At 66.0% G+C, this 449,435-nt stretch carries 427 protein-coding genes, 2 tRNA genes, 1 other RNA gene and 2 pseudogenes (1 of these 432 cut by a window edge); 193 read left to right on the top strand and 239 right to left on the bottom strand.

All coding sequences use genetic code 11. The features are described from left to right. A protein-coding gene (locus BMZ97_RS10700) for an amino acid ABC transporter permease (protein ID WP_175525505.1) crosses the window boundary here: on the top strand, positions 1–71 show its end. It extends 1,090 nt beyond the left edge of the window; 71 of the gene's 1,161 nt are visible here — the last part of the coding sequence; the start codon falls outside the window, past its left edge; it ends in the stop codon at positions 69–71. Positions 72–76: 5 nt separating this feature from the next. After that, positions 77–1,129, top strand: a complete 1,053-nt coding sequence (locus BMZ97_RS10695) for an amino acid ABC transporter permease (protein ID WP_092168250.1) — start codon at positions 77–79, stop codon at positions 1,127–1,129. A gap of 97 nt (positions 1,130–1,226) precedes the next feature. Here the strand turns inward: BMZ97_RS10695 and BMZ97_RS10690 are convergent, their stop codons facing one another. Continuing rightward, the gene (locus tag BMZ97_RS10690; protein ID WP_092168247.1) at positions 1,227–2,303 is read right to left on the bottom strand and encodes an isocitrate/isopropylmalate dehydrogenase family protein; all 1,077 of its coding nucleotides are present in this window, start codon (positions 2,301–2,303) and stop codon (positions 1,227–1,229) included. A 174-nt stretch (positions 2,304–2,477) separates the two neighbouring features. On the opposite strand from BMZ97_RS10690, the gene BMZ97_RS10685 reads away from it, so the two are divergent. The 9 genes from BMZ97_RS10685 to BMZ97_RS10645 all read left to right on the top strand — a co-directional run bounded on the left by BMZ97_RS10685 (position 2,478) and on the right by BMZ97_RS10645 (position 13,396). After that, positions 2,478–3,389 (top strand): GntR family transcriptional regulator, encoded by a 912-nt coding sequence (locus BMZ97_RS10685; RefSeq protein WP_092168244.1) that lies wholly within the window; start codon positions 2,478–2,480, stop codon positions 3,387–3,389. A 103-nt stretch (positions 3,390–3,492) separates the two neighbouring features. Next, on the top strand, positions 3,493–4,599 hold the full coding sequence (locus BMZ97_RS10680; protein ID WP_092168241.1) for an ABC transporter substrate-binding protein: 1,107 nt from the start codon (positions 3,493–3,495) through the stop codon (positions 4,597–4,599). Then, the gene (locus tag BMZ97_RS10675; protein WP_244546333.1) at positions 4,599–6,308 is read left to right on the top strand and encodes an ABC transporter permease; all 1,710 of its coding nucleotides are present in this window, start codon (positions 4,599–4,601) and stop codon (positions 6,306–6,308) included. Before BMZ97_RS10680 ends, BMZ97_RS10675 begins: the two co-directional genes overlap by 1 nt. Then, complete coding sequence (locus tag BMZ97_RS10670; RefSeq protein WP_092168235.1) at positions 6,301–7,368, top strand: ABC transporter ATP-binding protein; 1,068 nt, start codon at positions 6,301–6,303, stop codon at positions 7,366–7,368. Before BMZ97_RS10675 ends, BMZ97_RS10670 begins: the two co-directional genes overlap by 8 nt. Positions 7,369–7,383: 15 nt before the next feature. Then, on the top strand, positions 7,384–8,046 hold the full coding sequence (locus BMZ97_RS10665; protein ID WP_092168232.1) for an aspartate/glutamate racemase family protein: 663 nt from the start codon (positions 7,384–7,386) through the stop codon (positions 8,044–8,046). Positions 8,047–8,112: 66 nt separating this feature from the next. Next, complete coding sequence (locus BMZ97_RS10660) at positions 8,113–9,075, top strand: Bug family tripartite tricarboxylate transporter substrate binding protein (protein ID WP_175525504.1); 963 nt, start codon at positions 8,113–8,115, stop codon at positions 9,073–9,075. A gap of 4 nt (positions 9,076–9,079) precedes the next feature. Further along, positions 9,080–11,722: an aconitate hydratase AcnA gene (gene acnA / locus BMZ97_RS10655; RefSeq protein WP_092168982.1), complete on the top strand. Its 2,643-nt coding sequence runs from the start codon at positions 9,080–9,082 to the stop codon at positions 11,720–11,722. Beyond that, a complete protein-coding gene (locus BMZ97_RS10650; protein ID WP_092168226.1) occupies positions 11,719–12,591 on the top strand; it encodes an amidohydrolase family protein in 873 nt (290 codons plus the stop codon). The genes acnA and BMZ97_RS10650 overlap by 4 nt, the downstream gene beginning before the upstream one ends. Before the next feature lie 13 nt (positions 12,592–12,604). Further along, positions 12,605–13,396 carry an MBL fold metallo-hydrolase gene (locus tag BMZ97_RS10645; RefSeq protein ID WP_210188230.1) on the top strand — a complete coding sequence of 264 codons (792 nt, stop codon included), beginning with the start codon at positions 12,605–12,607 and terminating at the stop codon, positions 13,394–13,396. A gap of 120 nt (positions 13,397–13,516) precedes the next feature. Here BMZ97_RS10645 and BMZ97_RS10640 read toward each other — a convergent pair whose 3' ends face one another. Both BMZ97_RS10640 and BMZ97_RS30700 read right to left on the bottom strand, forming a co-directional pair. Next, entirely contained in the window at positions 13,517–14,587 is a 1,071-nt protein-coding gene (locus BMZ97_RS10640; protein ID WP_092168223.1) for a DUF2891 domain-containing protein, read from the bottom strand. Positions 14,588–14,889: 302 nt separating this feature from the next. After that, complete coding sequence (locus tag BMZ97_RS30700; RefSeq protein WP_175525503.1) at positions 14,890–15,612, bottom strand: GntR family transcriptional regulator; 723 nt, start codon at positions 15,610–15,612, stop codon at positions 14,890–14,892. 102 nt (positions 15,613–15,714) lie between these two features. On the opposite strand from BMZ97_RS30700, the gene BMZ97_RS10625 reads away from it, so the two are divergent. Genes BMZ97_RS10625 through BMZ97_RS10575 form a run of 11 tightly spaced genes read left to right on the top strand, consistent with a single transcriptional unit; the run spans position 15,715 to position 29,261 of the window. Next, entirely contained in the window at positions 15,715–17,745 is a 2,031-nt protein-coding gene (locus tag BMZ97_RS10625) for a hydantoinase/oxoprolinase family protein (RefSeq protein ID WP_092168218.1), read from the top strand. Then, positions 17,742–19,481, top strand: coding sequence for a hydantoinase B/oxoprolinase family protein (locus BMZ97_RS10620; protein ID WP_092168215.1), 1,740 nt, complete (start codon positions 17,742–17,744; stop codon positions 19,479–19,481). The genes BMZ97_RS10625 and BMZ97_RS10620 overlap by 4 nt, the downstream gene beginning before the upstream one ends. Next, positions 19,478–20,407 carry a 4-hydroxy-tetrahydrodipicolinate synthase gene (gene dapA, locus BMZ97_RS10615; protein ID WP_092168212.1) on the top strand — a complete coding sequence of 310 codons (930 nt, stop codon included), beginning with the start codon at positions 19,478–19,480 and terminating at the stop codon, positions 20,405–20,407. The genes BMZ97_RS10620 and dapA overlap by 4 nt, the downstream gene beginning before the upstream one ends. A 41-nt stretch (positions 20,408–20,448) precedes the next feature. Further along, positions 20,449–21,522, top strand: a complete 1,074-nt coding sequence (locus BMZ97_RS10610; protein ID WP_092168209.1) for an ABC transporter substrate-binding protein — start codon at positions 20,449–20,451, stop codon at positions 21,520–21,522. A 50-nt stretch (positions 21,523–21,572) separates the two neighbouring features. Next, the gene (locus tag BMZ97_RS10605; protein ID WP_092168206.1) at positions 21,573–22,409 is read left to right on the top strand and encodes an ABC transporter permease; all 837 of its coding nucleotides are present in this window, start codon (positions 21,573–21,575) and stop codon (positions 22,407–22,409) included. A 4-nt stretch (positions 22,410–22,413) separates the two neighbouring features. After that, positions 22,414–23,229, top strand: a complete 816-nt coding sequence (locus tag BMZ97_RS10600; protein ID WP_092168203.1) for an ABC transporter permease — start codon at positions 22,414–22,416, stop codon at positions 23,227–23,229. A gap of 37 nt (positions 23,230–23,266) precedes the next feature. After that, on the top strand, positions 23,267–24,340 hold the full coding sequence (locus BMZ97_RS10595; protein WP_092168199.1) for a hypothetical protein: 1,074 nt from the start codon (positions 23,267–23,269) through the stop codon (positions 24,338–24,340). Positions 24,341–24,347: 7 nt separating this feature from the next. After that, positions 24,348–25,928 (top strand): AMP-binding protein, encoded by a 1,581-nt coding sequence (locus BMZ97_RS10590; protein ID WP_175525502.1) that lies wholly within the window; start codon positions 24,348–24,350, stop codon positions 25,926–25,928. A gap of 17 nt (positions 25,929–25,945) precedes the next feature. Beyond that, positions 25,946–26,716, top strand: coding sequence for an SDR family NAD(P)-dependent oxidoreductase (locus BMZ97_RS10585; RefSeq protein ID WP_092168193.1), 771 nt, complete (start codon positions 25,946–25,948; stop codon positions 26,714–26,716). Between the two features lie 29 nt (positions 26,717–26,745). Then, positions 26,746–27,837, top strand: a complete 1,092-nt coding sequence (locus BMZ97_RS10580) for an ABC transporter ATP-binding protein (protein WP_244546332.1) — start codon at positions 26,746–26,748, stop codon at positions 27,835–27,837. Positions 27,838–27,842: 5 nt separating this feature from the next. Then, positions 27,843–29,261 carry an FAD-binding oxidoreductase gene (locus tag BMZ97_RS10575; protein WP_092168972.1) on the top strand — a complete coding sequence of 473 codons (1,419 nt, stop codon included), beginning with the start codon at positions 27,843–27,845 and terminating at the stop codon, positions 29,259–29,261. A gap of 60 nt (positions 29,262–29,321) precedes the next feature. Here BMZ97_RS10575 and BMZ97_RS10570 read toward each other — a convergent pair whose 3' ends face one another. Then, the gene (locus BMZ97_RS10570; RefSeq protein WP_092168190.1) at positions 29,322–30,752 is read right to left on the bottom strand and encodes an MmgE/PrpD family protein; all 1,431 of its coding nucleotides are present in this window, start codon (positions 30,750–30,752) and stop codon (positions 29,322–29,324) included. A 12-nt stretch (positions 30,753–30,764) separates the two neighbouring features. Further along, the gene (locus BMZ97_RS10565; protein ID WP_092168187.1) at positions 30,765–31,430 is read right to left on the bottom strand and encodes an FCD domain-containing protein; all 666 of its coding nucleotides are present in this window, start codon (positions 31,428–31,430) and stop codon (positions 30,765–30,767) included. Between the two features lie 210 nt (positions 31,431–31,640). Here BMZ97_RS10565 and BMZ97_RS10560 point away from each other — a divergent pair, with 210 nt between their 5' ends. The 3 genes from BMZ97_RS10560 (at position 31,641) to BMZ97_RS10550 (ending at position 35,764) form a co-directional block, all read left to right on the top strand. Continuing rightward, the gene (locus tag BMZ97_RS10560) at positions 31,641–32,702 is read left to right on the top strand and encodes an ABC transporter ATP-binding protein (RefSeq protein ID WP_092168184.1); all 1,062 of its coding nucleotides are present in this window, start codon (positions 31,641–31,643) and stop codon (positions 32,700–32,702) included. Positions 32,703–32,890: 188 nt separating this feature from the next. Beyond that, a complete protein-coding gene (locus BMZ97_RS10555) occupies positions 32,891–33,919 on the top strand; it encodes an ABC transporter substrate-binding protein (protein WP_244546331.1) in 1,029 nt (342 codons plus the stop codon). 114 nt (positions 33,920–34,033) lie between these two features. Beyond that, positions 34,034–35,764, top strand: coding sequence for an ABC transporter permease (locus BMZ97_RS10550; RefSeq protein ID WP_092168178.1), 1,731 nt, complete (start codon positions 34,034–34,036; stop codon positions 35,762–35,764). On the opposite strand, the gene BMZ97_RS10545 is transcribed toward BMZ97_RS10550, so the two are convergent. Beyond that, entirely contained in the window at positions 35,765–36,451 is a 687-nt protein-coding gene (locus tag BMZ97_RS10545; protein ID WP_092168175.1) for an FCD domain-containing protein, read from the bottom strand. A gap of 136 nt (positions 36,452–36,587) precedes the next feature. Here BMZ97_RS10545 and BMZ97_RS10540 point away from each other — a divergent pair, with 136 nt between their 5' ends. Together BMZ97_RS10540 and BMZ97_RS10535 are read left to right on the top strand one after the other, a co-directional pair. Further along, positions 36,588–38,006 carry an MmgE/PrpD family protein gene (locus tag BMZ97_RS10540; RefSeq protein ID WP_092168172.1) on the top strand — a complete coding sequence of 473 codons (1,419 nt, stop codon included), beginning with the start codon at positions 36,588–36,590 and terminating at the stop codon, positions 38,004–38,006. Positions 38,007–38,008: 2 nt separating this feature from the next. Continuing rightward, positions 38,009–39,076 carry an isocitrate/isopropylmalate dehydrogenase family protein gene (locus tag BMZ97_RS10535; RefSeq protein WP_092168169.1) on the top strand — a complete coding sequence of 356 codons (1,068 nt, stop codon included), beginning with the start codon at positions 38,009–38,011 and terminating at the stop codon, positions 39,074–39,076. A gap of 78 nt (positions 39,077–39,154) precedes the next feature. On the opposite strand, the gene BMZ97_RS10530 is transcribed toward BMZ97_RS10535, so the two are convergent. After that, entirely contained in the window at positions 39,155–40,756 is a 1,602-nt protein-coding gene (locus tag BMZ97_RS10530) for a rhodanese-like domain-containing protein (RefSeq protein ID WP_139221192.1), read from the bottom strand. Then, the gene (locus BMZ97_RS10525; protein ID WP_244546330.1) at positions 40,756–41,721 is read right to left on the bottom strand and encodes an alpha/beta fold hydrolase; all 966 of its coding nucleotides are present in this window, start codon (positions 41,719–41,721) and stop codon (positions 40,756–40,758) included. The genes BMZ97_RS10530 and BMZ97_RS10525 overlap by 1 nt, the downstream gene beginning before the upstream one ends. A gap of 77 nt (positions 41,722–41,798) precedes the next feature. On the opposite strand from BMZ97_RS10525, the gene BMZ97_RS10520 reads away from it, so the two are divergent. Then, positions 41,799–42,824: a PdxA family dehydrogenase gene (locus BMZ97_RS10520; protein ID WP_092168166.1), complete on the top strand. Its 1,026-nt coding sequence runs from the start codon at positions 41,799–41,801 to the stop codon at positions 42,822–42,824. A gap of 60 nt (positions 42,825–42,884) precedes the next feature. Here the strand turns inward: BMZ97_RS10520 and BMZ97_RS10515 are convergent, their stop codons facing one another. The 5 genes from BMZ97_RS10515 to BMZ97_RS10495 all read right to left on the bottom strand — a co-directional run bounded on the left by BMZ97_RS10515 (position 42,885) and on the right by BMZ97_RS10495 (position 47,425). Then, a complete protein-coding gene (locus BMZ97_RS10515; protein ID WP_092168966.1) occupies positions 42,885–43,586 on the bottom strand; it encodes an ABC transporter ATP-binding protein in 702 nt (233 codons plus the stop codon). Next, positions 43,573–44,361, bottom strand: a complete 789-nt coding sequence (locus BMZ97_RS10510) for an ABC transporter ATP-binding protein (RefSeq protein ID WP_092168163.1) — start codon at positions 44,359–44,361, stop codon at positions 43,573–43,575. The genes BMZ97_RS10515 and BMZ97_RS10510 overlap by 14 nt, the downstream gene beginning before the upstream one ends. Then, a complete protein-coding gene (locus BMZ97_RS10505; protein WP_092168160.1) occupies positions 44,358–45,305 on the bottom strand; it encodes a branched-chain amino acid ABC transporter permease in 948 nt (315 codons plus the stop codon). The genes BMZ97_RS10510 and BMZ97_RS10505 overlap by 4 nt, the downstream gene beginning before the upstream one ends. Continuing rightward, positions 45,305–46,177, bottom strand: a complete 873-nt coding sequence (locus tag BMZ97_RS10500; protein WP_092168157.1) for a branched-chain amino acid ABC transporter permease — start codon at positions 46,175–46,177, stop codon at positions 45,305–45,307. The genes BMZ97_RS10505 and BMZ97_RS10500 overlap by 1 nt, the downstream gene beginning before the upstream one ends. Before the next feature lie 72 nt (positions 46,178–46,249). Continuing rightward, positions 46,250–47,425: an ABC transporter substrate-binding protein gene (locus BMZ97_RS10495; protein WP_092168154.1), complete on the bottom strand. Its 1,176-nt coding sequence runs from the start codon at positions 47,423–47,425 to the stop codon at positions 46,250–46,252. Positions 47,426–47,720: 295 nt separating this feature from the next. Between BMZ97_RS10495 and BMZ97_RS10490 the strand changes: the two genes are divergently transcribed. From BMZ97_RS10490 to paaE, 7 genes are all read left to right on the top strand, one after another. Next, a complete protein-coding gene (locus tag BMZ97_RS10490; RefSeq protein ID WP_092168151.1) occupies positions 47,721–48,380 on the top strand; it encodes a TetR/AcrR family transcriptional regulator in 660 nt (219 codons plus the stop codon). A 56-nt stretch (positions 48,381–48,436) separates the two neighbouring features. Then, entirely contained in the window at positions 48,437–49,306 is an 870-nt protein-coding gene (gene paaX / locus BMZ97_RS10485; RefSeq protein WP_092168148.1) for a phenylacetic acid degradation operon negative regulatory protein PaaX, read from the top strand. Positions 49,307–49,427: 121 nt separating this feature from the next. Then, positions 49,428–50,417: a 1,2-phenylacetyl-CoA epoxidase subunit PaaA gene (gene paaA / locus BMZ97_RS10480; protein ID WP_092168145.1), complete on the top strand. Its 990-nt coding sequence runs from the start codon at positions 49,428–49,430 to the stop codon at positions 50,415–50,417. Between the two features lie 77 nt (positions 50,418–50,494). Continuing rightward, complete coding sequence (paaB, locus tag BMZ97_RS10475; protein ID WP_092168142.1) at positions 50,495–50,782, top strand: 1,2-phenylacetyl-CoA epoxidase subunit PaaB; 288 nt, start codon at positions 50,495–50,497, stop codon at positions 50,780–50,782. 10 nt (positions 50,783–50,792) lie between these two features. Further along, positions 50,793–51,569, top strand: a complete 777-nt coding sequence (paaC, locus tag BMZ97_RS10470) for a 1,2-phenylacetyl-CoA epoxidase subunit PaaC (protein ID WP_092168139.1) — start codon at positions 50,793–50,795, stop codon at positions 51,567–51,569. A gap of 29 nt (positions 51,570–51,598) precedes the next feature. Beyond that, positions 51,599–52,087: a 1,2-phenylacetyl-CoA epoxidase subunit PaaD gene (paaD, locus tag BMZ97_RS10465; RefSeq protein ID WP_092168963.1), complete on the top strand. Its 489-nt coding sequence runs from the start codon at positions 51,599–51,601 to the stop codon at positions 52,085–52,087. Positions 52,088–52,097: 10 nt separating this feature from the next. Then, entirely contained in the window at positions 52,098–53,183 is a 1,086-nt protein-coding gene (gene paaE, locus BMZ97_RS10460; protein ID WP_092168135.1) for a 1,2-phenylacetyl-CoA epoxidase subunit PaaE, read from the top strand. Positions 53,184–53,292: 109 nt separating this feature from the next. On the opposite strand, the gene paaK is transcribed toward paaE, so the two are convergent. The 3 genes from paaK to paaG are packed head-to-tail and all read right to left on the bottom strand — an operon-like array spanning position 53,293 to position 55,940. Then, positions 53,293–54,621: a phenylacetate--CoA ligase PaaK gene (gene paaK / locus BMZ97_RS10455; RefSeq protein ID WP_092168133.1), complete on the bottom strand. Its 1,329-nt coding sequence runs from the start codon at positions 54,619–54,621 to the stop codon at positions 53,293–53,295. A 24-nt stretch (positions 54,622–54,645) separates the two neighbouring features. Next, the gene (paaI, locus tag BMZ97_RS10450; RefSeq protein WP_092168130.1) at positions 54,646–55,122 is read right to left on the bottom strand and encodes a hydroxyphenylacetyl-CoA thioesterase PaaI; all 477 of its coding nucleotides are present in this window, start codon (positions 55,120–55,122) and stop codon (positions 54,646–54,648) included. Then, positions 55,119–55,940: a 2-(1,2-epoxy-1,2-dihydrophenyl)acetyl-CoA isomerase PaaG gene (gene paaG / locus BMZ97_RS10445; protein WP_092168127.1), complete on the bottom strand. Its 822-nt coding sequence runs from the start codon at positions 55,938–55,940 to the stop codon at positions 55,119–55,121. The genes paaI and paaG overlap by 4 nt, the downstream gene beginning before the upstream one ends. A gap of 132 nt (positions 55,941–56,072) precedes the next feature. Here paaG and paaZ point away from each other — a divergent pair, with 132 nt between their 5' ends. Next, positions 56,073–58,112: a phenylacetic acid degradation bifunctional protein PaaZ gene (gene paaZ, locus BMZ97_RS10440; protein WP_092168124.1), complete on the top strand. Its 2,040-nt coding sequence runs from the start codon at positions 56,073–56,075 to the stop codon at positions 58,110–58,112. Between the two features lie 224 nt (positions 58,113–58,336). On the opposite strand, the gene BMZ97_RS10435 is transcribed toward paaZ, so the two are convergent. After that, positions 58,337–59,095, bottom strand: coding sequence for an alpha/beta hydrolase (locus tag BMZ97_RS10435; RefSeq protein WP_092168121.1), 759 nt, complete (start codon positions 59,093–59,095; stop codon positions 58,337–58,339). Positions 59,096–59,231: 136 nt separating this feature from the next. Here BMZ97_RS10435 and BMZ97_RS10430 point away from each other — a divergent pair, with 136 nt between their 5' ends. Next, positions 59,232–59,711, top strand: coding sequence for a MarR family winged helix-turn-helix transcriptional regulator (locus tag BMZ97_RS10430; protein ID WP_092168119.1), 480 nt, complete (start codon positions 59,232–59,234; stop codon positions 59,709–59,711). A gap of 150 nt (positions 59,712–59,861) precedes the next feature. Here the strand turns inward: BMZ97_RS10430 and BMZ97_RS10425 are convergent, their stop codons facing one another. From BMZ97_RS10425 to BMZ97_RS10395, 7 genes are read right to left on the bottom strand one after another with little or no spacing between them, the layout of a single operon-like run. Further along, positions 59,862–60,878, bottom strand: coding sequence for a Gfo/Idh/MocA family protein (locus BMZ97_RS10425; protein ID WP_092168116.1), 1,017 nt, complete (start codon positions 60,876–60,878; stop codon positions 59,862–59,864). After that, a complete protein-coding gene (locus BMZ97_RS10420; RefSeq protein ID WP_092168113.1) occupies positions 60,875–61,759 on the bottom strand; it encodes a sugar phosphate isomerase/epimerase family protein in 885 nt (294 codons plus the stop codon). The genes BMZ97_RS10425 and BMZ97_RS10420 overlap by 4 nt, the downstream gene beginning before the upstream one ends. Further along, on the bottom strand, positions 61,759–62,595 hold the full coding sequence (locus BMZ97_RS10415) for a carbohydrate ABC transporter permease (protein WP_092168111.1): 837 nt from the start codon (positions 62,593–62,595) through the stop codon (positions 61,759–61,761). Before BMZ97_RS10415 ends, BMZ97_RS10420 begins: the two co-directional genes overlap by 1 nt. Beyond that, complete coding sequence (locus BMZ97_RS10410) at positions 62,592–63,575, bottom strand: carbohydrate ABC transporter permease (RefSeq protein WP_244546329.1); 984 nt, start codon at positions 63,573–63,575, stop codon at positions 62,592–62,594. The genes BMZ97_RS10415 and BMZ97_RS10410 overlap by 4 nt, the downstream gene beginning before the upstream one ends. Further along, the gene (locus BMZ97_RS10405) at positions 63,568–64,800 is read right to left on the bottom strand and encodes an ABC transporter substrate-binding protein (RefSeq protein ID WP_092168108.1); all 1,233 of its coding nucleotides are present in this window, start codon (positions 64,798–64,800) and stop codon (positions 63,568–63,570) included. Before BMZ97_RS10405 ends, BMZ97_RS10410 begins: the two co-directional genes overlap by 8 nt. Beyond that, a complete protein-coding gene (locus tag BMZ97_RS10400) occupies positions 64,773–65,777 on the bottom strand; it encodes an alpha/beta hydrolase (protein WP_092168105.1) in 1,005 nt (334 codons plus the stop codon). The genes BMZ97_RS10405 and BMZ97_RS10400 overlap by 28 nt, the downstream gene beginning before the upstream one ends. Beyond that, positions 65,777–66,427, bottom strand: coding sequence for a GntR family transcriptional regulator (locus BMZ97_RS10395; RefSeq protein ID WP_280141731.1), 651 nt, complete (start codon positions 66,425–66,427; stop codon positions 65,777–65,779). The genes BMZ97_RS10400 and BMZ97_RS10395 overlap by 1 nt, the downstream gene beginning before the upstream one ends. Before the next feature lie 528 nt (positions 66,428–66,955). Here BMZ97_RS10395 and BMZ97_RS10390 point away from each other — a divergent pair. Continuing rightward, positions 66,956–68,530: an ABC transporter substrate-binding protein gene (locus tag BMZ97_RS10390; protein ID WP_092168098.1), complete on the top strand. Its 1,575-nt coding sequence runs from the start codon at positions 66,956–66,958 to the stop codon at positions 68,528–68,530. A 31-nt stretch (positions 68,531–68,561) separates the two neighbouring features. After that, positions 68,562–70,886: a penicillin acylase family protein gene (locus BMZ97_RS10385; RefSeq protein WP_092168096.1), complete on the top strand. Its 2,325-nt coding sequence runs from the start codon at positions 68,562–68,564 to the stop codon at positions 70,884–70,886. Between the two features lie 200 nt (positions 70,887–71,086). Here BMZ97_RS10385 and BMZ97_RS10380 read toward each other — a convergent pair whose 3' ends face one another. From BMZ97_RS10380 to otnK, 3 genes are all read right to left on the bottom strand, one after another. Next, positions 71,087–71,836, bottom strand: a complete 750-nt coding sequence (locus BMZ97_RS10380) for an SDR family NAD(P)-dependent oxidoreductase (RefSeq protein WP_092168093.1) — start codon at positions 71,834–71,836, stop codon at positions 71,087–71,089. Positions 71,837–71,985: 149 nt separating this feature from the next. Then, positions 71,986–72,645, bottom strand: coding sequence for a class II aldolase/adducin family protein (locus tag BMZ97_RS10375; RefSeq protein WP_244546328.1), 660 nt, complete (start codon positions 72,643–72,645; stop codon positions 71,986–71,988). Continuing rightward, a complete protein-coding gene (otnK, locus tag BMZ97_RS10370; protein WP_092168090.1) occupies positions 72,642–73,913 on the bottom strand; it encodes a 3-oxo-tetronate kinase in 1,272 nt (423 codons plus the stop codon). Before otnK ends, BMZ97_RS10375 begins: the two co-directional genes overlap by 4 nt. Positions 73,914–74,020: 107 nt before the next feature. On the opposite strand from otnK, the gene BMZ97_RS10365 reads away from it, so the two are divergent. Together BMZ97_RS10365 and BMZ97_RS10360 are read left to right on the top strand one after the other, a co-directional pair. Continuing rightward, positions 74,021–74,884 carry a transketolase gene (locus BMZ97_RS10365; protein ID WP_092168087.1) on the top strand — a complete coding sequence of 288 codons (864 nt, stop codon included), beginning with the start codon at positions 74,021–74,023 and terminating at the stop codon, positions 74,882–74,884. Further along, positions 74,881–75,879 carry a transketolase family protein gene (locus BMZ97_RS10360; RefSeq protein ID WP_092168085.1) on the top strand — a complete coding sequence of 333 codons (999 nt, stop codon included), beginning with the start codon at positions 74,881–74,883 and terminating at the stop codon, positions 75,877–75,879. The genes BMZ97_RS10365 and BMZ97_RS10360 overlap by 4 nt, the downstream gene beginning before the upstream one ends. On the opposite strand, the gene BMZ97_RS10355 is transcribed toward BMZ97_RS10360, so the two are convergent. Further along, positions 75,846–76,604, bottom strand: a complete 759-nt coding sequence (locus tag BMZ97_RS10355) for a GntR family transcriptional regulator (RefSeq protein WP_244546327.1) — start codon at positions 76,602–76,604, stop codon at positions 75,846–75,848. The two genes, BMZ97_RS10360 and BMZ97_RS10355, sit on opposite strands and share 34 nt — an antisense overlap. A 376-nt stretch (positions 76,605–76,980) precedes the next feature. Between BMZ97_RS10355 and BMZ97_RS10350 the strand changes: the two genes are divergently transcribed. From BMZ97_RS10350 to BMZ97_RS10325, 6 genes are all read left to right on the top strand, one after another. Continuing rightward, positions 76,981–78,012 carry an ABC transporter ATP-binding protein gene (locus BMZ97_RS10350; RefSeq protein ID WP_348272106.1) on the top strand — a complete coding sequence of 344 codons (1,032 nt, stop codon included), beginning with the start codon at positions 76,981–76,983 and terminating at the stop codon, positions 78,010–78,012. Beyond that, a complete protein-coding gene (locus BMZ97_RS10345; RefSeq protein ID WP_092168082.1) occupies positions 78,009–78,878 on the top strand; it encodes an ABC transporter permease in 870 nt (289 codons plus the stop codon). Before BMZ97_RS10350 ends, BMZ97_RS10345 begins: the two co-directional genes overlap by 4 nt. Before the next feature lie 44 nt (positions 78,879–78,922). Next, a complete protein-coding gene (locus tag BMZ97_RS10340; protein ID WP_092168079.1) occupies positions 78,923–79,705 on the top strand; it encodes an ABC transporter permease in 783 nt (260 codons plus the stop codon). A 110-nt stretch (positions 79,706–79,815) separates the two neighbouring features. Further along, entirely contained in the window at positions 79,816–80,850 is a 1,035-nt protein-coding gene (locus tag BMZ97_RS10335) for an extracellular solute-binding protein (protein ID WP_175525500.1), read from the top strand. Positions 80,851–80,931: 81 nt separating this feature from the next. Further along, positions 80,932–81,258 carry a N,N-dimethylformamidase alpha subunit family protein gene (locus BMZ97_RS10330; protein WP_092168074.1) on the top strand — a complete coding sequence of 109 codons (327 nt, stop codon included), beginning with the start codon at positions 80,932–80,934 and terminating at the stop codon, positions 81,256–81,258. A 15-nt stretch (positions 81,259–81,273) separates the two neighbouring features. After that, on the top strand, positions 81,274–83,526 hold the full coding sequence (locus tag BMZ97_RS10325; RefSeq protein ID WP_092168072.1) for a N,N-dimethylformamidase beta subunit family domain-containing protein: 2,253 nt from the start codon (positions 81,274–81,276) through the stop codon (positions 83,524–83,526). Between the two features lie 233 nt (positions 83,527–83,759). Here BMZ97_RS10325 and BMZ97_RS10320 read toward each other — a convergent pair whose 3' ends face one another. Both BMZ97_RS10320 and BMZ97_RS10315 read right to left on the bottom strand, forming a co-directional pair. Then, positions 83,760–84,554 carry a shikimate dehydrogenase family protein gene (locus BMZ97_RS10320; RefSeq protein WP_092168069.1) on the bottom strand — a complete coding sequence of 265 codons (795 nt, stop codon included), beginning with the start codon at positions 84,552–84,554 and terminating at the stop codon, positions 83,760–83,762. Between the two features lie 27 nt (positions 84,555–84,581). After that, positions 84,582–85,823, bottom strand: coding sequence for an aminotransferase class III-fold pyridoxal phosphate-dependent enzyme (locus BMZ97_RS10315; protein ID WP_092168067.1), 1,242 nt, complete (start codon positions 85,821–85,823; stop codon positions 84,582–84,584). A gap of 224 nt (positions 85,824–86,047) precedes the next feature. On the opposite strand from BMZ97_RS10315, the gene BMZ97_RS10310 reads away from it, so the two are divergent. Genes BMZ97_RS10310 through BMZ97_RS10300 form a run of 3 tightly spaced genes read left to right on the top strand, consistent with a single transcriptional unit; the run spans position 86,048 to position 89,558 of the window. Next, positions 86,048–87,640 (top strand): ABC transporter substrate-binding protein, encoded by a 1,593-nt coding sequence (locus tag BMZ97_RS10310; protein WP_244546326.1) that lies wholly within the window; start codon positions 86,048–86,050, stop codon positions 87,638–87,640. Positions 87,641–87,660: 20 nt separating this feature from the next. Then, positions 87,661–88,677, top strand: coding sequence for an ABC transporter permease (locus BMZ97_RS10305; RefSeq protein WP_092168062.1), 1,017 nt, complete (start codon positions 87,661–87,663; stop codon positions 88,675–88,677). Next, positions 88,674–89,558: an ABC transporter permease gene (locus tag BMZ97_RS10300; RefSeq protein WP_092168059.1), complete on the top strand. Its 885-nt coding sequence runs from the start codon at positions 88,674–88,676 to the stop codon at positions 89,556–89,558. Before BMZ97_RS10305 ends, BMZ97_RS10300 begins: the two co-directional genes overlap by 4 nt. A gap of 179 nt (positions 89,559–89,737) precedes the next feature. Here BMZ97_RS10300 and BMZ97_RS10295 read toward each other — a convergent pair. From BMZ97_RS10295 to BMZ97_RS10270, 6 genes are all read right to left on the bottom strand, one after another. After that, positions 89,738–89,814: transfer RNA gene (locus BMZ97_RS10295), tRNA-Arg, on the bottom strand. A 253-nt stretch (positions 89,815–90,067) separates the two neighbouring features. After that, complete coding sequence (locus tag BMZ97_RS10290) at positions 90,068–91,000, bottom strand: 3,5-dioxohexanoate:acetyl-CoA acetone transferase (protein ID WP_092168056.1); 933 nt, start codon at positions 90,998–91,000, stop codon at positions 90,068–90,070. Between the two features lie 42 nt (positions 91,001–91,042). Beyond that, positions 91,043–91,984 (bottom strand): 3-hydroxyacyl-CoA dehydrogenase, encoded by a 942-nt coding sequence (locus tag BMZ97_RS10285; RefSeq protein ID WP_092168053.1) that lies wholly within the window; start codon positions 91,982–91,984, stop codon positions 91,043–91,045. Between the two features lie 238 nt (positions 91,985–92,222). Then, entirely contained in the window at positions 92,223–94,748 is a 2,526-nt protein-coding gene (locus BMZ97_RS10280; RefSeq protein ID WP_092168050.1) for a branched-chain amino acid ABC transporter ATP-binding protein/permease, read from the bottom strand. A gap of 8 nt (positions 94,749–94,756) precedes the next feature. Then, the gene (locus BMZ97_RS10275; RefSeq protein WP_092168047.1) at positions 94,757–95,632 is read right to left on the bottom strand and encodes a branched-chain amino acid ABC transporter permease; all 876 of its coding nucleotides are present in this window, start codon (positions 95,630–95,632) and stop codon (positions 94,757–94,759) included. 163 nt (positions 95,633–95,795) lie between these two features. Next, positions 95,796–97,061 carry an ABC transporter substrate-binding protein gene (locus BMZ97_RS10270; RefSeq protein WP_092168045.1) on the bottom strand — a complete coding sequence of 422 codons (1,266 nt, stop codon included), beginning with the start codon at positions 97,059–97,061 and terminating at the stop codon, positions 95,796–95,798. Positions 97,062–97,179: 118 nt separating this feature from the next. Between BMZ97_RS10270 and BMZ97_RS10265 the strand changes: the two genes are divergently transcribed. Together BMZ97_RS10265 and BMZ97_RS10260 are read left to right on the top strand one after the other, a co-directional pair. Next, entirely contained in the window at positions 97,180–97,959 is a 780-nt protein-coding gene (locus BMZ97_RS10265) for a GntR family transcriptional regulator (RefSeq protein WP_348272105.1), read from the top strand. A gap of 126 nt (positions 97,960–98,085) precedes the next feature. After that, a complete protein-coding gene (locus BMZ97_RS10260; protein ID WP_092168042.1) occupies positions 98,086–98,862 on the top strand; it encodes an SDR family oxidoreductase in 777 nt (258 codons plus the stop codon). Between the two features lie 19 nt (positions 98,863–98,881). Here the strand turns inward: BMZ97_RS10260 and hisE are convergent, their stop codons facing one another. The 10 genes from hisE to proB form a co-directional block, all read right to left on the bottom strand. Further along, entirely contained in the window at positions 98,882–99,232 is a 351-nt protein-coding gene (gene hisE / locus BMZ97_RS10255; protein WP_092168040.1) for a phosphoribosyl-ATP diphosphatase, read from the bottom strand. A gap of 331 nt (positions 99,233–99,563) precedes the next feature. Further along, a complete protein-coding gene (locus BMZ97_RS10250) occupies positions 99,564–100,073 on the bottom strand; it encodes an RNA pyrophosphohydrolase (protein ID WP_092168037.1) in 510 nt (169 codons plus the stop codon). Further along, complete coding sequence (locus BMZ97_RS10245; RefSeq protein WP_092168034.1) at positions 100,070–101,284, bottom strand: divergent polysaccharide deacetylase family protein; 1,215 nt, start codon at positions 101,282–101,284, stop codon at positions 100,070–100,072. Before BMZ97_RS10245 ends, BMZ97_RS10250 begins: the two co-directional genes overlap by 4 nt. A 171-nt stretch (positions 101,285–101,455) precedes the next feature. Next, on the bottom strand, positions 101,456–102,799 hold the full coding sequence (locus BMZ97_RS10240) for a S41 family peptidase (protein ID WP_092168945.1): 1,344 nt from the start codon (positions 102,797–102,799) through the stop codon (positions 101,456–101,458). Beyond that, positions 102,799–104,163, bottom strand: coding sequence for a murein hydrolase activator EnvC family protein (locus BMZ97_RS10235; protein WP_092168032.1), 1,365 nt, complete (start codon positions 104,161–104,163; stop codon positions 102,799–102,801). The genes BMZ97_RS10240 and BMZ97_RS10235 overlap by 1 nt, the downstream gene beginning before the upstream one ends. Before the next feature lie 59 nt (positions 104,164–104,222). Beyond that, complete coding sequence (gene rlmH / locus BMZ97_RS10230; protein WP_092168029.1) at positions 104,223–104,702, bottom strand: 23S rRNA (pseudouridine(1915)-N(3))-methyltransferase RlmH; 480 nt, start codon at positions 104,700–104,702, stop codon at positions 104,223–104,225. A 75-nt stretch (positions 104,703–104,777) separates the two neighbouring features. Continuing rightward, entirely contained in the window at positions 104,778–105,134 is a 357-nt protein-coding gene (gene rsfS, locus BMZ97_RS10225; protein ID WP_244546325.1) for a ribosome silencing factor, read from the bottom strand. Positions 105,135–105,258: 124 nt separating this feature from the next. Further along, positions 105,259–105,888 (bottom strand): nicotinate-nucleotide adenylyltransferase, encoded by a 630-nt coding sequence (locus BMZ97_RS10220; protein WP_092168026.1) that lies wholly within the window; start codon positions 105,886–105,888, stop codon positions 105,259–105,261. Further along, a complete protein-coding gene (locus tag BMZ97_RS10215; RefSeq protein ID WP_092168942.1) occupies positions 105,885–107,126 on the bottom strand; it encodes a glutamate-5-semialdehyde dehydrogenase in 1,242 nt (413 codons plus the stop codon). The genes BMZ97_RS10220 and BMZ97_RS10215 overlap by 4 nt, the downstream gene beginning before the upstream one ends. Positions 107,127–107,227: 101 nt before the next feature. After that, complete coding sequence (proB, locus tag BMZ97_RS10210) at positions 107,228–108,352, bottom strand: glutamate 5-kinase (protein ID WP_092168024.1); 1,125 nt, start codon at positions 108,350–108,352, stop codon at positions 107,228–107,230. Positions 108,353–108,659: 307 nt separating this feature from the next. Between proB and BMZ97_RS10205 the strand changes: the two genes are divergently transcribed. The 4 genes from BMZ97_RS10205 to BMZ97_RS10190 all read left to right on the top strand — a co-directional run bounded on the left by BMZ97_RS10205 (position 108,660) and on the right by BMZ97_RS10190 (position 110,524). After that, the gene (locus tag BMZ97_RS10205) at positions 108,660–108,869 is read left to right on the top strand and encodes a cold-shock protein (RefSeq protein ID WP_068179468.1); all 210 of its coding nucleotides are present in this window, start codon (positions 108,660–108,662) and stop codon (positions 108,867–108,869) included. Positions 108,870–109,025: 156 nt separating this feature from the next. Further along, positions 109,026–109,289, top strand: a complete 264-nt coding sequence (gene rpsU, locus BMZ97_RS10200; RefSeq protein ID WP_069693190.1) for a 30S ribosomal protein S21 — start codon at positions 109,026–109,028, stop codon at positions 109,287–109,289. Between the two features lie 86 nt (positions 109,290–109,375). Continuing rightward, complete coding sequence (locus tag BMZ97_RS10195; RefSeq protein ID WP_092168021.1) at positions 109,376–109,753, top strand: DUF6481 family protein; 378 nt, start codon at positions 109,376–109,378, stop codon at positions 109,751–109,753. Between the two features lie 411 nt (positions 109,754–110,164). Next, a complete protein-coding gene (locus BMZ97_RS10190; protein WP_092168019.1) occupies positions 110,165–110,524 on the top strand; it encodes a hypothetical protein in 360 nt (119 codons plus the stop codon). 126 nt (positions 110,525–110,650) lie between these two features. Here BMZ97_RS10190 and BMZ97_RS10185 read toward each other — a convergent pair whose 3' ends face one another. Genes BMZ97_RS10185 through BMZ97_RS10175 form a run of 3 tightly spaced genes read right to left on the bottom strand, consistent with a single transcriptional unit; the run spans position 110,651 to position 112,832 of the window. Then, positions 110,651–111,061: a DUF1801 domain-containing protein gene (locus BMZ97_RS10185; protein WP_092168016.1), complete on the bottom strand. Its 411-nt coding sequence runs from the start codon at positions 111,059–111,061 to the stop codon at positions 110,651–110,653. Positions 111,062–111,088: 27 nt separating this feature from the next. After that, positions 111,089–112,162 carry a histidinol-phosphate transaminase gene (hisC, locus tag BMZ97_RS10180; RefSeq protein ID WP_092168014.1) on the bottom strand — a complete coding sequence of 358 codons (1,074 nt, stop codon included), beginning with the start codon at positions 112,160–112,162 and terminating at the stop codon, positions 111,089–111,091. 55 nt (positions 112,163–112,217) lie between these two features. After that, positions 112,218–112,832 carry a TetR/AcrR family transcriptional regulator gene (locus BMZ97_RS10175; RefSeq protein WP_092168012.1) on the bottom strand — a complete coding sequence of 205 codons (615 nt, stop codon included), beginning with the start codon at positions 112,830–112,832 and terminating at the stop codon, positions 112,218–112,220. A gap of 106 nt (positions 112,833–112,938) precedes the next feature. Here BMZ97_RS10175 and BMZ97_RS10170 point away from each other — a divergent pair, with 106 nt between their 5' ends. The 5 genes from BMZ97_RS10170 (at position 112,939) to BMZ97_RS10150 (ending at position 118,142) form a co-directional block, all read left to right on the top strand. After that, positions 112,939–113,967, top strand: coding sequence for a saccharopine dehydrogenase family protein (locus tag BMZ97_RS10170; protein WP_092168009.1), 1,029 nt, complete (start codon positions 112,939–112,941; stop codon positions 113,965–113,967). Between the two features lie 252 nt (positions 113,968–114,219). Next, positions 114,220–114,780: a sigma-70 family RNA polymerase sigma factor gene (locus BMZ97_RS10165; RefSeq protein WP_092168005.1), complete on the top strand. Its 561-nt coding sequence runs from the start codon at positions 114,220–114,222 to the stop codon at positions 114,778–114,780. A gap of 156 nt (positions 114,781–114,936) precedes the next feature. Beyond that, positions 114,937–115,623, top strand: coding sequence for a hypothetical protein (locus tag BMZ97_RS10160; RefSeq protein WP_092168002.1), 687 nt, complete (start codon positions 114,937–114,939; stop codon positions 115,621–115,623). Between the two features lie 65 nt (positions 115,624–115,688). Next, the gene (locus BMZ97_RS10155; RefSeq protein WP_092167999.1) at positions 115,689–117,569 is read left to right on the top strand and encodes a S8 family serine peptidase; all 1,881 of its coding nucleotides are present in this window, start codon (positions 115,689–115,691) and stop codon (positions 117,567–117,569) included. A 279-nt stretch (positions 117,570–117,848) separates the two neighbouring features. Then, positions 117,849–118,142 carry a hypothetical protein gene (locus tag BMZ97_RS10150; protein ID WP_139221191.1) on the top strand — a complete coding sequence of 98 codons (294 nt, stop codon included), beginning with the start codon at positions 117,849–117,851 and terminating at the stop codon, positions 118,140–118,142. Positions 118,143–118,257: 115 nt separating this feature from the next. Here the strand turns inward: BMZ97_RS10150 and BMZ97_RS10145 are convergent, their stop codons facing one another. The 3 genes from BMZ97_RS10145 to BMZ97_RS10135 all read right to left on the bottom strand — a co-directional run bounded on the left by BMZ97_RS10145 (position 118,258) and on the right by BMZ97_RS10135 (position 120,171). After that, positions 118,258–118,794 (bottom strand): P-loop NTPase family protein, encoded by a 537-nt coding sequence (locus BMZ97_RS10145; protein WP_092168939.1) that lies wholly within the window; start codon positions 118,792–118,794, stop codon positions 118,258–118,260. 117 nt (positions 118,795–118,911) lie between these two features. Continuing rightward, the gene (locus BMZ97_RS10140) at positions 118,912–119,487 is read right to left on the bottom strand and encodes a chloramphenicol phosphotransferase CPT family protein (RefSeq protein WP_092167993.1); all 576 of its coding nucleotides are present in this window, start codon (positions 119,485–119,487) and stop codon (positions 118,912–118,914) included. Positions 119,488–119,505: 18 nt separating this feature from the next. Continuing rightward, positions 119,506–120,171 (bottom strand): aspartate/glutamate racemase family protein, encoded by a 666-nt coding sequence (locus BMZ97_RS10135; RefSeq protein ID WP_244546324.1) that lies wholly within the window; start codon positions 120,169–120,171, stop codon positions 119,506–119,508. Positions 120,172–120,374: 203 nt separating this feature from the next. Between BMZ97_RS10135 and BMZ97_RS10130 the strand changes: the two genes are divergently transcribed. Beyond that, entirely contained in the window at positions 120,375–121,529 is a 1,155-nt protein-coding gene (locus tag BMZ97_RS10130; protein ID WP_092167987.1) for a glycosyltransferase family 4 protein, read from the top strand. Continuing rightward, positions 121,526–122,188, top strand: coding sequence for a class I SAM-dependent methyltransferase (locus BMZ97_RS10125; RefSeq protein ID WP_244546323.1), 663 nt, complete (start codon positions 121,526–121,528; stop codon positions 122,186–122,188). The genes BMZ97_RS10130 and BMZ97_RS10125 overlap by 4 nt, the downstream gene beginning before the upstream one ends. Positions 122,189–122,198: 10 nt before the next feature. Here the strand turns inward: BMZ97_RS10125 and BMZ97_RS10120 are convergent, their stop codons facing one another. Further along, entirely contained in the window at positions 122,199–123,707 is a 1,509-nt protein-coding gene (locus tag BMZ97_RS10120; RefSeq protein WP_092167984.1) for a globin-coupled sensor protein, read from the bottom strand. Positions 123,708–123,838: 131 nt separating this feature from the next. Further along, positions 123,839–124,468, bottom strand: a complete 630-nt coding sequence (locus tag BMZ97_RS10115; RefSeq protein WP_092167982.1) for a transferase hexapeptide repeat family protein — start codon at positions 124,466–124,468, stop codon at positions 123,839–123,841. Between the two features lie 31 nt (positions 124,469–124,499). Here BMZ97_RS10115 and phnN point away from each other — a divergent pair, with 31 nt between their 5' ends. After that, a complete protein-coding gene (gene phnN / locus BMZ97_RS10110; protein ID WP_092167979.1) occupies positions 124,500–125,075 on the top strand; it encodes a phosphonate metabolism protein/1,5-bisphosphokinase (PRPP-forming) PhnN in 576 nt (191 codons plus the stop codon). Between the two features lie 89 nt (positions 125,076–125,164). On the opposite strand, the gene BMZ97_RS10105 is transcribed toward phnN, so the two are convergent. The 8 genes from BMZ97_RS10105 to phnG form a co-directional block, all read right to left on the bottom strand. Next, on the bottom strand, positions 125,165–125,860 hold the full coding sequence (locus BMZ97_RS10105) for a DUF1045 domain-containing protein (RefSeq protein WP_175525498.1): 696 nt from the start codon (positions 125,858–125,860) through the stop codon (positions 125,165–125,167). Further along, a complete protein-coding gene (locus BMZ97_RS10100; RefSeq protein ID WP_092167974.1) occupies positions 125,857–126,996 on the bottom strand; it encodes an alpha-D-ribose 1-methylphosphonate 5-triphosphate diphosphatase in 1,140 nt (379 codons plus the stop codon). The genes BMZ97_RS10105 and BMZ97_RS10100 overlap by 4 nt, the downstream gene beginning before the upstream one ends. After that, positions 126,996–127,694: a phosphonate C-P lyase system protein PhnL gene (phnL, locus tag BMZ97_RS10095; RefSeq protein WP_092167971.1), complete on the bottom strand. Its 699-nt coding sequence runs from the start codon at positions 127,692–127,694 to the stop codon at positions 126,996–126,998. The genes BMZ97_RS10100 and phnL overlap by 1 nt, the downstream gene beginning before the upstream one ends. Before the next feature lie 50 nt (positions 127,695–127,744). Continuing rightward, the gene (gene phnK / locus BMZ97_RS10090) at positions 127,745–128,551 is read right to left on the bottom strand and encodes a phosphonate C-P lyase system protein PhnK (protein ID WP_092167968.1); all 807 of its coding nucleotides are present in this window, start codon (positions 128,549–128,551) and stop codon (positions 127,745–127,747) included. 148 nt (positions 128,552–128,699) lie between these two features. Beyond that, positions 128,700–129,626 (bottom strand): alpha-D-ribose 1-methylphosphonate 5-phosphate C-P-lyase PhnJ, encoded by a 927-nt coding sequence (locus tag BMZ97_RS10085; RefSeq protein WP_092167966.1) that lies wholly within the window; start codon positions 129,624–129,626, stop codon positions 128,700–128,702. Then, positions 129,623–130,774 carry a carbon-phosphorus lyase complex subunit gene (locus BMZ97_RS10080; RefSeq protein ID WP_092167963.1) on the bottom strand — a complete coding sequence of 384 codons (1,152 nt, stop codon included), beginning with the start codon at positions 130,772–130,774 and terminating at the stop codon, positions 129,623–129,625. The genes BMZ97_RS10085 and BMZ97_RS10080 overlap by 4 nt, the downstream gene beginning before the upstream one ends. 22 nt (positions 130,775–130,796) lie before the next feature. Beyond that, entirely contained in the window at positions 130,797–131,399 is a 603-nt protein-coding gene (phnH, locus tag BMZ97_RS10075; protein WP_092167960.1) for a phosphonate C-P lyase system protein PhnH, read from the bottom strand. Then, the gene (phnG, locus tag BMZ97_RS10070) at positions 131,399–131,863 is read right to left on the bottom strand and encodes a phosphonate C-P lyase system protein PhnG (RefSeq protein WP_092168933.1); all 465 of its coding nucleotides are present in this window, start codon (positions 131,861–131,863) and stop codon (positions 131,399–131,401) included. The genes phnH and phnG overlap by 1 nt, the downstream gene beginning before the upstream one ends. An 88-nt stretch (positions 131,864–131,951) precedes the next feature. On the opposite strand from phnG, the gene phnF reads away from it, so the two are divergent. Then, complete coding sequence (gene phnF, locus BMZ97_RS10065; protein WP_092167958.1) at positions 131,952–132,707, top strand: phosphonate metabolism transcriptional regulator PhnF; 756 nt, start codon at positions 131,952–131,954, stop codon at positions 132,705–132,707. A 254-nt stretch (positions 132,708–132,961) separates the two neighbouring features. On the opposite strand, the gene phnE (BMZ97_RS10060) is transcribed toward phnF, so the two are convergent. The 8 genes from phnE (BMZ97_RS10060) to BMZ97_RS31205 all read right to left on the bottom strand — a co-directional run bounded on the left by phnE (BMZ97_RS10060) (position 132,962) and on the right by BMZ97_RS31205 (position 138,700). Next, on the bottom strand, positions 132,962–133,816 hold the full coding sequence (gene phnE, locus BMZ97_RS10060) for a phosphonate ABC transporter, permease protein PhnE (RefSeq protein WP_092167955.1): 855 nt from the start codon (positions 133,814–133,816) through the stop codon (positions 132,962–132,964). Then, complete coding sequence (gene phnE, locus BMZ97_RS10055) at positions 133,813–134,694, bottom strand: phosphonate ABC transporter, permease protein PhnE (protein WP_092167952.1); 882 nt, start codon at positions 134,692–134,694, stop codon at positions 133,813–133,815. Before phnE (BMZ97_RS10055) ends, phnE (BMZ97_RS10060) begins: the two co-directional genes overlap by 4 nt. A 214-nt stretch (positions 134,695–134,908) precedes the next feature. Next, on the bottom strand, positions 134,909–135,826 hold the full coding sequence (phnD, locus tag BMZ97_RS10050) for a phosphonate ABC transporter substrate-binding protein (RefSeq protein WP_092167950.1): 918 nt from the start codon (positions 135,824–135,826) through the stop codon (positions 134,909–134,911). A 67-nt stretch (positions 135,827–135,893) separates the two neighbouring features. Then, a complete protein-coding gene (gene phnC / locus BMZ97_RS10045; protein ID WP_092167947.1) occupies positions 135,894–136,712 on the bottom strand; it encodes a phosphonate ABC transporter ATP-binding protein in 819 nt (272 codons plus the stop codon). Between the two features lie 145 nt (positions 136,713–136,857). Beyond that, positions 136,858–137,190, bottom strand: a complete 333-nt coding sequence (locus tag BMZ97_RS10040) for a type II toxin-antitoxin system RelE/ParE family toxin (protein WP_092167945.1) — start codon at positions 137,188–137,190, stop codon at positions 136,858–136,860. Further along, positions 137,132–137,398: a type II toxin-antitoxin system ParD family antitoxin gene (locus tag BMZ97_RS10035; RefSeq protein WP_175525497.1), complete on the bottom strand. Its 267-nt coding sequence runs from the start codon at positions 137,396–137,398 to the stop codon at positions 137,132–137,134. Before BMZ97_RS10035 ends, BMZ97_RS10040 begins: the two co-directional genes overlap by 59 nt. A gap of 75 nt (positions 137,399–137,473) precedes the next feature. Continuing rightward, complete coding sequence (locus BMZ97_RS10030) at positions 137,474–137,944, bottom strand: nuclear transport factor 2 family protein (RefSeq protein WP_092167941.1); 471 nt, start codon at positions 137,942–137,944, stop codon at positions 137,474–137,476. Positions 137,945–138,019: 75 nt separating this feature from the next. After that, positions 138,020–138,700: a TetR/AcrR family transcriptional regulator gene (locus BMZ97_RS31205; RefSeq protein ID WP_175525496.1), complete on the bottom strand. Its 681-nt coding sequence runs from the start codon at positions 138,698–138,700 to the stop codon at positions 138,020–138,022. 78 nt (positions 138,701–138,778) lie between these two features. Here BMZ97_RS31205 and BMZ97_RS10020 point away from each other — a divergent pair, with 78 nt between their 5' ends. After that, positions 138,779–139,894 carry an efflux RND transporter periplasmic adaptor subunit gene (locus BMZ97_RS10020; RefSeq protein WP_092167936.1) on the top strand — a complete coding sequence of 372 codons (1,116 nt, stop codon included), beginning with the start codon at positions 138,779–138,781 and terminating at the stop codon, positions 139,892–139,894. After that, the gene (locus tag BMZ97_RS10015; protein ID WP_092167933.1) at positions 139,891–142,968 is read left to right on the top strand and encodes an efflux RND transporter permease subunit; all 3,078 of its coding nucleotides are present in this window, start codon (positions 139,891–139,893) and stop codon (positions 142,966–142,968) included. The genes BMZ97_RS10020 and BMZ97_RS10015 overlap by 4 nt, the downstream gene beginning before the upstream one ends. Positions 142,969–143,079: 111 nt before the next feature. Here the strand turns inward: BMZ97_RS10015 and pbpC are convergent, their stop codons facing one another. Further along, entirely contained in the window at positions 143,080–145,143 is a 2,064-nt protein-coding gene (gene pbpC, locus BMZ97_RS10010) for a penicillin-binding protein 1C (RefSeq protein ID WP_244546361.1), read from the bottom strand. Between the two features lie 286 nt (positions 145,144–145,429). Continuing rightward, positions 145,430–150,682, bottom strand: a complete 5,253-nt coding sequence (locus BMZ97_RS10005; RefSeq protein ID WP_092167930.1) for an alpha-2-macroglobulin — start codon at positions 150,680–150,682, stop codon at positions 145,430–145,432. A gap of 246 nt (positions 150,683–150,928) precedes the next feature. Here BMZ97_RS10005 and BMZ97_RS10000 point away from each other — a divergent pair, with 246 nt between their 5' ends. After that, positions 150,929–152,368, top strand: coding sequence for a S1 family peptidase (locus BMZ97_RS10000; RefSeq protein ID WP_092167927.1), 1,440 nt, complete (start codon positions 150,929–150,931; stop codon positions 152,366–152,368). A gap of 24 nt (positions 152,369–152,392) precedes the next feature. Here the strand turns inward: BMZ97_RS10000 and BMZ97_RS09995 are convergent, their stop codons facing one another. From BMZ97_RS09995 to BMZ97_RS09950, 10 genes are all read right to left on the bottom strand, one after another. Further along, the gene (locus BMZ97_RS09995) at positions 152,393–153,598 is read right to left on the bottom strand and encodes a CaiB/BaiF CoA transferase family protein (protein WP_092167923.1); all 1,206 of its coding nucleotides are present in this window, start codon (positions 153,596–153,598) and stop codon (positions 152,393–152,395) included. 1 nt (position 153,599) lies between these two features. Continuing rightward, entirely contained in the window at positions 153,600–154,112 is a 513-nt protein-coding gene (locus BMZ97_RS09990) for a GNAT family N-acetyltransferase (RefSeq protein ID WP_092168927.1), read from the bottom strand. Positions 154,113–154,120: 8 nt separating this feature from the next. After that, complete coding sequence (locus BMZ97_RS09985) at positions 154,121–154,951, bottom strand: IclR family transcriptional regulator (protein WP_092167920.1); 831 nt, start codon at positions 154,949–154,951, stop codon at positions 154,121–154,123. A gap of 66 nt (positions 154,952–155,017) precedes the next feature. Continuing rightward, positions 155,018–155,776: an enoyl-CoA hydratase-related protein gene (locus BMZ97_RS09980; protein ID WP_092167918.1), complete on the bottom strand. Its 759-nt coding sequence runs from the start codon at positions 155,774–155,776 to the stop codon at positions 155,018–155,020. 14 nt (positions 155,777–155,790) lie between these two features. Next, on the bottom strand, positions 155,791–156,747 hold the full coding sequence (locus tag BMZ97_RS09975; RefSeq protein WP_092167915.1) for an NAD(P)H-dependent flavin oxidoreductase: 957 nt from the start codon (positions 156,745–156,747) through the stop codon (positions 155,791–155,793). A gap of 11 nt (positions 156,748–156,758) precedes the next feature. Next, positions 156,759–157,475, bottom strand: coding sequence for an ABC transporter ATP-binding protein (locus BMZ97_RS09970; RefSeq protein ID WP_092167912.1), 717 nt, complete (start codon positions 157,473–157,475; stop codon positions 156,759–156,761). Continuing rightward, a complete protein-coding gene (locus BMZ97_RS09965; protein WP_092167908.1) occupies positions 157,468–158,181 on the bottom strand; it encodes an ABC transporter ATP-binding protein in 714 nt (237 codons plus the stop codon). Before BMZ97_RS09965 ends, BMZ97_RS09970 begins: the two co-directional genes overlap by 8 nt. Next, positions 158,168–159,121 carry a branched-chain amino acid ABC transporter permease gene (locus BMZ97_RS09960; RefSeq protein WP_210188228.1) on the bottom strand — a complete coding sequence of 318 codons (954 nt, stop codon included), beginning with the start codon at positions 159,119–159,121 and terminating at the stop codon, positions 158,168–158,170. Before BMZ97_RS09960 ends, BMZ97_RS09965 begins: the two co-directional genes overlap by 14 nt. An 11-nt stretch (positions 159,122–159,132) precedes the next feature. Beyond that, positions 159,133–160,005: a branched-chain amino acid ABC transporter permease gene (locus BMZ97_RS09955; RefSeq protein WP_092167903.1), complete on the bottom strand. Its 873-nt coding sequence runs from the start codon at positions 160,003–160,005 to the stop codon at positions 159,133–159,135. A 155-nt stretch (positions 160,006–160,160) separates the two neighbouring features. After that, positions 160,161–161,327: an ABC transporter substrate-binding protein gene (locus BMZ97_RS09950; protein WP_092167900.1), complete on the bottom strand. Its 1,167-nt coding sequence runs from the start codon at positions 161,325–161,327 to the stop codon at positions 160,161–160,163. A 265-nt stretch (positions 161,328–161,592) separates the two neighbouring features. Between BMZ97_RS09950 and BMZ97_RS09945 the strand changes: the two genes are divergently transcribed. The 7 genes from BMZ97_RS09945 to BMZ97_RS09915 all read left to right on the top strand — a co-directional run bounded on the left by BMZ97_RS09945 (position 161,593) and on the right by BMZ97_RS09915 (position 171,134). Beyond that, a complete protein-coding gene (locus BMZ97_RS09945; RefSeq protein WP_092167898.1) occupies positions 161,593–163,674 on the top strand; it encodes a 3-hydroxyacyl-CoA dehydrogenase NAD-binding domain-containing protein in 2,082 nt (693 codons plus the stop codon). Beyond that, positions 163,671–165,368 carry an AMP-binding protein gene (locus BMZ97_RS09940; RefSeq protein WP_092167895.1) on the top strand — a complete coding sequence of 566 codons (1,698 nt, stop codon included), beginning with the start codon at positions 163,671–163,673 and terminating at the stop codon, positions 165,366–165,368. The genes BMZ97_RS09945 and BMZ97_RS09940 overlap by 4 nt, the downstream gene beginning before the upstream one ends. A 15-nt stretch (positions 165,369–165,383) precedes the next feature. Beyond that, complete coding sequence (locus tag BMZ97_RS09935) at positions 165,384–166,571, top strand: acetyl-CoA C-acyltransferase (protein ID WP_092167892.1); 1,188 nt, start codon at positions 165,384–165,386, stop codon at positions 166,569–166,571. Positions 166,572–166,736: 165 nt separating this feature from the next. Next, on the top strand, positions 166,737–167,936 hold the full coding sequence (gene pimC, locus BMZ97_RS09930; protein WP_092167890.1) for a pimeloyl-CoA dehydrogenase large subunit: 1,200 nt from the start codon (positions 166,737–166,739) through the stop codon (positions 167,934–167,936). A 170-nt stretch (positions 167,937–168,106) separates the two neighbouring features. Next, positions 168,107–169,270 (top strand): acyl-CoA dehydrogenase family protein, encoded by a 1,164-nt coding sequence (locus tag BMZ97_RS09925; RefSeq protein ID WP_092167887.1) that lies wholly within the window; start codon positions 168,107–168,109, stop codon positions 169,268–169,270. Continuing rightward, positions 169,267–170,055 (top strand): 2-keto-4-pentenoate hydratase, encoded by a 789-nt coding sequence (locus BMZ97_RS09920; protein ID WP_092167884.1) that lies wholly within the window; start codon positions 169,267–169,269, stop codon positions 170,053–170,055. The genes BMZ97_RS09925 and BMZ97_RS09920 overlap by 4 nt, the downstream gene beginning before the upstream one ends. A gap of 83 nt (positions 170,056–170,138) precedes the next feature. Beyond that, a complete protein-coding gene (locus tag BMZ97_RS09915; protein ID WP_092167882.1) occupies positions 170,139–171,134 on the top strand; it encodes a DUF808 domain-containing protein in 996 nt (331 codons plus the stop codon). A gap of 46 nt (positions 171,135–171,180) precedes the next feature. Here the strand turns inward: BMZ97_RS09915 and BMZ97_RS09910 are convergent, their stop codons facing one another. Both BMZ97_RS09910 and BMZ97_RS09905 read right to left on the bottom strand, forming a co-directional pair. Next, positions 171,181–171,864 carry a nitroreductase gene (locus BMZ97_RS09910; protein ID WP_092167879.1) on the bottom strand — a complete coding sequence of 228 codons (684 nt, stop codon included), beginning with the start codon at positions 171,862–171,864 and terminating at the stop codon, positions 171,181–171,183. Positions 171,865–171,983: 119 nt separating this feature from the next. Continuing rightward, positions 171,984–173,693 (bottom strand): lysine--tRNA ligase, encoded by a 1,710-nt coding sequence (locus BMZ97_RS09905; RefSeq protein ID WP_092167877.1) that lies wholly within the window; start codon positions 173,691–173,693, stop codon positions 171,984–171,986. Between the two features lie 167 nt (positions 173,694–173,860). Between BMZ97_RS09905 and BMZ97_RS09900 the strand changes: the two genes are divergently transcribed. Next, entirely contained in the window at positions 173,861–175,036 is a 1,176-nt protein-coding gene (locus tag BMZ97_RS09900) for an amidohydrolase (RefSeq protein ID WP_092167874.1), read from the top strand. On the opposite strand, the gene BMZ97_RS09895 is transcribed toward BMZ97_RS09900, so the two are convergent. Then, a complete protein-coding gene (locus BMZ97_RS09895; RefSeq protein WP_139221189.1) occupies positions 175,023–175,715 on the bottom strand; it encodes an NADPH-dependent F420 reductase in 693 nt (230 codons plus the stop codon). The two genes, BMZ97_RS09900 and BMZ97_RS09895, sit on opposite strands and share 14 nt — an antisense overlap. 17 nt (positions 175,716–175,732) lie before the next feature. Here BMZ97_RS09895 and BMZ97_RS09890 point away from each other — a divergent pair, with 17 nt between their 5' ends. Further along, positions 175,733–176,662 (top strand): LysR family transcriptional regulator, encoded by a 930-nt coding sequence (locus BMZ97_RS09890; protein ID WP_092167869.1) that lies wholly within the window; start codon positions 175,733–175,735, stop codon positions 176,660–176,662. Positions 176,663–176,668: 6 nt separating this feature from the next. On the opposite strand, the gene BMZ97_RS09885 is transcribed toward BMZ97_RS09890, so the two are convergent. The 8 genes and pseudogenes from BMZ97_RS09885 to uxaC all read right to left on the bottom strand — a co-directional run bounded on the left by BMZ97_RS09885 (position 176,669) and on the right by uxaC (position 183,155). Further along, positions 176,669–177,502 carry a transporter substrate-binding domain-containing protein gene (locus BMZ97_RS09885; RefSeq protein WP_244546322.1) on the bottom strand — a complete coding sequence of 278 codons (834 nt, stop codon included), beginning with the start codon at positions 177,500–177,502 and terminating at the stop codon, positions 176,669–176,671. 203 nt (positions 177,503–177,705) lie between these two features. Beyond that, complete coding sequence (locus BMZ97_RS09880) at positions 177,706–179,178, bottom strand: mannitol dehydrogenase family protein (RefSeq protein ID WP_210188227.1); 1,473 nt, start codon at positions 179,176–179,178, stop codon at positions 177,706–177,708. Next, positions 179,175–179,473: pseudogene (locus BMZ97_RS09875) on the bottom strand (TRAP transporter large permease subunit); the annotation flags it as partial. The pseudogene BMZ97_RS09875 and the gene BMZ97_RS09880, both read right to left, overlap by 4 nt. 102 nt (positions 179,474–179,575) lie before the next feature. Further along, positions 179,576–179,776, bottom strand: a pseudogene (locus BMZ97_RS31545) (TRAP transporter large permease subunit); the annotation flags it as partial. A gap of 25 nt (positions 179,777–179,801) precedes the next feature. Then, the gene (locus tag BMZ97_RS09865; protein WP_092167864.1) at positions 179,802–180,143 is read right to left on the bottom strand and encodes a cupin domain-containing protein; all 342 of its coding nucleotides are present in this window, start codon (positions 180,141–180,143) and stop codon (positions 179,802–179,804) included. Next, positions 180,140–180,904, bottom strand: coding sequence for a 2-dehydro-3-deoxy-D-gluconate 5-dehydrogenase KduD (gene kduD / locus BMZ97_RS09860; protein WP_092167861.1), 765 nt, complete (start codon positions 180,902–180,904; stop codon positions 180,140–180,142). Before kduD ends, BMZ97_RS09865 begins: the two co-directional genes overlap by 4 nt. Further along, positions 180,904–181,755 (bottom strand): 5-dehydro-4-deoxy-D-glucuronate isomerase, encoded by an 852-nt coding sequence (gene kduI, locus BMZ97_RS09855; protein WP_092167859.1) that lies wholly within the window; start codon positions 181,753–181,755, stop codon positions 180,904–180,906. Before kduI ends, kduD begins: the two co-directional genes overlap by 1 nt. Further along, on the bottom strand, positions 181,752–183,155 hold the full coding sequence (gene uxaC / locus BMZ97_RS09850) for a glucuronate isomerase (protein ID WP_092167856.1): 1,404 nt from the start codon (positions 183,153–183,155) through the stop codon (positions 181,752–181,754). The genes kduI and uxaC overlap by 4 nt, the downstream gene beginning before the upstream one ends. Before the next feature lie 172 nt (positions 183,156–183,327). Between uxaC and BMZ97_RS09845 the strand changes: the two genes are divergently transcribed. Both BMZ97_RS09845 and BMZ97_RS09840 read left to right on the top strand, forming a co-directional pair. Then, positions 183,328–184,071 (top strand): GntR family transcriptional regulator, encoded by a 744-nt coding sequence (locus BMZ97_RS09845; RefSeq protein ID WP_244546321.1) that lies wholly within the window; start codon positions 183,328–183,330, stop codon positions 184,069–184,071. A gap of 218 nt (positions 184,072–184,289) precedes the next feature. Continuing rightward, entirely contained in the window at positions 184,290–185,672 is a 1,383-nt protein-coding gene (locus BMZ97_RS09840) for an amidase (protein ID WP_092167854.1), read from the top strand. 124 nt (positions 185,673–185,796) lie between these two features. Here BMZ97_RS09840 and BMZ97_RS09835 read toward each other — a convergent pair whose 3' ends face one another. The 12 genes from BMZ97_RS09835 to BMZ97_RS09780 all read right to left on the bottom strand — a co-directional run bounded on the left by BMZ97_RS09835 (position 185,797) and on the right by BMZ97_RS09780 (position 199,595). Next, positions 185,797–187,197 carry an FAD-dependent oxidoreductase gene (locus BMZ97_RS09835; RefSeq protein WP_092167851.1) on the bottom strand — a complete coding sequence of 467 codons (1,401 nt, stop codon included), beginning with the start codon at positions 187,195–187,197 and terminating at the stop codon, positions 185,797–185,799. Next, positions 187,194–187,796, bottom strand: a complete 603-nt coding sequence (locus BMZ97_RS09830; RefSeq protein ID WP_092167848.1) for a cysteine hydrolase family protein — start codon at positions 187,794–187,796, stop codon at positions 187,194–187,196. Before BMZ97_RS09830 ends, BMZ97_RS09835 begins: the two co-directional genes overlap by 4 nt. A 116-nt stretch (positions 187,797–187,912) precedes the next feature. Continuing rightward, a complete protein-coding gene (locus tag BMZ97_RS09825) occupies positions 187,913–189,973 on the bottom strand; it encodes a hydantoinase/oxoprolinase family protein (protein ID WP_175525495.1) in 2,061 nt (686 codons plus the stop codon). Next, the gene (locus BMZ97_RS09820) at positions 189,970–191,664 is read right to left on the bottom strand and encodes a hydantoinase B/oxoprolinase family protein (RefSeq protein WP_092167846.1); all 1,695 of its coding nucleotides are present in this window, start codon (positions 191,662–191,664) and stop codon (positions 189,970–189,972) included. Before BMZ97_RS09820 ends, BMZ97_RS09825 begins: the two co-directional genes overlap by 4 nt. After that, positions 191,661–192,563 carry an isocitrate lyase/PEP mutase family protein gene (locus BMZ97_RS09815; protein ID WP_092167843.1) on the bottom strand — a complete coding sequence of 301 codons (903 nt, stop codon included), beginning with the start codon at positions 192,561–192,563 and terminating at the stop codon, positions 191,661–191,663. The genes BMZ97_RS09820 and BMZ97_RS09815 overlap by 4 nt, the downstream gene beginning before the upstream one ends. After that, positions 192,560–194,002: an MmgE/PrpD family protein gene (locus BMZ97_RS09810; protein WP_092167841.1), complete on the bottom strand. Its 1,443-nt coding sequence runs from the start codon at positions 194,000–194,002 to the stop codon at positions 192,560–192,562. The genes BMZ97_RS09815 and BMZ97_RS09810 overlap by 4 nt, the downstream gene beginning before the upstream one ends. 7 nt (positions 194,003–194,009) lie before the next feature. Continuing rightward, positions 194,010–194,711: an ABC transporter ATP-binding protein gene (locus BMZ97_RS09805; protein WP_092167838.1), complete on the bottom strand. Its 702-nt coding sequence runs from the start codon at positions 194,709–194,711 to the stop codon at positions 194,010–194,012. Further along, the gene (locus BMZ97_RS09800) at positions 194,704–195,459 is read right to left on the bottom strand and encodes an ABC transporter ATP-binding protein (protein ID WP_092167835.1); all 756 of its coding nucleotides are present in this window, start codon (positions 195,457–195,459) and stop codon (positions 194,704–194,706) included. Before BMZ97_RS09800 ends, BMZ97_RS09805 begins: the two co-directional genes overlap by 8 nt. Beyond that, positions 195,459–196,484, bottom strand: coding sequence for a branched-chain amino acid ABC transporter permease (locus tag BMZ97_RS09795; RefSeq protein WP_092167833.1), 1,026 nt, complete (start codon positions 196,482–196,484; stop codon positions 195,459–195,461). The genes BMZ97_RS09800 and BMZ97_RS09795 overlap by 1 nt, the downstream gene beginning before the upstream one ends. Further along, positions 196,481–197,353, bottom strand: a complete 873-nt coding sequence (locus BMZ97_RS09790) for a branched-chain amino acid ABC transporter permease (RefSeq protein WP_092167830.1) — start codon at positions 197,351–197,353, stop codon at positions 196,481–196,483. Before BMZ97_RS09790 ends, BMZ97_RS09795 begins: the two co-directional genes overlap by 4 nt. Before the next feature lie 179 nt (positions 197,354–197,532). After that, on the bottom strand, positions 197,533–198,753 hold the full coding sequence (locus BMZ97_RS09785) for an ABC transporter substrate-binding protein (RefSeq protein ID WP_092167827.1): 1,221 nt from the start codon (positions 198,751–198,753) through the stop codon (positions 197,533–197,535). Between the two features lie 68 nt (positions 198,754–198,821). Next, the gene (locus tag BMZ97_RS09780; RefSeq protein ID WP_092167825.1) at positions 198,822–199,595 is read right to left on the bottom strand and encodes a GntR family transcriptional regulator; all 774 of its coding nucleotides are present in this window, start codon (positions 199,593–199,595) and stop codon (positions 198,822–198,824) included. A 126-nt stretch (positions 199,596–199,721) separates the two neighbouring features. Between BMZ97_RS09780 and leuC the strand changes: the two genes are divergently transcribed. Next, the gene (gene leuC / locus BMZ97_RS09775) at positions 199,722–201,179 is read left to right on the top strand and encodes a 3-isopropylmalate dehydratase large subunit (protein WP_244546320.1); all 1,458 of its coding nucleotides are present in this window, start codon (positions 199,722–199,724) and stop codon (positions 201,177–201,179) included. Further along, on the top strand, positions 201,176–201,796 hold the full coding sequence (gene leuD, locus BMZ97_RS09770) for a 3-isopropylmalate dehydratase small subunit (protein ID WP_092167819.1): 621 nt from the start codon (positions 201,176–201,178) through the stop codon (positions 201,794–201,796). The genes leuC and leuD overlap by 4 nt, the downstream gene beginning before the upstream one ends. An 86-nt stretch (positions 201,797–201,882) precedes the next feature. On the opposite strand, the gene BMZ97_RS09765 is transcribed toward leuD, so the two are convergent. Together BMZ97_RS09765 and BMZ97_RS09760 are read right to left on the bottom strand one after the other, a co-directional pair. Next, complete coding sequence (locus tag BMZ97_RS09765) at positions 201,883–202,443, bottom strand: DUF4337 domain-containing protein (protein ID WP_092167817.1); 561 nt, start codon at positions 202,441–202,443, stop codon at positions 201,883–201,885. Between the two features lie 98 nt (positions 202,444–202,541). Next, positions 202,542–203,468 carry a tyrosine recombinase XerC gene (locus BMZ97_RS09760; protein ID WP_092167814.1) on the bottom strand — a complete coding sequence of 309 codons (927 nt, stop codon included), beginning with the start codon at positions 203,466–203,468 and terminating at the stop codon, positions 202,542–202,544. 290 nt (positions 203,469–203,758) lie between these two features. Here BMZ97_RS09760 and BMZ97_RS09755 point away from each other — a divergent pair, with 290 nt between their 5' ends. Next, entirely contained in the window at positions 203,759–205,945 is a 2,187-nt protein-coding gene (locus BMZ97_RS09755; RefSeq protein ID WP_092167811.1) for a primosomal protein N', read from the top strand. A 33-nt stretch (positions 205,946–205,978) separates the two neighbouring features. On the opposite strand, the gene BMZ97_RS09750 is transcribed toward BMZ97_RS09755, so the two are convergent. Further along, positions 205,979–206,419, bottom strand: coding sequence for a hypothetical protein (locus BMZ97_RS09750; protein ID WP_092167809.1), 441 nt, complete (start codon positions 206,417–206,419; stop codon positions 205,979–205,981). 421 nt (positions 206,420–206,840) lie between these two features. Between BMZ97_RS09750 and BMZ97_RS09745 the strand changes: the two genes are divergently transcribed. From BMZ97_RS09745 to BMZ97_RS09720, 6 genes are all read left to right on the top strand, one after another. Next, entirely contained in the window at positions 206,841–207,413 is a 573-nt protein-coding gene (locus BMZ97_RS09745; protein ID WP_092167806.1) for a F0F1 ATP synthase subunit delta, read from the top strand. Beyond that, a complete protein-coding gene (atpA, locus tag BMZ97_RS09740) occupies positions 207,413–208,942 on the top strand; it encodes a F0F1 ATP synthase subunit alpha (protein WP_092167804.1) in 1,530 nt (509 codons plus the stop codon). The genes BMZ97_RS09745 and atpA overlap by 1 nt, the downstream gene beginning before the upstream one ends. Before the next feature lie 44 nt (positions 208,943–208,986). Then, complete coding sequence (locus tag BMZ97_RS09735) at positions 208,987–209,856, top strand: F0F1 ATP synthase subunit gamma (protein WP_092167801.1); 870 nt, start codon at positions 208,987–208,989, stop codon at positions 209,854–209,856. A gap of 61 nt (positions 209,857–209,917) precedes the next feature. Further along, positions 209,918–211,399 (top strand): F0F1 ATP synthase subunit beta, encoded by a 1,482-nt coding sequence (gene atpD / locus BMZ97_RS09730; protein ID WP_092167799.1) that lies wholly within the window; start codon positions 209,918–209,920, stop codon positions 211,397–211,399. A gap of 135 nt (positions 211,400–211,534) precedes the next feature. Beyond that, positions 211,535–211,987: a hypothetical protein gene (locus tag BMZ97_RS09725; RefSeq protein ID WP_092167796.1), complete on the top strand. Its 453-nt coding sequence runs from the start codon at positions 211,535–211,537 to the stop codon at positions 211,985–211,987. 25 nt (positions 211,988–212,012) lie between these two features. Then, on the top strand, positions 212,013–212,426 hold the full coding sequence (locus tag BMZ97_RS09720) for a F0F1 ATP synthase subunit epsilon (protein WP_092167794.1): 414 nt from the start codon (positions 212,013–212,015) through the stop codon (positions 212,424–212,426). A gap of 50 nt (positions 212,427–212,476) precedes the next feature. Here the strand turns inward: BMZ97_RS09720 and BMZ97_RS09715 are convergent, their stop codons facing one another. From BMZ97_RS09715 to BMZ97_RS09705, 3 genes are all read right to left on the bottom strand, one after another. After that, positions 212,477–212,857, bottom strand: coding sequence for a VOC family protein (locus BMZ97_RS09715; protein WP_092167791.1), 381 nt, complete (start codon positions 212,855–212,857; stop codon positions 212,477–212,479). A 143-nt stretch (positions 212,858–213,000) separates the two neighbouring features. Further along, the gene (locus BMZ97_RS09710) at positions 213,001–213,513 is read right to left on the bottom strand and encodes an RNA pyrophosphohydrolase (RefSeq protein WP_092167789.1); all 513 of its coding nucleotides are present in this window, start codon (positions 213,511–213,513) and stop codon (positions 213,001–213,003) included. 73 nt (positions 213,514–213,586) lie between these two features. Further along, complete coding sequence (locus BMZ97_RS09705; RefSeq protein ID WP_092167786.1) at positions 213,587–213,892, bottom strand: ArsR/SmtB family transcription factor; 306 nt, start codon at positions 213,890–213,892, stop codon at positions 213,587–213,589. A 93-nt stretch (positions 213,893–213,985) separates the two neighbouring features. On the opposite strand from BMZ97_RS09705, the gene BMZ97_RS09700 reads away from it, so the two are divergent. Beyond that, positions 213,986–215,086 carry an NADH:flavin oxidoreductase/NADH oxidase gene (locus BMZ97_RS09700; protein ID WP_092167783.1) on the top strand — a complete coding sequence of 367 codons (1,101 nt, stop codon included), beginning with the start codon at positions 213,986–213,988 and terminating at the stop codon, positions 215,084–215,086. A gap of 161 nt (positions 215,087–215,247) precedes the next feature. Here the strand turns inward: BMZ97_RS09700 and putA are convergent, their stop codons facing one another. Then, on the bottom strand, positions 215,248–218,367 hold the full coding sequence (putA, locus tag BMZ97_RS09695; RefSeq protein ID WP_092168916.1) for a bifunctional proline dehydrogenase/L-glutamate gamma-semialdehyde dehydrogenase PutA: 3,120 nt from the start codon (positions 218,365–218,367) through the stop codon (positions 215,248–215,250). Positions 218,368–218,498: 131 nt separating this feature from the next. Between putA and BMZ97_RS09690 the strand changes: the two genes are divergently transcribed. The 3 genes from BMZ97_RS09690 (at position 218,499) to BMZ97_RS09680 (ending at position 222,420) form a co-directional block, all read left to right on the top strand. Further along, entirely contained in the window at positions 218,499–218,954 is a 456-nt protein-coding gene (locus BMZ97_RS09690) for an Lrp/AsnC ligand binding domain-containing protein (protein ID WP_069693100.1), read from the top strand. Between the two features lie 559 nt (positions 218,955–219,513). Continuing rightward, positions 219,514–220,578 carry an ABC transporter substrate-binding protein gene (locus BMZ97_RS09685; protein WP_092167780.1) on the top strand — a complete coding sequence of 355 codons (1,065 nt, stop codon included), beginning with the start codon at positions 219,514–219,516 and terminating at the stop codon, positions 220,576–220,578. Positions 220,579–220,803: 225 nt separating this feature from the next. Then, on the top strand, positions 220,804–222,420 hold the full coding sequence (locus tag BMZ97_RS09680; protein WP_092168913.1) for an acyl-CoA synthetase: 1,617 nt from the start codon (positions 220,804–220,806) through the stop codon (positions 222,418–222,420). On the opposite strand, the gene BMZ97_RS09675 is transcribed toward BMZ97_RS09680, so the two are convergent. From BMZ97_RS09675 to BMZ97_RS09660, 4 genes are all read right to left on the bottom strand, one after another. Beyond that, positions 222,389–223,549: a GNAT family N-acetyltransferase gene (locus BMZ97_RS09675; protein WP_092167777.1), complete on the bottom strand. Its 1,161-nt coding sequence runs from the start codon at positions 223,547–223,549 to the stop codon at positions 222,389–222,391. The two genes, BMZ97_RS09680 and BMZ97_RS09675, sit on opposite strands and share 32 nt — an antisense overlap. A 216-nt stretch (positions 223,550–223,765) precedes the next feature. Continuing rightward, on the bottom strand, positions 223,766–224,899 hold the full coding sequence (locus BMZ97_RS09670; RefSeq protein WP_092167776.1) for a CobW family GTP-binding protein: 1,134 nt from the start codon (positions 224,897–224,899) through the stop codon (positions 223,766–223,768). A gap of 18 nt (positions 224,900–224,917) precedes the next feature. Further along, entirely contained in the window at positions 224,918–225,820 is a 903-nt protein-coding gene (locus tag BMZ97_RS09665; RefSeq protein ID WP_175525494.1) for a DMT family transporter, read from the bottom strand. Between the two features lie 10 nt (positions 225,821–225,830). After that, entirely contained in the window at positions 225,831–227,444 is a 1,614-nt protein-coding gene (locus BMZ97_RS09660) for a serine hydrolase (RefSeq protein WP_175525493.1), read from the bottom strand. Between the two features lie 187 nt (positions 227,445–227,631). On the opposite strand from BMZ97_RS09660, the gene BMZ97_RS09655 reads away from it, so the two are divergent. The 4 genes from BMZ97_RS09655 (at position 227,632) to BMZ97_RS09640 (ending at position 231,509) form a co-directional block, all read left to right on the top strand. Next, positions 227,632–228,537, top strand: coding sequence for a DMT family transporter (locus BMZ97_RS09655; protein ID WP_092167771.1), 906 nt, complete (start codon positions 227,632–227,634; stop codon positions 228,535–228,537). A 273-nt stretch (positions 228,538–228,810) separates the two neighbouring features. Then, positions 228,811–229,980 carry an acetyl-CoA acetyltransferase gene (locus BMZ97_RS09650; protein WP_092167770.1) on the top strand — a complete coding sequence of 390 codons (1,170 nt, stop codon included), beginning with the start codon at positions 228,811–228,813 and terminating at the stop codon, positions 229,978–229,980. Positions 229,981–230,005: 25 nt separating this feature from the next. Beyond that, entirely contained in the window at positions 230,006–231,199 is a 1,194-nt protein-coding gene (locus BMZ97_RS09645) for an MFS transporter (RefSeq protein WP_175525492.1), read from the top strand. A 76-nt stretch (positions 231,200–231,275) separates the two neighbouring features. Beyond that, positions 231,276–231,509 (top strand): AbrB/MazE/SpoVT family DNA-binding domain-containing protein, encoded by a 234-nt coding sequence (locus tag BMZ97_RS09640; protein ID WP_092167767.1) that lies wholly within the window; start codon positions 231,276–231,278, stop codon positions 231,507–231,509. Positions 231,510–231,598: 89 nt separating this feature from the next. Here the strand turns inward: BMZ97_RS09640 and BMZ97_RS09635 are convergent, their stop codons facing one another. Then, positions 231,599–231,862 carry a BolA family protein gene (locus tag BMZ97_RS09635; protein WP_244546360.1) on the bottom strand — a complete coding sequence of 88 codons (264 nt, stop codon included), beginning with the start codon at positions 231,860–231,862 and terminating at the stop codon, positions 231,599–231,601. Positions 231,863–232,092: 230 nt separating this feature from the next. On the opposite strand from BMZ97_RS09635, the gene BMZ97_RS09630 reads away from it, so the two are divergent. Next, entirely contained in the window at positions 232,093–232,707 is a 615-nt protein-coding gene (locus BMZ97_RS09630; RefSeq protein WP_092167765.1) for a J domain-containing protein, read from the top strand. 266 nt (positions 232,708–232,973) lie between these two features. Here the strand turns inward: BMZ97_RS09630 and BMZ97_RS09625 are convergent, their stop codons facing one another. The 5 genes from BMZ97_RS09625 to BMZ97_RS09605 form a co-directional block, all read right to left on the bottom strand. Then, positions 232,974–234,980 carry a protein meaA gene (locus BMZ97_RS09625; protein WP_244546319.1) on the bottom strand — a complete coding sequence of 669 codons (2,007 nt, stop codon included), beginning with the start codon at positions 234,978–234,980 and terminating at the stop codon, positions 232,974–232,976. A gap of 185 nt (positions 234,981–235,165) precedes the next feature. After that, positions 235,166–236,083, bottom strand: a complete 918-nt coding sequence (locus tag BMZ97_RS09620) for a cell wall hydrolase (RefSeq protein ID WP_092167763.1) — start codon at positions 236,081–236,083, stop codon at positions 235,166–235,168. A gap of 649 nt (positions 236,084–236,732) precedes the next feature. Beyond that, the gene (locus BMZ97_RS09615) at positions 236,733–237,215 is read right to left on the bottom strand and encodes a DUF1178 family protein (RefSeq protein ID WP_092167762.1); all 483 of its coding nucleotides are present in this window, start codon (positions 237,213–237,215) and stop codon (positions 236,733–236,735) included. 114 nt (positions 237,216–237,329) lie between these two features. Next, positions 237,330–237,587 (bottom strand): glutaredoxin 3, encoded by a 258-nt coding sequence (grxC, locus tag BMZ97_RS09610; RefSeq protein ID WP_092167760.1) that lies wholly within the window; start codon positions 237,585–237,587, stop codon positions 237,330–237,332. A 46-nt stretch (positions 237,588–237,633) separates the two neighbouring features. After that, positions 237,634–238,395 (bottom strand): ComF family protein, encoded by a 762-nt coding sequence (locus tag BMZ97_RS09605; protein ID WP_244546318.1) that lies wholly within the window; start codon positions 238,393–238,395, stop codon positions 237,634–237,636. 230 nt (positions 238,396–238,625) lie between these two features. On the opposite strand from BMZ97_RS09605, the gene BMZ97_RS09600 reads away from it, so the two are divergent. The 3 genes from BMZ97_RS09600 to BMZ97_RS09590 all read left to right on the top strand — a co-directional run bounded on the left by BMZ97_RS09600 (position 238,626) and on the right by BMZ97_RS09590 (position 240,465). Then, positions 238,626–239,735, top strand: coding sequence for an alkene reductase (locus tag BMZ97_RS09600; protein ID WP_092168907.1), 1,110 nt, complete (start codon positions 238,626–238,628; stop codon positions 239,733–239,735). Between the two features lie 131 nt (positions 239,736–239,866). Then, positions 239,867–239,941, top strand: a tRNA-Glu gene (locus tag BMZ97_RS09595). A gap of 251 nt (positions 239,942–240,192) precedes the next feature. Beyond that, on the top strand, positions 240,193–240,465 hold the full coding sequence (locus tag BMZ97_RS09590) for a hypothetical protein (RefSeq protein WP_139221187.1): 273 nt from the start codon (positions 240,193–240,195) through the stop codon (positions 240,463–240,465). Between the two features lie 170 nt (positions 240,466–240,635). Here the strand turns inward: BMZ97_RS09590 and BMZ97_RS09585 are convergent, their stop codons facing one another. Next, positions 240,636–241,667 (bottom strand): hypothetical protein, encoded by a 1,032-nt coding sequence (locus BMZ97_RS09585; RefSeq protein WP_092167755.1) that lies wholly within the window; start codon positions 241,665–241,667, stop codon positions 240,636–240,638. Positions 241,668–242,058: 391 nt separating this feature from the next. Here BMZ97_RS09585 and BMZ97_RS30680 point away from each other — a divergent pair, with 391 nt between their 5' ends. The 3 genes from BMZ97_RS30680 to BMZ97_RS09570 all read left to right on the top strand — a co-directional run bounded on the left by BMZ97_RS30680 (position 242,059) and on the right by BMZ97_RS09570 (position 244,057). After that, positions 242,059–242,535 (top strand): hypothetical protein, encoded by a 477-nt coding sequence (locus tag BMZ97_RS30680; protein ID WP_139221186.1) that lies wholly within the window; start codon positions 242,059–242,061, stop codon positions 242,533–242,535. Between the two features lie 393 nt (positions 242,536–242,928). Beyond that, on the top strand, positions 242,929–243,597 hold the full coding sequence (locus BMZ97_RS09575; protein ID WP_092167754.1) for an SOS response-associated peptidase: 669 nt from the start codon (positions 242,929–242,931) through the stop codon (positions 243,595–243,597). 10 nt (positions 243,598–243,607) lie between these two features. After that, entirely contained in the window at positions 243,608–244,057 is a 450-nt protein-coding gene (locus tag BMZ97_RS09570) for a hypothetical protein (protein WP_092167752.1), read from the top strand. 86 nt (positions 244,058–244,143) lie between these two features. Here the strand turns inward: BMZ97_RS09570 and BMZ97_RS09565 are convergent, their stop codons facing one another. The 5 genes from BMZ97_RS09565 to BMZ97_RS09545 all read right to left on the bottom strand — a co-directional run bounded on the left by BMZ97_RS09565 (position 244,144) and on the right by BMZ97_RS09545 (position 248,147). Beyond that, entirely contained in the window at positions 244,144–244,749 is a 606-nt protein-coding gene (locus BMZ97_RS09565) for an AbiU2 domain-containing protein (protein WP_092167750.1), read from the bottom strand. Between the two features lie 443 nt (positions 244,750–245,192). Further along, positions 245,193–245,429 carry a hypothetical protein gene (locus tag BMZ97_RS30675; RefSeq protein WP_139221185.1) on the bottom strand — a complete coding sequence of 79 codons (237 nt, stop codon included), beginning with the start codon at positions 245,427–245,429 and terminating at the stop codon, positions 245,193–245,195. A 63-nt stretch (positions 245,430–245,492) separates the two neighbouring features. After that, complete coding sequence (locus tag BMZ97_RS09555; RefSeq protein ID WP_092168904.1) at positions 245,493–246,470, bottom strand: hypothetical protein; 978 nt, start codon at positions 246,468–246,470, stop codon at positions 245,493–245,495. Then, on the bottom strand, positions 246,470–247,060 hold the full coding sequence (locus tag BMZ97_RS09550; protein ID WP_092167747.1) for a DUF6932 family protein: 591 nt from the start codon (positions 247,058–247,060) through the stop codon (positions 246,470–246,472). Before BMZ97_RS09550 ends, BMZ97_RS09555 begins: the two co-directional genes overlap by 1 nt. Positions 247,061–247,769: 709 nt before the next feature. After that, complete coding sequence (locus BMZ97_RS09545; protein WP_139221184.1) at positions 247,770–248,147, bottom strand: hypothetical protein; 378 nt, start codon at positions 248,145–248,147, stop codon at positions 247,770–247,772. 606 nt (positions 248,148–248,753) lie between these two features. Here BMZ97_RS09545 and BMZ97_RS09540 point away from each other — a divergent pair. Both BMZ97_RS09540 and BMZ97_RS09535 read left to right on the top strand, forming a co-directional pair. Continuing rightward, positions 248,754–248,975, top strand: coding sequence for a hypothetical protein (locus BMZ97_RS09540; RefSeq protein WP_092167743.1), 222 nt, complete (start codon positions 248,754–248,756; stop codon positions 248,973–248,975). Between the two features lie 162 nt (positions 248,976–249,137). Continuing rightward, positions 249,138–249,413, top strand: coding sequence for a hypothetical protein (locus BMZ97_RS09535; RefSeq protein ID WP_092167741.1), 276 nt, complete (start codon positions 249,138–249,140; stop codon positions 249,411–249,413). 349 nt (positions 249,414–249,762) lie between these two features. On the opposite strand, the gene BMZ97_RS09530 is transcribed toward BMZ97_RS09535, so the two are convergent. The 7 genes from BMZ97_RS09530 to BMZ97_RS09500 form a co-directional block, all read right to left on the bottom strand. Then, a complete protein-coding gene (locus tag BMZ97_RS09530; protein WP_092167739.1) occupies positions 249,763–250,488 on the bottom strand; it encodes an amino acid ABC transporter permease in 726 nt (241 codons plus the stop codon). Positions 250,489–250,507: 19 nt separating this feature from the next. Further along, positions 250,508–251,344, bottom strand: a complete 837-nt coding sequence (locus tag BMZ97_RS09525) for an ABC transporter substrate-binding protein (protein WP_092167737.1) — start codon at positions 251,342–251,344, stop codon at positions 250,508–250,510. Positions 251,345–251,477: 133 nt separating this feature from the next. After that, positions 251,478–251,948, bottom strand: coding sequence for a MaoC family dehydratase (locus BMZ97_RS09520; RefSeq protein WP_092167736.1), 471 nt, complete (start codon positions 251,946–251,948; stop codon positions 251,478–251,480). Between the two features lie 10 nt (positions 251,949–251,958). After that, on the bottom strand, positions 251,959–253,545 hold the full coding sequence (locus tag BMZ97_RS09515) for an acyl CoA:acetate/3-ketoacid CoA transferase (RefSeq protein ID WP_092167734.1): 1,587 nt from the start codon (positions 253,543–253,545) through the stop codon (positions 251,959–251,961). Then, a complete protein-coding gene (locus BMZ97_RS09510) occupies positions 253,542–254,684 on the bottom strand; it encodes an acyl-CoA dehydrogenase family protein (RefSeq protein WP_092167733.1) in 1,143 nt (380 codons plus the stop codon). Before BMZ97_RS09510 ends, BMZ97_RS09515 begins: the two co-directional genes overlap by 4 nt. 2 nt (positions 254,685–254,686) lie before the next feature. Next, positions 254,687–255,067, bottom strand: a complete 381-nt coding sequence (locus BMZ97_RS09505) for a tautomerase family protein (protein WP_092167731.1) — start codon at positions 255,065–255,067, stop codon at positions 254,687–254,689. Positions 255,068–255,070: 3 nt separating this feature from the next. Next, positions 255,071–256,123, bottom strand: coding sequence for a LacI family DNA-binding transcriptional regulator (locus BMZ97_RS09500; protein WP_092167729.1), 1,053 nt, complete (start codon positions 256,121–256,123; stop codon positions 255,071–255,073). A 144-nt stretch (positions 256,124–256,267) separates the two neighbouring features. On the opposite strand from BMZ97_RS09500, the gene BMZ97_RS09495 reads away from it, so the two are divergent. Beyond that, positions 256,268–257,215 (top strand): dihydrodipicolinate synthase family protein, encoded by a 948-nt coding sequence (locus BMZ97_RS09495; RefSeq protein WP_092167728.1) that lies wholly within the window; start codon positions 256,268–256,270, stop codon positions 257,213–257,215. A 29-nt stretch (positions 257,216–257,244) separates the two neighbouring features. Then, positions 257,245–258,153, top strand: coding sequence for a dihydrodipicolinate synthase family protein (locus BMZ97_RS09490; RefSeq protein ID WP_092167726.1), 909 nt, complete (start codon positions 257,245–257,247; stop codon positions 258,151–258,153). A 23-nt stretch (positions 258,154–258,176) separates the two neighbouring features. Here BMZ97_RS09490 and BMZ97_RS09485 read toward each other — a convergent pair whose 3' ends face one another. From BMZ97_RS09485 to BMZ97_RS09470, 4 genes are read right to left on the bottom strand one after another with little or no spacing between them, the layout of a single operon-like run. Continuing rightward, positions 258,177–259,190: a dihydrodipicolinate synthase family protein gene (locus tag BMZ97_RS09485; protein ID WP_092167725.1), complete on the bottom strand. Its 1,014-nt coding sequence runs from the start codon at positions 259,188–259,190 to the stop codon at positions 258,177–258,179. Continuing rightward, positions 259,187–260,308, bottom strand: a complete 1,122-nt coding sequence (locus BMZ97_RS09480) for an NAD(P)/FAD-dependent oxidoreductase (RefSeq protein ID WP_092167723.1) — start codon at positions 260,306–260,308, stop codon at positions 259,187–259,189. Before BMZ97_RS09480 ends, BMZ97_RS09485 begins: the two co-directional genes overlap by 4 nt. Further along, positions 260,305–261,723, bottom strand: coding sequence for an FAD/NAD(P)-dependent oxidoreductase (locus BMZ97_RS09475; protein ID WP_244546317.1), 1,419 nt, complete (start codon positions 261,721–261,723; stop codon positions 260,305–260,307). The genes BMZ97_RS09480 and BMZ97_RS09475 overlap by 4 nt, the downstream gene beginning before the upstream one ends. Further along, on the bottom strand, positions 261,720–261,995 hold the full coding sequence (locus tag BMZ97_RS09470) for a (2Fe-2S)-binding protein (protein WP_092168901.1): 276 nt from the start codon (positions 261,993–261,995) through the stop codon (positions 261,720–261,722). The genes BMZ97_RS09475 and BMZ97_RS09470 overlap by 4 nt, the downstream gene beginning before the upstream one ends. 162 nt (positions 261,996–262,157) lie before the next feature. On the opposite strand from BMZ97_RS09470, the gene BMZ97_RS09465 reads away from it, so the two are divergent. The 4 genes from BMZ97_RS09465 to BMZ97_RS09450 all read left to right on the top strand — a co-directional run bounded on the left by BMZ97_RS09465 (position 262,158) and on the right by BMZ97_RS09450 (position 265,109). Continuing rightward, the gene (locus BMZ97_RS09465; protein WP_092167720.1) at positions 262,158–262,967 is read left to right on the top strand and encodes a transporter substrate-binding domain-containing protein; all 810 of its coding nucleotides are present in this window, start codon (positions 262,158–262,160) and stop codon (positions 262,965–262,967) included. Positions 262,968–263,030: 63 nt separating this feature from the next. After that, complete coding sequence (locus tag BMZ97_RS09460; RefSeq protein WP_092167718.1) at positions 263,031–263,705, top strand: amino acid ABC transporter permease; 675 nt, start codon at positions 263,031–263,033, stop codon at positions 263,703–263,705. Further along, a complete protein-coding gene (locus BMZ97_RS09455) occupies positions 263,705–264,400 on the top strand; it encodes an amino acid ABC transporter permease (protein WP_092167717.1) in 696 nt (231 codons plus the stop codon). Before BMZ97_RS09460 ends, BMZ97_RS09455 begins: the two co-directional genes overlap by 1 nt. Further along, positions 264,372–265,109 (top strand): amino acid ABC transporter ATP-binding protein, encoded by a 738-nt coding sequence (locus tag BMZ97_RS09450; RefSeq protein WP_092167715.1) that lies wholly within the window; start codon positions 264,372–264,374, stop codon positions 265,107–265,109. The genes BMZ97_RS09455 and BMZ97_RS09450 overlap by 29 nt, the downstream gene beginning before the upstream one ends. Before the next feature lie 44 nt (positions 265,110–265,153). Here BMZ97_RS09450 and BMZ97_RS09445 read toward each other — a convergent pair whose 3' ends face one another. From BMZ97_RS09445 to BMZ97_RS09385, 13 genes are all read right to left on the bottom strand, one after another. Further along, positions 265,154–265,831: a GntR family transcriptional regulator gene (locus tag BMZ97_RS09445; protein WP_092167713.1), complete on the bottom strand. Its 678-nt coding sequence runs from the start codon at positions 265,829–265,831 to the stop codon at positions 265,154–265,156. Then, on the bottom strand, positions 265,828–267,261 hold the full coding sequence (hydA, locus tag BMZ97_RS09440) for a dihydropyrimidinase (RefSeq protein ID WP_092167712.1): 1,434 nt from the start codon (positions 267,259–267,261) through the stop codon (positions 265,828–265,830). Before hydA ends, BMZ97_RS09445 begins: the two co-directional genes overlap by 4 nt. Before the next feature lie 416 nt (positions 267,262–267,677). Continuing rightward, a complete protein-coding gene (locus BMZ97_RS09435; RefSeq protein ID WP_092168898.1) occupies positions 267,678–268,964 on the bottom strand; it encodes a Zn-dependent hydrolase in 1,287 nt (428 codons plus the stop codon). 66 nt (positions 268,965–269,030) lie between these two features. Then, the gene (locus tag BMZ97_RS09430) at positions 269,031–270,425 is read right to left on the bottom strand and encodes an amidohydrolase family protein (RefSeq protein ID WP_175525491.1); all 1,395 of its coding nucleotides are present in this window, start codon (positions 270,423–270,425) and stop codon (positions 269,031–269,033) included. 28 nt (positions 270,426–270,453) lie between these two features. Continuing rightward, a complete protein-coding gene (locus tag BMZ97_RS09425; protein ID WP_092167708.1) occupies positions 270,454–272,034 on the bottom strand; it encodes an ABC transporter substrate-binding protein in 1,581 nt (526 codons plus the stop codon). Between the two features lie 224 nt (positions 272,035–272,258). Next, positions 272,259–273,158 (bottom strand): LysR family transcriptional regulator, encoded by a 900-nt coding sequence (locus BMZ97_RS09420; RefSeq protein ID WP_092167707.1) that lies wholly within the window; start codon positions 273,156–273,158, stop codon positions 272,259–272,261. A 253-nt stretch (positions 273,159–273,411) separates the two neighbouring features. Next, positions 273,412–274,842 (bottom strand): amidohydrolase family protein, encoded by a 1,431-nt coding sequence (locus BMZ97_RS09415; RefSeq protein WP_092167705.1) that lies wholly within the window; start codon positions 274,840–274,842, stop codon positions 273,412–273,414. A 302-nt stretch (positions 274,843–275,144) separates the two neighbouring features. After that, positions 275,145–276,020 (bottom strand): polysaccharide deacetylase family protein, encoded by an 876-nt coding sequence (locus tag BMZ97_RS09410; RefSeq protein ID WP_092167703.1) that lies wholly within the window; start codon positions 276,018–276,020, stop codon positions 275,145–275,147. Beyond that, positions 276,017–276,850, bottom strand: coding sequence for an ABC transporter permease (locus tag BMZ97_RS09405; protein ID WP_092167702.1), 834 nt, complete (start codon positions 276,848–276,850; stop codon positions 276,017–276,019). Before BMZ97_RS09405 ends, BMZ97_RS09410 begins: the two co-directional genes overlap by 4 nt. Further along, complete coding sequence (locus BMZ97_RS09400) at positions 276,847–277,737, bottom strand: ABC transporter permease (protein ID WP_092167700.1); 891 nt, start codon at positions 277,735–277,737, stop codon at positions 276,847–276,849. The genes BMZ97_RS09405 and BMZ97_RS09400 overlap by 4 nt, the downstream gene beginning before the upstream one ends. Next, a complete protein-coding gene (locus BMZ97_RS09395; RefSeq protein WP_092167699.1) occupies positions 277,734–278,843 on the bottom strand; it encodes an ABC transporter substrate-binding protein in 1,110 nt (369 codons plus the stop codon). The genes BMZ97_RS09400 and BMZ97_RS09395 overlap by 4 nt, the downstream gene beginning before the upstream one ends. A gap of 33 nt (positions 278,844–278,876) precedes the next feature. Then, entirely contained in the window at positions 278,877–279,950 is a 1,074-nt protein-coding gene (locus tag BMZ97_RS09390; protein WP_092167697.1) for an ABC transporter ATP-binding protein, read from the bottom strand. 192 nt (positions 279,951–280,142) lie between these two features. Next, positions 280,143–280,568 carry an Lrp/AsnC family transcriptional regulator gene (locus tag BMZ97_RS09385; protein ID WP_092168895.1) on the bottom strand — a complete coding sequence of 142 codons (426 nt, stop codon included), beginning with the start codon at positions 280,566–280,568 and terminating at the stop codon, positions 280,143–280,145. Between the two features lie 145 nt (positions 280,569–280,713). Here BMZ97_RS09385 and BMZ97_RS09380 point away from each other — a divergent pair, with 145 nt between their 5' ends. Together BMZ97_RS09380 and BMZ97_RS09375 are read left to right on the top strand one after the other, a co-directional pair. Beyond that, positions 280,714–281,760: an ornithine cyclodeaminase gene (locus BMZ97_RS09380; protein WP_092167696.1), complete on the top strand. Its 1,047-nt coding sequence runs from the start codon at positions 280,714–280,716 to the stop codon at positions 281,758–281,760. A gap of 5 nt (positions 281,761–281,765) precedes the next feature. Next, positions 281,766–282,707: a citrulline utilization hydrolase CtlX gene (locus BMZ97_RS09375; protein ID WP_092167694.1), complete on the top strand. Its 942-nt coding sequence runs from the start codon at positions 281,766–281,768 to the stop codon at positions 282,705–282,707. A gap of 29 nt (positions 282,708–282,736) precedes the next feature. Here BMZ97_RS09375 and BMZ97_RS09370 read toward each other — a convergent pair whose 3' ends face one another. The 19 genes from BMZ97_RS09370 to BMZ97_RS09280 all read right to left on the bottom strand — a co-directional run bounded on the left by BMZ97_RS09370 (position 282,737) and on the right by BMZ97_RS09280 (position 304,020). Next, positions 282,737–284,371 carry an ABC transporter ATP-binding protein gene (locus tag BMZ97_RS09370; protein WP_244546316.1) on the bottom strand — a complete coding sequence of 545 codons (1,635 nt, stop codon included), beginning with the start codon at positions 284,369–284,371 and terminating at the stop codon, positions 282,737–282,739. Next, on the bottom strand, positions 284,368–285,228 hold the full coding sequence (locus tag BMZ97_RS09365; protein ID WP_244546358.1) for an ABC transporter permease: 861 nt from the start codon (positions 285,226–285,228) through the stop codon (positions 284,368–284,370). The genes BMZ97_RS09370 and BMZ97_RS09365 overlap by 4 nt, the downstream gene beginning before the upstream one ends. A 62-nt stretch (positions 285,229–285,290) precedes the next feature. Further along, positions 285,291–286,232: an ABC transporter permease gene (locus tag BMZ97_RS09360; protein WP_092167692.1), complete on the bottom strand. Its 942-nt coding sequence runs from the start codon at positions 286,230–286,232 to the stop codon at positions 285,291–285,293. A 26-nt stretch (positions 286,233–286,258) separates the two neighbouring features. Further along, entirely contained in the window at positions 286,259–287,842 is a 1,584-nt protein-coding gene (locus BMZ97_RS09355; protein ID WP_092167691.1) for an ABC transporter substrate-binding protein, read from the bottom strand. Positions 287,843–288,121: 279 nt separating this feature from the next. Further along, complete coding sequence (locus tag BMZ97_RS09350; RefSeq protein WP_092167689.1) at positions 288,122–289,258, bottom strand: M20/M25/M40 family metallo-hydrolase; 1,137 nt, start codon at positions 289,256–289,258, stop codon at positions 288,122–288,124. Between the two features lie 2 nt (positions 289,259–289,260). Next, positions 289,261–290,421 (bottom strand): M20 aminoacylase family protein, encoded by a 1,161-nt coding sequence (locus BMZ97_RS09345; RefSeq protein ID WP_092167688.1) that lies wholly within the window; start codon positions 290,419–290,421, stop codon positions 289,261–289,263. A gap of 23 nt (positions 290,422–290,444) precedes the next feature. Next, positions 290,445–291,944, bottom strand: a complete 1,500-nt coding sequence (locus BMZ97_RS09340) for a M81 family metallopeptidase (protein ID WP_092167686.1) — start codon at positions 291,942–291,944, stop codon at positions 290,445–290,447. A 246-nt stretch (positions 291,945–292,190) separates the two neighbouring features. Further along, complete coding sequence (locus BMZ97_RS09335) at positions 292,191–293,426, bottom strand: metal-dependent hydrolase family protein (protein ID WP_092167685.1); 1,236 nt, start codon at positions 293,424–293,426, stop codon at positions 292,191–292,193. A gap of 29 nt (positions 293,427–293,455) precedes the next feature. Beyond that, positions 293,456–293,944, bottom strand: coding sequence for a GAF domain-containing protein (locus tag BMZ97_RS09330; RefSeq protein ID WP_092167683.1), 489 nt, complete (start codon positions 293,942–293,944; stop codon positions 293,456–293,458). Positions 293,945–293,956: 12 nt separating this feature from the next. After that, a complete protein-coding gene (locus BMZ97_RS09325) occupies positions 293,957–294,871 on the bottom strand; it encodes a branched-chain amino acid ABC transporter permease (RefSeq protein WP_092167682.1) in 915 nt (304 codons plus the stop codon). After that, positions 294,871–295,734 carry a branched-chain amino acid ABC transporter permease gene (locus tag BMZ97_RS09320; protein WP_244546315.1) on the bottom strand — a complete coding sequence of 288 codons (864 nt, stop codon included), beginning with the start codon at positions 295,732–295,734 and terminating at the stop codon, positions 294,871–294,873. Before BMZ97_RS09320 ends, BMZ97_RS09325 begins: the two co-directional genes overlap by 1 nt. A 15-nt stretch (positions 295,735–295,749) precedes the next feature. Continuing rightward, on the bottom strand, positions 295,750–296,955 hold the full coding sequence (locus BMZ97_RS09315) for an ABC transporter substrate-binding protein (RefSeq protein WP_092168886.1): 1,206 nt from the start codon (positions 296,953–296,955) through the stop codon (positions 295,750–295,752). Positions 296,956–297,036: 81 nt separating this feature from the next. Continuing rightward, complete coding sequence (locus tag BMZ97_RS09310) at positions 297,037–297,768, bottom strand: ABC transporter ATP-binding protein (protein ID WP_092167680.1); 732 nt, start codon at positions 297,766–297,768, stop codon at positions 297,037–297,039. A 2-nt stretch (positions 297,769–297,770) separates the two neighbouring features. Next, the gene (locus tag BMZ97_RS09305) at positions 297,771–298,535 is read right to left on the bottom strand and encodes an ABC transporter ATP-binding protein (protein ID WP_092167678.1); all 765 of its coding nucleotides are present in this window, start codon (positions 298,533–298,535) and stop codon (positions 297,771–297,773) included. Continuing rightward, positions 298,532–299,125, bottom strand: coding sequence for a TetR/AcrR family transcriptional regulator (locus tag BMZ97_RS09300; protein WP_092167677.1), 594 nt, complete (start codon positions 299,123–299,125; stop codon positions 298,532–298,534). The genes BMZ97_RS09305 and BMZ97_RS09300 overlap by 4 nt, the downstream gene beginning before the upstream one ends. Before the next feature lie 196 nt (positions 299,126–299,321). Then, complete coding sequence (locus BMZ97_RS09295; protein WP_175525490.1) at positions 299,322–300,053, bottom strand: maleate cis-trans isomerase family protein; 732 nt, start codon at positions 300,051–300,053, stop codon at positions 299,322–299,324. A 262-nt stretch (positions 300,054–300,315) separates the two neighbouring features. Continuing rightward, positions 300,316–301,119 carry an SDR family NAD(P)-dependent oxidoreductase gene (locus tag BMZ97_RS09290; protein WP_092167674.1) on the bottom strand — a complete coding sequence of 268 codons (804 nt, stop codon included), beginning with the start codon at positions 301,117–301,119 and terminating at the stop codon, positions 300,316–300,318. Beyond that, the gene (locus BMZ97_RS09285; RefSeq protein ID WP_092167672.1) at positions 301,119–302,996 is read right to left on the bottom strand and encodes a TRAP transporter large permease; all 1,878 of its coding nucleotides are present in this window, start codon (positions 302,994–302,996) and stop codon (positions 301,119–301,121) included. The genes BMZ97_RS09290 and BMZ97_RS09285 overlap by 1 nt, the downstream gene beginning before the upstream one ends. A gap of 10 nt (positions 302,997–303,006) precedes the next feature. Continuing rightward, on the bottom strand, positions 303,007–304,020 hold the full coding sequence (locus BMZ97_RS09280; protein ID WP_092167671.1) for a TRAP transporter substrate-binding protein: 1,014 nt from the start codon (positions 304,018–304,020) through the stop codon (positions 303,007–303,009). A gap of 247 nt (positions 304,021–304,267) precedes the next feature. Here BMZ97_RS09280 and BMZ97_RS09275 point away from each other — a divergent pair, with 247 nt between their 5' ends. Together BMZ97_RS09275 and BMZ97_RS09270 are read left to right on the top strand one after the other, a co-directional pair. Beyond that, a complete protein-coding gene (locus BMZ97_RS09275) occupies positions 304,268–305,146 on the top strand; it encodes an IclR family transcriptional regulator (RefSeq protein ID WP_092167669.1) in 879 nt (292 codons plus the stop codon). A gap of 35 nt (positions 305,147–305,181) precedes the next feature. Continuing rightward, a complete protein-coding gene (locus BMZ97_RS09270) occupies positions 305,182–306,819 on the top strand; it encodes an acyl-CoA synthetase (protein WP_092167667.1) in 1,638 nt (545 codons plus the stop codon). Between the two features lie 92 nt (positions 306,820–306,911). Here BMZ97_RS09270 and BMZ97_RS09265 read toward each other — a convergent pair whose 3' ends face one another. Continuing rightward, a complete protein-coding gene (locus BMZ97_RS09265) occupies positions 306,912–307,160 on the bottom strand; it encodes a hypothetical protein (protein WP_092167666.1) in 249 nt (82 codons plus the stop codon). A 360-nt stretch (positions 307,161–307,520) separates the two neighbouring features. Between BMZ97_RS09265 and BMZ97_RS09260 the strand changes: the two genes are divergently transcribed. Together BMZ97_RS09260 and BMZ97_RS09255 are read left to right on the top strand one after the other, a co-directional pair. Next, positions 307,521–308,375, top strand: a complete 855-nt coding sequence (locus BMZ97_RS09260) for a PCC domain-containing protein (RefSeq protein ID WP_092167664.1) — start codon at positions 307,521–307,523, stop codon at positions 308,373–308,375. 102 nt (positions 308,376–308,477) lie between these two features. Beyond that, entirely contained in the window at positions 308,478–309,434 is a 957-nt protein-coding gene (locus BMZ97_RS09255) for an alpha/beta hydrolase (protein WP_175525489.1), read from the top strand. Positions 309,435–309,515: 81 nt separating this feature from the next. Here BMZ97_RS09255 and BMZ97_RS09250 read toward each other — a convergent pair whose 3' ends face one another. Then, the gene (locus tag BMZ97_RS09250) at positions 309,516–311,162 is read right to left on the bottom strand and encodes an acyl-CoA synthetase (RefSeq protein WP_092167661.1); all 1,647 of its coding nucleotides are present in this window, start codon (positions 311,160–311,162) and stop codon (positions 309,516–309,518) included. Continuing rightward, positions 311,156–311,611: a MaoC/PaaZ C-terminal domain-containing protein gene (locus tag BMZ97_RS09245; RefSeq protein WP_092167660.1), complete on the bottom strand. Its 456-nt coding sequence runs from the start codon at positions 311,609–311,611 to the stop codon at positions 311,156–311,158. The genes BMZ97_RS09250 and BMZ97_RS09245 overlap by 7 nt, the downstream gene beginning before the upstream one ends. Positions 311,612–311,786: 175 nt before the next feature. On the opposite strand from BMZ97_RS09245, the gene BMZ97_RS09240 reads away from it, so the two are divergent. The 9 genes from BMZ97_RS09240 to BMZ97_RS09200 all read left to right on the top strand — a co-directional run bounded on the left by BMZ97_RS09240 (position 311,787) and on the right by BMZ97_RS09200 (position 320,783). Beyond that, complete coding sequence (locus BMZ97_RS09240) at positions 311,787–312,668, top strand: beta-keto acid cleavage family enzyme (protein WP_092167658.1); 882 nt, start codon at positions 311,787–311,789, stop codon at positions 312,666–312,668. Positions 312,669–312,809: 141 nt separating this feature from the next. After that, positions 312,810–313,958 (top strand): hypothetical protein, encoded by a 1,149-nt coding sequence (locus BMZ97_RS09235; RefSeq protein WP_092167656.1) that lies wholly within the window; start codon positions 312,810–312,812, stop codon positions 313,956–313,958. Positions 313,959–314,073: 115 nt separating this feature from the next. Continuing rightward, positions 314,074–315,441, top strand: coding sequence for an ABC1 kinase family protein (locus tag BMZ97_RS09230; protein WP_092167654.1), 1,368 nt, complete (start codon positions 314,074–314,076; stop codon positions 315,439–315,441). 549 nt (positions 315,442–315,990) lie between these two features. Beyond that, a complete protein-coding gene (locus BMZ97_RS09225; protein ID WP_139221183.1) occupies positions 315,991–316,278 on the top strand; it encodes an aa3-type cytochrome c oxidase subunit IV in 288 nt (95 codons plus the stop codon). Between the two features lie 38 nt (positions 316,279–316,316). Beyond that, complete coding sequence (locus BMZ97_RS09220; RefSeq protein ID WP_092167652.1) at positions 316,317–317,480, top strand: Re/Si-specific NAD(P)(+) transhydrogenase subunit alpha; 1,164 nt, start codon at positions 316,317–316,319, stop codon at positions 317,478–317,480. A 1-nt stretch (position 317,481) separates the two neighbouring features. Further along, positions 317,482–317,913, top strand: a complete 432-nt coding sequence (locus tag BMZ97_RS09215) for an NAD(P) transhydrogenase subunit alpha part 2 (RefSeq protein ID WP_092167651.1) — start codon at positions 317,482–317,484, stop codon at positions 317,911–317,913. A 6-nt stretch (positions 317,914–317,919) separates the two neighbouring features. Further along, complete coding sequence (locus tag BMZ97_RS09210) at positions 317,920–319,326, top strand: NAD(P)(+) transhydrogenase (Re/Si-specific) subunit beta (protein ID WP_092167649.1); 1,407 nt, start codon at positions 317,920–317,922, stop codon at positions 319,324–319,326. Positions 319,327–319,416: 90 nt separating this feature from the next. Then, positions 319,417–319,896 carry a GNAT family N-acetyltransferase gene (locus BMZ97_RS09205; RefSeq protein ID WP_175525488.1) on the top strand — a complete coding sequence of 160 codons (480 nt, stop codon included), beginning with the start codon at positions 319,417–319,419 and terminating at the stop codon, positions 319,894–319,896. Between the two features lie 41 nt (positions 319,897–319,937). After that, a complete protein-coding gene (locus BMZ97_RS09200) occupies positions 319,938–320,783 on the top strand; it encodes an alpha/beta hydrolase (protein ID WP_092168874.1) in 846 nt (281 codons plus the stop codon). Positions 320,784–320,792: 9 nt separating this feature from the next. On the opposite strand, the gene BMZ97_RS09195 is transcribed toward BMZ97_RS09200, so the two are convergent. The 5 genes from BMZ97_RS09195 to BMZ97_RS09175 all read right to left on the bottom strand — a co-directional run bounded on the left by BMZ97_RS09195 (position 320,793) and on the right by BMZ97_RS09175 (position 324,367). Then, positions 320,793–321,665 carry a tetratricopeptide repeat protein gene (locus BMZ97_RS09195; protein ID WP_244546314.1) on the bottom strand — a complete coding sequence of 291 codons (873 nt, stop codon included), beginning with the start codon at positions 321,663–321,665 and terminating at the stop codon, positions 320,793–320,795. A 224-nt stretch (positions 321,666–321,889) separates the two neighbouring features. After that, positions 321,890–322,123 (bottom strand): 30S ribosomal protein S21, encoded by a 234-nt coding sequence (gene rpsU / locus BMZ97_RS09190; RefSeq protein ID WP_069693011.1) that lies wholly within the window; start codon positions 322,121–322,123, stop codon positions 321,890–321,892. Positions 322,124–322,352: 229 nt separating this feature from the next. Then, on the bottom strand, positions 322,353–323,453 hold the full coding sequence (locus tag BMZ97_RS09185) for a 5-(carboxyamino)imidazole ribonucleotide synthase (RefSeq protein WP_092167648.1): 1,101 nt from the start codon (positions 323,451–323,453) through the stop codon (positions 322,353–322,355). Next, entirely contained in the window at positions 323,450–323,971 is a 522-nt protein-coding gene (gene purE / locus BMZ97_RS09180; RefSeq protein ID WP_092167647.1) for a 5-(carboxyamino)imidazole ribonucleotide mutase, read from the bottom strand. The genes BMZ97_RS09185 and purE overlap by 4 nt, the downstream gene beginning before the upstream one ends. A 177-nt stretch (positions 323,972–324,148) precedes the next feature. Then, positions 324,149–324,367, bottom strand: coding sequence for a YdcH family protein (locus BMZ97_RS09175; RefSeq protein WP_069693008.1), 219 nt, complete (start codon positions 324,365–324,367; stop codon positions 324,149–324,151). A 233-nt stretch (positions 324,368–324,600) separates the two neighbouring features. On the opposite strand from BMZ97_RS09175, the gene BMZ97_RS09170 reads away from it, so the two are divergent. From BMZ97_RS09170 to BMZ97_RS09160, 3 genes are all read left to right on the top strand, one after another. Then, positions 324,601–324,789, top strand: coding sequence for a YdcH family protein (locus tag BMZ97_RS09170; RefSeq protein WP_092167646.1), 189 nt, complete (start codon positions 324,601–324,603; stop codon positions 324,787–324,789). A 338-nt stretch (positions 324,790–325,127) separates the two neighbouring features. Beyond that, complete coding sequence (locus BMZ97_RS09165; RefSeq protein WP_069693006.1) at positions 325,128–325,388, top strand: GlsB/YeaQ/YmgE family stress response membrane protein; 261 nt, start codon at positions 325,128–325,130, stop codon at positions 325,386–325,388. A 72-nt stretch (positions 325,389–325,460) separates the two neighbouring features. Further along, positions 325,461–325,940, top strand: coding sequence for a YidB family protein (locus BMZ97_RS09160; RefSeq protein ID WP_092167644.1), 480 nt, complete (start codon positions 325,461–325,463; stop codon positions 325,938–325,940). A gap of 143 nt (positions 325,941–326,083) precedes the next feature. Here BMZ97_RS09160 and BMZ97_RS09155 read toward each other — a convergent pair whose 3' ends face one another. Next, a complete protein-coding gene (locus BMZ97_RS09155; protein WP_092167643.1) occupies positions 326,084–327,712 on the bottom strand; it encodes an acyl-CoA synthetase in 1,629 nt (542 codons plus the stop codon). A gap of 93 nt (positions 327,713–327,805) precedes the next feature. Continuing rightward, on the bottom strand, positions 327,806–328,570 hold the full coding sequence (locus BMZ97_RS09150; RefSeq protein ID WP_092167641.1) for a sulfite exporter TauE/SafE family protein: 765 nt from the start codon (positions 328,568–328,570) through the stop codon (positions 327,806–327,808). 189 nt (positions 328,571–328,759) lie between these two features. On the opposite strand from BMZ97_RS09150, the gene BMZ97_RS09145 reads away from it, so the two are divergent. After that, positions 328,760–330,676, top strand: coding sequence for a propionyl-CoA synthetase (locus tag BMZ97_RS09145; RefSeq protein WP_092167640.1), 1,917 nt, complete (start codon positions 328,760–328,762; stop codon positions 330,674–330,676). A 48-nt stretch (positions 330,677–330,724) separates the two neighbouring features. Here the strand turns inward: BMZ97_RS09145 and BMZ97_RS09140 are convergent, their stop codons facing one another. Beyond that, a complete protein-coding gene (locus tag BMZ97_RS09140; protein WP_092167638.1) occupies positions 330,725–331,612 on the bottom strand; it encodes an MBL fold metallo-hydrolase in 888 nt (295 codons plus the stop codon). Positions 331,613–331,746: 134 nt separating this feature from the next. Here BMZ97_RS09140 and BMZ97_RS09135 point away from each other — a divergent pair, with 134 nt between their 5' ends. Beyond that, positions 331,747–332,064, top strand: coding sequence for a hypothetical protein (locus BMZ97_RS09135; protein WP_139221181.1), 318 nt, complete (start codon positions 331,747–331,749; stop codon positions 332,062–332,064). Between the two features lie 25 nt (positions 332,065–332,089). Further along, entirely contained in the window at positions 332,090–333,793 is a 1,704-nt protein-coding gene (locus BMZ97_RS09130) for a methyl-accepting chemotaxis protein (RefSeq protein WP_175525487.1), read from the top strand. A gap of 114 nt (positions 333,794–333,907) precedes the next feature. On the opposite strand, the gene BMZ97_RS09125 is transcribed toward BMZ97_RS09130, so the two are convergent. Both BMZ97_RS09125 and BMZ97_RS09120 read right to left on the bottom strand, forming a co-directional pair. Continuing rightward, entirely contained in the window at positions 333,908–334,630 is a 723-nt protein-coding gene (locus BMZ97_RS09125; RefSeq protein WP_092167634.1) for a DUF1013 domain-containing protein, read from the bottom strand. 211 nt (positions 334,631–334,841) lie between these two features. Then, the gene (locus BMZ97_RS09120) at positions 334,842–335,840 is read right to left on the bottom strand and encodes an NAD(P)H-quinone oxidoreductase (protein WP_092167632.1); all 999 of its coding nucleotides are present in this window, start codon (positions 335,838–335,840) and stop codon (positions 334,842–334,844) included. A 204-nt stretch (positions 335,841–336,044) separates the two neighbouring features. Between BMZ97_RS09120 and BMZ97_RS09115 the strand changes: the two genes are divergently transcribed. After that, positions 336,045–336,245 carry a DUF1192 domain-containing protein gene (locus tag BMZ97_RS09115; protein WP_092167631.1) on the top strand — a complete coding sequence of 67 codons (201 nt, stop codon included), beginning with the start codon at positions 336,045–336,047 and terminating at the stop codon, positions 336,243–336,245. A gap of 308 nt (positions 336,246–336,553) precedes the next feature. Beyond that, complete coding sequence (locus BMZ97_RS09110) at positions 336,554–337,069, top strand: protease adaptor protein RcdA (protein WP_092168868.1); 516 nt, start codon at positions 336,554–336,556, stop codon at positions 337,067–337,069. A 110-nt stretch (positions 337,070–337,179) separates the two neighbouring features. On the opposite strand, the gene rpmE is transcribed toward BMZ97_RS09110, so the two are convergent. Next, entirely contained in the window at positions 337,180–337,413 is a 234-nt protein-coding gene (gene rpmE, locus BMZ97_RS09105; protein WP_069692997.1) for a 50S ribosomal protein L31, read from the bottom strand. Positions 337,414–337,565: 152 nt separating this feature from the next. On the opposite strand from rpmE, the gene BMZ97_RS09100 reads away from it, so the two are divergent. After that, on the top strand, positions 337,566–339,344 hold the full coding sequence (locus tag BMZ97_RS09100; protein WP_244546313.1) for an ABC transporter transmembrane domain-containing protein: 1,779 nt from the start codon (positions 337,566–337,568) through the stop codon (positions 339,342–339,344). Between the two features lie 214 nt (positions 339,345–339,558). On the opposite strand, the gene BMZ97_RS09095 is transcribed toward BMZ97_RS09100, so the two are convergent. Continuing rightward, positions 339,559–340,425, bottom strand: coding sequence for an urea carboxylase-associated family protein (locus BMZ97_RS09095; RefSeq protein ID WP_092167628.1), 867 nt, complete (start codon positions 340,423–340,425; stop codon positions 339,559–339,561). A 42-nt stretch (positions 340,426–340,467) separates the two neighbouring features. Continuing rightward, the gene (locus tag BMZ97_RS09090) at positions 340,468–341,145 is read right to left on the bottom strand and encodes a cyclase family protein (RefSeq protein WP_092167626.1); all 678 of its coding nucleotides are present in this window, start codon (positions 341,143–341,145) and stop codon (positions 340,468–340,470) included. A 106-nt stretch (positions 341,146–341,251) separates the two neighbouring features. Here BMZ97_RS09090 and BMZ97_RS09085 point away from each other — a divergent pair, with 106 nt between their 5' ends. After that, complete coding sequence (locus tag BMZ97_RS09085; RefSeq protein WP_092167625.1) at positions 341,252–342,115, top strand: LysR family transcriptional regulator; 864 nt, start codon at positions 341,252–341,254, stop codon at positions 342,113–342,115. A 137-nt stretch (positions 342,116–342,252) separates the two neighbouring features. Here the strand turns inward: BMZ97_RS09085 and BMZ97_RS09080 are convergent, their stop codons facing one another. From BMZ97_RS09080 to BMZ97_RS09035, 10 genes are all read right to left on the bottom strand, one after another. Further along, positions 342,253–342,570, bottom strand: coding sequence for a c-type cytochrome (locus tag BMZ97_RS09080; RefSeq protein WP_092167623.1), 318 nt, complete (start codon positions 342,568–342,570; stop codon positions 342,253–342,255). 96 nt (positions 342,571–342,666) lie between these two features. After that, positions 342,667–343,479, bottom strand: a complete 813-nt coding sequence (locus BMZ97_RS09075) for a universal stress protein (protein ID WP_092167622.1) — start codon at positions 343,477–343,479, stop codon at positions 342,667–342,669. Positions 343,480–343,593: 114 nt separating this feature from the next. Beyond that, a complete protein-coding gene (locus tag BMZ97_RS09070; protein WP_092167620.1) occupies positions 343,594–344,610 on the bottom strand; it encodes a peptidoglycan -binding protein in 1,017 nt (338 codons plus the stop codon). Between the two features lie 55 nt (positions 344,611–344,665). Further along, positions 344,666–345,634, bottom strand: a complete 969-nt coding sequence (locus BMZ97_RS09065) for a flagellar motor protein MotA (RefSeq protein WP_092168865.1) — start codon at positions 345,632–345,634, stop codon at positions 344,666–344,668. Positions 345,635–345,766: 132 nt separating this feature from the next. Then, entirely contained in the window at positions 345,767–346,555 is a 789-nt protein-coding gene (locus BMZ97_RS09060) for an inositol monophosphatase family protein (RefSeq protein ID WP_092167618.1), read from the bottom strand. A gap of 154 nt (positions 346,556–346,709) precedes the next feature. Then, complete coding sequence (locus tag BMZ97_RS09055; RefSeq protein ID WP_092167617.1) at positions 346,710–347,645, bottom strand: tetratricopeptide repeat protein; 936 nt, start codon at positions 347,643–347,645, stop codon at positions 346,710–346,712. After that, positions 347,642–348,295, bottom strand: a complete 654-nt coding sequence (locus BMZ97_RS09050; protein WP_092167616.1) for a thiamine phosphate synthase — start codon at positions 348,293–348,295, stop codon at positions 347,642–347,644. The genes BMZ97_RS09055 and BMZ97_RS09050 overlap by 4 nt, the downstream gene beginning before the upstream one ends. Then, on the bottom strand, positions 348,292–349,446 hold the full coding sequence (locus BMZ97_RS09045; RefSeq protein ID WP_092167615.1) for a benzoate/H(+) symporter BenE family transporter: 1,155 nt from the start codon (positions 349,444–349,446) through the stop codon (positions 348,292–348,294). Before BMZ97_RS09045 ends, BMZ97_RS09050 begins: the two co-directional genes overlap by 4 nt. A 194-nt stretch (positions 349,447–349,640) precedes the next feature. After that, the gene (locus tag BMZ97_RS09040) at positions 349,641–349,961 is read right to left on the bottom strand and encodes an EthD family reductase (RefSeq protein WP_092167613.1); all 321 of its coding nucleotides are present in this window, start codon (positions 349,959–349,961) and stop codon (positions 349,641–349,643) included. Beyond that, a complete protein-coding gene (locus tag BMZ97_RS09035) occupies positions 349,958–350,671 on the bottom strand; it encodes a GntR family transcriptional regulator (protein WP_244546357.1) in 714 nt (237 codons plus the stop codon). Before BMZ97_RS09035 ends, BMZ97_RS09040 begins: the two co-directional genes overlap by 4 nt. Positions 350,672–350,758: 87 nt before the next feature. Between BMZ97_RS09035 and BMZ97_RS09030 the strand changes: the two genes are divergently transcribed. The 5 genes from BMZ97_RS09030 (at position 350,759) to BMZ97_RS09010 (ending at position 355,295) form a co-directional block, all read left to right on the top strand. Beyond that, on the top strand, positions 350,759–351,667 hold the full coding sequence (locus tag BMZ97_RS09030) for a fumarylacetoacetate hydrolase family protein (RefSeq protein ID WP_092167609.1): 909 nt from the start codon (positions 350,759–350,761) through the stop codon (positions 351,665–351,667). 1 nt (position 351,668) lies between these two features. Further along, positions 351,669–352,394: an SDR family NAD(P)-dependent oxidoreductase gene (locus BMZ97_RS09025; protein ID WP_092167608.1), complete on the top strand. Its 726-nt coding sequence runs from the start codon at positions 351,669–351,671 to the stop codon at positions 352,392–352,394. A gap of 71 nt (positions 352,395–352,465) precedes the next feature. Beyond that, on the top strand, positions 352,466–353,455 hold the full coding sequence (gene dctP / locus BMZ97_RS09020; RefSeq protein ID WP_092167606.1) for a TRAP transporter substrate-binding protein DctP: 990 nt from the start codon (positions 352,466–352,468) through the stop codon (positions 353,453–353,455). Positions 353,456–353,461: 6 nt separating this feature from the next. Continuing rightward, the gene (locus BMZ97_RS09015; protein WP_092167604.1) at positions 353,462–353,980 is read left to right on the top strand and encodes a TRAP transporter small permease; all 519 of its coding nucleotides are present in this window, start codon (positions 353,462–353,464) and stop codon (positions 353,978–353,980) included. A 16-nt stretch (positions 353,981–353,996) separates the two neighbouring features. Further along, positions 353,997–355,295, top strand: a complete 1,299-nt coding sequence (locus tag BMZ97_RS09010) for a TRAP transporter large permease (RefSeq protein WP_069692983.1) — start codon at positions 353,997–353,999, stop codon at positions 355,293–355,295. Between the two features lie 75 nt (positions 355,296–355,370). Here BMZ97_RS09010 and BMZ97_RS09005 read toward each other — a convergent pair whose 3' ends face one another. The 7 genes from BMZ97_RS09005 to tkt all read right to left on the bottom strand — a co-directional run bounded on the left by BMZ97_RS09005 (position 355,371) and on the right by tkt (position 362,079). Continuing rightward, positions 355,371–355,694 carry a low molecular weight protein tyrosine phosphatase family protein gene (locus tag BMZ97_RS09005; RefSeq protein WP_092167603.1) on the bottom strand — a complete coding sequence of 108 codons (324 nt, stop codon included), beginning with the start codon at positions 355,692–355,694 and terminating at the stop codon, positions 355,371–355,373. A 61-nt stretch (positions 355,695–355,755) separates the two neighbouring features. Beyond that, a complete protein-coding gene (fba, locus tag BMZ97_RS09000; RefSeq protein WP_069692981.1) occupies positions 355,756–356,838 on the bottom strand; it encodes a class II fructose-bisphosphate aldolase in 1,083 nt (360 codons plus the stop codon). Between the two features lie 92 nt (positions 356,839–356,930). Beyond that, positions 356,931–357,143, bottom strand: coding sequence for a hypothetical protein (locus BMZ97_RS08995; RefSeq protein WP_092167601.1), 213 nt, complete (start codon positions 357,141–357,143; stop codon positions 356,931–356,933). Positions 357,144–357,221: 78 nt separating this feature from the next. After that, positions 357,222–358,412, bottom strand: coding sequence for a phosphoglycerate kinase (locus tag BMZ97_RS08990; RefSeq protein ID WP_092167598.1), 1,191 nt, complete (start codon positions 358,410–358,412; stop codon positions 357,222–357,224). Then, on the bottom strand, positions 358,409–358,867 hold the full coding sequence (locus BMZ97_RS08985) for a hypothetical protein (protein ID WP_092167597.1): 459 nt from the start codon (positions 358,865–358,867) through the stop codon (positions 358,409–358,411). Before BMZ97_RS08985 ends, BMZ97_RS08990 begins: the two co-directional genes overlap by 4 nt. Before the next feature lie 70 nt (positions 358,868–358,937). Beyond that, positions 358,938–359,948, bottom strand: a complete 1,011-nt coding sequence (gene gap / locus BMZ97_RS08980; RefSeq protein ID WP_092167595.1) for a type I glyceraldehyde-3-phosphate dehydrogenase — start codon at positions 359,946–359,948, stop codon at positions 358,938–358,940. A gap of 133 nt (positions 359,949–360,081) precedes the next feature. Continuing rightward, positions 360,082–362,079 (bottom strand): transketolase, encoded by a 1,998-nt coding sequence (tkt, locus tag BMZ97_RS08975; protein WP_092167594.1) that lies wholly within the window; start codon positions 362,077–362,079, stop codon positions 360,082–360,084. Positions 362,080–362,404: 325 nt separating this feature from the next. Between tkt and BMZ97_RS08970 the strand changes: the two genes are divergently transcribed. From BMZ97_RS08970 to BMZ97_RS08935, 8 genes are all read left to right on the top strand, one after another. Further along, positions 362,405–362,704, top strand: a complete 300-nt coding sequence (locus BMZ97_RS08970; protein ID WP_244546312.1) for a DUF4164 family protein — start codon at positions 362,405–362,407, stop codon at positions 362,702–362,704. Between the two features lie 12 nt (positions 362,705–362,716). Next, positions 362,717–363,085 carry a cell division protein ZapA gene (locus BMZ97_RS08965; protein ID WP_092167592.1) on the top strand — a complete coding sequence of 123 codons (369 nt, stop codon included), beginning with the start codon at positions 362,717–362,719 and terminating at the stop codon, positions 363,083–363,085. Positions 363,086–363,139: 54 nt separating this feature from the next. Further along, complete coding sequence (locus BMZ97_RS08960) at positions 363,140–363,661, top strand: YcxB family protein (RefSeq protein ID WP_092167591.1); 522 nt, start codon at positions 363,140–363,142, stop codon at positions 363,659–363,661. A 144-nt stretch (positions 363,662–363,805) separates the two neighbouring features. Further along, positions 363,806–364,363 (top strand): TetR/AcrR family transcriptional regulator, encoded by a 558-nt coding sequence (locus BMZ97_RS08955; RefSeq protein ID WP_348272104.1) that lies wholly within the window; start codon positions 363,806–363,808, stop codon positions 364,361–364,363. Positions 364,364–364,410: 47 nt separating this feature from the next. Then, positions 364,411–365,607: an MFS transporter gene (locus tag BMZ97_RS08950; RefSeq protein WP_092167588.1), complete on the top strand. Its 1,197-nt coding sequence runs from the start codon at positions 364,411–364,413 to the stop codon at positions 365,605–365,607. A gap of 116 nt (positions 365,608–365,723) precedes the next feature. Next, a non-coding RNA gene (gene ssrS / locus BMZ97_RS08945) (6S RNA) lies at positions 365,724–365,880 on the top strand. An 8-nt stretch (positions 365,881–365,888) separates the two neighbouring features. Beyond that, positions 365,889–366,467, top strand: a complete 579-nt coding sequence (locus tag BMZ97_RS08940) for a 5-formyltetrahydrofolate cyclo-ligase (protein ID WP_092167586.1) — start codon at positions 365,889–365,891, stop codon at positions 366,465–366,467. Between the two features lie 57 nt (positions 366,468–366,524). Continuing rightward, positions 366,525–367,352: a TIGR00282 family metallophosphoesterase gene (locus tag BMZ97_RS08935; RefSeq protein WP_092167584.1), complete on the top strand. Its 828-nt coding sequence runs from the start codon at positions 366,525–366,527 to the stop codon at positions 367,350–367,352. 15 nt (positions 367,353–367,367) lie between these two features. Here BMZ97_RS08935 and BMZ97_RS08930 read toward each other — a convergent pair whose 3' ends face one another. Next, positions 367,368–368,747 (bottom strand): globin-coupled sensor protein, encoded by a 1,380-nt coding sequence (locus BMZ97_RS08930; RefSeq protein ID WP_175525486.1) that lies wholly within the window; start codon positions 368,745–368,747, stop codon positions 367,368–367,370. 254 nt (positions 368,748–369,001) lie between these two features. Between BMZ97_RS08930 and BMZ97_RS08925 the strand changes: the two genes are divergently transcribed. Continuing rightward, entirely contained in the window at positions 369,002–369,751 is a 750-nt protein-coding gene (locus BMZ97_RS08925; protein ID WP_092167581.1) for a YebC/PmpR family DNA-binding transcriptional regulator, read from the top strand. 135 nt (positions 369,752–369,886) lie between these two features. On the opposite strand, the gene BMZ97_RS08920 is transcribed toward BMZ97_RS08925, so the two are convergent. Continuing rightward, positions 369,887–370,666, bottom strand: a complete 780-nt coding sequence (locus BMZ97_RS08920) for a sulfite exporter TauE/SafE family protein (protein ID WP_092167579.1) — start codon at positions 370,664–370,666, stop codon at positions 369,887–369,889. Between the two features lie 157 nt (positions 370,667–370,823). On the opposite strand from BMZ97_RS08920, the gene ruvC reads away from it, so the two are divergent. The 5 genes from ruvC to BMZ97_RS08895 are packed head-to-tail and all read left to right on the top strand — an operon-like array spanning position 370,824 to position 374,081. Continuing rightward, complete coding sequence (gene ruvC, locus BMZ97_RS08915; protein WP_092167577.1) at positions 370,824–371,339, top strand: crossover junction endodeoxyribonuclease RuvC; 516 nt, start codon at positions 370,824–370,826, stop codon at positions 371,337–371,339. Between the two features lie 42 nt (positions 371,340–371,381). Further along, positions 371,382–371,999: a Holliday junction branch migration protein RuvA gene (gene ruvA, locus BMZ97_RS08910; RefSeq protein ID WP_092167576.1), complete on the top strand. Its 618-nt coding sequence runs from the start codon at positions 371,382–371,384 to the stop codon at positions 371,997–371,999. Further along, positions 371,996–372,484, top strand: a complete 489-nt coding sequence (locus tag BMZ97_RS08905; protein ID WP_092167574.1) for a GNAT family N-acetyltransferase — start codon at positions 371,996–371,998, stop codon at positions 372,482–372,484. Before ruvA ends, BMZ97_RS08905 begins: the two co-directional genes overlap by 4 nt. A 26-nt stretch (positions 372,485–372,510) precedes the next feature. Next, entirely contained in the window at positions 372,511–373,533 is a 1,023-nt protein-coding gene (ruvB, locus tag BMZ97_RS08900) for a Holliday junction branch migration DNA helicase RuvB (RefSeq protein WP_092168862.1), read from the top strand. Continuing rightward, positions 373,533–374,081: a DUF3828 domain-containing protein gene (locus BMZ97_RS08895; RefSeq protein ID WP_092167572.1), complete on the top strand. Its 549-nt coding sequence runs from the start codon at positions 373,533–373,535 to the stop codon at positions 374,079–374,081. The genes ruvB and BMZ97_RS08895 overlap by 1 nt, the downstream gene beginning before the upstream one ends. A 194-nt stretch (positions 374,082–374,275) precedes the next feature. Here BMZ97_RS08895 and BMZ97_RS08890 read toward each other — a convergent pair whose 3' ends face one another. Next, the gene (locus tag BMZ97_RS08890; RefSeq protein ID WP_092167571.1) at positions 374,276–376,267 is read right to left on the bottom strand and encodes a glycosyltransferase family 2 protein; all 1,992 of its coding nucleotides are present in this window, start codon (positions 376,265–376,267) and stop codon (positions 374,276–374,278) included. A gap of 307 nt (positions 376,268–376,574) precedes the next feature. On the opposite strand from BMZ97_RS08890, the gene ybgC reads away from it, so the two are divergent. The 14 genes from ybgC to BMZ97_RS08820 all read left to right on the top strand — a co-directional run bounded on the left by ybgC (position 376,575) and on the right by BMZ97_RS08820 (position 390,657). Next, entirely contained in the window at positions 376,575–376,985 is a 411-nt protein-coding gene (gene ybgC, locus BMZ97_RS08885; RefSeq protein ID WP_092168858.1) for a tol-pal system-associated acyl-CoA thioesterase, read from the top strand. Between the two features lie 43 nt (positions 376,986–377,028). Then, positions 377,029–377,682 (top strand): TetR/AcrR family transcriptional regulator, encoded by a 654-nt coding sequence (locus tag BMZ97_RS08880; protein WP_092167569.1) that lies wholly within the window; start codon positions 377,029–377,031, stop codon positions 377,680–377,682. Next, positions 377,679–377,921, top strand: coding sequence for a hypothetical protein (locus BMZ97_RS08875; protein ID WP_092167567.1), 243 nt, complete (start codon positions 377,679–377,681; stop codon positions 377,919–377,921). The genes BMZ97_RS08880 and BMZ97_RS08875 overlap by 4 nt, the downstream gene beginning before the upstream one ends. A gap of 130 nt (positions 377,922–378,051) precedes the next feature. Continuing rightward, positions 378,052–378,492 (top strand): DUF2852 domain-containing protein, encoded by a 441-nt coding sequence (locus BMZ97_RS08870; protein ID WP_092167566.1) that lies wholly within the window; start codon positions 378,052–378,054, stop codon positions 378,490–378,492. A 454-nt stretch (positions 378,493–378,946) separates the two neighbouring features. Then, positions 378,947–379,657, top strand: coding sequence for a protein TolQ (tolQ, locus tag BMZ97_RS08865; RefSeq protein WP_092168855.1), 711 nt, complete (start codon positions 378,947–378,949; stop codon positions 379,655–379,657). Between the two features lie 11 nt (positions 379,658–379,668). After that, positions 379,669–380,115 carry an ExbD/TolR family protein gene (locus BMZ97_RS08860; protein WP_069692955.1) on the top strand — a complete coding sequence of 149 codons (447 nt, stop codon included), beginning with the start codon at positions 379,669–379,671 and terminating at the stop codon, positions 380,113–380,115. Between the two features lie 28 nt (positions 380,116–380,143). After that, on the top strand, positions 380,144–381,349 hold the full coding sequence (gene tolA, locus BMZ97_RS08855; RefSeq protein ID WP_139221179.1) for a cell envelope integrity protein TolA: 1,206 nt from the start codon (positions 380,144–380,146) through the stop codon (positions 381,347–381,349). An 80-nt stretch (positions 381,350–381,429) separates the two neighbouring features. Further along, positions 381,430–382,692, top strand: a complete 1,263-nt coding sequence (gene tolB, locus BMZ97_RS08850) for a Tol-Pal system beta propeller repeat protein TolB (RefSeq protein WP_244546356.1) — start codon at positions 381,430–381,432, stop codon at positions 382,690–382,692. 331 nt (positions 382,693–383,023) lie between these two features. Further along, entirely contained in the window at positions 383,024–383,530 is a 507-nt protein-coding gene (pal, locus tag BMZ97_RS08845; protein WP_092167562.1) for a peptidoglycan-associated lipoprotein Pal, read from the top strand. Positions 383,531–383,783: 253 nt separating this feature from the next. After that, positions 383,784–384,713 (top strand): tol-pal system protein YbgF, encoded by a 930-nt coding sequence (gene ybgF / locus BMZ97_RS08840; protein ID WP_175525485.1) that lies wholly within the window; start codon positions 383,784–383,786, stop codon positions 384,711–384,713. After that, on the top strand, positions 384,710–385,765 hold the full coding sequence (gene tilS / locus BMZ97_RS08835) for a tRNA lysidine(34) synthetase TilS (protein ID WP_092168846.1): 1,056 nt from the start codon (positions 384,710–384,712) through the stop codon (positions 385,763–385,765). Before ybgF ends, tilS begins: the two co-directional genes overlap by 4 nt. A gap of 110 nt (positions 385,766–385,875) precedes the next feature. Beyond that, positions 385,876–387,801 carry an ATP-dependent zinc metalloprotease FtsH gene (ftsH, locus tag BMZ97_RS08830; RefSeq protein ID WP_092168843.1) on the top strand — a complete coding sequence of 642 codons (1,926 nt, stop codon included), beginning with the start codon at positions 385,876–385,878 and terminating at the stop codon, positions 387,799–387,801. A gap of 252 nt (positions 387,802–388,053) precedes the next feature. After that, positions 388,054–389,397 (top strand): phosphoglucosamine mutase, encoded by a 1,344-nt coding sequence (gene glmM / locus BMZ97_RS08825; RefSeq protein ID WP_092167560.1) that lies wholly within the window; start codon positions 388,054–388,056, stop codon positions 389,395–389,397. A gap of 405 nt (positions 389,398–389,802) precedes the next feature. Further along, complete coding sequence (locus tag BMZ97_RS08820) at positions 389,803–390,657, top strand: outer membrane protein (RefSeq protein ID WP_092167559.1); 855 nt, start codon at positions 389,803–389,805, stop codon at positions 390,655–390,657. A gap of 188 nt (positions 390,658–390,845) precedes the next feature. Here BMZ97_RS08820 and gpmI read toward each other — a convergent pair whose 3' ends face one another. Then, positions 390,846–392,360 (bottom strand): 2,3-bisphosphoglycerate-independent phosphoglycerate mutase, encoded by a 1,515-nt coding sequence (gene gpmI / locus BMZ97_RS08815; protein WP_092167557.1) that lies wholly within the window; start codon positions 392,358–392,360, stop codon positions 390,846–390,848. 201 nt (positions 392,361–392,561) lie between these two features. Here gpmI and BMZ97_RS08810 point away from each other — a divergent pair, with 201 nt between their 5' ends. Beyond that, a complete protein-coding gene (locus BMZ97_RS08810) occupies positions 392,562–393,248 on the top strand; it encodes a glutathione S-transferase family protein (protein WP_092167555.1) in 687 nt (228 codons plus the stop codon). A gap of 81 nt (positions 393,249–393,329) precedes the next feature. Here BMZ97_RS08810 and BMZ97_RS08805 read toward each other — a convergent pair whose 3' ends face one another. Continuing rightward, positions 393,330–393,917, bottom strand: a complete 588-nt coding sequence (locus BMZ97_RS08805) for a dioxygenase family protein (protein WP_244546311.1) — start codon at positions 393,915–393,917, stop codon at positions 393,330–393,332. Positions 393,918–394,128: 211 nt separating this feature from the next. On the opposite strand from BMZ97_RS08805, the gene BMZ97_RS08800 reads away from it, so the two are divergent. Together BMZ97_RS08800 and BMZ97_RS08795 are read left to right on the top strand one after the other, a co-directional pair. Continuing rightward, entirely contained in the window at positions 394,129–395,802 is a 1,674-nt protein-coding gene (locus tag BMZ97_RS08800) for a formate--tetrahydrofolate ligase (RefSeq protein WP_092167552.1), read from the top strand. A gap of 162 nt (positions 395,803–395,964) precedes the next feature. After that, entirely contained in the window at positions 395,965–397,743 is a 1,779-nt protein-coding gene (locus BMZ97_RS08795) for a sensor domain-containing diguanylate cyclase (protein ID WP_244546310.1), read from the top strand. Here the strand turns inward: BMZ97_RS08795 and BMZ97_RS08790 are convergent, their stop codons facing one another. Then, complete coding sequence (locus tag BMZ97_RS08790; protein ID WP_092167551.1) at positions 397,744–398,781, bottom strand: L-idonate 5-dehydrogenase; 1,038 nt, start codon at positions 398,779–398,781, stop codon at positions 397,744–397,746. It abuts the gene before it with no gap. 175 nt (positions 398,782–398,956) lie between these two features. Between BMZ97_RS08790 and BMZ97_RS08785 the strand changes: the two genes are divergently transcribed. Continuing rightward, on the top strand, positions 398,957–399,724 hold the full coding sequence (locus BMZ97_RS08785; RefSeq protein ID WP_092167549.1) for an SDR family NAD(P)-dependent oxidoreductase: 768 nt from the start codon (positions 398,957–398,959) through the stop codon (positions 399,722–399,724). A 6-nt stretch (positions 399,725–399,730) separates the two neighbouring features. Here the strand turns inward: BMZ97_RS08785 and BMZ97_RS08780 are convergent, their stop codons facing one another. The 8 genes from BMZ97_RS08780 to BMZ97_RS08745 form a co-directional block, all read right to left on the bottom strand. Next, entirely contained in the window at positions 399,731–401,740 is a 2,010-nt protein-coding gene (locus BMZ97_RS08780; protein WP_092167547.1) for a hypothetical protein, read from the bottom strand. A gap of 185 nt (positions 401,741–401,925) precedes the next feature. After that, positions 401,926–402,327 carry a low affinity iron permease family protein gene (locus BMZ97_RS08775; RefSeq protein ID WP_092167545.1) on the bottom strand — a complete coding sequence of 134 codons (402 nt, stop codon included), beginning with the start codon at positions 402,325–402,327 and terminating at the stop codon, positions 401,926–401,928. Between the two features lie 75 nt (positions 402,328–402,402). After that, positions 402,403–403,242, bottom strand: a complete 840-nt coding sequence (fghA, locus tag BMZ97_RS08770; protein WP_092167543.1) for an S-formylglutathione hydrolase — start codon at positions 403,240–403,242, stop codon at positions 402,403–402,405. Between the two features lie 239 nt (positions 403,243–403,481). Then, a complete protein-coding gene (locus BMZ97_RS08765; protein ID WP_092167541.1) occupies positions 403,482–404,594 on the bottom strand; it encodes an S-(hydroxymethyl)glutathione dehydrogenase/class III alcohol dehydrogenase in 1,113 nt (370 codons plus the stop codon). A gap of 32 nt (positions 404,595–404,626) precedes the next feature. Next, positions 404,627–404,911, bottom strand: coding sequence for a metal-sensing transcriptional repressor (locus tag BMZ97_RS08760; protein WP_092167540.1), 285 nt, complete (start codon positions 404,909–404,911; stop codon positions 404,627–404,629). A gap of 354 nt (positions 404,912–405,265) precedes the next feature. Beyond that, a complete protein-coding gene (locus tag BMZ97_RS08755) occupies positions 405,266–405,835 on the bottom strand; it encodes an NUDIX hydrolase (protein WP_092167538.1) in 570 nt (189 codons plus the stop codon). Positions 405,836–405,981: 146 nt separating this feature from the next. Then, on the bottom strand, positions 405,982–407,019 hold the full coding sequence (locus BMZ97_RS08750; RefSeq protein ID WP_092167536.1) for a DUF3616 domain-containing protein: 1,038 nt from the start codon (positions 407,017–407,019) through the stop codon (positions 405,982–405,984). 51 nt (positions 407,020–407,070) lie between these two features. Beyond that, positions 407,071–408,042 carry an alpha/beta hydrolase gene (locus BMZ97_RS08745; protein ID WP_092167534.1) on the bottom strand — a complete coding sequence of 324 codons (972 nt, stop codon included), beginning with the start codon at positions 408,040–408,042 and terminating at the stop codon, positions 407,071–407,073. Positions 408,043–408,731: 689 nt separating this feature from the next. On the opposite strand from BMZ97_RS08745, the gene BMZ97_RS08740 reads away from it, so the two are divergent. Both BMZ97_RS08740 and BMZ97_RS08735 read left to right on the top strand, forming a co-directional pair. After that, complete coding sequence (locus tag BMZ97_RS08740) at positions 408,732–409,055, top strand: ArsR/SmtB family transcription factor (RefSeq protein ID WP_092168837.1); 324 nt, start codon at positions 408,732–408,734, stop codon at positions 409,053–409,055. After that, entirely contained in the window at positions 409,052–409,462 is a 411-nt protein-coding gene (locus BMZ97_RS08735) for an SRPBCC family protein (protein WP_092167533.1), read from the top strand. Before BMZ97_RS08740 ends, BMZ97_RS08735 begins: the two co-directional genes overlap by 4 nt. 172 nt (positions 409,463–409,634) lie before the next feature. Here BMZ97_RS08735 and aceB read toward each other — a convergent pair whose 3' ends face one another. Further along, on the bottom strand, positions 409,635–411,245 hold the full coding sequence (aceB, locus tag BMZ97_RS08730; protein ID WP_092167531.1) for a malate synthase A: 1,611 nt from the start codon (positions 411,243–411,245) through the stop codon (positions 409,635–409,637). 353 nt (positions 411,246–411,598) lie between these two features. On the opposite strand from aceB, the gene BMZ97_RS08725 reads away from it, so the two are divergent. Together BMZ97_RS08725 and BMZ97_RS08720 are read left to right on the top strand one after the other, a co-directional pair. Continuing rightward, positions 411,599–412,870 carry a vWA domain-containing protein gene (locus BMZ97_RS08725; RefSeq protein WP_175525484.1) on the top strand — a complete coding sequence of 424 codons (1,272 nt, stop codon included), beginning with the start codon at positions 411,599–411,601 and terminating at the stop codon, positions 412,868–412,870. A 236-nt stretch (positions 412,871–413,106) separates the two neighbouring features. Further along, a complete protein-coding gene (locus tag BMZ97_RS08720) occupies positions 413,107–414,381 on the top strand; it encodes a TadE/TadG family type IV pilus assembly protein (protein ID WP_092168834.1) in 1,275 nt (424 codons plus the stop codon). A gap of 19 nt (positions 414,382–414,400) precedes the next feature. On the opposite strand, the gene BMZ97_RS08715 is transcribed toward BMZ97_RS08720, so the two are convergent. The 3 genes from BMZ97_RS08715 to BMZ97_RS08705 are packed head-to-tail and all read right to left on the bottom strand — an operon-like array spanning position 414,401 to position 416,510. Next, positions 414,401–415,003: a YfbR-like 5'-deoxynucleotidase gene (locus BMZ97_RS08715; protein ID WP_092167528.1), complete on the bottom strand. Its 603-nt coding sequence runs from the start codon at positions 415,001–415,003 to the stop codon at positions 414,401–414,403. A gap of 2 nt (positions 415,004–415,005) precedes the next feature. After that, the gene (locus BMZ97_RS08710; protein WP_092167527.1) at positions 415,006–415,629 is read right to left on the bottom strand and encodes a DNA-3-methyladenine glycosylase I; all 624 of its coding nucleotides are present in this window, start codon (positions 415,627–415,629) and stop codon (positions 415,006–415,008) included. Next, entirely contained in the window at positions 415,626–416,510 is an 885-nt protein-coding gene (locus tag BMZ97_RS08705; RefSeq protein ID WP_092167525.1) for a CAF17-like 4Fe-4S cluster assembly/insertion protein YgfZ, read from the bottom strand. Before BMZ97_RS08705 ends, BMZ97_RS08710 begins: the two co-directional genes overlap by 4 nt. A 183-nt stretch (positions 416,511–416,693) precedes the next feature. On the opposite strand from BMZ97_RS08705, the gene BMZ97_RS08700 reads away from it, so the two are divergent. Next, complete coding sequence (locus BMZ97_RS08700) at positions 416,694–418,028, top strand: dihydroorotase (RefSeq protein ID WP_092167524.1); 1,335 nt, start codon at positions 416,694–416,696, stop codon at positions 418,026–418,028. Between the two features lie 71 nt (positions 418,029–418,099). Here BMZ97_RS08700 and BMZ97_RS08695 read toward each other — a convergent pair whose 3' ends face one another. Beyond that, complete coding sequence (locus BMZ97_RS08695; protein WP_092167522.1) at positions 418,100–419,014, bottom strand: LysR family transcriptional regulator; 915 nt, start codon at positions 419,012–419,014, stop codon at positions 418,100–418,102. 112 nt (positions 419,015–419,126) lie between these two features. Between BMZ97_RS08695 and BMZ97_RS08690 the strand changes: the two genes are divergently transcribed. From BMZ97_RS08690 to BMZ97_RS08670, 5 genes are all read left to right on the top strand, one after another. Beyond that, entirely contained in the window at positions 419,127–420,116 is a 990-nt protein-coding gene (locus BMZ97_RS08690; protein ID WP_092167519.1) for an NAD(P)H-dependent flavin oxidoreductase, read from the top strand. A gap of 117 nt (positions 420,117–420,233) precedes the next feature. Beyond that, a complete protein-coding gene (locus tag BMZ97_RS08685; RefSeq protein ID WP_092167517.1) occupies positions 420,234–420,896 on the top strand; it encodes a dihydrofolate reductase family protein in 663 nt (220 codons plus the stop codon). A 131-nt stretch (positions 420,897–421,027) separates the two neighbouring features. Continuing rightward, positions 421,028–421,447, top strand: coding sequence for a YciI family protein (locus BMZ97_RS08680; RefSeq protein ID WP_092167516.1), 420 nt, complete (start codon positions 421,028–421,030; stop codon positions 421,445–421,447). 82 nt (positions 421,448–421,529) lie between these two features. Further along, entirely contained in the window at positions 421,530–421,955 is a 426-nt protein-coding gene (locus tag BMZ97_RS08675; RefSeq protein WP_092167514.1) for a YciI family protein, read from the top strand. Positions 421,956–422,021: 66 nt separating this feature from the next. Continuing rightward, positions 422,022–423,299, top strand: coding sequence for an RNA polymerase sigma factor (locus BMZ97_RS08670; RefSeq protein ID WP_092167512.1), 1,278 nt, complete (start codon positions 422,022–422,024; stop codon positions 423,297–423,299). Between the two features lie 59 nt (positions 423,300–423,358). Here BMZ97_RS08670 and BMZ97_RS08665 read toward each other — a convergent pair whose 3' ends face one another. From BMZ97_RS08665 to pdxH, 6 genes are all read right to left on the bottom strand, one after another. Continuing rightward, positions 423,359–423,949 (bottom strand): acyloxyacyl hydrolase, encoded by a 591-nt coding sequence (locus BMZ97_RS08665; protein WP_244546309.1) that lies wholly within the window; start codon positions 423,947–423,949, stop codon positions 423,359–423,361. Positions 423,950–424,127: 178 nt separating this feature from the next. Next, positions 424,128–424,397, bottom strand: a complete 270-nt coding sequence (locus tag BMZ97_RS08660; protein ID WP_069692920.1) for a hypothetical protein — start codon at positions 424,395–424,397, stop codon at positions 424,128–424,130. A 256-nt stretch (positions 424,398–424,653) separates the two neighbouring features. Beyond that, a complete protein-coding gene (locus BMZ97_RS08655; RefSeq protein ID WP_092167511.1) occupies positions 424,654–425,082 on the bottom strand; it encodes a TIGR02301 family protein in 429 nt (142 codons plus the stop codon). After that, complete coding sequence (locus tag BMZ97_RS08650; RefSeq protein WP_244546308.1) at positions 425,079–425,576, bottom strand: NUDIX hydrolase; 498 nt, start codon at positions 425,574–425,576, stop codon at positions 425,079–425,081. The genes BMZ97_RS08655 and BMZ97_RS08650 overlap by 4 nt, the downstream gene beginning before the upstream one ends. Next, a complete protein-coding gene (locus BMZ97_RS08645) occupies positions 425,573–426,295 on the bottom strand; it encodes an SDR family NAD(P)-dependent oxidoreductase (RefSeq protein ID WP_092168821.1) in 723 nt (240 codons plus the stop codon). The genes BMZ97_RS08650 and BMZ97_RS08645 overlap by 4 nt, the downstream gene beginning before the upstream one ends. Before the next feature lie 65 nt (positions 426,296–426,360). Continuing rightward, complete coding sequence (gene pdxH / locus BMZ97_RS08640) at positions 426,361–426,975, bottom strand: pyridoxamine 5'-phosphate oxidase (RefSeq protein WP_092167509.1); 615 nt, start codon at positions 426,973–426,975, stop codon at positions 426,361–426,363. Between the two features lie 126 nt (positions 426,976–427,101). Between pdxH and BMZ97_RS08635 the strand changes: the two genes are divergently transcribed. From BMZ97_RS08635 to fabI, 3 genes are all read left to right on the top strand, one after another. Then, positions 427,102–427,563 carry an RT0821/Lpp0805 family surface protein gene (locus BMZ97_RS08635; protein WP_092167508.1) on the top strand — a complete coding sequence of 154 codons (462 nt, stop codon included), beginning with the start codon at positions 427,102–427,104 and terminating at the stop codon, positions 427,561–427,563. Positions 427,564–427,709: 146 nt separating this feature from the next. Beyond that, positions 427,710–428,624, top strand: a complete 915-nt coding sequence (locus tag BMZ97_RS08630) for a DnaJ C-terminal domain-containing protein (RefSeq protein WP_092167507.1) — start codon at positions 427,710–427,712, stop codon at positions 428,622–428,624. 139 nt (positions 428,625–428,763) lie between these two features. Beyond that, the gene (fabI, locus tag BMZ97_RS08625; RefSeq protein ID WP_092167505.1) at positions 428,764–429,606 is read left to right on the top strand and encodes an enoyl-ACP reductase FabI; all 843 of its coding nucleotides are present in this window, start codon (positions 428,764–428,766) and stop codon (positions 429,604–429,606) included. Between the two features lie 101 nt (positions 429,607–429,707). Here fabI and BMZ97_RS08620 read toward each other — a convergent pair whose 3' ends face one another. The 4 genes from BMZ97_RS08620 to folP all read right to left on the bottom strand — a co-directional run bounded on the left by BMZ97_RS08620 (position 429,708) and on the right by folP (position 432,273). Further along, positions 429,708–430,199 (bottom strand): hypothetical protein, encoded by a 492-nt coding sequence (locus BMZ97_RS08620; protein ID WP_092167503.1) that lies wholly within the window; start codon positions 430,197–430,199, stop codon positions 429,708–429,710. Positions 430,200–430,542: 343 nt separating this feature from the next. Next, positions 430,543–431,055 carry a 2-amino-4-hydroxy-6-hydroxymethyldihydropteridine diphosphokinase gene (gene folK, locus BMZ97_RS08615; RefSeq protein ID WP_092167502.1) on the bottom strand — a complete coding sequence of 171 codons (513 nt, stop codon included), beginning with the start codon at positions 431,053–431,055 and terminating at the stop codon, positions 430,543–430,545. Then, positions 431,045–431,419, bottom strand: a complete 375-nt coding sequence (gene folB, locus BMZ97_RS08610) for a dihydroneopterin aldolase (RefSeq protein WP_175525483.1) — start codon at positions 431,417–431,419, stop codon at positions 431,045–431,047. Before folB ends, folK begins: the two co-directional genes overlap by 11 nt. After that, positions 431,416–432,273 (bottom strand): dihydropteroate synthase, encoded by an 858-nt coding sequence (gene folP, locus BMZ97_RS08605; RefSeq protein WP_092167498.1) that lies wholly within the window; start codon positions 432,271–432,273, stop codon positions 431,416–431,418. Before folP ends, folB begins: the two co-directional genes overlap by 4 nt. Before the next feature lie 151 nt (positions 432,274–432,424). On the opposite strand from folP, the gene BMZ97_RS08600 reads away from it, so the two are divergent. From BMZ97_RS08600 to aroC, 3 genes are all read left to right on the top strand, one after another. Continuing rightward, positions 432,425–433,021: a histidine phosphatase family protein gene (locus tag BMZ97_RS08600; RefSeq protein ID WP_092167496.1), complete on the top strand. Its 597-nt coding sequence runs from the start codon at positions 432,425–432,427 to the stop codon at positions 433,019–433,021. Positions 433,022–433,292: 271 nt separating this feature from the next. Beyond that, the gene (locus tag BMZ97_RS08595) at positions 433,293–437,306 is read left to right on the top strand and encodes a Pls/PosA family non-ribosomal peptide synthetase (protein ID WP_092167495.1); all 4,014 of its coding nucleotides are present in this window, start codon (positions 433,293–433,295) and stop codon (positions 437,304–437,306) included. Between the two features lie 73 nt (positions 437,307–437,379). Beyond that, complete coding sequence (gene aroC / locus BMZ97_RS08590) at positions 437,380–438,498, top strand: chorismate synthase (protein WP_092167493.1); 1,119 nt, start codon at positions 437,380–437,382, stop codon at positions 438,496–438,498. Positions 438,499–438,509: 11 nt separating this feature from the next. Here the strand turns inward: aroC and BMZ97_RS08585 are convergent, their stop codons facing one another. Then, positions 438,510–438,704: a hypothetical protein gene (locus tag BMZ97_RS08585; protein ID WP_092167492.1), complete on the bottom strand. Its 195-nt coding sequence runs from the start codon at positions 438,702–438,704 to the stop codon at positions 438,510–438,512. A 34-nt stretch (positions 438,705–438,738) separates the two neighbouring features. On the opposite strand from BMZ97_RS08585, the gene ribB reads away from it, so the two are divergent. Continuing rightward, positions 438,739–440,016 (top strand): 3,4-dihydroxy-2-butanone-4-phosphate synthase, encoded by a 1,278-nt coding sequence (ribB, locus tag BMZ97_RS08580; RefSeq protein WP_175525482.1) that lies wholly within the window; start codon positions 438,739–438,741, stop codon positions 440,014–440,016. Between the two features lie 48 nt (positions 440,017–440,064). Here the strand turns inward: ribB and BMZ97_RS08575 are convergent, their stop codons facing one another. After that, entirely contained in the window at positions 440,065–440,994 is a 930-nt protein-coding gene (locus tag BMZ97_RS08575; protein ID WP_092168815.1) for a histone deacetylase family protein, read from the bottom strand. A 229-nt stretch (positions 440,995–441,223) separates the two neighbouring features. On the opposite strand from BMZ97_RS08575, the gene BMZ97_RS08570 reads away from it, so the two are divergent. Next, positions 441,224–441,820 carry a L,D-transpeptidase gene (locus BMZ97_RS08570; RefSeq protein ID WP_092167490.1) on the top strand — a complete coding sequence of 199 codons (597 nt, stop codon included), beginning with the start codon at positions 441,224–441,226 and terminating at the stop codon, positions 441,818–441,820. 302 nt (positions 441,821–442,122) lie between these two features. On the opposite strand, the gene BMZ97_RS08565 is transcribed toward BMZ97_RS08570, so the two are convergent. From BMZ97_RS08565 to BMZ97_RS08550, 4 genes are all read right to left on the bottom strand, one after another. Further along, complete coding sequence (locus BMZ97_RS08565) at positions 442,123–443,019, bottom strand: metallophosphoesterase (protein ID WP_092167489.1); 897 nt, start codon at positions 443,017–443,019, stop codon at positions 442,123–442,125. Positions 443,020–443,433: 414 nt separating this feature from the next. Beyond that, positions 443,434–444,813, bottom strand: coding sequence for an aspartate aminotransferase family protein (locus BMZ97_RS08560; RefSeq protein ID WP_092167487.1), 1,380 nt, complete (start codon positions 444,811–444,813; stop codon positions 443,434–443,436). 117 nt (positions 444,814–444,930) lie between these two features. Continuing rightward, positions 444,931–446,403: an amidase family protein gene (locus tag BMZ97_RS08555; protein WP_092167485.1), complete on the bottom strand. Its 1,473-nt coding sequence runs from the start codon at positions 446,401–446,403 to the stop codon at positions 444,931–444,933. A gap of 41 nt (positions 446,404–446,444) precedes the next feature. Continuing rightward, positions 446,445–446,846: a MarR family winged helix-turn-helix transcriptional regulator gene (locus BMZ97_RS08550; RefSeq protein ID WP_092168812.1), complete on the bottom strand. Its 402-nt coding sequence runs from the start codon at positions 446,844–446,846 to the stop codon at positions 446,445–446,447. A gap of 200 nt (positions 446,847–447,046) precedes the next feature. On the opposite strand from BMZ97_RS08550, the gene BMZ97_RS08545 reads away from it, so the two are divergent. Further along, positions 447,047–448,678, top strand: a complete 1,632-nt coding sequence (locus tag BMZ97_RS08545) for a long-chain-fatty-acid--CoA ligase (RefSeq protein WP_092167483.1) — start codon at positions 447,047–447,049, stop codon at positions 448,676–448,678. Positions 448,679–448,888: 210 nt separating this feature from the next. Beyond that, positions 448,889–449,287 (top strand): hypothetical protein, encoded by a 399-nt coding sequence (locus tag BMZ97_RS08540; protein WP_092167481.1) that lies wholly within the window; start codon positions 448,889–448,891, stop codon positions 449,285–449,287. The last annotated feature ends 148 nt before the right edge of the window (positions 449,288–449,435 follow it).

Raw genomic sequence — 449,435 nt, 5'->3', positions numbered from 1 at the left:
TCGGCATCAACCTGGCCATCTCCGGTTTCATGGCCTGGTACAACGCTCATGTCGCGATCGTGGAGCGCTGATCGCGATGGCGCCGACGCATGTCTGGGTCAAACGGAACCTGTTTCCATCGCTGTCCAGCGGTTTGCTGACGCTCCTTCTGGCTGGCGTGATCATTGTCCTGGTCAAAGCGATCTTCAACTGGGCGGTGACGGACGCGACGATCTCCGGCACTACGCGTGCAGCTTGCGATGCCGGCGGCGCCTGCTGGACCTTCATCAAGGTCAGGTTCGACCTGTTCTTCTATGGCCGCTATCCCTCGCCCGAGCGCTGGCGGGTCGATCTCGCCCTGGCTCTGGTCGTCGGCACCACGGCGGCGACGCTCATCGCGCCGCCGCGCTGGCAGGGCTGGCTCGCGTTGATCCTGCTTGGCTTCGTGCCCGCGGCGGCCGGCATCCTGCTGGTTGGCGGGCTGTTCGGACTTCCCTATATCGCCACCAATCTCTGGGGTGGCTTGATGCTGAACGTTCTGCTCACCGCGGTGGCGGGCGGCGGCGGCTTCATTCTCGGCGTCTTCCTGGCGCTCGGCCGCCGCTCGAAATATCCGGTCATCCGCCTGTTCTCGATGCTGTTCATCGAGTTGTGGCGCGGTGTGCCGTTGCTGACCGTGCTCTTCATGGCGATGCTGCTGGTGCCGCTGTTCATGCCCAATGGCGCGACGATCGACAATCTGCTGCGCGCGATGCTGGCGCTGACGCTGTTCACGGCCGCCTATATGGCGGAAATCGTGCGCGGCGGCTTGCAAGCGATCCCCCGCGGCCAGGCTGAAGCGGCGACCGCGCTTGGCCTTCGGCCATGGGCGATCCAGTCCTTCATCGTCATGCCGCAGGCGCTCAGGCTGGTCATCCCCGGCCTCGTCAACACGGTGATCGACCTGTTCAAGGACACCACGCTCGTCAGTATCGTCGGCCTGTTCGACCTTCTCGCCGTGATTACTCAGGCCCAGAAGGACCAGGCCTGGCTCGGCATGGCGCGGGAGGGTTATGCCTTCGCGGTGGTGGTGTTCTTCCTGTGCTGTTTCGGGATGTCGCTGTTCAGCCGCCGCCTCGAGCATCGCCTGAACCGCCATCTGCGCTATTGAGTGACAGCGCGGTGAGGCCGTCGGATCTCTGCGATAGGCTCGGCTAGGCGCGCACCGCGTTCCGCTGTTCCAGCGCGATCTCCCCCTGCGATTGCGCTCAGGCCTGGGCCAGCACTTCGGCGACGAGCGAGCCGAATTTCTTCGTGCCGACCTTGCCGTCGAGGTCGGGCGTGCGGCAGGCCGGATCCGTCAGGACGGTATCGATGGCGGCGTCGATGGCGCGAAAGGCCGCCTCGAACTGCGGCATACCGCGCGTCTCGCCGAGCCATTGCAGCAGCATGCCGCAGGACAGCATCATCGAGACCGGGTTGGCCTTGTCCTGGTTCTGGATGTCGGGCGCCGAGCCGTGCTGGGCCTGTGCGCAGCAATGGCTGTCGCTCGCCATCATCGAGCCGGCGAGGCCGAGGCTGCCCGACAATTCGCTCGCCAGATCCGAGATGATGTCGCCGTAGAAATTCGTCGCGCAGATCACGTCGAAGCGCTCGGGATTGCGCACGAGATGCGCCGTCGAGGCGTCGATCAGCAGGTCGTCCAGGGCGACCTCGGGGAAATCCGCCGCCACCTTCCTGACCTCGCGCAGGAAGAGCCCATCGGTCTGGTGGAAGCTGTTGACCTTGTGGACGGCGGTGACCTTCTTCCGGCGCTTCATCGCCAGCTCGAAAGCGCGGCGCGCGATGCGGTTCGAGCAATGGGCGGTGATCTTGCGCAGCGAGATCGCCATATCAGGCGAGGGCATCAGCTCGGCCCAGCCCAGATGCATGTTGCGGTCGGGATAGAAGCCCTCCGTCGCCTCGCGCATGATGACGAGGTCCATCGTCTTGCCCGGCTTCATATTGGATGGAATGAATGACCGGGTGCGCGCCGGGCGGACATTGGCGTAGAGATCGAGGCCGATCCGGAAACCGGCGGAGACGTTGCGTCCACCCTTTTCCGGCGCAGGGTAGTCGGCATGCGACTGGGTTCCGAGGATTACGCCATCATAATCGTGCCGAGCCTTCTCCAGGATGCTGTCACGCAGCGTGGTGCCGTGCTTCTCCAGGCTGGTGAAGCCGACCTCGTCATAGTCGAAGGTGAGATCGAGGCCGAACCGCGTGCTGGCGGCTTCCAGTACCTGCATGGAGGCGGAGATGATCTCGGGGCCGATGCCATCACAGGGCAGGACGAGCAGCTTCATGAGGGTTCTCCGGCGCGCCATGTTCGGTCGTGGCGGCACGAGGCGAGTTTGTAGATTTGGTTATTGCATCTATTAAATCCAAATTGACGTCAAGGGGCGACCGCCCCGGAATCATTGCTGTCGGCTGGTTGCATTCGCGCGGCTGGCCGTTTCGCCACTCAATGAGATCAAGCTATGTCCAATAGTCCCCTCGCGCTCCGCATCGCTGGCGATATCGTCGCCCGCATCAATTCGGGCGACCTCTCCGCGGGGTCGCATCTGGCGACCGAGGCGCTAGCCAAGCAGTATCAGGTCTCACGCTCGCCGGTCCGCGAGGCACTGGGCGTGCTGGCCGGTGACGGCGTCATCGAGAGCCGGCCAAATCGCGGCTTCTATGTTCGCTCCGATATCGATGTGGCGGGCTTGGCCAAGCCGGTGCTGGCCGTCAGGGCGGCCGATGCCGACCCTTATTTCACCTTCGCCGAAGACTGGCTGAACGACAGGATCGAAGGCGAGCTCACCGAACAGGCCGTGAGGGACAGGTACAGGCTCACGCGCTCCCAGGCCCAGGATCTCTTCGTGCGCGCGGTCCAGGAGGGCTGGGCCGAGCCCAAGCCGGGATATGGCTGGCGCTTGCGGCCGGTCGCCAAGACATCGGAGGCCTTCGAGCAGATCTATCGCTTTCGGGCGGTGATCGAGCCGGCGGCGATCATGGAGCCGACCTTCCGCTTCGACAGGGCCGCCGCCGCCTCGTTGCGAAGAGTTCAGGAGAAGCTGGCGAAGGGTCAGATCGGAGGGCTTTCACCGGAAGCGATGCGGAGCGCCGGCGCGGGCTTTCATGAGGAGCTGATCAGAATGGCGGGAAATCCGATGTTCCTGTTCGCGCTGGAGCGCGCCAACCAGTTTCGGCGCCTCATCGAGTACCGTTTGAAGGTCGATCCCCAGCGGATCGTCGCGCAGAGCATCGAGCATGTTCAGATCCTGGACCTGCTCGAGCGCGGCGACAATCTGGAGGCGGCGCATGTCATGCGCCGGCATCTGAACGGCGCGCTGGCCGTCAAATCGCCGGTCGTTCAAGCCGAATTCGCGCCTGCGCCAAGGGGTTAGGGCGCTGCAGCCGGAAGTGCATGCGCACATTTGGCTTTATAGATTGATAAAACCAATATTCTGAGTTAGCGTCCCCGCAAGAAAAAGATCTTGGGAGGACGCTATGATCACACGCAGGCATGTCGTTGCGGGCGCTGGCGCGCTCACTGCTGTAACCATGGCCGGCAATCGTTCCGCCATCGCGCAGGGCGTTCCGGCCGGTTATCCCGCTGTTTACGGCGAGCTCGTCGACAAGGCGGTGAAGGAGGGTGCGGTCTCGATCTACACATCGACGGACGATGTGCAGGGGAGGCCGCTGGTGGAAGCCTTCCGGGTCGCGTTCCCCGGCATCCGGGTCGACTACAACGACCTTGGAACGAACGGCGCCTATAACCGCGTCATCTCGGAAGCCGCCGCCAAGCAGGTCGGCTCGGACATCGTCTGGACCTCGGCGATGGACCTGCAGATGGTGCTGGTCTCGAAGGGGCAGGCGGAAACCTACAAATCGCCCGAAGCCGCCCAGCTGCCTGCCTGGGCCAATTTCAACGACCAGCTCTACGCGACCTCGGTCGAGCCGGTCGCGATCATGTACAACAAGAGCATGCTGGGCGCGCTCAAGCCGCCGCAGACGCGCGCCGAGCTCATCGCCTTCCTGCAAGCCAACAAGGATGCGCTGAAAGGCAAGGTCGCCTCGTTCGATCCGGAAAAGAGCGGCTCCGGCTTCCTGTTCTTCAACAACGACGCACGCACCACCTCCGACACCTGGGAGCTCGTGAGGGCCTTCGGTGGAACGGACCCCAAGGTCTATGGCAGCTCGGGCGCGATGCGCGAGAAGATCGCCTCGGGCGAGCACTGGATCGCCTTCAACCTGATCGGCTCCTATGCGATCGAATGGGCCAAGAAGAACAGCAATCTCGGCGTCGTCCTGCCGCCCGACCATGCGGCGGCGTTCTCGCGGGTCGCCAATATCTCGAAGGGCGCGCCCCATCCCGCCGCGGCGCGCGTCTTCCTCGATTTCCTGCTTTCCCAGCGCGGCCAGACGGCGATGGCCGCCAGTGGCGCGCCGTCGATCCGCACCGATGTCAGCGAAGGCCTCAACATCGCCAAGCTCAACGAGATGGCAGGCGGCAAGCTGAAACCGATCCCCGTTTCGGCCGCGCTGCTGGAAGCATCCGATCCAAAGACGCGCGCCGCGTTCTTCCAGAAATGGAAGCAGGCGCTGCGCGGTTGATGCGTCCCACCGAAAGCATCGCCATGTCGCTTGCCAACGACGCGCCGCGTTTCAGGGCGGGAGTCATTCTCGCCCTGTTCGTGATGGTGGCAGCGCCCGCGCTGCTCGTCATCTATCAGAGCGTCCTCGACGCACCCTTCTTCGACGATAATGTCCGCTTCAGCCTCGATGCCTTCCGTTTTGTCCTGACCGATCCCGAGTTCTATCGGGCGCTCTGGACCACGACGCTCTATGCCTTCGGCATGGTGGTGGTCGCGGTTCCGCTTGGCGGGCTGCTCGCCTTCCTGATCACGCGGACGGATCTGAAGGGGCGAAAATGGCTCGAGCCCATCGTGCTCGTGCCGATGTTCCTGTCGTCGATCGTCCTGGCCTTTGGCTACACCGTCTCGGTCGGGCCTTCGGGCTTCGTCACCATCGCCTTCAAGAGCCTCTTCGGCGCGGCGCCCTGGAGCATCTATACGCTGCCGGGCATCATCCTGATCGGCGGCCTGAGCCATGTGCCGACGGTCTATCTCTATGTGGCCTCGGCGATGCGCCGCTTGCCGTCCGACCTTGAAGAGGCGGCGCGCACGGCGGGGGCCGGAATCTGGCGGGTCTCGCTCGACGTCACCTTGCCGATGGTCCTGCCGGCGCTGGTCTTCAGCGCCGCGCTCAATCTGCTCCTGGGCTTCGAGACCTTTGGCATTCCACTGGTGCTGGGCGATCCCAACGGCATCCTCGTGCTGACCACCTATATCTACAAGGTCAACACGATCTTCGGCGCGCCGACCTATCAGGTCATGGCGGCGGTCACGGTGTTCCTGATCCTGATCACATTGCCGCTCGTCTTCATCCAGCGCCGCTTGCTGCGCCATGCCCGGCGTTTCGCGGCGGTCGGCGGCAAGGGGGCGAGAACCAATCTGCTCCGGCTGGGCAGCACCGGCCAAGCGGTCGCGCTGGGGTTGATCGGGTTGTGGCTCCTGGTCTCGGTGTTCTTTCCGGTCGGCGGCATCGTGCTGCGCGCCTTCGTCGAGAATTGGGGCGAGGGCGTCAGGCTGACCGAGCAATTGACGCTCGCCAATTTCAAGGCGGTCTTCGAGATCCCGAGCCTGTCGCGCGGCATCCTCAACACGATCCTGCTCGCCGGAGTCGGCGGCGCCATCGCGGTTGCCTTCTACCTGCTGGTTGGCTTGGCCGGGCATCGCAACCGCGGCAGAAGCGGAACCCTGCTGGACTATTCCGTGCTGATCCCGCGGGCGCTGCCCGGCCTGATCGTCGGCCTGACCTTCTTCTGGCTGTTCCTGTTCGTGCCCTTCCTGATCCCGCTCAGGGCGACGCTGATCAGCCTCCTGATCGCCTACATCATCGTCGGCCTGTCCTATGGCCTGCGGATCATCCAGTCGACGCTGCTGCAGGTCGCGCCGGAGCTCGAGGAATCGGCCCGCATCACCGGCGCTTCGGTCTACCGGAGCTGGCGTGACGTGGTCATTCCGCTGGTCAGGCCCGGCCTCGCCGGGGCCTGGGCGATGATCATGATCGTGTTCCTGCGCGAATACGCCACCGGCGTCTATCTGATGTCGTCGGGCACCGAGGTCATCGGCTCGCTGATGGTGTCGCTGCTGACCTCGGGCGCGATGGATCAGATCGCCGCCCTTTCCTTCATCTCCATCGCATTGACGGCCGTGGGCCTGACACTCGCCCTGCGGCTGGGAGCGAAACTTCATGACTGAGCTCGTTGTCGACAACGTCGAGAAATGGCTGGGCGGCCTCAAGATCCTGTCCGGCGCCTCCTTCACCGCCGAGAAGGGCCGGATCGTTGCCTTGCTCGGCGCCTCCGGCAGCGGCAAGACCACGCTGCTGCGCTGCATCGCCGGGCTCGAACAGCCCGAAATCGGCCGGATCGTCATCGGCGGGAAGACCGTGCTCGATGGCGAGGCCGGCGTCGCATTGCCGCCCGAGGCCCGTGAGATCGGTCTCGTGTTCCAGTCCTATGCGCTCTGGCCGCACAGGACGGTGTTCGAGAACGTCGCCTATGGTTTGCGGCTTCGCAAACGACCGGCGGCCGAGATCAAGACGCGGGTCGAGACGATCCTCGACAAGCTCGGCCTGGCGCATCTTGCGGCGCGCTATCCCGATCAGCTCTCGGGCGGCCAGCAGCAGCGCGTCGCGATCTGCCGCGCCCTCGTCTACGAGCCCAAAGTCCTGCTGCTGGACGAGCCGCTGTCGAATCTCGACGCCAAGCTGCGCGAGGAGGCGCGGTTCTGGATTCGCAAGCTGATCCTCGAACTGGGGATCTGCGCCATCATGGTCACGCATGATCAAGGCGAGGCGCTGGCGATCGCCGACCATGTCCTGCTGCTCAAGGGCGGCAGCATCGTCCAGGACGGCACGCCCCTCCAGATCTACGGCCAGCCGACAAGCTTCTATGCGGCCGATTTCATGGGGACCAACAACGTGCTGTCGGGCGCCTTCGAGCCGCAATCAGATGGCGGTGCGGTCATTCGCTGCGAGGGCTGGAGCCTGCCTGGGATCTGGCGCGACGCCGAGCCGCCGCGCGATGCCTCCGACATCCGCGCCGTGGTCCGGGTCGAAACCATCATGGTCTCATCCGAACCGACCGCGACAAGCCAGCCGCTGGATGTCGAGGGCTGCATCTATCTCGGCGACAAATGGGAATACCGGCTGAGGCGCGGCAGCGTTCGCTTGCGCGCGCAGGGCGCGTCGGAGCTGTCGTCGGATGTGGCGCATTGCACTGTGCAGCCGGCTTCGACCTGGCTGTTCAACCCGTGACCGGAGCCCGTTGACATGAGCACCGGTCCCCGCATCGCCTTGATCCATGCGACGTCCGTCGCGATCGAGCCGATCCTTCAGGCCTTCAAGGAGTTCTGGCCGGAAGCCGAGCCGGTCAGCATCCTCGACGATTCCCTCTCCGTCGACAGGGCCAAGGCGAGCGACATCACGCCGGCCATCCACCAGCGCATCGTTGCCCTGGCGGAATACGGTTATTCGCTCGGCGCCAAGGCGATCCTGTTCACCTGCTCGGCCTTCGGTCCCGCGATCGAGGCGGCGGGACGCGCGGTCCCGGTTCCGGTTCTCAAGCCGAACGAGGCGATGTTCGAGGAGGCGCTCGGGCATGGCGAGCGGCTCGGCATGGTCGCAACCTTCGGCCCCTCCATCGTGACGATGGAAGCCGAGTTCGCCGAGGAGGCAAGGCGCGTCAGGCCCGGGGCCAGGCTCGCCACGCGGCTGGCTGCTGAGGCGATGGCGGCGCTGCGCGCAGGCGATGCCGAGACCCACAACAGCCTGGTGGCGCGGGAGGCCAAGGCCTTCGGGCAGGTCGATGCGCTGATGCTGGCGCATTTCTCGACATCGCGCGCGCTCAAGGCCTGCCGCGAGGCGACATCCGTGCCGGTGCTGTCCTCGCCGGAGGCTGCTGTCCGCAAGGTCCGAAAAATCGTCGGAGCGTGAGCGCCGAACCGACGACCCAAAAGGGAGGGAAGGCAGATGATTCTATTCGGGAGGAGTTGCCTTGGCTTGGCCGCGACGCTTACCGTCGCGGTATCGCTGTCGACAAGCGCGCGGGCCCAGACGTTCCCGGAGCGGCCGGTCACCATGATCGTTCCCTTCGCCGCGGGTGGCGCGGCCGACACGACAGGGCGCATTCTCGCCGAGGCGCTGGCGCGCGCGCTCGGCAAGAGCGTGGTGGTCGAGAATATTGGCGGAGCCGGGGGAGCGATCGGCGGCTCGCGGGTCAAGAGCGCGGCGCCCGACGGCTACACCATCGGCCTTGGCCATACCGGCACGCTTGCCGCGGCGGTGACCGTCAATCCGAAGCTGCCCTATGATCCGAGATCGGATTTCGCCTATCTCGGCCTCGTCGCCTCGACGCCCAATATCGTCTTCTTCCGCAATGATCTGCCGGCGGCGAATCTGAAGGAGTTCATTGCCCTGGCGAAGCAGAAGCAGGGCGCCTTGATGATGGGGCATTCCGGCAATGGCGCGGCCTCCCACATCACCTGCCTGATGTTCTTCGGGCTCATCGATGTGAAGCCGACCTATGTGCCCTATCGCGGCTTCGGCCAGACGATCAACGACATTATGGGCGGCAAGATCGATGGTTCCTGCGATCTCGTCGCCTCCGTCAGCGGCCAGGTTCAGTCCCGATCGGTGAAGGCCTTTGCAGTCGCGGCCAAGACGCGGGCCGAGACCTTGCCGGATGTACCGACCTCCGAGGAGGCCGGCCTGCCGGGGTTCCAGGCCGAGACCTGGACGGGGCTGTTCGTGCCCAAGGCGACGCCGAAGCCAGTGCTCGATATCCTGCAGGGCGCGGTCGCGAAGGCCCTGAACGATCCGGAGGTCGCAAAGCGCCTCGTCACGATCGGGGCGCGGGCGCCGCGACCCGACGAACGCGGTGGCCCCGCCATGCAGGCGCTGGTGGTAAGCGAGGTCGATCGCTGGGCCGCGATCCTCCACAAGGCGGGCTTCAAGCCGGACTGAGATGATGCAAGTCGATCAATCCACCCCGAGAACCGTCCGGCGTCGCCGCTTTCAGGTCGATGGGCGCTCCTACGCCTGCATCGATCTTCGGCATGCTCTGGGGGCCGATCTCCTGCGCCTGCCGCATGTGCTGCGCATCCTGCTTGAGAATGCACTGAGGAACTCAGCCGGCGAGGCGCAGCGCATCATCCCTGCCTTCAAGGCCTGGTTGTCGGCGCGCACTAGCGTTGCCGAGATCCCGTTCCTGCCGAACCGATTGATGATGCATGACACGACCTGCGGGCCGGCGCTGGTCGACATCGCCGCGATGCGGGATGTGCTGGCCGAGCATGGCCGCGATCCCGACCTGCTGATGCCGCGCATCGGGGTGGACGTCTCGACCGATCACTCCTCCGGCGTCGATTTCCACGCTCGTCCCGACGCGCTCCAGCTCAATCTGGAGAAGGAGTTCGAGCGCAACGCCGAGCGCTATCGCCTGATGAAATGGGCCTCAGGGGCAATGCCCGGGATCCATGTGCATCCTCCGGGCTCGGGGATCATGCACACGATCAACCTTGAAAGGCTCTCGAAGCTGGTCGTGACGATGCGGGAGGCGGATGGGCTCTTGGCCTATCCCGATACGCTGCTCGGCACTGACAGCCACACGCCCATGGTCAATGGGCTGGGCGTCTTGGGCTGGGGCGTCGGCGGGCTGGAGGCCGAGGGCGCACTCTTCGGCGTTCCGGTGATCCTGAGGATCCCCGAAGTCGTCGGCGTTCGCTTGACCGGGCGATTGCGCGAGGGCGTGACCGCGACCGATCTCGCTTTGACGGTGACGGAGCGCCTGCGCAAGCTCGGGGTCTCCGGCTCTTTCGTCGAGTTCTTTGGTCCGGGCGTCTCGACCTTGGCCGTCGGCGAGCGGGCCGCCGTCGCCAATATGGCCCCGGAATATGGCGCCTCGACCGGCTATTTCCCGATCGACGAGGCAAGCTGCAGCTATCTTCGCGGCGTCGGCAGGGACGAGGCCGAGCTGAACCTGATCCGTGGCTTCGCCAGGGCAGCGGATCTCTGGTTCGATCCTGACGCGGAGCCGGATTTCACCCGCAGTCTCGAGCTCGCGCTCGACCGGATCGAGCCCAGCGTCGCGGGGCCGCGGCGCCCGCAGGATCGCCTTCCCGCAGGCGCGACCGCGGCCGCGTTCACGCCTGCGCTCGAACCTGCCTCCACGGCGCGGCTTCCCGACGGAGCCGTGGTGATTGCCGCGATCACGAGCTGCACCAACACCTCAGATCCGCGTTTGATCGTTGCCGCCGGCTTGCTCGCCCGCAAGGCGAGGGCGCTGGGGCTGAAGCCGCCGGCCTGGGTCAAGACCTCGCTGGCGCCGGGCTCGCCGACCGCCGAACGGATGTTGCGACGTGCCGGTCTCATGGCCGATCTCGAGGCCATGGGCTTCGGCATCGTCGGCTATGGCTGCACGACCTGCATCGGCAATTCCGGCGCATTGCTTCCTTCGGTCCAGCAGGCGTTGGGCGCCAAGGATTTCTGCCCGGTCGCGGTGCTGTCCGGCAATCGCAACTTTCCCGGCCGCGTGCATCCCGATCTGGAATACGGTTTCCTGGCCTCGCCGCCGCTTGTCGTCGCCTTCGCGCTGGCGGGCACGGTCAATATCGACATCATGCAAGATCCCATCGGCGTGACACTGGCTGGGGCGGAGATTCGCCTGTCCGCGCTCTGGCCGAGCGGTGCGGAAATCGACGCGGCGCTCGCCTTGGGCGCTGACCGGCGCGACTATGACGCCGCCTATGGCGAGGCGGCGGTCCGGCCGCTCTGGCTCGATCTGCAGGCGCCGACGGGATCGCGCTTCCCATGGGACGAGCGCTCGACCTATCTGCGCCGCCCACCTTTCGTACGCGCTTCCGGGCCACCACCGCCTCGGGGCCCGGCACGGCCGCTGCTCGTCTTGGGCGACGACATCACGACCGATCATATTTCGCCGGCGAACCAGATCCGCAATGACAGCCCGGCTGGCCGCTACATCGTCGCGGCAGGTGGGGATCCGGGGAACCTCAATGTCTTCGCCTCGCGGCGGGGCAATTTCGAGGTCATGCTGCGCGGCGCCTTCAGCAACCGCCTCGTGGTGAACCAGCTCCTGCCGGCAGCGCCGGCCGGTCTGACGCGCCACATGCCGTCAGGCGAGATCGTCAGCCTGACTGATGCGGCCGAGCGCTACCGGCTGGAGGGCGTACCGCTCGTCGTCGTCGCGGGCGAGCGCTATGGCATGGGCTCCTCGCGTGACTGGGCGGCGAAGGCCGCCGCCCTGCTCGGGGTCAGCGCGATCATCGCTGCGAGCATCGAGCGGATCCATCGCTCCAACCTGATCGGCATGGGCATCCTGCCGCTGCTGCTGCCCGCCGGCCTTCACCCGTCCGCACTTCGCATCGCAACTGGTGATCGCTTCCAGCTCGACTGGGATTTCGACAGGCTTTCGCCGCGCTGCGAGGTCGCGGTCTCGATCCTGCGCGAGCAGGGCGGCATCGAGACGCTGGCGCTCACGGCTGCGATCGAGACCTCGCTCGAAGTCGAGCTGCTCAAGGCGGGCGGGATCATCCCGCATGTGCTGAGCGGCCTGCTCGCCCAGACGGACGGCGCACGCAAAGGTGCCGCATGACAAAGCCGCTAGAGCCCTTGCCGCAAGGCAGCTGCGACTGCCATGTCCATCTCTTCGGCCCGGCCGGGCGATACCCGTTTTCTCCGGATCGCGTCTATACGCCCGGCGATGCCGGGGAGGACGAGCTCCGCGCGCTGCATGCGCGGCTCGGCATCTCTCGCGTGGTGCTGGTGCAGCCAAGTCCCTATGGAACCGACAACAGGCGGATGCTCGCCGGGCTCGAACGTCTCGGTAGCGCGGCGAAAGGTGTGGCGGTCATCGGCCTCGGCACGCCGCCGGACGAACTCGATCGTCTCCATGCGCAAGGTGTCCGGGGCGTGCGCGTCAACATCGCGACCCACGGGATGGATGATCCCGAGGAAGCCTGGCGCCTGATCCAGGGGCAGGCGCAACAGGTTGCCCGGCTCGGCTGGCATGTCCAAATCCTGGCCCGCCTCAACGTCATCGAGGTCCTGGCGGCGCGCCTGATGGAGCTCGCGACGCGCGTGGTGATCGATCATTTCGGACTGCCCGATCTGGCGCTTGGTCCGGAGCAGCCCGGCTTCTCAGGCGTCCTGCGTCTGGCGGGCTCGGGCAAGGCGACGATCAAGATCTCGGCGATCCAGCGGCTTGCGGGGCGGGGGCATCTTGCTCGCGCCATCCCCTTCATACGGGCCTTGTCGGCCGAGAACCCGGAAGCGCTGGTCTGGGGCTCCGACTGGCCACATACGGGTGGTGGGCGCGGCGTGGGGCGGGCTGCGACCGATATCGAACCCTTCGAGGCGATGGATGACGCCGAGGCATTGTCATGCCTGACGGAAGCGATTTCGGATCCCGCCCAGCGTCATGCCATCCTCGTCGACAATCCCGCGGTCCTTTACGGCTTCTGACAGGAGCGATGGCATGACGATGTTCGAGACCCCTCCGGAGCTGGCCGACGGGCCGTTGCGCATCCTGGTCTGCGGCTATCCCGGCAAATCGGTCTGCCATGGCGGCTTGGGCTGGAGTTCGGTCGTGCTTCTCAGGGCCGCCGGGCGCGTCGCATTGGTGGATGCGGGCAATTTCGGCATGCGCAAATTGCTGATCGAGCAGCTTGGCCGGCAGGGCCTGAAGCCGTCCGACGTCACCGACCTGCTGCTGACGCATTCCCACTACGACCATTCCGTGAACTGGACGCTGTTCCGGGGTGCCCGCATCGTAGTCGGGGCTGTCGAACTGGCCTGGGCGCTGGACGAGCCCTGGGGCGAGACGCCGGTGCCCGAGCTCTATGTGCGCACGCTCTCGGACTGGCCGACATGCGAGACAGTTCAGGACGGGGCAGAGGTCTTCCCCGCCATGACGGCCCATATCGCGCCCGGCCATACGCCGGGATGCCTGATCTACCATCTGCGCACCCCGGAGAGGGATGTGATCTTCACCGGCGACGCCGCCAAGAACCGCGCCGAATTGATCTCGCGCGACACCGACATGACCTATGATCCGGCTGTGAGCAAAGCGACGATCGAGATGATCTGGTCGCGCTGGCGTGAGCGGCCCGGCACCGTGGTCGTGCCCGGCCACGACCTGCCGATGATCCTCGACGACGACAAGCCGCGCTATCTCGGCAAGCGCGCGGCCTCGATCCGGGCCTGGTTCGGCAAGGACATGGCGAGCCAGTCCGAGATCGACCTCACCGCGATCGAGCAGGGGGCGTAGGAGCCCTGCTTGCGCCGGCTCAGCCGGCCGGCGCTTCGCCAGCCTCGAGAGCAGGATGCGAAAAAGTGGGCACCGGTTTTTCGCATTGATCCTGCTCTCACTTTTAGATGAGAGACGGATTCAGATGTCAGATGGGATCACTTCGTGAGCCCATCTGACATCATCCGGCTCTAGCGCGAGCAGGGCAAACGTCGCAAGCCAATGCTCGCCCATATAGTCGCCGGCGATATGCGGCAGCCCGGCCGCGAGGTGGCGCTGTGCGGCCTCCAGCGCCACCGGGCGGCGTGGGTCGTCGGCAGGCAAGCTGGCCGCCAGCGAGCGCCAGCACCAGGCCCGGCTGAGGTTGAGACCGTCGAGATGGGCGATCTTGCCGTCGCTGCGGTCGCTGACGGAGGCCGGCTCGAACAAGGTCCGGGGCTGCTGGCTCTCGATGCGCGGCAGGAAACGCGCGAGCCAGGGCAGGAACGCCTCCGGCGCCAGCAGGCGGCGCATGCATTCGGCCTCGATCAGGGCCGAGGACTGGAAATCGTCGCCGCTCGGCTCGCCCCAGGCCGGGCAGTCGGCGTCCTCGCCATACCAGCGCAGGCCGGTCTCGCGCAGCAGCGCGGAGAGCGCGGCATCCTGCGTCGCCTCGGCATAGTCGGCTGCCATCCTGAGGCCGAAGGCGGTGTTGAAATGCGTGCCGACCCGGACCGGATAGGTCGCCAGCGGCAGGAAGTCGCGGAAGCGCTGGGCGAAAGCCTCGGCAAGCGGGGCGAGCCTGACGGACCAGTCCCGGTGCGGCAAATCCTGGTGCGGCAAGCCGGAGAGCTCGGCTGCGAGCTTCAGCAGCCAGGCCCAGCCATAGGGGCGCTTGAAGCCGCGTGCTGTCGGCTGGGCGAGATAGTCGCATTCAGCGGCGATCTTCTCCGCGATGAACTGCGCGTCGAACAGCGCCGTGATCTCGATGGCCGCAGGCGTGTCTGGAAAGCGTCGCAGCACCCGGGCGAGCAGCCAATAGCTGTGGACGCAGGAGTGCCAGTCAAAGCTGCCGTAGAAGACGGGGTGGAGTTCGCGCGGCGTGCGCGCATCCTGCGGATCGGCGAGGACATGGTCGGGCTTGTTGGGATATTCGCGCCCGACATGGCCAAGCGCGATCCGGGCGAAGCGTTCGGCGACCTCGGCGGTCAGCTCACGGGGTTCTGTCGGCATGCTGTGTCTCCTTGGCGAGGCTGGAGCGGTTTCCGTTTCCATTGGATCGTTCAACAGCTCCAGCTCTTTGCTTTAACGCGTTTTCTCCGCGCAAACGCTTCGCGTTTGTCGCGGGGGAACCGGTGTCCACTTCGCTCGAAAACGTTCTCGAGCAGGATGCGAAAAAGTGGGCAACGGTTTTTCGCATTGATCCTGCTCTCACTTTTAGATGAGAGACGGCACGTGACGGCGACTGATGGCAATCCGCGTTGATCGAACGAAGAAGGTGACCCGCTCTCGAAAAACCTGGCCGGTTCAGCACCCTAGACCTCGGCAAGATTGACCAGGCTCGCTTCGCTGGGCGGGCCGAGGAGCTGGCGAGCGACGCGGTCGCGGAACAGGTCTGAGTGCCGCGAGGCGAGCGCGTCGGCATCGTCGGGGTTGCGCTGCTCGATGGCGCGGAAGATCTCGCGATGGTCGGCGACGATCTGGGCGATGTGGGCCTGGAACTGATCGGCCGTGTTGTCGCCCATATCGAAGCATTGGCGGGACAGGCGCATCGCCTCGAGCTGGATGTCGGAATAGGTCCGCTCCAGGAATGAGGAATCGGCCGCCTCCGCGATCTCCTTGTGGAAGCGGTAATTGGCCTCGTTCATGATGGCATCGCCGCCGCTCGTCAGGCTGTTCTCGAAGGCCAGCATTTCCGCGCGAATCCGTTCGAGCTGCGCCGGCGTCCGGCGGATCGCCGCCAGGCGATGCAGCGTGCGCGACAACAGCCTGTTGGCCTCGAAGAAGGGGCGCAGCTGGCTGACCTCGAAGGACGAGACGCGGATCTGGCGGCCGTCCCGGCGCAGCAGTCCTTCCGAGACCAGGCGGATCACCGCCTCGCGCACCGGTGTGCGCGAGATGCCGAGCTCGCCGACGATGCGCGCCTCGTCGAAGACCGCTCCAGGGACGAGCTCGAGTGACAGGATGCGCTGCCGCAGATCGTCATAGACGCGGTCGCCGTTGCGAACGGCCGTCTCGGAACCAACCGCCAAGCTCATCGCTGTCTCCCGCTTCCCATGCTCCGTCGAATAAACAGACACGGCTTGAATTGACAATGTGTCCAAGTTGGATAATTTCAATATCCAAATTAGGGGGCGGCAATGAGTTGGACGGTCGGCGTCGATGTCGGGGGCACTTTCACCGACTTCTATCTGCTGAACGCGGCGACCCTCGACGTCTTCGTCCATAAGCTGCCCTCGACGCCGGACGATCCCTCACGCGCCATCCTGGCGGGGCTCGCAGCACTGGGTGAGCGCTGCGGGCTTGCCGCCGAGGACGTGTCGCGCTTCGCCCATGGCACCACGGTCGCGACCAATGCCCTGATCGAGCGCAGCGGCGGCAAGGTCGCGATGATCACGACGGCGGGCTTCCGCGACCTGATCGAGATCGGGCGGCAGGTCAGGCCGAAGATCTACGATCTCAAAGCGGATGCGCCGGCGCCGGTCGTGCCGCGGCAATTGCGTTTCGAGGTCCGCGAGCGGGTTGGCTCGCGCGGCGAGGTCGTAACAGTGCTCGATGAGGCGCAGATCGACGCGGTGGTGGATGCGGTAGCCGCTTCCGGCGCCGAATGCTGCGCCGTCTGCCTGCTGTTCTCGTTCCTGAACCCCGAGCATGAGCGCAGGATCGGCCGGACGCTGCGCGCTCGGATGCCGGATCTGCATATTTCGCTCTCCTGCGAGGTGCAGCCGGAGTTCCGCGAATATGAGCGCTTCTCGACGACGGTGCTCAACGCCTATCTCCAGCCCAAGGTGTCGCGCTACATGGCGCGGCTCGCGGAGGCGCTCGAAAGCCGGGCGGGCAACGCCGCGATCGGCATCAGCCAATCCGCCGGCGGGCTGATGGCGATCGAACGGGCCGGAGAATTGCCCATCCGCACTGCGCTTTCGGGCCCCGCCGCCGGCGTCGTCGGCGCGGTGGCGGTGGCGGCGCGTTCGGGTGAGGCGGATCTGATCACGCTCGACATCGGCGGGACCAGCACAGATGTCTGCCTGATCGAAAACGGCGCAGCCGCCATGACCTATGGCCGCGACATCGCTGAATTCCCGGTGCGCCTGCCCTCGATCGACATCAACACGGTCGGCGCCGGCGGCGGCTCGATCGCCCATGTCGGCCCCGACGGCCTGCTCAAGGTCGGGCCAGCCAGTGCCGGCGCGGTGCCGGGGCCCGCCTGCTATGGCCGGGGCGGCGCGCTGCCGACGGTCTCTGACGCCAACACCTTGCTCGGGCGCTTGCCGCAGACACTGGTCGGCGGCGGCATGAGGCTCGACCGGGAGGCTTCCGAGCGCGTCATCGCGCCGCTCGCCGAGGCGCTGGGGCTTGGGCTGCAGGAGACGGCGCTCGGCATCGTGCGCATCTGCGTTTCGAACATGGTGCGCGCGATCCGGGCGATCTCGGTCGAAAGAGGCTATGATCCGCGCGATTTCACGCTGATGCCGTTCGGCGGCGCGGGCGGCCTCCATGCAGCGGATGTGGCTGAGGAGCTCTCGATCCGCAGGATCCTGGTGCCGCTGTCGCCGGGCATTCTTTGCGCCGAGGGCGTCGCCATGTCGGATATTCAGGAGAACTTCGTCGCGACCTGCCGTGTCGGACTCGAGGGCGCGCTGTCCTCCGTGGTCGAGGCTGTCGGACGCTTGGACGGGCAGGCCCGGGCCTGGAACGCCGCGAGCGCTGCAGTCAGCCGCCTGTCTCTCTCCACCACGCTCGACATGCGGTATGTCGGCCAGAATTACGAACTCTCCGTGCTGCTCGACGAGAGCGATCGCCTGCCGCCGGTCGCGCTGCTGCGCGAGCGCTTCCTTGCTGCGCATCAGGCGAAATACGGGCATTGCGATCCGGCGGCCGCCATCGAGATCGTCAATGTTCGGATGAAGGCGCGCCTCGCCGAGGAGGGCAGGGAGGCTCCCCGCCTAAAGACCGCCGGGACCGCGTTGGAGCGGGCCGCGGTCAGCGCCTGGTTCGACGCTTCCGCCCCGGTCGAGGCCGTGGTCGTCGATCGCTCGACGCTCGAACCCGGTGCGCGCCTCGCGGGGCCGGCGATCATCACGCAGTTCGACTCGACCACGGTGGTGCCGCCGCGCTGGTCGGCCGAGGTCGACGAGGCACGCAACATCATCATGGAGTTTCAGCCGTGACGGCCGCAAAGCTCGATCCGATCACCCTGGAGATCGTCTGGAACGGCCTGCGCTCGACCACGGACGAGTGCTTCCTGACGATCCAGCGCTCGGCCTTCTCGACCAATATCAAGGAGCGCCACGATCATTCCGTCGCAGTCCTCGATGCCTCCGGCCGGCTCGTCGTCCAGGCCGAGAACGCGCTGCCGATCCATCTTGCCTCGATGAGCGGGCTGGTCGCGATCCTGCAGGAGCGCTTCGCCGGTGACATTCATCCCGGCGACATCTTCGTCGGCAACGATCCTCATGTCGCCGGCGGCACGCATCTGCCCGACATCAACCTCGCCGCTCCGGTCTTCATCGACGGCAAGCTTTTGGCCTTTGTCTGCAACATCGCCCATCACGCCGATGTCGGCGGGGCGGCGCGCGGTTCGATGTCCGGCGGCCTGACCGAGATCTACCAGGAAGGCTTGCGGATTCCGGTCGTGCGCCTTTACCGCGAAGGCGAGCCCGTTCGTGACGTCATCGACCTGCTGTTGCTCAACATGCGCCTGCCGACGGAGCGCAAGGGCGATCTGAACGCCCAGATCGCCGCCTGCCGGCTTGGTGTCGAGCGCATGGGCGATCTCTGTGGCCGCTATGGCGTCGCGACTGTGCGCGGCACCTTCGACGAGATCATCGAGCGCAGCCGCGGCCGGATGCGCGCCGCGATCGCGGCGTTGCCGGATGGCGACTGGTCGTGGTCCGACGTGATGGACGATGACGGCGCCGGCCAGTCCGATGTGCTGATCGCCCTGACCCTGCGCAAGCGCGGCAGCGATGCGCTGTTCGACTTCACCGGATCCTCGCCGCAGGTCGCGGGCAATATCAACCTGACGCTGAACGCCGTGAGATCCTCGGTCTGCTATGCGCTGAAGGCACTGCTCGATCCGTCGATGCCCAATAATGAGGGCGTGATCCAGGCCTTCGAGATCGTCGCGCCGGCCGGCACCATCGTGAACTGCGTCGCGCCCGCCGCGGTCGCGCTGCGCGCCAACACCTGCCAGCGCGTCATCGATGTCGTGCTCGGCGCATTGTCGGGCGTGCTGCCGGAGCGCGCGATCGGCTGCGCCAACGGGGCCAATACCAGCATGGTTTTCTCCGGCGCCGATCCGGCGACGGGCCAACCCTACGTCTATCTCGAAACCCTTGGCGGTGGCATGGGCGGCCGCAACGACCGCGACGGCAAGGACGGGGTGCAGGTCCACATCACCAACACCTCGAACCTGCCGGTCGAGGCGATCGAGATGGAGTATCCGCTGCGTGTCGAGGAATACGCGCTGGTGCCCGATTCCGGCGGCGCTGGAACCCATCGCGGCGGCCTCGGCCTCAGGCGCGTCGTCCGCCCCGTCGGGCATGTTTGCGAATTCTCCGGGGTTGGCGAGCGGTTCCGTCATGCGCCGCCGGGCGTCTTCGGCGGCGAGCCTGGCCGTCCCGGCCGGTTCCGCTTGCATCGGGCGGACGGGGCCGAGGCGCCGCTTGCCAGCAAGCTCACAGGCATGAAGCTTGCGCCGGATGCGTCGGTCTCGGTCGAGACGCCGGGCGCGGGTGGCTACGGCCCGCCGTCGGAGCGCGCAGCGGCTGCGATCACCGAGGATACGGCATCGGGCAAATGCTCAGCCGCCTTCATTGAGCGGTATTATCGGACGCAGCATCAGGAGCAGGATGGCGCGGCGACGGGGGCGCGGCAGTCCGCCGATATGGAGATCACGTCATGAAGGCGGCGGCGAAGGCTTATCACGGCATCATCACGGCGACGCCGACGCCGCTCACCGCCTCCGGCGACGTCGACGGTGCGGCCGTGCGCAAGCTGGCCGAGCATCTCGTCATTGAGGGCGCCGATGGCCTCGCTCCGGTCGGCGGAACCGGCGAATATGTCTCGCTGACGCCCAGGCAGCGCCGCCAGATGCTCGACGCCACGCTCGACGCTGTGGGCGGCCGCGTGCCAGTCGTCCCGGGCGTGCTCTCGGCCGGTTATGGCGAGACGATCGCGACCTGCCGTGAATTCGCAGCCGCCGGCGCCAGCGCGCTCCTCGTGGTGACGCCCTATTATGCGCGGCCGACCCAAGAGGGGATCGTCGACTACTTCAAGAAGCTGTCGGATGCGGTCGACGCCGACCTCATGCTCTACGAGATCCCGTACCGGACGGGCATTGCGCTGAAGCCGGAGACGGTCGATGCGCTGGCGCGGCAGACGCGCATCGTCGCGATGAAGGCCTGCAACCAGGATCTCGCAGTCCAGGTCCGCGCCATGGAACTCGCCGGTGCGGAAATCTCGATCCTGACCGGCGAGGAAAACGTCTTTCCGCTGCATGTCGCGATGGGCGCGCGCGGCGGGCTCCTGGCGACGTCCTGCCTGTTCCCGCGGATCTGGGCGCAGCTGTACCGGCTGGCGTCGAGCGGGCGCATGGACGAGGCCAAGGCGCTTCATGCCGAGATCATGCCGACAATCAACACGCTCTACCGCGAGCATAATCCAGGGCCGATCAAGGCGGCGCTGACGATGTTCGGCTTCCCTTCCGGCGAGGTGCTGCCGCCGCTTCTGCCGGTCAGCGACGAGACCCGTCGTCTGCTTGCTGAAGCCATTCCGGCGACGCTGGCACGTGAAAAAGCCTTTGCAGCTTTGAAGTCTGACGCAGCCTGACGTTCGTCCTCGACGGCGAACGCAACAAAGAGGGGACTACCATGTCGGAATATGAAACCAAGTCTGGCCTGATCCGCCCGTCGCGCCGCCGCCTGCTCACCGGTGGTGCCGCTCTGGGTATCGCTGCACCCTTCGTGCTGCGGAACGGCCGCGCGCAGGCGCAGTCGAAGAACCTCGTCTTCGTCACTTGGGGCGGGACCTATCGCAGCTCGGTCGAGGAGGGGCTGATCAAGCCGTTCATGGCGGAGACGGGCATCAACGTCACGGTGATCGACACGCCCGACCTCGCCAAGGTGAAGGCGCAGGTCACGACCGGCAATGTCGAATGGGACGTCTTCGACGCGCCGGGCGCGATGGGCACTGGCGGTTCCAGGGAAGGCTATTGGGAGCCGCTTCCTGCGTCGCTGTTCGATGCGTCTGACCTGTCGATTCCGGCGACGAAGGATCTCGTGCCCTTCTACACCTTCGCCGGGGGCATCGCTTACGACCCCAAGCGCCATCCTGAGGGCAAATATCCCAGGAACTTCGCGGAATATTTCGACGCCAAGGCCTTTCCCGGCCGCCGCACCTTCCGCAACCGGCCGAGCGAGACGCTGGAGGCCGCCCTGCTCGCCGACGGCGTGCCGCCCTCCAAACTTTACCCGCTCGATGTCGACCGCGCCTTCAAGGCGCTCGACCGGATCAAGCCCAGCGTCGCCAAATGGGTCGATTCCACGCCGCAGACGATCACGCTGCTGCAAACCAACGAAGTCGATTTCAGCTACTCCTATGCCTCGCGCGTCAAGACGACCGGAGCGACGGGGGCGGGCATGGCCTTCTCCTTCGCGCAGACGCTGAACGGGCTGGAATATCTCGCCGTCCTGAAGAACGCGCCGAACAAGGAGAACGCGCTGAAGTTCGTCTCCTATGCGCTGCAGCCGGCCCGGCAGGCGGCGACCATGGAGCTCCTGGGCAACACACCGGTCAGCAAGAAAGCCTTGCCGATGCTCTCGGCCGAGACGCGCAAATGGCTGCCCAACATGGAGTCGGACCAGAACCTGGTCATGGACGAAATGTGGTGGTCGACCAATTACGAGAAGCTCAGCCGCCGCTTCAAGGAGTGGGTGCTCAGCTGAGCACCCGATGTCGCGTACCGTGACCGGACCCCAAACATGACTGGCCAAACATGACTGGCGTGGAGAATTCGCGGGCCGCTGCCGCTTTCGTCTCGCCGGCGGCCCTCGTGTCGCTGGCGATCGCGGCGGTGCCCCTGCTGTTCATCCTCTACACCAGCCTGGGTGGGGCCGCGCTGTCGCTCGAGGCCTTCGAGAACCTGTTGACGAGCACCCTGTTCAGGCGCTCGCTCTACACGACGCTGGAGATCAGCGTTTCGGCCTCTCTGATCAGCCTCGTCCTCGGCTATGTCGTGGCGCTGCATCTCGCGCGCCAGCCGCCGCGCCGGCGTGCCGTCTACATGGTGCTGGTGCTGCTGCCGTTCTGGACCAGCATCCTGGTCAAGAGCTACGCCTTCACCGTGATCCTCGGCCGCGAGGGTGTGATCAATCTGGTCCTGAGCTGGGTTTTCGGCACGCAGGTTGCGCTGCCGATGATCCTCAACCGCTTCGGCGTCATGGTCGGCATGACCAATTACCTGACGCCCTTCATCGTCTTCCCCGTGCTGGCGAGCCTGCTTGCGATCGATCCGGCGCTGTATCGCGCCGCCGACATCATGAGCGCGCGGCCAATGCGGATCTTCTTCACCATCACCCTGCCGCTCAGCCTTCCCGGCATCGTGGCGGGCGTCTCCAGCGTGATGGTGATGTCGCTCGGCTTCTTCGTCATCCCCGCGCTGCTCGGCGGGCGCCAGGACGTGATGCTCGCCAATCTCGTCGACTTCTACACGCGCGAGACGCTCGACTGGAACATGGCGGCGGCGATCGGCGTGCTGCTGCTGGCGATGGTCGTCCTGCTCTCCGCTCCGGCCCTGTGGATGCGCCGCAACCAGCTCGCCGGGAAGGCTTGAGGCGATGTCCGACGCATTCGACCTGAAGGACCCCCTCAAGCGCCGCTACCGCCGGTTCGGCACGGCGCTCGCCTGCCTGGTCTATGCCTTCATGCTGGTGCCGAGCCTGATCGTGATCCCGGTCTCGTTCGGGACGCAGCACGAAGTGCGCTTTCCCCCGAGGGAGTTCTCATTCGAGCTCTACCAGATCTTCTTCTCCTCGGCGGCCTGGACAGGTCCGTTGCTGCAGAGCTTGAAGGTCGCCTGCCTCACCACGATCCTGGCGCTGGCGACGGCTGTGCCCGCTGCCTATGGCATCGTCCGCCATGATTTCCCCGGCAAGAAGGCGATCACGCTCTTGCTGATGAGCCCGCTCGTCATCCCCGCCATCGTGATGGCGCTCGGGCTCTATCTCTATTTCTCTTATATCCGCCTGACCGGATCGACGCTCGCGCTGGTGCTCGGCCACACCATTTATGTGACGCCCTTCGTCATCGTCATGGTCGCGGCCGGCGTCCAGAAGCTCGATCCCAACCTCGAATTCGGCGCGACGCTGATGGGGGCCGGCCGCTACCGCATGTTCGCGACGGTGGTGCTGCCGCAGCTCGCCCCCTCGATCATGGCCGGTGGGCTCTTCGCCTTCCTGATCTCCTTCGACGAGGTGGTGATCTCCTGGTTCCTCGTCTCGGCCACGACCACGACGCTGCCGGTGAAGATGTATTCCAGCATCCAGTGGGAGATCTCGCCCGTTATCGCAGCGGTCTCGACGATGCTGACCGTGCTCTCCTTGGTCGTCTGCATGCTGACCGCGGCCCTGCAGCGCTCGGGCAGGGGACAGTGACAGCCCAGCGCCCCAATCTCGCAAGGATCGATCGCCCATGAACACGATTGCCTATGGCGAAGAGGACATCGCAGCGCTGCGCGCCAGGATCGCGCTCGCCAATAAATTCGCCTGGATCGTGGTCTCGGGGCTGACGGCGATCTGCTACCGCGAGCGCGGCGAGAAGGCTCTGAATGAGATCTGGTCGGCGCTCCTGTCCTCCGAGCAGAAGGTTCGCTTCCAGGCGGCGCTGGTCAAGCTCGGCATCCAGAACGACCCTCCGGCGCTCGCCGCGGCCAAGTACCACTATTTCAGCAACTCGATCGGCGGGCTGAACATGCAGCTGGTCGAGGAGACGCAAAAGAAGGTCTGGATTCGCTATCTCTCGCCCTGGGGCACTTATCCGGGCATCGCGGCGCTGACGGTGCCGACCTCGGTGCGCCGGACCATCCTCTCGACCTGGCATCCCCGCAATGGCGGGCTGCTGGGCTGTCCGCGACTGGGCTGGGTGGCGACGAAGTTCGTCGCTGAAGGGCATCCCTATGATGAAGGCTATTTCCAGGAATACGACCACGACCTTGCCCCGGAAGAGCGTTTTCGCGTCGAGCATGTCGAGCGCTCGCCGGAGTTCGATCCGGACAGGGCGCCCAGGCTCGATCCGGCGATCTGGCCGGAAGCGCGCTGGCTCAAGGGCAGCTACAGCTACGGCGTCGATTATGTGCAGCACACGATCGAGATCATGCACCGGCTCTTCGGCGCGCCGGCGGCGCGCGACATGGTCGCGACCGGCATGAGGTTGCTGGCGGTGCAGTTCGGCCCCGACCTTGCCAAGGCGAGCGGCGAGGAAGGTGCTTCGCCTGCCGCGATCGCCGCAAGCTTCGCCGCGATCCTGCGCGCCTTTCGCAATGAATGCAGTCTCGACGCGGCTCTGGCCGACCGGGCCGCGCTGCGCATCCGTGGCTTCCTGCCCTTTGCCCACGAGGCCGATGACGGCCTTCGCGAGGCGGTTTTCGCCCTCTTCGCCATGATGACGCGGCTGCGCAACGGGCATGTCGCGATCAGCAGACACTTCGACGCCGGCAGCCAGACCGAGACCTGGACGCTGTCGGACGAGAAGCGCTGGCTCTGGTGAGGCGGTCATGACGCGCAAGCAGACAGCCTGGTTCTCCGAGGCCGAGACGGTGCCGCTCCTGCTCGAGCGCTGCGCCGAGACGCGGCCGGAGCATGTTTTCTGCCGACAGGGCGATGCTGTCGTGACCTGCGCCGGCCTCAACGCCCGCGTCAACCGCGCGGCACATGGCCTGGCCGCTCTCGGCGTGGCCAAGGGCGTTCATGTTGCGGTGATGCTCGCGCATCATCTCGACCACATCACAGTCTTCTTCGCCCTGATGAAGCTCGGCGCCGTTCAGGTTCCGATCAACGTCAACCTCAAGGGCCTTGGCCTCGCCTATATCGTCGATCACGCCGCGCCGGCGCTGGTGATCGCGGATGCCGAATATGCGGGGAGTCTCGATCCCATCCTGGCGGAGCGCCCCGCCATCGTCCAGCTTTGGCGCGGACGCACTGGGGAGGGAGCGCAAGCCTTCGTTCCTCTCGACGCTGTCCTCGCTCACCCCCTCGCGGATAATCCAGGCATCGACCTGCGCGACGACGATCTGCGCACCATCCTCTACACCTCCGGCACGACGGGCCCGGCCAAGGGCGTCGAGATGACGGACCGGATGCTGCGCGCATCGGCGCTCGGTTCGATCTGGATCGGCGATATCCGCTCCGGCAGCGTGCTGCATTTCTGGGATCCGATCTACCACGTCTTCGGCAGCGAGGTGCTGGTGCTGTCGCTGATGGTGCCGGTCACGCTCGCACTGGTGCCGCGCTTCAGCGCCTCGCGTTTCTGGAGCGAGGTACGCGAATACGGCGCGACCCATGTGCATTTCGTCGGCGGGGTGCTCCAGCTCCTGCTCAAGCAGCCGCCCTCGCCGGATGACCGCAATCACGGAGCCATGATCGCCTGGGGCGGCGGCTGCCCGGTCGGTATCTGGCGGGAGTTCGAAGCGCGCTTCGGGATGCAGATCCGCGAGGGCTACGGCATGACCGAGACCTCGAGCTTCAGCACCATCAACACCGAGGGAAAGCTCGGCTCGATCGGCAAGGCGGTCGATTATTTCGAGGTCGAGATCGTCGACGACAGCGGCACCGTGACGAAGCCGCGCGAGGCCGGGGAGATCCGGGTCACCGAGAACGAGCGGGGCGTGATGGTCGCCCGCTACCACAAGGATCCGGAGACGACCGCAAAGACCATCCGCGATGGCTGGCTCTATACGGGCGATCTCGCTTATCGCGACGAGGACGGCTTCATATTCTTCCTCGGACGCAAGAAGGACAGCCTGCGTCGCCGCGGCGAGAACATCTCGGCCTGGGAGGTCGAGCGGGTGATCAACGATCACCCCGCGGTCGAGGAAAGCGCCCTGATCGGCGTGACCAACGAACTCGCCGACGAGGACCTCAAGCTCTTCGTCAAGCTCAAGCCGGATCAGCAGCTCAGCGCCGCCGACCTCCTGCTCTGGTGCCAGCCGCGGCTTGCCACCTTCCAGATCCCCCGTTTCGTCGCCTTCGTCGACGAATTCCAGAAGACGCCGACCCAGCGCATCCAGAAGCAGTTCCTCTCGAAAGCCGTCGACGATGGCTGCTTCGACCGCGAGCGGGCGACGGCGAACCTTTGAGGCCATCCGAGAACATCATGCAGCTTGAGAACAAGACAGCCATCGTCACCGGCGCCGCGCAGGGCATAGGCGCCGCGATCGCGCGCGAATTCGTCGCGCAGGGCGCCAATGTCGTGATCGCCGACGTTCAGGACGAACTCGGCGCCGGGCTCGCCCGCGAGCTCGGCAACCGCTGCCGCTACAGCCATTGCGACGTCGGCTCATCCGAGGACGTGGCCCGATTGATCGAGACGACCTGCGACTGGTTTGGCGGCCTCGATATCGCCGTCAGCAATGCCGGCATCAACCAGAACGCCGAGATCCTCGACATCTCGGAAGCGGATTTCGACCGCGTCCTGCGCGTCAACCTCAAGGGCGGCTTCCTGACCGGCCAGGCGAGTGCGCGCAAGATGGTCGAACAGGGTCGCCGGGGCGTCATCATCAATATGAGTTCGATCAACGCCGTGGTCTGCAGCCCCCATATCGTGCCCTATGCGGTGAGCAAGGGCGGGCTGAACCAGCTCACGGCGGTGATGGCGCTCGGCCTCGCCAAGCACGGCATCCGCGTCAACGGCATCGGGCCGGGCAGCATCGAGACAGAACTGCTCGCCCAGATCGTCAACACCAATCCCGATGCGCTGAACAACATCCTGGCCCGCACCCCCATGGGCCGTCTCGGGCAACCCGAGGAGATCGCTAAAGTCGCCGTCTTCCTCGCGAGCGATGCGTCGAGCTACATGACGGGCCAGACCATCTATGCCGATGGTGGGAGGTTGCCGCTCGCCTATACCGTCCCGGTGCCGGCATGAGCGCGGTCGAGGTTATGGAGGCGCCTGTCATGACCATGAGCGCAGCACCTCCTCCGGAGGCCGAGCCGGTCATCAGGCTCGAAGGCCTCAGCAAGGCCTATGGCGATTTCACCGCCCTGCACAGGACCGACATTTCGGTTCGCCGGGGCGAGTTCCTGACGCTGCTCGGGCCCAGCGGCTCGGGCAAGAGCACCATTCTGAACCTGATCTCCGGGGCCGTGGCGGCGAGCTCCGGCCGCATCCTGCTCGACGGCCGGGACGTGACCGTGCAGCCGGCGCGCGAGCGCGGTATCGGCATGGTGTTCCAGAACTATGCGCTGATGCCGCATATGAGCGTCTTCGACAATGTCGCCTATCCCTTGAAGATCCGCGGACTGCCGAAAAGCGAGATCGCGAGCAAGGTGCGCGACGTGCTGGCTCGCGTCGGCCTGACCGATTTCGAGGCGCGCAAGCCGCGCCAGCTTTCCGGCGGGCAGCAGCAGCGCGTCGGCATCGCGCGCTGCATCGTCTACTCGCCCAAGATCATCCTGATGGACGAGCCTCTCGGCGCGCTCGACAAGAACATGCGCGACCAGATGCAGGAGGAGATCAAGCGCCTCCACACTGAACTCGGCACCACGATCATCTATGTCACGCATGATCAGGAAGAGGCGCTGAACCTGTCGGACACGGTGTGCCTGATGGAAGGCGGCCGTGTCGCTCAGATCGGCACGCCGGAGCAGCTCTATTTCGAGCCGGCTAATATCTTTGCGGCCCAGTTCATCGGCGAGTCCAATCTCTTCGATGTCATGCCTGTAGGAGCCGGGCTGCTGCGGGCTGCAGACGGTACGACGTTCCGGCCAGCGGCCACGGCGAGGTCCGGCGCCAAGGTTCTCGTTCGCCCGGAGAAGCTCAGGATCGTGGCGGCGGAGCAGGCGCCGCCCGACGGCGTCAACACGCTTTCGGGCGCGGTCGATCATGTCTCCTTTGTCGGCGGCATGACGCGTTTGACGATCCGCGCCGCGAACGGAGCGAGCTTCGTCGCGAAGAACATCTCCGAACGCGCCGCATTACGCGTCAAGGCGGGCGACCGGCTGCATGTCGCCTGGGATGATGGCGACGTCATTCTTCTGAACGGGTGAGCTTGATGTCCGAGAGCTTTCTGGCTGTGCTCAAGGCCATTCTGGACACGCTTGTCCTGGATGAGCCGGTTGCGATGCAGCCGCATCTGATCGACTGGCGCAAACGCCATGAAGGGCAAGCCCTTGCCATCGCGCTGCCGGGGTCGACGGAGGCTGTCGCCGCGATCGTCAGTCTCTGCGGCCGTCATCGGGTTCCGATCTATCCGCAAGGCGGCAACACCAGCGTCTGCGGCGGTTCGGTGCCGGATGCTTCTGGGAGTGGCATCGTTGTCAATCTGCGCCGGATGAACCGCATCCTGTCCGTCGACCCGCGGGATAATGCGATGCTGGTGCAGGCCGGCTGCGTGCTGGCGAATGTGCAGGAGGCGGCGCTTGCGGCGGACCGGCTGTTCCCGATGAGCCTCGGCGCCGAGGGTTCGTGCCAGATAGGCGGCAATATCGCGACCAATGCCGGCGGCACGGCGGTCGTCCGCTACGGCAACATGCGCGACCTCGTCCTCGGTATCGAGGCGGTCCTGCCGGATGGAACGATCTGGAACGGCTTGCGCACGCTGCGCAAGAACAACAGCGGCTACGATCTCAAGAACCTCTTCATCGGTTCGGAAGGCACGCTCGGCATCGTCACGGCTGCGGCGCTGAAGCTTTTCCCGCGGCCGCGCCATAGCGTCACCGCTTTGATCGCCGTCGGCTCGATCGAGACGGCGGCGGCGTTGGCGCAGGCACTACAGACCGAGTTTCCCGGCGCCGTCTCCGCGGTCGAGCTGATCTCCGAGAGCGAACTCGCACTGGTCGTGCGGCATATCCCCGGCACGGCCCACCCCTTGGCGAGCGAGGCGCCCTGGTATGTGCTCGTCGAGATCGCGGGTGCGGAGGGCGAAGCGGTGGTCTGCGACCGCCTGACCGCGATTCTGGAAGAACCGATGGCTGCAGGCTCCGTGACGGACGCGACCATCGCCACAAGCGAGCGCCAGCGCCAGCAGCTCTGGCATCTGCGCCACAACGTCACCGAGGCCAATGTCAGGGAAGGCTTGGGCCTGACGCACGACATTGCCGTGCCGCCCGCGCGCATTCCGCAGTTCGTGCATCGGGCGGAAGCTGCGCTTGCCTCTGCGTTTCCCCAGGCGGTGCCGGTCGTGGTCGGCCATCTCGGGGACGGCAATCTGCATTACATCGCCATGTTCAGCCATGCCGATTGGGGCGCGATGGCAGACAAGCCGGGCGCGACCCGGGCGGTCGGGCATCTGCTCTACGACATCGCCGCCGATCTCGGCGGCACCTTCAGCGCCGAGCACGGCATCGGCTCGATCCATCTCGGCGAGATGTCGCGCTACAAGCCGCCGGTCGAGCTTTTGCTGATGCAGCGCATCAAGGGGCTTCTCGACCCGGATGAGCTGATGAATCCAGGCCGGGTTCTACCCCGCTAATGACTGTCTGAGCGCGGGCAATGAGCGCGACGCGGCCGGACAGATCCCGCGCGGAACGCGTCAGGCGACTGAATATACGGGCTGCGCGGTCCCGGTCATCAGGGCTATCAGGCGCGCCAGATCGGCCCCGGTATCGAAGCTCCGGGTCAGCGCCAGGACCTCGTCCTGCGTCGCGCTGTCGAGCACACCCTCGGCGCACATGCGGAACTTGCCGTCGAGATCGGCGTCGCTGATCGGATTCAACGGGCCGCCGCGATAGCGCTCGTCGGCCCATTGCACGAGGGTGCGCCCGTCCTTTGTCTGGACCTCGATGCGTGAGCGGATGAGGTCGTAGCCCCTGGCGTCGATCTCGGGATCGTTGATCACATCGGTGCGGGCCTGCAGGTCCTGCATCGCCTCTCCGGCCACGAAGACGTCCTCGAATTCGTGATGGCTAGCGCGCCGGCACAGCACGATCATCGCCAGCAGCGCCGGCATGGAGAATTTGGCCTGCAGATGGTTCCTGGCGATCGGATAGCGGATCGGCTCGATGATGTTCTTGCCGGCGAAGAAGCGCACGCGCTCCACCTGCTCCGGTTTCAGGTCGTGATCGAGGACGAGCTTCAGCATCGCATCCATGGATTGATGCGTCAGGATGCCGGACGGGTAGGGCTTGATCGAGATTCCCGGGTTCTCGATCGTGAGCCGCCGACCGAAGCCTTCTTTGGCCTTCTGCGTATCGAAGCCTTCCCCCATCACCGAGAAAAAGCCCCAGGGCCCGTCGAGCGCCGCGGGGTCGGCGTCGAAGCCTCGCGCGGCGAGGAGCGCGGCGGTGACGCCGTTTTCGCAGGCGCGTCCGACATGTAGCGGCTTGGTCATGGTGCCGAAATTGCAGCGGATGCCGGCAGCAAAGCTCGCCGCCATTCCCAGCGCATGGGCGAGCCGGTCTCCCGACAGGCCCAGAAGATGGGCTGCGGCGACACAGGCGCCGAAGGTCCCGACCGTGCCGCTGGTATGATGGCCGCGCCGGTAGTGCCGTGGCGTCATCCATTCCGAGATCTTGCACTCGACCTCGAAGCCGAGCTGGAAGGCCAGCATCACCGCCTTGCCGTCGCGGATGCCGAGCCGCTCGGCCATGACCAGGGCCGCCGTCAACGGCGGAATAGTTGGATGCGTGAGCAGTCCATAGATATGGGCGGGATCGTGCGAGACCTGCGTGTCGTCCCAGTCATGCGCATGGCCGGCGGTGCCCCAGACACGGGCTGCGAGCGCGGCCGGCACGCGGTGAGCGCCAGCTGCCGGCAGTGGCGCATCGGCCCGCCCGCCCTGTTCGAGGGCGTCAGCGATGAGGATCTCGACCGAATGCTCGCGACTGCCCGCGAGATAGAGGCCGAGCGCATCGACGATGCAGCGTCGTCCTATCCGTAAAGCCTCAGGCGAGAGGTCGGCATAGCTGGTGGTCTCGATGAAGTGGAGAGCTTGGCGGGTGATGTCGCTGGCGGCTGCGCTCACGGGAGTTCCCTCTCAAGTCAGATGGTTCGCCATCAGGCGTATCTTGGCCGTGGCCACATGGTTGAAATGAGCGGCATAGGCGCGGGCGGGGTCGCGCGCGGCGATGGCTTCCACCATCTCGCGATGCTCTTCATTGGAGGCCTGCACGGAATCCGCCAGCATCAGGTTGCGGGTGCGGTAGAGCCGCAATTGCTTGACGAGCGCGAGGTAATGCGTGGCGAGGGTGGCGTTACCGGCGCGGGTGACGATCGCTTCGTGCAGCGCGAAATTCTCGGTGATGTAGGTCTCGAAATCGTCGCGCGCGACGGCCTCGTCCATGGCCGCGACGTGGCCTCGCAGGCGCTCTACATCCGCTGCGCTGGCCCGAATGGCGAGACATTGCCCGGCGAGGGCGAAAAGCGCGGCGCGCACGTCGTAGATCTCGGCGGCTTGCGCGGCCGTGAGCCGCCGCACGAAGACGCCGCGGTTGGGAATGGTGTCGATCAAGCCGGTGCGGTCGAGCGAGCGCAGAGCCTCGCGAATAGGGCCGCGGCTGATGCCGAAACGCAGGGCCAGCGCCTGCTCGTTGATCTTGTCGCCGGGGGCGTATTCGCCGCCCAGGATCACGCGCTCGATCTCCTGCTCGATCAGCATCGGCAGGGAGCGATCCCTCAGCAGCTCGATGGCTTGGGCGAGCATTGGCTTTCCTTCCTCGGGAATCGTGGGTAAAATGTCATCTGAAGAATGTCAACAATCTGCAAAATGAAATGCTTATTGTTGACAATCTAATCGAGGGTCCGTAGCCTTCGGTCGATAGCTCACACAGAGGCGGACGTAGCCCGGCGTAATGCCGGACGATGCGCAACGCCCGGGCTCATCTTGCGATGAAACGGCGTCTGGGAGGATGCATTGGCGTTTCTGGAGCTGGCCGACCTCACCATGCGCTATGGCGCGCTGACCGTGGTCGATCGCGTCGACCTCAAAGTCGAGAAGGGCGATCTCGTCTGCCTGCTCGGACCATCGGGCTGCGGCAAGACGACGACGCTGCGACTGATCGCTGGCTTCATCACACCCAAGGGCGGTGAAATTCACGTCGGCGGACGCACGATCTCGTCCGCCGGGTGGAGCGAACCTCCGGAGCGGCGGGGCATGTCGATGATCTTCCAGAGCTATGCGCTCTGGCCGCACATGACTGTTCGCGAGAATATCGGCTACGGCCTGATGCTTCGGAAGATGTCGGCCGCCGAGATCGTGAGGCTGGTCGACAAGATTCTCGACGTCACGCGATTGAAGGCGCTTGCCGAGCGTTATCCCGGAGAGCTTTCGGGCGGGCAGCAGCAACGTGTCTCACTGGCCCGCGCGCTCGTCGTCGAGCCCGAGATCCTGCTGCTGGACGAGCCGCTCTCCAATCTCGACGCCAATCTGCGCGAGGAGATGCGCTTCGAGATCCGCCGCCTGCACGATGCCTTCCGCTACACCACGGTCTATGTGACGCATGATCAGGCCGAGGCCATGACCACGGCCGATCTGATCGTCGTGATGAACCAGGGGCGCATCGAGCAGGCCGGGAGTCCCGAGGAGATCTACGAGCGGCCGCAGTCGGAATTCGTCGCGCGCTTCCTTGGCGGCACCAATATCCTGAAGGGCCGCTGGCTCGATGCCGAGACGGTGGAATGTGGTCCGCTGAAACTGCGCTGCGGCGCCGGCGACTTCTCCGCCGGCGGGGACGGCGTCGTCTCGGTGCGCCACCACGACATCGTGCTGGACTCCAAGCCCCAGGGCGACGGCCCCAACCGGACGCAGGGCACGGTCCTGCGCCAGGTCTATCTCGGCTCGCATCGCGACTACCTGATCGAGCTTCCCGGCGGTGCGCAGATTCGCACGGTGGCCGAGCCTCATCTGGCCATCGATCGCGGCCAGCCCGTCTGGCTGCACTTTCCGCAGGAGTATTGCCGCGCCCTGGCTCGTTGAACGAGGCGGCCAAAGGCCGCCCTAGAGCAATTTCCGATCCAATTGGATCGTTCAATAGCTCTAGCCCTTTGTTGTAACGCGTTTTCTTCACGCGAACCGGGGGCCAGTTCGCTCGAAAACGCTCTCGCCAACCATAACAATCGGGAGGACCAAGAATGAAACGCCCAAGGTTCGACAGACGCTCCGTGATGGCCGGCCTTCTTCTCTCCACGGCTCTCGGCGGCCTGCCCGCCCTGGCGCAGGCCCCCGCACCCTATGACGTCACGCCGGAGCTCATCGAGGCGGCGAAGAAGGAAGGCACCGTCACCTTCTATACCGCCACCGATGTCGTGGTTGCCGAGCGGGTCGGCAGCGCCTTCGAGGCGAAATATCCCGGCATCAAGGTCAAGGTCGAGCGCTCAGGCGCGGAACGCGTGTTCCAGCGCCTCAGCCAGGAATATGGCAGCTCGATCTACAATGCCGATGTGGTGGAAACCTCGGATGCGGTGCACTTCGTGCTGTTCAAGCGCAATGGCTGGCTGGCCCAGGCCGTGCCGGCCGAGGTCGCCAAGGACTGGCCGAAGGAGGCCAGAGATCCGGACGGCTACTACGCTGCCTATCGGGCGCATCTCTCGGTCATCGGCTACAACACCAAGCAGGTGAAGGCCGAGGAGGCGCCTAAGAGCCATGCCGACCTGCTCAATCCGAAATGGCGCGGCCGCATCGTAAAAGCCCATCCCGGCTATTCCGGCACGGTGATGACCGGGACCGACGTGTTGAGCCAGGCGCTCGGCTGGGACTTTTTCGAGAAGCTCGGCAAGCAGCGCATCATGCAGGTGCAGTCATCGACCGAGCCGCCGAAGAAACTGGCCCAGGGCGAGCGCTCCATCGAGGCCGACGGCAACGAATACAACATGTTCATGCTGAAGGAGAGCGGCGTTCCCGTCGAGATCGTCTATGCGACGGAGGGCACGCCAATCGCCATCGGCCATGGCGGCCTGCTCAAGAACGCGCCGCATCCCAATGCCGCGAAGCTGTTCTACTCCTTCCTGTTCGACCAGGAGACGCAGCAGCTCAACAGCGATTTCGGCGGGCTGCGCTCCTTCCACCCACGCGTCAAGGAGAAGGAGACGCGCGTGCCACTCTCCAAGATCAAGCTGCTCTATTCCGACCCGGTCAAGCTCGAGCCCAATATCGAGATGATCAAGAAAAAATACGAAGAGTATTTCGGCACTTGATCCGGCCGAGGCTGTCCTCCCGCGGCGCGGGCGTTTCGCGCCGTCCTTTCGCCTTTTGACGAAATCAGCGCTCGGCGTTTTCGCGTCGCGTGCTGGCTGCGCACGGAGATCCTCATGACTGCGATAGCCGGGATCGACGCCGGGATTCCCACGCGCCGCATCAGTTTGGACTGGTCGCGGCCGATCTTCGTGCTGCTCACGGTGATCCTGGCGGTGCTGGTGCTGCTGCCGCTCGGCTGGCTCGGCTATTACGCGATAACGGATCAGACGGGCAGCCTGAGCCTCGCCAATTTCAGGGCGCTGGTCACCGATGCGACGCTGCGCCGGCCCTTCATCATCGCTATCACCATGTCGCTGAGCGTTGGGGCGATGTCCTGCGTCATCGCGGTCCCGCTCGCCTGGATCGTGGCGCGCACCGACATGCCGGGCCGCGGCATGGTGCGCGGGCTCGTCATGGCGTCCTTCGTGACGCCGCCCTTCCTCGGCGCCATCGCCTGGGAGATTCTCGCCGCGCCCAATAGCGGCATCATCAATGCCGTCTATCGCTGGCTGTTCGGCCTGGACCCTTACGAGTACCTCGTCGACATCTACACGCTCTCGGGGCTGGTCTTCGCCATCTCCTGCTACACCTTCCCCTATGTCTTCACATTGGTGACGAACGCGCTCGAACGTGTGCCGACCGAGCTGGAGGAGGCCTCCGCCATCCTCGGCGGCGGCCTTTGGCCGACCTTGCGCAAGGTGACGATCCCGCTCGTGCTGCCCGCCATGCTCGCCGGCTCCCTCATCGCGATCTTGCAGGCGCTGACGATGTTCGGCTCGCCGGCCATCCTGGCCTTGCCGGCGAATTTCCATGTCATCACCACCAAGATCTGGAGCCTGTTCCAGTATCCGCCCAAGCCAGGGCTTGCAGCTGCTGCCGCGCTGCCGCTGCTTCTCGTCACCATCCTGTTGCTGTGGACGCAGCGGCGCATCCTCGGCCGACGCGGCTACACCACGCTCGGCGGCAAGAGCGGGAGCGTGCGCATCACCGTGCTCGGGCGCTGGAAATGGCTGGCGCTCGGCTTCACCTTCCTCATCCTCTCGCTGACGGTGCTGATGCCCTATGCAGCGCTTGTGAAGACCGCGCTCACCCGCACCGTGGCCGAGCCGCTGACCTTCGAGAGCTTCACGCTCCATCATATCTGGTTCGTGTTCTTCGAGTTTTCCGCGACGCAGCTCGCGCTGCGTAATACCTTCCTGCTCGGCTTTCTCACGGCGACCATCGGCACGGCGATCGCGCTCGTCGTGGCCTATCTCGTCACGCGCGGCACCTCGCGGGCGGCGCCTTATCTCGGCTATCTCGCGACCGCGCCGATCGCGATCCCCGGCATCGTGCTCGGTGTCGGCCTCTTCCTCAGCTATTCCAGCCCGATCTTGCCGCTTTACGGCACGCTCTGGATCCTGCTGATCGCCTTCCTGACCATCGAGATGCCGGCGGGCTACCAGCAGCTCTCCTCGGCCTTCAAAAGCGTGCATGTCGAACTGGAGGAGGCGGGGCGCATTCTGGGTGCGACGCGGATGACGACGCTGCGCACCATCACCGCGCCGCTACTGCGCTCCAATGTCGTGGCGGCCTGGTGTTTCGTCTTCATCGGCACGATCCGCGAACTCTCCGCCACGATCCTGCTGACGACGGCGGACACCAAGCTCGTCTCGGTCATCATCTACGACCTGAACGAATCCGGCGATCTCGGCGCGATCTCCGTGCTCGGGATCATGCTGCTGATGGTCTCGTTCGCCGTCGTGTTCCTCGCCAATCGCCTGCCGCTTCTCGGGGGCGTGAGAGTTGGCCCGGTCCGCGGCTGATCAGGCGTCGGGATAATGACCAAGTGGGCCAAACAGTGCGCTGCGGCTGATCAGGACATGCTCCTCCAGCGCAGCCTCGGCCCCGATGGGGTCACGTGCCGCGATGCGTTCGAGGATGGCGCGGTGCTCGTCATTGGAGGTCGCCATCCGGCCCGGCATGTCGAGGGTGCGGCGGCGCAGCAGGTGCATCTCGCGGTGGATCGCGGCGCATTCGGCCGCCAGGCGGGTATTGCCGCCGAATTCGACGATGGCCTCGTGAAAGCGCAAATTGCCGGGATAGAAGCTGTTCAGGTCTCCGGCCGCCATGGCAGCGTCCATCTCCTCGACATAACCGGTGAGGATGGCGATCTGCTGGTCGGTGACGATGGGCGCCAGCAGCCGGCCAGCCAGGCCATAGAGCGCGGCCCGGATCTCGTAGAGTTCTGCCGCCTCGCGTCCGTCGAGCGCGCGGATGAACACGCCGCGGTTGACGATGACATTCACCAGCCCGCTCTGCTCCAGCCCGCGGCAGGCCTCGCGGATCGGCCCCCGGCTGACCCCCAGCTTGGCCGCGAGCGCATTCTCGTTGAGCCGCTCGCCGGCACTCAGCTCGCCCCGCTCGATCATCTGCTCCAGCTCGTGGCGGATGATCGAGGTCAGCGACTGGTTGCGGCGAAGCTGCAGGGCGGAATCGATATCGAGACTCATGCCATGGGGTTCCTGCAATGGGTTCCGTGCGGTTGCCTCAATCTATCAGCCGCAATTGGCGGATGCCATCGAATCTTAAACTGTTGACAATCAGCAAAAGACAATTAGACGCTGGTGACCAATCCTGGAGGACGCCATGAAGACGCCCGATAATCTTTCGCCTTCGGATAATGGCCTGACGCGCTATGTCGCGAGCTTCATCTGCGAGGCTTCGCCGGCGGATTTGCCCGGCGATATTGTCGCGTTGGGCAAGAAATCGATCCTCGACGGGCTTGGGCTGGCGCTGTCGGGCTCGGTTGCCCATAGCGGCGACTATGTCCGCCGGCATTTGCTGGATCTGAATCTCGGGGAGGGGCCGGCCACCGTGATCGGCTCGAAATTGAAGGTCGCGCCGCGTTTCGCCGCCTTCGCCAATGGCGTCGGCATTCATGCGGACGATTATGACGACACCCAGCTCGCCGTGGCCAAGGACCGGGTTTACGGCCTGCTCACCCATCCGACCGCGCCCGCGCTGCCGGCAGCGCTTGCGATGGGTGAGGCGAAGGGCGCCAGCGGGCGCGAGGTGATGCTCGCCTATCATCTGGGCGTCGAGGTGGAGTGCAAGATCGCCGAGGCGATCAACCCGCGCCACTACCAGACCGGCTTTCACGCCACGGCAACCTGCGGCACCTTCGCCGCCGCCGCCGCCAGCGCCAAGCTGATGGGGCTCAATCTCGACCAGACCTTGCGCGCGCTCTCCATCGCCGGCAGCCAGTCGGCTGGCCTGCGCGAGAATTTCGGCACGATGACAAAACCCTTCCATGCCGGGCGCTCGTCGGAGAGCGGCGTCGCGGCGGCCCAGTTCGCCGAATATGGCTGGAGCGCCACGGACAAGATCCTGGAGGCGCCGCGCGGCTTCTTCCGCGCCGCCGGCGGCGGCTATGACGAGGCTGCGATCCTTAATCAGCTCGGCGCGCCCTGGACCTTTGCGACGCCAGGCATCTCGATCAAGCCGCATCCGTCGGGCTCGCTCACCCATCCCGGCATGACCGAGATGTTGCGCCTCATCCGCGAGAACAGGATCACGGCCGGCGAGGTCGAGCGGGTCCGCATCGGCACCAACCACAACATGCCCAATGCCCTGATCCACCACCGCCCGACCAACGAGCTCCAGGCCAAGTTCTCGATGGAGTTCTGCATGGCGGCCCTCCTGATCGAGGGCAAAGCCGGTCTTGCCGAGTTCACCGACGAGGTCGTGAACCGCCCCGACATAAAGGCGATGATCGAGCGCATCGACTTCGTCGTCGATGAGGAGGCGGAGGCGGCCGGCTACGACAAGATGACGACCCTGATCGCCATCGCGCTGAAGGACGGCCGGACGATCTCGGGCCGGGCCGATTTCGGCAAGGGCAGCCCGACCAACCCGATGAGCTATGAGGAGGTCTCCGACAAGTTCCGCGAGACCGCAGGCTTCGCCAGGCTTGCGCCGGAGCGGATCGAAGACGTGATCGCCCTGGTGCGCGATCTGGAGACGCTGCCCTCGATTGAGCGCCTGATGGCGCCGTTGCGGTTGTGACCATGGCTCAGCTCGTCATCGGCGTCCTCGACGGGGACGATATCGGCCACGAGATCGTGCCGGCGGCCGTGGCGGTGGTGCAGGCTGCCGCTGTCCGGCATGGGCTGGAGATCGACTGGCAGCCGATGCCGATCGGGCGTGCCGCGCTCGACAGCCACGGCACGACGATGCCCGAGGGCACATTGGAGACGCTCGCGAGCTTCGATGGCTTCATTCTCGGTCCGATCGGCCATCAGGCCTATCCGAAGGGTCCGGGCGCGATCAATCCGCATCCGATCCTGCGCAAGCATTTCGACCTGTTCGCCAATGTCCGCCCGACGCGCTCCTATCCGGGCATCGGCTGCATCTATGACGATATCGACCTCGTCATCGTGCGGGAGAACAACGAAGGCTTTCAGCCGGACCGCAATGTGGTGATGGGCTCCGGCGAGTTCAGGCCCAATGACGACCTGACCATCTCGGTGCGCGTCATCTCGCGCAAGGGCAGCCGCAAGGTCGCGCGCGCCGCCCTCGATATCGCCCGCTCGCGCAAGAAGCGGCTGACGCTCGTGCATAAGAACACCGTGTTCAAGCTCGGCTGCGGCATGTTCGTGGAAAGCTGCTACGAGGTGGCGAAGGATTATCCCGACGTAACGGTCGACGAGGTGATCGTCGATACTTTCGCCATGCGCCTGATCCGTGATCCGCAGAGTTTCGACACGGTGGTGACGACGAATATGTTCGGCGATATCCTGACCGACGAGGCTGCCGGTCTCGTCGGCGGGCTCGGCATGGCGCCGGGCCTGTGCATCGGGGAGGGTGGGCTCGCCATGGCGCAGGCGACGCATGGCTCTGCTCCCGATATCGCCGGCAAGGACATCGCCAACCCCTATGCGATGATCGAATCGGCGCGGATGCTGATCGAGCATCTCGGCCGCGCCAGGACACTCCCGCAAGCGCTGGACGCAGCTCGCACGATGCAGGGTGCGATCGACAAGGCGCTGGCCTCACCGCAGACGCGCACGCGCGACATCCGCGGCACGGCCGGTACGCGCGCCATGACCGAGGCGATCGTCAGCGCGATCGGCTAGAGCCGGATGATGTCTGATGGAATCACAAAGTGATGCCATCAGACATCATCCGGCTCTCATCCAAAAGCGAGAGCAGGATCAACGCGAAAAACCGGTTCCCACTTTTTCGCATCCTGCTCTGAGATCAATCGCATCCAGCCGGTACTCGCCGCGTTCGGCGTCGTCGAGCTGGGCGAGGAGGCCCATTTCCCAGGCGAGGTAGCGCCGGGCGGCATCGAGATTGCCGTCATGCCGGTCGTGCACGAAGAACTGGAAGTCGATCGCGTCAGCGTCGGCGGGGGCGTCCGGTGAGGTTTCCAGGGCAAGTCCGGCATTGCGCCAGCCCTGCGCATCGCCCGCGATCCTGTGCACCGAGACAGCGCCGGCCTCGATCAGGTCGATGGTGGCCAAGGCCGTGGTGCTCGTATCGCCGGCCAGCAGGACGCCGCGTCCGGCCACTGCCGGCAGGCGGGGGCGGATCGACCACGCGGCGCCGGGCAGATGCCCTGCGCGATAGTCGAACGAGCCGCGCAGATCGAGCAGGAGGTCGCCCTCCCGGGCTCGCGAGACAGCTTCGCTCGCCGCGACCTCAGGCAGTGCGGCCGGATGCCGTCGTCCAAGGGGCTCGACGGGCAGGCGCCAATCGGCGGGCCAGGCATCGATGCCGGCAAGCACACAGGTCTCGTAGCCGAGCTGACGCAGCCAGAAGGCGGCAAGCGCCGCCCGCAAGCCGGTATCGTCGGCGAGGATCACGCGGGCGCGCCGCACGCCGATCCATTGGTCCGTGGCCTGGACGAGCTGGCCACCCGGCGCGGAGGGCGCGGCGGCGTGCGGCGCGGCCGAATGCTCGGTGGGATCGCGCACATCGAGGAGATAGGTCGTCCGGCCCGGCTCGCGCGCAAGCCTGTCGGCTTCGGCGCGATCGATCTGCAGGAGGCCATGTGCCGCCATGAAGGCATCGGCGCGCTGCCGACTTGCCGCGGTCTGCGCTGCCGGCAGGGGCGCTGCGGCCACGCCATGCGCCAGAGTGCGGCCCGACAAGGCCCAGCCCTGAGTACCGTTCTCCAGGGCGAGCACGGGCAATCCGGGTTGCATGAGCGCGAGACCTGCCGCCCCGATGATGCTGCGTGTGCGCCCCGCGCAATTGATCACGACCGGGCCGCCTTCCGGGGCGAGCGCCTCCCAGCGATGACCCGCCTCGCCATTGGGCATGGAGCGCGATCCGGGAATGGTCATCTTGGCGAATTCGACGGCGGGGCGGCCGTCGAACAGTTGAAAGGACCGGTACTCGCTCCGCCACGCCTCGAGAGCATCCGGTCCCATAGCGGGACTATGCCACTGCGCCTCGACCAGCTCGCCCAGCGTCTTGCTCGGCAGGTTTACGCCCTTGAACAGGGTGTAGCCTGCGGCTGCCCAGGCGGGGGCGCCACCGTCGATCCAGTCAATCTCCGCATAGCCCAGCGCGGCTAGACGCTTTGTGGCGCGCCGTGCCAGGCCGTCGCCTTCGTCGACCAGGATGATCGGTACGTCACGGCGCGGCACGAGAGCCGCGACCATGGCCTCAAGCCGGCTATAGGGGCAGGGCACGGCGAGGAAGGGATGACCCTCGCCGTATTGGCCGTGTTCTCGCACATCGAGGCAGGCGATCTCACTGGGCGCATGCAGCCGCCGTTTCGCCTCATGCGGATCGACCGCAGCCATCAGGCGGCTTCGCTGTAGGGCGCGGGTTCCCGGCCCGAGAAGAACGCGTGGAAGCTGGCGTAGACGAGGTCGGGTCGGTGCTCAGCCGGGTAATGGCCGGTCGGGATCGCCCAACCGCGCAGGTCGTGCGCCCATTCGCTCCAGGCCTCGATCGGCTTGAAATGCCGGCCGCAATGGCTGTTCGAGCCCCATAGTACGAGGACCGGACAGTCGATCTTGCGCTTGCCGTAATCGGCCGTGTCCATGGCGAGGTCGAGCGTCACCGTGGCGCGGTAGTCCTCGCAGACGGCGTGAATCTGCTCCGGCGTCGTGCAGCGGGCATAATCGGCCAGCGCCTCGGGTGTGAAGATCTCGAGCCCGACGCCTTTCTTGTTGAGCTTGTAGCGGATGTAATAATCGAGATCGGCGCAGATCAATCGCTCGGGGAAGGGCGCCTTCTGCGCCATGAAGAACCAGTGATAGGATTCCAGCCCCCAGCCCAGGCTGACATGGGTCAGGACATGGTGGGTCGGCACGATGTCGAGCGCCGCCAGCGCCATGACGCGATGCGGCTGGTCGAGCGCCATGCGGAAGGCGACGCGGGCGCCCCGGTCGTGTCCCGCAATCGCGAAGCTGCCGAAGCCGAGCGCGTCCATCACGTCGAAATTGTCCTCGCCCATGGCGCGGAAGCTGTATTCGGAATGGTCCCCGCCACCCTCCGGCTTGGAGCTGTCGCCATAGCCACGCAGGTCGGTCGCCACCACCGTAAAGCTCTGCGCCAGCGAGGGTGCGATCTTGTGCCAGCTCGCCAGGTTGAGCGGGTTGCCGTGGATCAGCAGCAGCGGCGGTCCGCTGCCGGCGATGGCGACCTCGATCTCGGCGCCGCGGGTGCGGATCCTGCGCCGCTCGAAGCCCGCCATCAGCACGGGGCCATGCGGCAATAAAGGTGGCCGGCGCGTATCACCGTCCGATCGTTCCAGCATCATCGGCATTGCTCCTCGCCAGATCCCATGCGATGAATATCATATTGTCGACAATAAGCATCTTGAATTTAGGGGACGTCATGGCCGCCATGCAAGACAAGCCTCGCCTCGGCCTCCTCTTCGGAGATTGCACTGGCATTGGCCCGGAGATCGCGGCCAAGGTGCTGGCCGATGGCGGCTGGCGCGACCATGTGCGGCTGGTTGCGATCGGCGACCGGCGCGTGCTGGAACAGGGCGCGCGCGATGCCGCGGTGCAAATGCGCTGGAGCAGCGTCGCGGAAGGCGGTGAGATCGATTGGGATGCGCCTGAGGTTCCGTTGATCGATCTCGGCAATGCCGATCCCGCGGCGCTTGGACGGGGAGCGATGTCAGCCGAATCTGGCCGCATAACCGGTGAGACGCTGGCCCATGCGATCGGCCTCGCGCAGGCGGGCAAGCTCGACGCCATCACCTTCGCGCCGCTCAACAAGGCTGCGATGTTCGCGGGCGGCTGGCGCTTTCCCGACGAGCACAAGCTGTTCGCGCATCTGCTGAAGCACCAGGGCTATTTCTCGGAGATGAACGTGCTCGACGGCCAGTGGATGTCGCGCGTGACCTCCCATGTCTCGCTGCGCGAAGCGATCGACCTGATCGATGCGCGCGCGATCACGGATGCGGTGGAGCTGGTGGACCGGATGATGAAAAGCGCCGGCATCGCAAAGCCGCGCATCGCCGTTGCCGCGCTCAACCCTCATGCCGGCGAGAACGGCCTGTTCGGCCGCGACGAGATCGAGTTGATCCGCCCGACCGTGGAGCGGATCGCGGCGACAGGCATCGCCTGCACCGGCCCCTATCCCGCCGATACCGTCTATATCCGCGCCTTCGCCGGCGAGTTCGACAGCGTCGTTGCGATGTATCACGACCAGGGCCAGATCGCGACGAAGCTGAAAGGCTTCAATCGCGGCGTCACGGTGACGGCCGGGCTCGAGATCATCTTCACCACGCCAGCCCATGGCACGGCCTTCGATATCGTCGGCAAGGGCGTGGCCTCGCCAGGCGCGCTCCAGACGGCCATTGAACTGGCCGGCCGGCTGGCCTCAGCGCAAGCCCGTGGCCGTACGCCCTAAGATCACGTCGCATTCGGACGGAACCGTCATCCGCAGCGTGTCGCGGCGTAGGGCACCCGTTCAAAGTCCGAGATAGGCAGCCCGCATCCTGGGATCGGCCAGCAATGACTGGGCCGCGCCTTGATGAACCATTCTACCCGTCTCCAGCACATAGCCGCGATCGGCGATGGCCAGCGCAGCCGAGGCATTCTGCTCCACGAGGAGGATCGTCATTCCCCGATCCCGCAGCGAGACGACGGCATTCAGGATCTGGTCGACCAGCAGCGGCGCGAGGCCCAGCGACGGCTCATCGAGCAGGAGCAGCTTGGGCGCGGCCATCAAGGCGCGAGCGATCGCGAGCATCTGCTGCTGCCCGCCTGACAGGCTCATCGCTGGTATGGCGCGCTTCTCCCTAAGGATCGGGAACATCGCATAGGCCTGGGCGAGCCGCTCCGCGAGGCCGGCATCCTGTCTGCGGAAGGCGCCCAGGCGCAGATTGTCCTCGACGCTGAGAGGGCCGAAGACCTGGCGCCCCTCGGGCGATTGCGCGATGCCGAGTCCGACACGGGCATGAGCGGGCATGTGCTCTATTCGCGCTCCATCGAACAGGATGCGCCCTCCCGTCAGCGGCTGCACGCCGGAGATCGTCCGCAGCAGCGTCGTCTTGCCGGCGCCGTTCGAGCCGACCAGCGCAACGATCTCGCCCTGCGCCACGGTCAGGCTGACCTCATGCAAAACCGCGATTCGGCCATAGGCCGAGGACAAGCCCTCAACCGTGAGCACGATCGGCCTCCCTGCTGCCATGGTCGCCGAGATAGGCCGCGATCACGGCTGGATCGTCGCGGATCGTGCGCGGCGTCCCCTCCGCGAGCGGGCGACCTTGGGCCAGGACCAGGATCCGGTCGGAAATCTTCATCACCAGCTTCATGTCATGCTCGATCAGGACGACGGCCGTGCCCGACCGGGCGATCTCGACGATCAGCGCATCGATCGCCTCGGTCTCGATCGCGTTGCAGCCGGCCGCCGGTTCGTCGAGCAGGAGCACCTTCGGCTCGGCGGCGAGCGCACGCGCGATCTCCAGGCGCTTGAGCGCGCCATAGGGCAGCGAGCCGGCATTCGCGTCGGCGTGGGCGGCAAGACCGACACGCTCCAGCAAGGCGAAGGCGGCGTCGCGCGTCAGGCGGTTCTGCCTGGCGACATTGGGCAAGCCGAGAAGGTCCGACAGGAACGATGAGCGCTCAGCGAGGTGGCGGCCGACCATGACGTTCTCGATCGTCGTCATCCGGAAAAAGATCTGCAGGTTCTGGAAGGTCCGCGCCATGCCGCGCCGCACCAGGAGATGCGGGGATAGTCCGATCATCGACTGCCCATCGAGCCGCACATCACCTCTCTGTGGGCGGTAGATTCCCGTGACGAGGTTGAACAAGGTGGTCTTGCCGGCGCCATTGGGACCGATGATGGAAAACACCTCGCCGGGCGAGACTGAAAAGCCGACGCCATCCACGGCGACGACGCCGCCGAAGCTGATGCCGAGACCAGAGACACTGAGCAGGCTCATGCGAGGCGCTCCGCAAGCCAGTTGCGCAGCGACGGCACGATCCCTGTCGGCAGCACGATCATGAAGACCATGATCAGCAGGCCAAGCACGGCCTGTTCGTATTCCTGCAAGGAGGTCAGCGCCTGCGGCAGAACGATCAGGAACGCCGCACCAACGACAGCACCGAGAACGGAGCCGAGACCGCCGATGATCACCATCGCGACAAACTCGACCGAGTGCATGAAGCTCGCCGCATCGGGCGTGATCAGGCCGTTCATGCAGGCAAGCAGCCCACCGGCGATGGCAGCATAGACGGCAGCGGCCACGAAGGCGGCGAGCTTCTTGGCCGCGACATCGACGCCCGCGCCCGCTGCCGCGACCTCGCTGTCGTGCACGGCGCGCAGAGCCCGGCCGGATGGGCTGTCGGCGATGTTGAGCGCAATCCAGGCGCCGACGAGCAGTATGCCGGCGCTGACCCAGTACCACTGCATGGCCCCGGCAATGCGCCAGCCGAACACCGTGAGGCGCGCCACCGCCATGCCGTCAGGTCCGCCTGTGATCGCGCTTTCGCTCTGGAAGATCAGCGCCAGGATGAGGCCAAAGCCGAGCGTCGCGATGGCAAGGTAATAGCCCTTCAATCGCAGGATCGGCCGTCCGACGACATAGGCAATGACGCCCGACGATGCCGCCGCCAGAACCAGCGACAGCAGCGGCGAGAGGCTAAGATGGGTCGGGCCGATTGCCACGCCATAGGCGCCGATACCGAGAAAGCCGGCATGGCCGAGGCTGACCTGCCCGGCATAACCCATCAGGATCGTCAGCCCGAGCGCGGCAAGCGCGAAAATCCAGACCAGCGCCGCCACGCGCAGATAGAAGGCCGACGGGGCGATCAGCGGCACGATCGCCATCGTGAGCGCCAAGACAGCGAGCGTCGCCCAGCGCGACCGCAATGCGCTCTTGAGCATCAGACGCGCTCCACGCTGCCGCCGCCGAACAGGCCGCGCGGCATGAAGAACAGCACCAGAAGGATGGCGAGGAAGGCGACGCCGTCCTTATAGGTCGAGCTGATATAGCCTGCTCCGAAGGCTTCCATCAGGCCGATCAGGATGCCGCCGACCACGGCGCCGAGCGGATGGCCCATGCCGCCCACCATCGCCGCCGCAAATCCCTTCAAGGCGAACAAGGTACCGATGTCGTAGCGCGTCAGCGTGATCGGCGTCACGAGGACGCCGGCGATCGCGCCGATGGCGGCGGAGACGCCGAAGGCGAGCGCGAGGATGACCTTGACGTTGATCCCGACCAGACGCGCCGCAAGGCGGTTGGCGGCGGTGGCGAGCACCGCCTTGCCGAGCAGGGTCCGTTCCAGGAAGAGATAGAGGGCGATAAATAGCACGATCGCGCCACCGACGACCCAGAGACTCTGCGGCAGGATGGTCGCGCCGCCAAGCGCGATCGGGTCCGAGCCGGTGAAGGCGGGCAGCGAGTGGAACTGCTTGTCGAAGACGATCTGGGCGACGCCCTTGATGAAGATCGAGGCGCCGATCGTGATCATGATCAGCGCAACCGGCGAGGCGCCGCGCGCCGGCTCGATCGCCAGGCGGTGCAGCAGCAATCCGGCGGCGACCGCCGCCAGGATCGCGATGAAGGCGGCGAGCGGCAGGGACAGGCCAGCCGCTGCCAGAAACACCGTGCCCATGCCGCCGATCATGACGAAGTCGCCCTGGGCGAAATTGATCACGTCGGAGGCGTTGTAGATCAGCGTGAAGCCGAGCGCGACGAGGGCGTAGACCGCCCCGACCGTCAGGCCTGAGAAGAGCAGTTGCAGGAACTCGGCCATGGCGTCTCGCAGATGCGCTGGCGCCGAGGCTGTGCCCCGGCCGGGGAAAGGGGCGACCAGTTCCGGCGCGCCTCAGCGCGCGCCGACTTCGACCCAGCCGCCGTTCCTGACTTCCAGCATCCGGAAGGACTCGGTGCCCAGTCCGAGATGGTCGGTCGCCGACATCGTGTAGATTCCGGTGACGCCGACATAGCCCTTAGTGGCTTCCAGCGCGTCACGGATCTTCTGCGGGTCGGTGCCCTTGGCCTTCTGGATCGCCTCGACCACGAGTTGAATGCCGTCGAAGGCATAGCCGCCGAAGGTGGAGACGGGCTGGCCGACGGCCTTCTCGTAGGATGTCTTATAGGCGGTCACCACCGCCTTCTGTGTGTCGGCGTCAGCAAGCTTGTCGGCGACGAGCAGGGCAGGGGCCGGCAGCCTTATGCCTTCAGCGGCGGGGCCGGCGAGATCGATGAAGCTCTTCGAGGCGACGCCGTGGCTCTGGTAGAGCGGCAGCCCGATGCTGAGCTGACCATAGTTGCGCGTCACGATCGCCGGGCCCTGGCCGAAACCGGGATTGACCACAGCCTGGAGTCCGGCGGTGTTCTTGATCTTGTTGAGCTGCGGCGTCATGTCGGAATCGGTCGCGCCATAGCTCTCATCGGCCACGATCGTGATGCCGTAATCCTTCACGACCCGCAGGCACTGGGCGCGCATCGACTTGCCGAAGCCGTCGGTGCCGGAGATCATGCCGATCTTGGTCAGGCTGCGCGCCTTCATGTCCTCGAAGATCTTTTCGCAGGCGGTCTTGTCGGTATGGGGCGTCTTGAACACGAAGCTGCGTACGGGCTCGATGATCTCGATCGCGCCAGCAACGGAAACGAACGGCACCTTGGCGTCCTCGAAGACCGGGATCATCGCCATGGTCGTGCCTGTCGTGGAGCCGCCGACCATGGCGACGACCTTGTCGTCCTCGATCAGCCGCGTCGCGAAGGTGCGTGCCTTGTTGGCGTCGCCACCATCGTCATAGAGCACGAGCTCGATCTGGCGGCCCAGCACGCCGCCCTTCTTGTTCAGCTCCTCGACATAGATCTTGAGGGTCTTCGCCTCCGGGTCACCGAGGAAGGCTGCAGGGCCGCTTGCCGAGAGGACGGCGCCGATCTTGATCGGATCGGCGGCAAGAGCCGGCAGCGACAGCAAGGTTGTGACAGCAAGGGCTTGCAGCGCGGACGCGCGCAAGGACTGCCGTCCGAAGGCGGATTTCGTCATGGGGCGTTCCTCCAAGAAGGCCTGAGCTGGATCAAGCGCGGCGGTTGGCCCGCCATTTTATTCCCGCGACATCGTAGCTGATGCCGATACGGTAGCAAGCTAAAATTAACCGGCCGATTGGTTAATCTTAAAAGCGCGATTTGCGCGTATCATTGATCGACCAGTCGGACAGTCTTTGATATCCAGAAACGACGGGACCGATTATGCAAGCTGGAAAGCGCAAGGCGGGACCCTCGGTATCAAGTCCGGCGAACAGGGCTGCGCTGGACGCGACGACACAGGAACACGACAGGCAATGGCTCGCACTCGCGCACAAGACTACGACGCCAAGCGGCAAGCGATCCTGCACCGCGCGGCTGAGCTCTTCGCCCAGTTCGGCTATTCGGGAACCTCGATCACGATGATTGCGGAGGCTTGCGGGGCCTCCAAGGCGCTGCTCTACCACTATTACCCCGATAAGGTCGCGGTGCTGTTCGACATCCTGTTCGACCATCTCAACGATCTGGTCGCCGTCGTCGAGGAAGCGGCTCGTTCGGCGAAAGATCCCCAGGAGCGCCTCTACGCTCTGTCTGCCGCCCTGTTGGAAGCCTATCGTGACGCCGACGCCCAGCATCAGGTGCAGATCGCCAATCTCAAATTCCTGAGCGACGATCGGCAGGAGACGCTGCGCGCGCTGGAGCGCCAGCTCGTGGCGATCTTCGCCGAGGCGATTGCCGAGGCGGTTCCGGAGGTGGGGCAGGGACCTCTGCTCAAGCCGCTGACCATGTCCCTGTTCGGCATGCTGAACTGGCACTATCTCTGGTTCCGCGAGGGCAAGGGCCTGTCGCGCCAGCAATATGCGTTGATGGCCTCGCAGCTCATCACCGCAGGAGCAGCAGTTGCGGCAGAGGCCGTGGCGCCGGCCGCCCCGAAGACGCTTCGGCCTCAAGCCGTATCCGGCAAGCGCGGGGCGTAAAGCGGCTTACAGATCGTGTCGCTTGCGGTTGCGCTGCGGTGCGTTACTGATCGCCGATGTCTCGCGCTACCCTCGACCCGATCCTCGACCATCTTCGCGGCGAGCCTTCGCGGACCTGGTCGATCATCATCACCATCTATGGCGACGCGATCGTGCCGCGCGGCGGCTGCGTTTGGCTCGGGACCTTGCTCGCCTTCTTCCGGGCAATGGGGCTGTCCGACGGGCTTGTTCGTACGGCCATGTCCCGGTTGGCGACCGACGGCTGGCTGGAGCGCATCAAGGTCGGCCGCAACAGTTTCTACCGACTGGCCGATAAGGGGCGCGACACCTTCCGGCACGCGTCGGAGCAGATCTACACGCTGCATTCGCCGGCTTGGCCGGGGCGTTTCGACATGGTGCTGTTCGATGGCGGCGCCGACCGCGAGGTCACGAAGGCGGTGATGGAGACCGCAGGCTTCGGGATCGCCTCGCCCGGTCTCTGGCTTGCGCCAGCCGGCACCGTGTTGCCGGAGCTGGCAAATGGCGCGCTGCGCTTCGAGGCGGGCGGCGACCTCTCCTCGGTTCGGGCACTGGCGGCAAGGAGCTGGCCTCTTGGCGCCACCGCCGCAGCCTATTGCCGCTTCCTGGCAGCGTTCGAGCCTCTCGCGGCCGCGCTCGAGGGCGGGATTCGCCTGTCCGACCTCGATGCGTTCGTCGCCCGCATCCTGCTGATTCACGAATATCGCCGGGTCGTGTTGCGCGATCCCGTCCTGCCCGCCGATATCCTGCCGGAGGACTGGCCAGGCGCGTCGGCGCGCAGCCTGTGCGCCGCGATCTATCGCCAGGTGCTGCCCGGCTCGGAGCGCTGGCTCGACCAGAACGCGATAGACGAGAGCGGCGAGCCGCTGCCGCGTTCGAGCGAGATCGAGAGCCGGTTCACGACTTGAAGCTCGGGGCTTCTGTGCGCCGCCGCACGCTTGGTTGCATCGCAATATGTTACAAGAATTAATTGACATGAATTTTTCTGTCACATATTAGTTGAGCCAACGAGAATAAGAGGAGGAGCGCATGTATACGCAGGCCCTCAACACCAGCCCCGATACCGGCGAACGCCAGCTTGAGGATGCCGATCTCGCGGTCCGGTTCCAGGCCAGGGTCGACGCCGAGGAGCGGATCGAGGCGAACGACTGGATGCCGGCTGCCTATCGCCGGACCTTGACCCGTCAAATCTCGCAGCACGCCCATTCCGAGATCGTCGGGATGCTGCCCGAAGGTAACTGGCTGACGCGGGCGCCCTCGCTGCGCCGCAAGGCCGCCCTGCTTGCGAAAGTCCAGGACGAGTGTGGCCACGGCCTCTATCTCTATGCCGCCGCCGAGACGCTCGGCTCATCGCGAGAGGAGCTCGTTGACCAGCTTCTGAGCGGCAAGGCCAAGTACTCCTCTATCTTCAACTATCCGACGCTGACCTGGGCTGATATCGGGGCGATCGGCTGGCTGGTCGACGGCGCGGCGATCATGAACCAGATCCCGCTTTGCCGTTGCTCCTATGGCCCTTACGCACGCGCCATGATCCGGGTCTGCAAGGAGGAATCCTTCCACCAGCGCCAGGGCTACGAGATCATGCTGACGCTGTCGCGCGGCACGCCCGAACAGAAGGACATGGCGCAGGATGCGCTGAATCGCTGGTGGTGGCCCTGCCTGATGATGTTCGGGCCGCCCGATGCCGCCAGCCTGCACTCCGACAGCTCGACGCTGTGGAAGATCAAGCGCTTCTCCAATGACGAGCTGCGCCAGAAATTCGTCGACGCCACCGTGCTCCAGGCGCGGATTCTCGGGCTTTCGCTGCCCGACCCGGAGCTTCGCTTGGATGAGGAGACCGGGCACTGGCGCTATGGCGAGATCGACTGGAACGAGTTCAAGCAGGTGATCGCCGGCAACGGCCCGTGCAATCGGGAACGGCTGGCGGCGCGGCGCAAAGCCCATGACGAAGGCGAGTGGGTGCGCGAGGCGGCGCTCGCTTACGCGCAGAAGCAGCGCGGCAAGGCGCTCGCCGCCTGAGCGAGCTCCGCCGGCGGACTGAGGCAGACACAACAGACAGCGCGCCGACAAAGGCAGCGCGGCAAGGGAGATGACGCATGGCCGGGCCGATGACGCCGCTCTGGGAGGTCTTCATCCGCAGCCGTAACGGGCTCGCGCACAAGCATGTCGGCTCGCTTCATGCCGCAGACGCGACACTGGCGCTCCAGGCGGCGCGCGACGTCTATACGCGGCGCGGCGAAGGGCTTTCGATCTGGGTCGTGCCGTCGACCGCCATCATCGCTTCGGACCCGAGCGATGCCGGCATGATGTTCGAACCGGCCGAGACGAAGATCTACCGGCATCCGACCTTCTACGAAGTGCCCGACGATGTCGGGCATATGTGAGGACATCGCCATGCCCGTCGCATCGATCTCCGTCTCCGACGCACCGCTGCTGCGCTACACCCTGCGGCGCGCTGACGATGCCCTGATCCTGGGCCATCGCCTCTCGGAATGGTGCGGCCACGCGCCGATGATGGAAGAGGACATGGCGCTGGCCAATATGGGCCTCGACCTGATCGGGCAGGCCCGCTCGCTCTACGCCTATGCGGCCAAGGTCGAAGCCGCCGGCCGCGACGAGGACGCCTATGCCTATCTGCGCGACGTACGCGGTTACGGCAATCTCCTCCTGGTCGAGCAGCCCAATGGCGATTTCGCCCAGACCATGCTGCGCCAGTTCCTCTACTCGGCCTTCATCGACCCGTGGTGGCGGGCCATGATGGGCAGCGCTGATGCGACGCTGGCTGCGATCGCCGCCAAGGCGGAGAAGGAGAGCGCCTACCATCTGCGGCACGCCGCGGAATGGGTGATGCGGCTGGGCGATGGCACGCCCGAGAGTCACAGGCGGGCACAAGCCGCGCTCGATGCGCTCTGGCCCCTCACCGGGGAGATGTTCGAGGTCGACTCAGCCGAGCGGGAGCTGATTGCAGAAGACATGGCGGTCGATCCCGAGAGCCTGCGCGCCGGTTGGCGCGAGACCGTCGTCAGCGTGCTGGCCCAGGCGACACTTGCCGTGCCGCAAAACGACTGGATGCAGAAGGGCGGGCGCAACGGCCATCATACCGAGCATCTCGGCCATCTCTTGAGCGAGCTGCAATATCTGCAGCGCGCCTTCCCCGGTGCCGTCTGGTGAACGCCGTCGCGCGCGATCGCGATGCGGCCGTGCTGGACGAGGCCCGGCTCGACGAGGTCCGGCGGATCGCGGGCGCCGTCGTCGATCCGGAAATTCCGGTGCTGTCGATCGCCGATCTCGGCGTGCTGCGCGAGGTGCGCCTCCATGACGGCAGGATCGAGGTCCTGATCACGCCGACCTATTCGGGCTGCCCGGCGATGACGATGATCGCGCTGGAGATCGAGCTCGCCCTGGAGCAAGCCGGCCTCGGACCCGCCACGGTGACGACCGTGCTGTCGCCGGCCTGGACCACCGATTGGATGAGCGAAGACGGCAGGCGCAAGCTGACGGAATACGGCATCGCGCCTCCTGCCAGGAGCGCCGGGCGACGGGCATTGTTCGGCACGGAAGAAGTCGCCTGCCCGCAATGCGGCTCGCTCGATACATCCCGGCTCGCCGAATTCGGCTCGACCTCATGCAAGGCGCTCTGGCGTTGCAACGCCTGCCGAGAGCCTTTCGACTATTTCCGCTGCCATTAGTAGGGGCGCCATGTCTACCGCCACACCCCGCTTCCATCGCCTGGCCGTCCGCGACGTGAAGCGCGAGACGCAGGACGCCGTCTCGATCGCCTTCGCGGTGCCCGAGGACCTTACCGCCGATTATCATTTCGCGCCCGGCCAGTATCTGACCCTGCGCGCGACGATCGAAGGCGAGGACACGCGCCGCTCCTACTCGATCTGCTCGGGTCCGCAGGACGGCGAACTCAGGATCGCGGTCAAGCAGGTCGATAACGGCCTGTTCTCGACCTGGATCAACGGCAATATCGCCATCGGCGACGCGGTCGATGTGATGACGCCGACTGGTCGCTTCGGCCTTGAACGCGATCCGGGCGATGGGCGCATCCATGTCGGCTTCGCTGCCGGCTCGGGCATCACGCCGATCCTGTCGATCATCCGTGGCGTACTGCAGCGCGAGCCGACGAGCCGTTTCTTCCTGTTCTATGGCAACCGCTCGACCGAAGACATTCTGTTCCGGGCGAGCCTGGAGGAGATGAAGGATCGCTTCCTCGGGCGGCTTGCGATCTTTCACGTGCTGTCGCGCGAGGAGCAGGATCTGCCGATCCTGAACGGTCGCCTCGACGGCGAGAAGGCGCGGCTCTTGCTGCGCAGCATCATCCCGGCGGCTGCGGTCGATCATGTCTTCATCTGCGGCCCGGCCGCGATGAGCGAGGATCTGGAAGCGACCCTGCAGGAGATCGGCATTGCCGGGGACGCCATCCATGTCGAGCGCTTCGTCTCGGCGCTCGGCGGCCGGCCTCGGCCGAAACCCGTCATCGTCGAAGCGAGTGCTCCGCCCGCCCATCTCGGGGCGATGATCGTCGATGGCAAGCGTCGCGAAATCCCGATCGCCGCAGGCGAAGCCATCCTCGACGCGGCATTGCGCGCCGGCATGGACCTACCCTTCGCCTGCAAGGGCGGCATGTGCTCGACCTGCCGGGCCAAGCTCGTCGAGGGCGAGGCGCAGATGACGGTGAACTACTCGCTGGAGCCATGGGAGCTCAAGGCCGGGTTCATCCTGACCTGCCAGGCTCATCCGACCAGCGCACGGGTGGTGGTGGATTTCGATCAGGTTTGATCGCAGCGCCTCTGCGCGTCATTACGAGCGCAGCGAAGCAATCCAGGAGGGCGTAGCGCTCTTCACCTGGATTACTTCGCTGCGCTCGCAATGACGGTAACGGCCAGCCTTACCCTTTCGGGCGCTTGTCGATCACACGCTTGGCCTTACCGGCGGAGCGCTCCAGCGTTCCGGGAGGCTGGATCATCACCCGTGTGGTGATGCCGATCGTATCCTTGATCCGCGTCACCAGCCGCTCGGCTTGAACGGTCAGGCCGGCGCAATCCCAAAACCCCTCGCGAGCTTCGGCCAGCACCGTCATTTCGTCCATGCGGCCCTCGCGCGTCAGCTCGATCAGGAAATGGCCGGCGCACCAGTCGGTGGCGAGCAGCGCTTCCTCGATCTGGGTCGGGAAGACGTTGACGCCGCGCAGGATCATCATGTCGTCGCAGCGTCCGGTCACCTTCTCCATGCGCCGCATGCCGGGCCTGGCCGTGCCCGGCAGAAGCCGGGTCAGGTCGCGGGTGCGATAGCGGATGATCGGGAAGGCTTCCTTGCTGAGCGAGGTGAAGACCAGTTCGCCCGGTTCGCCGTCGGGCAGCACTGCGCCCGTCTCGGGATCGATCACCTCGGGCAGGAAGTGATCCTCCCAGATGTGCAGGCCATCCTTGGTCTCGACGCACTCCTGGGCGACGCCGGGGCCGATGACCTCCGACAGGCCATAGATGTCGGTGGCGTCCATGGCGAAGGCCTGCTCGATCTCCTCGCGCATCGCATTGGTCCAGGGTTCGGCTCCGAAGACGCCGAAACGCATCGAACTGGCGCGCGGATCAAGCCCCGCCTTGGCGAAGCCGTCCAGGATGGCGAGCATGTAGCTCGGCGTCACCATGATCACCTCGGGCTTGAAATCCGTGATGAGCTGGACCTGGCGCTCGGTCATGCCGCCCGACATCGGCACGACGGTGCAGCCGAGCCGCTCGGCGCCGTAATGAGCCCCCAGCCCGCCGGTGAACAGGCCGTAGCCATAAGCGACATGCACCATCATGCCCGGGCGCGCGCCGGCGGCGCGCAGCGAGCGCGCCATGACATCGGCCCACATATCGATATCGGCCAGCGTGTAGCCGACCACAATCGGCCTGCCAGTGGTGCCCGACGAGCCGTGGATGCGGGCGAGTTTCTCGCGCGGCACCGCGAAAAGCCCGAACGGATAATTATCGCGCAGGTCCTGCTTCACCGTGAAGGGAAACTTGGCGAGGTCCGAGAGCTGGCGGAAATCGGAGGGGTGGACACCGGCCGCATCGAAGGACCGGCGATAATGCGGCACGTTTTCATAGGCATGCCGCAGCGACCATGCCAGGCGCTCACGCTGGAGCGCCATGATCTCGTCGCGAGAGGCGCGCTCCGCCGTGTCGAGCCCGTCCTTCACCGCACCGTCATACGCCATTGCATGAAGCGCCATGGTCGCCGTCTCCTTCCCTCAAGCTTATGATCGGATCGCGCTCTGCGGCGCGTTCACGGCAAGCTCGATGAACGAGCCGCCGATGGTGCGGGAATGCCCGCGGAACTCGGCGATCGTCGCGCCGTCGCTGCTGACACGGACATCGTAGATGCCGGAGCGGCCGCTGCGCGAGATCTCACGGGCAGCGGCGACCAGACGGTTTCCGGCCTTGCCCGGCGCGATATAGGAGATGCTGCAATGGGCTGCGACGGTGGTCTCGCCATAGGAGTTGCAGGCAAAGGCAAAGGCGCTGTCGGCGAGTGCGAAGATGAAGCCGCCATGGGCCGTGCCGTGGCCGTTGGTCATGTCCGGCGAGATCATCATCGCCAGCACGGCCTCCCCCGGTCCGGTCGAGACGATCTCCATTCCCAGCGCCTGGCTTGCCTTGTCGCTGGCCCACATCACCTGGGCGGCGCGACGCGCGATCTCGTCGGGCGAGAGAGCGGCGAGAGGCGCGCTCATGAGCCGCGCCCCGAAAAACGCGGCGGTCGCTTCTCCATGAAGGCGCTCACTCCCTCGCGATAATCGGGTGTGCGGCCGGCCTTGCGCTGGAAATCACGTTCAAGGTCGAGCTGCTCGTCCAGGCTATTCTCTTGCGCGGCATCGAGCGCTTGCTTGATCAGGCTGAGCGCCTGCGTCGGCTGCGTCGCAAGATGCGCGGTCAACCGTTCGGCCTCTTCCTGCAGGGTTGCGTCCTCGACGGTTTTCCAGATCAGGCCCCAGGCTTCGGCGGTCTCGGCCGGGAGAGGTTCCGCCAGCATGGCGAGCCCGCGCGCCCGCGCAGGACCGACCAGCCGAGGCAGGAAGAAGGTTCCGCCCGAGTCCGGCACGAGGCCGACCTTGACGAAAGACTGGATGAACTTTGCCGAGCGCGCGGCCAGCACGATATCGCAGGCTAGTGCGACATTGGCGCCGGCGCCGGCGGCGACGCCGTTGACGGCGCAGACCACCGGCTGGCGCAAAGCCCGCAGCCGCCGCACCAGCGGGTTGTAGAAGGCTTCGAGCGTCGCGCCGAGATCGTGGGGTCCATCGCCGCCGAGACGGTCGCTCAGATCTTGCCCGGCGCAGAAGCCGCGACCGGCGCCAGTGAGCAGAACCGCGCGGCAGCGCTCGTCGGCGCTGGCCTCGTCGAGGGCTGCGGCCAAGGCCTGGTGCATGGCTTCGTTGAAGGAGTTCAACCGCTCCGGGCGGTTCAATGTCAGCTTGGTCCAGCCGTCGCGCTGGTCGACGAGAAGCACGGGCTCCAAGTCTTTCGTCGGCAAGCCTGTCTTCGGCTGCATTTCTATCCTCCCTGGAGTCGGGCTCTTTGCGAGCCTCTTGAATTAACCGGCCGATCGGTTAATCTTTTACGCAAGGAGCTCGCTTGTCAACCTGCGAACGCAAGGCTCCGCTGATCGGGAGGACTCTGAGCCATGACCGCGATCCTGCAAAGCTATGCGCTCGACCAATGGTTCGAGCCATCCTCCGGTCTCGTCGACATTCCCAGCGCGATCGACGGGCGAGTCGTCGCGCGCGCTTCCAGTACCGGGCTCGACTTCGCCGCGATGGTTGCGCATGCACGCGATGTCGGTGGACCGGCGCTGCGGGCGCTGAATTTTCATCAGCGGGCCGACCTGCTCAAGGCGCTGGCGACCTATCTCAACACGCATAAGGAGCCGCTCTACGCTCTGGCTGCCGAGACCGGTGCGACCAAGCGCGACAACCTGATCGATATCGACGGCGGCATCGGCACGCTGTTCGCCTATGCCTCGCGCGGGCGCCGGGAATTGCCGAGCGAGCGTTTTGTCGTGGAAGGCGCGAGCGAGGCGCTGTCCAAGGGCGGCAGCTTCGTCGGCCTCCACGTGCTGACCCCGCTCCAGGGCGTCGCTGTCCACGTCAACGCCTTCAACTTCCCGTGCTGGGGCACGCTGGAGAAGCTCGCTCCCGCCTTTCTCGCCGGCGTCCCTGTCATCACCAAGCCTGCGACGGCGACAGCCTATGTCGCCGAAGCCGTCATCCGGCTGATCGTCGAGTCCGGCATTCTGCCGGCTGCCGCCTTGCAGTTCGTCTGCGGCGCGACCGGCGACCTGCTCGACCATCTCACGGGGCAGGACGTGCTCTCCTTCACCGGTTCGCTCGGCACCTCGGAAAAGCTGCGCAACCATCCGGCCGTCTCGCGCAATGCCGTACGCTTCATCGCCGAGCGCGATTCCCTCAACGCCGCAGTGCTCGGCCCGGACGCAGGTCCCGGCACGCCCGAATTCGATCTCTTCGTGAAGGAGGTCGTGCGCGAGATGACGGTGAAGGCGGGCCAGAAATGCACGGCGATCCGCCGCATCTTCGTTCCGCGCGAGCTGGAGACGGCCGTCGGCGAGGCCCTGACCGCCCAGCTCACTGCGATCAAGCTCGGCGATCCGCGCCTCGAGGAGGTCCGCATGGGTCCCTTGGTGAGCCTGGCTCAGCGCGAAGACGTCCGCGCGAAAGTGGCTGAGATCGCCGGTGAGGCTGAGATCCTGTGCGGTGATCCGGCAGGCGGCGCGGTGATCGGCGGTGATATCGCGACGGGCGCCTTCATGCAGCCGGTGCTGCTGCGTTGCGCCAAACCGCGCGAAGCTCGCCATGCGCACACGACGGAAGCCTTCGGCCCGGTTGCGACCTTGATGGGCTATGACAGCCTGAATGAGGCCGTCGCGCTGGTGGCGATGGGCGAGGGCAGCCTGGTGGCGTCGGTCTTCACCTATGACCAGGGAGTGGCTGAGGCGCTGATCTTCGGCATGGCCTCCTATCATGGCCGCCTGCTCGTCATCGACCGCGACTGCGCCAAGGAATCGACCGGCCATGGCTCGCCGCTGCCATACTTGGTTCATGGCGGTCCCGGTCGTGCCGGCGGCGGCGAGGAGCTCGGCGGCCTGCGCGGCGTGTTCCACTATATGCAGCGCACGGCCTTGCAGGGCTCGCCCGGGCGCCTCTCGCTGCTGACGGGCAATTGGATCAAGGGCGCTCCCGCGCCCGTCGCGGCAACGCACCCCTTCAAGCTGGACTTCGATGCCCTGACCGTCGGCGACACGGTCGAGACCGGGGCACGCGCGATCACGCTCGACGACATCGAGCATTTTGCCCATTTCAGCGGCGACACCTTCTACGCGCATATGGACGAGGAGGCGGCCAAGGCGAACCCGTTCTTCCCGGGCCGGGTCGCCCATGGTTATCTGATCCTCGCCTTTGCCGCGGGGCTTTTCGTCGATCCGGCGCCGGGACCGCTCCTGGCCAATTACGGCCTCGACAACCTGCGCTTCCTCAAGCCGGTCTCGCCGGGCGACACGATCCGCGTCCGCCTCACGGTCAAGCAGAAGCAGGCGGCACGGAAGCCGGAATATGGCGAGGTGCGCTGGGACGCCGAGGTCTTCAACCAAGATGGCGAGACCGTCGCGCGTTACGAGTTGCTGACGATGAGTGCGCGCGCCGCGGCGTAGTCGAAGCCGTCACCGCTTGTGGCGTCTGCGGTTGTTGCCGGCCAATCGGATCGTTTGAGGCACGGCTGAAGCGGCGCTTTCGTTGCCGCTGAGCAGAGCGATGGCGAATGCTGCGCTCCTCTTCCAAATCACCGCATGGCTTGATGAGCGGAAAGGGCGAGCCCGTTTTGGGCCCGCCCTTTCATGTCGATGACGACGGATGCGCTTGGTCGTCTCAGCTCAGGTCACTTGGCGTTTGCGGCCTTTTCGATGATCTCGGCGACGACGCCGGGCTTCGAGACGTAGACGGCGTGGCTGCCCTTGGTCTCGACCACGGTCGCTCCGGCGCGCTTGGCCATCTGGCGCTGGGCCGGGGGCGGGATCATGTGGTCGTCGGTGGCGACGAGATAGAAGCTGGGTTTGACCTTCCAGGCCGGGTTGGTGACGGCGCCGGTCAGCGCGGCCACGGCCCAGGGCACCTGCGAGTCGGCCATGAAGGCTGCGGTCCTGGCGTCGACGTCGGCGGCGAAGGCGGCTGCGAACTTGGCCTTGTCGAGGGCCAGGAAGCCGTCGACCGGCGGCAGGATCGGCGGGACGGAAGCGCCCGGAGGCGGGTTGGCGATCAGCGAGGAAACGGACTCGCCCTTATCTGGTGCGAAGGCTGCGATATAGACCACCGCCTTGACCTTCTCGTCGGTGCCGGCCTCACTGACGACGACACCGCCATAGGAGTGGCCGACCAGGACGACCGGCCCATCCTGCTGGGCGATCGCCCGCTTGGTGAAGGCGACGTCATCAGTGAGCGAGGTGGTCGGGTTCTGGACGATGGTGACGTTGTAGCCCTTTGTCTTCAGCTGGTTGTAGACGCCCTGCCAGCCGGAGCCGTCGACGAAGCCGCCATGGACGAGGATGACGTTCTTGACGGCAGGGGCGGCCTGGACGGTGGTGCCGGCGACGACGGCTGAGAGGGCAAGCGCGGCGGCGGAGATCTGGGTCTTGGTCATGACAGCGGTTCCTTTTTTGTATCGGCGATAATCATTATCGCGAGAATTAAATCCATAATGACCCGCCCCGGGCTTGTAAAGCACTTTCTTTATCGCGATATTCTTTTTCGCGAAGACGCCATTCCCGAGGACCCCGATGACCGACGCCCCGACCCTGCCGCTCGACGGCCAGCTCTGCTTCTCGATCTATTCCGCCTCGCTGGCGATCCAGCGCGTCTATAAGCCGATGCTGGACGGGCTCGGCGTGACCTACACGCAGTATCTCGTGCTGAGCGCGCTTTGGGAGAAGGATGGGCTGACGATCGGAGCGATCGGCGAGCGATTGGCGCTGGAACCGAGCACGATCACGCCGGCGGTCAAGCGGCTCGAGGCGGCGGGGTTTCTCACGCGTCGGCGCAGCAGCATCGATGAGCGCCTGGTCGAGGTGCATCTCACGCAGAAGGGAGCGAGCCTGCATCCCAAGACGGGCTGCCTGACCGACGCGCTGCTGCGCCATTCCGGCTTCGACATCCCCGGGATGATCGCGCTCAACAAGCTGGTCCAGACGCTGCGGCAGGGCATGCGTGAGGCGACGGGCGGGCAGGCGGAGCCGGCGAAGGGAGATGTCGCGGATTGAGCGAAGTCACGTCGCGGGGGCTCTGGCCGGGCCTCCCATGCGCATTCGCGGAAGCAGCAAGAACGGCGTGTCACCAGACACAGCCGTTTCGCCAGATTTCGCTAGAGCTGGATGATTTCAGATTCCTCGCTTCTCGAACTGACGCGGCGCCTATCCGGAAGCCGCGATGACCCGTTCGAGCAGGGCCATGGCTGCGGCGCCATCCGCTGCGCTCGGCGCCGCGGTCGGTTCGCCCCGCGCGGCCCGGACGAAGTCGCCGAGCAGGGCGTGATAGCCCTTGTGATCCTCATTGGCGGCGGCTGTGAAATTGGGCTCCCAGACCAGCGTATCCTGCCCGTCGATCAGGCTCGCGTCGGGTTTCGAGACCTTGAAGGGCGGATTGCGGAAATAACGGACCTCGTGGAGGTTACGCACTTCGACGCGGGTATGGTCTCCCATCACCTGCCACCATTCCATCGGTGTGCCGCGCGATTGGTGCGTACCCATGACGAGCGTGCCGATGCCGCCATTGGCGAAGCGGAAATCGACATGGAGCAGCAATTTTCCGGGCGCCAATTCGTGCCGCCTTGCGCCGACCGAGGCGACCTGCCCCATCAAATGCGGCACCAGATCGAAATAATGCACGCAATGATGCAGATAGAAGCCGCTATAGTCCGGGTTATTGGCGAAGTAGGTCGGCGCGGTCATGTACTGCCCGAGGAAGCTCGCCGTTTCCCCGAACTCGGTTGAGCTGATGACATTCGCCGCGATGCGATTGGCCGTCGAGTAGCGCTTCATGAAGCCGAGCACGACCGGTACCTTTCGGCTTGCCGCAGCTGCGGCCAGTTCGGCGGCCTGCTTGGCCGTCGGCGCCGGCGGCTTCTCGATGAAGAGCGGCAAGCCGCGCGCGATGGCCGCCAGCCCGATCTCGTGATGCAGGCCGGGGCCGACGGCAAGCCCGACAGCGTCGATGTCGTCGCGCGCGAGCAGGTCGCGCCAGTCGCGCAGACGGCTGGCCTCGGCGACGCCATAGCGCCGACCGGTTGTATTCAACCGCGTTTCATCCGTATCGCAGAGCGCGACGATTTCGACATCATGCCGCGTCAATTGCGGCAGCAGCATTTCGTTGGCATGGGTGCCGCAGCCGATCCAGCCGATGCGCAGCGTGCTTGTCCGGGAGGCGGTCATGCGGTCCTCCCGGCGAAGGCGAGCGCGGCCTTGAGGAAGGCGATGCTGGCGGCTAGCGGCTCGTCCTCGTTCTCTGTCGGCGCGCGCCATTGGGCGAGCGGCGTGCCGGCCCGCTCATCGCTGCGCCGGAAGGGTTCGAGCACGATCGGCCCGCGATAGGCGACGTCGCGCAGGGCTCGCGCGATCGCGGGCCAGTCGATATGGCCGGAGCCGACGAAGCCGCGGTTGTTCTCGTTGGCCTGGAAATGCACGAGCTTCGATCCGGCTCTGCGAATGGCATCAGTGAGATCGAATTCCTCCATGTTCATATGGAAGGTGTCGAGCATCACGCCGACAGCCCGGCTGCCGACGCGCTCGACGATTTCGAGAGCGTGGCGGGTCGTGTTGCAGATATCGGTCTCGAAGCGGTTGAGCGGTTCGACGCCGAACAGGATGCCGGAATCGGCGGCGCGCCGGCCGGTTTGCGCGAGCCCCGCGACGATGGCGTCGATGCGGCGCTTGCGTTCGCTCTCATCGACGGGGGCGGGCGCCCGACCAGCGAAGACCAGCGGAGCGCCATAGAGTGGGCCGCCGACGATGGTCGCGCCCAAGGCGGCGGCGATATCGACGCAAGCGTCCAGATAGGCGATGCCGGCCTTGTGCGCGCCGATCTCGGCGCTGGCGAGGTCGCGGGTGAGATTGACCCGGGCGGCCAGCACGCAGGACAGGCCAGCGTCCCTGATCGCTGCGCGGGTCTCGCCGAGGTCGAGCTCACCCGGCTCCGGCACCAGGAGCTCGACGACATCGGCTCCGGCCCGTTTGATCCGCTGGAAGCAGTCGAAATGCTCGCGCGCGAAGGGCCGCGCATAGAACATCGAGATGACCCCGATGGAATTCGTCATCATGATTTCACCGCTCCGGCCGTGAGTCCGCCCACGAGCCGCCTTTGCACCAGGAGAAAGAGGAAGGTGACCGGCAGCGCGATCAACGTGCCGCCGGCCGTGAGAAGGCCCCACTGGATGGTGAATTCGCCGATGAAGAGCTGCAGCGCGACCGTGACGGTGCGCACTGCCTGGCCCGAGAGCATCATGGCGAAGAGATATTCGTTCCAGGAGGTGATGAAGATGTAGATGCCCGCGGTGACGACGCCGGGCATCAGCAACGGCAGGATGATGAGGCGGATGGTCTGGAGGCGGCTGGCACCGTCGATCATCGCCGCTTCGTCGAGGTCCTTGGGGATCGCGTTGAAATAGCTGGTCAGCATCCAGATCGCGAAGGGGATCGAAAAGGTCGAATGGCCGAGAATGACGCCAAGAAAGGTGTCGATCAGCCCGAGTCGACGCATCATCAGGAAGAGAGGGATGATGAGCAGCACGACCGGGAACATGTTGATGACGAGGAAGCCGGTCAGCAGGCCCTGGCGGCCGCGAAAGCGGAAGCGCGAGAAGGCATAGGCCGCCGGGATGCTGACTCCAAGGCCAAGCAGGCTGGCGCCGATCGCGATGATCAGGCTGTTGCCCAGGCTGCCGGCGAAGTTCGTGCGTGCGATCAGGTCGCTGTAATGCTGCAGCGTGGGCTTGTTCGGCCAATAGGTCAGGGGCCAGGTCGAGAGCTCCGCCTGAGGCTTCAGCGAGGTCAGGATCATCCAGCCATAGGGGCCAAGCGCGAAAAGAACGATCAGGAGGACGGGAAGCTCGACCTCCAGAATGCGCCGGGTGCGAGAGCGGCGCTCGATCATGTCTCGATGCTCCTCGCGGCCTGCCGGACATAGAGGAAGACGACGCCCAGCAGCATCGCGGTGAGGATGAGCGCCAGCGCCGCGCCATAGCCAAATTCCATGCTGCTCGAAGCGCGCAGGAAGGCGTAGAGGGGCAGGGTGTGGGTAGCGTAGCCCGGCCCGCCACCCGTCATGACCAGGATGACGTCGAGCGAATTCGCCACCCAGATCGTGCGCAGCAGCAGGGCGGTGGCGATGACGTCGGCGATTGCGGGCAAGGTAACGTGGAAAAGTTGTTGGGGCCCCGTGGCGCCGTCGATCTCGGCCGCTTCGTAGAGCTCGGCCGGCACGGTCTGCAAGCCAGCCAGGATGGTCACGGCGAAGAAGGGGAAACCCTGCCAGATCAGGGCCAGCATGATGGCGTAGAGTGCGGTGTCGGGCCTCGCCAACCAGGCGATCGGCGCCGCGATCAGGCCAAGGCGCATCGCGATGTCGTTGATGACGCCGAGGTTGAAGTCGTACATCCAGGTCCACATCAACCCGATGATGACGCTCGGCAGCGCCCAGGGGATGATGACGAGCGACCGCGCCAGCCCGCGCCACCAGAAGCTCTGGTTGAGCAGTAAGGCCGCGGCGAGCCCAAGCAGGAATTGCAGTCCGACGACGCCGATGATCCAGATGAAGGATTGGCCGAGCGAGATCCAGAAGACCTCGTCGCTGGCGATCTTGGCGAAATTGCCGAGCCCGATGAAGCGGGCATTGTCGGGGTCGTAGAGCAGGTAGTCCTGCAGGCTGAGCCAGGCCGTCTGCGCGACGGGGACGAGCACGACGCCTGCCGTGACCAGAATGGCCGGTAGCAGGAACCAGAATGGCATCGAGCCGCGCCCAAGGGGCGGCCTGCCTCTGTCCGTGGTGGTGAGCGAAGCCACGATGCGAACCTGTCGAAACGAGGGCAAGGGGCGGAGGCCGGCCGTCCGGTCGCCGCCAGTCGCGTCAGCCATGGAAATGCTGCTCGATGGCGCGCATCATCTCGTCGGGCTGGATCTGGCCGAGCAGCGCTCTTTGCATGTTGGCTGGCCAGATCCTGGCGATGAAGTCCGGCGTCTTGGGAGAATCGGGCAGCGAGGCCGCGATCGGCAGCGAGGCGGCGCTCGCCTCGACGAAACGTTTGGGGTGCAGCGTCCAGTCCTTTGCCGCCGAGGTCGCGATCGGCAATTGTCCGGTGAATTTGTTGAGCACCACGTTGTTCTCCGCGGTGGAGAGGAAGGCGCACCATTTGAAGGCGGCCTCGCGCGCCTTGCTGGCGGCGAAGACGGCGTTGGATTCATCGCCGAAATAGGTCCAGCCCTTGCCGTCCGGGCCACGTGGCACCGGCACGGCCGAGACCTTGTCGGCGAGCACGCCGACGATTTCGTTCGCCGAGCCGACATGGTGGATGGTCATGGCCGTGCGGCCGGCTTTGAAGGTGTCGACGATCTGGCGGAAGCTGTCGGTCGGCGCCGAGGCCGGCACCACCTTGTCCTTGAGGGTGAGATCGACGAACCAGCGATTGGCCGCGAGCGCCTTCTCGCTGAGCATGCCGCCCTTTTCGAAGCTGGCGCCGCCGCCGAGCACGAACGGCCCCCAATGGTCGAAGCCGCCGCTGCCGCCGCGCAGGCCGAAGCCCGAGACGTCGGCCTTGGTCAGCGCCTTGGCCGCGCCGCGGAAATCTTCGAAGGTCGCGGGTGGCTTCAGGCCCGCCTGCTCGAACAGATCCTGCCGGTAGTAGAGATAGAGCACGACATATTGCAGCGGCAGGTAATATTGCTTGCCGTCGGCGCCCTTGTTGAGCTTCCAGATATTGTCGGCGATGTCGCTGCGCCCGGCCCAGCCGGCGATCAGGTCGTCGATCGGGGCAAGCGCCTTCATCTGTTGGAAGCGCGCGGCCCAGGACAGGCGGACCATAGCGCAATCGGGACCGTTGCCTGCGACGAGCGCAGCGAAGAGGCGGGTCTGGTAGTCATTGCCGCCACCCCAGGGAATGCTCTCCGCCTGAACCTTGATGCCGGGATTCTCGGCTTCGAACTTGGCGACGAGTTCAGCTGGCGAATGCTGCGGATTGTCGAAATGATACCACCAGCGCACCGTCGTCGCGCCTTGAGCGATGGCGGGGCGGGCGAGAGGGGCGGCAAGGGGAACGGACAGTGCGCTTGCGCCCGCTAACTTGATGAAAGTCCTGCGTTCCATGGTTGGTTTCCTCCGGTTTTTTTATCGTTGAGGTGGTCGGCGAGGTGTCGGCCGCCGGCCGCGAGCATGGCGGCGGCCGCAGTGAGTTCCCGGCTCATGCGCAGGCAGCCATGCACGACGCCGGGAACATGGTCGAAACGGAAGCGCACCCCGGCTTCGCCGAGGCGCCGCGCCAGCCTGATCGTGTCATCGCGCAGCGGATCGAGCCCCGCGGCCGAAAGATAGAGCGGCGGCAGGCCCGCGAGATTCGACCGGACGGGCGCTGCGAGGCTCGCCGTGCCATCGGGCTCGCCGCCGAGAAAATTGTTCCAATACCAGCGCATATTGGCGCTGGTGAGCAGGTAGTCGCCGCCGCCGAACGCCGCATGGCTCGGTGTCGAGAAATCGGGCTCGTAGCAGCCATAGAACAGCGCTGCGGCCGAGAGGGACGGCAGGCCTTCGTCGCGCCGGCGCAACAGCGCCGCAAGCGCCAGATTGGCGCCGGCGGAATCGCCTGCCACGGCGATTGCGCCGGCGGGAATGGCTTTGCCCAGGCCGCCTTGCTCCACGAAGGCAATGGCGGCCATGAGATCGTCGAGCGGCGCGGGGAAGGGGTGTTCGGGCGCGAGCCTGTAATCGACGCCGAGGACAGCGCAGCCTGCCGCGACCGCGAGATGGCGCATGGTGCCGTCATGGGTCTCGATCGAGCCGAAGGTCCAGCCGCCGCCATGGGCATAGACGATGACGGCGGATACCGGCCCGGCTTCGGGTTGGTAAAGCCGCGCGCGCATGGCGGTGCCCGCAGTGGGAATGGCAAGATCGCGGGGAATGGCAAGATCGCGCGCCGGGATGGCTGGAGCGCCTTCGCTCCAGGGCAGTGTCGCGGCATCGACGGTCGCGCGCGCCTCGGCGATCGGGGCGGCGCGGAAATCGAAGGCCGGACCGGTGCGCATGCGCTCCAGAATCGCCCCCATCTGTGGATCGATCCAGGGTTGCATCAGGCTTCTCCGTCGCGCAGGACGATGGTGTCGATGTGCTCCGCGATCGCCCGCGACAAGCCTCCACCGTCGCGGGCCTCTAGCAATGCAAACAGCTCCCGGTGGCGAGCGGCTGTCTCGACCAGCGGGCGGCGATGGCCCGGCGCCCAGAGCTTCGAGCGATGCGAATGCAGCGTGCAGCGGGTCAGGATCTGCTCGAGCGCGTCCAGCCCGGAGAGCCGGAAGATGGTCAGGTGGAAAGCCATGTCCAGCGCGATCAGGGCGTATTCGTCGGCGGCTGCTGCGGCGGCGTCCATATCGGTCTGGATGGCCTGCAGACGCTCCAGACTGCCGCTATCGACATGCTGCACCGCCCGCAATGCGCCGCGGAGTTCGATGCGGCGACGCAACGCCAGAATTTCCTCCGCCTCCTCGGGGTCGAGCCGGGTGACCATGGTGCCGCGATGGCCGGAGCGGGTGACGAGCCCGTCCTCCTGCAGGCGGAAGAGGGCTTCACGGATCGTGCCCTGGCTGCAGCCATGCTCGCGCGCCATGCCGAGTTCGGTCAAAGCGCTCTCGGGGCGCAGATCATTGATCATGATCTGTCGCTTCAGCGACTCATAGACCACGTCGCGTGGCCTTCGGATCAGGCTGGGAAGGGGCGCATTCATCAATATCAATAATGATAAATGCATCTTCAATGTCAAGTGACCTGCAAGCCGAGGTCAGCGGGGAGGGGCATGCCACGCGGGCGGAAACGGGGCGCAGAGGCCTTGCAAGTTGGGCAGCATCTGGACAGCGAAACATCTAACGCCGTCGCCGTGTGTCCAAGGACTGATGCTAAGTCCTTGAGAAGAATGACGCGCCATTCAAAACAAAACCGCGAGCACCTATGTGGCTGATACACCAATATAAGTCCTAAGCTGCATCGGAGCCTCTCCACGATCGTGCGTTTAGGTCGCGCCGCATCCGGATCTGCTCCTTAGCGGACTGCAGGAATGTCCGCGTCCAATTTGCCTGATGACACTCTTGACGGGCCATTATCGATTGTCGGTACGTCCGGCGTCTTCTTGCCGTCAGCAGCAGTAAGCCAGTTGTGATCCCAGCGGGAGGTCGCTGGTGAGGCTTGACACCGCGAGTTCGATATATCGTATATTCACGGGCGCCTTTCACGCGATCTTACGCCAAAAGGGGAAGCCATGTTGCGGCAGGAACTGAGCAAACGCGGTATCCTCCTGGGCGGCGCGGCGGCGCTGGCGAGCCTCGTCGTTCCCACGAGCTCTCAGGCGGCAACGAAGTCGATGATCGCCGTGCTCGAATCCGAGGTCGTGATCCTCGATCCGCATGCCACGACGGCCGCGATCACGCGCACCTTCGCCTATCACGTCTTCGACACGCTGTTCGCGATGGACCTCGCAGGGACGATCCATCCCCAGATGGTGGACTCGTTCGAGACCGCGCCCGACGGCCTGAGCTGGCAGTTCAAGCTGCGCGACGGCCTCTCCTGGCATGACGGTGCGCCGGTCAAGGCCTCGGATTGCGTCGCCTCGCTCAAGCGCTGGGCCCGCGGCGATGCGCTCGGCAAGATGCTGATGGCCGCCGCGGCTGGCATCGAGGCGGTCGACGAGCGCAGTTTCAAGATCGTGCTGCGCGAGCCCTTCCCGCTGATGCTCGACGTGCTGGGCAAGCCCAATGCCCCTGTGCCGGCGATGATGCCCGAGCGCATTTTCCCGCCCGGAGACGAGCGCATCAAGGAGATCATCGGATCGGGGCCGTTCAAGTTCAAGGCCAGCGCCTGGCGATCGGGCGATCGGATGGTTCTTGAGCGCTTCGAGCAATACAAGCCGCGCTCCGAGAAACCCGATTTCCTGGCCGGTGCGAAGGTGGTCAAAGTCGATGAGGTGGTCTTGCGCGCGATGCCTGACGACGCGACGGCGGCGACCGCACTGATCGCCGGCGAGATCGACTACATGCAGTATCTGCCCTTCGATTGGCTCGACAAGCTCGAGAAGGCGCCGAATGTGAAGGTCATGGCCCTGACCGGCCTCGACATGTTCCAGGGTAATTTCCGGCTCAACCATGCGTCCGGCCCCTTTGCCGACCGGGCGGTTCGCGAGGTGCTCTGGAAACTGGTCGACCAAGGGGAGGTCCTGCAGGCCATCGGCATCCCCGACCGCTATCTGGTCAAGAACTGCCCGTCCTTCTTCATGTGCGACGCGCCTCTCAGCAGCACGGAGGGCGCAGCCACTGCCAGGCTTGCGATCGAGGAGGCTCGCGCCGCCCTCAAGAAGACCGCCTATAAGGGCGAGCCAATCGTCTTCCTGTCGGTCGCGGGCTCGATCTCGCAGACGGCGGGGACGGTGCTGGCGGATAACATGCGCAAAGCCGGTTTCACCGTCGACGAGCAGGTGATGGACTGGGGCACGGTTCTCGCGCGCCGGGCCAAGAAGGACGGCTGGGGCATCTTCCCGGTCTATGCCAACGGCATCGACATGATGTCGCCGCTGACGCATTTCTACATCGGCAACAACTGCGCGAACTATGCCGGCTGGAGCTGCGACGCGGCGATCAGCGAGAAGCTCGCAGCCTATGCCAAGGCGCCTGATCCGGCCGCGCGCAAGCGCATCGCGGCCGAGATCCAGGTCGAGGCCTACAAGGACACGCCCTCGGTGATGTGGGGCCAGTTCAGCCGGCCGGCGGGCTACCGCTCGCGCGTCAAATCGATCGTGCAGTCCAGTTTTCCGATGTTCTGGCAGCTCACCCTCGACGCCTGAATCGCCCAAACGCGCCTGACGAGAGATCTCCATGACGACTGATGCCGATCGCGACGCCCTCGAGGCGGCCCTGCCGCCGCTGTCGGGCTCTTTATCCCTGTCCGGCCTGGAGGCACCTGTTTCCGTCCGGCGCGATGCCTGGGGCATTCCGCACATCAAGGCGGTGGGCGAGGCGGATGCCTATCGGGCGCTCGGCTTCGTTCATGCGCAGGACCGCCTCTTCCAGATGGAGCTGACGCGCCGCAAGGCGCTGGGGCGCGCCGCCGAATGGCTCGGAGCCGAGGCCGCCGAGGCCGACATCCTGGTGCGGCGGTTGGGTATGGAGCAGGCTTGCCGGCGCGATTACGATGCGCTGGCCGACGCGGCGAAAGCGATGCTGCAGGCCTATGCGGCCGGCGTAAACGCGTTCCTGGAATCCGGTGCGCCGGTGCCTTGCGAATACACGCTGCTGGGCGCAACGCCCGAGACCTGGGAGCCCTGGCACAGCATCGCAGTGATGCGGCGGCTCGGCCTGCTGATGGGCTCGATCTGGTTCAAGCTCTGGCGGATGCTGGCGCTGCCGATCGTGGGCGCGGAGAACGCGCTGAAGCTGCGCTACGACGATGGCGGGCGCGACCTGCTCTGCATTCCCCCCGGTGCCCAGGCCGACCGCTTCGAAGCCGATCTGGCGGCGCTGGCGCCGACAGTCGATCACCTGCTCAAGGCCATGGGCGGCGATGCCTCGGATGCGGCCGGAGGCGGCAGCAACAACTGGGCGGTCGGCCCGGACCGGACGGCGACGGGGCGGCCCATTCTCGCAGGCGACCCCCATCGCGTCTTCGAGATCCCCGGCATGTATGCGCAGCACCATCTCGCCTGCGACCGTTTCGACATGATCGGCCTCACCGTGCCGGGCGTGCCGGGCTTCCCGCATTTCGCCCATAATGGCAGCGTCGCCTATTGCGTCACCCATGCCTTCATGGACATCCACGACCTCTATCTCGAGCAGTTCACTGACGAGGGCAGGGCGGTGCGCTTCGGCGAGGGCTTCGAGCCCGTCATCCATCGGCGCGACCGCATCGCCGTCAGGGGCGGGGCCGACCGGGAGTTCGAGATCTTCGAGACGCGCCATGGCCCGGTGATAGCGGGCGATCCGCGCGAGGGCGTCGGCTTGTCCCTGCGCTCCGTCCAGTTCGCCGAGACCGACCTCTCCTTCGATTGCCTGACCCGGATGCCTGCGGCCTCGACCGTCTCGGAACTCTACGAGGCGACGCGCGGCTGGGGGCTGATCGACCATAATCTCGTGGCCGGCGACACGGCCGGCGCGATCGGTCATCTGGTGCGTGCGCGCGTGCCGGTTCGCTCGCGCGACAATGGCTGGCTGCCCGTGCCCGGCTGGACGGCCGAGCATGAATGGCAGGGGTGGATCGCGCATGAGGCGATGCCCTGCGTCATAGACCCGCCCGGCGGGCTGATCGTCACCGCCAACAACCGGGTCGTGGCGGATGATCATCCCGACTATCTCTGCACCGATTGCCACCCGCCCTATCGCGCCGAGCGCATCCTGCAGCGGCTGGATTCGGGGGCGCCCTTCGCCGTCGCTGACGCAGCGGCCATCCATGCCGATACGCAATCCCCGCATCTCGACCTGTTTCGCACCCGCCTGGCAGTGCTGGGCCTGCGCGAACAGGCCGACGCAGAACGGCTGCGGCAGGATCTGCTGGCCTGGGACGGTCGCATGGATGCGGATTCGACTTCGGCTGCGGCCTATAATGCCTTTCGGCGGGCCCTGACGCGGATCGTCACTGTGCGCAGCAGGCTGGAACAGGCGACGGCGCATCGTTTCGCTGCGGTGGCGCCCGGCGTCTCGCCGCAGGGCCAGGTCTGGTGGGCGGTGCCGACATTGCTGCGCGACGACGATGCCGGGATGCTGAACGGCCTGACCTGGGACGACGTGCTGTCGGAGGCGCTTTCCGAGGCGGCGGCGACGCTCACGGGCAAGACATGGGGCGAGGAGCACCAGCCGCGCTTCGCCCATCCGCTCTCTGCACAGTTTCCCGACTGGGCGCAGCGGCTTGATCCGCCGTCCCTGCCGGTCGGGGGAGACGGAGACACCGTGCTCGCGATCGGGATCGTTCCCTCAGCCGGTCCAACGGCGACCTATGGCGCGCTGGCGCGCTATGTCTTCGATGTCGGCAACTGGGACAACAGCCGCTGGGCCGTCTTCCACGGCACCTCCGGACATCCGGCGAGCCCGCATTACGCCGACCAGAATACGCCCTGGAGCGCCTGCGAGATGGTGCCGATGCTCTACGACTGGGAGCGCATCGCGGCTGAGGCGAAAACGGTCCAGGAGCTGGTGCCGCCTCGCGCCTGAGGCGGCCGGCCGTCATAAACGCCCCATCATCCTGGGCAAGCGGCCCTCGGGTCCGATCTTCGATCGGCCGAAGGACAGGCTCTGCCGCGCAGCTCCGGGATCCATCGTAGGGAGCAGCGCTCTACGATGGATCCCGGGACGACCTTCGGTCGCCCAGGATGACGGCGCGTTTCCGAGCATCAGCGGCATGCTCCAGCAAATCAGCCCGCGACAAACCCTTCCGGCAGGCGCGGCGTCCGCAACCCGGCCGTCTCGCCGCCATCGACGCTCAGTACGGCGCCGTTGACATAGCTCGCCTTGTCCGAGAGCAGCCATTCGACCACGTCGGCGACCTCGCCGGGATCGCCGAGGCGACCGGCGGGAATGCGCTGTTCGAGCTGCCGCAGCCGCAGCGGATCGGCCAGCACCTTGGACATCATCCGGGTCGCGATCTGTCCGGGGCAGATCGCGTTGAAGCGCACCTCCTCGCCGAATTCGAGCGCCAGCGCCTGCGTCATCGCGATCACGGCGGCCTTGGAGGCGCAGTAGACAGCCAGCCCCTCCTCGCCGAACTTGCCCGCGACGGAGGCGACATTGACGACCGCACCCTTGCCCGCGCGCAGACCAGCGAGCGCATGGCGCGTGAACAGGAAGGCGCTGCGGGCATTGGCGTTCATCACGGCGTCCCAATCCTCGAGGGTCGCCTCGGCGAAGACCATGCGCCGTCCGAGCCCGGCATTGTTGACCAGGCCGGCAAGGCGCCCGCCGCCATGGTCGAGGGCGGCCTCGACGACGCGCCGGCAGTCCTGCTCGCTTGTCACATCGCCGGCGACGAAATGGCTGCCCGGCACCTGCGCCGCCAGCTCTTCGCCAGCCGCGACGTCGCGGCCGGTGAAAACGACGCCGCGTGGCCCCAGGCGCTCGACGCAGGCCCGGCCGATGCCATGGGTCCCGCCCGTGACGATAATCATCTCATTCCTCCAGACATGGGTGAAATCTCGAGCAGGATGCGAAAAAGGAGGTACCGGTTTGTCGCATTGATCCCGCTCTCACTCTTAGTTGAGAGCGAAGTGGACACCGGTTCACGTGAAGACAATGCGCTAAATCAAAGGCCTGGCATTCAGCCGCTCGACAGGCGGCCGCGCCCGTATTCGGCGTAGCGTCCGAGCACGGTGTCCATCTCGTCCCGGGTGAGATGGACGATCTCGCCGGCCTGGCGCGCCAGCAGCAGCTGTCGCGCCAGCATTTCGAGCTTGACCGTGCGTGCGAAGGCCTGCGCCAGCGTAGAGCCGATGCAGACCATGCCGTGATTGGCCATCAGGCAGGCGCTGTGGCCCGCCAGCGACGCCACGACGCCTTCGGCGAGCGCGGTCGTGCCGAAGGGCGCATATGGGGCGCAGGGAACTTCGTGCCCGCCAAAGGCCGCCACCATGTAGTGGAACGGCGGCATGGGACGGCGCAGGCAGGACAGCGCGACACAAGCATCGGGATGGGCATGGATCACGGCCTGGGCGAGCCCGGCTGCGTAGATTCCGCCATGGATCGCCCATTCGCTGGACGGCGTGCCTTGCGACAGCGCCGTGCCGTCGAAACGCGTCAGCACGAAATCCTCCGGCGCCACGGTCGCCCCGTCGGCGCCGGTCGGGCTGATCAGCATGACGTCGCCCAGGCGCAGGCTGATATTGCCGGCATTGCCGAGGCTCAGGCCCGAGCCCTCGATCTTCCGGTAGATCTTGCACAGCTCGGCACGAGCATCGGCTTCCGGCATCGCGGCGGTCACGGCTTTTCTCCCTGTTCCATGCTCGCGAGCATCGGCAGCAGCATGTCCTCGGGGCCGAGCTTGCCCGATTTGAGGCAGAAGGCCAGCGGCGTCGCCCCCTCCGACAATGCCTGCGAGATGCCCGGGGCGCGGTATGCGCCGGCGCGTAGCGAGCGGATCGCGAGGCCGTCCAGCACGGCCCCTGAAGTCTCGCCGCCGGCGATCAGGAAGCGCCGCACGCCGCTTGTCCGCAGCGCCTGTGCCAGTTTTGACAAGATCTCCTCGGCGAGCGAGGCGGCGCGACGCTGGCCAAGCCTGACTTGCACGGCCGCGACCGCGTCGGGTTCGGCGGACGTCGCGATCGCGACGGGGCCGTCGGCGAGGCGGGGCAGGGCCCAGGCGAGCGCCTCGGCCACTGTCGCATCGGCGTCACCAACGGCGGCGAGGTCGAGCATCAGCACCGGGCGCTCCCTCGCGAAGACCTCGAGCTGCCGCCTGGTTTTCTCCGCACAACTGCCGGCGAGCACGACGCCCGGTCCTGCGACCGGCGGCAGCAGAGGCACGTCATCATCGGGATCGACGAGCCCGCGCTCGCGCCACAGCGCCGGATAATAGGCGGCGATCGAGGAGTTGCCGGTCATCAGCGGCCAGGAGACGGTCAGCGCCGCCAGCGCTGCGAGATCATCGGGCACCGCGGCGTCGGCGAGCGCGAAGCCGACGCCGTCTGCAATCAGCTGTTCGCAATGGCGCGTCATCGCCTCCAGCCCCGCGCGCACGATCTGCTGCGGAATCAATCCGACCGGTGTCGTCGTCTGCTGCTGCAGCACGCGCACGAGGTCGGGATCGGTCATCGGCGTCAGCGGATCGTGCCGTTTCGGCGATTCCGAGATCAGCCTGTCATCGGCGAAGAGATGACCCTGGAAGACGCGCCGCCCGGCTTCCGGGAAGGACGGGCAGAACGCCGCAAGCCGGCCGCCGGTCAGTTGGCGCAGCGCATCGGCGCAGTTGCCGATATTGCCATGGGGCGTGGAATCGAAGGTCGCGCAGTATTTGAAGAAGATCTGCCGCGCGCCGCGTTCGATCAACCAGGCGCCGACGCGGCTGATATCCGCCACCGCCAAAGCGGGCTCAGCGACGCGCGTGCGCCTTGCCACGACGATGGCCGGATCGCTCACGGTGTCGGGCAGCTCTGTGACGAAAGCGCAGGGCACGCCGCCGGCCCGGATCATCGAGGCCAGTTCGAGACCGCCAGTCAAATCGTCGGCGACCGCACCAAATACGAGACTCATCGCCTTCTCTCCCTAGACGGGATTCGAATATATCATATACTGGCCATGGTCCATGGGTTGGCACAAGCCCTGGCTGGGAGAGACGAGATGCGCCAGGCGAGGACACCATGAGCGGCGGTGCCGAACGGCAGCCGGCGCTGCGCATCCGTGATCCCCGGGAACTCGCCGAGATCGCCTTGCAGCTGCGGCGCAAGGTGATCGAGCTCGTCGCGCCGACCGGGCAGGGCTATGTCCAGCAAGGTCTCGGTGCGGCCGATCTGTTCGCGGTGCTGTATTTCGCCGAATTGCGGCTCGATCCGGCCGATCCCGACTGGCCGGCGCGCGACCGGCTCCTGCTCTCGACAGCGCACAACACGGCGATCTTCTATGCGACGCTGGCGCAGCGCGGGCTCGTGCCGGCCGCCGAAATCGGCGATTACTGCAAGGACGGCTCGCCCTTCGAGGTGAACGCGTCGGAGCGGGTCGGCACGGTCATCGAGGCGACATGCGGCTCGCTGGGGCAGGGCCTGTCGGTGGCCATCGGCATGGCGCTGGCGGCCCGCAGGCGCGGCGATGCCAGCCGCATCTATGTCATCCTGGGTGATGGCGAGCTTCAGGAAGGGCAGGTCTGGGAGGCGGCCCTGCTCGCAGGCAGCCTCGGCCTCGACAATCTCTGCCTGCTCATCGACGACAACCGCATGCAGGTCGAAGGCCATGTCGACGGCGTGGTCAAGCTCGAGCCGATCGCCGGTAAATTCGCCAGCTTTGGCTGGGCCCAGGAGGTGGTGGACGGCCACGACATCCCGGGCCTGCTCGGCGCGCTCGACCGGGCCCGTGCGCCGTCCGCCCGTCCGACCTGCCTCGTCGTGCGTACCCTGGCTGGCAAGGGCGTACCGATGCTCGAAGGCATTCTGGCGCATAATCTGAAGCTGCCCACCGATGTCGCCACTGCGGCGATGGCGGCCTTGTCCAACGCAGGGGACGTGCCATGACATCCATGACCCCCGACACGCTGACGGTCCAGGATTTCAACCAGCGCGGCGCGGCGACTGCGCCCAACCGCAAGTTCTATGGCGAGACGCTGCTCGAGTTGGCGCGGCAGGACCCGCGCATCGTCTGCCTGACTGCCGACCTGACGCTGCCGACCGAGACGGATCTGTTCCGCGACGCTTTGCCGGAGCGCTTCCTGCAGGTCGGAATCGCCGAGGCCAACATGATCGGCATCGCCGGGGGCATGGCGCGCAGCGGCGAAATCCCCTTCGTGCATTCCTTCTGCGTCTTCGCCACGCGCCGCTGCTACGACCAGATTGCTATGCAGGTCGCCTATCCCCGCCTCAACGTAAAGATCGTCGGCGTCATCCCGGGGCTGACCACGCTGCTGGGCGTCTCGCACCAGGCGATCGACGACATCGCGCTGATGCGGGCGCTGCCCAACATGACGGTGATCGAGCCGAGCTGCCCCGCCGCGGTTCCAGCCGCCGTCCGGGCTGCCGCAGCTCATGACGGCCCGGTCTATCTCCGGCTGAAACGGGCCGACGGCACCGAGGCCGCGCTGGCGCCCTGGGAGCGGTTGCTGTCGATCGGCAAGGTGCGCATGGTGCGGCCGCCGGGGGAAGGCCTGCTCCTCGCCTGCGGGATGATGGTCGAGCAGGCGTTGCGGGCGGCCGATCTCCTGGCCGCGGAGGGCATCGCGGTCGGCGTCGTCGATGTGCCGACTCTGAAGCCGCTCGACCCGCGCATCGCGGCGATGGCAGAGGGCATGCGGGCGGTCGTGACCTGCGAGAACCATTCGATTATCGGCGGCCTGGGCAGCGCGGTCGCCGAGCAGCTCATGGAGGCGGGTGTCCGCACAGGCTTTGGCCGCGTCGGCGTGCGCGACGTCTTCGCCGAGGGCGGCACGACGCCCTATCTGTTCGCGCGTTACGGGCTGGATGCCGCGGCGATCGCGCAGGCCTATCGCGAGGCGCGTGGGCGCGGTTCGGTCTGAGGGCTGGCCTCGCGGGCAAGGTTGCGCGTGTCGCCGCCCGATTCCAGCAGCTTGACCAGTTTCTCGCCGCCCTGAATCATGTCGGTCTGCACGGCCTCGCGCACGCCCGCACCATCGCGGTCGCGCAGGCGCTCGAGGATGCGCAAGTGCTCGTGCGGCCCCGGATAGGTCGGCCGCGCATGAGGATAATGGTAGTTCAGCAGCGGGCCGTTGCGCATCCAGATGTCGTCGAGCAGCGCGAGCAGCTCCGGCATGTCGGCGGCCTCGTAGAGCCGGTGATGGAAGCGCCAGTTCGCGCGCACGGCGTCCGACCAGCGGCCCTCGGTCTCGGCCGCCGCAAGTTCGGCGTGCAGGGCGGTCATCTGGGTGATGCCTTCGTCGTCGATCCGGGCGGTCGCGCGTTCGGCGGCCAGCCCCTCGAGGAACAGCCTGATCGTCCTCAGCTCCAGATACTGGGCGAGGGACATATGGGCGACGATGATCGAGCGGCCGTCGATCAGTTCGAGCGCGCGCGCTCGCACCAGCTGCATCAGCGCCTCGCGAATCGGCGTCTCGGAGACGTGCATCGAGGCTGCGAGTTCGCGGATCTTGAAGCGGTGGCCCGGCCAGAACCGGCCTTCCATCAAAGCGAGGCGCAGATTGTTGTAGACGATGCGCGTCAGGCTATCGCGCGCGACCGGTCCTATCGCGCCACCCTGCAGGAAGTTGTCGTCGGCGCTCGCCACTTTTGTCCCGTCTCCCGTAGCTCTCGCCTGTCCTTGCAGCCCAAGAGTAGGATGAATTCAGATGGGAGCACAAAGTGACCCCATCTGAAATCATCCTACTCTCATCAAAACGTGAGAGCAGGATCGATGCGAAAAACCGGTTCCCACTTTTTCGCATCCTGCTCTAGAGCAAATCGGCGCGGTTCGAAATGCGCAAAACGAGGCCGAGAAGGGCTTCATCGCCGAGCCCAGTCCCTGTGGTCCGAAACCTGCTTGCCAAGATGGATATATCAAATATTCTGTGCGGCGATAAGGGGAACGCATGGTGCAGCCGGTCGAGGTATCCAGCCGATCCGTGGGGATCGGGATCCGCGGAATCGTCAAGCGATTCGGATCGGTGACGGCTGTCGACGGGGTCTCGCTTACGGTTGAGCCGGGCGAATTCCTGGCGCTGCTGGGCCCGTCCGGCTCCGGCAAGACGACCATCCTGATGGCGATCGCCGGCTTTGAATATCCCGACGAGGGCCAGATCCTGGTCGGTGGCGAGGACGTGACCTGGACGCCGCCCTACCAGCGCAATCTCGGCATGGTCTTCCAGAAATACACCCTGTTTCCGCATATGAGCGTGCTCGAGAACATCGCCTTCCCGCTCAAGATGCGCGGCGTCGGCCGGGCCGAGCGCGAGGAACGGGCGCGGACCGCGCTCGCCACCGTGCGGCTCGACGGCTTCGGTGAGCGCAAGCCGTCCCAGCTCTCGGGCGGCCAGCAGCAGCGCGTCGCGATCGCCCGCGCCATCGTCTACAAGCCGCGCGTGCTGCTGATGGACGAGCCGCTCTCGGCGCTCGACAAGAACCTCCGCGAGGAGATGCAGATCGAGACCAAGCAATTGCAGCGTGAGATCGGCGTCACAGTCGTCTTCGTGACGCATGATCAGACCGAGGCCCTGACCATGGCCGATCGCGTCGCGGTGCTCGACCATGGCCGGCTGCAGCAGATCGGCACGCCCCACGAGCTCTATGAGGCGCCCAAAAGCGCCTTCGTCGCCGGTTTCATCGGCGAGACCAATTTCTGGCAGGGCGTGGCGCGCGGCGCGGCAGCCGCGGGCGGCTCCGTGTCGGTCGAACTCGCTGACGGCGCCGTGGTCGAGGCGACAGCCGTCGATGCCGTGGCCGCGCGGGCAAAGCTCCGCGTCGCGATCAGGCCCGAGCGCCTGAGCCTGACAGCACCCGGCCAGGGGCTGCTCACGGCGCACGTGCAGCAGGAGATCTACTCCGGCAACGCGACCACGCTGCTCCTGAGCACGCCGAGCGGGCAGGGCCTGAAGCTTCGCCTGCCGGCCGGCGGCGCAATGCGGGGCCCAGCGATGGGGGACCTTGTCGGCCTGCGCTGGGCGCCGCAGGATGCGCGCGCTTTTGGGTCCGCCACATGAGTGCGCGGCCGCATCGCTGGCTGCTCGGCGGGCGTCATTACAGCCGCGCCGCGAGCCTCGCGCTGGCGGCGCCGTTCCTGGTTCTCGCCTTCGTGACGTTCCTGCTGCCGCTGGGCTCGCTGCTGCATGAGAGCCTGTTCCTGCCGACGCCGACGCTGGCGCATTACGAGCGCGCGGTCACGGCACCGGTCTATCTGCGGGTCATGCTGCGCACCCTGCGCATCGCGGCGATTGTGACCGTGCTGGCGTTGCTGCTGGCCTGGCCGCTGGCCCTGGTGATGGCGCGCAGCACAGGGCTCAAGCTCGCGATTCTCGTCGCGTCGGTTCTGCTGCCGCTCTGGACCTCGGTGCTGGTACGCACCTATGCCTGGATGGTGCTGCTGCAGAAGAACGGCGTCATCAACCAGATGCTGATGGCCTCGGGCCTCGTCGATGAGCCGCTCAAGCTGCTCTACACCGAGACGGCGGTGGTGATAGCGATGAGCCATGTCCTGCTGCCCTTCATGGTGCTGCCGATTTATTCGGCGCTGCGCGGCATCCCCGACGATTACAGCCGGGCGGCGCAGATGCTCGGCGCCTCGGAATGGGCGACGTTCAGGGAGGTGATCTTCCCGCTCTCCCTGCCGGGAGTGACCTCGGGCTGCCTGATGGTTTTCCTGCTGGCGCTCGGCTTCTTCGTGACGCCTGCGCTGATCGGCGGGCCGCAGCAGATGATGATCGCGACGCTGGTCTCCCAGCAGGTCCGCGAGATGCTCGACTGGTCCTTCGCCGGCGCGCTGGTCGGCGTGATGCTCGCCTTCGTGCTGCTGCTCGCCTTGATCTTCAAGCGCGCCGTGCGGCTCGACCGCTTCGTGGGGTCGGCATGAGCGCGCCGCGACGAACCGGCTCTCCTCGTCATGCGGGCCGCGCCATGCTTGGTGCGGCGGCCTATGCCGTGACGATCTTCCTGCTGCTGCCGACGCTGGTGATCGCGCCGATGTCGGTGGGCCCCGAGCGCTATCTGCGCTTTCCGCCGAACGGCTTTTCGCTGCGCTGGTATGCCGAATATTTCGCCGATCCCGACTGGGTGAATGCGACGCTGTTCAGCCTGGAGGTGGGCATCATCGCGACGCTGGCGGCGACCGTGATCGGCACGATGCTGGCGCTGGCGCTCGTCCGCGGCCGGCTGCCCGGCAAGGGGCTGATCGAACTCCTGGTGATCGGGCCGGTCATCGTGCCGCATATCGCGCTGGCCGTGGCGATGTTCCTCGTCTTCGAGCAGCTGCGCCTGACCGGCACGCTGCTCGGTTTCGCGATGGCGCACAGCATCCTGGCGCTGCCCTTCGTCGTCTTCACCGTGCTGGCGGCGCTCTATCGCTTCGACGCCGATCTGGAGCGCGCCGCCGTGTCGTGCGGGGCAAGTCCGCTGCGCACCTTCCGCCATGTCACGCTGCCGCTGATCGCACCGGGCGTCGTCTCGGCGGCATTGTTTGCCTTCATCATCTCCTTCGACGAGGCGGTGGTGTCGTTCTTCATTTCGAATCTCGACCGCAAGACGCTGCCGCGCAAGATGTTCGAGGACATCGACTACAACATCTCGCCGACGCTGGCGGCGGTTGCGACCATGCTGACGCTTCTGACCGTCACAGCGCTGGTTGGCAGCCACCTCGTCAAAAGCCGTCTCGACCGGCGCACGCGATCGGCCGAGCCCTGAATCACGACAGCCGTCCCATTGGTCCAAACGCAATAGAAGGGGAGCCTCGCGCTATGAGCATCGACAGCAAGACTTCGACGACGACTCGGCGCCAAACAACGCGACGACAGGTGCTCGCGGGAGCACTGGGGGCGACGACTTTCGCGATCGGCGGCCGCGCCTTGGCGCAGTCGAAGGAGGTCATCATCGCCACGACCGGCGGCCTGATGGAGCGCAGCCTGCAGGAGCATTTCTACAAGCGCTTCGAGGCCGAGACCGGCATAAAGGTGCGCTCGGTGCCGATCGAGCTGCCGGACCAATGGGCCCGCGCCCGCGCCGGCCAGCGCAGCGGCAACATTCCTTTCGACGTCGTCACCGCGACGCCGCCGGACCTGATCCAGCATGCCGACATCCTGGAGCCGATCGATTGCGCCGGCCTGCCGGGCATCGTCGCGCACGCCCTGCCGAATGCCTGCTTCCCGCGCGGCATCATCCGCACGGCCGGCGGCATGGCGCTGACCTGGAGCAAGAAGGCTTTCCCGAACGGCGGGCCGCAATCCTGGGCCGATTTCTTCGACACCGCGAAGTTCCCGGGCCCGCGCTCGCTGCCCGATACCGGCGACCGCGAATGGTGGGTGCCGCTCGCCGCGCTGCTGGCTGACGGGGTGGCGCCGGACAAGGCTTTCCCGCTGGATCTGGACAGGGCCTACAAGAAGCTGGACGTGCTGAAGCCCCAGATCGCGGCCTGGTGGAAGAGCGGCGACAACGCCATGCAGATCATGCGCGGCGGCGATGCCGTGATGATGATGGTCTATTCCAGCCGCTCCGTGCCGCTGGCCAAGAGCGGGGAATTCGACTTCACCTGGAACCAGGCCATCCGCGACGTCGGCAACTGGGCCGTGCTGAAGGGCGGCCCCAATGTCCAGAACGGTGTGAAGTTCCTCGACTTCTTCGTGCAGGACGGCAAGGAGCATGTCGCCTTCAGCGAGAAGGTCTCCTTCGATTCCAACAACCGCGAGGCGCCGAGTCTCGTGCCGCCGGAGGAGCGCCGCTTTCGTCCGTCTTGGCCCGACAACTGGTCGAAGCTGGTCATCGCCGATTACGACTGGATCGCCGCGAACCGCAACGCGCTCCGTGAGCGCTGGGTCACCTGGCTGACGAAATAGGCTCAGTCGCCACTTAGTTGCCCCTTGGCCGGCGCTGCACGAGCGGCGCCGGCTATCCCGCTCGGCAGGAATGAAGCCCGCATGCTCGTCAATTATCCCGAGGCCGCGCATTGGCAGGTCGACCCGTCGCGGCAGGATCTGGTCGACGAGATGCGCGCCCGTCCGCGCGGCCCCCACAGCCATGACCTGCAGCGGCTGCTGCACCGCATGCGCTGGACCGGCGTTGGCAAGCGCCATGTCCTGATCACGCTCGAGCCCGGGCGTCGCTGGATGCTGGCCCGGCTGCCAGGGCAACGCGGCGCTCCGGTCGAGACCTTCCCCAACCGCGTATTCACGAGCCTCGTCGAGGCCGAATGGGCCGTCTTCGTCATGCGCTGGGAAGCGCTGACGGGACAGAAGCTCGACTGAAGGATCGCCCGCATCATGAGAGATACCACCGCCGTCCTCGGCTATGCTTGGCCGCTCGTCGTTTCGCCGGGCGAGACCGTGAGCTTTCATCTGTCCAGCCCGACGCTCGATGCGGCCCACGCCCGCATCGTCCGGGTGCGCTGTGCCGATCCCGATCCCGATGGCCCGGGCCTGAAGCTAGCTGAGCCCGGCAGCGCCATCGACGGCCGGGTCGCGCTGCGCGACCAGCCGATCCATCCCGGCTCCGCCGCCATCATCGCCGACAGGCCGGCGCTGAATGCGGCGAGCCTGACGGCCGGCTGCTTCATCTACCCGACGGCCCCGCTCGCCGGCGCCCAGACCGTGATGTCGCGCTGGCGCGCCGATCTTGGCCAGGGCTGGCGCCTGGGGCTCGACCAAGCGGGGCATCTCGTCTTCGAGGTCGCTGGCGCGGCCGGCGCTGCGACCATTATATCCACCAGGCCGCTGCTCGAGCGCGAATGGGTGTTCGTCGGCGCCAGCTATGACGCCGCCAGCGGCGCGATCACGCTGATCCAGCGCAGCCTGGACACGTTGGGCGGGCGCGACAGCAGCAGCGTCACGACGGGCCAGGCTCCTGCCGGCCTGGCTTGGCCCGCCGACACAGCGCTCGTCTTCGCCGCCCATGCTCTTGAGGGCGGCGCGGACCCGCTCACGGGCGGCCATTTCGATGGCAAGATCGATCGCCCGCGCCTGTTTCGCGAACCCTTGTCCGAAGAGACCCTGCGGCGGGCCTGCGAGACGCTGGCGCCATCGCCGGCCGATCCCGCGCTGGTCGGGGCCTGGGATTTTTCGCTGGAGATGGCGAGCGACCGGGTGCGCGACCTCTCGACCAACCGGCTCGACGGCCAACTCCGGCACATGCCCATGCGCGCCATCGCCGGCGCCAACTGGGACGGCTCGGTGGTGCAATGGACGGAACGACCCGAGCTTTATGGCGCGATCCATTTCCACAGCGACGACATGGCCGATTGCGGCTGGCAGCCCGATTTGACGCTCGACGTTCCCTCAGACTGGCACAGCGGTTTCTACGCGCTGAAGCTGACCGCACGCGAGGGCAGCGACGATCCCGTCGAAAGCTACGTCTCCTTCTTCGTGCGGGCCCCGCTCGGCCAGGCGAAGGCCAAGCTCGCTCTGGTGGCGACGACCGCGACCTTCCTGGCCTATGCCAACAGCGCGCTGCGGCTCGATCAGGTCCATGCCGAGGCCATGCTGGAGGGCGTCATCGCGCTCTCGCGCGACGACGTCTACATCCAGGAGCACCGCGAACTGGGTCTCTCGACCTACGACACTCATAGCGACGGCAGCGGCTGGTGCTACTCGACGGCAAAGCGCCCGATCCTCAACATGCGGCCGCTCGGCAACACCTTCAACTACGTCAACGACACGCACATCATCGACTGGCTGGAAGAGCTCGGCTTCGACCACGACGTCATCACCGATTGCGACATCGACCGGCACGGCGCGCAACTGCTGGAGGCCTATGACTGCGTGATCACGCCGTCGCACCCCGAGTACTACAGCCGTAATATGATCGACGCCTTCGACGCCTATCAGCGCGGCGGCGGCCGGCACATCTATCTCGGCGGCAACGGCTTCTACTGGCGCATCGCCTGGCATCCGACGGAGCCCTTCCAGATGGAGATCCGCCGCGGCATGAGTGGCTTGCGCACCTGGGAGGGCGAGCCCGGCGAGAACGGCCTGTCCTTCACCGGCGAGCCGTCGGGCCTCTGGCGCACCCATGGCCGGCCGCCGCAGCGCCTTGTCGGCGTCGGCTTCGACGCCCAGGTCTTCACGCGCTCCTATCCTTACGAATGGCTCGAGGCAGCGCGCGACCCGCGTGTGTCCTGGCTGGTCGAAGGCGTCGATCTGGCAAAGCCGCTCGGCGATTTCGGGTTGCGCGGCGGCGGCGCGGCCGGGCTCGAGGTCGATCGCGTCGAGCCGACTTTGGGCTCGCCGCCGCATCTCCTGCGTCTGGCGACGGCCGACCGGCTCGACTATGGCGGGGTACCGACGCTGGAGGAGCTGCGGACGTTGCATCGCGGCACGATGGGCGATCAGAACGCGCTGGTGCGCGCCGATATCGCCTTCTTCCCGACCGCAGCCGGCGGCGCGGTGTTCGCGACCGGCTCGATCGCCTGGTGCTGCGCGCTGACCTGCAACGGCTACGACAACTCGGTCAGCCGCGTGACCGCCAATGTCCTGCGTCGTTTCCTCGATCCTGCGCCTTTTGAAGGCTTCGACGACTGAAGCTGCGGCGGCCGGGAAACCGGCCGCTCGCTCCCGGGATTGCCATTCAAGCGCGCCGTCATTCCGGACAAGCCGCGAAGCGGCGCCGCTCCGGAATCCATCGTAGAGAACCGCACTCTACGATGGATTCCGGGACTTCGCTTCGCTTGCCCGGAATGACGACGAGGGTTTCAAGGCCGCCAGAGCTATTGAAACAATTCATTCCAGGCCAGATTCTCAAGATGAGAACTCTCTCAGGCGAGGCCGACGAGATCGGACGCCGCGCGCAATTGCGCCAGGAGCATCGCCTTGCCCGGAACCGTCTTGCAGCCGCGAGCTGTTGCGGCGGCGAGAAACGGAGTGACCTCCGGCGTCATGACGACTTCGGCGGCGATTGCTTGGGGACGAAGGCGGGAGGCATCGAGCGGCAGGCGATCGCCCTGTTTCATGCCGAGCGAGGTGGTGTTGATCGCGATGTCGCAAGCGGCGGCATCTGGCTCGCCGACAGCGATGCGGCAGGCGGGATAGGCACGGCTGACCGCGGCAGCGAGTTCGCGCGCCTTGTCCGCAGACCGATTCACGATGGTCAATTCCCCGGCACCTGCCTCCGCCATCGCAAAGGCAATCGCGCGGCCTGCGCCGCCGGCCCCTGCCTGCAACACCCGGGCGCCCCGGATCTCGACGCCGGCTGCGACTAACCCGCCGACGAAGCCGAGGCCGTCGACATTGTCGCCGTGCAGGCTGCCATCAGGATCGCGACGCACGAAATTGACCGCGCCCACCAGCCGCCCACGCTCGCCGACGGAATCGAGCAGGTCGATGACGGCGATCTTGTGCGGGATCGTGACGCCGAACCCGGCGACGTTGCGCAGGATCCGCAGCGTCGCGAGAATTTTTGGCAGGTCGTCCGGCGCGACGTGGAGCGGGGAGACGGCCGCGTCGATGCCGCGCCCGGCGAAATGCTCGTTGAGCAGGGCCGAGCCGATGATATGCGCGACCGGGTCGCCCAGAATGAACAGGATGCGCGTCTTGCCGGTGATGCGGGTCATGGCACGGTCCCGGCCAGGCGATCGGGTTCAGGCAGCGGCGCGGCTGCCCGCCGCGACCGCCGCAAGAGCTTGATCGGCTACCGCCAGCGCCTCGTCGATCTCCGCCTCGCCATGGGCGGCGGACAGGAACATGTTGTGGCGCGGGTGGAAATAGACCCCGCGCGCCAGCGCCGTCTGGCAGAACAGATTGCCCTTGGCGAAGTCGGCGTCGTCCTCGAACAGGATCAAGGGCATCTGCACCGGGCCGCTCTGGCGCAGGGCGACCCCGTGGCGTGCGGCCGATGCGTCGATCCCGTCGCGCAGGCGCGTCCCCATCGCCTCCAGCCGCGCGACGATGTTGTCGCGGCGCAGCACGGTGAGCGTCGCCACCGCGGCGGCCATCGGCACTGCGGCGCACCAGAACGAGCCGGTCACGAAGACCTGCGAGGCCGCCTGGCGCAGCCAGTCCCGGCCGGTGACGGCGGCAAGCGCGTGGCCGTTGGCGATTGACTTGCTCCAGGCCGCGAGATCGGGCCTGACACTGAGGCGCTCCCAGCTGCCAGCGAGATCGAGCCGGAAGCCGGCCCGGACCTCGTCGAGGATGAGCGCGGCGCCCGTCTCGTCGCAGACCGCGCGCGCGGCGGTGGCGAAGGTCCGGGTCGGTAGTTCCTGGTCGCGCGCGAGGTCATGGCGATAGGCCGAGACGATGACGCCGGCCAGGTCGTCGCCGGCCTCGGCTGCGGCCGCGCGCAGGCTCTCGGCATCGTTGAAATCGTAATAGAGGATATGAGCGCGATCCTCCGAGGTCACGCCGAGGACCGAGGGCGAGCACCATGGCACGGCGCCATGATAGGCGCCGCGTGCCGCCAGCAGCTTGCGCCGCCCGGTGCCAGCGCGCGCGATGGTCGCGCAGCTCGTGGTGGCGTCGGTGCCGTTCTTCTGGAACTGCGTCCAGTCGGCATGCGCGACGGTATCGACAAGGAGTTCGGCGAGCTCGACCATCACCTCGGCGGGGCCGTTCATGCAGTCGCCCAGACGGGCCTGGCGCTCGGCCGCGGCCTCGACCTCGGGATGATGATGGCCGAGAAGATTGGGGCCCCAGCTGCACATGAAGTCCAGATAGGAACGCCCGTCCACGTCCCAGAGCCGGCAGCCTTCGGCGCGCGCAAAGAACTGCGGATAGCCTTCCGGCAACCTGTTGGCGTGGAGATGCCCCCACATGCCGCCTGGAACCACACGTAGCGCCCGATCCCGCAGCGCGGCATCGACTGAATTCTTGACCTCAGACATGGCTATCCTCCGATACGGATATATCATATAGTGCGCTTGGCTTGGCAAGGAGTTTTGCGTATGCAGGACGGTCTCTGCGTGATGGCGAAAACGGCCACACTCCCGGGATCGGTTCGACAGCGGCACGCCAGAACAGCGGCGTGACAAACGACATGCCGGGGACGGGGTCCTGCGCGCAGCGCCGGGGTCCCGAGAAATAAGCAACAAGGAGAGGGGATCACATCATGCGGGCAGGACAGATGAAGGCGGCCTTGGTGCTCGGCATTGCCGTATCGCTGGCGGGGCTGGCAGTGCCGACGCGGGCGGCCGATACCCGCCCGCTCGTGGTGGCGCGGAACATGGACCTCACGTCGCTCGATCCGGCGCGATCATTCTGCGACACCTGTCAAATCTACCTGTCGGCGGTCTACCAAACGCTAGTCACGCTGGCCGCCGACAACAGGACGCTTGCGCCCAACCTTGCCACCTCCTGGGAGGTCAGCCCCGACCAGACGCGCTTCGTTTTCAAGCTGGCGCCCAACGCCGTCTTCTCCGATGGCGCGCCGGTCACCTCGGCCGATGTCGCCTGGTCGCTGACACGGCTGAAGAACATGAAGTCGGATGCGTCGTTCCTGATGGAGGCCCTGACTGCTGTCGAGACGCCTGACGACAAGACTGTCGTGCTGCGCACGGCGCAGCCCAATTCCGAGTTCCTGAACATGCTGGCCTCGTCCTATGCTGGCATCATCAATCGCAAGGTCGCGGAGGCCAACGGCGCGGTGGGCGGGGAGAATGCCAGCACGGCCGACCAGGCCGACAACTGGTTCTTCGCCAATTCGGCCGGCAGCGGCCCCTACAAGCTCGCGCTTTATCGCAATGGCGACCAACTGCGCCTGGTCTCGAACGATAAGTTCTGGGGCACGGCCCCGAAGGTCGCCGAGATCATCATCAAGCAGGTGCCTGACGCAGTGGCACAGTTGCAGATGCTGCAGACGGGCGGCGCCGATGTGGCGATGCAGATCGATCCCGATACGGCCGCCTCGATCAAGGATCAAAATCTCGTCCTCGATACGGTGCCGAGCTATAATTTCATCTATTTGGCACTGGGCGTCGGCTCCAAGGCCAACACAGTTCCGCTGACCAAGCCTATCCGCGAGGCGATCGCGGCGGCGATCGACTATCAGGGGCTGATCGACTTCACCGTCGGCGGCAAGGGCCGGCCGCAGCCAGTCGCGATTCCCAATGGATTCCCCGGCACCACCGACCTGCCTTTGCCCAAGCAGGATCTCGCGCTTGCCAAGGCGAAGCTCGCGGAAGCAGGCCAGCCCAACGGCTTCACGATGAAATCGGCCTATCCGGCGGTCAACTCCTACGGCGTCGATCTCTCGCTGATGATGCAGAAGCTGCAGCAGGATCTCGGCCGCGTCGGCATCAAGCTCGAGCTTGAGCCGATAACCTTCGCGGTCTGGCGCGAGCGCGTCGCCAAGGACGGCATCCCGATCACCGCGTCCTATTATGCGCCCGACTATTTCGGCACGGTGCAATATGTCCAGTTCTTCTCGATGATGAGCACGAGCTCCTGGGTCAAACGCTCACACGCCGACAAGGTGCAGGGCGTGGTCAACGAGAAGGAAGGCGAACTCCTCAAGCAGGCGCTGGCCGCCACGCCGACTGAGGCCGAGCGGATCTATCGCGAGATCGCGCTCGAGATGATCGGCGACAAGGTCATCATCCCCGTCGTCAGTCCGGATCTGATCCTGGCCTCGCGCAAGGGCGTGACCGGTGTGCGCTACAGCGCCTGCTGCAATCTCGCGCTCAGTCAGGTTGGGCGGCAATAGCGCGCTGACCGGCAGAGCCGATGCTCAAAGTTGCGCTGCAACGACTGGCGATGATGCCGTTTCTTCTGCTCGGCATCGTCACCGTCGCGTTTTTCCTCTCGCAGTTCACCAAGGGCGACCCGCTGGTCGCCCTGATCGGTGAGCGGCAGATGAACAATCCCGCCGTGGTCGCCGCCGCCAAGGAGCGCTGGGGCCTCGATCGGCCGCTGGCCGAGCGCTACGTCGTCTATGTCCGCAACCTGCTGCATGGCGACATGGGCACCTCGTTCCGCACGCGCCAGCCCGTGGCCACCGATCTGGCCCAGCGCCTGCCCGCGACGCTGGAACTCGTCGTCGCATCGGTCCTGCTCGGCGGCAGTGTCGGTGTCATCCTCGGTATTCTGGCGGCAAAGTTCCGCAACAGGCCGGGCGACACGGCCATCCGCATCTTTGCGCTCGTCGGCTCGTCGGTGCCGATGTTCTGGCTCGGGCTGATCGCGCTCTTCATCTTCTTCGCCACGCTGGGCTGGTCGCCAGGACCCGGCCGGCTCGATACGCGCTCCTTGCCACCGCCCTTCGTGACCGGCTTCTTCACGATCGACGCGGCGCTCGCCGGGCAAGGGCGTACGCTGCGCGAGGCGCTGGCGCATCTCGTGCTGCCGGCCCTGATGCTGGGCTGGACGGTGGTGGGCATCGTCGCCCGTCTGGTGCGCGCGAGCATGATCGAGGTGCTGTCGCAGGACTACATTCTGGTCGCGCGAGCCAAAGGGGCGGGCGAGGGCCGTGTCCTGATGACGCACGCGCTGCGCAACGCGCTGATGCCGACCTTGACGATCCTCGGCTTCACCTTCGCCTATCTGATCACCGGAGCCGTCCTGACCGAGACGATCTTCTCATGGCCTGGTATCGGCTCCTACGCGGTCGAGGCCGCGCGCCAGCTCGACTATCCCGCCATCATCGCCGTGACGATCATCGGTGGCGCGGCCTTCCTGCTGACCAACCTGGTGACCGACATCGCCTATGCCCTTGTCGATCCGCGCCTGAGGGATCGCCGATGAGCGCAGCCCTTCCCGAAGCGGCGACTGCTGTGCGTCCCGGCCGCCTGCGCCGCCTCGCCGCGCTGCTCGATCCGCGCGCCGGTCCGGCGCGCTGGCCGATCCTGATCGCACTCGTGACGATTCTCGCCTGGGTCGTCGTCGGCGCGACCATCGACCTGTGGGCGCCCTATGATCCCGTCGCACTGGCCGGCCGCCGCCTGCAGCCGCCAAACGCCAGCCACTGGCTCGGCACCGACGCGCTGGGCCGCGACGTGCTGGTGCGCACGCTCTACGGCGTGCGCTTCTCCCTGCCGATCGCGGCCGGCGTCCTGGTCACGGCGGTCGCGATCGGGTGCGTCCTGGGCGCGCTGGCGGGGTTCTTCGGCGGCCTTCTGGACGGCGTGCTGATGCGGCTCGCCGATGTGACGCTGTCCTTCCCGGCCATGCTGCTGGCCATGGCGATCGCCGCCTCGCTCGGGCCGGGACTGTTCAATGCCGGCTTGGCGATGGTCATTGTCTGGTGGCCGATCTATGCTCGGCTGATGCGGGCGCAGGTGCTCTCGGTCCGCTCGCTGGAGCATGTCGACGCGGCGGTGGCGATGGGCGCCTCGAGCCCACGCATCCTGGTCCGGCACGTGCTGCCGCTGTGCTGGACGCCGATCCTGGTCAATGCCACGGTCGATATCAGCCAGATCATCCTGCTCGTCGCCGGCCTGAGCTTCATCGGCCTCGGCGCGCGCCCGCCGACGCCGGAATGGGGCCAGATGATCGCAGAGGGTGCCACGAATTTCTACAACTGGTGGATCGCCGCAGGGCCGGGCCTTGCGATCCTCGCGCTATCGCTCGCCTTCAGCTTCATCGGTGACGGCCTGCGCGATCTGCTCGACCCACGCTCTCGGTGACTGGGTCGTCCAGCACGGAGTTCACGCGCTTGCCGACCGAAAGCGCTTGTCGCACCGCCGTCGACAGGTCCGAGGTCTGTTGAAGCTGCCAGGGAGAAGCTCGAGACTCCTCCGGCTACGGATTTTACAAACCGCGGCCAATCCGAAGCCGCCAAAATCGGCTAAAGGATTGAAAAGAATGGCGCGCCCGAAAGGATTCGAACCTCTGACCCTCAGATTCGTAGTCTGATGCTCTATCCAGCTGAGCTACGGGCGCGTATCGGGGCGATCAGCGCGAGGCGTGCCGACCCGATGGCGCGGAGATAGCCGCTCTCGTTCGTCTTGGCAACCCTGAAATGATGCGCCGGCCAAGCTGATGTGGATGGCCGGCGGAAACAGCGGCTTGCCCGCTTGTGGAAGCGGTGAGCGAGCAGCGGCGATAAGAGCCAGTTTCGATTTTGCGCCTTCGCGTCGGGCCGCTTGCGGCGCCGTTTGGCTCTGCAAGCACGGAACCGGGCTGTCAGAGCGCGTCAGAAATTGACCTTGTCGGCGCCCTTGAGCTGCAGCTCCTTGCGGGCATCCTCGGGCGTCGCGACCTCGAGGCCGAGGCCTTCGATGATCATGCGGGCTGCTCGGACCTGGTCGGCGTTGGATTTCGCCAGCTGCCCCGGCCCGAGCCAGAGCGAATCCTCCAGGCCGACGCGCAGGTTTCCACCCATCGAGACCGCCATCGCCGCGATCGGCAATTGGTGGCGGCCGGCGCCGAGCACCGACCAGTGATACTGGTCGCCGAAGAGCCGGTCGGCCGTGCGCTTCATATGGATGACGTCCTCGGGATGGGGACCGATGCCGCCGAGGATGCCGAAGACCGACTGGACGAAGAAGGGCGGCTTGACCAGGCCTTTGTCGACGAAATGCGCCAGCGTGTAGAGATGGCCGATATCGTAGCACTCGATCTCGAAACGCGTGCCGTTCTGCGCGCAGGTGGTCAGGATGTTCTCGATGTCCTGGAAGGTGTTCTTGAAGATGCGGTCCTTCGAGCCTTCGAGATAGGGCCGCTCCCAATCATGCTTGAAGTCCTTGAAGCGGTTCAGCATCGGGTAGAGGCCGAAATTCATCGAGCCCATATTCAGCGAGGCGACCTCGGGCTTGAAATAGGCGCAAGGACCGAGCCGCTCCTCGATGCCCATGGTCGGCGCGCCGCCGGTCGTGATGTTGATGACGGCGTTCGAGCGCTGCTTGATGACTTTCAGGAAGGGCTCGAAGGCTGCCGGCGACTGGTCGGGCTGGCCGGTCACGGGGTTGCGGGCATGGAGATGGACCAGCGCCGCACCGGCCTCGGTCGCACCGACCGCCGCGTCGATGATCTCGTCGGCCGTCACCGGCAGATAGGGCGACATGGAGGGGGTGTGGATCGCGCCGGTGACCGCGCAGGTGATGATGACTTTGCGGTTCTTCGCCATGGCGATTCGTCCTTTCGGGCTTGGGGGCGATCTTTGATGATCTCAGGAGGGTTTGCGCATGGAGGCGCGCTTATGCGCCTGCAGAGCTGCCAGGCGCGTGTCGCGCCAATCGCTCAGGCGCTTGACGCGTTCGGACGATTGCGTGCCGGGCCATTCGCGCATGACCTCGGCGACGATGTCCTCCCCGAAGGGATTGCCGAGGCCTTCGGATGATTTGACCATGCGGTTCAGGGATGCGGCATAGCGGGCGCAATAATCTGGAATGCCGCCGGGCGCATTGAGCTCGATCGTCTCGAACGGCCCCATGAAGGACCAGCGCAGGCCGAGCCCGTCGCGGATCGTCTTGTCGACATCCTCGGCGCTCGCCACGCCCTCGCCGACGAGGCGGAAGGCTTCCGCCAGCAGCACGGCCTGGAGGCGGTTCAGGACGAAGCCGGGTTTTTCCTTGCGCAGCGTGATCGGCACCTGGCCGGCCTGCTCATAGAGCGCCTTGGCGCGAGCGACGACCGCAGGATCGGTCCAGGGCGCGGGTGCGAGCTCGACGATGGGCACGAGATGGGGCGGGTTGACCGGATGGGCGACGAGGCAGCGGGCGCGGCCTGGGAGGTTCTCGCTGAAGACGGACGCCATGATGAAGGAGGTCGAGGAGGCGAGTATGGTCGAGGGCGCCGCGAGCCCGTCCATCTCGGCGAAGAGCGCCTGCTTGGCCTCGACGGTCTCCGGTCCGTTCTCCTGGACGAGCTCGGCGCCGGCCAGCGCGTCAGCGAGACCGGTGGCGACGCGAAGGCGGGCGGCCGAGCCCGTGGGATCGTCGACGAGGCCATGGCTGGCAAGTTCCTCGAGATTGGTCGCGATATGGGCGCGGGCCGCCTCGGCCGCACCCGGCGCAACGTCATGCAGCGCGACCTCGAAACCGTGGCTGGCGAAGACTGTGGCCCAGGCGCGTCCGATCAGGCCGGAGCCGACGATGGCGATCTTTGTCATGCGGGAGCGTCTCGATCGATGTGGTTGGGCGCGGGGAACCCCTCTCCTGGAAGGAGAGGGGCAGGGGTGAGGTGTTCGGGAGGGGAATCGTTGGCTTGAACCCGGCTGCGCGGTGAGCACTCGCGGAACTGGTCGAATGGCCTACACCTCACCCTGCCCTCTCCTTCCAGGAGAGGGTTCCCCGCGCCTAGGTTGTCAGCCGGACCGCCACGGGACCAGCGGGCTGCGTTCATGCTCATCACAGCCACAACACCTGCCGGCGCAGCGCCAGATCCTGGCTCAGCGCACGCGAGGGGCCGGTGTGGACGACCGCGCCGCGCTCCAGCACGACGGTGCGGTCGGACAGCGCCAAAGCGAGATCGAGATGATGGTCGACGATCACGATCGCGATCTCCTGTCTCAGCTTGTCGAAGGCCTCGAACAATTCCTCGACGACGGCCGGCGCCAGGCCCTCGAAGGGCTCGTCGAGCAGCAGCACGCGGGTGTCGCCGGAGAGCGCGCGCGCGACCGCCACCATCTGCTGTTCGCCGCCCGAGAGATAATCGGCCGGGGAATGCCAGCGCTGCTTGATGCGCGGGAAGAAGGCGAAGATTTTGTCGTCGTCCCAATGCGAACCATTGCCGGTCAGGCGTTTGAGCCGGCCGAGTTCCATATTGTCCTTGACGCTCATGCCGGCAAAAAGCCCGCGTCCTTGCGGCACATAGGCGATGCCGGCGCGCGCGATCACGGCTGGCGGCTGCCTGGCGATGTCGGTGCCTGCGAGCGTGATCGTGCCGGCCGCGGGCGGGGCGATGCCGGTGATGGTCTTGAGCAGGGTCGATTTGCCGGCACCGTTGCGGCCGAGCAAGGCGACGATCTCGTTCTCATGCACCTCGAGACCGACCTGCCGCAGGATATGACTCTTGCCGTAATAGGTGTCGACGCCGTCGAGCCCGAGCAGCACGGCCTCGCGCGCGGCGCTCTCGCGCGGCTTTTCGGCGAGCGCATGCGCGCCCGAGCCGATATAGACCTCCTGCACGCGCGGTGATGAACGCGCATCTTCGACCGTGCCATCGACCAGCACGGAGCCCTCATTCATCACCGTGACATGGTCGGCGATGGCGAAGACGCGGTCGATATCGTGCTCGACCAGCAGCACGGGCAAATCGGTCGAGATCGACTTGATCAGATTGCCGACGCGCTCGCGTTCAGCGGCGGCGAGGCCGGCCAGGGGCTCGTCGAGCAGCAGCACGCGCGGCTTGGTCGCGAGCGCCAGCGACATGTCGAGCAGGCGCTGGCCGCCATAGCTCAGCGAGCCTGCTTCCGCGCTCTCGATGCCGCGCAGGCCCATGGTGTCGATGACCTGGCTGGTCTCGTCATTGACCTGCGCCAGTGAGGAGGAGGCGCGCCAGAGCGCGAAGCGTTCGGCCGAGCGCGCCTGCACGGCAAGCCGGACATTCTCCGCGACCGTGAGCGTCGGGAACAGGTTGGTGATCTGGAAGGCGCGCCCGATGCCGGCCTGGGTGATCGCCTCCGGCGAGAGCCCGGCGATCTGGCGCTCGCGCAGCCGGACCTCGCCACGATCGGGCTTGAACAGGCCCGAGATCAGGTTGAAGGCCGTGGTCTTGCCGGCGCCGTTGGGGCCGATCAGCGCATGCAGGCGGCGGTCCTGCATCGTGATGTTGACGCCCTCGACGGCCTTGATGCCGCCGAAGCTCTTGGCGAGGCCGGTTGCGCGCAGGATCGGCCCATCGACGCTGTCGACAGGTTTCATGAAGGCCGGAAGCGTCACCGCGCCGGCCTGGCGGGCCGACATCGCCGCGTCGCCATCAAGCTGCTTGCGGAAGGGGCGCAGCAGGCGCTCTCCGACGCCAACGAGACCGGTCGGGGAGAAGACGATGAAGGCGACGAAGAGCAGGCCGAACCAGAACAGCCAGTTCTCGGTCGCGCTCGAGAGATAGTCGCGGAAGATGACGAAGAAGAGCGCGCCTAGCGCCGGCCCGAGGAAGGAGCGCATGCCGCCGATGACGACCATGGCCAGCAATTCACCGGAGAAGGCGACCGAGATCGGGTCGGCCGAGGTCATGCGGTTGTTGAACAGCAGGAGCGAGCCGGCAAGCCCGGTCAGCCCGGCCGAGAGCGTGAAGGCCGCAAGCTTGTAGCGGTCGGTCGCATAGCCGAGGAAGCGGGCTCGCTGCTCGTTTTCGCGGATCGCGACCAGCACGGTGCCGACCGGCGAGCGCTGGAAGCGCCAGAGCGCGAAGACCACCGCCATGCCGATGGTGGCGACGAGCATGTAGAAGGGCAGCGCCGCCTCGAAATCGATGCCGAGGAAGAGCGGGCGCTTGATACCGCCCAGGCCATCCTCGCCGCCGGTCACCGCCGTCCAGCGAAAGGCGACGGAATAGGTCATGGCGGCAAGCGCCAGCGTCAGCAGCGAGAAATACACGCCCTTGCGACGCAGGATCAGCGCCCCGAAGGCGAAGGCGATGAGCGCCACAAAGGCGACCGCGAGCAGGATGGGCAAGGCGAACTGGCCGGGGAACCAGTTGCGCTGCACCAGTCCTGCGGCATAGGCGGCAAGCCCGAACCAGGCACCATGGCCGAAGGAGACGAGCCCGGTCGTGCCGACCAGGATGTTCAGCGCCATGCAGGCGATGGCGAAGACGACGATCTCGGTTGCCGAGGTGGTGCCGAGCCCTATCGCATGCATCAGGGAGGGCAAGGCGAGGAGGCCCGCGGCCGCGATCAGGAGCGGCGCATAGTCGTGCCGGGAGGGTGTCATGGCGTCCCTCACTCGAAGCGCTGGATGCGTTCGCCGAACAGGCCGCGGGGCCTGAACAGCAGAACGAGCAGCATCATCAGATAGATCACGGCGGTCGACCATTGCGTGTAGCCGAGCCCGATGGTGATGCCCTTGACCAGGCCGACCATCAGCGCCGCCACCACGACGCCCCAGAAAGAACCCAAGCCGCCGATGACGACGACGACGAAGGCCGGCGTGATGATCTCCTGGCCCATGGCTGGATGGATCGAATAGATCGGCGCCAGCAAGACGCCGGCGAGCCCCGCAAGCCCGATGCCGAGGCCGGCGACCGCGACCATATAGGGCTGCAGCGAGATGCCGAGCGCGCCGACCATGTCGGGGTTCTGCACGCCGGCGCGCACGACGCGGCCAAAGGCGGTGCGCTGGAGCAGGAACCAGAGGGCAAGCACGCAGGCTGCCGCAATCAGCAGCAGCAAGGCGCGATAGCGCGAATAGATGAACTCGCCGAGGAAGATCTGGCCGCGCAATGCCGCGGGAATCGAGAAGGAGAGCGGCGGCGCGCCGAAAATCATGCGCAGCGACTGCTCCGCCACCATGGCGAGCCCGAAGGTCAGGAGCAGGGAGAGGATCGGGTCCGAGCGGTAGAAGCGCTGGAACAGGCCGCGCTCGACGACGATGCCGATCAGCGCCACCAGCAGCGGCGAGGCGATGATTGCGCCGCCGAAGCCGATATGGGGGGCGAGCACGATCGTGAGATAGGCGCCGATGGCGTAGAAGGCGCCATGGGCCAGGTTGACGATGCCGCCGAGCGAGAAGATCAGCGACAGGCCGAGCGCGATCAGGAGGTAATAGACCCCGTCGAGCAGCCCGTTCAGTACCTGCTGGATGAAGAGGGTGAGCAAGGGTTGACCTTTGCAGTTTCGTTCAATCTACCGCGCCGTCATCCCGGGCGACCGAAGGGAGACCCGGGATCCATGCCGGAACGCTTCAGGCATGGATCCCGGATCGGCGCGGCCTTGCCGCTTGTCCGGGACGACGGCGCGATTTGGCAAAGACGGAGCGTTCTCAGCTCATCCTGCAGACGGCCTCGTCGCCCTGGGTGGCGATGACCTCGATATCCTCGTTCGGGCCGGGAACCGGCGGCGATGAGGTGAAGAGGTCCCACTGGTTCTTCACCTGCGCTGCCGGCAGAGCGGTGATCGTGTACATCTCGCTCATGAGCTGGTGGTCGGAAGCGCGGAAATAGCCGGGCCGCGTCTTCATCACGTCGAATTTCGCGCCCTTCTCCCAATATTCGAGGATCTTTGCGGTGTCCGTGCTCTTCAGCTCGTTCATCGACTGGGCCATGATCTTCACGGCCATGTAGTCGCCCCAGGCCTGGTTCTCCGGCGGCTTGCCGTATTTCTTGGTGAAGGCCGCGACGAACTTCTTGCTCTCAGGCGTGTCGATCAGGTGATGCCAGACGCAGGGCCAGACGCCGCCGAAATTGTCCTTGCCCGCGGCCCAAGCAAGCGCCGTGTCGAAGCCGAATCCGGCGACCGGGAACGTCAGCCCGAACTCGGAATACTGCTTCAGGAAATTGGTGATCTGGTTGCCGGCGAGGTTGGAGATCACCAGGTCGGGCTTGGCGGCGCGGATCTCGATCAGCATGGCCGAGAAGTCGGTCGCGTCGGTCGGCACCAGCTTGTCGGCGGCGAACTGGCCGCCATTGGCCTCCATGAAGCGCTTGGCGACTTTGAGCAGGTCATGGCCGAAGGCGTAGTCGGCGGTCAGCGAGAACCACTTCTTGCCCTTGACCAGCCCCTGCGCCATCAGCGAGCGGCCGCAGCTCTTCACATACATCGAGTTCTGGTGCTCGACATGGAACATGTAGCGGTTGCAGCTTTCGCCGCGCAGCGCGTCGGAATTGCCGCCGGTGTTGACGAAGAGCGTCTTGTTGCGGGCGGCGACCTGCGAGATCGTCAGGCAGGAGGCCGAGGAAATCTCGCCGAGAATGCAGGCGACCTTGTCGCGCTCGATCATGCGCTCGGCCTTGGTCGAGGCGGTCTGCGGATTGACCGAATCCTCCTTCAGCGCCTCGAGCTTGCGACCGTTGACGCCGCCTGCCGCATTGATCTCCTCGACGGCGAGATCAACCGCCATCACGCCGTACTCTCCGAGCGGGCCGAGGAAGCCGGTGCGCGGGGTCAGATGCCCGTAGCGGATGGCGTCGGGCGTCTGCGCCAGGATCAGCGAGGGGCTGGCGATCAGCCCGGTGGCTGCACCCGCACTGATGCCGACCAACGCCTGACGGCGCGAGACGCGGAATTTCGATGGCTGTCGATCTGTCATTGGCGTTCCTCCCAGAACGGTTCCGCGCTTTGCGCTGGATTGTCGACCCGTGGTCTTTTTGAGTTCGCGGTCTTGTCGCCGCTTGTCGTGATCTGTGATCACAGTTAGGTTGGCAGACATGATTGGCCGTGTCCAGCCCTCACCCGTTCCTGCCGCCGCCGCGGTCGACGAAGCGCCCGGCGCGGCGGGGATGCCGCGCGATCCCTGGGCGCTGGAGGAGGTCGGCGTGCTGGCCCGCGAGACCCTGGGCGAGCGGGTCACCGCCGAATTACGCGCGCTCCTGGTCGCAGGTCGGCTCGCGCCGGGTGAGAAATTGTCGCTGCGCCGTGTCGCCGAGGCGCTCGGCGTCTCGATGATGCCGGTGCGCGAGGCGGTGAGCCGGCTCGCCGCGGATGGAGCGCTCGAGGTGCTGCCGGGGCGGGCGGTGCGCGTACCGGTGCTGACGCTGGCGCAGTTTCGGGAGCTGACGCGATTGCGGCTGGTCGTCGAGGGCTTCGCCGCCGAGGAGGCGGCGCGCAAGGCGACGCCGGATCAGCTCGCCCGGATCGCGGCGCATGAGGCCGCCTTCCGGCAGGCCGCAAGCGCCGAGGCGCCAGACTCGGCCGGTGCTGTCGCCGCCAATCGCGACCTGCATTTCGCACTCTACGAGGCGGCGGGCATGCCGAGCCTGGTCGAGATGATCGAGCGGCTCTGGCTCAAGGCCGGGCCGATCCTCAATCTCGACATGCGTCACGAGCCGCGCCGGCTCAAGGGCGGCCGCGCCATGCAGGAGCACGAGAAGCTGCTCACGGCCCTACGGCGCGGCGATGCCTCGGCGGCGCGGGCGGCGCTGGAAGCCGACATCGGCGCGGCAGCGGCACATATCGAACAGACAGGGCAGCTCAAGGAATCGGATTGATCGGTTCCACGAGAGTGTTTTCGAGCGAAGTGGATACCGGTTCCCTCGCGACAAACGCGAAGCGTTTGCGCGGAGAAAACGCGTCAAAACAAAGGGCTAGAGCCCGCAGCACAGGGAGAGAGCGTCATGGATTTGCAGATCGAGGGTTTGCGCGTGCTCGTCACCGCCGGCGCGGGCGGCATCGGGCGTGCGACGGCGCGCGCCTTCGCTGCCGAGGGGGCGAAGGTGCATATCTGCGACGTCGATCGTGATGCGCTGGCCGCGATGGCGCAAAGCGACCCGGCGATCACGCAATCGGTCTGCGACGTCTCGGACCGCAAGGCCGTGGGCGGGCTGTTCGGGGAGGCGCTGGCGGCGTTGGGCGGGCTCGACTGCCTGGTCAACAATGCCGGCATCGCCGGCCCGACGGGCCGTGTCGACGAGATCGATCCGGCGGATTGGGACGCTTGCGTCGCCATCGACCTGACCGGCCAGTTCAACTGCACACGGCTTGCGGTGGAGCATCTCAAGCAATCCACCAACGCCAGCATCGTCAACCTGTCGAGCCAGGCGGGAAAGCACGGCTTTCCCTTGCGCTCGCCCTATGCGGCGGCGAAATGGGGCGTGATCGGCTTCACCAAGGCGCTGGCCGCTGAACTCGGTGAGTTCGGCATCAGGGCGAACGCCATTTGCCCGGGGTTGGTCGACGGTGCGCGCATCCAGAGCGTCATTGCCAACAAGGCGCGCAGCATGAATATCTCGCATGACGAGATGGCGGCGCGGCTCTTTGCCGGCGTCTCGATCAAGCGCTTCGTCGACCCGAACGACATCGCCAAGCAGATCGTCTTCCTGGCCTCGCCCTTCGGCAAGACGATCTCGGGCCAGGAGGTGTCGGTCTGCGGGGATACGCGGATGCTGAGCTGATGGAGAGGGAGGCCCGCCGTCAGCCCGCGTCGATCGGCTGGGCGAGCTTGATCGGGCGGCCCTTGGGCAGCTTCTCGGCGATGCCGTAAAGCTGCTCGCGGCGGTCGATCTCGCGCCAGACATCGTCGGGCGCGATGCCGATCTCGCTCCAGAGCACCACCAGATTATAGATCAGATCGGCGCTTTCGAGGATCGTGCGGCGGCGATCGCCCTGAACGGCTTCGAGCCCGACCTCGACGGCCTCCTCGGCGACCTTCTTGGCCATTTTCGGCATGCCTTCGCCGAGCAGCTTGGCGGTGCGCGAAAAGGCGGGATCGCGCGAACGTGCTGCGAGGACGGCGGCGTGCAATCTGCTGACCGAATCAACCATTCCTAGAGCGTCACCCCGCCGCATGAGGGTTTCATGACAGCCATGTCGGGTCGGTCCGACGGGCGAATCATTCGTCGGCTCAATTTAACGCGGATATGCCCAAGGGGAAGGAGAATTGGCGGGGATTGCGCTGGCGGCGCAGCCGTTACAGCATCGGTCCGATGCTGTAACTCTTTGAGTTTGCATCGACTTCTTCCGAAACCCGGATTCCACTTTTCGGACCGATGCTCTAGAGCGTTTTCGAGCGAAGTGGACACCGGTTCGCGTGAAGAAAGCGTGTTAAAACAAGGGGCTAGGGCATTTCTGCGATTCGGAGAAACGCGGAAATGCTCTAAGGTTTGGCGAAAGGCGCAAACAATGTCGCGACCTGGAGATAGACCTCGCGCTTGAAGGGGATGATCAAGGCAGGCGTCCGCTCCAGCTTCTCCCAGCGCCAGGCATCGAACTCGGCCTTGTGGCCACCGGCGGGGGTGAGCGTGTTGATCTCGTCATCAGGGCCGTCGAGGCGGAAAGCGAACCATTTCTGTGCCTGGCCGCGCCAGCGCCCCCGCCAGGCCTCCTTGCCGATATCGACAGGCAGGTCGTAGCTGAGCCAGCCGGGCGCCTCAGCGAGCAGGGTCGCGGAGGTGACGTTGGTCTCCTCCTGCAGCTCGCGCCTCGCCGCCTGGAGCGGCGTCTCGCCCGCATCGATGCCGCCTTGCGGCATCTGCCATTCATGGCCTTCCGCGACATGCTCGCGCAGGCTGCGATTGGCGCGTCGGCCGATGAAGACGAGGCCCTGCCCATTGAACAGCGCGAGGCCGACGCAGGGACGATAGCCCTTGGGCGGGGAAGCGATCATCGCAGAGAGCCTGTCGAGGACGGGTTTCGAAAGCCGCGCGCCGCGCTGACCGGCACGACGAGGATGCCCTTGGCCTCGAGCGATTGGGCCCAGCGCGCAATCCGCTCGATCGAGACGGGCAGGGCGCTCGCCGAGGCGATGACGATGCCCTGCTCGCGCGCCAGTGCTTCCAGCATGGCGAGTTCCTTGTCGATCGCGTCGGCCCGGGCGACCGTGTCGATGACGCGATCGACCTTCATCGCCGGGATTTGGGCGCGCGCGGCCGAGGTCGCGAGCAGGCTGCGCGAGGAGGAGCCGTCATCGACGACGATGAGTCCGCGCCCGGAGATCTCGCGCAGGATCGGCGAGAGCGCAGCGTCGTCCGCGGTCAGGCGCCCGCCGAGGAAATTGACGATGCCGACATAGCCGGTGAAGCGCCCAAGCACCCATTGCAGCCGGTCGATATTCTCAGCCGCCTTCGGGCCGGTCAGCAGGGTTTGTGGGCCAGGGTCGTTGTCGGGATAGTCGAACGGCTCCATCGGCACCTGGAGGAAGACCTCATGGCCCTCGCCGCGCGCGCGCTGGACCGTGCGCTCCAGCTCCGGACCATAGGGTGCGAAGGCCAGGGACACTGTGCCCGGCAATTTGGCGATGGCGTCGGCGGTGCCGCTCTGGCTGATGCCGAGGCCGCCGACGAGGAGGGCGATCCGCCCTGCCGGTTTGGTCGCGGGCTGCGGTCCGAGCGGGCGAGCATAGATCTGGGCGGGCGTCGCGCCATCAGGGCCGATCTTCGGCAGCAGGCCGTGGCGCGTGCGCTCGACCAGCCGGCTGTCGGGGGAGGGGGCGAGCTTGATCGTCGCGGCGCTGTCGGGAATGGTGATGACGATCGAGCCAGGCGCCTCCGCGCCCGCACCGGGGCGCACCACGGTCACGCCGGCTTCGGTTTCAAGCTGGCTGGCACTGGCCTGGGTCCGGAGTTCCGGGGTGGAGGCCGCCGGCGTTGGCGATGTCGCCTGCGATTGGGGGCTACGCTTTTCGATCAGCGCTGTCGCCATCGGTTCGCCGCCATCGGGATCGCGGCGCGTCGCGACGAGGAAGAGGAGGGCGGCGATCGCAAGGCCGACGGCGCCGCTTGCGCTCAGGGCAAGCCAAAGGCCCCATGGTTTGCCATGAGGCGTGGGGCGATTCTGGCCGAGCGGCCGATTGAGCTCGGTGAGCGGCGTTCCGGCCAAGGGCAGCCGTCCTCAGCTAAGAGAGCAAAGACCTGAAGCAAGCATGCTGGTTCCCGAGAGCGGGTCCGGTTCCCGGCAGCACGATCGCGCGGCCCGAATCAACGGCCCGCGCGTCTAGTCTTGTCGTGTGGCGAGCCGCGCGTCGAGTGCCGGGCGGCGCGTCTCCCGTGCTCAGTTCGGCTTCGGCGCCTCGGGGGCGGGCGTCGGCGCAGGCGCGGCGGCGTCCTTCTTGACGCCACGCAGCAGGTCGAGCGCCGCGATCAGCTGCGTGTCCTTCAACGGATCGTTGGGCACGTAGGAGGCCGAGCCGGACTGTTCTTCCTTGCCGTCGACCGTCTTGAGATGGCCCTTGAGCGAGGCTTCGCCCTTGCTCTCGCCGAGCTTGTCCTTGAGCTCGGCCGGGATCTCCTGCGCGACCTCGACATCGGGCGTGATGCCCTTGGCCTGGATCGAGTTGCCGGACGGGGTGTAGTAGCGCGCCGTGGTCAGGCGCAGGCCGCCATTGGCGCCGAGCGGGATCACGGTCTGGACCGAGCCCTTGCCGAAGGAGCGCGTGCCCATGATGGTCGCGCGCTTGTGGTCCTGCAGCGCGCCGGCGACGATCTCGGCCGCTGAGGCGGAGGAGCCGTTGATCAGCACCACGACGGGCTTGCCCTTGGTCAGGTCGCCGCCGGGCTTGGCGTTGAAGACCTGCGTTTCCTCGGCGTTGCGGCCGCGCGTCGAGACGATCTTGCCGCGCTCGAGGAAGGCGTTGGAGACCAGCACAGACTGGTCGAGACGGCCACCGCGATTATTGCGGAGGTCGATGACGTAGCCCTTGATCTTGTCCTTGCCGATCTCGGCGTTGACCTTCTCGATGCCTTTGCGCAGGCCCTCATAGGTCTGTTCGCTGAAGGTGCCGATGCGGATATAGCCGACGTCGCTCTCGACGCGCTCCTCGACCGCCGGCACCACGATGGTGGTGCGGGTCAGGGTGAATTCGAGCGGATCGAGCTTGCCCGGGCGCTCGATCTTGAGCTTGACCTGGGTGTTGATGATGCCGCGCATCTTCTCGACGGCTTGGGTCAGGCTCAGGCCCTTGACCTCGTCGCCGTCGATCTGGCGGATGATGTCGTTGGAGAGGATGCCGGCCTTCGAGGCGGGCGTGTCGCGGATTGGCTTGGCGACCTTGAGGACGCCGTCCTCCATCGTCACCTCGATGCCGAGCCCGCCGAACTGGCCGCGCATGTCGGTGTCCATGTCGCGGAAGCTCTTGGCGTCGAGATAGCCCGAATGCGGATCGAGCGAGGAGACCATGCCGTTGATGGCGGCCTCGATCAGCTTCTGTTCATCCGGCTTCTCGACATAATCGGTGCGGATCTTCTCGAAGATGTCACCGAACAGATTGAGACTGCGATAGACCTCGGCGGAGGCCGCGACCGCGCTGGTCGAGGTGAACAGCTTTGTCTGGGTGACCAGACCGGTCAGGCCGGCGCCCATGACCGCACCGGCGAAAACGAGGGAAACCTTGCGCATCATCCGCGAACCTTTTCGCCTTGCGGTTTCGTCCACCACGGCGTCGGATCGACCGAAACGCCGTCTTTTCTGAACTCAATATAAAGAACCGGTTGTCCGGTCCCAGAACCTACGATCGTCGCGGCAGCTTCCGACGTTTCGCCCATCACCGCAACCGGTTCCCCCGCGAGGACGAACTGATTCAGCGATACGTCGATGCGCTGCATTCCGGCCAGCAATAGATAGTACCCCCCGCCGGCATTCAGGATCAAGAGTTGCCCGAAGGAGCGGAAGGGACCCGCATAAACCACCCAAGCGTCTGAAGGCGCCGAAACTAGGGCATTGGGGCGCGTACTCACAGATATTCCACGCGTCGTGCCGCCTGCGCCGTCACTTTCTCCGAAACCACGCAATTGTGATCCAGCCGCTGGCAGGGGAAGCAAGCCCCGTGCCTCGGCGAAGGCGATCTTGGGCGCGAGCCGTGCGGGGTCCTTGAAGGCGAGCGCGGCCATGCGCTGGCGCTGCTCGCGGGTTTCCGATTCGAGGGCCTGGCGGGCGGTCTCGGCGGCGCGATTGGCCGTCGAGATCTCTTTTTCCATGCGTTCGACAAAATCGCGCAGGGAGCGCGCCTGCGCCGCGAGCTCGCCACCGAGGCTGCGCTGCTCCTCGACGTCGCGGGCGGCGCCCGTTTCACGCTCGCGCCTAGCCTCGATCAGCGAGGCCAGGCGCTGACGTTCCGTCGCCAGGCCTTCGAGCTCGGTGGTGATGGCCTTGCGGTCTCCGGTGATGTTCTCGCGCAGGCGCACCAGTTCGCCGAGATCCGAACCCAGGATCTCGATCTCCTGGCGCAGATCGGGCACGACCGCGCCCAGCAGCATCGAGGCCCGCACCGCTTCCAGAATATCCTCGGGGCGCACCAGCACCGCCGGCGGCGGGCGTCGGCCGATGCGCTGCAGCGCGGCCAGCACTTCAGAGATCAAGCCGCGTCGGCCTTCAAGCGAACGCCGGATCGCCGCTTCGCTGGATTGCAGCAGGCCGAGCCTGTCCTCGATCGCGCCGATGCGCCGCTCGACGCCCTGGGTGCGCTGGGTCGCCTCGAGCAGGGCCTTGTTGAGGGCGGCGCGGTCGGCGCGGATGCCGGCGATCTCCGCCTCCAGCTTGCTGCGCGCCTCGGCATTGCCGGCCAGGCGTTGCTCGATCGCCTTGAGCTCGGCCTCGCGGGCCTGTTTCTCGGCCTGCTTGGCCTGGGCCTCGCGGGTCAATTGCTCGGGGTCGGGGGATTGGGCGGCGGCAGGGAGCGCGGCGATGAACAGGGCCAGTGACAGGGCAGCGAAGGCTTTGCGGGCCTGTCCGCAGGATGTGCGGAAGCCTTTATCCGACGGCATGCCGCGATGCCATGAGCGGGCCGGGCAGCGCCATCCGCGAATCAAGGTCCGGAATAGTCTCATGCGCGATGATAAGGGTGTCCGGCGATGATCGTCATGGCTCTGTAGAGCTGTTCGAGCGCCAGCGCGCGCACGATCTGGTGGGGGATGGTCAAGGCCCCGAACGCGATCGTCAGATCAGCCCGGTCGCGGATCTCGTCGCTGAGCCCGTCTGCGCCGCCGATGACGAGGCTGGCGGCCGCCGTACCTGCATCGCGCGCGGTGGCTATCCTGGCCGCGAAGGCGTCGCTGGTCAGGCTGCGGCCGCGCTCGTCGAGCGCGATCAGCAGTCCAGGTGCAAGTTTGGCGGTGATGGCCTGGGCCTCGTCGCGCTTGCGTTCGTCGGGCCGGCGGCCGCGGCTCTCGGCGAGCTCGACGATCTCGGGGCCTGACAAGCCCAGCCCGCGCCCGAGCGCCAGCGCGCGCTCGCGATAGCGCTCGCACAACTCACGTTCCGGCCCGTCCTTGAGCCGGCCTATGGCGATGATGGCGAGGCGCAACGGCGCGCGTCTCTCGTTCCGGAAAGTTGGAACAGAATGCGAAAACCGGTTCCCGCTTTTCGCATTCTGCGTTGGTCAGCTGACGAGGCGCTCGTTGGGCCTGTCGGCGCCCCACATCTTCTCGAGATTGTAGAACTGGCGCACTTCCGGGCGGAAGACGTGGACGATGATGTCGCCCGTGTCGATCAGCACCCAGTCGCAGGCCGGCATGCCCTCGACCTTGGGCGTGGGCAGGCCCGACGCCTTGAGGGCTTCGACCAGGCTGTCGGCGATGGAGGCGACATGACGGTTCACCCGGCCCGACGCGATGATCATCGCATCAGCCAGTGAGGTCTTGCCGACCAGGTCGATGACCGTGACGTCTTCGGCCTTCATCTCTTCGAGAACATGCAATGCGAGGGCTACGCTGTCGGCGGATGGGTTTTCCGACACAGCGGCCTGGGGAAGCGGCTTGGGCTCGGCTTCACCAAGGGTTGAACGGTTCAGTTCCGTATCCTCTCGATCACGACGCGCTCACAGCGCGACGTGATCAAATTACGCTCAGCGAGGCCAAAATTCAATCGGATTCGGCCTGTTCGCGTAATTGCGTGGAGGAGAGACCGGAGCGGCGGCCGTGCAGGAAGATCCAGGCGGGGGGCTTCGCATCGGCGAGCGCGGCACCCTGGCTTTCCGAAATCCGCCAGCGCGAGAGCCAGTTAGCGGCTGGCGAGGCGACGGAGCTATGGGTCGAGCCCGGTCGGTCGATGATCGCGATCGGCATCATCCGGGCGATCGCGCGCCACTCGTTCCAGCGATGGAAGCTGGCGAGATTGTCCGAGCCCATCAGCCAGACGAAGTGGACGCCGGGGCAGCGCAGCTTCAGCGCGCGCAGCGTGTCGGCGGTGTAGCGGGTGCGCAGCCGCGCCTCGATCCCGGTGACATGGATGTGGGCATGGTCGGCGATCTGGCGCCCGAAGGCGACGCGCTGTGCCAAAGGCGGCAGGGCGGCGTTGTCCTTGAGCGGGTTGCCGGGCGTCACCAGCCACCAGACGCGGTCGAGCTGGAGCCGGCGCAGCGCGGTCAGGCTCGCCATGCGATGGCCGTCATGGGCCGGGTTGAAGCTCCCGCCGAACAGGCCTATGCGCAGGCCCGGCGCATGGGGCGGCAGCCGCAGGTGATCGCTGCTCAAGGCAAGATTCTGCGTCACGAACGAATCTGGCCGTCGCCATGGACACGGTATTTGAACGAGCAGAGCTGCTCGACGCCGACCGGCCCGCGCGCATGCATGCGCCCCGTCGCGATGCCGATCTCGGCGCCGAAGCCGAATTCGCCGCCATCGGCGAACTGCGTCGAGGCATTGTGCAGCACGATCGCCGAATCGACCTCGGCGAGGAAGCGCTGGGCGGCCTGCGCGTCGTTGGCGATGATCGCCTCGGTATGGTGCGAGCCGTAGCGCTCGATATGCTCGATCGCGGCGTCGAGCCCTGCGACAAGCTTCACCGCGATGATGCGGTCGAGGAATTCCGTCGCCCAATCCTGCTCGGTCGCGGGGGTGACGCGGGGGTCGAGCACTTGCGTCGCGGCGTCGCCGCGCACGGCGCAGCCAGCGTCGAGCAGGGCGCTCACCAGCGGGGCGAGATGCGTCGCGGCACAGGCCTCGTCGACCAGCAGGGTCTCGGCTGCGCCGCAGACGCCGGTGCGGCGCAGCTTGGCGTTGAGGGTGATGTCGCGGGCCATGGCAAGATCGGCGCTGGCATGGACATAGACATGGCAGTTGCCGTCGAGATGGGCGAAGACCGGCACGCGAGCGTCGCTCTGGACGCGGGCGACGAGGCTCTTGCCGCCGCGCGGCACGACCACATCGACATGGCCGTCGAGGCCTTTGAGGATTTCGCCGACCGCCGCGCGGTCGCGGGTAGGCACGAGCTGGATCGCGTCGGCCGGCAAGCCCGCCACTTCCAGTCCCTGGCGCAGGGCGGCAGCGATCGCAGACGAGGTGCGGAAACTGTCGGAGCCGGCACGCAGGATCGCGGCGTTGCCGCTCTTCAGGCAGAGCGCGCCGGCATCGGCTGTGACATTGGGGCGGCTCTCGAAGATCACCGCGATGACGCCGAGCGGCGTCGCGACACGCTCGAAGCGCAAGCCGTTGGGCTGCGTCCAGCTCGCCAGCACGCGGCCGACCGGGTCAGGCAGGGCGGCTACGGACGCGACAGCTTCGGCCACGCCGTCGAGGCGAGGCTGGTCGAGCAGCAGCCGATCGATGAAGGCGGCGTTCTGGCCATTGGCCTTGGCGTCGGCGATATCGAGCGCGTTCGCAGCGAGGATATCCGTGGCGCCTGTGCGCAGGGCATCTGCCATCGCGATGAGCGCGGCATCGCGCTTTGCCGCCGAGGCGAGCGCGACGAGGCGGGCCGCGGCGCGTGCGCGCGTGCCGAGATCGCCCATCAGCGCCGCGACATCGCCGCGCTCCTTGTCGGAAGAGACCACGCGCAGGGCGCTCTCGCTCGTCATGACCGGCCTATCCAAACCCTTTATGCCTTCAGACCTTAGCCGACGCCCAGCGCCATGTCGTCCCGGTGGATCATCTCGGCGCGGCCGGGATAGCCCAGCACGGCTTCGATGTCGCGCGAGGCCTTGCCCAGCACCAGCGCCGCCTCGTTTGCATCATAAGCGACGAGCCCGCGTCCCAGCACCGCACCTTGCGGATCGCGGATCAGCACGGCGTCGCCGCGCGCGAAATCGCCCTCGATCCGGCTGACGCCGACCGGCAGCAGGCTCGCCCCGCCGCGCAGCGCCCGCGCCGCGCCCTCGTCGACATGGAGTGCGCCGCGCGGTTCGAGCGAGCCGGCGATCCAGGTTTTCCGCGCGGTTGCGGGGGTGGAGGCGGTCAGGAACCAGGTGCAGCGCGCGCCATCGGCGATGGCACCGAGCGGGTTCTTCCCCCGCCCGTCGGCGATCAGCATATGCGTGCCGCCGGCGGCTGCGATCTTGCCGGCCTCGATCTTGGTGCGCATGCCGCCGCGCGAGAGCTCGGAAGCGGCGCCGCCCGCCATGGCGTCGATCTGCGGCGTGATGCGCTCGACCAGTGGGATATGGCGCGCGCCGGGATCGCTGAGGGGAGGGGCGGTATAGAGACCGTCGATATCGGAGAACAGCACCAGCAGGTCGGCGCCGGCCATGGTCGCGACGCGGGCGGCGAGCCGGTCATTGTCGCCATAGCGGATCTCGGCGGTGGCGACGGTGTCGTTCTCGTTGATCACGGGGATCGCACGCAGATCGAGCAGGCGGCCCAGCGTCGCGCGTGCATTGAGATAGCGCCGGCGCTCCTCGGTGTCGGCAAGCGTCAGCAGGATCTGGCCGGCGGTGAGGCCGTGATGGCCGAGCGCCTCGGCCCAGGTCCGGGCGAGCGCGATCTGGCCGACGGCGGCGGCAGCCTGGCTTTCCTCCAGCCGTAATGGGCCCGAGGGCAGGCCGAGCACGGTCCGCCCGAGTGCGATCGCGCCCGAGGAGACGACGAGCACGTCGGCGCCGCGCTGGTGCAGATCGGCAAGGTCCTCGGCGAGCGCGGCGAGCCAGGCCTGGCGCAAACGGCCGCGCGCCCGGTCGACGAGCAGGCTGGAGCCGACCTTGACGACGATGCGGCGGAACTGGTTCAGTGACGGCGTCTTCACGGCTGCGACCGGTTTGAACTTTCAGGACTTGTTGAACTTACAAGACTTGCGGCTTTGGCTGTTGGCGAAAACGGCGCACTTGTAAAGCGCTGCCAGTAGCGGCGCGGCCATGCCGAAAGCGGTTTCATCTGCTGGTTGCATTGACAAGGGCGTTTCAAGCGCCCATATGGGGCCTGTCGATATTTAGGCCGAACGACGTGGCCCCGCGCATGAGAGTGCGCCTGCTGACGACCTTCACCGCTCAAAAAATCGAAAATTTGCGCGTGAGCGATCACGCGCTTCCACATACTTAGCGAAAGGTTTCGTTATGGCCGCTGGCACAGTTAAATGGTTCAACTCCACTAAGGGTTTCGGCTTCATTCAGCCGGATGATGGCGGGCAGGACGTGTTCGTCCACATCAGCGCCGTCGAGCGCGCTGGCATGCGCGATCTCCGGGAAGGTCAGAAGATCTCCTACGAGATGGTTCAGGACAAGCGCTCGGGCAAGATGTCTGCCGATCAGCTCCGCGCTGAGTGAGCCGCTAAGCCGCATCTGTCGGCATCGGAATTTGGGTTTGGCGACCACGGATGTACTGGCGCCTGAACCTTCCGGTCCAACGACGATGCGGTCCGACGAGGGGTCGGGGTTCATAGCCCGGCCCTTTTTCCGTCACTATAAACGCAGGAGACAGGCATGCAGGTTCTCGTCCGCGACAATAATGTCGACCAGGCCCTCCGGGTCCTGAAGAAGAAGATGCAGCGCGAAGGCGTCTTCCGCGAAATGAAGCGCCGTTCGGCTTATGAGAAGCCGTCCGAGAAGCGCGTCCGCGAAAAGGCCGACGCCATCCGCCGCGCCCGCAAGGTCGCGCGCAAGCAGATGCAGCGCGAAGGCTTGATCGCCGCGCCGAAGCCCAAGCCGAAGCCGGTCCGCGCTGGAGGCGCAGCGCCTGCGCGTTGATTTGGATACCAATTCGGCGCGATCTGGATTATTGGCCCCTCGCGGGGCACAGATCGCGCCCGTGACAACACGAGAGAAGGCTAGCCTTGAAGAACCCGAACGACCGCAGCTTCACTGATCGCAAGGCCAATTCGGCGGCCGCCAAGCAGGCGCTCCTTGAGCGTTTCAAGGCGAGGCCGGGGCCGGATGACCCGATCATGCAGCAGCGCCGCGCGGAGCGCCAGGCCATTGCCGATGCGCGCGCGGTTCGCGATGCAGAGAAGGCCGCTGCCCGGGCTGAAGCCGAGCGTCTGGCCGCCATCGAGGCCGCCCGCCTCGCCGAGGAAGAGCGCCTGGCCGAGATCGCTCGCGAAGCCGCCCGCAAGGCCGAGCAGGCCCGCCGCGACGCCGAGCGTCCGCGCAAGGTGCTGCTGGAAGCCGTGCAGTACGCCCAGCTCCGCGCCGCCGGCAAGGGCCGCCGCTGATACCAGATGATTGCCAGGGCGATGTCCGGTCCGTTTGGATCGCCCGTTGCCCTGGATTCTTACTTTTAGCGCATTATCTTGAGGCGAAGCGGCGAGAGCTGCCTCGCCTGACGATGCTCTAGAGCAGTTTCCGATCCAAGTGGACCGTTCAACCGCTCTAGATTCTTTGTATTAAAGCGTTTTCTTCACGCGAACCGGTATCCACTTCGCTCGAAAACGCTCTAGCTGACGGGGTTCTCGCTCGCGGCCGATCGGCGGCAGGAGGCTCGGCAGTCGACGATTCCGGCCTTGGCCCCTCGTGCCTCGGCCGGCGTGACACGCCTCCTCTCAGAGAGACGGGTCGTTTCGGGCCGCACGGTCCAAAACGCGAATTCGCCTCTCGGCTCAAGCGCAGCATCGGAGCGAGCCGCCATGGCGACGCGAGGACTCTCCGCCGACGAAATCAAGCGGCGGGCGCAAATGGCCTTCGACAAGGCCGACGCACGCAAACAGGAAGCATCGCGCGCGATGGAGGCCGAACAGGCCGAACGCGACGCCGTGATGCAGAAGACGGCCCGCCTGCGTGCGCAGCGTCTCGCCAAGGAAGCGGTGGAAGCCGAGACCGCCGCGATCGTTGCGGCCGAGCAGGCACAGGCCAAGGCCGAGCAGCTCGAAGCCAAGGCTGCGGCCAAAGCCGCCAAGACCAAGGCGAGCACCGACAAGATCGCCAAGGCGGCGGAAAAGCTCGCCAAGGCCGCCGAAAAAGCGAAGAAAGTCGCCGCGCGCGCCTAGGCCGTCAGATGCACGGGCTTGCCCCTGAGCGGACGCGGGTTTCCCGGGATTCAAGAAAAAGCCTGCCCGGCCTCGAGCCCGGCGGGCTTTTCTATTGGGCGTTCGGGAGCATGCCGCGGCATGCGCTTATCGGGCCGAAGCTTTGTTCAGGGTCACAGCCGCACGGATGAGCGCCTTGAAGGCGTCTTGATCAATGTCATCGCCCTCCTGAAGATCGATGGCGCGCCTGGCGTTGCCTTCGAGGCTGGCGTTGAACAGGGCTGACGGATCCTCGAGCGAGGCGCCCTTGGCGAATGTCAGCTTGACCAAGCTCTTATAGGTCTCGCCGGTGCAGATGATGCCGGCGTGAGACCAGACCGGCACGCCTCGCCATTTCCACTCCTCGACCACTTCGGGGTCCGCCTGCCGGATGAGCGCACGGATATGGGAGAGCGTCTTGCCTCTCCAGTCGCCCAATTCCGCGATTCTCGCATCGATCAATCGTGAAGGGGATTCGCTCGAAGGGGATTCGCCCGTGGTCGTTGCGCTCTTTTTCATATCGTCGCTCCTCCTCGGCTTCTTCTTCTATGCGTTCGATGGCATCGCAAGACACTCTGCTAGCGCCTCCGTCAGGCGGTCGAGCTCCGCTTTCGATCCGACGGTGATCCGGAGGAAGTTGGATACGCGCGGACCGGAGAAATGCCTGACGAGCACGGCGCGCTCGCGGAGCGCCACTGAGAGAGCCTGGCCGGTGTGGCCGGGGTGGCGGGCGAAGACGAAGTTGGCGCTGGATGGCAGCACATCGAAGCCAAGCCGGATCAGAGACGCGGTCAGACTCTCACGATTGGCGATGATGGCCGATCGCGTCTCCTGGAAATAAGCTTCGTCCTGGATGGCGGCGATGGCGCCCGCCTGGGCCGGGCGCCCAAGCGGGTAGGAGTTGAAGCTGTCCTTCACCCGCGTCAGGGCTTCGATCAGCGCCTGGTCGCCGATTGCGTAACCGACGCGAAGGCCGGCGAGCGCGCGCGATTTCGACAGGGTCTGGACCACCAGCAGGTTGGGATGGTCGCGGATCAGGGGAATGGCGCTGTCCGCGCCGAAATCGACATAGGCCTCGTCGATCACCACAGGCACGTCGGCCCGCGCGCTCGCGAGCTGTTCGATCTCCGCCCGCGGCAGCGCGATCCCCGTCGGCGCGTTCGGGTTGGGAATGATGATGGCGCCGCCCCGGTCGAGATAATCGGCGATGCGGATGCGCATCGCGCCGTCGAGCGGGATTGCTTCATGCGCGATGCCGAACAGCCGGCAGTAGACGGGGTAGAAGCTGTAGGTGACGTCGGGAAACAGCAGGGGCCCGGGCTGCTTCAGCAGCGCCGCGAAGGCGTGGGCAAGCACCTCGTCTGAGCCGTTTCCGACAAAAACCTGTTCGGGCGCGACGCCGTGATGCTCGGCCAGCACCTCCCGCAGGCGCGTGGATTGTGGGTCCGGATAGAGGCGCAGCGTGTCGGCGGCGGCGGACCGAATGGCTTCGAGCACCATTGGAGATGGTCCAAACGGGCTCTCATTGGTGTTCAGCTTCACCAACCCTGGAATCCGGGGCTGTTCGCCAGGCACATAGGGCGACAGACCCCGGGCAAGCTCCGACCAATAGCGGCTCATGCAAGCCTCTCCCGCTGCCATCTCCACAGCGTGATGAGGGTTCGGATTCCTGCGGTCAAGTTCGCGGCCCCCTGGCCGCGGCGATCAGGGCATGCGCCATTTGGAGGAGGATCGACGTCGCGTCGTCCTCGGCCAGAATCTGGGCGCTGACGAAGGCCCCGTTGATGACCACCGCCAACTGGGCGGCAAGCTCGTCGGGCCGCTCGACCCGCAGGCGTTCGGCGATGCCACGCAGACGGCGACGCAGTTCCTGCTTGTGCGTTCGGGCGACGATCCGGGCCGGGTGATCCTCGTCGGGGAACTCGGCGGCGACGTTGAGTTGGGGGCAGCCGCGATAATGGGGGCGGCCAACCCGCTCTCCGATCCAGCCCATATGCGCCGCGAGCTCGGCTTCGGCGTCCTGTCCATGGGGCGCCGCCACGCGATCCCAGCACGCCCAGAAATCCTCGTCTTCGCGCTGTAGAAACGCAGCGATGAGGTCGTCCTTCGTGCGAAAGTGACGATAGAGGCTCGTCTTCGCGATGCCTGCCGCCTCGACGACCAGATCGACGCCGACAGCGCGCACGCCCCGGCGGTAGAAGAGGTCGGAGGCGGTCTCGAGAATCCGCTCGCGCATGTCGACTTGGCCGGTTTCCGCGCTGGCCCGGCCGCCCTCCTGCCCGATCTCCATATGACGTTCTCCTTGCATTCGATGGAGATAGCAGCTTCGCGCTTGACGCGCTACAGACCTGTCTGTAACTAAAAAGAACAGACAGGTCTGTAGCGCGGAGGAAAGCATGACTGACCAGCCTTTGAGAGCAGAGGGCGCGCGGCCGGCGGTTGCGGTCTACGGGGCCTCCGGACATACTGGCCGCTTCGTGGTTCGGGAGCTGTCGCGACGCGGCTTCACGGTCATCGCGATAGGGCGCGACGCAGCCAAGCTGGCGGCGGCCGACTTCCCCACGGGCGTCAGACAGGTCGTCGCCACTCTCGAGGATCCCGCCTCGCTCGCCAGCGCCCTCGATGGGGCCGCGGCGGTCATCAACTGCGCTGGACCGTTCCTCGACACGGCCGAGCCCCTGGTCGCGGCTGCATTGCAGGCGCGCATCCATTATCTCGACGTGACGGCCGAGCAAGGCAGCGCCCAGGCGACCTTCGCGCGCTACGCCTCGGCCGCCGAAGCGGCCGGCGTGGTCGTCATCCCCGCCATGGGCTTCTATGGCGGCCTGAGCGACCTCCTGGCAACCGCTGCCATGGGCGACTGGACCCACGCCGATGAGGCGCGCATCGGGATCGCCCTGGACAGTTGGGAACCGACCGAGGGGACGCGCATCACGGGGCAGCGCAACACGGCCCGTCGCCTGACGATCTCCGGTGGGACGCTGCAGCCGCTGGCCGATCCGGCGCCGAGTGCCGTCTGGTCGTTTGCGGAACCCTTCGGCGCGCAGGAGATGGTTGAACTGCCCTTCACCGAAGCGGTCCTGATCGGGCGCCATCTTCAGCTGTCCGAACTCCACACCTATCTGAACACCGCGCCGCTGCGCGATCTTCGAGACACCACCACTCCTGCGCCGGTCGCGGCCGACACCTCGGGACGCTCAGCGCAGACCTTCCTCGTGGAGGTCGAAATCCGACAGGGAAGTACGGTGCGCCAGGCGGCGGCCCGCGGACGGGACATCTATGCGATCACCGCGCCTCTGGTCGTCGAAGCCGTCGAGCGAATCCTGAGCGCCGAGACGGCACAGGGCGGCGTCTTCGCTCCGGGCGCGCTGTTCGATGCCCGGAGCTTCCTGGCGGCGCTCGCCCCCGACCTCGTCTTGTCCTGATCGCAGGTTGGGATGGCGCCCGCCATCGAGTATCGCGCCTGCCCCGCAACAAACGGAAACACGAGAGCCGGATGATCTGAATCCGTCTCTCATCCAAGAGTGAGAGCAGGATCAACGCGAAAAGCCGGTGCTCAGTTTTTCGCATCTGCTCTGGCGCAATGCGCGGGGCCGATTAATCTCGTTTCCGATTGAACCTTCCACGCGCTCGCTGCGACCAACTCTTGCGAGCCGGAATGCCGGGCCTTGAGGGCGATGCATACGGAATCAGACGACGACCTCGTCAAGCGGATCGCCTCGGGCGACCGGCTCGCAATGCAGGTGCTGTTCTCGCGGCACCAAATTCGGGTCTACCGTTTCGTGCTGCGGCTCGTCCGCGACGAGACGATGGCGGAGGATGTGATCAGTGACGTCTTCATGGATCTCTGGCGACAGGCCGATCGTTTCGAGGCGCGTGCCTCGGTCGCGACCTGGCTGCTCGCGATTGCCCGTAACAAGGCCTATTCGCTGCTGCGCAAGCGGCGCGAGGCCGGGCTCGACGACGATTTCGCCGAAAGTCTCGAGGATGAGGCCGACGACCCTGAGATCGTGCTGCAGAAGCAGGATAAGGGCCTGGCGATCCGCGCCTGCCTCGGCAAGCTCAGCCTCGAGCATCGCGAGGTCATCGACCTCGTCTATTATCACGAGGCGTCGGTCGAGGAGGTCGCCCGCATCGTCGGCATCCCGGAGAACACGGTCAAGACGCGGCTTTTCCACGCCCGCAAGAAGCTGGGCGAACTGCTCAAAACGGCAGGCATCGACCGGGGCTGGCCATGACAGACCGCTCGCTCATTCTACCATCGCGGCCGTCTGGCGCGATTTTCTGCGCTTCCGGTGCTCACGGACCGATGTCCGCTCCGCTCCGGCTCTCGAAAACCTCGCCAGCCGACTCACGCTGGCGAATGCTCGAACGTTCTGTTGGGGAGGTCCGCTATGACCGATAATCTCGCGACCGACCCGAAGCGCGTCGAACTCGAACAGCTGCTGCCCTTCTATGCCAATGGCCGGATCTCGGCTGCCGATAAGCTGCGCGTCGAGACGGCACTCACGGCTGATCCCGAACTGCGCCTGCGGCTCGACATCATCCGCGACGACATGGCCGAGACCATCCTGTTCAACGAGCAGCTCGGCGCGCCGTCACCGCGGGCACTCGATCGTCTGATGGCCGGCATCGAGGCCGAGCCGAAACAGGCGCCGCTCTTGTCCCGTGCCAGGAGCGGCCTCCTGGGCTGGTTCGGGCAGTGGCTCGCGGCCCAGCCGCCGCGTCGGCTCGCTTATGCCAGCGCCGCAGCGCTTGCGCTGATCGCGCTCCAGGGCGTGGCGATCACCCGTCTTGCCGTACGCGGTGGCGGTGGTGGCGGTTTCGAGACGGCCTCGGTGCCGGGCGTGCAATCCTCCGACCGCTATGTGCTGCTGAGCTTCGCTGCCGAAGCCAAGGCCGGCGACATCGCGGCCTTCTTCAAGCGCTACGATGCCTCGGTGGTCGATGGGCCACGCGCCAATGGCTTCTTCAAGGTCCGCATCGGCGACGCGAAGCTGACGCCGGCGCAAGTCGACGCTATCGCGGCGCGGATGAAGGCCGAGGGCTCGATCGTCAGCTTCGTTGCGCCCGCGCCCTGACCCCGCATCATGCGCTGCCGAAACGGCGTTTGTGCTATTATGAACTTGGAAGAGGGACGAAGGTGATGTCACGCCTTGTCGATCGCTTCGTCATGATCCGCGCCGGCCTTCGGCATGGCGTTGCGCTGGCGCTCCTGCTTGGCCTGATCGCACCTGTCAGTGAGCTCCGCGCCCAGACCTATGGTGGGCGCGACTTCGACTATCCGGCGACGCGGCAAGGCGTCACGCGTGCCCAGCCGGCGTTGCGCAGCAAAACCGCGATCCCAGCATCCCGTGAGCGCGCCGCGCCCGGCCGCGCCTCTCCCGGCCGGGTCGGGCGCGTCGAGACCGAGCGGCCCGGCCGCCTGCCGCGCTATCCGGGCCGGGGCGGGGGCTGGGGGCCTGCCGCGGCCGGCATCGGCGCTGGGATCATCGGTGGCATCATCCTCGATCAGGCGGCGCGGCATCCGGTCTACGATCCTTATGAGCCCGAGCCGCCTTTGTCGCGTCGGCCGAGGCGGCCGATCATCCTCGATGGTGACGATCTCGACGCGCCGGTGCTGCGCCATCCGCGCCGGCCGGCTCCGGTGCAAGCCGCCGCACCAGCGCGCCGGACACCGCCCCCCGTGCAGACCGCGCGCCCGGCTCCAGGCCAGCCGCGCATCATCGTCCCGGCCGCGAGCGAGCGCCGTTTCGTGGCCGACGAGATACTGGTCGAACTGGCGCCCAATGCTCAAGCCGATGCCGTCCTGCGCCGTCATCGCGCCACCTTGATGTCGAGCCGCCGCTTCGATTTGGCTGGCGTGACCATCATCCGGGCGCGTTTGAACGATGGCCGCAGCGCCCGCACGGTGCTGTCGCAGATGGCTGGCGATGCCCGCATCGCCAGCGCGCAGCCGAATTACCTCTATACGCTCCAGCAGGATGCACCGAAGCCGGAAGCGCCCAAGGACGAGGCCGCGCAAGCCGTGCCTGAGGCCGCAAGCGCTGCCAACGAGCCTGCCGCCTCGCTGCCGAAACCCGAGGATGCGGCGCCGGTCCTGGCCGCGCCGCCCGTCATCGCATCGCCCGATCTGCCGCCGGTCGCGCCATTGGTCTCCGTCGCGCCCAAACGTGAATTGCAGCCGCAATACGTCGCCGAGACCTTGCATTACGACGCCATCCACAAGCTGGCGCGTGGTGACAAGATCCGCGTGGCGGTGATCGATTCCGGCGCGGATCTGACGCATCCCGAGCTGCAGGGCGTGCTCGCCGGCAGTTTCGACGCGGTTGGTGGCGATCCCGCGCCGCATGCCCATGGCACCGCAATGGCGGGCGCGATCATGGCGCAGGCGCAGCTGCAGGGCGTCGCCCCGGCGGCGCGCCTGCTCGCCGCGCGTGCCTTTTCCGGCAACAGCGCGCCAGCCTCGGCCAACGGCACGACCTACCACATCCTTTCGGCGCTCGACTGGGCGGCGGGGGAGGGGGCGCGGGTGGTCAATCTGAGTTTTGCGGGGCCGCAGGACCGCTTGCTGTCGCGTTCGCTCGCTGGAGCCAAGAGCAAGGGCATCGTCGCGGTCGCGGCCGCCGGCAATGGCGGCGCGAATGCCGCTCCGCTCTATCCCGGCGCTGATCCCAACGTCATCGCTGTCACCGCGACCGACGCCCAGGACAAGCCCTTCGCCCAGGCCAATCGCGGCAATTATATCGCGGTCGCGGCGCCGGGCGTTGATGTGCTCGCGGCCGAGCCGGAGGGGCGCTACGCCTTCTCCTCGGGCACCTCGATCGCTGCCGCCCATGTCTCGGGACTGGTGGCGCTGCTCCTGGAAAAGCGCCCGGACCTCGAGCTGGAAGGTGTGCGCAAGCTCCTGATGGAGAGCGCCATCGATCTTGGCGGCAAGGGCCGCAACCCGATCTTCGGCGCCGGCCGCGTCGACGCTCCGGCCGCCCTGGCGCGGGCGCTGCCGGTTTCGGCGGCGCGGCCTTGAGGCGAGGCCGGCTCTTACACCCGCGCCGTCATCCCGGACGCAGCGAAGCGGAGATCCGAGATCCATCATAGAGCCAAGCCCTTTAAAGGATTGGCCCTCCGATGGATCCCGGATCTGCGTCGCTGCGCGACTTGTCCGGGATGACGGCGAGATTGTTCTCGCGGATCGAGCCTCGGAAAAAATAATCGTTTCCCTTTTGAACCTCCCACGCTCCCGCCGCGACCAAGGATCATGGAGGGCGAATGGTTCGCCCCCGACTGGACCTCGGGAGATACCATCATGACCAGCTTCAAGAAGACCGTGACCGCCGCTCTGGCCGTACTCACCCTCTCCACCGCCATTCTCGCCGGCGCGGGCAGCGCGCAGGCCTATCCGCGCCATCGTGGCTGGGGCGTCGGGGCCGGCATTGTCGGAGCGCTCGCCGTCGGCGGCCTGCTCGCGGCCTCCGCCAACCGCGCCTATGCCGAGCCCGTCTATGAGGAGGATGCTCCGGTGCGCCGTTGCGAGATGGTCGAGCGCGTCAACCGCTTTGGCGAAGTCGTCGGCTATCGCAAGGTCTGCTCGCTCTACTGAGCGGCAAGCGTGGCCCGTATCGATCCGGCCCCTCGGCACCCCGAGGGGCCGGATGGCGTTTGGCATTCGTGCTGGAACCACGCCGTCATTCCAGATTTCTTCTGTCCGTTTTGTCTCACCGAATGGCTGCCTGCACCGCAGCCGCCAGATGTTTTACCGGCTTGGATGAATCGAGCCGAAGAATTGGTGCGGTTTGCGAGGCGAGCCAAGCCTCATGCGCAATACGGCTACGCTGTTCCACGCCGGCGGTATCGTAGGCGGCTGCCCACCTGAAAAACGCCGCGCTTGTCGCGGCCATGTCTCCACCCGGGGAGATGCGCTCTCCGTAGCGGGACAGTTCACGCTTTCGCAGTCGCTCCATGCGATGCACGGGGTCGAGCCGCAGATAGACGATCAGGTCATATAGCGGCTCCAGGGGCTTAGCCCATTTGATCGCTGAGCCGGACAAGATCCAGCTCGCGCCCGGCTTTAATTGATCGAGAAGCAGGGCCTGCCGCTCCACGAGCGGCCGAGGCGTCTGGAACGGAGGGTCGGTCGGAAGCCAATAGAACGCGTCGGAATCCCTGTGCGGTATGCCGAGGAGTGTTCCGAGTGCTCCGCCAAGTGTGGTTGTTCCTGAGCCGGACGCGCCGAGAATGTGTATGCGAGGCATGGAGCCCTCCGCCAAGGACATACTCCTGAAGCCAATAAGGCTTCGCCACAGGCCTTGCCAGGGCGCGATAATTCAAGACCAAAACACGCCGGCCTCCCTTCGATCGTTCCGCGAGGTCTAAGCCTCGGCCGCGGCGAACTGCTCCAAGGCCGAAGGACCCGCGCGTGCCTGCCAGAGTGCGATCAAGCGCTCGGCGTTCTCGTCAGGCAGCAAGGTGCTGTCGAACTCGGCGTCGTAGGCGCAGTAGCTGTGGATGGCGTGATAGTCCCGGCGGGCATCGCCGATCGGCCGATCGGCTCTCGCGATCTCGCGGCGCTCCAACTCCTCCAATGAGCAATGGATGCCGACGAAGAACACGTCATATCGTTTCAAAAGCCGGGCGGTCCGCTGCAGCCACTCGCGATTCTCCATGATGTATTCGACGATGAGATTGTTGCCGCAATCGAGATAGGCGGTCAGCGATCGTTCGAAGCCAGCAAAGAAGCCGCCCCTGATCTCGGCCCATCTGAATTCGCCGCTCTTGATGCGAGCGGATGGAAGCACGCCGGCATCCCGCAAATGGTCGATAGAGATGTGCCAGAAGGGCTCGCTGATCCTGGCCTGGACAGCGCGGGCGAGGGTGGATTTCCCGCTGCTGGAGGCGCCGTTGAGGAGGATGACCTTTCCGGCGGCCACTGTGTTGTGTTCCGACATTTCTTGTCGCCTCAAAAATCAGATCCCGCGCCGCGCGCTTTCCATAGCGGCGGCCAAGCCGGCGGTCGGACTGCTCATCGGCTTGGGCCCCTTCTTCACCAGCCCGACCGCGCCAGCCATTGATGCCTGCGCTAAGGCGACGATCGATGCGCCGTCCTCATACGCGGCGTCGGCCGCATTCGCGATCGTCGTGAGATATCCGTCATTGTCTCCGGCCTTGAACAAGGCCCATGCGCCGGCGACCAGGCGTACCTCAGCGGAGGCGCCAGATCGCCTCGCAGCCTCGGCAAAGAGTGCCGTCGTCGGCCCCATCGTCGTTTCGACGGCGCAGAGAGCGATGACCTTTCCGCCGACACTCGCCGCCCTCTCGGCCAAGGCGCTGTCCACTCTCAGGACAGGCACAGCGGCAGCCTCCTCAACGGCGGCAACAGCGGGCCCCAGCGTCGAGCAGGTCAGGATGACAGCGTCGGTACCATGACAAAGCTCCAGCAACACCGCACCCGTCGTATCGACGATTTCCGGTGTAAGTCCGCCTGCGGCTTCCGCTGCCGCGAGGAGCTCCGCTCGCACCTCGTGACGAAGAACCCCCTTGGCGATGCCAAGCGACTGGGCGGCGGCGTCGAAAACGGCGACATTGCTTTCGGCGGTATGCAGGCAGGTTATTCTCATAACGTTGTCTTTCAAGACGTGGCTCATTGCGAGCAAGACCCGACCGGACGGCGGCCGACTATTCGATTTTTGTGATACGCCGGATCAGGAATTGCGCTGTATGGTGGGGCCTGTCGCCAGGCGGCTTACCCAGGATCACGCGGTTCCATTCCGGGCGACACCGCCCAACACTCCACTCCCGCTTGACCTTCCGCGCCGCTTGCGCCTGATGTCGCGCCATGCGCCGCCCCAAACTCCTTTTCGTCGCCACGGAAGACTGGTTCTTCGCCTCGCATTTCCTGCCGATGGCCCGCGCCGCGCGTGAGCTCGATTTCGACGTCGTCGTCATCGCCCGTGAGCGGCAGCATCGCCGCGTCATCGAGGCGACGGGAGCCCGTCTGATCGCGCTGGAGGCCGAGCGCCGCAGCCTCGATCCGCGCGCGCTTTTCCGCCAGATCGCGGCGCTGAAGCGCCTGATCGAGGCCGAGCGGCCCGACATCCTGCATTGCATCGCCTTGAAGCCGATCGCGCTTGCCGGCCTCGCCGGCAAGCTCGCGGGCGTCGAGCGCCGCGTCTATGCGCTGACGGGTCTGGGCTTCCTCGGCGCCAGGCAGGGCCTGGTCGCGGCCGCGGCGCGGCTTGCCGTCCGGTTTTGGCTGCGCGCGGCGATCGACGGGCCGCAAACCCGCTTTCTGTTCGAGAACCCCGATGATCCCGTCTCGCTGGGTTTCGATCCGGAGGACGCAGGCAAGGTCGCGATCGTCGGTGGCGCGGGCGTCGATCCCTTGATCCTGATGCCGGAGCCGATGCCGGCGACCCCGCCGCTCAAGGTCGCGCTGGTCGCGCGCATGCTCTGGTCGAAGGGCGTCGACCTTGCGGTCGAGGCGGTGCGATTGGCGCGGGCGGAGGGCGCGCGCGTCGAACTCACTGTCCACGGCGCGCCCGACCCCTCGAATCCCAAGGCGATTCCCGAGGCGACGCTGAAGCAATGGGCGACCCGGCCGGGCATCAACTGGGCCGGCCCGACACGCGATATCGAGGGCGTCTGGCGTCAGCACCATCTCTGCATCCTGCCCTCGCGCGGCGGCGAGGGTTTGCCACGCACGATCCTGGAGGCGGCGGCCTGCGGCCGCGCGATCCTGACCACGGATGTGCCGGGCTGCCGCAGCTTCGTTCGCGACGGGCGCGACGGGATCGTGGTGCCCGCGGACGACGCTGCCGCGCTCGCCAAGGCGCTGATCACCTTCGCCGGCGCCCCGGCGCTGGCCGAGCGCATGGGCACGAGCGCGCGCGCAAGGTTGATCGACGGCTATACCGAGCGCGACGTGATGAACGCGGTCAAGGGGCTCTATCGCGGCCTGCTGGACCAGCCGACGACTGAGGTCGCGGCGTGAGCGTCGTAGCCATAGGGCTCGATCGGCGCGGCTTCATCCTGGCGCAGACGCGGTTGCTGCCGGTGCCGCATGCGCCGGAGATTTCACTCCATGTCGCCGAGGAAGCGACGGAGCTCTGGCAGAAGACCGAGGATGAGCTTGCTACCATCGGCTTGCCGCCGCCTTTCTGGGCTTTTGCCTGGGCTGGCGGACAGGCGTTGGCGCGGTATCTTATCGACCAGCCGGGAAACGTGGCCGGCAAGCGTGTGCTCGATTTCGCCAGCGGCTCGGGGCTCGTGGCGATTGCCGCCGCCAAGGCCGGTGCATCGCGGGTCGAGGCTTGCGACATCGACGCCTTCGCCGGCGAGGCGATCGGTCTCAATGCTCAGGCCAATGGCGTTCACGTCGAGGTTCTGCTCGACGATCTGATCGGCCGCGATGAGGGCTGGGACGTCATCTGCGCCGGCGATGTCTGCTATGAGCGCGCGATGGCGCAGAGCATTATTGACTGGCTCTCGCAATTACAGGCGCGTGGCGCGACCGTGCTGATCGGCGATCCCGGCCGGAGCTATTTGCCTCGGGACAGGCTGGAGGCGCTGGCGACCTATCAGGTTCCGGTGACGCGCTCGCTGGAGGACGCCGAGATCAAGCAGAGCTCGGTCTGGCGGTTGCGAGACTAAAGCATCGACTTCAGGCGACTCGGCGCATCGGATGGGCGAGACTGCGTGCATCCTGTGTCCGGAAGGCGCTGACGAGTCGGTCGAGCTGCGCGATGTGGTCGAGCAGCGCACGGGCGCTTGCCGCGCTTTCCTCGGCGAGTGCGGCATTCTGCTGGGTGATGTCGTCCATATGGGCCACGGTCTGGCTCATTTCGTCGATGCCGTTGGCCTGTTCGCCCGAGGCGGCGGCTATCTCCTGAACCGTCGTGGAGACGCGGACGGAGGCGTCGACGATCTTCTGCAGCGTTTCGCCAGCCAGCCGCACGAGCTTCACGCCACCCGTCACTTCGGCGTCTGAGGAGACAATCAGGGCTGTGATGTCCTTGGCCGCGGCGGCGGAGCGCTGGGCGAGTGCGCGTACCTCGGCGGCGACCACGGCGAAGCCGCGGCCGGCGTCGCCTGCCCGAGCAGCTTCGACAGCGGCATTGAGCGCCAGCAGATTGGTCTGGAAGGCGATGCCGTCGATCACCGTGGTGATTTCCGAGATCCGGGTCGAGGCCTCTTCGATCCGCGACATGGCGTCGATCGCGTCGTTGACGATGGTGCCGCCGGTGCGGGCGATGGAGGTCGCCTCGTCGGCGAGCGAAACCGACAGCCGGGAAGCCTGGGCCGAGGTCTTGACGGAGGCGGCGAGCTCCTCGGTGGTGGCCGCATTTTCCTCGAGCGCCGAGGCCTGCTGGTCGGTGCGCATCGACAGATCCTGCGAACCCGAATTGATCTCCTGCGAGGCGCCCACGATGAGCTCCGATGTCGATTGGATGGTCGAGACCATCTCCTCCAGCCGAATCATGGCGCTGTTGAAATTATCGCGGATCAATGTGTATTCCTCCGGAATGTTTTCGGCGATCCGGAAGGTCAGGTCGCCGCCGGCAAGCGCGGCCAGTCCTTCGCTGACCGAGGCTATGGCCTTGTCGCGCTCGAGGGCCTTGGCTTGTTCGATTGCGCGCGCCGCAGCCTCCCCGCTGAGGCGGGCGGCTTCCGAGGCCTCGAGATAGACCGAGATGGCGTAGTCCATGTCGAGCAGGGCGGCCTTGACGATGACCGAAATCTCACCCGAGCGCTCGCTCGCACCCGGGCTCTGCCTGCCGAAGGCGTTTCGGGGCCAGCGCGCTTCCAGCACGCCGGCGATCAGTTTCTCCAGGATCAGGGCATAGCCGCCAATATACCAGCGTGGCTCCAGCCCGATCCGGGCATGGACCTTGCCGATGGCCGTGACGGCATCGACATAGCGCTGGTCGAACGCACCATCCGCCATTCTTTGCCAGTGGGCCTGCTGGCGTTGCTTGGCACTTTCGACATGCTGCTCGCTGGAGAAGAAGCCGCGTGTCTGCGGGAAGGTCCTGGCCTGACGGTAAAAAGCCTCGAGCGCGCCTGGCAGCGCCGCCACGATCACCTCCTTGACGTCGCGCATGCGCTGTTGCGCGGCCGCATCGAGCTCGATGAAGCCGAGGCGAGCGGAGAGGTGATCGGTGGGGTCCATGTCAGCATTCCCAAAGGTGACGTTTTACCAATTGTGCTGATCAAATTAAGCCAATCTCTTGGTTAACGAGCTCGCTCCGACACTATTGACATAGATCAAACCCACAACCCTGCGCTGTGCTGCCAGGCAATCTATCCGCCATGCTTCTCCAGAAACGTCTCGACCGACAGCGCCCGGAAATCCGCCAGCGCCGCGCGCAGGCGCGCATGCTCCCAATCCCACCAGGCCAATGCCAGCAACCGCTCGGCGATCGGCTCCGGGAAGCGCCGGCGGATCGGTTTGGCCGGGTTGCCGCCAACGATGGTGTAGGGCGCGACATCCTTGGTGACGATCGCGCCGCCCGCGACCACGGCGCCGGTGCCGATCGTGCGGCCGGGAAGGATGATCGCGCCATGGCCGATCCAGACATCGTGGCCGATGGTCACCGGCGTCGAGCGCCGCCAGGCGAAGAATGCGGCATCGTCCTCCGCATCGTCGAAATAGGCCGAAGCGCGATAGGTGAAATGCGACTGGCTCGCCCGCTGCATCGGGTGGTTGCCGGGGTTGATCCGGGTCATCGCCGCGATCGAGCAGAATTTCCCGATCGTCGTGTAGATGACATTGGAATCGTTCACGACATAGGAGTAGTCGTCCATCGACGACTCGACGAAGGACGTGCGCGCGCCGATCTCGGTGTAGCGTCCGAGCGTCGCCTGCCGCACCTGCGCGGTCGGGTCGATCAGAGGTTCCAGTCCCAGTTTCTTTCCCGTTTCCTTGGCCACGATGTCGCTTCCTTCTCAGATCGTTTCAGGAATGCCGGCAGCAGCGCCGGGAGCTCTCGTCCTCGTCGTCGGCCCCTCGGGCGCCGGCAAGGACACATTGATGGATGCTGCCCGCGCGGCGCTTGCCGGCGATGCCCGGTTCCATTTCGCCCGCCGCCTGATCACGCGGCCGGCGATGGCGGGCGCCGAGGATCACGACAGCTGCTCCCAAGCCGAATTCGAGGCGGCCGTCGCGCGCGGCGAGATCGCGCTGAATTGGGGGGCGCATGGCTTGGCCTATGGCATTCCCGCCGCCGAACTCTCCCGCATCGCGTGCGGCCAGGTCGTGATCGTCAATATTTCGCGGGGCGTCATCCCGGTTGCCGAGCGACTGGCCGGACGGGCCACCGTCGTCAACATCACCGCTCCGAACGCCGTGCTGGCGAAACGGCTCGCCGCGCGTGGGCGCGAGAGCGAGGCCGATATCGCAGCCAGGCTCGCCCGTGAGGCGCCCTTGCGGACGCAGAGCGCCACGCTGGTGACGATCCAGAACGATCGCACGGTGGCCGAGGCGGCGGCGGAGTTCGCCGCGGTGCTGCGCGGGCTGATGACAGCTGGAACAGCCTGAGCCCTCATCCTGAGGAGCCGCGGAGCGGCGTCTCGAAGGATGAGGGCTGGGGGGATGGCCAACGCAATTGGGTTGCCCAGCCGTGCCCATCACCCCAGCACGAAAGAATCGAGCAGGCGGAAGCGGCTCTCGCGCGTGTCCTGCTTGAAGAGCGCGATCCGGTCGATCGCGATCGGGGCGGGCGGGACATGGTCGGCATAGGCCTGCGTCAGCGCCTGCTTGACGGCCAGGACCTGCTCGGCAGGCAGCGAGCCGGTCAGCGTCATGTGGAAGCGGAAGGCGTCACCGACATAAGGGTAGCCATAGGCCTCGAGATAGGCCCGGTGCGCCGGCGTCAGCGGGCTCTTGAGGCGGCGCGCCAGATCGACCGGGCTCAACGGGGCGCGGAAGGGCTCGAAGGCCTGGACGACGGAGAAAGCGAGATCCTGCAGCGGCCGGTTCTCGGCTGATGGCGTCAGTGCGATGAAGGAGCCGAGCGCGGTGACGCCGAGCCCCTTGAGCGGAACCGCATCCAGCCCCGAGGCGAAATTATGCGTGAAAGCACGCAACTGGCCTTCCTGGCGGCCGAGGGCCAGTTCGAACGGGGCCTTCAGCGTCGCGTGGAAGCCATAGCGTCGGGGCTCGGCGGTGAGCGTCGGCCAGCTTTCCGGGTCGCAGCCGGCCGGGACCGAGAACGGCGCATCCGCGGCCGTGATCGCGTCATAGCCAAGCGTCGCGCTGCCGAAGCGCCAGAGCGTGCTGTCGGCGGCGGGGGCGTAGTAGAGGGCGTAGCGCGGCGCGGTCAAAATGCCCGCTCGCCCTTCGACCAGACGGCGGCGAGCACCGGCGTCTCGCCCAGCACCTTGAAGCGTACGAGGTCGGCGCGCAGACCGGGCTTGAGATGGCCGCGATCCCTGAGGCCCAGGATGTCGGCGACCTTCCAGGTCACCATGCCCATGGCTTGCGGCAAGGTGATGCCATGGCTGGCGTGGAGCTTGAGCACGGCCTGGAGCAGGCTCGCCGGGACATAGTCGGAGGAGAGCCCATCGAGCAGGCCCTTCTCGGCGAGCTCCGCGACCGAGACGCCGCCGGAATGCGAGCCGCCGCGCACCACATTGGGCGCGCCAGCGACGGTCGCGAGCCCACGCTGCTTGGCGGCCTCCGCGGCCTCGATCGTGGTCGGGAATTCCGAGATCACGGCGCCCGACGCGATGCCGGCCTCGACATGCTCCAGCGTGGTGTCGTCATGGGTCGCGATCGGGATGCCGCGCGAGCCGAACATCTCGACGACGGCGCTCCAGTTGCGCGAGACATTCGCGGCGCCTTCCGACTGGCGGACAACGACATCGGCCTCGAACTCGGCCTCGGTCTTGCCGTTGCCCATCGCGTAGGTCTTTAGGTGCTCGATGTTGCGCCATTGGCGCTGGCCGGGCGTGTGGTCCATCAATGAGACGAGCTGGACGAGTTCGTCGTCCTGATAGGGCTCGATGTCCTTGAGGAGATCGGGGCTCGTCAGTTCACAGCGCATATGGATGCGGTGGTCGATGCGGAAGACGTTTTCGCGGCGGCCCTCGGCCAGCGCCTTCATCACATCGGCGAAGATGTCCTTGCGGTAGTCCTTGGCCGAGAAGGGCGTGCCGGCGCAGATCGCGTCATAGACGGTGGTGACGCCTGCCGCCGCCATCTGCGCGTCATGGACGAGGGCGGCCGCGAGCCCGTTTGGCCAGAACACCTTCGGCCGGGGCATGAAGTGCTTTTCCACGTTGTCGGTGTGCATCTCGACGAGACCCGGCGCGACATAGTCGCCGTTCACGTCGATGGCGCCAGGCAAGGACGACTTGCCCTGATCGACCGATGTGATGCCGCGCTCGTCGAAGACGATCGAGCCGGAGACGACATCGTTCTCGAGGATCAGTCTGGCATTGGTGAGAACGGTTTGCATCAGGCGGCCTTTCTGAAATCGGTGATGTCGAGATAGCGCGTGGCGACGGCCTCGCGCACCGCCTCATCATGGAAGATGCCGACGATGGCGGAGCCTTTAGCACGGGCTTCCGCGATCAGCGCGACCACGACGTCGCGATTGGCAGCGTCGAGCGAGGCGGTCGGCTCGTCGATCAGGAGAATCGGCGAGGGATCGACGAAGGAGCGGGCAATGTTGACGCGCTGCTGCTCACCACCGGAGAAGGTCGCCGGCGCCAAGTTCCAGAGCCGCTCGGGCAGGTTGAGCCTGGCCAGCATGGCCTTGGCCCGCTCGCCGGCCTCCACGGCGTCGACGCCACGGGCGAGCAGCGGATCGCGCACGATGTCGAGCGCTGAGATGCGCGGGATCACGCGCAGGAACTGCGAGACGAAGCCGAGCGTGCGGCGGCGGATGTCGAGCACGGTGCGCGGTACGGCTGAGACGATGTCGATCTGGCGTCCAGCATGGGTGATGTGGATATGGCCGGCGCTTGGCCGGTAATTGCCGTAGAGGATGCGCAGCAGGCTGGATTTGCCCGCGCCCGAAGCGCCCGCGAGCACCAGCGCCTCGCCGGCGGCGACGCTGAAATTGACGTTGTCGAACACCGGCAAGCGGACGCCGCCCTGATTGTGCAGGGTGAAATGCTTGGCGACGTTCTCGACGTGAATCATCGTGGTCATGATGTCAGTGCCTTGTGCGGGCGGGGTGACGAAGGTGTGACGGGTGGGCGTCACACACTCAGCACCGCCGAAGTCAAAAGCTGCGTATAGGCGTGGTGCGGATCGTCCAGGACCTGGTCGGTCAAGCCCTGCTCGACGACGCGGCCGTCCTTCATCACCATCAACCGGTCGGTGAGCAGCCGTGCGACCGCCAGGTCGTGGGTGACGATGATGGCGGCGAGGCCGAGATCGCGCACCAGGACGCGAAGCAAGTCGAGCAGGCGAGCCTGCACGGAAACGTCGAGGCCGCCTGTCGGCTCGTCCATGAAGACGAGGCGCGGTTCGGAGACCAGCACGCGGGCGATCTGCAGGCGCTGCTGCATGCCGCCGGAGAACTGGCGCGGCCGGTCGTCGATGCGGTTCTCGGCGATCTCGACGCGCTGGAGCCAGTCGAGCGCGCGTTCGCGGATCTTGCCGTAATGCCGGTCGCCGCGATCCATCAGGCGCTCGCCGACATTGCCGCCGGCGGAGACGTCCATGCGCAATCCGTCGCGCGGGTTCTGGTGGACGATGCCCCAGGCGGTGCGCATCAGGCGGCGGCGTTCCTGCTCGGCCACCGAATAGATGTCGAGCGGCTGGCCCGAGCCCCGGAACAGCACCTCGCCCTCGTCGGGCCGGTCGATGCCGGCGAGGCAGCGCAGCAAGGTCGACTTGCCCGAGCCGGATTCGCCGACGATGCCGAGCACTTCGCCCGGCCAGAGGTCGAAGGAGACGTCTTGGCAGCCGATCCGCTCGCCATAGAAGCGGCTGATGCCGGCGACGGAGAGCAGCGGCTCGGGATCGAGGTTCGCCTCGGGGGGAGAAACGTGGACGGTCATGGGTTGGCTCTCGGCTTATAGCGCTCCGCCGTCATGCTCGCCCTTGTGGCGAGCATCCACGTCTTGAACACAGGCCTCGACGAAGGAAGACGCGGATGGTCGGGACAAGCCCGACCATGGCGGGAGTGGGTGGGAACAGCGTGGGGGCTCATGATTTCACCTCCTCGACCAGATGCAGCGCCGAGGCGTCGGCCAGCATCGCGCCGCGATGGCCGGCTTCCCGTCGCGTCTCGCAATGGTGGCTGTCGGAGCAGACGAACATGCGCCCGCCCTTGTCGTCGGTGACGACCTCGTCGAGATAGCTGTCGGTCGCGCCGCAAAGCCCGCAGGGCTCGTTCCAGCTCTGGATACGGAAGGGGTGGTCGTCGAAGTCGAGGCTCTTCACGCTGGTATGCGGCGGCAGGGCGTAGATGCGCTTCTCGCGACCGGCGCCGAAGAGCTGCAAAGCCGGCGACATGTGCATCTTGGGATTGTCGAATTTTGGGATCGGCGAGGGCGCCATGACATAGCGGCCATTGACCATGACCGGGTAATCATAGGTCGTGGTCACCTCGCCGAAGCGGGCGATGTTCTCGTAGAGCTTGACCTGCATCAGCCCGTATTCGGCCCAGGCGTGCATCTTGCGCGTCTCGGCCTCGCGCGGCTCGAGCCGGCGCAAGGGTTCGGGCGTAGGCACCTGATAGACCATGATCTGGCCGGCCTTGAGCGGCGCCTCCGGGATGCGGTGGCGGGTCTGGATGATCGTCGCCTCCTCCGTCGCCTCGGTGGTGCGAGCATCGGCCGTGCGTTCGAAGAAGCGCCGGATCGAGACGGCGTTGGTGGTGTCGTCGGCGCCCTGGTCGATCACCTTCAGCGTGTCGTCGGGGCCGATGATCGCAGCCGTGACCTGGATGCCGCCGGTGCCCCAGCCGCGTGCCAACGGCATTTCGCGCGAGCCGAACGGCACCTGGTAGCCCGGCACCGCGACGGCCTTGAGCAAGGCGCGCCGGATCATCCGCTTGGTCTGCTCGTCGAGATAGGCATAATTATAAGCCGGCTTTGCATCGTCGGCCGGAAGCGTCTGATGGGCGTTCATTCGGCTGCCTCCGGCAGGGTGTCCTGTTCGCGCGCCAGCCGTTGCTCGCGCTCGCGGGTGATGCGGCGGATCAGTTCGAGCTCGCCCTGGAAATCGACGTAATGCGGCAGCTTGAGATGCTCGACGAAGCCGGCCGCCTCGACATTGTCGGAGTGGTAGAGCACGAACTCGTCCTGCTGGGCGGGGTAGTTGGCGGCCTCGCCGAATTCGCGGCATTTCAGCGCCCGGTCGACCAGCGACATCGACATCGCCTTGCGTTCGGAATGGCCGAAGGAGAGCCCGTAACCGCGGGTGAATTGCGGCGCGACGTCCTTCGAGCCCTGGAACTGGTTGACCATCTGGCACTCGGTCAGGGTGATCTCGCCGAGATCGACGGAAAAGCCGAGCTCCTCCGGCACGAATTCGACGCAGACCTCGCCGACCCTGATCTCGCCGACGAAGGGGTGGTTGCCGCCATAGCCGCGCTGCACGGAGTAGCCGAGCCCGAGCAGGAAGCCTTCATCGCCGCGCGCCATCGCCTGCAGGCGGACATCGCGATCGGCCGGGAAGGAGACCGGTTCGCGGGTGAGGTCAAAGGGGCGCGGATCGCCCTCAGGCGGCGCCTCCGCCTCCATCAACCCCTCCGCGCCGAGAATGTCGGGGACGCGTGGCATGTGGGAGTCTAGGCAGTCGGCAGTGGGCAGTCGGCAGTCGGGTTGCTCGACTGTCTTCGACTGCCGACTGCCTATTGCCGACTGCCCCTCATCCATCAGCGCGAAATCGAACAGCCGGTGCGTGTAGTCATAGGTCGGTCCGAGCACCTGCCCGCCTGGCAGGTCCTTATAGGTCGCCGAGATCCGCCGCCGGATCGCCATCTGCGCGGTATCGACCGGCTCGGAGGAGCCGAAGCGCGGCAGCGTCGTGCGATAGGCCCGCATCAGGAAGGCGGCCTCGATCGCGTCGCCCTGCGCCTGTTTCAGCGCCAGCGCCGCAAGGTCGAGGTCGTAGAGGGAGCCCTCGTTCATGACGCGGGCGCAAGCAAGGCCCTGCTGCTCACGGATCTGCGCGACCTTGAGTTCCGGCACCGACTCATTGCCGCGTCGCGCTTCCGCGACCAGATCATGCGTGGCGAGGATCGCGGCCTCGCCGCCTTTGACCGCGACATACATTAGTAGACCTCCCGGTGGGGCATCAGGCCGTCTCCTCGATCTGCGTGGTGCGCGGCAGGCCGATCAGGGCGTTGCCGCAGGTGAGGATGAGATCGACGCCGAGCGGGTAGAGCTCGGCATTGGCCGCGACCTCGGCCCAGAAGCCGGGGCGCAAGCCCTGCGGGGCGATGCTGCGATTACCGGCAATGCCGGGGCCGCTCAGGGTCACGCTCTCGCCGCCGGTGAGCGCGGTGCATTGCACGAGCACCGTCGCGGACCGATCGGGGAACTGGTCGTGACCGAGATCGAAGGCGGCGAGCGGCGGGGTCGCGCTCGCGCTGTCGATGACCGCGAAGGCCGCCCCAGCGGGAGCGTCCAGGATCGCCGCGCCGCAATGGAAGCGCAGCCAGGCGCCGGCCGGGCCGTCGCGCAGCTGTTGCGGCAGGAAGATCGGCGTCTCGTAATCGGCCAATGTCAGCAAGGCGGTCGCGGTCGCGGCGCAAAGCCCGTCCGGCGGCAGGATCGCTCCGGACACCGTCTGCACCGTGCCGGGCTCGGAGAGCGCTGCGAGCACGGCGCGAAAGGCGGCCTGCGACTGGAAGACCGGATCGGTGAAGCCGGCTGCGATCAGGTTTTCGGTCTGCATCACGCGCCCCTGACCAGAGTGAAGAAATCGACCTTGGTGGTGGCAGCCTTGCACGAGGCGAGGTCGCGCGCCGCGGCCTGTGTCGCTGCGAGTTGCGCCACGCCGGCGAGAAGCGCGCCATCGGCATCCTCGCTCTGCAATCTGGCGTCGAGGATCGCGGCGAGGCGCGCCTTGCGGCCGTCGCGGCCGAGCGCATAGGAGAAACCCATCGCGCCGTTCTCCAGCCTGACGACGCAGCGCGTCACCGTCGCCTCGCCGAGGTTGAAGCGTCGCCCGGCGCCGCCAGCCCGACCCTCGACCATCACCGTGCCGGTCTCGGGCGCCTTGAGGATTTCATGGGCCGGCAGCGCGGCTCCAACCAATGTCTCGATCTCGCCGCGCGAGGCGCGGGCGAGGATCGCCAGCCAGCGTTGCCGCGCGGTCGTCTCGCACGCCGCCGTCTTGCCCGGATCTGTATCGGTCATCATCATGTGCCGTCTGGTCACCCGCTAATGTCTAGACTATGATAGGCTAGTCGCCGGGAAAGGTCTATACATTTTGGATGAAATTTTGATGACGCGCGCTGCACCGGACGTCAGCGAGGCCGCCGATGAGCACGGCACGGCGTGGCGCCGCATCGCTGGTGAGCTCGAAACCGCGATCGGCCGCGGCGATTACGCCGTCGGGGATACGCTACCGGCCTCGGTTGTGCTGGCTGAGCGCTATGGCGTGCATCGCCACACCGTGCGCCAGGCCTTCCGCCATCTGGCCGAGCAGGGGCTGGTCACGGTCTCGCGCGGGCGCGGCACCCAGGTCAGCGCGCGGCGCGTGCCCTATCCGATCGGCCGGCGGGTCAGCATGCGCACCAATTTCGGCAAGCTCGGCATCGTCGGCTCAAGCGAGACGCTGTCGACGGCGATGGAGACCGGCGACGCCGAGACCTGTGCGCAACTCGGCCTGGAGGTGGGGGCGCCGCTGTGGCGGATCGAAGGCCTCAGCCGTGCCGATGGGACGCCGATGGGAACAGGCACGCATTGGCTCTCGGTCGAGCGCTTCCCGGATTTCGACCGCGTTTTCCGTGAGGCAAGCGCCTCGATGACGGCGGCGTTCAAGGCCGTTGGTATCGACGATTATGTGCGCCTTTCGACCCGCTTGACCGCGCGGCTTGCCAGTGAGCGCGAGGCGCTCTTGCTCGAGATCGCGCCCGGCGCCGCCGTGATGGTCTCGGCCGCGACCGACGCCCTGCCGGACCTGACGCCGATCCATCTGGTCAACAGCGTCTTTGCCGGCGAGCGCATGGAGATGGTGGTCGAGCCGTTCAAGGAGTGAGGGCTGCGGCTGCTGGACCGGTTGCGCGACACCTTGCCGTCATTGCGAACGCAGCGAAGCAATCCAGGGGACGTAGAGCGAGGCCTCCCGGATTGCTTCGCTGCGCTCGCAATGACGATGGAGCAGCGGTGAGGCCACGGCCAAAGCGTCAAACGGCCGACACCTCACCCAGCCCTCTCCTTACAGGAGAGGGCTCCCGCGCTTGCTGGTTTTCGGATGGAGCTACCTTCTCTCGCGAGCGGAGGAAAAAGCCCTCACACCGCCCGTTGCCCGATGATCGCGAAGCGCAGTTTGCTGGAGAGGAAGTCGATCGCAGTCACGGCCGCCAGGATCAGCAGGATCAGGAAGGAGACCTGCTGCCATTCCAGCGTGCGGATGGTCTCGGCCAGATAAAGCCCGATGCCGCCGGCGCCGACGATGCCGATGATGGTCGAGGAGCGGGTGTTGGATTCGATATAGTAGAGCACCTGGCTCGCGATCACCGGCAGCACCTGCGGGATCAGGCCGAAACGGATCTCGTGGAGCTTGCTGCCGCCAAGCGAGGTCACGCCCTCGACCGGCTTGCGGTCGGCCGATTCGATCGCCTCGGAGTAGAGCTTGCCGAAGGCGCCGAGATCGCTGGTCATGATTGCGAGCATGCCGGCGAAGGGGCCCAGACCCACGACATTGACCCAGATCAGCGCCCAGATCAGCGCATCGACGCCGCGAACGGTATCGAGCGAGCGCCGCGCCAGGAAATGCACGGCGCGGTTGGCGACGACATTCTTGGCGGCGATGAAGCCGAGTGGAAAGGCGAAGATCGCAGCCAGGATCGTGCCGAGGAAGGCGATCGCGATGGTTTCGAACAAGGCCTTGACGAAGAGCAGCGCCCGCCCGAACGAGCCGGGATCGGGCGGCAGCATCAAGGCGACGAAGGTGCCGAGATTGCCGAGACCATGCAGGATCTTCCAGAGCGAGACCTCGAGTGTCGTCAATCCGTAGAGGAACAGGCCTAGCAGCCCGGCGACGATCGCGATCGTGACGATCCTGGTCTTGAGCGAACCGTCGATCGCGGCCTTGTGGCGGGCGATGAGCGCGGTGCGGTCGTCGGCGGGGAGGGCAAGCGTCATCGGCCATGCTCCAGGCTGAGAAGGGCGTGGCGCAGGCGCTCGGTGCCGTAGTCGATCAGCATCACGGTGGCGATGATCATGAGCAGGATCGCGCTGATGTCGGTGAAATAGAATTTCCGGATCGCCTCGATCAGGTCCTGACCGATGCCACCGGCGCCGACGAAGCCCATGATCGAGGCGCCGCGGACATTGATCTCGAAGCGCAGCAGCGAATAGCTGGCGAAATTGGAGAGGACTTGCGGCACCACGGCAAAGCGGATGATCTGCCACCAGCCGGCGCCTGTCGCGGTCATGCCGTCGACCGGCTTCATGTCGATGTTCTCGACCACTTCGGAGAAGAGCTTGCCCATGGCGCCCATGGTGTGGATCGCGATGGCGAGCATGCCGGGCAACGGTCCCAGGCCGAAGGCGATGACGAAGATCAGCGCGAAGACGATCTCGGGGACGGTGCGGGAGAATTCAAGGAAACGCCGCGTGGCGAAGCGCAGGACACGCGATTTGCCGAGATTGGCGGCGGCGACGAAGCAGAGCAGGAAGCCGCCGAGCGCACCCAGGATCGTGCCGGTATAGGCGATCAGAATGGTCTGCCAGAGCAGCTTGAGCCAGCCCTTGATGCCCCAGAACCATTCGGCCATGTCGGCACCGAGCGTCGCGAAGTGCAAGGTCGGCATAGTCTCAAGGATGTATTTCGGGAAGCGCCAGGCGTTCTCGATGAATTTGCCGGGGTCGACCTCCGAGCCGATGGCGGCGAGCCAGACGCAGACGAGGAAGATCACAGCGCCGATCAGCGTCTGCCGGCGCTTCGCCGACATGGCGCGGCGATAGCTCTCGGCATGGCCGCTGATCGCAGGGTCGTTGCGGTCGATCGCGAGGGTCATGGAAATTGCGAATCCGTTGCCGGGTTGGGCGCGGGGAACCCCTCTCCTGTAAGGAGAGGGGCAGGGGTGAGGTGTCGGCCGTTGGAGTAGTGGAGCGCCGACATGGCAGCGGGCTGCGGTGAGGTTATGGCCAAGGCGTCAAGCGGCCGACCCCTCACCCTGCCCTCTCCCTCCGGGAGAGGGTTCCCCGCGCCTTTTCCGGCAAAGCCAAAGCTTACGAGGACTTCTTCTTGCGGAGCGCGTCGACGAACTTGTTCAGCTCGATGATCGGGTCGTAGGCCTTGTTGTCGACCGCGACGAGCGGGCCCTGCTTGCCCTCATAGATCTTGTCGAAAGCGACCTTGTCCTTGGTGGCGAGGTTCAGCACCGCGTCGCGGATCGAGGCCTTGAGCGGCTCAGGCAGGTCCGAGAGATAGGCCATCGGCGAGTTCACGATCTGCGCGGACTTATAGATGATTCGGAAATCCTCAGCCTTGACCATGTTCTTGCGGGCCATGCGCAGGAGGTTGGATTCCTGCTCGTCGTTCCACCAGTTGGCGGCGACGTCGACAGTGCCCTGGCCGAGCGCGATCACGGCGTTCTCATGGCTGCCGGTATAGACGACCTTGGAGAAATAGGTCTCAGGCTCGATCTTCATGCCGTCGAGCGCAAAGCGCGGCACGTTGTTGCCCGAGGTCGAGTTCGGGTCGACCAGGCCGAGATTCTTGCCCTTCAGATCCTCGATCTTCTGATAGGGCGAATCCTTCTTCACGTAGAAGACCGAGTAGTAGCCCTTGGTGCCGTCGAGATTGGTCTCGATCGCGAAGGCGTCGATCTTGGCGCCGGTCATCAGGGCGCGGGCGAAGGAGGAGGGGCCGTACATGCCGATATGGATGTTGCCGGCGCGCTGGCCCTCGATCAGGGCGGCATAGTCGCTGGCGATGCGCAGCGTGACCTTGGTGCCGAGCTCCTTGGCGAGATAGTTGACGAAGGGGGTGTAGCGCTCGACGACGCCGGACGCGTTCTCGGCCGGGATGATGGCGAAGATGATCTCGGGATATTTCGCCTTCCAATCCTGGGCGAAGGCAGGCGCCGCGAGCGAGGCGGCGAAGGCCGCGGTCGCGAGGGTGAGCGTATGACGACGGGTCAGCATGGTGAGCTCCTGTTGCTGTCGTTTCGTTGCGTTTTCTGGGCGGGCGTTCCCGACCGGGTTGGCCCGGTCAGGCGACGTTCTGCTTGGCGCGCTGGGCCTCGGAAGCCGCGATGGCTTCGAGCGCATCGAGCGCTTCGGCGCCGGCATCCTTGGCTTCGATGCCGTAGAGCTCGGCCGCGATCTCGGTGGTCAGGGCGTGGGGCGGGCCGTCGAAGACGACCTTGCCGGCCGCCATGCCGATCAGGCGGTCACAATATTTCGAGGCGATGTCGAGATGGTGCAGATTGCAGATGACGGTGATGCCGTCTTCGCGATTGATGCGGAACAGCGCATCCATCACGACTTGGGTGTTGCGCGGATCGAGCGAGGCGATCGGCTCGTCGGCGAGGATGACCTTGGGCTCCTGGACAAGGGCACGCGCGATGGCGACGCGCTGCTGCTGTCCGCCCGACAGGGTCTCGGCGCGCTGGGCAAGCAGATGGCCCATATCAAGCCGCTCGAGCGCAGCAATGGCGCGGATCTTGTCATCCTGCGAGAAGCTCTTGATCAGGGTCAGGGCGGCGGAGCGATGGTTCAGCCGGCCAAGCAGGACATTGGTCAGCACGTCGAGACGGCCGACGAGATTGAACTGCTGGAAGATCATCGCCGTGTCGCGGCGCCAGGCGCGAAGGCTCGCGCCCTTGAGCGCAGTTATATTCCGCTCCTCGCAGACGATACTGCCGCTGGTCGCGTCGGCGAGGCGGTTGAGCATGCGCAGCAGCGTCGACTTGCCGGCGCCGGAGCGCCCGATAACGCCGACCATCTCGCCCTTTGGGATGGACAGCGTGACGTTGTCGACGGCGTTCTTGTCGCCGAAGCGTTTGGTCAGGCCTTCGATCCGAAGCATGCCGAATTCCGTTCGTCGGCCAAGCGCGACATCGCCCGGAGCGGCCGAGGGCCGTCCGGGGTCGCGCTTTCGAACGGGATGATCAGCTAGCCAGCGCAGATGACAGGGCGGTGACAGGAGCAGGGGCTATGCACAGAGCTCCGTTTCAGAGCCAGGTGCCGGGTTCCCGCATGCCGTGGATGACGGCGAGCACCAGCACACCGTTTGCTTGAGGCTCGTAGATCGCGACATAGCGTCCTTCGATCAGGATGCGTGAGGTCTGACTGAGTTCCGGCCGCGGCGCGCCGATACCGGGTTGCTCGGCGGCCAGCGCAATCTTCGCAACGATGCGGCGGATAACACCGTCGGCTGCGGTCACGTTGTCCGCCGCGATCGCGAACCAGATGTCTTCCAGGTCTTGCTCTGCGCGAGGGGAGTACTCAGCCTCGGCTACGTCCGGCCGCCTTGGCCTTGAAGCCCGTGAGCAAGGCTTCGACATCGAGCTTACGGCCTGGCCCGCTGGCCAGGCCTTCCTCATAGGCCTGCTTCAATCTGGCGATGTCGAGCGAGCGCAGCTCTTCCTGCCGCTCCCAGAGCCGCAAGGCTTCCCGAATGACCTCGCTGTTGGACGCGTAGTCCCCGGATTCGACCGCGCCCTGAACGCGCTCGACCTGCTGTCGTGACAGCGAAATGGTCAAAGTTCGCATGGCCTGATGTTTCATTCAGCAACGATAGTACTAAGCGAAACTAACAACAACGCTTAGGAGAAAGGCGAAGAGGTCTTACAATCCCAACCCTGTCAGCCCTGGATGATCCGTCGGCCTGATCCGCCCCTCCCAGAGGAACTTGCGGTCGCTCTCCTCGATCGGCACGTCGTTGATGCTGGCCTCGCGCCGGCGCATCAGGCCGTTCGCATCGAACTCCCATTGCTCATTGCCATGCGAACGGAACCAGTTTCCGGCATCGTCATGGTGCTCATAGGCGAAGCGCACGGCGATGCGGTCGTTGTGGAAAGCCCAGACCTCCTTGATCAGGCGGTACTCGATCTCCTTGGCCCATTTGCGCTCGAGGAAGGCGACGATCGCCTCGCGGCCCGAGAAGAACTCGGCCCGGTTTCGCCAGCGGCTGTCCTGAGTATAGGCAAGGGAGACGCGCTGCGGGTCGAGCGAGTTCCAGGCGTCCTCGGCCATGCGGGCCTTCTGGGCGGCGGTCTCGGCCGTGAAAGGTGGCAAGGGCGGGCGTTGCTGCGACATCTCGGCTCCTCCGGTGAAGGCCGATCAGAGGTGGAAACCGCAGCCCGCGCAACCGCCTTGAAAAGCGGGTTTCGCTCAGGCCGGTGCGACGCCGCGCAGGAGCATCTCGACGCAGGAGCGGACATAGGCCTTGCGCTCGCTGGCGGGGATGGCGGGCATGCCGAGCAGTCCGCGAAGCTGGTGGAAGCCGCGCAACATGCCGATGAACTGCTCGGCCATGCGCCTGGCCTGCGCATTGGAGATGGGCAGCGCCAGCCCGTCACGCAGTTGTGATCGCTGCGTCAGCAGGGCCGCAAGGTCGCCGATCATGCGCTCGACGCCGGCCTCATAGGCGGTTCGTCCGAGGTCTGGAAAGCGGGCGGCTGCGCTCAGCACCAGCCGGTGCAGATCCAGCGCCGCGGGGTGCAGCATCGTCGCCAGCGCATCCTCGCCGAGGCGGGTCAGGATGCTCGCCAGATCGGCGCCGGCCTTGCGCGGTTTGCGCAGCGGAATCGTCAGCTTTTCAGTGAGTTCGGCGCAGATCGCGCGGAACAGCGCCCGCTTGTCGGTGAAGTGGCTGTAGATGGTCTGCTTGGAGACGCCGGCACGATGGGCGATCTGGTCGAGGCTGGCGCGCTCGAAGCCTTCGGCCAGGAACATCTCGGTTGCGGCCTTGGTGATGGCGCTGTGCTTGTCGGGGCGCGACAGCTCGGCAGGCATGCGCACGTAGTCCTGCGCATCCGTCGGCGTGGCCCGGAGAGAGTTGGCCTCAGACATGCTTCCGCCCATAAAGGCCCTTATCAGACTGGACCGTCCAGTCTAGGTTAGTACCGCGATCCCGGAGCGTCCAGTGCCATGAAGCGGTTTGTCCTACTCATCCTGATCGCCGGTCTGGCGGGTGGCGGCTATTATGGCTACCAGCGCTATCAGGCCAGCCTGCAGCCGGCGCAGGCCCGTGCGGCTGCTCCGCCGCCGGCCGGCGTGCCGGTCGAGATCGGCAAGATCGAGGTCGCGACCGTCAATGAGGAGGTCGAGGCCCTGGGCACGCTCGCCGCCGACGAATCGGTGGTGATCGCCCCCGAGATCGCCGGCCGCGTCATTGCGCTCGGCTTCAAGGAAGGCGAGCGCGTCCAGAAGGGCCAGGAGCTGGTCAAGCTCGATACGGCCATCCTCGACGCCGAACTCAAGCAGTTGCAGGCGGATCTGAGCCTGGCGCGCGATACCTTCCAGCGCAATCAGTCACTGGTCCAGCGCGGTGCCGGCACGCAGGTCGCGCTCGAACAGGCGACCGCCCAGCTCGCTTCCAACGAGGCCCGCGTCCAGCTCTCCCAGGCCAAGCTGGCGCAGTCGACCCTGACCGCACCGTTCCATGGCGTCGTCGGCCTGCGCTCGGTCAGCGTCGGCGACTATGTCTCGGTCGGCAAGCAATTGATCACCCTGACCAATATCGACCCGATCAAGGTCGATTTCCGCGTGCCCGAGATCTTCCTCGCCCGGGTCAAGGTCGGACAGACCATTCAGGTGAAGCTCGACGCCGTGCCGGGCCGGGATTTTGCCGGCAAGATTTTCGCGATCGATCCGGTTGTCGACGTCAATGGCCGCGCCATCCGGCTGCGCGCCACGATCCCCAATGCCGACCTTTCGCTGAAGCCGGGCCTCTTTGCCCGCATCGTCATCGTCATCGACCAGCGCGAGAACGCCCTGATCATCCCCGAGACCGCGGTGGTGCCCGATGGCGTCGGCAAGATCGTCTACATCGTCGAGAACGGCAAGGCCAAGCGCGTCCCGGTCGAGCTCGGCAAGAGGCTGCCGGGTAAGGTCGAGATCGTGAAGGGGCTGACCCCGCAGATGCAGCTCGTCAGCGCCGGGCAGATGCGCCTGCGTGACGGCGCGACGGTGGCGATCAAGAACGCCCAGCCGGCCTTGCAGACCAGCGCCGCCGAACCCGCCCCGGCGAGCGCGCTGCGATGAGCCTGTTCGAGCTCTTCGTCCGCCGGCCCGTCCTCTCGACGGTCCTGAGCCTGCTCGTCATCCTGATCGGCGTCGTCTCCTATACGCGCCTGACCGTTCGCGAATATCCCAATATCGACGAGCCGATCGTCTCTGTGCGTACGACCTATACCGGCGCCTCGGCCGAGATCATCGAGACGCAGGTCACGCAGATCCTGGAGAACTCGATTGCCGGCATCGAGGGCATCGAGATCATCTCTTCGACCAGCCGGCAGGAGAGCAGCAACATCTCGGTGCGCTTCCGCCCGGATGTCGATCCCGATGTCGCCGCCTCCGACGTGCGCGACCGCGTCAGCCGCGTGCGCGGCCGCATGCCCACCGAGATCGACGAGCCGATCATCGCCAAGGTCGAGGCCGACGCCCAGCCGATCATGTATCTCTCCCTGATCAGCTCGCGCCACAACCCGCTCGAACTGACCGATTTCGCCGACCGCTTCATCACCGACCGCGTCCAGAACATCACCGGCGTCGCCGAGGTCCGCATCCAGGGCGAGCGCCGCTACGCCATGCGGATCTGGCTCGATCGCGCCCGGATGGCGGCCTACACCATCACCGTGCAGGAGATCGAGGCGGCGCTGCGGGCGCAGAATGTCGAGATCCCGTCGGGCCGCATCGAGAGCAACCATCGCGAATTCACGGTGCTCTCGCAGACCAGCCTGACGACCCCCGAGCAGTTCGAGCAGATCGTCGTCAAGGACGCCAACGGCTTCCCGGTCAAGCTGCGCGACGTCGCCAAGGTCGAGCTCGGCGCGCTGGCCGAGCGTAACGCCGCCTGGTTCTCCGGCAAGCCCTCGGTCACGATCGGCATCGTCAAGCAGGCGACGGCGAACCCGCTCGATGTCTCGGCCGGCATCCGCGCCGCGTTGCCCGAGATCATCGACGATCTGCCTGATGGCATGGGGATCGAGACCTCCTACGACACCTCGATCTTTATCGATCGCTCGATCGAGGCCGTCTATCGGACGGTCGGCGAGGCGGTTCTGCTCGTCGTGCTGATTATCTTTCTGTTCCTGCGCTCGGCACGCGCGACGCTGATCCCGCTGGTCACGATTCCAGTTTCGCTGATCGGCTCCTTTGCGCTGATGTATGCCTTCGGCTTCACCGTGAACACGCTGACGCTGCTGTCGATGGTGCTTGCCATCGGCCTCGTCGTCGACGACGCCATCGTTGTGCTGGAGAACGTCCACCGTCATATCGAGGACGGCATGGAAGCCAACAAGGCGGCGGTGCGTGGCATCAACGAGATCGCCTTCGCCGTCATCGCGATGACGCTGACGCTGGTCGCGGTCTATGCGCCGATGGCGTTCTCGACCGGGCGCACTGGCAAGCTCTTCGTCGAGTTTGCCCTGACGCTTGCCGGCGCGGTGCTGGTCTCGGGTTTCGTCGCGCTGACGCTGACGCCGATGATGTGCGCCAAGCTGCTCAAGCATGAAAGCTCGCATGGGCGGCTCTACAACCTGCTCGAAGCCGCCTTCGAGGCGATGTCGCGCGGCTATCGCCGCTCGCTGCGGGCGGCTCTCGCGATCCGCCCGGTCATAGTCCTGCTGGCGCTGTGCGTGGCCGGCGGCAGCTACTACTTCTTCACGCATCTGCGTTCGGAGCTCGCGCCGGTCGAGGATCGTGGCACGATCACCGCGATCGGCGTGGCGCCCGAAGGCGCGACGCTGACCTTCACCGCCGACTATGCGCGCCGCGTCGAGGAGTTCTTCTCCAAGCTGCCGGAGGTGCAGAACTACCTCGTCATCGTCGGCTTTCCCGATGTGACGCGCGCCATCGCCTTTGCCCGGCTGAAGCCCTGGGAGGAGCGCACGCGCAAGCAGCAGGACATCGTCACCGAGATCAACAAGGGGCTCTCGCAGATCCCCGGTATCCGGCTCTTCGCGACGAACCCGCCCTCGCTCGGCCAGGGCGGCGCCAACAGCAAGCCAGTCGAGTTCGTGCTGCGCTCGTCGGAGCCTTACGAGCAGATCAAGGGCTATGTCGACCAGGTTCTGGCGGAGGTTGCGGGCTCGCCAGTGCTGACCAACATCGAATCCAATCTGATCCTCGACAAGCCCCAGCTCAGGGTCTCGGTCGACCGTCAGCGCGCCGCCGATCTCGGGGTCGGCGTCGATGTGATCGGGCGCACCATGGAGACGCTGCTGGGTGGCCGGCAGGTGACGCGCTTCAATATGAATGGCGAGCAATACGACGTCGTCGTCCAGGTCGCGGGCCAGGACCGCAACACGCCCCAGGCGATGCAGTCGATCTATCTGATGGGCCGCAACGGCGTGACGGTGCAGTTGTCGAGCCTGGTCTCGATCGAGGAGAATGTCGCCCCCAAAGAGCTGATCCGCTTCAACCAGCTTCGCTCCGCCACCATCACGGCGGTGCCAGGGCCGGGCTATTCGCTGGGCGATGCGCTCAGCGTGCTGGAGCAGGCCTCGGCCAAGGTGCTGCCCAAGACGGTGCAGATCGACTATTCCGGCCAGAGCCGCGAGTTCAAGCAGGCGGGTTCGTCGATCGCGATCGTCTTCCTGCTGGCGCTGGGCTTCATCTATCTGGTGCTGGCGGCGCAGTTCGAGAGCTTCATTGATCCGGTCGTGATCATGGTCTCGGTGCCGCTCTCGCTGACGGGGGCGCTTGCGGCCTTGTACTTCACCGGCGGCACGATGAACGTCTACAGCCAGATCGGCCTGATCACGCTGGTTGGCCTCATCACCAAGCACGGCATCCTGATCCTCGAATTCACCAACCAGTTGCGTGAAGAGGGCAAGGAGATGGTCGATGCTCTGGTCGAGGCGGCGGAGCTGCGCCTGCGGCCGATTCTGATGACGACGGGCGCGATGGTGCTCGGCGCGCTGCCGCTCGCCCTGGCGCATGGCGCGGGCGCGGAAAGCCGCTCGCAGATCGGCTGGGTCATCGTCGGCGGCATGAGTTTCGGCACGCTCTTGACGCTCTATGTGGTGCCGGTCGCCTATACCTATCTGGCGCGGGCGAAGCGCTCGGTGCACGGGCACGCCGTGCACGAGCCGCATCCGGCGCCGGCAGAGTAGCCGGCGCTTCCCCGTCATTGCGAGCGCAGCGAAGCAATCCAAGGGGCGTCGAGCGCGACCTTCTGGATTGCTTCGCTGCGCTCGCAATGACGAAAAGCGGTAGTACTGCGCTTACTGCAACCGCACCGAAACACTCTCGCTCGCGCCGGTCCCGTCGATCACCGAGATCCGGACGAAGCCTTTTCCGGGCGGTTGCCAGGCGGCTTCACGGCGGCGGGTCGGCTCCAGCACGGGAGTGCCGTCGACGAGCCAGGTATAGGGCGGTGCGCCGCCCGCGACCTTGAGGTTGAGCTGGCTGCGGCCGTCGAGCGCGGAGGCTGCGAGATCGATCCGTGCGCCTTCCGGCGGGAAGGCGAGCTTCAGTGACGCGGTGGTCATCGCGGCGATCGTCTTGGGCACGTCCTGGCGCAGATGGCGCAGGGGCGGCGGCAGATGCGCCGCGGTCGCGATGATGGCATTGGGCGGCTGCGGGAAGGGGCGAGGGTCGATGCCGGCCCGAGCGAAGGCGTCGAACAGGATCGGCGCCGCGACCACGCGCCCGACCAGCCCCGGCACCGCGCCATTGTCGGCCCGTCCGACCCAGACGCCGATGGTGTGCTTGCGGTCGAAGCCGACCGCCCAGGCGTCGCGATAGCCATAGGACGTGCCGGTCTTGTAGGCGATGCGCCCGGGCAGGGCGTTCTGCGGCGCGGGGGCGCCGAGCAGCGTGTCGGTGACATACCAGGCGGCGACGGGGTCGACGAGACGGGGCGAGGGTTCGCTCGCCTGGCTTTCGGTCTTAAGCCGCAGCGGCGTCATCTCGCCGCCGCGCGCGAGCCCGACATAAAGCCGGGTCAGATCCTGCAGCGTGATCCCCAGGCCACCCAGACCGACGGCCAAGCCCGGCGCGCCGCCCTCCTTCGGCATGGCTATGGCCGCGCCGGCGTCACGCAATCGCGACAGGAAGCGCTGCGGCCCGAGCGCGGATAAAAGCTCGACGGCGGGGACGTTGAGCGAGAGCTGCAATGCCTTGCGAGCCGAGACCATGCCCTGGAAGCTCAGATCGAAATTCTCCGGCACATAGATGCCGTAGCGCGCCGGCCGGTCCTCCAGCATCGTCTCGGGATGGGCGATGCCGTTGTCAAAGGCGAGCGCATAGATGAAGGGCTTCAGCGCCGAGCCGGGCGAGCGCAACGCCCGCGTCAGGTCGAGCGAGCCGGCGCGCTCGGCGGCGAAATAATCGACGCCGCCGACCGAGGCGCGGATCTCGCCGGTCTCATTGTCGGCAACGAGGATGGCGATCGAGATCTGGGGCGCGAGCCCCGCGCTGCGCTCCCGGGCGAGGTTTTCAAGATTGGCCTGGAGGCGGCCGTCGATGGTGAGCCTGTGGGCGTGGGCGTCGGGCGTTTCCGCCACGACCTGCTCGGCGACATGGGGCGCGAGGTTGGGGAACGGTTTGCGCGTCGTCGGGATCGCCTCAGCCCGGGCAGCTGCGACCTCCGACGCCGTCGCCAGCCCCGCCGCCTCGACACGCGCCAAGACCCGTTCGCGGGCCTTGCGGGCAGCCTCGTTGAGACGGTCGGGCCGGCGTGTCTCGGGCGATTGCGGCAGAGCGACGAGCAGCGCGGCTTCCGCCGTCGAGAGGCGCTTCGGCTCCTTGCCGAAATAGGCGAAGCTGGCAGCACGCACGCCTTCGAGATTGCCGCCGAAGGGGGCGAGCGTCAGGTAAAGGTCGAGAATGCTGCGCTTATCGAAGCGACGCTCGAGCTCGATCGCGCGGATGAGCTGGCGCAATTTGGCAGAGAGCGAGCGCTCCTCGCGCGGCTCGAGCAGGCGCGCGACCTGCATGGTCAAGGTCGAGCCGCCCGAGATCACACGCCCGCTCAGCAGCATCTGGCCGGCGGCACGGGCAAGCCCGAGCGGGTCGATGCCCCAATGATTGTCGAAGCGCTTGTCCTCATAGGCCTTGAGCATGGCGAGATAGCGCGGATCGACATCCTCAGCGGTGACGGGGAGCTTCCAGCGCCCGTCATCGGTGAGGAAGGGCCGCAGCAGTTTGCCTTCGCGGTCGAGCACGACGGTCGAACGATCCGAGGCGGCGGCGAGGTCGAGCGGGGGCAGGGAGGCGGCGTAGGCGAGGAGGGCGGCGGTGGCGCCTGTTACGACAAGGCCAAGAGCGGCTGCGGCGAACTTCAGTTTGCCGAAGCGGCGGGTGTCTATCCCTTCTCCCCTTGCGGGAGAAGGTGGCTCGGCGAAGCCGAGCCGGATGAGGGGGCTCGCGACCTTTCCGATAAGCGTGTGAAGCGAGAGACGCCAATGATGAAGGGCACGGCGCCCCCTCACCCCAACCCTCTCCCGCACCAAAGTCGGGTGTTCCCGACTTTGGCACTCATCTCTGCCCATCTCGGGCAAGCCCGAGATGGGTGGGAGAGGGGGGTCTGTCGCGCTCGTCTCGTCGTCCTGTGCCTTCACGGCGAAGCCTCTATCGCGCCGACGAAATATCCACCGTTCCGAACGCGGTCCGCCCGAAACGATCCGGCCTGTACATGTCCTCGATCACACCCGCCGGCGCGACATAGCGGCCGGGCGAGACGGCCCGGACGATATAGGCGATGGTGAAGGCGAGCTTCTGGCTCGAGCTGCCATCGCGATCGAAGGCTGCGACATAGCGGTCGTCGCGGGCTTCCGTGTGGACCGGCGTCACCTCCTGCTTCAGCCAGTCGAGCCCGGCGACGGAGGCGCCCTCGGTCAGGTTGGCGTTCTCGATCTCGAGCCCGGCCGGCACGGGATCGACCAGCAGCACCCGGCCATAGCGCGAGGCGGGTTCGGTGACGTTCAGCGCCACGACATAGCGCTCGTTCTGGCGCAATCGCGCCGGATCGGCCTTCTCGCCCTTCATCGTGTAGATCACCCGCTCCAGGCCGAAGCCCTGGTTCAGCGCCGGCTCCGCGCCGGTTGGAATACCCGAGACGGTGATCACGGCCTGTGCCGAGGCGGCGCCTGGATTGGCGACGGTCAACGGCTTGGCCTCCAGCGCTTCGGCGGAGATGGTGCGGTAGAGCGGCCCCTTGCGCTCGGCGCCATCGACCGTGAGCGTCATGCCCTCGGCGTCCTTGGCCAGCGCCTGGGCGGCGACGACCATCCACATCTGCTCCTGCGTCGAGTTGTAGCGCGCGCTACCGCGCGCCGTGTCGACGATCGCGGCCGCGCGGGTGATGTCGGCGCGCTCGCCATTGGCTTCGGCGATCAGGGCGAGCACGCCCGCCCCGTCACGCAGGCGCGTGCCGTAATCGGGCCGCGAGAGGCCGTCATCGCGCGCGTCCTGCAGCAGGGCGAGCGCACTGGTGAAGGCGGCGCGGCCACGGCCGCGATCGCCCAGCGCCGAGAGCGCGGCGCCGATCTGCCCGCGCGCCAATGGCGTCGCGAAATCGGCGAGCTTGTTGTCGGCGAGATAGCGCAGATCGCCCATCACCGGCCGGCCGTTGCGGGCAAGCACATAAAGCGCATAGGCGATGCCGGCGGCCTCCTCCTTGTTGATCTCGCTGGTGTTGACGACCTGGTTGCGCAGGCGGTCGAGAGCGAGGTTGAAGGCGATCTGCGGCACCTGGAACTGGCGCTCGCGCGCCCGTGTCAGGAAATCCGCGACGAAGGCGTCGAGCCAGAGATCCTCGCCGCCGACGCCCCAGAGCCCGAAGGAGCCGTTGGCGCCCTGGCGGGCGAGCACGCGCTCGATCGCGCCATTGACCCGCTCATCGGCATTGGCGTCGAGCGCCAGGTTCTCCAGCGTGGCGAGCTTGTTGACCGAGAGCAGCGGCAAGGCGCGGCTCACGGTCTGCTCGGTGCAGCCATAGGGGTAGCGGTCGAGCGCCTTCAGCAGCGCCGGCACATCGAGCGAGGCGAGCGGCGAGACCGAGACGGAGACCTGCCCGGAATTCGGCACGAGATCGGCCATCAGGTCGGATGAGACCGTGATTGAACCGCCATTGCCGGGGATCGGCCGGACGATGCGCCGCGCGATCGTATTGGCCGAGGGCTGCACGCGCACGGCGAGGTTCTGCACCGTCCCGATGCCTCCGGGCCCGGTGATGCGGACATCGAATTCGGCGCGGCCAAGACCCGCCGCCGTGACCGGGATGGTGAGCTCGCTCTTGGCGCCGACCGCGAGCTGGAGCGTCCTGCGCGTCGCGTCGGCGGCAACCAGCACGGGGCCCCTCACATCGAGATCGACGACATAGGGGCCGGCGGGTCCCTCGACATTGTTGATCGCGAGATGGAAGCGCGACTGGTCGCCGATGGCGAGGAAGCGCGGCAGCGTCGCCTGCGCGACGACCTGGTCGCGGATGATCACGTCGGCGCTGGCCTGCCCGGTGCGTCCGGCCGACCAGGCGACCGCCATGACGCGAACCGAGCCGTTGAAGGCCGGCAGGTCGAAATCGACCTTGGCCATGCCGTCCGCACCGACCTTGACCACGCCGGAGTAGCGAGCGAGCGGCTCCTGCGTCGGCTTTTCGCCGCCAAGCGCTGGTGCGCCGTCGCCGCCGGTGCGGATCGCGCCGCGCACGCCCTGCATGCCGTCGATCAGATAGCCATAGAGATCGCGCAGTTCATGGCCGATCTGGCGCTGACCGAAGAAGAACTTGCTCGGATCGGGCGATTCGAAGCGGGTGAGGTTGAGGATGCCGATATCAACGGCCGCGACCGTGACGAAGGCATCCTCGCCCGCTCTCGCGCCGGTGACCTTGACCGGCAGCGACAGCGTCGTCAGCGGGCGCACCAGATTGGGCGCGCCGAGATCGATGGCGAGCGTGCGGTTCTCCTTGCCGATGGCGAACCAGGACAGGCCGATGGCGCGGCCGGGCAGACGCTGGGCGGCGGTGTCCATCGGGCGGTGAGCGAGCACGACGAGATAGGCGCTCGCGCCCCATTCGGCCTTGACGGGGATGGAAGCCGTCGAGCCATTGGCGGCGACATCGATGGTGCGGATCTCGTTGACGCGGTCGCTGATCACGGCGAGCGTCGCCTTGCCGGCGAAGCGCGGCGCCAGGCGCACCTGCATGGTCTCGCCATTGGCATAGGCGTTCTTGTCGAGCGCGACGTCGAGGACATCGGGCGTATCGGCGGTCTTGTCGGCCTCATAGCCGACGGTGAAGGAAAGCGAGCTTTCGGTGGAGTCGGGGCCGTCCGCGGCGACGTCGAGGCGATAATTGCCCCATTGCACCGGGGCCGAGATCGAGGCGGCGGCATCGGCGCTGACCGCGACCTCGCCATCGGCAACGCGGCGGGTCTGCTTCACGCCCTCAAAATTCCAGCGCCCGTCCTGGAAGAACCATTGATAGTTGCGGGTGACCTTGGACAAGGTCCATTTCACGCCGGGCCTGGCCAGGCGACGGCCGTCGCCATTGGCCATGATGACCTCGAAGCCGGCGGTCTGACCGTTGCCGAGTTCGCCATCCTTGAACAGCGCCTTGATGCCGATCGCGGCGCCCTTGGGCACGATCGGCAGCGTCACCGAGCGGGCGATGGCGCGCCCGCCGGGCTCGCCGACGCGGATGGTGAATTCGGCCTCGAGCGGGCGGTTGGTCTCGGGCTGGGCGACGGGGTTCGAGACGGTGACCTTGCCCGAGGCGTCGGTCGTGGTGCTTTCCTCGAAATCGGTCTGGACCGGCTGGAATTCCTCGTCGGTGAGGCCGACCTGATAGCCGGTAAAGCCGGGGATCGCGCTTTGGGCGGCGGCGCGGATGGTCATCGAGCCGTTGACGTCGAGCTCGGAGCCCGGCGCGCCATAGAGATAGCGCGCATTGACGTCGATCTCGGCCGGCTCACCCGCCTGCAGCACCGGGGCCTTGGGTGTGAGCGTCAGTTCCAGGCGCTCGGGGACATAGTCCTCGACCAGGAAGGAGGCCTCGCCGATCGCGGGGCCTTTTGGGTCGGCATAGGCCTGGACGCGCCAGGTGCCGGTCTGTGCGCCCGACAGCAGCGGGATCGAATGGGCCCGGCCGCCGGCGCCCTGGTCCTCGACCTGGCGGCGGCGATATTCGACGCCGTCCGGTCGCTTGACCACGATGGTCAATGGCAAGCCGGTGACGGCTGCGCCCTTGGCGTCGCGCAGGAGGCTGGTCAGATAGACCGTCTCGCCGGAGCGGTAGACGCCGCGCTCGGTGTAGAGGTAGGCGTCGAGGCCTGAAGGCGCGACGCGGCCCTTGACGCCGCGATCGGAGAGATCGAACGCCGTCTGCTTCAGATCGAGGAAGCCGTAATCCTCGCCCAGCAGCGCCGTGACGAGGCCCGGCGCATTGCCGCCCTGGCCCTTGCCCAGCCCGGCATCGAAGCGGGCATAGCCATTGGCATCGGAACGCACCGTGCCCAGCACCTCGTTATTGCGGGCGAGCAGCCTGAGTTCGGCATTGGCGACGGGCGAGGCGTCGGCGAGCGAGCGCACCAGCACATGGACGCCGTCGGGCCCGGAGAAGGAGGTCAGGCCGAGATCGGAGACGACGAACCATTGCGTCGCGCGCGTCGTGCCGTCGTCATAGTCGCTGTCGGAATCGGTCTGCGGCGCTGTCGCGTTGCCGCCGGCGGGCTTGGCGAACATCACATAGACGCCGGGCTGCAGGCGGCCCACCGCCTCGATCACCGGGAAGGCCGTGATCACGTCCTTGTTCAGTTCGGACTTCACCTCCATCGAACCGGTCCAGACGCTCTGGCCCTTGTCGCTGGCGATCTGCTTTGAGGCGTAGGAGCCGAGCTGGCCGAGGAAATCGTCGGAATGGACCGAATTGATCAGGTTGCGATCGCCGATCCGCATGACCTCGAGGTCGAGCCGGTTGGCATTGACGGAGACGACGGGGATGCCCTGCTGGCCAGTGCGCGGCAGGACATAGTTCTTGCCGGTGAAGCGCACCGAGGGCGCGCGGTCGCGGACATAGACCTCGTAATCGGCCGATTTCTGCAGCTTCTCGTCGGGGATCGCCGAGGGCACGCCCTGGCGGATGACGAAAGCATAGCGTTCGCCATGACGCAGTCCGTCGACGCAGATCTGGCGCTCCTCGGCCGAAACAGCGAAATCACCCTTTCCGCCGGAAACCGCGACATAAGGCGCGAAATCGACGCGGCCGCGTGCCAGCGGCTCGGAGAACTCGAAACAGGCACGAGGCGAGGCGGCGTCGGCATCGACCTTGTTGGAGAGGATGCGGAAGCCGCGCTTGTCGCGCAGGGATTCATAGGCGGTGCGCAAGCCGGCATTGTCGGCGAGGTCGAGGCTCAGCCGATAGGTCGTCAGTGCCGGCCGCCAGAGCTCGTTCTTCTCGAAGGTGCGGGCGAGCACGCCGAGCGATGCGGCTTCCTCGGGGCGCGAACTGGCGCGCTGATAGGCGAGATAGGCGGCCGAGATCGCGCGTTCGCGCAACTCCCAGCGCTCGCGATAGTCGCGCGGCTCGATCGCGTTGGCCGCATTCGCCATCAAGCGCCATGCGGCGGCGTTGTTGGGCTCGGCGACGACGGCGGCATTGGCCTGGGGCAAGGCGGCGCGGGCATCGCCGCGGGCGAGTGCGGAGGCGCCGATTCGCAGGGCCTCAGTCGCCTGCCTGCCGCTGACCGAGACCTCTCGCTTCAGGCGCTCCTCCAGCCGCTGTCCGTCGGCGGCGAGGTCGTTGCGAACATAGGCCTTCTGGGCCAAAGCGGGCTGCGCGGCGAGCGCCAGACCGAAAAGCAACGCGAGACGGGCGAGCAGGGTCATGGTCGTGTCCTCTTCGGTCGAGCTTGCGCGTCAATCTCGGCGCGATCCGCGTCCGCCCGATGACAGCCTGAGCCCGCCGGCAAGCTAGCACCGGCGCTTGCCGACGCAATGCGAAAGGTGCGCGTTGCCCGATGAGGCGAGCTCGCACGAGATCTTGCGCTTGATCTTGTCTCGCTCCGTCATCGCAGTTGCGGGCGCGCGCGATCTGACGCTCAATGCGGCCTCTTGCAGGGGCGGAGGCATGCGATGGCGAGTGCGATCAGAACCCGTTTCGGGCGGGCCGTGGGGTTGCGGCTGGCTCTGGCCGCTCCTGCTTTTGCGTTCCTGCCGGCGCTGGCGCAGGCGCAGGCTCCCGCGCCGGCGCCCAATCCCCAGCTTGCCGCGGCGCAGGCGAGCTTCGACGCGCTGCCCGAGGCCGAGCGCAAGGCGATTCAGACCGATCTGATCTGGGCCGGCCTGTTCAACGCTGCGGCGAGCGGCTCCTATGGCCCGCTGACCTTCCGCGCCATCAATGCGCTGAAGGCCGGGCGCGGCGAGCCCAATGGCGTGCTCTCGCCGGCCGAGCGCGCGACGCTTGCGCAAGCGGCCCGCGGCGCGCGCGAAGCGGCGGGGTTTCGCCTGATCGATGACGAGCGCACCGGCATGCGGATCGGCATTCCTGAAAAGGTGCTGTCCAAGCGCGAGGCGACGCCGACCGGCGGCAGTCGCTGGCAGAGCGCCGACGGCAAGATCACGCTCGATGCGACCACGAGCCCGCCGGGAGAGACGCTGGACTCGGTCTTCGAGAAGGCGACCCTGGTCAATCCCAACAACCCCGGCCGCAAGATCACCTACAAGTTGTTGCGCCCGGATTTCTTCGTCATCACCGGCGAGACCGCCACGGGTAAGTTCTACCGCCGCTTGGCGTCCGGGCCGCAAGGCCTGCGCGGCTTCTCGATCGGCTATGACAAAACGATGTCAGCCAGCGTCGACAAGCTGGTGATCGCCATCGCTGCGAGCTTCGAGCCCTTCCCGACGGGGCCCGCGCCGGCGAGCCCGGCGAGTGCGATTGCAAGCGTCGCAGGCTCGCCGCCTCCCGCTGTTCGTCCGGTCGCGCCCCCGACCGAGCGCTATGGCGTCGGGCTCGTGGTGTCGGACAAGGTCGTGGCCACGGCGGCCTCGGCGATCGACGGTTGCCGCTCGCTCAGGGTCGGCGGGCGCCCGGCACGGCTGCGCGCCAAGGATGATGCCAGCGGGCTCGCCTTGCTCGATGTCGATGGCGGGCCGGCGCTGACCGCGCTCGGGTCCCGCTCCGAGGCGCTGGGCGAGCGCGAAAACCTCGTCCTGGTGGCGTTCGGCGATGATGCCGGCAAGCGCGCCGCCCTCGCCTTGCCGGGACAAGCCGTCCGGATCGGGGCGAATGCGGCCGTGTTCGCGCCGCTCCAGCCAGGCCAGGCCGGCAGCCCGGTCTTCGACCGGCAGGGCCGCCTGGCAGGGCTGGTCACGGCCAATCCCTCTGACAAGATCCTGATCGCCGGGGTCGCGCCGCAACGGGCTTATGCGGTGGCGGGCGCGGCGGCCTTGCAGGCCGTGATTACGAAGGCGGGGCTCTCACTTCCCGCAGCAGTTGCCGGCGGCGAGCTCAGCACCGGCAGGATCGTCGAGAAGGTCGGCAAATCGGTGTTGCCGGTGGTGTGCGGCCTTTGATGCGCCGGATCCAGAGGCGTCGAATTACCCGATCACGCCGGTGCCCTTGAGCGTGGCGATCCGCTCCGCGCTCAGGCCGAGATCGGCCAGCACCGCGTCGGTATCCTGGCCCAACCCTGGCGGGCGGTGGCGCAGGGGCGCGCGCTCGCCGTCGAGGCGGTAGGGTGGGGCGAGCACGGCGGGCGTGTCGGCATTGCCGGCGTCGTCGCTGACCATGCCGGCCTGCGTTGCGCGCTCCGAGCGCAGCGCCTGGTTCAGGCCCAGCACCTCGCCGCAAGGAATGCCGCCCGCAGCGAGCCGCTGCAGCAGCAGCGCGCGCGGCCTTGCCTTCAGCTCCGCCTCGATCATCGGCAGCAGCTCCGGGCGGTTCTGGGTGCGCAGCAGGTTGGTGGCGAAGCGCGCATCCTCCGCCAGGTCCGGCCGCTCGATCACGATCCGGCAGAAGCGCTCATACTGGGCGTTGTTGCCGACAGTGATGACGAGTGGTCCGTCGGCGGCGTCGAAGACGCCATAGGGCACGATCGAGGGATGGGCGTTGCCGTAGCGCGGCGGATTCTCGCCCAGCGCCAGTGCTTCCAGACCGTAATAGGAGGTGACCGAGAGGCCGCAATCGAACAGTGCCATCTCGATATGCCGGCCCTTGCCGGTGCGTCCGCGCTGGATCAGCGCGGCGAGCACGGCCTGGGCCGAGTATTGCCCGGTGAAGAGGTCGACGATGGCGACGCCGAACTTCAGCGGCGGCTGATCGTCATTGCCGTTCATGCCCATCAATCCGGATTCGCCCTGGATGACGAGGTCATAGCCGGGGCGCGAGGCTTCCGGCCCATCCGAGCCGTAGCCGGCGATCGAGCAGTAGATCAGGCCGGGGTTGAGCGCACTCAGCGCCTCGTAGCCAAGGCCGAGCTTGTCGGCGCCGCCGGTCTTGAAGTTCTGGATCAGCACATCGCTCCTGGCGGCGAGGTCGCGCACGATCGCCAGCCCCTCGGGCTTGCCGACATCGACGCCGATCGAGCGCTTGTTGCGGTTGACGCTGTTGAAATAGCAGGTGTTGCGTTCGCCCAGCCGAAAACCCCAGTCACGCGTGTCGTCGCCGCGCAGGGGGTGCTCGACCTTGATCACCTCGGCGCCGAGATCGGCCAGGACCTGGCCGCACCACGGGCCGGCGAGGATGCGCGAGAGATCGAGCACACGGATGCCGGAAAGGGGGAGGTCGAGTGTGGTCATCGGCATGTCACGCTGCTTGCTTGGGCTGCTCAGGTACGAGATAAGCCATCAGATCGCGGTCCTCGTAACCGTCTTCGGCCATGATCGCGTTTCGCTGGCGCCCTTCATGCGCGAAGCCCAGTTGCGCATAGAGGGCTATGGCGCGCTGGTTGGAGCTGCGAACAGTCAACTCTATGCGCTTGAGCCCGGATGCGGCAGCGCCTGCCATCGCCTGTTGCATCAGCAAGCGACCAAGCCCCAAACCGCGATATTGCGCGAGGATGCCGATGCCGAGCGTGCCGCAGTGGTGCCGGGTAGGTCTACTGATGTCGCGGACGATGTCGCACCAACCGACGATCATATCGTCGACGAGCCCGACAAGATGTGTGTTTCCAGTCGCAATATTAGCTTCGACATAGACGACGATGCGCTCGATCGGTGGAGCCTCTTCGAAGGCCAGGTAGCGCCGCTCACGAGCAACTTCGTCGAGCACCTCTCGGAAACGCGGTGCGTCGGTGGCGGCGATAGGGCGGACAGTCACAACCGGCCTCACGAACCCATCACTCCTTCCAGGCTTGCGGCCAGTGCGATCAGCCGCGGCCGGACCTCGTCCATCAGGAAATCCCGGTCGAGGATCACGCTAGGCGCGCCGCAATTGATCGACATCGGCGGCAGGCCGCCACCGGGCTGGAAGGCGACCGCGATGGCACTCACCGTCGGCTGCCATTCGCCGAAGGAGCGGGCGCAGCCGAAGGTCGCATAATCCTCCAGCGCCCGGTCGATGCCCTCGCGCAGGCGCGGCCAGGCTGCATCGTCGACCGAATGGATATCCTCCATGATCGCGCGCCGCTCGGCTTGGCTGCAGACGGCGAGATAGGCGCGGCCCATGGCACTGCGCGCGAGTGAGAGCCTGGAGCCGGTATCCATGTTGAGCGCGATCGCGGCCTCGCCGCGGCAGCATTCGATATAGCGCATGCTGAGCCGCTCACGGACGCCGAGACCCACCGTGGCGTTGGCGAAGCTCGCGAGATCGCGCATGCCGACCCGCGCCAGGCGACGGACATCGAGCCCGGCAAGCGCATTGGCTCCGAGCGCGATCAGCGCCGTGCCGAGCCGGTAGCTGCCGGATTCCGGGACATGGTGGAGATAGCCGAGGGTGGTCAGCGTATGGGTCAGGCGCGAGACGGTCGAGCGGGCAAGGCCGCAGCGCGCGGCGATCTCGGAATTGGCGAGCGCCGCCTCGCCGCGCCTGAAGCAGGCCAGCACCTCGAGGCCGCGCGCCAGCGCCGTGACGAAATGGCGGTCCTCCCTGGGACTGGCGAGATCGTCGGTGTGCGCGTCTGCGTCGGAGTGAGAGCTTGCTTGCAGGATGGCCTCCATCGGCTAGCCTTTTGTTTTAACGCGTTTTATTCACGCGAACCGGTGCCCACTTCGCTCGAAAACGCTCTACCGCTTCAGGAAGGCGGCGAAGGCGGCCTTGGCCTCGGCCGAGAGCAGCCGCTCGCCGAAGAGCCGGCCTTCGGTGGCGATCGTCTCGGCGACATGGGCCGCGTTGCCGCGCTTCAACAGCGATTTCGTCAGCGCGACCGATTCCGGCGGCAGTGCGGCGAGCGCCCTGGCCTTCTCCAGCGCCATGGCAAGCGCGCCGCCCTCCGCGGTCACGGCATTGACGAGGCCAGACTCAGCGGCGGCTTCAGGCCCGAAGGCCTCGCCCAGCATCAGCAGTTCGGCCGCACGCTTGCTGCCGGCGATCAAGGGCAGGAGATAGCTCGATGCGCCTTCGGGGCTCAGGCCCAGCGCGACGAAGGGCAGGCGGAAGCTCGCGCCCTTGGCCGCATAGGCGAGGTCGCAATGCAGCAGCATGGTAGTCCCTATGCCGACGGCAAAACCCTCGACCGCGGCGACGATCGGCTTCTTAGCGGTCGAGATCGCATTGAGGAAATCCATGGCGACGCGCGGGCCGCTGTCGCTGACCGCGGCGAAATCCTTGATGTCGTTGCCGCTGGTGAAGCAGCCGCCGGCCCCCGTCAGCACGATCGCGCGGATCTGCGGATCGGCTTCTGCCGCCCCGATCGCGTCGATCAGCCCTTGATAGCTGGCGCGGTCGAGCGCGTTCTTGCGCTCGGGCCGGTTCATCGTGACCTGGACGATGCCGGGCAAGACGGTTTGACTCAAGACGGTTTGGCTCAGGATGGTTTCGGTCATGGTCTCATCCTCGATCAGCGGCTGCAGAGAGCGGCTTTCGCCTGCTCATATTCGGTCTTGAGGCGTTCGATCACGGTGGCGGCGGAGGGCGCGTCGTCGATCAGCCCGACGCCCTGGCCCGAGCCCCAGATGTCGCGCCAGGCTTTTGCGGTCCCCGAGCCGAAGCTCATCTTGCTCTTGTCGGCATGAGGCAGATCGTCGGGGTCGAGCCCCTGGGCCGCGATCGAGGGCTTGAGGTAGTTGCCGGGCACGCCGGTGAAGAAGGGCGTGTAGACGATGTCGGCGGCAGCCGCCTCGACGATCATCTCCTTGTAGCCTTGCGCCGCATTGCCCTCCTCGGTAGCGATGAAGCGGGTGCCGATATAGGCAAGATCGGCGCCCATCGCCTGGGTGGCGAGAATCGCCTGCCCGGTCGCGATCGCACCGGAAAGAATGATCGGCCCGTCGAAAAACCGCCGGACCTCGCCGACCAGCGCGAAGGGGCTCAAGGTGCCGGCGTGGCCGCCCGCGCCGGCGCAGACCAGGATCAAGCCGTCGACGCCGGCTTCGAGCGCCTTCTGGGCATGGCGGATGGTGGTGACGTCGTGGAAGACGAGCCCGCCATAGGAATGGGCGGCTTCGACGACCTCGTTGGGCGCGCGCAGCGATGTGATGATGATCGGGACTTCGTGGCGGACGCAGACCTCCATGTCATGCATCAGCCGGTCGTTCGAGGCGTGGACGATCTGGTTGACCGCGAAGGGGGCGATCTTTCGCGCCGGGTCGGCGGCCTTGGCGGCGGCGAGTTCCGTCTTGATACGGGTGATCCAGAGGTCGAGCTGCTCGGCCGGGCGGGCGTTCAGCGCTGGAAAGGAGCCGACGACGCCGTTCAGGCATTGCGCGATGACGAGCTCCGGTCCCGAGACGATGAACATCGGCGAGCCGATGACCGGGAGGCTGAGCGTGTCGGCGAGTGAGGCAGGCAGGGCCATTCTGGTCTCCGTCAGAAGCTCGCCGCGCCGGTTTCGCGGGCGAGGTAAAGATCGTGCAGGCGTTCCAGATCGACCTTGTCCGCCTTCTGGCTCATGAGCAGCTTGCCCGAGCGCATCAAATGGACATGGTCGGCGACCGAGAGCGCGATATGCGTGTTCTGCTCGATCAGCGCGATGGTGACGCCTTCGCTCTTGAGCCGGCGGATGATCGAGAAGACCTCCTTGACGATGACGGGAGCGAGGCCGAGCGATGGCTCGTCGATCAGCAGGATGCGCGGCTCGCTCATCATGCCGCGCCCCATCGCCACCATCTGCGCCTCGCCGCCCGAGAGCGAGCCGGCGAGCTGGCGGTGGCGCTCCCTGAGGCGTGGGAAGAGATCGTAGACGCGTTCGAGATTGCGGGCGCGGGCATTGCGGCAACGGCGCGGATAGGCGCCCAGCGACAGGTTTTCCTCGACGCTCATATCCTTGAAGACCATGCGGCCCTCGGGAACCATGACGAGGCCGGCCTCCAGCAGATCCCAGGTCTTGGCCTTGAGCGCGCGCCCGTCGAGCCTGATCTCGCCCTGATGCGGGATCAGGCCCATCAGGGCGCGAAACAGCGTCGTCTTGCCGGCGCCGTTGGGGCCGACGATCGCTGTCAGCTCGCCCTGGGGAAAGCCGAGCGAGACGTCCCAGAGCACGTTGATGGCGCCGTAGCCGGCGCGCAATTGCCTGACCTCAAGCATCGGCGGCTCCCGTATAGCTCTCGACCACGGCGGGGTTGCGGAAGACCTCGGCTGGCGTGCCGTCGGCGATCATCTGGCCGAAATTCAGCACGACGGCGCGTGAGCACAGCGTCGAGATCGTCTCGATGTCGTGTTCGACGATGACGATGGCGAGCTTGTAGCGCTCATGCAGTTCGCGCAGCTTGTCGACGAAGCGGCGCTTGGCCTTGCTCTCCAGCCCCGCCAGAACCTCGTCGAGCAGCAGAAGTTTCGGGTCGGTGGCGAGCGCCTTGGCGATTTCGAGCCGCTTCAATTCCTGCAGCGCGAGCTCGGTTGCGGCATTGCGCTCGGCATGCTGACCAAGCTCCATCACCTCTAGGATCTCGTCGACGCGAGCGGTGTCGGCTTTGCCGGCGCCAAAGACCTGCGCGACCGTGAGGTTCTCGCGCACGGTCAGGTGATGCATCGGCTGCGGGATCTGGAAGGTACGCCCGAGGCCGAGCCGGGCGCGGGCATGCAGCGGCAGCCGGCTGATCTCGCGTTCTGCGAACAGGATGCGCCCGGTCTTCGGCCGGACCAGCCCGGATATGGTGTTGAACAATGTGGTCTTGCCGGCGCCATTGGGGCCGACGAGGCCGAGGATCTCGCCGGCGCCCATGGCGAAGGAGACATCCTTCAATGCGGTCAACCCGCCGAAGCGGACAGTGACGTCCTCAAGCCGCAGCATGGGCGGCTCCCTTGGTCGTTTTGCGCTGGAACATCCCGAAGAGCCCGTTGGGCGCGATCAGGATCATGCCGGCGAGCAGGACGCCGAGCAGGATCTCGTGGCCGACCGGCAGCAGTTCCTTGGCGATGATCTGGTCGAACAGATAGATCAGCGCTGCGCCTGCGACCGGCCCCAGGATGGTGCGGTAGCCGCCGAAGATCGCGGCGATGATCGGCAGGATGCTCCAGCTCGCCGAGAAGGCGTAATCCGGCTCGAGGAAGTTGATGATATGAGCGTTCATCGCGCCGAACAGCCCGGTGATGAAGGCCGAGAGCAGCAGCATCCAGGCTTTCAGCAAAGTTGCGTTGACGCCGACGACGCGCGTCGCATCCTCGCTCTCGGCCATGGCGCGCAAGGCCGTGCCGACATGGCTGCGCTTCACCGCGAGATAGATCGCAGCGCAAAGCGCCACCAGGACCACGAGCAGGCAGTAGCTGCCGATGCGGCTCGACAGGTCGAGCCCCATGATCGTCGGCAAGGGCGGGAAGCGCTGGAAACCGGCCGAGCCGCCGGTGATCGAGGTCGCTTCCGTTGCCAGGATCTTGAAGATATGGGCGTAGGCCAGGATGGCGAGCGCGAAATAGGGGCCCGACAGCCTGAGCGCCGGCAGCATCGCGACCGAGCAGAGCGCGGCCCCGCAGGCACCTGCCAGCAGCGCGAGCGGTACGGGCAGGCCGAACTTCGCCGAGAGGATCGCCGAGGTATAGGCGCCGACGCCGAAGAAGGCGGCGTGGCCGAAGGAGACCATGCCGCCGAGATTGCCGAGCAGAGCCCAGGCGAGTGCGACGCCGGCGACGATGAGGGCGGAGACCATCAGCCCCATGACGTAGGAATTGCCGCCGAAGGCGATGGGCACGGCGATCGCGACGGCGAGGATCAGGAGAGCGGGAAGGCTGCGCATCATCGGGCTCCTCAACCGCGCCTAGTGCGTGCGCCGAACAGGCCGTTCGGCATGAAGAAGAGCACGAGCAGGAAGAGCACCATACCGACGAGCTCTTGCAGCGCTGAGCTTGCCAATGTCACGGTCATCGCCTCGGTGACGCCCAGCAGCAGCGCCGCGCAGAACACCCCGGGAATCGAACCGACGCCTGCCAGCACGGTGACGATGAAGGCCTTGATGGTGAGCCCGGGTCCGAGCGCCGGCTGCACGACGCTCATCGTATAGAGCGCCACGCCCGCCACGCTGGCGAGGATGCCCGCGACGATGAAGGCCGCGAGCTCGACGCGGCGCGGATCGATGCCCATCAGCTTGGCGGCGTCGCGGTTGGAGGAGACGGCGCGCACGGCGCGGCCATACCAGCTGTGCTTCAGCCACCACCAGAGGCCCGCCATCACGGCAAGGCTGATGATGAAGGCGGTGATCTCGCCCTTCATGGCGTAGACCGAGCCGAAGGAGACGGCGTCCTGCAGGAAGGGCGATCCCGTCGAGCGCACATCGCTGGCGAAGACCAGGAGGATGGCATTGGTCAGAATGATGCCGATCGCGAAGGTCAGGATCAGCGAATTCAATTCGCGGTGTTCGCGGATGCGCTCGATCAGCAGATAGATCACGACGCTGACGATGCCGGTCACGGCGAAGGCGAGCGGGATCGCGGCGTAAGGGTTCCAACCGGTCCGGCTCTCGATGACATAGGCCATGTAGGCGGCAAGCAGCACGAGTTCGCCATGGGCGAGGTTGATGATCTTCATCGCGCCGAAGGTCAGCGCGATGCCGAGCGCGACCAGCGCATAGACCGAGCCGACGAGCAGGCCGGAGAAGAGGGATTGCTGGAGGAGTTCGAGCATGAGCGGGGAGGAGAGCCTGGTTCGTTCATTCCGCCGTCATCCCGGGCGACCGAAGGGAGACCCGGGATCCATGCCGGAACGGTTCAGGCATGGATCCCGGGTCTGCGCTTCGCTGCGCCCGGGATGACGGCGCGGGCGTTACTGGACGTATGCGATCACCACGGCACGGCGGGGTAGGCGAGCTTGCCGGTGGCGAATTCGGCCGGTGAGACCAGCGGGATCTTGCCGTCGCGGTGCTGGCCCATGCTGAGCGCGAAATTCGGGTTGTCGCCGACTTCGTTGAAGGTGATGCGGCCGAGCGGCGAGGGGCGGTTGGTTGTCTTCATCTCGGCGAGCAGGCCCGCGCTCTTCAGCGTGCCGGCATCGGCGGCGCGGGCAAGCGCCTCGCTCAGCACCATCGTCTCGACGAAGGCGAGCGTCGAGGCGTACTCGATCTCCTTGCCGAACATCTCCTTGTAGACGGCGGCGAATTTCCGGCCCTCCTCATCCTTCACCTCGACGGGGAAGGGCAGGAAGGTGGTGCCGATGACATTCTGCATCAGGTCGGGGAAATCGGAATACATCTTCGGTGTCGCCAGCGACCAGGCGCCGACGATGGCCTTCACCGGGGGCTTGAGAACCTTGGCGGCACGGATGATGCCGACATAGTCGTTCTCATAGGCCGACATGAAGATGATCTCGGACTTGTCCTGCAGCTTCACCTTGTTGATGATCGGTTTGAAGTCGGTGATCGCGGGGTCGAACGGATGCAGCGTGACCTTGTAGCCCTTCTTGGCGAGGCTCTCCTCGAGCCCTTTCGCCAGCAGCATCGGCGCTTCCTTGGTCGAGGCGATGATCGAGACGCCGTTGGGCTTCACCTCCTCGATCAAGCCCTCGACGCCGCGCTGGTAGCCGGCATTGTTGTTGATCCGGAAGAAGTTCTTGTTGCCGCGCTGGACCAGCTCGTCGGAGACCGCGCCGCCGGTGATGTAGACCTTGCCGAGGCGGTTGGAGGTGTCGGAGGCCGGGCCGACGATGTTGGAGCCGTAGCCGCCGATGATCGCGGCCGCACCGTCGGAGGAGAGCTTCTCGACGGCGGTGACGGCCTTGGCCGGCTGGCTCTCGTCATCGATGACCGTGACCTTGATCCTGTGCTTGCTCTGGCTCTCGTTGAAGACCTTGAGCGCGACCTGCATGCCCTCGTTGAAGGCCTGGCCGGAACGGGCGAGCGAACCGGTCAGCGGCATATGCGCGCCGATCGTGATGTCCTCGGCGCGGGCGCTGGCGGCAAAGCTGATGGTCGCGGCGAGGCAGGCCGTTGCAAGACAATTCCTGCGGATCATGAATTCCTCCGAAGTGCTTCTTCACCGGGCCGTTTCGCGGCATGATGTGGCGTTGCCAATGGCATGGCACGGGGTTTTGGGAGCGGTCAAGCGGCGGACATCAATTCCGCATTGCAGCATGATGTGAGGTGCGACACTGGCTCGGCTGCGTTAAGTCCCGGGTCTGCATCTTGACAAAGCGCTGGCGAGCCACTTCCTAGTGACCATAAATGCAGACTGTCGTTCTGCAGTGCAGAACATAAATTTCGACTAGAGGAAAACGCTCATGGAGTTGGTCCAGCTTGCCCTTCGTGGCAGGGTCGCGGTCGCGACGATCGCCAATCCACCGGTCAACGCGCTGAGCGCAGGCGTTCGCGCCGGGCTCGCCGAGGCCGTCGCGAAAGCCGGCTCCGATCCCGCAGTGGACGCGATCGTGATCGCGGCCGCCGGCAAGGCCTTCATCGCCGGCGCCGATATCAGCGAGTTCGGCAAGCCGCCGGCGGCGCCGATCCTGCCCGATGTGCTCGAGGCGATCGAGACCTGCGCCAAGCCGGTGGTCGCGGCGATCCAGGGCGTGGCGCTGGGCGGCGGCCTGGAGGTCGCGCTGGCCTGCCACGCCCGCGTGGCTTCGCCTGCGGCCAGGCTCGGCCTGCCCGAGATCAAGCTCGGCATCATCCCGGGTGCGGGCGGCACGCAGCGCCTGCCGCGCCTGATCGGTGCGGCGAAGGCGTTTCCGATGATGCTGAGCGGCGAGCCGATCTCGGCCGACAAGGCGGCTGCATACGGGCTCGTCGACATGGTCGCGCTCGGCGATGTCGTCGAGGCGGCGGCAGCTTTGGCTCGGGATCTCGCGAGCAAGGGTGCGCCGCCCCAGACGGCCGACCGCATGGAGGCGTTGACAGCGGCCGATCGTGAGGCTTTTGAGGCGCTCGCAGCCGAGGCGACCAAGAAATCCGGCGACATGCCCAATGCGATGGCGCTGATCGAGGCCGTGCGCGGCGTGTTCACGTTGCCCTTCGCGGAGGGCATGGGGGCCGAGCGGGCCCTGTTTCGCACGCTCGTCGCCGATGAGCGCTCCAAGGCGCTGCGCTATGCCTTCTTCGCCGAGCGCGAGGCTGCCAAGGTGCCAGGCATCGAGGCGAGCGTGAAGCCGCGCCCGATCGCGAAAGCGGCGGTGATCGGCGCCGGCACGATGGGGGGCGGCATCGCCATGTGCTTCGCCAATGCCGGCATTCCCGTGACCCTGATCGAGACCGAGCAGGGGCAGATCGACAACGGCATGAACCGGGTCGCGGCGATCTACGAGATGTCGGTGGCGCGCGGCTCGCTGACGCCGGAGAGGCGCGACGAGCGCATGGCGCTGATCACGCCCGCCGTTGGGCTTGCTGCAGCCGCGGATGCGGACATCGTGATCGAGGCGGCCTTCGAGGAGATGGGCGTCAAGAAGCAGATTTTCGGCGCGCTCGACGGCATCGCCAAACCCGGCGCGATCCTCGCCAGCAACACCTCCTATCTCGACATTCCGACGATCGCGGCTGCGACCAAGCGGCCCCAGGATGTGATCGGGATGCATTTCTTTAGCCCGGCCAATGTCATGAAGCTCCTGGAGGTGGTGCGGCCCGCCGGCGTGGCCGATGATGTCGTCGCGACTGCGGTTGCGCTCGGGCGCACGCTCGGCAAGGTGCCGGTCGTGGTCGGCAATTGCTTCGGTTTCGTGGGCAACCGCATGCTGGCGCAGCGCACGCGGGCGGCCGAGCGTTTGCTGATCGCCGGAGCCTTGCCCCATGAGGTCGATGCGGCCGTGACTGCTTTCGGCTTCAAGATGGGGCCGTTCGCGATGTCGGACCTCGCCGGCAACGATATCGGCTGGCGCACGCGCAAATCGCTGGGGAAGAAGGCTGCGGTCGCCGACGCGCTCTGCGAGGCCGGTCGGTTCGGCCAGAAGACCGGCAAGGGCTATTACCTCTATCCGGCCGGCGCGCGCGCGGGCCAGCGCGACCCAGAGGTCGAGGCTCTGATCGCGAGCATCTCGGCTGAGAAGGGCGTGACGCGGCGGTCCTTCACGGCCGACGAGATCGTGGCGCGCTTGATGGACCCGATGGTCAATGAGGGCGCGCGCATCCTCGAAGAGGGCGTCGCGGCGCGGCCGGGCGACATCGATATCATCTGGCTCAACGGTTATAACTGGCCGGCCTGGCGCGGTGGGCCGATGCATTGGGCCGATACGGTCGGGCTCGACGTGATCGTCAAGCGGCTCGAGGCGCAAGCGGCCGAGAGCGGCGACGCGACGCTCGAACCGTCGCCGCTGCTGCGCAAGCTCGCCACTGAGGGCAAGGGGTTCTCGGAGCTGAAGGCGCAAGCCGCATGAGCGCGGCCGGGAAATCCGGCACGCGGCCGGTCTGGCAGCAGCGCTTCCCCAAAGCCTGCGACTGGGAGGCGCGCGTCGAGACCGGCATCGTGCCGGATCTGCTGGCGGCTGCCGTGGCGGCGCGCCCGGATGCGCCCGCGATCGAATTCCGCGAGCGCCGGACGCGCTATGCCGAATTGGACGCGATGGTGGCGCAGCTGGCGGCCGGGCTGATCGCCGATGGCGTCAAGCCTGGCGACCGCGTCGCGCTGCTCCTGCCCAACACGCTCTGGCACCCGATCGCCTTCTTCGCCGTCGCGCGCTGCGGGGCGAGCGTGGTGCATCTCTCGGCGCTGGATGCGCCGCGCGAGCTGGAGCACAAGCTCAAGGCGACGAAACCGGGCCGGTTGATCACGACCAATCTGCCAGGCTTCCTGCCGAATGCGCTGAAGCTGCTGGAGGCAGGCGCCGTTCCGCGCCTGCTCGTCGGCGAGGATGGCCGCTGGGGGGCCGGCGAGGCCGCGCCACTGGCGATCCCGAACCAGGCGAGCGTCGCCCGGCTCGACGATCTCATGGACGCAGCTCCACCGGCGTCATGGCCTGTCGTCTCGCCTGACGACGTCATGCTGCTGCAATTCACCGGCGGCACCACCGGCCTGCCCAAGGCGGCGATGCTGAGCCATGGCAATCTCGTCTCCGCGGTGAACATCTATCGGCTCTGGACCGATGGCGAGCCGCTGGAGCCCGGCGCGCAAAAGACGATCTGCGTGTTGCCGCTGTTCCATATCTATGCGCTGACGACGCTGTTGCTGCGCCATATCCGCGACGGCAACGAGATCCTGCTGCGCCAGCGTTTCGATGTGGAGACGCTGATCGCCGATATTTCGGTCAAGCGTGCGACGCTGTTCTCCGGCGTGCCGACGATGTGGTTTGCTCTCTTGAACCGTGAAGGCGTCGAGGCTGTCGACTTCTCCTCGCTGCGCTCCTGCGTCTCCGGCGGAGCGCCGCTGCCCTTCGAGGTGCAGACGAAGCTTGAAGGCATTCTCGGCGTCCGGCTCAATAATGGCTGGGGCATGACCGAGACCGCGCCGGCCGGCTCGCGCGTGCCGGGCGACGCCAAACCGCGGCCGGGGCTGATCGGCGTGCCCCTGCCAGGCATCACCATGAAGATCGTTTCGCTCGAGCCCGAGCGCGACGAGTTTCCGCCCGGCGAGATCGGCGAGATCGCGATCAAGGGCCCTAATGTCTTCAAGGGCTATCTCGACGACGAGGCCGCGACGCAGGAGGCCTTCCATGAGGGCTGGTTCCTGACCGGCGATCTCGGCCGGATGGATGAGGACGGGCTGTTCGAGATCGTCGACCGCCGCAAGAACATGATCATTTCAAGCGGCTATAACGTCTATCCCGTCGCGATCGAGAGCGCGATTTACGAGCACCCGGCGGTGCAGGAGGTCGTCGTGATCGGCGTCGACGACGCCTATCGCGGCCAGGCTGCCAAGGCCTTCGTCAAGCTCAAGACCGGCCATGCGCCGTTTTCGCTGGAAGAGCTCTCCGTCTTCCTGAAAGACCGGCTCGGCCGGCACGAAATGCCGCGTGCGCTCGAATTCCGCGAGAGCCTGCCGCGCAGCGCTGCCGGAAAGCTGCTGGCCAAGGTGCTGGTGGCCGAGGAAAAACAGAAACAGGCGGCCTCGGCCGCTACCGATTCCGCTGCATAGGACAAAGCTCAGCCCATGACCGAAGCCGTCATCGTCTCCACTGCCCGCACGCCGATCGGCAAAGCCCATCGCGGCGCCTTCAACCAGCTCCGCGGCGCCGATATGGCCGCCCATGCGATCCGTCACGCGCTCGCCCGCGCCAAGGTCGAGCCCGAGGCGATCGAGGAGGTGGTGCTGGGCTGCGGTTATCCGGAGGCTGCGACCGGCGGCAATGTCGCGCGCCATGCCGCGCTTGTCGCGGGCATTCCGGTGCAATCGGCCGGCGTCACCGTCAGCCGCTTCTGCGCCTCGGGTCTGGAGGCGATCGCCCATGCGGCGCGGCGCGTGATCCTGGATGGCGTGCCGGTCGCGGTCGGCGGCGGCGTCGAGTCGATCAGCCTCGTGCAGCCGGTGGTCCGGCGCGAGTTGACCCAGAACGACTGGCTGATGGCCAACAAGCCGACGATCTACACCTCGATGATCGAGACCGCCGACAATGTCGCGCAGCGCTACGGCATCTCGCGGCAAGCCCAGGACGAATTCTCGCTGGAGAGCCAGCGCCGCACGGCCTCGGCCCAGCAGCGCCAGCTCTTCGACGACGAGATCGTGCCGATGAGCGCAGTGATGGCGGTGACCGACAAGGCGAGCGGCGAGGTGCGTCAGGAAGCGGTGACGCTGTCGAAGGACGAAGGCAACCGGCCCGATACGACGCTGGAAGGCCTGCTGAAGCTCAAGCCGGTGCGTGGCGAGGACCAGTTCGTCACCGCCGGCAATGCGAGCCAGCTTTCGGACGGCGCCTCGGCCAGCGTGGTGATGTCGGCCAAGGAAGCGGCGCGGCGTGGATTGTCGCCGCTCGGCACTTTCCGCGGCTTCGCCTCGGCCGGCTGCGAGCCCGACGAGATGGGCATCGGCCCGGTCTTCGCGGTGCCGCGCCTGCTGGAGCGCAACGGTTTGACCGTCGCCGACATCGATCTCTGGGAGCTGAACGAGGCCTTCGCCTCGCAGTCGCTCTATTGCCGCGATGTGCTCGGCATCGATCCCGAGAAGGTCAACGTCAATGGCGGTGCGATTGCGATCGGCCATCCCTTCGGCATGAGCGGGGCGCGCCTTGTCGGCCATGCCCTGCTGGAGGGCCGCCGCCGCAAGGCGCGCTACGCGGTCGTCACCATGTGCGTCGCAGGCGGCATGGGCTGCGCCGGCCTGTTTGAAATCAATCAGGGCTGATGAGTTTGCGCTGGAACCACGCCGTCATCCTGGGCGAGCGAAGCTCGTCCCGGGATCCATTATGGGGCTCCGTCGAGTCCTATGATGGATCCCGGAGCTGCGCGGCTTCGCCGCTTGTCCAGGATGACGGGGTGTTTCTGAGCGAAACGATAAGAGGAAATTGAGATGGACCTTCGCTTCACGCCTGAAGAGATTGCGTTCCGCGACGAGGTGCGGCAGTTCTTCCGCACCGAAGTCCCGGCCGAGATCCGCAAGAAGGTCTCGGAGGGCCGCGGCATGACGCGCGAGGATTACATCACCTCGCAGCGCGTGCTGAACGCCAAGGGCTGGGCCGTACCGCATTGGCCCAGGGAGTGGGGCGGGCAGGACTGGACGCCGATCCAGCGCTATATCTTCACCGAGGAGATGCTGCTGGCTGCCGTGCCGCTGCCGCTGCAGTTCAACTGCTACATGGTCGGCCCAGTGATCGCCGCTTTCGGCAATCAGGCGCAGAAGGAAAAGCATCTCGCCAAGATCGCCAATCTCGACGAGTGGTGGTGCCAGGGCTTCTCCGAGCCCGGCGCTGGTTCCGACCTCGCCTCGCTCAAGACCAAGGCGGTGCGCGAAGGCGACCACTATATCGTCAACGGCCAGAAGACCTGGACGACGCTTGGCCAATATGCCGACTGGATCTTCTGCCTGGTGCGCACCGACCCTGCCGCCAAGAAGCAGGCCGGCATCTCCTTCATCCTGATCGACATGAAGACGCCGGGCATCACGGTGCGCCCGATCATCACGCTCGAGGGGCGCCACGAGGTCAACGAGGTCTTCTTCGACAATGTGAAGGTGCCGGTCGAGAACCTGGTCGGTGAGGAGAACAAGGGCTGGGACTACGCCAAGTTCCTGCTTGCCAATGAGCGCACCGGCATCGCCCGCATCGGCCTCTCCAAGGAGCGGCTGGCGCGGATCAAGCGATTGGCCAGGGAGATGCCGGCGGGCGAGGGCACGCTCTGGGAGGACCGCGATTTCCGCGAGCGGGTGGCCGAGGTCGAGATCGAATTGAAGGCGCTGGAGATCACGCAGATGCGGGTCGTCGCGGCGCAAGGCAAGCGCGATCCCAACAAGCCTGATCCCGCCTCCTCGATCCTGAAGATCAAGGGCTCGCAGCTGCAGCAGGCGACGACGGAGCTCTTGCTCGAGGTGGCCGGGCCCTTCGCGCTGGCTGCTCCGGTGCGCTCGGGCGACCTGACCAATGACTGGCCGTTCGACTATGACTGGGCCGATGCGGCGGCGGCGAGCTACTTCAACAACCGCAAGGTCTCGATCTATGGCGGCTCGAACGAGATCCAGAAGAATATCATCGCCAAGGCGGTGCTCGGGCTGTGAGATTGATCTCGACCTGTCCCCACGCTCCATCGTCATCCCGGGCTTGATCCGGGATCCATCCTAGAGCGCTTGCGCCCTTCGATGGATCCCGGATCGGCGCCGCTTACGCGGCTTGTCCGGGATGACGCGGCGGGTGGAATGGCTGCATCGCGAACCTGAAGAGACGTATCATGGATTTCGACCTTTCTTCCGAACAGACGCAGCTCAAGGACGGTGTCGAGCGGCTTGTGGCTGCGACCTATGGCTCGCTCGAACAGCGCAAGACGCAAGGCGCCGGCCCGCTTGGCTTCAGCGAGAAGAGCTGGGCGCAATTCGCCGAGATGGGACTGCTCGGCATTCCCTTCACGGAGGAGGAAGGCGGCTTCGGCGGCGGGCCGGTCGAGACGCTGGTGGTGATGGAGGCGCTGGGCAAGGGGCTGGCGCTGGAGCCTTATCTTGCGACCGTGGTGCTCGGTGGCGGGGCGGTCAGGCTCGGCGGATCGGATGAGCTCAAGCAGCGCGTCATTCCCGGTATCGTCGAGGGCAGCTCGAGGCTGGCGCTGGCCTTCACCGAGAAGCAGTCGCGCTACGACCTCAACGACGTTGCCACCACGGCGCGCAAAGCAGGCGATGGCTTCGTGCTGGAAGGCGCCAAGAGCGTCGTCATCAATGGCGACAGCGCCCAGCATCTCGTCGTCAGTGCCCGGACATCGGGCAACCGGCGCGACCGCGAGGGCATCAGCCTGTTCCTCGTCGCGGCCGATGCGCCCGGCGTGAAGAACCATGGCTATGCGACGCAGGATGGCGGGCGCGCGGCCGAGGTCGCGCTATCGGGCGTTCTGGTCGGAGCGGCCGAATTGATCGGCCCGCTGGATCAGGGCCTGCCGATCCTGGAGCGCGTCTGCGAATTCGCCATCGCTGCGCTTGCGGCCGAGGCTGTCGGCATCATGGAAGCTCTGCATGGGTTGACGGTGGAATATCTCAAGACGCGCCAGCAATTCGGCGCTCCGATCGGCAATTTCCAGGTGCTGCAGCACCGCGCCGTCGACATGCTGATCGCGCTGGAGCAGGCGCGCTCGATGGCGGCCTATGCGGCGATGATGGTGGAGCACGACGACACCGCCGAGCGTGGCGCGGCGCTCTCGGCGGTCAAGGTGCAGATCAACCGTTCCTGCCGCATCGTCGGCCAGGAGGCGGTGCAGCTCCATGGCGGCATCGGCATGACGATGGAGTATCTCGGCGCGCATTACTTCAAGCGCCTGACCATGATCGAGAGCCTGTTCGGCGATACCGCGCATCATCTGCGCCGGGTTGACGCCGCGGGAGGGTTGGCGGCGGGCGGGCTGGCGGCATGAGTCCGGACGACAAGCTGCCGGCGGCGACGGCTTTCCTGCTCACGCATTGGCGCGGGGGAACGAAATGCGCGGCGATGCCGGAGGTTCTGCGCCCGGCGGATCTGCGCGAAGCCTATGGCATGCAGGCGCTGCTCGAACAGAGCAGCGCGTCGCCGCTGTTCGGCTGGAAGATCGCCGCCACCAGCAAGGCGGGGCAGGCGCATATCGGCGTCTCGGGACCGCTCGCCGGACGGATTCTTGCCGAGCGCGTACTGGCGGATGGCGCGACGACTTCACTCAGCGGCAACGCCATGCGCGTGGCTGAACTCGAATTCGCTTTCCGGATGGGTCGCGATCTGACGCCGCGCGAGACGGTCTATTCGCAGGACGAGGTTTTGGCGGCAGTCGAGAGCCTTCACCCCGCGATCGAGTTGCCGGATTCGCGCTTCGTGGATTTCGCCGCGGCTGGAGGCGTCCAGCTCGTTGCCGATAATGGCTGCGCCCATGAGTTCGTGCTTGGCAAGAGCACGGGAGCGGCCTGGCGCGGGCTTGATCTCGCGGCGTTCCGGCCGGTCGCGCGGATGCCAGGCCGGCCGGATCATGAAGGGCTTGGCGCCAATGTGCTGGGCGATCCACGCATCGCGCTGACCTGGCTGGTCAACGAACTCTCCGCCCTTGGCGTGGTGCTGAAAGCAGGCGAGGTGGTGACGACGGGGACCTGCCTCGTGCCAATCGCGATTTCACCCGGAGACAGGCTCGACGCTGATTTCGGCGTGCTTGGGCGGGTCGTGGTGGCTTTCTCCTAGCGCTCCCTGCTCCGGCGCTGTCATATCAGGGCCATTCATGCTTGTTTCGCTGCATTGCGGCAGAACCGGCATGGGAGGCCTCCGTGAGTTCAGGTCTGTTCGCCCTGCTGGACGACATCGCGGGCCTTGCCCATGTCGCTGCTGCTTCGCTCGACGACGCCGCAGCGCAGGCGACGAAGGCCGGAGCCAAGGCCGCCGGCATTGTCATCGACGATACGGCGGTGACGCCGCGCTATGCGGTCGGCTTCGCGGCCGATCGCGAATTGCCGATCATCTGGCGGATCGCGCTCGGTTCGCTCAAGAACAAGCTCCTGATCCTGCTGCCTGCGGCACTGATGCTGACGCTGGTTGCGCCCTGGGCGATCACGCCGCTGCTGATGATCGGTGGCGTCTATCTCTGTTATGAGGGCGCGGAAAAGCTGATCGAGCGCTTCCTGCCGCATGCCGGGCATGGCGAAACGGCGGCTGAGGCTGAACCGCTCGACCCCAAGGCGCTCGAGAACGAGAAGATCAGCGGCGCGATCAAGACCGATCTCATCCTCTCCGCCGAGATCATGGCGATCACGCTCGCCAGCGTCTCCGGCTCGTCATTCTGGACGCAGGCGGTGGTGATGGCCGTCGTCGGTCTCGGCATGACCGCTTTCGTCTATGGCATTGTCGCGCTGATCGTGAAGGCGGACGATGCCGGCGTGGCGCTGGCGAAGCGGCGCTTTGCGCCCGTGCGCCTGTTGGGTCGGAGCCTCGTGGTCGGCATGCCGTATTTCCTCAACCTTCTCGGCGCAATCGGCACGATCGCCATGCTCTGGGTCGGCGGCGGCATCATCATTCACGGCTTTGCCGGCTATGGGTTGGCCGGGCTCGAACACGTCATCCACGATCTCGCGACGGCAGGTGGCCGCGTCGTGGCTATGCTCGCGGCTGCGGTCGAATGGCTGGTGACGGCGGGGCTCTCGGCGGTGTTGGGATTGCTGATCGGCGCGGTCGCGGTCCTCGCCATGCATTTTGGCGTCGCGCCGTTCCTGAAGAGCATCAGGAAGAGCGCGCCGAAGGCTTCGCTCGATAGCCAGCCCGGCGCGTGAGTCTGCTCAGATCAGGTCGGATCGACCTGATCTGATAACGCATTCTCTAAGCGAGCCAGGTCGTGAACGCCTCGACCGGTTCGCGCTCCGGCACGAGAGCATTGGCGGGAGCGTCGGGATCGGCCTTGCCGATGGCGATACCGCAGACCACCACCTCGTTCTCGGGGATGGCGAGCTCGCGCCGCACCACCGGGTGGAAGCGGGCGAAGATCGCCTGCGGGCAGGAGTTCAGCCCATGCCCCTGTGCCGCGATCAGGATGTTCTGGACGAACATGCCGAGATCGAGCCATGAGCCGATTTCGAGATCGCGGTCTATCGTGACCATCAGCGCGACCGGCGCGTCGAAGAAACGTAAGTTTGCCGCGGTCTGACGCCTCATGCCCGCGACATCGCCCTTCTTGACGCCGAGCAGGCCGTAGAGATCCCAGCCGACCTTGCGGCGACGCGAGAGATAGGGCTCGCGGAAGCTCTCGGGATAGTAGCGATACTCTTCTGCTGCCGGCAGGTCCGGCGAATCCAGCGCTGCGAGCAGGCCGGCTTCCAGCCGGGCGCGGCTGTCGGGGCCGATCACACGGACCTTCCAGGGCTGCATATTGGTGCCGCTCGGCGCCTGCGCCGCGACCGCCAGGATGCGGCGGATGAGCGCGGGCTCGACAGGATCGGGCAGGAAGGCGCGGACGGCGCGGCGGGAGGCGATGGCGCGCTCGACGGCTTCGGCGGCATCGGTCATTCAGTTTGCTCCCGCTGCACTGTTTTCACCCTTGCGAGGAGCGACAGCGACGAAGCAATCCGGTGGGGACTGCGCGAGCCCTGCTGGATTGCTTCGGCTCACGCTCGCAATGACGAAGGTCACCCCGCCTTGCGCGCCTCGACGAAGGCCGCATGTTCGCTCACCAATTCGCCGGCAAGCGCTTTGGCGATCAGCGCGCGGGTCTCGGGGATGCCGTAGATCGCCACAAAAGAGCCGAAGCGTGGGCCCTGATCCTCGCCGAACAGCACCTGGTAGATCGCCTTCCACCAGTCGCCGCTGACGCCGGGCCGCTCGGGCGTCGCGCCCTTGGCGGTGAGGTTCTGGTAGCGCGGAACCGCGCGGGCGACATCGAGCGCCGTGTCCTGGACCATTTCGGCGGTGGCGCCCGGTGGCAGGGCTGCGAGTGCGGCGTCCAGCGCGAGGAAAGCCGCGCGTTCGGTCTCGTCGGCGGCGCGGTAGGTCTTCGCCGGCTTCACGAAATCGCGGAAATAGGCGATCGCGTAGCCGACCAGCGCGTCGAGGCGCGGATGGGTGGCAGGCGAGATCGCTGGCGAATAACGCTGCAGGAAGCCCCAGAGCACGCTCTTGTCCTCGGAATTCGCCACCGCGACGAGGTTCATCAGCAGGCCGAAGGTGATCTGCGTCCTGGTTGCGTTCTCGCCTTCCCCGGTGGCGATGATTTCCGGCTGGGGCGGCTCGCCATTGTGGATGTGCCAGGCCGGGTTGCCGAGGCGGTTCTTCCAGTCCTGGCGCTCATAGCCATTGAGGAACTGCAGATATTCGTCGACCGCGCGCGGAATGACGTCGAAATGCAGCTTCTTGGCCTCGCGCGGACGCGAATACATGAACAGCGACAGGCTCTCGGGGCTGGCATAGGTCAGCCACTCGTCGATGGTCAGGCCGTTGCCCTTCGACTTCGAGATCTTCTGGCCCTGCTCGTCGAGGAAGAGTTCGTAGTTGAAGCCCTCGGGCGGGGTTGCATCGAGCGCGCGCGTGATCGCCGAGGAGACCTTGACCGAATCGATCAAATCCTTGCCGGCCATCTCGTAATCGATGCCGAGCGCCGTCCAGCGCATCGCCCAATCCGGCTTCCACTGCAGCTTGACATGGCCGCCGGTGACGGGCGTGACGAAGCGCTCGCTCGTGACCGGATCGGCCCAGGCGATGGTACCGGCCGCGACGTCGACCTCGTCGATCGGCACCTGCATGACCACGCGGGTCCTGGGGTGGATAGGCAGGAAGGGCGAGTAGGTCGCGGCGCGCTCCTCGCGCAATGTCGCCAGCATGATCTTCATCACCGCGTCGTAGCGGGCGAGGATCTTCAGCAGCGTCGCGTCGAACTCGCCGGCCCTGTAGGCATCGGTCGATGACTTGAACTCGTAATCGAAGCCGAACTGGTCGAGAAAGGCGCGCAGGCGGGCATTGTTGTGGCGCCCGAACGAGTCATGCGTGCCGAAGGGGTCGGGCACCTCGGTCAGCGGCTTGCCCAGATTGGCGGCGAGCAGCTCCTTGTTGGGCATGTTGTCGGGCACCTTGCGAAGCCCGTCCATGTCGTCGGAGAAGGCGATCAGGCGCGTGGGAACGGCATCGCCCGTCAGCACGCGGAAGGCATGGCGCACCATCGAGGTGCGCGCGACCTCGCCGAAAGTGCCGATATGCGGCAGGCCCGACGGTCCGTAGCCGGTCTCGAACAGCACCTCTTTCTTGCCCGATTTCTCGATCCGCGCGACGAGCTTGCGTGCTTCCTCGAACGGCCAGGCGGCCGAACGCTGGGCGGCGTCAACAAGGGCGGGGTCGAAGGCGGGCATGATCAGGGCGGTCCTCTCCAGGAATTGGAAAAATGAGCCTCGGGCTTTGGCAGATCGCCAAGGGGGGCGTCAATGCATGTCGCTGGGACGGGGCATCCGCTGCGGCGGCTTGTCGATGCCCTGAGCGGGTATAGGCTAATATCTGCTTCGCCTGAAAGGACACCGCCTTGGATCGTGATCTCCTCGACAAACTGACCGCATGGCGGCGCCATCTGCATGCCCATCCGGAGCTTTCGCTTCAGGAAAGTGCGACCAGCGCCTTCGTGCAGGCGAAGCTGGCAGAGCTTGGCGTGCCGTTCACTGCCGGCGTCGGCGGCAATGGCGTGGTCGCGACGCTCAAGCGCGGGACCTCCGACCGCTCGGTCGGCCTGCGCGCCGATATGGATGCGCTGCCGATCAACGAGGCGAATGACCTGCCTTACAAATCCGGCACTGCGAATGTCATGCATGCCTGCGGCCATGACGGCCACACCGTCTCATTGCTCGGCGCGGCCGCCCTGCTGGCGAAGGACGAAAACTGGAGCGGCACGGTGCAGTTCCTGTTCCAGCCCTCGGAGGAGAACGGCCAGGGCGCGCGCGCAATGATCGCCGACGGCGTCTTCGAACGCTTTCCGATGGAGCGCGTCTTTGGCCTGCACAATTGGCCAGGGCTGGAGGCGGGCACGGTCGCCGTGCATCGCGGCCCGGTGATGGCCGAGCCCGGGCGCTTCAAGATCACATTGCACGGGGTCGCCGGCCATGCCGCAAAGCCCGATCTGACGCGCGATCCCGTCACCGCCATGGGGCATCTCATCGTGGCGCTGCAGACGATCGTGGCGCGCAATGTCGATCCGATGGATTCGGCCGTGGTCTCGATCGGGCAGGTGCATGGCGGCCTGGCGTCGAACCAGATCCCGACCAGCGTCTGGATCGAAGGCACCTACCGCACCTTCAAGCCGGCGGTGCGCGACCGGGTCGTGCAGCGCCTGCGCGACATCTCCGCGAACATTGCCGCGACCTATGAGATGACGGCGGAGGCCGCCTTCATCACCGGCGGACTTGCCACCATCAACACGCCGCTGGAGGAGGAGATCGCAGCCACTGCCGGCAGGGCTGCTGGCCTGACCGTCAGGCGCGACATGCCGGCCAGCACGACGGGCGAGGACTTCACCTATTTCCTGCAGCACCGGCCCGGCGCCTATGTCTGGGTCGGCAACGGCCCCGCCAAGGATGGCGGCGAATTGCACAATGACCGCTACAATTTCAACGACGCCATCCTGCCGGCGACGGCAGGATGGCTCGCTGCGGTCGCGAAGCAGTCGCTGGAGGGCGAACTCTCCAACACGCCGGTCAGTCGAATTTGACCAGATTGTGGATCGGCAGCGGGCCGCCGGGGAACTGGGCGAGGTGCGCGCCGAGCGCGAGCGGGCCGAGATCGATGCCGAAGAAGCCGAGGCTGTCGATCAGGGCGGCGACCTCTGCCTTGGCCTTGGCGTCGTCGCCGGAATAGAACAGCACGCGCCGGCCGCCCTCGGCCTTGGGATCTGCTTCCAGCTGTTTCGCTATGAGATGGTTGAAGGCTTTGACCAGCCGCGCGCCCGGGACGAGATCGGCGACGATCTCGCTGGAGAGGCGACCGTTCAGCTCAGCCGGCTTGAACAACGGTGCCTCGATCGGGTTGTTGGCGTCGATCACGATGCGGCCATTCCAGTCCGGCAGGCCGGCGAGCGCGCCAGGCAGCTTCGACCAGTTGACCGCGATGAGGACGATATCGGCCTTCGCCGCTTCCTCGCGTGTGCCGGCTTTGATGTTGGGACCGAGTTCCGCGATGAGCTCTGCGAGAGAGGCTGGGCCGCGGCTATTGGCGATGGTGGCGTTGAGGCCGTTCCGGGCGAGGGTCTTGGCGAAGGCCTGGCCGATATGGCCTGCGCCGATGATGCCGATGGTGGTCATTGGGAAAAGCTCCGTTCTGTTGGTGGAACGGATATCGCCCGTTTCATTGTCCCGGATTAGCCGGGAATAGCTGGAATTATTTTCAAGCATATGTTGAAAATTGCCGCATGGAGACGCTCGCCAATCTCGAATCCTTCGTCCGCAGCGCGGAGACACTGAGTTTCTCGGAGGCTGCGCGGCGATTGTCGCTGACGCCGGCTGCGGTGAGCCGCAATGTCGCGATGCTGGAGCGCAATCTCGGCGTCAGGCTGTTCCAGCGCTCGACGCGCAAGCTGACGTTGACCGAGGCCGGCGAAAGCTTCCTGCTGGGGATCGGCGACAATCTCGATGCGCTCCAGGCGGCGATCTCCGGCGTGGTGCAGGAAGGCGGGGAGCCGGCAGGTGTGCTCAAGGTCAGCCTCAGTCCAACTTTCGGGGTCGACCATATCCTGCCGCTGCTGCCGGCTTTCCTGGCGCGTTATCCCCGCATCCGGCTGGACTGGCGTTTCGAGAACCGACCGGTCGATCTGATCGCGGAAGGATTTGACGCGGCGATCGGCGCTGCGTTCGCATTGTCACCCGGCGTGGTCGCGCGGGCTCTGGCTCCGGCCCATATCATCGCGGTGGCGTCGCCGGCCTATCTCGCCGGGCGAGCCTGGCCCACGGACCCGTCCGATCTCGCCGGGCTGGACGGGATCGTGATGCGCTCGGCTCGCACGGGCCGCCCGCGGCACTGGACGATGCGCAATGCAACCGGGGCCGAGATGGCGATCGCGCAGCCGGAGACGATCGTGCTGAACGATCCCACTGCGATGTGTCGCGCGGCGCAGTTCGGGCTCGGGGTCACATTGGTCGCGGTGCCGGATGTATTGGCGGCCCTGGAGAGCGGCGCGCTGATCCGGCTCTTACCGTACTGGTATGCCGATGCCGGTTCGATTTCGCTCTATTACGCCAGCCGCACGCTGCTGCCGGCGAAGACCCGCGCCTTCGTCGATTTCGTCACCGAGGCGTTCAGGCGCGAGCGGCTGGCGCAGCGGTTCGCGGGGAGTTTGGGGTAGAGCCTTTCAAAACGGGCTCACCGGGAAGAAACGGAGATAGAGTCTTGCATAAGTCCCGTCGTCCCAGAGCGATTGCAGCGCGTAGTCGAGGCCGCGCTTCAGGGCGAGGTCGTCCTTGCGCGTGAGGAAGCCGACGCCCTCGCCGAAATAGCGGCTCTCAAGGAAGGGGCCGCCGGTGAAGGCGAGTTCGCTGCCACCGGTCGAGGCCAGCAGGAGCGAGAGCGCGACGCCGTCGGCGAAGACGAATTCGGCCTCTCCGCTGCGCAGCGCTGCGATCGCGCCCGCAAGCGTGCCGGTTTCGCGGCGTTGCACGAAGGGCAGGAGCCGCTCGAGGAAGGCCTGATGCGCAGTGCCGCCGACGACTGCGATGCGCTTGCCCTGAAGCGTGCGCGGATCGAGATCGATCTGGGCGTTGCCGCGCGTAGTGACCAGGCGGGCGGTGCTGCGGAAATAGAGATGGCTGGCGGCGAAGCGGCTACGCAATTGCGGGGTGAGGTTGAGCGCCGCCGCCAGCACGTCGCCGCGTCCCTCAGTCAGTGAATCGAGCAGGGTGTCGAAGCGGCGCGCCTGCACCGTGCAGGTCCAGCCGAGCTTTTCGCAGGCGGCGCGCGCAAGCTCGACCGAGAAGCCGGTCAGCGGGCCGTCGGCCGCGGAAAAATGCAGCGGCGGGTAATCATCATCGGTGAGGAAGCGGACGATGCGGGGCGGGCCGGGCTCGGGCCGGTCGAGCCTGATGCGCTGATCCCAGAAATTCGGGACGACGACGCGCGATTGCGCCGCCGCCTGGCTTGCGACCAGGTTCGAGACGGCAAGAGCGAGGATGGCGAACAGGCGCATCATCGGTGCATCTGGCGCGAGCTTGGCGGCGCGAGCAAGTCTCTTTCGGAGCAGCGGATGTTCGCACTCATATGCGACGTCATCCTGGGCGAAGCGAAGCTTCGGCCCGGGATCCATCGTAGAGTTCCAGAGCCCTCCGATGGATCCCGGGGCTGCGCCGCTTACGCGGCTTGTCCAGGATGACGCTGTGGTTCTGTGTGAACCTGTTAGGACGCCAGCGCGGCGGCCGTCGCTCTGGCGCCATGCTCGAACAGTTTCGCGAGCTGAGCCTCTACCGCTTGGGTGAAGGCGGCTTCGCGTGGCAGCTCCGTGCCGAAGATGCTCTCGATTCCGAGCAGCGCCCCGCTCAGAGCCTTCGCGTCGCGGCCGGCCGAAGCGGCGCGCTTGGCGAACTCTGCCGCCAACGGGTCGCGCACGTCGATTGCGCCGCCCTTTTCGTCGCTGCCGGTGACGTAACGCATCCAGGCTGCGACGCCCAGCGCGAGATGGTCGATCGGGGCGCCGGCCTTCAGCCGGTCGCGGATCGTGCCGAGCAGGCGTTGCGGCAGCTTCTGCGAGCCGTCCATGGCGATCTGCCAGGTGCGGTGGCGGATCGCCGGATTCTGGAAGCGGGCGAGCAGGGCCGAGGCGTAATCGGCGAGCATGACGCCTTGCGGCGCGGGCACGGTCGGGATGACCTCGCTCCAGAGGCCCTGCAGGAAGCGGGCGAGGACTGCATCGCTGCTGGCTTGCGCCACCGTCTCATGCCCGGCGAGATAGCCGAGATAGGCCAGGCTCGAATGCGCGCCGTTGAGCATGCGCAGCTTCATGAACTCGAAGGGCGCGACCTCTAGGACGAGCTGCGCGCCGACCTCGCCCCAGGCCGGGCGACCCATGGCGAAGGCATCTTCGATCGCCCATTGCCGGAAGGGCTCGCCGATGACGGGGGCGGCGTCGTGCAGCCCGAGCAGGCTCTCGACCTCGGCTATGTCGGCCTCGGTCGTCGCAGGCACGATGCGGTCGACCATGGTCGAGGGGAAGGCACTGTGGGCCTCGATCCATTGGGCGAGCGTGTCGTCGCGCAAGGCGGCGAAGTCGCGGATGAGGCCGCGCAGCACCTTGCCGTTATGGGGGAGGTTGTCGCAGCTCATCGCGGTGAAGGGAGCAAGGCCTTCTTTCTTGCGGATCGCAAGCGCCGCGGTGATCAGGCCGATGGCCGAGCGCGGCGCATCGGGATGGTCGAGATCGTGCAGGATATCGGGATGGTCCTCCCGGAGCCGGCCAGTCGCGGGATCGTGGCAATAGCCCTTCTCGGTGATCGTCAGCGAGACGATGCGGGTCTCGGCCGAGGCCATGCGGGCGATAAGGGTGGCAGGATTCTCGGGCGCGACGAGCACACCGAGGACGGAGCCGATGACGCGCAGCTCCGGACCGGCAGGCGCGCGCTTCAGGAAGGTGTAGAGCCCGTCCTGCGGTTTCAGCCGGTCGCGCTGATCGGGCCGCTGCAGGCTGGCTCCGATGATGCCCCAGGCACCGAAATCCCGCTCAAGCGCATCTTCGGTATAGTCGGCGAGATGGGCGCGGGCGAAAGCGCCGAGACCCAGATGGACGATGCCCGGCTTGAGCTGCGAGCGGTCATAGGCCGGGCGGCGAATACTCGCGGACAGGCCGGCGAGGCTTGTGGTCGTCAGTCTCGTCAACGGAATACACCCGGTAGCCAGAGGGACACGGCCGGGACATAGGTCACCAGCAGCAGCACGGCAATGCTTGCGCCGTAGAAGGGCCAGATCGTTTTCATCGACTGCCCGATCGAGATGTGCCCGATGGCGCAGGCGACGAACTGCACCGAGCCGACAGGCGGGGTGTTCAGGCCGATGCCGGCATTGAGGATCAGGATCACGCCGAAATGAACGGGGTCGAGGCCTTGACCACGGGCAGGAAGATCGGCGTGCAGATGATGATCATCGGCGCCATGTCCATGAAGGTGCCGAGCACTGGAGCATTTCCGCGTTTCTCCGAATCGTGGAAATGCTCCAGCTCCTTGTTTTGTCGCATTTTCTTCATGCGAACCGGTGTCCACTTCGCTCGAAAATGCTCTAGCAGGATGAGGTTGATCATCAGCAGGACGACGCTGGGATTATCGGACACCGCCTTCATCGTGCCGATCGTTGCCTGCTGCACCTGCAGGAAGGCCATCAGCGAGCCGAAGGAACCGGCGGTGCCGATCACGAGCAGCACCATTGCGGTGGTGCGCACGGCGCCCAGCGTCGCCTCGACGAAGCCGTTCCATGAGAGCTGCTGGCCCCTGCCGGTCAGGCGAAGATCAAAGAAACTCCTCTCGCATCGGCGTGAAGGAATCGACGAGCTGCCCGGCCTCGACCGCGACGACGCCGTGGACGAGATCGGCAGGCACGAAGAAAGTGTCGCCGGCGATCAGGCGCTCGGTCCGGCCGTCGATGGTGACGTCGAAGATGCCGCTCTCGACATAGGACGCTTGCCGATGCGGGTGGCTATGCGTCTTGCCGACCGCGCCGGCGTCAAAAGCGACGCGCACGACCATCAGCTCGGGGCCATAGGCCATGATCTTGCGCTTCACGCCGGGTTCGGTCGGCTCCCAGGCCAGGGCGGCTTCGTGCTGGAAGAAGGCGTTGAGACGGTTCGTCATCGCGCCAGCCAACCTCCGTCGACGGGAAGGATCGCGCCATGCATGTAGGCTGCCGCATCGCTCGCCAAGAACACCGCCGCACCGCCGATGTCCGAGCGCTGGCCCCAGCGCGCGGCGGGAATGCGGGCGAGGATCGCGGTGCTGCGCTCCGGGTCGGCGCGCAGGGCTTGGGTGTTGTTGGTTTCGATATAGCCGGGCGCGATCGCGTTGACGTTGATGCCCTTGGCCGCCCATTCGCAGGCGAGCAACCTGGTCAGCCCGGCAAGCCCGCTCTTGCTCGCGGTGTAGGAAGCGACTCGGATGCCGCCCTGGAAGGAGAGCAGCGAGGCGATGTTGACGATGCGGGCGCCGCGGCCGGCGGCAAGCGCTGCCCTAGCGAAGGCCTGGCTGAGGAAGAACACCGCCTTGAGATTGAGGTTCATCACCTCGTCCCAGTCGGCTTCGCTGAAATCGAGCGCGTCCGAGCGGCGGATGATGCCGGCATTGTTGACCAGGATGTCGAGCGGGCCGGCAGTGGTCACTGCGCTTGCGATTGCCTCGGCCGCACTGCCGGGCTGCTGCAGATCGAGCTGAAGCGGTATGGCATTTCCACCCGCCGCCTCGATCAGCCCCAGCGTCTCGCTCATATCCGAGCGTCCTGCCGCGACGATCGTCGCTCCGGCTTCAGCCAGCGCCAGCGCGATGCCCTGGCCGATGCCGGTATTGGCGCCTGTGACCAGCGCGGTACGGCCTTCGAGCGAGAAGGGCGAGCGGCGGGTCATCAGCGCAGCGTGTCCACCGGTGCTGGGTCCATGTCGGTGAACTCGACATTGTCGCCGGCCATGGCCCAGACGAAGGCGTAGTTCGAGGTGCCGCAGCCGCAATGGATCGACCAGTTCGGTGAGATCACCGCCTGTTCATTGGCGACCAGGAGATGGCGGGTTTGCGTTGGCTCGCCCATGAAATGGAAGACGCGGTGGGCCGGGTCGAGGTTGAAGTAGAGATAGGCCTCCATGCGCCTCGTGTGAGTGTGGCAAGGCATGGAGTTCCAGACCGAGCCCGGCTCCAGCGCCGTCATGCCCATCACCAGCTGATTGGTGCCGGTGGTGTTGGGCATGATGTATTGCCGGATGGTGCGCTTGTTCGATGTCTCGACCGAGCCGAGATGGATGGTGTTGGCGTCGCTCTTCCGGATGAGCTGGTGCGGCGCCTCGCGATGCGCCGGGGCGCTGGTCAGATAGAATTTCGCCGGGTTGGCGGCGTCCGCGCTGGCGAAGGAGACCTCCTTCGCGCCCAGCCCGACATAGAGCGCGTCGAGATTGGGGATGTCGAAGCGCTGGCCGTCGACGGTGACGCTGCCTGCGCCGCCGAGATTGATCACGCCGAGTTCGCGCCGCGCCAGGAAGAAGGGCGTGCCCGTCGGCGCGAAGGGCTCGAGCGTCAGCGGCTTTGCCGCAGGCGTCGCGCCGCCGACGATCATGCGGTCGTAATGGCTGTAGGTCAGCGTGACCTCGCCAGGCACGAAGATGCGCTCGATCAGGAAGTCGTCGCGCAGGGCTTGCGTCTCATAGCGCTTCACGTCGCGCGGATGGGCTGCCTGGCGTTCGTCGAGCTCCTTCGTTGCGGAGGTCACAGCTTGTAGGCCTCCTTGGCTAGGCGGTAGGCGAGGTCATGGGCGACTTCGGCCGCCTCGTCCTCGTCGAGCCGGTGTTCGACGACGAGCTTGGCGAGATAGGTGCAGTCGCAGCGACGGGCGACGTCGTGGCGCGCCGGGATCGAGAGATAGGCGCGGGTGTCGTCGTTGAAGCCGACGGTGTTGTAGAAGCCGGCGGTCTCGGTGGTCAGCTCGCGGAAGCGCAGCATCGCCTCGGGCGCATCGAGGAACCACCAGCCAGGTCCGAGCTTCAGCGCCGGGTAATGCCCGGCCAGCGGCGCGAGCTCGCGCGAATAGCTGGTCTCGTCGAGCGTGAAGGCGATGACGGTGAGGTTGGGCTCATTGCCGACAGCGTCGAGCAGCGGCTTCAACGCCGTGACATAGTCGGTCTGGCGCGGAATGTCGGCGCCCATGTCGCGGCCGAACGCCTCGAACAGGCTGGCGTTGTGGTTGCGGAAGGAACCGGGGTGGATCTGCAGGACGAGCCCGTCATCGAGGCTCATCTTGGCCATCTCGGTCAGCATCTGGCCGCGGAAGAGGTCGGCATCCTCGGCCGAGGCCTTGCCCTTGGCGACCTTGGCGAAGAGCTTCTCGGCTTCGGCCTGCGAGAGGTTGGCGGTGCGCGCCGTGGCATGGCCGTGGTCCGAGGAGGTCGCGCCGCGTTCCTTGAAATAGGCCCGGCGCTTGCGATGGGCCTCAAGATAGCCGGTCCAGGCGAAGACGTCCTCGCCGGTCAATTCGCCGAGACTGGCGAGGTTCTCGGCGAAGCCCTCGAATTCGGGATCGACGACGCTGTCGGGCCTGTAGGCAGTGACGACCTTGCCGCCCCAGCCGGAGGCGCGGATCATGTCATGCCATTTCAGATCGTCGAGCGCGCCTTCGGTGGTCGAGATCGCCTCGATGTTGAAGCGCTCGAACAGGGCCCGCGGCCTGAATTCCGGCTGTTCGAGCTTCCCGGCGATGATGTCGTAGATCGCGTCGGCATTGGCGGGGGTTAGCCGTTCGTTGACGCCGAAGATGCTGGAGACGGCGTGCTCGAACCACAGCCGCGTCGGTGTGCCGCGGAAAAGATGCCAGTGGCTAGCGAAGAGCTTCCAGATGGCGCGGGGATCGCTCTTGGCCGGCTTGCCGCCCTTGCGGGCGATGCCGAGCTGCTCCAGCCGGACGCCTTGCGAATAGAGCATGCGGAAGATGTAATGGTCCGGCTTGACGAAGAGAGTCGCAGGATCGGGAAAGGCCTTGTTCTCGGCGAACCAGCGCGGATCAGTGTGGCCATGCGGCGAGATGATCGGCAGATCGCGAATGCCCGCATAGAGCCGCCGCGCGATGCCGCGCGTTACCGGATCGGCAGGAAAGAGGCGATCATCGTGCAACAACATCAAGCAAGACTCCAGCACGCACCGGCCAGGACAAGCCGAGTAGCGTCGGATAGATATACTAATATACTAGCGTGTCAAACCACGCCATGCTATCGCGATTGAGTGCTAGGGCAAGATTGCAGCGGCTTTGTGCAAAAAGGGAGTTTCGCCGGGCGTGGATGAGACGAGGGCGATGTCGGAGATAGCGAGTGCGCGGGAGGCGGCGGTCGATGCCACGCGGCGCGAGCGCCGGCCGATGCGCGGCGCCGGGACATCCTCCCGCCGCTCGACGGCGGCCTCGCTGGTGCAGGATGAGATGCGGCGCGCCATTCTCGCCATGCAGATCGCACCGGGCGCGGCTCTCGTCGAAAAGGAGCTGACGGCCCGTTTCGGCATCAGCCGCACGCCGGTGCGCGAGGCGCTGATCAAGCTGAAGGAGGAGGGGCTGGTCGAGGTCTTTCCACAGGCCGGCACCTTCGTGGCGCGGATCCCGATCGAGGCGATTCCGGAAGCCGTCTTCATCCGGCAGGCGCTGGAATGCGCCACCATCGACCTCGTCGCCGGCATCGCGACTCCGGAGATCGTGGCGCGGCTCGATGCGGTGATCGCGCGCCAGCATGAGGCTTTCGATGAGGGCGACCAGGAGCGCTTCCACCTGTTCGACGAGGCCTTCCATGAGACGATTGCGATCTGCGCGGGTTACCCCGGCATCTGGAAGCTGGCGCATGCCGCCAAGAGCCAGATCGACCGCTGCCGGCGCATGACGCTGCCGGTGCCGGGCCGGATGGAGATGGTGATCCGCGAACACCTCTCGATCGTCGATGCGGTGCGGCGCAAGGACGGCCCTGCAGCGCAGGCGGCCATGCGCAAGCATCTCGGCACATTGCTGCCGGACCTCGTCCATCTGCGTACGACGCATCCCGACTATTTCGTCTGACCGCCCTGCGCGGCGCGGAGCTTGCTAGAGGCGGGGATGACGCGCGACGCTAGAGCAGGATGCGAAAAAGTGGGAACCGGTTTTTCGCATTGATCCTGCTCTCGCTTTTAGATGAGAGACGGATTCAGATTTCAGACGGGGTCACTTTGTGACTCCGTCTGAAATCATCCGGCTCTAGCGTCGCCTGTCGCAGCCGAATCCAGGACGAGGACACCCCGATGACCAACCCCGCCGATCTGAGCGCGGCCGATCTGCTCGATGCCTACCGTGCCAAGACGCTCTCTCCCGTCGAAGTGACGGAGGCCGTGATCGCCCGGATCGACGCCTATGAGCCCAAACTTCGGGCGCTCTATGCCTATGATCCGACTGCCGCACTTGCTGCCGCCAGGGCTTCCGAGGCGCGTTGGTTCAAGGGCGAGGCTCTGCCTCTCGACGGCGTGCCGGGCACGATCAAGGAGAACATCGCGACCAAGGGCGTGCCGATGCCGATCGGGACGGCGGCGCGCGACCTCGTCCCAGCGACGGAGGACGCACCGGTCGCAGCCCGGCTGAACGAGGCGGGCTTCATCACGCTCGCCAAGACGACGATGCCCGACTACGGCATGCTCTCCTCCGGGCTCTCCAGCTTTCACGAACTCGCCCGCAATCCCTGGAACCTGGCGATGAACCCCGGCGGCTCCTCTGCTGGCGCAGGAGCAGCGGGGGCCGCCGGTTACGGCCCCTTGCATGTCGGCACGGATATCGGCGGCTCGATCAGGCTGCCGGCCGGCTGGTGCGGGCTCGTCGGCCTGAAGCCGAGCTTTGGGCGCGTGCCGATCGATCCGAGCTATTACGGCCGCGTCGCTGGCCCGATGACACGCACGGTGACCGACGCGGCGCTGATGATGCGGGAATTGTCCAAGCCCGATGCGCGCGACGGCATGAGCCTGCCACCGCAGGAGATCGACTGGCTGTTGCTCGACATCGATCTGAAGGGCCTGCGGATCGGCCTGCAGCTCGACCCCGGCATCGGCATCGAAGTCGAGCCGGAGACGAAGGCCGCGATCGAGGCGGCGGGCAAGGCCTTTGCGGCGGCAGGCGCGATCGTGACCTCTGCTCCGGCCTTCATGACGCGCAGCATGCTCGACGGGCTCGACGATTTCTGGAGCCAGCGCGCCTGGACCGATATCGGTGCGCTGACGCCGGAGAAGCAGGCTAAGGTGCTGCCCTATATCTTCCAATGGGCGGAACGTGGAAAGGCGCTCTCGGGCGAACGGGTTTATCGCGGCATGAGCCAGATGCTGGTGATCAAGGATGCGGCGCTGAAGCAGAGCGCGCCGTTCGATTTCGTGCTGTCTCCGGTTTCGCCGGTGCCGAGCTATCCGGCCGAACTCGCTTCGCCGATCCATGACCCGGATCGCCCTTTCGAGCATATCTGTTTCACGCTCCCCGCCAATATGTCCGACCAGCCTTCGATCTCGGTGCATGCCGCGATGACCAAGGGCGGTTTGCCGATCGGCTTGCAGATCACCGGACGGCGTTTCGACGATCTCGGCGTGCTGCGGATGGCGAAGGCGTGGGAGGAGATGCGTGCGCCGATGCCGGCGTGGCCTTCGCTCTAATCCCGTTTTCCCCGCGAAAATACACCGTCATTCTGGGCATCGCCCTCGGGTCCGATCTTCGATCGGCCCAAGGATAAACTCCGCGGAGCCCCGGGATGACGGTGGAGGTTCCGGAGTTCGATATTCAGACTGATGAAGAGGCTGCCGCCGCCCTGCCGGCAATCTCGCCTAGCGCGACGGCGGTCAGCAGGCCGTTGCCGGAAAGGTAACCCGAGGCCTGCGCGCCGGAGACGCCGACCGCCGCGCCGCCGCAGGCGTGGAGATTGGGGAAGGCCCGGCCGTCCTTGTCCAGGACGCGGGCGGCGTCATCGACGCGCAACCCGCCCTGGGTGTGGAACAAGGCGCCGGTGACGCGAACCGCATGGAATGGCGCTGCCAGCGGCGGCACATTCGGGAAGTCACGGCCGAAGCGATCCTGCCCCTCGCCACGCTTCAGCGCCGCGACCTCGGTTGCAGTCGCCGCCAGCGCGGCTTCCGGCAGGCCGATCTTCATGGCGAGGTCTTCGATCGAGGCCGCGCTGACGATCGCGCCTTGCGCCTCGGCGTTCTGGAAATCCTCGAACTGGCGGGCGATGCCGGCGATGCGGGCATCGAAGATCGTCCAGGCCTTGCCTGCGGGCTGGCGCAGTACGGTGGCGGCCTGTTCGGAATAGCCATGGCTCTCGTCGGAGAAGCGCTCGCCCAAGGCGTTGACCTGAAAGCCGCCCTCCATGATCGTCGCCCAGCTGATCAGGATGCCATGCGGCTGGGCGACCGAGCCATGGCCCTGATGGCCCGACATATCGACGAGCTCCGCGCCGAGCTGCTCGCCCCAGAGCACGGCGTCGCCCTCATTGCCGGAATGGCCGAACCAGAGCGCTTCCGCCATGTGCGGGATGTGGCGCGCCACCAGAGCGCGGTTGCCGCCATAGCCGTTACAAGCGAGCACGAGCGCCTTGCAGCCGATCCTCTCCTCGCCGCCATCGGGACGCCTGCCGGCGATGCCGGCGATTGCGCCATCTTCGGTCCGAAACAGGGTGGTGGCGCGAAACCCGGTCAGGATCGGGATCTCCTGGGCCTCCACGGCCTCGCGCAGACGGTCGATCAGCTCCGAGCCGGTGCGCTTGGGCAGGCCGTGCATGCGCCGGGCGGAATGGCCGGGATAGGAGAAGTTGGTGATGACGTCGAAGGGCAGGCCGTGCCGCTCGGCGAGCCATTCGAGCACCGGTCCGATGCGCTCGGCCAAATGCTCGACCATCGCGGCATCGGGCTCGTGATGGGCCTTTTCGAGGATGTCGCGGGCGAACAGGGCCGGGCTGTCCTCGATGCCGGCCTCACGCTGGAAGCGCGTGCCCGCGGCGGGGATGAGCCCGGCCGAAAGCGCTGTGGAGCCCGAGGGCACCACGTCGCGCTCGACGATGACGACCTCGGCGCCGGCCTCCTTCGCGGCGAGCGCGGCGACGAGCCCTGCCGCGCCTGCGCCGATGATCAGGACATCGGCCTCCGCCTCGAAGGCGATGCCGTCGACCGGGCGGACAGCGTTCATGGCGCGGCGACCTCCGCCATCACGCCGGCGATCGTAGCGATACTGGCAACGGGTTTGAGCGCGGCGATGGCCTCTGCATGCATCGCTTCGGTCGGGGCGGCGCAGCCATCTTCCAGCACGGTCACGTCGATGTCGCGGACATGGGCGTCGCGCACGGTGGAAGCGACGCCGCCATTGGTGACGATGCCGCAAACGATCAGGTGCTCGATGGCGAGCTTGCGCAGCAGCCATTCCAGCCTGGTCTGGTAGAAGGCGGAATAGGCGATCTTCTCGACCGCGACATCGATGGGTTGCAGGGTGTCGACGACCTGATGGCCCCAGCCGCCGGGCAGGAAATCGCCCCGGCGCAGGAAGGGCCGCATCTGGAGGAGATGCGGCGAGATCAGCGGCTCGCCGCCGCGCCCCGGCACCAGGGTGAACTGGGTGGCGGCGACAAGCCCGCCCTTAGTGCGGATGAGGTCGGCCAGCGGCTTGAGCTTGACCGGCAGCGCCTGTGCCTGCGGCGAGGCGGCCTTGCCGCGCGCATAGGCGCCATCGGGATGGATGAAGTCGTTCTGCAGATCTACGATCAGCAAGGCGGTGTGGGCGAGAGGCGTCATGTCGCCGACCCCTCGTCATTGCGAGCCAAGCGAAGCAATCCAAGAGGGCGTAGGGCTCTGCCGCCTCTGGATTGCTTCGTCGCTGCGCTCCTCGCAATGACGTGAAGGGTCATGGCTCAGCTCCTGAGGATCACGAGGTTGCCCAGCGCGTCGACCTCCGCCGTCAGGCCGGGATCGAGCAGGATCGTGGCATCGGATTGCTCCAGCATAGCCGGCCCCTCGATCCTGGCGCCGACCGGCAGATCGAGCCGCGACCAGATCGCCGTCTCGCGCCACTCGCCGTCGAGATAGACTTGGCGCGCGCCACGCCGCGCTGCTTCCAATGTTGCACCAGTGGCCGGCGCCAGTGCCGTCAGGTCGAAGGCCGGACGACGGCCGATCGCAGCGGTGCGCAGCGTGACGATGCGAACGGGGATACCCGGCAGCAGCCTGCTGAAAGCTGCGCCATAGGCCTTGTCGAAGGCCTCCCGGATGATGGCGCCGGTCACGCCGGTGCGCCCCTCTGTGAGCGTCACCGGCAAGGGCACCGCGACCGTGTGGGTCTGCCCGAGATAATGCATGTCGAGCTCGTAGAGCACATCGATGCGCTCGACGCTCAAGCCGGCATCGGCGACGATCGCATGGGCCTCTGCGCCCGCCTCGACCATGCGGGCGTCGAGGGCGGCCGCATCGAGCCCGTCGAGCATCAGATTCACCGTCTGCACGCCGTCATGGCGGATATCGGCGATGACGCAGCCGAGCGCCGAGGTGACGCCCGGGAAGCGTGGCACCAGCGCGCCGCGCAGGCCGACCTCCTTGATCAGCGCACCCGCATGGAGCGCGCCGCCGCCGCCGAAGGGCATGGCCAGGAATTTTGCCGGATCATGGCCGCGCTCGATCGAGACCAGCCGGATCGCGCCGGCCATGCGGGCATTGGCGATCTTCACGATCGCTTCCGCCGCCGTCATCACGTCGAGGCCGAGCGGTTCGGCGATCTTGAGGCGGATCGCCTCACGCGCGGCGTCGACATCCAGGCTCTGCAAGGTGCCGAGCGGTTTCGAGCCGTCGATGCGGCCGAGCACGAGATTGGCGTCGGTCAGGGTCGGGCGGTCATTGCCCCCACCATAGCAGACCGGGCCGGGGCGCGAGCCCGCACTTTCCGGCCCCACTTCGAGCAGGCCGCCGGCATCGACGCGAGCGATCGAGCCGCCGCCGGCGCCGATTGTGGTGATCTCGATCATCGGCGTGCGGATCACCATGCCGAAATCGATCGTGCTCTGGGCGGCGAGTGCCGCTTCTCCGCCCGCGATCAGCGAGACGTCGAAGGAGGTGCCGCCGAGATCGCCGGTGATGACATCGGGGAAGCCGGCGGCGCGGGCGATCGCCGCGGCGGCGATGACGCCCGCTGCCGGGCCCGACAGGGCGGTGCGGACGGGGAGCTTGCGGGCGGTGGCCGTCGACATCACGCCGCCATTGCTCTGGACGATGTGGAAGCGGCCGGTGAAACCATCCTGCGCCAGCGCATCCTCCAGCCGGCCGAGATAGGAGCCGACCAAAGGCTGGAGCGTGGCATTGAGCGCGGTCGTCGAGGCGCGCTCGAATTCGCGGATCTCGGGCAGGATCGCGCTCGAGCAGGCGAGGTGCTCGTTCGGCCAGACCGTGCGGGCCGCTTCCAGCGCGGCGCGTTCATTGACGGGGTTGGCGTAGGCGTTGATGAAGATGATCGCCAGCGCCTCGCAGCCTTGGCGCGCGAGTGTCTTGGCGGCCTCGCGCACGGCGTCAAGATCGACAGCCTTGCGGATCGTGCCGTCGGCAAGCGTCCGCTCGGGCACCTCCAGCCGGTTCTCGCGGCTGGCGGCGGGCGTGAAATCGCCCCACAGCCCCCAGGTCTGGCGGCGGTCACGGCGGCGCATCTCCAATGCGTCGCGGAAGCCCGGCGTGGTGATGACGCCGACTTTGGCGCCCTTGCGTTCAAGCAGGGCGTTGGTGCCGACGGTGGTGCCGTGGACGATCGAGGCGAGGCCGGAGACAGGGCCGAAGGTGGTCAGGCCTGCAATGAAGCCCTTGGCCTCGTCGCCACGCTGCGACGGAACTTTGGCGACGCGGAAGCGCTTTTCCGCCTCATCGAACCAGAACAGATCGGTGAAGGTGCCGCCGACATCGACGCCGACGACGGCTTTGGGGGAGGGGGAGATCATCGTCCGGCCTCCAAATCCACGCCATACTGCGCTTGCGCGGCCTCCGCACTCACATAGCCGTTCGCCACATCGCGCCGCACCGCGGCCGCATCGCGCTCCCTTGGCTCGCCATAGCCGCCGCCGCCGGGGCTTTCGAGCCGGACGCGCTGCCCTTTGGCGATGTGGATGTCGGTGATCTTGGTGACGAGCGGCGGCGATGTCGGGCCGTCCGGGCCGTCATAGACAAAGCGGTTCATCGCCGCCGGGCCGCCCCCGGCGACACCGAAGGGCGGGAATTTGCCGCGCTCGCCGAGCAGGAAGACATCGGCGCCCGACTGCGCCAGCGCCTCGATCTCGTAGATCGCGCCACAGCCGCCGCGATGACGGCCGGCTCCGCCGGAATCGGGCCGCAGCGCCCATTGCGTGAACATCACGGGATAGGCGGCTTCGAGGATTTCGGCCGGCGGGATCGTCGCGGTCGAGATCGGATTATTGCCGTGGTTGAGGCCGTCGCCTTCGGGGTTGCCGCCCAACCCGCCGCCGAAGAAGGAGAACATCACGAAGCGCGAGCCGTCGTCGCGATGGCCCGCCAGCGAGAGCGCGTTGATGGTGGCATAGGGCGAGCCATTGGCGCGCTCGGGCGCGATCTGGGCGAAGACGCCGAATACGGTGTCGATGACGCGCAGGATCGTCTCGGTGTAGCCGCCGACGGGCTTGGGCGCCTTGACGCCGAGCAGCGTCGTGTCGGGGATGATGAAGCTGATCGGCTTCAGCACGCCGGCATTGGCGGGGACATGCGGGAAGATGTGCTTCAGCGCGACATAGCAGCAGGCGACCGCCGTGGAGTAGGCGATGTTGAGCGGCCCCTGGCAGGGCGGGGCCGAGCGCGAGAAATCGAGCGTCATCAGATCGCCCGCGATCGTCAGATCGAGTGCGATTCTGAGCGGGGTGTCGGTGATGCCGTCATTGTCGAGGAAATCGTCGAAGGAGTAGCGACCGTCCGGGAGGGCTGCGATCTCGGCGCGCATCAGCGCCTCGGCGCGGGCGCTGAAGGCGTCGAGCGCGGCATCGACTGTCGGCACACCGTAGTCCGCCAGGAGCGCATCGAGGCGCTGCTCGCCGAGATCGAGCGCGTTCAACTGGCCGTTGAGATCGCCCCAGTTCGATTGCGGCAGGCGCGAATTGGCATTCAGGATCTCGACGATGTCGTGCTGGAATTCGTACCTGCGCACAAGCTTCACCGGAGGAATGCGGAAGCCCTCCTGAAAGCTTTCCGTCGCCTTCGCGTTGAAATTGCCGGGCACATTGCCGCCGACATCGAGCCAGTGGCCGACGGAGGCCAGCCAGCAGAACAGTTTGCCGTCGCGGAAGATCGGCCGCACCAGGCGCATGTCGTTGAGATGCGTGCCGCCCTCATAGGGGTCGTTGAAGAGCCAGGTGTCGCCGGGGTCGTTGGCGGCGCCAGCCTCGACCCGGTCGATCACGGCCTTCACCGCGAAGGCCATGGCGCCGACGAAGATCGGCAGGCCGGACGTACCTTGCACCAGGGTGGCGCCGGTCGTGGCGTGGTAGAGGCCGTGGCAGGCGTCATGCGCCTCGGCGATGATCGGGTTGAAGGCGGAGCGGTAGAGCGTCGCGTCCATCTCGTTGGCGATCTGCTCCAGCCGGCCCTTCAGCACGGCGAGCGTGACGGGATCGAGCGTCATGGTCATGCCTGCTTGCTCTTTTCGGCCGCAGCGATGATCTGCTCGGCTTCATAGCTCCGGCCGGCCGCGATCATCTGCGGCGTGCCGATCACGGCGTTGAGCTGGTCGAAATCGAACATCTGATTGCGGAAGGCGTCGGTCGAGCCGTCGCGCTTCAGCGTGCCGTAGAAGTCCTGGGCGGCGCGAGCGAGCGCCCGCACGATGCCGCCGGGGAAGATGACGAGCGAGAAACCGAGCGCCTCCAACTCCTTTGCCGATTTGATCGGCGTGCGCCCGCCCTCGACCATATTGGCCATCAGCGGCGCCAGGCCCTTCAGCTCGGCGGTGACGCGGCGCAGTTCGTCGGCGGAGCCCGGCGCTTCGACGAAGAGCATATCCGCGCCGGCCTGCGCATAAAGATGAGCGCGTTCGAGCGCGGCTTCGAAGCCCTCCACCGCGATGGCATCGGTGCGGGCGATGATCAGTGTTTCCTGCGAGGCGCGGGCATCGACGGCGGCCTTGATCTTGCCGACCATCTCGGCGGCCGGGATCACGCCCTTGTCGGCGAGATGGCCGCAGCGCTTGGGAAAGCTCTGGTCCTCGATCTGCAGGGCATTGGCGCCGGCACGCTCGAACAGGCGCATGGTGCGCTGCATGTTGAGCGCATTGCCATAGCCGGTATCGGCATCGACGATCAGCGGTGTCGCGATGCGGTCGCGGATCATGGTGATGGTGTCGGCAACCTCGGCCATCGAGACCAGGCCGATATCGGGCCGGCCGAGGCGGGTATAGGCGATCGAGGCGCCGGAGACGTAGAGCGCCTCGAAGCCGGCTGCCTCAGCCAACGAGGCGGTCAGTGCGTCGTAGACGCCAGGCGCCAGCACGATCTCCGCCTGAGCGAAGCGCGCCTTCAGGGAGAGGGTCATGATTGGTGTCCGTTCGGGATAGCGGGCGCGGCTGCGAGCAGGGCGTTCAGCGCGTCGAGTGTTCGGGCCTGCGGCAGGGCATCGATTTGGGCGAGGATCGCGGCGGAATGAGTCTCTCCCCAGACCGGTCCGGCGAGATCGAAGAATTTCTCGCGAATCTCGGCTTCGCTATAGGGATCCTCGGTGTCGCCGCGATTGGTCAGCGCTTCCGCTTCCAGCACACGGCCATCGGTCAGGGTGATCGTGACCTTGGCCGGGCGCAGCGCCGGCAGCTTGGCGGTCGCGGCCTCGTCCTCGCGGACGAAGACGCGGCGAGCGAGGTCGCAGGTGACGGGTTCGAGCCGCGCCGGTTCGCGGAAGGCCTCGACGGTCGCCGCACCGTGGACGATCGTGGTCGCGATCGAGAAGGGCAGCGAGAACTTCGCCGCCAGCATGTTGTGCGGCTCCTGGCCGGCGAGCTGCGCCGCCCAGATATAGGTGCCGACATCGATGCGGGCGATCTGCTCCGGGGCGATGCGGCCGCCCTCGCTGGCCACGATCCGGCTGAGCGCATCGAGCGCGCCATGATTGTAGCGACAGCAGGCATGGCGCTTGAAATAATTGCGCGCGATCTCCCAGCGCTGCCCCAGCGCCTCGGCCATCACGTCAGGCTGCCAATGATCGGCGATGACCGAGCCATAGACGGTGCCCAACCCATCGGCTTCGCCGGTGAAGCCCGAGGCGACCAGGCCATCGACCATCAGGCCGATCTGGTTGGAGAAGCCCGCGAACGTATTGCGGACCGTGCCACCCTCCAGCATCGTCCGGCGGCTGGTGGTGAGGCCGAGCGAGGAGGCGACGTTGATCGTCTCGATCATCGCGGCGGCATCGCGCTTGTGCAGCCAGGCGATGGCGACGGCGGCGCCGACCGTGCCCCAGGTACCATGCGGATGCATGGTGATGCGCAGTTTTGAGGCGATGCCGATGCGCGCGCCGATCTCGTAACCGAGCGCAATTGCGGTGATCACATCCTTGCCGCTCGCCTTGGCCTGGACAGCTGCTGCGAGCACGGCCGGCACGACATGGATGCCGGGATGGCCGCGAGCGAACTGGTTGCCCTCGTCGAGCTCCAGCATGGTGCCGGCCGTGCCGTTGAGGAAAGCGGCGAGGCTTGGGCTTGCCTTGCGGCCGCTGCCGATGACGGCCGCGCCCGAGACGTCGTCGGGGGGGGTGAGCCGGTTGGAGAGTGCGATCGTCTCCGGTTCCTGCGCACCGGCGGCGATGGCGGCGACCGAGTCGGCGATGACCTGAACGGTGCGCGAAACGACCTCGGACGGCAGTTGCTCGAAGCGCAGATCGGCGCAGAAGGCGGCGAGCTCGTCGAGCCAACCCGGCGTGGCGGGGCGCTGCATCACGGGTTCGGCGCGGGGCTGGGCGCTGACGGCGGCGTTTGCGTTCATAACGGCCTCACAATCCGAGATAGGCGTGTTTCAAAGCGGGGTCGGCGGCGATCTGGCTTGAGGCACCTTCGACGACGATGCGGCCGTTTTCGAGCACATAGGCGCGAGCGGCGAGTTCGAGCGACTGCACGACATTCTGCTCGACCAGCAGCACGGCGAGGCCCTCGCCGGCGATGCGGGCGATGAGCGCAAACATCTCCTCGACCAGGAGCGGCGAGAGGCCGAGCGACGGCTCGTCGAGGATCAGGAGCTTGGGCTCGCCCATCAGCCCGCGCCCGATGGCGAGCATCTGCTGCTCGCCGCCCGAGAGCGTGCCGGCAGCCTGGCCCATGCGTTCGCGCAGGCGCGGGAAGAGCTCGAACATCCGCTCCAGATTAGCCTCGCGCGCCGGTTTGCCGCGCCGGTAGCTGCCAAGCACGAGATTGTCGCGCACGCTCATATTGGGGAAGATCCGTCGGCCTTCCGGTACATGGATCAGCCCGGCGGCGACGATGGCCGAGGCCTTGAGGCCGGCGATCTCCTGCCCCAGGAAGCGGATCGTGCCGGCGCGCGGCTTGATCAGGCCGGACAAGGCGCGATTCAGTGTCGTCTTGCCGACGCCGTTGGCGCCCAGCACCGCGACAATCTCGCCTGGCTTCACCTCCAGGCCGATGCCGCGCAGGACGTCCGCGCCGCCATAGCCGGCGATCAGGTTTTCGACCTCAAGCATGGTTTTCTCCCATGCCCGTCGCCCCCTGCAGCCGCTTTGCTGCGCCCTGGCCGAGATAGGCCTCGATCACCGCAGGATTGCCGGCGATCTCGCTCGGTGTGCCCTGCGCGATGATGCGGCCCTGGGCCAGCACATGGATGTCCTCGCACAGGCTCATCACGGCCTGCATGACATGCTCGACCATCAGGATGGTGACGCCTTGGTCGCGGATCTGGCGGATGACCGGGATCATGTCGCGGATTTCCGACGGGTTGAGCCCGGCCAGCACCTCGTCGAGCAGCAGAAGCCTGGGCTCCGTCGCCAGGGCGCGGGCCAGTTCGAGCCGCTTGCGGCCGGCGACCGTGAGCGAGGAGGCCGACTGGTCGAGCATGGCGCCGAGGCCGACGAGGCTTGCGACCTCGCCTGCTCGGGCCTGTGCGTCGGCCCGGCCCGAATGACGCAGATAGGCGCCGACCGCGATGTTCTCGACGACGCTGAGGCCAGCAAAAGGCTGCACGATCTGGAAGGTGCGGGCGATGCCGGCCTGGGCCCGCAGATGGGCGGGCTGCGCCGTGATGTCCTGGCCGGCGAAGAGAATGCGGCCTTCGCTGGCCTTCTCGAACCCGGCGATGACGGCAAACAAGGTGGTCTTTCCGGCGCCGTTGGGGCCGATCAGCCCGGTAATCGAGCCGGCCGCGACCTTGAGGCTTGCGGCATTGACCGCGACGAGCCCGCCGAAGCGCTTGGTGATGGTTTCGACGGCGAGCATCAGGCAGCTCCTTCCGTCTTAGGCGTGGTCGTCTTGGCGGCGGTCGTTTTGGGCGTGGTCGTTCTGGGCGTGACCTGGCCGCGGCCCAACCGCTTCAGCAGGCCCATCATGCCGTCGGGCGCGAAGGCGATCGCGGTGACGAGCAGCGCGCCATAGATCACGAGATCGATGCCGGGGATGCCGCTGGCGAAGAGCTTCGTCAGTTCGCCCAGGCCATGCAGCGTCACCGCGCCGACGATCGGTCCAAGCGGTGTGCCGATGCCGCCGATGATCGGGGCGATCAGCGCCTCAATCGAGATCCAGGAGCCATAGGCGATGTTGGCGTCGAGATAGAGGTAATATTGCACATAAAGCGCGCCGGCCGCGCCGGTGATGCCGGCCGAGAGTGTGATCGCCTTGAGCTTCACCGCAAGCGTGTCGACGCCGAGTGCGCGCGCCGCATCCTCGTTCTCGCGCACGGCGGCGAACCAGGCGCCGAGGCGTGAGCGGGTGATCGCCGTCGTCAGTAGCAAGGTGAAGCCGACGAGCGCGAGAGCGATCCAGACGAAGGCGGCGCGGCTGGCGAACTGGAAGTTCTCGGGCCGGATATCGAGCTTGATCAACGTGCCGGCCGCTCCGCCGGTGAAGGCCGAGGCATTGGCGAGAATGCGGAAGACCTCGGCGAAGGCGAGCGTCACCAGCGCGAAATAGGAGCCGCGCAGCCCTGAGCGAAAGCTGAGATAGCCGATGATCCAGCCGACCAGCGCCGCGAATGCGATGGCCGCAGTGAAGGCTGCCCAGGCATTGACGCCATAGCGCGCCTGCAGCAGTGCGGCCGCATAGGCGCCGCTGCCGAAGAAGGCGGCGTGGCCGAAGGAGAACTGGCCACAGAGCCCGCCGAGCAGATTCCAGCCCTGGGCCGCCAGTGCGATGATCAGCGTGAAGACGATGAAGTTCAGCACCGTATTGGCGGTGACGAAGACCGGGATCAGCGCCGCCAGCAGGAGCAGGACGAGTGCGGGGGCGAAGGCGCGCGAGGTGCTCATGCGCGCGCTCCAAACAGGCCGGTGGGCCGCACCAGCAGCACCAGGATGAAGATCAGAAAGATGCCGATCTGGCCCAGACTCTCGCCGAAGAACAAACCGCACAGGCTCTCGACGACCCCGATGAAGAGGGCGCCCAGGAGCGCTCCGGGGATCGAGCCCATGCCGCCGAGCACGACGATGGTGAAGGCGACCAGCACGAAGGCGTTGCCGGCGCGTGGCGTTACGTAAAAGGTCGGCATCAAGAGGCAGGCGGCGATCGCCACGCAGGCCGCGCCCAGGCCAAAGGTGACGGCGTAGATATGGGCGACGTCGATGCCGGCCAGCGCTGCCCCGGTCTTCTCGCGGGCAACCGCGCGGATCGCCTTGCCGGTGTCGGTGCGGGTGAGCAGCAGGCCAAGCAGCAGCGCGACCAGCAACGCTACGCCGAAGGCGAGCACGCGTGGCAGCGCCAGGAAGGTGAAGCCGAGATCGATCGAGGAGAAGGCGTAGGGCACGTCGATCGAGCGCGTATCGGAGCGGAAGATCGCGAGCATGGCGTTCTCGATCAGGATCGAGAGGCCCAGCGTCACCAGCAGGATGTTGCGGTCTTCGCCATGGCTTGCCGGGCCGATGACGAAGCGCTGCACGCCGTAGCCCAGCCCGAAGAACAGCGGCGTGACGATGAAGAGCGCGATATAGGGATCGAGCTTGAAGACGGCGTGCGCGACATAGACGGCAAACATCGCCGCCGTGAGCGTCGCGCCATGGGCGAAATTGATGATGTGCAGCACGCCATAGACCAGCGTCAGGCCCAGCGCGATCAGCGCATAGACCGAGCCGGTCATCAGGCCGTTCAGCACGGCTGCGAGGATGATGTCTGGTGCGAACATTCGATTTTCGTTGGGTGACTTCGGCCGGAGCCTCTCGCGTCATGCTCGGCCTTGTGCCGAGCATCCACGTCTTGGACACTGCCTTCGACGAAGGAAGACGTGGATGGTCGGGACACGCCCGACCATGACGGGTAGGGCGGGCCCTTCTCTCCCCTGGAGGAAAGAAGGATAGCGGCGCTTCACGCCGGCACGGGGAATACCGGCTTGGCGTCGGCGAAATCTGTCGGGAAGATCACCTTGATGTCGGCGCCCTGCACCTGCGTGTTCACCGGCGCGCCGCCCTCGTTCTGGCCGTTGACGAACTTGGTCGGGCCATAGGGCATGATGTGGCCGGCGAAGGTCGAGGCCATGAGCGCCGCGGTCAGCTTGGCCTTGTCGCCGGAGCCCGCCGTCTCCAGCGCGTCGGCGAGAAGCTGGACGCAGGAGTAGTTGAGCGGGATGTTGTAAGTCCAGAACTTGCCCGACGCCTCGACCTGCTTGCGCAGCGCTTCCGCGACAGGCTTGCGCGGATCGTGCCAATGGTTGCAGTCCATCACGAACTGGGCGGCCTCCTGGAATTCCTTGACGAAGCGGAAATTCGAGGCCGCGCCGTTGAGCACGGCGTAGATGCCCTTCGGGCGGATGCGCTGCTGCTGCATGGTGCGGGCGAGCAGGGCGAATTCGCCGTAATAGCTTGAGGGAATGACGAGGTCGGGGTTCTTGGCGCGGATCTGGAGCGCGACATTCGACATGTCGCGCGACGGCGTCGGATGGGCGATCGTGTCCAGCACCTCGAAGCCGCGCTTGGGCAGTTCCGCCTGCATCAGCTTGGCCATGCCCGAGCCGAAGAGCCCGTCCTCATGCACCAGCACGACGGTCTTCGCCGGCTTGCCGGCGGCGTCGTTGAGCTTGGAGAGATTGTCGAGCGCGGTCTTGGTCACCGTGCCGAAGCCGGGGCCGAAGCGGAAGGTGTTCTTCAGGCCCCGCGTGACGATCGAATCGGCGACGCCGACATCGACGATATAAGGCAGGTCGTAGCGCGCGGCGGCCTGGGATGCGGCAAGGCAGATCGGCGAGGCGAAGCCGCCGACGATCGCGACCACGCCCTCGGCCTGCATGCGCTCGACCTCGGCCGTGCCGCCTTCGGGCGTCGAGCGGGCGTCGCCGAAGACCATCTGGAGTTTCGCGCCGCCCATCGACTTGATGCCGCCGGCCTCGTTGATCGCCTTGATCGCGGCCTCTGCGCCGATCTGGCCCTGCTGGCCGTCATAGGCGAGCGCGCCGGTGACGGGCTGCAGGATGCCGACCTTGATGGCGGGGGCCTGGGCGCGCAGTAGGCCGGGCATGGCGATGGTCGCCGCTCCGCCGATCGCCGCCGTCGTCAAAAGCGTGCGGCGGGAAAGCTCGGTGGTCCTGATCATCTCACATTCTCCTCTGTTCTGTCTGCGGTGCGTCGGGCCCAGTCTGGCGCCGGGCTTGTCTCGCGCGATCAGCCGGCCTGGGCCGGCACTGGCGACCAGCGCCTCTCGCCGGCCTCGCCGTCGCGGTGGAGTTCCATCTGGAAGGAGTAACGGTCGGGCCGATAGAGCGCCTGCAGATGCTCGACGCCGTTGCCGTCAGGCCCGAGGACGACGCGCGTCAGGGACAGGAGCGGCGAGCCGATCTCGAGGCCGAGCGCCTCGGCGACATCAGGGCCGGCCAGGGTCGCGCTGATCGCCTGGCTGGCGCGCTCGACCAACGCGCCCGAGCGTTCGAGCAGCGTCAGCAGCGGCACGGTCGCGAGATCGGCTTCCGAATAGGTCAGGCCGATACGCTCGGGCACATGCGTCGTCAGATAGGAGAAGGGCTGGCCGTCGATCAGGCGCACGCGGACCGAGCGCTGGGTGCGCTCGCCCTGGCCAAGCGCGAGCGCCTGGGCCACCGCCTCGGGCGGCTGGACATAGGAGAAGGCGAGCAGGCGCACGCCGGTGCGGCGACCCATCTCGACCAGATGGGTCAGCATGTTCGAGAAATCCGCGACGATCGGTCGGGGCGCTTCGGGCTCGCGCACGAAGGTGCCGGCGCCGACGCGACGATCGATCAGGCCGTCCGTCGCGAGGCTGTCGAGCGCGCGGCGGATGGTGACGCGCGAGACGCCGTGCTGCAGCGCCAGGGCCGGCTCGCTCGCCAGGCGCGTGCCGGGCGAAATCTCGCCGCTGGCGATGCGCTCACGCAGCAGCAGATAGATACGTCGCGCCTTGAGGGGTTCGAGCGAAGCGTCCACGCGGGGCCTTTCAATGGCGAATGATCTGACTGTCAATCAGAACATCTATCTGTCTAGCGTATAGGACAACTTGCTTGCGTCAAGCGTCGTGTGGTCGCTATGATCGGCGTGGAAAGGGTAGGCCCGATGACAGCCGTAACCATGACCGCGGGAACGCCTGAGAGCGGAAGCCAGTCCGAAGCTGGACCGCGTACGCTGTTCGACAAGCTCTGGGACGCACATGTCGTCGTCGAGCGGCCGTCAGGCGATGCGCTGATCTGGATCGACCGGCATTTCGTGCATGAAGGTTCGTTTCACGCCTTCGCGCAAGTCGCGGGCCGCGACGGGGTGGTCGCCGAGCCCGGTCTGACCTTCGGCATCGCCGACCATTACGTGCCGACGCGCGGCCGCGACCACATCGCCAATCCCGAGATCGCCCGGATGATCGACGATCTGGAGGCGAATACGGCGCGTCATGAGGTGACGCTCTTCGGGCTGAACGATCCGCGCCAGGGCATCGTCCATGTCGTCGGGCCCGAGCAAGGGCTGACGCTGCCGGGGCTGACCATGGTCTGCGGCGACAGTCATACTTCGACCCATGGCGCCTTCGGGGCCTATGCCTTCGGCATCGGCGCCTCGGAGGTTGCGCATGTGCTGATGACGCAGACGCTCTGGCAGAAGAAGCCCAGGCGCATGCGCATCACCATAGACGGCACGCCTGCTCCAGGCGTTGGGGCGAAGGACTTCATCCTCAGCATCATCGCCAGGATCGGCGCGGACGGGGCGCGCGGCTATGCTGTCGAATATGCTGGCGAGGCGGTGCGGGCGCTGTCGATGGCGGGCCGCATGACCATGTGCAACATGTCGATCGAGGCAGGCGCACGCTGCGGGCTGATCGCGCCGGATGAGACGACTTTCCGCTGGATCGCGGGCAAGCCTTATGCGCCCAAAGGAGCAGCGCTGGAGGCAGCCATCGCCGCGTGGCGTCACCTGCCGAGCGATACGGGTGCCGTCGTCGATCGCGAGATCACGATCGATGCAAGTCAGATCGCCCCCATCGTCACCTGGGGGACGAGCCCGGAGGATGCGCTGCCGATCGGCGCCAGCGTGCCCGATCCCGCCGCGCTCGCCGATGACGCTCGCGCCGCCGCCATGCGCGATGCGCTCGCCTATATGGGGCTGCGGTCGGGGCAGAAGCTGAGCGAGATCGCGGTCGACCGTGTCTTCATCGGTTCCTGCACCAACGCCCGCATCGAGGATCTGCGCGCGGCGGCGAGCGTGCTTGCGGGCCGCAAGGCGCGTGTGCCGGGCTTGGTCTCGCCGGGCTCGAGCCAGGTTAAGCGGCAGGCCGAGGAGGAGGGGCTCGATCGCATCTTCATCGCAGCCGGGCTTGAATGGGTCGAATCCGGCTGCTCCATGTGTGTCGGCATGAACGGCGACAGCGTGCCCCCGGGTGAGCGCTGCGCCTCGACGACGAACCGCAATTTCCGCGGCCGGCAAGGGCCGGGCGCCCGCACCCATCTGATGTCGCCGGCCATGGTCGCCGCCGCGGCAGTGACCGGGCATCTCACCGATGTCCGGTCGATGCTGGAGGGCCGGTCGTGAAGTCCTTGACCCAGGTCAAGGGGCCTGCTTGCCCGCTTGGCCTTGCCGGCGTCGATACCGACCAATTGATCCCGGCGCGCTTCATGAAGCGGCCGCGTTCGGAGGGCTATGGCGGCTTTCTGCTGCATGACCTGCGCCGCGGCGAGGCCGGGGTCGAGAAGCCCGACTTTCCGCTTAACCGACCGGTCTGGCGCGGGGCCGAGATCATGGTGGCGCGGCGCAATTTCGGCTCGGGCTCGTCGCGGGAGGCGGCCGTCTACGCGCTGGCCGACCATGGCGTCCGCGTCGTGCTGGCGCCGACCTTCGGCGACATCTTCGCGTCCAACGCAGTCAAGAACGGTCTTTTGCCGGCGGTGCTCGACGAGGCCGATATCGAGGATCTGCTGGCGGCCCTGGCCGCGACTCCGGACCTGCCGGTCAGCATCGATCTCGCGGAGCAGACGGTTGCCTGGGGCAATCGCGCGGTCACCTTCGCGATCGATCCGGTCTGGCGCGAGCAATTGCTCAATGGCTGGGACGATATCGACGTGACGCGGTCATTTGCTGGCGAAATCGCGCGATTTCGCGATGCTGACGGCGCCAGGCGGCCATGGGCGCGGCCGTCAGTGAAAGCCTGAGCCAACTGAAACCGAAAGCGCTGCGTCATCCCGGGCGACCAGTGGGAAACCCGGGATGACGCGCGGAGGAGAGGTGTAACTCTGCCTCAGAACAGCAGGTGCGGGGCGAACATCGCCAGGCCCATGAAGCCAAGGGCCAGGGCGCCGAGGCCGCCGCCAACGAAGGCGAGGATGACGACGCCGGTGATGATCGAGGCCGAGGCGACGACGATGCCGATCTGGAGCAGGCCCGAGGCGATTTCGAAATTCTCGTTGCGCGCCTTCAGATTGTCGCGCTCGTGCTCGGCCTCCTTGGCGCGCGCCGTCAGCTCCTTGCGGCCTTCATTGGTCGAGGGCTCGCTGTCATAGCGGGCGACCGTCTTCCGCCAGTCGTCGATGCGCTTTTGCATGCGCTCGCGCATGGCCGGATCGGTCGCGGCGGTAAGGTCGATCTCCATCGCGTCGGCAGCCGTGCTCAAGGTGGTGCTGCGGATTGTCTTGGCCTGGAAGAAGGACCACAGATTGGACGATTCGATATTCTTGGCGACGGCCTCGTTCTCGGCCTGCTTGCCGCCGATCTCGGCGAGCGCCAGCAGCAGCGCGAGTACGGCGATCAGCAGCGCGACCTTCTTGTTGCCGCCTTCCGGCGCCTCGAAATGCTCAGACATGAATCAATTCCCCCAGCCCCGGTTCGCGACTGAACACCGTGTCATTCCTCAAAGGCAACATGTGAATGACGGCTGAACGGCTTCACGCTGCTCTTGCTTCAGCGCCCGGCGCGAGGATGGGCAGCGTCATAGGCCGCCATCAATCGCGTCGAGTCGATGCGGGTGTAGATCTGCGTCGTCGAGAGCGAGGCGTGGCCGAGCAGCTCCTGGATGGCGCGCAGATCGCCGCCGCGACCCAGCAGATGGGTCGCGAAGGAGTGGCGCAAAGAATGGGGTGTTGCCGAGGAGGGCAGGCCAAGCGCGCCGCGCAAGCCCTCGACCGCGAGCTGGATGATGCGCGGCGAGAGCGGGCCGCCCTTGACGCCCAGGAAGAGCGGACCATCCGGCGGCAGGCGCCAGGGGCAAAGCGCGATGTATTCGGCGATAGCCGTCACCACGACCGGCAGCACGGGGACCATGCGGGTCTTCTGGCCCTTGCCGATTACCGTCAAGCTGTCGCCGGCACTCATCGGCGCCTGGGCGCGGGTCAGCGACAGCGCCTCCGAGATGCGCAGGCCGCAGCCATAGAGCAGCGCCAGCACGGCGGCGTCGCGCGCCAGCACCCAGGCCTCGCGCTCCTCACCGGCGCGGATGTCGACCTGGGTCACGGCCTTGGCGGCGCGGGCGTCGAGCGGGCGCGGCAGCGACTTGCCGATGCGCGGCCCGCGCGTCGCGGCGAAGGCTGCGGCTTTCAGCTTGCCGGTGCGCTCGCCGAAGCGGGCGAAGGAGCGCAAGCTCGCGAGCTGGCGCATCAATGTGCGGTTGCCGACATTCTCGCGCCGGCGCTGGCCGAGGAAGGCGCGCAGGTCGAAGGGCTTCAGCGCCGCGATGTCGGTCAGCGAGGCCGGGCCGCCGAGATGGCCTTCCAGAAAGGCGGAGAACTGGCCGAGATCGCGGCCATAGGCTTCGAGCGTCTTGGGCGAGAGCCGGCGCTCATTCGCCAGATGGGCGAGCCAGTCGCGGCGCAGGATGTCGAAATCGGTCAAGGCTCGGGACTCCCGTCATGGTCGGGCTTGTCCCGACCATCCACGTCTTTGAACCGCGCCTTTTCCGTCGAGGGGGGCAAGACGTGGATGCTCGCCACAAGGGCGAGCATGACGCAGTGGTTCGGCGAAGCATGACGCCCCTGCCTTAACAGGTCGCGAATCGATGCTAGATCACGTCGGTTTCGGACGGAATCGTCCGAAACCGACGTGATCGGTTCCAAAAGTTCAGAGCATTGCTCATGCGAAAAACCGGTACCCACTTTTTCGCGCAATGCTCTAGACACGCGGCCATGAACGATGAGCCAGACAGCGGGGAAGGCGGCGGCACGGTCGACGTGCTGATCCCACTCGGGCTCGACCAGGCCTATAGCTATGCGGTGCCGAACGGGCTTGCGCTCAAGCCCGGTGATGTCGTGCAGGTTCCACTCGGCCCGCGCGAGACCGTGGGCGTGGTCTGGAACCTGGGCTCCGGGCGCGGCGGCAATCTCAAGCGGGTGACGGGCCGGGTCGACATGCCGCCGCTCGATCCCGCTCTGATGAAGCTGGTCGACTGGGTCGCCTGGTACACACTTGCCCCGAAAGGCTCAGTGTTGGCGCTGGTGCTGCGCCGGCAGCCCGACGATACGCCGGAGCGGCCCAAGCTCGGCGTCCGCCTCGTCGGCGCGCCGCCCGCCCGCATGACGCCGGCCCGCGCCCGCGCCATCGCCGCCGCCGAGGGCGGTTTGCTGACGGGCAAGGCGGCGCTGGCGGAGGCAGCCTCTGTCAGCATGGCGGTGATCGACTCATTGGTCGATGCCGGCACCTTCAGCGTCGAGGCGCTGCCGCGCGACGCCGTTGCGGCGATGCCCGATCCCGATCACGCGCAGCCAGTCCTGTCGGCGGGGCAGGCGGCGGCGGCCAAGGAGCTCGTGGCTTCGGTTCAGGCCGCGGTGTTCGGCGTGACCCTGCTCGAGGGCGTCACCGGCTCGGGCAAGACCGAGGTCTATTTCGAGGCGGTGGCACAGGCGATCCGGCAGGGCCGCCAGAGCCTGATCCTGATGCCGGAGATCGCGCTGACGGCGCAGTTCATCGACCGTTTTGAGGCGCGCTTCGGGGTCAGGCCGGGCCTCTGGCATTCGGCTGTGACGGGCCGCAAGCGCGAGCGGTTGCAGGCGGCGATCGCGAGCGGCGAGGCCAGGGTGGTGGCGGGTGCGCGCTCGGCCCTGTTCCTGCCCTATCGCGATCTCGGCCTGATCGTCGTCGATGAGGAGCATGAGGCCGCGTATAAGCAAGAAGATGGCGTCAGCTATCATGCCCGCGACATGGCCGTGGTGCGCGGGCGCATCGAGAACGCGCCGGTCATCCTGACCTCGGCGACGCCCTCGCTGGAGACGCGCGTCAATGCCGAACGCGGCCGCTACACGCATCTCAAGCTGCCCGAGCGCTTCGGCGGGCGCGAATTGCCGACGCTGGGGCTGGTCGATCTGCGTAAGGACAAGCCCGAGCGCGGGCGCTGGATCTCGGGGGCGCTGATTAAGGCGATCCAGGACAATCTGGAGGCCAAGGAACAGTCGCTGCTCTTCCTCAACCGGCGCGGCTATGCGCCGCTGACGCTGTGCCGCGATTGCGGCCACCGTTTCCAATGCCCGAACTGTTCGGCCTGGCTGGTCGACCATCGCTTCCGGCGGGCGCTGGTCTGCCATCATTGCGGCCATGTCGAGCGCCGGCCGCATGAATGCCCGTCCTGCCATGCGACTGAGAGCCTCTCGGCCTGCGGGCCGGGTGTCGAGCGCCTGGCCGAGGAGGTCGCAACGCTGTTTCCGCAGGCGCGGGGCATCGTGCTCTCCAGCGATTTTCCCGGCGGCACCGAACGCTTGAAGCAGGAGCTGATGGCGGTTGCATCGGGCGAGTTCGATATCGTCATCGGCACGCAGCTCGTCGCCAAGGGCCACAATTTTCCGGGCATGACCCTGGTCGGCGTGGTCGATGCCGATCTCGGCCTGACCTCGGGCGATCCGCGCGCGGCTGAGCGGACCTTCCAGGTGCTGCGACAGGTGACGGGCCGGGCTGGGCGCGGCGAACGGCCAGGCCGTGCGCTGCTGCAGACGCATGATCCCGGGCATCCCGTGCTGAAGGCGCTGATCTCGGGCGATCCGGAGCGGTTCTACGCCGCCGAGACCGCTTCACGTGAGGCGGCTGGCCTGCCGCCTTTCGGCCGGCTGGCTGGGCTGATCGTGTCGGCCAATACGGCGGCGGAGGCGGAGGGGCATGCGCGTGCGCTGGCGCGCTGTGCCGATGCGCCTGACGGCGTGTCAGTGTTGGGGCCGGCGGAGGCGCCGCTCGCGGTGCTGCGCGGGCGCCACCGCGTGCGCTTGATCGTCAAGACGACGCGCGAGGTCAATCTGCAGGATTATCTGCGGGCCTGGCTCAAGCGCGGGCCGAAGCCGAAAGGCTCGGTCAGAGTCGCGGTCGATGTCGATCCGCAGAGCTTTTTGTGAGGCGCGAGGGGCTAAGGTGCGAGTGGCGGCGTCTCACCGCAACGGCGCGATATTGAGGATGAGGTCGCCATAGTTCGGCACGCCGCCGGTCACCGTGCGCAGATAGAGCTTGTCGCCGATCTTGAAGAAGACCGAAGCGCGCGAGGAGGCGTCCTCCATCGTCACATAAAGGGTGTTGCCGTAGCGGACCTCCCATTTGCCGCGCGTCGGCTTCTTGCCGCCCGATTCGTAGAAGCCGACATGGAGCGGGCCGGAGATGGTGTAGTCGTGGTTCCTGTAGAGCGAGATCACGGTCTTGTCGCGGAAGGTGAGCCGCCTGCCGCCGACCGTCTCGTCATTCAATTGCATGTAGCGGATTTCCGCTCCGCCCTGGGCGAAGGCCGGTAGCGGCGCGAGCAGCCAGGCTGCGGCAAATGCGCCGACCAGGATATCAAGGCCCGTGACGAGCCCGAGACCGATCCTGTTCCTCGCCATCTCGATCTCCGTATCCCGGCTTGTACCGATGCCTCGGCCGGCAGCGGGCGGGCAGGATCGAACCAGCCCGTGTCGAGGTCCGATGTCTTCGATCGTCACGGCGAAGTTAGAGCATGATGCCGAAAAGTGGAAACCGGTTGTCAAGCGCGCGACCGGCTCCAATCCGGCCGCGGGAGCCGATGGATGGTCGATCAGGGCAACGCGAAAGCCCGCCCGGGGCCATCCCCAGATTGAGACCGAACTGTGGCGTTCTTCGGGTTGCGCACCCCCGGATCGCATGCTAGTGCACCGCCGCATTCTCGGTGTTAAGTGCGCTTGCCAGCGCGCATTTCGCCTGATCGATACATCGCAGCGCTAGGACGATGCACTCCGCCCTCGCAGGGGGTCGCCGGTGCGGTCCTTTGAACGAGAGACGTGACGCGTGGCTGAAGGCGGATCGCAGGATCGAGTACTGGTTTCGGGCGTCGCCGGGCGCTACGCCACGGCGCTCTTCGAGCTGGCGAGCGAGGCCAATGCCATCGACGCCGTTTCCGCCGACCTTTCCAGCTTCAGCGCGATGCTGGCCGAGAGCGCTGATCTGCGCCGGCTGGTCGAGAGCCCGGCCTTCTCGGCCGAGGATCAGGTCGCCGCGATCAAGGCGATCCTCGCCAAGGCGGGCATCTCCGGCATCGCCGGGAACTTCATCGGGCTGGTCGCCAGCAAGCGCCGCCTGTTCACGCTGCCGGGCATGATCCAGGGCTATCGCAACCTCGTCGCCGAGGCCAAGGGCATCGTCAGCGCCGAGGTCACGGTTGCCGAACAGCCCACGGCCAAGCGTGTCGAGGAAATCCGGTCCGCCCTCAAGGGCGTCGCCGGCAAGGATGTCGATGTCGCGATCAAGATCGATCCGACGCTGATCGGCGGGCTCATCGTCAAGATGGGCTCCCGCATGGTCGACGCCTCGCTGAAAACCAAACTCAATTCAATTCGTCTTGCCATGAAAGAGGTCGGCTGATGGAAATCCGCCCCGCTGAAATCTCCGCGATCCTGAAGGCCCAGATTTCTAACTTTGGGTCCGAAGCCTCCGTCACCGAGGTCGGCCAGGTTCTCTCCGTCGGCGACGGCATTGCCCGCGTCTACGGCCTCGACAAGGTCCAGGCCGGTGAGATGGTCGAGTTCGAGAGCGGCGTGCGCGGCATGGCGCTCAACCTCGAGAGCGACAATGTCGGCGTCGTGATCTTCGGTTCCGACCGCGAGATCAAGGAAGGCCAGACGGTCAAGCGCACCGGCGCGATCGTGGACGTGCCGGTCGGCAAGGAGCTGCTCGGCCGCGTCGTCGACGCGCTCGGCAACCCGATCGACGGCAAGGGGCCGATCAAGGCCAAGGCCCGCGCCCGCGTCGACGTCAAGGCGCCCGGCATCATCCCGCGCAAGTCGGTGCATGAGCCGATGGCGACCGGCCTCAAGGCGATCGACGCCCTGATCCCGATCGGCCGCGGCCAGCGCGAGCTGATCATCGGCGACCGTCAGACCGGCAAGACCGCCGTGGCGCTCGACACGATCCTGAACCAGAAGGCCAACAACGAAGGCACGGACGAGAGCCAGAAGCTCTACTGCGTCTATGTCGCCATCGGCCAGAAGCGCTCCACCGTCGCCCAGTTCGTGAAAGTGCTCGAAGAGCGCGGCGCGCTGGAATATTCGATCGTCGTCGCCGCGACCGCGTCCGACGCTGCCCCGATGCAGTTCCTGGCGCCCTTCGCCGGCTGCGCCATGGGCGAGTATTTCCGCGACAACGGCATGCATGCCGTCATCATCTATGACGATCTGTCGAAGCAGGCCGTCGCCTACCGCCAGATGTCGCTCCTGCTGCGCCGCCCGCCGGGCCGCGAAGCCTATCCGGGCGACGTGTTCTATCTCCACTCCCGCCTGCTCGAGCGCGCCGCCAAGATGGGCGATGCTGCCGGCAATGGTTCGCTGACGGCGCTGCCGGTCATCGAGACGCAGGCCAACGACGTCTCGGCCTATATCCCGACCAATGTGATCTCGATCACCGACGGTCAGATCTTCCTCGAGACCGACCTGTTCTACCAGGGCATCCGCCCGGCTGTGAACGTCGGCCTTTCGGTGTCGCGCGTCGGTTCGGCCGCGCAGACCAAGGCGACCAAGAAGGTTGCCGGCAAGATCAAGGGCGAGCTCGCGCAGTATCGCGAGATGGCCGCCTTCGCGCAGTTCGGCTCCGACCTCGATGCGGTCACCCAGCGCCTGCTCAACCGCGGCGCGCGCCTGACCGAGCTCCTGAAGCAGGCGCAGTTCTCGCCGCTGAAGATGGAAGAGCAGACGGTCGTGATCTATGCCGGCGTCAACGGCTATCTCGACCCGCTGCCGGTCAACAAGGTCCGCGCCTTCGAGGACGGGCTGCTCGCGCTGGTGCGCGGCAAGCATATCGATCTGCTCAACGCAATCCGCGACAGCAAGGATCTTTCGGACGCGAACGCCGCGAAGCTGAAGGATCTCGTCACGGACTACGCCAAGTCGTTCGCCTGAGGCCGCGCGGGGCGCTCAGCGCTTCGCCAATATGAGGATCGTCGATGCCTTCCTTGAAGGATCTACGAAACCGCATCGCCTCCGTGAAGGCGACGCAGAAGATCACCAAGGCCATGCAGATGGTCGCGGCTGCGAAGCTGCGCCGGGCGCAGGCTGCGGCCGAAGCGGCGCGTCCCTATGCCGAGCGCATGGAGACGGTGCTGGCCAATCTGGCCTCCGGCGTCTCGGGTTCGAGCGCGCCGAAGCTGATCGCCGGCACGGGCGCCGACAAGGTGCACCTGCTGGTGGTCTGCACGGCCGAGCGCGGGCTTTGCGGCGCGTTCAACTCCTCGATCGCGCGTCTGGCGCGCGACAAGGCGAATGCGCTCAAGGCCGAAGGCAAAACGGTCAAGATCATCTGCGTCGGCAAGAAGGGCCATGACGTCCTGAAGCGCCAGTTCGAGAAAGACATCATCGAGCTGATCGACCTGCGCGCTTTCAAGCAGGTCGGCTTCGTCAATGCCGAGGCGATCGCCCAGAACATCCTGGCGCGCTTTGCCGAGGGTGAGTTCGACGTCGCGACGCTGTTCTTCTCGAAGTTCAAGTCGGTGATCTCGCAGATTCCGACGGCGCAGCGCATCATTCCCGCCGAGATCCCGGCCGGTACGAAGGCGACCGAGGCCGTCTACGACTACGAGCCCGACGAAGGCGAGATCCTGGAGACGCTGCTGCCACGCAACCTCACGGTGCAGGTGCTGCGCGCGATCCTGGAGAACGCGGCCTCCGAGCAGGGCGCGCGCATGTCGGCGATGGATTCCGCCACGCGCAATGCCGGCGAAATGATCAAGAAGCAGACGCAGCTGTACAACCGCTCGCGTCAGGCGATGATCACCAAGGAACTGATCGAAATCATCTCCGGCGCGGAAGCGCTCTAAACGTCTAGCAATTAGGCTGGCATGCCGGCCACCTGACACGCTGTACCCGAGGTTCGAAACCATGGCCAAAGCCGCTACCAAGAAGACCGTCGCCGCAGAGAAGCCTGCCAACACCGGCACTGGCCGCATCGTGCAGGTCATCGGCGCCGTCGTCGACGTGCAGTTCGATGGTGCTCTGCCGGAGATCCTGAACGCGCTCGAGACCGACAATCTCGGCAACCGCCTGGTTCTCGAAGTCGCCCAGCATCTCGGCGAGAACACGGTCCGCACCATCGCGATGGACTCCTCCGAAGGCCTGGTTCGCGGCCAGTCGGTCACCGACACCGGCGCGCCGATCTCGGTGCCGGTCGGCGACGAGTGCCTCGGCCGTATCATGAACGTCATCGGCGAGCCGGTCGACGAACTCGGCCCGATCGGCGCGGCCACAACGCGCGGCATTCACCAGCCGGCTCCGTCCTATTCCGAGCAGTCGACCGAGGCGCAGATCCTCGTCACCGGCATCAAGGTCGTCGACCTGCTGGCGCCTTACGCCAGGGGCGGCAAGATCGGCCTGTTCGGCGGCGCCGGCGTCGGCAAGACCGTGCTGATCATGGAGCTGATCAACAACGTCGCGAAGGCCCATGGCGGTTATTCGGTGTTCGCCGGTGTCGGCGAGCGCACCCGCGAAGGCAACGATCTCTATCACGAGATGATCGAGTCCAAGGTCAACGTCGATCCGAAGGAGCATGGCGGCTCGGCCAAGGGCTCGAAATGCGCCCTGGTCTACGGCCAGATGAACGAGCCTCCGGGCGCCCGCATGCGCGTCGCCCTGTCGGGCCTGACCGTCGCCGAGCATTTCCGCGACCAGGGCCAGGACGTGCTGTTCTTCGTCGACAACATCTTCCGCTTCACGCAGGCGGGCTCGGAAGTGTCGGCTCTGCTCGGCCGCATTCCCTCTGCGGTGGGTTACCAGCCGACGCTGGCGACCGACATGGGCAACCTGCAGGAGCGCATCACCACCACCAATAAGGGCTCGATCACCTCGGTGCAGGCGATCTACGTGCCGGCGGACGACTTGACCGACCCGGCGCCCGCGACCTCCTTCGCTCACTTGGACGCCACGACCGTGCTGTCGCGCTCGATCGCGGAAAAGGGCATCTATCCGGCGGTCGACCCGCTGGACTCGACCTCGCGCATGCTCTCTGCGGCGATCGTCGGCGAGGAGCATTACGCCATCGCCCGGCAGGTCCAGCAGATCCTCCAGCGCTACAAGGCGCTGCAGGACATCATCGCGATCCTGGGCATGGACGAGCTCTCGGAAGAGGACAAGATCTCGGTCGCCCGCGCCCGCAAGATCGAGCGCTTCCTGTCGCAGCCCTTCCACGTCGCGGAAATCTTCACCGGCTCGCCGGGCAAGCTGGTTGCGCTCGAGGACACGATCAAGGGCTTCAAGGGCCTGGTCGAGGGCAAGTACGACCACCTGCCGGAAGCCGCCTTCTACATGGTCGGCTCGATCGACGAAGCGATCGAGAAGGCTCAGCGCCTGGCCGCCGAAGCGGCCTGAGGCCTGCGTTCGCAGGGAAGGCCGAATTGGCCTTCCCGTTTTCGCTCCGGGGTGGCAACGAGCTATTGGATCGTCAGACTGTAGGTGTGGTAATCAGGCGTTCCCAGAACAGGGCTCGCAGGAGCGGAGGCCGAGATGAAGGCGTATCTGCATGCCGATGCAGGGCATTTCGACTTCCAGTGGAATATCGACTGTTCTGTCGGCAAGGGCGGGCAGAACAACCTGCGGGCGGACGTCCTCTATATCCAGTGGTATTATCAACTCGCTGCCAATCAGGTCGAAACGCCGCCGGATCGCAAGGCGATCTACAAGCAGGTGGGTTTGACTGGAATGTGCAATGGGACCGATGCGGATCCGCTGGTGCGGGCGATCACGTTGCACCAGCGTTCAATCAACCATCCCCAGGTCGACGGACGCGTCAGCGTCGCAACCGCAGGCGGTAAGGTCGGAGCCTCGGCTTTCTTCGTCCTGCGGATCGGCGCCCGTATCGCGAACATGTATCCCGAGCTCTGGCCGCGCCTTGAAAAGATCCCCGGCTGTCCCGCCGAAGTGGCTCAGGCGTCCCGCCTGGCTATTCCTCACGTCTGAATCGTAGAACGGACTGAATCCGACCATGGCAACCTTCAAGTTCGAACTCGTCTCGCCTGAGCGCATCCTGTTCTCGGGAGACGTCGTCAGCGTCATCGTTCCGTCCGTCGAGGGCGAGATCACCGTGCTGGCCGGCCATGCGCCGCTGGTCGCGACATTGAAGGCGGGCATCGTTTTCACCCAGACCGATGGCAGCAACGGCAAGGAATTCTTCGTCAATGGCGGCCTCGTCGAGGTCAACCATGCCGCGACGACGATCCTGGCCGAGCAGGGCCGGTTCCTCGAGGACGTCGACACAGCCGTCCTCGAACAGGAGATCCTGACCGCCGAGACCAAGCTCGCCGGTACGCATGATGAGGATGAGCGCAAGCGCCTGCACGACGTTCTGGTGCAGCTGCGCGAGTTCAAGCACGTCTTCGAGAACCGCAAGGCGGCGTAGCGTCAGCCTTTACCTCTGAGACTGTCAAAAGGCCGCGCGAGCGGCCTTTTTCATGTGTAGCTGATGAACTCCAGCAGCGAGCCGTCGGGATCGCGGAAATAGACGCTGGTTCCCGGGCCGCCACAGCCGAAGCGCGGAACCGGGCCGAGTTCGATCGCGACCTTCCGTGTCTCCAAATGCGCGATGGCGTCAGTGATCGGCCCGGCCCAGGTGAAACAGAGATCGCTGCCGCCGGGCGGTACCGGCAGGCGCGCGACTGGGGTCGGGTCCAAACCCGGCCCATGGCAGTTCAATTGCGCTGTGCCGATGCGATAGACGAAGCCCGCGCCGTTGCGCAGAATCTCGGCTCCGATGACGTCGCGATAGAAGGCATTCGAGCGCTCCCAATCCGAGACGTGAATGACGCAATGGTCGAAGCTGATCAGGCTCATCGCAGTCTCCTAGAGCAGGATGCGAAAAAGTGGGCACCGGTTTTTCGCATTGATCCTGCTCTCACTTCTAGATGAGAGACGGATTCAGATTTCAGATGGGATCACTTTGTGACCCCATCTGAAATCATCCGGCTCTCGGGTGGTCAGGGTGATGTCGGGACACTAGGCGCGGCGAAGTGCGAGAAGGCCTGCGCGACACGCTCATAGACCGGGCGCTTGAACGGCACGATGCGAGCCGGCATCTGCACCAAGGGCAGCCAGGCCCATTCGCTGAACTCCGCTGGCTCGTCGCCATTGGGGCGAGTGATGTCGATCTCGCTGTCTTGCCCTTTGAGGCGGAAGGCGACCCAGCGCTGCCGCTGGCCCCTGAAGGCGCAAAGCTTATGCGCCGGGCCGTCATAGGGCGGGAAGTCGTAGGTCCACCAATCCTCGGTCAGCGCAAGGAATGTGGCGCTCGTCACGCCTGTTTCCTCAGTGAGCTCGCGGCGCGCTGCCGCGACGATGTCCTCGTCGGGATCGATGCCGCCTTGCGGCATCTGCCAGTCGAAGCCGGGCTGCACGATTTCGGGGCCGGCGCTGTGCGAGCGGCCGGCGAAAACCAGGCCGCTGGCATTGAACAGGGCGATGCCGACATTGGGGCGATAAGGCAGGTCCATCCGGTGAGCTTAAGGCACCGTGTCCGCGAGCGAAACGGGCCCGCGTTCATGGTTCGGCGGGCGGGCGAGAACCTCAGTCGTTGCGGGCCGAGAGAACACAGGACAGCAGCCCCGGGAAACGGCGCTCGATGTCCTCCCGACGCAATGCGTTCATCCGTGTCGCGCCCTCGTTACGTGTCCGGATCAGCCCGGCTTCGCGCAGGACCCGGAAATGATGGGAGACGCTGGATTTCGGACGGTCGCCTTCGAGCGCCTGGCAGCTCGCTTCGCCTTCGACTGCCAGCCGGCGGACGATCTGCAGCCGAAACGGATCGCTCAACGCGTGAAAGACGTCCACGATCGCGATCTCTTCCGAAGCGGGCAGGCGGGCATGTCGCATGGCGATAAGCCTATCACAGGGATTCGATATTGCCAAAATTCGAAAAATATCGAACTATCGAATAATAGAACCCCTTTAGCGCGGAGCCGCTCAATGCCCGGTCTTTTCGACCCCTTCAGCCTGAAGAATGTCACACTTCGCAACCGCATCGTGACCTCGCCGATGTGCCAGTATTCGGCGCAGGACGGCGTCGCCAATGAATGGCACCGCGCCCATCTCGCCGGGCTGGCGCGGGGCGGCGCCGGCCTCGTCGTCATCGAAGCCACCGGCGTCTCGCCGGAGGGGCGGATCACGCCCGCCTGTCTCGGACTGTGGAACGATGCGCAGGCCGAAGCGCTGGCGCCGATCGTCGCCGAGATGGGCAAGGCCGGTGCGGTCGCGGGCATCCAGATCGGCCATGCCGGTCGCAAGGCCAGCGCCAACCTTCCCTGGGAAGGCGACGACCATATCGCGGTCGGCGATGCCCGTGGCTGGGAGACCATCGCGCCGTCCGCCGTCGCTCAAGGCGGCGGCCTCGGGCGTGTGCCGCGGGCGATGACGCTGGCCGATATCGAGCGCGTGCGCGGCGATTTCGTCGCGGCGGCGGAGCGGGCCCGCGATATCGGCATCCAGTGGCTGAAGCTGCATTTCGCCCATGGCTATCTGGCGCAGAGCTTCCTGTCGCGCCACGCCAACAAGCGCGACGACGCCTATGGCGGCAGCTTCGAGAACCGCGCCCGCTTCCTGATCGAGACGCTCGTGGCGGTCCGCAAGGTCTGGCCGGAGGATCGCCCCCTCTCGGCCCGGCTCGGCGTGATCGAATATGACGGGCAGGACGAAGAGACGCTGGCCGAGGCGATTGAACTGGTGAAGCGCCTCAAGGCCGAGGGGCTCGACTTCATCGATGTCAGCATCGGCTTCTCGACCAACGAGGCCAGGATTCCGTGGGGGCCGGCCTTCCTGGCGCCGATTGCCGAGCGTGTGCGGCGCGAGAGCGGCCTGCCGGCCTCGACGAGCTGGTACATCAGCCAGCCCGAGCAGGCCGATGCGCTGGTGCGCGAAGGCAAGGTCGATCTCGTCACGCTCGGCCGGCCGCTGCTGGCCGACCCGCACTGGCCCTATGCGGCGGCAAAGGCGCTGGGCATCGAGGACGCGGCCTGGAAGACGCTGCCGGCGCCCTATGCCCATTGGCTGTCGCGCTATCGCGCTGCGTGATGCAAGAGTGTGATGCAAGAGCCGGATGATTTCAGATGGGCTCACGAAGTGATCCCATCTGAAATCTGAATCCGTCTCTCAACTAAGAGTTAGAGCAGGATGCGAAAAACCGGTTCCCACTTTTTCGCATCCTGCTCTAGAGGGGCCTGTGGCCCCTCCTATCACTCCCCCATCGCGATCAAGCTGGCATTGCCGCCGGCGGCGGCCGTGTTCACCGTCACGGTCTGCTCGGTGGCAAAGCGCATCAGGTAGTTCGGGCCGCCGGCTTTGGGCCCGGTGCCGGAGAGGCCATGGCCGCCAAAGGGCTGTACGCCGACGACCGCGCCGATGATGTTACGGTTGACGTAGATGTTGCCGGTCGAGAGGCGGCTGACGACCTCCTCGACGGTGGTCTCGATGCGCGAATGCACGCCCAGCGTCAGGCCGTAGCCGGTCGCCTCGATCGCCTCGATGACCTTGTCGAGCTGACCCGACTTCCAGCGGACGACGTGCAGGATCGGGCCGAAATGCTCGCGATCGAGCTCCGCGATGCTGTCCAGCGAGACGACATGGGGGGCGACGAAGGTGCCGCCGAGTGCGGGCGTTTCGCCGGCCCAGACGACGCGGCCGAGCTTGCGCATCGCCTCGACATGGCTGTCGAGCCGCTGCTTGGCGGCAGCGTCGATGACCGGGCCGATATGGGTCTCGATCCGGCGGGGATCGTCGAGCTTCAATTCGCTGCCAGCGCCGGTGATCATCTCGACCATCTTGTCGGCGACGTCCTCCTGCACCACGAGCAGGCGCAGGGCCGAACAGCGCTGGCCGGCGGAACGGAAGGCCGACATCACGACGTCGTCGGCAACCTGCTCGGCCAGCGCCGTCGCATCGACGATCATGGCGTTGAGGCCGCCGGTCTCGGCGATGAGCGGGACGATCGGCCCGTCCTTGGCTGCGAGAGCGCGGTTGATGGCGCGGGCGGTGGCGGTCGAGCCGGTAAAGGCGACGCCGGCGACAGCGGGATGCGCGACCAGCGCCGCGCCGAGCGCGCCATCGCCTGGGGTCAGGTGCAAGGCCGAAACAGGCACGCCGGCCTCGTGCAACAGGCGCACGGTCACAGTGGCGATCAGGGGCGTCTGCGGGGCGGGCTTGGCGACGACGCTGTTGCCGGCGACGAGCGCGGCCGCGACTTGCCCGGCAAAGATGGCGAGCGGGAAGTTCCACGGCGCGATGCACAGGAACGGGCCGCGCCCGCGCAGGATCAGGCGGTTTTCCTCGCCGGTCGGGCCGGGGAGGGCGGTCGGCGTGGCGAATTTGGCCTCGGCCTCGGCGGCATAATAGCGGCAGAAATCGACCGCCTCGCGAACCTCGGAGATGGCGTCGTCCAGCGTCTTGCCAGCCTCTGCCTGGAGCAGGGCGAGCAGCAGGCCGCGCTTTGCCTCCATCAGGTCGGCGGCCTTGCGCAAAGCTGCGGCGCGCGTGCGGGCAGGCGTGCGGTTCCAGTCGTCGAAGCCGGCCTTGGCGGCGAGCATGGCGCGGCCAGCCAAGGCGGCGTCGGCTTCCGCGACAGTGCCAATGGCCTTGCCGTCGATCGGCGACAGAACCGGGCGGGGCGTGCCGCCTGCTGCCTTGCCGTCGATGATCGGGCTGGCGTCCGGGAATGGCTTGGCGGTGGCTGCCGCGATCTCGGCCAGCAGGGCGTCCAGGCTCTCGGCATGGCCGAGCTCGACGCCGGCCGAGTTCTTTCGCGACGGGCCGTAGAGGTCTGCCGGCAGCGGGATGCGGCGATGCCGTGCGGCGCCGGCATTGCCGATCAGGTCGGCGGGCGGCACCAGCAATTGCGCGACCGGCACGTCAGGATCGCCGGAGATGCTGACGAAGGAGGAGTTGGCGCCGTTCTCGAGCAGGCGGCGCACGAGATAAGCAAGCAGATCCTGATGGCCGCCGACCGGCGCGTAGGTGCGGCAGGCATAGCCCGCCTTGTCCGCCAGCAGCTTCTCATAAAGCGCCTCGCCCATGCCGTGCAGGCGCTGGAACTCGAAATTCTCGGCATTGCCCGCCATCTCGGCGACGCTCGCGACCGTCAGCGCGTTATGCGTCGCGAATTGCGGGATGATGCGCGGCCGCAGACGCAGCAACTGCGCGGCGCAGGCCTCGTAATTCAGGTCGGTCATCGCCTTGCGGGTGAAGACGGGATAGTCGGCGAGGCCGCGCTCCTGGGCGCGCTTCAACTCGGTGTCCCAATAAGCGCCCTTGACGAGGCGCACCATCATGCGGCGGCCATGAGCCTCGGCCAGCGCCGCAATATGGTCTATCACGGCCGAGGCACGCTTCTGATAGGCCTGGATGGCGAGGCCGAAGCCGTCCCAGCCGGCGAGCGAGGCATCGGCCACCACGGCGTCGATGACGTCGAGCGAGAGTTCGAGCCGGTCGGCTTCCTCCGCGTCGATGGTGAAGTTGAGATCGTAGGACTTGGCCTGCTGCGCGAGCTTGATGACCTTGGGTGTCAGTTCGGCCAGCACGCGCTCGTGATTGGTCGCGTCATAGCGCGGATGCAGGGCCGAGAGCTTGACCGAGATGCCTGGCCGGTTCGGCAGCGGCTCATTGCCAGCGGAGCGGCCGATGGCGTCGATCGCGGCGCTGTAGGAGGCGAGATAGCGGTCGGCGTCGGCCTGCGTGCGCGCGCCTTCGCCCAGCATGTCGAAGGAATAGCGATAGAGCTTGCCAGTCTTGGAACCGGCGCGCTTCAGCGCCTCCTCGATGGTCTGGCCGAGCACGAAATGATTGCCCATCACGCGCATCGCCTGGCGCGTCGCGGTGCGCACCGTCGGCACACCGAGGCGCTTGGCGAGGCTGCCGATGATGCCCGTCGGCGTTTCACCGGGCTGGATGACGCGCGCGGTGATGCCGAGCGCCCAGGCCGAAGCCGAGACCAGGAAGGCGTCCGATTTCGACTCGTGATTGGCGAAGTCGCCCTGGCCGAGCTTGTCCTCGATCAGCCGGTCGGCGGTCGCCGCGTCGGGCACGCGCAGCAGCGCCTCGGCCAGCACCATCAGGGCCAGCCCCTCCTTGGTCGAAAGCGAATATTCGCGCAGCAACTCCTCGATGCCGCCCAGCCCGACCTTGCGGGTGCGGATCGCCTCGATCAATTCGGTGGCGCGGGCGTCGATGCGCGCCTTGGCGGCAGGCTCGCGCCGGGCTCCGGCCAGCAGCGTCGCGGCGATCGCGCCATCGTCTTCCGCATAGGGAACGCGAAAAGCGGAAAGGGCTGGCGCTTCGACGAAACGCGGGGCGGCGGTGGCCATGAAACGGCTCCAGATGAGCGAGGCGGGATGATCTGAAGGATCGGACCTCTTGGGCCGCATATCAATTGGCTATTTTCCGATCTTGCCCGTATTAATGTCGGCTTCTGGCTTTTATTATAGAGAATAATCCCGTGCTAGATCGCACCGACCGTCGTATCCTCTCCCTTCTGCAATCCGATGGCCGCATTGCCGGTGTCGAGCTTGCCGAAAAGGTCGGGCTCTCGCCGACGGCGGTGGGCGAACGGCTCAAGCGCCTGTCGCGCGAGGGCTACATCACCGGCTATCGCGCGACGCTCGATCCTTTGAAGCTCGGGCTCAACCTGCTGGTCTTCGTCGAGGTCTATCTCGACAAGACGACACCCGATGCTTTCGAGCGCTTCGCGGCGGCCGTGAAGCGTGCGCCCGAGGTGCTGGAGTGCCACATGGTCGCCGGCGGCTTCGACTATCTGGTCAAGACGCGTGTCGCCGACATGAATGCCTATCGCCGCTTCCTCGGCGAGGTTCTGCTGGCCCTGCCGGCGGTGCGCGAGACGCGCACTTACGCGGTGATGGAAGAGGTCAAGACCGACGGGGCGCTGCCGCTTTGATCCTGTCAGAGCATTGCGCGAAAAAGTGGGTACCGGTTTTTTCGTGGGAGCAATGCTCTCAATTTTTAGAAGCGATCAGGCTTTTCGTATTCGGACGGTGCCGTCCGAATACGAAAAACGTGATCGAGCGGAACGCCACTTTTTTCTTCGCGTTCTGCTTGCGCAAAGGGCGCTTTGTACTTGACCTGTCGTGTGGCTCGGCCAGTTTGGAGGCATGATCGTTCGGCCCGCCGGTCGCCGGTTCGATCTCTACGTTCAGCTAGAGGCTGTTATGAACCATGGGGTCGATTTGACGCAGGCGATTTTGCGCGAGTGCCAGGAGTTCGAGGACGCAAGCCTTCCGGCTTGCTACGAAGAACGACGCCGCAGTCGCGCAAAAGCGCCGCGCCCTGCGGGTGAGGTGAAAACGGCGGAGCTGCAGTGTCGCATCGCTTGCCGATACCCATGGTATCGCCTGCGCAATGCTCCTCCCATCTCCGCCGTTTTGACCTCATCAAATCCTCCCCATGGATCATAACAGCCTCTAGGTCCGCACCCGTCCGTTCCTCCGGAGTTCGAGATGCCTAACCCTTTGCATGCCCCGGCCGTGGCGTTGTCCCGGCGTGGCATCGCCCGCCTCGGTGCAGCTCTCCTGCTCGCGGCGACCGCGCCCACGGCGATGATCGGGCCAGCCCAAGCGCAGACAACCGTCCGCTTCACGCTGGACTGGCGGTTCGAGGGGCCGGCTGCTCTGTTCCTGATGGGGATCGAGAAGGGATATTTCAAAGCCGAGGGGCTCGATGTCACGATCGAGCCCGGTAACGGTTCACGCGAAGTGGTCCCACGCGTGGCCTCGGGTGCCTATGATGTCGGTTTCGGCGACGTGAATTCGCTGATCCGCTACCGAGACGAGAACCCCGGCGTCGATCTCAAGGCCGTGATGATGGTCTATGACAAGCCGCCTTTCGCGATCGTCGGGCGCAAGAGCCGCGGCGTCAGCGCCGATGTGAAGAGCCTGGAAGGCCGCAAGTTCGGCGCGCCCGCGGCTGACGCGGCTTTCGCGCAATGGCCGATCTTCAAGACGATCAACAAGCTCGACGACAGCAAGATGCGGCTGGAGAATGTCGGCTTCCCCGTCCGTGAGCCGATGCTGGCCTCGGGCGAGGTCGATGCCGTGTTCGGCTACGCCAACTCTTCCTACATCAACCTGAAGTCGCGCGGCGTCCCGGTCGACGACATCGTCGTCATGCTGATGGCCGATTACGGCGTCGAGCTCTACGGCAACGCCATCATGGTCTCGCCCAAATTCCTGGCGGAGAAGCCCGAGGCGCTGCGCGGACTGCTGCGGGCGCTCGCCAGGAGCTTCAGGGACACGGTCGCCGATCCCGATCTCGGCGCACAACTGGTGATCAAGCGCAACGATGTCGCCAGGGCCGAGGTCGAGCTGGAGCGCCTGAAGATGACGCTCGAGCAGAATGTGGTGACGCCCTTCGCCAAGGCGAACGGGTTCGGCGGCATCGACAGGGCGCGCTGGGAGCGCGCGCTTGACCAGATCGGCCTGAGCTACAGCTTCAAGGACAAGGCAAGAGCGGGCGATGCGTTCACGGACGCGTTCCTGCCGCCGGTCGCGGAGCGACAATTCTGAGCGGGCTTCGCTCGTCGCGGCTCCTAACCAAGAGCAGGATGCGAAAAAGTGGGAACCGGTTTTTCGCATTGATCCTGCTCTCACTTTTAGATGAGAGACGGATTCAGATTTCAGATGGGATCACTTCGTGAGCCCATCTGAAATCATCCGGCTCTCGCGCCAAGGTGACAGCGCGGGGCGCTCTGCCTATCGTGCCGCGCCTTTTCGCCGGACCCCATCACCTTGATACTGCCCGATCTACGCGACTATGACGGCTTGCGTGCGGCTTTCCGCTGGCGCATCCCCGCTCGCTACAACATCGCCGTCGACATCTGCGACCGCTGGGCTGCTGCCGAGCCGCAGCGTACGGCGATCATCGAGGTCTCCCAGGACTGGCGCGTGAGCCCGGTCAGCTTCGGGCATCTGCGCGAGCAGTCGAACCGGCTCGCCAATGCGCTGCGGGCGCGGGGCGTCGAACGGGGCGACCGGATCGCGATCCTGCTACCGCAGGGGCGCAGCGTGCTGACCGCCCATCTCGCCGCCTACAAGCTCGGCGCCATTGCGGTGCCTCTGGCGGCCCTGTTCGGGGTCGATGCGCTGGCCTATCGGCTGGGCGATGCCGCCGCCAAGGTCCTGATCACGGATGCGGCCGGGCTCAGCAAGGTCGGGCAGATCGCCGAGCCACTGCCTGAGCTCGGCCTGGTGATCTCGACCGACGGCGCGCAGGGCGCGGCGCAGGATTGGGGAAGCCTGCTGGCCAAGGCGAGTCCGGATTTCACAGCCGTCGATACCGGTCCCGACGATCCGGCCCTGATGATCTACACCTCCGGCACCACCGGCAATCCCAAGGGCGCGCTGCATGGCCATCGGGTCCTGCCGGGCCATCTGCCGGGCGTGCAGATGCCGCATGAGTTCCTGCCCCAACCGGGCGATCTCGCCTGGACCCCGGCCGATTGGGCCTGGGCCGGCGGCTTGCTCAACATGCTGCTGCCTAGCTTGCATTTCGGCGTCGCCGTGGTGGCGCGGCCGGTGACGCGCTTCGAGCCGGAGGAGGCCTATCGCCTGATCGCCGATCTTGGCATCCGCAACGCCTTCGTGCCGCCGACCGCGCTCAGGATGCTGCGCAGCGTCGACAGGCCGCGCGAGCGCTTTGCGCTCAAGCTGCGCACGATCGCCTCGGCCGGGGAGGCGCTGGGCGCCGAGACCCTGGCCTGGGGGCGCGAGGCGCTGGGTCTGACCGTCAACGAGGCCTATGGCCAGACCGAGTGCAATCTCGTGCTGGCTTCTTGCGCAGCGATCGGCATCAGCCGGCCGGGCAGCATCGGCAAGGCGGTTCCCGGCCATGAGGTCGCCATCATCCGTCCCGACGGCTCGATCTGCGCGGCGGATGAAGAAGGCCAGATCGCGGTGTGTCGGCCCGATCCGGTGATGTTCCTGGGTTATTGGCGCAAGCCTGAGGCGACGGCGGAAAAATTCATCGGCGACTGGATGACGACCGGCGATCAGGGCGTGCAGGATGCGCAAGGCTATGTCCGCTTCATCGGCCGCGACGACGACGTCATCACCTCGTCGGGTTATCGCATCGGGCCGGGCGAGATCGAGGATTGCCTGCTGAAGCATGAGGCGGTGTCGCTTGCGGCCGTCGTCGGCAAGCCCGATGCGCTCCGGACCGAGATCGTCAAGGCCTTCGTCGTGTTGAAAGCCGGCCGCGAGCCGTCCGAGGCGCTCGCGGCCGAGCTTCAGGCCTTCGTGCGCAAGCGGCTCTCCGCGCATGAATATCCGCGCGAGATCGCGTTTCGTGACGAGTTGCCGCTCACCACCACCGGCAAGATCATCCGGCGGCTCTTGCGGGCGGAAGCCTGAGGCCGCGCCGCAATGCCGCGCGCGCGCGGCCGGCGAGATCGCGCGGCTTGCGCGTGACCCGGGGCGAGAGCCGTATTTCGCCAAAGCTTACGGCGCCCGGCCCGCTCGTTGCCGGCGCCGGCTGCAGGATCGTCCGCTCCGGTGCCGCTTGCCGCATCAATGCGAGCAGGACTTGCTCGGGGAACAGGACTTGCCCGGGGAAGAAGGGCGCTTCGCTCTCGTCCTGCGCTGCCATATAGAGCCAACCGCCTTTCGCCCGCCCGATGACCAGCGCACCGGCGATCGGCCGCCCGTCCAGCGTCAGCAGGGCGACGCGGGATTGCCTGGAACAGGCAAGCGCCCGGGTCATGGCGCGCAGGAAGCCGACCTCACGCGTGTCCTGCAAGACCGCCTTGCCGGCGCGGCCTTTCGGGCCGGAAGCCTCCATCGCCAGCAGGATCTCGACTGCGTCGCGCAGCTCGGTGCGCGACGTGGCCTCGACCAGCTCGAGTTTGCCGCGCTGCGCCAGGGCGTGCCGCATCGCCTCGATATCGCTGGGCGTTGGCGCGCCGTGCCGTAGCGGAATCGGCAGGTTCGCAGGGATCAACGTCGTGCCCAGCCCGAGCGTTTCGGCCGCACGCCTGATCGGTGCGATCAGCGGGCTCGCCATGTCGATCTGGCGCAGTACGAGCCCGCGTCCCTCCAGCACCCAGCCCTGGCGCAGGCTCAGCACGGCGGCGAGGACGGCTTGCGCCTGCGCGGCATCGAGCAATGGCGCGCCGTTGAAGATGCGCCGGTCGGAGAAGCCGATCAATTCGTCGGGCACGAAGAGCCGGTTGCGCGGAAAGCAGGGGATCAGGCCGAGAAGGCGTCGCTGCGGGGAACCAACTGGTCCCTGCCAGGCGAGCAGCACCGCTGCGTCGCGGAAGGCGATGAGGTGTTGGGCTGCCGCGAGCGCGAAATCCGGCTCGAAGAACAGATTGGATTCGATCGCCCGCGCGGCGAGCTCCGTCCAGGCCTGCCGGATCTCGCCGCAAGCGGAGAGCAGGCGGATTTCGGTCGTGATGGCCGCGTCCTGGGGTCGGCTCGGCGCGGCATAGGCTGTGGAGCTGCCTGGGGAGAGGCCCTTCAAAGCGATGATCTGGTTCATCCGATCCTGCCCGCCGCTGTGCTGGATCGTCCTGGCGCGAGCTTGTGCCGGATCGGCACGGCGCGGCGTCGGGAGCAATCCCCGGTCGGGAGTACTTCAAAAATGGTGCCGAGGCTTTCGTTTCAGAGCAAGATGATTTGATGGAGAACCACGCCGTCATTCTGGACCAGCCGCGCCAGCGGCGCAGATCCGGAATGACGGCGTGGTTTCGCGTGCCTAAGCCGTAGCGCTGTGGCCCTGACGCAGCTCGGTACGCTGTGTCTGCCCGAGAAAGGCGGCCCAGAGCCGCTCCACCACGCTTGGGTCGATATCCCTGACGATGAGCACGAGCCGGGAGCGATGGTCGGCATCCGGCCAGGCCTTGAGCAGGAGCGGCGGATGCAGGATCTGCTGGACGGCATGGACCAGCAGGGGCTGCCCGGGATGCTCGGCGAGGTTCACCAGCCCCTTCAATCGCAGCAGCTTGGGGCCATGCGTCGAGCGCAGCAAGGTCCAGAACAGATCGAAGGTCGCCTGCGCGATCGGCGCATCAGCGGTGAGCGCGAAGGCGCGGATGCTGGCGTCGTGCCGGTTTACGTCGTGACGGTCATGCCCGTGATCATGGTGATGGCTGTCACCGTGATGGCCGTCATGAGCATGTCCGTGGCCGTGATGGTGATCGGCCTCGCCCAGAGCCTCATTGGCGAGCCATTGCCGCAGCATTTGCGGGCGCTCGGCGAGATCGTAGAGCCCGGAACCGACGAGCGCCTTGGCCGCCGCATCCGGCTGCAGCAGGGCGATGCCCGGGTTGAGCGCGGCCAGCCTGTCGCGCAGCGGCGCGAGCCCGGCCTCGTCGGCGACGAGGTCGGCCTTGGTCAGGATGAGACGGTCGGCCGCTACGACCTGCTTCACCGCTTCCTCATGGGCATCGAGCGTCGCCATGCCGTTGACGGCGTCGACCAGCGTCACGACGCCGTCGAGCTTGAAGCGCATGGCGAGATAGGGGTGGTTGATCAGCACGTTCAGGATCGGTGCGGGGTCGGCGAGGCCTGTCGTCTCGATCACCACGCGCTGGAACGGCGCGATCCGGCCATTGTCGCGCCGGCGCAGCAGATCCTCCAGCGTGACGATGAGGTCGTCGCGGATCGTGCAGCAGAGGCAGCCCGAGGCGAGCAGGATCATATTCTCCTCGACGCCCTCGATCATCAGATGGTCGAGGCCGACCTCGCCGAATTCATTGACGATGACGACGGTCTCGGCGAGCGCCGGGTCCTTGAGCAGGCGGTTCAGCAGCGTCGTCTTGCCCGCCCCGAGGAAGCCGGTCAGCAGGGTCAGCGGGATTGGCGTGGGTCTGGTCTCGGGGCCGGTCATGCGTCTGGGCTTCTGGCTTCAGGCCGGCGCCAGGAGGCGTCGCTTTTGTTCTAGTATTACATTAGCCATGATCGCGGCCACGACAAGGGCGCCGCCGGCATATTGCAAGGCACCGAGGCGCTCGCCGAGCATGAGGGCGGCGACTGCGACGGCAAAGACCGGCTCGGCGCAGAAGGCGAGGCCGGCATTTCCGGGTGCGACACGCATCAGGGCCAGGACCTGGAGCAGGAAGCCGATCAGGTAGCCGCCGATCGTCACCGCGATCGCGCCGGGCGCGAGCGTCAGCGCGCCGGGCGGCAGGAATCCGCCCATCAGGATGAGGATGCCGGCGGCGATCGGCAGGATCATCAGATGCGACCAGAACAGCCTGGGTAGCAGCGGGGTCGTGGGGCTGGCGTTGGCGGCGAAGAACTGCGTCGCGGCGAGCACGCTTGCCGCAAGCGCTAGCATGAGCCCGCGCGGGTCGAGGCCGTGCAGGTCCGGCCCGACCACCATCGCGATCCCGGCAAAGGCGAGCAACGCCACCGCCAGCCGGTCCGGGCTGAAGCGGGCCGAGGTGAGCAGAGGCTCGGCCAGGATGATCAGGATCGGGAAGGTGTAGAAGACGACGGCGGCGACGCTGACCGGGACGAAGGCGACCGAGGAGAGATAGGCGCAGCCGACCCCGGCGCTGGCGAAGCCGAACAGGGCCAGGGCCCGGCGTTCGCCGCGTGGCACGGCGAGCGAGGCGCGCCAGAGCAGGGCAGCCAGGCTGGCGAGCGCCAGCATCAGGAAGACGCGGTAGAACACCAGCAAGGGCCCGCTCAGGCCGGCTCGTCCCGCGATCTGGGCGCTGACGATATTGGTGCCGTACGCGGCCGCCGAGCCGAGGGCGAAGAGGAACCCGTGCTGCCCGGCGGCGCGGTCGCGATCGGCGGTCAAGGCATCTGGCTCAGGCGTCGTCGTTCGGCTTGGGCTTGGGCGCAGGCGCGGCCTTGGTCTTCGCCGGCGGCTTGGCGGGCTGGAGCTTGGCTGCGGCCTGGCCGGGCTTGGCCTTTTCCGCCGCACTCTTGGAATCGGTCTTGCTGTCGCTTTTGGGTTTGGCGAGCAGGGGCTTGGCCGGCGGGCGGGCTGCGGGTTTGATGCCGGCAGCCGCACCCGGGCGCAGGCTCGAGGCCGTCGCCTTGCCCGGCTGCACGGCGCCCTGCAGCTTGAGAGGTCCGGCCTGGAAGCTGTCGGCCGGCGGTTGCGCTGCGCCATCCGTCGGCGCAAAGGCGGTGGTCGCTCCCGGAATGCCGCCATTGCTGGAGGCCGTGCGGGCCCGTGTGTTGCTGAACAGGCCCGGCGTGCCGCCGCCGAACAGGCTGGCGGCAACAGGCTTGTCGGGCGCGATCACGGGTGCGGCGCCGCGCGCGAACTGGCTGTCGGCCCGGCCCGTGGCATTGGCCGCAAGCGGGGCGGAGGCCGAGCCCGCCGTGCGGCCGAAGGCGACGGGAACGGGTGTGGTCTCGGCGCGCGGGCCCAGCACAATGCGGCCCGACGGTGCGCGCGACAGCATCGCTCCGGTCGCGCGCGGCTGCGGGCTCATGGCGAGGAAACGGTCGCCGGCGCCATCGGCGTTGCCGCCGACCCCGCCCGCCGTCGTCAAGGCCGAGATCGGCCCGGAAACATCGACATCGTCGGCGAGCGCGGCCCCGCCGCCCTTGCGGCGGACATCGTCGCAGATATTGGGGGCACGGGTTCCGCTGGCGGGAAGCGAGGCGACGTCGTAGCCGAGGCCGCCCCATTTGCCGAAGCCTTCATCCAGCAGCTGCGCGGCCTTCACGGTGCGCTCGGCGCCCGAGAGCGCGCCCAGCACGACCGCGATCAAGGTGCGCCCCCCGCGCGTCGCGGTCGCGACCACATTGAAGCCCGAGGCGCAGACGAAGCCGGTCTTCATGCCGTTGATGCCGGAATAGCGGCCGACGAGCCCGTTGGTGTTGTTCAGCACCTGCTTGCCGAGCTGGACCGAGGCCGTGTTCCAGTAATCGGCGTAATCCGGGAATTCGCGCATCAGCGCCATGGCGAGGATGGCGAGATCGCGCGCGCTGACCTGCTGGTCGGGGTTGTGCCAGCCATTGGGATTGACGAAATGGGTGTCGCGCATGCCCAGCCGCGCAGCTTCCGCATTCATCATGCCGACGAAGGTCTCGACATTGCCGCCGACGCCCTCGGCGACGACATAGGCGATATCGTTGGCCGATTTGACCAGCATGATCCGGAGCGCGTTATCGAGCGTGATCTCCTGCCCGGCCTTGATATAGACCTTGACGCGCGGTTGGCCGGCCGCAAGCTTCGAGACCGGGATCGCAGTCTCCAGGCCGAGCCGCCGCTCGCGTACCGCCTTCAGGGCGAGATAGGTCGTCATCATCTTCGTCGTCGAAGCCGGGTGCCAGGCCTGGCTCGGGTTCTCGGCGGAGAGAACCGCGCCGCTCGAGGCGTCGATCACGAGGCTGGTGCCAGCCGCTGCGGGGCCAGCGAGAACAAGGCCAAAGGCGAGGACGGCGGCAAGGCGGGATGAGATCATCGTGCGGTCTTGAACCTGTGGGGACGCGGAGACGGAAGCTGGCGGGTTCAACGCGACGCGTGCGGCATTTTCGAGACGGCGGACGTTTTTGTCCGCCCGCAGACGCATACCTACCCGGAGCGGAGCGATTTGCCTAGTCGCGGCCTGGGGTCCAAAAGGCCTCTGCCCTTGTGATGGATTACGCCGCGTGAGCCTCGCCCTTCTCTGGATTCCCGCGACGATCGCGGCCTCGCTCCTGCAGACCGCGCGCAATCTGACGCAGCGCTCGCTGACCGACATCATCGGCGTCGTCGGCGCAACGCAGGTGCGTTTCCTGTTCGGCCTGCCCTTCGCGCTCTTGTTCCTGGTCCTGGTCTGCCTGGTCACGGAGCGTTTGCCGCCGGCGATCGACGGTAAGGTGCTGGCCTTCGCGCTCGGCGGCGCGCTGGCGCAGATCGCCGCGACCGCGCTGATGCTCGCGGCGATGCGCACGCATTCCTTCGCCGTGACCACCGCCTACACCAAGACCGAGCCGGTGCAGGTGGCGATCTTCGGGGCGCTGCTGCTGGGCGATCCGCTCGGCTGGGGCAAATTCGCGGCGATCATCGTCGCGACGATCGGCGTCATCGTCGTGTCCTGGAAGCCCGGCCAGAAACTGACCGCCGCCGGCATGCGCCCGGCCGTGCTCGGCATCGGGTCGGGAGCCTTCTTCGCGCTGTCGGCGATCGGCTTTCGTGGCGCGATCCAGGCCTTGCCGGAGGGCGGCTTCTTCATCCGCGCCACGACGATCCTGGCGCTCGGCCTGACGCTCCAGACCGTGCTGCTGACGCTCTACATGCTGGCCGCGAACCGCCCGGCCCTGGTCATGAGCCTGCGCAACTGGCGCCGCTCGCTCTCGGCGGGCTTTCTGGGCGCTGCCGCCTCGCAATGCTGGTTCCTCGGCTTCTCGCTGACCAGCGCCGCGAATGTGCGCACGCTCGCGCTGATCGAGGTGCCTCTGGCGCAGATCGCCTCGCGCCGCATCTTCGCGGAAGGCACGAGCCGGCGCGAGCTGGTGGGAATGGCGCTGATCGTTCTCGGCGTCGGCGCGTTGCTGTTGCTGGCGATTTCCTAAAGCGCTTCCACAGCCGGTTTCGATCGGCGATGGCACGATAGAACCCGCGTCTGGAGCAGTTTCCGATCCAATTGGATCGGAAACTGCTCCAGCTCTTTATTTTGACGCGTTTTCTTCACGCGAACCGGTGCCCACTTCCCTCGAAAACCCGTCTGAAGGTCCGCATCGTGGCCCCTCTTTCCGCGCACGGTAGAAATGCGCTTCTGCCGGCTTGCAGGGTGCGCTTGCGAAGCGCAATTAGACTGAAAAGCTGGTCTTTAGGGAGAGAACGTCATGAGCGCTGCGATCGTCGGTTGGGCCCACACGCCGTTCGGCAAGCAGGATGCCGAGACCATTGAAAGCCTGATCGTGCGGGTCGCCACCGACGCATTGATCGATGCCGGGATCACGGCCGACCAGGTCGATGAGATCGTGCTCGGGCACTACAATGCCGGCTTCTCCGCGCAGGATTTCACCGCTTCGCTCGTGCTGCAGGCCGATCCGGCGCTGCGCTTCAAGCCGACCACCCGCGTCGAGAACGCCTGCGCCACCGGTTCCGCCGCTGTGCATCAGGGCGCGCGCGCCATCAAGGCCGGCGATGCCAAGATCGTGCTCGTCGTCGGTGTCGAGCAGATGACCAAGACGCCCTCCGCCGATATCGGCAGGTTCCTGTTGAAGGCCTCCTATCTTAAGGAAGAGGGCGAGACGACCGGCGGTTTTGCCGGCGTCTTCGGCCAGATCGCCGCCGCCTATTTCCAGCGCCATGGCGACCAGTCGGACGCGCTGGCGATGATCGCCGCCAAGAACCACAGGAACGGCGTCGACAACCCTTATGCGCAGATGCGCAAGGATCTGGGCTACGCCTTCTGCCGCGAGGAGAGCGAGAAGAACCCCTACGTCGCCGGCCCGCTGAAGCGCACGGATTGTTCGCTGGTCTCTGACGGCGCGGCAGCCATCGTGCTGGCCGATACGGAGACCGCGATGGGCATGCGCCGCGCGGTCGGCTTCCGCGGCATGGCTCATGTCCAGGACTTCCTGCCGCTGTCGCGGCGCGACATCCTGAAGTTCGAAGGCTGCACCCTGGCCTGGAAGCAGGGGTTGGCACGGGCCGGCGTCACGCTCGACGATCTCTCCTTCGTCGAGACGCATGACTGCTTCACCATCGCCGAGCTCATCGAATACGAGGCGATGGGCCTGACCCGGGAAGGCGACGGCGCGCGCGCGATCAAGGAAGGCTGGACCCAGAAGGACGGCAAGCTGCCGGTCAATGTCTCCGGTGGCCTCAAGGCCAAGGGCCATCCGATCGGCGCGACCGGCGTCTCCATGCATGTGCTGAGCGCGATGCAGCTCGTCGGCGAGGCGCCGGAGGGTATGCAGGTGCAGGATGCCAAGCTCGGCGGCATCTTCAACATGGGCGGGGCGGCGGTCGCCAACTACGTCTCGGTGCTCGAGCGGATCAAGTGACGCAGCCGATACGCCGGTTCGCCCTGTGACCGTCTTCTTTGCACTGCTGCCGGCCTATTTCCTGTCGATCTTCTACCGGTCGTTCCTGAGCGTCATCGCCAATCCGGTGATGGCGGATTTAGGGATAGGGCCGCGCGAGCTCGGCTTGCTCGGCGCGGCCTGGTTTATCGCCTTCGCCGTCTCGCAATTCCCGATCGGCTGGGCGCTCGACCGGCTTGGGCCGCGGCGAACGGTTACGGTTGCAATGGCGGTCGGCTCGGTCGGGGCCTTTCTCTTCGCCATGGCGAGCAATGCCCTGGCGGGGACGTTCGCCATGGCGCTGATCGGCATCGGCTGCGCGCCGATCTTCATGGCCTCGCTGTTCCTGTTCGCACGGACGGCGGAGCCGGCGCGCTTCGCCTTCCTGACCTCTGTGCTGATCGGCCTCGGTTCGCTCGGCAATCTCGTCGCGGCCGGACCGCTGGCGCTGGCCTCGGCGCATTATGGCTGGCGGACGGCGATGCTGGCGATGGCCGTATGCTTCGTGGTCGCGACGCTGCTGGCCGCGGTGCTGCTGCGCGATCCGCCACGGGCCGAAAGCGCGTCCGGCAGGACCGAGGGCCTAGTCGAGGGGCTCGCCAGCATCCTGCGATTGCGGCCGCTCTGGCTGCTCGCGCCGATCACCCTGATCGGCTACGCCATCGTGGCGACGGCACGGGGCTTGTGGATTGCTCCCTTCATGGGCGACGTCCATGGTTTCGACGCCATCACTGCCGGCAATGCCGCAACCGCGATGGCGCTAGCGATGGTTGGCGGCGCGTTCCTTTATGGCGGGCTCGAAAAGGCTTTCGGCCGGGTCAAGCCGCTGGTGCTCTGGGGCACGGTCGCGACGGCGGTCGCCTTCGCCTTGCTGGCGCTGACGGGCTCCTCCTCGGCCGCGCTGGCCGTCGTGCTGTTCTCGGCGATCGGAGCGATCGGCTTCACCTATGCGGTCCTGATGGCGCACGCGCGCATCTTCTTGCCTGCCCATCTGCTCGGGCGCGGCATGACGGCGGTGAACTTCCTGTTCATCTCGGGCGCGGCTCTGCTCCAGTCCGGCTCGGGCTGGTTCATCGCGACGCAGCGCGCCTCAGGCTTCGACGCGGCCACGACCTTCGCCAACCTGCATTGGGGGTTCGCGGCGCTGCTGCTGGGAGCGGCGGTGATCTATGCGTTCACCCCGGAGCGGGCGGAGGGCTGAGAGCTCCCAAGCCGGCGCGGGTTTGTGTGGGAGATGGCGAGGTATTACCTTCTTGGGGGGTAATACGGAGGCTGCCATGGCGACGACTGTCACAAGCAAGGGGCAGGTCACGATCCCCAAGCCGGTGCGCGATCGGCTTGGCATCGTTCCGGGAAGCGCTGTCGATTTCCGGATGGAGGCCGATGGCAGGGTCGTGCTGCTCAAGGTTGTGCACGCGGCGAGTGAGAGCCTGATCGACAAATGGCGCGGCAGCGCCGGACCGGGCCTGAGCACGGACGAAATCATGGCCATGACGCGCGGCGAGCTGTGACGGCAAGGCGCGTCGCGCTAAAGCGCTATCGAAGCTATTTTCCGTCGGCCAGGTTGATCACGCCCGGAAAGCGCGGCCAGAGGGCGGTGTCACGCCTCGCCGGGACCGCGCGCCACGATCGCCAGCGCATGCACGCCATCCGCCAGTTCCTGCGCCAGCGCGGCGTTGACCAGGCGGTGACGCTCCAATCGGCTCTTGCCGGAAAAGGCTTCTGATACGATATCAACCCTGAAATGCGTCTCGCCGCCTTCGCGCCAGCCCCCATGGCCCTGATGCTGGTGCGATTCATCGATCACCTTCAAGCGCTGCGGCGACAAGGCGCTTTCCAGCTTCTTGGTAATCCGTTCAGCCATTGCGGTCATGATCGCGACATTCTTCCGGTCGTCATAGAGACGGATTCAGATTTCAGATGGAATCACGCAGTGGTTCCATCTGAAATCTGAATCCGTCTCTCACCAAAGAGTTAGAGCAGGATGCGAAAAACCGGTACCCGCTTTTTCGCATCCTGCTCTTGGGGGGATCGGCTGGTGCATGTTGCGCCGCACTTGCCGGTTCCGATTGCGCGTCTCATAACCATTCGAGCATGAACTTCAACTCACGCCTTTTCGACCGTATCAGGATCGGCCCTTCCGAGGCGGAAGCGGTCGAGGAAACCGATGCGCCCCGCTGCGACCATGCCGGCTGTGCCCGGGTGGGCGAATTCCGCGCGCCCCAGGGGCGTGGCCGCGAGGGCAAGTTCTTCCTGTTCTGCATGGAGCATGTGAAGGCCTACAACGCGACCTATAATTATTTCGCCGGCATGGATGACGAGGCGCTCGCCGCCTACGCCAAGCAGGAAGAGATCGGCCATCGGCCGACCTGGAAGCTCGGCGTCAACTCCAAAGCGGCGCGGATGGCGCAGCGCGGGCGCGTGGCGGGTGGTGGTGAGGCCGATGTGCAGGACGGCTTCAACATCTTCGGCTCCCGGCGCGCCCAGGAGGCGGCCAATCCGGAGCCGCGTGTCGGCGTCGTCGCCCGGAAGGCGCTCGAGGCCCTCAATCTCGACATCACGGCCGATTCCGCCGCGATCAAGGCGCGCTACAAGGAACTGGTGAAGCGCTTCCACCCCGACGCCAATGGCGGCGACCGCTCGCGCGAAGGCACGCTTCAGGAGATCCTGAAGGCCTATCAGCAATTGAAGACGGTGGGGATGGTGTGACCTGTCATTCCGGGGCGGCCCGCAGGGCCGAACCCGGAACCCACGACAGGGCGAGACGGAAAACCCGTCATGGTCGGCCTTGTGCCGACCATCCAAGTCTTCCTTCCTGCCCACGTCTTCCTTCCTGCCCAAGTCTTCCTTCGGCGAGTGCTGTGTTCAAGACGTGGATTCTCGCCACAAGGGCGAGAATGACGCTGGAGCAAAGGGCGCCCCCGATCGTGGGTTCCGGGTTCTTCGCTGTGCGAAGCCCCGGAATGACAAGCGGGCTACCGCCCCTTAGCCGCCAGCCCCGCGACATCGGCGATAATGCCGTCGAGCGCGAAATCCTTCGGCGTGTAGACCGCCGCCACCCCCATATTGCGCAGGGCGTTCTCGTCATCGGGCGGGATGATGCCGCCGACCACGACAGGAGTGGTCATGCCCGCGACGCGCAGGCGCGCCGTCACGTCACGCACCAGCGGCAGATGCGAGCCTGAGAGGATCGAGAGGCCGATGATGTCGGCGTCGGTCTCCTGGGCCTGCGCCACGATCTCCTCGGGCGTCTGGCGGATGCCGCCATAGCTCACCGCCATCCCTGCGTCGCGAGCGCGCACGGAGATCTGCTCGGCGCCATTGGAATGGCCGTCGAGCCCCGGCTTGCCGACGAGGAAGCGCGGCGGGCGGCCGAGTTTTTCGGTGGCTCGAGCGACAGCTGCCTTGACCGTGGCGAGGCCCGCATCGTCGCCGAGCTTGGTCGTGTCGACGCCTGTCGGGGCGCGGTATTCGCCAAAGATCTCGCGCAGCGTCTGGGCCCATTCGCCGGTGGTGACGCCGGCCTTGGCGCAGGCGATCGAGGCGGGCATGACATTGCGTGTTTCCTTCGCTGCGGAAGCCAGCTCCGCCAGCGCGGTTTCCGCGGCCTTGGCGTCGCGGGCCGAGCGCCAGGCCTTGAGCCGGCCGACCGCCTCCAACTCGACCGAATCCGGCACGGTCACGACATTGCCTTCGCCGGCCGAGAGCGGGGAGGGCTCGCTATTGGTGAATTTGTTGACGCCGATGACGATCTGCTCGCCGCGCTCGATCGCCTCGATCCGGCGGGCACCGTTCTCGACCAGCGCCTGCTTCATATAGCCGGTTTCGATCGCCGCCAGCGCGCCGCCCATATCGTCGATCTTGGCCAGCTCCTCGAGCGCGGCAGCCTTAAGATCGGCGACCTTGGCGTCGATCACGGTTGAGCCGTCGAAGATGTCGCCGAATTCGAGCAGGTCGGTCTCATAGGCCAGCACCTGCTGCATGCGCAGCGACCATTGCTGGTCGAAGGGGCGCGGTAATCCCAGCGCCTCGTTCCAGGCCGGGAGCTGAACGGCCCGGGCGCGCGCCTTCTTGGAAAGCGTCACCGCCAGCATCTCGATCAGGATACGGTAGACATTATTCTCTGGCTGGGGCTCGGTCAGGCCCAGCGAATTGACCTGCACGCCATAGCGGAAGCGGCGCATCGCCTCATCCGCGACGCCATAGCGGCCAAGCGTGATCTCGTCCCAGAGCTCGACGAAAGCCCGCATCTTGCAGAGCTCGGTGACGAAGCGCATGCCGGCATTGACGAAGAAGGAGATGCGCCCGACGACCTCGGGGAACTCCTCGGCCGAGACCTCCGGCCGCGCCCGGATCGAATCGAGCAGCGCGATCGCGGTTGCCAGCGCGAAGGAGAGCTCCTGCACCGGCGAGGCGCCGGCTTCCTGCAGATGGTAGGAGCAGACATTGGTCGGGTTCCATTTCGGCAATTCGCGAGCCGTGAACACGACGATGTCGGTGGTGAGCGCCATCGAGGGGCGCGGCGGGAAGACATAGGTGCCGCGCGAGAGGTATTCCTTGACGAGGTCGTTCTGGGTCGTGCCCTGCAGCGCATTACGGGCTGCGCCCTGCTCGTCGGCCACCGCGATGTAGAGCGAGAGCAGCCAGGCCGCCGTCGCGTTGATCGTCATCGAGGTGTTCATCTGGGCGAGCGGAATATCGGCGAAGAGAGCCCGCATGTCGCCGAGATGGCTGATGGGCACGCCGACCTTGCCGACCTCGCCGCGCGCCAGCACATGGTCGGGGTCGTAGCCGGTCTGCGTCGGCAGGTCGAAGGCGACGGAGAGGCCGGTCTGCCCCTTGGCGAGGTTGTTGCGATAGAGCTTGTTGGATTCCGAGGCGTCGGAATGGCCCGCATAGGTGCGGAAGATCCAAGGTTTGTCGCGTGGCGTGGGGTTGTCGCGCTGCGCCATCTGCTGGCCGTCGGGCTTGGTCGCGGTCATGGCGTTTCCCCGTATTGCAGAGCAATCTGAATGTTGCACTGCGGCGAAGATAGCGCCAGAGCCGCGGCGATGTCCCCCTCGACGTTAGGCTGACGAGAACGCGGCGCGAGCGCGCCCGGTTTTCATGGACGCGTGGAATCCCTTGGTGTCCTGCCCAAAATCCGCGCCGGCCAGAGGCCGGGCGCTTATCGCGTCGAAAGACTGCTCTTGATCTCGGAGGATGACGGCATAAGCGCCGCCAGGCGCCGGTCGACCTTGGGAGGAGCGGCGAAGGCGCGCTTGAGCCTGGGCAGATCGAGATCGAGCGGACGGTCCGGCGGCAGCCGCACATTCTTGACCAGCATCACGGCGGGGGTGTCGAGCGCGAGCGTCTTGGACGCGGGTGTCTCGAACGCAGGCGTCTTGGGCGCGAATGCCAGCGGCGCGGATGCGAAGGAGGTGGAGGCGACGGGCGAGGCCGTTGCAACAGGCGCGGGCACGGCGGCTTCCGCCACCTGGAATGCCGGCTCCTCGATGCGCCGCCGCTCGGGCCGCTCGCCCTTCACGTAGAAGGCGTTGCCGCCGGCGACCGTCATGTAGTGCATGTTGGTGTAGCCGAAGCGCAGCCCGGCCGTGTGGAAATGCTTGGCCGGTCCGATCGTCTCATTGCGACGGCCGTTGAGGATGTCCTCGGCGATGGCCTCGATCTTCGGCAGGGTCTTTTCCGTCATCGGGCGCGTCAGGACGCCGGAGGCGAACTGGCGCGGAGCTCCGACCACGCCGCAGATCGTCTCAGGGTAGCGCGGCGATTCGATCCGGTTCATCACGACCGTGCCGACGCCGAGCAGGCCCGCCTCGCTCGACCGGTTCGATTCGAAATACATTGCCCGAACCAGGCATTCCTTTTCCCGGGGGTCGGCCTTCGCCAGGGCGACGGCGCGCTTGCGCGCGGCGGTGGGTTCCTTCGTCGTCGGTGCGGAGACCGCGGCCGTCTCGACGGGCGAGAGACTGCACGCACCCAGAGCCGGCGCCAGCAGCGAAATCAGAAGCGGGATCGATCTACTGCCGCGGCGGGCAACTCCGTGGGAACGGAGACCATGTGCAGCAATCGCGATCCGCTTCATGCGGTAACTCCTGGGTTCGGGATCCCGAATTGCCATGTGCGGCGCAGCGGGGTCACGGGCAAGGAAACCCATAACCCTTAACAGAAAGTTAATCCGGAAAGGAAGGGCAGAGGCAGGAAAGGGGGCTCCAGAGGGCGCTTCTTTCCGGCGGGAAGTTCACTAAGCTATTATTATTAAACGAAAATTTTAGCGTTCGGAGCGAAGAGGTTTCGTCCGCGGCGTCGTGATTGCCGCGCTGGAAAGGCAAGACATTCCGGCTGGAGCGAAGCGCTGAGCCGGCTTCCATGGCTGCCGCTGCACCGGAAACGCCCGAGAGCCTTGCGCGAAAAAGCAGGGCACCGGTTTTTCGTGGGAGCAATGCTCCTGGGGGGATTTTAGCTTGAACCACTCCGTCATTGCGAGCGCAGCGAAGCAATCCAGGGCGGCAGAGCTCGACGGCCCCTGGATTGCTTCGCTGCGCTCGCAATGACGGCCCGGATGGTATCGAAACGCAGCTGGGCATCGATCGCAGATCGAGTCCTGGATAGCGGCATGGCTCTTCTGACAACCAGCTGGTCCCCCGAGTGCTTCTCAACCCCCGAGTGCTTCCCAACCAGAGCTGATTGCCGTTGCGGGCCGGTCGCGTGCGCTTTTTGCAATGAAGAGCGCTTCAATTCCCCGTGCCGGGCAGGCGGGGTAGGGGCATGAAGGCGACGCCCTCCTCCTGCAGCATCTTGGCGTCGTCGGGTGTCGCCTCGCCATAGATGGCGCGGCCGTCGCTCTCGCCGTGATGGATCTTGATCGCCTCCTCGGCGAAGCGCTTGCCGACATTCTCGGCGTTCTCGGCGACATGCTTGTGCAGGGCCACAAGCATCTCCCGGAAGGCGATCTCCTTCTCGCCCATCAGGGCGACCGGAGCCGGCGCAGCAGGGGCCTCCGTCGTGGCTGCATCCGGTCCGGTCTCGGCCGGAGCGGCCCGCTCGCGATCGGTGCGCGCGACATTGGGCGCCATGATCGCGCGCTCGACCTTCGGGCTGCCGCAGAAGGGGCAGGTCACCAGCCCACGCCCGGCCTGCTCCTCGAAGCTCGCCGAGGTCGAGAACCAGCTCTCGAAGTCGTGGGCGTTGTCGCAGATGAGGGCGTAACGGATCATGTCAGTGCGAGGGACCGGTGCTGAATTGCATCTCCAGCAGGTAATCCCTTGCGAGCCCTTTGCAAGCAGCCTCTCCTGGCAAGTGGCTTTCCCGCCAAGCGGCCCTGCTGCGCCTCACGCCGCCAGCAGCTTGTCGAGCTCGCCGCGCGAGTCGAGCGCGTACAGATCATCGCAGCCGCCGACATGGCTGGCGCCGATGAAGATCTGCGGCACCGAGGTGCGCCCGCGCGCCTTGGCCGTCATCGCCTGGCGCAGCTCCGGCTTGCCGTCGACATCGATTTCCTCGAAGGCGACGCCCTTCTTCGTCAGCAGCGCTTTCGCCTCCTGGCAATAGGGGCACCAGGAGGTGGTGTAGATCGTGACCGGCGGCATGGAATGACCTTCGTGGATGGTGCGCTGCATCCTATCTAGTGCGCCGTCACGCGTCCGTCACCACCCGGGCGAAGGTCAGCACGTCGACCTGGGCAGCACCTGCGCGCAACAGGGCGCGGGCCGAGGCGTTGACGGTCGAGCCTGTGGTCAACACATCGTCGATCAGCAGGACGCGTCGCCCCTCGATCCGCGGCCGTGCCGCGAGCGGAACCTTGAACGCGCCCTGCAGATTCTCAGTGCGCTGCGCCCGCGTCAGCCCGACCTGCTGCCGCGTGCGCTTGACCCGCGCCAGCAGGTTCGGTGCGAGCGGGACCCGGCTCTGCCTCGCGACGACCTGGGCCAGCGCCGCGGCCTGGTTGAAGCGGCGGCTCCAGAGCCGGGTGCGATGCAGCGGCACCGGCACGATCATCTCGGCTTCCCCCAGTAATTCGCGCCCGGCCTGCGTCATCATCCGGCCCAGCGTCAGCGCCAGTTCGAGCCGGTCGTCATATTTCAGCCTGTGCACCAGTTCGCGCGCGGCACCGTCGAAACGGCAGACCGCGCGCGCCCGGCGGAAGACCGGCGGGTCGGCGATCGCGGCCGGCGAGAGCAGGCCCGCGCCGAGATCGACCGCAAAGGGCGTGCCGAGCCGCTCGCAGAAGGGGCGCTCGATGAAGCCGATGCCGGCCCAGCAGGCCGGGCAGAGCGCCTGCGCCTCCCCGGTCGCGGCATGGCAGGCGATGCAGCTCGGCGGATAGACGATGCCGAGCGCGGCGTTGAGCCCGGCGCGCAGCGCATGGCGGCCTCCAGCGAGAAGGCGGGCGCGCAATCCTGGTCTCCCCAAGGAGGGCTCGGCGGTGTCGATCGTCTCCAAACAGGCCTCCGCGAAGGAAATCCTATCAGTGATGGCCGGGGCGCTTCCCACGCCCCTGCCATTCCACTTTGTCATGCCTATCTGAGCCTTGTCGAATGCCGATGCCGCCGGGCGCGGGCGTGCTTGCCGAGCGTACGATATCTGGCAAATCATGCGGCGCCAGCCGCGATCCGAGGGTCATTTCCATGAGCCAATCCAGCTCTGCCAAGCCTGCCTTGTTCACGCCCTTTCGCCTCGGCGATATCGAACTCAGGAACCGCGTCGTCATGGCGCCGTTGACGCGCAATCGCGCGACGCGCGGCAATGACGCCCCCAATGATCTGAATGTCGAATATTACCGCCAGCGCGCCGGCGCCGGGCTGATCATCACCGAGGGCACGCAGGTTTCGCAGCAGGGCCAAGGCTATGTCTGGACGCCGGGCCTGTACAGCGACGCGCAGATCACCGGCTGGAAGGCCGTGACCGACGCCGTCCATGCGCAAGGCGGCAAGATCATCGCTCAGCTCTGGCATGTCGGCCGCGTCAGCCATGTCTCGCTGCAGCCGGATGGCCAGGCTCCGGTCAGCCCGTCGCCGATCACAGCCAAGACCAAGACCTATATCGAAAGCGGCTTCGCCGAGGTCTCGACCCCGCGCGAATTGGCGCTGGCGGAAATCCCCGCGATCATCGGCGAGTTCGTCGCGGCGGCCGAGAACGCCAAGGCCGCCGGCTTCGACGGCGTCGAACTGCACGGCGCCCATGGCTATCTGATCGACCAGTTCCTGCGCGACGATTCCAACAAGCGCAGCGATGCCTATGGCGGCTCGATCGAGAACCGCGTGCGCTTCGCGCTCGAGGCGGTCGCTGCCGTGTCGAAGGTGTTCGGCAAGGGCCGCGTCGGCATCCGCATCTCGCCGGTGAGCCCCGCCAATGATGCGCGCGATTCCGATCCGCAGGCGCTGTTCACCTATCTGGTGACCAGGCTCAGCGAGCAGGGCATCGCCTTCATCCATGTCGTCGAGGGTGCGACGCGCGAGGCGCGCGATTACCTGCCCTTCGACTATGGCGCGCTGCGCCGGGCCTTCAAGGGCGCCTATATCGCCAATAACGGCTTCAACCGCGAGCTCGCCATCGAAACCATCGAAAAGGGCGAGGCCGACGCCATCGCCTTCGGCCGGCTCTTCATCGCCAATCCCGATCTGGTCGCGCGATTGGAGCGCAACGCCCCGCTGAACGAACCTGATGTCGCGACCTTCTATGGCGGCGATGCGAAGGGCTATACCGACTATCCCGCTCTGGCCGACAAGGCGGCCTGAGCCGCCGGGCGCGGCCTCGACTGGCTCCGCGGCGATGGTCATGAGCCGTCGCCGCGAATTCCTTGCGGGCCATGCGCAAAAACAGTTGCAGAGCGGCCGCAGCCCGATTACACAGCAGCCCTTGCCGCGCTGCTCCCATCGTCTAGCGGTTAGGACGTCGCCCTCTCACGGCGAAAACTGGGGTTCGATTCCCCATGGGAGCGCCATTCGGCGCATCTGGGCGTTGATATCGTCTCGCTTTTCGGGATTTTCTCCAAGCTTCTGAGGCGAGGTTTGGGAAACTGTGTCCGCGCCACGTGCTTCCAGGCGCGAGGCGTGCCTTATCGGCATCCATTGAACACTGCGCCGCCGCTGGGGCGCTGATGGCTGATCTTCCTCCGCATGCTTGGCTGCGAGCCGTGGCCGGGATCAACGAGGTCCATCTGATCGCCGGCGTCTCCGGGGCTTTGTGCGCGGCTTGGTCGCTCGCAATCTGTCTTGGTGGCAGAGGCTGACGAGCGACGTCGGCGACCAGGCCGACGGCTATGCCAAGCCGGCCGTCACGCCGCTGTTGCGGCGCTGGCTCGAACTCTGGTCCTCGCAGACGGTGGACTTCGAGGGCAGCATCGGGTTTGCGCGCGGCCTCGTCGGCATGACAATCTGCGAGGCGCTGATCCGCTGGGCGCGGCGCTGGCGCTACAGGCCGATCTCGTTCCCGCCGCCCTCGACGCGGGGCGACGATCCGCTCTGATCCATTGCTGGGCTCACGCTCCGCCGTCGCGTGGGCCCCGTCAAGGGCCGCCCTCCTTTGGCGTATCCTCCCTAAACTTGGGCCGGGCTCCGAAAGCGGCTCGGCCCTTTTTGCTAGGGGCGTATGTATTCCTCGAATTGCTAAGGCACCCGCAAGGTAAATCCGTCAGCCTATGGCGTCGGCGAAGTCGAAACGGCGGCAACCGCACTCGGCTGAAACCCTCCCTGGTATGGTTCGCGGTCAATCCCATAACTCTTCAGTTCCTCGACCTGATCCCTCTTGAAACAATAGGGTAGAGGAGCAACTGCTCGAAAGCTCTGACGATAGGCGAGGTTCCAAGTCAAGGCTAGCGCGTCCCAGCGCGTCAACCGTTGCGAGAGCGTGAACAGAAGATGCTGGCAGATTTCCGTCACGGCCTTCGGCTGGGCGGATTGGAAGACAGCCGGATATGCCGCATTGATTGACGTGGCCAGCGCTTCCGGTTTAACCCCAACAGATTCGAGCGTCGTGTCGATCCCCACCAAGGTGTTCTGGTCGAACCGCCGGCTGCTGCCGTTGTCCGGAGCGATGATCGACCACTGGTTCGCACGTGTAATCACCAAAGACAGGCCAACATGCGACAGCGTCAGGCTCGCATGCTCAGGCTTGATTGTGTAGGTTCGTACGCCTGGAGCGATATTGAGATCTCGCGCTAGCGCCTTTGTCAGTCGTTCGAAGCTCTTCGCTCGCGCCTCAAGGTCCATTCTTAAATCGCCGGTCGTGAATGGCGTTTCGCCGGGATCTCTGCCGGTGATTGCATAATGCCCCAGCAGGATGCGCTCGCCCAAGCCAGGCCGGATAACACCCGCAATGCTTCCTGCAACTTCAATGATCTCCGTGAGTCGCCCTACAAACGTGACCGGGTCGAACGATGTATGTTGCGCCGCCGCTGTGAAGGTGATCGCGAAGTCATCCCTTGCTCGCACCATACCCAGCTTGATGTCACAGTTGGGTTTCGCGCGTTTAGCAGTGTCCACGCCAGATCCATCGGCAAAGAGCACGGCGCCGTCTGTCACGGACGATCGATCCAGCGCTCGATACGATAACTTATACGACGCAGAGATCGCGAACTTGCCCAAAAACGACCGCGATGCTTCGACCGCATCGGATAGGGTACCGCAGCCGTCATACGGTATTTTCACGGTGGAGTAGCCATCCTCCACAGCGCGCCTCGTTGTAAAACGCGGCTGACTCCCGAGTAGAAAGGCTATGTCAGTTACGCGTGCGTTCGTATTCTTCGGACGAAGGAAGTCGAAAATCGTTTGAGAAGATGCCGATCCAACAGGCAATGCAATGGCAGCCGCCAACGCCGCGAATAAAACTGAACGCATCGCCTTCCACCCCCATCTCACTAACGTCTTGATGGCAGATTATCTAGAACGACAATAAGCGCAAGGGTTGCATTCCCTTGCGTCGCAACCAGCCGTCTCAGGGGTAAGGCTCAACTGTATCGACTGGGCTTTCTGCCTGCAGCGATCAGCGTGCCGGTTCAAAATCTCAGCGTCAGAACCCACTCAAAGCGCCCTGCTCTTCAAACTCTTTAGGAAGCGCGCCGTGCCGGGCGAGTACATCAAGTGCGCTGACCTCGCCGGTTTCATCGTCGGCGGTGACATGGATCACCGCGAGTCCCTCGGCGGTGCGCGCCATTCGCTCTCCATCGTTCAGTGCATGGTGCTTCGTCTTCGCCAGTATCCGCGGCCCTGGCACGAGCCGCTTTCGATGCGTCTTGAACGGCTGGAGAAAGAACGTCTCGACATTGGCCTTGGCTTGACTCCGCAGGCAGTATTGTTCTCATTATGTTCTCATTTCCTGAGGGCGGGCGCAATGGCTGTGGAGCGGCTCGAAGAGACCGACGCTGCGACGGAGATTGAGTGCGAAATCGACGATCTCATTGCCGAGCATGGAAGCGAACGGGCGGCTGCGGGCGCTGCTGCACGACTTGACCGTGCTGCTGGAGGACGCCCACAGCTCGGTTTCTCATGGCTATCCGCGGGGCCTGTTTTCGAGCGGCGCTCGGCCTCCGGTGCCTGACGAAGAACCGTGAGCCAGGCGCCAACCGATGAGACGACACTTGAGCATTATCCTTGGATCGTCGTCCGCTTCCGCTGCACGCGCTGCCGGCGATACGGCGACTCACGCCTTGCGCGACTCGCGGAGAAGTTCGGCGCGACCGAGACCATCGAGGCGCTGATCGTGCGGTTTCATGCGACCTGTCCGAACCGGCCGCGGAGTCGAAACGGTCGCGTTGTCCTGACCAATGACCGCTGCGGCGGCTATTGCCCTGACCTTGGTTCGACCCATCCATCTGACCTCCCGCCCTCGCTGAGCGGCCTTACCTTGATCGAGGGCGGCAAGACGGACATGTTGCCAACTGAGCCTGCGGCCCATAAGCGCCGTAGACGTATCGGCGAGGACTAGCGCGCCATGTGCGGCCGATTTTCCCAGCACTACACCTGGCAGCAAATCCACAACTTCAGCAATCCGCTGACGCTGGCGGCCGGTCGCGGCAATCTCCAGCAGCGCTATAATATCGCGCCGACGACCAACGTGGACATCATCGTCCCGAGCGAGGCCGGCCGTGAGCTGATCAGTGCGCGGTGGTGGCTTGTGCCAGCGTGGTGGAAGAAATCGCTGAAGGAGGTCCCTTCAACCTTCAATGCGCGGGTTGAGACGGTCGATACGAGCCCAATGTTTCGCGACGCCTTCAGGCGCAAGCGCTGCATCGTGCCGGCTTCTGGTTTCTTCGAGTGGACCGGGCCGAAGACCGATCGCATCCCGCACTACTTCTCAGCCGCCGACGACGGCCTGTTGGGCATCGCAGGCCTATGGGAGAGGTGGCAGAGCCCCGAGGGCGAGGATGTCACCAGCTGCACCATGGTGGTGCGTGATGCCGACGAATGGACTGCGCGTTATCACGACCGCATGCTGTCCTTTCTTCAGCCCGAGGACTTCGACGCTTGGCTCTCGGGCTCGGCCGGCAAGGATTTGCTGCGAAAGACGCCGCCGAAGCTCCAAGAGTGGGTTGTCGACAAGCGGGTCAACAAGACCGGCCAGGGCGATGACGAACCGGCGACGATCGAACGAGATTCATGAAAGAGACGAAATGGAAAGTTTTCCCTGGGGCAACCTAATAACGGCTATCAGCACGCTGTTCGCTGTGATTCTCACAGCGACGATCACATCGCGCAGAGGCTTCCGCGCTAAACTGTGGGACCTCAAACGAGAGGCATACGGCGAGATCCTGCACAATCTACGAGAGGGTATCGCCCATCTACAGGAGGTTGCCGCTTCGCAGCGTGCAGGGAACAACGACGCTGCCATCGCCGCGAATAGGCGGGTGGAAGAAGCAGCAAACGCTGCAAGGATCTGCGTCGTGCGCGGGAGCGTATTTTTACCGGAACACTTCTTGGCGGCCTATGACGAATATACTGCGGAACTCTTGAAGGCGGCCACCAGCGAAAACGAAGACCGCGTCCAGGCCGAGATCGCGGTCATCCAGTCCCATCGCATAAAGCTCCAGCAGCTTGCCCGCAGCGAGATCATGAAGGGGTAGCCCTGTTCTCGGCATCCAAGCAGTCCGTTTTCCGCGCGTAGCTCTTGCACCAGTTCCGACTGGATGCGGGCTGACGCCGGCACGGACTACGCCCATCGCAACCAAAACGCTTCAAGGCTTTTGCGATAGTCCTCAAGGAAAAAGTCGAGTGGCAGGGTAGCCTGTTTGGCGCCTCGGGCGAGCTCAACCCAGATCTCGACCGTAGACTTAGTGACGTCGAAGAGATCCCGGTATGTCGCAATCTCGATCGTCGGTTTAGGCCGCGTGATGTGAGCGAGAAGCTTATTCCGCATCTTTCTCAGTTTTGCGAGACGAGTGTCGTTCTCGATAGCTTCGAATAGTTGGACCGCATTGAGCAGATGCGCTTGCAAGGTCGCGTCTCGTTCCTCGCTCGACCGGCTCCTCAAAAAGTCGATCGCTGTTCGCATATGACGGTCGTCGCAATGGTTCACAGGAGCAAAGGCGCGACAGACAACGACGTGCAGGCGGAATAATGCGGCGTCGCCCATATGTATCGCGGCTTCGAGCGCACCCTGCCGCGCCAGTTCTTGGACGACCGCCGGGCGATTGCCGCGCTCGACGATTTCGATTGCCGCTAGGCATTCGACCGCGTCGTGAAAGCAGGATAGCGCGACTTCCCGCAGGTCGTTCCAATTTTGCAGCGGCACCGGCGCCGGCTTCGGCTTCTTCATCGCATTATTTCCTGAGCCGGTCGGCGGTCGCCCTCGCTAAGCGAACGGCCCCGCCGGCATCAGCCTCGCGACGCTCCCTTAGGCGGTCCTCAAGCAGCTCGAGGCTCCGCAGGGCGGCACCAGGTACGGGTGCCGGCAGTTCGTTCCGGGTCGGCTGCCGGCGATCGGGGACTTTTGCCCGTTGCGCTGCCTGGCAGAGCTCTATCATGCGTCGCACTTCGGCCAGCGACGTGTATTCCCACCTCCCGATAATCCACGTCTCGAGACGGCCCCGGTCACGCTCGGCGCGCAGGGTGCGAACGGTCATGGAGCCATCTGGGAATACCTGCGCTGCGGCCGTATCGAGCAACAGTGAGGCGTCAAGTCGATGTTCTCGGCAGCGGGCGAGAGCGCTGACCTTGGTTCAGTTTCGAACCGGATTAGGTTTGCTTTCGGCGGCGTCGTCATTGTCGCCACATCTGTCCGAGCTCTTGATCGAACCACATTTCGGCCATCTGCTTCGCGCCGATGGTCGCGCGAAAACTGAATACGTGGGAGTATCCCTTCTCATCCATCCATTGGCTGAAAGCTAAGAAACTGGGCGGATTTGTTGCTGCGTGTGGAATGCCCCGCTCGTCCGCCCAAACTTTGCATAGTCGGCGGATATGGGCTTCCGCATCAGCTTGCGTGATTTCTGCCATTGGCCTTCTCTAAATCCATCAGCGCCCGTCACGGCACGGCTCCGCGCTCTCGCGCGAGCTCAATCAGGGCGTCGCAAAAGAGGAGGCTGCCCATTCCAAGGCCTCCATTATGAGCTGTTCCTTGGTCTGCATCCCATTTCTACTAGTGCGGACCACCTTGATCCTTGCGCGCCCGGGCTTGTGTAAGAGCCTTTCGACGAAAGCCGGATCGAGTGTGTACTTATTCGCGAGTTCCTCCGCGACGTCTCCCCGGATTGTTGGCCCCTCGTCACCAGCGACCTTGAATTCAAACTCGAGCTTCTCCGGCAGCAATCCTTGCAGCACACCGTCAACCGTTTCGACGCTTTCAGTGATCTCGACCTCATTCAGCCGTTTCGAAAGACGATCGACGTCCGAAATGCCCATGGTCAGTTGGTTCTGGTCGCCAGCAATTCGCGTGCTGGCTCCCGCCTCAAAAAGCACCTTTGTGAACTTCTGAATGGCTTGGACGACCCGAGGCTCGGATTCTGCAACGATGCGCTGAAACTCGTCGTCTCCTGCGGAATTCAGCCGGTCCAACAGCTCAGTGGTGCTTTCGACCGCCGCTTTGAGCTTTGTCGGCAGCAATTCAGCCTGTTCCACGCGCTCTTCCAAGACGAAACCCATGGATCCGCGCACGAGATCTCGGATGTACAGATTACTGTTTCTGCGCCCGGGTAAACGGCCGCGTTTTGGGAGCGCACCAGGATCTCCAGCGGCCTGTCGCTCTTGCTCGGCAAGACGCGCGGCAATCAGCTTCTGGAAAGTCGTCAGAGCGTCAGTGGTGAAGTCGACGCGGATATCCGTCGAACTGATCACCGGGTTTCCTTCGAATATCAGGGCGACTGATGCGTAGCTCGAGCTCGCCGCAGCCAACGTTTTGATCTGCCTGTTGATCTCAGCCAAGCGGCTTCGCCACATGGCGAGCGTCGTTCCCCACGGATCGTCTTGGGCGTCGGCGAGCTGTCGCTCGACATATTGCTTGTCGGATTCCAGTATCTTCAGCGCGTGGAGCGTCGCCATCATGGGCCTCCAATCGTCGCCAGTGCGGCCTGGTCTCCAGCGACGTCCAATGGCACGGCCGCGAAACCCTTCCATTCATGACTGGTCCGCCGGTGAGAAAACAGGCTGTACCAGTAAATCGTTTGTTGAATCAGGCTAGCAGGGCTGTTCGGGTTAAAAATTATTGCGTAGCAATCGAGAGAAAAACGAGCTTTATTTTTCGGTTGATCGATTATCTCATCGTTCCAAAATGCAGAACCGCCGGAATTCCAAGCCGGCATATTCCCAATGTACTTGGCTGGAAGTGACAAAATACTGAAAACATCGATATCCGACGGGTTCCTAGATTCGATCTGCTCAATGTTTTCGACGAAGCTGCCGTCAATAAATTGGAGCCCGTCGGTATAGTCATCTGCGGCTATCAGCGCCCGATAGGCGATCAAATTCCGCAGCAATTTCTTGCGGTGGTCACTTGTGCCGAAAGCCGCACATAGCTCCGTCATGTTGCAGAAATAGGGCGAGCGGTCAGCCGTGGCCGGATCGCTGCCGTTGAACGGAGGCAACAGGCCACGCAGGTCGAAAACTGGTAGAGCCAAGCGATCCCCAATCATCGGCTTGTCGGTAGAATGGAAGCATTTCCCTTAAATCGGGTAAACCCGAAGGAAGCTCTCGAACTATCGGTACGGACCATCGAAATTGTTGAGCCAGCGCTTTCGGGACGCTGTCATGAAAGAGCATGCTCGCAGCCGACGGCGCTATAACTGGACGCGAGGTGCCGGCCTATCCCCGCCAGCCCGCACACTGCCCGTTTGATTTGCGATAGCCAGGGCCACTCTTTGATCCGCAGCCGCCGCGGGCGTCCCGATATGCTTCTCGACCGATGAAGCTTTCTTGTGCGACAGCCGCCTGCTTGAGGCCTGCCGCCGGAAGCGCTGCCGTTGCTGCGGCCGTCATTGACAATAGGGCTGCAACGGCTGTTGCGCTCGCCATAGCGCAATTCCTGATCATGAAGCCCCCCGATTGTCATTACCCAGGGTAAAAGAGCACACGGATTGCGAGTGTGTCGAGTCGACCTTTCGCCTATAGGTAAAGGGAGCAGCCCACCGTGCCATGGCCACTGGCAACCGCACGGCGCAGTCAGCGTGTGAACATCGCCAGGAGCATCGTGCCAAGCTGATTGCCGCAAACAAGCCGCAGTGGGTTCCGGAGGGGACCGTCAAGCCCGGCGGCCGCGGGTCAGCCGCGGCTGGCGCCAGACCACAACCCGCAGCCGCTATAGGTCGACGAAGGCCGGATCCTAGCAGCGTGGCTCCTCGGGTCTCAGTCGATCAGGCGGCTCACGCTTCGCGGCAGCGCCCTCAGCAGCGCAATTTCCTCGTCCCACAACTCGGAATCTGGGTCGAAGCCCAATTCGCTGTCAAAGTGCTGTGAAACGTGACGAGCATAGTTCGCGAGCTCGGCAAGCGAGCTCGGGTGGCTGTCGGCGAGATCAGTCATTGCGCTCCTGAGCCGGAGGCAAGATGCGGCACTTTCCGCAACCGCCGCCTCCATGCCGTCGTAGCCAGCGGCTTCAATCGTCAGGCGTACAGTGGCCCCATAGTGTATCCGCGCCGCCTGAAAAGCGAAGAGTTTGCGAGTGAAGGCGGATTCGCCGGCGGGCAAAGAAGTAGCGGTCGCGACAATCATATGCGTTGTCATTGTCGTGTTCTCCGGTTGGTTCGAGAAAGCCATTCCAGCGAATGGGCTGGGAACTAAAAGCCGATCGCGACCTCGAGTTATGCAGCGATCGTTGCAGCGGTGGTTAAGTTGAGGCGAACGCTCTCGGTCGCTTTTTCGACGTCGAATGAGGGCCAGGAGGTTTGGGGAGCGCCGCGAAAACGCCTTACGATTCAATGACGCCTTTGCGCCCCAAACCTCGATCTAACGCATTGTCAGCGTTGAAAAGACTGACTTCCCATGGGAGCGCCATCGGCGCCGCGCTGCGAACACCCTCATTTTCTAGCCGACCCCGTCCTGGCATTGCCGGGACGCCCCTGTATTCACGCAGCCTGATCCGCGACCCAGTTCGTCAGCACGGCGCAGGCGTCCAGGACATCGTCGATCTCCATCGTTTCATGGGGATTGTGGCTGTCGTTTTCGTTGCGCACGAAGATCATGCCGACGGGGACGCCTGCGGCCGCGCGCCGGCTATCGCGGCGGATGCCTGCGGGTGGCGACTGTTCAGGGAGGCGTGTCGCCCATGATCGCGGATGGTCGGGCGCTGGTGGCCGTGCTACCGCGCCCCCTCAGCGATGGGGGACGTGGATGAGCTTGATAAAAGCATTTCAGATCGAAGTGACCTCGGCGACACAGACCTCGAAGCAGGTCTTCTTTGTCGAAGCGGACTCGGAAGAGGCTGCAGTCCAGGCCCTGGCTGCCCATTCGGGCTTGCTGCCAGATCCGGTCTTCAAACTGCAGCGGCGCCTGAGCGATTCAGAACTTGATCTGCACCAGATCGGCCCTGGCACAATCAGTCAGTGGATTTAGGCCACCTGCGGTGTGGGTGGATCAAGCCTGCCGCCGGCCAGAGCCGGCCGCGGCCTGGAGTGCCGGGCCAACAGCAGCGCTGACGCAGCCTCTGGCGCACCCGACCCGTTGCCACCATCTACCGTCTGAGGGCGCCAGCGCGTCCGTGGGCGGGTGTGTGCGATGTGTGAAGGACTCTCCGATTCTGAACTGCAACGGCTCGGGCAGTTGATCTATCTTGAGATGGCCAAGCAGCTCGGTCGCGATGCGCGCAGCATGATCGACGCTGATCACGATCTCCGTGCCGTTGTCGTCGACGGGTCTGTGGATCTGGTTAAGGTCGCGGCCGTGGTTGCCAAGCGGTATTGTGTGAGTTTGCCTGACGTCGAGATTGTCACTGAGGTGGCGCCGGTCGCGAGCCCCTGCGAGCGTCGCTCAAGAGCAGCGCGAGCCGAGTGAGCACCGGCGTCGTAGCCGGATCGATCCCGGTGCCGTGCACCATGTCGCCGAGCCGCTCATCCTGCCTGAGCCATCCGATCCAACCTCTCTCGGGGGGAAGCCCTCGATTCTCCTTTTCGAGATTGCTGGCCCTGTTCTCGAAGCCGGCAGTCGGCATGTGCGGAGCGTTGGCTGCGATGTCCGAGATCTGCACGATCTGCGCGTCGGGCAGCGTGAGCGACGTTGAGCTCGTCGCATCAGGCGCTTTCGAGCGAAGTGGACAATGGTTCGCGTGAAGAAAACGCGTTGAAACAAGGAGCTAGGGCTGTTGAACGATCCAATTGGATCGGAAACGGCTCTTGATCTGGAATCAGAGGGCCTCGCCCGTGACGGCGGGCCGGACCGGCTTCGAGGCCGGTGCGCTCTTGCTGGCTTCTCCGTAGCCGCGGCCGTAATACGCCTCCAGCCTGACCTGCACGAGGTTCCACAAGCTCGTCAGCGCGAGATAATAGACTGCGGCCACCAGATAGAGTTCCAGCACCTCGAACTTCTGCTGCATCAGCATCTGGCTGCGCCGCATCAGCTCCTCCATCGAGATGATCGAGGCCAGCGAGGTTGCCTTGAGCAGGCCGTTCAGCGAATTGCCCAGGGGCGGGATGATCAGGCGCAGCACCTGCGGCAGCAGCACGAGGCGCAATGTGTGCCAGCGCGACAGGCCGAGCGCCTTGGCCGCCTCCCTTTGCCCCCTGGCGATGCCGTTGAAGCCGCCGCGGATGGTTTCCGACAGATAGGCCGCCTCATTGAGGCTGAGCGAGAGCAGGGCCGACATCAGGACACCGAAACGGATGCCGATCTGCGGCAGCGCGGTGTAGATGATGACGAGTTGCACCAGGAGCGGCGTGCCCCGGAAGACCCAGACATAGAACGCCGCCGGCGCCGAGAGGATGCGGCGCGGCGACATGCGCGCCAGCGCGACCACGAGGCCGAGCACGAGCCCGATGATCATGGTGGTGACGGTCAGGCCGATCGTCACCAGGACGCCTTCGAGCAGATAGGTGTTGGTGAGGTAGGACAGGAAAGCGTGGACGTCGAACATCTTCCCGCCCCTCTCCGGTTCAGTTGGCCGGGCCGTCGCCGCGGATGGCGAAGCTCGTCGCGGCAAGCTTGGTCATGCCGAACTTCTCGAACAGCTTGTCGTAGGTGCCCTCCATGCGGATCGCGGTGAGCGCCTCGGCCACGGCTTGGGCCACCTTCTTGTCGCGGAAGGCGAAGGTGATGTCGGTGCCGGCGACATCCTTCAGCCAGATCTTGGCGATGCCGCGCTGCACCAGGGCGTTGGCGGTCTCGTTGATGTTGATCGCGGCCTCGAGTTGCCCGGCGCGGAGCGCGGCCGAGGTCTCGGTGACGGTCGAGAATGTCCGGAAATCGATCGGCTTCAGGCCCTTGGCGACCATCTCGGCGTTGAACTCGCGCGACTTGCGCTCCTGATAGGTCGCAGTCTCGACGCCGACGACGCGCCCGGCGAGATCCTCGAATGTCTCGAGCTTCAGGCTCGATTTGGGGTCGGTGTAGATGCTGAGCGCCTGCTGGGCGTAAGGCACCATGAACAGGATCTTCGAGCGCTCCTCGGTCCAGAACAGCCCGGTATTGATCGTGTCGAAGCGGCTGGCGCGCAGGCCCGGGATCATCGGCGGGAAATCCATCCGGACGAAGACCGGCTCAAGGCAGATGTGCTTGGCGATCTCCTTGGCGAGCTCGACGTTCAGGCCCTGCAATTCGCCCTTCTCGTCGACGAATTGTTGCGGCGGCAAGGTCGGGTTGATCGCCATCTGCCATTTGCCGGCCTCGATCAGGCTGGCGGCCGGCACCTTGGAGGTGCAGCTCTGGGCGTCGGCGCTGCTCGCCAGGCAGACGAAGACGGCGAGGGCGGAAAGGGTCTTGAAAAGGCGCATCGCGTGGTCTCCCGTGCAGAAGAATGAATGGCGGAGCGGGCGTTCCCTCGGTCTTTTCTTGGTTCGGTCGTCTTGGTTGTGTTGTCTTGGTCCCGTTGTCTTGCTTCTGTTGTCTTGGGCCCGCGTCGGCGGCTCAGTCCTCCGCGTGCCGCGTCAGGATCAGCGAGACGTGGCGGGCTTCCGTCACCACCTCGTCGCGCTGGTTGATCAGGTCGAGCGCCTCGACGACGATGCCGCGGTCGGGATTGCGGGTCGGGCGTTTCTCGACGAAGCGGAAGCGCACGCGCAGGCTGTCGCCGGCGACGACCGGCGCCTTGAAGCGGACCGCGTCCCAGCCAAGCGAGGCGATCGAGGTTTCCTCGTAGAGCTTCAGCTCCGACTTCAGCCCTTCCATCAGCGACAGGCCGTAGAGCCCATGCGCGATCACGGCAGGGAAGCCGCGCGAACGGGCATAGCCCTCGTCCAGATGCAGCGGATGATGATCGCGCGTGACATCGGCGAAGGCGGCGATGTCGGCGGGCGTGACGCTGTGCGGCGCACTCTCGAACTGCGCCCCCAGTTCGATATCCTCGTAGTAGAGATTGGTCGTCGCTGTCGCGCTCATGGCATCCCCGTCAGGCGACCTTGCGCGTGCGCGCCGGCAGTTCGAGGAAGCTGCGGCCAAGCCCCATCGGGCCCGGCCGGAAGATGCGTGCATCCATTTCGCGAAGATCCGGGCTGATGCGGGGTCGGAAGCCCATATGCGCCAGCACGTCCTCCTCGAGCCGGACGCCGGGAGCGATCTCGGTCAGCGTCACCGCGCCCTGTTCGAGCTGGAACACCGCCCGCTCGGTGACGTAGGAGACCTGCTGCCCGCGCTCGGCGGCGAGCGCCGCGCTGAAGCTGATCTGCCCGACCTGCGGCACGAATTTGCGGAAGGCGCCGTCGCGGCGGATCGCAAGGCGGTTGTTCTCGACGCCGATATCGAGCTTGCCGCCGGTCATGGTGCCGTTGAAAACCAGCCGCTTGGCGTTCTGGGTGATGTCGATGAAGCCGCCGGAGCCATCGCGACGATCGCCGAAGCGCGTGACGTTGACATTGCCGGCCTCGTCCACCTCGGCGAAGGAGAGAAAGGCGCAGGTCAGCCCGCCACCATCGTAGAAATCGAACTGATAGGCCTGGTCGAGGATGGCGCGCGGATTGATCGCCGTGCCGAACTCCCGCGCATGGCCCGGCACGCCGCCGACGACGCCCGATTCCACCGTCAGCGTGATCAGATCCTCGATGCCTTCCTCGGCCGCGACATTCGGGATCATCGCCGAGATGCCGACGCCGAGATTGACGACGTCGCGCGGGCGCAATTCGAAGGCGGCGCGGCGGGCGACTACGCGCCGCTCGGTCAGCGGATCGGGTGCGATCATGGCGACGGGCACCCGCGTTTCGCCGCAGCGGGCGGGGTCGTATTGCGTGCCATAGGTCTGCATCTGCTCGGGTTCGAGCACGACATGATCGACGAGGAAGCCCGGAATCTTGACCATTTGCGGATGGAGCGAGCCGCGCTTTACGATCCGCTTGACCTGGCAGATCACCGTGCCGCCGGCATTGTGCACGGCCTGCGCGATCGACAGGTCCTCGCGCGTCGTGCCCTCGTGCTCCATGCTGACATAGCCGTCCTCGTCCGCCGAGGTGCCGCGAATGATGGCGAAGCTCGGCGGGCAGGGCACGCGGTAGAGCAGCCATTCCTGCCCCTGCAGTTCCAGCAGCTCGACCAGCGGCAGAGTGGTGCGCGCATTCATGCGCCCGCCATCCTGGCGCGGGTCCATATAGGTCTTGAGGCCGACATGGGTGAGGACGCCGGGATGCTTGGCCGCCATGGCGCGGCAGAGCTGGCTCATCACGCCCTGGGGGAAGTTGTAGGCGTCGATCAGCTCGTCGCGCACCAGGCGCATGAACGGGACCTGCAGCCCGAAATTGCCGCCGATGACGCGCGCGATCATGCCCTCATGTGCGAGATGGCAGAGGCCTTTCTCGGTGACGGCGCCGACGCCGGTGATATTGATCAGCGTCAGCCCATGGGGACCAGCACCATCAAGGAAGCGCGCTTCGAGCGCGGCAAGGATCGCCTCGGCCGCGCCGGTGCCGCCATTGCCGCCGACGATCAGCGTGTCGGCGTCGCGGACGAGGCCCGCCGCCTGCTCGGCCGTGATGATGCTCAGCGTCATGCGGCCTCCTTCTCGACCTGCCGGGCGATGATGAGGCGCTGGATCTGGTTGGTGCCCTCATAGATCTGGGCGAGGCGGACATCGCGGAACAGCCGCTCGATGCGGTATTCGCGCGAGTAGCCGTTGCCGCCATGGATCTGGAGCGCGTTCGAGACGTGCTTCATCGCCATGTCGGTGGTGAAGAGCTTGGCTTGCGCCGCTTCCTTGGCGATCGGCTGGCCGACATCGTGCAGGCGCGCGGCATGGTGGATCAGCAGGCGCGCCGCGGCGATGTCGGTCGCCATGTCGGCGAGCATGAACTGCACCGCCTGGAAGCCGATGATCGCCTGCCCGAACTGCCGGCGGGATTTGGCGTAAGCCGTGGCGTCCTCGAAGGCGGCCTGCGCCATGCCGAGTGCCATCGAGGCCATCATCAATCGGCTGAAGTTGAAGTTGCTCATCGCCATCTTGAAGGCCTGGTTCTCCGGCCCCATCAGGCTGTCGGCCGGCAGGTGCACATCGGAGAAGGCGATCTGGCAGTCCTCCAGGCCGTGCATGCCCAGAAGCTCCTCGTTCCTGCCGCGCGCGATGCCCGGCAAGGCGCCGTCGACGAGCAGGCAGGAGATCGCCTTGTGCCCGGCCTCGGAGCCGGTTCGCGCGAAGACCATGATCCGGTCGGCGACCCCGCCCAGCGTCACCCAGGCCTTGGTGCCGTTGAGCAGCCAGCCCTTGCCGTCGCGGCTGGCGGTCGTCTTGATGCCGGCGACATCGGAGCCATGGTCGGGCTCGGTGACGGCGGTGGCGGGGATGATCTCGCCGCTGAGGATCTGCGGGATCAGCGCCTTGTGCGCGTCCGTGCCGTGCTGGTCGAAGAACAGCACCGCCTCGACGGGGATCGCGAAGGCGTTGGCGACGGCGCCGGAACAGCGCGCCAGCTCCTCCATGGCGATGCAGGCAGCGATGGAATCCAGTCCTGCCCCGCCGGCGCCCTCGCGCAGGCAGATGCCGAACAGGCCGAGATCGGCCATGCCCTTGTAGAGCGCGCGATCGAAGCGGTCGTCGCGGTCGATCGCGGCGGCGCGCGGCAGAATCTCGGCTTCCGCGAAGCGGCGTGCCGTCTCGCGCAGGGCCTTCTGGTCGTCCGTGTAGAAGCGGTCCATCGCTACGTGTCCTTCGTATCGCTGGCGAGCCTGGAATCGTGGGCGACCTCGTCCTTCTCGCGGTCGAGGAAGTAGACGGCGACATCCGCGCCCGGCACGCCATAAGCGGCGCAGACGCCCTGCGTCAGCGCCACGGCGGCGGCGCGGCGTTGCGCCTCGCTGCGGCGGAAGGCGTGGACCTTGAGCAGGATGCGCTGACTGGTTTGTGCCGAGCCCATCTCGCCGGCATGGGCGTAGTCGCCGGGGACAATCGGCAGGAAGAACAGCGTGATCGTCTCAGGCCCGACGCCGAAGGCCGAGATCAACCCCTCGGTCGCCGATTTCGCCAGTGCCGCCTTGCCGGCGGGCGATAGGGGCGGAGCGAGGACTTCGATATAGGGCATCGGTCAGGCCTCGCTGGCTTGAGGAGCGAGAGATCGGCAGGAATCGCGCTTCACCAGCCGGGCGCCGACGCGGTATTCGCGCGCGCCCTCTGCGTTGTGACCATTGCCGGCGTTGTGACCATTGCGGGCCTCGATGCGATGCAGCAGCCGGTCGACCGCGAGGTTGGCGAGGTCGCGCGCGCCGTTGTCGACGACGCTGATCGCGGGACGGTGCCACTCGAACCAGGGCGTATCCTCGTAGCAGAGCAGCGACAAATCGTCGGGAATCGAGAGGCGGCGCTCGGCCGTCACGCGCAGCACCCCCAGCGCCGATTCATGGTTTGCGACAAACAACGCGGTCGGCGGCGTGGCGAGGTCGAGGAGCGTGCGGCAAGCCACTGCCCCGGTCTCAGGCTCATAGCGCCCGGCATGGATCAGGGCTTCGTCCACGGCAATATCGGCCTCGCGCAGCGCCCGGATATAGCCCGACAGGCGTTCGCGGCCGGAGGTCGTGTCCTGCCGTCCGACGATGAGGCCGATGCGCCGGTGCCCGAGACCGATCAGGTAGCGCGTGCCGGCATAGGCGCCCTGCGGATCATCGGCGAGCACGGTCTCCAGTTCCGCCTCGTCGTCGCGGCGCACCACGCAGACGACCGGGATATCGCCAGCCTCCAGCGCAGCGAGGCGAGCGCCGTTGCGGCCGGTCGGCACCACGATCAGCCCGTCGACGCGATGGTCGGCGAGCGTGCCCAGCATGTCGCTCTCCTGCTGCGGATCGTCACCGGCGATGCAGAGCAGCATCTGGTAGCCCAGCGCCTTCAGCCGCGCCTGCACCACTTCCGCCATGACCTGGAACGAGGCGTTGGCGAGATTGTGGATCAGCAGGCCGACGAGACGCGACTGCCCGGTCTTCAGGCCGCGTGCGATCGTGTTCGGCCGGTAGCCGAGCTCCCCGGCGATGCGCAGCAGGCGCTGTTGCGTGCGCTCGCTCGCCAGCCCGCCGCCGCCCAGCGCCCGCGACGCGGTGCTGACCGAAACGCGGGCCGCCTCTGCCACATCTTTGAGCGTGACGCCCATGAACCCTGCCGTTAAATTGGAAACGATTGCAAAACGCTATTGCCGCGATATGCGCTGCGCAAGCCCAAATAATGGATTGTTGGCGCCTATTGCGGCATCACATTCCGCAAACGTTTCCAGTCTTCCCTGCGAGAGGAGCACCGCATGGACCTCAAAGGCATCGGGGGCATCTGGCCCGCTTCCTTGACGCCCTTCGACAGGGCCGGCGCGATCGATGACGCCGCCCTGCACGCCCATGTCGCCGAGCTTGCCGGCACGAACGGCGTCCGCGCCGTCGTGGTCAACGGCCACGCCGGCGAGACCGCCTCGCTGACGCGCACGGAACGTGCTCATGTCATCGGCGCAGCGAAGGCCGCGACAGGCGGCAAGGCCGGGGTCGTGGCCGGCATCGTCGCCGATGATACGCCGGGCGCCGTTGCGCTGGCGCGCGACGCGGCACAAGCGGGCGCCGATGCGCTGTTGCTGTTTCCCCCAGCCCTGTTCGCCCAGGGCGCCAATGCCCGCCCGGAGATGGCCTCGCGTTTCGTGGCGGAGGTCGCTCAAGCGGCCGGGTTGCCGATCGTGCTGTTCCAGCTTTCGCTGACCTCGGGCCTCGGCTTCTCCAATGAGGTGCTGCTGCGCCTCTGCCGCGAGAACGAGAGCATCATCGCGATCAAGGAGGGCAGCGACACGCCCCAGGCCTATGAGGACAATCTGGCGGCGCTGCGCGCGCTCGATCGCCGGGTCACGGTGCTGACGACCAATAATAGCTGGCTGATGGCCTCGCTGGCCTATGGCGGCGACGGCATTCTCTCGGGCATCGGCAGCGTCGCCTCGCCGATACTCGCCGAGATCTTCGAGGCGATGGCGCGCGGTGATCTCGATGCGGCGCGCCGCGCCAATGCCCGCCTGCGGCCGCTGTGCCGCGCCTTCTACCGCGCGCCCCATCTCGACGCCCACAACCGGATGAAGACCGCGCTGCACCTGCTCGGCAAGTTGCCGAACCCCGATCCGCGCGCGCCGCTTCTGCCGATCGAGACGGAGGAGCGCGCTGCGATTGCCCAGGCGCTCGCCAGCGCCGGCCTCATGCCCGGCCGCGCAGCCGCCGCCTGAATCAGATTCGTCTCATCGAAGGCCACTCCATGAAAACCTTTCGCGGCACCTACACCGTCATGATCACGCCCTTCACGCCGGCGGGCGAGGTTGATGTCGAGGCCTTGCGCGCCTTCGTCGACTGGCAGATCGAGCAGGGCATCCACGGGCTGATCCCGCTCGGCTCGACCGGCGAGTTCCTCTCGCTCGACGATGACGAGAAGGTGCTGGTGGCGCAGACCGTGATCGCGCAAGCGGCCGGCCGCGTGCCGGTTTTGATCGGCACGGGCGCGGAGGACACCCGCGAGGTGGTGCGCCTCAGCCGCCGTGCTGAAAAAATGGGCGCTGACGGCGTGATGATCATCCCGCCCTTCTATTCGACGCCGACCGACGAGGAACTCGTCCAGCACTACCGGACGGTGGGAGATGCGATCGGGCTGCCGATCATGGTCTACAACAACCCCGCCACGGCCAATGTCGACCTCAGGCCCGCTTTGGTCGCTCGCATCGCCGAGATCGACAACTGCCTCTACATCAAGGAATCGACGCTGGAGGTGACGCGCGTTCGCGACATCATCCGGCTCTGCGGCGAGCGGATGACCGTGTTCGGCGGCATCCTCGGCTTCGAATCCTTCGTCGAAGGCGCGCAGGGCTGGGTGGCCGTGGCCTCGAATGTCGCGCCCGCGGCGATGGCGCGGATCTTCGAGCTGGTGGCCGATGAAGATGCGATCAAAGCGGCGCGCGCCCTTTACCTGGAGCAACTGCCGCTGATCGAGTTCGTCGGCGGACAAGCCTATGTCGCGGGCACCAAGGCGCTGCTCAACCATATGGGCTTTTCGGCCGGCGCGCCGCGCCCGCCGCGTCTGCCCTTGCCGGCGGCTCAGGATGCGGCGGCGCGCGACCTCGTCGCGCGCTTCAGCCTCGGCTTTCAGTCCGCGGCCCAGCGAAAGGCGGGCTGACCAGTCCTTGTCGAAGCGCCGGCCTATTGTGCTTCGACCAGGCTATGGTCGCTCCGGGCTGTTCCGTCAGCCCGATAGCCGGCGGTGTCGAGTGCCGCCGCGAGCGTGCGCAGTTCGTCCTCCGTCACGGAGGGCTGCGGCGGGCGCAACACATCGTTCGGGAGGCGTCCCAGCAGCTTCAGACAGGCTTTGAGGCGTGCGGTCGCGCGTCCGCCCGGCGCATCGCGATAGACGGCGACGGAGAGCGGATAGAGCTTTTCATGCACGGCCCGCGCCCGCGTCCAATCGTCGGCCTCGGCCGCGTTCCAGAGCGCGACCACGAGTTCCGGCACCACCGCTGCCAGACTGACCTGGCTGCCAGCGCTGCCGATGATGTAGCTCGTCAGCAGATGCTCGTCGCCCGAGCCCAGCACGCTGAAATCGGGGCGAAGCTTCTGGATCAGCCGCAGATTCGCCTCATAGGCGGCGACTTCCCAGCTTCCCTCCTTGATGGCCAGGAAGCGCGGATCCGCCACCAGGCGCCCCAGCACGGCCGGCGAATAGGCCATTGCACCTGCGCTGACCGGCGCACCGTAAAGCATCAGCGGCCCGCTCGTGGCGTCGCGTACGCGCTCATGATGCTCGATCACGCAGGCATCGGCATGCCCGAGCGCCCAGCTATTGGGAGGAAACACCAAGAGCCCGTCGGCGCCGGCCTCCTCCAGCACGGCCGCTTCGCGCGCAGCCTCCAGGCTGGACTCATGGTTCACGCCGGAGACGATGAGGCACTCGCGCGGGCAATGTTCGCGTGCGATCTCGACGACACGCCGCTTCTCGGCCAGCGACAGCACGAAATTCTCGCCGGCATGGCCATTGACCAGCAGCCCATTGATGCCGGGAACGACGGTGACGGACGCAATATGCTGCGCCAAGGCCGCCTCGTCGATCGAGAAGTCCGGCTTCATCGGCACGATCGTCGCCGCATGGATGCCGCGCAGGCGTTCGGAAAAGGACTTGGTTTCGGAGAAGGACTTGGTCTCGGAAAAGGACTTGGTCATACATGGCCTCGCGGGGCGTCGCCCGGCGAAAGCAGGCGATCGATCGGAAAGAGCGGAAGTTCGGGTTCGCGCCCGAGCAGTTGGTCGGCAAGCAGGCGCGCGATATAGGGGCCGCTCGTATAGCCGGAGTGGACGCTGCCGCAGACATAGGCGCCGTCGACGCCGGGAACGGGGCCGACAGCCGGCAGCGCATCTTTCGTCTCGGCCTCGAGCCCGGCCCAGGCACGCGCCAGCCTTGCGCTCCGCAGCGCCGGAATGGCGTGGCAGGCCAGGCGGACATTGCCGATGAGTCGGTCGGGCAGAAGCTCGACGCCGCCTCGCTCGCGATCGCCCAGGCCCTGCCAACCGCCGCCGATCACGACGGTGCCGTGCGGATATTGCTTCAGCGAAAGCAGGCCGTTGGCGATGCCGACGACGGTGCGCATGACAGGGGCGACACGCTCGCTGACCGCGAGCTGATTCACCAGCGTCTTGATCGGCAGATGCACGCCAAGCCAGGCCAGCATCGGTTCGAGCCAGACACCGCCCGCAAGGACGATGCGACGCGCGCGCACTAATCCGGTTGGCGTCTGCAGGGCGAAGCCGCCCGCCTCGCGCTCGACACCGGCGACGGGCGTGTATTCGCGCAGCGCGACGCCTTCGCCGAGAAGCGCGCGGCGATAGGCGAGCCCGGTCAAATAGGCGTTGGCGAAGCCATCGACACGGCAGTAGCCGGCCAGCCGCACCTTGTCGGAGACGCCTGGCTCGACCGCGCTGGCCTGTGCGCCCGTGATCAGCTCGATCGGCGCTCCCGCCTCGCGCCGCTTGCCGGCGCGATAGGTCAGAAGCTCCTCCTCGCGCTCGGTGAAGGCAAGCGAGAGCCCGTCGCAGACCACGACCCCGACCTCATGCCCGAGCCAGTCGCGCGCCGAGGCCCACATCGCATGGGCGCGAAGCGCATAGGGAATCAGCGCGACCCGCGTCATCTGCATCGTCAGCGTGCCGGCATTGACGCCGGACGCCTCGCGGCAGAGGGCGCCGCGCTCGAGCAGGGTCACATTCATGCCGCCGCGCGCCGCAAACAACGCGACGGTCGCACCATGCACTCCTCCCCCGACAACGGCGAGATCGTGGATCACAGGGGGGCGGGCTCCGGAATGGGGATGTCGGAATAGTCGAACGCTCCCATCAGGGCGTCGAACGGCACGGGGCGCAGCGGCGGTCGTCCGGTCCAGTAGCCGGCCTGCTCGCGCGAGCCGACCTTGCTCGCCAGCAATTCGGCGGCGACGTCGCCGCACATGCGGCCCTGGCACGGGCCCATGCCGCAGCGCGTGAAATGCTTGAGCTGATTCAGGTCATGCGCGCCCGCCTCATGCGCCGCATCGATCTCGCCGCGCGTCACATCCTCGCAACGACAAACGACCGTTTCCGGCGCGATCGCCGCGACCTGCGCCGGACGAAGCGCCATGATGCCGGCCATCGCGTCGGAGAAGGGGCGGGCACGCGAGATCGCGGCCAGGATCGGATCTGCGATCTGCGCAAACCGGTCGGCAGGCACGACGCCGGCATCATGGGCAGCGGCGAGGCCCGCCAAACGTCCGGCCTGCTCGGCGATGATGGCGCCGCGCAGGCCGGCGCCGTCGCCACAGGCAAGAAGGCGCTCGACCGTGGTCCGGCCATAGGCATCGAGCACCGGCACGAAACCACCACGCAGGCGATCGAAGCGATGTTCGGCGCGCAGGAGCTTCGTGACCTCGGCGCCCGGAACGAGCCCGTGGCCGATGCAGAGCGCGTCGGTTTCGAGGGTGATGTCCGGTCCGCTCGCATAAGCCCCGTCACGGCCGACAGGCGCGATCACGATGCGCTCCAGCGCGTGTTCACCCTGTGCCGCCTTCACGGCATGGCCGAAATAGACTGGAACGCGCCCGGCGCCGATCTTCACCGCCCAGCCAAGGCCGCGCCCAAGCAATTCCGGTTGCGTCGCCAATGACGGCAGGGCGGCGAGCCAATCGCGGCGACCGGCGAGATCGACGATGCCCGCTACGTCACCGCCGAGCTTGAGGATACCGGCCGCGACGGCGACGAGAAGCGGTCCGCAACCGGCGACGACGACCTTGCGCCCCGGTGTCACGCCCTGCGACTTGATCAGCACGGTCGCGGCGGCAAGGCCGATGACACCCGGCAAGGTCCAGCCCGGAAATGGCACGACGCGCTCATGCGCGCCCGTCGCAGCGATCAGGCTTGGCGCCTCGACGGTCTCGTTGCCCTGTGGACCGAGCGCATCGACACGAAAGCGTCCTCCGACCGACCAGATTCGGCGACTGAGGCGCAGATCCACACTCGAGGCAGAGATCTCTGCCCTCAAGGCGTCGCCGCTGCGCGCCTCCGCAGAGACGGGCAGGCCCGTGAGGCCGGGCAACGGCTGGCGCCAAACCTGTCCGCCAGCACCGTCCTGCTCGTCCAGCAGGGCGACCTTCAGCCCGGCCTGCGCTGCCGCCAGCGCGGCATTGGCGCCGGCCGGACCGGCTCCAAGCACGATCAGGTCATGCGTCACGGCACGCCCCTCAGCTCGACCGCCATGCCGGCGCGCACCGGCGTCAGGCAGGCTTGCCGCAGGGCGCCATCGACGTGGAGCAGACATTCCTGGCAGACGCCCATATGGCAGAAAGCGCCTCGCGGCGCCCCGGCATTCGGGCTTGCGCGCAGCCGCAGGCGCCCGGCCAGGGCAAGCGCCGTGGCGAGCGGGTCGCCCGCGCGCGCCGAGATGCTGTCGCCATCGACCATGATCGCGACGAGTGGCCGCTCGTCCTGCACAAGACGCTTCATCACCGCGCGAACCCATCCTCGCCTGCCTGCGGATCGAGCAGGCTGTGACGCCATTTGCGACTTTACAGATCGCATGAATGTATACAAACTGTCTACCGTTCATGCAATGGCGGCGGCGCTAAATCCTGCCATCGCGCAACGGCTCTTCGGGAGAATGCAAGCATGTTGAAGAAGTTGCTCGCCGCCGGCGCTGTCGCCATCGGCTTGACGGGCCTGGCCGCCCCGGCTTCGGTCGCGGCACGGACGCTGGACGAGATCATCAAATCGGGCGCGATCCGCGTCGGCGTGAACCCGACCTTGCCGCCGCTCGGCAAGTTCGACGACAAGAACGAGATCGTCGGCTTCGACGTCGATTTCGCCACCGAGATCGCCAAGACGCTCGGCGTCAAGCTGGAGGTGGTTCAGACCGGCTCGCCGGACCGCATCCCCTTCGTGGTGTCCGGCAAGATCGACTTCGTGATGGGCGCGATGACGCGCAATCCCGAGCGCGCGAAGGTCATCGACTTCACCGTTCCGGTTCACACCGAGGTGCTCGGCGTCCTGACCACCAAGGACAAGCCCTTCACCGACTGGAAGCAGTTCAACGAGCCGTCCGTCACCTTCGTGCAGGTGCGCGGTTCGACGCCGGTCAAGTTCATCGAGGACAACCTCAAGAACGCCAAGGTCACCCTGCTCGACAACTACCCTGACGCGGTGCGCGCGCTGGCGCAGGGCCGCGGCACGGCGATGATCGACGTGATCGATTTCATGGGCGAGCACATGGCCAAGCACAAGGTCGAGTGGAAGGTCGTCGAGACGCCGATCGACATCTATTATTGCGGACTTGGCGTCTCCAAGGCCTCTACCGGCCTGAAGGACTGGCTCAACGTGGCGATCTTCGAATTGCACCGTCGCGGCAAGACCGACGAGATCTGGAAGAAGTGGTTCGGCATGGACATGATCAAGCCGGTTGGCGCCACGCCCTATTTCTGATCGCGGACAAGGCCTGTCCGGCCGGGATCCTGCGTCCCGGCCGGATCAGCCATTCGGAGCGCAATGAGCTACACGCTGCAATACGGCCAGATCTGGCCCTACCTTCCGCGCCTGTTCGACGGGGCGTGGATCGCGTTGCAGATCGCGGTCCTCGCCTTCTGCGGCGGGCTCGCCATCGGGACGGCCTGCGCGGCGGTTAAGTCCTTCGGGCCGCGCTGGCTCGCCCGCATCGTCAGCATCTATGTCGTGTTCTTCACCAACACGCCGCAGCTCGTGCAGATCTACTTCCTCTATTTCGCGCTGCCTGACATGGGCGTGCTGCTGTCCTCCTTCGCGGCCGTGCTCATCGGCATGACGCTGAATGCCGGAGCCTATCTCACCGAAATCCAGCGTGCGGGCTTCGAGAGCCGGCGCGTCTCCGAGATGGAGGCGGCCGAGGTACTCGGTTTCTCCAGGCTCCAGCAAATTCGCTATGTGATCCTGCCGCATATGGCGCGCGTCCTGTTTCCGCCGCTGTCGAACCACTTCATCATCATGACGCTGGGCACCTCGATGGCAGCCGTCTTCGGCGTCGAGGAATTGACCGGCCAGGCCTTCAACATCAACTCACAGACATTCCGGTCGATCGAGATCTTCTCGGTCACTGCAGTGTTTTATGTCGCGCTGACGCTTGCGGCGTCCGTGCTGCTTGCCGCCATCGGCCGTTATGCCTTCCGGGCTCGCACGGGGCTGATCTGATGCTGTCGCAGATCATCGAGGAGTGGCCGCGCTTCGCGACCTATTACAACCTCGTCTTCATCGCCAAGGCGGCCCTGACGACGCTTGCCCTCTCGGCGCTCGGCTGTGTCGTCGGCTCGCTGCTCGGGCTCGCTTTGGCCGTGACGCGCCTGACCCATGGCCCGGCTCTGCTGCCGTTGCGCCTGCTTGCCATCGGTTTCACCGAACTGTTCCGACGCGTGCCCTTCCTGGTCACGCTGATGCTGTGCTTCTTTGCCTTCCAGGCGACTGGAGCCGATGTGCCGCTCTTTGTCGTTGCAGCCGTGACCGTGACATTAATCGCCGGCGCCTTCCTGGGCGAGATCGTTCGCGGCGGCCTGAATGCGGTCCATCGCAATCAATGGGAGGCGGCGGCGGCGATGAATTTCAGCCTGACCGAAACCATCCGCTATGTGGCGCTGCCGCAGGCCTGGCGCCTCATCCTGCCGCCCGCCTTCGGCTTCTTCGTGATGTTCATCAAGGACACGGCGCTGGCCTCGCAGATCGGCGTGGTGGAGCTCACCTTCGTCGGCAAGGTCCTCAACAACAAAGGCTTTTCGGCCGCGCTCAGCTTCGGCGCGATCCTCATCGTCTATTTCGCAATTTCCTATCCGCTGGCACGGTTCGGCGCCAGGCTGGAGGCCAGACTTGCATCACCTCGACATCGCGGGGCTTGACGCCCACTACGGCAAAATGCCCGTGCTCTCCGGTATCGATCTGACGGTCGGCCGGGGCGACATCATCGGGCTGATCGGGCCGTCCGGCTCCGGCAAGAGCACGATCCTGCGCGTGCTGATGGGGCTGCTGCCGCCGTCGGGCGGCACCGTCAAACTCGACGACGAGCCTGTGAACCACGCCGATCGGGCGGCGCTGCGCCGCCTCCGCGACCGCATCGCCATCGTGTTCCAGCAATACAACCTCTTCCAGAACATGACGGTTCTGGAGAACGTCACCATCGCACCGGTGAAGATCAAGAAGCGGCCGCGCGCCGAGGTCGAGGCGGAGGCCAGGGCCTTGCTGGCCAAGGTCGGCCTGGGCGACAAGCTCGCGCGCTATCCCGACGAATTGTCGGGCGGCCAGCAGCAGCGCGTCGCCATCGCCCGCGCATTGGCGCTGAAACCGGAGATCCTGCTGCTCGACGAGGTCACGGCGGCGCTCGATCCGGAGCTGGTCTCGGAAGTCCTGGATACGATCCGGGTGCTGGCGCGGGAGGGCATGACCATGCTGATCGTCTCCCATGAAATGGCCTTCATCCGCGAAGTCGCCTCGAAGGTCGTCTTCATGGCCGATGGCCGCGTCGTTGAGACCGGCTCACCTGCACAGATATTCGATGCGCCGCAACATCAGCGCACGCGCGATTTCGTCTCAAAGATCCTGCGTCACTGAGCGACCGGCCGTCCCCTTTGCCTGCGTTCGGCGCGGGCGCAGACTCAGCGCACGTTGTCGAGCGCCGACTTGCCGAGGCTGCGGATATGGCTCTGCACCGCACGGCGCGAGGCCTTAGAATCCTCCCGCTCCAGCGCCTCGACGATCTCCAGGTGCTCGGCCGAATCCGGTTCGAGCCGATCGGCCAGGCGCGCGATCTCGAATAGCCGCGTCGTGACCCGTAGCTTCCGGATCATCTCGGCGAGCACATCATTGCCGCAGTGGCGGGCGAACAGCTCGTGCAGATTATCGTCGGACGCCCAATGCGCATCGGTATGATAGGGCACTGTCGTGCGGAGCTGATTGATCTCCAGCTTGACCTTGACCATCTCGCCCGCCGGAATTCGGCCCGCCGCCAGCGACGCCGCCTCCGGCTCGAGAAACTCCCGGCATTTCAGGCTCTGCAGATATTCGCCGAGATCGACATTGCGCACCAGATAGGAACGCCCGGTTCCCTTGATGACGAGCCCTTCGCCTTCCAGCCGCTGCAAAGCCTCGCGCAAGGGGGTGCGCGAGATGCCGAGACTGTCGGCCAGGCGCGCCTCGACGATCATCTCGCCGCCGCGCAGATGGCGTCGGCGGATCATCTCCGAAATCGCGTTATAGGCGAGGTTCGACAAATTGAAGCCGCCGGCCCGGACGATTTCTGTCTCCCCGGCCTCCGCTTGATCGACATCGCTCATGATTGGGCCCGGCCCTCGAAATCGCGCTTCGCATAGGGTGAGCGCGCGCGTGACAGGTGGATGCCGTGCCCCTTTTTGCCGATGACAGTGCCATCCTCGACCACGACGCGGCCACGGACCATGGTGAGAACCGGCCAGCCCACGATTTCACGTCCTTCATAGGGGGTATAATCGGCGCCATCCTGGATCAGATCATGGGTCAGCGTGACGCGCTTCCCAGGATCCCAGATCGCGATATCGGCATCGGCGCCGACCGCGATCGTACCCTTGCGGGGATAGAGCCCATAGGTCTTTGCAGGATTGGCCGCCGTGACCGCGACGAAGGTCTCGAGATCGATCCGCCCCTTCGAGACACCTTCTGAAAACAGGATCGGTAGCCGCGCGCCGACGCCTGGAATGCCGTTCGGCACCCAGCGGAAGCTCGTCTTGCCCCTGGGTGCGAGCTTGCCTTGCGGATCGTCATAGCGGAACGGGCAGTGATCGGAGGAGAAGATCGTGAAGGCGCCGTTGCGCAGGCCCTCCCAGCACGCGTCCTGGCTGGCGGTATCGCGCGGTGGCGGCGAGCAGACATATTTCGCGCCCTCCATGCCCAGCCCGTCGAGATCCTTCTCGGTGAGGACGAGATATTGCGTGCAGGTCTCGCCGAGCACGGTCAGGCCCTTGTCCTTGGCCCAGCGGATCTGCTCCATCGCCTCGCGGTTCGAGACATGCACGATCATGACCGGCACGTCGACGAGCTCGGCAAGCGAGATCGCGCGATGCGTCGCCTCGCGCTCGACCGCGATGGGGCGCGACGTCGCGTGGTATTTCGGCGCGATCCGCCCGCCACGCTCGAGCTGCTCGGTCATGAAGCGAATGGCGTCGTAATTCTCGGCATGGACCATGACGAGCGCGCCGGTCTCGCGCGCAACCGACATGACGTCGAGAATCTGGCGATCGTTCAGGGCAAGCCCCTCATAGGTCATGAAGATCTTGAACGAGGTGTAGCCATCCTCGACCAGCGCCGGCAGCTCCTGGCCGAGAAGCTGCTCGCTCGGATCGGAGATGATCATGTGGAAGCTGACATCGACATGGCATTCGCCATCGGCCTTGGCATGATAGGCCTTCAGCGTCTCGCGCATGGAACAGCCCTTCTCCTGCAAGGCGAAGGGCATGATGGTGGTGGTGCCACCCAGAGCCGCGGAGCGCGTGCCGCTCTCGAAATCATCGGCCATCACGATGCCTTCGCCGGAAGGTTGCGCGATATGGACATGCGCATCGATCCCGCCCGGCAGCACGAGCTTGCCTGTGGCGTCGATCACCTGCACGGCCTCGCCGAGCCCTTCGCCCAACGCCACAACCCGTCCGTCACGAATGCCGATGTCGCATATGATGCGATCCGCCGCCGTGACCACCGTGCCGCCGTGGATGATGGTGTCGTAACTTGCCATGCTCGTTTCATTCCCGCTTTCCGAGAGGGAAATGTATACAAACTGCGCGCAAAAGGAAGGTTGCATTCTGCCCTCTGCGGCCTTTTGACCAGGCCGGACGGCGTCATTGCAAGCGGCTTCAAGACCCGGCCAGCGGAGCCTACGGAAAACAAGACCAGAGCAGTTTCCGATCCAATTGGATCGTTCAACAGCTCCTGCGCTTTGTTTCAAGGCGTTTTCTTCACGTTCCCGGCGTTTCGCGCCATCCATCCCACTTCGGGGAAGAAGCCCGCCTGCCGCGCAGCCAGCGTGTCCTGTATTCGCACTGGCATCGCGGCATGAGCGAGGATGACATCATCACGGGCGGCAGCGAAGCGTATCTCTCGTGATAAGCGAGTCCATATCCGACAGGCTGGCATTCGGGGCGGCGCCTGTCTTCAGGCGGCCTGGTCCGCGACCCAGCTCGTCAGCACGGCGCAGGCGTCGAGGAAATCGTCGATCTCCATCTCTTCATGCGGGTTGTGGCTGCCGTTTTCGTTGCGCACGAAGATCATGCCGACGGGGACGCCTGCTGCCGCGAAAGCCGCCGCATCATGCGAGGCGGGGCTTCCCATCATCGTGCCGGGCAGGCCCAGGCTCTGCGCCGCCGCCTGGAGCTGGGCTGCGATTGCGGGGTCGACCATGCCGACGCTGGCGGAAGCGCGCGGGCCCAGGGCGAAGCTCACATTACGCCGGGCCTCGATCTCGCCGATGATCGCCAGCATGCGCGCCTCGAGCTGCGACAGCACGGCCGGGTCATAGGCGCGCACATCGAGGCTGAAATCGAAGGCGCCGGGCACCGTGGTCAAACCATGCATGGTGGGGTCGGTGTGGAAGCGGCCGAAGGTGATGGCGAGCGAGACGCCGGCGGCCTCCTGCTCCGCCCAGAGCCGGTCGAGCGCCATCGCCAGCTCCGCGCCGGCCATCGCGGCGTCGCGGCGGAAGCGGCGCGGCGTGCCGACATGGTCGTGGCGCCCATTGATGCGCGCGTTGGGATAGCGGAAATTGCCGGGAATGCCGCTGCAGATGGCGAGCGGCAGGCTTGCCTCAACCAGGCTCGGGGCCTGCTCGATATGGACTTCGAGGAAGGCGCGGATCGTTGCCGGATCGAGCTCCCTGCGGCCTTGCCGGAGCGCCTCGACATCGCCGCCGCATGCGGCGACGTGGCTGGCGAGATCGCGCCCGGTGTCGATCCGCTTCGCCTCGAGGGCGCCATTGGGCAATGTGCCCAGCGCCGAGCGGCTGCCGATATAGGAGACCTCGAACCAGACGCTCTCCTCGGCGCGCACGCCCATCACGGTGATGTCGCAGCGCGGGCGCAGTCCCAGCGCCTTCATGGCGGCGATGACCGTCAGCCCCGCCACGACGCCGGCCGCGCCGTCGAAATTGCCGCCATGGGGCACGCTGTCGAGATGCGAGCCGAGCAGGATGCGCGGCGCGCCCTGCTCGCTGCCCGGCCAGGTCAGATAGGTGTTGGCGGCGGCGTCGCGACGGATCTGCAGTCCTTCATCCGCACCATGGCTGGCGATGAGCTCATGCGCGAAATTCTCGCCCGCGCCATAGGTGTCGCGCATGATGCCGGGCTCAGCCCGGCTGCCTTCTGCCAGGCGGTCGAACAGGCTTTCGACGATCGGGCGCTGGGCTGCGATCGCTGTCCTGATGGCTTCGGGAGAGATGGGCTTCATGGTCATTGTCCGGCTTGCGTCTGGTCGTGTTCGGGCCTGGTCGTGTTTGGCGGTGAGGGGTTTCGCTCACGCGTCGAGCCAGCGCAATTCGCCTTGTGGCGGCGCGACGTCGGGATTTGCGGCGATCATCCGCTCCCAGACGCGTTGGGTGACGGCCTGGGCTTCGTCGAGCAGCGCCTGTTCGTCGAGCGTCAGCACCTTGCGGTCGCGCATTACGAATTCGCCGTCGACGATGACGGAATGGACGATGCCGGGATGGCCGTAGTGCACGAGATTGGAGACCAGGCGGATCAGCGGCCGCATCACCGGCTGGTTGAGGTCGATGATGGTGAGATCGGCCTTCTTGCCGGCTTCCAGCGAACCGATAAGGTCCTGCGCGCCGACCGAGCGGGCGCCGTTGCGCGTGATCATGTCGAGCATGTCCTGCGGCTGGGGATCGATGCCGCCTTCGGTGGCGCGGCCGCGCCCGCCGCGATGCAGGATCAGGCCGATCTTGAGGGCGTGGAACAGATCCTCGGTCATGTTGTCAGTGCCGAGCGCGATGTTGACGCCGGCGTCGCGGATCAGGCCGATGGCGACGGTGTGCGGGCCCTTGCGCGAGGAGTTGGCCGGGTTATGGGCCATCTGCACGCCGCGCTCGGCGAGCAGCGCGATGTCGGCGGGCGTGCAATAGGTCCAGTGGGCGCAGGTCAGGTCCGGGCCAAGGAAGCCCTCGCGGTCGAGATAGCCGGCAGGTGTCAGGCCATGCGCGGCCTTGACGGCTGCGATCTCGCCCGGGCTCTGCGCCAGATGGCAGGTGCGTGTGAGGCCGTGATGCTCGGCCAGGTCCTTGAGCTTGCGCAGCATGGCGGGCGAGCAGTTGTCGGGGGCATGCGCCGCGATCTGGCAGTTGACGCGGCCGTTGCGGGCGCCATTCCAGTCCTCGATCAGCATCTGCGTGCGGTCGAGGAAGCCCTGCCCGAAGGCCTCGTCGATGCCGTATTCGCCAAAGCGGATTTTTCGCGTGTCGATATCGGCGCAGCTTTCCGACAGCCAGATCCTCAAGCCGGTATCGGCCATCGCACCGGCATAGGAGGGAACGTGGCGGAACGGGTCGACCAGCGTCGTCGCGCCGCTGCGGATCGCCTCCAGGCAGCCGAGCGAGGCCATCACCGCCCGCTCATGGTCGCTCATCGCATAGGAGACCGGCGACATGTAGCGGTAGATGATCTCGCCATCCCAATCCTCGACCGTGCCGCGCAGTGCGGTCAGGACGGTGTGGGTATGGGCGTTGATGAAGCCCGGCAGCACGGCGAGCCCGCGCCCGGAGATGCGCTCGCAATCCGGATAGGCCTGCTCCAGCGCTGCCGTCTCGCCGATCGCGGCGATGCGATCGCCGATGATGGCGATCGCGCCGCGCTCGATGATGCGCCGTTCGTCGTCGCAGGCGACGACGGTCGTATCCGTGATCAGCAGGTTCATCGCGCGCATCCCATCAGGCCGGCCTCGGTTAGCTCCGCTTCACATTCCAGAACACGGCGGTGCCGTTCATGATGCCGCTGAGGTCGGTGCGGAAGAGGGTCGGCTGCTTGTACTGACCGATCGGGTAATAGGGCACCTCCTCGAAGGCGGTCTTCTGGATTTCGTCGCAGATGCGCTTCTGCCCGGCATCATCGCCGGTCGAAAGCCATTGCGTGCGCAGCGCTTCGATCTTCGGACTGGAGACCCAGCCGGGGAAGGCGCCGTCGCCGCGCAAGGTCGAGTGGACCAGCGGGTTGAGCCAGTCCATGCCCTGCCAGTTGCCGACAAAAGCGTTCCAGCCGCCCTGATCGGCTGGCCCCTTGTTGACGCGGCGCTTGAGCACCGAGCCGAAATCGAGCGCGGTGTATTCGACCTTCATGCCGGCCTGTTTCATCACATCGGCCGCGATGTCGCCGAGCGGCTTCTGCGCCAGCGAATCGGCCGGCACCAGCAGAACGACCTTCTCGCCGGCATAGCCCGCCACCTTGAGGTCGCGCTTGACCTTGTCGTAGTCGCGCGGACCGCGGAAGACATCGAGACCGACCTCGCTGCCCATCGGCGTGCCCGGCGTGAAGTAGCCGAGCGGGCCGTAGTGGAAGGCGGGATCGTCGCCCGCGACCGCGATCATGAAGGCCTCCTGGTCGATCGCGCCGAGCAGAGCGCGGCGGATCGCCGGATTGTCGAAGGGCGGCTGCAGATGGTTGACCCGCATCTGGCAGGTGAAGCCGAGCGGATCGAGCACGGCGGTGCGGACGGATTTGCTGCGGGCGACGATGGGCAGCAGGTCGTGCGGCATCGCCTCCTGCCAGTCCTGCTCGCCGGCCTGCACCGCCGAGGTGCCGGTCGCGGCGTCCGGCATGGTCGTCCATTCCACGCGGTCGAAATTCACGATCTTGGGGCCCGAGGTCCAGTCCGGCGTGCCGCCCTCGCGGGGTTTGTAGCCGGCGAAGCGCTCATAGACGTTGCGCGCGCCAGGCACCCGCTCATCGGCCTTGTAGCGGAAGGGGCCTGAGCCGATCACCTCGGGAATGAGCTTGAACGGATCGGTGTTGGCGAGCCGCTCCGGCATCATGAAGCAGACCGGCGCCGAGACCTTGCCGAGCGCATAGGGCAGGTAAGGGAAGGGCGCCTTGAGGCGAAAGCGGATCGTCCTGTCATCGGGCGCGGAGAGTTCGTCCGTCGCCTGCATCAGCGCGTCGCCGGCCGCATCCCGCTTGGCCCAGCGCTTGATGCTGGCGACGCAATCGCGCGCCGTGACCTTTTCGCCGTCATGCCAGGCGAGGCCGTCGCGCAGGGTCAGGTTCCAGAGCTTGCCGTCATTCTCGACCGTGTGGCCCTCGACCATCTGCGGCGAGATCTCGAGCCTGGTGTTCATGCCGTAGAGCGTGTCGAACACCATGAAGCCATGGGTGCGGGAGACCTGGGCGGTCGCGTAGATCGGGTCGGTGAAGGCAAGGTCGATCACCGGGATGAATTTCAGCGTCGTCGCTGACGCGGCCCGCACCAGAGCCGGGCGCGAGACGAGGCCCGTTGCAGCCGTGCCTGCGAGAAAGTGGCGACGATTCAGCATTACAGGTCTCTCGATGATGGCGGCAGGGGCGCAAGCCTTACCCGAGCGAACCTTGCCCGAGCGAACGCGCTGATGCGGATCGCCGGGGCCGATGCGGCAGGGAATGTGGAACGCCCGGCACTGCCGGGATGATGTGCGTACCGTGACAGTGCGGCAGGTGCCCAGGCCGGGCAATGCCCACGCCTATGCTTTATTCGGGGCCGCCATTTGCCGGGCGAATACCGTCAGGCGAGCTTGCCCGCGACCTCTCCGACAACGACGCGCACCTCACGCAGGAAGGCTTCGGCGGCGCGCGACAAGGGCCGCTTGCGCGAGCTGACCACGGAGGCTGAAACCTGCACGGCGGGCTCAAAAGCCCGGATGGCGAGGTTGTAATGGCCGCTGAACAGCGGCGAGAGCGGATCGACCACCGCGACGCCGACGCCATTCTCGGCGAGCACGCAGGCCGTGTTGCAGTAGCGGACCTCGACGGCGAAATTGAACGGCTCCCCGGCCTCGCTGAAGGCCTGGCGCACGATGGTGCCCATCCTGCTGCCGCGCTCGAGCGCGATGAAGGGCACGCTCCTGAGGTCGCTGGGATAGATCGTGTTCTTCTCGGCGAGCGGATGGTCGGGGCGCATCACGCAGACCATCCGCTCGGAGAAGAAGACCTCGGCGTTGAGCGCGCGGTTTTCGTTCAGCCCCATGACGAAGCCCAATTCGGCGACGCCGTTCTCGACGCTGTCGATGACATTCTCGAAGCGGCGCACATCGAAGAACACCCGCATCTTCGGCCGCTTGGCGAGGAAGCTGCCGAGCGCGCGGGGGATGACGCTGTAGCCCAGCGGCGGCGTGGCGATCAGTCGGACATGCCCGGCCCGGTTTTCCTTCAGATCCTGGACCTTGGCTTCCAGGGCGGCATGCATCTGGAAGATCGGATCGGAGTCCTGGTAGATCGCCCGCGCCTCGGCGGTCGGGAACAGGCGGTTATTGACCCGCTCGAACAGCGGGAAGCCGACCTGGCCTTCCAGATGCTTGATCGCATTGCTGACGGCGGGCTGGGACAGGCCCAATTCCTGGGCGGCCCTCACCGTCGTCTCGCATCGCATGACGGCGCGCAACAGCTCGATCTGACGCAGGTTCATATTCTTGCTCTGAATAGTGTCGGGGTGACCCTATTTCAGGAGCAAATCATATGCCAGCTCGGTTGTTGGCCTTGCCCCCGTCATTCCGGGGCAGGCCGCAGGCCTGAGCCGGGACCCAGAACCGATGCGCCTGATAGCAAGAGCGATGGCGATGGGGCGTCCTTCATGGACCCGCATCGGCTCTGGGTTCCGGGCTCTTTGCTTTCGCGAAGCCCCGGCTTTCGCGACGCCCCGGAATGACGGCGGTGTTCCGTCACGTCCAGCGCAGGCTGGGCGGCGAGAGTTCATCGACCGAACGGCCGGCCCAATCCAGCGAGGAGGCTTTCGCCAGCGCGCGTCGCTGGGCTTCCTCCAGCCCGGCGGAAGCCGCCCGGTAGTCCATGGTCACGACCTTACCGCCTTGCACCACTTGCCGGCCGGCGACGAAGACATGGGCGACCGCGCGCTCGGCGGCGGCGTTGATCAGGCTCTTCAGCGGGTCGCGCGTCGGGCGCATCATCGGATGCGTCAGGTCGACCATGACGAGATCGGCCTGGGCGCCTGTCGCGAGGCGCCCGATATCGCTGCGTCCGAGCAGTTTTGCGCCGCCCAGCGTCGCGGCGCGGAAGACCTGGCCGGTGGTGACGACGGCATGGCTTTCGCCGGTGATGCGGGCATAGACACCGGCGTGGCGCAGCTCTTCGAGCATATTATGGGGGAAGGTGTCGGTGCCGATGCCGATATTGACGCCGGCGGAGAGATAGCGGCCGAGATCGCGCAGCGTGAAACCACGCCGACCGAAGACGGTCGGACAATGCGCGACCGAGGTGCCGGTTTCGGCGAGGCGCGCCAGGTCGGTGCGGGTCGGCCAGCGCACCCAGGGATGTTCGTCGAGGAAGATGGCATGGGCGATCGAGGCGTTCGGGCCGAGAAAGCCGACGCTGTCGAGCCACTGGATCGGCGAGAGCCCGCTGCGGCGGACCATCTCGTGGAATTCGCTGATCGACTGCCCCGCATGGGTCTGGATCGGGATGTTGCGCTCGGCCGCGCCGGCGATCGAGGCGCGAAACAGCTCTTCCGTGCAGGTGTCGATCTGGGCCGGGCAGGCGATGCCCGACAGCCGCCCGGATTCATGCGCCAGGGCTGTGTCGATGATCCGGAAGGCCTCCTCCATCGCCTTGCGGCCGGCGGCATCGTCGAGCTCGTATTCGACGGTGTAGCCGTTGCGGGTGAACCAGCGACCGTTGCGGTACATCGGCGCCATGACCATGCGCAGGCCTGAAGCCGCGGCGCGGTCGAGCCAACCATCGCTGGGGAAGGAGAGGTCGACCAGCGTGGTGACGCCCGACATCAGCAGTTCCGACCAGGCGACATGGTTGAGATGCGGGATGCCCTCAGCATCGGCGCGGAACAGCCAGAGGAATTCGTAGAGCGAGGAATTGTAGAGTTTCGGGGTGCCGACCTCGTCGGTCATGCCCTTGTTGCCGGGCTCGCTCGACGGGTGCGAATGGATGTCGACGAGCCCCGGCATGACCATGAAGCCGCGCCCGTCGATCTCGCGGTCGACCGGTTCGCCCCAGCCCTCGCCGAGATGCAGGATGCCGCTCTCGTCGAAGACGACGTCGCAGTCGCGGCGATAGACGTGGTCGTCGGCCTCGGCGTCATAGGCGATGACGACATCGGCGCGGGAGATGCGGGTGGTCATGGTCGGTCTCGTTTCTTCGGGGGCATAGCGAGCCGGTCCTGGATCGCGCGACATTGCACGGAAACGCGCCGTCATCCTGGGCTTCGCCCTCGGGTCCGATCTTCGATCGGCCCAAGGACAAGCTCCGCGAAGACCCGGTATCCGAAGCGCGTCATGGTCGGGCTTGACCCGGCCATCTCGTAAACCAGAGCACTCTGGTCATGAGATTCTCGGGACAAGCCCGAGAATGACGCTCTGCGAGGGATCCCGGATCGGCGCGGCTTACGCCGCTTGTCCGGGATGACGGCGTTGTCAGGCTCTGCTCAGAGACCCGCCGCCTTTTCCTGCTCGATATAGTGAGCGGCGATCTCCTGGCCGGTGGCGATCCAGACGTCGCCATAGCTTCTGGCCCGCGTGATGAAGTCGCGCAGGATGCCAAGCCGCATCGGCCGGCCGGTGACCTGGGGATGCATGACCATGGAGACGAGGCCGCCCCATTCGCGGGTCTGCTCCAGCTCGCCATTCCAGATCGACAGCACATGCTCCTTGGGGAACATCGGGCGCGGGCTGAAGCGCTGGCTCAGCCCATAGAGCCAATCGTCGAAGGAGACGTTGACGGGCAATTCGACGGGGCCGCGCGAACCGTCGCGCAGCTTGTGGCGGTAGGGGCGGATGTCGTCGCGGAAGGACGAGGAATAGAGGATGCCGCGATCGCGCAGATAGCCGAGCAGCTCGTGATAGTTTTCGCCTGACGGCGCCCGGTAGCCGACCGGCGTGACGCCGAGCACGCGCTTGAGGGAGTCGAGCGCCTTGTCGATCTCCTCCTTGTCCTCGGCGAAATCGGCGGGGTCGGGCCGCTTGTGCAGATAGCCGTGATGGCCGACCTCATGCCCGTCCTTGACGATGCGCTCGCACATCTTCGGATGGGCATCGACGACCCAGCCCGGAATGTAGAAGGTCGCCTTGATCTCTTCGGCGCGCAGATAGTCGAGGATCTTGGGAATGCCGACGCGCTCCTCATAGGCGCCGAAGGACATCGTCACGAGGCGGTCGACGTTCTTGAAATCGTATTGCAGCCAGGCCGTCTCGGCATCGACGTCGAAAGCCGGAAAGACGGCGCAGCTCGCGCCGTTGGGCCAGGGGAACTCGGGAGCGGGATCCGAGAGATTGGCTGAGATGGTCGGGATGTCGGGGATCATAGGGCTTCCTTTGCTTGGCGTTGGATGCGGCTGCGCCGTGCGAGCTCGACGAGGAGGAGCGCGGCGATCGAGACGATGATCAGGATGGTGGACACCGCCGTCAGCGACGGGTCGAGTTCGAACTTGACGGATTCCCAGATCTTTTTCGGCAGCGTCGTGGTTCGCGGGCCGCCGAGGAACAGCGTCAGCACCACCTCGTCGAACGAGGTCAGGAAGGCGAAGGCTCCCGCCGAGATCAAGGCGGGGCGAATAGCCGGCAGCACGATATGCCAGAAGGCGCGCGGGAACGAGGCTCCGCAGGAGCGCGCCGCCAGTTCGATGGAGCCGTCGAGCCTGCGGAAGGCCGCTCCGACGATGACGATCACCACCGGCAAGGCGAGCAAGGTATGGGCGAGGAAGAGGCTTGTGGGCGTGCCGATCAGGCCCAGCTTCGAGAACAGCATGTAGAGCCCGAGCGCCAGCACGATGACCGGCACCACCATTGGCGAGATCAGCAGCGCCTCGGCGAGGCGGCGGCCGGGAAAGCGACCCTTGGCCAGCCCATAGGCGGCCGGCACGCCGATCAGCAGCGAGGCCAATGCGACCAGGCTCGCGAGCCAGAGCGAGAACCAGCCGGCCTCGCGCCAGGCCCGGCTCTCCCAGAGCGCATGATACCAGCGTAGCGACCAGCGCGAGGGCGGGAAGCTGAACAGTGTCGTGTCGTTGAAGGAGACGACGATGATAACGGCGATCGGCGCCAGCAGGAACAGCATGGTCAGGCCCGCAAGCAGCCATAAGGCGGAGCGCCCGGCATTGATGCGCGGCAGCGGCGATGCGGAGGACAGGCTCATCGCCCTTCCATCCCGGCGATGCGCCCGGCCCCCGCGAAGGCTGCGCCGCAGGCGAAGACCAGCGCGACGAGCCCGAGCAGCGCCAGGCTCAGCATGGCGCCGAACGGCCAGTCCAGCAGATCGCGCACCACCATCTCGATCAGCGAGGCGATGGTGAGGTCGTTGGGGCCGCCGAGCAAAGCGGGCGTGATGTAGAAACCGATGGCGAACATGAAGACGAGCGTCGCGCCGGCGGCGAGGCCGGGCAGCGACAGCGGCAAGGTGACATGGATGAAAGCCGCTGCCGGCGAGGCGCCCAGCGAACGGGCGGCACGCGGCAGGCCGGGATCGAGGCGCGACAGGATCGACCAGATCGGCAGCACCATGAAGGGCAGCAGGACATGGACCATGCCGATCTGCACGCCGATGCTGTTGAACAGCAGGGCGGCCGGCCGCTCCAGCAGGCCAAGCCCCGTCAGCCACTCGTTGACCACGCCTTTGCGCCCGAGCAGGATCATCCAGGCGAGGCTGCGAGCCAGCACGCTGGTCCAGAACGGGATCATCACGGCCGCCGTCAGCAGCATCGCCAGGCGTGGCCCCGTCGTCGCCATCAGATAGGCGTAGGGGTATCCGATCAGCGCGCAGATCAGGGTGGTGATCGCCGCGATCTTGAAGGTGGTGAAGAAGGCATAGTGATAGGTGTCGTCGCCGATCAGGCGCGAGAGCTGGGCGAGGCTCGCTCCGGAGCTGCCCTGCCCTTGGAAGGCCCATCCGAACAGCGACAGCATCGGGAGGAGATAGACGATCGCGCAGAAGGCCAGGGCCCCGGCGATCATCAATCCCGGCCGCGCACGCCAGGCGCGCGCGGCCTTCACCGAGGGAACGGCGCTGGCGGCGACCAGCGTCATCCGCGCTTGACCATCCAGCGGGCGTAACGCTCGATCTGGTTCTCGTTGTTGGTCTTGCCGTTCTCGGCGGTCTTCCCCCACCAGTCGATATCGGTCCAGAACTGCTTGGCGAGGTTGTCGGGCGAGGTGTTGAGCTCTTTGGCCTCGGCCTCGCTGAGATGCGCGAAGGCGTCCTGCGAGGACGGGCCGTAGGGGATGCGCTTGGCGAGCTCGGCCTGGACCTTGCCGTCGATGACGAAGTTCAGGAACTGGTAGACGGCCTCGGCATTGCGCGAGCCTTTGACGATCGCCCAGTTGTCGGGGGCGAGCTTGCCGCCGGCGAATTCGACATCGATCGGGGCGCCCTCCTTCTTCGCCACCAATCCGCGCGGGCCGATGGTGCAGCAGATGTCGATCTCGCCGCTGGAGAGCAATTGGATCGCCTCGGCGTGGTTGGCGTACCACTTCGTCACCAGCGGCCTGAGCTTGTCATGCGAGGCCCAGGCGCGCTCGATGTCGAGCGGATAGACCTTGTCGGCCGGCACGCCATCGGCAATCGCGGCGAATTCGAGCTGCGGCGAGAGCCCGCCGCGGAAGGGGAAGGAGCGGGCGCCCTTGAACTTCACCCCATCCCAGACATCGGCCCAGGTCTTCGGCTGCGTCCCGTTCGGGAAGGCCTTGGTGTTGTAGACGATGTTGAACGAGTAGATCAGGTGCCCGAGCCCGTAGGGATGGTGCAGCACGGGCGGGATCTTGCCGAGCTTGGCCTTGTCGAGCTTGGAATAGTCGATCGGCTCGAGCAGCTTGGCGTTGACCATGGCCAGGATCGCCGGGATGTCGGTGTCGAGGATATCCCAGGTGACGTTGCCGCTGTCGACCATCGCCTTGACCTTGGCGGCTTCCGGCGGCCCGTCATCGCGCACGCGGATGCCGGTCGCTTTTTCGAAGGGCGTGAACATCACCTCGCGCATCGCCGTGGTGCGCGAGCCGCCCCAGCCTGCGACGACGATCTCGCCCTTGTCGGCGCGAGCCGGCGTGACATGGACGAAGGGGCTGGCGATGGTGAGCGAAGCGCCGGCGCCGCCGAGAAGGATGGAGCGTCGGGATAGGCCTGAGCGATCAGTCATGATGGTCTCCCCTTGTTGTGAATTACTGGCTTTTCAGGCGGCAAGCAGCACGGCGTCGTCAGGGGCCCAGCCGATCTTCACGGCCTCCCCGATCTTGGCCTGGTAGGCATCGGCCCGATTGGGCTGCTTGATCGTGAGCTCGGGCCCGCCATCGAGCCGCAAGGTGAGCCGGGAGATCTCGCCGACATAGACGATGTCCTGAACCGTCGCGCGCAGGCCGCTGCCCGGGGCGTCGGCCGCCGACAGGCTGGCCTTCTCCGGCCGCAGCAGGAAGGTCGCCTCGGCACCTTCGCGCAGCCCGCCCGGCCGCGCCGGCAGAGGCGGCCCGCCGGTTGCCGGCAACAGGGCCTGGCCGGCCTCGCCGTCGCGCACGACCTTGCCGCCGATCATCGTGCTCTCGCCGATGAAGCCCGCGACGAAGGCGTTGGCGGGGCGCTCATAGAGGTCGCTCGCACTGCCGATCTGGACGATCCTGCCGCGATCCATCAGCGCGATCCGGTCCGACAGCGTCAGCGCCTCCTCCTGATCATGCGTGACATAGACGATGGTGATGCCAAGCTGGCGGTGCAGCCGCCTGATCTCCGTCTTCATCGTCTCGCGCAGGGAGCGGTCCAGCGCCCCCAGCGGCTCGTCCATCAGCAAGAGCCCGGGCTCGTAGACCAGGGCGCGAGCGAGCGCGACGCGCTGCTGCTGCCCGCCCGAAAGCTGCGCCGGCAGGCGCTCGCCGAGCCCGGCGAGCCCGACCCGCGCCAACGCTTCCGCAACGCGGCGGGCGGTGTCCGCGGCGGAAACGCGACGCATCTTCAAGGGGAAGCCGACATTGCGCGCGACATTCATATGCGGGAACAGCGCGTAGTTCTGGAACACCACGCCGATGCCGCGCCGCTCCGGCGGCAGATGCGTGATCGGCTGGCCGTCGAGCACGATCTCGCCGGCATCGGGCGGGGTGAAGCCCGCGATCATCATCAGCGTCGTGGTCTTGCCGGAGCCGGAGGCGCCGAGCAGGCTGACGAATTCGCCGGCCGCGATATCGAGCGAGACGGAGGCGACGGCCTGCGACGGGCCATAGCTCTTGCCCAGGCCGTTGATCTGCAAACTCGCGCCCATCGCCGCTCCCCGTCAGCCTATGGGTTCCGAAGCGTCATCACGCCGGGCCGGGCCAATCTGCCTGGAGCATAACAAACAACCGGCCCGCGACGAGCCGGCGGCGATTTGTCGAGCTATCATTTATTCCATTGGCCTATTCGCGCGCTTTATAAGCTCGCGCGGACCCCAACGCGCGCGGACCCTGCGGCAGGTTCAGACCGAACTGAGCAGGATGCTGGTCTCGCTGTTGAGAATGCCGTCGATGGTGCGCACCTCGCGCAGCACCCGGTCGAAGTCGCTGAGGCTGTCGGCGCGGATCTCGGCGATCAGATCCCAGCTTCCGTTGGTGGTGTGCAAGGAATGCAGTTCGGGCAGGCCGCGCAACTGCCTGATCACGGCCGTCGTCGAACGGCCCACGACCTCGATCATCATGATCGCCCGAATGGCCTTGGCGTCATAGTCCTGCCGGAAACGCACGGTGAAGCCGAGCACCGCGCCGGATTCGATCAAGCGGTCGAGCCTGCTTTGCACGGTGGCGCGCGAGACGCCGAGAATGGCGCCGAGCTTGGAGATCGGCGCCCGCCCGTCCTCGCGGAGCGCCGCGATCAGGCGATGGTCCAGTTCGTCGAAAACATGCATGGCAATCTGCTTGATTGAAGCGAGCAATTTGACCAGAAAATCGAACATAAACGAACTTGTTCGAAATTCTCTATACAAATTGCCTTGGCCTAGAATCCCGTATCGCAACAGCATGCCCGGCAACAGCATGCACGGGAGCTGCGCCATGGTTCAGTATGTCGGCGTCGAGAACATGGTTCGCCTGATCGGTTCGATCGGCATCGAGCCCTATCTGATCGGCCTGGCCGGTTATATCGAGGCGGATTTCCGGCGCTGGCCCTCCTTCGAGAAGGCGCCGCGTATTGCCAGCCATTCCCGCGACGGCGTGATCGAACTGATGCCGACCAGTGATGGCGAGCTCTACGGCTTCAAATATGTCAACGGCCACCCGAAGAACACGCGCACCGGCCTGCAGACGGTGACCGCCTTCGGCGTGCTCTCCGATGTCGAGACCGGTTATCCGCGCCTGCTCTCGGAAATGACGATCACCACGGCCCTGCGGACGGCGGCGACGTCGGCGCTGGCGGCACGATATCTTGCCCGCGAGGACGCCAGCGTCATGGCGATCATCGGCCTGGGCTCGCAATCGGAATTCCAGGCGCTTGCCTTCAAGGCCCTGCTCGGCGTCGACAGGCTGCGGGTCTTCGATATCGATCCGGCAGCGACCGCCAAGTTCCTTGCCAATCTTGCTCCGCACGGTTTTGAGATCGTAGTCGCGGCGAGCGCGCAAGAGGCCGTGCTCGGCGCCGACATCATCACGACGGTGACCGCCGACAAGCTCAACGCGACGATCCTCTCCGACAACATGATCGGCGCTGGGGTCCATATCAACGCGGTCGGCGGCGACTGCCCGGGCAAGACCGAATTGCAGCGCGACATCCTCCTGCGCGCCGATGTCTTCGTCGAGTTTCCCGAGCAGACCCGCATCGAGGGCGAGATCCAGCAGATGGCGGCGGATTTTCCCGTCACCGAGCTCTGGCGGGTGATCACCGGGGCAACCGCGGGCCGCCGCGCCCGCGACCAGATCACCATCTTCGATTCCGTCGGCTTCGCCACCGAGGATTTCTCGGCGCTGCGCTATCTGCGCGACCAGGTCGAGGGCACGGCCTATTACGACGACATCGACCTTCTCACCGCGCCGGAAGACCCGCGCAACCTGTTCGGATTGCTCGGCCGGTCCGCTGCTTCGTCGCGCGTCGCGCTGGGAGCCTGACGGCCATGCAGAAGCTTTCCGTGCAGGCGCCCAGAAGCGTCGTGATGATCCGCCCGCATCATTTCAGCCCCAACCCGGCGACTGCCGCGGATAATGCCTTCCAGGCCAATGACGCGCAGCGGACAGCCGCCGCGATCGCCGCTGCGGCGCATGGCGAGGTCAGCAGGGCGGCGCAGCAGCTGGAGGCGGCCGGCGTCCGGGTTCATCTTTTCGAGGATGAGGGGACGGCGACGCCCGACTCGGTTTTCCCGAACAACTGGTTCTCCACCCATTCGGGCGGGCATGTTGCGCTCTATCCGATGTTCTCGCCGAGCCGGCGCCAGGAGCGGCGGCAGGACGTCGTCGAGATGCTGAAGCAGCGCTATCGCGTGCAGGATGTGATCGATTATTCCGGGCTGGAGCAGGACGGCGTCTATCTCGAAGGCACCGGCGCGATGGTGCTCGACCATATCGAGCGGGTCGCCTATGCGGCGCGCTCGAACCGCACCAATGAAGTGGCGCTGGAGCGCTTCTGCACGCATTTCAACTTCGAGCCGGTGATGTTCGATGCTGTCGATGCGCAGGGCCGGGCGATCTACCACACCAATGTCCTGATGTGCATCGGCACGGATTTCTGCCTGATCGGGCTGTCCACCATCCGCGATGCGGCGCGGCGCGAGGAGATCGCCGGGCGCCTGGCCGAGACCGGCCGGACCGTCATCGACCTCGATCATGAGCAGATCGGCGGCTTCGCCGGCAATGCCATCGAATTGCAGGGCCGGGACGGGCGGATCGTCGCCTTGTCGTCGCGCGCACTCGCGGCGCTGCGGCAGGACCAGCTCGCGACCCTGGAGCGGTCGGTGGCCCTGCTGCCGCTCGACGTTCCCACCATCGAACTCGCCGGCGGCTCGGTGCGCTGCATGCTGGCGGGCATCCATCTGGCGGCGCGCGGTACCGTCGCGGGCTGAGCCGTTTTCCCAGAAGCGTCGGCGAACTCTCAGGGTTCGCCGACGCTGAATTCGCGGCCCGGGGCTGCGTCGATCAGGGCGCGCGTATAGGCATGGGCGGGGGCTGAGAAGACCTGGGCGGTCGCGCCCTGCTCGACGACGACGCCCTTCTCCATCACGACGATGCGGTCGCAGATCTGGGCTGCGACGCGCAGATCATGCGTGATGAACAGGATGGCGAGGTTGAAGCGCTCCTGCACGTCCGCCAGCAGCGCCAGCACCTGCTTCTGCACGGAGACGTCGAGCGCCGAGACGGCCTCGTCCGCGATCAGGATCTCGGGTTCCATGGCAAGCGCGCGAGCGATCGCGACGCGCTGGCGCTGGCCGCCGGAGAACTGATGCGGGTAGCGGTCGAGCGCGCTTGGCTGCAGGCCGACCAGCGCCATCAGGTCGCGGGCGCGCGCCATCGCATCAGTCGGTTTCAGGCCGAAATTGCACGGCCCCTCGATGATGGAATCGCCGACCGTGCGGCGCGGGTTGAGCGAGCGGTAAGGGTCCTGGAACACGACCTGGATCTTGCGGCGGTAAGCCCGCAGGCGCCGCTCCGGCAGCATCGCGATGTCGATGTCGGGGACGAGGATGGCGCCGCGCGTCGGCGGCATCAACCGGGCGATGCAGCGCGCCACCGTGGTCTTGCCCGAGCCGGATTCGCCTACGATCCCGACCGTCTCGCCGCGATGGATCTTGATGTCGACATCGCGCGCGGCGTGGACGACCTGCTCCTTCTTGAACAGGCTCTTGGAGCTGTAGGTCTTGCCGAGACCGACGGCTTCGAGCGCGATCGGTCCCGTCACGGCCTTGCGCCGCGCGGGTTTCAGGCTCGGCACCGCGCCGATCAGCATGCGGGTATAGGGATGCTGCGGGTTGGTCAGCACCTGCGCGGCCGGGCCCTGCTCGACGACGAAGCCCTTTTCCATCACCACGACCTTGTCGGCGATCTCGGCGACGACGCCGAAATCATGGGTGATGAACAGCACACCCGTGCCGCGCCGGCCCTGGAGCTCCTTGATCAGGCGCAGGATCTGGGCCTGGGTGGTTACGTCGAGCGCTGTCGTCGGCTCGTCGGCGATGAGGAGCGCCGGATCGAGCACGAGGGCAGCCGCGATCATCACGCGCTGGCGCTGCCCGCCGGAGATCTGATGCGGATAGGAGCCGTGGATGCGCTCCGGATCGGGCAGGCGCATCGCCGCCATGATGCCGAGCACCTTTGCACGCCGCTCGGCCGCATCGAGCTCGGTGTGGATGCGCAGCACCTCCTCGATCTGGTCGCCGATCGTCAGGACCGGATTCAGCGCCGTCATCGGCTCCTGGAAGACCATGCCCATGCGGTCGCCACGCAAAGCGCGCAGGCGCTGGGGCGTGGCTGCGAGGATATCCTCGCCCTCGAGCAGGATCTGGCCTGCGACGGGCTTCAGTAGCTTCGGCAGCAGGCCCATCACCGAGAAGGCGGTGACGGATTTGCCGGAGCCGGATTCGCCGACGACGCAGGTGATCTCGCCCGCGCCGACATCGAAGGAGACGTTCTCGACGGCATGGGCCCGGTCGCCGCCGCCGGGCAGGCGGATGCTCAGGCCCTTGATCTGGAGGACAGGTATGGGTGCGTCGCTCATCGGAACGTCGATCATCGGCCGGCCATCTTGGGATCGAGCGTGTCGCGCAGGCCATCGCCGAGCATGTTCACCGCCAGCACCGTGATGCCGAGGAAGATGCCGGGATAGAGGATGTTGTGCGGGAAGACGCGGAAGACATTGCGGCCCTCGGCCATGATGTTGCCCCAGGTCGGCGTCTCCGGCGGAATGCCGATGCCGAGGAAGGACAGGATCGCCTCGACCAGGATGGCCGAGGCCGCGATGAAGGTGCCCTGGACGATCAGCGGGGCGATGGTGTTGGGCAGGATGTGGCGCACCATCAAGAGCGGCAGCCGCGTGCCCTGCATGATCGCGGCTTCGACATAGGGCTCCTCGCGCACCGAGAGCACGATCGAGCGCACGAGGCGCACGACGCGCGGGATCTCGGGCACGATGATCGCGACGATGACGGCGGTGAGGCCGGCCCGGAACAGCGAGACCACGGCGATGGCGAGCAGGATCGCGGGAATAGCCATCAGCCCGTCCATGAAGCGCATGATCACGGCGTCGAGCGGCCGGATATAGCCGGCGATCAAACCAAGGATGAGGCCGATCGAGATGCTCACAGCGGCGACCGAGACCGCGATCATCAGCGAGACCCGCGCGCCGTAGACGACGCGGCTATAAACGTCGCGGCCAAGCGAATCCGTACCCATCCGGTGCTTGAAGACCGTGGTCGAGCCGTCATCGGCGCGGATGGTGCGCTCGACGCCGGGCACGCGGTTGCGCGCGCTCGGGTTGATGGCGGCGGGGTCGATCGTGCCCAGGAACGGCGCGAGCAGGCCCATCAGCGCCATGACGAGGAGCACGGTCCCGCCGATCAGCACGGCCGGGTTGCGGACAAGCCGGCGCAGGGCGTTGGCGTTGGGACGCCCTGCATCCGGCAGGACCGGGGCGATCAGGCTGGGTTCGGCGCTCAATATTTGATCCTCGGATCGAAGAGGCAGTAGGCCAGGTCGATGCCGAGATTGATCGCGACATAAACGACGGAGAACAGCAGGATCACGGCCTGGATCGTCGGGTAGTCGCGCGCGAGCACCGCATCGACGGTGAGGCGCCCGAGGCCCGGTATCGCGAACACGCTCTCGGTGACGACCACGCCGCCGATCAGGAGCGCGATGCCGATGCCGACCACGGTGACGATCGGCACGGCGGCGTTCTTGAGCGCGTGCCGGAACAGGATCTTGCTCTCGACCTGGCCCTTGGCGCGGGCGGTGCGGATATAATCCTCGCTCAGCACTTCCAGCACGCTGGCCCGCGTCATCCGGGCGATGAGGGCGATGTAGATCACCGACAGCGTCACCGCCGGCAGGATCAGGCGCTGGATGAAGCCGCCAAAGCCGCCGGAGATCGGCTGATAGCCCTGGACGGGAAACCAACCCAGCGTGATCGCGAAGACGTAGATCAGGAGGTAGCCGATGACGAAGACCGGCACCGAGAAGCCGAGCACCGAGAAGCCCATCACGACCCGGTCGATCCAGGAGCCGTGCTTGTAGGCTGCGAGCACGCCGAGCGGAATCGCGACGCAGACCGCGATCAGCATGGTGGCGAAGGCGAGCGAAAGCGTCGGCTCGATGCGCCCCAGGATCAATTCGCCGATGGTCTTCTTGAAGAAGAAGCTCTCGCCGAGATTGCCATGCAGCAGATTGCCGGCCCAGATGCCAAACTGGGTGATGATCGGTTGGTCGAGGCCGAGCTTGGCGCGGATCGCCTCGATCTGCGCGGTCGTCGCATTGTCGCCGGCGATGACCGCGGCGGGGTCGCCTGGCGTGAGGCGCAGCATCAGGAAGACCAGCACGGCGACGATCCCCAGAACGGGAATCGTCGCGAGCAGGCGGCGCAGGATGTAGCCGAGCATGAAGCTAGCCTGTCAGTTCGGACGCCTCACTTCTTCTCGACGTTCCAGAACACCGGCGCTGCCGCCGTCAGGATTCCGCTGATGTTGGGGCGGGTCGCGATCGGCACCGTGTATTGGCCGAGATGGACGTGGGTCACAACCTCGCGCCAACGCATTTGCACGGCTTCGACGATCGCCTTCTGCTTGGCCGGGTCGGTCTCGCGAGCGAAATCGTCGCGCAGCTTCTCCATCTGCTCGTCGCAGGGCCAACCAAAGGCGGCCTTGTCGCAGCTCGCATTGAAGAAGCCGGCCATGACCGGGTTGAGCACGTCGGCCGAGACCCAGGCGGTCAGCATGGCGTTCCAGCCGCCTTCCGCCACGGGGGTCTTGCGCACGCGGCGGGCGACCACCGACTGCCAGTCCGAGGACTGCATGTCGACCTTGAAGCCGCCCTTTTCCATCAATTGCTTGGCGACGGGCGCCAGGTTGGTCAGCGACTGCAGATCGGTCGAATGCAGCAGCACGACCGGCGTGCCGTCATAGCCGGCCTCCTTCAGGAGCTCCTGCGATTTCTTGAAGTTGGACTCCAGCAATCCGTCCATCCCAGCTTCTGTCGCGAGAGGCGAGCCGCAGATGAACATGGCCTTGCAGGTCTTGTAGTAGTCGGGGTTGCCGACGACCGCCTCGAGGAAATCCTTCTGGTTCAGCGCATAGGTCAGCGCCTGCCGGATCTTGGGATTGTCGAAGGGCTTGATCGTGTGGTTAGGCCGCAGCGTGTATTGCAGGCCGAGCGGATTATAGTCGATCAGCTTGATCGACTTGTCGCTCTTGAGCAGCGGGATCAGGTCGAAGGAGGGTTGCTCGATCATGTCGATCTCGCCGGCGAGCAGGGCGTTGACCGCCTGCTGCTGGTCGGAGATCGCCAGCCACTCGATGCGATCGAGCTTGGCGACCTTGCCGCCGGCGAGGCCCGAGGCCGGCTCGGCGCGTGGCTTGTAGTCCTTGAACTTGGTGTAGACGATCTTGTCGCCCGGCTTCCATTCGTCGGTCTTCAGGACGAAGGGCCCTGAACCGATGAACTCCGAGATCTGCGTGTTGGGGTCGGTCTCCGCGACGCGCTTGGGCATCATGAAGGGCACGTTCGAGGACGGCTTGCCGAGCCCGAAGATCAGCAGGCCGGTCGGCGACTTCAGCTTCACCGTGAAGCTCTTGGCATCGTCGATCGCCATCGCGTCGACGAAGGACATCAGCTTCTGGCCGATAGGGTCCCGCGCCGCCCAGCGCTTGATCGAGGCGACGCAGTCTTCCGCCGTGACCGGCTTGCCGTCATGCCAGAGCAGGCCGTCGCGCAGCGTGAACTTGTAGGTCAGCTTGTCCGGCGACTCCGTATAGGTGTCGACCATCTGCGGCTTCACATCGCCCTTCTCGTCGAGGGCGAAGAGGGTGTCGTAGATCATGTAGCCGTGGTTGCGGACGATATAGGCCGTGGTCCAGATCGGATCGACGATCTTCACATCGGAATGCATGACGACTTTCAGCGTCTGCGCCTGGGCCGAGAAGCCCCCGGAGAGAACACTGCTTCCGGCTAGCAGCGCGGCGGCCGCCGTGATGATCTTCCAACGCGACATCATGCACTGATCTCCCCTCTGACCCATTCGGGCGGTTATTTCGCTGATCGTGATCTAGAGTGATTTCCGATCCAATTGGATCGTTCAATTGCTCTAGCACTTTGTCTTAACGCGTTTTCTTCACGCGAACCGGCGTCCACTTCGCTCGAAAACGCTCTAGCTGGTCGTGACTTGGTGCGTTCGTGTTCTTGTGCGTCCCGATCCGTTGGCCTGCGTATGCAGGGGCCATGCCATAGGCAGGCCGGGAAGCTCCCGCGAAACGGGAGCCTCTGTCAATCGCGCTCAGGCCGAAAGCCGCGTCAGCAGCCCGGCCATCAGGCGGGTGCGCTGGGCCAGGCTGTCGACCTCGATATGCTCCTCCAGCGTGTGGTAGCCGGCGCCGAGCAGGCCGAGCCCATCGAGCGAGGGAATGCCGGCCGCCCCGGTAAAATTCGCGTCCGAGCCGCCACCGGCCGAGCCATGCTCGAGTTCCCAGCCGAGTTCGCCGGCGATGCCGCGCGCAAGCTCATAGAGCTTCAGCGTTCCCGCGTCCGGCTCCCAGACCGGGCGGGTGACGCCGCGCGTGACGGTGAAGCGCGTGCCGTCGGCATTCTTGGTCGAGAGGGCCAGCATGCGCTCGACGCCACGGTCGAGGTCGGACTGCCTTTTGGCCATGCTGAGCGCCTCGGCCCGGCAGGTGGTCGGCACGCAATTGACCCATTGTCCACCCGAGATCACGCCGACGCTGAAGGTGCAGTCGTCGCCCGTCATCTCCTCGATGGCGATGAGCTGGCGCGCCATCATGTTGATGGCGGAGCGGCCGTCCTTCAGGCGCGAACCGGCATGGCTCGGCCGGCCCTCGGCGAGCAGGTTGAACCTGGCGATGGCGTAGCGGCCGGTGACGACGCCGTTGCCAGGGCGGCCGGGCTCGGGAACCAGGATGTAACGGTGCTGGCCGGCATGCTGCATGATCAGCTCGCGCGTGCCGGGGCTGCCGATCTCCTCGTCGCTGGTATAGAGCACGCTGACCGGCAGCGGCGTCTCGATGCCGGCCTTGGCCAGCGCCACGATCGCCTGCAGGCCGGCATAGGCGCCGCCTTTCATGTCGAGGATGCCCGGCCCGTAGCAGCGCGTGCCTTCGCGCCGGAAGGGCAAGGCCTTCAGCGTTCCGATGGGATGCACGGTGTCGAGATGCGACATCACCAGGATGCCGGGTTCGCCGCGCCTGGGATGGGGGAAGTCGCCGCGCACGCAATCGCCCAGGCCCGGCGGGCCGGGAATGCGGGTCACGGTCGCGCCGACGGCCGCGAGATCGTTGGCGACGAGATCCATCATCCGGTTCACGGCCGCGACATCGAAGGTTGGGCTCTCGCATTCGATCCAGCGCTTCAGGCCGGCGAGCATCGCGTCGGTGTCGAAGGTCAGCGTGTCGAAGGACATGATCAGGCGGCCAGTCGCGTTTCGACGAGGCGCGCGAGCAGGCTCGCGCCCACCGGCAGGATGCCATCGTCGAGGATGAAGGAGGGGTTGTGCACCGGCACGTTGCCGGCATGGCCGACCCAGCAATAGGCGCCGGGCACCGCGCGCAGCATGTCGGCGAAATCCTCGCTGCCCATGATCGGCTTGACCTCGGTCAGCACATTATCGGCGCCGACGATCTCGGCGGCGACCTTGGCTGCGGCCTCGGCCTGCGGGCCGTGATTGACCAGCACGTCGAAGATGTCGCGGATCTCGACATCGATCTGGACGCCGAAGGTCAGTGCCATGCCGGCCGCGATCTCGCGCATGCGCTCGCGGATCAGCTTGGCGATGTCGGGCGAGAAGGTGCGGATGGTGCCGGCGAGCGCCGCCTCCTCGGGGATGACGTTATAGGCGGAGCCGGCATGGATCTGCGTGATCGAGAGCACGGCAGCTTCGCGCGGATCGGCATTGCGGCTGACGATGGTCTGCAGCGCCGCTGCCAGTGAGATGGCGACGATGACCGGATCGCGCCCGACATGGGGCATGGCGCCATGGCTGCCCCGGCCGGTGATCTTGATGTCGAAGAAGTCGGCGCCGGCCATGGCCGGGCCGGGAAAGACGGCGATCTGCCCGGGGTCGAGATTGGGGGCGTTGTGCAGCCCGTAGATCTCGTCGCAAGGGAAGCGCTCGAACAGCTTGTCGGCGAGCATGGCGCGGGCGCCGCCCAGGCCTTCCTCGGCCGGCTGGAACACGAACACCGCCGTGCCGGTGAAATCGCGATTCTCCGAGAGATAACGCGCCGCGCCGAGCAGCATCGTGGTGTGGCCGTCATGGCCGCAGCCATGGAAGCGGCCGGGAATGGTCGAGCGGAAGGGCAGGTTGGTGGTCTCTTCCATCGGCAGCGCGTCCATGTCGGCGCGCAGGCCGATGCGCCTGCCCGGTCCGCCCTTGCCCTGGAGGATGCCGACCACGCCGGTCTTGCCGATGCCGGGATGCACCTCGATGCCCCAGGATGCGAGCTTCTCGGCGACGATGCCCGAAGTGCGGACCTCCTCGAAGCCGATCTCGGGATGGGCGTGGATATCGCGGCGGATCGCGACGAGGTCGTCCTTGAAGGCTTCGATCTGGGGCAGGGTGGGCATGAACTAACTCCGAAGGACGAGGATCAGCCGAAGACGGGGCCGAGCGGCGCGGTGCGGATGCCGGGGCGCAGATGCTTCCACGGCAGGACTGAGGGATCGACCGGCATCGGGCCGGGCGCGGCGCAGACCAGGATCGTCTGGGCGATCGGCTCGAAATCGGCGCGGAAATGCACCGAGCTTTTGTTGACCAGGATCGCCTGCTCGGTCGGCTCGATGCCGACCTGGCGATACATCGCCTGATCGGCCATCTGCGCCTTGCGCGACCCGACGACGATGCGCACGCCGCCGATACGCAACGCCGCGCAGGGGCCGAGATTGATGCGCGAGCCGCCATAGAACGGGCCGGGTGCAACGAAGCGCCCTTCCGACAATTGCTCGACCACGAACTCGCCCTCGAGCGGGACATCGCCGGGGATGCCGGACTTGGCGCCGAGCGAGAGCGTGATCGTGGCGCCGACGCCGGCCTTGTGCGCTGCGGCTGCCGCCGCGGGATCGACGATCACACCGATTGCGGCGCGCTGCGCGCCATTGCGCACCAGCGCCCGCGCCATCCCCATCGTGTCGGAATCGCCGCCGGCGCCGGGATTGTCCTGGGTGTCGGCAATGACGATCGGTTTCGAGGCTCCCTCTGCCAGCCGCATCGCCTCCAGTACGCCCTCATCGGGCTGGAAGACCTTGCCCTTGAAGGCGGCTTCGCTCGCCATCACCCGGGCGAAGACGGCATCGGCCGCGCGGTCGGCATCGGCTTGCGTTGCGCCATAGGCCAGCACGGTCGCGCCGCAATCGGCGAAATCGGCGGCGGGAAAGCCGGGCAGGAAAGAGAGCGTCGGCACGCTCTCGCCTTCCAGCGCCGCGAGCTCGGCATAGATCGTCTTGCAGGGCTCCATCGCTGTCGCCTGCCAGGCGATCGGGATCAGATAGGGCACCTGGCGGAAGGCCTTGGCATGGCGCGTCCTAGTGCCGATCAGCTTTGCCAGATAGGTCGTGGCGCGGCTGCCGGTCTCGGCCATGTCGATATGCGGATAGGTGCGGTAGGCGACGAGCCCGTCGGCCGAATCCATCATCAGCTGCGTGATGTTGCCGTGCAGGTCGAGGCTGGCGACGAGAGGGATGTCGGGGCCGATCGCGGCGCGCACCCGGCGCAGGGTTTCGCCCTCGCCATCGGGATAGGCCTCGCTGACCATGGCGCCGTGCAAATCGAGATAGACCCCGTCAACAGGCAATGCGGCGCTGATGCGTTCGACCAATTCGTTCAGCAGGGTCTCGAAGGCGTCTGCCGTGACATGGGCCGAGGGGCTGGCGGCGCACCACAGCGTCGGCACCATCTCCCAGCCGAGCGCCTTGGCCTTCTCGACAAAGCCGGCGGCGCCGACATTGACGTTGTGCACGGCGGCGAAGATGTCGTCGCCGCGCGCAAGGGAGGGCCAGCCGCCGCCCTGGATGAAATGCTCGATCGAGGCCTTGCTCGGCGCGAAGGTGTTGGTCTCGTGCAAGAAACCGCCAAAGGCGATGCGGGGCGACATGACGGTTCCTCGATCATTGCAGCGAGGCGGCAGGTAAGCACGCAAGGCCCATGGGGGCCAAGGTTCAATTCTGGTCAGATGCCTGCGCGATTATGCATGGGGTCGCCGCTTTAGCAGGCAGGTCTATTTTGCAGGCAAGCCCTTTCCGTCATTGCGAGGAGTAAAGCGACGAAGCAATCCAGGGGCGAGGAGAGAAACCTCCGGGACTGCTTCGTTGCGCTCGCAATGACGGGTAGCCGGCTCGCCTCAGTTCAGGCTGGCGCGCTTCACGAAGGCGCCGCCCTTCATGATCAAGGGCATGTGCTTGCCCTGGCGCGTCAGCAGCGAGAGATCCTTGAGCGGGTCGCCATCGATGACGATCAGGTCGGCATGGGCGCCTGCCGCCACCGTGCCGATCTTGCCTTCGAGCTTGAGCAGCTTGGCGGCGATATGGGTCGCCGAGGCGATCACCTCATGGGCCGGCAAGGCGCGGCCGCGGATGACGAACTCCTCCGACTGGTAGCGATGCATCTCGCCGAGCAGGTCGCTGCCATAGGCCATGGCGAGGCCGGCCTTCTTCATGATCGCGAGCGATTCCATGCCGGCGGAGCGGACGACATCGACCTTGGCGACGGAATCGGGCGGGAAGCCGAGTTTGGGACCATCGCTGACGAGCTTGTCATAGGTCACCAGTGTCGGCACGGCGACCGCGCCCTTCGAAGCTGCGAGCTTGGCGGTCTCGGCCTGGATCAGGTTGCAGTGCTCAAGCGAGTGCACGCCGGCCTCGACGCAGCGGCGGATCGCCTCGTCGGTATAGACATGGGCGGAGACGTAGGTCCCTGCCATCCTGGCCTCCTCGACGATCGCCTCCAGCTCGCTGACGGAGAAGCCGAGGAAATGGATCGGATCGGTCGGCGAGGCGCAGCCGCCATTGGCCATGATCTTGATGAAATCGGCCCCGCCCTTCATTTCCTCGCGTGCGGCGCGGCGAACCTGGTCGAGCCCGTCGCAGATGCGCCCGAGTGCGCCGAGGCGATGGCGGTCGCTTACCGCCGCGCGGTCATCATAGCGGCCGCGGAAATCGGCGTGGCCGCCGGTCTGGCTCAGCGCCTTGCCGGAGATGACGAGGCGCGGCGTCGGGAAATGGCCTTCCTCGGTCGCCTGCTTCAGGCCGAAATCGGCGCCGCCGACATCGCGCACAGTGGTGAAGCCGCGCAGCAGCATCTCGCGCATGATCACGAAGGAGCGGGCGGTGACGAGCGAATCCGGCAGGGTGGCGTTCTTGCCGAGATCGGCGACGCCGGCGACGACATGGACATGGGCGTCGATCAGGCCGGGCATCAGGGTCTTGCCCTTGAGGTCGACAACCTTGGCCTTGGCCGAAGTCACGGATTTGCCGACCTCGCGGATGGTGCCGCCCTCGACGAGGACGCTGACGGGAGCGCCCGCTTCGGGCGCGGTGCCGTCGACGATGCGGGCATTGGTGAAGAGGGTGGAAGCCACGGGTGTTCTCCGCTGGAGCAGGATGGGTATCAGAGCGCGCGCGCGGCAGCGCGGGCGGCCAGGAAGCCGGGCACGATCATCGGCGCGAGCCGCTCGATGGGAGCGACATGCTCCTCGCGGTAATGGCCCTCGGGCGCGAGCAGGTTGATCGTGCCGATGACCTTGCCATCATAGATCGCGGGCACGTTGATGACCGAGCCGAGCCCCATGCTCTCGATCAACTCATGGTCGAAGAAGGCCCAGCGGATGCCGGCCTTGTCCTTGCCCAGATAGGGCTTCTGGCCCTCCATGACATGCTTGCCCCAGGGCGTCGGGCCCATCGGCTTGCGGCCGGAGACGGGATATTCGGCCGGTCGGTTGGAATAAATGCGCGCGACCTCGGAGCCGTCGACATAGAGCAGCGTGAACAGCTCGTGGCCGACAAGGCGCTTGGCGATGGCGTCGAACGCCTTGAACACGGTGTCGGGCTGGCCCGGCTCCTTGAGCAGGGCCGAGAGGGTGGCGAGATCGTCTGACATGATGGGCTGCTTTCAGGCGGTGGGCGTAGGTTGGCGAGGAGCCTTGGGAATTTGCTCAGGCATGATGCCTTGCGGGCGTAGATGCAGCACCAGGATCAGCGCGACGCCGATCATCATCTCGCGCATAGAGGCGATCTGGACGGGCTGGAGACCGGGCAGCCATTCGGTGGCAAAGCGCGTCGCTTCCAGGAAGATCACGACGAGATAGGCGCCAAGCACCGCTCCGCTGGGACGGCCAACGCCGCCGGCGGTGACTGCGAGGAAAATGTAGATCGTGATCAGCGGCTGGAAATGGTCCGGTGAGATATAGGACTGGAAATGCGCGTAGAGCGCGCCCGACAGCGCGGCGATCGCGGCCGAGAGCGCGAAGGCCTGGAGCTTGAAGCGCAGCACGGTCTTGCCGGCGAAGGCTGCGAGCTGCTGGTCCTCGCGGATCGCCTTCATGGCGCGCCCGTAAGGGGAGAGATCGAGCCGCCGCAGCAGCGCCCAGATCACGAGCACGATGAGCGTGACGAGGCCGAGATAGAAGACGCTGAAACCCTGCAGGCCGAGTTCGGCCTTGAGCGGGGCCTTGATGCCGGAGATGCCATCCGAGCCCTTGGTCAGCCAGCGCTCGTTCAGCGCAACGAGGCGGATGACCTCGGCGAAGCCGAGCGTCACGATGGCGAGATAGTCGTCGCGCAGGCGTAAGGTTGCGAAGGTGACGACGAGGCCGACGACCGCGCCGACGATGAGCGCCGCCGCCCAGCCGATCAGCACGGGCGCACCGGCTCCCGTCGCGATCGCGGAGGCATAAGCGCCGACCGCGAAGAAGCCGGCGAGGCCGAGATTGACGAGGCCGACCCCGCCCCAGATCAGGTTGAGGCTGAGCGCGAGCAAGGCGTAGATGCCGCAAAGCGTCAGGGTGAAGATGACATAAGACAGCATCAGGCCGCTCTTTCGCCCAGTATGCCGCGCGGGCGGAAGGTCAGCATGATCAGGATCGCCACAAACCCGACGGCGGTGCGGTAGGTCGCGGGCGTAACGATCAGCGCCAGCTCCTCGGCCACGCCGAGCGCGAGCGCTCCGACGACCGCGCCCGGGATCGAGCCGAGCCCGCCGAGCACCGCTGCGGCGAAGACCGAAAGCAACACGCGGTAGCCGGTGAGCGGGTCGATCGAGGTGTCGAGCCCGATCAGCACGCCGCCGACGCCTGACAGTCCGGCACCGAGAAAGACCGTGACGATCGCGATCCTGGCCGGGTCGATGCCCTTCAGGCGGGCGAGGTCGGGGTTGTCGGCAACCGCGCGCATCGCCTTGCCGAAACGGGTATAGCGCAGGAACAGGAACATCGCCGCCATGATGATCGCTGCGAGCGCGAGGCTCTGGAGCTGCTGCGGGCCGATGCGCAATTCACCAAAGCGCAGGTCGCGGGCGAGGGGCAGATCATAGCCCTTCATATCGTTGCCGAAGATGAAGCGGACGATGTTTTCGAGCACAAGATTGAGCGCGATCGAAGCGATGGCCACGATCAGCGCGCCATTGTCGCGCAAGCGCTTCAGCGAGATCTCCTCCGCGACGACGCCGACCACGCCTGTCACCGCAAAGGCAATGGCGAGTGCCGGGACGACCGGCAGTCCAAGCCCTGCATTCGCCCACCAGGCGACGAAAGCGCCGATGGTGGCATAGGAGGCGATGGCGAAGTTCGGATAGCGCAGCACCGCGAAGATCGCGGAGAAGCCGATCGCCGGGACGGCGATCAGCGCCCCGGTCATCAGCCCGTTGATGAGCGCCTGAAGGAGGAGGGTCACTGAGCCAGGTCCCGATCAGGCGATCTTGACCAGGGCGATCTTGCCGGACTGGACCTGTTCGTAGCGGAACTTCGAGTCGCTGATGTCGCCGATCTCGGTGAAGTCGCAGGGACCGCTGGCGCCGTCATAATCGACCGCCTGCTTGGCGGCGATGGCCTTGAAACCGTCGATGGCGTTGTCGATCTTGGCGCCACCGGGCGCCTGGCTGACCTTGCGGATATTGTCCTTGATCGCGGTGCCCGAGGCGTCGCCGGCGATTGCAATCGCCATCAGCACGAGGTTGATGTGGTCGTAGATCTGCGTGGTGTAGGGATCGGGCGAGGCAACGCCGATCAGCTTGACCAGCCGCTCATAGGCCTTCGAGCCTTCGGCCGGCGAGGGCGAGAGGATGAAGGTTTTATCCGCCACATCGGCCGGTACGCTGTCCAGGAGCTTCTGGTTGACCGAGTAGCCGAAGGCGAGCTTCGTGCCCGAAAAACCGGCGCGGAACAGATCCTTGAGTATCACGCTGGTGTCGGGCGTATAGCCTCCGAGCACGATGGCGTCCGGCTTGAAGCGAAGCGCCTCGTCGATCTCACTGCGATAGGCTGGCTTCTTATCGTCATAGATCAGCATGGCCGTCTCGCCGCCGGCAGCCTTGACGATGGCTGTCATGCTTTCGAACTGGCTCTGAGCGAAAGGCGTCTGCGGCGAGAGCACGAAGACGCGCTTGGCACCCTGGGCAAGAGCAAATTCGCCGAACTTCCGGCCCTGAAGCTTGGTGTTGGGCTGCGTGCGGACCAGATAGCCCTGATGCGGCAGCAGCGTGATCGAATCCGCGCCGGAGACGGTGGCGAGGAAGGTCTTCGATTCCCAGCAGAGCGGGGCGACGGCGGTGGTCACCGAGGAAGCCCAGGTACCCAGGATCGCCGAGACCTTGTCGACGTCGATCAGCTTGCGCGCGGCGCGCACGCCGGCTTCCGGATTGGTCTGGTCGTCCTCAGAGATCAACTCGACCTTCCGCCCAAGCACGCCGCCAGCGGCATTGACCTCGTCGACGACCGCCTTCACCGCCTTGACCATCAGTGGGCCATAGGGGCCGCCCGAGCCGGTCAAGGGCGTCAGCGTGCCGATCCTGATCGGTGCCCCCTGCGCCAAAGCGAGCCTCGGCAAGGCGGAGAGGCCGGCAAGCGCGGCAGCGCCGCCGAGCAGCGTGCGGCGGTCGGTCAGGAACTCGGTCATGGTCATCCCCTGTTATGATTGCTGGTTCTTGTATGTTGGCTGGTTCTTGGTCGGTCGGCTTGGATCAGGTCGGCATCGTGATCAGCCGCCGAGGAAGAGGCGGCGGATTTCGGGGTCGGCGGCAAGCGCGGGGCCTGAGCCCTCGCGGCTATTGCGGCCGGAGACGAGGACATAGCCGCGCGTCGAGATCTCGAGCGCTTCGAGCGCATGCTGCTCGACCATCAGGATCGGCAGGCCGCCCTTGTTCAGCGCTACGATCGCCTCGAACAGCTCCTCGGCCGCCTTGGGAGAGAGGCCGGCCGTCGGCTCGTCGAGCAGGAGCAGTGCAGGGGCGTTCATCAGGCCCATCGCCATGGCGAGGATCTGGCGCTGGCCGCCCGAGAGTGTGCGGGCGAGCGCGCGGCGCTTGCTCGCCAGCATCGGGTAGCGGGCATAGAGTTCCTCGCTGCGCTCGCGCACCTTGCCCGGGTCCTGGAAGCCGCTGATCTCGAGGTTCTCGGCAACCGTCATCGCGCCGAAGACATTGCGCTCCTGCGGTACGAAGCCGATGCCGTGCCTGGCGCGGCCGAGCGCGCCCTCGCTGGTCACATCGGCTCCGTTCAGGACGATCGCGCCCTCGCGGGCGGACACCAGCCCGGCGATCGTTTTCAGCAACGTCGACTTGCCGGCGCCATTGGGGCCGATGATCGAGACGATCTCGCCGGCTCCGACATGCAGCGAGCATCCCTTCAGGATCTGTTCAGCCGCGCCATAGCCGGCGACGACGCCATCGACGGCGAGCAGGCCGCCATTCGCCAGGTCGCCATTCGCCATGCTCAATGCCGCCTCCCGAGATAGGCTTCCTGCACGCGGATGTCGGAGGCGACCTCGTCGAATGAGCCTTGCGTCAGGGTCTTGCCCTCGGCCATGACGATGACGGGCGCGCAGAGCCGCTTGATCAGCGCCATGTCGTGCTCGATCAGGCAGATGGTCAGCCCGTCCCGGTTCAGCGCAATGAGGTGATCGGCGATCTGCTCGGTGAGGCTGGGATTGACGCCGGCCATAGGCTCGTCGAGCAGCAGGATCTTGGGGGCCGCCATCAAGGCGCGCCCGATCTCGACCAGCTTCTTCTGCCCGCCCGAGAGCGCCGTCACCGGGTTGTCCAGCACATGGTCGAGCTTGAGCCGCCGGGCGATGTCGAAGGCGCGCTCGGTGAGCTCCTGCTCCCGCCGTCGCGCTGCAGCCGAGCGCAGCATCGCCGCCAGCAGGTTCTCGCCAGGCTGCCCGGCGCCATAGAGCATCAGGTGCTGGAAGACACTGAGCTTGGGAAAGCCGCGCGCAAGCTGGAATGAGCGCACCAGACCCGCAGCGACGAGCTTTTCAGGGGGCAGGCTGGTGGTTTCGACCGAACCCAGCCGGACCGAGCCGGCCTTGGGGCGGTAGAGCCCGGAGACGGCGTTGAACAGGGTCGATTTGCCGGCGCCGTTGGGGCCGATCAGCCCGGTGAAGGAGCCGACGGGAACGGCGAAATCGACGCCGCGCAGCACATGCACGCCATAGAAGTCGAGCTTCAGCCCTTCGATGGTCAGGGCCGCCGTCATCGCGTGCCCGCCTTGCGCCTGGAATCCTGCGCGGAGGCGGCCTCGATCGGAAATTGCTGGCGGACCTGCTGCTTCCAGAAGGCCAGCATCTCCTGATAATAGGCGGGGTCGTTGGGGCGCAGCACCGTCTGGCTGATCATGCCGCGTACGAGGCACATCGTCGCGTTCATGACGATGCGGGTATGATCGGGGTCGACGCCGGTGCGAGCCGCAAGCGCCGTCCAGATCGCGTCGAGACCGGCGTGGAAATCGCGCACAGTGGGGATGAGGTCGGCTCTGAAGTCGGGATTGTGCCGGGCTTCGGGCAGATACTCCATCGTGACGTAGAACAGCCGGTCGTCCATCATCTGCCAGATGTAGTCGACGATCTCGTCGCTGGAGCCGCCGCGGGCGATGAAATCCTCGGCGAAGCGATGCAGGTCGCGAGTGGTCTTGCTGAGCATATCTGCGACGGAGACGCTGATGATCGCCTCGCGGGTGGTGAAATGATGCGTCAGCGCGCCGCGTGAGACACCGGCCTGGCGGGCGATCTCCGGGGTGGTGGTGCGAGCAAGGCCCCGGTCATGCAGCAGGTCGATCGTTGCGTTCATCAGCCGCGTCGAGGTTTCTGCGCTGCGCTCCTTTTGGGATCGTCTTTTACCGGTTCCGCTCACGCCAAGCCTCAACCCCACAGGACGATCGGAAGCTGCGACTCGTTTTGCAAACAGTCAAGCATGTTTCTTATGCGCCCAATGCCTGGATTGAAGGCGTGTGCGGAGCGGCCGCGGGATTAAGCGGTTCGGGTCGTCAGAGGCTGAAAATCCGGCCCCAACTTGTGACGGTCGGGCTCGTATCGACGCCGGCTGCCCTGAGCGCGGCCCAGACACCGGCCGCTGCCGAATCGATCACGGGCAAACCGGTCTGCGCCTCAAGCATGGCTGCGGCGGGAGCGCCGTTGAAATTGGTGCAGAAGATGACGATCGCCTCGGCGGCCTCCTCCGCCACGGCCGCCCGCGCCATCGCGGCGATCTCGCCTGGCGGCACCGCGCCATAGGAGAGATTGTCGCTCAGGCCGGCATGGCGTTCGGCGACGACGGCAAAGCCCTTGTTGGTGAAATTAGCGATACCTCGGGCCTGGGCGGCCGTGGTGTAGGGCGTGATCAGCGCGATGCGCCGGGCCTCCAGCCGTCGCAGCGCATCGAGCGTTGCCAAGGCCGAGGTCACTGCGGGCAGTCCGGTCCGCGCGGTGATGTCGGCGCAGAGCCGTTCGTCGATGTCGAAGCCGTAGTCGCCGCCCTTCGAGCCGTTCCAGCAGATCGCAGCGGGCTCGGCATGGCTCAGCAATTCCGCCGCCTGCAGCATGGCCGGCCAGTCATAGGGGTTGGCCGCGACCTGGTCGGGGCTGGTGTTGCCGAAGACGGGGATGCGCGTGAACAGGGGCGTCACCCCCGCCAGCGTGGCGCAGATCGCTTGCGTCACACGCTCGACCGTGCGGTTGCCCGAGGGCGTGATCGTGCCGATGGCGATGTCGGTTTGCATGGCTCCAGAGCATTGCGCGAAAAAATGGGTACCGGTTTTTCGCATGAGCAATGCTCTAAAATCCAGGAATCGATCACGTCGCATTCGGACGGAACCGTCCGAATGCGACTTGATCCAAGGCAGCAAGATGCAGGCCAGCCGCCCGGGTGGGCGAGTGCTTAGAGCCGTTGAACGATCCAATTGGATCGTTCAACGGCTCTAAGCTCTTTGTCTCGACGCGTTTTCTTCACGCGAACCGGTGTCCACTTCGCTCGAAAACGCCCTATGCCAGCGGGGCGACGGCGCAGCTCTGGCCGCCATCGACCGGCAGGCAGACACCGGTGATGAACTGGGCTTCGTCGGAGGCGAGGAAGACGGCCGCGTTGGCGATGTCCCAGGCGGTACCCATCTTGCCGAGCGGCACGGCGGCGTTGCGCGCCGCGACCATCTCCTCGACCGAGGCGTATTGGCTGGAGATCTGCTTGTAGATCAGCGGCGTGTCGATCATGCCGGGCATGATGCAATTGGCGCGGATGCCTTGCCTTGCATATTGCATGGCGAGGCCGAGCGTCGCCTGGTTCACCGCCGCCTTGGTCGCGTAATAGGCGAAGTAGGGGTAGCCGGTCCAACGGATCGCCGCGAGCGAGGAGATGTTGACGATCGCGCCGCCGCCTGCCTTCAGCATATGCGGGATCACCGCCTTGGAGCAGCGGAAGACCGGGCCGAGATTGAGGTCGACCGCCGCCTTGAACTGCTCTTCGCTGAGTTCGACCGGGCCGCCCATATGGGTGACGCCGACATTGTTGTGCAGGATGTCGATGCGGCCGAAGCGGGTCATGGTCGCGGCGACGGCTGCGTCGATCGAACCCTGCTGTGTGACATCGGCGGCAAGCGCGATGGCGACGCCGCCTTCCCCGGCGATGATGCCGGCGGTCTCGTCGGCGGCAGCCTGGCTGATGTCGATGCAGGCGACGCGGGCGCCTTCGCGGGCGAAGGCGACGGCTGCGGCCTTGCCATTGCCCCAGCCCGGCCCCGACGAGCCGGCACCGAAGACGATGGCGATCTTGCTCTTCAGACGATCGGCCATCACAGGAATCCGATCGAGAACCAGGGCACCGCCGCGACGATGACCAGGCCGATCAGCAGGGCCAGCATATAGCCCCAGATCGGGCCGATGCCCTCGTCGGGATTGACCTTGCCGATGGCGCAGGCCGCGTAATAGCCGACGCCGAAGGGCGGTGCGAACAGGCCGAGCCCCATCGCGAGCACCACGACCATGGCGTAGTGCACCTCGTGGATGCCGACAAGCTTGGCGATCGGGAACAAGAGCGGGCCGAACAGGACGATGGCGGGGATGCCTTCGAGCACGCTACCCAGGATGATGAAGGCAAGGATCGATACGGCCATGAAGCCGATCGCGCCGCCGGGCAGATGCGTCATGATCTCGACCAGCGTCCGGGAGAAGCCAGACTGCGTCAGGCCCCAGGCCATGGCGGAGGCCGCCCCGATGATGATCAGGATGGCGCCGGAGAGCGAGGCTGTGTCGATCAGAATCTGGCCGAGGCGGGACCAGTTGAACTGGCGGTAGACCAGAAGCCCGATGATCAGCGAATAGACGATGCCGATGGTCGAGACCTCGGTGGCGGTCGAAACGCCCTCGACGACGGCGGCGCGGATCAGGAAGGGCAATGCCAGGGCCGGCAGCGCGATGATGAAGGTCTTGCCGATCTCGGGCCATTTCGCCTTCACGACATGGCTGAGATCGTCATGGCGATAGCGCCGCGCCACGACGAAGCAGAGCCCGATCGCCAGGACGACGCCGGGCAGCAGGCCGCCGGTGAACAGCGCCGCGATCGAGACGCCTGTCACGGAACCGATGGTGATCAGCACGATCGAGGGCGGGATGGTCTCGGTCTGCGCGCCCGTGGCCGAGAGCAGGGCGACGAGGTCGCCGGGCTTGGCGCCGCGCGCCTTCATCTCTGGAAACAAGGCCGGTGCGACCGCGGCCATGTCGGCTGCCTTCGAGCCCGAAATGCCGGAGACGAGGTACATCGCACCGATCAGCACATAGGAGAGGCCGCCGCGAACGTGGCCGAGCAGGCTCGCCAGGAAGCGCACCATCGCCTTGGCCATGCCGCACATCTCGATGAGCAGGCCGAGGAAGACGAAGAGTGGCACGGCGAGCAGGATGAGATGGCTCATGCCTTCGTCCATGCGCCCGACCAGGGTCATCGTCGGCACGCGCGTGGTGAGCGCGAGATAGCCGAAGGTTGCGAGCGCGAAGGAGAAGACGATCGGTACGCCGGAGAACACGCAAAACCCGACGACGCCGACGAAGAAGATGACCAGGTTGAGATTGCCCAGCGTCTTGAGCATGGGACCGAGCCACCAGAAGCCGGCGAGCGCGACAGCGACCAAAGCCAGCGCCAGCAGAGCCTGCGGCACGCCCGAGCGCATGGTCAGGCGCAGCAGCGAAAAGGCGATCATCAGCCCGACGCCGACCGGGAAGGCGGCCGCGCGCCAGACATTGGAGATTTCCATCGCCGGGGTGGTGATGAAGGCTTCTTCCTCGGCCCAGCGGAAGGCGGGGCCGATGATCAGCAACAGGAAGCCAAGGCCGGCCGCCACGCCCAGCGCGTCGAAGAAGTTGCGCCATTCCGGCGTGCAACGCGAGACCAGCGCGGTCATGCGCATATGCTCGCCGCGCCGGAGCGCGACGACGGCGCCAAGCATGGCGAGCCAGAGGAACAGGGTCGAGGCGAGTTCGTCCGACCAGGTCAGCGGCGTGTGCAGGAGATAGCGGGCGACAATGCCCGAAAACAGCACGACCACTTCGGCGACGACGAGGATCGCTGCGGGTATCTCGACGATGACGCCGAGGACGCGGTCGATCTTCGCGGCAAGCGGCCGGCGTGGCGCCGCCGCTGTCGCTGGCGGCGTCGCGAATTCGGACACGGTGTCCATGGTGCCGGCGTCAGCTCAGCGAGCCGACGGCGGCCTCAAGGGTCGCCCAGGCGTCCTTGCCGAACTTGGCTTCCCATTCCTTGTAGAAGCCGGCGCTCTTGAGCTTGTCGCGGAAGAGAGCGGCGTCGACCGTGTTGAACTTCATGCCCTTGGCGGACAATTCGGCCTGCAGGTTCACCGTCAGTGCCGCAACGTCGGCGCGCTCGGCGATACCGGCGGCGTTGAGGTGCTTGGCGACGATGGTCTGGATGTCCTTGGGCAGGGCGTCCCAGTTCGCCTTGTTGGCCAGGAGCCAGAAGCCGTCCCACATATGGTTGGTCAGTGAGCAGAAACTCTGGACCTCATAGAGCTTGGCCGTCTCGATGATCGCGAGCGGGTTCTCCTGCGCGTCGACGATCTTCGACTGCAGGGCGCTGTAGACCTCGTTGAAGTTGATCGTCGTCGGCGCCGCGCCGAAGCCCTTGTACATCGAGGTCCAGAGCGGAGCGGGCGGGACACGGATCTTGAGGTTGTTCAGATCAGCCGGGGTGACGATCGGCTTGCCCGAGCTCGTGGTCTGGCGGAAGCCGTTGTCCCAGATCTTCTCCATCGCGAAGATCGAGCGGCTCTTGGCGATCTCGGCGCGGACATAGTCGCCGAGCTTGCCGTCCATCGCCTTCCAGACCGTGTCGTAGTCCTTGAAGGCGAAGCCGACGCCGTTGATCGCGGCGGCCGGCACCAGGGTCGAGAGGATCAGCCCCGAGAGGGTGAAGAAATCGACCGCGCCGGAGCGGATCTGGCCGAGCGTGTCGGTGTCGGAGCCGAGCTGGCTTGAGGGGAAGATCTGCAGCTCGAAGCGGCCGCCGGTCTCTTCCTTGATCTTGCCGGCGGCTTCCTGCGCGCGCTTGTTGAGCGGGTGCGTCAGCGCCAGGTTGTTGGCGAATTTATAGGTGAATTCGGCCGCCCGGGCCCGGCCGATGGAAAATCCGGTCACGGCAAGGGCGCCCGTGCCGGCGGCAAAGCTGCGGCGTGTCAATCTCGTCATCTGGTGTCCTCCCAAATCTTCAGGCCGGACTCTCCGCAGGTTTGCCCGCGCGAGAGCTGTAATCGCAGCGACGGCCCTCTTTCCGGTTTCGGAAGGCCGCGTAACTCTGGCCGCGACCTTCTGGCCGCCAGCCTGCTCGAACTGTTCCATATCGTGGATCGCTCGGAGCCAGTATTCTTTATCCTTGACGAAATACAAGTGATGAAACAGTTGTCAACGCAATAAGGACGCAAAAAGGGTCCACGATATGGATCGTCCAAATCTTGCTGTGCGGGAGGCCAGCTCCGAACCGACCGGTGCGCAAAGCATCGGACGGGCGGCCGCATTGCTGCGGCTGGTCGCGTCGAGCCGCACGCGCGGCGCCAGCCTGAGCGAACTCGTCGACGGCTCGCGGCTGCAGAAGCCGACGTGTCGCCGCATTCTGGTGGCGTTGATCGAGGCCGGGCTGATCGAGCAGGAGGCGGCGACACGGCGCTATTTCCTCGGGCCTGAATCCTTCATTCTCGGCACCATCGCAGCCGATCGTTTCGGAATCCATCGGCTCGCGCAGGAAGGCGTCGTGCGCCTGGCGCAGGCGACGGGCGATGCCGCCTTCCTGCAGGTCAGGCGGGACTGGACGGTCGTCTGCCTGCAACGCGAGGACGGCGATTATCCGATCCGCTCGCATGTGCTTGCCCCCAGCGACAGGCATCTGCTCGGGGCCGGCGTCGGCGGCATCGCGCTTTTGGCCGCGCTCGACGACGAGGGTGTCGAGCAGGCGATGGCGGCCAATGCGGCGCAGTTTCCGCTGCGCTACCCGATGCTGTCGCGAGCGATCGTGGACGACCTCGTCGCGGAGGCGCGCGAGCGCGGCTATGCGATGAATCGCGGGCTGCTCTTCCCCGGCTCCTGGGGCATGGCGATGGTCGTGCGCGATGCGCAGGGGCGGGCCGATGCCTGCCTCTCGCTGGCCGCGATCGAAAGCCGGATGCAGCCGGACCGCGAACCCTTCCTTGCGCAATTGCTGCGGGACGAGGTCGCCAGGCTCGAGGCCAGGCTGCGTGAATTCCACATCCAGGACGAGGCCCGGCCGGCACAGCCGGGCGCGTCCGCACCACTGCGCCGCCGCGCCGGCGAACGGAGATGAACCATGACGATCCGCCGCGACAAGGAGAGCGCAGCATGACCGAGACCGCGCTGAAAACCGGCATCGCGCCCAAGGGCGGCGTTGTTCCCATGTCCAAACGCGTGATGAACCTGGCCCATATCGCGACGCAGAATGCGCGCCGCTTCGGGAAGCGGGCCGGCTTCATCTGGGGCGAACGGACCTGGAGCTGGGGCGAGATCGACGCGCAGGTCTCGGCGCTTGCCGCCGGTTTGCGCCAGCGCGGCATCGGCAAGGGTGACCGCATCCTGGTCCATTCCAAGAATTGCGACGCGATGTTCGTCTCGATGTTCGCCGCTTTCCGCCTGGGTGCGGTCTGGGTGCCGACGAATTTCCGCCTGCTGCCCGACGAGGTCGGCTATCTCGGTACCTCCTCGGGCGCCAAGGCCTTCATCTGCCATGGCGATTTTCCGGCCCATGCGGCAGCTGTCGCGGCTTCGGATCCGGCGCCAGACTTCATCTGGCGGATCGGGCCGGGCGAGTTCGGCGAGGCTGAGGTCGGCGAGGTGATCGCGCGCCATCTCGGCGAGCAGGTCGCCAATGCCGCGGTCGAGCATGACGATCCGTGCTGGTTCTTCTTCACCTCCGGCACGACCGGGCGCTCGAAGGCCGCGGTGCTGACGCATGGCCAGATGGGCTTCGTGGTGACGAACCATCTCGCCGATCTGGTGCCGGGCTCGACCGAGGCCGACGCCTCGCTCGTCGTCGCCCCGCTCTCGCATGGGGCGGGCGTGCATCAGCTCGTGCTGTCCTCCCGCGGCGCTACGACGATCCTGCTGCCGACGGAGCGCTTCGACATCGACGAGGCCTATCGCCTGATCGAGCGGCACAAGATCACCAACATCTTCACCGTGCCGACCATCCTGAAGATGCTGGTCGAGCATCCGGCCGTCGACCAGCACGACCATTCCAGCCTGCGCCACATCATCTATGCGGGCGCGCCGATGTATCGCGAGGACCAGAAGGCCGCGCTCGCCAAGCTCGGCAAAGTGCTGGTGCAGTATTTCGGCCTGGGCGAGGTCACCGGCAACATCACGGTGCTGCCACCGGCCTTGCACGAGGCCCAGGACGGTCCCGCTGCGCGCATCGGCACCTGTGGTTACGAGCGCAGCGGCATGGAGGTGCAGATCCAGGACGATGCCGGCCATGCAGTTGCGCCGGGCGTCCAGGGCGAGATCTGCGTGATCGGCCCCGCCGTCTTCGCCGGATATTACGACAACCCCGAAGCCAACGCGAAATCCTTCCGCGATGGCTGGTTCCGGACCGGCGATCTCGGCCATATGGACGAGCAGGGTTTTGTCTACATCACCGGCCGCGCCTCGGACATGTACATCTCCGGCGGCTCGAACATCTATCCGCGCGAGATCGAGGAGAAGATCCTGACCCATCCGGCGATTGCGGAGGTCGCTGTGCTCGGCCTGCCTGATCCGGTCTGGGGCGAGATCGGCGTCGCGGTCTGCGTGGCACGCGCGGGTGCAAGCGCGACCGAGGCCGAAATGGCGGAATACCTCGCCGCGAAGATCGCCCGCTACAAGATGCCCAAGCGCTTCTTCTTCTGGGAGGCCTTGCCGAAATCCGGCTATGGCAAGGTGCCCAAGCGCCTGGTCAAGGACGAGCTCGAGGCGCGCGGCGAATTGGACTGGCTGCGCTCGTGACGGCTGCTGCGATGGATGGCTTCAACCAGCAGACAGGCCCCATGACGGCCGGAACAAGGTCGCCACGGAGCCCGGGAATGCGCTGGCGCCGATCAGCGGCGGTAGTAGCGGCGGTGACGGCGGTAATGCCGACGATAATGCCTGCGATGATGGCGCCGGTGATAGCGGCTGAACTCGGCGTCGGCATCATCGAGCGTACGGGCCGCGTGCGGCTCGGCCGGCTTCGCGTCCACGGGCTCCGGAGCGAGCGTCACCGGCGTGGCTTGCGCCATCGCGACAGCGCCGACGCTGGCGGCGGCCGCTCCACCAATCAGGCTCAGGATAAAAGAGCGCCTATCCATCAGGTTATCCTCTCTTGATCGTTGATGACCTTTCCAGGTCGAACCGGCCCGGAACGGACTGAGCGAAAACATCTGGCGGGGCCGTTGGTTCCGCCGCCACGCTGAAACGAGGTTGCCATTGTCCTGCCAATATGCGCCGGTTTTGCCGCTCAGTTCGGTGTTCCACCCGCATGACCGCTTTTTACCCGACCGCGATCCCGCCATGATGCGTCGGACTTTTGCTAGAGCAGGATGCGAAAAAGTGGGAACCGGTTTTTCGCATCGATCCTGCTCTAACTCTTTGATGAGAGACGGATTCAGATTTCAGACAGGATCACTTGTGATCCTGTCTGAAATCATCCGGCTCTGGAGGATGACGTCATGAGGCGCATCGAACAGCCTGGTTCCGCAGCGCCCGAGCGCGTCGAATGGGCTGAAAGCCACGGTCTGCGCTTCGAGATGACGCTGCAGCCCGGCTTGCCCCTGCTGGAGGCCGTGCGGCGCAGCTTTGCCGCGGCGGGCTTCACCTCAGGCGTCGCGCGGATCGACGGCGCGGCCCTGTCGTCCTTCACCTATGTCATGCCGGCCTTGTCGCAGACGCCGGAGCACGCGGCTTTCTACAGCGAGATCTTCCGGCCGCCGGGTATCGCTCGCATCGAGACCGGCGCGCTGACTTTCGGCCTGCGTGACGGCGCGCCCTTCTTCCATTGCCATGCGCTCTGGCAGGAGGCGGACGGCAAGCGCAGCGGCGGCCATATCCTGCCCGACGAGACGCTGGTGGCCGAGGCGATCACGCTCCCGGCCGTCGGCATCGATGGCGCGGGTTTCGCGGCCTATGTCGATGCCGAGACCAATTTCAAGCTGTTTGGCCCCGCGACCGTCCCCTTGCTGGGCGCGACGCGGGAGGGGCGCTTCTTCGCCTTGCGCGTGCGTCCGAATATCGATCTTGCCGGCGCTTTGGAGCAGTTCTGCGCCGAGCACGGCGTCAGCCGCGCGACGATCCATGGCGGCGTCGGCTCGACGATCGGTGCACGCTTCGAGGACGGCCGGGCGGTCGAGAACTTCGCCACCGAAATCGCGATCAAGTCCGGCCGGATCTGGAGCGAAGGCGAGCGCATGATGTCGGACATCGACGTGGCGCTGGTCGACTACACCGGCGCGATGGCGCAGGGTCGCCTGACGCGCGGCGACAACCCAGTGCTGATGACCTTCGAGCTGGTGCTCGAGGCGGGGTAAGGGCTGGGCGCCGATGCTTCGGTGCTGGCCGAAGTGATTGCGCGCGACCTGTCCGACGCGCGGATGCATGCTTCCGTCTGACTGATGAGGCGGACGACAATCGTGAATCACATCACCGCATGCGGATCAAAAACGGCTGGAGACGTCACATATCTGAGCGGGCGGGATGGCGAGCCGACCTTGCTCCTGCGCCGCATCACTGGGCCCGGACCGAGCGTGGTCTATGTCCATGGCGCGACATTTCCATCGGCGCTTTCGGTAGCCTATCGCTTCGGCGGCCTGTCCTGGATGGACGATCTGGCGGCGCGCGGATTTGACGTCTGGGCCTTCGATTTTGCCGGCTTCGGCGGGTCCAGCCGCCCACCGGCCTTTGAACAGGCCGCGTTCGAGAGCCCGCCCTATGGCCGCGCATGCGCTGCGGAGGTGCAGCTTGCGCGGGTTCTGGCGCATGTCAGGCAGGTCACAGGCCGTGCCAGGCTGTCGTTGATCGCGCATTCCTGGGGCACGATCGTGGCCGGGCTCCATGCATCACTCCAGCCCGGGACCATCGAACGTCTGGTTTTCTTTGGGCCGATTGCGCAGCGAGAAGGACCGCGCGTGGCGACGGGCGAAAGCCCCGAAAGCTGGCGGCTGGTTTCGATCGCCCAGCAACTCGCCCGCTTCGTCGAGGATGTTCCCGCGGGCCATCCCGCAGTGCTGATCGAGCCTGAGCTGGCCTCATGGGCTCCAGCTTATCTTGCAAGCGATCCAGGGGCGGCGGCCCGGCAGCCTGTCCCTGCTGTCAGGGTTCCAGCTGGACCAGCCGCCGACATCAAGGCAGCCTGGGCTGGGAGCCTTGCCTATGAGCCCGCAAAGGTTCTGGCGCCGACGCTGATCGTGCGAGGCGCCTGGGACGGCCTGTGCACGGACGATGATGCGTTCTGGTTGCGCGGGCGGCTCGGCGCTGCCGAGACACGCGACGTCAAAATCACTGAGGGCACGCATCTCATGCATCTCGAGCATGCGCGCCTTGGCCTGTTCGAGGCGACGGGAGCCTTTCTGATGAAAACCTGGTTCTAGATTTTTGTTTTAACGCGTTTCTTCACGCGAACCGGCATCCACTTCGCTCGAAAATGCTCTGATGTGGGCGAATTCAGGCACTTACCGGTCGCCGCCGGATCTCTTCCGCGCCACCTCCAGGTCGCGCAGATCCTTGCGCCGGATCTTGCCGGTCGCGGTCATCGGCAGTTCGGTGACGAATTCGATCTCTCGGGGATATTGATAGGCGGCGAGCCGCTCTCTGACGAAGGCCTGGATCTCGGCGGCGAGGGTGTCCGAGGGGGCAAAGCCCGGTTTCGGCAGCACGAAGGCCTTGACCACCTCGGTGCGCAGCGGGTCGGGGCTGCCGACGACGGCGACCATCAGCACGGCCGGATGACGGATGACGCAGTCCTCGATGTCGCCGGGCCCGATGCGATAGGCGCCGCTGGAGATGATGTCGTCGTCGCGACCCTGGAACCAGAAATAGCCTTCGGCGTCGCAGGCGCCAGTGTCTCCGGTGACGAGCCAGTCGCCGGAGAATTTGGCGGCTGTCGCTTCCGGCTGGCGCCAATAGTCCAGCATCATCACCGGGTCGGGCCTTGCCACTGCGATCAGGCCCTGCTCGCCGGCCGGCAGTTCCTCGCCCTCGGGCGAGATCACCGCGACGCGGTGGCCGGGCACGGCGCGGCCCATCGAGCCCGGCACGATGGGGAACAGGCTGGCACAGTTCGAGACGATCAGGTTCGCCTCGGTCTGGCCGTAGAACTCGTTGACCGGAAAGCCGAAGATCTCCTCGCTCCAGGCCAGCATGTCGGCGCCCAGTGTCTCACCGCCGGTGCCGATCGAGCGCATCGCATAGCCGAAGCGCTGCGGCCTCTCGACCTGCCGCATCAGCTTCAGCGCGGTGGGCGGCAGGAAGGCGTTGCGCACCTTGTGCCGGGCCATCAGCGCGAAGGCAGCTTCCGGATCGAATTTGCGGGCGCGCGAGGCCAGCACCGGCACGCCGAAATAGAGGCTCGGCAACAGCACGTCGAGCAGGCCGCCGGCCCAGGCCCAGTCGGCCGGCGTCCAGAACAGGTCGCCGGCTTGCGGGAAGAACTCCTGCGGCAGCTGCACACCGGGCAGATGGCCGAGCAGGACGCGGTGGGCATGCAGCGCGCCCTTGGGCTTTCCCGTCGTGCCGGAGGTGTAGATGATCAGAGCTGGATCATCCGCCCGCGTATCGAGGGGCGCAAAACGGTCGGAGGCCTTCGCCAACTCCGCGTCGAAATCGAGATGGGTTCCGGTCGTTGCTCTATCGCCGATGACGAAGATGCGCTTGAGGTCGGGCAGGGCGGCTTGGATCGTCTCGATCTTGCCTATGTTCTCGGCATCGGTGATCAGCACTGCTGCGCCGCTGTGCTGCAAACGGTGTTCGAGCGCGTCCGGCCCGAACTGGGTGAAGAGCGGCAGCGCGAGTGCGCCCATCTTGTAGATGGCGAGATGGGCCATCGCCGTCTCCGGCCGCTGCGGCAGCAGGATGCCGATGCGCTCGCCCGGCCCGACGCCATGGCCGCGCAGCATATTGGCGAGGCGGTTGGAGCTCAGTTTCAGCTCGTCGAAGCTGAGGGTCGCGACGCCGTGATCCTGATCCTCATAGATCAGCGCCGGCTTGCCGCTGCCATCGGCATGGCGGTCGCAGCAGGCGACGCCGATGTTGAAGCGCTCCGGGATATCCCAGCGAAAAGCCTCGAAGGTGTCCCGGTAGCTTGCAGCGCGCGTCAGCATGAGCCGTGCTCCGGGCGGCGCTTCATCAAAAGCTTGAGATGGCCGGTCTGGACCTGCTCGCCGCTCTGGTTGAAGACATCGAGCTTGAGGGTGACGACGCCGCGATCAGGCTTGCGCGACGGCTTGCGATCCACGGCCGTGACCACGGCATGGACGGTATCGCCGATCCTGACCGGCGCGGCAAAACTCCAATGCAGATCGAGCAGGCCCATGGTGGTGGCGTCGATCAGGTTCTGTTGCGACATCAGGCCGATCACCATGGCCAGCGTCAGCGGGCCATGGGCGATGCGCGCGCCGAAGGCGGTCGTGGCGCAATACTCGCTGTCGACATGCAGCGGGTTGAAATCGCCGGAGAGACCGGAAAAGAGGGTGATATCACCCTCGCCGACGGTGCGGCCGCGCGTGACGACGCGCAGATCCTCGCCGAACTCCTCGAAATAGAGGCCCATCGTTTCCGTTCCCGATCGTCGTTTTGGCGATTAGGCGCGCGAAGGGGGCGGGCTGACAAGGCCGTGCGTTGCCGCTTTTGCTCACGGCGGGATTGCGGAGATGACGGGGCGGGCGCGCTGAAACTTTGCGGTTGCAGTATTATTCGATGGTGTGACGTGCAGCAGGAGTTTCGGCATGACCACCCCCATCTGGATCGAGGCTGCGATCAACGGGCCCTGGGGCAAGGAACGCCAGCCCGGTATTCCGATCGCCATTCCCGAGATCGTCGCTGATGGCATTGCGGCGGTCGAGGCGGGGGCGGCGATCGTGCATCTGCATGTCTATGACGTCGAGACCGGTCGCCAGCGCGACGATTGGCAGCTTTATGCCCGGGCGATCGAAGGTATCCGTGCCAAGGTCGACGCCATCGTCTACCCGACCATCCCGATCCTGGGCTCGGGCTATGCCGGCGACATGATCGGCTCTGGCCGCTACACCCATCTGGAGGAACTCGCCAAGCGCGGCCTCGTCGAATGGGGCGTCCTCGACCCCGGCTCTTGCAACTGGACGACCTTCGCCGGCATTCCCGGCGGTGAGCCCGGCTTCATCTACCAGAACCCGGGCGAGCATATCCGCGAGGGTATGGCGGTGGCCCATGCTCACAGGATCCATCCGAGCTATGCGATCTATGAGCCCGGCTTCACGCGCTTGGGCGCGGCGCTGGCCAAGGCCTATCCGGGGCTGCCGACGCCGATCTATCGCCTGATGTTCTCCGATGCCTTCGCCTGGGGTTTTCCGCCGAAGGCCTATGCGCTCGAGGCCCATCTCGCCTTGCTCGCCGAGGATGCGCCCGGCGCACCGGTGATGATCGCGGGGCTCGGCGTCGATCTTTCCGGGCTGATCGCGCCAGCCGTGGCGCACGGTGTCCACGTTCGGGCCGGGCTGGAGGACGCGCATTTCGGCTGTGCAAAGACGAATGCCGCCTTGGTCTCGGAGACGGTCAAACTGGTCGAAGCTGCTGGTGGGCGGGCGGCGAGCGTTGCCGAGGTCAGGGCCGATCTTGCGGCTCGGCGCTAACGCGACCGGAAGACCAGCAGTTTTTGCCGGGCAGGGTAATTCCTGCCCAGGCGGCCTGACGGCGTATCCATAGTTATCAAGACCTTAAAGCTGGCACAGTCCCTGCTCCGGAGCGTCTAACACCACGTCCGGAGAGCCGCGATGTCCACGACCATCGGCGCCAGTGCCTCCTTGCTCCTGAATTACACCCGCAGCAGCCAGGCGGTGCTCGACGCCCAGCCCTCGCTTGCACAACTGCTCAGCGAGGATGCGACGACGGGCTCGCAACTCCCCGCATCGGCGACGGTCGCCCTGTCTGACGAAGCCAAGGCCTATCTCGCCCGGACCTCCACATCGACCACGACTGATTCCGGCACGAGCCTCGCCTCGCGCGCTGCGAATGCGCGGCAATGGTTCGATCAGCAATATCAAGCGCTCGGCATTTCCTCGGCGCTGATCGACGGCAAGGTCGCGGTCGATCTGAGCGGCCAGAGCCGCGCTACCCTGTCGGCGGTGGCCGACAATGCCCAGGGGCTTTTCTCCAAGGACGAAAGCGCGGCCGCGGCGACGGCGCTGCAATCACGCTTCGACACCGCGCTTACTCCCTATGCCGTCGTCGCCCGGCACACCGGGAACTATGCCGGCCTCTACGACGCCGCCCTGAACTATGTGAATGCGGCTGGTCCCGACGAGCAGGCGACGAAAGCCTGGCAGGACCAGAAACAGGCGCTGGTCGACGGTGCCGCTGCGGCGCGCGCGAACCCTGGCAAAGCGCCCGAGACGAAGAATGCGGCCGATCCCATTCAGGCGCTGCTCGACAAGGCTTCGGCCGGCGGGACCGGCACGCCGCAGACCAGCATCGCTGCGGTGGCTGCCAATGCGCGTGCGCTGCTCGATGCGCAGGCCGCCAGCGCCAAGGACAAGGGGACCAAGCTGGTCTTCGACGATTCGGACAAGACCGGGCAGCAGGTCGACTTCACCGCTTTCGACAATCGTTCGCTGGCGGCGATCGCGCTCAACCAGGGCTCGGCCTTCTCGGCGGGTGAAATCCGTGCCGCCAAGACCGAACTCGACCAACGCAACCGCGCAAGCGTGCTCGATACGCTGAAGGCGACATCCGGCGGCAGCGACGGCGCGAGCGCAAGCCTCGCCCTTGTCAACCGATACGCCGCCATGAGCACCGAGGAGAAAGCCGCGCTCGGGGTCAGCGATCGCTTCACCAGCCAGCTCGTCCAGACCTATCAGAGCATCCAGGCGACGCAGGGGCGGTTGGGCGGCAATGCCTCGCTGGGACTGGCCGGCTATCTCTGAGCGGCAAGCGCAGCAGGGTTGCCCCTCGCGCGGCTGAGACGATCGGCTGCACTGGCGTTCGCGCCGCGCCGGCCTACATGGGGATAGCAACCACCAGAACGGTCCGTCACGCCCCATGTCCGACCACGACAGCGAAGCCAACCGCTTTTCCGCCCGCGCCGCGCGCTATGCCCGCGTCGGAGCCAATGTCGGCGGGGTCGCGGCGCGCATCGCCGGTACGCGGTTGTTCGGGCTGGATGGTCGCAACGCCAGCAATGCCGAGGCCTTGGCCAAGGCGTTGGGCGGGCTGAAGGGCCCGATCATGAAGGTGGCGCAGCTCGTCGCGACGATTCCCGATGTGGTGCCGCCGGAATACGCCGCCGAATTGCAGAAGCTGCAATCGCAGGCGCCGCCGATGGGAGCTGCCTTCGTCAAGCGCCGGATGATGGCCGAGCTCGGGCCGCAATGGCGCGAGCGTTTCGCCGAGTTCGATCTGAAGCCGGCCGCCGCGGCCTCGCTGGGGCAAGTGCACCGCGCCACCACGCTGGAGGGCGTGCAGCTCGCCTGCAAGCTGCAATATCCCGACATGGAATCGGCTGTCGAGGCCGACATCTCCCAGCTCGACATCCTGTTCGCTTTGCACCGGCGCATGGACCCGGTGATCGACACGACCGAGATCGCCAAGGAGATCGGCGCCAGGGTGCGTGAGGAGCTCGATTACCTTCGCGAGGCGAAGCATATCGCGCTTTATCAGGAGATCCTGACTGACACGCCGGAGGTGCGGGTGCCCCGGCTCGAAGCCTCGTTGTCGACGCGCAGGCTCCTGACCATGCATTGGCTCGAGGGCAGCCCGATCCTGTCCCACAAGCAGGACGGCCAGGAGGCGCGCGACCGCATCTCGACCGCGATGTTCAAGGCCTGGTGGCGACCGTTCAGCCATCACGGCGTCATCCATGGCGATCCGCATCTGGGGAACTACACGGTTTTTTCAGAGGGTGACACGCCGGCAGGCATCAACCTGCTCGACTATGGCTGCATCCGCATCTTCCCGCCGAGCTTCGTCGGCGGCGTGGTCGATCTCTATCGCGGCCTGCTGGAGGGCGACGCCGCCCGCGTCGTCCATGCCTATGAGACCTGGGGCTTCAAGGGGCTGACCAAGGATCTCGTCGACACGCTGAACATCTGGGCGCGCTTTATCTACGGGCCGCTGCTGGAAGACCGGACGCGCCGCATCGCCGAAGACGTCAGCCCGGCCGAGTATGGCCGCAAGCAGGCCTTCCAGGTGCATCAGGCCCTGAAGCAGCGCGGGCCGGTGACCGTGCCGCGCGAATTCGTCTTCATGGACCGCGCTGCGATCGGGCTCGGCGGCGTGTTCCTGCATCTCGATGCGGAACTGAATTTCCACAGGTTGTTCGAGGCGGAGATCGAGGGATTCTCCGTGGAGACGGTAACGTTGAAACAGAGACAAGCGCTTGTCTCTGTCGGGTTAAAAGGGGCGACCTGACCCGTTCAGTTGCCGCCTCCTCCAACGTCGCTATCGCCGATGAACGAAGCGCGCGAGCCGTCCTCATTGTAGCCGCCAGCATGGCGCCGATGCCAAGCCGCGATGTCCTCGTTATCGCGTTTCGTTTGCTCTCGCGCTTCAGCGAACCAGCGCTTGCCCTTCTCGATCAGCGCTGCGGCATCAGCCGCGGCGGGCTCAGGCTCGCCCTCGGGCGGTGGAATATGGCTCTTCCGATCTCTCTGCGAATGCGCTGCTGAAGGCTATCTGGAATTCCTCTGCGAAGACTTGATGCAAACCACGAATCCAGGCTGTTTCAAACGAGCAAGCCGCTGTTCGGATTCGATTGCGCGCTGAGGGACGCTATTTCCATCACAGCCTATGGTTTTTGCGATTTAAATCGATTTACATAGCGTCTTCACCGAGCTAAAGCGGCGCCGAGCTTGGCTTCGGGCTTTCCTAGGGGCAGGCTGTGGCCGACGCTCCGTTGCCGACCTCACGCGGGTGCGCTACAGGGCTTTGGAACCGTCTTCTTATCTTCAGGATCAGACCATGGCCGATCACGGGCATCACGCCGCCGACATTCCGCAGATGGACTACGCCGAGCATGAGCGGACCTATCACGGCTTCCTGCATTTCGCCGAAGTCGGCACCGTCGCCTGCCTCGCCATCGTCGCGGCGCTGGCGGTGGGCGGCACCAAGCATGCCTGGGGCGTCGCCCTTATCGGTACGCTGCTGACGCTGGTCGGTACGGCTGTCGGGATCGCGTCGAAATCGCTCGCCTGGAAGGCTCCGGCCGTTCCCTTCGTGCTGATGATGGTCGCGCTCGTCCTCCTGTAAGATCCGCCTCCACCAAGCCTGAAAGGCCTCGCCCTGCCATGCGCATTGCTGTGCCAGCCGAAACGCAAGGGGCGGAAACCCGCGTCGCCGTGACGCCGGAGACCGTTCGCAAGTTCATCGGCCTCGGGGCCGAAATCGTGGTTGAGAAAGGCGCCGGGCTCGCTTCCGGCATCAATGACGCCGATTACGAGGCGGCGGGCGCAAGCATCGCGAAGAACGCCAAGGACGCGCTCAAGGGCGCGGCGATCGTGCTCAAGGTGCGCCGTCCGTCCGAAGCCGAAATCGCCGGCTTGCCGTCCGGCGCGCTCGTCGTCGGCATCATGGACCCTTATGGCAACGAGGCTGCGGTCGAGGCCCTGGCCAAGGCCAAGGTCGCGGCCTTCGCGATGGAGTTCATGCCGCGCATCACCCGCGCGCAGGTCATGGACGTGCTCTCCTCGCAGGCGAATCTCGCCGGCTATCGCGCCGTGATCGACGGCGCGGCCGAATATGGCCGGGCGTTGCCGATGATGATGACGGCTGCCGGTACTGTCCCTGCCGCGCGCATCTTCATCATGGGTGTCGGCGTCGCCGGCCTGCAGGCGATCGCGACGGCGCGGCGCCTTGGCGCGATCGTGACCGCGACCGATGTGCGCCCCGCCACCAAGGAGCAGGTCGAATCGCTCGGCGCCAAGTTCCTGGCCGTCGAAGACGACGAGTTCAAGCAGGCGCAGACGGCCGGCGGCTACGCCAAGGAAATGTCCAAGGAATACCAGGCCAAGCAGGCCGAGCTGACGGCGAGCCACATCGCCAAGCAGGACATCGTCATCACCACCGCGCTGATCCCGGGGCGTCCCGCGCCGAAGCTGATCTCCAAGGCGATGGTCGAGAGCATGAAGGCCGGTTCCGTGATCGTCGATCTCGCGGTCGAGCGCGGCGGCAATTGCGAACTCGCCAAGCCCGGCGAAATTGCGGTGACCGCCAACGGCGTCAAGATCGTCGGCCATCTCAACGTGCCCGGCCGTCTGGCCGCGACCTCGTCGCAGCTCTACGCCAAGAACCTCTTCGCCTTCGTCGAGACGCTGATCGACAAGAGCGCGAAGACGCTCGCGGTGAACTGGGACGACGAATTGGTGAAAGCGACCGCCCTGACCAAGGACGGCGCGGTGATCCATCCGAATTTCGCGCCGAAGCCTGCGCCTGTCGTCGAGGGGAGCGTCTAACATGGCCAATCCGACACCCGAACAGGCGCTCGAACAGGCCCGCTCCGCCGCCGTACTGGCGAAGCAGGCGGCCGAGCTCGCCGAGAAATACGCCGAGCAGGCCGCCGCAGCGGCAAGCGTCGCGACGGGCGTCGATCCGACGGTGTTTCGCCTCGCGATCTTCGTGCTCGCCGTCTTCGTCGGCTATTACGTCGTCTGGTCGGTGACGCCGGCGCTGCATACGCCGCTGATGTCGGTCACCAATGCGATCTCCTCGGTCATCGTCGTCGGCGCGCTGCTCGCGGTCGGCGTCCAGGCCGCCCCGGCGCTGGGCGACGGTCCGGTCTGGGCCAAGCTCTTCGGCTTCGTGGCGCTGGTCCTGGCTTCGGTGAACATCTTCGGCGGCTTCCTCGTCACCGAGCGCATGCTTTCGATGTACAAGAAGAAGGGCTGAGCGCCGATGGCCGCCAATATCTCCGCCCTGCTTTACGTCGTCTCCGGCGTCCTGTTCATCATGGCCCTGCGGGGCCTGTCGCACCCGACCACGTCCCGCCAGGGCAATTTCTACGGCATGGTCGGGATGGGCATCGCCATCCTGACGACCGTGGTGTTCTTCCCGCCTTCGGGCTTCTCCGGCTGGTTCCTGGTCGTGCTGGGCATCGCCATCGGCGGCGGCATCGGCGCCTATATGGCCCGGCGCGTGCAGATGACGCAGATGCCGCAGCTCGTGGCCTTCTTCCACTCGCTGGTCGGCCTGGCGGCGGTGCTGGTCGCGGCGGCCGCGCTCTATGCTCCGGGCGCCTTCGGCATCGGCGAAGCCGGCCATATCCATGGCGGCAGCCTGTTCGAGATGGGGCTCGGCGTCGCCATCGGCGCGATCACCTTCACCGGCTCGATCATCGCCTTCCTCAAGCTCGACGGGCGCATGAGCGGCAAGCCGATCATGCTGCCGCAGCGGCACGGCATCAATATCGGGCTCGGCGTCGCGCTCGTCGTGCTGCTGCTGGTCTTCATCAAGACCGAGAGCCATGTCGTATTCTGGCTGATCGTGCTGGTCTCGTTCGCGCTCGGGGTGCTCCTGATCATCCCGATCGGCGGCGCGGACATGCCTGTCGTCGTCTCGATGCTGAACTCCTATTCCGGCTGGGCTGCGGCCGGCATCGGCTTCACGCTCGGCAACATGGCGCTGATCATCACCGGCGCGCTGGTCGGCTCGTCCGGCGCGATCCTGTCCTACATCATGTGCAAGGCGATGAACCGGAGCTTCATCTCGGTCATCCTCGGCGGTTTCGGCGGCGACGATGCCGCGGCGGGCGCGGGTGGCGCGGTCGAGGCGAGACCCGTCAAGCAGGGTTCTGCGGACGATGCCGCCTACATCATGAAGAACGCCGCCAAGGTCATCATCGTGCCGGGCTATGGCATGGCGGTGGCGCAGGCCCAGCACACGCTGCGCGAGATGGCCGACCTGCTGAAGAAGGAGGGCGTCGAGGTCAAGTACGCCATCCATCCGGTGGCGGGCCGCATGCCGGGCCATATGAACGTGCTGCTGGCGGAAGCCAATGTGCCCTATGACGAGGTCTTCGAGCTCGAGGACATCAACTCGGAATTCGGCCAGGCCGACGTCGCCTTCGTCATCGGCGCCAACGACGTGACCAACCCGGCCGCCAAGACCGACAAGTCCTCGCCGATCTACGGCATGCCGATCCTCGACGTCGAGAAGGCCAAGACCGTGCTCTTCATCAAGCGCGGCATGGCGGCTGGCTATGCCGGTGTCGAGAACGAGCTGTTCTTCAGGCCCAACACGATGATGCTGTTCGGCGATGCCAAGAAGGTCACCGACGATATCGTCAAGGCGATGGTGCACTGACGCAGCCGCGCGGGCATCACAATGCTGCAAAGGGCCGGCTTCATGCCGGCCCTTATCGTATGGAGTTGTTCGCCTGATGGGGATCTTGCCGTGACGCTCTCCATCCGCCCGATGCTGGCAAGCGACCGACCGGCCGTGCTCGCGCTGCTGCTCGAACTGACGGCCCATGAGGCGAGGTTGAGCGCGGAGCGCGCGACGGGGCCCGCTGCCGCCGCTGCCTGCCTCGCTGACGATGCGGAAAAGGCCGCCGAGCATGGCGGCGCCCAGATCGTCGTCCAGCAGGGCGATGAGGTCGTCGGCTATCTGGCGCTGCGGCTCGGGCGCACCGGCCCCTTCGTGCACGAGCATTTGCGCGACCATGTCTATATCGAGAACATCGTGGTCGCGGCCGCTTGCCGGGGAACCGGGATCGGGCAGCTCCTGCTGGCAGAGGCGGAGCGTTTTGCCCGCGAGGCCGGCTGCAAGGTGCTCCATCTGAGCGTCCTGGAGGGCAACGAGGTGGCTCTGGCTGCCTATCGCCGTGCCGGCTTCAGCAATTTCGCGCTGGAAATGGCCAAGGTTCTCGATTGAGCGTCGCGAGACCGCCATGGTGGCGGGGGAGGATGATCGGCATGAAACTGCTCGGCCGCCTCCTGCTCGTCGCCTGCGCGCTCTATCTCGCCGGGCTGGCCATCCTCTTCGTCAGGCAGCGTGACCTGATGTATCCGCGCGATCCGGTGCGTGCCGATATCGCGTCAGTGAAGCTGCCGGGCGCGGTGGAGGTTCCGCTGACGACGGCCGATGGCGAGCGGCTGGTGGCCTGGCTCGTGCCGCCGCGCGCAGGCAAGCCGGTGCTGCTGTACTTCCACGGCAATGCCGGCAATTTCGACAGGCCCGTCCGCCAGGCCCGTTTCCGGGCGCTGACGGAGGATGGCACCGGCCTCTTCGCGGTGAATTATCGCGGCTATGGCGGCTCGACCGGCAGCCCGACGGAGGAAGGCATCCATCTCGATGCGCGTGCCGCCTATGGCGAGGCGGCGGAGCGTTTCGGCGCGGCGCGGTTGGTCGGCTATGGCGAATCGCTGGGCACCGGCGTCGTGCTGCAGCTGGCGGCGGAGGTCCCGCTCTCTGCGGTCATCCTGGAGGCGCCCTATCTCTCGACGGCCGCAGTGGCGCAGGAGATTTACCCTTACGCGCCGATCCGGCTCGTGATGCTGGATCAGTTCCGCTCGGAGGCGGTGATCGGGCGGGTGCGTGCGCCACTGCTCGTGCTGCATGGCGAGCGCGACGGCGTGATCCCGTTCAGGCAGGGGCAGGCACTTTACGAGATGGCGAACCCGCCCAAGCGCTTCATCCGCTTTCCGGCGGGCCACCATGAGGACCTGCCGGCCCAGGGCTCGGTGCCGGAGGTCAGGCGCTTCCTCGCGGATATGGCGAGCGGCGCTCTGGCAGGCGCTGAGAGCCGCACGGTCGAATAAGGGAGCGGCTCAGCTCCGGAACAGGCCGCCGCCCAGCCCGCCGCCGCCGAGGCGCGACTGGCCGGCGCGGGCCGTTGTGTTGTTGCCGTCAAGGCTCAGAGCGCGCTGATAGCTCTCGCTGGCTTCCGCCTTCTTGCCGAGCTTCTCATAGGCGAGCCCGCGCCCGGCCCAGGCCTCGGCGTTGCGGTTGTCGACATTGAGCGAGGCGGTGAAGTCCTCAAGCGCGGCATCGTATTTGCCGACCGCGATCAGGCTCTGGCCGCGCGCGGTGTAGGGCGGGGCGTTGTAGGGGTTGCGGTCGATCACCGAATCGAAATCGGAGATCGCGTGCTGATGCTGGCCTTCCTTCTGGTAGACGAGCCCGCGGGCATGGAAGGCTTCGGCGGATTCGGGGTTCAGGCGGATCGCGGTGTTGAGATCGGCCAGCGCCTGCTGGCTGTTGCCCTGAAGGCGCAGCAGGTTGGCGCGCCCGACATAGGCTGGCCCGTAATTCGGATTGGCGGTGGTGGCGCGGTTGAAATCGGCGAGGGCGGCATCGTTGCGCCCGCTCTGGCGCAGCGCCAGCGCGCGATTGGTGTAGGCCGAGGCAAGATTCGGATCGATCTGCACCGCCTTGGTGAAGTCGGAGATCGCGTCCGAGAACCGGCCGACCCGGGCATAGGCCGCGCCGCGCGTGTTGTAAGCGTTGGGGTCGTTCGGGTTGCGGGAGATGACCTCGCTCAGCGAGCCGATGTTCACGCTCGCGTCGGCGGCCGAGTTGGTGTCGATCTCCGCCACCGCCGGCTGGGAGCCGAGACTGGAGACGGTATCGCAGCCCGCCAGCGCCAGGGTGATGCCCACTGCGGCCAGCCAGTTCCTGCCGCGATCCATGCTTTGCTTCATCGGTCTTGGTTTCCGTGCCTTGCCTGTCGCACGCGGCAGGCTTGCCGTTCGCGACCTGATTGCGCCCCCCAACCGACAGCGCGCTGCGAAAGAAACAACGCCTGCATTGTGCCAAGACTTGGTTAACGGCGCTCGAAAAGCAACAGCGCCCGGAGCAGGCTCCAGGCGCGGTCGGGTCTGTCGGTCTTGCCCAGCAGCGGCCGATGCCGCCGCGCGCAGGAAAATCAGGGGCGCTTGGGCTTCACCGGCGCGGGCAGCAGGCCCTCGCGCTGCAGCTTCTTGCGCATCAGCTTGCGGGCGCGGCGCACGGCCTCGGCCTTCTCGCGCGCCTTCTTCTCGGAAGGCTTCTCGTAATGGCCGCGAAGCTTCATCTCGCGGAAAACGCCTTCGCGCTGAAGCTTCTTCTTGAGGGCGCGGAGAGCCTGATCGACATTGTTGTCGCGAACGAGAACCTGCACGTGAGTGTCCGTCTTTAGCGGGTTGGTCTAAAAAGTCGGGCGAGCGGGCCTGCCAGGCAGGTCGCTCGAAGGATCGTGCGGATAACAGAAATCAATCCGGCTGTCCACGCCGCGATGCAGCGAAAATGCGCGAAAAATCGGGCTTCGCGCGGCATTGCGCTCTCATCTAAGAGTGAGAGCAGGATCTATGCGAAAAACCGGTGCCCACTTTTTCGTATCCTGCTCTGGCTCAGGCTTTTTCGGGCGTGACCCGCGTGACATGGCCCATCTTGCGGCCCGGACGGGCGTCGCGCTTGCCATAGAGATGCAGATGCGCGCCGGGCTCGGCCAGGAGATCGCGCCAGCGCAAGGCCGCAACGCCGATCAGATTCTCCATCTCGACGCGGCCGCGCCGGGCCGCCGAGCCGAGCGGGAAGCCGCAGACGGCGCGGACATGTTGGTGGAATTGCGAGGTCTGCGCGCCCTCGCTGGTCCAATGCCCGGAATTATGCACACGCGGCGCGATCTCGTTGACGATCACGCGCTCGGCCGCGCCTTCACCGACCACGAACATCTCGACCGCGAAGACGCCGATATAGCCGAGCGCGTCGCCGATCCGGCGCGCGGCCGCAATGGCCGCCTCGCCAGTCTTCGGCGAAAGCTGCGCCGGCACGCGGGTGAAGGCGAGGATATGGTCGCGATGCTCGTTTTCGCAGACGTCGAAGGCGGCGAATGCGCCGTCGGCGCCGCGCGCGGCGACGACCGAAACCTCGCGTGTGAAGGGCACGAAGCCTTCCAGGATCGCGGAGAAATGGCCGATCGCCTCATAGGCTTCGGCGAGATCGCTTCCGGCGGCGATCTTGACCTGGCCCTTGCCGTCATAGCCGAAGCGCCGCGTCTTCAGGATGCTGGGGCGGCCGAGATCGGCGACGGCGGCCTCGAGATCAGCCAGCGAATCGACGGCGCGGAATGGGGCCACAGTCAGGCCCAGCTCGGCGATGAAGCTTTTCTCGCTGAGCCGGTCCTGCGTCACCGCGAGCGCGCGCGCTCCGGGGTGCAGCGGTGTGCGGGCGGCGAGGAAGGCTGCGGTCGCGGCCGGCACGTTCTCGAATTCATAGGTCACGACATCGACCGCATCGGCGAAGCGCGCCAGCGCCGCTTCATCCTCATAGTCGCCGACGGTATGGCGGGCCGCCACGTCGAAAGCCGGGCTGTCGGGCTCCGGCGCGAAGATATGGGCGCGGATGCCGAGATCGGCGGCGGCGAGCGCGAGCATGCGGGCGAGCTGGCCGCCGCCCAGGATGCCGAGCATGGCGCCGGGTGCAAGGCCGCTGGAATCGGGCGTGCTCATTTCTGGTCCTTCGCGGGGTGCGTCTCGTCCTTCATCGGATGCTCGGCGATCGCGGCGCTCTGGCGGGCGCGGTAGGCGTCGAGGCGCTTGGCGAGTGCCTCGTCGCTCAGCGCCAGCACGGCAGCGGCGAGGAGAGCGGCGTTGACCGCGCCGGGGCGGCCGATGGCGAGCGTGCCGACCGGGATGCCGGCCGGCATCTGCACGATAGAGAGCAGGCTGTCCTGGCCCGATAGCGCCTTCGATTCGACCGGTACGCCGAAGACGGGCAGGGGGGTCAGGGAGGCTGTCATGCCCGGCAGATGAGCTGCGCCGCCGGCGCCTGCGATCACCACCTTGAAGCCTTCGGCCTTGGCGCCGCGGGCGAAGGTAAACATCCGGTCGGGTGTGCGATGGGCAGAGACGATGCGCGCATCATAGGTGATGGCGAGCGCGTCCAGCGTCTCGGCAGCATGGCGCATCGTCGCCCAGTCGGACTGGCTGCCCATGATGATGGCGACGGCGGGGCTGGTCTGGGCCATGAAACGGATCGCTTCCGGAGCTTCGCGGCAGAAAGAGCCTGATGTTACCCGAAAACCGGGATCCGCTTTTCGCTAGGGCGGACCTTCGGCTCGGCATCCTGCTCCGAGGACAAGGAAGCGCGCGATCTAGACCACGCAACGCTGCGGAAGCAAGCGGCGAATCGCCGTTATCCTTGCTCAGGCGATGATATCGGGGGTCAAAGCGTCCTCGATCTGGGCGATGCGGTCCTTCAGATAGAGTTTGCGCTTCTTCAGGCGCTGCACCTGGATCTGGTTGACCGCGCCGACCCGCTCCAACGCGTCGATGGCGCTGTCGAGGTCGCGATGCTCCTCGCGCAATCGCGCCAGTTCCGTCGTGAAGGCCTCGACCTCGTCAGGGCTGAGCTCGAATCCCATTAAGTCATCTCATCTCATCATCGCCGCGATTGGGCGCGACTATGCTGAGACGCCGCGTGCGCCGCAAGAGCGGGGAGCCTGCGGCGGAGGCAGGAGCGCATCATATTCGCGCCTTCCGAGACAGAGGGCATTCACGATCACAGAATCTCATGGTGCGGTGCGAGATTGCCCCGCAGACGTGAAGCCGGCTCTGTGTCAGACTGTCTCGTCAACCGCTCATCAGGAGGATCCAGATGTCGCTGCAGACCCATCTCGTCGAGCTCGAACGGAAGCATCGTCAACTCGAAGAAGCCATCGCACAGGCTGTATCGAGCCCGTCCTCGGACGATCTCAGTGTGGTCGAGTTGAAGCGCAAGAAGCTGATGCTGAAGGAAGAGATCGAGCGGGTGCGGCAGACGATGCCGGACCGAACTCTGCATTGAGGGCCTAAGGCGGGTCGTCACAGTTTTGATGATGCATCAGCTAGCCGCGAAAACCGGTTCCCACCCTTCGAGCTGGTGCTCTCATCAAAAAGTTAGAGCAGGATCGACGCGAAAAACCGGTTCCCACTTTTTCGCATCCTGCTCTAGCGACCCGTTCTGGAGATTCTATTTCATCAGATCAGGCCGGCCCCGGAAGGGGCCGGTTTTCATTGGCGCACCCCGGTGGAGACGGGCCGTCCCGACCTGCCAGTGAACCTGCGCAGACTGAGTGTGGGAGGGCCGGAACTTCTTTTCGTATTAGGTGTTGAAGGGGGCGTGCGGAAGCGAGGGAGGCTGTCTTGGGTATCGTCTGGACCATCATCGTCGGTTTCATCGCCGGCATCGTCGCAAAATTCATCATGCCGGGCCCGAACGAGCCTTCGGGCTTCGTGCTGACGACGATCCTCGGCATCATCGGGGCTTTCGTCGCGACTTATCTCGGCCAGTCGCTCGGCTGGTACGCGCCGGGCCAGGGGGCGGGGCTGATCGGCGCCATTGTCGGTGCGATCGTCGTGCTTCTGGTCTGGGGCATGATCAGCGGCCGCAACCGCGCCGTCTGATTGGAGCGATTTCATCCCGAAACAGGAGTCAATGCCGTGAGTGATGACAACAGCAGCGGCGGCTTTCCGTCGATGACCGCCCTTCTCGGACTTCTTGCCGTCGCCGGCTACCAGAACCGCGACAAGATCGCCGAGTGGCTCGGCGGGCGAGGCCAGCCTGATGCCGGGCAGGTAGCCGGGCAAGTCCCTGCGCCGCAGCAGGGACAGGCCGGCGCCGCTCCTCAGGGGAATGGTGGCCTTTTCGGCAGTCTCGGCGGCCTGCTGGGTGCCGGTGGGGCGGGGGCCGTGCTCAATAGCGGGCTTGGTGAACTGGTCGACCGCTTCAAACAGGCGGGGCAGGGCGACAAGGCCGATTCCTGGGTGCAGCCGGGCCCCAACAAGGCGGTCGCGCCGGGTGATCTGGAGCAGGCTCTCGGGCCCGAAGCTCTCGACGCGATCGCGCGTCAGACCGGGCTGTCGCGCACGGAGCTGCTGGAACGGCTCGCGCGCGTGCTCCCGGAGGCGGTCGATCGCTACACCCCCGACGGCAGCCTCAGTCGCTCCCCGGCTTAAAGCGCGATCGATCGAAGCGGGGCGCCGCTTGGCGGGCAGAGCTTCCCTGCCCACGGCTCGGGCGCGGCTTTTATCCGTTCGGCTGGCTCTGGCCGAACGGAGGCAGCTCGGCTGTGGCCTCACCGATAGAGGCAGCGCAGGGGTCAGAGCGCGCGCGCCATTTCGCGCAGCTTGAACTTCTGGATCTTGCCTGTCGAGGTCTTGGGCACCTCGATGAAGATCACGCTGCGTGGGCATTTGAACGAGGCGAGCAGGCCCTTGCACCAGGCGATGATCTCGGCCTCGGTCACGCTCTGTCCCGGCTTGAGCTCGACGAAGGCGCAAGGGGTCTCGCCCCATTTCTTGTCGGGTCTGGCGACCACGGCCGCCGTCTGCACGGCCGGGTGCTTGTAGAGCGCGTCCTCGACCTCGATCGAGGAGATGTTCTCGCCGCCCGAGATGATGATGTCCTTGGAGCGGTCCTTGAGCTGGATATAGCCGTCGGCATAGCGCACGCCGAGATCGCCCGTGTGGAACCAGCCACCTTCGAAGGCCGCCTTGGTCGCCTTCGGATTCTTGAGATAGCCCTTCATCACGACATTGCCGCGCATCATGACCTCGCCCAGCGTCGTGCCGTCATGGGGCATGGGCTCCATCGTCTCGGGATCGCGCACATCGAGGCCTTCCAGCGCCGGGTAACGGACGCCCTGACGCGCCTTCAGCGTCGCCTGATCGGAGGCCGGCAATGCGTCCCAGTCCCGGTTCCATTCGTTGACGACCGCCGGGCCGTAGCACTCGGTCAAGCCGTAGAGATGGGTGACCTCGAAACCGGCCTGCTTCATCGCGCCGAGCACGGCTTCCGGAGGCGGGGCCGCGGCGGTGAAGAAGGCGACCTTTTGCGAGAAGTTGCGCTGCTCCTCCGGCCGGGCATTGAGCAGCGTCGACATTACGATCGGCGCGCCGCAGAGATGCGTGACGTGGTGGTCGGCGAGCGCATCATACATCGCCTTGGCGCGGACCTGGCGCAGGCAGACATGGGTGCCGGCCAGGATCGAGATCGTCCAGGGAAAGCACCAGCCATTGCAGTGGAACATCGGCAGCGTCCAGAGATAGACCGGGTGTCTGCCCATGCCGCCGGTGATGACGTTCGAGGTGGCGAGCAGGCTCGCGCCGCGATGATGGTAGACCACGCCCTTCGGGTCGCCGGTGGTGCCGGAGGTGTAGTTCAGCGCGATCGCATCCCATTCGTCTGATGGCATCGCCCAGGCGAAATCGGCATCGCCGGTTGCGAGGAAATCCTCGTACTCGACCGTCCCGACGCGCTCGCCGGGCCCGTCATAGACAGGGTCGTCATAATCGATGACCAGCGGCTTCACCGTGCACAGCGCCAGCGCCTCTTTGATCGTCCTGGAGAATTCGCGGTCGGCGATCACGACCTTGGCCTCGCCATGGTCGAGCGAGAAGGCGATGATCGCGGCATCGAGCCTGGTGTTCAGCGTGTTCAGCACGGCCCCACACATCGGCACACCGTAATGGCATTCGAGCATGGCGGGGGTGTTGGGCAGCATCGCCGCGACGGTGTCGTTCTTGCCAATGCCGTGCTTCTGCAGCGCCGAGGCCAGGCGGCGCGAGCGGGCGTAGAACTCGGCGTAGCTCCGGCGCAGCGGGCCGTGGATGATGGCGACCTGTTCGGGGAAGACGCTCGCGGCGCGCTCCAGGAAGGGCAAAGGCGTCAGCGGCTGGAAATTCGCCGGGTTGCGGTCGAGATCGGTGTCATAGGCGCTGGTTGTCACGGGCGTTTCCCCCTGGGCTCTTCCGGCTTTAGCTGCTGCAGGCCCCGGCGGTAATCCATCCCTTTTTCCGAGAGGGCGCAATCGGCGCGGGCTTCAGCCCAGCAGATGCAGCCCGCGCACGCCGTCGAAGACGAGCTTGCCCCCGACCGCCAGCAGCAGCCAGTAGATGATCGTGTAGAAGCGCTCGGCCGGAACGCGGCGCACCAGCCAGACGCCGGCGATGGTCGAGACGATCGCGACCGGGAACAGTGCTGCCGAGGCGGTGAGGTTCGCCGGGGTGAACTGGCCGAGCGCGAGATAGGGGCCGAGCTTGATCAGGTTGAGCATGGCGAAGAAGATCGCGCCCGTGCCGACGAAGACGGCAGGGGCCAGGCGCTGCGGCATGACGTAGATCTGGAAGGGTGGGCCGCCGGCATGGGCGATCATGCTGGCGAAGCCGCAGAGTGCGCCCCAGAATGAGCCGGCGCCATAGCGAGCCCGCGTCACCGGCGCTGCCGCTTTGCCGTCGCTCAGCATGCGGCGCAGCGCGAAACCCATCGAGATCAGCCCGATTGCGAGCCCCACGGCTGCGTCCGAAACCTTCGCCGCCAGCAGATAGCCGGCGAGGATGCCCAGCAGCGCGCCGGGCAGCAACGTCGCGAGATTGCTCCGGTCGAATTCACGGCGATAGGACCAGACCGTCACCACATCCTGCGAGATCAGCAGAGGCAGCATGATCGCCGCCGCCTGGACCGGCGAGACGACGAGGGCCATCAAAGGCAGGGACAGGAGGCCGAGCCCCGAGAAGCCACCTTTCGACAGGCCCATCAGGATGACGGCGGGCACCATGGCGGCGAAGAAGGCGGGGTCGAGAATCATGGAGCCGGGATGCTTGCGTCACAGCGACGCAAGGAGGGCTGAAAGGCCCCCATGCTGGGCGAAAGTCTCACGGCCCTACGCTTGCGCCGGAAGGGGCGAATGCTCACGATCCCGCGCAAAATGAGCCTCCGCCGCTGCCGTTTGATCTAGCGGTGTAGGCCAGAACAGGGCGAAGAGGATACGCGTTCCATGAATGCCCCGCATGCAAGCCGTTACGCCGAGACCTATGTGCGCTGGCAGGTCGATCCGGAAGGATTCTGGGCGCAGGCCGCCCAGGCCGTCGACTGGATCAAGCCGCCCAAGGCGATTTTTGACCCGACGCAGGGAGCCTATGGCCGCTGGTTCCCCGATGCGAGCTGCAACACCTGCTTCAACGCGCTCGACCGCCATGTCCGCGATGGCCGGGGCGAGCAGGCGGCGCTGATCTACGACAGCCCGGTCACCGGCACGAAGGCGACCTACAGCTACGCGCAGATGCTCGACGAGGTCGCGACGCTAGCCGCCGTTCTGCAGGATCTCGGAATCGGCAAGGGTGACCGCGTCATCCTCTATATGCCGATGATCCCGGAGGCGGCCTTCGCCATGCTCGCCTGTGCGCGGATCGGGGCGGTGCATTCGGTCGTGTTCGGCGGCTTCGCGGCCAAGGAATTGGCGACGCGCATCGATGACGCCACGCCCAGGCTCATCCTGACCGCAACCTGCGGCATCGAGCCGAGCCGCGTCGTCGAATACAAGCCGCTGCTCGATGCGGCGATCGATCTGGCGCAGCACAAGCCGGAGAGCTGCCTCGTGCTGCAGCGGCCGCAGGCCGACGCCTCGATGCATGTCACCCGCGACAGGAACTGGCGCACGCTGACAGCCGCCGCCAAGGCCGCGGGCCGCAAGGCGGATTGCGTCGAGGTTGCCGCGACCGACCCGCTCTATGTGCTCTACACCTCCGGCACGACCGGCCGTCCCAAGGGCGTGGTGCGCGACAATGGTGGCCATATGGTCGCGTTGAAATGGACGATGGACAATCTCTACGACGTGAAGCCCGGCGAGGTGATGTTCACCGCCTCCGATGTCGGCTGGGTCGTCGGCCATAGCTATATCGTCTACGGGCCGCTGCTGCAGGGCGCGACGACTGTTCTCTATGAGGGCAAGCCGGTGGGCACGCCCGATCCGGGTGCGTTCTGGCGGGTCATCGCCGAGCACAAGGCGGTCGCGCTCTTCACCGCGCCGACGGCCTTCCGGGCGATCCGCAAGGAGGATCCGCAGGCGAAATATCTTGCCGGCCACGATCTGTCGCATTTCCGGGCGTTGTTCCTGGCCGGCGAGCGGGCCGATCCCGACACGCTGAAATGGGCCGAGGAGATTCTGAAGGTTCCGGTCATCGACCATTGGTGGCAGACCGAGACCGGCTTCTGCATCGTTGGCAATCCGATCGGGCTCGAACTGCTGCCGGTCAAGCCCGGCTCGCCGACAGTGCCGCTGCCGGGTTACGACGTGCAATGCCTTGACGAAGGCGGCCGGCTCGTACCCGCCGGGACGATGGGTACGATCGTGGTCAAGCTGCCGCTGCCTCCCGGCGCTCTGCCGACGCTCTGGCAGGATGACGAGCGCTTCCGGGAAGGCTATCTCGCGGCCTTTCCCGGCTACTACAACACGTCCGATGCCGGTTTCATCGATGCCGACGGCTATGTCTTCATCATGGGGCGCACAGACGACATCATCAATGTCGCCGGCCACCGGCTCTCGACCGGCGGCATGGAAGAGGTGCTGGCCTCGCATCCGGCGGTGGCGGAATGCGCCGTCGTCGGCATCAAGGACGCGCTCAAGGGCGAGCAGCCCTGCGGCTTCGTCGTGCTGAAATCCGGGGTGACCCAGAGCCCGGCCGAGATCGAGCGGGAGCTGGTGGCGTTGGTGCGCGACAGGATCGGCCCGGTGGCGGCTTTCAAGCTGGCCTTGACGGTGAACCGGTTGCCGAAGACGCGCTCGGGCAAGATCCTGCGCGCCACGATGAAGAAGATCGCCGATGGCGAGGATTATGCGATGCCCGCGACGATTGAGGATGCGGCCGTGCTGGGCGAGATCGGCGTCGCCTTGAAGGGCAGGGGGCTGGGGTAAGGGCGCGTCGTTCCGGGGCTTCGCGCAGCGAAGAACCCGGAACGACAATCAAAACCCGATCGTCGCCCCGTTCCAGCTCAGCTGGCGCGCAGGCCACTCCAGCCGCATCAGATCCTCGCCGATGATCAGCGGGCCGGAATAGCCTGCTTGCCTGACCTCGCGGGCGAGCGCAGCGGTGTCGGCGGCGGGTGGCACGAGATGGGTCAGCGCCAGCGCTTTTGCGCCCGCGCGCAGCGCCAGCCCCGCCACCACTTCCGGCGTCATGTGGTAGCTCTGGACCGAGGCGACGGTCTCGGCGGAACGCACGCCCGCGACGACCGGCATCTGGTTTGAGATGAAGACCTCGCAGACGAGCAGGTCGCAACCCTGCGCCGCCTGCTCCAGTGAGAGGGTCAGGCGCGTATCGCCGGAGAAGACGATGCGGCTGTCGCCATGGGAAAAGCAAAGCCCGAAGGCCGGCTCGACCGGCTTGTGATCGACGAGGAAGGCCTCGATCGCGAGATTGCCGAGGCCGGAAACGATCCCCGCGCGCAACTCCTCGAAGAAGACCTCCAGCCCGGTGGCGTCGGGGCGTTTCTCGAAGGCGATGCGCAGGGCGCGTTCGCGGGCGAAGGCCTCGTATTGCGCACGCATATTGGCGAGCGCCGGAGCCGGAGCCATGACGCGCCAGGGCCGGTTGCGGCCCTGATGCCAGGAGGAGACGATGAGCTGGTAGAAATCGACGAGATGGTCGGAGTGCTCATGGGTGACGATGAGCAGGTCGATATCGGCGCCCTGGTGGCCGGCGGCCACGAGGCGCTGGCTGACGCCTGAGCCACAATCGACCAGGACTTTGCGCCCCGCCGCCTCGACCAGATGCGAGGGGCCGGCGCGGCGCAGGCTGACCGGTGGCGCGCCGGTGCCGAGGAAGGTGAAGGCTAGTCTGTCATCCGTCATGACGCGAGGCTGTCAGGCGGCGCGCCTCTTCGCAAGTCGGGCGACGCGGAGGCGTTCCGTTTCGGTCTGCATTTTATACAACTTTACGTTGAATTTACGGGCGGCTGGCAAGGTCCCCGACGCTGGATTGCGTCGTGGGGCTCTTCGTAATGGTCGCCAGGCATATCGTCGGACCGCTCTTGCCTGTGCTCGTCGCCTTTCTGGCGCCGCTTGCCCTGTTCCTGGCCCCGCGCGACCGGGCCACGGTCATCGTCCTGGCGGCGAGCGCGAGCGATGCGGCACAAGCCGTGACGCTGGCCGATGGCGCGATCCTGTCGCGTTTCGGCGCCTTCGGTCTGATCGCACGCTCCGAGCTGCCGGGTTTCAGCGCCCGCCTCTACAGCGCGGGCGCCATGCTCGTTCTCGATGGTGGCGGCCGTGGCGGCTGCCTCGCGCAATCGGCGCGCTCATGACCCCCTTGCACGAAGGACGACACCGGTGAGCCGCAGTCTCGATGCCATTCGCCGAGCCTTCACGACACCCTTGATGCTGGGGCAATGGGCGCTGGTCCCGCTGACGACACTGGCGGCCTGGTTCGCCGGGCACCCCGCATGGCTCATGATCGCGGCGGTCTCCGCCCTGCTCGCCGGTGCCGGGGCCGTGGCCTGGTTCCAGGACCGGACTGGCCTCTCGACCCGCATCACCTCCACGGTTTCGCTTTGCGGCCAGGTCGCGCTGCTGGTCTTTTCCTGCGAGGGCACGCGCTACCAGATCGATATGCATATGGCCTTCTTCGCGGCGCTCGCCGTTACCACCGCCTGGTGCTGCTGGCGCGTCATTCTGACCGCGACAATGGTGGTGGCGCTGCACCATCTCGTCCTCAATATGGTCTATCCGCTGGCCGTCTTCCCCGACGGTGCCGAGTTCGCGCGGGTGGTCGTGCATGCGGTGATCCTGCTCACCGAGGCCGGGGCTCTGGTCTGGCTGGCGCTGCGTCTGGAATCAGCGCTGAGGATTGCGGATTCGGCCAGCGACGAGGCTGTTACCAATCAGATGCGGGAAAGCCAGGTCCGCCGCGAAGCCGCTCTCGCCGACGAGCAACGCGCCCTGGTGGAAGAGCAGTTGCTGGTTGCGGTCGGCGCGGTCGTCGAGGCGGCCAAGCGCGGCGATTTCTCGGTCCGCACCGCGCAGAATTCCGAATTGGGGCGGCTGAGCTCGCTGGTTCAGGGCGTCGATGAACTGACCGGCGCCTGCGAGAGCTTTCTCGACGAGACGGACCGCGCGCTTGCGGCGCTTGCGACCGGGGACCTGACGGCACGCATGGCGGAGCATTTCGAGGGCCGGCTCGCCGCCGTCGCCGACAATTTCAACCGCTCGACCGAGGCGCTCGGGACCGCGCTGACGGGGGTGACGCGCAGCGCCTCAGCCACGCATCGGGCGGCCGACGCGATTCTGGCGGCAACGCGTGATCTCTCCGGGCGCGGCGAAAGCCAGGCGACCTCATTGGAGGAAACCTCGGCAGTGGTCGAGCAGATCGCCTCGACGATCCGTTTGACGGACGAGATGGTGGCCGCCGCGCGGCAAAAGGCGCGCAAGGCCGCCGACAATGCAGGTGCTGGCGTCACGGTGGCCGGCCGCGCCATCGAGGCGATCGACCGGATCGACAAGCAGGCGAAGCGGATCGTCGATATCGTTGGCGTCATGGACGGCCTCGCCTTCCAGACCAATCTCCTGGCGCTGAACGCTTCCGTCGAGGCGGCGCGCGCCGGTGAGGGCGGGCGGGGCTTCGCGGTCGTTGCGACCGAGGTCCGGCGTCTCGCGCAGCAATCGGCGGATGCCGCGCGCGACGTCCGCGCGCTGATCAGCGAGACCAAGGCGCATGTTGATGAAGGCGTGAAGCTTGTGCGCGAGGCCGGGGCCAATCTGGACGTGGTCTCCAGCGATGCCGGTTCCGTCGCGCAGGTCTTCGAAGAGATCAGCCAGGCGACGCGCGAGCAGGCGCAGGGCGTCGACGAGATCGAGCGCGCGATAGGGCGGATGGATGCCCTGACGCAGGACAACGCCCAGGCGGCGAGCCAGACCGCCACGACCGCCGGCGACATGGTCGAGACCGCGCAGGCACTGGCGCGCTTGACCGCCCGCTTCAAAATGGAAAGCGGGCCAATCCCCGTTGCAAGGGAAATGGCCCGCCAGGTCGCTTGAACTCAGGACACGCCTGAAGCTAGGAAATACTCGATTCCAGGAGCTGGTCGCCGGTTTTCACCGGCGCGGAAGTCTCCTGAACCCGCCGCCGCCTGGTGCGGGGCAGGAGAGGTCTCAGTCTTCCTCGTCGTCCTCGGCCGGGCGCTTGAGCTGCTTCAGCTTGGAGAAGACCGAATCGACGTCGATGGCCTCTTCTTCCTGGCGCTTCGGCTTGCCCATATCGGCGAAGGTCTGGTTGAGCGCGGGCGCCGGCGCGGTCGTCTCCTCGGCGGGGAGCAGGGTCGAGCCGATCTCGGCGATCGCGGCGGGACGGTCCTTGGCGGCGCGGCCGACCTCGAAATCGAGATCGATCTGCGAGCACAGGCCGAGGCTGACCGGATCGATCGGCGACAGTGTCTGGGCGTTCCAGTGGGTACGGTCACGGATCTGGGCGATGGTCGACTTGGTCGTGCCGATCAGGCGGATGATCTGCGCGTCCTTGAGCTCGGGATGGTTGCGCAGCAGCCAGAGGATCGCGTTGGGGCGGTCCTGGCGCTTGGAGACCGGAGTGTAGCGCGGCCCCTTGGACTTCTTCATCTCCGGCACCTTCACCCTGCGCTCGGCGAGCTTGAGGTGGTGGCTCGGGTTCTTGGCGGCGCGCTCGAGCTCCTCGCGGGTGAGCTGGCCCGAGGTGATCGGGTCGAGCCCCTTGATGCCGGCGGCGACTTCGCCATCGGCGATGCCGCGCACTTCGAGCGGGTGGAGTTTGCAGAACTCGGCGATCTGCTCGAAGGTCAGGGAGGTGTTCTCGACGAGCCAGACCGCGGTGGCCTTCGGCATCAGCGGGGGTTGTGACACGGGACGTCTCCTGAATCTCGAAAGCCGGTCTCAGACCGGGTCAGCGTCGCGGACAATAGCTCTCATGCGCAGACCGGCCTCCTCGGCCGGCCATCCAAATCATCGACGATGAACAGGATGGCGCGGCTTATAGGCAAAGCCGGGGCGGGTGTCCATGAAAAGCGTGAGCCGACCCGTCATTGCTTTGTCGTGTCGGCAATGACGGTGGGCCTCACACCGTCAGTACGATCTTGCCGATATGGGCATTGCTTTCCATCAGCGCGTGGCCGGCGGCAGCTTCTGCGAGCGGGAAGGTCGCATGGATCACCGGCTTGCAGCGTCCGGCCTCGATCAGCGGCCAGACCTTGGCCTCGAGCTCGGCTGCGATCCCGGCCTTTTCTGCGATGGTGCGCGGTCGCAGCGTCGAGCCGGTATGGGTCAGGCGCTTCATCATCAGCCTGCGGTAGTCGACCTCCGCCTTCGGGCCGTTGAGGAAGGCGATCTGGACGATGCGGCCACTCTCTGCGGCTGCGTCGTAATTGCGGTTGATATAGTCGCCGCCGACCATATCGAGGATGAGATCGACGCCGCGCCCGCCGGTTGCCTCCTTGGCGGCGGCGACGAAATCCTGCTCGCGGTAATTGATCGCATGGTCGGCACCGAGCTCGCGGCAGGCCTGGCATTTCTCCGCGGAGCCCGCGGTCGCCAGCACCGTTGCGCCAAAGGCCTTGGCGAGCTGGATCGCGGTGGTGCCGATGCCCGATGTGCCGCCATGAACCATGAAGCTCTCGCCGGCCTGCAGGCGGCCGCGCTGGAAGACATTGGTCCAGACGGTGAAATAGGTCTCAGGGATGGCGGCCGCCTCGATGAGCGAGAGCCCGGCCGGCACGGGCAGCGCATTGCTCTCATGGACCACAGCATACTCGGCATAGCCGCCGCCAGCGACGAGCCCGCAGATCGTGTCGCCGAGCTTGAAGCGGCTGGCGCCCTCGCCGAGCGCGACGACCGTACCGGCGATCTCAAGACCGGGAATATCCGAGGCGCCGGGTGGTGGCGCGTATCCGCCCATCCGCTGGAGCACGTCGGGACGGTTGATGCCGGTGGCTGCGACCGCGACCAGTACCTCACCGCGCCCCGGCTGCGGCAGGGGCCGCTTCTGCGGCTTGAGCACCTCGGGGCCTCCCGGAGCTTCGAAGCCGATTGCGGTCATTGTCTGGGGCAAGGCGGTCATCGGGTTCGGGTCCTGTACGAAAGGGTGGAGGTGACGGGCTGTGCGGGACGTGCCGGCCCGTGCCCCGGGTGAAAGTGGAGTTGCGGGCGCGATGTCACTGTAGTGCTTTGATCTTGCATCGGCTTGTCCCGAAAACCGGTTCCCACTTTTCGTAGCCGATGCTCTACTCTGCGCCGCCGTCGAGTTGTCGAATGTGAGGCCGCCATGTCGATCTTTCCAGAGGATGACCGTCCGAAGCCGAAATCCGTGCATGAAATCGGGCAGGATCTTTCGATGCTGTCGCTGGCCGAGATCGACCTGCGCGTCGAGGTACTGAAGGCCGAGATCGAGCGGCTGGCCGAAGCCCGGGCCAAGAAGGATGCTTCGCGCTCGGCGGCCGACGCCTTTTTCCGGAAACCGGGCTGAGCCAGCCTTCTGCCCCTGCGTCATTAAGGGTCTCTTAACGATTCCAAAGTATGAATCGCATTGTCCAGTTTGTCTGGATGTCGAGTGGCTCCTGCCCACTCTGTTTGACGCCTCCCTGTTGACCTTCGAGCCGCCCCAGGGCGGCTCTTTTTTCAGCTGCATTATCCCGTTAAGGTTAACCCAATGTTACCGCAGCCCTGATCGCGCTTCGGCGTTATCCTTGCGGTGTTGTCGGCCTGAAGCGTTGCCGCGTCCCTGACGCGAACGCTGTTGTGCCGAAGGGGAACACCGCGATGAACGATGTGCTGATGCTGGAGCCGCAGGTTGACGATGGCGCGATCTCCTTTGCGCGCGGTTTCGTCAAATCAGACGCCTTCATGCTGCTGTTTCGCGAGGGCATGGGGCTGGTCGAGCAGACGGCGTCCTATCTCGACGGCGACGGGCGTGCCGAGTCGGCGGCCCTGCCGCGCGAGGTCGCGCTCACCTACGCCACCGAGAGCATGCGCCTGACGACACGATTGATGCAGATCGCCTCCTGGCTCCTGGTCCAGCGCGCCGTCGCCGAAGGCGAGATGACAGCCGAGCAGGCCCGCGCCGAGAACAACAAGGTCAGGATGTCGGACGCTGCGGGGCAGCCGGCCCATGACGAGGTGGCGCGCTTGCCGCAGACGCTGCGCGATCTGATGGCGCATTCCGTCCGCCTGCAGGAGCGCATCCGCCATCTCGAAGGCCAGATGTCGGGCGCCGGCCTTGCCCGCGAGCAGGCCAACCCGGTGCAGGACCAGCTCGCCAACCTGCAGGCGCGGCTCGGGCTTGGCCGCTAAGTCACATTCGCAGGCGCGACCAATCGCCGCCGAAACGCAAAAAGGCCCGGCCAAATTGGCCGGGCCTTTTTGATTTAGATCAGGGGCGACCGTGGCCGATCGCCGCTAAATCACTTCTTGCCGAGAGCGCCAAACGCGCCAAAGCGGGAATTGAAGCGCGAAACGCGGCCGCCGCGGTCGAGCATGTGCTGCGTGCCGCCGGTCCAGGCCGGGTGGGTCGTGGGATCGATGTCGAGATTGAGGGTGTCCCCCTCCTTGCCGAGCGTCGAACGGGTGAAGTATTCCGTGCCATTGGTCATGACGACCTTGATGGTGTGGTAGTCGGGATGGATGCCGGTCTTCATGGCGAAATCCTCAATCGATAAAAACGGGCCTGCCTCGATCAGCGGGCATGGATAGTCGGCCCGTCGAATAATTTCGTATGAGCCTGTCTGTGAAGTCGCCAGCGCCATAGCGCAGGCGGGCCGGCAGTGCAAGCATGACAGGACAAAGACGCGTGGCCGAAGCCAATAAAGACGATACCAAACCGAGCCTCGATTTCCGTTCGCTCTCCTCGTTCTGGCCTTATGCGCTAGCCCAGAAGGGCCGGATCGGGCTCGCTTTGCTGGCGCTGGTCGTGGCTTCAGCCGCGACGTTGGTTCTGCCGCTGGCCGTGCGCCGCGTCATCGATGTCGGCTTTTCCGGCGGCGAGCAGCGAATGGCGAACAGCTATTTCCTCGTCCTCGTCGGCATCGTCGCGATCCTGGCGCTGGCGAGCTCGGCGCGCTTCTACCTCGTCATGACGGTGGGCGAACGCATCGTCGCCAATCTGCGCTCCGACGTCTTCGCGCATCTGACCAAGCTCGAGCCGGCCTTCTTCGATTCGAGCCGGGCGGGCGACCTCGTCTCGCGGCTCACCGCGGATACCACGCAGATCAAATCGACCTTCGGCTCCACCGCCTCGATCGCGCTGCGCAACGGCATCATGGTCATCGGCGCGCTCGGGCTGATGATCTTCACCAGCCCGCAGCTCTCGGCCATCGTCATTGCCGCGATCCCGGTCATCGTCTTGCCGCTGGTGTTGTCGGGCCGCTCGGTGCGCCGCCGCGCGCGCGCGGCGCAGGACCGGCTCGCCGACGCCTCGGCCTTCGCCTCGGAAGCGGTCGGCGCGATCCGCACCATGCAATCCTTCGGAGCGTCGCAGCAGACGGCAGCGCGTTTCGCAGCCGCCTCGGACGATGCCTTTGACGCCTCGCGCTCGGCCACGGCCTCGCGCGCGCTGCTCTCGGGCGTCGCGATCTTCCTGGTCAGCGCCAGCGTGGTCTGGGTCTTGTGGACCGGTGCGACCGAAGTGTTCGAGGGCCGCATGACCGGCGGGCGGCTGTCGCAGTTCATCCTCTATGCGGTGATGGCGGCAAGCTCGCTCGGCCAGCTCTCGGAGGTCTATGGCGAGATCTCGGCTGCTGCCGGCGCCGCTGGGCGCCTCGGCGAAATCCTGGCGATGCAGCCCGCCATCGCCGCCCCGCCAAATCCGCGGCCGATGCCGCAGCCTGCACGTGGCGAGCTCTCCTTCGAGCAGGTTTCCTTCGCCTATCCCGGCCGCAGCCTGTCCGCGCTGCATGCGCTCAGCTTCAAGGTCCGGCCCGGCGAGCGCGTCGCTCTGGTGGGACCTTCCGGGGCCGGCAAGAGCACGGTGCTGCAATTGGCGCTGCGCTTCTACGACCCCGCCAGCGGCCGCGTCGTCGTCGATGGCGTCACCGGGCCGGAGGCCGATCCCGAGGATTGGCGCCAACGCTTCGCATTGGTGCCGCAGGAGCCGACGGTGTTCGGCGTCTCCGTTGCCGACAACATCGCCTATGGCCGACCGGAGGCCAGTCGCACCGAGGTCGAGCACGCGGCCAGGCTTGCCGCCGCAGACGGCTTCATCCGCAGCCTGCCGCAGGGCTACGACACCATCGTCGGCGAACGCGGCGTCACGCTTTCGGGCGGCCAGCGCCAGCGCCTGGCGATCGCGCGCGCGGTGCTGAAGGACGCGCCGATCCTGCTGCTCGACGAGGCGACGAGCGCGCTCGATTCCGAGAGCGAGCGGGCCGTGCAGGATGCGCTCGACCGGTTGATGCAGGGCCGCACCACGCTGGTCGTGGCGCACCGCCTCGCCACCATCCTCTCGGCCGACCGCATCCTGGTGATGGATGAGGGGCGCGTCGTGGAGGATGGGACGCATGCCGAACTCAAGGCCCGCGGCGGGCTCTATGCGCGGCTGGCGGCGCTGCAGTTCGGGCTGGAGGCGGCTTAGAGCAATTTCCGATCCAATTGGATCGTTCAATTGCTCTAGCTTGTTGTTTTAACGCGCTTTCTTCACGTGAACCGGAGCCGACTTTGCTCGAAAACGCTCTAAAGGCGCTCCCCCCCGTCATTGCGAGCGAAGCGAAGCAATCCAGTGTCGTAGAGCGCTACGCCCTCTGGATTGCTTCCTCGGCTTCGCCTCCTCGCAATGACGGAAAAGGGCCTCAACCCTCCTCGCCATGGCTGCGCGGATAGGCGTTGCGCTCCGGTGGCGTCCAGCCGGCGAGCAGAGCGGGATCGGCGCGGAAGATCTCGACCTTGAGCGGGTAGCAGGCGGCCACGTCGCTTGAATGGCTCGCGCTGCAATCGCCGCCGGGGCAGGCCGAGAGCGCGCCGATGAGGTCGATCTCGGCGAAGAACTCGATGTAGTCGCCCGGGCGGACCGGGCTCGCCTTCATGAAATACTGGTGCGTGTCGCGGGTGAAGCCGGTGCACATGAAGACGTTGAGCACGTCGTGGACGTGTTGCTCGACCTCGCGCGCCGGGACGCCCTTGGCTGCGCCAAGCGCACGGGCGAGGTTCGAATGGCAGCAATGATGATAGTCGCCGCCGCTCAGGAGCCGGTTGGTGTAGGGGTCGCAGCGCGTGCCGATGACGTCGTGGATGCCGCCGCCATCTTCGTCCCAGCCGTACCAGCCGAGCGTATCATACGTGATCGTCGCCATTGGCCGCAACGAGGGCAGGGTGCTCCAGAGCCGGTCACCTGTGCCGAGATGGGTCGCGTGCAGGGCCCGTGTCTTGCCGCTGAAGAAGCGCTCGGAGAGATCGTCGGCGTTCCAGAGATTGAGATCGCCGACCTGCGGGCCCTCGATGCTGGTGATCCGGAAGAAATGGCCCTTGGGCACCTGGAAGGCGCGCCCGTCGCGGGGCGGAACGATGACCTCGTCGAGTTTGGTCAGATTTTGCCGCGCTGCCTGCAGCATCGCCATGTCGACGCCGGGCAAGGTCGTGTTGGGATAGACCACTACGGCGGGCTTGCTGCGCCGCTCGGCGGCATCGGCCGGGGCTGCTGTCGTCGCTGCGTCTTGCATGGTTCCAATCCGTGAAGATGGCATTGTTCGTCCCCACCCGCGTCAAGCTGTTTCAGCGAAGGCGCGGATCGTCATGGCGGCCGCACCGACCGCCTTGATCGGAACGGCGAAGAAGCGAAAGCCCGATGCTGGTAAGCGATCGAGATTGCACAGATTCTCGACGATGAGGATATCCTGGCCTAGCAGGATCGAGTGGGCCGGCCGGGCTGGATCGTGACGGGTATCGACATTGGCTGTGTCGACCCCGAGCAGGCGCGCGCCGCGGGCACGAAGCGCCTCGATCACATCCGCGTCGATGAAGGGATAGTCGTCATAGGCCGGCTTTCCCCAATGGGTGTCCCAGCCGAAGCGGATCAGCACGGCAAGGCCCGAGAGGTCGGCGGGAAGGTCGATGCGGTCGAGTCCGATGCGCTCGCCGGGGCGCGCAGCAGCGACGCTGACGCACAGCCCCGGCAGGACGAGCTCGTCGAGGCTCAAGGCCGCGATGTCGCGGCGCTCCTTCCAGCGGTGCCGCGGCGCGTCGAGATAGGTGCCGATCGAGGTCTGGAAAAACACCTCGGTGATCTCGAAGCTGGCCTTGCCGTCATAGAACGGCGCGGAGGCCTCATGCGTCACGAAGGGCCTGATTGCGGCGGTGAACTGCTTGACCTCGCCGTCGCGCCGCAGCGAGAAGCCGGGCATGCCGTCGGTAAAGTCATGGCTGAGGTCGAGCAGAGGCATCGCGGCGGGATTCCGGATTCAGGGAAGACCAAGTAAGGCTGACCTGAACACCAGCGCAATCTCCGATTTCTTGCGCTAAGGGCAAGTCAAGCTTAGCCTCGATGACATGAGATATCCTCCCCTTGGCGGTTTGCGCGCCTTCGAGGCGGCGGCCCGCCATGAAAGCTTCGCGGCCGCCGCTGCCGAGCTGAACCTGACGGCGGCTGCCGTCAGTCAGCATGTGCGTGCGCTCGAGCAGTGGCTGGGCGTCCCGCTGTTCCTTCGCCATCCGCGCGGCGTGGCGCTGACGGCTGCCGGGCGGGATTTCGGCGCCGCCGTCTCGCATGGGCTGATGCATATCGCGCTCGCGGCAGGGCAGATCGCCGCGAAGACGCGCCGGACCCTGGTCAGTCTGGCTTGCCTGCCCTCGGTTACGACGCGCTGGCTGATTCCACGCCTGCCGCTGTTCCGGGCAACCCACCCGGAGATCCAGCTCAATCTGGTCTATGCGCTCGATGCGCGTAGCCCAGCTCAGGCCGGAGTCGATCTGCTGATCCAGCATGGGATCAGGCCTGACGCGAGGGCGACCGCGATCCTCAGTGCCGCCACGCGCCCGACCTGCTCACCCGAATTCCTGGTTCGGCACGGCCCTTTCGCTGCCGCGTCCGACCTGCTGGCCGCCGAGCTGCTCCATGACGAGACCCAGTCCGCCTGGGGGCGCTGGTTCGCCGCCGCCGGGCTGAACGCCCCGACAGGCGGCGGGCCGATCTTTGCCGACTTCAATCTTCTCGTCGCCTCGGTCATCGCCGGGCAAGGCGTCGGGTTGTGCCCGACCTCGCTCATCGCCGATGAACTCCAGCGCGGTAGCCTGACGACGTTGTTCGAGCAGCCCTGCGACGAGGACAAGCACTACTGGCTGCTGGAGGCGAGCGGCTTGTCGCCTGAGGCGGCGATCCTGCGCGACTGGCTCGTCACCATGAGCTGGGGCTGAGATACCGCTCCTAGAGCGCTTTCGAGCGAAGTGGATACCGGTTCGCGTGAGGAAAGCGCGTTAAAATGAGAATCTAGAGCAATTGAACGATCCAACTGGATCGGAAATTGCTCTAGTCGCGTGTCTCGATCAGGGCACTACCGCGGCGGCAGCGCCGCATAATAGGCAGCGAGCGCTGCGATCTCGTCGAGTGACATGGCGCGGGCCATGAAGCGCATCTCCTTATGGGTGCGTTTGCCGGAGCGGAAGGCCAGCATCTGCTTGGCGAGGTAACGTTCGTTCTGACCGGCGAGATGCGGCACTTCGCTATCGCGCGCGATCCCGTCCAGGCCATGGCAAGCGGCGCAGCCTTCGACTGAGGAGGCGCGGGGCTCGGCGCAAACGGGCGAGGCCGCGAGCAACAATGCCAGGGCGAACCAGAATTTTCCAGTTGGCCGCCAGTCCAGGACAGGCATCGGATCGCCCCCTTCAGTCTTTGCGAGCCATCACTGCATCATCAGCCACATGGCTGCACGAGGCACAAAGAAGGGGGCTATTTCGCCGAGCCGAAGTCAATGGGACATCAACACCGGCACAGTCATCGCCTCCAGGATCGAGCGGCTCACGCCGCCCAGAATCGCCTCGCGCAGGCGCGAATGGCCATAGGCGCCCATGACCAGCAAGCCGGAGCCGTTGTCGGCCACATGCGAGAGCAAGGTATCGGCGACACTGATCTCGCTGCGAAAAGCCCGGTATTTGGCGTCGATGCCGTGGCGCAGAAGATGGCGGATGATCGCCTTGCCGTCGCTGTTATCGGCCGTGCGGGACACGCTCACCACCTCGACCTTGTTCGCCATGCACAGCAGCGGTAGGGAATCGGCCAAGGCGCGCGCGGCAGCGACGCTGCCATCCCAGGCCACGGTCACAAGGTCGAGCCGCAAGGCGGAGGGGCCGATATAGGGCACGATCAGGATAGGACGGCCCGTCTTGAGCAGCAGACCTTCCAGATAGAGATCCGAGGGCTTGGGCTTGCCCGGTTCCTGCTGCTCGATGATGGTCAGATCGGAGCGGCGAACCGCTGCGTACAGGATATCGTGACCGGCGCCATTCGGGTTGCAGATAAGGGCATCGTCGAGCGGAACCTGGGCAGCTGCTGCATCCAGCTTGAACCTGGCGGCCGTGCCCTGAGCCGCCTGAATTGCGCTTTCCTGCTCGGCGACGGCCAGATCATAGCGGACCTCGGAATAGGCGGCTGCGTTGAAGGGCCCCTCCGCTGCGACCGAGACCGCGGTGATGACGGCGCGCAGATTCTTGGCGAGCGCGAGTGCGAACGGAACTGCCCGCCGACCGGTTTCGTCCAAAACAACAACGATGTCCCTGATCATGGCCAATGCCTCTGCCGATATGCTGGATCAACGGCAGGCATTTTCGGCCGATCCGCGGCGGATGCCTTGATGCAGCGCAAAGTCGCGGCAACCGAGGACGCGCGCAAGAGGAGGTCAGCGCTCTGTGATCTTGAACTCGATGCGCCGGTTGCGGCGCCAGGCCTCGTCGTTGTTGGCGACGTCGAGCGGCTGGAACTCGCCGAAGCCGGTCGCGGCGATGCGGTCGCTGGGAAGGCCGCGCGTGATCAGGTACTCGACCACCGCCACCGCGCGCGCGGTCGAGAGGCTCCAGTTCGAAGGGAACAGGGCTGAGCGGATCGGGCGGTTATCGGTATGGCCGTCGACGCGCAGGATCCAGGGAATATCCGGGGGCATCTCACGGCCGAGATCGACCAGGATCGCGGCGAGCTTATCGAGTTCGCCGCGACCTTCCGGCTTCAACACGGCCTGGCCGGCGTCGAAGAAGACCTCGGACTGGAAGACGAAGCGGTCACCGACGACGCGGATGTCGGGCCGCGTGCCGAGCACCTGGCGCAGGCGGCCGAAGAAGTCGGAGCGGTAGCGCGCCAGCTCCTGCACGCGCTGGGCCAGCGCCACGTTCAGCCTGGAACCGAGCTCGGAGATGCGCGCCTGGGATTCCTTGTCCTTGGTCTCGGAGGCGTTGAGCGCCTGCTCCAGCGCCGCGAGCTGGCGGCGCATCGCCAGGATCTGCTGGTTGACCAGATCGACCGTCGCCTGGGCGCGGGCCGAGAGCTGCTTCTCGCTCTCGAGCGCCTTCTGGGTCTCGGAGAGCTGGGCCGGCGCGTCACTGGCTTGCGCATCGAGCAGGCCCTGGACACGGCTGCGCTCGCCCTGCTCGCGCGTGAGTGTCGACTGCAGCAGGCTCAGGTTTTCCTGGGCCTGCCGGTTCGAGGAGCGCTCCAGCGCGAGCAGGTCGGTCAGTTCCGAGATCTGGCGGTTGAGGCGGTCGAGCGCGGTGTCCTTGCCGGTCAGCTCCTGCGACAGGAAGAACTGGCCAAGCACGAAGACCGAAAGCAGGAAGACGATGCCGATCAGCATCGTCGAGAGCGCATCGACGAAGCCGGGCCAGAAATTGATCTCGTCGCGGCGGTGGGAGCGGGAAAGGGCCATGCTTAGCGGCTCCTGCGGATCAGGGCGTTGTTCCGAGCGTGTCGTGTCCGAGCGCTCATGGCTCCGTGACGTGGTCGGCGGTCAATCTCTCGATCAGGCGCTTCATGTCCTTCTCGCGCGAGGCCTGCGCCTCGACCCAGTCGCGAATGAGTTGCTGCTCCGCGCGCATATGTTGGACGAGACCCTGGATGCCCTCGGCCAGGTTGGAGAGCGCCTGGGTCGCGGCGCGGTTGTTGGCTCCGCTCTCGGCCATGGCCGCGCTGAGCTTGTCGAAGCGGTCGTTCAGCGCGTCACCCGCGAAGGGCTGGGAGGCCGTGACCGAAGTGGCACTGGCGGTGCGCGTGCCGAGCCAGCTTTCGATCTCGTTGCGGAAGCGGCGCTGGGCCTGGGCGACCTGCAACTCCAGGAAGCCGAGGATCAGCGAGCCGGCGATGCCGAAGAGCGAGGAGGAGAAGGACAGGCCCATGCCGGCGAGCGGGGCGGCAAGGCCCGCCTTGAGTTCGTCGAAGAGCACGCCGGCTTCCGCGCCGGTGCGCAGCGACTTGATGACGGTGCCGACGGAGGAGACCGTGTCGAGCAGGCCCCAGAAGGTGCCGAGCAGGCCGAGGAAGACGAGCAGCCCGGCGAGATAGCGCAGGACCTCGCGGCCGTCATCGAGCCTGACCGCGATCGATTCCAGAACGGTCGAGGCCTGGGCGGGGGCGAGGCTGCCCCGATCGAGCTGAGGCAGCACGCCGCTGAGCGGGGCGATGACCTGATGACGCTTGACCTCCGCCTGCAGCGGCGCGGCGGCGAGGCGCGTGGCGGCGCGGGCCTCGCTGTAAAGGCGCCAGAGCTCGCGCAGCGCGATCAGCACGCCGACGAAGAGTGAGCCGAGAATCAGGCCGTTCAGGCCGGGATTCGTCATGAAGGCGGTGGCGAGCCCGCCTTGCAGGATGTAGCCGAGGAAGCCGATCAGCGCGAGGAACAGGAGCGCGCGGACGACATAGCGCAACGGACGCGAAAAGCGGGTCTCCTCCCGCATCGTTGCGACCGTGATCTTCTCGGCCGCTATGCCCTCATCCGCCATGCTTCGTCTTCCGTTCAGGTCTTGCCGCCTGCGGGACTGTCGCCTCCAGCGCCGCCGGGATCAAGCGTGAAAGAGCAAAGATATATGTCAGCCTGCCGACTTGAGCGCCGCGCGCAGTGACTGTTCGCCGACTTCATTGCCGCAGATGATGTCTTTGGCGCTGGTTGGCTGCTTGCCGTCGAGCGTGCCGAAGGTGCCGCCGGCCTCGCGGATCATCACGGCGCCGGCCGCGAAATCCCAGGTGTTGAGGCCGCGTTCCCAATAGGCGTCCATGCGGCCTGCCGCGACATAGGCGATGTCGAGCGCGGCCGAGCCCATGCGCCGGACATTGGCGAAGCGCGTCATCACCGCGCCCAGCTCGTGCAGGAAGAGCGGGTGCCCGCCCTTGCCGATATGGGGCACGCCCATGCCGATCAGCATCTCGGCGGGCTCGCGGCGGCCCGAGACGCGCATGCGGCGGTTGTTGACATAGGCGCCCTTGCCCTTCTCGGCGATGAAGAGCTCGTCCTTGGCGGCGTCATAGACCACGCCGGCGATGAACTGGTTGTCGCGCTCGAGCGCGACCGAGATGTTCCAGTGCGGGATGCCGCGCAGGAAGTTGTGGGTGCCGTCGAGCGGGTCGATGTGCCAGCGGTTGCTCTCGTCGGTGCCGTGGACGACGCCGCTCTCCTCCATGACGAAGCCGTAGCCGGGGCGGGCCTTCTCCAGCGCGGCGCGGATGATCTCCTCGGCCTTGGTGTCGGCCTTGGAGACGAAATCGCCGGGGCCCTTGGCGAGCACCTGCAGATTCTCGATTTCGCCGAAATCGCGCTTCAGCGAGCGGGACGCCTTCATCACGGCGTCCGTCATCACGGTCATCAGGGGGGAGCGGATCATCGATACCTCAGGGTGCAGCAGTCGAACGGCGGCGTCGCGGCGCCGGTCAAGTTGTAAAAGAGCTGGCCGGAACGTCCCGAGCCCTCATCCCGAGGAGCAGCATAGCGGCTCCTCGGGATGAGGGCTGAAGATGTCAGCCTCGAAGTTCAGCCGGTCACTTGCTCGTCTGGCCGGGCGACGTCAAGGCCGCGCCTTCGATCCGGGTCGCGGCGAGCGCCGCGGCGCGGCCCTGCTGCTCGTGACTGAGGCGGTCGAAAAGCTGGTCGAGACCGGCATCGTCCAGCCCCCGGGCGCGGGCCGCAAGGTGCCAGGCAGCGGCCTCGATCGTGTCGGGCGCGATGCCGCGGCCGGACTGGTAGAGCCGCGCCAGCCGGTTCTGGGCGATCGGGTTGCCCTGGTTCGCAGCGCGCAGGAAGAGCTTGGCGGCGGCGGTCTCGTCCTTGGCGACGCCGGTGCCGTTGAACAGCATGATCGCGTATTCGACCTCGCCGGGCACATTGCCGGCCTGGGATGCCTTGGCCATCCATTCGGCGGCCTTGGCCTCGCTCTGGGGCAGGCCGCGGCCCTGCTTGGAGAGGATGCCGAGGGCCATGAGCGCGTCGCCGATGCCGGCATTCGCTGCAATCTCCAGGCAAGCGACGGCGCGCTTGTCGTCGTCCTCGTTACCCGTCGCGAGCAGAGCGAGGGCGAGGTTGTAATTGGCGGCGGGATGGCCGGCGGCGGCGGCCTTGCGCAGCAGCATGCCCGCGCGTTCGGGATCGCGCTTGCCGCTGCGCTCGTCGAGGAGGGCGGAGGCGAGGGCATAAGCCGCATTGATGTCGCCGCGAGCGGCTGCGCGGTCATACCATTCGGTTGCGATCTTCTGGCTTTCAGGCACGCCGAGCCCCAGGCGATAGATCTCGCCGAGCAAGGTCATGGCGGCGGCGTCGTCATTGTCGGCCTCGACGCGTTTCAGCGCCTCGTCCAGGGCGCGGCGGTAATGGCCGGCCTGATAGGCGCCGTAAGCCAGGTCGGGCTCGGCGGCGCCAGCTGCGGCCGTCGTTCCCAGGAGCAAGCCGGCGAGCACGAGGCCGCGGCAGGTCCGGTTCATCGCGCGGCCTTTCGGGCGGCGTGGGCCGCGATGGCAGCATTGGCCTGCGTCACCAGCGCGCGAATGTCGCAGGCTTCGTCGAAGGCCCAGGCGCCGAGCGCGACGAATTCCGCTCCGGTCTCGACCAGGGCCGCAACCGATTCGGCGTCCGGCGCATAGGCGACGCAGGGTGTCTCGAAGATCTCGGCCCACCAGGAGGCGCGCTCGATCACGGCGGCCAAGGGCGGCAAGGAGCCGTCCGGGCGCGGCTCGCCAAACATCACATAGTCGACGCCCGCCTCGCCGATATCCATGGCGTCGTGGCGCGCGCGCAACGATCCGGCGCCGATGATGCGCTCGTTCTTCAGGCTGGAGCGCGCCTCGGCGACGGCTTCTGGCCCGTTGGTGACGTGGACGCCGTCGGCCCCGCCGCGCGTGGCGACAAGGGCCGGGGCCTCGACGATGAGCGCGACATTGGCCGACTGGACGGGGCCGACAAGGCGTTTGACGCGCTCGATCTTGCTGCGTTCGTCGCCCTCGGAGAGGCGCAGCAGCACGGCCGCGACGTCGCCGCCGGCGAAAGCCTGCATCAGGCGGAAGGCCATCGCCTCGGCATCCGCGACAAGCGGGGTGACGAGCATCAGGCGGGTGGGTGTGGGTGCGTTGGTCATGATCGTGCGCGCAAACGGCCCATGAGTGCGTCCAATGTCAAGACACCAAGCCCGATGACGAGACTCCAGAAGGCCGAGCCGATGCCAAACAGCGAGAGGCTCGAGGCCGCGACCGCGAAGGTAAGGACGGCGGCGAAGCGCTCCTTATCGGAGGACATGGCCTGTCCGAGCGCGCCGGTGAGCGAGCCAACAAGGCCCAGCCCCGCGACGGTGATGATCAGCGCCTTGGGCATGGCGATGATGAGGGTGAGCAGGAGGCCGGCGCAGGCCGCGATCACCAGCCAGAGGAAACCGTAGACGACGCCGGCCTTCCAGCGTTGGGCCGGATCGGGATGAGTGTCGGGGCCGGTGCAGATCGAGGCGCTGATCGCAGCCATGTTGACCATATGGGCGCCGAACGGAGCGGTGAGGAAGGAGGCCAGGCCGGTGACGAAGAGGCTCGCCGTCGTCGGCGGCTGATAGCCTGCCGCGCGCAGGACGGCGAAGCCGGGCAGGTTCTGGGCCGCCATGGTGACGAGATAGAGCGGGACGCCGACGCCGAGCATGGCGGCAATATCGAAGCGCGGCGTGACGAATTCGAGGCCGCTTAACGACAAGGGCCCGGCGGGCCAGCTGGCAAGGCCGCCCAGGAAGCTCAGGACGAGGCCGGCGCCCAGCGCCGCGATGACGCCGAGGAACGGGTTGATCAACCGCGCCAGCAGGAAGACTGCGAGCAAAGGCAATACGAGGGCGGGGCTCAGCCGCATCTCGTCGAAGACCGCAACGACGAAGCGGAAGATCACGCCGCCGAGCATGGCCGCTGCGATCGGCATCGGAATGCGCTCGATCAGCGCGCCGAGCGGCCGGAACGCTGCGGTCAGCATCATCAACAGCGCCGCCAGCAGGAAGGCGCCGACGGCGGTCGGGAGGTCGAGCCCGCTCGTCGCCGCGATCAGGGCGGCACCCGGCGTCGACCAGGCGCAGATGACCGGGATCTTGTGGCGCCAGGATAACCAGATGCTGGCGAGGCCCTTGGCGATGGCGAGGCCGGCGATCCAGGACACGGTCTGCGCCGGCGTCGCACCCACGGCCTGGGCTGCCGCAAGCACCACGGCGACGGCCGCCGCGAAACCGACGAAGGCCGCGACCAGCGCGGAGAAGACGATCGACATGGCGCTCTTGCGATGCTCTCGCGAAAGGGCGCCGACACGCCCGGGGCGTCCCTTCAATCAGAAAAGCCGGAGCGTCGGAAGCCTCGCGGCATCCTGCGGCCATGAGGTGCACGCGGACCGGCGCCTTTCCGGCGCAGGGCTCCTCGGGATCAGAGCCGATTTACATTCCTGCTGATGCTCAATCGTCTTGATGCTCAAGCGTCCTGGCTCATCACCAGATGGTACACGCGGCCCTTGAACAGCGGCATGATCGTGCCGAGTTGCTGCCGTACCTCCTGCCGGATCTCGCTCGCCAGCGCCTGATGCATCGCCTCCAGGCTGTCGAAATGGAGGTCGAAGACGATATAGACCGGCGGCGCGCCGGCTTCCTGCTCGGCCGCCCAGCGCAGCTTGACGTCGCGGATGCCGGGATAGCGTCGGATCGCCGGCAGCACGGTTTCGCGCATCTGACGGTCGAAATGGGCGCGGTCGGCTTCGAGCACCTCGCCCTCGAGAACGGCTGAGCGGATAATCATCGGGACTTCTCCTCGGAGGTGTCCAGGCCGATCTGCAACAGGCGCACGACGCTGGTCTGGGTGGCGTGGAGATGGGCGTCGAGCAGGGCGCAGGCGCGCTCCACCTCTCGCGCCAGCACGGCTTCCATTATGGCGGCGTGCTCGCTGTTGACGTCGCGGACCTCGGCCGGTGCTTCCCGGTGGTGCAGCAGCCGGATCTTGCGATAGCGCTCGGAATGGTCGGCGAGCGTGCCCCAGAAGCGCAGCAGCCAATCCGAACCACAGGCGGTGACGAGGGCGGCATGGAAGCGCCGGTGACGGTCCTCCCACAGGGTTGCCGCCTCGCGGTCGTCCTGCGAGGCGGGCAGGGGGGTGCGCGAGAGCATGTGCATGGCCGCGACGATCTCGGCCTCCCAGGCGGCATCACCGAGCGCGATCGCCTTGGTCAGGCAGAGCCGCTCGATCTCGCGGCGCGTCGCCATCAGGTCGGTGAAGGCACCAAGCGAGGTCTCGGTGACGCGCGATCCGCGATGCGTCTCGGCAGCGACGAGGCCCTCGGTCGAGAGCCGCATCAGCGCCTCGCGGATCGGCGTCAGGCCGAGCTGGAAGCGGTCCTGCAGATCGTTGGCGCGCAGGCGCTCGCCCGGCATCAGGTCGCCATGCAGGATCTCGCCGCGCAGGCGTTGATAGGCTCGCTCGGCTTGAGAGCGGTTCTCCGTCAGGGTGTCCATCGCCACCGCACATTTCATGTTGACTCGCAGATTTTATAAAATCATCCTGATCTCATAGCAAGGCGGCTTTGAGTGGAGATGACGGCGATGGCGCAGGCCGGGTGGGCTCTGACGACGGTCGAGGTGGCGGGTGGCCCCGTTGCCTGTCTCGAGGTGGCGGGCAAGCTCTACGCCCTGGAGCCGTCGCTGGCACGGGTCGGGTTTCCCGGCCAGGCCAGCGTCATCGGCCTGTTCGCGGATTGGGCGCGTGCCGAAGGGGCGCTTGCGATAGCGGCCGCCGAGGTCGATCCGGCCGATCTGGTCACGGCCTCGCGCCGCCTCGCGCCGCTGCTCTACCCCGGCAAGATTCTCTGCGCCGGCGCGAATTATTTCGACCATCTCGCCGAGATGGGCATGCCCGGCGCCAAGAAGGAGGAACAGCGGCTGTTCTTCTTCATGAAGCCGCCGCGCAACGCGGTCGTCGGCGAGGGGGCAACCGTGCGCATGCCGATCGGTACCGAGAAATTCGACTGGGAGATCGAGCTCGCCGCCGTGATCGGCAAGACGGCGCGCAATGTCTCCGTCGAAACCGCATTGTCGCATGTGGCGGGCTATACGGTCGCGATCGACTTCTCTGCCCGAGACCACAACCGCGCGCCGGAAACCTTCTATAAGCTCGACTGGGTGGCGGGTAAGGCCAACGACACCTGCTGCCCGCTCGGCCCACGTTTCGTGCCGGCCTCCACCATCGCCGATCCGCAGAATCTGGGCTTGAAGCTCGCGGTCAATGGCGCGCTGAAGCAGGATGGCCGCTCCAGCGACATGATCTTCTCGCTCGCCGAGCAGATCGCGACCGCGTCGCGGATCATGACGCTCGACCCCGGCGACGTGATCCTGACCGGGACGCCTGCCGGCGTCGGCGTGCCCAAGGGCACCTTCCTCTCTGTCGGCGACAAGGTCGATGCCGAGATCGAGGGCATCGGCAAGCTCAGCGTCGTTATCCAGGCGGCGGCCTGAGATGGCGGTCGCGCCCGTCGCATTCGTGACAGGCGGCGCGTCCGGCATCGGGCGCGCGACGGTCTTGCGGCTGATCGCCGATGGCTTCCATGTCGTCGCGGCCGATCGTGATGCGGAGAAACTGGCAGCGCTGGGCGTGCAGGACCAGACCGGACGGCTCGAAACCTGCGTGCTCGATGTCTGTGACCGGCCGGCGGTGGCAGCTGCGATTGCAAAGCCTGCTTCGCTGGATGCGCTGATCTGCGTCGCTGGGGCCTATCAGCCGCGCGCCTTCGACGAGATCAGCGACGCGGATTTCCGCATGATGCTGGATGTGAACCTGCTCGGCGTCTTCATCGCCGCACAGGAGGCCGCGCGGCGGATGCAGGCGGGCGGGCGCATCGTGACGGTGTCGTCGCGGGCCGCCATCGGCGGTACGAACTTCGCCCATTACGTCGCCTCGAAAGCCGGCGTGATCGGCCTGACCCGCGCCATGGCGATGGAGCTGCGGCCGCGCCAGATCGCGGTGAACTCGGTTGCGCCGGGCTTCACCGATACGCCGATGACGCGGGCCATGCCGGCCGACCAATATGCCAAGGCGCAGGCGCTGGAGCCGAGCGGGCAGGCGGCCGCTCCCGATGACATCGCCGGCGCGATTGCCTTCCTGGCCTCGCCGGCGACGAAATTCATCACCGGTCAGACCTTGTTCGTGGATGGAGGCAAGTCCCTGGGCGGTCTTGGCTTGTGAATTTGGGCCTGTGAACTTTGGCTTGTGAACGAGACGTCCTGATCACAACGCATAATGAGGGGAAAACAGTGATGACGACGCGGCGTGGGATCATGAAGTGCGCACTGGCTGGTGCGCTCATCGGCTATGCGGGACGGGGCGCGGCGCAGGCGCCGGTGCAGATCCGCATCTCGACGGCGGCCCCGCCGAGCGATTTCCTGGCCAAGGCGCTGGATGCGCTGAAGGCCGAGATCGACGGCGCCTCCGCTGGCTTGAACGTCAGCGTCCATACGGCCTCGACCCTGTTCAAGCAGGGCACCGAGGTGCAGGCTCTGCAGCGCGGCAACCTCGAAATGAGCACGATGACCACTTTCGAGGTGGCCCAGCAGATGCCCGAGCTCGGCTTCTTCAACCGCGGCTATCTGTTCAAGGACCATGCTCATCTGCGCCGCGTCTTCGACGGGCCGATGGGCGAGGAGTATCGCAAGACCGTCTCCGAGAAGATGGGCATCGAGATCCTGGCGACGCATTATCTCGGCACGCGGCAGGTCTCCCTGCGCACGAAGCGCAATGTGAAGGGGCCGGCCGATCTCGCAGGGGTCAAGCTGCGCATGCCGGCGGGGCCGGAATGGCTGCTGCTCGGCCGGACGCTGGGGGTGAGCCCGCTGCCGCTCGGCATGCCCGAGGTCTATCTTGCTCTCAAGACCGGCACGGTCGATGGCCAGGAGAACCCGCTCTCGATCTTCAACGCCGCAAAGCTCTACGAGGTGAGCGAGCAGGTCGTGCTGACCTCGCATATGCTGCAGCCGGTGTTCTTCGCCCTTGCCAAGCCGGTCTGGGCCAAGCTCTCGGCGGCACAGCAGGCGGCCCTGCAGGCAGCGGCGCGCAAGGCCGCCAAGGCGGGCGATGATGGCCGCCTCGCCGACGAGGCCAGCATCATCGATGCGCTCAAGGGCAGGGGCCTGAGCGTCGATGCGATCGATCTCGCGCCGTTCCGCGAGGGCGCCGACAAGGCCTATTCCGGGGCCGATGCGACCAAGGCCTGGGACATGGCCTGGCTCAAGCGCGTCACCGAGGCCTGAGGCGCCATGCAGACGGGTGCGGGCGTGGAGACGCAAGGCGAGAGCGCAACCGGCTGGGGTGCGCGGCTGCGCCGCTTCGCGACCGCCGTCCCGGCGCTGATGTTCGCGCTCGTCTTCCTGATCTTCAACTACAAGATCATCACCCGCTATCTCGAACATGACGAGGCGGCCTGGGCCGACGAGGTCTCGGTGATCCTGTTCATCTGGATCATCTTCTGGGCCAACGCCTTCGTCGTGCGCGACAAGGAGCAGATCACCTTCGATCTGGTCTATCGCCCGCTGCCGGATCGCTGGAAACGCGTCATGGCGCTGGCGCGGCTGGTCTTCGTCGGCGGCATCTTCGCCTGGGCGCTGCCGGGTTCGCTCGACTACATCGCCTTCCTCTGGCGCGAGCGCACGCCGGTGCTGAACCTGCGGCTCGACCTGATCTATTCCTGCTTCGGCCTCTTCCTCATCGCCGTGGTGGCGCGCTCGGCTTGGCAGATCGTCAAGCTGCTCGGGCCGCGCTGGCGTTCGCATATCTGACGGGAGACGGGGCTGCATGTCCGACGGGTTGTGGGTTTTGATGGGCGTCTTCACGGCCGCCGCCGTGCTCGGCGCGCCGCTTGGCCTGTCCATGCTGGCGGCGGGTTTCGCCTATATGATCTCGACCCATCAGGATGTCGGGCTCGTCGTCGACCAGACGATGAACGGGCTCTACAATTCCTATCTGCTGATCGCGGTGCCGCTGTTCATCTTCGTCGCCAATGTGATGAATGCGAGCGGGGTGATCGAGCGGTTGCTGCGCTTCGGCTCGGCCATGGTCGGGCATCTGCCGGGCGGGCTCGCGCAGGTCAATGTCGTCTCAAACCTGATCTTTTCCGGCATGAGCGGCTCGGCGGTCGCCGACGCCTCGGGGCCGGGCCTGATCGTGGCGCGGATGATGACCAAAAACGGCCGCTACCCGCGCGGCTTCGCTGCGGCGACCTCGGTCGTCTCGGCGACGCTGGGGCCGCTGATGCCGACCTCGATCCCGATGATCTTCTATGCGCTGATCGCCAATGCCTCGGTCGGCGCGATGTTCCTGGGCGGGCTCGTGCCCGCCGGGATGATGGCGCTGGCGCTGATGGGCGTGATCGCGATCATTTCACGCCGCCGCAATTTCCCGCGCGAGGAGAAAGTGTCCTGGGGCGCGATGCCCGCGGTCTTCGGCCGGGCATTGGCACCGCTCGCACTACCCGGCATCCTGCTCGGGTTGATCTATTCCGGCGTCACCACGCCGACGGAGGCTGCCGCGATCGCGGCGAGCTATGCGCTAATCCTGGCTTTCGTCGTCTATCGCACGCTCAAGCCCGCGCAATTGCTGGTCGTGATGGGCGATACGGTGAAGGCGACCGCGATGATCGCGCTGATCATGGCCGGCGCCTTCGTCTTCAACTATGCGGTCGCCAATGAGGGCGTGCCGAAGCTGATTCAGTCGACCCTGCTTGCCTGGAACCTCTCGGCGACGCAGTTCCTGCTGATCGTCGACCTGCTGATGCTGCTGCTGGCGATCGTGCTCGACGAGGTCACGATCCTGCTCGTCATCGTGCCGCTGATCGTGCCGGTGGCACAGGGCTTAGGAATCGATCTCGTGCATTTCGGCATCGTCGTGGTGCTCAACATGATGGTCGGGCTAACGCTGCCGCCGCATGGCCTGCTGCTCTTCGTTATGGCAGGGCTCACCGGCACGCCGCTCTCGGAGATCTTCCGGGAGGTACCGCCCTTCATCGTCGCGATGCTGGCGATCGTGCTCGCGGTGACGTTCTTCCCCGAGATCGCGTTGTGGCTGCCCAGGACGGCGGGGCTGATCAAGTCGTAGAGGATCGATCCGCCGGACCGATGCAATGGCCTGCCCGTGCTTGAACCGTTGCAGCAGCCCCCAATTTAGGACGCCTCACGGCAGGTGGCGGGAGACTTTGCTTTCCAGCAGCCGGATAAGGGCCGGATCCATGAAAGCGTAGTTGTCCGGGATGTCGAGGCAAATGAGGCGGGCCGATTTCATGTGCCTGCCGAAGCGCTGCCGCAGCTTGGTGCCGTGCACTCGCTCCATGACGAAGATCAGGTCGGCCCAGGCGGCCAGCTCGGCCGTCATTGGCACATCTGCATCGTGGTTCGTTCCAGCCGACGCGACTTCAATGTCGCGTCGCTTGGAGAAGACCTGCTCGGCCGTCGGGCTGCGCAGGCGATTCCGGCTGCAGACGAAAAGAATCTTCTTCACGAGAAGGTCCGGAGACAGCCGATCAGGGCGGAGCGAGGCCCCGCCCGATGGTCGAGGTCGCTCACGCCGCCTTCGGCTTACCGAAGGTCGGGTCGAGCTCGCCCTTGGCGTAGCGCTTGGCCATTTCGGCGGTGGTCGCGATGCGCTTGATCTTGCTCGCCTGGCCGGCGGTGTTGAATTCCTTCAGCCGCAGCGTGCAGAGCTTGGTCATCGCCTCCATGGCGGGCTTCAGGTACTTGCGCGGGTCGAACTCGCCGGGGTTCTCCGACAGGATCTTCCGGATCTGGCCGGTCATCGCCATGCGGTTGTCGGTGTCGATGTTGATCTTGCGCACGCCATGCTTGATGCCGCGCTGGATCTCCTCGACCGGCACGCCCCAGGTCTGGGGCATCTTGCCGCCATACTGATTGATGATGTCCTGGAGGTCCTGCGGCACCGAGGACGAGCCATGCATGACGAGATGCATGTTCGGCAGCTTCTTATGGATCTCCTCGATGACATGCATCGCCAGGATCGCGCCGTCGGGCTTGCGGGTGAACTTGTAGGCGCCATGCGAGGTGCCCATGGCGATGGCGAGCGCATCGACCTTGGTCTCGGCGACGAATTTCACCGCCTCCTCGGGGTTGGTCAGGAGCTGGTCGTGGGAGAGCTTGCCCTCGAAGCCGTGACCGTCCTCCTTCTCGCCTTCGCCTGATTCGAGCGAGCCGAGCACGCCGAGCTCGCCCTCGACCGAGATGCCGCCGAGATGGGCCATTTCGGTCACCGTCTTGGTCACTCCGACATTGTAGTCCCAGTCGCCCGGCGTCTTGCCGTCTGCCTTGAGCGAGCCGTCCATCATCACCGAGGTGAAGCCGGCCTGGATCGCGGTCATGCAGGTCGCCGGCTCATTGCCATGGTCGAGATGCACGCAGACCGGGATATGCGGATAGATCTCGGTGACGGCGTCCATCATGTGCTTGAGCATGATGTCGTTGGCGTAGGAGCGGGCGCCGCGTGAGGCCTGGATGATGACGGGGGCGTCGGTGGCATCCGCCGCTGCCATGATGGCCAGCGCCTGCTCCATGTTGTTGATGTTGAAGGCGGGCACGCCGTAATCATGTTCGGCGGCGTGATCGAGCAACTGGCGGAGCGTAATACGGGCCACGGAGGTCCTCCCGGTGCGGTTTCAAGGGCTGGGGAGGATTTAGAGCGGATAGGCGGCGGACGCAAAGCGAAAGCGGCGCGTAGCGTGAATGCTCAACGGCCCCGCGCTTCGAGAACCCGGACGCGCTCTTCGATGGCGGCAACCTGTTCGGCGAAGTCGCCGGTGACGGCCTTGGCCATCACGAGGAGGCCGGCGGTGTCGCGGCGCTGCTTGCGGACGAGGTCTTCAAGATGCTCGAAGCGCGTGTTGGCCTCGGCACGAAACGAAGACAAATCCGCCTGAACCTTCCTCAGGAACTCGAACATCGCTGTCTGTACGCTCTCGCTCATGAAGAGAACATAGCATAAACACCGGCTGCCGCAAGGGTAGCCGGTAGGTGTCGTTCACGCTGCGCGTAGCGCTTCCACTCCCGGCAAGGCCTTGCCTTCCATCCATTCCAGGAAGGCGCCGCCCGCGGTCGAGATGTAGGTCAAATCATCGGCGACGCCGGCATGGTTCATCGCCGCAACGGTGTCGCCGCCGCCGGCGACCGCGACGAGCTGGCCAGCCTTGACGCGCTTGGCGGCGGCCTTGGCCACCGTCACCGTAGCGGTGTCGAAGGGCGGCAGTTCGAAGGCCCCGAAAGGCCCGTTCCAGACCAGCGTCTTGACCTGGTTGAGCTTGAGCACGACTTCGGCGACGCTCAAGGGGCCTGCGTCCAAAATCATCTCGTCGGGCTCGACCTCACCGATCTGGATGACGCGATGGCCCGGATGGGCCTTGAATTCGCGTGCGACCAACGCATCGACCGGCAGCATGATCTCGCAGCCGGCGGCCTTGGCCTTGGCCTCGATCTCGCGGGCGGTGCCGACGAGGTCATGCTCGCAGAGCGACTTGCCGACATTGATGCCGCGCGCCGCCAGGAAGGTGTTGGCCATGCCGCCGCCGATGACGAGCACGTCGACCTTCTTGACGAGATTGCCGAGCAAATCGAGCTTGGTCGAGACTTTTGCGCCGCCGACGATTGCCATCACCGGGCGGGCAGGATTGTCGAGCCCGGCAGAGAGAGCCTCGAGCTCGGCTTGCATGGAACGCCCGGCATAAGCCGGCAGGACATGGGCGAGGCCTTCGGTCGAGGCATGGGCGCGGTGCGCCGCCGAGAAGGCGTCGTTGACGAAGAGGTCGCCATTGGCGGCGAGCGCCTTGACGAAGGCGGGGTCGTTCTTCTCGTCGCCGGCGTGGAAGCGGGTGTTCTCCAGCAGCAGGACTTCGCCGTTCTTCGCCGCTGCGACGGCCTTGGCGACGTCCTCGCCGATGCAATCCTCGACGAAGGTGACGGGCTGGCCGAGCGCATGGGCGAGCGCGACCGCGACTGGCTTCAGGCTATCCTTGGCGTCGCGGCCCTTGGGGCGGCCGAAATGGGCGAGCAGGATGACCTTGCCGCCCTTGCCGGAGATCTCGCGGATCGTCGGCAGCACGCGCTCGATGCGCGTCGCGTCCGTGACCTTGCCGTTCTCCATCGGCACGTTGAGATCGACGCGAACAAGCGCGCGCTTGCCCGCCAGGTCGAGGCCGCTCAGCGTCTTGAAGCTCATCGCGACAGCAAGCCTCCGAACAGGCCCGGCACGCCGAATTTGAGCACGAGCACGGTGAGCAGGACCGTCAGCACCGCGGTGGCAAGGCCGGTGACGAACAGCGCGCCGAAGCGCGGCGTCGCATCGACGCGCTGGCGCAGGGCGGCGACCTCGTCGCGGATGCTGGCGAAATCCAGGGTCGCGGCGGCGCTGTCGACCTTGTGGGCGCTGCGCTCCAGCGAGGCTTCGGCGCGGGTCAGCACGGCTTCGTAGCGGGCGAACTTCTCCTCGATGCGCGCCGCCTTCTCCTCGATGCGGGAGAGCTGGTCGAGCCCGCGCGGCTCGCTTGCAGGCGTGTCCGCGGCCGGCATCGCGCTGCCGACGATATAGGGCGTGCCATGGGACGGCGCTGGCGTGACGATGGTCGGCTCGGCGGCGCTGGCCGGGGCTGCGACGGTCGGCTCGATCTTGGCCATGGGGTGTCCGTTCATGCGAGGAAAACAGGGAAAGCCGCGCCCAGATGGGCGCGGCATCGCTCGGGTTGGATCAGAGCAGCTTGGCCATGGCGACGGCGGTGTCGCTCATGCGGTTCGAGAAGCCCCACTCATTGTCGTACCAGGACATCACGCTGACGAACTTGTCGTCCATGACCTTGGTCTGGTCGAGCGCGAAGGTCGACGAGGCCGGATCGTGGTTGAAGTCGATCGAGACATTGGGCTGGTCGGTGACGGCCAGGATGCCCTTGAGCGGCCCACGCTTGCTGGCCTTGAGGATCGCCTCGTTGATCTTCTCGACCGTGGTCTTGCGCTTCGAGATGAACTTGAAGTCGACCATCGAGACGTTCGGGCAGGGAACGCGCACCGATACACCGTCCAGCCGGCCCTTGAGCTCGGGTATGACGAGGCCGATCGCCTTGGCGGCGCCGGTCGAGGTCGGGATCATCGACATGGCTGCGGCGCGGCCGCGATAGAGATCCTTGTGCATCGTATCCAGCGTCGGCTGGTCGCCGGTATAGGCATGGACCGTGGTCATGAAGCCCTTGTCGATGCCGACAGCGTCATGCAGCACGCGCACCAGCGGAGCCAGGCAGTTTGTGGTGCAGGACGCGTTCGAGACGATGATATGGTCCTTGGTCAGCTCGTGATGGTTCACGCCGTAGACCACGGTCAGATCGGCGCCGTCGCAAGGTGCGGAGACCAGGACGCGCTTGGCGCCGGCGGCGAGATGCGCCGAAGCCTTGTCCTTGGTCGTGAAGATGCCGGTGCATTCGAAGGCGATGTCGACGCCGAGCGCCTTGTGCGGCAGGTCCTTGGGATCGCGGATCGCGGTGACCTTGATCGGCCCGCGACCGACATCGATCGTGTCGCCCGAGACGGTCACGGTGCCGGGGAAGCGGCCATGGACTGAATCGAAGCGGAAGAGATGGGCGTTGGTCTCGACAGGGCCGAGATCGTTGATTGCCACGACCTCGATATCCTTGCGCTTCGACTCGATGATCGCACGCAGGACATTGCGCCCGATGCGGCCGAAGCCGTTGATCGCCACCTTGACCGTCATCTCAATCCTCTCCTTCGCCGGGTTTCGGCGCCTTGGGCCGTCATATATGGGCCGTCATACACGCGGGCAAATCGGCCAAACGATGACCGAACGCAAGGCCCTTTGCGGGAATATCTGCCCTGTTTCGCAAGCGTCAGGCGTTATGGCGCTCCATTGCGGCTTCGACCACTGCCTCAGGCGTAATGCCGAAATGCTTGTAGACCTCCTTATAGGGGCCGCTGGCTCCGAAAGAATGCATGCCGATGAAGCCGCCATCATGGCCGATCACGGCATCCCAGCCGAAACGGACGCCGGCCTCGATCGCGATCTTGATCGGCGCGGAGCCGATGACGGCGCTCTGGGTGGCCTCGTCCTGGGCCAGCAGCAGCTCGAGCGAGGGCACGGAGACGACGCGGGCGCGCACGCCCTTCTCGGCAAGCAGCTTGCGCGCCGCGACCGCGATCTCGAGTTCGGAGCCTGACGCGAAGAGCGAGACCTGGGCCTTGCCGCCCTCGGCTGCGAGCAGCTCGTAGCCGCCCTTGGCCGAGCGGTTGGTTGCGGTCGCATCGGTGCGCAGCTGGGCGAGATTCTGGCGGGAGAGGGCGAGCACGGTCGGCCCCTTGGTGTTCTCCAGCGCGAACTGCCAGGCTTCGGCGGTCTCGATCGCATCGGCCGGGCGGAAGACATGCATATTGGGCATGCAGCGCAGCGAGGCGATCTGCTCGACCGGCTGATGGGTCGGGCCGTCCTCGCCCAGGCCGATCGAGTCATGGGTCATGACATAGACGACCGGCAGGCCCATCAGCGCGGCGAGCCGCATAGAGGGGCGGGCATAGTCGGCGAAGACGAGGAAGGTGCCGCCGCCGGTGCGGAAGCCGCCATGCAGCGTGATGCCGTTCATAGCGGCGGCCATTGCGTGCTCGCGGATGCCATAGCGGACATAGCGGCCCTTGGGCGTCTTGATCGTGAAGTCCTCGGCGCCCTTGGCCCGAGTGTTGTTCGAAGGCGTCAGATCGGCCGAGCCCATGACCAGTTCGGGCATCACCGGCTCGATGACGTCGAGCGCGAGCTCGGAGGCCTTGCGCGTCGCGATGGTGACGGGGCTGGCGATCAGCGCCTTCTTATGGGCGAGGATCACCTTGTCGAGCTTGGCGGGGACCTTGTGGGCGAGACGACGCTCGAACTCGGCGCGCTTGCGCTCAGAGAGCGCGGCGAAGCGCTCCTTCCATGCCTTGTGGGCGGTGCTGCCTGCGGCGCCGAAGCCGCGCCAGGCCTTGAGCACATCGGCGGGGACCTCGAAGGGGCCGCCGGTGATGCCGAGCGCCTTCTTGGCAGCGGCAAGCTCTTCCGCGCCGAGCGGTTCGCCATGCGCCTTGGAGGTGCCGGCCTTCTTGGGCGCGCCGAAGCCGATCACGGTCTTGCAGGCGATCATGGTCGGCTTGTTCGACTTCTGGGCGCGACGGATCGCGGCCTCGATCGCCTCGGGGTCGTGTCCGTCGACGCGCTCGGACCGCCAGCCGCAGGCCTTGAAGCGCGCGACCTGGTCGACTGAGTCGGAGATCGTCAGCGGGCCGTCGATCGAGATGCCGTTATCGTCCCACATCACGATCAGCTTGTTCAGCTTGTGGTGGCCGGCGAGCGCGATGGCCTCGTGGCTGATGCCCTCCATCAGGTCGCCGTCGGAGGCGAGCACATAGGTGTGGTGGTCGACGACCTTCTTGCCGAATTCGGCCGCGAGCATGCGCTCGGCCATGGCCATGCCGACGGCGGTGGCGAGACCCTGGCCGAGCGGGCCGGTGGTGGTCTCGACGCCGAGCGTCATGAAGTTCTCGGGGTGGCCCGGGGTCTTGGAGTCGAGCTGGCGGAATTTCTTGAGATCGTCGAGCTCCATGCCCGGCACGCCGGTGAGATAGAGCAGGGCATAGAGCAGCATCGAGCCATGGCCGGCCGAGAGCACGAAGCGGTCGCGGTCGGGCCAGTGCGGGTTGGCTGCGTCATAATTCATGACGCGGGTGAACAAGACGGTCGCGACATCGGCGGCGCCCATCGGCAGGCCGGGATGGCCCGATTTCGCCTGCTCGACGCCATCCATGGCGAGGGAGCGAATGGCGTTGGCGAGCTTGTCGTGCTGGCTCCGGTCGATCGATGTCATGGTATTTCAGGCTCCCGCCGGCGGATGGGGCAAGGCCGCGGCCGGCTCCCGTTCCAGAGACGGGGCGACGGCGGTCGCTATGTATGGTCTCGGCCGATTGCCGACCGGGCTCGATTAGGCTGCCGGGTCGACCTGAGTCAATTCGCTCCTCAGGCGTTTCCGCCATGCGAGGGGCAAGGCCGGGCCCGAGACGGCGGCTGAGCAACTGCGCGCAAGCCCTTGGGATCGGGCGGCTCCTGGCCGGGCTTGCGATTCACGTTTCGCCCGCAGATGCGCTAGTGTCGCGAATCGAGTGAGCCGGCTTCGTTCTGGAGGAGGAAAGACGGTGGCGAGCCTGATGCTGGAGAATGCGCTCGCGCGCCTCGACGGCGCGTTGGGACAGCTTGAAGCCGCCGCCCGCCGCCGTATCGAGGCGGAACGCGGGCGCGCCAATCTCGAGACGGAACTGACCCTGATGCAGGACGACCGCGCCCGGCTCGCCGCCGAGCTCGACGGCGCCGTCTCGCGGCTCGGCGAGGTCGAGAGTGCTGCCACCGATGTCGATCAGCGGCTGGAGCGGGCGATGAACGTCATCGGCGCGGTGATCACGCGTGCACAGGCCGAGATGCCTCATCTGGATCATTGAGCGGGGGCAACCATGCCGCAAGTCAACGTCACCATCGCCGGGAAGGCCTATCGGATGGCCTGCGGGGAGGGCGAGGAGCCGCATCTGGAGGGGCTGGCCCGGCTCTATGACGGCAAGATCGACGAGATGCGCCAGGCTTTCGGCGAGATCGGCGATATGCGCCTGCATGTGATGGCGGCGCTGATGGTTGCCGACGAGGTCTCCGAGCTCAGGCAGAAGGTCGCCGCGATGGAGATGCAATTGGCCGCCGTGCAAGGCGATGCCGGCGCCGCCGATCACCGCTTGAACGAGGTCGAGGACCGCGCAGCCGAGGCGCTGATGGCGGCGGCCGAGCGCATCGAGGGGGTGGCACGCAGCCTGGTCCCGGCGCCTGTCGGCTGATGGACTTTCGATCATGTGTCCGCGGCTGCCTGCGAAGCCGCCGGGAGTTCCCGAATGACGGCTGACATGAACCGCTCAGTGGACTTGACCCTGACGGCGGACGACTATGTGGCGGCAAACAAGCTGCATGTTCTGAACGTCTACCGGGGCCACTTACGGCTCGCCATGACCGCTGCGGGTGTGCTGTTCTACGTGTTTTTCATCGTTTCCGACTATGTCGGCGGCTGGTCGTTCTGGCCTTTCGCCGGCGTCATTCACCTCTTCGCGCTCTGGCTGCTGCTGATGCCGTTCCTGAGCTATTTCCTGATCGCGCCCGGCATGGCCCGGAAGAATTTCCGGAAGCAGAAATCGCTCCAGCAGCCGCTCACCTGGTCATGGTCGGAAGCGGGGCTGAAGGTGACGAATGATGGCGGCGCGTGGCTGACGCCCTGGGATCACTATCTCAAGCGGGCCGATAATGCCGAGATGTTCCTGTTCTATCAGGCGCCACGCCTGTTCCAGATGGTACCAAAACGCGCCCTGTCGGCGGAGCAACAGGCCGACCTGGGGGGATGTGCCGATCGGGTGGCTGGATAGGGGGCGAGGCCGGGGAGGCGGCTTCTCGAGATCGGCCTTGATTCGGAAACGATCGTTTCCTATAAATGGAGCATGGCCACTATCGCCCCATCATCCGCATCGATATCCGTTTCGCGCAGCCGCGGCCGGCCGCGCGAATTCGATATGAATGACGCGCTCGACAAGGCCGTGCGGGTTTTCTGCGAGCGTGGCTATCACGCCACCTCGATCGGCGACCTGACCGAGGCCATGCAACTGGCCCAGGGCAGCGTCTACAAGGCCTTCAAGGACAAGCGGGCGGTATTCCTGGCGGCTTTCGACCGCAACAAGGCTGTGCGCGCAGAAAAGCTGCAGGACGCCATCGGCGCCGGCGGGACGGGGCGCGAGCGTATTCGCAAGGCCCTGGCCTTCTATGCCGAGGCGTCGCATGGCGCCGAAGGGCGGCAGGGCTGCCTGGTCGTCGGCAGTGCGGCGGAGCTTGCGATCTTCGATGACGAGGTGGCGCAGCGGGTCGCGGCGAGCCTCGACAGGAACGAGGCGCTGCTGACCGGGCTGATCCAGCAGGGGCAGGCGGATGGCTCGATCCCAGCCGATCTCGACAGTGCGGCGACCGCCCGGCTGATGCTCTGCCTTCTCCAGGGCATGCGCGTGGTCGGCAAGACCGGCCGCAGCCGCGACGAGATGGCGGCCGTGGTTGAGGTCGCGATGAAGGCGCTCGCCTGATTTTTCGACGATTTAGGAAACAATTATTCTCTATTCCGGAGTTGCCTATGGCTATCGCTGCGACCGCCGACAACCCGCCTGACGAAGGTGCGGTTTCCCCCTGGATCACCTTCGTCCTGGCGATGGCCTGCGGGTTGATCGCCGCCAACATCTATTATGCTCAGCCTCTGGCCGGCCCGATCAGCGCGGCGCTGGGCCTGTCCGCGCAAGCGACGGGGCTGATCGTTACCCTGACGCAGATCGGCTATGGGCTGGGCCTGCTGCTGATCGTGCCACTGGGCGATCTGATTGAAAATCGCCGCCTCGCTCTCACCATGATGGGGATCGCGACGCTCGGTCTGCTCGGCGCGGCGCTGTCGACCGGGGCCTTGCCCTTCTTCGTCGCGGCGCTGTTCATCGGCCTCGGCTCCGTCGCGGTGCAAGTGCTTGTGCCCTATGCCGCGCATATGGCGCCCGAGGCCGTGCGCGGTCGTGTCGTCGGCAATGTCATGAGCGGGCTGATGCTCGGCATCATGCTGGCGCGCCCGGCCTCCAGCTTCATCGCCGGATTGTCCTCATGGCATATGGTGTTCTTCCTCTCAGCCGGTGCGATGGTCGCGCTCGGCCTGCTCCTCTGGCGGACCCTGCCGCGCCGCGTGCCGGTGGCGAAGCTCCGCTATGGCGAGCTGCTGGCCTCCATGGGCCATCTGGCGGTGACGACGCCGATCCTGCAACGGCGCGCGCTCTATCAGGCCTGCCTGTTCGCCGCCTTCAGCCTGTTCTGGACCACGACGCCGCTGCTGCTGGCGGGGCCGGTGTTCCAGCTCTCGCAGACCGGCATCGCCTTGTTCGCACTGGCGGGCGTGGCGGGCGCCGTCGCCTCGCCGATTGCGGGGCGGCTCGCCGATCGTGGCTGGACGAAGCCGGCCAGCATCTTCGCCATGCTTTCCGTCGCGGTCGCTTTCGCGATGACCCATCTCGGCGAGGCGGGCTCGACCTGGGCGCTCGGGCTGCTGGTGGCGGCGGCGATCCTGCTCGATTTCGGCGTTTCGACCAATCTGGTGCTGGGACAGCGTGCGATCTTCGCGCTCGGAGCCGAGCATCGCAGCCGCCTTAACGGGCTTTATATGGCGACCTTCTTCGCCGGCGGCGCGATTGGCTCGGCGCTTGGCGGCTGGGCCTTCGCGCAGGGCGGCTGGCCGCTCGCTTCCTGGATCGGCTTTGCGCTCCCGGTCGCGGCGCTGGTCTATTTCGCGACGGAGTAGAGCTTGCGGAGCGCCATCCCTGGCGTGCTTCTCCCGACTGTGGACATCCGAACTGAAACGCGCTCCGGCCGAGATGCCCACTGGCGCTTTGCCGGCGCGCATCTTACATTGCGGATGCGGGGCTGCCTGGTGCGTGCGAGAACTGTATTCCCGGGCCCATACGACTCCCTAGGGAGCTGTCCCTGACCGGGTCCCTGGACCCGGACACACGGCGCCCACCTACTTTAGTAGGTGTCCCGGGATCGAAATCTCCACGGCCAAGGTGGCTCCGTACTTCCATCATGACCAACGTACTCTCCGACAGCGCCGCCCACAGGAAAGCCGCCCTGCGCGAGGCCGCCCTGGCGCGCCGCGACGCGCTGGAGATCGACGATCGGCTCGAATGGGACCCGGTAATTGCCGAGCGGGCGCTGGCGCTGTCGGACCTGTCGGGAGATGGTCCGGTCTCGGCCTATTGGCCGATGCGCTCGGAGGCCGATCCGCGCCCGATCCTGGAGGCGCTGCACGCGCAGGGCATGCCGCTCTGCCTGCCCGCCATCGTCTCGGGCGCCATGCGGTTCCGGCGTTGGGCGCCATGGGAGCCGATCGTGCCGGGCGGTTTCGGGACGCTTGTTCCCGAACCGAGCCAAACCGAGGTCAAGCCGAGGATCCTGCTGGTTCCGCTCGCCGCCTTCGACCGACGCGGTTTCCGCATTGGCTATGGCAAAGGCTATTACGACCGGGCGTTGACCGAACTCGGTCCGGTCACGAGCATCGGCATCGCCTATGCCGTGCAGGAGATCGAGGCGGTGCCGGACGAACCGCATGATCGCAGGCTCGACTGGGTGGTGACCGAACGGGAAGCGATACGCTGCGGTTGATTCTGCCGCGCATTCGCGCGACGGAGGACGCCTCGCAGCCATCCGAGTTCTCATCCCATGCGTTTTCTCTTCCTCGGCGATATCGTCGGCCGTCCCGGGCGGGTCGCGGTGCAGGAGCGTCTGCCGGCCCTGCGCCAGCGCTGGAGCCTCGACTGCGTCGTGATCAACGGCGAGAACGCGGCGGGCGGCTTTGGTATCACCGAGGCGATCTGCGACGAACTGCTCGCGGCGGGTGCGGACGCGGTCACGCTCGGCAATCATTCCTGGGATCAGCGCGAGGCGCTCGTCTTCATCGAGCGGCAGGACCGGCTGGTGCGGCCCGCGAACTACCCGACGGGTACGCCGGGGCGCGGCGCCACCGTGATCGAAGCTGCCAATGGCGCGCGGGTGCTCGTCGTCAATGCGATGGGGCGCATCTTCATGGATGCCCTCGACGATCCCTTCGCCGCTGTGGCGCGGGAGATTTCGGCCTGCCCACTGGGCGAGGTCGCGGATGCGGTGATCGTCGACTTCCATGCGGAGGCGACGAGCGAGAAGCAGGCGATGGGCTATTTCCTTGATGGCCGTGCGAGCCTCGTCGTCGGCACCCACACCCATGCGCCGACCGCCGATACGCGCGTGCTGCCTGGCGGCACCGCCTTCCAGTCCGATGCCGGCATGTGTGGCGACTATGATTCGGTGCTCGGCATGCAGAAGGACGAGCCGATCCGGCGTTTCCTGCAGAAGACGCCCGGCGCGCGGCTCGAACCCGCCACGGGCGAGGGCACGCTGTCTGGCGTCGCCGTCGAGATCGACGATGCGACAGGGCTGGCGAAGGCGGTCTGGCCAGTCCGGCTGGGCCCGCATCTGAGCGAGGCGGTGCCTGTCGGCTGGGAGCGCGCCTGACCGCGGGGGCCCGCCTCAGGCGGCGCGATTGCGCTGCATCAGGTGATCGAAGGCATCGGCAAGCGAGGCGGCCTTGGCGGCCAATGTGCCGGCGAGGTTGAGCACGTCGCCGACGCTGTTGCCGGCCTCCTGCGCCATCAGGCTGACGCCGCTGACGCTTTGCGCCACCTCTTCGGTGCTCTGGGCGGCGAGATTGACGCTGCGGGCGATCTCCTGCGTCGCGGCGCGCTGTTCCTCGATGCCGCTGGCGACAGTGGCCGTGGTCTGGTCCATCTGCCGGACGAAGGAGACGATGCGCTCGATCGCGGCGACGGCTTCATGGGTCGCCATCTGCATCGAGGGCACCTGGGCTGCGATCTCGTCGGTCGCCTGCGCCGTGCGGGCGGAGAGCTGCTTCACCTCGGTTGCAACGACCGCGAAGCCGCGCCCGGCCTCGCCGGCGCGGGCGGCCTCGATCGTGGCGTTCAGCGCCAGCATGTTGGTTTGGGCGGCGATGGTGCGGATCATCTCGACGATGGAGCCGATGGTCTGCGCCGAATGCGCCAGGCTCTTGACGATGATGTCGGTCTCGAGCGCGGCGGCGTTGGCGTCATGGGCCATGGTGGCGGCGCGCGACACTTCGATCGCGACCTGATCGAGGGAGATCGACAATTCCTCGGCCGCGCCCGCGACGCTGTGGACATTGGTCGAGGCCGCGTCGGAGGCCTGCGAGGCGACGATCGCCTGGGTGCCGGTGTCCTGGACCACGCCGTTCATGGTCTTGGCCATGGCCTCGACGGTGCCGGCGCCGGAATTCACCGCACCGACGACCTCGCGCACGGTGACCCCGAAGGCGGCGAATTCGGCACTGACGCGCTCGCCGCTCTGGCGTTGCACTTCGGCATAGGTTTCCAGCAGCAGCTCAAGATCGAGCTGGGCGGCCTTGTTGAGCGCGGCGCGCAGCGCGATGCGGCGGCGGAATTCCTTGCGGCGCCAGAAGCCGTTCATCGCCCGCAGCGCGTCGCGGTCGAGGCCCAGTTCGGCTCCGATCCGGTTCGAGACGATGGCGTGGCAGATGACGACCGCATAGGCGGGGACGCCGTGATCATGAAAGGCGCCGGCGAGACGATGCGCCGATTCCATGAAGCCGTCGCCGAGTTCGCCCGAAGCCAGCTTGATCCAGTGGGCGAGGCGCAGCGCATGCACTTCGGGCAGGCGCAGTGCCTGCGCGGTTTCGGGCCAGGGCTCGAACTGGGGGTGCAGCTCCTCCAGCAGCGTGGGCAGCCGCGTCCTTGCGAACTCTGATTGCTGGCGCAGCAGCTTGAGGTCGAACGGTTCGATCTGGAAGGCGCGGAAGCGCGTCTCCTGTTCGGCGATCGGATTGCTGGCGATCGGGTTGCTGGAAAGAGTCGTCATGAAGTCCGGATTCTTGGCGCGCCGCTCATCGGCACGCGGTCGACTCTGGAAGCTCATGGCAAATATTGACTTAACAGAACCGCCCGGTCGGGACGATCATGCGCAATTGCGGCTCGCTGGGGCCGTTGCGGTGGCTCTTGTCCTGTGGCTTGCCTGTCGCCGAAGCCGGCGCTTATAAGGCCGGTCTCCCGCCATGGCCGCCGAAAGACGGGCTAGGCGATGTGCGCAGACGTGACAGCAGAGGCTGAATTGCCATGGCCGGCCATTCCCAGTTCAAGAACATCATGCACCGCAAGGGCAAGCAGGACGCCGTGCGCGCCAAGCTGTTCTCGAAGCTGGGCCGCGAAATCACAGTCGCCGCCAAGATGGGCATGCCCGATCCGAACATGAACCCGCGCCTGCGCATGGCCGTGCTGGCCGCGCGCGCCGAGAACATGCCCAAGGACAATATCCAGCGCGCCATCAACAAGGCGGCCGGCGGTGAGGGCGATAACTATGACGAGGTCCGCTACGAGGGCTACGGGCCGGGCGGCGCTGCCGTCATCGTCGAGGCGCTGACCGACAATCGCAACCGCACCGCATCCGCCGTCCGCTCCTATTTCACCAAATCGGGCGGGGCGATGGGCGAGAGCAACTCCGTCTCGTTCATGTTCAACCGCGTCGGCGAGATCAGCTATCCTGTTGAGGCGGGCGATGCCGACAAGCTCATGGAGGCGGCGATCGAGGCTGGGGCCGACGATGTCATCACCGACGAGAGCGGCCACACTATCCTGTGCGCTTTCGATGCGTTGAACGAGGTCTCGAAGGCGCTGGAGGCGGCGCTGGGCGCGCCGGCTTCGGCCAAGCCGGTCTGGCGGCCGACGACGACGGCTCCGCTCGACGAGGAAAAGGCCGCCTCGATGATGCGTTTGATGGAAGCGCTCGACAATGACGACGACGTCCAGAACGTCTTCGCCAATTTCGAGATCGCCGACGAGGTGATGGCCAAGCTCGGCATGGCTTGAGGGGCTACGCCGTCATTTTCGGGTGATGCCTTCGCGTCATGGTCGGGCTTGTCCCGACCATCCACGCCTTCATCTGCCGAGTGCAGTGGCCAAGACGTGGATGCTCGCCACAAGGGCGAGCATGACGGGCGCGGCTCAGCGCCCGATCAACCCGTCCCATACCGGCAGGCTGACCAGCGCGCTCAGGAAAATGACGAGATAGGCGATGCGGTGGAAGGCGGCGTCCGAGGCCAGCCTGAAGCCATGCGTGCCGGCCCAGAGACCCACGCCATAGACGGCGCAGAGCGGCAGCGCCATCAGCGCGGCCCCGGTCGTCAGGATGCCGTTCAGCCACAGGATCGTGCCGCCGATCAGTGTCGATATGCCGAAGAAGGTTTGCAGATTGGCGCGCGTCTTATGCTTGTCATTGCGCTGCGCGCCCAGCCAGAACACCGCGAGCGGCATGCCGCCGATGCTCGCCATGCCGTTGAACAACCCCGACAATACACCGACGCCGAGCGAAAGCGGGATGCCCGGCCGGCCGTGATAGCGCCAGCCGGAGGCCATCAGCGCGACGGCGGTGAGCACGAGCCCGGCCAGGATCCAGCGCATGGTCTCGCGATCGAGCCAGATCAGGAGCCAGATGCCGGCCGGCAGCGCCAGCGTCGCGGTGGCGAGCAGCGGCAACACCTCGCGCCATTCGGCGTTCTTGGCGCTGCGTGCCGCCAGCGGCAGCGCATAGGGCAGGTCGATGAACCAGATCAGCCCCAACGCCGCGACCGGCCCGAGCACGATGCTCGCCAGCGGCATGAAGACCATGGCGAAGCCGAAGCCGGTGAAGCCGCGCACGATTCCGCCGAGGGCGGTGGCCGCCAGCAGGATCGCCAGTCCGGAAGTCGAAATGCCGGGAAGGAGCGCGTTCAGGAGGTCGTTCATCTGCACAGCGCGAGAGGAGAAGAAAGTTCTCTTCGCACCAACATGGATCTCCGGCTGCGGGCAACCCTTTCCTTGTGATGCGATCGATGCGCGCCGGTCATCGATCGTTAGGACGGAGATGGAACAAAGGGTGTCCACGGTTTAGGCTCAACTTCACATGGCAGCTCCGATTCGCATTCTTGGTCTCGACCCCGGTCTCCGGAAGACTGGCTGGGGCATCGTCGTTTCGGAAGGCAGCAAGCTCAGCTTCATCGCCTGCGGCTGCGTCGAGAGCGACGGCACGCTTTCGCTGGGCGAAAGGCTGCGGCAATTGCATGAGGGCATCAGCCGCGTGATCGCGACCTGGACGCCCGACGAAGTCGCGGTCGAGGAGACCTTCGTCAACCGCGACCCGCAATCGGCGCTGAAGCTCGGCCAGGCACGCGGTATCGCCCTGGTCGTGCCGGCGTTGGCGGGGTTGGACGTGGCGGAATATGCGGCCAACCTCGTCAAGAAGACGGTGGTCGGCGTCGGCCATGCCGACAAGAAGCAGGTCCAGATGATGATCCGCGTGTTGCTGCCCAAGGCGGAGACGAAATCCGCGGATGCGGCCGATGCGCTGGCGGTCGCGATTTGTCATGCCCAGCATCGCGGCATGCGGACCCTGGTCGCGCAGATGCGGGCTTCCGCGTGAGGCGCTACAGCTTGTATCCAGCTCTAAGCGGCGAGGCCTTCGATGATCGGTAAGCTCAAGGGCCTGATCGATTCCTATGGTGAGGATTTCGTCATCCTCGACGTGCAGGGCGTCGGCTATGTCGTGCAATGCTCGTCGAAGACCCTGCAGCGCCTGCCCAAGCCCGGCGAGGCGGCGGCGCTCTCGATCGAGACGCATGTGCGCGAGGATGCGATCCGGCTCTACGGTTTCCTGTCCGACAATGAGCGCGACTGGTTCCGGTTGATGCAGATGGTGCAGGGCGTCGGCGCCAAGGTCGCGCTTGCGATCCTGTCGATCCTGGAGCCTGGCGCGCTGGCGACCGCGATCGCCACCAACGACAAGGCGGCCGTGGCGCGCGCCTCCGGCGTCGGGCCCAAGCTCGCCCAGCGCATCTGCGCCGAGCTCAAGGACAAGGCCCCGGCCTTCGGCCATATCGATCCCGGTGTGGCGCAGCTCGCTGGTGCGCTGGAGGACAGGAAACTGCCGCAGCCGGTGGCGGATGCGGTCTCGGCGCTGTCCAATCTCGGCTACCCGCAGGCGCAGGCCGTGGCGGCCGTGGCGGCGGCGTCGCGGGCGGCGGGCGAGGGGGCCGGCACGGCGCAGCTCATCAAACTCGGGCTGAAGGAATTGGCGAAGTGAGCGCACCCGGCGCCGGCATCATCCGCGACGTCGAGGACAAGAGCGCGTTCCTGGCGCTGATGATGGCGAGCTGGGGCTCGCGCAGCATGATGATCGGCCTGCATGTCTATGATTGCGCCGAGCTCGATCTGCTCGGTGTCTTCGCGCCGGATGGCGAGGCGATGGCCTATGCGAGCTGGACCATGCGCGGCGACGTCGCACTGCTCTGTGCGTTGCACTCCGTCGCTCCGGCGCAAGGCGCGGCGATTCAGCTTCTCGACGCGGTCAAGGCCGCGGCCAAGGCCAAGGGGGCGGTCAAGCTGCGGGCGATGCTGACCAATGACAACATGCCCGGCCTCGCCTTCTACCAGAAATGCGGCTTTCGCTTCTCGGGGCTTTATGTCGAGGCGATCGACGCCTATCGCTCGGTGATCCCGACGATCATCAAGACGGGCTATCAGGGCCTGCCCGTGCGCGACGCGCTCGAATTGGAGATTGAATTGTGAGCGATGCGCCGCGCCGTCCCGGCCTGATGACAGCCGACCGCCGCGACGACGACAGCGAGAGCTCGCTGCGGCCGCTCTCGCTTGCCGATTTCACCGGCCAGGCGGCGGCGCGGGCCAATCTCCAGGTCTTCATCAACGCCGCCAAGTCGCGCGGCGATGCGCTCGACCACGTCCTCTTCGTCGGGCCGCCAGGGCTGGGGAAGACCACGCTGGCGCAGATCGTGGCGCGCGAGCTCGGCGTCAATTTCCGCTCGACCTCGGGGCCTGTCATCGCCAAGGCCGGCGATCTCGCGGCGCAGCTCACCAATCTCGAGGAGCGCGACGTGCTCTTCATCGACGAGATCCACCGACTCAGCCCGGCGGTCGAGGAAATCCTCTATCCGGCGATGGAGGATTATCAGCTCGATCTGATCATCGGCGAGGGGCCGGCCGCGCGCTCGGTCAAGATCGACCTGCCCAAATTCACCCTGGTCGGCGCGACCACCCGGGCCGGCCTGTTGACCACGCCGCTGCGCGACCGCTTCGGCATCCCGATCCGCCTCCAGTTCTACACGGTCGAGGAATTGCAGGGCATCGTCGCGCGTGGCGCCCGCGTGCTCGGCGTGCCGATGTCCGATGACGGCGCCAATGAGATCGCCAAGCGTTCCCGCGGCACTCCGCGCATCGCCGGGCGTCTGCTCAGGCGTGTGCGCGACTTCGCCATCGTCGACGGAGACGCCATCGTCACGCGCTCGGTCGCCGACAAGGCGCTGCATCTGCTCGATGTCGATGCGATCGGCCTAGACCAGATGGACCGGCGCTACCTCACCATGGTCGCGATCAATTTCGGCGGCGGCCCGGTCGGGATCGAGACGATCGCCGCCTCGCTTTCGGAGCCGCGCGATGCGATCGAGGAGATCATCGAGCCGTTCCTGCTGCAGCAGGGCTTTATCCAGCGCACCCCGCGCGGCAGGCTTCTGACGCCGCATGCATTCCGGCATCTCGGCATGCCGGAGCCGGCGCGCGAGACGGCGCAGTTCGGGCTGTTCGGGGATGGCGAGGAGGAGTGATGCTGTCGACGATTAGGTTTGCTCGGCTGGCGATGGCGTTGACGCTGCTGCCGGCTGTCGGGCCAGGGGCGGCCTATGCGGCTGAAACCTCACCCGAAGCCACGGTCCGCGAGGCCTATGCGATCACGATCCGCGAGCTTGCCGACATCGAGGCCGGCAAGGTCGCCCAGCCGCCCTTCCGGCCGCCGCACCGGCAGCGATTGATGACCAAGGAGCTCTCGGCGCTGTTCGCGCGTGACGAGCAATTCATGAAAGAGAGCGGAGATCAGGGCAATATCGGCTCTGATCCCTTCATCAGCGGGCAGGATGGCGAGGTCAAGCAACTGCGCGTCACCGTCGCCGAGCGCTCGGTCGCGAGCGCTACGGTCTTCGCCGACTTCATCAGCTTCGGCCCGGTGCGCGTCACCTTCCGGATGAAGCTGGAGGATGGGCGCTGGCGCATCGACGACATCGTCAACCGGATGGAGGGCAAGGACTACACGGTCCGCAGCCAGCTTTCGCAGCCCTATGACTGCGGCTCCTTCATGAAAAAGCCCTGCAAGCGGTAGAGCATTTTCGAGCGAAGTGGGCACCGGTTCGCGTGAAGACAATGCGATAAAACAAGAAGCTAGAGCATTTTCGCGTTTCGGAGATGCGCGGAAATGCTCTCGCTCCTAACCCGAGCTGTCGATCGCAGGCTCCGGGCAGATATATGCCGTAGGCCTGCTTCCTTCGAGGCAGGGGCGTCGGTGGGCTTGCCTCCTCATCTGAGATTGCGCCATCGCTCCCAGGACGTCCGCTGTCGCGGCGGCCATGCGAGCGCGAAATCCTCGGCGGCATTGTCGAAATTGGGGCTGTAGAACGGATCGTTCAGCAGCTCGCCGCGCCAGGACGCCTGCATGAAGCGGCATTCGCGGTGGAAGCGGTCGCGGGTGTCCGGCCTGTCGTCAGAGGGACGCGAAGCCGATTCGAGATGGTAGAGTACGGCATTGGGCGTCCAGACGACGCGCAGGCCGTGCTGGCGGACCTTCATGCACAGGTCGACGTCGTTGAAGGCGACCTTGAGCCTGGTGTCGTCCAGGCCTCCGACAGCCTCGTAGACCTCGCGGCGAATCGCCAGGCAGGCCCCTGTGACGGCGCCGACGTCCCGGGTCAGGCCGAGATGGCCGAAATAGCCGGGATCCGTGGCGCTGCGGAACAGGCCGATATGGCCGGCGATGCCCGGGCCGCCGTCGAATGAGCCGGCGCCGAGCCTGACCCCGGCATGCTGGATCTTTCCGCTGCCGTAGAGGAGCTTTGCGCCGACAGCGCCGATATCGGGCCGGACCGCGAGGCTGACGAGCTCGTTGAGCCAGTCATCGGCGATGACCTCGATGTCGTTGTTGAGCAGGAGCAGGATATCGCCCCGCGCCTGGCGGACGGCGACATTGTTCAGGGCGGAGTAGTTGAACTCCCCGTCGATGCGCAGGATGCGCACGCTTTCGTCCTGCTCGAGGGTGTCCAGGAGAGCCAGCGCATCGTCCTCGACGCTGCCATTGTCGACGACGATGATCTCGAGCGCGGGATAGGCCGTCTTCTGCAATAGCCCCTCCATGCAGCTGCGCAGAAGTGCGGCGCGATCACGCGTCGGCACGATGACCGTGACGAGGGGCGCGGGATCGGGAACCGGCCATTCGACGCGGTTCCATATCCTGGCGAGCGGCGCTTCCGAGACCTTGGCAGCGCTGTGCCCCATGCGGTCGAGATGCCGCCTCACGGCCATGCGGGCATTGCGCAGGCAGGCTTCCAGGCGCCGCTGCGAGAAAGAACTGCCGCCGGATTCCTGCCGCCAGTGATACAGAACGAACGGAATATGCCTGATGCGGCTTGGATCGATCGCTTCGATCGCGCGCAAGGCGAGATCGTAGTCCTGGCTGCCGTCCAGGGATGGATCGAGTCCGCCGACCCGCTCGAGCAAGGCCCTGCGGTAGACCGCGAGATGGTTGATCAGGTTCTGGCCCAGCAACAGATCGTAACTGTATTCCGGCTTGAAATAGGGCTCGCTGCGCCGGCCCGCCTCATCGACCTTGTCCTCGTCGGAAAAGAGGAGATCGGTCCCGGGATGCCGCTCCAGCTCGGCGGCGATTTCATAGAGAGCCCGTTCCGCCAGGAGGTCGTCATGGTCGAGCAGGGCGACGAATTCGCCCGTTGCGAGCGCGAGCGCACTATTGGTCGCCTCCGCGATGCCGCCGTTTGTCTCGCGTCGAATCCAGCGAATGCGCGAGTCCAGCGCGGCTTGCTCGCGCAGGATGTCGGTGACCTGGCTGGAGGGCGATGCGTCGTCGGCGATGCAAAGCTCCCAATGCGGATAGACCTGGCCCCGGACCGACTCGATCGTTTCGCGCAGGACGCGTGCAGGCGTCTGATAGGCCGGAACCACCACCGAAATCAGCGGGCGGCGCGGCATTGCCGCGATATGGCGGCGGATCGCAGACCGGTCGGCGGCGCTCAATGTGTCGTAGGACGCAATCCATTTGCTGTAGGAAGAGCCGCCCGGCCGCCGCTGGGCCGGAGGCGCGAAGGGGGCCGCTAGCAGGTCGCCCACTGCCGGCCAGCCGCCGCTCGAGTAGCGCTGCCGGGCCAATTCCAGACGCCGGGACATCCGGTGCGGGGTCGCCAGCCAAAAGCACAACCGTGTCGCTGTGCGCGCATAGGAGCCCTTACGCTGCCACCATGTGCTGTCGGCTATCTTGTAGACTGTCTGATGCAGAGCCATCCGCGCCTCGTGCTGCGTCCGGACGGAACTGCCCGGCAACCGTTGTCGCTGCGGATGCCGCTGCCGTGGCGTGGCGCTTCTTGGGCAGTTGATCGACGGAAATGTCGCCTGGCGTTGCCGGATTGTTTCAGGCTCGGGGCCGTGCCGGACCTTGCTCTCACTCTTGGGATGAGAGACGGATTCAGATGTCAGATGGGATCACTTTGTGATTCCATCTGACATCATCTGGCTCTAGAGGGCCGGTGCACCCATCGCCGAGGCTCGCCATTTCCGCATGCGGCGCCTTCGCTCAGCAGAGTATTTGATCGTGACCGTCCACCGGCTTTCCGTCCGCGTCTATTACGAGGACACCGATTTTTCCGGCGTCGTCTACCACGCCTCCTATCTGCGCTTCATGGAGCGCGGGCGCACCGAATTGATCCGGTCGCTAGGCATCGCGCAGCGCGAATTGTTCGATGGCGGCACCGCGCTCGGCTTCGCCGTGCGCAAGATGGCGATCGAGTTCATCAGGCCGGCGGTGATGGACGATCTTTTGACGGTGGAGACACGCTCGGTCGCGGCGCGCGGGGCGACGATGGATGTCGAGCAGCGGGTGCTGCGCGGCGAGGAGGTCCTGGTCACGGCCCAGGTCCTGGTCGCCTGCGTCGGCGGCGGGCGGGCGCGGCGGATTCCGGACGGACTCAGACGCAGACTCGAGGGTGGGACGGACGACGCGTAATGTGTGGTCGACGCTGGCCTGGCGCCATGTTAGCGCTCGATACATGAGCTGGAAGCGCACCACCCCCGATCCGCCACGCGGCTATCATCACGGCAATCTCAAGGAAGAGCTCGTGCGCGCCGCGCTCGGGCTGATCGGGGAGAAGGGGCCCAACGGCTTCACCTTCGCCGAGGCCGCGCGGCTTGCCGGCGTCAGCCCAGCCGCGCCCTATCGGCATTACCGTGACAAGGACGCGCTGCTGGCCGATGTCGCGGCGCGCGGCTTCCTGGTGTTCGAGGCGGCGCTGTCGCGCGCCTGGGACCAGGGCAGGCCGGATCCCGAGACGGCGTTCCACCGGCTCGGGCGCGCCTATCTTGCCTTCGCCCATGACGAACCGGCCTATTACTCGGCGATGTTCGAGGCCGGGGTGCCGCTCGATGCAAGCCCCGAACTGCGCAGCGCGGCGGATCGCGCTTTCCAGGGCCTGCGCGCCGCGTCGGAGGCGCTGATCGCCTTGCTGCCGGCGGCGAAGCGTCCGCCGGCGCTGATGATGGCGCTGCATGTCTGGGCGATGTCGCATGGCGTGGCTGCGCTGTTCGGCCGGGCCGATGGCGGCCGGCGGCCCTTGCCGATGTCGGCGGCCGAGCTGCTCGAAGCCGGCATGCTGATTTATCTGCAAGGGCTGGGACTGGGCTCACTCAAGGATCCGAGCCCATGACCGAGGTAACGGACACACAGATCGACGAAGCGATCCTCTCCGAATTAGAGCCAAATTCTCTTAAGACCGCCCGGATCATGGTTCTCGTTGGAGAGCGGTTTCATGCTTCGGATCCATCATTCCTCGATAGGGTCGAGGCCCGTATCGGTGTGTTGATCGAGGCTGGAAGCGTCAAATTGTGCGGTAACTTGGCAAATTGGCGCCGTAGCGAGCTTGCCTTGATGCCGTCCGATGGATGAGCAGCCTCGGCTGCCTCCGCCTTCGAGATCTGGCTAGGGGACGTCCGTCCGAGCGACCTTGACAAAAGTCCCGGTCGCATCCATTTATGTAAATGTGATTTACATTCACTCCTTTCACGGTGAGGGAACAATGCCGATCGTCGCGAAGCTGGACGAGTTTGGGAGAGGGGCCTGGATCGCGTTCACGGTCCTGGGCTTCATGGTTTGGTGGCCTCTGGGTCTGGCGACCCTGGCCTTTACGATAGGGAGTGGTCGCATGGGATGCGGATATGCCGGGGCCGGCCGTCAGGAATATCGGATGAGCCGTCTCCAGGAGAAGATGGACCGCCTGCGTAGCCGCATGGGCGGTGAGGGTAGTGGTTTTGGTGGCGGCGGCTGGCATCGCGGCCCGTCGAGCGGCAACCGCGCCTTCGACGAGTATCGCCAGGAGACGCTGCGCCGTCTCGAGGATGAGCAGCGCGAATTCCACGACTTCCTGGGACGGCTGCGCATGGCCCGGGACAAGGCCGAGTTCGACCAGTTCATGGCTGACCGGCGCGGCGGAGAGCCTACTCCTCCCACCGCTGGCTAGAGCAGGGTGCGAAAAAGTGGGAACCGGTTTTTCGCATAGATCCTGCTCTAACTCTTAGGCGAGAGACGGATTCAGATTTCAGCTGGGATCACCCTGTGATCCCAGCTGAAATCATCCGGCTCTGACGCTTTAGACGCATAACGACCTGTCGTTGCAATCTCGCCCGCCCCGGACAACCGGGGCGGGCGTTTTCGTTTGCGGCCTGATCAGGCCTGCGCTGGCCGCATGGCGCGTATACCGGGCATTAACCTTGCTGGAGGCTTAACTCGATCCCGAGCATGCGTTTCGCAGGAAACCCCGTTTCGGCCCATCTTTCGCCGGATTTTCAAGCGATTGACGGCACCGGCAGTTCCCCGGATCGCGGATCGGGCGGCGGCGTGGGGTCTCTCGCGACGCGTGCGGCGGGGTTGCGTCGGGAAATCCGGCGCACTCGCTAATGCAGAAGGATGACAGGATGAACCCCGCCGATGTCGCGCAGGCCGCGCCGCAGATCGACATGTCGTTCTGGACGCTGTTCTGGCACGCTCATATCGTCGTCAAGCTGGTGATGTCCGGATTGATCGGCGCCTCGATCTGGTGCTGGTCGATCATTATCGACAAATCGCTGCTCTATCGCCGCACGCGCAAGGACATGGACGCCTTCGAGGAGGGGTTCTGGTCAGGCCGTTCGCTCGAGGAGCTCTACCGCGACCTCTCCAGCAAGCCGGCCAACGACATGGCCGCCGTCTTCGTCGCGGCGATGCGGGAGTGGAAGCGCTCCTTCGAGAATGGCGGGCGCTCGGTCGCCAGCCTGTCGCAGCGCATCGACAAGGTGCTCGACGTCACCATCCAGCGCGAGACCGAGCGGCTCGAATCGAAGCTGCTCGTGCTCTCGACCATCGCCTCCTCGGCGCCCTTCATCGGCCTGTTTGGTACGGTCTGGGGCATCATGCATTCCTTCACCGCCATCGCCGTTTCGAAGAATTCGTCGCTTGCCGTGGTGGCGCCCGGCATCGCCGAGGCGCTGTTTGCCACCGCGATCGGCCTGTTCGCCGCGATTCCGGCACTGATGGCCTATAACAAGCTCCAGGCCGAGGTCGCCAAGGCGCAGAATCGGCTGGAGGCCTTCGCCGATGAGTTCTCCGCGATCCTGTCGCGGCAGATCGACGAGCGGCTGGCGGCGTAGGGGCAAGCAAAATGGGCATGTCAGCAGCATCCGGCGCCAAGGCCGGGGGGCGACGCGGCCGGCGAGGCCGGCGCCATGGCGCCATCGCCGAGATCAATATGACGCCGTTCATCGACGTCATGCTGGTGTTGCTGATCATCTTCATGGTCGCGGCGCCCCTGATCGCGACCGGCGTGCCGCTCGATCTGCCGCAGACCGGCGCCAAGCCGATCAATGTCGACCAGAAGCCGGTCACCATCGCTATCGACAGCAAGGGCCAGATCTTTCTGCAGGACCAGCCGACGCTGGAGCCCGATCTGGTGATGAAGCTGCAGGGCCTCGCCAAGCAGGGCTTCGACGAACGCATCTATGTCCGCGGCGATCGCATGGTCGATTACGGCCGTGTCGCCTCGGTGATGTCGACCATCACATCGGCGGGTTTCAAGCGGGTCGCGCTGGTCACCGAACCGGCGCGGTGAAGACGAGTGCAGTGAGGGTGTTCCAGGCGTGAAGCTTACGACCTCCGAACCGGGCATGTTGGTGTCGGCGCTGGGCCACGCGACGTTTCTCGTCGTGGGGCTGCTGGCGTTCGCCTCGCCGGTGCCTCTGCCGGAGAACGAGGAGGCGATCGCTGTCGAGGTGGTCGATCCCAGCGCGCTGAATCAGGTCACACGCGGCGAACGCAAGGCCGAGAAGGTCCAGGAGCAGCCGATCCAGCGCGCCGAGCGCCAATCCGAGATCGTCGAGCGCAAGGAGGCGGGCGAGGCCAAGCTGGACACGCCCGCGCCGCCGAGCCGGCCGGTGGAACTCAAGACCGCCGACGACAACGCGGCTGCCCCACTGCCGCCCTCGCGCGCCGCGCTGCTGCCGAAGGCCGAGCCGAAGGTCACGCCGCCGGAGCCGGTGAAGCAGCCGCCGCAGAAGGCCGAGCCCAAGGCGGAGCCGAAGCCCGACCTCAAGCGCGAGGAGCTGGCGAAGCTCGCCGAGGACGCCGAACTCCAATCCAAGGCAAAGCAGGCCGAGGAAGAGGCCAAGGCCGCCGCCAAGGCGAAATCCGAAGCCGAGGCTCAGGCCAGGCAAGAGGCGGCCGCCAAGGCCAAGGCCGAGGCGCAGGCCAAGGCGGAAGCCGCCGAGGCGGCCAAGCAGAAGGCCGAAGCCATCGCCAAGGCAAAGGCTGAAGCCGAGGCCAAGGCGAAGATCGTCGCGGCCGCCAAGGCGAAGCAGGAGGCCGAGGCCAAGGCCAAGCGCGAGGCCGAGATCGCCAAGAACTTCAACCCAACCGATATCGCCAAGCTGCTGCAATCGAAGGAGCAGGCGCAATCCTCGGGATCGGCTGCGCCGCAGGTGAACCGCACGGCTTCGCTGGGCACAGAACGCGGCGCGTCGCAGAAGCTCAGCCCCTCGCTCAAGGCTCAGCTCATCGGCATCATCCAGGACCAGTTGCTGAAGTGCTGGAACGTGCCGATCGCGCTCGCCAACGCCAAGGGCTCGGTGGTGCCCTCGGTGCGGATGAAGCTGAACACGGACGGCTCGCTCGTCGGCCAACCCGGCGTCGTCAATTCTTCGTCAGATCCGCTGTTCAGGGTGGCGGCCGATTCAGCTCTCACTGCAACCCGCCGCTGCGCGCCTTTGCGCATTCCGGCTCAATTCGCTTCCTATTATGACGACTGGCGCGACGTCGTCGTCAATTTCGACGCAAGGGACGTACTGTGACCCTCATCGACCGCAAAATCCTTTCGCCGGTTGCCAACGGACTGACGCGTCGCGGCGCGCTTGCCCTGGGCGGCGCGGCGTTGCTCGCCCCAGTCGTGGCGAAGGCCGAACTCGTCATCGATCTGCGCGGCGGCTCGTTCCAGCCGCTGCCGATCGCCATTGCCGATTTTGCCGGCGACGGCGGCGTGCTGGTCTCGGGCGTGATCACCAACAACCTCAAGCGCTCCGGCTATTTCACGCCGATCGACAAGAGCCGCCATCCTGACAGGAATCCGCCCTTCGATTCCGTTCCGCAATTCGAGGCCTGGAAGGCGGCGGGCGTCCAGGCGCTGGTGACGGGCCGTGTCTCGCGCGACGGCTCGGGCCGCATCAAGGCCGAATTCCGGCTCTGGGACGTGACCACCGGCACGCAGACCGACGGCCAGCAGTACTTCACCGACCCGAGCAATAACCGCCGTGTCGGCCACATCATTTCCGATGCGATCTTCACCAAGGTCACCGGCGTCGGCGGCTTCTTCGACACACGCGTCGTCTTCGTCGACGAATCCGGGCCGAAGGAGAACCGGCGCAAGCGCCTTGCCATCATGGACCAGGACGGCGCCAATGTGCGCTATCTCACCAATGGCGACGTCTCCGTGGTGACGCCGCGCTACTCGCCGGTGGCCCAGGAGGTCACCTATATGTCGCAGCGCATGGGCGAGCAGCCGCGCGTGCATGTGCTCAACATCGAGACCGGCCAGCGCCAGATCGTCGGCAATTTCCCCGACATGACCTCGAGCCCGCGCTTTTCGCCCAATGGCGCGCGCATCGCGCTCTCCCTCCAGCAGGGCGGCAACGCCAATCTCTACGCCATGGATATCGGCTCGCGCACCACGACGCGGCTGACCTCGACGGGCGCGATCGACACCTCGCCGTCCTATTCGCCTGATGGCACGCAGATCGTCTTCGAGAGCGACCGCGGCGGCTCGCAACAGCTCTATCTGATGCCTTCGGGAGGCGGGGAGGGCAAGCGCCTCTCCTTCGGCGCGGGCTCCTATTCGCAACCCTCATGGTCGCCGCGCGGCGATCTGATCGCCTTCACCCGGCGCGGCGCGGGCGGTTTCGCCATCGGCGTGATGCGTGCGGACGGTTCGGGCGAGCGGGTCTTGACCGAGGGCTTCCACAATGAAGCGCCGAACTGGGCACCCAATGGCCAGTACATCATGTTCTTCCGGGATCCTGGCGGGCAGTCGGGCGGAAAACTCTATATGGTCGATATCACCGGGCGCGTTGAAGTGCCGGTGCCGACACCGGCCTTCGCTTCGGACCCGACCTGGTCGCCGCTGCTGACGGCAGGGAGGTGACGCGCCTCCTGTCCTGAGCCCTGATCCTGAGGGGCGGGCGCTAGCCCGCGTCTCGAAGGGATGTTTCGGCTGTTTCGGGAGCCGCCCGAAGCATGCTTCGCGGCTCCCCAGGATGAGGGCTGTGCAGGATCGAGGGACAGGAAGCGATGTATTCGCGCCACACAGCCTGGAAAGCGGCATTTCTCAGGGTTTGGTTAACCATATGCCGCAATGCCGCCACTTCGCCTTGTTTTGGCAAGGTCTCGTTTAGGTTGACGCTTCATTGATGGGCTCCTGTGCAACGCCGTCCGTGAGCCGCGCCCCGCAGATTCGATTGCCCCGGAGTCAAACCATGCTTGCCACTCTTCTTGCCGGCGGCCGCGCCGTCCGCTTCGCCGCCGCGATCGCGGCCTCGCTTGCGCTAGGCGCCTGCGCCAACAACAACCAGAACGCCGACGGTGGTTTCGGTGCCGGCGGCGCAGCCACGCCCGGCAGCGCCCAGGATTTCGTCGTCAATGTCGGTGACCGCGTCTTCTTCGAGACCGACTCGACCGATCTGACGTCGACCGCGACCGCCACGCTCGACAAGCAGTCGGCCTGGCTGCAGCGCTACCCGCGTTACACCTTCGTGGTCGAAGGCCATGCCGACGAGCGCGGCACGCGCGAATACAACTTCTCGCTCTCGGCCCGCCGGGCCCAGACCGTGCGCGACTATCTCGCCTCGCGCGGCATCCAGGGCAACCGCATGCGCATCGTCTCCTACGGCAAGGAGCGCCCGGTCGCTGTTTGCAACGACATCTCGTGCTGGTCGCAGAACCGCCGCTCGGTGACGGTGCTCGACGGGGCCGGCGGCGTCTGAGCGCCACTAGAGCCGGATGATTTCGGCTGGAATCACAGAGTGATACCAGCTGAAATCTGAATCCGTCTCTCATCTAAAAGTGAGAGCAGGATCGATTGCGGAAAACCGGTTCCCACTTTTTCGCATCCTGCTCTGGCCTCCCGATCAAGCTCGGGCCGGCGCCTTCCGAAGAGGAAGCCGCCGGTCCTTTCATATTTTGGCCGTGGTGAGGGCGTGTTATAGCGCCCAAACCAAGCGCAACCGGTTGTCGACAATGCTCAAAGACGTCGCTCTTCACCGCAAGGCCCACTCCCTGCTGGTCGTTCTGGCCGCAGGCTGGATGGCATTCGCCATGGCGGCTCCCGCGCGAGCCCAGGACGCGGCCGAACTCACCGTGCGCACCGCGCGGCTGGAGAACCAGTTGCGTCAGCTCTCGGGGCAGATCGAGCAGCTCCAGTTCGAGAACAAGCGTCTCACCGAGCAATTGCGCAAGTTTCAGGAAGATGTCGATTTCCGCCTGAACGAACGTGGCGGCGGCCGCGCCGGCGGGGCTGCGCCTGCAACGGCACCGAGCACCGCACCTGCTGGTGGCCAACGCCAGCGGCGCGGTGACGCTTTCGATCCCACGACGCAGCAAGGGGCGGCGGGCGCGCCGCGCTCGCTCGGCGGCGGTGTGGAAGGCATCATCGAAGAGGATTTCGCAGGCACGCCCGGTCAGGGACCGCTCGACATCCAGGGCGTCGGCCGCCCGGTGCCGCAAGGCGCCTTGCCTCCGGCGGTCCCGCGTGGGCCGAGCGTGGCCGCGACCGGCGGAGTGACCTCGGCCAAGGAAGCCTATGACATCGCCTACGCCTCGGTGCTGCGCAAGGAATACGAGCAGGCCGAGATGGGCTTCCGCCAGTTCCTGCAGAGCTATCCGCGCGACCGGCTTGCCGCCGATGCAACCTATTGGCTGGGCGAGAGCTATTTCCAGCGCCAGCGCTATCGCGAGGCGGCCGAGCAGTTCCTGAAGATCTCGCGCGAGAACCCGCGTTCCAACAAGGCGCCTGACAGCCTGCTCAGGCTCGGCATGGCTCTGAACGGGCTGGGCGCGCGCGATCAGGCCTGCGCCACCTACGCCAAGGTGGGCGTTGACTATCCCGCCGCCTCCAGCGCCGTGCGTCAGGGCGTCGAGCGCGAGCGCCGCCGCTCCGGTTGCGCTTGAGCGCGCTGCCGGCCCCGGTCACGGAGCACGGGCCGGTCCTTGCCGGCGAGGCGGAGGTGCTTTTCGCCGATCTCGCCAATGAACCCAGATTGCTCGCCGCGGTCTCGGGCGGCCCGGATTCGGTCGCACTGCTGGCTTTGCTTGCTGAATGGGCGGGCCGCACCGGACGGCCCGAGATCGTCGCCGCGACCATCGATCATGGTCTGCGCGAAGGTTCCGCCGCCGAGGCGCTAGCCGTGGCCCGGCTTTGCGATGGGCTCGGCGTTCCCCACGCACTCCTGCCCTGGCTTGGTCCAAAGCCCGCAACCGGCTTGCAAAACCGGGCGCGAGCAGCCCGCTATCATCTGCTTGCCCGCGAGGCCGAGCGGCGCGGCGGCGCGGTGGTCGTCACCGCCCATACGCTGGACGATCAGGCCGAGACCCTGCTGATGCGCATGGCGCACGGCTCTGGACCCGCCGGGCTTGTCGGCATGCGGGCGCGCAGCCGCCGGGACGGCATCGCGCTGGCGCGGCCGCTGCTGAGCGTCTCCAAGGCGCGGCTCGTTGCGACGGCCCGGGCACACGGCCTGTGGTTCGCGGCCGATCCGAGCAACCTCGACCCGCGTTTCGAGCGCGTGCGTTGGCGCATGCTGATGCCGGTGTTGTCGGAGGCAGGCCTCGACGCCGATCGCCTGGGGACGCTGGCGACGCGGCTGGCGCGCATGGAGAGGGCTCTGGTGAGCCAGGCCGAGGCGCTCTGGCCGGTGATCGTCATGCCGTGCGACGAGGCCGGCGCGGTGAAGCTCGGCTTTGCCGCCCTGCTCGCGCATCCCGAGGAGATGGTGTTGCGCCTGCTGGCGCGGGCCGTCGATAGCGTCGCGGCCGATGGCGACACGGTGGCGCGGCTGGAGAGGCTCGAAAGTTGCTCTTTTGCGTTGATCGAGGCGGCGCGGGCGCGGTTTGCCTTGACACGGACATTGTCGGGGTGCGTGCTGACGCTTGGTCGTGATGGCGTCCTTTGCGTGCGGCGCGAGCCTGTCCGCAAGCGGGGCGTTCACCCTGCGGCGTCATAAGGTCTGGTCGATCGGCCCGTTTCTCTTGGCAAGGGCGTGTGCCGCACCTAGATTAGCCTAGCAAACCCTTGGCCTCCTCCGGCATTCCGGCAGGCCCGATCGGACTGGTGATGAATCCGAACTTCCGTAATTTCGCCCTTTGGGTGGTGATCTTCCTGCTGGTTCTGGCGCTCGTCACGCTCTTCCAGAGCCCAAGCCAGCGCGCCAGCACCAATGAAATTCCCTATAGCCAGCTGATCAACGAGTCGGAGGCCGGGCGCATCGCCAATGTCGTGGTCGCCGGCCAGGAGATTTCCGGCACCTTCTCGGATGGCCGCAGCTTCGTGACCTATGCGCCTTATGGCGACCCGGCACTGCTCAAGACCTTGGCCCAGAAGGGGGTTCAGGTCTCGGCGCGGGCGCCGTCCGAGGGCACGCCCTGGTTCATGGCGCTGCTTGTGAACTCGCTGCCCTTCGTCATCTTCATCGGCCTGTGGATCTTCATGTCCCGCCAGATGCAGAACGGAGCCGGCAGAGCCATGGGCTTCGGCAAATCCAAGGCGAAGCTCCTGACCGAGGCGCATGGCCGCGTCACTTTCGAGGACGTTGCCGGCATCGACGAGGCCAAGGAAGACCTTCAGGAGATCGTCGAATTCCTGCGTGATCCGCAGAAGTTCCAGCGGCTGGGCGGGCGCATCCCGCGCGGCGTGCTCTTGGTCGGCCCCCCCGGTACCGGCAAGACCTTGACCGCGCGCGCCGTCGCCGGCGAGGCGAATGTGCCGTTCTTCACCATTTCGGGTTCCGACTTCGTCGAGATGTTCGTCGGCGTCGGCGCGAGCCGTGTGCGCGACATGTTCGAGCAGGCCAAGAAGAACTCGCCCTGCATCATCTTCATCGACGAGATCGACGCGGTCGGCCGCCATCGCGGCGCTGGCCTCGGCGGCGGCAATGACGAGCGCGAGCAGACGCTGAATCAGCTCCTCGTCGAGATGGACGGCTTCGAGGCGAATGAGGGCGTGATCATCATCGCCGCCACCAACCGTCCCGACGTGCTCGACCCCGCGCTGCTGCGTCCGGGCCGTTTCGACCGCCAGATCGTCGTGCCGAACCCCGATGTCGCCGGTCGCGAGAAGATCCTGCGCGTCCATGTCCGCAAGGTGCCGATGGCGCCGGATGTCGACCTCAGGATTCTGGCCCGCGGCACGCCCGGCTTCTCGGGCGCCGACCTGATGAACCTCGTCAACGAGGCGGCGCTGCTCGCGGCCCGTCGCGGCAAGCGCATGGTCACGCACGGCGAATTCGAGGACGCCAAGGACAAGGTCATGATGGGCGCCGAGCGCAAATCCATGGCGATGTCCGAGGAAGAGAAGAAGCTCACCGCTTATCACGAGGCGGGCCACGCCATCGTCGGCCTTTATGTTCCCGCCGGCATCCCGGTCCATAAGGCGACAATCATCCCGCGCGGTCGCGCGCTCGGCATGGTCAAGTTCCTGCCGGAGGGCGACCGCTACTCGATGAAGTTCAAGGAGTTCACCTCGCAGCTTGCGGTCGCCATGGGCGGGCGCGTGGCGGAAGAGATGACCTTCGGCATGGAGAACGTGACCTCGGGCGCGACCGGCGACATCCAGCAGGCGACCAAGATGGCCAAGGCCATGGTTACCCAGATGGGCTATTCCGAAGAGCTCGGCCTGGTCGCTTATGGCGACAATCAGGAGGAGGTTTTCCTCGGCATGTCGATGGGCCGGACCCAGAACTTGTCGGAGGCGACCGCGCAGAAGATCGATAGCGAGGTCCGTAAGCTCGTCCATCAGGGCTATCTCGACGCCAAGGCGATCCTGACCGAGCATCATGAACAGTTCGTCGAGGTGGCCGAAGCGCTGCTCGAATTCGAGACGCTGACCGGCGACGAGATCCGCGACCTGATCGCCGGCAAGCGCCCGGTGCGTGAGACCGACGACACCCCGCATGCGCCGCGCGGTTCGGCGGTTCCCAGTGCCGGCCGCGGCCGCAAGCGCGGCGAACCCGACGCCGGGCTGGAGCCGCAGCCGCAGCTCTGAGGCCAAGTTCTCTTGCGATTGGAAAAGGCGGCCGCATCGGCCGCCTTTTTCTTGTGAGCCGCAGTTTTCTCTTCTGGAAATGATGCAGTGGTTTCGAGTGTAGCGGCCCGATCGCAGTCAATGGCAGCGTCTTGCGCCCGCTCCGCTTGGCGGTCGGATAGGATTCGTCACAAATCGTGAGAAGGCGGAAACCAATTCCGGCTATAGAAGGAAGCCGGATCGAGCCTGCGGGCTCGTGTGGACAGAGCAAACATGACACGCAAATATTTCGGAACCGACGGCATTCGCGGGCGCGCCAACGGCGTCATCACGCCCGACCTCGCCTTGAAGGTCGGCCAGGCGACCGGCATTGCCTTTCATCGCGGTGAACATCGCCACCGCGTCGTCATCGGCAAGGATACGCGGCTCTCGGGCTATATGATCGAATACGCCATGGTTGCAGGCTTCACCTCTGTGGGCATGGACGTGATGCTGCTCGGCCCGATGCCGACGCCGGCTGTGGCGATGCTGACGCGCTCGATGCGTGCCGATCTCGGCGTCATGATCTCGGCTTCGCACAACCCCTATGAGGATAACGGCATCAAGCTGTTCGGCCCCGACGGCCACAAGCTTAATGACGAGGTCGAGGCCGAGATCTCGGCCCTGCTCGATTCCGATCTGTCGCCGCGGCTCTCGACCTCGCCGATGCTCGGCCGGGCCAAGCGCATCGAGAGCGCCCATGCCCGCTATATCGAGTTCGCCAAGCGCACGCTGCCGCGCAATATGAGCCTGGAAGGCCTGCGAATCGTGGTCGATTGCGCCAATGGCGCCGCCTACAAGGTCGCCCCCGAAGCGCTCTGGGAGCTTGGGGCGGAGGTCATCGCGATCGGTGTCGAACCGGACGGGCTGAACATCAACAAGGATGTCGGTTCGACCCATCCCGCCGCCTTGATCCAGAAGGTGCGGGAATTGCGCGCCGACGTCGGGATTGCGCTCGACGGTGACGCCGACCGCGTGCTGATCGTCGATGAGCAGGGGCAGGTCGTCGATGGCGACCAGCTCATGGCGGTGATCGCGCGCAGCTGGCAAGAGGATGGGCGGCTGTCGCAGCCTGGCATCGTCGCAACGGTGATGTCCAATCTCGGCCTGGAGCGCTATCTCGGCGGCCTCGGCCTGTCGTTGGCGCGGACCTCGGTTGGTGACCGCTATGTGCTCGAGCACATGCGCGCTCATGGCTTCAATGTCGGCGGCGAGCAGTCCGGCCACATCATCCTCTCCGATCACGGGACGACGGGCGATGGGCTGGTCGCTGCGCTGCAGCTTCTTGCTGTGGTGAAGCGCCAGGACAAGCCGGTCTCGGAGGTCTGCCACTGCTTCGAGCCGCTGCCGCAGATCCTCAAGAATGTCCGCTACAAGCAGGGCCAGCCGCTCAAGGAGAAGCCCGTCGTCAACGCCATCGAGGCGGCGACGCAATTGCTCGGTGCGGGCGGCCGGCTCGTCATCCGCCCGTCGGGCACCGAACCGGTGATCCGGGTGATGGCGGAGGGCGATGACGCCGACCTCGTCATGCGCGCGGTCGACGATGTCGTCGAGGCCGTAACGAAGGCGGCTGCCTAGCGGTAGCAGGTCGGCCCGGGCTGGACCTCGCCGTCATTCCGGACAAGCCGCATCAGCGGCGCTGATCCGGAATCCATCGACGGGCGCTTGAGCTCTAGGATGGATTCCGGATCTCCGCGGAGTTTATCCTTGGGCCGATCGAAGATCGGACCCGGGGGCTGCGCCCGGAATGACGGCATCGTTCCGATTATCTAATTCCGCCGCGTCATGTTGGCGGATTGGCTGGCTGTTAACCCGAAACCCGTCACAGTTAGGAATTCGGTAAGTATTGAGGCGTCCTTCATTCTTTTTTCAGGTTAAGCGTTAGGGTTAAGTCTCATTTAAGAAATCCCTGTCAATGTCCTTCCCATCGGTAACTCGCGCGGGCTGCGTTCTTGGCGTCGCGCAAACTCGAAGGACACTGCCATGGGCAGCCTGAAAATCCTTGCGCTGGCAGGCGTCATGGCTGTCAGCGCCTCCGCGCTCGCAACCGCCGCCGATTACATGCCGGCTCCGCCGCCGCCGCCCGAGCCGCTCGGCCTCAAGGGCTCGATCTCGAGCGGGGTCTATCTGCGCGGCGATATCGGTGTCGGCTATCAGTCGGTCAGCAAGTATCATCAGGACGATACCGCAGCTTTCGGCGGCAGCTTCTTCGGAGCGGCCGAGGGCAACCACGCGGTCTTCGGCGGGCTCGGTATCGGTTACCGCTTCAACAACTGGTTCCGGGTCGATGCGACCGGTGAATATCGCGGCGGCTCGACGATCGGCACCAACGACATCATCTACAACCCCTTCGCGGGGGTGAACCAGACGAACACCTACAAGGGCAACCTGTCCTCGATGGTGGCCCTGTTCAACGGCTATGTCGATCTGGGCACCTGGAACTGCCTGACGCCTTATATCGGTGCCGGTATCGGCTATGCCTCGAACAGGATCACGGGCCTGACCGATCAGGGCATCGTCGGCATTTCGCCGACGCTCGGCACGGCGGCCAGCGGCACCAAATCGGGCCTTGCCTGGGCGCTGATGGCCGGCGTCGGCTACGAGGTGAACAAGAACCTCACGCTCGAACTCGGCTATCGCTACCTCAATCTCGGCGATGCCCGCTCCGGCTCCATCAACAACGCCTTCCTGGCCGAGAGCTATGCGCCGCTCAAGGCCAAGGACATCGACAGCCACGATTTCCGGATCGGCATGCGCTGGAATTTCGGCGAATCGGATTGCTGCGGCCCGGTCGAGCGCCCGGTGGCTTATGCGCAGCCGACCGTGCGCAAATACTGAGAGCGGGCAAAATCCCACATTCTGGCGGCGCGGACCTCGGGGTCCGCGCCGTTTTCGTTTTGGGCTCTTGCGATCAGAGCATTGCGCGAAAAAGTGGGTACCGGTTTTTCGTCGGGAGCAATGCCCTCAGCTTTTAGAATCGATCACGTTTTTCGCATTCGGACGAATTCGTCCGAATGCGACGTGATCTACCGCAGCAGCGAGCGGCCGGTCATCTCGGCCGGCTGCGGCAGGCCGATCAGGGCAAGCAGCGTCGGGGCGATATCGGCGAGGCGGCCTTCGGCCAGGGCCATCGCGCCGCTGCCGACCAGCATGATCGGCACGGGATTGGTGGTGTGGGCGGTATGCGGCTCTCCGGTCACCGGATCGACCATCAATTCGCAATTGCCATGGTCGGCGGTGACGATGAGCGAGCCGCCGGCTGCCGTGATCGCGTCGGCGATGCGCCCGAGGCCGGCATCGACCGTCTCGACGGCCTTGATCGCGGCTGAGAGCACGCCGGTATGGCCGACCATGTCGGGGTTGGCGAAGTTCAGTACGACAAGATCATAAGCGCCGGACTGGATCGCCTCGACCGCCCGCTGAGTCAGTTCGGGCGCCGACATCTCGGGCTGCAAATCATAGGTCGCGACCTTGGGGGAGGGCACCATGACGCGGTCCTCGCCCGGGTAGGGCGTCTCCTCGCCGCCATTGAAGAAATAGGTGACATGCGGGTATTTCTCGGTCTCGGCCATGCGGATTTGTGTCATCCCGGCCTTGGCGATCGTCTCGCCGAGGCCGTTGGCGAGCGTCTGCGGGGCAAATAGCGCCGGCATCAGCGGGTCGAGCTCCGAGCTGTAGGAGGTCATGCTGACAGCCTTGGCGAGCACGGGGCGGCGCGGACGCGCGAAGCCGGTGAACTCAGGCTGCAGCACCGCACCGAGAATCTCGCGAATGCGGTCCGAGCGGAAATTGAAGCTGAGCAGCCCGTCGCCGTCCTGCATGCCGCCGAAACCTGCGATCACGGCAGGCTTGATGAACTCGTCGGTCGCGCCCTGCGCATAGGCGCTGGCGATCGCGGCCTGCGTATCCGCGAAAGCCTGACCCTCACCCAGCACCATGGCGCGCCAGGCCTGTTCGACCCGTTCCCAGCGGTTGTCGCGGTCCATTGCGAAATAGCGGCCCGACAGCGTCGCGATCACAGCCTGCGGCGGCAGCGCGGCGCTGAAGGCCGCGACATATCCGGCAGCCGATTGCGGGGGGGTGTCGCGGCCGTCCGTGAAGATATGGACGCGGACCGGGATACCATGCCCGACCAGGATTTGCGCCAGCGCGACGGCGTGGTCCTGATGGGCGTGGACGCCGCCGGGCGAGACCAGCCCGAGCAGATGGCAGGCGCCGCCGCTGGCCTTCAGCGCCGCGATCAGGCCTGTGCCCTCCAGTGCGCGTGCGATCGAGCCGTCCGTGATCGCCTGGTTGATGCGCGGCAGATCCTGCATCACCACGCGGCCAGCGCCGAGATTGAGGTGGCCCACCTCCGAATTGCCCATCTGGCCGCCGGGCAGGCCGACATCGAGGCCCGAGGTCTTGAGGTTGGCGTGCGGGGAGGCGGCCCAGAGCCTGTCGAAATTCGGCGTGTTGGCGAGGCGGACGGCGTTGTTCTCGCTCTCCCCACGGCAGCCCCAGCCATCGAGGATCATCAGCATCACGGGGCGTTTGGGCATGGGCTGTCCTTCAGGCGCGGTTTCGGAGCAGGGGAGGCCGATAGCACGGCCTGGTGTCACGAGCGAGGCGGTGCGCCTGTGCTTGACGCTCAAGCGGGTCCACGCATTTTTGATGGGCGAAGGACGGCCGGCCGCTTACGCTGTGCGCCATCCTCGGCTCTCGTTCAAGAACGGGTGCAATCCGTCTCCAGGAGATGACGCGTGATCAAGTTCTATTATCATCCCTCGCCGAACCCCGCGAAGATTGCCCTGTTCCTGGAAGAGGCCGGCCTGCCCTATGAGGTCGTGCCGGTCGACACCCGCAAGGGCGAGCAGTTCAAGCCGGAATTCCTGGCGATCAACCCCAACGCCAAGACGCCGGCATTGACCGATGGCGATGTCACTATTTTCGACAGCAATGCGATCCTGCTCTACCTCGCCGAGAAGACCGGCCAGTTCCTGCCGGAGAATACGCCGAAGGCGCGCGGCGAGATGCTGTCCTGGCTGATGTTCGTGGCGACCGGCATCGGCCCCTATTGCGGCCAAGCGGTGCATTTCAGCCGCTTCGCGCCGGATAAAATTCCCTATGCGATCAACCGCTATGCCCGCGAGGCCGAGCGGCTCTGGGGCATCATCGACGCGCAGCTCGGCAAGCATCGCTACATGCTGGGCGACGCCTATACGTTGATCGACATGTCGGTCTGGGGCTGGTCGACCCTGGCGCAGTTCGCGCTCGGCGATGAGGCTTTCGGCAAGCTGCCAAACGTCAAGCGCCATCGCGACGAGGTCTCGGCGCGTCCGGCGGCGCAGCGCGCCGTGGCGCTGAAGGACAAGTTCGCCTTCAAGACCGAGTTCGACGACGAGGCGCGCAAATTCCTGTTCCCGCAGAATGCGCATCTGGTGGCGTGAGCCAGCTCGCTTTCTGAGCCAGGTCGTTTTCTGAGAAAAGTCGCCTTCTGAGCCAAGCCGCGGCCCGGCGGATCTTCCGCCTCAGGCCGCGATCACGAAATCGAAGCGGCCGAGCTTTCCGCCCTCGGCCGCACGGATCTGCATCAGAAGCGACTTGTCGTAGATGCCGTCCCTGGCATTGCCCGGTTCGTCGGGGAAATAGAGCTGCGTCGTCAGCACGGGGCCGGTGCCGGTCCGCAACTTGACGTGAAAATGCCGTGTCCGGCCCGGATAGAGTCCGGGGATGCGGGTGATGAACTGGTAGCGGCCCTGTTCGTCGGTGAACTGGTGACCGCGAAAGCGGAAGCCGGAATTGTCGTAGTCGCCACTGCCATTGGCGTGCCAGAGATCGACCAGCGCCCCGCCGATGGGGCGGCATTGCCGGGTCAGGACGAAGCCGGACAAGGCCAGGATGTCGCCGGGGCCGTCCCCGCGCAAATCGCGCTTCAAGGGTGATGACGGGACGAAATAGGGGCCCTCCGTCTGCCGCTTCGTCACCGCGGCTGGAGCGCCGCAGGCGGGCGTCAGCGGCAATTCAGCCTCCTGCGCCACCGCCAGGCGCGGCAAGGCCAAAGCGGCGAACCCGGCTGCGGAGAGGCTGGCTGCAACGAGGTCGCGTCTGCTGATCATGATGTCGGCTCCGGTTGCGGTTCGCCGTCTAGCCCATCAAGAGGGCAGAAAGCCGGCCTGTGCTTGTCTGCGTTTTTCTCAACTCCGCTCCGCTCGACGGCGCCCCTGATTTGTAGGAAAGCAGTGGCAGCGGGGCTGGTTTCGCGGCAGTGTCGCAGCGACGATTCCGCGCCCGCCGCTTCAGGCTCCGGCGCGCTCCCATGAGGATGGAATGCCGACCGATATCGAAATTGCGCGCGCGGCGACGCTGAAGCCGATCGCAACTATCGCCGACAGAGCCGGCATTCCCCAGGACGCCCTCAACCCCTACGGCAAGTTCATCGCCAAGGTCGATACGTCAGCCATTCCCGATTTCGCGAGCAAGCCCGATGGCAAGCTGATCCTGGTCACGGCGATCAGCCCGACACCGGCAGGCGAGGGCAAGACGACGACGACGGTGGGGCTCGGCGACGGGCTTTCGCGCATCGGCCGGAACACCATGATCGCGCTGCGTGAACCTTCGCTGGGCCCCTGCTTCGGCGTGAAGGGCGGCGCGGCTGGCGGCGGCTATGCCCAGGTCGTGCCGATGGAGCAGATCAACCTGCACTTCACCGGCGATTTCCACGCCATCACCAGCGCGCACAATCTGCTCGCGGCGATGATCGACAACCATGTCTATTGGGGCAATGCGCTCGGGCTCGACACCCGCTACATCGCCTGGCGGCGGGTGATGGATATGAACGACCGGGCCTTGCGCTCGACAGTCTCCTCGCTCGGCGGGGCCAGCAACGGCTTTCCACGCGAAGATGGTTTCGACATCACCGTCGCCTCCGAGGTGATGGCGATCTTCTGCCTGGCGAAGGATCTGCCTGATCTGGAGGAACGGCTTGGCCGGATCGTCATTGGCCGCACGCGCGACAAGCGCCCGGTCACGGCGGCCGAGCTCAAGGCGACAGGCGCGATGAGCGTGCTGCTCAAGGACGCTGTGATGCCCAATCTCGTGCAGACGCTGGAGGGCACGCCGGCCTTCGTCCATGGCGGCCCCTTTGCCAATATCGCCCATGGTTGCAATTCGGTGATCGCAACACGGGCCGCCCTCAAGCTCGCCGATTATGTCGTGACGGAAGCTGGCTTCGGTGCCGATCTCGGGGCCGAGAAGTTCTTCGACATCAAATGCCGCAAGGCCGGCCTCAAGCCTGCCGCTGCCGTCGTGGTGGCGACCGTGCGCGCCTTGAAGATGCATGGCGGCCTGGCCAAGGACAGCCTGGCCAAGGAGGATCTCGCGGCGCTGGAGGCGGGGCTCGCCAATCTGGCGCGGCATGTTGAGAACATCCGCAAATTCGGCGTGCCGCCGATCGTGGCGATCAATAACTTTACCAGCGACGCGGCGGCCGAGCATGATCTGATCCGCAGCTTCTGCCGCAACCATCTCGGCGTCGAGGCGGTGATCTGCCGCCACTGGGCGGAAGGCGGAGCCGGCACCGAGGAGCTGGCGAACAAGGTCGTGGCGCTGGCGGAAGGCGGAGAGGCCGATTTCGCGCCGCTCTATCCCGATGTCATGCCGCTCTGGGACAAGCTCGAGACGATCGCGCGCGAGATCTATGGCGCCGCCGGGCTTGTCGCCGACGCCAAGGTGCGCGCGCGCTTTGCCGAGCTGGAGGGCGCCGGGCACGGGGCGTTGCCCGTCTGCGTGGCGAAGACGCAGTATTCCTTCTCGGCCGACCCGGCGCTGCGCGGCGCGCCCTCCGGCCATATGGTACCGGTGCGCGAGCTCAGGCTCTCGGCCGGTGCAGGCTTCGTCGTCGCGATCTGCGGAGACATCATGACCATGCCCGGCCTGCCGCGTGAGCCTGCGGCCGAGCGCATCCATATCGACGCGAACGGACAGATCGAGGGGCTATTCTAGAGCAGGACGCGAGATGGGATCACCCCGCGATCCATCTCAAATCATCCGGCTCTGACGGATACCGGTCGCGCCTTTACGTCATGCCGGTATGACGGGCGGAATTATTGCCGAATCAGCTTGGTCTGTTGTCTTGCTTCTCCGGCAGGGAGCAAGCCGGAGACCATGCTCACGATGCACGCCAATCGTGTCCGCCTCTTCTTCCTGTCGAGCTTGAAGGGCCGGGTCCTGGTCCTGACCTTGGTGGCGCTGCTGGCCGTCGCCGTTCCCTCTGCGATCGCCCTTTCCTGGATCGTCAACCTCACCGTGGTGAAGCTCGGCACGCTTTTCGCCGAGAAGCAGATCCTGTTCGATCGCTATCGCGGGCTGGAATCGCTGATGCGGGAGGTCTCGCTGGCGGAAACCGTCGCGCGTTCACCAGCAATTCTTGAATGGGCGCAGGACGAGGACGATCCGGCCAAGGCGCAGCGCGGCCTTGCCGAGCTCGAGCATTACAGGCTGTCCTTCAAGGACAAGAGCTATTTCATGGTGATCGGCAGGTCGGGGAATTATTACTTCAACGACAAGGACAACGCCTATCAGAACGACCGCAAGCGCTACACGCTCTCGCGCGAGAACCCGCGTGACGGCTGGTACTACAAGACGGCAGCGCTTGGCTCGGGCTGTCATCTCAATGTCGACCATGACGACAATCTGCAAGTCACCAAGGTCTGGATAAACTGCGTCATCCGTCAGGGTGAGCATGTGCTCGGCATCATCGGGACCGGCGTGGACCTGAGTCAGTTCATCCGCGAGGTCGTCGATATCCCGCAGACCGGCGTGCAGAGCATGTTCGTCGACCGCAACGGCGCGGTGCAGGCGCATCGCGACCCGCGCCTTGTCGACTTCCACAGCCTGACCAAGGACCTCAAGGCCAAGAAGACGGTGTTCCTGCTGCTGGATGACGAGGAGGACCGCGCCGCGCTGTCGCTGATGATGGCGCAGGTTTCACACGGGGACGCGCTGGTACAGTCGCGTTTCATGCGTGTGGGCGGGCACAAGACGCTGGTTGGCGTTGGCTATCTCGATCGTCTCGGCTGGTTCAACATCACGCTGATGGATGTCGATGCGATCATCGACCGACGCCTCTTCGCGCCGATCGCGGTGTTGCTGGCCGTGATCCTGCTCGCGGCGGCGGCGTTGATGACCTATCTGTTCAAGCGCAGCGTGCTCGACCGGCTGGCCCGGGTCGAGACCTCGGTCAACAACGTCAGGGGCGGGGCTTTCAAGGCGCTGGCGGCCGACACTGCGCAAGACGAGATCGGGCGCCTGTCGCGCGCGCTCGACGAGATGGCGCGGGCCGTGGCTGATAATACCGACCGCCTCGAGGCGACGGTGCGTGAGCGCACCGAGACATTGGAGCGGCTGGCCCATGCCGACCCCCTGACGGGCGTGCTCAACCGACGTGGCTTCGAGGATGCGTTCGCACGCGAACAGAATCGAGCAGGCCGGGCCGGGCGGCAATCGGGTCTCGCGCTGGTCGATCTGGATCTGTTCAAGTCGATCAACGACGAGCACGGACATCAGGCAGGCGACAAGGCGATCCTCGAGATCGTCGGGAGGCTATCGGCTGTGCTGCGCAGTTACGACATCTGCGCGCGCTGGGGCGGGGACGAGTTCTTCCTGCTCATCGCGGAATGCGATCTCGGCTCATTGTCGAGCGTCGCGTCGAAGCTGGTGAGCGTCGTTGCACGGGAGCCGGTGCGCTTGGCTGACGGGACCGAGATCGCGATGACCGTCAGCGTCGGAGCCTGCCTCGTCCCTTCCGGCCAGAGTTTCCAGGCGGCGGCCGCGCAGGCCGATGCCGCCCTCTACGCGGCAAAACATAACGGGCGTGGCACCTTCGCCATTTACGATGCGACCCGCCATGGGTGGCCCGGAAAACCCACGCTGCGGCTTGGCTGATCAGCCGAAGGCGAGCTGCACCTTCATCGCCTTCGACTTGTCGGCGGCGAGATCGAAAGCCTCGATCGCGCGCTCGACCGGGATCGAGGCCGTCAGCAGCGGCGAAAGGTCGATGCTGCCTGAGCCAATCATCGCCACCGCCCAGTCGAACTCCTCATGGAAGCGGAAGGAGCCGCGCAGGTCGAACTCCTTGGCGACGAGCACGTTCATCGGCAGGGTGAAATTGCCACCGACGCCGATCTGCACGATGGTGCCGCCCGAGCGCACCACGTCGAAGGCTCCCGTCAGCGCGTGCTGATTGCCGGAGGCCTCGAACATCACGTCGAAGGCGCCCTTCTGCGCACCGTATTCCGCCTTCAGCCGCTCCGGCTCGGCCATGACGTTGATCGCTGCGGTCGCGCCCATCTTCAGCGCCGTCGGCAAGGGCCCCTCGACCACATCGGTTGCGACGATCTCGGAGGCTCCCGCCGCCTTGGCTGCGACCATGGCAAGCACGCCAATCGGACCCGAACCCGTCACCAGCACGCGCTTGCCGAGCAGCGGGCCGGCGCGCTTGGCGGCATGCAGGCAGACCGAGAGCGGCTCGGCGAAGGCGGCCATGGCCGCGCTGACGCCGGCCGCCACCTTCACGGCCTGGCGCTCCTCGACGACGAGGATGTCGCGGAAACCGCCCTGGACATGGGGAAAGCGCATCGCCGAGCCGTAGAACAGCATGTCGGTGCAGTGCTGCTGCTGGCCCATCTGGCAATAACGGCAGCGTCCGCAGGCCCGGCTGGGATTGACCGCGACGCGGTCGCCGGGCTTGACTCGCGAAACCTCGCCGCCGATGGCCTCGACCGTGCCGGCGATCTCATGGCCCAGGATCATCGGCTCCTTGACGCGGATCGTGCCGAAGCCGCCATGCAGGTAATAATGCAGGTCAGAGCCGCAGATGCCGCCGGCCTCGATGCGGACGCGGACATCGAGCGGCCCGAGCTCCGGCGCGGTCGTCTCCTCGACGCGCAAATCCTTCTCGGCATGGATGACGACGGCGCGCATGGCGTTCTCCCGGTACAAGGCTTGGGGATGTGCGAGACTTGGCGATGAGTAAGACTTGGCGATCTCGGCCCAGCTTGCGATTGTCTAATCGATTGAAAGATGCTTACCGAAATCGGGCCCGCGCAGGCAAACGCAAACTGCGCAGGTCAGACGCGCCGTAACCGGAGATCCACCGATGTCGCTTTCGCTGTTCAGCCTCGCGGGCAAGATCGCCCTGATCACCGGCTCCGGCCAGGGTATCGGACTGGCGCTTGCCGAAGGTTTGTCGGAAGCCGGCGCACATGTCGTGCTCAATGGCCGCGACAAGGCCAAGCTGGAAGCGGCGGCGAAGACGATCTCGGCGGCCGGTCGCAAGGCCTCGGTCGCCCCCTTCGACGTCACGGATCAGGTGGCTGTCGAGGCCGGCGTGGCAATGATCGAGGCCGAGATCGGGCCGATCGACATCCTGATCAACAATGCCGGCATGCAGAAGCGCGCGCCCTTCACCGAGTTCCCGGTCGAGGGCTGGCACGAGGTCATGGCGACGAACCTGCATTCGGTGTTTTACGTTACGCAAGCCGTGACCAAGCGCATGGTGCCGCGCAAGCGCGGCAAGGTCATCAGCATCGGCTCGGTGATGAGCGAGCTCGGCCGCGCCACGATCATTCCCTACACCGCCTCCAAGGGCGCGGTGAAGATGATGACGCGGGGTCTGGCCGCCGAGCTCGGCAAGCACAACATTCAGGCCAATGCGATCGGACCGGGCTATTTCACCACTGAGATCAACAAGGCGCTGATCGCCGACGAGGCGTTCTCGGCCTGGGTCAGCAGCCGCACGCCGGCTGGCCGCTGGGGCGAGACGAAGGAGCTGGTCGGCGCCGCGATCTTCCTGTCCTCGGCGGCGTCGGACTATGTCAACGGCCATCTCTTGATGGTCGATGGCGGGCTGACGGCGGTGGTGTGAAAGAGCCTAAAGCCGCTTCCCCTGAGGGTCCGGGTGCCCGTCGATGCGCATCTGGAAGAGGAAATAGGTCGGCGAACAGAAGCCGTAATCCTTGACCAGATCGGCCGCGCCGGGCACGTCGTCGGGCATCGCCTGGCACATGTAATCCTCACGGCAGAAGCGCGTGGCGCTGCAGGTGCCGCGATTGCCGCGCGTGACGGATTTGGCGAGGCAGGCGTCGAAATTATTGGTTGCGACGCAATCGTCGAAGGCCTTGCCGCCGGCGAGGCCGCAAATCTCGTCGGGCGCATTGCCGCCGGCAAAGCCTGTGAAATTCTTGTCGGCGGCGTTGCATTGGCGATAGGCCATGCCGCCGGGTACGCCGATCTTGGCCGGCCGGCAATTGAAGCTGTCTTGTGAGAAGCTCTTGGCGAAGGCACCGAACTGTCCGGTCAGCTTGTAGGTGTCGAGATAGGGCCTGCCGGTGACCGTCGTGATTGCGCCGGAGAGGCAGGGCTGGCCTGAAAAATTGCGGGCCTCTTCCAGTTTCAGGCATTGCCCGAGCTCGGTGCCGACGGAAGGGTTGGCGATGATCGCCTTGCAGGTCGAGCCGCTGCCGCAGGTCCAGTTCTCGCCAAAACTCGGGCGGGCCGCATCGGTGAGGCACGGCATCGTCAGTCCGGCAGTGCGATAGCTGAACGGCGTGCCGGGCTGCCAGCTGGCGGGCGGCGCGAAGGAGAGCGGGCGATAGCGGTCGGGTTCGCGGCCTGCCGCCATCGCCTCGATATAGGCGGCGCGGCGGATGGTCTCGGCGTGGAAATGCGGGGAGACGCCGGTCTTGATCCGGTTCAATGGCGACGTGGTCGCATCGTCGAGCCCGAACATATGGAAGCCGGCCGTCGCATTGGCCTGATGGCAGCCCATGCAGGTGCCGTTGTCCAAGCGCTCGATGACGCCGCGCGCCGTGCGGACCAGGCGCGTCGCGCCCAGATCCAGGCCGGCCAGCGCGTTGGCCGGCAGGATTTCGGTGAAGGGGTGGTTGGCGAGGCGGGCACTGCCGAAGGTCGAGTACGAGATCGCCTTCGTCGTCAGAAAGCGCGTCGGCAGTAGGTAGACGCCCTGGTCGATCGCCGGAACATGGTCGCGGACATAGTCGACGAGGTCCTTGCGCAGGGCGGCATCGGCCTTCAGGCGGGGAATGTCGGGCGTATTCTCCAGCGGCTTGGGCGAAAGCGTCAGGGCGCCATCCTGTCTCGCGGCGGCGAAGACGCGCAGCAGATAGGCGGCTTGTCCGCCGAACTGCGTTTCCATGCCGGAGGGAAAGCGCACGATCTGCGCATTGATCTCGACCTGCTTCAGGCTCAGCCGTGCCCGTGCGAGGGGGCCGTCGATGATCGCCTTGGCGCCGACGGCAGCCTCCGCGCTCGCCTGCTGGGACAGCCAGAGCGCGGCTGTATCGCTGCAGGTCTCGCCGGGTAAAGCCACGGCCGTGAAGACGGCGTTCAGCGTGAAAGGCAGGCGTGAGGCGAGCTGGCGCTTCAGCTTGATATCCTGGAAGGCGTAGGCGAGGCGATAGATCAGTCGAACCTCGCCGCAGCCGGTCTCGCCGCCCAGGCTGGCGAAATCGCGCCGGTCGAGCCGGTTGACGATGGCGCTCAGCCGGAACTGCGCGATCGGCGAATTCAGCCAGCCGAGATCGATGATGCGGCCGACATTGCCGTCGGTGACTTCGAACAGCTTGCGCCCATTGTTGGCCATCTCGGCGCGCAGGCTCGAGACGTCGTCGCGGACATGGCTCGCGATGATGCGGAAGGCAGCGCTGGCGTGCGTGAGATCGGCGGTCGAGGAGGCCTGCGCCTGTCCGAGGATCGCACCGAGCGAAAAGCCCGCGGCTTCGATCTGCCGCAAGGTCGCGACGTCCTGGATGTCGGTCAGCGCGGGCCGGCGATTGGGAGGCTGCTGCGCCGAGAGTTCGATCGTCGCCATTGCCGCAATGAGCGAGGCGAGGGCGATCCTGAGGGCAGCCGACCAGCGCATCCGCTCTCTCCGCGCCGAAGCGCCGCCGCATGATGACGCAAGGATAGCGAGTGAGGGGTGCTTTCGTCCAGAGCAGTTTCCGATCTGATTGGATCGTTCAGCGGCTCTAGCTCATTGTTTTAATACGTTTTCTTCACGCGAATCGGCGCCTATTTCGCTCGAAAACACTCTAGCAATTGCGGGCTTCAGGCCGGCTTGCCGTTGCGGGCCTTGCCGGCGCGTAGCTCGAATTCCTGGCGGATCGCCTCACGCTTCTCCTCGTCGAGCTCTTCCAGATCGAGCAGTTCCTCGCGCGCGCCTTCCAGCCGCACGATCAATTCGTCGAGCTTGATCTGCATCGCGGCGCTATCGCGATTCTGGCTGTTCTGGATGATGAAGACCATCAGGAAGGTGACGATGGTCGTCGAGGTGTTGATCACCAATTGCCAGGTGTCGTTGAAGCCGAAGAAGGGTCCCGATAGACCCCACAGGACGATCACTGCGACGGCCACGACGAAGGTTTGCGGCTTGCCCGCCCAATGCGCCGTGGCCCGCGACAGGCGGGTGAAAAGCGAACGATCGGTCAGCACTGCGATACGAGACGACATGGCGATTTCCCCGGACCGGATTTCGGCCTGGAGATTCAACGCATGCCGGGGCTGCCCGTTCCGCAGCCGGGTGGCTCAGTCGGGCAGCAGACGTCGCGCATGCCAGCCGATATGCTGGGCCATGAAGGTCGAGACGAAGTTGTAGGAGTGGTCGTAGCCCTCGCGCATCGTCAGTTCGAGCGGGATCTCGGCCTGGACGCAGGCAAGCTCCAGGAGCCAGGGTCGCAGCCCCTCCTGCAGGAAGCCGTCGGCGGTGCCCTGATCGACCAAAAGGTCCTTGAGGCGGTGCCCGTCGGCGATCAATGCGGTGGAGTCGTAAGGCCGCCATGTCGTCTCGTCCGGCCCGAGATACTTCTCGAAGGCGGGCCGCGACCAGCCGGCGGTCGAAGGCTGGGTGATCGGCGCGAAGGCCGAGACGGAGGTGTAACGCATCGGATTCTTGAGCGCGAGCGTGATCGCGCCATGGCCTCCCATCGAATGGCCGAAGATGCCCTGGCGGCCCATGTCGAGTGGAAAATGCTGGGAGACCAGTGCCGGCAATTCATCGCGGATATAGCTCTCCATGCGGTAGTTCTTCGCATAGGGCTCTTGCGTCGCATCGAGGTAGAAGCCGGCACCGGAGCCGAATTGCCAGTTATCCGGCTCGTCGGGAATGCCTTCGCCGCGCGGTGAGGTGTCGGGGCAGATGATGGCGACGCCGTTGGCTGCGGCGGCGGCGCGGTACTCGCCCTTGTCCATGACGTTCTGGTGCGAGCAGGTCAGGCCCGAGAGATACCAGAGCACCGGCACCGGCCCGTCCTCGATCTGCTGCGGCAGGAAGATCGCGAAGGTCATCGGGCAGGCGCAGACCACGCTGTCATGGCGATAGACGCGCTGCGAGCCGCCGAAGGCCTTTGAGGAGGAGATCAGTTCCATCGGGTGTCCTTCGCAGTTGCACGACCTCTGTCATTCCGGGGCTTCGCGGAGCGAAGGACCCGGAACCCACGAGCGGGCGAAAGCCTACCCGCCCGGTTTGTCAGAGGCCGCACCCAGTGGTGGGTTCCGGGTTCAGCGCGGAGTTTATCCTTGGGCCGACCACGGGTCGGACCCGAGGGCGCTGCCCCCGCATGACGCGGTGGTTCAGTGCGTCATGGATGCGGCTAAAGAACGGCCGCTCAGTACACCACGACCGACCTGATCGACTTGCCTTCATGCATCAGGTCGAAGCCGTGGTTGATCTCGTCCAGCTTAAGCTTGTGGGTGATCAGGTCGTCGATGTTGATTTTGCCCTCCATGTACCAGTCGACGATCTTGGGCACATCGGTGCGGCCGCGCGCGCCGCCGAACGCCGTGCCCTTCCAGACCCGGCCGGTGACGAGTTGGAACGGGCGCGTGGCGATCTCCTTGCCGGCCTCGGCGACGCCGATGACGATCGACTCGCCCCAGCCGCGATGACAGCATTCCAGCGCCTGCCGCATCACATCGGTGTTGCCGGTGGCGTCGAAGGAGAAATCCGCACCGCCGCCGGTGAGATCGACGATCGCCTGCACGACCTTGTCGTTGCCGACCTCCCTGGGATTGATGAAGTCGGTCATGCCGAACTTCTTGGCGATCTCGACCTTGGCCGGGTTGATGTCGACGCCGATGATCTTGTCGGCGCCGACCATGCGCGCGCCCTGGATGACGTTGAGGCCGATGCCGCCCAGCCCGAAGACCACGATATTCGCACCCGGCCAGACCTTCGCGGTGTAGATCACCGCGCCGATGCCGGTCGTCACGCCACAGCCGATATAGCAGATCTTGTCGAAAGGGGCGTCTTCGCGGACTTTCGCCAGAGCGATCTCGGGCAGGATGGTGAAGTTCGCGAAGGTCGAGCAGCCCATATAGTGGAAGATCTCACCGCCATCGCAGGAGAAGCGAGAGGTGCCGTCGGGCATCACGCCCTGGCCCTGGGTGGCGCGGATCGAGGTGCAGAGATTGGTCCGGCGCGACAAGCAGGACTTACAGCTGCGGCATTCCGGCGTGTAGAGCGGGATGACATGGTCGCCGGGCTTCAGCGAGGTCACGCCCGCGCCGACCTCGCGCACGATGCCCGCGCCCTCATGGCCGAGGATCGCCGGGAACTTACCTTCGGAATCCAGGCCCGACAGCGTGTAGGCATCGGTGTGGCAGATGCCCGTCGCCATGACCTCGACCAGCACTTCGCCGGCCTTGGGGCCGCCGATTTCGATGGTCTCGATGGTCAGCGGCTTGCCCGCTTCCCAGGCGACGGCGGCGCGTGTCTTCATTGGGTGTGTCCTTCTTTCTGGGGTTCTTGCGGTTATTTCAGATAGGGGCGGATGGCGCGCATGATCCGCGCGATCTCCGCCTCGCCGTCTTGCGGCGCGGACTTTCCGCTCGTCCTTCCCAGTATGGTTTCGCGCAGATGGCTTTCGAGGACCTCGGCCATCAGCCCGGTCGCCGCGCCGCGCAGCGCCGAGAGCTGCTGCAATAGTGCGCCGCACTCATCGCCGCGTTCGACCGCGAGGACGAGCGCATCGGCCTGCCCTCTGATGCGGCGTAGCCGGGCGATGGCGCGCTTCTTCTCTTCGGGTGTATGCGGCATGCGATCGAGATACTGGGGTGGAGTATAATGGCCGGACGCTAATATGGCCCTGGCGAGCATGTCAATGCCGCACCAGCGGACTTAAAATAAAAACGGCGGCCGCGTTGCCGGGGCCGCCGTTCAGGACATGCCTGGAAATGGCTCGATCGCTCAGAAGCTGTAAGAGGCTTTCACCTTGACCAGATGCTGGCTGAAATTGGTCAGGTCGAGATCGCCGGGCTGGCCCTTGGCCTTGCCGGCGACCTGGATGTTGTAGGCGGCCGAGAGCGCGAGCCGCTTGGTCGCCTGCCAATAGATGCCGGGGCCCGCGAAAGTGGCGTAGCAGCATGTTGCGCCGCGGCAACAGACATGGCGTCAGCGCGGCGCCATATCGCCGAGCCGGGCATGGACCCTGGGCGCGATCGCGGCCAGTTCCGCCACGGGTTTCCAGGCTGCGGCGTGGACCTCCTCGACCTGCGCGACGAGCGCCAGCGCCGGATCGGCGAGGAAGAGATATTGCAGGTCGTGATGGACATGGTCGGGCTCGCCGCGGGCGGGCTTGCCGGGCACGTCATGGCTGTCGATGGCGAAGGGCTGGTCGCCGCCCTGGTGCCAGGGATGCAATGCGAGGCCCCGGACGCCGGTCTCCTCGATCGCCTCGCGCGCGGCCGAATGGTGGAAGGCCTCGGCCGGCTCGTAATGGCCGCCGGGCTGGAGCCAGCGGCCGATCACGACATGGTCGATCAGCAATACCTGGTCGTGGTCGGGCGAAAGCACGATGGCGCTGGTGGTGAGGTGTCCGGGCATGGTCGCACGCTCGTCGAGCGCATCGCCCCGCGCGATCTGCCAGCGCAGCAGCGCCAGATGCTCGCGCGAGGAGGCGACCTCGCTGCGATAGCGCGCGACGATCGATGACAGGCGGTCGAGAAAGGATAGGGCGGTCATGCGCCCAGTCTAGCCGATTCGCTCGATCATGCTTTTTTGCATTCGGACGTTTCCGTCCGAGTACGAAAAAACATGATCGATTCTAAAGGTTTAGAGTATTGCCTATGCGAAAACCGGTGCCCACTTTTCGCGCAATGCTCTAGTCTTCAGGGCGCAGGCAGGCGGTATTCCTCGAACTTGCCGTTCTTGGGACCGTCATAGCCGATCAGGATGGCGAGGCCCGTAGCTGTTTCGGAGAGGATCGTCAGCGCCTCGGCCTTGGCGCTGTCGCGGCTGCGCAGCCTGCCCAGCTCCCGCGCCGCCTCGGGCCGCGCCGGGTCGATGAGCATCAGCGCGTAATCCAGACCCTGCTCCTGCGCCGGGCCGACCAGGGCGAGCAGCCGGCCATCCTTCAGGGCTGCGAGATCGCGAAAGCCGCGCTGGCCCCCGAGCGGGACGGCCACAAGTCCCGGCTCGCCCTGCGCCGGCCGATGCCCGGCCGCGAAGAGATCAGCGAGGCTCGCACCGATGAGGAAGGCCTTGCCGTCGAGCGAGGGTGCGCGCAGGCCGGCCCAGAGTCGGTCGCCGGCAACGGCGATCGCCTCGACATTCATACCGTTGGCGCTCATCAGATCCCGGCCGAAAAAGCCGCCGGCCGCGCCTGCCCGTCGCAGCAGGTCGCTCAGGCGGTAGGTCAATTCGGGCGCACCCTCGGCCCGGCCATTGGCGTCGACCTTGATGCGGGCGAGGTGGAAGGCCGAAAGCCGGAACTGACCGGAATGGCGCGAGCAGCCATGCGAGCCGGCGACATAGAAATAGGGCGCGGAAAACGCGACGCTTTCGCCGTCGAGATCGCGGAACTTGCCCTGTTCCGGACAGGCCAACGCTGGCGGAGCGCCGAGTGTCGCCGGCGATGGCTCGTCGCCAAGCAGCGGCACGCTCTCGCCGGGTGTGAGGGCGCCGTCACTGAGCGTCGCGAATTGCGCGGCCGTGTTCTCGTCATTGATCAACAGGCAGCGCTGCTTGCCGTCGCGCGCCGGCATGCAGGCCATGCCGCTGACATCATGGGCGGCCTTGCCGCGCTTCTTGCCGGCGAAGTCGCTCGTGGCCTCGATGCGACGCGCTGGCTGCAGCGTGTCGGCCAGGGCAGGTGAGGTTGCAAGAAAGGCACCCGCGAGCAGGGTGCAGAGCCGCAGATGCCGCATGATCCGTTTCCCCTTGGAAGGCCCCAAGTGCCTCGGGGTTCATAACAGCCTCTAGCCTTCCAGCCAGGACTTCATCACGCGCCAGAAGGCAAAGCGCTGCTTGCTCGAGACCAGCGTATGCGCCGCGCCTGGAATGATGGTGAGCTGCTTGTCGCCATTGGGCAGTTTCTTGAAGAAGTCGCAGATGTCGTCCATCGAGGCGATGCCGTCATATTGCCCGCTGATCATCAGCACCGGAGCTGTGACGCGGTCGGGATGAACCACCGGCAGATTGACCGTCATGTCGAGATAGGTGCCGGCCGGCACGCTGTCGCCGAAGGGCAGTTCGGCCTTGACGAAGGCGTCGATAACGTCCTGGTCGGTGGTGTCGGGCTTGTCGCGGGTGAAGATGCTGCCCAGCATGCCGGCATCGCGCGGCCGGCGGTTATGGCTGCGGTAATACTCTGCCTGCTCGGCCCGCTTGCTGAGCGTGCCCGAGCCCTGGCCGGTATAGGTGAAGGCCTGCAGCACCAGCCGCCCGACGCGGTCGGGCCGCGCCATCGCATAGGCGCCGACGCGCAGCGCGCCCGAGCTTTCGCCCATCATATGCATGCGCTCCTGGCCGGTTTCGCGGCGCACGAGGTCGCCTGCGACGGTCAGATCCGCGACGCCGCTGGCGATGTCGGAATTGCCGGAGGTGCGCGTGGATTTGCCATAGCCCTCATGGTCCATGGTCCAGACGTCATAGCCCCAGCGCGCGGCGACATTCATCAGCGAGATGTCGTCGCGCCCAGGAATGGTCAGGTCGTATGTCGGCCGGCCCGAAGCCGAGGAGCCATGCACGAAGAACAGCACCGGCAACGGCTTGCCGCCCGGCGGCCCGACGCGCTTGCGATAGATCGCAAGCTCCACGCCGGGCGCTTTCGTGGCGCTGTATTCGGCACTCCAGATCGCGGCTTCCTCGGCACGGGCGCCCTGGCTGTCGAGCGAGGAGGCGAGACCGCCAAGGGCTGCGACCTGAAGCAGCGTGCGACGGTGAAGCATATGCGACCCTCCCGGAGCCTGATCTTGGTTTGGGTCAGAGTAGGAGAGGGTAGGCGGAGGCGACAAGCGCAGCCGGGTGTTTGTCGATCACCAATGCGAGATCGAGAGGGCATCTGGAACCTGCGACGCTTCTCCCTTCTCCCACCCATCTCGGGCTTGCCCGAGATGGGCAATCCAAAGTGTCAAAGTTGGCAACAGCCGACTTTGATGCGGGAGAAGGTGGCGCGCAGCGCCGGATGAGGGGGGCGCCGTGCCCTGTCCGGTTGGCGTCGTGTTCGGCTAGATGGAAAGCTCACAGCGCCTCCTCATCCGTCTCGGCTTCGCCGATCCACCTTCCCCCGCCAGGGGGGAAGGGAAGAAGGCGCGCGAAAATCCCCGCCGGCGCTTATGCGCTGCGGTTGGTGAGGGGCCGGCCGAGCGCCGCGAGGCGTGTTGGTTTAGCAATCCGCATCCATTGGTCCAGGATGCGGCGCGGACAGATCAAGCCACTATCCACGCACCCCATGGTGCTCCGCCTTCGGCGTTCCTCCTTGGCCCAGACCATCGACGTGCCGAGGAGGCACGCGTTTCAAAGATGCCGGGGGCGAGCCCGAGCATGACGCGGCGATCGCGGCGCGTGCGTCCTCGGTTGACACATCCATAACCCTCTGGTTATTGATATGAACAATAACCTGAGAGTTATGGATTTGATGCCGGACAGCCACGACATGCTCTTCAGGACGCTCGCCGACCCGACCCGGCGGGCCATCTTCGAGCGGCTGTGCCGTGACGGCGAGCAGACGGTCGGGGCCCTGACGGCCCGAGCCGGCGTCTCGCAGCCGGCGGTATCGAAACATCTCGGGGTGTTGAAGCAGGCCGGGCTGGTGCGTGACCGCCATCAAGGTCGCCAGACGCATTATTGCGCGCAGCCCGGCGCCCTGACCCCGCTGATCGATTGGACAAGCCAGATGGCCGGGTTCTGGGAAGCCCGTTTCGACGATCTCGAAGACCTGCTGAAGAGGATGGACCAATGACCGAAACATTGACCGAGATCCGCTCCGTCGTTGTCGAACGGGAGCTCTCTCATCCGCCGGAAAAGATCTGGCGCGCACTCACGCAACCGCAACTGATCGCGGAGTGGCTGATGAAGAACGACTTCAAGCCTGTCATGGACCACCGTTTCAACCTTCGCGCCGATTGGGGCGCCGTCGACTGTCAGGTCCTGGCTATCGAGCCGAACAGGGCGCTGTCCTATAGCTGGGGCGCTTACGGCCTCGAGAGTGTCGTCACCTGGACGCTGACTCCGACGCCCGGCGGAACGCATCTGCGCATGGAGCAGTCGGGCTTCAAGCCCGATCAAGTGCAAGCCTATCAGGGCGCCAAGGCCGGGTGGCCGCGCTTCCTCGTGGAGCTGGAGCAGCTCCTGGCCCGGATGGACTGACGTCGGCCGGAACGGGGCAAGTCGAAGGACGAGCCTATCGAACAGGAGCGATCATCGGCACCTAGAGCAGGATGCGAAAAAGTGGGAACCGGTTTTTCGCATTGATCCGGCTCTAGTGGGCAAAACAAAAGCGCCGCCTCGCGGCGGCGCTTCGATCTCCCGGCAGCGGCCCTTACAGCTTCCCGTAAGCCGGGACAGTCAGGAACTCCTCGAATTCCGGCGCGAGCGAGAGCTGGGAGAACAGCGCGATCGCCTCAGGGAAGCGGCCCTTGTCGTAGGCGTCGGCCCCCAGCTCGCCCTTGACGCGCTGCATCTCCTCGGTGAGGCAGCGCTTGAACAGATCGGCGGTGACTTTCGTGCCGCCATCGACCTCGACGCCGTATTGCACGAACTGCCAGATCTGGGCGCGGCTGATCTCGGCGGTCGCGGCGTCTTCCATCATATTGTAGATAGGCACCGCGCCGCGGCCGCGCAGCCAGGCTTCGAGATATTGCACGCCGACGCGGATGTTCTCGCGGAAACCTTCCTCTGAGCGCGTGCCCTGATGGACTTCCAGCAGGTTCTCGCGGCTGACCTGAACGTCCTCGCGCAGCTTGTCGAGCTGGTTGGCCTGCGGCATCAGCCGGTCGAACACCTCCATGGCGACGGGGACGAGGTCGGGATGGGCGACCCAGGTGCCGTCATGGCCGTCGCCGGCCTCGCGCTCCTTGTCGGCCTTGACCTTGGCGAAGGCTGCGGCATTGGCCTCAGGATTGTTCTTGACCGGGATCTGGGCTGCCATGCCGCCCATGGCGAAGGCGCCGCGGCGATGGCAGGTCTTGATCAGGAGCAGCGAATAGGCGCGCAGGAAGGCTTTTGTCATCACGACCTGCGAACGGTCGGGCAGGACGTAGGCCGCATTGCGGGCAAGCTTCTTGATGAAGGAGAAGATGTAGTCCCAGCGGCCGCAATTCAGGCCCGCCATATGGTCCTTCAGCTCGAACAGGATCTCGTCCATCTCGAAGGCGGCCGGCAGGGTTTCGATCAGGACAGTGGCCTTGATCGTTCCGACCTTCAGGCCGAGCGCGTTCTGGGCCGCGACGAAAACATCGTTCCACAGGCGGGCCTCGAGATGGCTCTCGAGCTTGGGCAGGTAGAAATAGGGGCCCGAGCCCGCCGCCAGCGCAGCCTTGGCGTTGTGGAAGACATAAAGCCCGAAATCGACCAGGGAGCCCGAAGCGATCTCACCGTCGATCTCGATATGCGCTTCCGGCAGATGCCAGCCGCGCGGGCGGATGATCAGGACGGCGGGCTTGTCCTTGAGCTTGTAGGCCTTGCCGGTGCTCGGCTCGGTGAAGTCGATCTTGCCGGCCCAGCGATCCCTGAGGTTGAGCTGGCCCTCGATCATGTTGGCCCAGACCGGCGAGGAGGCGTCCTCAAAATCGGCCATGAAGACTTTTGCGCCCGAGTTCAGCGCGTTGACGATCATCTTGCGGTCGACCGGGCCGGTAATCTCGACGCGGCGATCCTGCAGATCGGCGGGGATGGGCGCGACCTTCCAGTCGCCTTCGCGGATATGGCGGGTCTCGGTCAAAAAGTCGGGCGTCTCGCCGGCATCGAAACGCTTCTGGCGCTCGGTGCGCAAGGAAAGCAGGCGCTTGCGCGTCTCGTTGAAGCGGCGTTGCAGATCGGCGACGAAGGCGAGCGCGTCAGGCGTGAGGATCTCGTCGAAGCGAGGGCCGAACGCGCCCTTGATGACGACGCCCTTGGGCAGGCTGAGGCCGTTGGCTTGAGATGGCGACATGATCTTCTCCCTGCGGCGCGAATGCTGCAGGCATCATGTCTCAGTGTTCTCTTTCTCGAAATCCGGAAAAGAGACGGATCACCTTTCGCGATTTGGAAATAATCTCTGCCGCTGCGCATCCGGTCCGATGAGGGCCAGGATAGGGCCTCTATGGTTGTTCTGTTGCTATAATACTCGTATAAGTTGTGTTACCGCTGCGTTATTCACAGCAACTGCGAGATAGAGCCGAGTTCCTATGATCAATTTTAGCGATTCGTAAGGTCCCGGACGCCATAGCTCACCCGGCGCGAAAGCGGTCCAAGGTTGAGAGGTAGCTGGCGATGGAGCGGATCAAGATCCGGGCGACGCGATTCATGTCGCTTTGGGCGCGTTTTGCTCAGGACCGCTCGGGCAATGTGATGCTGCTGTTTGGCCTTGCCATGATTCCGGTTCTGGGGCTGGCCGGCGCGGCGGTCGATTACTCTCGCGCCACCACGATGCGTACCATGCTCAACGCAGCGATCGATTCCGCTGCGCTGATGGCGGCGCGCGACGCGGCGAAGCTGAGCGACGCGCAATTGCGCGAACGGGTGGATGGCTGGATCCGCGCGAGCCTGCATGGCGACGCTGCGAACGGATTCAGCAGCGCCACCGTCACCATCGACCGTACCGGCCGTACGATCAACATCAGCGCCAAGGCGAGCTTGACGGCGAGCCTGACGCAATTGATCGGCCAGAACGCCATCCAGGTCAGCAGCAGCAGCCAGTCGTCATGGGGAACCAACACGATCGAGCTCGCTCTAGTGCTCGACAATACGGGTTCGATGGCAGAGTCGGGCAAAATCGAAGCGCTGAAGACCGCTTCGCTCGATCTCCTGAAGATCATGAAGGACGCGACCTCCGAGACGGATCAGATCAGGATCTCGATCGTGCCGTTCTCGACGCGGGTCATTCTCGATACGAGCAACAAGGATGCGACCTGGCTGCGCTGGGACCAGACGCAGGAGAGTTGCAGTGGCTGGGGCTGGTCCTACAGCTGCACCACGACCAAGATCAACAAGACAAGCTGGCAAGGCTGCGTTGCCGACCGCGACAAGAATTATGACGTGCAGGATGGCGATGGCGGCGGCACCAATGCGAGCGCTTATCCAGCCGATTTCTGCGACGCGTATTCCCCGTCGACCCAGGCGAAGGTCATGCCGTTGACGAGCAATTGGGACGCCTTGACGCAGCGCATCAATACGATGACGCCGGTCGGCGCGACCAATGTGACCATCGGCGCCGTCTGGGGCACGGCGACCCTGAGTCCGGGCGCGCCCTTCACCGAAGCAAAACCGCTCACCACGCCGCGCCTGAAGAAGTTCATGATCCTGCTGACCGACGGCGACAACACCAAGAACCGCTTCGAAGGAGATGGCTCGACCTCGAACCCGAATGTCGATGCGCGCACCAAGCTCGCCTGCGCCAATGCCCAGATTGCGGGAATCGTCGTCTATACGGTTCGCGTCATGGATGGGAACCGGGACCTGCTCAAGGCCTGCGCGTCTGACGCCGGCAAGTATTTCGAGGTGACCGATGCCGCGCAGCTCAGCCCGATCTTCAAGCAGATCGCCAGCGAGATCAGCGCGGTGCGCCTGACGATGTGATCGTCAGTTTGCAGGTTCCTCTCGAAGGGTAAGGGTCGTGTCTTCGAAAGACTCCGCCCGGTTTTGATTGTATCTATGCATAAATACTCTCTATGGTTGCAAATTCGATGATTTCTTCACCGAATTTCCACGATAGAAGCAAGTTCCGATGGTCGATTTTATCAATTCATAAGTTCCGGAGCTCATCGCTTTCTGGGCCGAATGCGGCTTTTGCGTTGTGGGATGCCAAGTCGATGATGCGGATCGGATCCTTGCGTCGGGCTGCGCGGTCGTTTCTGTCCGACCGAAGCGGCAATGTCTTCATCCTGTTTGCTATCGCGCTTGTGCCGATTCTGGCGCTGACCGGCGGGTTGATCGACTACACGCAGGCGGCGAACGCCAGGATCCAGCTCAATGCGGCGGCTGACTCGGCTGCGCTTGCCGCCGTCTCACAAGCGGCGATGCTGAAATCGATCGCCGATTCCCAAGCCGATGCGGAGAAGATCTTCGACGCCAACGCCGCCGGCTATAAGAGCATGGTGGCGAGCCGGACGGTCCAGATCACCAATGTCGGGCTGAGCCGCTCGGCCAAGGTCGTCTACAGCGCGAATTACCCGACCCAATTCGCCAGCTTCGTTGGCCAGGGCACGGTCGTGGTCTCGGGTACGTCGAGCGCCGCAGGAGCGCGTGCACCCTTCATCGATTTCTACCTGCTGCTCGACAATTCCCCCTCGATGGGCGTGGCCGCGACGACGAGCGACATCAATGTGATGGTGGCCAAGACCTCGGATCAATGCGCCTTCGCCTGCCATCAGATGGATAAGCCGACCAGCGACTACTACACGCTCGCCAAGTCGCTCGGCGTGCAGATGCGCATCGACGTGGTGCGCCAGGCCTCGCAGCAACTGATGGACACGGCCAAATCGACGGCGACGCTGACGGGCCAATATCGCATGGCGACCTACACCATGGGCCCCTCCTGCAATGGCAAGACGCTGACGACGATCCAGTCAATTACCTCCGATCTCACCGCCGCGAAGACTTCCGCGGCGGCCATCGACCTGATGACGATTCCCTATGCGGGATACAATAACGACCAATGCACCGATTTCGACGCGACGCTGACGAGCATGAACGCGGTGATCAGCAATCCGGGCGACGGATCGAGCGCGGCCTCGCCGCAGAAGGTGCTCTACTTCGTCTCCGACGGCGTCGCCGACGCCTATAATCCGGGCGGTTGCTCGCAGCCGACGACCGGCGGGCGTTGCCAGGAGCCGATCGACACCAGCTTCTGCAAGACGATCAAGGATCGCGGTATCAAGATCGCAGTGCTCTACACGACTTATCTGCCGCTGCCGACGAACAGCTGGTACAACACCTGGATCAAGCCGTTCTCGGCCACGATCCCGACCAATATGCAGACTTGCGCGTCGCCGGGCCTGTATTTCGAGGTCAGCCCGAGCCAGGGCATCGCGGAGGCGATGAACGCCTTGTTCCAGCGCATCGTGACCAAGGCCTATCTGTCGATGTGAAGGGTGGTGCCTGATCTGATCAGGAACCGGACAATTCGACGAAGTGCGCGAGGAAACGCGCCTGGGCGGCTTCGGTGTCGAGCGGATCGAGCCAGGCCATGACCGCGCGCGGCAGCGCCTGGGGCCGGCCGAAGAAACGCAGCGCCTCGTCCCGTGCGAAGCCGGCAAGCTCCGTCGCCTCGAGGAAGGCGGCGACCATATCGGCCTCCTTGGTCTTACGTTTGAGCACGGCCGGCGTCGTGGCGGGCAAGGCGAAGCGCAGATGGATCGCGGTCAGCAGCCGCAGCTCCACGCTCTTATAGGCGTCGCCCATCACCACCTTGAACGGCGAGATCATGTCGCCGATGACGTATTCCGGCGCGTCGTGCAGCAAGGCCATCAAGCGCCAGGCGTTTGACCAGTCCGGGTTGAGATGGCTGGCGATCGCCTCGACCAGCAGGCTGTGCTGCGCCACCGAGAACGAGTGGGCGCCGCGTGTCTGGCCGTTCCAGCGGGCGACGCGAGCAAGGCCATGGGCGATGTCCTCGATCTCGATATCGAGCGGGGAAGGGTCGAGCAGGTCGAGCCGGCGGCCCGACAGCATGCGCTGCCAGGCGCGCGGCGGAGCGGGGGGCTTGGCCATGCTCAGGCCACTGCGCGGGTGTCGCGCGCCAGCACGGCGCATTCCTGCCATCGGAAGCAGCCGGTGAGATGGTCGTTGACCAACCCGCAAGCCTCCATGAAGGCGTAGACGATGGTCGGGCCGCAGAAGGTGAAGCCGGCTTTCTTCAATTCCTTCGCCATGGCCTCGGAGATCCTCGTCTGCGTCGGCACCTCCTCATGGGTGCGGAAGGCGTTCTGGGTGACGCGGCCGTCGAGATGCTTCCAGAGGAAATCGGCAAAGGGCTCGCGCTCGCTGATGGCGAGATAAGCGCGCGCGCTCTTGATTGCGCCCTCGATCTTGCCGCGATGGCGGATGATGCCGGGGTCGGCGAGCAGGCGCAGCACGTCAGCCTCGGTGAAGCGTGCGATCGTCTCCGGCTCGAAATTGGCAAAGCCAGCGCGGAATGCGTCGCGCTTGCGCAGGATGGTGATCCAGGCGAGCCCGGCCTGGAAGCCGTCGAGGATCAGCTTCTCGAACAGAGCACGGGAATCATATTCCGGCACGCCCCATTCTGTGTCGTGATAGGCAAGGTAGAGCGGGTCGGTTCCCGGCCAGACGCAGCGGAATTTCCCGTCCGGCCCTTCGACGGCGGCGCGCCCGCTCATGCGGCTGCTCCGAAGTCCGGTTCGCCGGGGAAGGGGAAGCGGATGAAATCGGGCTTGGCCAGAACGAAGGCGAGGCCGCCGCCATTCAGCGTCAGGCCTTCGGCGAGTGCGTCCGCGACACGATCGAGCCGGAGCATGGCAAGCCCGCGGCCCCTCGCGCCCGAGCCGATGCGCCCGAGCGTCTTGGTTCCGGCCGTCGCCTCGGCCCCGGTTTCGCAGGCGATCCCTTCGGTGAAGACCACCGGCACGATGCGGGTGCGCGCCGTGCCGCGGTGCTGCATGCGCGAGACGACCTCCTGGCCGATATAGCAGCCCTTCTTGAAGGAGACGCCGCCGAGCTGGTCGAGCAGAGCCTCATGCGGGAAGGTGTCGCCATAGGCGAAGTCCCTGCCGCCATCGGGCACGCCCAAGGCGACCCGCCTGGCATGATAGGTCTCGGCATCGTCGGCCGCGATCTCCTCGACACCGGCGCGATCGGTGATGGCGCGCTGGCCGAGCGCGGGCAGACGCGGATCGGCATAGACGAGGCCTGAATCCTCCGGCAGGGGTGCGCCGTCGGTCGAGGCGATGACGGCGCTCGCCTCGCTGAGATCGTCGAGCGCGACCTTGGCGCGCAGCTTGTAGAGTTTCAGGCGTTTCATCAGATCAGTGGTCTGGAGCAGCGGAACGTCGAGCAGGAAGCCGCCGCCATCCTCATCCGACAGCGCGACGATGAAGAAGTCGCAGATGATCTTGCCCTGCGGTGTCAGCAGCGCGCCGTAGCCGGCCCGCTCCGGCGTGACCGGATCGAGATCGTTGGTCACGAGGTTCTGCAGGAAATCGCGGGCATCCTCGCCGCTGACGCGGATGACGCCGCGATCGATCAATCGGGTTGCGGACATGGTTCCTCTCACGCGCCGCCGTCCTTGCGAGGAGCGAAGCGAGGAAGCAATCCAGGGGCGGCAGAGTTCGACGTCCCCCTGGATTGCTTCGCTGCGCTCGCAATGACGGTTGCACTTGCAAATGACTCTGTGGCCGATAGGTAGGCCGCATCCGCCCTTTGCTCAACTGCCCGGAGACAAGCCATGCCGCAGACCTACGATGTCATCCTCAAGGGTGGCACAGTGGTGAACCAGGATGGCCGCGTTGCGCGCGACCTCGGCATCACCGGCGGCAAGATCGTCGCGCTCGGCGATCTCTCCCGCGCCTCGGCGGCTGAGATCGTCGACTGCACCGGCCTGCACATCCTGCCCGGCGTGATCGATTCTCAGGTGCATTTCCGCGAGCCGGGGCTCGACCATAAGGAAGATCTGGAGACCGGTTCGCGTGCCGCCGTGCTGGGTGGCGTCACCACCGTCTTCGAGATGCCCAACACGATTCCCCAGACCACGGACGAGGCGGCGCTCGCCGACAAGATCCGGCGTGGACGCCACCGCATGCATTGCGACTTCGCCTTCTGGGTCGGCGGCACGCATGAGAACGCCAAGCATGTCGCCGAGCTGGAGCGGTTGCCCGGCGCTGCCGGTATCAAGGTGTTCATGGGGTCCTCGACCGGCGATCTCCTGGTCGAGGACGACAAGGGCGTCGCTGAGATCCTGAAGCGCACGCGCCGCCGCGCCGCCTTCCACTCCGAGGACGAGACCATGCTGCGCGAGCGCATGGGGTTGCGCGTCGCGGGCGATCCGTCGAGCCATCCGGTCTGGCGCTCGCCGGAGGTGGCGCTGACCTGTACGCAGCGGCTGGTGCGCATTGCGCGCGAGACCGGGGCGCGCGTCCACATTCTGCACATTTCGACCGCAGAGGAGATGGACTTCCTCAGGGATCATAAGGATGTCGCTACCGTCGAGGTGCTGCCGAATCACCTGACGCTGGTCGCGCCCGACTGCTATGAGCGGCTCGGCACCTATGCCCAGATGAACCCGCCGATCCGCGACGACAGCCATCGCCAGCGCATCTGGTGGGGCGTGGAGCAGGGCATCGTCGATGTGCTCGGCTCCGACCATGCGCCCCATACCCATGAAGAGAAGCACCACGCCTATCCCGCCAGCCATTCCGGCATGCCGGGCGTGCAGACGCTGGTTCCGATCATGCTCGACCATGTCAACGCGGGCAGGCTCTCGCTGGAGCGCTTCGTCGATCTCTCGAGCCACGGGCCGCAGCGCATCTTCGGGATCGAGGGCAAGGGCCGGATCGCTGCCGGCTACGACGCCGATCTCACCATCGTCGATCTCAAGCGCCAGGAGACGATCACCAATGCGTGGGCCGCCTCGAAATGCGGCTGGACGCCCTATGACGGCGTCACCGTCACCGGCTGGCCGGTCGGCACCTATGTGCGCGGGCGGAAGGTGATGTGGGAGAGCGAGATCGTCACGCCAGCTCAGGGTGAGCCGGCGCGCTTCCTGGAAGCGCTGCCGCGCTAGAGCAGGATGCGAAAAAGTGGGAACCGGTTTTTTGCATTGATCCTGCCCTCACTCTTTGATGAGAGGCGGATTCAGATGTCAGACCGGTTCACTTTGTGATCCGGTCTGACATCATCCGGCTCTCGTCGCATGAGGCCGAGGAAGCGCTGCAGGGCGCGGCTCTCATAGGCGTCGCGGCGGCGGATGAAGAGCGTCGTCACGGCGCCTTCCTCGCCATCGATCGGGTGCCAGCGCAGAGCATCGCGCTGGGCCGACTGCATGAACACCGCCTTGGGCAGCAAGGTGATGCCGACGCCGGCGGCGACACAGCCGAGAATACCGTCCAGCGTGCCGAATTCGAGCCGCGCATAAGAGGGCAGGCCGAGGCGCGCCAGCACCTGCTCCAGGCGCTGGCGATAGGAGCAGCCGGGGCGGAAGGTCAGCACGCTCAGCCCGGTCGAGGCGCTGCGCCGGAGAGCGTCGAGATCGTCGATCGCCGCCGGCGTCACCAGCCCCAGAGTCTCCTCGAAGACTGGCAGGGCTGCGATCTCGTCATGCTGGATCGGGCCCGCCACGAAGGCGCCGTCGATCTCGCGGCGCAAGACGCCCTCGACGAGCTGCGCGGTCGGCCCGGTCTGGAGGCTCAGGCGCACGGCCGGGCAGGCCTGGTGGAACGCCGCCAGCAGCGGCGGCAAGCGGATCGCGGCGGTCGTCTCCATCGAGCCGAGCTGCAGCACGCCTTGCTCGGCGGCATTGTCGCGCGCCGCGATCTTCGCCTCCCGCAGCAGCGAGAGCACACGCTCGGCATAGGGCAGCAGGCGCTGGCCGGCTTCCGTCAGCGCCATGCCGCGGCTGTGGCGCTCGAACAATGCGAGGCCGATCTCGTCCTCGAGCGCCTTGATCCGCATCGTGACATTGGACTGGACCGTATGGATTTCCCGCGCTGCCGCGGAGATGCCGCCGGACCGAGCCACGGCGGTGAAAGTGGTCAGTTCGTTGAGATCCATCGATCGGCGTTCTTATTTCCAGATGGCTACAATCTTAATAATTCATTTTAGCAGAACGATAGGGTGATCTAGCGTCGCTGTCGACAGGAAGCCGGCGGCAAGGACCGACATCATGACGATCACGACCCCTCTGACCCGGATGCTGGGCGTCAGGCATCCCATCCTGCTCGCAGCTATGGATCTCGTAGCTGACGCTAGGCTGACGCGCGTGGTCTCGGAGGCTGGCGGCTTTGGCATATTGGGTGGCGGTTATGGCGACGCCGCCTGGCTGGGCAGAGAGCTTCCCAAGCTGGTAGAGGCCCGCGAGGCGTCGCCGTTTCGCTTTGGCGTCGGCTTCATCACCTGGAGCCTGGCCAGGCAGCCGGAGCTGCTCGACCTCACGCTCGCTGCCAAGCCCGACGCGGTCTGGCTCTCCTTCGGCGATCCCGAGCCCTTCGCCGGCAAGATCAAGGCTGCCGGAGCGCGGCTGATCTGCCAGGTGCAGTCGGTCGAGATGGCGCGCGACGCGGTGGCGAAGGGGGCCGACATCATCGTCGCGCAAGGGTCGGAAGCCGGCGGGCATGGCGCGTCGCGCGGCACCTTCGCGCTCGTGCCGGCGGTCGTCGATGCGGTCGCTGACCGGGCGATCGTGGTCGCGGCGGGTGGCGTGGCCGATGGGCGGGGGCTCGCGGCGGCCTTGATGCTGGGAGCACAAGGCGTCGTCCTCGGCACGCGGCTCTACGCCAGCCTGGAGGCCGCAGGCCATGGCGCGGCGAAGGAGCGCATCGTCGCGGCCTCCGGCGACGACACGGTTCGCGGGCTGGTCTTCGACATCTCGCGCCAGAATGTCTGGCCGGCGCCCTTCACCGGCCGCTGCCTGGTGAACGCGCATGCCGAGCGCTGGAGCGGGCGCGAGATCGCATTGATGCAGACTATCGGGACCGAGGCGCCGCGCTATCAGGCGGCGCGCGAGGCGGGCGATTTCGACATCGCCGCCGTCATCGCCGGTGAAGCGTCGGGGCTGGTAGGCGAGGTCTTGCCCGCCGCGACGATCGTCGCCGAGATCGTCGAGAAGGCCGAGGCGCTGCTGGCAAACGGGCAGGGCGGTCCGGTCAATCTCTAGGTGCGTCAGAATATTTTTGCCGGGGTTGTCGATCCTGCCGGTGCCCGTTCGACGTGAGGGCAGAGACTGATTGCGCGAGCCCGCGCAACGGTCCTCACTGCAAACGGGAGACCCGAGATGAGAAAGATCGTTGCCGCAACTTTCCTGTCGCTGGACGGAGTGATGCAAGCGCCCGGTGGACCGGAAGAGGATACGGCCGGCAGCTTCTGCCATGGTGGCTGGACCTTCCATTATTGGGGTGACGCGATGGGCGAGCTCATGGGCAAGCTCTTCGATGAGCCCTTCGACCTGCTGCTCGGCCGCAGGACCTATGAGATCTTTGCCGCGCACTGGCCCTATGCCGGCGATGAGGATCCGATCGCCAAGGCGTTCAACGCCACGACGAAATATGTCGCGACCTCATCCGACGCGCCGCTGACCTGGCGGAATTCTGTCGCCTTGCCCGATGTTGCCGCCGATGTCGCCAGGTTGAAGAAGCAGGACGGGCCGAAGCTCCTGATCCAGGGCAGCAGCGTGCTGATCCAGACGTTGCTCAGGCATGACCTGATCGACGAGCTCGATCTGTTGGTCTTCCCGCTCGTGCTCGGCAAGGGCAAGCGCATGTTCGGTGAGGGCACGATCCCGGTCGCGCTCAAGCTCGTCGACAGCAAGGCCTCGTCGACCGGCGTGGTGATGAGCCGCTATCGTCGCGGGGGCGAGATCAGGACCGGATCCTTCGCGCAGGCGCAGCCCAGCGAGGCCGAGATCGCGCGCCGCGAACGGATGGCAGCAAAGGCCTAGCAATTTTTTTTAAGCAACCTGTCGATCCGGGCGGCCCCCGTTCGACGTGATGTCAGAGAGCGGGTTTTGAAGGTGGCGATAGACGCTCGCCGGGCCTGCCTCCCGAAGCTGAAAACTCAAGGAGAATTCCGATGCGTGTGATGGTTCTGGTCAAGGCCGACAAGGACAGCGAAGCCGGCATCATGCCGAGCGAGGACATTTTCACGAAGATGGGGGCGTATAACGAGGAACTCGTGAAGGCCGGCGTCATGCTGGCGGGCGAAGGGTTGCATCCGAGCAGGAAGGGCTTGCGCATGCGCTTCTCGGGGGCCGAGCGCGTGATCACCGACGGCCCCTTTGCGGAGACCAAGGAGCTGCTCGCCGGCTTCTGGCTCTGGCAGGTCAAATCCTTCGACGAGGCCGTCGAATGGCTCAAGCGCGCGCCCTTCGACGGCGGCACCGAGATCGAACTGCGCCCGGTCTTCGAGATGGAGGATTTCGGCGCGGCGATGACGCCGGAACTGCGCGAGCAGGAAGACCGGTTGCGCGCCGAGATCGAGAAGAAGGGCTGACCGGACCGAAGCTCGCACACCCATTCAACCCGGAAGGCGCGAGGCATTGCCTCCGCTGCTTCCGCCCCAAAGGAGAAAACCGATGCGTTTCATGGTGATGGTCAAGGCGACGACCGACAGCGAAGCCGGCGCACAGCCGACCCAGGAACTGCTCGACGCGATGATGGCGTATAACGAGGAACTCGTGAAAGCCGGCATCATGAAGGGCGGCGATGGCCTGCAGCCGAGCTCGAAGGGCGCGCGCGTGCAGTTCGATGGCGCCAAGCGAGCCGTTGTCGATGGCCCCTTCGCCGAGACCAAGGAGCTGGTCGCCGGCTTCTGGCTCTGGGAGTGCAAGTCGCTCGACGAGGCGATCGCATGGGTCAAGCGCTGCCCCAACCCGATGCCGGGTCCGTCCGAGATCGAGATCCGCCCGCTCTTCGACCTAGCCGATTTCGGCGAGATCGTGACCCCGGAGGTCGCAGCGACGTGGGATCGCCTCAAGACCGAGATTAGCGACAAGGGCTGAATCCTCTCCTGCTGGCGGCTAACGCCGCTTGCCAGAGGCGCCGGCTGATGGTGTGTATCGCCCGTCATGTCGGCGAGCGATACACACCGCACTATCGAGACGGTCTTCAGGATCGAGGCTCCGAAGCTGATTGCGGGTCTTGTGCGCGTGACCCGCGACATCGGACGCGCCGAGGAATTGGCGCAGGACGCGCTGGTCGCGGCGCTGGCGCAATGGCCGCAGGAGGGTGTTCCGCGCAACCCCGGCGCCTGGCTGATGCAGGCGGCCAAGCACCGCGCCATCGACGCTCTGCGCCGCGATAAGCTGCTTCAGCGCAAGCATCAGGAACTCGGCCACGACAGCGAGACCGACGCGCTGGTGATGCCGGACCTCGACGCTGCGCTCGACGACGAGGTCGGCGACGACCTGCTGCGCCTGATCTTCACCGCCTGCCACCCGGTGCTCTCGACGGAAGCAAGGCTCGCGCTGACGCTGAGGCTGCTCGGCGGGCTGACGACGGAGGAGATCGCCCGTGCCTTCCTCGTGCCGGAGCCGACCATGGCGCAGCGCCTGGTGCGGGCCAAGAAGGCGCTGGCCGATGCGCGCGTGCCGTTCGAGGTGCCTCATGGCGCCGAGCTGGTGCAGCGCCTCGCTTCGGTTCTGGAGGTGGTCTATCTGATCTTCAACGAGGGCTACGCCGCGACCGCCGGCCATGACTGGGTCAGGCCGGCGCTGTGCGAGGAGGCGATGCGGCTCGGCCGCATCCTGGCCGAGCGCGCGCCGCTGGAACCGGAGGTGCATGGTCTCGTCGCCCTGATGGAATTGCAGGCCTCGCGATTGCGGGCCCGACTCGGTCCCGATGGCGAGCCGATCCTGCTGCTCGACCAGAATCGCGCCCGCTGGGACCAGCTCCTGATCGGGCGCGGGCTCAAGGCGTTGGAGCGGGCGCAGAGGCTCGCCGGCACGACGCCCGGCCCTTATCTGTTGCAGGCGGCGTTGGCGGCCTGCCATGCTCGGGCGCGCACGGCCGAGGAGACCGATTGGCGCCGGATCGCTGCGCTCTATGCCGTGCTCGCCGCGATAAATCCGTCGCCGATCGTCGAGCTCAACCGGGCCGTCGCGGTCTCGATGGCGGAGGGGCCGGCGGCGGGGCTGGTGCTGGTCGATGCGCTGGCCGATGAGCCGGCGCTGCGGGGCTATCATCTGCTGCCGAGCGTGCGCGGGGATCTGCTGGCCAAGCTCGGGCGGCATGGCGAGGCGGCGGCGGCCTTCGATCGCGCGGTCTCCTTGACACGCAACGCCAAGGAACGCGCGCTGATGCAGGAGCGCGCCACGACGGCGCGCAATGCGGCCGCAACGCTCTAGCTCCTTGTTTTAACGCGTTTTCTTCACGCGAACCGGTGTCCACTTCGTTCGAAAACGCTCTAGAAGATATAGCCCAGCTTGAGACCGTAATTGGTGAGGCCGCGATTGGCGTTGCAGAGGCCGGCATTGGACATGTGCTCGACCGTCGCCATCACCGTCCAATTGGCGTCGAGGCGATAGCCGATCGAACCGGCCTCGCGCAGCAGCGGCGTGCAGCCCAGGGCGGCGTGGCCCACCGGCGCGGTGCGGCCGGTATCGCCATTGTGGAAGGCAAGGCCGAAGGCGCCCTCGACGAAGAGTTTCGGGGTGATGTCGAAGGTCCAGGTCAGGCCGCCATAGACGTGGCTGGTCTTGCCGGCCGTGTTGAGCGAGCCGCCGAGATGGAAGCGCGGAACCAGCAGCGCCAGAACCGGATCGGCCGGCAGGAACGGCTTTACCGAGAGGACTTCGAGATTGAGGTTGACGGAGCCGCTTTCGGGGCTGGTCGGGTCATGCAGATAGGCGCCGCCGCGGATCTCGGAAATCCACAGGTCTCGCGCCAGAGAGGGCAATGCCGGCGCCAGCGCGACCGCGTCGGCCGCCTGGGTTTCCATCGTCAGGCCGGAAAGCAGGCAAAAGAGCGACAATAGGCAAAGCGTAGCGATACGCATGCTGAGCTACCCTGATCGAATCAGCCCCTGTCTCTCTTCTTTAGACAACGGCGATTCGCGGGCAAACACGCATGTGGCGGCCCGGTTTCAACTTTTTCGGCAGAGTTGCAGTTGTGCCGCAGTCGCAGCAAAGGCTTGCTGCAGGGCAATGCAAGCTGCCGAGCAGCCTCTAAGCGGCCTAGTGTCGGGTGCCGCTGGTGAAGGCGCCGCCGCGCACCTTGCCGGGCAGCGCTTCGGCGAAGACGGCAGTGGCTTCCTCGCCATAGGTCTCAACCAGCGTGCGGAAGGCGGCGAAGAGGGCGGCATGGGCCAGTGCGTCGCTGTCGAGCCCATCCTGCTGCGCTTCGTTGAAGGCGTCCTCGACATAGCCATAGGCGACGCGTCTTGCGTCGCTACGGTCCTCGCCCAGGGTGGGATCGAGCGGCAGATCGTCTGGAAAAGTCGACATCGAGGCGGAGACTCTGCGGCTTGGACCTGAACATGCGGCCCGAAGCCCCCAACGGGAGAATCCGTGCCATCGACAGACCTATAGTCATACGCAAAGCCGGCTCGCCGGGCCACCATCCCCTTTAAGAAAGGTTAACGCAGCCGTGAGAGTTTGTGGTTAAGAGCCAGCTAGAGCATTGCGCGAAAAAGTGGGTGCCGGATTTTCGCAAGAGCAATGCTCTCAACTTTTGGAATCGATCACTTCGCGCAAAAGCGGTCTAGCCGCCATAACGGCCGGCGAGAAGCCGGGCGAGGCGTTCGCCTTCGCTTGCCAGACGCGCCGCAGCCTCCTGGCTGCCGTCGGTACAGGTGCGATGCGTCGCCGAATAGGCGCGGAAGCCGCGGTTATAAGCGCTGGTCAGGCGCTCGCGGCGCTGCGGCGTGCGGCCTTCGGCGTCGATCAGTGCGGTCATGCGCGCGCGCCAGTCCTCGGCCTCCTTGCCGGCGCAAAGGGTGCGCAGATAGGCGAGCGAACCCATGATCTCGGCCAAGCTCAGGAGCTGCGGCTCGTAAGGCGGGGGCGGCGACTCGCCCGACTCAGTCGCGGCCTTGGGCGCGCTTGCGGCAGGGCGCTGCGTCTGCGCGGCAGCTTCGCCTAGCGAAAGCGCGACTAAGAGCGTCAGCGCCAGGACCGCGCCCCGCCTCACGGGGCGTGCCCGGCATCGCGCCGCAACGCCTCGTACAGTAAGGCCCGGGCGCGCCTGAGTACGTCGCCGAGCTCCCGCGTCGTCGGAAGGCCGCCGAGGCGCAGCGGATCGGCCCACATCACGGCGCCGGCCTCCGGCCCGGTCGTCGGCTCGCCCGAGAGCCACTCGCCGACGAAGGAGGCGACGACAAAATGATGCGTGACGCCGCCCTTGGCGTCGCGGCCGAAGATCTCGACATGGCGGTTGAAGCCGAGGATGCGCGCCTTGACGCTGACCTCCTCCTCGAGCTCGCGCAAAGCGGCCTCCTCCAGGGTCTCGCCGGGCTCGACCTTACCGCCCGGCAGCGACCAGAGCTGGTCGGCCGGCGGCTTGGTTCGCGTCGCCAGCAGGACCTTGCCGTCGCGGAATACGGCGACGGAGGCCGCCAGAACCGGCCTTGCCGGCGCCTTGCCGGCTGCTGGAAACCGGATGACCTGGCCGCTATCGCCCGTCACACGTGCTGCCCGCCATTGATGTGGAGCTCGGAGCCCGTGACATAGCTTGAGGAGTCGGTGCAGAGGAAATAGATCGCCTTGGCGACCTCGTCGGTCTTGCCGAGGCGCTGCAGCGGCAGGGTCGCGACGATCTTCTCCGTGCCGGGCGAGAGGATGGCGGTGTCGATTTCACCCGGCGAGATCGAGTTCACGCGGATGCCGAGCGGCCCGAAATCGGCGGCCATCTCGCGGGTCAGGCTGGCGAGCGCGGCCTTGGAGGTGGCGTAAGCCGCTCCCGCGAAGGGGTGGACGCGGGAGCCGGCGATCGAGGTCACGTTGACGATCGCGCCCTTGGCCGTCGTCAATTCGTCGAGCAGGCCGCGCGCCAGCATGATCGGCGCGAAGAAATTGACCTGGAAGACCTGGTGCCAGTCGTTGAAGGAGGTCGTCGCGGCGCCCAGCCGCGCGCCCTTGGGTCCTTTGGGCGAGATCCCGGCATTGTTGACCAGCGCGTTGAGCTTGCCACCCTCGGCGGCCAAGCGCTTCTTGATTTCGGCGATGCCGCGCATCGTGTCTTCGGGGTCGCCGAGATCGATCTGGACGTGATCAGCGGCGCCCGAGGGCCAGGGGCATTTGTCGGAAAAGGCCTGGCGTGAGCAGGACAGGATGCGCCAACCCGCCATGGCGAACTGCATCACGGTCGCATGGCCGATGCCACGGCTGGCGCCCGTCAGCAGCATGACAGGGCGCTTGCCGGCCTCGGTCTTGGGGAAATCGAATTTTGGCATCGCCATGGAGACTATCCTCAGGGGTAGAGGCGCGTGCGCGACCAGGGCTCAGCTGCCGAGGGGCGGCGGAACACGACGCGATCATGCAGACGGAATGCGCCGTCGCGCCAGAACTCGATATAGACGGGCTCAATCCGGAAGCCGGTCCAATGCGGCGGCCGCGGGATCGTGCCCAGGCCGAATTTCGCGGCATAGCTCGCGACCGCCTTCTCCAGCGCAAAGCGGCTTTCCAGGGGGCGTGACTGCTGCGAGGCCCAGGCGCCGATGCGGCTGTCGCGCGGACGCGACTGGAAATAGGCGTCGGCCTCGGCCTCCGTCACCAGCGAAACCGCGCCGCGAATCCGGACCTGTCGACGCAGGCTCTTCCAGTGGAAGAGCGCGGCCGCCTTGCCCTGGCCGAGCAGCTCCTGCCCCTTCTGGCTTTCGGTGTTGGTGTAGAAGACGAAGCCGTCCGCATCATAGCCCTTCAGCAGCACCATGCGGCTATTGGGCATACCGTCGGCGTCCACCGTCGACAGCGCCATGCCGGTGGGATCGTTCGGCTCGGACTTCGTCGCCTCCTGCAGCCAGTCGTGGAACAGAGCAAATGGCTCATCCGCCTGGGTGAAGTCACCGGTCGTTAACCGTTCCACGTGCTTAATCCTTGCTGGTTCTAGGTAGGCGTCGGGCGAGCGCGATCTGTGATTTGGGGTGTGAGAGCAAGTCTGTATAGGGCAGCGGCGGGGGCGATCCAAAGCCCTCCTGCGCGCTATGCATCCATGCGTTCGATCGTGGTCGGCGGGGCGCTCGGGCTGGCCTTGTTCAGCGGCGGCTGCTCGGTCTCGTTCCCGATCCTGGGATTATCCTCCAAGAGCGAGGATGAGGTTGCCACGACATCTTCGCTTCCGCCGATACAAAGCCCCACCAGGGGCGGAGCGCTCGCCTCGCTCGCCTCTGATCTCGGACCTGAGGACATGCGCCGGGCCGATGGCGCGATGGCCGTGGCGCTCGACCCGCAGGGCAATGGCGCGGCGGTGTCCTGGGATAATCCCCAGAGTGGCATCAAGGGCTCCTTCATCCCCGTCGGTGGCCCGTTCCTGCGTTCCGACGAGATCTGCCGCGCCTTTATCGCCAGCGTCCAGATGCAGGCCAAGCCGGCCAAGCTGCAAGGCACGGCCTGCCGTCCTTCCGGCGGCGACTGGGCGGTCAAGGACGTCCAGCCCTGGAAAGGCCTGACCTGAGCGGCCGGCCGACGATTGTCGATCGCGATCTTTGCGCTGGATGTTGCGTTCAGGCCACACCATTCCCAGATATCGGGTTGTTGGCGGAAGGCCGCTGGCGGCACGCGGCCGCCAGGCAGCTTCTGTCGTGCGAATGGGGTCTATGAATGCGCGATCCGTATCAGGTTCTGGGCGTCGCCCGGTCGGCCAAAGAGGACGAGATCAAGAAGGCTTACCGGAAGCGGGCCAAGGATCTGCATCCCGATCGCAACCGGGACGATCCCAAGGCGCAGGACCGTTTTGCCGAACTCAACGGCGCCTATGAGATCCTTGGCGACGAGGCCAAGCGCAAGCAGTTCGACCGCGGCGAGATCGATGCCGAGGGCAAGCCCAAATTCGCTGGCTTCGAGGGTATGGGCGCCGGGCGCGGCGGCCGCGCCGGGGGCTTTGAATTCAATTTCGGCCAGGGCGGCGGCCAGCCCTTCGGCCGCGGCGGGCAGGATGCCGGCTTCGATCCGGCCGATATCTTCGGCTCGCTCTTTGGCGATGCGGCGCGACGTGGCGCCCGGACCAGGCCGGAGGCGCAGAAGCCGCCGGAGCAGAGCTTCACGCTGGAGGTGACGCTGGCGCAGGCGGTGGCGGGGGCGTCGCGGCGCGTCCGGCTGCCGGGCGGGCGCGAGGTCGAGGTCACGATCCCCGAGGGCGTCGCCGACGGCAAGGTCATGCGCCTGCGCGGTCTTGGCCAGGTCGACCCGCATTCGGGCGAGGCCGGCGACGTGATGATGACGATCAAGGTCAAGCCCGATCCACGCTTCACGGTCGAGGGCAACGATCTGCGCACCCGCGTGCCGGTGCCGCTGGCCAAGGCGGTGCTTGGCGGCCCGCTGCATGTGCCGACGCTGACCGGCGCCGTCGAGATGAAGATCCCGCCATTGACGGGCACGACTCGGCAGTTCCGCCTGCGTGGCAAGGGGCTGAAGGGGGAGAAGGGCGCGGTCGGCGATCTCTTCGTCGCCATCGACATCGAGATGCCGGCTACCGACGACGAACTGACGGCGTTGATGAAGGCGCGCACGACGTAAGAGCTTGCGCTCGCGCGCTTTACCAGAGTGTGCTGGCTCGCGCCGGCCATCGAAGCGCCGCAACTGGCGAAAACCGGTTTCCACTTTTCGGCGTCCTGTTCTATGAGACCCCTCCTTTTGTTTCGTTCCAGGGTCTCCGATGCCTGACGCCATCACCGCCGTCCTTCCGACCGCTAATCTGCTCAAGGGCAAGCGCGGCCTCGTGATGGGTGTCGCCAACAACCGTTCGATCGCCTGGGGCATTGCCAAGGCCGCTGCCGACGCCGGTGCGGAACTCGCCTTCACCTATCAGGGCGATGCGCTGAAGAAGCGCGTCGAGCCTCTGGCGAAGGAGCTCGGCGGCCATGTCGTCGGCCATTGCGATGTCACCGATTCGGCGTCGATCGACGCCGTCTTCGCCGAGATCGAGAAGCTCTGGGGCAAGCTCGACTTCGTCGTCCACTGCATCGCCTTCTCCGACAAGGACGAATTGACCGGCCGCTATGTCGAGACCAGCGAGGCGAACTTCACCAAGTCGCTCTTGATCTCCTGCTACTCTTTCACCGCCGTGACACAGCGCGCGGAGAAGCTGATGAGTGACGGCGGCGCCATGCTGACGCTGACCTATTACGGCGCCGAGAAATGGATGCCGCATTACAACGTCATGGGCGTCGCCAAAGCCGCGCTCGAGGCGAGCGTGCAATATCTTGCCGCCGATCTCGGCCCCTCGAAGATCCGCGTCAACGCGATCTCGGCCGGGCCGATCAAGACGCTGGCGGCGTCGGGTATCGGCGATTTCCGCTACATCCTGCGCTGGAACGAGTACAATTCGCCGCTGCGCCGCACCGTGACGATCGAGGAGGTCGGCGAGACCGCGGTCTTCCTGGTTTCCGACATGTCACGCGGCATCACCGGCGAGATCCTGCATGTCGATGCGGGCTATCATGTCGTCGGCATGAAGGTGCCGACTGCGCCGGACATCTCACTCGAACGCAGCGAGTGAGCGGGCGGCGGTCCCGCTCCAAAGTTCGGCCGTCGATCGTATCGCGGAGCACTATCGGCTCAGGTCAGGCCCTGAGCCGATAGCGTTTTGCCAAATGGCGTTCAATTGATCGCCTTGATGCTTCCAAAGATCGCGTCGAGCTCTTTGCCATGCGTCTCGCGCTCCTCATCGGAGCCCCAGACGGTCAGCATGATCATGCGGTTTTGGCCCGCGGGCAGCAGGATGAAGTCGACCTTCGTCGGGCCGTTGCCGTCGGTGGTGCGATACTGGAAGATCGTGGCCGGAATGCCGTTCAAGGGAGCCTCAGCCTTGATCGGCTCGACCTTCTTGATCTTGTTGTCCTTCATCCAGGCATCGTTGTTGGCGAGCATCTTGTCGATGTTGCGCGCATCGGCAAACTCGACCGAGAAGAACACCGCCTCATCCTGCGGGCGGGCGGAATAGCCGTAGTCGATCTCCTGGGTCTTCCAGTCGTTGGGAACGGTGATGGTCACGGCCGGGTTCTTGGTCGGGACGGCGAAGTTTTTCGCAAAGGCCGGCGCGATCATGAGAAGCGCGGCGATGACGGCGGCGAGGGGACGAGCGAGTGTCATGGTAGGTTCTTTCAAGCCAGGCTCCGTCTTGTCGCCTGCAGCGCTTTTCTCCTGCACCGATGACCGATATGACGCAACGTTGGTCGCACGGTCACTTTGGATAACGGTTAATTAACGTAAGGGCAGAAAGGCGCGCGCCGAGCGTTGCATTGTTCAGGAACTGAGCCGCGACCAACGTTGGCGAATAGAGACCTTGCCGCGATTGCGAGCAAGTGGCGGGGTGATTTCCGTCTGACCTAGAGCAGTTTCCGATCCGACTGGATCGGAAACTGCTCCTGCTCTTTGTTCCAACGCGTTGTCTTCACGCGAACCGGTATCCGCTTCGCTCGAAAACGCTCTAGTCCTAGTCCAGCGCGCACCTCAAGCGTTCGGTCGCCTCCGCGTCCCGCCTGACAGTGGGGTCGGCGAGCTTGTCGCGGAGCTTGGCTGCAGTCTGGCCGCCGATTGCCAGCATGGGCGCGATCTCCGCCAGCGGCGCGAGGGCGAAGGCGCGCTCGGCCAGGCGCGGATGTGGTACCTGCAGGCCGGGCTGGTCGATCTCAGCGTCGCCATAGCTCAGAATGTCGATGTCGAGCGTGCGCGGCCCCCAGCGCTCGAGGCGCTCGCGACCCTGCCGCTTCTCGATGTCGAGGACGAGGGCAAGCAACTCGACCGCCGGCAGGCTGGTTTCAATCAGCGCGGCCATGTTGAGGAATTCCGGCTGGTCGAGCCGCCCCCAGGGCGGCGTCCGGTAGACCGAGGAGATCTTGCCCAGCCTGATCCTGGGATGCGCGGCGAGCGCTTTCAGCGCCGCTGCGAAGGCTGCGACCGGGTTACCCAGATTGCCGCCGAGCCCGAGTGCGGCCTCAATCGCCACGCGGGTAGCTCAGCTTGATGCCGACGCTGGCGAGCGTGGCGTGGATCGGCGGGGCGGGCTTGCGCAAGGTGACTTCGACGCGATTCACCGGGGGAAAGCCGTCGAGCACGGCCATCGCCACGGCGCGCGCCGCTGCTTCCAGGAGGTTGAAGCGCTTGGCGGTGAAGGCGTCCGTCACCACAGCGACGACCTTGCCGTAATTCACCGTGTCGGCGAGGCTGTCGCTGATCGCCGAGGAGCGCAGATCGGTCTCCAGCAGGAGGTCGAGCGTAAAGCGCTGCCCGAGCCGCTCCTCCTCCGAGAAGAAGCCGTGATAGGCGTAGATATCGAGCTTCTCGATCAGAATGCTGCCGGTTTCGCTCACGGGGCGCCCTTTGCGGAGTTCAGGCTGGCGGAATTGGCGATGGCGGCCCAGACCTGGAGCGCCTCGTGATGGACGCGCACGTCATGGGCGCGGATGATGGCCGCGCCTTGCGAGACGCCATAGAGATGGCTGCTGATGCTGCCGGCGACGCGCTCGGCGGCAATTTTCTGGCCAGTGATCCGCCCGATCATCGATTTGCGCGAGGCCCCGAGCAGGATCGGGCAACCCAGTTCCTTCAGGCGGCCGAGATCACGGATCAAGGCGAGGTTCTGCGCTGGGGCCTTGCCGAAGCCGATGCCGGGATCGACGACGATCTGGCTGTGCGGCACTCCGGCGGAGGTGGCAATGGCGATGGAGCGCTCCAGGAAGCGCAGCACGTCGTCGAAGATGTCGATGTCGGGATCGACCGTTTCGCGGTTGTGCATCAGGACCATGGGCGCGCCGTAGCGCGCCGCGGCCTCGGCTATGGCGGGCTCGCGCTGCGCGCCCCAGATATCGTTGACGATGGCGGCACCCGCGCTCAGCGCGGCTTCGGCAACTTCGGCCTTCCAGGTGTCGATCGAGACCGGCACCGAAAGCGCGTTGGCGAGCCCCGCGACCACGGGCCGCACCCGCGCGATCTCGGTCGCGGCGTCGATGGCGGCATGGCCCGGCCGGGTCGATTCCCCGCCGACATCAATGATGGCAGCCCCCTCCATCGCCAAAGTGAGGCCATGAGCGATCGCCTCCTCCGCATTGGCGAGCAGGCCGCCATCGGAGAAGGAATCGGGCGTGATGTTGACGACGCCCATGATGAGCGGCCTCGCATCGAGAGCGAGGCTATGGCCATCGGGCAAGGTGAGAGCCAGGGACATTCAAACCTGCTGCAGCAGCGAAGAGCCGCCTATATACGGCGCATCGGGCCTCGGCCAACAGAAAGCGACGGCGCTCGCCATGGCCGCGACGCATGACCGCCGCCCGCGAGGGACTTTGACGGGCAAAGCGCCAGCGTGCATGAGCCCCCACATGATCCCGATCACGCTCCCGCAACGGCTCATTCTCATTCGCCACGGCGAAACCGAGTGGAATCGCGAAGGCCGCCTGCAGGGCGCCCAGGACATCCCGCTCAACGCCTTGGGGCGGACGCAGGCTGCGGAGGCGGCCGAGCGATTGAAAGCCCTGGCGCCGGATTTCGCGGCGTTCGACTACATTGCCTCGCCGATGGAGCGAGCGCGCGAGACCATGGACATCCTGCGCGGCCAATTGCAGCTGGAGCCTGGCGCCTACCGCATCGACGAACGCTTGCGCGAGCTGACCTTCGGCGATTGGGAAGGCTTCACCTGGCGGGAGATCCGCAAGAGCGAGCGCGAACAGGCGCAGATGCGCGAGCGCGACAAATGGGGCTTCGTGCCGCCGGGCGGCGAGAGCTACCGGATGCTCGCCGAACGCATCAGGCCCGTGCTGAAGGAGCTCCGGCGCGAGACGGTCATCGTCAGCCACGGCGGCATTGCGCGCGCCGTATTGGCACTGGTCGGGGCGGTGTCTCCGCAGAAGGCCGCGCTCGTCGATATCTGGCAGGGCAAGATCCTGGTGGTATCAGGCAATCAGGCCGACTGGCTCTAAAGGCGCTGCGGGATTAAGCTGCTGTTGCGGCAGCGTGCTGGAACCCAAGCGTTCATCACGGGTTCAGTCATGGTTTGGCAAGGTCGTTCTGCTAAGGCAGTTTCGTGCGGCGGTGGCATGCTCGGCCGGAAGGCACAGCGGGAAGAGCGCATCGGGGGGTGTGGCTCGCCCGTGTTTTTTTGAAGGTGCGTCGCAGGGGTGCGAGTGCCTGGTTCGGGGGTGCTTTCCGCCTCGCTCCGGGATGTCGTGGTTCTGAGCGCAGCGGGGCGCGATGAACGACATCAGCAATTTTTCGGCAAAGACGGCCGTGATGGGCGCGCAGGCGCTCGCGATCTTGGTGGGCGAGAAGCGCCCGGATCTGATCCGAGACGAGGTGCTGGGCGAGATCTTCGCCGCGACCGTCGCAGCGCGCGGCGGCGAGACGGCTTTGCGCGACGGCGCGCGGGGCTTGAGCTATGCCGAGGTCTGGGCCGCCTCCGGGCGGCAGGCGCGGGGCCTGGCCCTCGCAGGCGTCGGTCCCGGCGACATGGTCGGCCTGTGGATGCCACGCGGCATCGATCTCCTGATCGCTCAGATCGCGATCACGCGTTCAGGCGCGGCCTGGGTGCCGTTCGACGCCGAGGCGCCGGTCGAGCGGATCGCCGTTTGCCTGAAGGACGCCGAGGCCAAGGGCCTCGTCACATCCGTGGATTGGCAGGGCAGGGCAGCGGGCACGGGCCGCACGGTCTGGAGCCCGGAGGATCTGGCGGCTCGCGACGACGGCACCGAGATGCCGGCGCGGGCAGCCGGCCTGACCAAGGACCAACCGGCCTATCTGATCTACACCTCCGGCTCGACGGGTACGCCCAAGGCGATCGTCATCAGCCATCGCAACATCTGCCATTTCCTGCGCTCGGGGAACGCCTTCTACGGTATCGGCCCCGACGACGTTGTGTTCCAGGGCGCTTCGGTCGCTTTCGACCTGTCGATGGAGGAGATCTGGACGCCTTATCTGGTGGGGGCGGCTCTCTACGTTGCGAGCCCCGAGACCATGGGCGATGCAGAGAAGCTCCCGGCTCTGCTGACCGAGGCCGGCGTAACCGTGATCGACACGGTGCCGACGCTGCTCGGCATCCTGCCCTCGGACGTGCCCTCGCTCCGGCTGATCCTGCTCGGCGGCGAGGCGCTGCCGCCGGCGATCGTCCAGAAATGGTCGAAGCCGGGCCGGCGCATCCTCAACACCTATGGCCCGACCGAGGCGACCGTGGTCGCGACCGCGGCCGAGGTCCGTCCGGGCGAGGTCGTGACGATCGGGCAGCCGATCGCCAACTACACCGCCTATATCGTCAATGAGGCGATGCAGTTGGTCGGCCCCGGCGAGCAGGGCGAATTGCTGATCGGCGGCCCCGGCGTCGCCAAGGGCTATCATGGCCGCCCCGAGCTGACGGCCGAGAAGTTCATCGCCAATCCCTTCGGCGGAATCGACGACCCGGTGCTCTATCGCTCCGGCGATGCGGTCAGTCTTGATGCCGACAGCAATATCGTCTTCCACGGCCGCATCGACGATCAGATCAAGATCCGCGGCTTCCGCGTCGAACTCGGCGAGATCGAGTCGAAGCTCGCCGACGAGCCGGGCGTCAGCCAGGCGGCCGTGGTGCTGCGCACCGATGATGAGATCGAGCGACTCGTCGCTTTCGTCGTGGCCGAGCCAGGCGTGGCGGTCGATGGCGCGGCCTTGCGTGCGGCGCTGCGCGACAAGCTGCCGCCCTATATGGTGCCGGCGCATTTCGAGGCTGTGGGCTCGCTGCCGCGTATGGTCTCCGGCAAGGTCGACCGCAAGATGCTCAAGGCGGCGCCGCTGACGGCGCCGAGCGCGGCAGGCGAGCAGGAGCCGCCGCGCAACGCAACGGAAGCGGCACTGCTGGACGCAGCCAAGCGCGTGCTGGGCGCGGCCAGCCTGCCGCTCGATGCCGATTTCTTCATGGATCTCGGCGGTCACTCGTTGCTGGCCGCGCGCTTCATCTCGATCGTGCGTGAGACGCCGGCCTATGCCGGCATCACGCTGCAGGACGTCTATGGCGCGCGCACCCTGCGTGGCATGGCGGCGCTGCTCGACGGGCGGGGCATCGCGGAGGTCGAGGATCTCTCCTTCACGCCACCGCCGTTGCTGCGCCGTTTCCTTTGCGGCCTCGCCCAGGCCGCGGTGCTGCCGATCATCATCGGCCTGTCGACCGCGCAATGGCTCGGCATCTTCGTCACCTACATGATCATGTCGGGTGAGGACCTGTCGCTGACCGGCCAGGTTTTCGCGCTGCTCGGTGTCTATGTCGCGATCACCATCGTGACCGGGCTGATTGCGATCGCGCTGAAATGGATCGTACTCGGCCGGACCAAGCCGGGCGTCTATCCGCTTTGGGGGGTCTATTATTTCCGTTGGTGGTTCGCGGCCCGCGTCGCCGGACTCGTGCACATCAAATGGTTTCAGGGCACGCCGGTGATGCGGTTCTACTGGCGCCTGCTTGGCGCCAAGGTCGGCCGCGACGTCATCATCTCGGATTACGAGGCCGGCGCGATCGACCTGATCGAGATCGGCGAGGGCACCGCGCTCGGCTCCAAGACCACTTTCGCCAATGGCGAGGCGATGGGCGACAAGCTGATCATCGGTCGGATCAGGATCGGCAAGGACGTCTCGGCTGGCGCCTCCGTCGTGTTCGGGCACGGCAGCGTCATCGGCGACCATGCCGAGATCTGCGATTTGAGCGCGATTCCGCCCCAGACCCATGTCGGCAAGGCCGAGATCTGGGACGGCACGCCCGCGCGCAAAACCGGCATGGTCGATCTCGCCTTGTTGCCGCCGCAGGCGCAGGCCAGCGCCCTTCGGCGCGCCGCAATGACGGCCTTCTACGTCGCCATGCTGATCGTGCTGCCGCCGGTCAGCCTGCTGCCGATCTTTCCGGCCTTCTGGCTGTTCGACCAGATCGACGACTGGGTCGCGAGCTGGTCCGAGATCAGCTATCTCTGGTATCTGCCGCTCCTGACCTGGCCGACGGCGATCGGTTTGATCGCCTTCACCGTGCTGCTGATGGCGGGGCTGCGCTGGGTGATCCTGCCGCGCGTGACCTCGGGCTCGTACTCGATCCATTCCGGCTTCTACGCCCGCAAATGGACCGTGGCGCTGGCGACCGAGGTGACGCTGGAGACGCTGTCCTCGCTGTTTGCGACGATCTATATGCGGGCCTGGTACCGCATCATGGGTGCGCACATCGGCCAGGGCGCCGAAATCTCGACCAACCTGTCGGGCCGCTACGACCTCACCGGCATCGGCACCGGCAATTTTATCGCCGACGAGGTCGTCTTCGGCGACGAGGACATGCGGCGCGGCTATATGCGGCTCGACATGACCCGGACTGGCGATCAGGTCTTTGTCGGCAACGACGCCGTCGTGCCGCCGGGCGCCGTCATTCCTGACCGCGTGCTGATCGGCATCAAGTCAAAGCCGCCCGCCAACGAGTTGATGCAGCCCGGCGATACCTGGTTCGGCTCGCCGCCGATCCGCCTGCCGACGCGCCAGAAGGTCGATCTCGGCGCCGACTGGACTTATAAGCCGTCGTTGCGCAAGCAGTTCGCGCGCGGCATCTTCGAGGCGCTCCACACCTCGTTCCCGGCGATGTTGTTCATCACCTTTGGTACGATCGCGGTCGATCTCGTGCTGCAGCGTGAAATCAACCATCGGGATTGGCTCGGTCTTGCCGTTTCCTTCACCTCTGTCGCCATGATCATTGCGATCACGCAGGCGCTGATCTGCGCTGCGATCAAATGGCTGATGATGGGCGTCTACAGGCCGGTGATGAAGCCGATGTGGTCTTGGTGGGCGATGCGCACCGAGGCGGTGGCGGTGCTGTATTGGGGGTTGGGCGGCAAGGTGTTGTTCGACTATCTGCGCGGCACGCCGTTCCTGCCCTGGTTCCTGATGCTGTTCGGCGCCAAGTTCGGCAAGGGCTGCTGGCTCGACACGACCGACATCACCGAGTTCGACTGCGTCAAGATGGGCGATTACTGCACCATCAACGCCCATTCGGCCCTGCAGACGCATCTCTATGAGGATCGCGTCATGAAGGTCGGCCGGGTCCATCTCGGCAAGGGGGTCTGCGTCGGAGCGGGCGCGACCGTGCTCTACGACACCCATGTCGGCGATTATGCCCAGATCGGCCTGCTGACCGTGATCATGAAGGGTGAAAACCTGCCGGCGCATACGCGCTGGGAGGGGGCCCCTGCCGTGCCAGCGAAGGCGCCGGCGGGGCACTAAGGCTGCTGGGTGAGTTTGACCGCTCTCCGGCTGTGGGACTAAGAGCCTGACACGAACCTGCGTCAGGCTGCCCATGTCACACAACACCTTCGGCCATCTTTTCCGCGTCACGACCTTCGGCGAGAGCCATGGGCCGGCGATCGGCTGCGTCGTCGATGGCTGCCCACCGCTGCTGCCGCTGACCGAGGCCGATATCCAGGTCGAGCTCGATCGCCGCCGGCCCGGCCAGTCACGCTTCACCACCCAGCGCCAGGAGCCAGACCAGGTGCGGATCGTCTCGGGCGTCTTCGCGCGCGAGAGCGATGGCGTGCAGGTCACGACCGGGACCTCGATCGGGCTGATGATCGACAATGTCGACCAGCGTTCGAAGGACTATTCGGACATCAAGGACAAGTACCGGCCCGGCCATGCCGATTTCACCTATGACGTGAAATACGGCATTCGCGATTATCGCGGCGGCGGGCGCTCCTCGGCTCGCGAGACCGCGATGCGGGTCGCGGCCGGCGCGATCGCGCGCAAGGTCGTGCCCGGCATGGTCGTGCGCGGCGCGCTGGTGCAGATGGGTCCCCACAAGATCGACCGCAACAACTGGGATTGGGCCGAGGTCGGCAACAACCCGTTCTTCTGCCCCGACGCCAAGGCGGCTCAGCTGTTCGAGAGCTATCTTGACGGTATCAGGAAATCCGGCTCCTCGATCGGCGCGGTGCTGGAGATCGTCGCGGAGGGCGTGCCGGCGGGGCTGGGCGCGCCGATCTATGGCAAGCTCGATGCGGAGATCGCCGCCGCCTTGATGAGCATCAACGCGGTCAAAGGCGTCGAGATCGGCGATGGTTTCGGCGCAGCCGAGCTGTCGGGGGAGGAGAATGCCGACGAGATGCGCGCTGGCAATGACGGCGCGCCGCTGTTCCTGTCGAACCATGCCGGCGGCGTCCTCGGCGGCATCTCGACCGGGCAGCCGATCGTGGCGCGCTTCGCGGTGAAGCCGACCTCCTCGATCCTGGCGACGCGGGCGACCGTGACGCGTACCGGCGGCGAGGCCGAGATGTTCACCAAGGGCCGCCACGACCCCTGTGTCGGCATCCGTGCCGTGCCGGTTGGCGAGGCGATGGTCGCCTGCGTGCTGGCGGACCAGTATCTGCGCCACCGCGCGCAGGTTGGCGTGGTGGAGCCGCGCTGGCCGTTTCAGCCGTAGCGGGCCGTCTCTCATCCAAGAGTTAGAGCAGGATCAATGCGAAAAACCGGCTCGCACTTTTTCGCATCCTGCTCTAGGCCGCGCAGCGGATCCGAGAAGCTCTGGCAGAGAAGGTGCCTGTTCCGGCACGAGATGCTCGGATCAAGCTCGATCATGACGGCGGGATCATGCGTTTCAGCAATACTGAAATTCTTCTTCTGCTTCATTGCAACTGAAGCTGCCGCGCATTAGTTTGCGCTGATGAAACTCGACGCTTGGCTCCAGCAGAACAAAATCGGCCGCAGCGCCTTTGCGCGGCAGGTCGGGCTGTCGCCGGCGAGCGTCACCGCGCTCTGCAACGACCAGAGCGCCTGGATCTCGCGCGAAAGCGCCGAGCGTATCGCTGCCGCCACGGGCGGTTCCGTCACCCCCAATGATTTTCTCGGCCTTGTCGGGCCGCGGGAGGCTGCCATGTCCAGCAATGTCACCCAGGCCATCGAGGCTTTCGCACGCGGCGACATCGTCATCGTCACCGATGACGATGACCGTGAGAACGAGGGCGATCTCATCGTCGCCGCCTCGCTCTGCACGCCGGAGAAGATGGCCTTCATCATCCGCAATACCTGCGGCATCGTTTGCGCGCCGCTGACTTCGAGCGAAGCGCGCCGCCTGCGGCTCGACCCGATGGTGTCGTCGAACGATGCCCCGCTCGGTACCGCCTTCACGGTCACGGTCGACGTCAAGCATGGGCTAACCACGGGTATCTCGGCCGAACAGCGCTGCAATACGGTGCGCGCGCTCGCCAACGGCAATATGGGCGCAGCGGACTTTGTGCGGCCGGGCCATGTCTTTCCGCTGATCGCCAAGGATGGCGGCGTGCTGATGCGCTCGGGCCATACCGAAGCCGCCGTCGATCTCTGCAAGCTCGCGAGCCTGCCGCCGGTTGGCGTGATCTGCGAACTCGCCAATGACGACGGCACGGTGATGAAGGGGCCGCAGATCACCGCCTTCGCCCAGAAGCACGGATTGCAGCAGATCACGGTCGCGGATCTGATCGCCTATCGCCAGTCGCGCGAGAAGCTGGTCGAGCGGGTGCACTCCTTCCCGGTGAAGACCGCCTTCGGCGAGATGACGGGGCATGTCTACATCACGCCCTTCGAGGATACGCAGCATTTCGCCTTCGTGATGGGCAAGATCGGCGATGGCGAGAAGGTGCCGGCCCTATTGCACAGGGCCAATGTCGTCGCCGATGTGCTCGGCGGTGCGCCCTCGATCCAGTGTGCGCTGAAGCGCTTCGCGCAGGATGGCCGTGGCGTGTTGATCTATCTGCGCGACGGCTCGGCCGGCGTGCCGATCAAGAGCGTCGAGGATGGTTCCGACGCGCAGCGCACGCAGCAATGGCGCGAGGTCGGGCTGGGCGCACAGATCCTGCGCGACATCGGCGTCGGCTCGATCATCAACCTCGCCTCATCACCGCGTTCCTTCGTGGGGCTGAGCGGCTTCGGGATCGAGATCGCGGACACGCAGCCGCTGGAATAGTGCTCGTCATTCCGGGTTCATGGCTGCACGAAGCCCCGGAATGTCGCTCTACCCCCGCATCAGTGCCATGACATGTGCGGCGGCCGAGCGCGACAGGCCCTCGAGATCGTAGCCGCCTTCCAGAACCGAGACGACGCGCCCCTTGGCGCGGCGGTCGGCGATCTCCATCAGCTTCTGCGTCGCCCAGGCGAAGTCGGCTTCCTTCAAATTGATATTGGCGAGCGGGTCGCGCCAATGCGCGTCGAAGCCGGCCGAGATGACGATGAGGTCGGGTGCGAAAGCTTCGATCCGCGGCAGCAGCGCTGCCTCGAAGGCCTCGCGGAACTCCTCGGAGGCGTCGCCGGCCCGCAAGGGGGCGTTGACGATGGTGCCGTGCTGGCCGCGCTCGGAGGCTGCGCCGGTGCCGGGATAGAGCGGCATCTCATGGGTCGAGGCGTAGAGGACGCTCGGATCATCCCAGAAGATCTCCTGCGTGCCGTTGCCGTGATGCACATCCCAATCGACGATGGCGACACGCTCGACGCCATGGGCCTTCTGGGCGTGGCGGGCAGCGATCGCGGCGGTGTTGAAGAAGCAGAAGCCCATCGCCTTGTCGCTTTCGGCATGGTGACCGGGCGGGCGCGTCGCGCAGAAGGCGTTGGCGATAGCGCCGCGCATGACCTCGTCGACGGCGAAGGTCGCAGCGCCGACGCCGCGTAGCGCAGCCTCGACCGTTCCCGGCGACATCAGCGTGTCCGCGTCGATCTGGACGAGGCCGGTTTTGGGGCTGGCTGCGATCACGGCCTGCGCGAAGGCGGGCGGGTGGCAAAGCGTGACCTGCTCCAGCAGGCCCAGCGGCGCGGTCGCGCGAATCAGGCCCGCGAAGCGCTCGTCCTCCAGCGCCTGCTCGACGGCGCGAATGCGCTCGATGCGCTCGGGATGGCCGGCCGGAGTCTCATGCAGGAGGCTGGCCGGATGCGTGATCAGGAGGGTCGTCACGGAAAAGGCGCCTCGCATTGCGGGTTACGAAGGGTCAGCGTGGCCGCTTTGCAACGGTCCGCCGGGAAGAGCGCGAATCGACAACCACGGCGGGAACCAGATTGCGCCATCTATGTTACGAGCCTAGTCCTTCGCTCGCTTTTCCGTGCCGCGGCCTGCGTTTGGCGTCACAGAACGTTAACCTTTGATTCATCATAAAAGTCGCCGCACGGCCGCTTGGATGGGATGCATGAAACAGACTGTGATCGTATCTCTGGCGCTGTCGGTCCTTCTGGGCGCCTGCCAATACAAGAGCGTGAATGCGCCGGCCCTGTCGGCGCGCGACGCTGAATATATCGCGCTGGTGCCGAAGTTCGAGCACTACGTCACGCAGCTTCCTTATGAGATCACGGATCCGACCGGGCTCGCGCCGGGCACGATCCTGATCGATACGACCGAGAAATATCTCTATTATGTCGAGCCGAACAAGAAGGCGATCCGCTATGCGGTCGCCACCGGCGACGAGGCCTTCGGCTGGACCGGCGAAGCAGTGATCCAGCGCAAGGCCGAGTGGCCGCGCTGGACGCCGCCATCCGAGATGCTGGTGCGCTGGCCGCATCTGAAGCCCTTCGCGGGCGGCATGGAAGGCGGCCCGGAAAATCCGCTCGGCGCGCGCGCGCTGTATCTCTACCAGAACGGGCGCGATACGCTTTACCGCATCCACGGCACCAACGAGCCCGAGACGATCGGCCATTCCGCCTCGTCAGGCTGCATCCGCATGCGCAATATCGATGTGGTCGACCTGTTCAACCGCGTGCCGGTCGGCACGAAGGTGATCGTTCGCTGAGGGCGCGGCGGCGCCTGGCGCGCCGCTTTGACTCAGGACCACTGCGTCATTCTGGGCGAGGCTCTCTCGGGTCCGGCCTTCGGTCGGCAGAGGGACGCAGCTCTGGGATCGGAAACGCGTCATGGTCAGGCTTGACCCGACCATCTCGTAAACCAGAGTGCTCTGGTCATGAGATTCTCACGGCGCGGTCGACACAACAGCAAATCTAAGCGCCATCGCTCCGCGCTAGAGCACTTGCTCTAGCTCATTGTTTTAACGCGTTTTCTTCACGCGAACCGGTATCCACTTCGCTCGAAAACACTCTAGCCCAGCTCCACCAGGACGATCTCCGGCGGCATGCCGAGCCTGACCGGTAGGATGCTGGTGCCAATTCCGCCGGAGACGATCAGGTCGCGTCCGTCACTCTCGCGGATATGGCCGTAGGCGTAGCGCTGGCCATAGCGCGAAGGCACGACCGGCGCCCAGCCGAAAAGCCTGACCTGGCCGCCATGGGTGTGGCCCGACAAGGTCAACGCGATGCGCGGCGGCATGCGCACGAAGGCGTCGGGCTCATGCGCCATCATGATCACGGGTGTGCCGTCGTCATCGATCTGCGCCAGTGTCCCAGTGAGGTCGTCGACGCCGTGGGGCAGGCCCTGGACGCGCTGCAGGAAGGCGATCTGGTCGCCAAGGCCGGCGAGCCAGAGCGGGCCTGCCGCCGTGTCGAGCTTCATTGCGCGGTTTTCCAGCACGGCGATGCCGTTGGCTGCCAGCGCTGCGGCCACCTGGGTCGGGCCGGAGCGGGCCGTTTGCGTTGGCCGGTCGTGCCACCAGTCATGATTGCCCAGCACGGCGTAGACCCCGTCCTTGGCCTGAAGCCGTGCGAGCTCCTCCGCCCAGGCCTGCATGGGCGGGTCCGAGGCGCGGCGCTCGCGGCTCGCGACGAAATCGCCGAGCAGGAGCGTCAGGTCCGGTTTCAGGGCGTTTGCCTGCGTCACGATGTCGGTGACGCGCGAGAGCGGGACGTGGAACCCGCCGATGTGCAGGTCGGAGATCACGGCCAGACGCAACCGCCGGCCGGCAGGCCAACCGCGCGGCGTCAAGCCATAGCGCGTCACGCGCAGCTGCTCGGGCTCCCAGGCCGCAGCATAGCCGGTCGTGCCGAGGCCGGCGAAAAAAAGACCGGCGAGAGCTTGGAGAACTCTGCGCCGGTCAATCATTGAGGGTCTCGAAGAATCTTCGAAGATCAGTCGTCGAAGCCATCGCGAAGGACACCGGCAAGCCGGGATGGTTGATCCTTCGCGTCGTCATCCAACGCGGCTGATATGCATCTCGTTCCATCGGCAACTGCGGGAAAGGCGATCGGACGGAAACGAAAAGCATCGACTTCCCTAGCGGAGGTAACGTGGAAGCCCGCGCTCGCTTGTGTCGTTGCACGAGATATTGGGTGAAATCATGGCCGTGGACGTCGTCGATTGTAGCAGGCTGGTCGATTTTAGCAGGCCGATGGTTCCTGGCCACCGGTCGACATCATATTGGCAAAGGATCCCGCCGCTGGCGCGGCGGGATCGTGATCTCCCCGTGTCGAATTATGTGCGGCCGTAACCGGCCGCCACAATTATGAATGAGGCGGCTCAGGCCGCCAGCAGGCCCTCGGCCTTGGCCCAGTTAAGCGTCTTGTTCAGGGCTCGCTCATAGCGGTTGAACATCTCCTCGATCTCGGCCTCGGTGATGATCAACGGCGGGCAGAAGGCGACACGGTCGCCCATGGCGCGGGTGATCAGGCCTTCTTCCTGCGCGAAGACCACCGATTTGGCTCCGACGCCCTTCTTGGTCTCGAACGGGGCCTTGGTCTGCTTGTCCTTGACCAGTTCAACGCCGCCGATCAGGCCGACGCCACGCGCTTCGCCGACCAGCGGATGCTCGCCGAGCTTCTCCAGCCGCCTGACGAAGGTCGGGGAGACCTTGCGGACATGGTCGACGATCTTCTCGCGCTGGTAGATCTCCAGTGTCTTGACCGCGATCGCGCAGCCGACGGGGTGGCCGGCATAGGTGTTGCCATGGCCGAAGACGCCGATCTTGCGGCTCTGGTCGACGAGCACGTCATAGACCTGCTCGCTCAGCATCACCGCGCTCAGCGGGAAATAAGCCGAGGTGATCTGCTTGGCGAGCGAGATCGTATCGGCCTTCATGCCATAGGTCGTGGTGCCGAACATGTTGCCGGTGCGGCCAAAGCCGGTGATGACCTCGTCCGCAATGAAGAGAATGTCGTATTTCGCCAGGATCGCGTTGATCTTCTCGAAATAGCCTTCCGGCGGCAGGATCGCGCCGCCGGCGCCCATCACCGGCTCGGCGATGAAGGCGGCGACCGTGTCGGGCCCCTCGCGCAGGATCATCTCCTCGAGCTCGGCTGCAAGCCGCGACGAGAAATCCTGCTCGCTCTCGCCAGGTTCGGCGAAGCGATAGTGATGCGGGCAGGAGGTGTGCAGGATACCCGGCAGCGGCAGGTCGAAATCGATATGGTTGTTGGGCAGGCCGGTCAGCGAGGCCGAGGCGACGGTGACGCCGTGATAGCCCTTCAGCCGCGAGATGATCTTCTTCTTCTGCGGCCTGCCGAGCGCATTGTTCATGTACCAGACGATCTTCACCTGGGTGTCGTTGGCGTCGGAGCCCGACGCGCCGTAGAAGACCTTCGAGATCGGAACCGGAGCGATTTCCTTCAGCTTTTCGGCCAGCTCGATCGCCGGATCATGGCTGCGGCCGCCGAAGATATGGGTGAAGGGCAGCTTCTTCATCTGCTCGGTGGCGGTCTCGATCAGCTCCTGATTGGAGTAGCCGAGCGAGGTGCACCACAGCCCCGCCATGCCCTCGATATATTCCTTGCCGGCGGTGTCGTAGACATAGACGCCCTTGCCGCTCTCGAGCACGAGCGGGCCGACCTCGCGATGCGTCGCGAGGTTCGTATAGGGATGGACGAGGGTCTCGATGTCGCGGACGGCGAGGTTGGACAGCATCGTGCGGTTCCCGATCTTTATGGATTGCTTATGCGAGCATAGACCGGGTTCGGCGCAAAAGCTGAGCGATTTTCACGCAGGCCTGCGCAGACTCTGGCGCGGGGCGGCTTGGCCGCGTCAGGATATTGAGCGGGTCCCGGGCGGGGCGCGATAGCCGGCGCCGGAGCGCTCCAGCATGGCGCCGACGGCGATCGCCATGCGGTCCTCGCCGGCCGCCGCGATGACCTGCACGCCGAGCGGCAATCCCGCCTTCGAGAGCCGCACCGGCGCGCTCAAGGCAGGCAGGTCCGCTCCTGTGGCGAGCGAGGCCCAGAGCAGGAAATCGAGATAGGGGCGGGGCTCGCCGTTCACGCTCAATCGCCTGGCATGGATGTCGGGCGTATGGTCGTGCGGGATCGCAGCCACGGGCGCCGGCGGGCAGAGCAGCACGTCGTAACGTGTGAAGAAGCTGGCCCAGCGCCGCTTCAGCGCCAGCCTGCGCTGGGAGAGCTGCTGATAGAGGCCCGGCGTCATCCGCGCGCCGCGCGCCTGCAGGGATTGATGCGAGAGGTCGTTGGGGCTGAAGCCTGAGGCCTGCGCCTGGATGCGGGCGCGTATCTTTGGCGGCAGGCCATAGGCGACGACGGCGTGGTTGAGCAGCGCATAGACTTCGAAGGCCTCCGCGAAGCGCAACGAGGGCCGGGCGGTCTCGTCGACGGTCGCGCCCGCAGCCTGCAATTGCCGCGCTGCCTCGCGCACTGCGTCGGAGACGTCGCGATCGACCGGGGCGAAGGGGTCTTCGGCCCACAGCGCCACCCGCAGGCCCTGCGGCGTCTCGCGCCGGGGCGGTGTCAGCACGGGGCCGGGCGCGGTCGCGTCGCGCGGGCCGGCCAGCACGGCTAAGATCATATCGAGATCCCCGGCTGCCCGCGCGATCGGCCCGGCGACAAGAAGGTCGGGATTGCGCAGCGTGCGCCGCTCGGGCGGCGGGGGAATCGCGCCCCAGGTCGAGACCAGCCCCCAGCTCGTCTTGAGACCGAAAACCCCGCAGGCATGGGCCGGCCAGCGGATCGAGCCGCCGAGATCTGAGCCGAGTTCGAAGGCGCACATGCCGGTCGCGACCGCTGTTGTTGCACCGCCCGAGGAGCCGCCGGGCGAACAGGCTGCGTCCCAGGGATTGTTGGTCACGCCATGGGCCGGGTTGTAGCTCTGGAAATCGCCGGAGAAGACCGGGACATTGCTCTTGCCGATGATGACGACGCCGGCTGCCCGAAGCCTTGCGACGGCGGTCGCATCCTCCGCCGGGATGCGCTCCCGATAGGCCGGCAAGCCGCCGGAGGAGGGCAGGCCGGCGACGTCGAAGGCGTCCTTGATCGTGATGGGCAGCCCTTCCAAGGGGCGGGCTGCGCCGGAAGCGATGCGCCTGTCGGATTCGCGCGCCGCGGCGCGGGCGAGGTCGCGATCCTGTGCGATGACGGCGTTGAGGCCGGGATTGAGCGCATCGATGCGGGCGAGGCTGGCTTCGAGCAGGTCGCTCGCGGTGAAACGGCGCGCGAGAAGCGCTTCTCTCAGGCTCGTTGCGGAGGCTGTGAGATCGATCGTCGCGCTCATCTCGCAGCCTTCTTCATGCCGTGCTGGCGCGGCCGGTGGCGTCAGCTGGCGTCGACGGCGCGGGCCAGGTCGCGCCAGGCCTTGACGAGGCGGTCGAGCTCGGCGAGGTCGTCGCCCGGCAGCTTGCCCAGCGTGCTGGCGACGAAATCGCGCTGCGCGGCGATACCGGCCTCGGCCAGCCTGCGGCCTTCCGGGGTCAGGTGCATCGCATAGGAGCGCCGGTCGCCGGCGATCGCCCGACGTTCGACGAGGCCGGCCTGGACGAGGCGGTCGGCGAGGCCCGAGACATTGCCCTTGGTGACGTAGAGACGCTCGGCGAGTTCGCTCTGGCTGATGCCCTCGCGCTCGGTCAGCGTCGAGAGCAGATCGAATTGCGGGATCGAGAGCCCGAGCGTCCGGATTCGTGCCGTCATCTGCATGAGCATGCGCTGGTGCAGCCGCATGAAACGGAACCAGACGCGATCGGGCTCGGCAGGCTCAAGGCTCGGGGCGAGGTTGGAGGCGGACACGGGCTTCGGGCTCTCCGGGCGGAATTGATACGACCTAAACCATCTCGCTCCTGGGCGCGAGCCCCGCTTTCATATCCGTGTGGCTTGCGCCTATTCTGCCCGCAACAACAAACAAGATTGCAGGGGAGGAGCCGATGCTCGGCTTGATGCAGGACTGGCCGCTGCTGCTGCACCGGATCATCGACCATGCTGCGATCCAGCATGGCACACGCGAGGTCGTCAGCCGGGCGGTGGAGGATGGCTCGATCAGGCGCACGACCTATGCGCAATTGCGCCGCCGCGCCTTGCAGGTCGCCAAGCGGCTCGGCCGGGAAGGCATGGCGCCGGGCGACAGGGTCGCGACGCTAGCCTGGAACACGGACCGCCATCTCGAGCTCTGGTACGGCATCAGCGGCATGGGGGCGATCACGCATACGGTCAATCCACGCCTGTTCCCGGAGCAGATCGCCGGGATCATCGACCATGCCGGCGACAGAATGCTGTTCCTCGACCTGACCTTCGTAGCCCTGGTCGAGCAGTTGCAGACGAAGATTCCGAGCGTCGCGCGTTTCGTCATCCTGACCGATGCCGCCCATATGCCCGAGACCTCGCTGAGGGGCGCGGTCGCCTATGAAGACTGGCTCTCCGAGGCCGATGACGATTTCGCCTGGGCAAAGCTCGACGAGAACACGGCGGCCGGGCTCTGCTACACCTCGGGCACCACGGGCGGCCCCAAAGGCGTGCTCTATTCGCACCGCTCCAATGTGCTGCATGCCATGGCCTGCGCGACGCCCGACTATCTCGGCCTGTCCTCGCGCGACACGGTGCTGCCGGTGGTACCACTGTTCCACGCCAATAGCTGGTCGCTGGCCTATTCCGCGCCGATGACGGGGGCCAAGCTGGTCATGCCGGGCGCCAAGCTCGACGGGGCTTCGCTGCTCGAGCTGCTGGAAACGGAGGGCGTGACCTGCACGGCGGCGGTGCCGACGGTCTGGCTCGGCCTGCTCCAGCATCTGGAGGCGACAGGTGCGGGCCTCTCGACGCTGAAGCGCGTCGTCATCGGTGGCTCGGCCTGTCCGCGTGCGATGACGGAGGCCTTCGAGCTTAAATACGGCGTCACCGTTTCGCATGCCTGGGGCATGACCGAGATGAGCCCGATCGGCTCGTTCTGCTCGGTCAAGCCGATCTATCAGCATCTCGAAGGCGAGGCGCTCTATGACCTCAAGGTCAAGCAGGGCCATCCGCCCTTCACCGTCGAGTTCCGCATCACCGACGATGCAGGCAAGGACCTGCCCTGGGACGGCGCGACCTTCGGCCGGCTCAAGGTGCGCGGGCCCGCTGTGGCGGGCGCCTATTTCCGCCGCGAGGACGAGCCGATCCTCGACGAGCAGGGCTTTTTCGATACGGGCGATGTCGGCACCATCGATGCCGCCGGCTACATGCAGATCACCGACCGCTCCAAGGACGTGATCAAGTCAGGTGGCGAGTGGATTTCCTCGATCGATCTTGAAAACCTGGCGGTCGGTCACCCCGATGTGCTTGAAGCCGCGGTCATCGGGGTCGCCCACCCGAAATGGGATGAGCGGCCGCTCCTGGTGATCGTGCCCAAGCCCGGCCGGACGCCCGGCAAGGAGGAGATGCTCGCCTTCATGACCGGCAAGATCGCGAAATGGTGGCTGCCCGACGATGTCGTGTTGGTCGAGGCGATCCCCCATACCGCGACGGGCAAGATTCAGAAGACGGCGCTGCGCGAGCAGTTCAAGGATTATCGCCTGCCGGGGGCGTGAGCGGGCAGCGCGCGGCCTTCTGATGGATGGCGGGTCGATGCCGGAGAGCGGCGGCATTTGCACGAGCGTGAGCTGGAGCGAGCGGTCACCGGGATGTGATCGTGGCGACAGCTCCCAAGCTCCGAGTCATGGTTAACGTTCATTGTATGTTCATACGAGAAGGCCGAGATTTCAGTCTAGGGCGAGGCTATTTGTGATGGGAGAACCGTCATGATCTCGACATTCAGCATCAGCAAGACCTTCAGCATCAGCAAAACAACTGCCGCCGCGCTCGCCGCGGCAGTGATGTCCGCAGGCGTCATCGCATGGTCGGCGCCCGCAGAGGCGCGGCCCCATGGCGGCGGCTTCCATCGTGGGGGCTTCCACGGTGGTGGCATGGGTTTCCGCGGCGGCGGATTTGCGCATCGCGGCTTTGCCGGCCGGCCGGCTTTCGCCTTTGGCCGGCATTTCCACGGCAACCGCTTCTTCGGCGGCCCGGCTTTCGCGCTCGCTTTGGGGGCGCCCTATTACTACAATAATTACTACAGCGGCGATTGTTACCCTGTGTGGCGGCGCTATTACGACCCTTGGGGCTACGTCGTGACTCGCCGGGTCACGGTCTGCAACTGACGCCGACGCACCGCGTCTAACACGCTATAATGCGGCGTGGTGATCGCGCCTGTCAGATCTGGCGCGGTCTCCTTGCGTTTGGCGGGACGGTCAGGGCTCTTCCCGCTTCGCTATTGCGACGCGGACATGCCGATTCCTGCTTCGTGGG

It is taken from the genome of Allobosea sp. OK403, assembly GCF_900113835.1.
Classification (GTDB): domain Bacteria; phylum Pseudomonadota; class Alphaproteobacteria; order Rhizobiales; family Beijerinckiaceae; genus Allobosea.
This window is presented reverse-complemented; position numbering and strand designations above follow the sequence as displayed.

Coding starts and splice junctions, on each gene's coding strand:
- BMZ97_RS10695 (WP_092168250.1), top strand. CDS start 77: ATGGCGCCGACGCATGTCTGGGTCAAACGGAACCTGTTTCCATCGCTG.
- BMZ97_RS10690 (WP_092168247.1), bottom strand. CDS start 2,303: ATGAAGCTGCTCGTCCTGCCCTGTGATGGCATCGGCCCCGAGATCATC.
- BMZ97_RS10685 (WP_092168244.1), top strand. CDS start 2,478: ATGTCCAATAGTCCCCTCGCGCTCCGCATCGCTGGCGATATCGTCGCC.
- BMZ97_RS10680 (WP_092168241.1), top strand. CDS start 3,493: ATGATCACACGCAGGCATGTCGTTGCGGGCGCTGGCGCGCTCACTGCT.
- BMZ97_RS10675 (WP_244546333.1), top strand. CDS start 4,599: ATGCGTCCCACCGAAAGCATCGCCATGTCGCTTGCCAACGACGCGCCG.
- BMZ97_RS10670 (WP_092168235.1), top strand. CDS start 6,301: ATGACTGAGCTCGTTGTCGACAACGTCGAGAAATGGCTGGGCGGCCTC.
- BMZ97_RS10665 (WP_092168232.1), top strand. CDS start 7,384: ATGAGCACCGGTCCCCGCATCGCCTTGATCCATGCGACGTCCGTCGCG.
- acnA (WP_092168982.1), top strand. CDS start 9,080: ATGCAAGTCGATCAATCCACCCCGAGAACCGTCCGGCGTCGCCGCTTT.
- BMZ97_RS10650 (WP_092168226.1), top strand. CDS start 11,719: ATGACAAAGCCGCTAGAGCCCTTGCCGCAAGGCAGCTGCGACTGCCAT.
- BMZ97_RS10645 (WP_210188230.1), top strand. CDS start 12,605: ATGACGATGTTCGAGACCCCTCCGGAGCTGGCCGACGGGCCGTTGCGC.
- BMZ97_RS10640 (WP_092168223.1), bottom strand. CDS start 14,587: ATGCCGACAGAACCCCGTGAGCTGACCGCCGAGGTCGCCGAACGCTTC.
- BMZ97_RS30700 (WP_175525503.1), bottom strand. CDS start 15,612: ATGAGCTTGGCGGTTGGTTCCGAGACGGCCGTTCGCAACGGCGACCGC.
- BMZ97_RS10625 (WP_092168218.1), top strand. CDS start 15,715: ATGAGTTGGACGGTCGGCGTCGATGTCGGGGGCACTTTCACCGACTTC.
- dapA (WP_092168212.1), top strand. CDS start 19,478: ATGAAGGCGGCGGCGAAGGCTTATCACGGCATCATCACGGCGACGCCG.
- BMZ97_RS10610 (WP_092168209.1), top strand. CDS start 20,449: ATGTCGGAATATGAAACCAAGTCTGGCCTGATCCGCCCGTCGCGCCGC.
- BMZ97_RS10605 (WP_092168206.1), top strand. CDS start 21,573: ATGACTGGCGTGGAGAATTCGCGGGCCGCTGCCGCTTTCGTCTCGCCG.
- BMZ97_RS10600 (WP_092168203.1), top strand. CDS start 22,414: ATGTCCGACGCATTCGACCTGAAGGACCCCCTCAAGCGCCGCTACCGC.
- BMZ97_RS10595 (WP_092168199.1), top strand. CDS start 23,267: ATGAACACGATTGCCTATGGCGAAGAGGACATCGCAGCGCTGCGCGCC.
- BMZ97_RS10590 (WP_175525502.1), top strand. CDS start 24,348: ATGACGCGCAAGCAGACAGCCTGGTTCTCCGAGGCCGAGACGGTGCCG.
- BMZ97_RS10585 (WP_092168193.1), top strand. CDS start 25,946: ATGCAGCTTGAGAACAAGACAGCCATCGTCACCGGCGCCGCGCAGGGC.
- BMZ97_RS10580 (WP_244546332.1), top strand. CDS start 26,746: ATGACCATGAGCGCAGCACCTCCTCCGGAGGCCGAGCCGGTCATCAGG.
- BMZ97_RS10575 (WP_092168972.1), top strand. CDS start 27,843: ATGTCCGAGAGCTTTCTGGCTGTGCTCAAGGCCATTCTGGACACGCTT.
- BMZ97_RS10565 (WP_092168187.1), bottom strand. CDS start 31,430: ATGCTCGCCCAAGCCATCGAGCTGCTGAGGGATCGCTCCCTGCCGATG.
- BMZ97_RS10555 (WP_244546331.1), top strand. CDS start 32,891: ATGGCCGGCCTTCTTCTCTCCACGGCTCTCGGCGGCCTGCCCGCCCTG.
- BMZ97_RS10550 (WP_092168178.1), top strand. CDS start 34,034: ATGACTGCGATAGCCGGGATCGACGCCGGGATTCCCACGCGCCGCATC.
- BMZ97_RS10545 (WP_092168175.1), bottom strand. CDS start 36,451: ATGAGTCTCGATATCGATTCCGCCCTGCAGCTTCGCCGCAACCAGTCG.
- BMZ97_RS10540 (WP_092168172.1), top strand. CDS start 36,588: ATGAAGACGCCCGATAATCTTTCGCCTTCGGATAATGGCCTGACGCGC.
- BMZ97_RS10535 (WP_092168169.1), top strand. CDS start 38,009: ATGGCTCAGCTCGTCATCGGCGTCCTCGACGGGGACGATATCGGCCAC.
- BMZ97_RS10530 (WP_139221192.1), bottom strand. CDS start 40,756: ATGGCTGCGGTCGATCCGCATGAGGCGAAACGGCGGCTGCATGCGCCC.
- BMZ97_RS10525 (WP_244546330.1), bottom strand. CDS start 41,721: ATGATGCTGGAACGATCGGACGGTGATACGCGCCGGCCACCTTTATTG.
- BMZ97_RS10520 (WP_092168166.1), top strand. CDS start 41,799: ATGGCCGCCATGCAAGACAAGCCTCGCCTCGGCCTCCTCTTCGGAGAT.
- BMZ97_RS10510 (WP_092168163.1), bottom strand. CDS start 44,361: ATGAGCCTGCTCAGTGTCTCTGGTCTCGGCATCAGCTTCGGCGGCGTC.
- BMZ97_RS10505 (WP_092168160.1), bottom strand. CDS start 45,305: ATGCTCAAGAGCGCATTGCGGTCGCGCTGGGCGACGCTCGCTGTCTTG.
- BMZ97_RS10500 (WP_092168157.1), bottom strand. CDS start 46,177: ATGGCCGAGTTCCTGCAACTGCTCTTCTCAGGCCTGACGGTCGGGGCG.
- BMZ97_RS10495 (WP_092168154.1), bottom strand. CDS start 47,425: ATGACGAAATCCGCCTTCGGACGGCAGTCCTTGCGCGCGTCCGCGCTG.
- BMZ97_RS10490 (WP_092168151.1), top strand. CDS start 47,721: ATGGCTCGCACTCGCGCACAAGACTACGACGCCAAGCGGCAAGCGATC.
- paaX (WP_092168148.1), top strand. CDS start 48,437: ATGTCTCGCGCTACCCTCGACCCGATCCTCGACCATCTTCGCGGCGAG.
- paaA (WP_092168145.1), top strand. CDS start 49,428: ATGTATACGCAGGCCCTCAACACCAGCCCCGATACCGGCGAACGCCAG.
- paaB (WP_092168142.1), top strand. CDS start 50,495: ATGGCCGGGCCGATGACGCCGCTCTGGGAGGTCTTCATCCGCAGCCGT.
- paaC (WP_092168139.1), top strand. CDS start 50,793: ATGCCCGTCGCATCGATCTCCGTCTCCGACGCACCGCTGCTGCGCTAC.
- paaE (WP_092168135.1), top strand. CDS start 52,098: ATGTCTACCGCCACACCCCGCTTCCATCGCCTGGCCGTCCGCGACGTG.
- paaK (WP_092168133.1), bottom strand. CDS start 54,621: ATGGCGCTTCATGCAATGGCGTATGACGGTGCGGTGAAGGACGGGCTC.
- paaI (WP_092168130.1), bottom strand. CDS start 55,122: ATGAGCGCGCCTCTCGCCGCTCTCTCGCCCGACGAGATCGCGCGTCGC.
- paaG (WP_092168127.1), bottom strand. CDS start 55,940: ATGCAGCCGAAGACAGGCTTGCCGACGAAAGACTTGGAGCCCGTGCTT.
- paaZ (WP_092168124.1), top strand. CDS start 56,073: ATGACCGCGATCCTGCAAAGCTATGCGCTCGACCAATGGTTCGAGCCA.
- BMZ97_RS10435 (WP_092168121.1), bottom strand. CDS start 59,095: ATGACCAAGACCCAGATCTCCGCCGCCGCGCTTGCCCTCTCAGCCGTC.
- BMZ97_RS10430 (WP_092168119.1), top strand. CDS start 59,232: ATGACCGACGCCCCGACCCTGCCGCTCGACGGCCAGCTCTGCTTCTCG.
- BMZ97_RS10425 (WP_092168116.1), bottom strand. CDS start 60,878: ATGACCGCCTCCCGGACAAGCACGCTGCGCATCGGCTGGATCGGCTGC.
- BMZ97_RS10420 (WP_092168113.1), bottom strand. CDS start 61,759: ATGACGAATTCCATCGGGGTCATCTCGATGTTCTATGCGCGGCCCTTC.
- BMZ97_RS10415 (WP_092168111.1), bottom strand. CDS start 62,595: ATGATCGAGCGCCGCTCTCGCACCCGGCGCATTCTGGAGGTCGAGCTT.
- BMZ97_RS10410 (WP_244546329.1), bottom strand. CDS start 63,575: ATGGCTGACGCGACTGGCGGCGACCGGACGGCCGGCCTCCGCCCCTTG.
- BMZ97_RS10405 (WP_092168108.1), bottom strand. CDS start 64,800: ATGGAACGCAGGACTTTCATCAAGTTAGCGGGCGCAAGCGCACTGTCC.
- BMZ97_RS10400 (WP_092168105.1), bottom strand. CDS start 65,777: ATGCAACCCTGGATCGATCCACAGATGGGGGCGATTCTGGAGCGCATG.
- BMZ97_RS10395 (WP_280141731.1), bottom strand. CDS start 66,427: ATGAATGCGCCCCTTCCCAGCCTGATCCGAAGGCCACGCGACGTGGTC.
- BMZ97_RS10390 (WP_092168098.1), top strand. CDS start 66,956: ATGTTGCGGCAGGAACTGAGCAAACGCGGTATCCTCCTGGGCGGCGCG.
- BMZ97_RS10385 (WP_092168096.1), top strand. CDS start 68,562: ATGACGACTGATGCCGATCGCGACGCCCTCGAGGCGGCCCTGCCGCCG.
- BMZ97_RS10380 (WP_092168093.1), bottom strand. CDS start 71,836: ATGATTATCGTCACGGGCGGGACCCATGGCATCGGCCGGGCCTGCGTC.
- otnK (WP_092168090.1), bottom strand. CDS start 73,913: ATGAGTCTCGTATTTGGTGCGGTCGCCGACGATTTGACTGGCGGTCTC.
- BMZ97_RS10365 (WP_092168087.1), top strand. CDS start 74,021: ATGAGCGGCGGTGCCGAACGGCAGCCGGCGCTGCGCATCCGTGATCCC.
- BMZ97_RS10360 (WP_092168085.1), top strand. CDS start 74,881: ATGACATCCATGACCCCCGACACGCTGACGGTCCAGGATTTCAACCAG.
- BMZ97_RS10345 (WP_092168082.1), top strand. CDS start 78,009: ATGAGTGCGCGGCCGCATCGCTGGCTGCTCGGCGGGCGTCATTACAGC.
- BMZ97_RS10340 (WP_092168079.1), top strand. CDS start 78,923: ATGCTTGGTGCGGCGGCCTATGCCGTGACGATCTTCCTGCTGCTGCCG.
- BMZ97_RS10330 (WP_092168074.1), top strand. CDS start 80,932: ATGCTCGTCAATTATCCCGAGGCCGCGCATTGGCAGGTCGACCCGTCG.
- BMZ97_RS10325 (WP_092168072.1), top strand. CDS start 81,274: ATGAGAGATACCACCGCCGTCCTCGGCTATGCTTGGCCGCTCGTCGTT.
- BMZ97_RS10320 (WP_092168069.1), bottom strand. CDS start 84,554: ATGACCCGCATCACCGGCAAGACGCGCATCCTGTTCATTCTGGGCGAC.
- BMZ97_RS10315 (WP_092168067.1), bottom strand. CDS start 85,823: ATGTCTGAGGTCAAGAATTCAGTCGATGCCGCGCTGCGGGATCGGGCG.
- BMZ97_RS10310 (WP_244546326.1), top strand. CDS start 86,048: ATGCGGGCAGGACAGATGAAGGCGGCCTTGGTGCTCGGCATTGCCGTA.
- BMZ97_RS10305 (WP_092168062.1), top strand. CDS start 87,661: ATGCTCAAAGTTGCGCTGCAACGACTGGCGATGATGCCGTTTCTTCTG.
- BMZ97_RS10300 (WP_092168059.1), top strand. CDS start 88,674: ATGAGCGCAGCCCTTCCCGAAGCGGCGACTGCTGTGCGTCCCGGCCGC.
- BMZ97_RS10290 (WP_092168056.1), bottom strand. CDS start 91,000: ATGGCGAAGAACCGCAAAGTCATCATCACCTGCGCGGTCACCGGCGCG.
- BMZ97_RS10285 (WP_092168053.1), bottom strand. CDS start 91,984: ATGACAAAGATCGCCATCGTCGGCTCCGGCCTGATCGGACGCGCCTGG.
- BMZ97_RS10280 (WP_092168050.1), bottom strand. CDS start 94,748: ATGACACCCTCCCGGCACGACTATGCGCCGCTCCTGATCGCGGCCGCG.
- BMZ97_RS10270 (WP_092168045.1), bottom strand. CDS start 97,061: ATGACAGATCGACAGCCATCGAAATTCCGCGTCTCGCGCCGTCAGGCG.
- BMZ97_RS10265 (WP_348272105.1), top strand. CDS start 97,180: ATGATTGGCCGTGTCCAGCCCTCACCCGTTCCTGCCGCCGCCGCGGTC.
- BMZ97_RS10260 (WP_092168042.1), top strand. CDS start 98,086: ATGGATTTGCAGATCGAGGGTTTGCGCGTGCTCGTCACCGCCGGCGCG.
- hisE (WP_092168040.1), bottom strand. CDS start 99,232: ATGGTTGATTCGGTCAGCAGATTGCACGCCGCCGTCCTCGCAGCACGT.
- BMZ97_RS10250 (WP_092168037.1), bottom strand. CDS start 100,073: ATGATCGCTTCCCCGCCCAAGGGCTATCGTCCCTGCGTCGGCCTCGCG.
- BMZ97_RS10240 (WP_092168945.1), bottom strand. CDS start 102,799: ATGCGCAAGGTTTCCCTCGTTTTCGCCGGTGCGGTCATGGGCGCCGGC.
- BMZ97_RS10235 (WP_092168032.1), bottom strand. CDS start 104,163: ATGCCGTCGGATAAAGGCTTCCGCACATCCTGCGGACAGGCCCGCAAA.
- BMZ97_RS10215 (WP_092168942.1), bottom strand. CDS start 107,126: ATGGGCGATCTCGGCACGCGCGCACGCGCCGCGGCCCGCCTCGTCGCG.
- BMZ97_RS10205 (WP_068179468.1), top strand. CDS start 108,660: ATGGCCGCTGGCACAGTTAAATGGTTCAACTCCACTAAGGGTTTCGGC.
- rpsU (WP_069693190.1), top strand. CDS start 109,026: ATGCAGGTTCTCGTCCGCGACAATAATGTCGACCAGGCCCTCCGGGTC.
- BMZ97_RS10190 (WP_092168019.1), top strand. CDS start 110,165: ATGGCGACGCGAGGACTCTCCGCCGACGAAATCAAGCGGCGGGCGCAA.
- BMZ97_RS10185 (WP_092168016.1), bottom strand. CDS start 111,061: ATGAAAAAGAGCGCAACGACCACGGGCGAATCCCCTTCGAGCGAATCC.
- hisC (WP_092168014.1), bottom strand. CDS start 112,162: ATGAGCCGCTATTGGTCGGAGCTTGCCCGGGGTCTGTCGCCCTATGTG.
- BMZ97_RS10175 (WP_092168012.1), bottom strand. CDS start 112,832: ATGGAGATCGGGCAGGAGGGCGGCCGGGCCAGCGCGGAAACCGGCCAA.
- BMZ97_RS10170 (WP_092168009.1), top strand. CDS start 112,939: ATGACTGACCAGCCTTTGAGAGCAGAGGGCGCGCGGCCGGCGGTTGCG.
- BMZ97_RS10165 (WP_092168005.1), top strand. CDS start 114,220: ATGCATACGGAATCAGACGACGACCTCGTCAAGCGGATCGCCTCGGGC.
- BMZ97_RS10160 (WP_092168002.1), top strand. CDS start 114,937: ATGACCGATAATCTCGCGACCGACCCGAAGCGCGTCGAACTCGAACAG.
- BMZ97_RS10155 (WP_092167999.1), top strand. CDS start 115,689: ATGTCACGCCTTGTCGATCGCTTCGTCATGATCCGCGCCGGCCTTCGG.
- BMZ97_RS10150 (WP_139221191.1), top strand. CDS start 117,849: ATGACCAGCTTCAAGAAGACCGTGACCGCCGCTCTGGCCGTACTCACC.
- BMZ97_RS10145 (WP_092168939.1), bottom strand. CDS start 118,794: ATGCCTCGCATACACATTCTCGGCGCGTCCGGCTCAGGAACAACCACA.
- BMZ97_RS10140 (WP_092167993.1), bottom strand. CDS start 119,487: ATGTCGGAACACAACACAGTGGCCGCCGGAAAGGTCATCCTCCTCAAC.
- BMZ97_RS10130 (WP_092167987.1), top strand. CDS start 120,375: ATGCGCCGCCCCAAACTCCTTTTCGTCGCCACGGAAGACTGGTTCTTC.
- BMZ97_RS10120 (WP_092167984.1), bottom strand. CDS start 123,707: ATGGACCCCACCGATCACCTCTCCGCTCGCCTCGGCTTCATCGAGCTC.
- phnN (WP_092167979.1), top strand. CDS start 124,500: ATGCCGGCAGCAGCGCCGGGAGCTCTCGTCCTCGTCGTCGGCCCCTCG.
- BMZ97_RS10100 (WP_092167974.1), bottom strand. CDS start 126,996: ATGCAAACCGTTCTCACCAATGCCAGACTGATCCTCGAGAACGATGTC.
- phnL (WP_092167971.1), bottom strand. CDS start 127,694: ATGACCACGATGATTCACGTCGAGAACGTCGCCAAGCATTTCACCCTG.
- phnK (WP_092167968.1), bottom strand. CDS start 128,551: ATGACCGTCCACGTTTCTCCCCCCGAGGCGAACCTCGATCCCGAGCCG.
- BMZ97_RS10085 (WP_092167966.1), bottom strand. CDS start 129,626: ATGAACGCCCATCAGACGCTTCCGGCCGACGATGCAAAGCCGGCTTAT.
- BMZ97_RS10080 (WP_092167963.1), bottom strand. CDS start 130,774: ATGTATGTCGCGGTCAAAGGCGGCGAGGCCGCGATCCTCGCCACGCAT.
- phnH (WP_092167960.1), bottom strand. CDS start 131,399: ATGCAGACCGAAAACCTGATCGCAGCCGGCTTCACCGATCCGGTCTTC.
- phnG (WP_092168933.1), bottom strand. CDS start 131,863: ATGACCGATACAGATCCGGGCAAGACGGCGGCGTGCGAGACGACCGCG.
- phnF (WP_092167958.1), top strand. CDS start 131,952: ATGACGCGCGCTGCACCGGACGTCAGCGAGGCCGCCGATGAGCACGGC.
- phnE (WP_092167955.1), bottom strand. CDS start 133,816: ATGACGCTTGCCCTCCCCGCCGACGACCGCACCGCGCTCATCGCCCGC.
- phnE (WP_092167952.1), bottom strand. CDS start 134,694: ATGACCCTCGCGATCGACCGCAACGACCCTGCGATCAGCGGCCATGCC.
- phnD (WP_092167950.1), bottom strand. CDS start 135,826: ATGCTGACCCGTCGTCATACGCTCACCCTCGCGACCGCGGCCTTCGCC.
- phnC (WP_092167947.1), bottom strand. CDS start 136,712: ATGCTTCGGATCGAAGGCCTGACCAAACGCTTCGGCGACAAGAACGCC.
- BMZ97_RS10040 (WP_092167945.1), bottom strand. CDS start 137,190: ATGTCGAAGCCTTGCTCACGGGCTTCAAGGCCAAGGCGGCCGGACGTA.
- BMZ97_RS10035 (WP_175525497.1), bottom strand. CDS start 137,398: ATGCGAACTTTGACCATTTCGCTGTCACGACAGCAGGTCGAGCGCGTT.
- BMZ97_RS10030 (WP_092167941.1), bottom strand. CDS start 137,944: ATGTCGCAGCAACGCCCGCCCTTGCCACCTTTCACGGCCGAGACCGCC.
- BMZ97_RS31205 (WP_175525496.1), bottom strand. CDS start 138,700: ATGTCTGAGGCCAACTCTCTCCGGGCCACGCCGACGGATGCGCAGGAC.
- BMZ97_RS10020 (WP_092167936.1), top strand. CDS start 138,779: ATGAAGCGGTTTGTCCTACTCATCCTGATCGCCGGTCTGGCGGGTGGC.
- BMZ97_RS10015 (WP_092167933.1), top strand. CDS start 139,891: ATGAGCCTGTTCGAGCTCTTCGTCCGCCGGCCCGTCCTCTCGACGGTC.
- BMZ97_RS10005 (WP_092167930.1), bottom strand. CDS start 150,682: ATGACCCTGCTCGCCCGTCTCGCGTTGCTTTTCGGTCTGGCGCTCGCC.
- BMZ97_RS10000 (WP_092167927.1), top strand. CDS start 150,929: ATGGCGAGTGCGATCAGAACCCGTTTCGGGCGGGCCGTGGGGTTGCGG.
- BMZ97_RS09995 (WP_092167923.1), bottom strand. CDS start 153,598: ATGCCGATGACCACACTCGACCTCCCCCTTTCCGGCATCCGTGTGCTC.
- BMZ97_RS09985 (WP_092167920.1), bottom strand. CDS start 154,951: ATGGAGGCCATCCTGCAAGCAAGCTCTCACTCCGACGCAGACGCGCAC.
- BMZ97_RS09980 (WP_092167918.1), bottom strand. CDS start 155,776: ATGACCGAAACCATCCTGAGCCAAACCGTCTTGAGTCAAACCGTCTTG.
- BMZ97_RS09975 (WP_092167915.1), bottom strand. CDS start 156,747: ATGGCCCTGCCTGCCTCACTCGCCGACACGCTCAGCCTCCCGGTCATC.
- BMZ97_RS09970 (WP_092167912.1), bottom strand. CDS start 157,475: ATGCTTGAGGTCAGGCAATTGCGCGCCGGCTACGGCGCCATCAACGTG.
- BMZ97_RS09965 (WP_092167908.1), bottom strand. CDS start 158,181: ATGCTGCGGCTTGAGGACGTCACTGTCCGCTTCGGCGGGTTGACCGCA.
- BMZ97_RS09960 (WP_210188228.1), bottom strand. CDS start 159,121: ATGCGCAGCCTTCCCGCTCTCCTGATCCTCGCCGTCGCGATCGCCGTG.
- BMZ97_RS09955 (WP_092167903.1), bottom strand. CDS start 160,005: ATGCTCGAACTCCTCCAGCAATCCCTCTTCTCCGGCCTGCTCGTCGGC.
- BMZ97_RS09950 (WP_092167900.1), bottom strand. CDS start 161,327: ATGATCCGCAGGAATTGTCTTGCAACGGCCTGCCTCGCCGCGACCATC.
- BMZ97_RS09945 (WP_092167898.1), top strand. CDS start 161,593: ATGGAGTTGGTCCAGCTTGCCCTTCGTGGCAGGGTCGCGGTCGCGACG.
- BMZ97_RS09940 (WP_092167895.1), top strand. CDS start 163,671: ATGAGCGCGGCCGGGAAATCCGGCACGCGGCCGGTCTGGCAGCAGCGC.
- BMZ97_RS09935 (WP_092167892.1), top strand. CDS start 165,384: ATGACCGAAGCCGTCATCGTCTCCACTGCCCGCACGCCGATCGGCAAA.
- pimC (WP_092167890.1), top strand. CDS start 166,737: ATGGACCTTCGCTTCACGCCTGAAGAGATTGCGTTCCGCGACGAGGTG.
- BMZ97_RS09925 (WP_092167887.1), top strand. CDS start 168,107: ATGGATTTCGACCTTTCTTCCGAACAGACGCAGCTCAAGGACGGTGTC.
- BMZ97_RS09920 (WP_092167884.1), top strand. CDS start 169,267: ATGAGTCCGGACGACAAGCTGCCGGCGGCGACGGCTTTCCTGCTCACG.
- BMZ97_RS09910 (WP_092167879.1), bottom strand. CDS start 171,864: ATGACCGATGCCGCCGAAGCCGTCGAGCGCGCCATCGCCTCCCGCCGC.
- BMZ97_RS09905 (WP_092167877.1), bottom strand. CDS start 173,693: ATGCCCGCCTTCGACCCCGCCCTTGTTGACGCCGCCCAGCGTTCGGCC.
- BMZ97_RS09895 (WP_139221189.1), bottom strand. CDS start 175,715: ATGCTTGAAAATAATTCCAGCTATTCCCGGCTAATCCGGGACAATGAA.
- BMZ97_RS09890 (WP_092167869.1), top strand. CDS start 175,733: ATGGAGACGCTCGCCAATCTCGAATCCTTCGTCCGCAGCGCGGAGACA.
- BMZ97_RS09885 (WP_244546322.1), bottom strand. CDS start 177,502: ATGATGCGCCTGTTCGCCATCCTCGCTCTTGCCGTCTCGAACCTGGTC.
- BMZ97_RS09865 (WP_092167864.1), bottom strand. CDS start 180,143: ATGACGAACCGTCTCAACGCCTTCTTCCAGCACGAAGCCGCCCTGGCC.
- kduD (WP_092167861.1), bottom strand. CDS start 180,904: ATGACCCGCCGCTCGCCCTTCTCGCTCGAAGGCCGTACCGCGCTGGTC.
- uxaC (WP_092167856.1), bottom strand. CDS start 183,155: ATGTTGTTGCACGATGATCGCCTCTTTCCTGCCGATCCGGTAACGCGC.
- BMZ97_RS09845 (WP_244546321.1), top strand. CDS start 183,328: ATGTCGGAGATAGCGAGTGCGCGGGAGGCGGCGGTCGATGCCACGCGG.
- BMZ97_RS09840 (WP_092167854.1), top strand. CDS start 184,290: ATGACCAACCCCGCCGATCTGAGCGCGGCCGATCTGCTCGATGCCTAC.
- BMZ97_RS09835 (WP_092167851.1), bottom strand. CDS start 187,197: ATGAACGCTGTCCGCCCGGTCGACGGCATCGCCTTCGAGGCGGAGGCC.
- BMZ97_RS09830 (WP_092167848.1), bottom strand. CDS start 187,796: ATGACGCCTCTCGCCCACACCGCCTTGCTGATCGTAGATCTGCAGAAC.
- BMZ97_RS09825 (WP_175525495.1), bottom strand. CDS start 189,973: ATGATCTCCCCCTCCCCCAAAGCCGTCGTCGGCGTCGATGTCGGCGGC.
- BMZ97_RS09820 (WP_092167846.1), bottom strand. CDS start 191,664: ATGACCATGACGCTCGATCCCGTCACGCTCGCCGTGCTGAAGGGCCGG.
- BMZ97_RS09815 (WP_092167843.1), bottom strand. CDS start 192,563: ATGACCCTCTCCCTGAAGGCGCGCTTCGCTCAGGCGGAGATCGTGCTG.
- BMZ97_RS09810 (WP_092167841.1), bottom strand. CDS start 194,002: ATGAACGCAAACGCCGCCGTCAGCGCCCAGCCCCGCGCCGAACCCGTG.
- BMZ97_RS09805 (WP_092167838.1), bottom strand. CDS start 194,711: ATGCTTGAGGTCGAAAACCTGATCGCCGGCTATGGCGGCGCGGACGTC.
- BMZ97_RS09800 (WP_092167835.1), bottom strand. CDS start 195,459: ATGCTCGCCGTCGAAACCATCACCAAGCGCTTCGGCGGGCTCGTCGCG.
- BMZ97_RS09795 (WP_092167833.1), bottom strand. CDS start 196,484: ATGAGCACCTCGCGCGCCTTCGCCCCCGCACTCGTCCTGCTCCTGCTG.
- BMZ97_RS09790 (WP_092167830.1), bottom strand. CDS start 197,353: ATGTTCGCACCAGACATCATCCTCGCAGCCGTGCTGAACGGCCTGATG.
- BMZ97_RS09785 (WP_092167827.1), bottom strand. CDS start 198,753: ATGATCAGGACCACCGAGCTTTCCCGCCGCACGCTTTTGACGACGGCG.
- leuC (WP_244546320.1), top strand. CDS start 199,722: ATGACAGCCGTAACCATGACCGCGGGAACGCCTGAGAGCGGAAGCCAG.
- BMZ97_RS09765 (WP_092167817.1), bottom strand. CDS start 202,443: ATGTCTGAGCATTTCGAGGCGCCGGAAGGCGGCAACAAGAAGGTCGCG.
- BMZ97_RS09755 (WP_092167811.1), top strand. CDS start 203,759: ATGAACGATGAGCCAGACAGCGGGGAAGGCGGCGGCACGGTCGACGTG.
- BMZ97_RS09750 (WP_092167809.1), bottom strand. CDS start 206,419: ATGGCGAGGAACAGGATCGGTCTCGGGCTCGTCACGGGCCTTGATATC.
- atpA (WP_092167804.1), top strand. CDS start 207,413: ATGGAAATCCGCCCCGCTGAAATCTCCGCGATCCTGAAGGCCCAGATT.
- BMZ97_RS09735 (WP_092167801.1), top strand. CDS start 208,987: ATGCCTTCCTTGAAGGATCTACGAAACCGCATCGCCTCCGTGAAGGCG.
- atpD (WP_092167799.1), top strand. CDS start 209,918: ATGGCCAAAGCCGCTACCAAGAAGACCGTCGCCGCAGAGAAGCCTGCC.
- BMZ97_RS09725 (WP_092167796.1), top strand. CDS start 211,535: ATGAAGGCGTATCTGCATGCCGATGCAGGGCATTTCGACTTCCAGTGG.
- BMZ97_RS09720 (WP_092167794.1), top strand. CDS start 212,013: ATGGCAACCTTCAAGTTCGAACTCGTCTCGCCTGAGCGCATCCTGTTC.
- BMZ97_RS09715 (WP_092167791.1), bottom strand. CDS start 212,857: ATGAGCCTGATCAGCTTCGACCATTGCGTCATTCACGTCTCGGATTGG.
- BMZ97_RS09710 (WP_092167789.1), bottom strand. CDS start 213,513: ATGGACCTGCCTTATCGCCCCAATGTCGGCATCGCCCTGTTCAATGCC.
- BMZ97_RS09705 (WP_092167786.1), bottom strand. CDS start 213,892: ATGCGACATGCCCGCCTGCCCGCTTCGGAAGAGATCGCGATCGTGGAC.
- BMZ97_RS09700 (WP_092167783.1), top strand. CDS start 213,986: ATGCCCGGTCTTTTCGACCCCTTCAGCCTGAAGAATGTCACACTTCGC.
- putA (WP_092168916.1), bottom strand. CDS start 218,367: ATGGCCACCGCCGCCCCGCGTTTCGTCGAAGCGCCAGCCCTTTCCGCT.
- BMZ97_RS09685 (WP_092167780.1), top strand. CDS start 219,514: ATGCCTAACCCTTTGCATGCCCCGGCCGTGGCGTTGTCCCGGCGTGGC.
- BMZ97_RS09675 (WP_092167777.1), bottom strand. CDS start 223,549: ATGAACCAGATCATCGCTTTGAAGGGCCTCTCCCCAGGCAGCTCCACA.
- BMZ97_RS09670 (WP_092167776.1), bottom strand. CDS start 224,899: ATGACCGGCCCCGAGACCAGACCCACGCCAATCCCGCTGACCCTGCTG.
- BMZ97_RS09660 (WP_175525493.1), bottom strand. CDS start 227,444: ATGATCTCATCCCGCCTTGCCGCCGTCCTCGCCTTTGGCCTTGTTCTC.
- BMZ97_RS09650 (WP_092167770.1), top strand. CDS start 228,811: ATGAGCGCTGCGATCGTCGGTTGGGCCCACACGCCGTTCGGCAAGCAG.
- BMZ97_RS09640 (WP_092167767.1), top strand. CDS start 231,276: ATGGCGACGACTGTCACAAGCAAGGGGCAGGTCACGATCCCCAAGCCG.
- BMZ97_RS09635 (WP_244546360.1), bottom strand. CDS start 231,862: ATGGCTGAACGGATTACCAAGAAGCTGGAAAGCGCCTTGTCGCCGCAG.
- BMZ97_RS09630 (WP_092167765.1), top strand. CDS start 232,093: ATGAACTTCAACTCACGCCTTTTCGACCGTATCAGGATCGGCCCTTCC.
- BMZ97_RS09625 (WP_244546319.1), bottom strand. CDS start 234,980: ATGACCGCGACCAAGCCCGACGGCCAGCAGATGGCGCAGCGCGACAAC.
- BMZ97_RS09620 (WP_092167763.1), bottom strand. CDS start 236,083: ATGAAGCGGATCGCGATTGCTGCACATGGTCTCCGTTCCCACGGAGTT.
- BMZ97_RS09615 (WP_092167762.1), bottom strand. CDS start 237,215: ATGATCCGTTACGCCCTCATCTGCGACAACGCCCACGACTTCGAGAGC.
- grxC (WP_092167760.1), bottom strand. CDS start 237,587: ATGCCGCCGGTCACGATCTACACCACCTCCTGGTGCCCCTATTGCCAG.
- BMZ97_RS09600 (WP_092168907.1), top strand. CDS start 238,626: ATGAGCCAATCCAGCTCTGCCAAGCCTGCCTTGTTCACGCCCTTTCGC.
- BMZ97_RS09575 (WP_092167754.1), top strand. CDS start 242,929: ATGTGCGGCCGATTTTCCCAGCACTACACCTGGCAGCAAATCCACAAC.
- BMZ97_RS09570 (WP_092167752.1), top strand. CDS start 243,608: ATGGAAAGTTTTCCCTGGGGCAACCTAATAACGGCTATCAGCACGCTG.
- BMZ97_RS09565 (WP_092167750.1), bottom strand. CDS start 244,749: ATGAAGAAGCCGAAGCCGGCGCCGGTGCCGCTGCAAAATTGGAACGAC.
- BMZ97_RS30675 (WP_139221185.1), bottom strand. CDS start 245,429: ATGGCAGAAATCACGCAAGCTGATGCGGAAGCCCATATCCGCCGACTA.
- BMZ97_RS09555 (WP_092168904.1), bottom strand. CDS start 246,470: ATGGCGACGCTCCACGCGCTGAAGATACTGGAATCCGACAAGCAATAT.
- BMZ97_RS09550 (WP_092167747.1), bottom strand. CDS start 247,060: ATGATTGGGGATCGCTTGGCTCTACCAGTTTTCGACCTGCGTGGCCTG.
- BMZ97_RS09545 (WP_139221184.1), bottom strand. CDS start 248,147: ATGACAACGCATATGATTGTCGCGACCGCTACTTCTTTGCCCGCCGGC.
- BMZ97_RS09540 (WP_092167743.1), top strand. CDS start 248,754: ATGAGCTTGATAAAAGCATTTCAGATCGAAGTGACCTCGGCGACACAG.
- BMZ97_RS09535 (WP_092167741.1), top strand. CDS start 249,138: ATGTGTGAAGGACTCTCCGATTCTGAACTGCAACGGCTCGGGCAGTTG.
- BMZ97_RS09530 (WP_092167739.1), bottom strand. CDS start 250,488: ATGTTCGACGTCCACGCTTTCCTGTCCTACCTCACCAACACCTATCTG.
- BMZ97_RS09525 (WP_092167737.1), bottom strand. CDS start 251,344: ATGCGCCTTTTCAAGACCCTTTCCGCCCTCGCCGTCTTCGTCTGCCTG.
- BMZ97_RS09520 (WP_092167736.1), bottom strand. CDS start 251,948: ATGAGCGCGACAGCGACGACCAATCTCTACTACGAGGATATCGAACTG.
- BMZ97_RS09515 (WP_092167734.1), bottom strand. CDS start 253,545: ATGACGCTGAGCATCATCACGGCCGAGCAGGCGGCGGGCCTCGTCCGC.
- BMZ97_RS09510 (WP_092167733.1), bottom strand. CDS start 254,684: ATGGACCGCTTCTACACGGACGACCAGAAGGCCCTGCGCGAGACGGCA.
- BMZ97_RS09505 (WP_092167731.1), bottom strand. CDS start 255,067: ATGCCCTATATCGAAGTCCTCGCTCCGCCCCTATCGCCCGCCGGCAAG.
- BMZ97_RS09500 (WP_092167729.1), bottom strand. CDS start 256,123: ATGGGCGTCACGCTCAAAGATGTGGCAGAGGCGGCCCGCGTTTCGGTC.
- BMZ97_RS09495 (WP_092167728.1), top strand. CDS start 256,268: ATGGACCTCAAAGGCATCGGGGGCATCTGGCCCGCTTCCTTGACGCCC.
- BMZ97_RS09490 (WP_092167726.1), top strand. CDS start 257,245: ATGAAAACCTTTCGCGGCACCTACACCGTCATGATCACGCCCTTCACG.
- BMZ97_RS09485 (WP_092167725.1), bottom strand. CDS start 259,190: ATGACCAAGTCCTTTTCCGAGACCAAGTCCTTCTCCGAAACCAAGTCC.
- BMZ97_RS09470 (WP_092168901.1), bottom strand. CDS start 261,995: ATGAAGCGTCTTGTGCAGGACGAGCGGCCACTCGTCGCGATCATGGTC.
- BMZ97_RS09465 (WP_092167720.1), top strand. CDS start 262,158: ATGTTGAAGAAGTTGCTCGCCGCCGGCGCTGTCGCCATCGGCTTGACG.
- BMZ97_RS09460 (WP_092167718.1), top strand. CDS start 263,031: ATGAGCTACACGCTGCAATACGGCCAGATCTGGCCCTACCTTCCGCGC.
- BMZ97_RS09455 (WP_092167717.1), top strand. CDS start 263,705: ATGCTGTCGCAGATCATCGAGGAGTGGCCGCGCTTCGCGACCTATTAC.
- BMZ97_RS09445 (WP_092167713.1), bottom strand. CDS start 265,831: ATGAGCGATGTCGATCAAGCGGAGGCCGGGGAGACAGAAATCGTCCGG.
- hydA (WP_092167712.1), bottom strand. CDS start 267,261: ATGGCAAGTTACGACACCATCATCCACGGCGGCACGGTGGTCACGGCG.
- BMZ97_RS09435 (WP_092168898.1), bottom strand. CDS start 268,964: ATGAAGCCCATCTCTCCCGAAGCCATCAGGACAGCGATCGCAGCCCAG.
- BMZ97_RS09430 (WP_175525491.1), bottom strand. CDS start 270,425: ATGAACCTGCTGATCACGGATACGACCGTCGTCGCCTGCGACGACGAA.
- BMZ97_RS09425 (WP_092167708.1), bottom strand. CDS start 272,034: ATGCTGAATCGTCGCCACTTTCTCGCAGGCACGGCTGCAACGGGCCTC.
- BMZ97_RS09420 (WP_092167707.1), bottom strand. CDS start 273,158: ATGAACCTGCGTCAGATCGAGCTGTTGCGCGCCGTCATGCGATGCGAG.
- BMZ97_RS09415 (WP_092167705.1), bottom strand. CDS start 274,842: ATGACCACCCGCATCTCCCGCGCCGATGTCGTCATCGCCTATGACGCC.
- BMZ97_RS09410 (WP_092167703.1), bottom strand. CDS start 276,020: ATGATCCCCGACATCCCGACCATCTCAGCCAATCTCTCGGATCCCGCT.
- BMZ97_RS09405 (WP_092167702.1), bottom strand. CDS start 276,850: ATGAGCCTGTCCTCCGCATCGCCGCTGCCGCGCATCAATGCCGGGCGC.
- BMZ97_RS09400 (WP_092167700.1), bottom strand. CDS start 277,737: ATGACGCTGGTCGCCGCCAGCGCCGTTCCCTCGGTGAAGGCCGCGCGC.
- BMZ97_RS09395 (WP_092167699.1), bottom strand. CDS start 278,843: ATGACTGATCGCTCAGGCCTATCCCGACGCTCCATCCTTCTCGGCGGC.
- BMZ97_RS09390 (WP_092167697.1), bottom strand. CDS start 279,950: ATGGGCGCGAGTTTGCAGATCAACGGCCTGGGCAAGAGCTATGGCCCG.
- BMZ97_RS09385 (WP_092168895.1), bottom strand. CDS start 280,568: ATGCATGTTTTCGACGAACTGGACCATCGCCTGATCGCGGCGCTCCGC.
- BMZ97_RS09380 (WP_092167696.1), top strand. CDS start 280,714: ATGGTTCAGTATGTCGGCGTCGAGAACATGGTTCGCCTGATCGGTTCG.
- BMZ97_RS09375 (WP_092167694.1), top strand. CDS start 281,766: ATGCAGAAGCTTTCCGTGCAGGCGCCCAGAAGCGTCGTGATGATCCGC.
- BMZ97_RS09370 (WP_244546316.1), bottom strand. CDS start 284,371: ATGATCGACGTTCCGATGAGCGACGCACCCATACCTGTCCTCCAGATC.
- BMZ97_RS09360 (WP_092167692.1), bottom strand. CDS start 286,232: ATGCTCGGCTACATCCTGCGCCGCCTGCTCGCGACGATTCCCGTTCTG.
- BMZ97_RS09355 (WP_092167691.1), bottom strand. CDS start 287,842: ATGATGTCGCGTTGGAAGATCATCACGGCGGCCGCCGCGCTGCTAGCC.
- BMZ97_RS09350 (WP_092167689.1), bottom strand. CDS start 289,258: ATGTCCTTCGACACGCTGACCTTCGACACCGACGCGATGCTCGCCGGC.
- BMZ97_RS09345 (WP_092167688.1), bottom strand. CDS start 290,421: ATGCCCACCCTGCCCCAGATCGAAGCCTTCAAGGACGACCTCGTCGCG.
- BMZ97_RS09340 (WP_092167686.1), bottom strand. CDS start 291,944: ATGTCGCCCCGCATCGCCTTTGGCGGTTTCTTGCACGAGACCAACACC.
- BMZ97_RS09330 (WP_092167683.1), bottom strand. CDS start 293,944: ATGTCAGACGATCTCGCCACCCTCTCGGCCCTGCTCAAGGAGCCGGGC.
- BMZ97_RS09325 (WP_092167682.1), bottom strand. CDS start 294,871: ATGCTGTCTTATGTCATCTTCACCCTGACGCTTTGCGGCATCTACGCC.
- BMZ97_RS09315 (WP_092168886.1), bottom strand. CDS start 296,955: ATGACCGAGTTCCTGACCGACCGCCGCACGCTGCTCGGCGGCGCTGCC.
- BMZ97_RS09310 (WP_092167680.1), bottom strand. CDS start 297,768: ATGGCGAATGGCGACCTGGCGAATGGCGGCCTGCTCGCCGTCGATGGC.
- BMZ97_RS09305 (WP_092167678.1), bottom strand. CDS start 298,535: ATGACGGCGGCCCTGACCATCGAAGGGCTGAAGCTCGACTTCTATGGC.
- BMZ97_RS09300 (WP_092167677.1), bottom strand. CDS start 299,125: ATGAACGCAACGATCGACCTGCTGCATGACCGGGGCCTTGCTCGCACC.
- BMZ97_RS09295 (WP_175525490.1), bottom strand. CDS start 300,053: ATGCAAACCGACATCGCCATCGGCACGATCACGCCCTCGGGCAACCGC.
- BMZ97_RS09290 (WP_092167674.1), bottom strand. CDS start 301,119: ATGGCCGATCGTCTGAAGAGCAAGATCGCCATCGTCTTCGGTGCCGGC.
- BMZ97_RS09285 (WP_092167672.1), bottom strand. CDS start 302,996: ATGGACACCGTGTCCGAATTCGCGACGCCGCCAGCGACAGCGGCGGCG.
- BMZ97_RS09280 (WP_092167671.1), bottom strand. CDS start 304,020: ATGACGAGATTGACACGCCGCAGCTTTGCCGCCGGCACGGGCGCCCTT.
- BMZ97_RS09275 (WP_092167669.1), top strand. CDS start 304,268: ATGGATCGTCCAAATCTTGCTGTGCGGGAGGCCAGCTCCGAACCGACC.
- BMZ97_RS09270 (WP_092167667.1), top strand. CDS start 305,182: ATGACCGAGACCGCGCTGAAAACCGGCATCGCGCCCAAGGGCGGCGTT.
- BMZ97_RS09265 (WP_092167666.1), bottom strand. CDS start 307,160: ATGGATAGGCGCTCTTTTATCCTGAGCCTGATTGGTGGAGCGGCCGCC.
- BMZ97_RS09260 (WP_092167664.1), top strand. CDS start 307,521: ATGAGGCGCATCGAACAGCCTGGTTCCGCAGCGCCCGAGCGCGTCGAA.
- BMZ97_RS09250 (WP_092167661.1), bottom strand. CDS start 311,162: ATGCTGACGCGCGCTGCAAGCTACCGGGACACCTTCGAGGCTTTTCGC.
- BMZ97_RS09245 (WP_092167660.1), bottom strand. CDS start 311,611: ATGGGCCTCTATTTCGAGGAGTTCGGCGAGGATCTGCGCGTCGTCACG.
- BMZ97_RS09240 (WP_092167658.1), top strand. CDS start 311,787: ATGACCACCCCCATCTGGATCGAGGCTGCGATCAACGGGCCCTGGGGC.
- BMZ97_RS09235 (WP_092167656.1), top strand. CDS start 312,810: ATGTCCACGACCATCGGCGCCAGTGCCTCCTTGCTCCTGAATTACACC.
- BMZ97_RS09230 (WP_092167654.1), top strand. CDS start 314,074: ATGTCCGACCACGACAGCGAAGCCAACCGCTTTTCCGCCCGCGCCGCG.
- BMZ97_RS09225 (WP_139221183.1), top strand. CDS start 315,991: ATGGCCGATCACGGGCATCACGCCGCCGACATTCCGCAGATGGACTAC.
- BMZ97_RS09220 (WP_092167652.1), top strand. CDS start 316,317: ATGCGCATTGCTGTGCCAGCCGAAACGCAAGGGGCGGAAACCCGCGTC.
- BMZ97_RS09215 (WP_092167651.1), top strand. CDS start 317,482: ATGGCCAATCCGACACCCGAACAGGCGCTCGAACAGGCCCGCTCCGCC.
- BMZ97_RS09210 (WP_092167649.1), top strand. CDS start 317,920: ATGGCCGCCAATATCTCCGCCCTGCTTTACGTCGTCTCCGGCGTCCTG.
- BMZ97_RS09200 (WP_092168874.1), top strand. CDS start 319,938: ATGAAACTGCTCGGCCGCCTCCTGCTCGTCGCCTGCGCGCTCTATCTC.
- BMZ97_RS09195 (WP_244546314.1), bottom strand. CDS start 321,665: ATGAAGCAAAGCATGGATCGCGGCAGGAACTGGCTGGCCGCAGTGGGC.
- BMZ97_RS09185 (WP_092167648.1), bottom strand. CDS start 323,453: ATGAGCACGCCCGATTCCAGCGGCCTTGCACCCGGCGCCATGCTCGGC.
- purE (WP_092167647.1), bottom strand. CDS start 323,971: ATGGCCCAGACCAGCCCCGCCGTCGCCATCATCATGGGCAGCCAGTCC.
- BMZ97_RS09175 (WP_069693008.1), bottom strand. CDS start 324,367: ATGGGATTCGAGCTCAGCCCTGACGAGGTCGAGGCCTTCACGACGGAA.
- BMZ97_RS09170 (WP_092167646.1), top strand. CDS start 324,601: ATGTCGCTGCAGACCCATCTCGTCGAGCTCGAACGGAAGCATCGTCAA.
- BMZ97_RS09160 (WP_092167644.1), top strand. CDS start 325,461: ATGACCGCCCTTCTCGGACTTCTTGCCGTCGCCGGCTACCAGAACCGC.
- BMZ97_RS09150 (WP_092167641.1), bottom strand. CDS start 328,570: ATGATTCTCGACCCCGCCTTCTTCGCCGCCATGGTGCCCGCCGTCATC.
- BMZ97_RS09145 (WP_092167640.1), top strand. CDS start 328,760: ATGAATGCCCCGCATGCAAGCCGTTACGCCGAGACCTATGTGCGCTGG.
- BMZ97_RS09140 (WP_092167638.1), bottom strand. CDS start 331,612: ATGACGGATGACAGACTAGCCTTCACCTTCCTCGGCACCGGCGCGCCA.
- BMZ97_RS09120 (WP_092167632.1), bottom strand. CDS start 335,840: ATGACCGCCTTGCCCCAGACAATGACCGCAATCGGCTTCGAAGCTCCG.
- BMZ97_RS09115 (WP_092167631.1), top strand. CDS start 336,045: ATGTCGATCTTTCCAGAGGATGACCGTCCGAAGCCGAAATCCGTGCAT.
- BMZ97_RS09110 (WP_092168868.1), top strand. CDS start 336,554: ATGCTGGAGCCGCAGGTTGACGATGGCGCGATCTCCTTTGCGCGCGGT.
- rpmE (WP_069692997.1), bottom strand. CDS start 337,413: ATGAAGACCGGCATCCATCCCGACTACCACACCATCAAGGTCGTCATG.
- BMZ97_RS09095 (WP_092167628.1), bottom strand. CDS start 340,425: ATGCAAGACGCAGCGACGACAGCAGCCCCGGCCGATGCCGCCGAGCGG.
- BMZ97_RS09090 (WP_092167626.1), bottom strand. CDS start 341,145: ATGCCTCTGCTCGACCTCAGCCATGACTTTACCGACGGCATGCCCGGC.
- BMZ97_RS09085 (WP_092167625.1), top strand. CDS start 341,252: ATGAGATATCCTCCCCTTGGCGGTTTGCGCGCCTTCGAGGCGGCGGCC.
- BMZ97_RS09080 (WP_092167623.1), bottom strand. CDS start 342,570: ATGCCTGTCCTGGACTGGCGGCCAACTGGAAAATTCTGGTTCGCCCTG.
- BMZ97_RS09075 (WP_092167622.1), bottom strand. CDS start 343,479: ATGATCAGGGACATCGTTGTTGTTTTGGACGAAACCGGTCGGCGGGCA.
- BMZ97_RS09070 (WP_092167620.1), bottom strand. CDS start 344,610: ATGGCCCTTTCCCGCTCCCACCGCCGCGACGAGATCAATTTCTGGCCC.
- BMZ97_RS09065 (WP_092168865.1), bottom strand. CDS start 345,634: ATGCGGGAGGAGACCCGCTTTTCGCGTCCGTTGCGCTATGTCGTCCGC.
- BMZ97_RS09060 (WP_092167618.1), bottom strand. CDS start 346,555: ATGATCCGCTCCCCCCTGATGACCGTGATGACGGACGCCGTGATGAAG.
- BMZ97_RS09055 (WP_092167617.1), bottom strand. CDS start 347,645: ATGAACCGGACCTGCCGCGGCCTCGTGCTCGCCGGCTTGCTCCTGGGA.
- BMZ97_RS09050 (WP_092167616.1), bottom strand. CDS start 348,295: ATGACCAACGCACCCACACCCACCCGCCTGATGCTCGTCACCCCGCTT.
- BMZ97_RS09045 (WP_092167615.1), bottom strand. CDS start 349,446: ATGTCGATCGTCTTCTCCGCGCTGGTCGCGGCCTTCGTCGGTTTCGCG.
- BMZ97_RS09040 (WP_092167613.1), bottom strand. CDS start 349,961: ATGATTATCCGCTCAGCCGTTCTCGAGGGCGAGGTGCTCGAAGCCGAC.
- BMZ97_RS09035 (WP_244546357.1), bottom strand. CDS start 350,671: ATGGACACCCTGACGGAGAACCGCTCTCAAGCCGAGCGAGCCTATCAA.
- BMZ97_RS09030 (WP_092167609.1), top strand. CDS start 350,759: ATGGCGCAGGCCGGGTGGGCTCTGACGACGGTCGAGGTGGCGGGTGGC.
- BMZ97_RS09025 (WP_092167608.1), top strand. CDS start 351,669: ATGGCGGTCGCGCCCGTCGCATTCGTGACAGGCGGCGCGTCCGGCATC.
- dctP (WP_092167606.1), top strand. CDS start 352,466: ATGACGACGCGGCGTGGGATCATGAAGTGCGCACTGGCTGGTGCGCTC.
- BMZ97_RS09015 (WP_092167604.1), top strand. CDS start 353,462: ATGCAGACGGGTGCGGGCGTGGAGACGCAAGGCGAGAGCGCAACCGGC.
- BMZ97_RS09010 (WP_069692983.1), top strand. CDS start 353,997: ATGTCCGACGGGTTGTGGGTTTTGATGGGCGTCTTCACGGCCGCCGCC.
- BMZ97_RS08995 (WP_092167601.1), bottom strand. CDS start 357,143: ATGTTCGAGTTCCTGAGGAAGGTTCAGGCGGATTTGTCTTCGTTTCGT.
- BMZ97_RS08990 (WP_092167598.1), bottom strand. CDS start 358,412: ATGAGCTTCAAGACGCTGAGCGGCCTCGACCTGGCGGGCAAGCGCGCG.
- BMZ97_RS08985 (WP_092167597.1), bottom strand. CDS start 358,867: ATGGCCAAGATCGAGCCGACCGTCGCAGCCCCGGCCAGCGCCGCCGAG.
- gap (WP_092167595.1), bottom strand. CDS start 359,948: ATGACGGTCAAGGTGGCGATCAACGGCTTCGGCCGCATCGGGCGCAAT.
- tkt (WP_092167594.1), bottom strand. CDS start 362,079: ATGACATCGATCGACCGGAGCCAGCACGACAAGCTCGCCAACGCCATT.
- BMZ97_RS08965 (WP_092167592.1), top strand. CDS start 362,717: ATGCCGCAAGTCAACGTCACCATCGCCGGGAAGGCCTATCGGATGGCC.
- BMZ97_RS08960 (WP_092167591.1), top strand. CDS start 363,140: ATGACGGCTGACATGAACCGCTCAGTGGACTTGACCCTGACGGCGGAC.
- BMZ97_RS08955 (WP_348272104.1), top strand. CDS start 363,806: ATGAATGACGCGCTCGACAAGGCCGTGCGGGTTTTCTGCGAGCGTGGC.
- BMZ97_RS08950 (WP_092167588.1), top strand. CDS start 364,411: ATGGCTATCGCTGCGACCGCCGACAACCCGCCTGACGAAGGTGCGGTT.
- BMZ97_RS08940 (WP_092167586.1), top strand. CDS start 365,889: ATGACCAACGTACTCTCCGACAGCGCCGCCCACAGGAAAGCCGCCCTG.
- BMZ97_RS08935 (WP_092167584.1), top strand. CDS start 366,525: ATGCGTTTTCTCTTCCTCGGCGATATCGTCGGCCGTCCCGGGCGGGTC.
- BMZ97_RS08930 (WP_175525486.1), bottom strand. CDS start 368,747: ATGACGACTCTTTCCAGCAACCCGATCGCCAGCAATCCGATCGCCGAA.
- BMZ97_RS08925 (WP_092167581.1), top strand. CDS start 369,002: ATGGCCGGCCATTCCCAGTTCAAGAACATCATGCACCGCAAGGGCAAG.
- BMZ97_RS08920 (WP_092167579.1), bottom strand. CDS start 370,666: ATGAACGACCTCCTGAACGCGCTCCTTCCCGGCATTTCGACTTCCGGA.
- ruvC (WP_092167577.1), top strand. CDS start 370,824: ATGGCAGCTCCGATTCGCATTCTTGGTCTCGACCCCGGTCTCCGGAAG.
- ruvA (WP_092167576.1), top strand. CDS start 371,382: ATGATCGGTAAGCTCAAGGGCCTGATCGATTCCTATGGTGAGGATTTC.
- ruvB (WP_092168862.1), top strand. CDS start 372,511: ATGACAGCCGACCGCCGCGACGACGACAGCGAGAGCTCGCTGCGGCCG.
- BMZ97_RS08895 (WP_092167572.1), top strand. CDS start 373,533: ATGCTGTCGACGATTAGGTTTGCTCGGCTGGCGATGGCGTTGACGCTG.
- BMZ97_RS08890 (WP_092167571.1), bottom strand. CDS start 376,267: ATGGCTCTGCATCAGACAGTCTACAAGATAGCCGACAGCACATGGTGG.
- BMZ97_RS08880 (WP_092167569.1), top strand. CDS start 377,029: ATGAGCTGGAAGCGCACCACCCCCGATCCGCCACGCGGCTATCATCAC.
- BMZ97_RS08875 (WP_092167567.1), top strand. CDS start 377,679: ATGACCGAGGTAACGGACACACAGATCGACGAAGCGATCCTCTCCGAA.
- BMZ97_RS08870 (WP_092167566.1), top strand. CDS start 378,052: ATGCCGATCGTCGCGAAGCTGGACGAGTTTGGGAGAGGGGCCTGGATC.
- tolQ (WP_092168855.1), top strand. CDS start 378,947: ATGAACCCCGCCGATGTCGCGCAGGCCGCGCCGCAGATCGACATGTCG.
- BMZ97_RS08860 (WP_069692955.1), top strand. CDS start 379,669: ATGGGCATGTCAGCAGCATCCGGCGCCAAGGCCGGGGGGCGACGCGGC.
- pal (WP_092167562.1), top strand. CDS start 383,024: ATGCTTGCCACTCTTCTTGCCGGCGGCCGCGCCGTCCGCTTCGCCGCC.
- ybgF (WP_175525485.1), top strand. CDS start 383,784: ATGCTCAAAGACGTCGCTCTTCACCGCAAGGCCCACTCCCTGCTGGTC.
- ftsH (WP_092168843.1), top strand. CDS start 385,876: ATGAATCCGAACTTCCGTAATTTCGCCCTTTGGGTGGTGATCTTCCTG.
- glmM (WP_092167560.1), top strand. CDS start 388,054: ATGACACGCAAATATTTCGGAACCGACGGCATTCGCGGGCGCGCCAAC.
- BMZ97_RS08820 (WP_092167559.1), top strand. CDS start 389,803: ATGGGCAGCCTGAAAATCCTTGCGCTGGCAGGCGTCATGGCTGTCAGC.
- gpmI (WP_092167557.1), bottom strand. CDS start 392,360: ATGCCCAAACGCCCCGTGATGCTGATGATCCTCGATGGCTGGGGCTGC.
- BMZ97_RS08805 (WP_244546311.1), bottom strand. CDS start 393,917: ATGATCAGCAGACGCGACCTCGTTGCAGCCAGCCTCTCCGCAGCCGGG.
- BMZ97_RS08800 (WP_092167552.1), top strand. CDS start 394,129: ATGCCGACCGATATCGAAATTGCGCGCGCGGCGACGCTGAAGCCGATC.
- BMZ97_RS08795 (WP_244546310.1), top strand. CDS start 395,965: ATGCTCACGATGCACGCCAATCGTGTCCGCCTCTTCTTCCTGTCGAGC.
- BMZ97_RS08790 (WP_092167551.1), bottom strand. CDS start 398,781: ATGCGCGCCGTCGTCATCCATGCCGAGAAGGATTTGCGCGTCGAGGAG.
- BMZ97_RS08785 (WP_092167549.1), top strand. CDS start 398,957: ATGTCGCTTTCGCTGTTCAGCCTCGCGGGCAAGATCGCCCTGATCACC.
- BMZ97_RS08780 (WP_092167547.1), bottom strand. CDS start 401,740: ATGCGCTGGTCGGCTGCCCTCAGGATCGCCCTCGCCTCGCTCATTGCG.
- BMZ97_RS08775 (WP_092167545.1), bottom strand. CDS start 402,327: ATGTCGTCTCGTATCGCAGTGCTGACCGATCGTTCGCTTTTCACCCGC.
- fghA (WP_092167543.1), bottom strand. CDS start 403,242: ATGGAACTGATCTCCTCCTCAAAGGCCTTCGGCGGCTCGCAGCGCGTC.
- BMZ97_RS08765 (WP_092167541.1), bottom strand. CDS start 404,594: ATGAAGACACGCGCCGCCGTCGCCTGGGAAGCGGGCAAGCCGCTGACC.
- BMZ97_RS08760 (WP_092167540.1), bottom strand. CDS start 404,911: ATGCCGCATACACCCGAAGAGAAGAAGCGCGCCATCGCCCGGCTACGC.
- BMZ97_RS08755 (WP_092167538.1), bottom strand. CDS start 405,835: ATGACCGCCCTATCCTTTCTCGACCGCCTGTCATCGATCGTCGCGCGC.
- BMZ97_RS08750 (WP_092167536.1), bottom strand. CDS start 407,019: ATGCGGCATCTGCGGCTCTGCACCCTGCTCGCGGGTGCCTTTCTTGCA.
- BMZ97_RS08745 (WP_092167534.1), bottom strand. CDS start 408,042: ATGCTTCACCGTCGCACGCTGCTTCAGGTCGCAGCCCTTGGCGGTCTC.
- BMZ97_RS08740 (WP_092168837.1), top strand. CDS start 408,732: ATGCCGGACAGCCACGACATGCTCTTCAGGACGCTCGCCGACCCGACC.
- BMZ97_RS08735 (WP_092167533.1), top strand. CDS start 409,052: ATGACCGAAACATTGACCGAGATCCGCTCCGTCGTTGTCGAACGGGAG.
- aceB (WP_092167531.1), bottom strand. CDS start 411,245: ATGTCGCCATCTCAAGCCAACGGCCTCAGCCTGCCCAAGGGCGTCGTC.
- BMZ97_RS08725 (WP_175525484.1), top strand. CDS start 411,599: ATGTCGCTTTGGGCGCGTTTTGCTCAGGACCGCTCGGGCAATGTGATG.
- BMZ97_RS08720 (WP_092168834.1), top strand. CDS start 413,107: ATGCGGATCGGATCCTTGCGTCGGGCTGCGCGGTCGTTTCTGTCCGAC.
- BMZ97_RS08715 (WP_092167528.1), bottom strand. CDS start 415,003: ATGGCCAAGCCCCCCGCTCCGCCGCGCGCCTGGCAGCGCATGCTGTCG.
- BMZ97_RS08710 (WP_092167527.1), bottom strand. CDS start 415,629: ATGAGCGGGCGCGCCGCCGTCGAAGGGCCGGACGGGAAATTCCGCTGC.
- BMZ97_RS08705 (WP_092167525.1), bottom strand. CDS start 416,510: ATGTCCGCAACCCGATTGATCGATCGCGGCGTCATCCGCGTCAGCGGC.
- BMZ97_RS08700 (WP_092167524.1), top strand. CDS start 416,694: ATGCCGCAGACCTACGATGTCATCCTCAAGGGTGGCACAGTGGTGAAC.
- BMZ97_RS08695 (WP_092167522.1), bottom strand. CDS start 419,014: ATGGATCTCAACGAACTGACCACTTTCACCGCCGTGGCTCGGTCCGGC.
- BMZ97_RS08690 (WP_092167519.1), top strand. CDS start 419,127: ATGACGATCACGACCCCTCTGACCCGGATGCTGGGCGTCAGGCATCCC.
- BMZ97_RS08685 (WP_092167517.1), top strand. CDS start 420,234: ATGAGAAAGATCGTTGCCGCAACTTTCCTGTCGCTGGACGGAGTGATG.
- BMZ97_RS08680 (WP_092167516.1), top strand. CDS start 421,028: ATGCGTGTGATGGTTCTGGTCAAGGCCGACAAGGACAGCGAAGCCGGC.
- BMZ97_RS08675 (WP_092167514.1), top strand. CDS start 421,530: ATGCGTTTCATGGTGATGGTCAAGGCGACGACCGACAGCGAAGCCGGC.
- BMZ97_RS08670 (WP_092167512.1), top strand. CDS start 422,022: ATGTCGGCGAGCGATACACACCGCACTATCGAGACGGTCTTCAGGATC.
- BMZ97_RS08665 (WP_244546309.1), bottom strand. CDS start 423,949: ATGCGTATCGCTACGCTTTGCCTATTGTCGCTCTTTTGCCTGCTTTCC.
- BMZ97_RS08660 (WP_069692920.1), bottom strand. CDS start 424,397: ATGTCGACTTTTCCAGACGATCTGCCGCTCGATCCCACCCTGGGCGAG.
- BMZ97_RS08645 (WP_092168821.1), bottom strand. CDS start 426,295: ATGCTGCTGACGGGCGCCAGCCGTGGCATCGGCCATGCGACCGTGATG.
- BMZ97_RS08635 (WP_092167508.1), top strand. CDS start 427,102: ATGCGTTCGATCGTGGTCGGCGGGGCGCTCGGGCTGGCCTTGTTCAGC.
- BMZ97_RS08630 (WP_092167507.1), top strand. CDS start 427,710: ATGCGCGATCCGTATCAGGTTCTGGGCGTCGCCCGGTCGGCCAAAGAG.
- fabI (WP_092167505.1), top strand. CDS start 428,764: ATGCCTGACGCCATCACCGCCGTCCTTCCGACCGCTAATCTGCTCAAG.
- BMZ97_RS08620 (WP_092167503.1), bottom strand. CDS start 430,199: ATGACACTCGCTCGTCCCCTCGCCGCCGTCATCGCCGCGCTTCTCATG.
- folP (WP_092167498.1), bottom strand. CDS start 432,273: ATGTCCCTGGCTCTCACCTTGCCCGATGGCCATAGCCTCGCTCTCGAT.
- BMZ97_RS08600 (WP_092167496.1), top strand. CDS start 432,425: ATGATCCCGATCACGCTCCCGCAACGGCTCATTCTCATTCGCCACGGC.
- BMZ97_RS08595 (WP_092167495.1), top strand. CDS start 433,293: ATGAACGACATCAGCAATTTTTCGGCAAAGACGGCCGTGATGGGCGCG.
- aroC (WP_092167493.1), top strand. CDS start 437,380: ATGTCACACAACACCTTCGGCCATCTTTTCCGCGTCACGACCTTCGGC.
- BMZ97_RS08585 (WP_092167492.1), bottom strand. CDS start 438,704: ATGAAGCAGAAGAAGAATTTCAGTATTGCTGAAACGCATGATCCCGCC.
- ribB (WP_175525482.1), top strand. CDS start 438,739: ATGAAACTCGACGCTTGGCTCCAGCAGAACAAAATCGGCCGCAGCGCC.
- BMZ97_RS08570 (WP_092167490.1), top strand. CDS start 441,224: ATGAAACAGACTGTGATCGTATCTCTGGCGCTGTCGGTCCTTCTGGGC.
- BMZ97_RS08565 (WP_092167489.1), bottom strand. CDS start 443,019: ATGATTGACCGGCGCAGAGTTCTCCAAGCTCTCGCCGGTCTTTTTTTC.
- BMZ97_RS08560 (WP_092167487.1), bottom strand. CDS start 444,813: ATGCTGTCCAACCTCGCCGTCCGCGACATCGAGACCCTCGTCCATCCC.
- BMZ97_RS08555 (WP_092167485.1), bottom strand. CDS start 446,403: ATGAGCGCGACGATCGATCTCACAGCCTCCGCAACGAGCCTGAGAGAA.
- BMZ97_RS08550 (WP_092168812.1), bottom strand. CDS start 446,846: ATGCGGCTGCACCAGCGCATGCTCATGCAGATGACGGCACGAATCCGG.
- BMZ97_RS08545 (WP_092167483.1), top strand. CDS start 447,047: ATGCTCGGCTTGATGCAGGACTGGCCGCTGCTGCTGCACCGGATCATC.
- BMZ97_RS08540 (WP_092167481.1), top strand. CDS start 448,889: ATGATCTCGACATTCAGCATCAGCAAGACCTTCAGCATCAGCAAAACA.